We start from the raw sequence: 461,373 nt of genomic DNA, 5'->3' as shown, positions 1-461,373 counted from the left end.
GCATCGAGAATACGCTGGGCGGTCATCTGCGCACGCGTGGTGTCGGAGCAATATGCCGCGGCAAAATCGAAATCCTTCAATTTGTTTGCGGCTTTGTCTGCGTCGGCGATGCCGGATTCCGTCAATGGAGAATTCGACCAGCCCTGCAACCTGTTATATCGGTTGAAAAACGTCTGCCCGTGTCGGACGAGATGAAGATGAAGCAACATGGGTTCCATGCTACCCTCACGGTTTGAGCAAATTCATGCTATACGATGTTGTTATGGGTCATTTTATTTCTCGTTGGCTAATTCTTACTGTCGCGGCGGGCGTTATGGTCGCGGTTCTCCCCGGCATGCATGCCATCGGAGAGCCTCCTGTGCTTGGCGTTGCTGCGTTCGCTTTGTTCATGGCGCTGATCAACGCTTCCATCAAGCCGATCATCCACATCATCGCATTGCCGTTGTCGATTATTTCGTTCGGATTGGTCGCATTGGTGATCAACTGGCTGTTCATGCAGCTCGCATCATGGTTGGCGCTGTCGTTTTTCTCTGTGGGCGTCACTATTGACGGATTCGTATGGTCTGTGCTCGGCTCTCTTGTCATGACGATTGTCAGTGGCATTGTAGGAGGCATCATAGGCGACTAGGCGTTAACAGTTCGTTTACTAGATAGCGAAGAGCCTCGCAACCGTTGGGATTGCGAGGCTCTTGCTGTATGTCCTTATACTGTAGGTTCTTACAGTATGTAAATCCAGATCAGCGGGCGTAGAATTCGACCACGTACTGGATGTTGACCTGCACCGGGATCTCCTCGGCTTCAGGCTTGCGAGTCAGGGTGGCCTTCAGAGAAGGCAGGTTGACATCCAAGTAGCCCGGAACCGCCGGCAGCACATCGCGGTGCACGCCTTCGGCAGCGGCCTGGAAGGGAACCATGGTCTGGCTCTTGGCCTTGACCTGAATGGTCTGGCCAGGCTTGACACGGTAAGACGGGCGGTCGACGACGTTGCCGTCAACGAGGATGTGGCGGTGGACCACGAACTGACGGGCCTGGGCGGTGGTGCGGGCGAAGCCTGCACGCAGAACCAGAGCGTCAAGACGGGTCTCAAGGTCGGTCAGCATGGCGTTACCGGTCTGACCGGCGGTGTGGGTACCCTTCTCGTAAGCGGCGCGAAGCTGCTTCTCGGAGATGCCATACTGAGCGCGAAGACGCTGCTTTTCGCGCAGACGCACTGCGTAATCGGACTCAGTGCGACGGCGGGTGCGACCGTGCTCGCCCGGAGCATACGGACGCTTTTCGAAAATGCGCTGAGCCTTAGGGGTCAGTGCGATGCCGAGGGCGCGGGAAAGACGCACCTGGCGGCGAGAACGCTGAACGTTCGTCATTGGTTTAATCCTTTGTTTGTTCTGTCGTTGTCTGAACGGAACGCAAACCGGTTTCCCGATATGCGCTGAGCCAGCCTCTCCAGTGCTTCTTCGTGCAGAACACGAACGGCTTGAACACATGCCATAGTACAGCTCGTATCGGCCGCCGACCCACTGATGGGCTAAGACTCCAGACGGTGCGTCCCCTACGGGTGCACACCAATCGTCAATAATACACATGAGGGCGGGACGAGCTTGCCGTTCCGCCCTCTTCGGCATGTCACGCCGCCATTTCGACGCTATGCCTCAGACAGTACGCCTCTGTCCATGCGGTAAGTTCGATCCACATATGCGAGCGCATCCGGATCATGGGTGACCATGAGTACGGCCGTACCGTCTTTGGCGGCTTCCTGCAGTAGCCTCATAACGATGGCAGTGCTTTCGGCGTCTAAATCGCCGGTGGGCTCATCGGCAATCAGTAGTTTCGGACCGTTCATCAAAGCTCGCGCTATGCTGACACGTCTCATCTCACCACCGGAAAGTTCTTTCGGATAGCATTCCGCCAAGTCATCGACCTGCAGTCGGCGCAACAACGAGTGCGCACGTTCCACGGCATGATCCTGAACGAGATTGTTTTGCGTTTTTGCCACCGGAACCGCCGCAATGACATCCGGAAGTCCGTCATCGACCGTCTGTTCGGAAGGCGAATCAGAAGCGTTCTCTTCCGTCGCTTTCAAATCGTGCGAATCCGCAAGTACCTGGGTATCGCACTGCTCTGTTTTGCCGTTCTGCAGAACGGAAGGAAGAATCACATTGTCAAGCGCCGTAAGATTCTGCAACAACGTCTGGCTTTGCGTGACGAAACCGATGGTGCGATTGCGTACGATCGACATTTGCCTGTCATTCAGCCGCGTCACGTCGTTACCATCCAAATCGATGGATCCGGACGTGGGTTTAAGCAGACCGGTTATAAGATTCAGCAACGTGCTTTTACCATTGCCGGAACGTCCGACGATCGCCACAAACTCGCCTTGATTCAAGGTGAAATCGACATGATCCACAGCCGCGAACGGTTTGCCACGACGTGTGAACTCGCGAGTGAGCTCTTTTACTTCGAGAACCGTGTTTTCCGCCATCATTCACCTTCTCTCAAAGTCAGATAGGTTTCGGGAGCGGAAAGTTTCACCGCCGTCACTACGGAGGCAAGTAGTCCGGTAAGCACTGCGAACACGAAACTCACTGCGATCAATGCCAACACATTCCATATGTTGGTTTGCAGATATGGCAACTGCAGTTGCCGTCCGATAAGCGTACTGAACGGGAAAATCGCAAGCGATGCGACCGCAATGCCAACAACTCCGCCCGAAGCTCCAATCATGGCTGATTCCTTCACGATGATGGCAACCAAAGTGGAGCGATTGGCGCCAAGAATACGATACGCGGCGAATTCACGCTTACGTTCGTTCATGGCGGACGAAAACACCGCAAGCAGCACGATCAGGCCCATAATCCAGAACACCACGACGAAAATGGTCACGTAGCGAATAATCACGTTCAGATTGGATTTCGTGGTAGCCGTAATACCGCCTGGATACACGTATCCAAGGCTTTTGATTCCGGTCGTTTTGATGATGTTCGCAGCGACCTGCTGAGCGGAATAACCGTCTTTGACTTTGAGGAGCACTGCTGAAACGGCTTTGTCGGCATATTCTTCCGGTATGGCGGCATGACCCACCTTGGCGGAATAGCCGACCACGTCGGGAACGGTCTGCATGTTCACGAATACAGAATTGTCGAGTGACGTACCCGTGTTGGCAAGTTGCGCCGCCACTGGGAATTCATGTCCGTACAGTTTGACCGTGTTATCGCCCGACACGTTGATGCTGGCTCCGGCAACGATCTGACCGCGCTGGAGCGTGCCGTCGAACTGCGATGCGATCCAAGGGGTGATTACGAAGTCGGTATCTGGATTGAATCCGATGATCTGCACTTTTTCGTCGCAGCATGCGGCGGCCAGCGATGAGATATATGTTTGTTCCGTGATTTCGTCGATGCCATCGGCTTTCGCCACTTCACCGGTGATGTCGTTGGTGAAGTAGAACGTACTTGCTGATCCATTGGTCAGCAGCGCCTCGGCCTCGTTTTTGGTGTTTTGCGGCGTGACCATAAGATCGGCGCCCATACGTTCCTGCATGCTGTTCAAACCAGCCTCAAGATTCATGGACAGCAGCGAGCCTCCATAAAAGGCCACGGTAAGCATGGTGACGACGATGGTAAGCGCTGCAGTACGAAACGGTTTGCGCTTGAGGTTGACCAGCGGCAAACCGGCGAGGGTGATGTGATTCGCCATCGTAAGATCAGGCGCGCTTTGCCGGCTTGAGATCAAGATACGCGGCGATTGCCGCGAGCACGGCCAGCAGCACACCAAGCACGATCAGCGTCGGCAAGGTGACCATATGGCAGTGCATCATGGCACCCTTGCACACGCCGATAAGCACGGTCGGCACAGTGATGGTCAGCACACCAAGCACGGCATTGGCAATGTCAAGACCAGCACGGGTCTGATCGGAAACGAACAGTCCGGCGACACCAAGCACCGCAATCACAATGCCGATGCCGAGCGCGGCCTGAGCCGTGTAATGGCATGCCATCGGCGTTTCTTTGACCGCGCACACGTGGGCGAAGGTCTGCGGTGCGATGGCCACCAAAGCGCCAAGCAGAATCTGCGAAATACCGGCATACAGTTTCTTATTCATGTTTTTCCTCTCAAAAAGACAAGCATCGCCGATTATTGCAAGGTCTTTTTGAAAAAGAAAGTCTTGTTTTTTCTTCAACTTCGTGCTATAGAGAAAGGCTTCATATGCTTTCCAGCTTCATCACAGCATTTCGATGGGTGCCATACGCAGCAGCAAACGTTTGACCTCACCATTGCCAAAATCAACGGTAATGACCGAATTCGCGCCTTTGTCCTGTGTCTCGACGACCGTGCCCATGCCGAAATGGTCATGCGTGAGCCTGTCTCCGACATGCACGTCCGAGATGCTCAAGCCGCTCCGATTGTCGGTTTGGCTTGCCTGCGAAGATTTGGTCAGGTCCACAGGTTTGGTTTTCGGCTTGACGCGCCTAGTAGTGACCTTGCCAGATTTTCCGCTGGGCTTTCCAGAGCCGTACGAACCGTACGAAGAGCCATATGAGGAGCTCGATCCTGCTCCTGCATACGAACGTTGCGAACTGGAGCCGTATGAGGATGATGCGACGCGCGCGGATGAACCACCGTATTGCACGCGACCCGACCCATACGAGGACCGCGATCCATACATACCGGAACCATATGAGGAACCACCATAACTCGACTTTCCATATAAGGAACCACCGAACGGCACTGATCCGAAATCGTCGTCATCGTCCCAGCCGCCGAACTCGTCGTCATCATTCCGCCAGCTGGCACGCATGCGTTCGACTCCGGCCTCACGTCTTTTCCAATCGATCAGCTCGTCGGGAATCTCGTCAAGGAACTGGCTGGGCATCATATCGTTGGCTTGCCCCCATTGCGCACGCACGGCCGCACGCGTCACATACAGGCGACGCTTCGCGCGGGTGATGCCCACATAGGCAAGGCGACGCTCCTCGGCAAGCTCACTGGTGTCCTCCATAGCCCGCTGGTGCGGGAATGTTCCCTGCTCCATGCCGGTCAGGAATACGTACGGATATTCCAGACCCTTAGCCGTATGCAGGGTCATCATCGTTACTTTGCCGAAGTCCTCGTTCTCCCCCGGCAACTGGTCGGAATCGGCCACCAAAGCCGTAGTTTCCAAGAATCCCGCCAACGTGGCATCAGGCGTGTTCTGCTCGAATTCCGCAGCCACCGACTGCAGCTGGGAAAGATTGTCGACGCGGGAAGCGTCCTGCGGATCCTCGGAGCGCTGCAGCTCCTCCAAAATCCCACTCTTGGAGAGCACTTCGGCAACCACTTCGGATGGTTTCGTATCATGGTCCTTCGCGAAATCCGCAAGCCCATGCATCATGTCGCGGAACACGCCCAACGGCTTCGTCGTACGCGCGGACATGCCTTCAATCTGCTCCATATGTTCAATCGCACCAAAAAACGTAGCGTCGTGAGCATCCGCATACGCGGCAATGAGGCCTTCTGCACGAACGCCCAATCCACGCTTCGGCACGTTGAGGATGCGGCGGACGTTCACATTGTCCGCAGGATTCACGATGGCCTGCAGATATGCGAGCGCATCCTTGATTTCCCTACGCTCGTAGAATTTGGTGCCACCGACCAGCTGATATGGAAGATTGGCATTGATCATGGCTTCTTCAAGCGAACGTGATTGCGCGTTGGCACGGTACATGATGGCGATGTCGCGGTATGCGATGCCTTCCTCTTCGTGGATTCGCGCGATTTCGTTGGCTATCCACCCTGCTTCCTGCTGTGCGTTGTCGGCCGCGTATCCGACGATTTTGTCGCCTTCGCCAAGTGCTGTCCACAATTTTTTCGGCTTGCGATTTTCATTTCTTGCAATCACCGCGTTGGCTGCGTCGAGAATGGTCTGCGTCGAACGATAATTCTGCTCAAGCATGATGGTTTTCGCATTAGGGAAATCCTGCTCGAAATCCTGAATATTACGAATATCCGCGCCTCGGAACGCATAAATCGACTGGTCGGAATCACCTACCACCGTAATCCAAGACGGTCCGACACGGCCCGCGCCACGCATATGTTGATCGGGCTCTTCTCCCGAGTCAATGCCGGAAAGCTCGCGTACGAGCACATATTGCGCATGGTTGGTGTCCTGATACTCGTCCACAAAAATATAACGGAACTTATGCCGATAGTATTCGCTTACCTGTGGGCAACGCTGGAACAATTCGACGGTGCGCATGATCAGGTCGTCAAAATCCACGGCGTTCGCCATGGCCAGACGGCGCTGGTACTCCGCATAGACCACGGCGACCAGCTCGTCGACGTCGCCGGCCGAAACCTGATATCCGCGCTGGCCTGGCTTGTAGTCGCAGTTCACATTTTTTAGCTGGTCCTGCCATGAAGTCAATGAATTCTTGCAGTCGGAGATTTTGCCGAGCAGCATGCGCGGCGTATACCGTTTCGTATCGATGTTCAAATCGCCGCTGATGAGCTTGACCAAACGTTCGCAATCAGCCGTGTCATAAATGGAGAATCCAGAGGTAAGGCCGATTTCCTTGCCGTCTCGTCGGAGGATACGCACGCACGCGGAATGGAAGGTGGAGATCCACATATGTTCGGCTTCAGGCCCTACGAGAGCAGCAAGACGTTCACGCATTTCCGCTGCGGCCTTGTTCGTGAAGGTGATGGCGAGAATGCTGCTCGCCCAAAAACCGTGTGCCAGCAGCCATGCGATGCGTCTGGTGAGCACGCGGGTCTTACCGGATCCGGCGCCTGCTCCGATAAGCAGGGCCTGGCCGTAGTACTTCACCGCTTCCATCTGTTGCGGATTGAGGTCCTTGATTAGACTTTGCGGATCGCACAGGCTTGGCCCCATATTCTGCTCCACCGGTTCCTCTTTTCATGAAGATTCAAAGTCGATTACTGCGAAATTCATGTCTATCACACATGCAGGTCAGCGCAACACTCGCATGGTCAATTGACACGCGTATGCTGAACGTTTATATGCGGTTTACCGTATGTCAACATCAACGCCGCCTTATGCGGCCAATAATCTAAGGGGATTCATGAAGGAGCTCGAAGAGCGCATTCGCCTGCAGGGTACCGTCAAGCCGGGTAATGTGCTGAAAGTGGACGCTTTCCTCAACCACCAGTGCGATGTCGAATTGTTCGACCGCATGGGTGCCGCTTGGGCGGAGCATTTTGCCGATAAGACCATCGATAAGATCCTGACCATTGAAGCTTCCGGCATTGGTATCGCCTGTGTTGCCGCGCGTCATTTCGACAATGCACCTGTGGTGTTCGCCAAGAAGGCGCAGTCCATCAATCTCGATGGCGACCAGTACACCACCACCGTCTACTCCTTCACCAAGCAGAAGGAATTCCCCGTCATCGTGTCCAAGAGGTATCTCAACGAAGGCGACCATGTGCTGTTGCTTGATGACTTCCTGGCCAACGGCAAGGCTCTGAAGGGCCTGATTAATCTGTGCCATGATGCCGGAGCGACGGTCGAGGGCATCGGCATCGCGGTGGAGAAAGGTTTCCAAGGCGGCGGCGATGAGTTGCGTGCAGCGGGATACGACGTTGATTCCCTGGCAATCGTGGAGTCGATGGATCCGGAAACCGGTGTCATCGAGTTCCGCTCCTGATCGTTGTATCTTAGGGCACGTATCAGCAACCATTACAACCTGTTGCTCATCACAGTATGAATGAATAAGAGAGGATTCGTTGTGAGCGAAGAGAAGAAGAAAGACAATACGAACGAAAAGAAGGGCGTTTCCTTTGAAGCATTAAGCAGCTTGGACGCACCTGTTTCGTTCTGGAAGGGCATCCCGTTCGGCCTGCAGCATGTCATGGCGATGTTCGTGTCCAATCTGGCTCCGATTTTCCTAGTGGCTTCCGCCGCCAACATGAGTGCCGAGCAGTCTGCCACGATCATTCAGGCCGGTCTGCTGGTGGCAGGTCTGGGCACTTGCCTGCAGCTGTACGGCGTGTGGCTGATCGGCTCCCGACTGCCAATGGTCACGGGCATTTCCTTCACATATGTGGCCGCCGCCATGTCGATCGCCCAGAATCAAGGCTATGGCGCTGTTGCCGGCGCCGTCGTGCTTGGCGGCCTATTGGAGGTAGTGCTTGGTTTGACCGCCAAGTATTGGCGTCGCTTCGTGCCGCCGATCGTATCCGCGATTGTGGTTACGTCGATTGGTTTTTCGCTGCTTTCCGTTGGTGCCACCAGTTTCGGCGGTGGTTCCGGCGCTAAGGATTTCGGAAGCTGGCAGAATCTTACGCTCGGTCTGATTTCGCTGGTCGCCTGCTTGGCTTTCCAGCTGCTGATGAAGGGTACCGCCAAGCAGCTTTCCGTGCTGTTCGGCTTGGTTGTCGGCTATGTTGCAGCGATTTTTATGGGCAAGGTCGATTTCTCTGGATTCTCGAATCTGCAGGCCGTGTCCGTGCCGCATTTCATGCCTTTCCAGCTTGAATTCGATCCGGGTGCGATTATCTCCTTCGCCTTGCTGTACGTCGTGTCTTCCGTAGAGGTGCTCGGCGATACCGCGGCACTCACCAAGGTTGGTCTCGACCGCCAGCCTACCGATAAGGAGACTGCAGGCGCCATTGCAGGAGACGGTCTCATCTCCTCCGTCTCTGGCCTGTTCGGATGCCTCCCGTTGACATCGTTCGCACAGAATATCGGCTTGGTCGCCATGACCAAGGTCGTCAATCGTAAGGTGATTCTTTCCGGTGGTCTGATTCTGGTGATCGCAAGCTTCGTTCCTGCTGTGGCGGAAGTGTTCAATTCCCTGCCGCAGGCCGTGCTTGGCGGCTGCACCATCATGATGTTCGGTAACATCATTCTGTCTGGCTTCCAGATGATTTCCGAGGCCGGCTACACGCAGCGCAACATCACCATTGCAGCGTTGAGCCTCACCATCGGTATCGGTTTCACGCAGGTCGGTGACATTTTCGTCAACTTCCCGCCGCTGTTCCAGTCCATCTTCGCATCCAACTGCATCGCTGTGTCGTTCGTTGTGGCCGTGCTGTTGAACGCGCTGCTGCCGAGCGAAGAGCATTTCCTGTCGGCTCCACAGCATCAGGAAGACTGAGACTATTCAGTCTTAAGGTGATATGAGGAATCCCCCTGCTCAAACGAGTCAGGGGGATTCCTCATATTCATCGCAAAACTGCTTTATCACGATTCACGAGAAGCTATTCTCAGTGTCCTTGCTTAATCCAGTTCGTAATCGCATCCTTAACGGCTTGGGCGTACAACGTATTGGACATGCCGGGGTGAATACCATCTCCGGCAAGCTCATCAGGATACGCCGAAATCGTAGCATCCCAGTCAACGAGAACAACATTGTCGGAATGGGCGGCCGCGAAGTCGCTCAACGCGTCGTTCGTTCCGGAAACCCAAGACACAGGGGCATGCGCGTTAATCAGCACAAGCACATGATTCGGTCCAATGTCGTTCAGTATGTCATTGAGTTGGCCATCGGTCACCGCTGAATTCGTAGCCAAGCCAACCAGCACCCATTGGCGCAATCCTTCCGGCTGGCTTTTGGCTTTGTCTATAAGTCCCAACGCCTTGGTCATCGAGCGTGAGGTTTCCGCATCAACAGTGATTCCAGGGAAAACGGATTGCAAACCTTTACTGGAGGCAAGCATCACCGAGTCACCGAATGCGACCATCTGCTGCCCGTTAGGCATGGTGTGTACGGGTTTCTTGGGCGTTGGCGGATGCTTCCTATCGAAGTCGAGATGCATGCCCTGCTGCTCTTTCAGCATTCTCGCATTCTCTTCCAACGCGCGTTCCACACTGGTCTGCTTTGGTGCGTTGTCCACCACGTATCCGGACATCAAGCATGTGCTCAATACCACGACGATCGTTATCCAGCATCTGGCAGCATCCCACATGCCATTTTCCGGAAGAGGACGAATCATGGCGATGAATCCGCCTCGGGCAACAGGCTGTTCCACTAACTTCCACGACATGGCGGTACAACATGCGGTAAGAGCGAGTGTGATTAGCAGCATCCATCCAAGATGCCGCGCACCCCACTGGGGGAACATCGCCTTGGTGAACAACCACAAAGGCCAATGCCACAGGTAAATGCCGTATGAATACCTGCCGACCACATCAAATGGTTTGAACACCAGCAGATCCTGCATCCAAGATCCGAAAGGAATGGAACCGGCGACCAGAACCACTGAAAGTAGCGAAGCCGCGAAAATCCCTCCATAGAAAGCAGCAGGACCCTGCTCAACGTGCTGCATCATCCATAACAGAATCAGTAATGCCACAAAAGCCACCGCAGGGCCGATCTTGCTCCAGACCAGACGAGCGCATTCCATGATCGCCGTTTCTTCCGGACGACCGTTGCCACGCCGTATGATCATCAGCAGCCATGCCAGCATGGCGCCTAGCCAAAGTCCCATGGCATGTGTGTCCGAACCGAAATACACTCTGGTTGGATCGGTTCCCGGGTGATACTGCAATCCCATAGAAAGCGCACTACACACGGCGAGTCCAGCAAGTACCGCCACCGGCACCCAACGTACCAGAATTTTTCGAAGCAGGTAGATCAGCAAAGGAGCCAGCAGATAGAACTGCATCAGTACCGACATGAACCACAGATGACGGAACATGTCTGGGTTCATCTGCGAGAAATAGCTGGCGCCACTGCCGATGGCATACCAGTTGTAACAACCCAACATAGCCGTCACTATCTGGTTTTTAATGCCCACCAACATGTCTTGGTTGATGAACCATGCCAACGATACGGTGACAGGAATCATCAGAATCAACGCCGGGTATATTCTGTGCAGACGCTTGAGGTAGTATTCCTTGAAACCTATTCCCTTGCCGGAATCAATATGATTCAGCAACGACGAGAAAATCAGAAAACCTGAAATGGTGAAGAATACGTCAACACCTAGGAATCCACCCCGTAGCGTGCCTTGGTCGCAGTGATACAACACTATCGCGATCAAGGCGATGCCTTTGAGGCCATTCAGACCGACGAAACGACGTCTTACCACAACAATCAACCGCTTCTCTCAACATGCGACGTATGTGCGTAATAGGCACAACGTTTCGTATCGTACTACCAGCCCCTCCCCCATTATGCGGAGCATGAACAGATATGGAAAGGCGTTGTCTGGGACGATTGGAAACGTTCGAGGAACGAGACCTTGGAAGCGGCGGAAACATAACGATTATTCGAAAGAGGACCGTACGTCCATTGGTATTGATTTGACGCCAATGGACGTACGGTCCTCTTCATACGGTCCCGTCAATCATCTGACTGCGGGATCTCCTCGCTCACTTGGAGAAGACGTCGCCGTAAGTGTCTTCGCCTGCTTCTGCGATGGCCGCGGACTTGCGGGCGATTGCCAGCTCCTCGTTGGTCGGAATGACGCAGATGGTGATCTTGGAATCCGGGGTGGAGATGATGCGCGGTTCCTTGGAACGGGTGGCGTTCTTCTCTTCGTCCAGCTTGACGCCGAACGGGGCGAGCTTGTCGCACACCATCTTGCGGACCACGTCATCGTTCTCGCCGACGCCTGCGGTGAAGGTGATCACATCTACGCCGCCCATCTGAGCGGTGTAGTTGCCGATGTAGCCGACGATGCGGTGCACGTAGACGTCAAGAGCCAGCTTGGCGTCCTCGTTGCCTTCGGCGACCAGACGGTGAACCTCACGGAGATCGCCGAAGCCGGTCATGCCCATCATGCCGGAACGCTTGTTGAACAGAGCGTCGAGCTCATCCACGTTCATGTGGGCGTTGCGGATCAGGTGGAAGACGACGGCCGGATCGATATCGCCGGTACGACCACCCATCATGAGGCCTTCGAGCGGGGTCAACCCCATGGAGGTCTCGACCGGCTTTCCGGAGACCTCTGCGGAAGCGGAAGCGCCGTTGCCAATATGCAGCACGATCTGCTTGAGGCCTTCAGCCGGCTTACCGATGACGTCCGGCACCACGGAGGAGATGAACTCGTGGGAGGTGCCGTGGGCGCCGTAACGGCGGATGTGGTACTGGTCGGCGATTTCCTTGTTCAACGCGTAGGTACTTGCGGCCTTCGGCAGCTGGAAGAAGAAGGAGGAATCAAACACGAAGATCTGTGGAACGTCCGGCAGGAGCGCACGCATGACTTCAGCGCCCTTGGCTTCCGGACCGTTGTGCAGCGGCGCGAGCACCGCGAGGTCCTTGACCTGGTTGATGGTCTTGTCGGTGACCAGAGCCGGGTTCGGGAAGATGGAACCGCCCTGCACCACGCGGTGGCCGACTGCCACGATGCCGGCCTCGTCCAGCTTCGGGCCGAACTCGTTGAAGAAGCCGAGCACGCGCTTCAGACCCTGCTCGTGGTCGTGGATCGGCTCTTCCAGCTCATGCTTCTCGCCGTTGAACTCGTGCTTGTAGTGGCCGTCAACCGGCTCGCCGATCTTCTCGACCAGGCCGGAAGCAATACCTTCACCGGTTTCAAGATCAACCAGCTGATACTTGATAGAGCTGGAACCGGAATTGATGACAAGGACGGTTTTCGCCATTGTGGGCATCCTCCATGTGTTAATCGATGTGCCGCTTGCGCGACTTTCCAAACTTTAGATTACTCTTTGCTTGCTACAAAATAGCGTTTTACTGGGCTTCGATGGCGGTCAGGGCAACAGTGTTGATGATGTCTTGCACGGTCGCGCCACGGCTCAGGTCGTTGACCGGTCGGTTCAAGCCCTGCAGCACCGGTCCGACGGCCACTGCGCCGGAGGAACGCTGGACGGCCTTGTACCCGATGTTGCCCGCGCACAGATCCGGGAACACGAACACGTTGACGTGGCCCGCCACATCGTTGCCCTTGGCCTTGGTGGCTGCGACGGTCGGCGACCAAGCCGCGTCGAACTGGATGGAGCCGACAACCGCGAGATCCGGAGCCTTCTCCTTCACGAGTGCGGTTGCTGCTTCCACGAGGTCGACGTCCGGTCCCTTGCCGGATCCCAGTGTGGAATACGACAGCATGCCGACCTTCGGATTGAGGCCGAACGCCTTTGCCGTTTCGGCGGACTGGATTGCGATTTCCGCAAGTTGCTCAGCGGACGGGTTCAGATTGATGGCGCAGTCAGAGAACACGGCGACATGATCCTTGAAGCACATGAGGAACGCGCCGGACACGAGGGAAGATCCCGGCTTGGTCTTGATGACCTGCAATGCCGGACGTACGGTGTTGGCCGTGGAGTTGGTGGATCCGGAAACGAGACCGTCTGCTTTACCGAGCACCACGAGCATGGTGCCAAAGTAGCTGTCATCGGTGAGCTGCTTGCGTGCCTGTTCCTCGGTCATGCCCTTCTTGGCACGCAGCTCGCACAGTTTGGCGACCATCGGAGCGAGTACTTCCTCGTCGTCCTTGGCCTGGAACTGCGCCTTTTCAAGGGATTTGAGTCCAAGCTCCTCACCGCGGGCGAGAATGCTTTCCTTGTCTCCGACGATGATCAGATCGACGATATCACGCTCGAGCAGATAGTCGGCTGCCTTGATGATGCGGTCTTCGGTTCCTTCCGGAAGCACGATGGTTCTCTTGTCTGCCTTGGCCTTGCCCAGCAGGCTGTACTGGAATGCGTATGGCGTGGTCGGAGCCTCGAACGGAGCCTCGACAGCGGAAATAAGCTCTTCTGCGTTGACATTCGCCTCGAATGCTTTCGTGGCCTTGGCCACGGCGTCTTCCTCGTCGAAATCAACGGCGGGTAGTGTCCACACCGGCACCTCGTAACTTGCGAACTCCTCCTTGAGGGGTTCCACCTGCTCATCTTTGCATCCGGTGACGAACACGCCGGCGACCGTGCTTCCTGCATTCTCAATGATGGCTTTCGACGCCTCGACGGTGCCCAGGACCTGTTCCGGAGTGCGGTTGATGGTGCATACGGCAAGAAGCACGACGGACTTAAGATCTGCAGCTACGTCAGCGTTGAACGCAAAGATGGACGGGTCGTTGATGGCGGATTTGTCCGTTCCGACAATAACCACGGCTTCGGGCTGGGCGGTTTCGATGGCTTCTGTGTAGGCGGCCACGATATCGGCCCGGGCACCTTCCTTGTCGGTGCGTGCGCGCTTCGGGCAAACACCTACGGATTGTTCACGCCCCAGCCCCGCGTTGCTTGCTTCAAGAAGAACGTCGGTGAAGGTTTCCTTTCGGCAAACCGCCGGGCGGAACACGGCCGTTTTCTTGGCAGCCGATAATGCCTTGGTGACGCCAAGGGCCACGACGTTGCGGCCGTTTGCGGCTTCAGGGCTGATGATGGTGACGCTGGTTAGACTCACGATGTCTGCTCCTATTCGTTGTTTTTAAGGTGTGTGACTGCGCTGTTTCGCACCATGTGCCATTGTAATGCGTGAACGATAACAGACACGCATTTCATGACATGATGTCGCAACGTATTACAGAGTTACAGATATGGCAAAAGCCCCAAGGGAAAATCCCTTGGGGCTTTGTTCAAGCAATCAGCCTATAGAGGCTAGACTCACTCGTTATCGCCAGCGGTTGCGGCGGTAGCGGAGACAGCACCCTGCTTGGTGGTGTTGACACCGGAGTAGACCCAGTCGGTGTAGTCCGGGTGATCGTAGCCGTTGTCGACTGCGAACTGGAAGGCTTCCTGACGGAAGGCTTCGAGCTCGTCGATCTTCTCGGCGTACTTGTCAGCATCGATCATGCGCAGAGCTTCGGCAACGAGTTCGTAACGGTCGATGTTGTTCACGCGAACCATGTCGTACGGAGTGGTGGTGGAGCCCTGCTCCTCATAGCCGTGGACGTTGAAGTTGTCGTGGTTCGGGCGATCGTAGATCAGACCACGCACGTCGCGGGCGTAGGAGTGGTAAGCGAACAGGACCGGCTTGTCTTCGGTGAACAGCTCAGCGAAGTCAGCGTCGGAGATAGCCTGATCGTTCTCCTTGGTGGACTGCAGCTTGACCAGATCCACAACGTTAACGACCTTGAACTTGATGCCGAGCTCGTTGAGCTTGTCGGCAGCAGCCATGATCTCCTGAGCCGGAACGTCGCCAGCGGAGGCGAGAACGATCTGGGCTTCGTCGTTGGACTTGGCGGTGGAAGCCCACTCCCACTCAGCAGCACCCTTCTCGAGCTCAGCGCGAGCTTCGTCCAGGGTCAGCCAGGTAGCGGCCGGCTGCTTACCAGCGATGATCGCGTTGATCATGTTGGTGGACTTGTAGCACTTCTCAGCCACAGCGAGCAGCATGTTGGAATCCACCGGGAAGTAGATACCGATCACGTGATCGTTGTTGAAGCACTTGTTCAGCAGGACGGAGGTGACACCCGGATCCTGGTGAGAGAAGCCGTTGTGATCCTGACGCCACACGTGGGAGGAAACAAGCAGGTTCATGGAAGAGATCGGCTTGCGCCACGGAATCTCGCGGACGGTAGCCTCGAGCCACTTGGCGTGCTGGTTCAGCATGGAGTCGATCACGTGCACGAAGGACTCGTAGGAGCTCCAGATGCCGTGGCGGCCGGTGAGCAGGTAGGCCTCGAGGAAGCCTTCCATCTGATGCTCGGAGAGCTGCTCAGTGACCTGACCGGTGACAGCCATGTGCTCGTCAACCTGGGAGGACAGGTAGCCGGCGTCCCACTGCTTGCTGGTGACGTCGTAAGCGGCCTGCAGACGGTTGGAAGCGGTCTCATCCGGTCCGAAGATGCGGAAGGAGTCCGGGTTGTTCTTGATGATGTCGCGGGTGTAGACGCCCAGACGACGGGTTGCCTCGAGCTGGCCCCAGCCGTGGCCGTACTCGGCGACTTCCTTGACCTCGTAGTCTTCGAGGGCCGGCAGGTTCAGCTCTTCGCGGATCACACCACCGTTAGCGTTCGGGTTGGCACCGATACGCAGTTCGCCAGTCGGCATGAAGGCGGTGACTTCCGGCTTCACAGCACCGTTCTCGTCGAACAGCTCTTCCGGATTGTAGGACTCGAGCCAGTTCTTGAGGACTTCGAAGTGAGCCTCAGTATCGCGGGCGGAAGCCAGCGGGACCTGGTGGGAACGCCAGGAGCCTTCGGTCTTCTTGCCGTCGATGAACTTCGGGCAGGTCCAGCCCTTCGGGGTGCGGAAGATGATCATCGGGTAGAACGGACGAGTCATGTCGTCGGTCTGAGCTGCGGCCTTGATGTCGCAGATCTCGTCGAAGACGGTCTCGAACAGCTCAGCGAAACGACGGTGGATCGACAGGTGATCCTCGTTGTCGAAGCCAGCGACGAACTCGTACGGCTCATAGCCCATGCCGTGGAAGAACTCGTGGAGCTCTTCGTCGGAGATGCGGGACAGGATGGTCGGGTTGGCGATCTTGTAGCCGTTGAGGTGCAGGATCGGCAGCACGATACCGTCGGTGCGCGGGTTGATGAGCTTGTTGGACTGCCAGCCGGTAGCCAGCGGGCCGGTCTCAGCTTCGCCGTCGCCGACGATGGCCGGAACGAACAGGCTCGGGTTGTTCATCACAGCGCCGTAGGCGTGGGACAGGGCGTAACCCAGCTCACCACCTTCGTGGATGGAGCCCGGAGTCTCCGGAGCGTAGTGAGACGGGATGCCGCCCGGGTAGGAGAACTGGCGGAAGAACTTCTGCAGACCAGCTTCGTCCTTGGTGATCTTCGGGAAGGTCTCAGTGTAGGTGCCGTCCAAGTAGGACTGAGCGGTACCAGCCGGGCCGCCGTGGCCCGGGCCCATGATGATCACAGTGTTCTGCTTGTGATCAGCGATGAGACGGTTGATGTGGCCGATGAGGAAGTTCAGGCCCGGGGTGGTGCCCCAGTGACCGACCAGACGGTGCTTGACGTCTTCGCGGGTGAAAGGCTCCTTCATCAGCGGGTTGCTACGCAGATAGATCTGGCCGATGGAGAGGTAGTTGGCTGCACGCCAGTACTTATCCACGCCTTCGATAGCTTCCTCGGAAACCGGAGCGTTCAGCTTCTTCCAAGGGGTGCCAATAACAGGACTCGTCATGTGTACTCCTGTACTCCTGCACTGTGTTGTGCGATTGTTTATTTTCATTCGGTCCTGAATCTTGCAAAACCTTGCGGTTCCGCGGAACGATTCATTCCCAATCACTTGAGCATATTACGAGCGAGGTGCGACTTTTTGCTGTTTTTTTGCGACTGTGTGCGTAAGTGTGTCGTTTCTGTTAGAAAATGAGAGCTTTTATCGGGAGATTTGTGAATACTTCACATGCTATCAAAAAGATTGATAAACGGCTCAATATCAACGATTTCAAGCCATTATCGCACCTTTTTCACGTTCGTTTTGCAATACTTGCATGCGGCGTGTTGAACCATGCGTAGTAAGCAATTGTGAGGTTTGTTCACTTTCTGTTCACAGCGTTTCCAATGTCTGCTAGCGTCGCCACAATAGAACAGTTAATATTGTTGCTTCTTCATACCTCATATCAAAAGGGAGAGTGTTATGGCTGCAGGTCCTGTGCTCGTTGTTGATTTCGGAGCCCAGTACGCCCAGCTGATCGCACGTCGCGTGCGTGAGGCCAATGTTTATTCGGAGCTTGTGCCGCATTCCATGCCGGTCGACGAGATGCTGGCCAAGGATCCGCAGGCCATCATCCTTTCCGGTGGTCCGGCTTCGGTGTTCGAGCCGGGCGCGCCGCGCGTGGACAAGAAACTGTTCGAGGCCGGCGTGCCCGTGCTGGGCATCTGCTACGGCTTCCAGGCCATGGCCTATGCCTTGGGCGCGGATGTCGACAAGGCCGCTCTTGGCGAGTACGGCAAGACCGAGACCTTCATCGACGAGTCGAAGGGTCTGCTCGAAGGCTCCCCCGCCGATCAGAACACGTGGATGAGCCATGGTGTGGCCGTTAAGACCGCGCCGGAAGGCTTCGAAGTGCTGGCACACACCGAGGGCGCCCCCGTTGCCGCCATGCAGGATGAATCCCGCAAGCTGTATGGCGTGCAGTGGCATCCTGAAGTCAAGCACACCCCGATGGGCCAGCAGCTTATCGAGACGTTCCTGCACAAGTGCGCAGGTCTCGGCAACAACTGGGATGCCTCCAGCATCATCGAGGATCAGGTTGCGAAGATCCGCGAGAAGGTCGGTGACGCACAGGTGATCTGCGGCCTGTCCGGCGGCGTTGATTCCGCCGTGGCCGCCGCCCTGGTACACAAGGCGATCGGCGACCAGCTCACCTGCGTGTTCGTGGACCACGGTCTGCTGCGCAAGGGCGAGGCCGAACAAGTGAAGCATGATTTCGTCGAGGCGACCGGCATCAAGCTCATCGCCGTGGACGCCTCCGAAGACTTCCTCACTGCCCTGAAGGGTGTGAGCGAGCCGGAGAAGAAGCGCAAGATCATCGGCGAAAAGTTCATTCGCACGTTCGAGAAGGCTCAGCGCCAGGTCATCGAAGAGGCGGGTGCTTCCGGCAAGGAAGTCAAGTTCCTCGTTCAGGGAACTCTCTACCCGGATGTTGTGGAATCCGGCGGCGGCGACGGCGCAGCCAACATCAAGTCGCACCACAATGTGGGTGGCCTGCCGGACGACATCAAGTTCCAGCTCGTCGAACCACTGCGTACCTTGTTCAAGGATGAGGTTCGTGCCATCGGTACCGAACTTGGCTTGCCGGACGAAATCGTCTGGCGTCAGCCGTTCCCTGGCCCGGGCCTCGGCATCCGCATCATCGGCGAGATCACCAAGGAACGTCTGGATCTGCTTCGCGAGGCCGACGCCATCGCTCGCGAGGAGCTTTCCAAGGCTGGTCTTGACCGCGATATCTGGCAGTGCCCGGTCGTGCTCCTTGCCGATGTGCATTCCGTGGGTGTGCAAGGCGACGAGCGCACGTATGGTTCGCCAATCGTGTTGCGTCCGGTTTCCTCCGAAGATGCCATGACCGCAGACTGGTCCCGCATTCCGTACGATGTGCTTGCCACGATTTCGACGCGTATCACCAATGAATGCCGTCAGATCAACCGTGTGGTGCTCGACTGCACCTCCAAGCCGCCGGCAACCATCGAGTGGGAGTAATTTGGAATGCTTTAAGAATCCAGTATTTATGCGGGTTTGCAGCACTTCAAGAAGTCTTTTGATAACAAATTGATAACAGTCATCGCAAGTGCCATTATTCTTGTTATCCAGTGGTTTATGGGTAACGGAATGATTATCGGGTGGCTTGCTGACTAAAGTTCGGAGCTTGGCTCTGAACGAATTCCATATTATAAACGAAGCCCTTAGCTGTGGTTAATAACCATAGTTAAGGGCTTTTTGTCGTGCTTATTTATCTTTCAAGTGGTCTTTGAATGCTTCTACGAGTGCGTCACTGAGTTCCTGTGATGGAACTTTTGCCCAACGTTGTGTGGTGTCGAACGCTGGATAATGGTAACGCCAGTTATCATACTCTTCCCTGCTGATTTCTTCGGAAGATAGCTTGTCTGCCTGTTCTTTCCAAGCATACAGCATTTTGATGAGTTCATATGCTTCTCTGCCTTTATCCTTGTTGACCTTTAAGCATACCTCTCCATCTGCTTTGCTGACAGTAAGACCGTAAATATCTTCAAGGGTAAACAGGGTGTGCATAAGACCGATAGATATCTTGTAGATGTTGATAGGCAAGCAGGGGATATGTTTCTTCGACTGGTAAAGGAATATGCGGACAGGCAGGGAGTGACGGAACAGTTAAAGGCAGAAAATCCCCACGAATGGATCGGAAGAATGAATAACATTCAGGCATGTGTGAGGGAAGTTGTTGGAAAGGAGCTTATCTACATATAAGCGTTTTGAGGTACGGTGCTCCCGCGTTTGCAGGAGCGCTGTACCCATCAATATGGTGTGGAAGATAGAATTTCGCAACGGGTAGATGTATAATTGAAAAGTAAAAATTAAAATTTGATGATGAGAGGTAGATATGAACAGTAAAAAATTATTTCTTACATCTAGTGGATTATCGGCTGATATGAAAAAGAAATTTTTCGATATTATAGGAAAATGTCCAGAAGATGTGAAGGTGCTATACATTCCAACTGCTGGAATTGAAACAGATGGAGCGAGAGAAGGCTTTGCAGTTTGTTTTCAGGAGCTTTCATCTATGGGTATTCGGTATGAAAATATATTAGTATATAATCTGGAATTGATTCTCTCAAAAGACTATCAGAGAACATATTCGACGTGTGTTACAGATCCTTATATGCTTACCAGACTGTTAACGATTGAGGAACTGCAATCTTTTGATGCAGTTGTTGTTAGTGGTGGTGATGCTGCGGTATTGTGTCGTGAAATGATTAGAACAGGATTTGATAGAACGATTGAGAAAGCAATTAATAATGGTCTTGTATACGTTGGAATTAGTGCTGGTAGTATGTATGCGGCAGGTAATTTAGATGATGGATTAAATATTATTAACAACCCTATAATTCCCCATTGGAATGGAACCAAAATAATTGAATTACCAGATTTCGGAGAAGCAATAAAGATTGTTGATGGACAAGCTGTTTATGTAGAAGATGATTGTATTAGTTTGATTTAGCCAAATAGTTTTACGAATTACAACTTGTAGGAACAGAAAATCAAATGCACATAAGCATTTAGAGGTGCGGTACTCCTGCATTTGTAGGAATGCTGTTACCTGCAAAATATGTGAAAGATTGAATTTCGCAATGGATGTATAATAAAAAGAAAAAATTATGAGGTATATTACAATGTTAGAATTGTTTGTCCAATTATTTAAGGCTGTATTGCAGTTGTTTCTTGCGTTGCTGAATCCTATATTTTTAAGGTTTTGTATGTTTTGTGCAGTTAATTGCCTTGATAGGTACAATTATTCCTACTGAACGAGCATTGAAAAAGAATTTTGATAAGAACGGAAACAGAAAGTGATAGGAGAATTTGCAGAATAACAAAGAAAGAAGGATACATATTATGGAAGAAAGATTAATTGCATTTGTTATTTGGGCAATAATGGGCGTATTATTTATTGCAATGGGCATTTATGATTTGAATTCCAAGAAAGCAAAACCTTTCGGATTCTGGGCAAATGCTGAGGTGGCGCCGATAGAAGATGCGAAAGGTTATAATCGTGCTTTGGGTATATTGTGGTGCGTGTATGGCGTTTTGTTTACGTTAATTGGATTGCCCTTATTAGATGAACAGAATTCGAGTTTGATTATTTTATCTATATTGTGTGCAATGCTTATTAGTATTGTGGCTATAGTAGTATATGTAGTAGGTATTGAACCAAAATACCGCAAAAAGAAATAGATGGAAATATTCAGTAATACTGAGAGATGAATTTCAGATTAGTGTTGAATTTTTAAACAAAACAGCTTATAATTTACGAAAGAACATATAGGTATTATCCACAGTTACCGAGCAAGTGTTATCAACACCGATAACAAAATGATAACATTAGTTTGTATAGGCAGGATAATATGGATATATCAAATAATCAAAAGAACGAGAAACACTACGGAGAATGATTCCTAAACAAAATGTGTTAGTCTTTGTAGAATCGGAGTGAGCCACAGGCTTGACGCATAGCGGAAGGGGCTTTCCACAAACTATTCTTGTGGAAAGCCCCTTCCGCTATGTTACGGAAACAAGTCCGCTCTCGTCAGACGGACCGAACGTCCTCCGATGTCACTTTTGCGTATCCGTCAAACAAGCATGCCATTCCACATATCCACGAAATTCGGTAGGGTTTTCGCCGTCGTGGTGACGTTCTTCACGTGGATGCCTTTGATGCGTAGGCCAAGCATCGCCGCGAATGTGGCCATACGATGATCGGCATAAGTCTCCATCACGGATGGTCTAAGACGATTCGCCGACACAGGGGTTATCTCCAATCCATCGGGCAGTTCGTGAGCAGCTCCTCCAACGCGCGTAATTTCGTTGGCCAAAGCCTCCAGACGGTTCGTCTCGTGCCCTCGTAAATGACCGATGCCAATCATGCGGGTAGGCTTGTCCGCAAAAACCAGAATCGCCGCAAGCGACGGCGCGATCTCACCTGCCGCCGTCAGGTCGAAATCACCTAGGCCGCTGACACGACCGTCGCCGGTCACTTCGCAGTACCGGACGCCGTCAATCACCGGGAAGTTGATTTCAGCTCCCATACGTTCCAAATAGCCCGGAAGCAGGCCGCCCGGCTGGGTGGTGGATTCCGGCCAGTGAGGCACGCGAACGGTTCCGCCGGCGATCAGTGCGGCGCCGAGGAACGGGGCGGCATTCGACAGGTCAGGCTCGACCGTCACGGTTTCGGGCAACTGCACGGCTCCCGGCTGCACGGTCCATACGCGGGCGTGTTCGTCTGCGTTGGCACGCACGCCGGAACCTTGCAGATCGGCCACGGTCATGCGAATATGAGGCAAACTCGGCGTCTTCTCCCCCGTGTGATGCAGTTCCAAACCGCCTGGCACTCGAGAGCCGATGAGCAATAGTCCTGAAATGAACTGCGAGGATCCCGAAGAATCAATGCTGACTACGCTCGGCTTGACGCGCTGGCTCACCGTTTGAGGTGGAGTGATTGTAAATGGCAGGCGACCTTCCTCGCCGCGGTATTCGATACATGCCCCCAACTGTTCAAGACCGTCCAACACGGGCTTCATCGGACGTGCGTACGCTTGCTCGTCACCGTCGAAATCCACAGGACCGTCCGCAAACATGGCAAGGCCGGGCACAAAGCGCATCACAGTTCCCGCAAGACCGCAGAACACCTTCGTACCACGGTGGAACCGGCCGTCGGACGGCGGCACCACCGTAACCGTGGTGTCGACCTGCTCATCGATTTCGCAGCGCACTCCCAACGAACGCAGCGCGTCCATCATCAGCTCGGTATCACGCGAGCGCAACAGACCGACCAATCGCACAGGACGATGCCCGAGAGCCGCAAGAATGAGATAACGGTTCGACAGGGATTTGCTGCCCGGCACCACAACGGTGGCGTCGAGCGGCTTGCCGGCAAACGGCGCCGGCCAAAGATTCTCTTGAGATGCGTTCATAGGGTTTATCGTATCCAAAACCCGTGGAAAATCATGTTCCGGTATCACCATGCAGCGCGACGGTCACTTTGGGCACGTACGCGGCGTTGTGGCCGGAGAATCTGGACGGTTGCGCGGACGCGGTCGAGATGCTCCACTCCGCATGCTGGAGGACTGACGTCAAGGAGGTCGTTCCGTGTTTGCACTGTTTATACCGGAAACCGGAAAAGGTTTTCAAACCGACTGAAACGCCTTTGTTTCTAACGGTTTTCGTCGGGCTGACAGGATTTGAACCTGCGACATCCTGTTTCCGCGGGGTGTTTCTTGTTGGATTGAATGGCTTTTTGCTAAGACTAATATCGTTGGAAAAATGGCGGTTCTTGATTTTTGGCTGTCTTTGTTGAGACGGCTGGGATTGGCTCACCGTGACGGTCATTGTTACTGGTTTTTTACTGGATTTGGCAGTCATGGTGGCAACGGCGTTCGGCGTGTCGACTTTATCCGATGAGCGCTTCCATGAGAAATTCTCTAAAGCTTAAGTTTGCCATGGATTCCTTTCCATCCTTTGTGATTTGATCCTCTGAGCAGGCTCGCTGCTACGGGATCCCATTCGTGACCGCAGACACGGCAACGAGCGTGAACTTTGCCATGTCTCGAAACGTATTCGCCAAGCACTTCGATGTCGGGATTCGCTTCCCTGACTTGCTCAATGAAATCGTCTTGGGACTTGCGCAATTGGTCATGAGCCCGTTTCGTGCCACACGTTCGGCATCCATCACCTGCGAGCAGACTTGCCGGCAAGGCATCCCACACCCTCCCGCACACGTTGCAACGCACTCGGACTCGCGTATTAACATTCACATACTTGCCCACGACCTCGATATTGGGATGAATGGCATGCAACCTCTCGACAAATTGATCGGGACTCTGGGCACGTGATTCTTCGGTCGCTATTTCCTCAATCCTCGCCCAGTCATCCGCGCTGAACTCACAGATGCCACCCGCATCCTTAATCAATCCAATCGCAAGATCCCTGAGCGCCGAACGGTCGCCTGAGTTCAAATCAAACGGGTATGTGAGGCAATCGTCATCGAACGGAGACTCCATGTCTTGCGGGAATTGATCGTATATGGTCACAAGCCGGATGTCGGCCTCATGACATCTTCTCCGCTTTTCGCCGTCACGTTTGACATTCCTTTTGTGAAGAAACCACACGCCCGGCTCGACCGCAAGCCGCTTCGATGGAATCAGAATATCCAGCTCCATTCCGATGGTCGTCTTGTCCCGTGAGAGAACCGTCTCCCCGGCAAGCGCTTGCCTGAGGGCATAGAGCAGAAACTGCTCCATGAAGCTGGTGCCGGATCGGGCGCACCTCGGGCAGCCGTGACCTCGTAAAAGCGCACCCGGCACCGCCGACCAAACGTGGCCGCAGACATGACACCGGACCTTGATCTTCGTATGCACGTTCACATAATCGCCAAGCACCTCGATGTCCGGCGACGCCTCAGCCAGCTCGGCCGAGAACTGCTCACGGGTCTTGACACCAGTCTTGCCTTGGTTGTTCCTCGCGCCCCGAATCGCACCGCAATGGGGACATCCCTTGCCCTGCAACAAGTTGTATCCCTTGGAGGACCATATCGTGCCGCATCGCTTGCATCGAACGTCGATGTAACTAGAGCCCTTCGTGTATTCCATTAATGGCTCCGCCTCAGGATTGATCTTGGCAAGCTTCTCTAGGAATTTCTCATTGGTGTATGTTTTCTTACGCCGGAGCTGCTTCTCACCGCACCGAGGGCATCCGCACCCTTGAAGCAACGTGCCAGGCATCGTCATCCATTTATGACCGCAGCGCAGGCAACGCACATCCACTGGCGCTTTCGACCCCTGATATTCCGACTCAATCTCCAGATCGTCAGCATGAGCATTCAGCCGTCCGAGATCGGCAAGGAACTCACTATGAGTCTTTTTCTTGGGCATTGCTCAGCACTCCGAATCCATAATCCATAGAGCATCGCATTATTGCGCAGCCGCTCTGAATTTGCGACATTGGAAGACTGTTTTGCTATCTAAACACTATCTTTTTTACAGCATTGGCTACCAATGGAGCGGCTTTCTTGGCATATGGGGCAACTTTCGGAATAACCACTTTTGCTAGGCCGATAGCAGCAGCAGCTGCCGCACCTTTCTTGACATTTTTCTGCAGTTGTTCCTTCTCACATGCTTCGCACAAATTGGACTTTCTCGTGCTTTCCAACTCGCTATCGCAGTTTTCGCAACGCTTGATTGTCTTGCGCATGAAAGCGTGGCCATGGGGCGCAACGGCATCTTGAGCATCGTTAACGGACTTTCTTTGAGGACTGTTTTCAGTCCCCTCGCTCTGAGCTGGATCATTCTTCTTCTTACGGAACATTGTTGCCGTCCTCCTCTTCACTGTTGCTTTCGTTCGTCTCCGGCTCAGGTCTGAATGGCTCAAGCAATCTTTGGGGGATACGGTCTAGCTGCGACGCGCCGTCTAGCGCCGTGATCCTTAGCGCCAGATCCTCGAATTGGTCAACCATGTCAGGCATCTTCGACCCAACCGGGAGATGCGAGTTAATTGCCAGTAAGGTGTCTCGCTCGTTAAGTTTATTCGCGTCGATGAATTCTCGGAACTGTTCCAAACATACCATGCTCGCCTCGTTTTGATTGAGCATGGCATATCCAGCGCCTTCGACACGTACAGCATTGGTGATCTGCGCCAGATCGTTGAACGCATCGGCAGCCCTCGATTGATTTTGCTGAGTGACGGCAGAAATCAGTTTCTTGTCTATACGCTCATTGGAATGGGCTTTCAGGTATTTGACGTTCTCCGCGAAATTACGCATCAATGTTCGCTTGGCATCGGTCGCGGATGATATGGCTTGTACTATCAATGCATCGCGCAGCCGTGAATCTTCAATGACACGGGCTTGCATGAGTTTATCCCAAGCGCCTTCAGCCAGTGCCAGACGGTCATTCTGCAAGTCCACTCGAATACCTTCGATTTGGTCCCTAAGGCTGCGGACCTCGGACAACACCATTGCGATGGCCACCTGAGTCTGCAAGTGCCGCATTGTATCCATGACATCAGGCGACATCTGCTCCCAGTCAAGCCGCACCTGCTTATAGAACTTCCCGTTCACGTCGAACACTTGCGGCATAATCTTCCCGTTGGCATCCTCCTTGAAGAAGAGCTTTCCTTCTTCAACCATCTTCATGATCTCCTCGGGCAAATGAGCCACCAATGTGGCTTCATCTTTGTTGGAGAATTCCTTGATGAGCTGGAACAGCCCTGGTGCAAGCGTCTGGAGCTGTTCCAGATTGCCTAGGAAGCCGAAGATTTTACGCCGGGTCTCCAAGGACATATCCAATGACTCGCCCACCAATGATTGCGATTGTGGATCCCAACGATCAATCTCAACTTGGAACTTTGGCACCATCTCATAAACTGCTTGTTGAGAAATCGGACGACTCGGATCGTCGCCGACAAAACCACATTGCGGGCAGGACAACGCTTTGTCGGAAATACTTGTTCCGCAGCCGGGACACATTATCATTGCCATGGCTATTCCTCTTTTTGCGAAGAATCGGAATCTCGCAGATCCACTTCTTTTACTTCTTGGTAGATGGCCGAGATGTCGTTGAGGTTGATGCGGAATTGGCTTCGGGAATGGGGCGTCCATTTGCCATCTTTGAGGGTGATTTTGTCGCCGGGGTCGTAGATGACCTTGCCGTCTTGGAAGGCTTTTAGGAACAGGCCGAAGCTGGTGGAGATGCCGAGGGTGACGAGTGGGCCAAATTCTACCGTGGTCTTCCCGTCTTCTTTTTCCCTGAGATACGGCACGTAAGCGGCGCGGTTGTGCTTGCGCTGCCAGTGTTCCAGTAGCTTGAGGTATGACCATCCGGCGGCGAGTTCGCCGGTCTGCTTGTCGTATAGGGCGATCATCCCGTTGGGATCGAAGTGCTTGGCATCGGTGAAGCCGACGAGTTTAAGGTTGAGTTTCGCTCCCTCTTTGTCTTCGCCGGGGCGGTTAATGTCGCCCGAAGTGAAGTAGTACTCGTCGGGATTGCCGTTTTCGTCGGTGCCGCTGACATGTCCGTAGCGCAGGACGAAATCGGCTTGGGATTGTCCCGTTATCCATCCCGTGTCGGGCTGCGGCGTGAACAAGGTGACCCGGTGGTTGCTGCGCCGCTCAAGGGATGGTTGTTTGATGGCCTTGAGCTCCCAGATGTCGAAGTCCGGGCCGGGAATGGCGTTCTCTCCCACGCCGAGTTCCGCCTCCAGAGTCAGTCCGGGAGCGTTGGGAGCGATGTATGGCTTGTCGATGGTTCCGTCGTTGCGCAGACGCCATGGGATGATCTTCTTGCCCATGATGCCGAGAAGAGCTTCCTCAAGGATGGAGAATTCGCCGGGCTTTCTCTGGCCTTGGAACACGACCGGGCAGACGTGCCCTTTCTCGAATGTGTCCATGTTCAAGACGTATTGGGCGGCCGGCGATGGAGCGCCGACGACCAAGGCGACAACATGTCCCATTCCTTCGCCCGTGTCCTTCACGGTTCCGAAGAACAAGCAGCGTCCCTCTTCGTGGCCACGTTTCGTCTCGCTCAACAGCTCGGACGGGCCTTCCTTGCATCCCTTCAGGAAGCCGGAGAACCTTACCTCGGGATATTGCGGGTAGAAGCACATGTTGGCGTTCGGCGCGTCGAACTCGCCGTCAGGCGTGACCCATCGCCACGGAACCGGAATGCGAATCAGCAGCGGCCCGGCTTTCTTCTTCTGTGATTTCGGATCCGTGTACCACGGCGTGCCGAGGGGAAGGAAAGCTAGGTCGGAGGGATCGTTGCCTAGGAAGATCTGCTGTTTCGAGTTGTTGTTGGGCACCAGCCGCTTGACCCAGATGCTTTCGGCACCGGCTCGGGTCAACAGGTCGTGGACCTGCTGGATGTCGGCCGTGTCGTACCATTGCTGATCGTCGTTGACATGGGTATCGCGCATACCTCAACAATACCCATGCCAATGTCAGCGCCAAAGCATCAACGGTCTAGCGGCGTGTCGTTTCAGTCGTGGCTTGCGCCGGCGACGGCCAGTTGGCGGGCCTTTTGGATCGCCTCGTCGGCCAGTTCGGAATCGGAGATCAGTTCGGGGGCCTTGTTCTCCTGCATGACCTTGAGGATATGGGGACGCATGATGCGGGCGATCTCCGCGATGGCTGGTACGACCACGGAGTTGCCGAACTGGCGATAGGCCTGCGTGTCCGAGACGGGAATGCGCAGATCATCCGGGTATCCCATGAGGCGGGCGCATTCGCGCGGAGTGAGCCGGCGGGGGCGTTCACCTTCCTGCGCGACCAATATCTCGGAACCGTCCTTGTGATAGCGGGCGGACAAGGTACGGGACACCATGTCAGGCGTCACCAAGCCATAGCCGAAGCCATGTCCCATGGCCTCGTGCTTGGCCTTGTAGTCCTGCAGGTACTGCCACAGGCGTGGGGTGAGCGTGTATTTGTCCTGCACCTTGTTGTGCTCGTAGTCGAAGTACCGGTCGCCGTCCCAAGGCAGATACGGCTCGGTGCCGTCGTTTTTATGAAGGATGTCAGCGAGCACGGGCTTATGTTCGGGGAGCTTGAGGTCATCCCATGTGAAGTCGGTATGCGAGCGGAAGCCGACGATGTAGATACGTTCGCGGTGCTGGGGAACGAAGTGCTGTCCGTCGATGACCTTCCAATGCACCTCGTAGCCCAGCTCGTTCTGCAGGGCATCGAGGATGACTTTGAAGGTGCGGCCCCGGTCGTGCGAGGTCAGATTCTTCACGTTCTCCAACAGGAACGCCGCCGGACGTTTCGCCGCGATGATGCGCGCCACGTCGAAGAACAGCGTGCCTTGCGTCTTGTCCCGGAATCCGGTCTCACGGCCTAGGCTGCGTTTCTTCGATACTCCAGCCACGCTGAACGGCTGGCACGGGAAGCCCGCGAGCACCACATCGCAGTCGGGAATGTCATCCACGTCCACCTTGGTGATGTCTCCGGCCATCTGCTCGGTGAACCCATAGTTCGTGCGATACGTGCGGGCCGAGAACTCATTCCATTCCGAAGAGAACACCGCATGCCCGCCAGCCGAAGCAAAACCACGACGGATGCCGCCGATGCCGGCAAACAGGTCAATGGTGCGGAAATCGGTGCCGTCTTCATGCGTGGTGCCGAAATACAATTCACGCAGCGCAGGAACATAAGCAGGCTTGCACTCCACCTTGCCCAACTCCCAGCGCTCCACAGTCGAGGTGGATACATGCAACGACTCGGCAAGCTGACGGCGCGTCATAGAACCACGCAACAACGTGATAAGCTCAGTTGCTTCATCAAAGCCATCGGTGGCTTGGGTGCTAAGGTTTGATTCGATAGCGCTACTCATAGGGAAGAACATATATCATTATGATGACAAAAATTCCCGGAGAAGCATATGTCGGACATTTCGAACATTCGTTCGACTAAAGGTATATTATGTGTATGCCGCACGACAAAATGTCTTACTGAAAGGTGCTGATGTCTAAGAAAACCGACTCGACCAAAAAGCAGTCGAAGCTACGCCATCCTGTAGACGATCTGGAGGCGAGAGACATTTTGCGCCGCTTTGTGATTCGAGCACGCCGCGTAGAAGCACATTCGCTAGTCCAAAATAACTCTGTCGAGAAATATGTTAAACCCTCAATGACAATTAGCTACAAGGAAGGGCAACCTACTCGAATCAAATACATAATGCCCGACCAAGAGATTTTTGAATCTCTAGCAGCTCGCACAAGGCCATGCATCCTCGAATCTGAACCCGTGTATCTTGAAAAAGTATTCCGCTCGATCGATATGCTACTTGACGGAAAGCAATTGACTGGACAGGCCAAGCAGTGTTTCGATTTTTGTCGAAAGAAATTTCGAGATCTACACGATAAAAACAACGGTGAATCTTATTCGATTCAAATGTATGACAAAGATAATGTTCCCGAGGGTCGACCCTTATCTGATCTCCTGATAGGCGAAGCTTGGCTGTACTCAGATTTGGTTCATGCTGACCCCAAGGGAGACAAAGCAAGAGCGGCAAAGCTTTCATATCGTGACCGATATTATGCCGGAACGTCATTTTTCAGCATGCTAACAATTGTCATCATTAATATGCTGAATCTCATCACCGCAATTAACAAGCAGTTCCAACTCAACATCGATAAAAAAGCTTGGAAAGAACAGGTAGTGGCTTCAGCGGAAGATTCGGAAGTGGCCACCGAGAAAATGGTGGTCTTGCCTCCTAACACTAGAGTGCCCGAAGGCATTGATCCCAGTGCTCTTCCTGCAGCCATTGATGTGACTAGCCCAACTGAAGCGATTAGATTTATACAGCCCGAACACAGCACCGATGTCATTTTCCTCCGCAGGAAGGAACTTGTCAGCAAAGTCCATGGAGCTTTTTCTTGGAAAAATGACGTACTGTCCATTCTAATTGCAGACGCACTTGTACTCGAACTCAGTACTGCCGGGGCTAGCCAAGCAGAAAGCCTTCAACGAGTGGAAACTCGCATCAAGCATCGATTCACTGCCGATACGGAGGCAACTAACTCCTTACGAGCGATCATGCACAAATGCGACCGACTCCTCACGGTCATTCCATACAAGAAGGGCAGCCTCCTATATGTTGATTGTCCTCTTGCTGTTAAAAACGATAAGCAGTCGGCAAACAACTCTTCCCCTCAGAAGTAGCTACAGATTTACGTGGATCCAGCCAACTGGCCGAGTCCACGTAAATTGAAGTAGTATAAATCAGACTACTGGTTGCGCAGTTTATCTTTGGATAGTTCCCCGTCGAGCACTTGGTTAACGAGCGTGTACACGGTCTGGGCGACGCCCACTATTCCTGCGAGCGTGATTCCCCATGTGTGGGTGCCGTCGAATCCGCCGGTGGCGGCGATGGCGATGGTGCCGAACAGGATGGATGCGGCCAAAGAGACAAGCCCGACGTATCCACTGGGAATGTACTTCTTAAAGGCCTGCACGACGGCGGGCACGATCAGGCCCACAATCCCAGAGGCAAGGGTGGTTGCGGTGGAAATATCCATGGGTTTCTCCTTAGATGATGAGAGTGGCCTCCGGCATGGTGTCGAAGGCCACAATGGTTTGGGTCAGTAGCGGAGCCGCTGACCGGGGTAAATAAGATTGGGGCTGGCGAGGTTGTTCAACTGGGCGACGCGCTGCCATCCGTCGGCCCCGAAGATGCCGCTGAGAGTTTCTCCACGCTTGACGACATGCACACGACCACTTGTGGACACGGATCCGCTGGCAGCAGCTGACGTGCCTCGATAGGTGACGATGTTGCCCGGATAGATCAGGTTGATGTTGCCGGATGGCGCACTCCATGCGGACAGCGGCCACAGTCCGGTTCGCTTGGCAATACCGGACATGGTATCGCCGTTGCGCACGGTCACGCTCACGCTTCGGTCGGAAGTGTATGTGATCAAATAAAGGTGTTCGGCGTCGGCACTTGTTCCTGTACACCCTGAGCGCTCAATTTGGACATTGCCGGCGGTGATGGTGCCGGTGGGATGAGAACACCGGCATCGTCCGGTTCCTTGATGGATTCCCGAGTGCTTATCAACCAAACTGATGGTTCCCGGGAGGAAAGGAAATGACTGTTTTGCTTCAATTTTTCTTAAGCAATTGGGGCTGGTGACGTTTTGTTGGACTCGTCATTGATTCCATCCCCACCGATCATGCCGCAAGACCGAGCGCACCTCGACGAGCCATGATGCTCATGCCGAACTTCGTCTTGATCCTCCTGTTCCGGTACCAGACCATGTAGCCGTCGAGCATGCCGATGAACCCGTCCATCGAGACGCCCGCGAAGCCGCGCTTGCGGAGGAACTCCTGCTTAACCCGGCCTAGGAACCCTCCGCGGCGGCGCAGCGCTCGTATTTGATGTACAGGTCCACTGCCCTGTCACGCTGCTCCTTGTTGTACTTCGCCATAAGAGGGTTCTCCTCCCGGCCGGGAAGTCCAAGAAAACATCACCACATCGAAAAGCGGATGAATGACATGGATGATGACGACTGGCTGTTTCGCGCCGCGAGGGGCGAGAACCTGTGGACGACGTGGCGGACGCGATCAGAGCCCTCCACGAGCGCGAACTCGTGTGAATCAGGCATGGAGGTATCGCGGCGTTTGTATGCATTTGTATGCGGATTGTTTTCGACGGTATAATTAAACCCCCTTGAAAACCTAATGTTTTCAGGGGTTACGGTCGGGCTGACAGGATTTGATTTGAATAGCGTCATCTCAACGTTTATAGGCTCTCAGGTGTGATAATGATACACCTAAGGATACTTCGTATCGCTTTAAACCAGATCATAGTAAGAGGCCAGAACGATGAGCTTGTCTCATCTCGAGGAACCTTTTGAGGTTTCGATACGCCTCATCTTGATGAGGGGGGCAGGTCTGGCCTTGGAAGACGCTCTGCGGCGAGCAGATCATGTGGTTACGGTTGTTTTGTTCTTTTCTGAGATACGTTTTCTAAGAGCCTCGTGTTTTTGCTTTTGGCTTGGTCTTGGATTGATGAGAACGAACTATTCGTCTACGTTCACTTATTAGTGCCTCTAGATGAATAGCCAGATCTCGATTCGAAGAAAAACGCATTTTTGATAGATTGCACGTGAGATGGAGATTTCGCCTTTAAAACGACTCTCCGTGTTCTTGCTTCTCCTCGGAGATCCGCTGGTGCTTTTGACTGTCCTGCGGCTTGGCCGTGTCTGGCGTCTGGACGTGGGTGCATGGGGCGTGTCCTGATTACCGAGGTGACTCTGTGGCGAAGGACCTAGCAATGGGAGCGAACTCGCGAAAAGCGAGGATCGCGGTCCATTGTGGTTTCTGAGTTGCAGATAAGTCGCTGAGGTGGTGAAGGACGTTAGCTCTGTGTGCTTGCGTCTGGGTTGTTGGATACGGCTGTGCTGTGCGGCCGGGAGTGCCTTGAGCGGGTCGAAGAGCAAATCCCGGGGGCAAGCTTCGTAGCGAAACGGAGAAGCGGTCTAGACGGTTTGTAACCGGCTAGATGCCCAGTATTATTATTAGGGATTTGCGTAACTTTGATACTGATTTGATATAGACACACTTATTAGTGAATTTTTGACCTCTAGATTTGTAACACGCCAGAGACTCCATTTTAGGCTGTTTGTTACAAAAAACGACGCTGATATTAGTCCTTCCGAGTGATGAAAGGTAGTAGCCACAGAAACGGAAAACTATCAACAATGAAAGACTCTAATCTGGTCTCCAGCTCTCGTAATAACTGGTTCTTTACGTTGAACAATGTCGAGGAATGCTTCGGCACCGAAGACCCTTCCAAGATCGAAAGTGCTCTTGAGAAGAAGTTGTCCCATTACCGGTATGCCTGTCAGCTTGAACGTGGTAAGGATTCCGAACATCTGCATTTGCAAGGCGTTATAGCCTCTGACGGTCGTGTAAGGGGCAAGACTCTGATGAATAAGCTTCCTGGCATCCATCTTGAGGTTGTGAAGAATCTTCAGGGTTCGTACTCCTATTGCACCAAGGAAGACACTAGGGTCGCTGGCCCCTTTATCCATGAGTACTCCACGAAGAAGAACGATGATGGTGATCCTTTGACTTGGAACGATCTGGTGGACACCTCCATGACCTATGAGGAGTACAAGAGGTTCGATGGGTCTGGCTATACCTCGAAGAAGCTTAGGGACAGGAAGATCATCTACTTTGAGGTCTACAAGGAAGGTAGGTCTCTCAGCGATGTGATTAAAGACCCTTCTCTGGCTGTGATAGTGGCGGATAACCTTCAGTACTGCAAGACGCTTGAAGCTAAGTACCTTGAGGAGAAATCCAAGGCATGTGAGGATGAGCTTCCTTTTGTGGAATACCGTTGGGGTGAGACCGGCACTGGTAAGACGTGGACTGCTTTGCATGATCCTGAGACTGGCAAGAGGCTTGACGATGTCTATCTCGTGAAGGATTGGGCCGCACCTTTTGACAACTATAAGGGTGAGTCCGTGATTCTTCTGGATGATCTGCGTGGTAGATCTGTTGACCGTTCTTTTGCGCGTAGCGGCATTGCTCTTGCTGATCTGATCAAGATTCTCGATAATTATTCCGGTGAGGTCCACGCTAGGAACGTGAATAGGTATCTCGCCGTTAAGAAGTTCATCATCACGTCCAATTGGCCTTTGGAAGACCAGTATGTCGGTGAGTCTCCTTGTGATAGGGATGCTTTCTTCAACCGTATTGACAAGGTCGTGTTGTTCGTTGGCGGGTCTCGGCGTAAGAAGGAGCATAGCAGCTTCATCCACTATCCTGACGGTTCCGAGGTGAAGGTTTCTCTCTCTGGTAGGGAGATCGGGGACAGTGGGTTTGCCAGTTCCTTGAAGGAGTGTGTCGAGCCTCTGGATCCTAACCGTGAGAGCAAGTACGGTATCTATCCCGATGGGATTTCTCTGGACATTGACTGACCGATATTGGAATTACGTTGATTAGTAATTCCTTTTCTGCCCTCGTCATTTTGGCGGGGGCTTCTTTATTGGAAATAATGATACAGGCAATGATACACTTTTTGGGCATGAAAAAGGGAGAAACGTTGGAATCTCAACGAATCTCCCCTGTGGGTCGGGCTGACAGGATTTGAACCTGCGACATTCTGCTCCCAAAGCAGACGCGCTACCAAACTGCGCTACAGCCCGTTCCTGCTCGCTTTCAGCGAACCCGCATCGCGGAATCGCATCATGTGAACACGAGTTTCTATTATAGCGTATGGTTGGACAACGACAGGCTTACAATAGCGTTTCGGAAGGGAGAGTGGCATGGGACGTCATCAGCAGGCTGAATCATCGGGCATTATCTCCTTTGTAATATGCGCCATCATCGCTTGGTTTGTCATGAACGCTTACACGCAGTTCGCTCCCGCCATTTGGCGTGTCACGCAACGACTGTTCACTGTCTGCTCGGGAATCGTGGCAGGATGCGGTGTTATATCATTCAGTCTGGGTTATGCACGAAAATCACGCTCGTTGACGCTCAAACATGGTTGGACTATTCCTGTCCGTCGTATTTTCGAGATCCTCGCGCTTTCCGTGGTGTATGCCTCGACCATTTTCGTCATGTCGTTCATGATGTTGTCCATCATCAACAACATGATGGGCATCCGCACGCTGAAAGGCTATCTGCCGATCCTATGCGCGGCCATCGCAGGCGTTGTAGGCTATATCACTTTCGTACAGGCGGAACTTATGAACGCCAAAACGATCGCTTCCCTACTGCCGTTTTTCGTGGTGTCTGGCGTGAGCATCGCAGGATTGACGTCCGACGATCCATATTGGTACAACAATAATTTCTCCCAACTGGGCGACCGTACGACGTTCGCCGCACGTATGTTCAATTCGACGCTGATGCTCGCGGGCATCTGCATTGTAATCATCAGCTATTTCGCCGTTTCCGAGCTCATCACCACGTATCGTCTGCAATTGCAGTATCTGGATTCCAACTCCATCAATGAAACGCCGAAGCATTTCCGTACAAGGATTCTGCTGCTGTCGATCATGTTGGCGTTGGCCGGCATCGCCTTCGTAGGCATCGGCATGTTCCGTTACACGCCGCATCCGATTTTGCACAACGTGTTCGCCCGCGGCCTGCCATGTTTGATGAGCGTGCTGATGATTGCCCTGCCTTGGCTTGCCCCGCAACTTTCAAAGATCGTATACGTGGTTTCCGATCTTGCGATTGTGATTGGCGCTTATGCCGGATTCCAATGGCTGAGCGGGCATAACACGCTGACGAACGTGGAGGCGTTGGCCGGCATGATGTTCCTTGGCTGGTTCATCATTTTCTCGCGTCAGATTGCCGCCATCGAAGCGGACCGCGTGCAGACGCAGCTGGTACTGGCACAATCCGAGAGGCCCCGCTCCGTCGAGGATCTTGCGGAAGTCAGCGAAACCGTTCCCGACACTGTTTCCCGGCTTGCTTCGGAAGTCTAAAAAACGTAGCTGGAAAACAGCGTCGAAAAAACAATCAGAAATTGTAATGTCCGTTGGACGGCTTCTTGTCGCTCATCAACAGCAGGAAGCTTCTTGATTGCGCAGTAATCGCAAAACCAGCCTCATAATTGAGTTCTGGCCCCTTTGGATTATGCGTGTCAACAATTAGACGCCATTTCTTGCCATATTGCTCATCGGGCAGGGTGAACATGATCGGCTCGTAATGCGCGTTGAAAATCAGAATGAAATCATTGTCGACCATCTGATTGCCGTACCAGTCGGTTTCCGGAATATCGGAACCGTTCAGATAGATCATCACGGTGAAAGCGTGTGTGTTCGACCAGTCGTCCATATCCATAATGGAGCCGGTGTGATCCATCCATTCGACCTGCGGAATCGCAGTGCTGTCGTCTCCCTGCTCGCGACCAGAGAAGAAGCGGCGGCGATGCAGCACAGGATGCTCAAGCCTCAAATGAATCAGCTTCGATACGAATTCGAGCAGGTCCTTTTGATCCTCGTCCAAATCCCAGTTCGTCCAGGAGATCGCATTGTCCTGGCAGTAGGCGTTGTTATTGCCCTGCTGGGTGCGCGCCACTTCGTCGCCGCCGCAGATCATCGGAATGCCTTGACTGAGCAGCAGTGTGGCAAACATGTTGCGCATCTGCTGCTGTCGCAGCTCGTTAACATCCTTGATGGTCGTAGGACCTTCGACACCGCAGTTCCAAGAACGGTTGTTGCTTTCGCCATCGCGATTGCCTTCGCCGTTGGCCTCATTATGCTTCTCGTTGTAGCTCACCAGATCGTTCATGGTGAAGCCGTCATGCGCGGTGATGAAGTTCACGGATGCGACCGGTCGGCGGCCGTTGACCTGATACAGGTCGGAACTGCCCATAAGTCGGCTGGCGAATTCCGGCAAGGTAGACGGCTGTGAACGCCAGAAGTCACGCACGCAATCACGATAGCGGCCATTCCATTCGGACCAGCTGGATGGGAAGCCGCCCACCTGGTATCCGCCGGAACCCAAATCCCATGGCTCGGCGATCAGTTTGACGCGGGAGATGACCGGATCCTGCTCGACGATGTCGAAGAATGCCGACAGTTTGTCGACTTCCTGGAACTGACGCGCCAATGTGGCCGCAAGATCGAATCGGAATCCGTCGATGTGCATTTCAGTGACCCAATAGCGCAGGCTGTCGGTAATGAGCTGCAACGCGTGCGGCGAACGCATGAGCAGCGAGTTTCCGGTGCCTGTGGTGTCGAAATAGTGTCTGCGGTCGTTGTCTACCAAACGGTAGTAGGCTCCGTTGTCGATGCCTTTGAAGCTGAGGGTCGGTCCGCGATTGTTGCCTTCGGCGGTATGGTTGTATACCACGTCGAGGATGACTTCCATGCCGGCACGATGGTATGCCTTGACCATGGATTTGAACTCGTTGACCTGTTCGCCGCGCTGCCCGGAGCTGGAGTAGGCGTTGTGCGGGGCGAAGAAGCCGATAGTGTTGTATCCCCAGTAGTTGCTTAAGCCTTTTTCCTGCAGGAAGCTGTCGTTGACGAACTGGTGAATAGGCATGAGTTCGATGGCCGTGACGCCCAGTTTCTTCAGGTATTCGATTACGGAGGGGTAGGCCAGTCCCGCGTAGGTTCCGCGAATGTCCGGCGGCACGTCCATGTTGAGGTTGGTCATGCCGCGTACGTGGGCTTCGTAAATTACCGAATCGTGGTATGAGATGTTCGGATGCTGGTCGTTGCCCCAGTCGAAATAGGGGTTCACTACGGCCGCTTTCATAGTGTGTGCGGCCGAGTCGAGCGTGTTCATGCTGGTAATGTCGTCGGGGCTTTTGAACCAGTACGAGTAGAGGCTTTCGTCGCCGTCGACATTGCCTTCAATGGCTTTCGCGTAGGGGTCAAGCAGCAGCTTGTTCGGGTTGCAGCGTAAACCCTGCATCGGGTCGTACGGGCCGTACACACGGTAGCCGTAACGCTGCCCTGGTTGGATTCCGGGCAAATAGTTGTGCCAAACGTACGAGTTCTGCTCGGTCATTTCGATTCGAGTTTCGTTGTCTTCCTCATCGAAAAGACAAAGCTCGACCTTTTGTGCCACTTGGGAAAAGAGGGCAAAATTCACGCCGGCGCCGTCATAGCTTGCGCCGAGCGGATACATCGATCCGGGTCTGATTTGCATGATTCAAGTATCTCACGTTTCAGACCTTAAATCGCGATTTCGTGTTGTTCGGCGATTATTTTTACGATTCGAAAGAACTTTTGACTGTATTTTGCCGGTTTCGCCGAATTTGCTCGTGAAGAATGGCAATCATGGAATTGGATGCGGTGATGCGAACGTCGCGCAGCCGCCGCCAGGAAACCCACGCCGATTCGACATGCTCGTCGCCGTCGAAGTGACGTTCGACGGGGCGCCATGAACGCAGGTGAAGCACCATGATGTTAGCGAGCTCGTCGGTCATGCCTTCGGACGAGTAGAACTGACCCACATGGTCGAATTCGATACCGTCATGCCCGGTGGGTTCCACACCGGTCTCCTCGCGAAGTTCGCGTAACGCGGCCTGTTCCACGTCCTCTCCCCCATCGATGAGACCTGCTGGAAGGCCATAGGCGAAAGCATCGCAACCGACACGATATTCTCGTTCGATCAGGTACCGGTCGTTCGCGCAATCGTGCACCAGCATGACCACGCAAGGCGCGTGACGCATCACCTGCCGACGAATCACCGTTCGCCCGCCACCACGCATCGGTAATGCGATCCGCATGTCGTCGACACCGAAGATGGCACCCTGATACACGTGGTTGCTATCAAGCACCGTGACCGTACCGGACATGTCCACGCCATCGCTGGATTCATCCAGCAATACGTCCATCTGGGTTTCGTCTACCGTCTCGTCACACATGACGTGTCATCGTTCCTGTCCGCTTGAGGGGATCACCATGTTCCATGGATCGGTGTTCATGGAAATCCAACGCACGTCGGGGGTGTCGCCGGTCGCGGACGCGATCGCCTGAGGAACGTCTTTCATCGCATACTGGAACCACATGGATTCGATGGCGCTATGCGGAGTGTTGATGAATGCAGGACGCACATGTTCATCGCCATGACCCAGAACGATGCCGGAAGCGCGCATGGAAGCCTCATAGCGGGCCTGTTCAATGGCGTCCGTTACGGGATGATGCCTCAGATCGCTGGTTACATACACGTCGGCTCCGGTCGCACGCACCTCATCGAACAGCGAATCACCGGATCCCGGCAATACCGCCACCGTATTGACGGGAGCGTCCAGATCACCGCAAACCTGCACGCCAAGTTCGGTATACGGCAGCACGTCAGCCACACGGCGGGCGAAATCACGCAGCATCACAGGCTCGGCAAGCCGCCCGACACGTCCCAGACCGACCGGATGCTCGGCGTTCGGATCGTCGATGGGCACGAGCGGACGCTGGTCCACCAGACCAAACATGTCAGCCGCAGCCATGCCGACACCACGATATGCTGCATCGGCATTCGTATGCCCCACCCACAGCGCGCATCCGGCACGATTGAGCTTGCGCACGATCTCACCGCGGAAACCCAATCCCGACACCGCATGAACGGAACGGAAGAACAACGGATGGTGGCAGACCAGCAAATCAACGCCCCCGGCAATCGCCTGATCAACCACCGCCATAGAGGGATCAGCCGCAAAAGCGATATTGCGCACAGGCTGACGCAAGTCACCCACGATAAGACCAGGCTCATCCCACTGTTCCGCATAGCGAAGCGGATATAGCGTTTCCAACACATCAACGACCTGGCTTAACGCAGCCATCGCAACCTCCTCATCATCCGCGACTTCATATACGTGGCATCATCGCACGGCAACCGACATGTCCCAAACAGGCGGCATCAGTGCGCGGCAAGCTGCCAATCCGAACCAATACCCGTGGAAACATCCAGCGGAACCGCCATGTCAACCGCATGCTCCATGGCATCCTTCACCAACGCGGTGGCCTGCTCCGCCTCACCCGGCGCAATCTCCACCACAAGTTCGTCATGAATCTGCAGAATGATACGGCTGGCAAGACCAGACTCATGCAACGCATCATCAGCCCGAATCATGGCGATCTTCATAATGTCTGCGGCGGAACCCTGAATAGGCGCATTCAGCGCAGCACGCTCCGCAGCGTCACGTACCGCACGATTCGGCGACTTCAGCCCCGGGAAATACCTACGACGACCATAAATCGTCTCCGTATACCCCTTTTCACGGGCCGTAGAAACCAACGACTCCAAATACTCATGGACCTTGCCGAACGTCGCAAAATACTGCTGCTTCAATGACTCGGCCTCACCCGGCTTAATGCCAAGCTGCTGCGAAAGCCCATACGTGCTCAACCCATACGCCAAGCCATAGCTCATCGCCTTAACATGACTGCGCTGATCAGACGTAATCTCATCAACAGGAACGCCATACACCAAGCTCGCCACATACTTATGGAAGTCCCTACCGGAACGGAACGCCTCAATCAGCGCCTCATCACCGGAAAGGTCGGCCATAATACGTAACTCGACCTGAGAATAATCCGAACTCAGCAACGACTCAAAACCCTCACCGGGCACAAAAGCCGAACGAATCTCACGTCCAGCCGGATCGCGATTCGGGATGTTCTGCAAATTCGGATCGACCGAGCTCAATCGACCGGTCGCGGCCACAGTCTGCTCAAACGTCGTATGAATGCGTCCGTCAGACCCGTTGGTCGCATCGATCAACGTCTGCACAATCTGCTTGAGCTTGTTCTTTTCGCGATGCAGCAACAATGCGTCAAGGAACTGGCATGCGCCGTCATTATCATACGAACGATCGCGCAACGCCTGCAAAGCCGCCGCATTCGTGGTATACGAACCGGTTTTGGTCTTCTTCGTGGGTTTCAAACCCATATCCTCAAACAGGATTTTCTGCAACTGTTTGGGACTTTGCAGATTCACACGCTCGCCCGCATACTGCCATGCCGCTTCCTGTGCATGATTCGCATCGGAGGCAAGCTGCTCACGCATGTTCATCAGCCTGTTCATGTCGACTTGCGCACCAGCATGTTCCATGCCATAAAGCACACGAGACACTGGAATCTCCACGGATTCCAACAAGGCGAACTGTTCACGCTGATCCAGCGAATTCGCCAGATTTCGCGCCAGCAGCCCCACAATCGCCGTGTGGCGCGGAAGCTGGTCGTCTTTCCGCTGCACGGATTCTTCAGGCTCGTCGAAATCAAGTGTTCCTTGCGTCGCGCTTTCGGGCTGCTCCTCGATATGCAGGTCCAAGAAATGAGCCGCCGCCTGTTCCAAAGTGTCTGCATGGAAATCAGGATGGACCAGATACCCGGCAAGTTTGGTATCGAACAGCGGTTCCGGCAGTTTCACACCGGTGCTTCCCAACAGATGGGACTGTTCCTTATAGCCATGCACCACCATGGATTGGTGGTATTCGTCAAGTAACGTTTGCAGTTGTGATGCCATATCGCGATCAATATGATTGATGCGAATCGCTTTGCCTTGCGATGCGATCATCAGCGACGAATAGGCCGCGTTCCCCGGCTTGCTTTCGCCTTCCACCTGCAACACCCATGAACGGGCCACGGATTGCGCGCACTCCTTCGTATGATCAATGGCGAAACCGGAAGGAGTTGTTTTCGGCGCGGTTTCTCGCTCATCATGCAGATGCTTGTTCGTCGCCTGCAGACTGGATTGAGCCCATGATTCCAGCGCTTCCGGCGAATCAATCGTTTCGTATTCGGGTATTTCCAGTTTGCTGGACTCGTCTTGCGGCACGAGATTGTTCGTAGGCTTGCCTGCGTTGAATGTTCTTAGCACACGGTTTTTGGTACGAATGCCGAATTCAAGCCTGGTGAACAGTTCGTTCAACTGGTTGGCATCCATCTGACCGAAGGTCAGGTCTTCAATGGACACGCCAAGGTCGAGGTCACGCACCAGGGCGTTCACAGAACGGTTCAGCTTAACCTGGTCGATATTGGCCCGCAGTGCCTCGCCTTTTTTGCCGCCGATCTCGTCGGCGTGCTCGATGATCTGTTCAAGCCCACCATACAGGTTGATCCACTTGGCTGCAAAGCCATCACCCACGCCTGGAACGCCTGGAATGTTGTCAGCAGTTTCGCCGCGGAGCGCCGCCAAATCCGGGTACTGTTCCGGGGTGACATGGTATTTCTCCACTACCGCATCGGGAGTCATATGTTTCAGGTCTTTGAAATGATGCCCCGGATACAGCACGGTGATGTTGTTGTTGATGAGCTGGAACGCGTCACGGTCGCCAGACAATACCAGCGTGCGATAGCCAGCTTCGTCTCCCATGCTCGCCAACGTGCCGATCACGTCATCACCCTCATATCCGGGTTTTTCGATGAACGTGACGCCCAACGCATCAAGCATCTGTTGAATCAGAGGCAACTGCGTGAGCAGATCTTCCGGAGCCGCATCTCGCGTGCCTTTATACTGCGGCAGCATCGTATTACGGAACGTGCCGCCTTTGACGTCGAAAGCGACGGCAAGATGATCGGGATGCTCTGCATCGATCACTTGCGACAGCATAGTGGCGAAACCCCAGACGGCATTGGTTGCCTGGCCTGCGGATGTACTGAAATTCTCTACGGGCAAGGCAAAAAAAGCGCGGAACGCCAGGGAATGGCCGTCAACGACCAATAGCGTCCCGCGTGAAGTGCCTTCCACAGTTGCTGTGTTAGCGCTCATCCTCTGCTTCCGACTTCTGATCACCATACTTGGCAATGATGGCCATGGCCAAGCGCTTCTTCGGAATGCGCTGGTCCATGGAGGTCTTCTGAATCCAACGGAATGCGCCTTGCTCGGAGAAATCGGCCTTGTCCATAAGCAGGCCCTTGGCACGGTCGACGAGCTTACGCTCCTCGAGGGTTTCCTCAGCCTTCTTCAGCTGCTCTTCCGCCTTCTTGAGACGCTCTTCGGTTTCATGCAGTTTGGATTCGCTGCGCTCCACATTGTCGAGCAGATCGTTGATTTCGGCGAAACGGCCCATGGCCACTTCCAAAGCCGGCAAGAGCTTGGACTCCTCATACGGCTTGGTAACATACGCCATGGCACCGGCGCCGGTAGCCTTCTTCACCAGATCGGACTGGGAGAATGCCGTAAGCATAACAACCGGGGCGATGTTCTCGTCGCAGATGATACCCGCCGCCTCGATGCCGTCCATACGAGGCATCTTGACGTCCATGCACACTACACTCGGACGGAACTTGCGAGTCAGATCAACTGCCTCTTCACCGTTAGCGGCCTCGCCCACAACCTCGTAGCCATTATCTTCCAGCATGGCAACCAAATCCATACGGTTCACGGATTCGTCTTCGGCCACGACGACGGTACGCTTGCGCGGCTTCTCCTCTTCGAGGGGCCGCTCAGGCGCTGCGGCAGCCTGAAGTTCATCGTCGGTGAGCACTTCGTCCGGTTCCGTGGTCTTTTCTGCAGACATGTCGGTCTCTTTCCACTGTCACACCCAAAGCCGGCCTTGCACGCCCCAACTCACTTCCGGAATGATTCGATGCAGTTACTTGCAATCGTTCGGATTCTGGGAATTCTCAGCTTTTCACAGCCTTGATTCACCTTTCATAACGCAAGTTGAAACGAACCGGCTATCTTCCTTGTACTTTCATGGATGATACTAGCAGAAGCCTACAAGCGCGTGTTGCAGCAATCCTCATTCCTGCCTTGCATATCAAGCTAGAAAATTCAGGAAATATCGCAATCTTGCAAAGTATCTTTCCGGGAATCATGTTTCAATGTCACCTTGTTTATACTGGGCGTATGAGTAGCACTTTCACTATCAGAGATATTGTCAACGAAAACGCAACGGCATCAGTCAGCGATTACGGTGCACATGTGCTTTCCTGGGCACCTGCCGGAGAACAGGCTGTGGTTTGGCGGCCAAAGACGATTTACCTTAAGGAAGGCACTGCCATCCGTGGCGGCGTTCCCATTATTTTCCCTTGGTTCAATTCCGGTTTTGAAGGCGGCCATGTGGCTTCGAAGACACCTAAGCATGGTTTTGCCCGCAACAGTTTCTGGCATTATGACGAGGAAGGGTCCACCGGAGCTCGTTTGCGCTACACGTTGGATTCGAGTGAGATCGACGCAGACATACTTTCCCAGTTTGTTTCTGGCCCGAATCCTCAATTTCATGCCGTTTACACCATTGAGGTCGGTCGAGAGTTGACGATGTCGCTTACCGTATATAACGATGGCGACGAGCCATTGTCTTACGAAGAGGCACTGCATACGTATCTGCAGGTTGGCGACGCCGAACAGTCACAGGTGTGCGGGCTTGAGGGCGCGGACTATCTCGATACCGTATTGGATGGCAATCCGCGTTGCAGCCAAGGTGATGAACCTGTGACCTTCCAAGGCATGGTTGACCGCATCTACTATTCGGCGGATACGCTTGAGCTGCGCGACCCCGTGTTGCAGCGCACCATCATTGTCTCCAAGCAGGGCGCAGCGCAGACCGTGGTATGGAATCCGGGAGAGCAAGCCGGCAATGCCATCGGAGATTTGAGCGACGGCGAATGGCGTGGTTTCGTGTGCGTGGAAGCGGTCAACAATCGTGATTGCGCGGTCGTCGTGCCTCCGCACGACTCGCATACCTTGCAGCAAACACTGTCGGTAAAGCACTGAAAGTAAATAGAAACTACCGGTTCGATGAACATCGAATATGGTTTCCAATGTCCATCGAACCAGCAGTTTATTCATCGACAATCTTTCCTGGACTACGCTAATCGGCGTCATGTCGATCGTCCGGACTCGATGAATATCGGCGCAAAGTACATAACACCAATCAACAGCCCTGAACAGTTACCAACCGCAACAATTGTTACAATAAATTGTCCGATGGCCCAGATGTCGTCACGTAGTTCTTTTGGACATACGCTGACGTTGATCCAGGCACGATTGAATGCGCATCATCGTCCACTTTCATTTCGACCTGTCCCTCATTTAATTCACTTCTTCGAAAATCCGGCCTCATCAGTTCTTGCTCCTCACCTCGATTACAGTCACAACTAGCCTGCAAGGATTCTTCTTCCTTGGTATCTTTAGGGCAGATCCTCTCATCCCAAATCTGCTTTGCATAGGTGACCGTCACCAAAGAAAAAATGTTCACGGAACCACTCATGAAATTCAGAGGCCAATCCGGACGGACAACAAACGCTGCAAAAAGACCCACAGCCTGATAAATGATTATTTGTTAGCTGCGTGAGGTCAACCTTCGAAACGTCGATTTCGCCGGACATGAGCTTGGGAAGGAGCGTATCGCGCAGTGCTTGGAGCTTTACTGTCTCTGAATCGTTATCAGATCTTTGCTTTATTGCGGAATCTAATAGGATCAAATCTTTCGTACTGCATGAACTGGCAACCTTGAACTCCATCATTTGTTTTTTATCACCACGGGGCATCTTTGTTCCCTTCGCACCTTGCATGACGTAGTCAAAGAATGAGTCTTGCCGTAGGCATGCATGCAGATACGGCGCGTTGCTGGGATCATTCGCTCTAAAAACGATGACGTCACCCGAACATGTACCTTCAAACGGGGCGTACCATATCTTTTTAAAATAGGGACGAATATTAGAAATCAGAGTGTCGCCGATTCTATACCGTGTAATCTTGCCCGTTGTCGGGAGTGAAGACGCCAGTTGCCGTCCTCCCTTGTTCTGCATTAGTGACTCAGTCGAAACATAAGTCTCCTGATTCGCGTTGCCATAATCGACGTGATCAGTAACCTGATAGCAGATATCTCGAAGACATGAATTTCTGTCATTACAGTATTTACCGGCAATCGTTTCACACAAGTCGGCTAAATAATCATTTGCTGGTGCGCGGGCACAATGTTCCTAACCGTTATTGGAAGGAACACCTATGGAAACCATCATTAATAATGTTCTGTCACAGATGCAGAACATGCTCGATCCGGCACAGCTCAAACATCTGGCCGAAGTACTCAGAGTCACGCTGCTGCCAACTCAGGAAACATCAGCGCCGCAGAATCTGCTGACGCTATTTCTTACGGCAAAAGAGGTCGAAGGCTGCTCGCCGAAAACCATCGCTTACTATGAGAGCACGCTCCAGCACATGACCCAGGCCCTTGCCAAGCCCTGCACGCGGATAAACAGCGATGACTTGCGCGGGTACCTCAACAGATACGAGAACGAACGTCATGCGGGCAAGGTCACCATCGACAACATTCGGCGTATCATGTCAAGCTTCTTCGCGTGGCTTGAGGACGAGGATTATATCGTCAAAAGCCCTGTAAGGCGCATCCACCGTGTGAAGACCGCTGTAATGGCTAAGGAAGTCCTGAGCGACGAAAATCTGGAAACTCTGCGGGACCGATGCGGCACCTTGCGGGATCTTGCCATCGTGGACATTCTCGCATCCACGGGTATGCGAGTGGGTGAACTGGTCGGCTTGAACATAGCCGACGTGAATCTTCAGGAGCGGGAATGCTTGGTCACAGGCAAGGGAAACAAGCAGCGTCCCGTTTATTTCGACGCCAGAACGAAGCTTCATCTCACCGCATACCTGCAATCACGTAACGACAGCAATCCAGCGCTATTCGTTGCTTTGAATGGCGATGGTGACCGTATCAGCATCGGCGGCATCGAAAGCCGCCTCAGACAGCTCGGCAAAGATGCCGGCATTCATCGAGTTCATCCGCATAAGTTCCGCCGTACTCTGGCCACGCACGCCATCGACAAAGGCATGCCGATCGAGCAGGTGCAAAAACTGCTCGGGCATGCGAGAATAGACACGACTATGCATTATGCCATGGTCAACCAGAACAACGTGAAAGCTTCACACAGAAGGTATTTGGAATGAGCTGGCGAGAGACGACCCTTGGTGAGATTACCGACTTAAAAAGAGGATTTGATTTGCCGAAAAGCCAGCGTTTGCAAGGGGATGTGCCGGTTTATTCATCATCGGGAATTACCGGATCTAATAGTACTGCAGCAGTAGAGGGGCCCTGTGTAATCACAGGGCGATACGGCACTATCGGAGAAGTTTTCTTTTCGGGTGGTCCATGTTGGCCTCTCAACACAGCTTTGTATTCTACCGAATTCAACGGCAACAATCCTCGATTTATTTATTATCTTTTGCAGACAATTCCTTGGCAGGGATACACAACAGCTAGTGCTGTGCCAGGCGTCAATCGAAATCACGTGAATCTCTGCCCTGTCAAGATACCTGACAGGGCAACGCAAGATGCAATCGTAGAAGTGCTTGATTCCATTGTCGACAAAATTGCCCTTAATAATCGGCTAAATGATTATTTAGAGCAGTTATGCCAGTCTCTTTTCGACCGTTTTGATAACGACGAGAATAATCTATTCGTAAAAGTTTCCGATATTGCTGATGTAAATCCAAGAAGAACTCTCAAAAAGGGAGAAGAGGCTCTTTGCGTCGAAATGGCCGACCTGTCCACAACGGGAGCATTCCCTACGGATTGGCGCACGAAAGCATACAACGGTGGCGTTAAGTTTGTTAATGGGGATACGATCTTAGCCAGAATTACGCCATGCCTCGAAAACGGGAAGGCAGGGTACATTAATTTTCTGGAACAGGATGAAGTGGCTTTTGGATCAACCGAATATATTGTGCTCACTTCAAAAGGCGAGCTGCCTTCAGAATTCTTCTATTTTCTAGCCCGCAATGAGGACTTCATTTCATATGCAACAGCTCACATGAACGGATCGAGCGGACGGCAGCGTGTTTCAGGCGCGGACGTCGGAAATTATGAAGTAAGAATGCCCAGCGAGAAGCAGGTCTCAGAATTCAAGGAAATCGCGGGAAAAGCCATGAGGGTTATTTCCGCTAGCTCGATAGAGAGTAGAAAACTTGCACAATCACGCGATGCGCTTCTTCCCAAACTCATGTCCGGTGAAATCGATGTTTCGGAAGTTGACCTCACGCAGCCAACAAATAATCATTTAGCTGGTTGTTAAGCTCGATTTTCCTATCAAACAAACTAAGAACATTTGCAATAGCATTTTGTTCCGCCATCGAAGGAAGAGGCAATTTCATGGCACAAAGATTACTCTGGCTCAGCTTTGGCTGCGTAGATCCTGTTACGTAGGCAGAAATATCAGTCATATTAAGAAGATGTCTCAGAAAAACGAGATTACACTTTTCGGACTCAGCAATAACATGCGCATGATTATTCACTCTGAATTTTCCAGAAGCCGCATTCGCAATAGGATTCTTGCGACTCCTAAGATTTTCCCCATCTTCAGCAACCAGTAGGTAATCTCCCTCATAGGTGTAATCATCTAGATAATCGACAATACCTTGAGCTCCGTAATAAGGATAGGAACCTTTTCTGTCCTTTCTGTCCCTAGAAGATATCGGCTCTCTCTTGACATCTTCAAGCTCGATAACATCACCTAGACGCGTCAGCTGCTCACATGCCATAGCCGATGGCCTCCAGATTCTTCTTGATCTGCTCTTGCAGACGGTTGGATTCTTCGAAGCATTTGGCGATCTCGTCGGTCAGACGGGTCATCTTCTCCTCGAATGGCTCATCGTCTTCTTCCACTTCGGCGACACCGACGTAACGGCCCGGAGTCAGGATGTAATCCTGCGCCTTGATATCTTCCGTCGTGGCGATGGCGGAGAAGCCCTTCTCCGTTTCCAGAGTGCCGTCACGGAACGCGTCGAACGCAGTCGATACCTTGGCGATGTCCTCATCGGTGAACTCGCGGAGCCTACGGGACACCATGGTTCCCATATCACGCGCGTCGATGAACAACGTCTTGCCGGACTGCTTCTTGTTCTTGGTGATGATCCACAGGCTCACAGGTATGCCGGTGCTGTAGAAAAGCTTGTCCGGCATTGCGATGATGCCTTCGACCAGATCGGCATCCACGATCTTGGCGCGGATCTCGCCCTCGTTGTTCGTCTGGCTGGACAACGCGCCGTTCGCCAGGACCATGCCCATGCGGCCTGAACGGTTGAGGTGGTGGATCATGTGCTGGACCCATGCGAAGTTGGCGTTGCCCTCCGGTGGGGTGCCGTACTGCCAGCGTACGTCGTTCTTGAGTTTCTTTCCTCCCCAGTCCTTCAGGTTGAAGGGCGGGTTAGCGAGGATGAAATCGAATTTCTCGGTCTTGTGCAGGTCCTCGAAGAACGTGTCGGCATTATGATCGCCCAGATCCGCGTCGATGCCGCGGATCGCGAGGTTCATGGTCGCCATCTTCCACGTGGTCGGATTGAACTCCTGACCGTACACGGAGATGTCGTTAATGTTGCCCTGATGGCGTTTGACGAAATCCGCGGACTGCACGAACATGCCGCCGCTGCCGCAGCACGGATCGTACACTCGCCCGTGGTAGGGTTCGATGACTTCGACCAGCGTCTTCACGACGCACGCGGGCGTGTAGAACTCGCCGGCGTTCTTGCCCTCCGCTTCGGCGAACTTGGCCAGACAGTACTCGTAGGTGCGTCCGAGAATGTCGCGGCTATCGCCCTTTTCGGCCATCTTCACATTGGTGAACAGGTCCACGACCTCGCCCAGACGTCGCTTGTCGAGCTCCTGGCGGGCGAAGTTCTTCGGCAGGATGCCCTTGAGCTTGTTGTTCTCGGCCTCGATCTGGCGCATGGCCTCGTCGATGACCTTGCCGATCTCAGGCGTGTGCGCGGCGGCTGCGATGGTCTTCCAGCGGGCGCTTTCGGGAACGAAGAAGATGTTCTCGCTCGCGTATTCGTCGCGGTCCTCTTCGAAGCCCTCTCCTTCTTCAACGAGATCTTGGTATTTTTGGTCGAACTTGTCGGAGATGTACTTCAGGAAGATGAGGCCGAGCACGACGTTCTTGTATTCGGAAGCGTCGATGTTGCCGCGCAGCTTGTCGGCGGCGCTCCAGATCTGTTCCTCGAAGCCGATCTCGGCGGTATTGTCCTTCTTCTTTGCCATGTCTTGTATTATCCTCCTGCTCATCCTATTCGCTGATCTTGGTGTCGGCCCACAGCTCGCACTGTTCCATGACGGTCTTCATGGCGTCCTCGACGCCTTCGGGCGGATACTTGTATTTGCGCAGCAAACGTTTGATGGCACGCCGCATGCCGGCCCTGGCGCTTTCCTTCTTCTGCCAGTCGATCGTGGCGTTGCTCCGCATCGCATCGGTCAGCTCGCGGGCTATCGAGACGAGCTGGTCGTTGTCGTAGAAGTCTTTGACCGCCTGCGGCTGGGTAATTGCGTCGTAGAACGCCATCTCCTCGTCGCTCAAGCCGAGCTTCTGCGCGTCGTCGCGGTCCTTCATGATCTCCTTGGCCATGTTGACGAGCTCTTCGATGACCTGCGCATTAGTGAGCATGCCGTTGAGATACGCATTCAACGTGTTCTGGAGCATCTCGCTGAACTTCTGGGATTTGACCACGCTGGTGCGCCCGTACGCCCGCACCTTCTCCTTGATGAGGCGTTTCAGGCTCTCGATCGCGATGTTCTTCTCCTTCATGCCGGCGACCTCCTGGAGGAACGCCTCATCGAACAGGGAGATCTCCACGCTGTCCTTCTCGAACAGGTTGAGCACGCCGTCCGCATGCACGCTCTGCTGGAGGATCTCGCTCACCTGCTTGTTGAACTCCGTGTACGTCATGCTGCTGCCCCCGCCGGAGCCGCGTCCGGTCAGGCGAAGGACCTGCACGCGCAATACGGATAGATAAGCCGCCTCATGAGCGTCCTCCTCGCTCACCATGCTCTTGCACAAGCTCAGTGCCTGGTTCATGAGCTGGCATTGCTTGAGGAACGATTCCGTGTTTTCGTGCCGTTCCGGATCGAGCAGCCAGTCGGTTCCCTCCGCGATGGCGTCGGCAAGAGCCTCCCTGCTGTTCCGGAAGATGAGTTTGCGGTAGTCGAAGCCATACATGAGACCGCGGCACACGTCGAGCTTTTCGAGGAATTTCGGATAGGCGGTCTCGGCGATGTTCATGTCGCCGTAATTGTGCTGGTCACGGCTGGTATAGTCCTTCATCGCCTGCTTGAGCGCGCCTGCGATGCCGATGTAATCCACGACCAGACCGCCCTCCTTGCCCTTGCACACGCGGTTGACGCGGGCGATGGCCTGCATGAGGTTATGGCCCTTCATCGGCTTGAACACGTACATGGTGGACAGGCTGGGCACGTCGAAGCCGGTGAGCCACATGTCCACGACGATGGCGATCTTGAGGGAATCGGAATCGTCCTTGAACCTGCGTTCCATCTCCTTCTTGTGCGTGGTGCCACCGCACACGTCGAACCATTCCTCCGGATCCTGGTTCGACATGGTCATCACCACGCCGACCTTGTCCTTCCATTCGGGGCGCAGCTCCATGATCCTGTAGTAGATCTTCATCGCGATCGGCCGGCTGTACGCCACGATCAGGGCCTTGCCGGCCAGGATGTCGGCGCGGTTGTTCTCGTAATGGTCCACGATGTCGCGGCACAATGCGTCGATGGTCTCGGGAGTGTCGAAGATGGCGTCGAGGCCGCCGAGGTCATGCTTGGACTTCTCCACGCTCGCCTCGTCAGCCTGGTCCGCGAACTCCTTGTAGACCGCGTCGATACGGCCCAACGCGTTCTCGTCAAGATGGAGCGAGACCACACGGCTTTCGTAGTAGACCGGCTTGGTGGATTCGTCCTCGACGGACTGGGTCATGTCGTACACGTCGATGTAGTCGCCGAAGATCTCGCGGGTGTTGCGGTCATCCGTGGAGATCGGCGTTCCGGTGAAACCGATATAGGACGCGTTCGGCAGCGCCTTGCGCACGACACGGGCCGCGCCGACCGACACATGACCGTCCGCATTGATCCGTTCGGTCAGGCCGTACTGGCCGCGGTGAGCCTCGTCCACCATCACCACAACGTTGCTCCGGTCGCACAACGGCTCGTCGCCGTCCGAGAACTTCTGCATGGTCGTGAAGATGATGCCGTTCGCCTCACGACCCTCAAGCAGTTCCTGAAGATTCCTGCGGCTCTCGGCCTGGACCGCCTTCTGGCGCAGGAACCTGGCGCAGCGGCTGAATTGTCCGAAAAGCTGGTCGTCGAGATCGTTGCGGTCGGTGATGACCACGATGGTCGGGCTTTCAATATAACGCTGCAGCAGATGCGCGAAGAACACCATTGAAAGTGATTTTCCGCTTCCCTGGGTATGCCAGAACACGCCAATCTTGCCATCCCCATTGACGGCCTCATCCGCTCTGACGATGGCTTTCCTCACCGCGAAATACTGGTGGTATGCGGCGATGATCTTCACGACCTTCTCGGAGGAATCGTTGAAGCATACGAAGTTCTGGATGATGTCGAGCAGCCGTTCCTTCGGGAGCATGCCGTCAATCATGGTGCTCCATGTCGCGGCCTTCGTTCCGGAATAGTCGCCGTCAACCGACTTCCAAGCCACGTAACGGTCCTCGTCGGATGTGATCGTGCCGACCCTGGTCTGGGTCATATCGCTCATCACGCAGAACACGTTGGGCACGAACATGCTCGGTATCTGCTTCATGTACTGGCGCAATTGCAGGTACGCGTGTGAAGCGTCCGTCTCCTCGCGTGACGGGGACTTCAGCTCGAACAATACCAGCGGCATGCCGTTCACGAAGATGATGACGTCGGGACGTTTCTCGGAATACTCCACGAACGTCCACTGGTTCACGACATGGAAATCGTTGTTCTCGGGATCGTCGAAATCAAGCAGCCGGACGATGTCATCACGCTCTTCCTTGCCGTCAAAGAAGTGCACTTCGACTCCTGATTGCAGGTAGTCATTGAATATCTCGTTGCGCTGCTCCAAGCTGCCGATCTCGACATTCTGAATCTTCCGAATGGCCTCATCGACGGCTGCTTCCGGCAGATTTCTGTTGATTCGTCGCAACGCATCCGGGAGAATATCAGGAAGGAATACGTCGCGATACGAGTCGTCGGTGCGGCGAACATCGGGCCCGTACAGGTGCTCATATCCGAGTTTCTCCGTTAGATGTTCGACGATCAGATTTTCGTACCATTCCTCGTTCAGTGGATCCATGGACGTGATGTTGTTCAGAGAACACTCCGAAACCGTACGAGATTCGACTTTGGAAACAGTCATTGTTCACCCCACAAACATATGGATTCTCTCGCAAACCATCTTTCGGTTTAGTCTATCAATTAACCTATCGTCTGGATGTAACCAACATGAGTGTCTGCTGTTTTTAGATTACGTCATGCTGTCTTATTTTTGTTCAGTAGAACAAGAAAAACGCCCGCAGCTTAAACGCCGACGGGCATATTATCTCTTCCTCTCATCTACTTCCCAAACTCAAGTCTCACACCTCGATTCTCGTCTGGAAGCCCGCCGCATGATATTTTCGAAAGCAGACCCCCTCAAAAAACGCACCGCACATCCGATTATCGAATTCACCTCTCAACAACCGAGGCTCGTTTATCACAGGCCCTTCATCTATCACCAGTGCACATCTCTGCGCAGTCCTTTAAGAGCTTCGTTTTTTGTTAAAAACTCCGATGGTTCAGCATCTCGTAAACCGTCTTTGTTGTGCCGTTGAGACCCCAAAGCAATATAGCAAGCTTTCTTTGCACGGGTTATTCCGACATAGTGCATGCCAAGAGATTGCTCAATATCTTTTTGTACTCCTTTAATATGGAGGCATGATAAAACGATAGGCTTCAAGACAAAAAACGATGTCAAATTCAAGTCCTTTAGCCTTATGATAAGTAAGCACATTAATCTCATCTGACTGAGCAGGACGAAAACCCCTTCTAAGAATATCCACGTCTTTAACGGTGCTGCAATATGCCTCGATATCTTCATCACATCCCAACCCCGGCCCACATAGGTCAGCTATAGCAAACGCTAAATCTGTTTGGTTTACCAGATCTTCTTCACGAACTCCAAAGAAGTCATCAACAAGAGCAAGTCCCTGATTCCGCTTTGTTGTTTTGACATTCCTCCGGCAGTTCTTTCCATTGTCCATAATTAAAGTTGTTATCCTTAACAACCTTAAGCTTCAAAGGTCTGTTAATGATCTGAGGAGCAAAAGGGATAATAATCTGGCTAAGACACCGCTCATGATGCAGATCTGCTCCTTCGACAGTCCGCGCTTCGAGCGTGGGCGAGCCACCACATCCTCCAACACGGGACGAGACTGCGCGCGTACTTGTCCTCAGAAGATCGCAATTCATTGATGGCTCGTCTGCGCCCCAATGCGCCCATGCCGAACAACTGGCTACGGATCTCCTCGGTGAAACCCATCACCCTCACCTCCAACAACTGTAATCTCAGTGCAACTACAGTTGTGAACATGAAGGCTCATGTCCACTCTGAGTTAACAGAGCCAAAAAAACGATTTGTGTGGCATTCACGACATTATGCGAATGCCACGCGAATCATTTTTTATTGGTTTTGCTTTAAGGAGCACAGGATTTGCCGTTAAGGCGCTGAACTCGATGCCTTTTTCAGAACCGTTTGGCAAGCTGCTTCTCGCACACTCCTTGGAGCCATGTCAATACCGTGCAGAAAGCAAGATATATCACGCCGACCTCGCAATAAAGCACCAGTGGTTCATAGGTGGTGGCGACGATACGCTGCGCGGCCATGAACATCTCGACCACGGTGATGTTCGCGGCCAGTGAAGTGTCTTTCACCAAAGAGATGAACGTATTGAACAATGCAGGGAACGCCGACCGGAAAGCTTGGGGCAGCACGATCAGCCTCATAATGGTCAGATAGCTGAGGTTCGTGGTCAGGCCGGCTTCGACCTGCCCCTTTGGCACCGCGAGAATAGCTCCGCGAAGTGTCTCAGAAGCGTACGCGCCGACATTCAGGGAGAAAGCGATAAGTGCCGAGGGAAACGCCGGCACGACAATGCCCACGGACGGCAGACCAAAGAAAATAACGAACAGTTGTACCAGCAGAGGAGTCCCTCGGAACACCCACACATAGAATTGCGCGATTCGATGCACCATAGGAACCTTGGCTACTCGAACAAGCGCCACGGCGATGGCCAACACCAGACCTATTGCGAACGATATCAGTGTCAGCGGGATGGTTACCGTCAGCCCAGGAATCAGCAATTTCGTGAAGGAACCGATGATGATTCCCAACAGTCTGTCATCCATGATGCGCGATCCTCATATCCGGCCCGCTTTCGTCGGATCCGCACGCATTATGCAAATCCGTTGAGAACAGGCAAACCCATCTTTCTACTGCTTTACCGAAACGTCCTCTCCAAAGTACTTGACAGACAGTTTCTTCAATGTGCCATCCTCCTGCAGCTTCGCGAGGGCATCGTTCAGCGCCTTCACCAAGTCGTCCTCACCCTTGCGGATCGGGAAGGCCGCCGCGGGGCTGATTTCGGACTTTGCCGCGATCTGCACATCCGCGTCCGGCTTCTGCTTGAGATAGTCCAGCACGGCGAGCTTGTCGTTCAACGTGACATCGGCACGACCGGAGGTAATGGCGTCAACCGCCTGCGCGAAGTCATTGACAGAGACGATGTTCGCGCCATTCTCCTGGGCCGTCTGATTCCAGTTGCTGGTCTTGGTCTCCGCCGCATTCTTACCCTTGATGTCGGAGAAGCTCTTGATGTCGTCGTTGCCCTTCTTCGTCACCGCGACGCCCTGCGAGTAGGTGTACAGGTCGGTGAAATCGTACTTCTGCTTGCGTTCATCGTTCGGAGTCACCTGGTCGGCAACCGTATCGAACTTTTTCGCGTCCACACCCGCGAGCAGCGAATCCCAATTCGCTTCCACGAACTTGGCCTTGACACCAAGTTCCTCGGCGACTGCGGTGGCGACCTCCACATCGTAGCCGGTCAGATTATCGTCGGTATCGTGGTACGAGAACGGTGCATACGTGCCTTCCGTGCCGAACACGATCTCACCGTTCTTCTTGACCTGCTCAAGCTCGCTGGTGGCGGAATCATCGGATCCCGCACCGTTCGAGGATCCGCATGAGGCAAATCCAACGACCGAAACGACAGCAAGCGCGGCGGCAGCATATTTCTTCCAGACAGATTTGGTATCAGACATTTTCTTCCTGTTCTTTCTTAACGTTTTGGAGGGTTTGTTGATTATCAATTACTGAATTCAGACGTTGGGGATTTGGAGTGCGTCTGCTGAATTGTCACGAGTTCTTCCGGTTTCCAATCGTCCAGCACGTTGACATCGTGTATCGATGACAGAAAACGTGCGGTTCGTGGCTCGTTTGGATGGCTGAAGATGTGTTCCGGCTTCCCCTGTTCCACGATGTTGCCTCCTTCGAAGAACACGACTTGGTCGGAGGCGTTGCGGGCGAAACGCATTTCGTGGGTGACCATCAGCATGGTCGTTCCGGAATCCGCCAAGGATTTGATAACGGCGAGCACGCCGTCCACCATTTCCGGATCGAGAGCCGATGTCGGCTCATCCAACACCAACAGTTCTGGATCCATGGCGATCGCGCGCGCAATGGCCACGCGTTGCTGCTGACCACCGGACAGTTTGCTCGGATATCGGTCCGCGAATCCGGCCATGCCCACCCGGTCGAGTTCGTCATATGCGATTCGTACGGCTTCTTTCCTGCCTTTTCCCTTGGCGTGGATCAGGCCGATGGTCACATTGTCCAAAACCGTTCTGTTCAAAAACAGATTGTAATTCTGGAACACAAAACCGATTTTCGCGCGGACCGAAGCGATATCCTTTGGCTTGGTGCTGGTGAGGGACACCGGGCCTTCTCCGAAGTCGATGGTGCCAGCGTTGGCGGTCTCAAGAAAGTCAATCGTTCTCAGCAAAGTGGATTTCCCGGATCCGCTTGGACCGATAATCGAGACAACGCTACGTTCCGGAATGTCCAGGTCGACGCCGTCAAGCACTAATTACGATTCGAACGACTTTCGAACTCCACGAATTCGTATCATATTCGCCCCCCCAGTTCATCCAATCGTGACGGTCAGGCCAATGCATCTTCTGTGATCGCATCGTTCCACTTGTCGGAGTGTTTCTCCGAGGCCTTCTCGAACGCCTGGCCCAGATCCTCTTTGAGATCGGCGACATCTTCAATGCCGATGGCGAGACGAATCAACTCATCCGTAATGCCTACCCTCAGCCTCTCCTCACGGGGAAGTTCGAAGTGGGCCATACGGCACGGAAGCTCCGCCAGGCTTTCGACGGCGCCCAGTGAAACCGCAAGGCGGAACAGTCGAAGATTGTCGAGCACATCAACGGGATCGATTCCGTCGACGACCTCAAAGCTCAATACGCCGCCAGCGCCGCGCAACCCCTTGGCCGCCAGGTCCTCGCCATCGGTAAGACCCGGATAATAGACCTTCTTCACCAACGGGTGGGCAAGCAGGTATTTCGCCACATCGGCGGCATTCTCCTGCTGTCGTTCCAAGCGAAGAGCCAATGTTTGGATGCCCTTACGCACGGAATCGCATTCAACGGGCGCGAGGACGCCACCGAGACGGTTCTGGGCGAAGTAGACGCGCTGCCCTATCTGCTCATCCTTCACCACGACCAGACCAGCGATGACGTCGGAATGGCCCGCAAGATACTTCGTGGCGGAATGCAGTACGATATCCGCTCCCAGATCAAGGGGATTCTGCAGATAAGGTGTCACAAATGTGTTGTCCACGATAACGATCGTTCCGTATCGATGGGCGATTTCAGCGATCGCGTGGACGTCGTTCACCTTCAACAGCGGATTCGTGACCGTTTCAAAATACACCGCCTTGGCTGGCTGGATTCCCCGTTTCGGATCTCCTGCCACAGCACGCTCTACATCTTCCAGAACGCGGGTGTCGGCTGACGTGACCTCCAGACCCCAGCGGTTGAAATGCTCGTTCAGCTGCGAATACGAACCGCCATAGACATTGTCTCCGGCAACGATGCGGTCTCCAGGCTGGAAAATGGACAGCACCGCATGGATCGCCGCCAGACCGGAGGCGAAGGCAAATCCCCTAGTACTATGTTCGAGCTGCGCGATCTGCCTTTCGAGGTATTCGCGCGTTGGATTTCCGCTACGTGCGTAATCCCAACGGGGCATGGCATCGACCGACTCAAATGCAAAAGTGGACGATTTATAGATCGGCGGATTCACGGCTCTGGTGTCATTGTCGTTCACCGGTTCACCGTGGACCAGCTGTGTGTTGAATCTTGCCATCATGCACCCCCTCGGGTTGTAGAGTTGTTTCGCGCGCACATCTTTCATACTTTCACGATCATCTACTTAACCCGAAAAGAAAATGCGCCACACGCTTGGACTTATCGACATAATTTATATGACGTTTAAACTGTTATCAGGATAATTTATTAGCTTTTATCAATGGAGCAAGACATCGCTCTTTGGTTTTTCTTTCGTCCTATTTGGCTTCCCATGCACCGCAACACGCACAAATTACCACCCTTTAAAGGTGGAACAATGGGTACACCATTCGAGAGAGACTAGGCGTCATAAAGATGCTGTGGTGCACTCCAAGGGCAAGATCATCCAAGTCATCGAAGACAGCGGCCAAGCCACCCAGTACCGTATTAGCGTGACGCCCACGGATTATGGCGGATGGGATGAGCAGGTCGATGATCTGCCGCACGTCGGACTGGGGGGTCGGACCGTTCTGGCCCTTCAGACCACCGGCGAGGGTGATGACGCCATACAAACTAGTTTGTTTTAGTTTGCATGGCGTTCTTGCGGACGCCAACTCCAAGCCTCACGTCGCTCGCGCAGCAACTTGGTTCACACTTCACGGGAGCCTACGTTGCCCGGTCCGAACCGGTCCATCTTCCATCTCCTCCATGCGCGTTTAGAGTCTCCAGGGCACTCCCGGCGACCCCGATGCTGATGATCGCGTTCAAGTCACGGTCCAGTCCCAATCCGCATCCCGTCAACCGAAAAAACAGGATGCGCAGACTCTCCATACCAAACGTAAGACATTGAGCTATAATCGTCTTACAACAATCAGCAAAAGATGGAGGTCGAGATGACCATGACTTCAGTAACGGTCCGCGTGGACGACGCCACGAAAAAACAGGCTACGGCCATCGTGGAGGATCTTGGACTTGACCTGTCCAGCGTGACCCGCGCGTTCTACCGACAGATCGCCAGGGAGAACCGTATCCCGCTCAGCCTATCGAGGCAATCCATTCCGGCTGAGACCCTTGATGCGCTCGACGAGGTGCGCGAGAAGGCAGGGAAGGTTCCCCCACGCTTCAAAACCGCCGATGAAATGTTCGAATCGCTGGGAATCTGACCGTGCTGCAGATCGAATACACCAAAGCGTTCCAACGGGACATCAAACGACTGAAACGTAAGCATGCCGATTTTTCGGACTTGAAGGAGCTCATTCGGCTTGTCGCCGAGGATACCGACACAGCAAAGGAGACGTTGCGGCGTCGCCACCGCGCACACAGGCTACAGGGTGGCGACTGGGACGGCGTTATCGAATGCCATGTCGGCAACGCCGGCAACTGGCTCGCCATATGGATCAAAGAAGACGGCACCGCCTGGTTCCTGCGAACGGGAACGCATGCCGAAATCCTCGGTAGATGATGACATACGCGTTCCGGCATATCAATCGAACATCAAGAGGCAAAACAACATTGGGTGCGCATCGGTCTTGACAGGCGTGCGGGGACGCAGAGTAACCTACAATCTGGTGGATGGCAAGGTACTGAACTCCCACGTAACGGCACATGCGCCAGATGGGTTTTCAAAGAGAAAGCCGCGGCTAGAAATCTCCAACCACGGCTGTTCATCAATCCGGTGCCCCCGGTGGGACTCGAACCCACACTGTACAGATTTTGAGGCTGTCTCCTCTACCAATTGGGATACAGGGGCTTTCGCACAACTTGATTATGCTAACACAGAAAAGATGATTTTGCAAAGTCCTTGAGCGGTCGGCGTTTCGCACCATGTGCAACACCTTGATCGCAACCTGTCGCAGTCTGCAAATCGGCAACATATCAACATCATCCAAAAACAACGGGAGGGCTTCCATCCAAACGGACGGAAGCCCTCCTATTCGCTAATCAGTCAGTCACTGACCGAAATGCATCTCAGTCGCAAGCACCAACGGTGTGGACGTAGATGGAATCGGTGCGACCCGGCTGGTGCTCGCCCTGGGCGGAGCTCAGCACAACGATCTTGTCACCATCGGTGACCTTGCCGGCATCCTTCAGAATCTTATCGGTGAAGATCATCAGGTCCTTACGGGACTTGTCGTGGTAATCCTCATCGAGCAGGAAGGACTCGGTGCCCCAAGACAGAGCCAGCCAGTGATAGGTGTGCTCGTTGTTGGTGATGCCATAGATCGGGGTGGCCGGGCGTTCGCGGGACACGCGGTGCACGGTGGAACCGGTCTGGGTGTAGGCAACGATGGCCTTGGCGTTCAGCTTGTCAGCCAGATCCACAGCTGCGGAAGACACGGCGCCGGTGGAAGACATATCCAGGTTCTTCAGTTCCGGGATACGGTCGAAACCGTGCTCGGTGGCGAAGGAGGAGATGCGGCTCATGGTGCTCACGGTGACTGCCGGGTACTTGCCGACGGCGGTCTCGTTGGAGGTCATGGTGGCGTCGGCGCCGTCGAGGACGGCGTTGGCGCAGTCAGATGCCTCTGCACGGGTCGGGACCGGAGAATTGACCATGGAGCCAAGGACTTCGGTAGCCACGATGACCGGCTTGGCGTACTGACGAGCCAGCTCGATGCAACGCTTGGTAGCCAGCGGAACCTCTTCCAGCGGGCACTCGACAGCCATATCGCCACGGGCGACCATGATACCGTCGAAGGCCTTGACGATCTCTTCAAGGTTCTCAAGAGCCTGCGGCTTCTCGATCTTGGCGACGACCGGGATGCGACGACCTTCCTCGTCCATGATCTCGTGGGCGCGGTCGATGTCGGTGGCGAAACGCACGAAGGACATGGCGATGATGTCGGCGCCGGTGCGGATAGCCCAACGCAAATCGGCTTCGTCCTTCTCGGTAAGAGCCGGCAGGGACACCGCGACACCCGGCAGGTTGATACCCTTGTGGCTGGAAACCGGTCCGGCCACGACAACCTTGGTGTACACGTTGTTGCCTTCGACCTTGGTGACTTCGAGACGGACCTTGCCGTCATCGATGAGGATCGGATCGCCAGCATGGCAATCACCCGGCAGGCCCTTGAAGGTAGTGGAGGTGATATGCTCATCGCCCTCGATGTCGTCGGTGGTGATGACGAACTCCTGGCCTTCGGTCAGCTGGACCTTGTCTTCACCGTCGGCGTTCTTCTTGAACCAACCGCAACGGATCTTCGGACCCTGCAGATCAACCAAGGCTGCGACGTTGCGGCCGGTGGCCTTGGCGGCGGCGCGGAGGTTGTTGTAGACCTTGAGGTGGTCTTCCGGAGTGCCGTGGGAGCGGTTCAGACGAGCGACGTCCATACCTGCTTCGACAAGGCTGGTGATGCCTTCCAGGGACTCGGTAGCTGGACCGATGGTATCTACGATCTTGGCTTTACGCATGAATGCCTGCCTATTCTTGTTGATATTGATTTGGGATCTGACGACCCTGTTTCCAACCGACTAGTCTACTAGCAAAAAGCGCTCACTTCCACCCTGAAACGAGGCGTGTTGTGAGCGCTCACATTTTTTTGCTAAAAAGAAACCGCATGTTTCCATGCGGTTTCTCAAACCGTCACTTTTCCTTTGCTTCGATGGCACGCATCTTCAGCACGCTGGCCAATGCGGCACCACCAATCGCCACAACGATCACCGCCAAAGACAGCCATGTAGGCACTTCAGGCACCCAAGCGATCGGTTGACCGCCATTGATGAACGGCAACGAATTGCCGTGCAATGCCTCCATAATGAGCTTGACGCCAATGAAGCCCAGCACCACGGAAAGTCCAAGCGGCAGATACACCAGCTTGTCGAGCAGCTCGCCAAGCAGGAAGTACAGCTGCTGCAAACCGAGCAACGCGAACACATTGGATGTGAACACAATGAACGGATCCTTCGTCAAACCGAAAATCGCAGGAATGGAATCAAAGGCAAACATCACATCGGTGGTGCCGATGGTCAGAAAGACGATCAGCATCGGAGTCCAATACTTGGCACCATTTTTGACGGTACGCAACTTTTCTCCGTCATACTCATCGGTGATCTTGATGACCTTGCGCAATGCGCGAATCAAGCCATTCTCATGATATTCCTCATCTTCATCTCCCCCAGTGACCAACTTGATGGCGGTGACGATAAGAAATGCGCCGAACAGGAAGAACACCCAGGTGAAGCGGGAGATAATGGCCGCGCCGATGAGGATGAACACGCCGCGCAACACCAATGCGATGGTGATACCGATGGACAGCACGAATTTCTGCAGCTGTTTTGGCACCGCAAAATTCGACATAATAATGACGAAGACGAATAGATTGTCAATACTCAGCGAATATTCCGTAAGCCAGCCCGAATAAAATTCGATGGCCGGTTTCAATCCCGCAAAGAACCACATAAGTCCGCCGAAGATCAACGCCATGACCACAAAGAACGCGATATGCTGCACGCATTCCTTGGTGGAGGGCACATGGGGCTTACGTCCGATGATGAACAAGTCGACCACGAAGAAGACGGCAAGCACCGCGAACGTGGCGATTTCAAAAACAAGTGGTGTTTCAGCCATAATCCACTATGGTACGGATGCCGTATGACCAGTCGAGAACTATTTGCTCGCCTCCGTCATCTGCCGAAGTTCCTTTTTCAGGTCACGGATCTCGTCGCGCAGACGAGCTGCAAGCTCGAATTGCAGTTGTTCGGCGGCGGTATGCATCTGCTCGGACAGTTGCCGAATGAGATCAGCTAGATCCTGCGCGGGCAGTCCGGCCTTGAGAATCTCCTCATGCCGTCTGTCGGATTCCTCCTTGCTGGTGGCAGGCACGCCAAGATGAGAATTGCCGGCTTTGTCCGCGTTGCGGTATCCGGTACCGAGCAATGTCTGGGTGTCGACGTCCTCTTTGGCAAGCATGTCGTTGACATCGGAGATCTTCTTGATGAGCGGCTTCGGATCGATGCCGTGTTCCTTGTTGTAGGCGATCTGGATATCACGGCGGCGATTGGTTTCGTCGATGGCCTTGTGCATGGCTTCGGTGATGTCGTCCGCATACATGATGACGGTGCCGGACACGTTTCGCGCGGCACGTCCGATGGTCTGGATGAGCGAACGATAGGAACGCAGGAAACCTTCCTTGTCCGCGTCAAGAATGGCGACCAATGACACTTCCGGCAAATCGAGACCTTCACGCAGCAGGTTGATGCCGACGATGACGTCGATTTTGCCTTCGCGCAGTTCGCGCAGTAATTCGACACGTCGCAGGGTGTCCACATCGGAATGCAGGTATTCGACTTTAATGCCACGCTCCAGAAGATAATCCGTCAGATCCTCAGCCATCTTCTTGGTGAGCGTGGTGACGAGCACACGCTCGTTTCTGTTTACACGGTCCTTGATCTCCGCAAGCAGATCATCGATCTGCCCGTCAACCGGACGCACGTCAATCTGCGGGTCGACAAGACCGGTCGGACGAATGATTTGTTCGACGACTCCATCGCTCAGACCAAGTTCGTAGTCGCCCGGCGTCGCCGACAGATATACCGTCTGGCCAACGCGTTCCTGGAATTCCGGCCATTTGAGCGGTCGATTGTCCATCGCTGAAGGCAGACGAAAGCCATGTTCGACCAACGTGCGTTTGCGACTGGCATCGCCTTCGTACATGGCTCCGATCTGCGGCACGGTAACATGCGACTCGTCAATGACGAGTAGGAAATCGTCAGGGAAGAAATCCAATAACGTATGCGGCGGCGTGCCCGGCTCACGGCCATCGAAATGCCTTGAGTAGTTTTCCACTCCGGAGCAGACGCCAACTTGGGAGAGCATCTCCAAATCGTACGTGGTGCGCATAGTAAGACGTTGTGCCTCAAGTTCCTTGCCTTGTTTGCGCAGTTCGGCGGTACGTTGATCAAGTTCCTGCTGAATGGTAGACAACGCTCGCTCCATACGTTGCGGCCCCGCCACATAGTGCGATGCGGGGAAAATATGGACCTGCGGCTCGTGGGCAATCACATCGCCGGTCAGCGGATGCAGGGTTGAAATACGGTCGATTTCATCACCGAAGAATTCGATACGGATGGCCAGTTCCTCATATACGGGAATGATTTCGACAGTATCGCCGCGCACACGGAAAGTACCTCGGGTGAAGGCGATATCGTTGCGCTTGTACTGCATGGAGACGAAAGTGCGCAGCAAGTCGTCACGGTCGATCTGCTGGCCTTCCTCGAGAAACAGCATACGCCCGGCGTATTCTTCCGGCGTACCAAGGCCGTAAATACAGGAAACCGTTGCCACGACCACGCAATCACGACGCGTCAGCAAGTTCGCCGTGGCCGCATGGCGAAGCCGTTCCACGTCGTCATTGATGTTGGAATCCTTTTCGATATACGTATCGGTTTGCGGAATATAGGCTTCCGGCTGGTAGTAGTCGTAATACGAAACGAAATAGCTCACCGCATTGTCTGGCATGAGTTCACGGAACTCGGCGCACAGCTGCGCTGCCAACGTTTTATTCGGTTCGATGATCAACGTCGGGCGTTGCAGACGTTCAATAAGCCATGCTGTGGTGGCGGTTTTGCCAGTTCCGGTGGCACCCATGAGCACCACATCGTTCTCACCGTTTTCAATGCGTTCCGCAAGCTCTTCAATCGCCTTGGGCTGGTCGCCGCTCGGCTTATATGGCGATTTGACCATAAACGGCTTGTTCGTGCGTTCAATATTGAATCCCATGCCTACCTCGCTTCCGTGCGCCATTGTTTCATTAGCATATCAATATGCTCGAACATTTGTTCCAATGGCTGTGTGGAATCGATGACCTCATCGGCAATGGCAAGACGCTGTTCCACGCTGGATTGATGGTTCACACGATTCCATGCCTGGCTTTCGCTCATGCCTCGCGTTGTCATCATTCTGCTGACCCTCACCTGTTCAGGCGCTTCGACAGTTACGATATGGTCGAATTCAAAAGGAATGCTGTCAATTACTTCGGCGAGTAACGGTATGTCATGCACCACTACTGCTTGGCAATCAGCTTCAACAGCCTCATGTTCGAGTTGCACTGCAAGTTCATAAATCAGTGGATGCTCGATTCTGTCCAGTATCTTACGTTTTCGTTCCGCATCAGCGCCGGAAAACACATGCTCTGCCATCCACGCTCGATTGAGCTCGCCTCGATCGGTCAAAGCATCGGAGCCGAAACATTCCGCTATACGCTGAAGACCAATGCTGCCTGGTTCCACCACTCGACGCGCAAGCAGATCATAATCGACAAGTACTGCACCAAGCTCACGCAGCTTTGCAGATACCGTGCTTTTGCCAGCCGCTATGCCGCCGGTCAATCCTATTCGAATCACCACAACCGCCATTGTAATGCGCTTCGCATGCACGCTTGCCATACACATACGAAAAGACCCCGAACCTGAATCAGGAACGGGGTCTTTTCTAAGATCTAGCCTGAGCCGGATTGAATCCTAGCTCAGGATACAATCACTTGCCGAGCAGCTGGTCGCGCAGAGCGGCAAGCTGGTCGGAGTCGGCGAGGGTGCCGGCGGAAGTGTTCTCGGAGGAGTAGTTGGAAGATACCTCTTCGACCTTCTCTTCCTTCGGAGCCTGACCATCTTCAGCGGCGGAAGCTTCAGCGTTCTCGAGCTCCTTGGCCACAAATTCCTTGTGCTGCTCCCACAGATCGTGAGCGGCGGCGTACTGGGACTCCCACTCCTCACGCTGCTTCTCGTAACCAGCGATCCACTCGTTGGTTGCCGGGTCGAAGCCTTCCGGATACTTGTAGTTGCCCTGCTCGTCGTACTCTGCCGGCATGCCGTACAGAGCCGGATCGAAGTCCTCGGAAGCCGGATCGACGGAATCGTTGGCCTGCTTGAGGGACAGGGAGATGCGGCGACGATCGAGATCAACGTCGATTACCTTGACGAACACTTCTTCGCCCGGCTTGACGACGGTCTCCGGGTTCTCCACGTGGCGGTTGGCCAGCTCGGAGATGTGCACGAGGCCTTCGATTCCGTCTTCGACGGAGATGAAGACACCGAACTGAACGATCTTGGTGACCTTGCCCTTGACAATCTGGCCAGGAACGTGGGTGCGAGCAAAACGCTGCCACGGATCTTCCTGGGTGGCCTTGAGGGACAGGGAGATGCGCTCACGATCGAGATCAACGTCGAGCACCTCGACGGTGACCTTGTCGCCGACCTTGACAACCTCAGACGGGTGGTCGATGTGCTTCCAAGACAGCTCGGAAACGTGGATCAGGCCGTCAACACCGCCCAGATCAACGAATGCGCCGAAATTGACGATGGAGGACACGACGCCTTCGCGAATCTGGCCCTTCTTGAGCTGGGACAGGAAGGTCTCGCGAACTTCGGACTGGGTCTCTTCGAGGTACTGGCGACGGGAGAGCACCACATTGTTGCGGTTCTTGTCGAGCTCGAGGATCTTGGCCTTGATGGTCTGGCCGATGTACGGGGACAGGTCGCGGACGCGACGCATTTCGACCAGGGATGCCGGCAGGAAGCCACGCAGACCGATGTCGACGATGAGACCACCCTTGACAGCTTCGATAACGGTGCCTTCGACAACGCCATCGGCTTCTTTGATCTTCTCGATGTCGCCCCAAGCACGCTCGTACTGCGCACGCTTCTTGGACAGAATCAGACGGCCTTCCTTGTCTTCCTTAGTGACGACAAGAGCCTCAATGGTGTCGCCGACCTCGACGACTTCGTCCGGATCAACGTCCTTCTTGATGGAAAGCTCGCGGGAGGGAATGACACCCTCAGTCTTGTAGCCGATGTCGAGCAGGACCTCGTCATGATCGACCTTGACGACGGTACCTTCGACCAGATCACCATCACCGAAGTTCTTGATGGTGGAATCGACTGCCTTGATGAAGTCCTCTTCGGTGCCGATGTCGTTGATGGCGACCTTGGCGACTTCGTTATTGTTCTCTGCCATTAATTTGGTTTCTTACAAATAGTGGGTGGATAAAATCGGTCTTCAATTATGTGCATGCAACGTAACACATGCAAGGCGTAAGTTTACATGGGACCATGCACAAAAAAGACGTGTCACAACACGCGACACGCCCGAAATCATCTCACATCGTGTATAAAGCGCAATTACAGCTGACGCTCGGCCATCTCGACCACATTCTCCAACAACATGGCACGGGTCATAGGGCCGACACCACCCGGGTTCGGTGTATATGCCGAAACCTTCTCGTAGCAGGCTTTGTCAACATCGCCTTTCACACGATAGCGGCCAGCCTCCTCGTCAAACACACGGGAAACGCCGACATCGACCAGCACCGCGCCTTCCTTGACGTCTTCCGGCTTGACAAAGCCCGCGGAACCCATGGCCGCAATAATGACGTCGGCCTCGCGCATATGCTTGCGCACATCCTTGGTGCCTGTGTGGCACAGCGTGACCGTGGCGTTCACCGCCTTGCGCGTCAGCAAAAGACCAACCGTACGCCCGATGGTGATGCCTCGACCGAGCACGCAGACCTCTTTGCCGTCCAAGTCGATGTCATAGGCATTCAGTAGTTCGATCACGCCTCGCGGAGTACACGGCAGCGGCGTGGCGATGTCACCTCGCGCATGCAGCACAAGTTCGCCAAGATTGTACGGATGCATACCATCCGCATCCTTCTTGGGGTCGATCAGATCAATGATGGCGTTTTCGTCAATACCTTTCGGCAAAGGCAGCTGCACGATATAGCCCGTGCAGGCAGGGTCAGCGTTAAGTTCCTGCACGGCTTCAGCAATCTGTTCGAACGTTGCGTCGGCGGGCAACTCCTTCCGAATGGAGTTCACGCCGATTTCAGCGCAATCGGTGTGTTTTCCAGCAACATATTTGACGGAGCCGGGATCGGAACCAACCAAAATGGTGCCAAGGCCGGGGTTAATCCCCCGCTCTTTCAACGACGCGACGCGCTCGGCGAGATTCGCTTTCACCTGCGCGGACACCATCTTTCCATCGATTTTCACTGCCATGCCGGCCACTCCCCTCTTTACTGGATTGCTGTTGTATTGGCATTTGCATGTATCGTAGGCTATCTTGGTTTCAGTCGTAAGTCGCACACGTATTTATGAGATGAACACGATTAAGGCGGTTCAGGAAGAGGGCAACCGATATGCGCTTGCACAAACGTTCTTCGTTACGCGCTTTTGCCGCAGGACTCGCGCTTTGCATGACGTTCGGCACGACAGCATGCTCCGGAGAATCCTCTTCGCAGAACGATGATGCTTCCGCCGATTCCGGTGCCCAGACCGAACAGATCACGCCGATCGAGGTGGTCGCCTCGGTCAACCAGTGGGGATCTCTCGCCGAGCAGATAGGCGGCGTTCACGTGAAAGTCACGTCGATTCTGTCTTCGACCGATGTTGACGCGCATGATTTCGAGCCAAAGACCGACGACATCGGCAAGCTTCAACAGGCGCAGGTCGCGGTGTCCAATGGCGCGGGCTACGATGCTTGGGCCGTCAGGAATCTCAACAAAGACACCGTTTCCGTTTCCGCGGCACAGATGGTCGGTGCCATCGAGGGCGACAATCCGCATCTGTGGTTCTCCAGCGACGCCCGTAACGCTATGGCCAAGGAATTGGCCGACACGTACAGCCGCATCATGCCCACGCAAAAGAAGTATTTCAGTAACAAACTCACCGCATGGAACAGACGAGAAAAGAAAATAGAGAAGGACATGAAGGCGTTCAGCGACACACATAAGAACTCCTCCTATGCCGCCACCGAACCCGTCGCCTACTATCTGCTCAGCGACATGGGGTTCACCGACAACACGCCGGAGGGATACCTGCAATCGACAGGCACAGGCTCTGAACCAACCCCTGACGATCTTCAGGAATTCCAGGAATTGCTGGAAAAACATAAGGTCGACGTGCTTATCAACGACACGCAATCCGCAAGCGACGCCACGAACACGCTGACCGGCACCGCTTACAGATCTGATGTTCCCGTACTTGACATCAGCGAACAGATGCCTTCCGACTGCAAAAGCCTGACATCGTGGATCAGATCACTCATCCTCTCGCTGAACGACATGTTCGCCGAGCAATCCAACGCCGACTCGGGAAGTACGGATTCGACGGATCCTGCGAATTCCTCCGCTGCCGACGATTCGCAAACGGCGAATGAATCGAATGATGAATCAAACGACGCCCCGCAGCCAAATCCGAGAAAATAACCCTTCAACATCATCTTCAAAGACCGTTTCACCGTTCGATCGAACATGAGACGGTCTTTTTTCTTGCTTATGAAGGTTTCTGACATCGTCTTGGGATTTCTTCAACGAGTCGCTTTGGATGCTGGCCTGCATCTCCCTTATTGAGAATGATTGTCAACACCATTTGCGAGTATGTACGTACATTCAAACCAAGGAGAAGCCATGCACGACGAGACACATGCCTGCATCGAATTCGATGACGCCTGCGTCAAGCGAGGCGATCGCGTCATCTGGCAACATGGCACGTTCAGCATTCCGCAAGGCTCGGTAACCGCAATCGTCGGCACCAACGGCGCCGGCAAGACCACGATGATGAAGGCCGAGCTGGGACTGATCCCGACCGCGCACGGCAGCATCAAGGTGCTCGGCCAGCCTGCAGGTTCCGCGAACAGCCGCATCGGCTATGTGCCGCAAAGCTACGCTTCCGACATCGAATCGAACATCACCGCGGAACAGTCAGTGCTCCTCGGCCTGACGGGCACCAAATTCGGCATCCATCCCGTCACCAAAGCACTTCGAGACAAGGCCCGCAAGGCCATGGACTTCGTCGGCCTGCGAGACAAAGCGAACTACCGCCTGTCCGAGCTTTCGGGCGGACTGCGCCAAAGGGTCGCCATCGCGCAGGCGCTCGTGGATGATCCAAAACTGCTGATGCTCGACGAACCCCTCGCCAATCTTGATTTGGCAAGCCAACGCGCCACCGTGCATGTGCTCGCCAAACTCAACCGCGAGCTCGGCATGACCATTCAGGTGGTGGCGCACGATCTCAACATGTTGCTGCCGATCCTTACCGGAGCCGTCTATCTGCTTGACGGGCATCCGCACTATGCAGGCATGAATGAGGTGCTGGATTCCCATCTACTCACGCATTTGTATGGCACGACCGTACAGGTGGTCACCACTCCGCAGGGAGATATGTTCGTGACGCCAAGCGAGGACGAGCCTGAAAACATGAGCATCGATGCGCATGCTCCAGAAGAAATCGCGCAATTTCACCATCACAGCCACACCACGCAGGAGGACTGAGCATGGACGGCACCATATTCGCTTTCGACCCGGATTGGGTTTCCACGCTCAACGCCCCATTCATGACGAACGCGTTTCTTGCCGGCCTGTGCATCGCATTGGCGGCCGGCGTGATGGGTTATTTCACCATCGCCAGACATTCCACGTTCGCAGCCCACGCCTTAGCGCATATCGGACTGCCAGGCGCCACCGGAGCCGTATTGCTCGGCCTGCCTGTTTCCGCAGGTCTTGGCGTGTTCGCTCTCGGCGGAGCACTGGTGATCGGTGCGCTCGGCAAGAAGGCTTCACAACGTGAGATCGCCACTGGAACCGTGCTCGCCTTCGCCACCGGCCTTGGCTTGTTTTTCGCACGTATGTCAAGTTCGGCCTCACAACAGATGCAGTCGATTTTGTTCGGATCGATTCTGACGATTACCGACGGTCAGATCATTGGCTTTGCGATTTTCGATGTGCTGCTGTTGGCGGTTCTGGCCGTTATTTATCGTCCATTGTTATTTAGTTCGCTCGATGAGCAGGTAGCGCAGGCAAAAGGCGTGCCCGTCGGTTTTATGAATATCTGTTTTATGGCGATTATGGCCGGCGTCATCACAATTGCAGTTCCAGCAGTTGGCACATTGTTGATTTTCGCATTGGTGATCACTCCCGCCGCCACCGCCAACATCATTGCCCGCTCACCATTCAAGGCGATGGTCGTCGCCACGGTAATCTGCCTGATTTCGATTTGGGGAGGACTGGTGCTTTCCACCATGTTCCCAGCTCCCCCAAGCTTCATTATTGTAACGATTTCAACGCTGTTCTGGACGATTGCGAAAGCGGTTGAGTCCTTCAAAAGGAAATAACGAAACAGCCGTAAGGAAAAGAACTCAGGCTTCCTGACGTACCGGCTCGACCAAAGCATTGGCGATTGCGGCGACGCCTTCGCCGGAACCGGTGAATCCCATACCATCCGTAGTGGTGGCGGTTAACGACACGTCACAGCCCACAGCCTCGGACAACGCCCGCTCGGCCTCTTCCCTACGTTTACCGATTTTCGGCCGATTGGCGATCACGACCACACTGGCGCTCGACGGCCTCATGCCATGTTCGTTCAGATAGTCGACCGTAGTCCGCAGCATCTCGACACCATGTTTGCCGGCGCCGTCGGACTGCGAGCCGACACCGAACAAAGTGCCGATATCGCCAAGACGCGCTGCAGAAAGCAATGCGTCAATCAACGCATGTGCCACGACGTCGCCATCCGAATCACCCTCGATACCATCGCCATCCCAACGCAAACAGGCAAGCCACAACGGCTTGCCTGCATCACGGGATGCGAATCGATGAGCGTCAAAACCCTGACCGATACGCATGAAAACGCCTTACTTCTTCTTAGACTTCTTACCTTCGGCTTCGACTCGAGCCAACGTATCCGTAGCGGCTTCCTCAGGAGCCTCGGTATGATGTTTCTCATCGCCAGGCTGAGCAGGCTCATATCCGAGGTTCACATCCAGCAGACGCTGGGCTTCGGCTTCATCGAGTTTTTCAGACAGGGAAATCTCCGAGGTCAGAATGCTGCGGGCCTTGGTAAGCATACGCTTCTCACCTGCGGACAGACCATGCTCGTCGACATCACGCTGAGCGAGATCGCGCACCACTTCGGCGATCTTATTGACGTCGCCAGTGGCGATCTTCTCGACGTTCAGCTTATAGCGACGAGACCAGTTCATCTCCTTCTCAATGATTGGAGTACGCAAAATCTCGAATACTTTGGCTACTTCGTTGGCGTCGACGATGTCTCGCACGCCAACTTTCTTAGCATTGTCGACCGGAACGTTGATGACCAGACCGTCAGACGAAAGCACCGACAGCTGCAGATATTCGCGGGTGATTCCCTTGACTGTCCGTTCGGTGATGGCCTCCACCTTCGCAGCGCCGTGACGTGGATAGACGACCATGTCGCCGACCTTGTAACCCATGAATCCTCCGTGAAAAGCTTACACAAAACCCGAATTATTGTGCCATCAGGGGTGGACTTGACCAAAAACGCTTGAAAAAACGAAAAAATAGGCGCGACACGGGCCACTTTTCTTGCATTTCGTGCTTACACTTTTGCCATGGCTACAGAATCCAAGATCAATGAAGATGTCGTTGCTGTTCCTGTTTCCCAGGGAACACTGGATGCAGTAAGCAACGGTACGTTTTACAATCCTCACGAGGTGCTCGGTGGACACCTCGGCTCCGGCAAGCATGCGGATGTCGTCACGATCCGCGTCTTGCGTCCGCTGGCAAAATCCGTGACGATCCTCACTGAACAAGGTCAAACACTCGCAATCCATGAATACAATGGCGTCTTCATGGCACTCGTTCCCGCTGTCGCCACCGATGATGGCTACGGCGTGCCGGATTACCGCATTCGCACCGAATATGAAGACGGTTCCGTTGTTGTTTCCGACGATTCCTATCGTTATCTGCCGACCATCGGCGAGATGGACATGTATCTGTTTGGCGAAGGACGCCACGAGCGCCTGTGGGATGCGCTTGGCGCGCATGTGCTCCGCTACGACGACCCGATGGGTTCCTCCGAAGGCGTAAAGGACGAGCAGGTGATCGGCACCGCGTTCACCGTGTGGGCTCCGAACGCCCACGCAGTGCGCGTGGTCGGCGACTTCAACGGCTGGAATGGCCGTGCCCACGCCATGCGTGAACTCGGATCCTCCGGCATCTGGGAACTGTTCATCCCGGGCATCAGCGCTGGCGAGATCTATAAGTATGAGATTCTCAACGCCAACAATGAGTGGACCATGAAGGCCGATCCGATGGAACGCTCCCATGAGATTCCGCCGCGTACCGGATCCATCGTGGTCGAGTCCACCCATGAGTGGAATGACGCCGATTGGCTAGCCGAGCGTGCGGCCAAAGACCCACATAACGGCCCTGTCAGCATCTACGAGGTGAATGCCTCCAGCTGGCGCAAGGACGTGAACGACTACCGCGAACTCGCCGACAAGCTGGTTCCCTACGTGCAGAAGGAAGGCTTCACGCACGTGGAGTTCATGCCGCTGGCGGAGCATCCGTTCTCTGGCTCTTGGGGCTATCAGGTAACCGGTTACTACGCGATTGATTCACGTTTGGGAGGTCCGGACGACTTCAAGTATCTCGTTGAGAAACTGCACGAAGCCGGCATCGGCGTGATTATGGATTGGGTTCCGGCCCACTTCCCGAAAGATGCGTTCGCACTGGGTCGCTTCGATGGCACGCCGCTGTACGAGGATCCGGATCCGACGCGTGGCGAGCACCCAGATTGGGGCACGTACGTGTTCAATTTCGGGCGCCGCGAGGTGCGCAACTTCCTAGTGGCCAACGCCTGCTTCTGGCTGGATGAATTCCATATCGACGCTCTCCGCGTGGACGCGGTCTCCTCCATGCTGTACTTGGATTACAGCCGCGAGGCCGGCCAGTGGCATCCGAACATCTACGGGGGCCGCGAGAATCTCGAGGCCATCGACTTCCTCAAGGAAGCCAACGCCACGGCATACAAGAACAATCCGGGGATCATGATGATCGCCGAGGAATCCACGGCATACCCGGGCATCACCGCGCCGACCGACGCAGGCGGCTTGGGATTCGGCCTCAAGTGGAACATGGGCTGGATGCACGACACCCTGCAGTACCTGCATGAGGAGCCGATCAACCGCAAATGGCACCACAACGAGATCACCTTCTCCATGGTGTACGCCTATTCGGAACACTATGTGTTGCCGATCAGCCATGATGAAGTTGTGTACGGCAAGGGTTCCGTGTTTGGCAAGATGCCGGGCAACGATTGGCAGAAGTATGCCGGTGTCCGTGCGCTGTTCGCCTACCAGTGGGCTCATCCAGGCAAGAACCTCACCTTCATGGGCAATGAAATCGCTCAGTATGGCGAGTGGGACCACGACGGCTCCATCGACTGGGATGCCCTTGAATGGCCCGATCATCAGGGCGTGCAGAAGCTTGTCGCCGACCTGAACGAGCTGTACAAGACATCGCCGGCATTGTGGAGCCAGGATTTCGATCCCGCAGGCTTCCAGTGGCTCACCAGCGATGACGCCGACCACAACACGCTCAGCTTCGTGCGTATCGGCAAGGATGGCGAGCAGATGGTCGCCATCGTGAACTTCTCCGGCGAGGCCTGGTCCGACTATCAGGTGCCGCTCACCAAGGGCGGAAAATGGACGGAAGTGCTGACCACGGACGACGAGATCTACGGCGGCTCCGGCATTCATAATGGCACGGTCGAAGCAGTCGAAGGCGAGTATCATTCACGAGATTGGTCCGCAAAGATCACCGTTCCGGCACTAGGCGCAGTATTCTTGAAGCCGGAACTCTGAGAAAGGCGGGAAGCTATGCTCAACTCATCAGCACAACCCACAGCGACTCCACGCACCGTTCTGGTGGTCGAAGACGAGCCGACACTGGCCACTGCCATTGCCCAACGCATCACAGCGGAAGGCTGGACGGCACGTGTGGCATCTGACGGTGCCAGCGCAGTTCAGGCCGCCGCGACCCTGCGTCCTGATCTGGTCATCATGGACATCATGCTGCCTGTGATGGACGGGCTTGAGGCCACGAAACGCATTGTGGCGGAGCGTCCTGTGCCAGTGCTGATCCTGACGGCACGAGACGACGAGGCCGATAAGGTCATCGGCCTCGGTGCCGGAGCCGATGATTACATGACCAAGCCGTTCTCCATGCGCGAGCTCATCGCCCGCTGCAAGGCGCTGCTGCGCCGTGTGGATCGCGCCAAGGTCATCGCCAAGAATTCCGAAAACGAGAAGCTTCTCGATTTCGGTTCCTTGGTCATCGATCCGGCGCAACGCATCGTCACCGTCAATGGCAAGCAGGTGCATCTGACTCCTACGGAATTCGATCTGCTGGCCACACTGGCCCGTAAGCCGAAGTCCGTACTCACCCGCGAGAAACTACTCGAAGAGGTGTGGGACTGGGTGGATGCCTCCGGCACCCGCACGGTCGACTCGCATGTTAAGGCGCTCCGTCACAAGCTCGGCTCGAAGACCATTCGCACCGTGCATGGCGTCGGTTACGCATTCGAACCGCCGGAACTCCAGGACTAATGATCAAGGAGCTATTGCGCTAAGATTCGGTAGTATGCGTGCTACTGATATGAAATCAGGGCGTTCGGTTAATCCATTGGAAACCGAACGCCCTATTGGTTTGTTTTCATCGCTCAAAGTCGAATTGAGCGTTCTTATCACCCTCTCCACCGCCATCGCGTTCATCATGGCGTGGTTTCTGCTCAAAGTCGGTCTGAGCGTATGGATCGCCATGCCAATCACCCTTGCCGTGGCTTTGGGCATCACCTACTTCTTCTCCAGAGGCCTCACCTCTCCCCTGCGCCAAATGCGTGACGCGGCCGAAGCGATGGCCGACGGCGACTACACCGTGCGCGTGCATGTCGATTCCAATAGTCGCGACGAAGTCGGGCAGCTTGCCCTCACCTTCAACGAGATGGCGGAAGAACTCCAGCATGCCGATCAGATGCGCCGAGATATGGTGGCCAATGTAAGCCACGAATTACGCACGCCGGTATCGGCACTGCAGGCCATGGTCGAGAACATGGCGGATGGCGTGGTCGAACCCACTCCTTCGAATCTGGAAAGCATCCTCAACCAAACGTATCGTCTATCCGACCTGATCGCGTTTCTGCTTGATCTTTCGCGCATGGAAGCCGGTGCGGCAAGTCTGCAGATCGAAATGTTCAATTTCGCGGATTTTCTCGATGAAACCGTTGAACCTTTGGAGATCGCCGACGCGGGGCATGCGCACGACATTGAAATGCATGTGCCCGACGATATCGAAATGGAAGGCGACCAAGACCGCTTGCGCCAACTGTTCACCAATATCATCGCGAACGCGCTCAAGCATTCCGCAGACAACACCAAAGTGCTTATCGAAGCGCATGAAAACAAGGATTTCGGCACCATCGTCACGAATGTCGTCAATTTCGGCTCCCAGATTCCACAGGAGGCCCGTTCCGATATCTTCCGTCGTTTCGTCAAAGGAAAAACAGGACCGGGCACTGAATCGGGCGGAACCGGCCTTGGACTGTCAATCGCACGTTGGGCCGCCCAATTGCATGGCGGTTCGGTGAGTGTTGTCGACGATCCTCGCGGCGCCGATTTCGAAATCATCTTGCCGAAATATCATATTTCGGATGACGAATAAATATTTTTCTGCGATTATTACTGTGCTTGCATTGGCTCGTCCATCTGCTTTCCCTCCGGAGTGTGCGCCAGCGCGAGCACGGTAATAACCGTGGCACCGTTCTTCCGCATCGTCTCGACGCAACTGCGCATGGTCGCACCGGTCGTGACGATATCATCCACCAAAATCACCATCGTATTCTGCAATGAAACCGAAGAACGCACCGAAACGTGCCCTTTCAAGCGCTGCGAACGCTGTGCCGCGCCCTTGGTCTGCACTGATTTTCCTTTGATGCCCTTGTTTTCCAAGGCGTCGCATACCGTCACCTTGCAACCTGTTTGCCATTGAAGAAAACTTGCCAGCCGTTTGACGATCGGTATCATGTGCCTTCGTCCTCGACGCCGCATCGAAGCGTGCGACGACGGTGCCGGAACCACGAAAACGGCACGGTAAGAGTTTTGTCTGTCGTGAATGAAATCAATGACGCCAGATGTTTCAGCAAGTCTGCATATGACTTCAGAAAACGGCCTGTCGCATTCCTCATCCCCATGGTCCTTCCATGCGAGAACCGCTTGTCTGACGGTGCCACGGTACCATCCGCATGCGAACCAGCTTCCCATCGCAACGCCATCGAAGGTCTGAGCGGAAGAACGGGAGAACAACGCCATGCAGTCTTCGCACAGCACGTCATCCGGCCTATCACAGCCGGCGCAGCCTCTGGGAAACAGCAAATCGGCAACCTGCGAACATGCCCTCATCATTGAGTTCATACGCGGACTTCCACCCGGTTCTACCGTGACAGACTGGCGATGATTCCACCGCACAGTCTCACGGTATCGTTTGGGCAAGTGACCTTCACCGCCCTGGTACCGGCCCGCGCCGCAGGGTAATCATTGCCATCGGGATCCATACGGTCCCCTACGAATACGATCTGGTCCACCTCGATGCCAAGAATATCGGCCAATTCCCGGACCGCAAATGACTTGTCTACGTTTTTTTCGGAAATATCAACGCTGCTGGCTCCACCTGGACGCACCTCAAGATGCGGCAAATCGGCGGCGACGGCCCGCGCCAAACGATTTTTCTTCTCGTTGGTCGGATCCCATGCCTCCTTGGCCTCAATGGGTGCAAGCTGTCCCAATGCGGAGAACGTGATCTGGCTGCCGCGGTTTTCGATGCGCTCGCCCCAAACATGGGTGAGCCATATGTTCTGCTCGCGCGCATTGCGTTCCAACGATTCGTAGGCTTTCGCACGATCCTCTTCACTGAGGTCGTGGGCGAAGACCTGCATCCAATTCGCACCATCCCAACGATAGTATCGCGTGCCACTGGTCGGCATAAGATGCAGATTCGCCCGGTTTGCCTGCCCGGTCAGCCGTTCCACCACCTGGCTTTTCAGCAACGCGTACTTGCCTCCGGTGATCACCGCGACGTCGATCAGTGATGTCAATGCGGAAAAGCATTCGGCCATATCGTCCTTCATCGGTTTTTTTGACCTTGCCAGTGTGTTGTCAAGATCGAAGGCGATAAGTCGTGCCCCAGCGCACAAATCATCGATATTCACGTCATTCCAACAGGGCACGGAAATATCCGCCATGATCGTTCCTCCTATGTCGGTGCAATGAACAATATGGTATCGCATGATTCGTGCAAAGCCCTGATATGGTAGAGGCCATGTATCAATTGCCTTGGGAATCAACCGTGTATAGAAATCGCCATGGTCGTGGAACGAGAACACCGATGTTCGGTACGAGACTTCCACGGTATCGCACACGAAGCGGCATGTTCGACGATATGCTGGTGGCGCAGATCCGCAGGCTCAACGATGCGTGGCCGGAACTAGTGGCGCCGGTGCAGTTTGCCGTCGAGGATGTGCCGCCATCCGACCCGGCACCTTGGGAGGCCACCCCGCGTTTGGGGTCGCAGTCGTTTTCTGCCGAGCATGGCATACCGCCGCGCATAGTGCTGTATCGTATGCCTTTGCAGTCGCACGCGCGCAGCCGCATGGATCTCCAGTTCGCGATTCGAGACGAAGTGGTGTTGCGTCTTGCGGAACTGTATGGGCGCCGTCCTGAGGAGATCGACCCGGATTGGGGTATGTGATCAGCGCACGATGGTCATGTTCTGATTGGACCACACCTGTTCGCGGGCTTCCTTCAGATCAGTTGCGCTAATAATGGACACTCCGGCCAGCTTTGCATCCGAAACGTCCTTCTGGCTTACGCGGATGTTCCACACCATGGATTGATCCGGATCGGCGAGACTGACCGCGGCCACGTCTCCATCATTGATATCCGCCAATTCGACCGTAGTTGAAGCGCCAGCTCGGATGGTAAGGTCATTTTGATCCACGATATCGCCGTCTCCGTTATATGACGTCAATGTAGCCGTGCGATCGTCGTCCGATGTGTTGGTGACGCTCACTTGCGCTGTGGCATGGTCGGGAACGGCCATGGCGGAGACGTTCATTGGCACCGAGGCATTGACCAAAGCGAAATCAGCCTGATCGCCGTCTCCATCATTGGTGACTTTCGCAGCAGCCGTTACCGGCTCAGTGGCGTTGATGGTGAGGCCGGTCGCCGACTTGGGAACGGAACCCAAGTCGATGACCGAAACACGATTCGCCTCAAGCGTCTGTTGATTGGTGTTCTTCGTTCCTGTTCCGTCCGTCCAAGATACCGTGACGTCGGACTGCTGGGACGGATACACATACAGATTGACGTCGTCGCCTTCCGACAGTCCGTTAATCGCCAGCGTTTTCGCAGAAACATTGTTGGGAACCGCGTAATCCGACCCTTTCGAAGTCAGACCGTCCATTGCTATCGTGCGGACTACGGCAGCGACCGGAGTATCCGCACTGGACACGGTGACATACAGGGCATCCTGTTCGGAAGCCGCCGCGGCAAGGTTCAATATGGATTCCTTGCCCGCTCCCACCGTCAACGTCGAACCTGTAGACAACGCCAGAGCGCCGGCCTTGTCGGATCCCCAGACCTTGATGTTCACCGATGTGGCTTTGGCTGAAGGATTGGCCACAACCAGTTGTTGGGTTATGCCTGTTTTGGTGCCCGACACTATCAACGACTGCTTCAAAGCCGGCGTGACGCAGGAAGCCGCGGAAACGCCTTTCAAATCTCCATCAGTGGCCCAAGACATCATCGAGGAAGCCGCTCCCGTTCCATCGGAAGCCGACAACAAACGGGTGTTCTGCAACTGGGAACCGTCGTCGACCGTACCAGACGCAATAAAAACATCATCGTCCGATCCCTCATCATCCTTGTTCAGCACCAACGCCGAAGTGGTCTCATCAGCGCCAAGAAGTCCTACGGAGGAACGGAACACCGTGCCGAATGCCGTGTAACGCACCGACGATGCGATATTGCCGTTGGACGCCTGATATTCACTGTCACCATACGCATCGGTATCGGCAATCGTCATTCGCGCAGGGCAATACGTTTCCAGTTGGCGGGGGCTGACCGTACGAGACACGGACGAGCGTTGCGTCATCGGCGAATCGGCATGAATCCATGTCGGACGATATACCGCAGCCACAACCACCAATGCGACGATAACCAGCACCGACACAACCGCCAGCACCATACGCCAAACCGTTTTGGAACGGGAATGCTTACTCATGCTTCCTCCTGACCCTGACGCCTCATGCGCGGAAATGCAACCAAGCAGTACGCGGCAATAACAACACCCATGCACCACAGCCATGCTTGGCGCCAAACGCTCGACTCCGCCTGGCGATACCCCTTGCGGTCGATATGTTGCTTGGCTGTGTCTTGAATGGTAAGGCGATAGTACGTCCCCGCATCAGTGCTCACAACGTTCTGCGTACCATCGGAAGCGCTGATATTAGAGCTCAACTGGTCGGATATCTGCCTTTGCGCCTTGTCATCACCGGAACGCACCACATAGATGCCGCCGAATCCCAATTCGCTCAGATCGGTGACGGCATCGGAATCAGCATTCGACAATAGTTGAGCACAATCCTTCGCAATCGCCTTGCTCGCATCATCGGAACGTCCGAAAGCCACTTCGACGCGCTGCGCCGGAGAACTGTCAATCAAATCACCTCGACGGGTGCGCATCACACTGTAGCTGATGGAACCTGTGCTATCCGCACGTACGGCAAGCACACGCCTCGCCTCATCCTGCGCAAGAAAGTCGGAAGCGACGATCGGCAGTCCCGAATCGCTGGCAGCGACCGTGTCATGATCTCGCGTGATGAAATCGAAACCGGCACTCGCCACAACGGATGCGGCGATCAAGACGACCAGCACGATTCGCACGGCATGACCGGCAATAATGCCCTCAGAGGATCCATGATCCTCAATCCCAATATCACCGGTGGGCCGCTGCCACAGCATGACGAATCGTTGCACCGCACTACCGGCGACCATGCACACGCAAGACAGCAATCCCATCATCGTGAACGAAACACCTGGAAGCACGGAACCGGCCACGGCTCCGTCGGAGTCGACCGCAACCACAACCGCAGCGGAAAGCAGCGAAGTGGCTAAGCCCGCAACCGACACAACCCACATCATACGCGACACACGAAGCACAAACGGCAGGAACAGCGACACCGCAGCGAGAAGCACAATCAAAGCCAATATCGCCACAGCCGCATACTGCCATGCCTCACCTGATAGGGTAACGCCAAACGCACGGGAGACGATATCCGAAAGATTGACGATCATCGGACGCCCATCATGCGCCGACGACGGCAACATCACGCTACCGAAAATCTGACGCCAGGTACCAGCTCCCGCGTAACGCACCGCATTGACCAACGTCGGCGCGCATACGAACGCAGCCGGCAGCGGGATCAACAGCAAGGTCGTTCGATGAGAGCGCACAAGCATCAGGAACACAAGGAACGACAACATCAACGGCAGCAACAATTGCGGTTCGGAGGCCACAACGGGAATGAAGCATAACGCAGCAAGAGCGGCGGCCTGCACGGAAGCCTGAGGCTTGAGCAAATCCTCCGTTCGATACATGCCCACAGCTCGGAAAGAGAACGCGAAAGCCGCGGGGAGGAACACCATAACCGTTATCATCGCCACATCGGCATCGTTATATACGCTCATTGACAACGCTATGGCGAACCATGCCAATGCAGTCACGCAACGTACCGTATCAGAGCGGGTGAAGATTCCAGCCAAAGCCCAAAACGACAGCACCATCAACGGTGCGGACAGGAAAAACACCACAGCGACGGCGGTCGCCACATGCCCCGCTGTGAACACGGAAACCACCATGAGCACCAACAGCCATGGCGCACTCGGCGCGCTGACACCAGTTCCCGCGATATATGCCCACGATGTAGTGGCGGCACGGACCAGCTGGGCAAAGTCTGCGTCGGTAGGCAGCAATGTATGCGAATACATCGACGCGCCGGAGAGCACGCTACGGAACACATTCCAATACAGGAAGACGATCCAAGCGAACGCGATCAGCGCAGAAGTGAGGGCGAATCCCCATCTGCGCATCAGCCTTTTGCGCAGATGCGCCTTGGCGAGGGGGCTAAGAATCACCGTGCCACGCTGGTCGAGAAAGGCTCGCTTGCGATCGTTCCATTGTTTGATTTGTTGACGGCTCGCCTGCAATGCCGACAATGATTTCAGGGAAACCCTGCTTTGCTCGCGCAGCCTGGCACGAGCACGCCATGCGCCCGGCAGACAAAGCAGCGAACGCCACGGCAAAGCCAGCTCACAACAGGCATGGTACGGCTGCTTACGGGTGAGGCAGAGCACGGCCAAGCCCAGCGCCTTGATAATCGACCAGATCCACAGCAAAAGCCACCAGGAACGGTGCACATCCGTGTACGCATATTTCGTATTCGCTTCACGCTTCGCGAGATATGGATCGATGCGACCATCCTCGTCTTCGACCTGCTGGCCGCTTTTGGAGCGCACGCCTTCGAACCGTGCTCTCCTATGGGCAATCCGAGCCTGCGGCACCACCACCACACGACCTCCACCCAAGCAGATGCGCCGGCATAGATCCGTGGACTCGGCGAATGTGCCAAACCAGGAATCAGCGCCCTTCCACGTTCTCAAGCTGGCCAATGGAACCAACGCGCCGGAAAGCGAGACTGCCAGCACATCCTGCCGGCCATCATACTGTTCCTGATCGGGTTCCCCATCCACCACCAAAGATACGAGATTGTGATGCCCCGCATACAAGCCGACGTTATGCAGGCTCTTCGCCCGCCAATCCAGCTGTTTCGCGCCGAGCAAAGACGCCGTCGGCGTATTTCTCCAAGCATCAAGCAATGCTTCGAGGCATGACTCGTCAGCCGGCCTCGAGTCGTCGTGCAAAGTCCACAGTGCGCTGATCTGGGCGTCAAGGTCGATCTGCCGCATCGCACGAGACACGGCGTTCGTGAATGACGTCGCCCCTTTCACCCCTACCAGAACGACACGTATGGTCTTGCTTTCAGGAACTTCCGTAAGCACGCCAGCCGGCGACGGAATGACGTCAAACGTCATCTGCATGGGCTGTTCGACCTGATTGGTGCAATCCGCAACGATGATGGTGCCCGGAAGCACACGCTGTGCGAGCACCGCCGCAAAGGTGGAGGGGAAAAAGCGTAAATCGCTCTGCGCGGTAATCACCGCAGCCACGGACGGATTGGCATCCTGCCGGTGAGAGTACGGCCTGCTGTTGAGCAGATCGGTCACGATTCCCTGAATATCGCTGCTGGCATTAGAATTCATAATTTCCAGTGTACGCACGGGGCACGCCGTACGTCATGCCCGTTCCTTGTGTTCCTTCTTGTAACGACGACGCTCGCGTTCGCTCAAACCACCCCAAATACCGAATCGCTCATCGTGTTCAATGGCCCATTTCAAGCACTGTTCGCGAACCTCGCATTGGGCGCACACGCGTTTGGCGTCCCTAGTGGAACCGCCCTTTTCGGGGAAGAACGCCTCCGGGTCGGTTTGGGAGCATAAGGCCCTATGTTGCCAGGAAACATCGTCATCACGCTTGAACAGACCCCACAACTCCGCAAGCGGATTGTCGGAGGACTCATCGATCACACCCCACATGCGTCCTCCCCTATCCATACGTATGCGCACTTAGTCATGTTGAATTACACACATGCAATTTCTTTTTGTCAAGTTTTCCGCCGTGTCAATAACCTTGATTCAAGAAAAATGTGGTACGAGGAACGACCAAGATGACGGGGTCTGAAGCAAAATCAGCGAAAATCGGGGAACATCTCTATAATCCCATAACAGCGTAGTGGTATGTTCTAGAACGCGTTGAGATATGGCGTGATCTTTTGTATAAACAGGAAGGCGATACCGTGACCACATCACCAGCCGGCGATAAGCTTCCTAACGTCAATGGACTGCGAGACGCACAGCCGCGTCACAGCCTTGGCTATCGAGTGCAACATCGCGCGAGAACGATAGTCGCTTCGGTCATCGCGGCGATGCTGGTGTTCTCGGGAACCGCGGCAGCCGCGACATGGCTGGATGTGAATGGCATCATCAAAAACCATTCAGTAGAGATTATCGGCCAAGGTTCACTTGACGCCAACACGTCGATCATTGACCCGAATTCCGGCAAGCCCATCGAATTCGTACTCATCGGGCAGGATTCCCGCGACGGCGAGGAAAACCAGTCAGTCGGAGGCAATTTCGACGATGTGGTGGGCAACCATCAAGCTGACACCACGATGGTGGCGCAGATTTCCGCGGACCGCACCAAAATCAACCTGGTTTCCATTCCACGCGATTCCTTGGTGGATGTGCCTCAGTGCGAGACAACCAATGGTACGATTCCCGCGCAATACAACGTGATGTTCAATTCGATTTTCGCGAACGCATATCAGACCGGCGGTGATCTCGCTTCAGCCGCAAGCTGCACGTTGAATGCAGTGAACAGCCTCACCGGATTGAACATTCAGAACTTCATCGTCGTGGATTTCGCAGGTTTGGTCAAGATGATCAACGCCGTGGGAGGCGTCGATCTGTGCATCCCGCAGGATGTTGACGATCCTTACACCAGCCTGCAGCTCACCAAGGGACTGCACCATCTGGACGGATATCAGGCGACGCAGTACGCGCGAACCCGCCATGGTTTGGGAGATGGTTCCGACACGTCGCGCACGACCAGGCAGCAGTACCTCATCAAACAGTTGATGAACGAGGCGCTCAGCAAGAATCTTTTCACCGATACCGCACAGCTATATCAGCTGGCGAAAGCGGCGTTGCAATCACTGTACATTTCGCAAGGCATGGCCGACACCGCCGCACTTGCAGGTCTCGCCATGAGCCTTAAGGATTTCAATCTGTCCAACCTGTATTCGCAGACCGTTCCAGTGGTGTCCGCGCCGTCGGATCCGAACCGTTCAGTCTGGGCCGATGAGGCGGAGACGCTTTGGGAGAAGATGCGCATGGGCAAGCCGATTTATGGTTCTGATGAGTCCGATACGAACGCTGATGCCGACAGCGCGGGCAATCCCGGCGATTCCACCGATAATTCGACTGAAGGCACCGGCAACACGGGTTCCCAGGAAGCCGCACCAACACCCGATCCGGTCACTGGTCTGATCACGCAGGCCGATGGCACGCTGATCGATCCGAACACCGGCGGCACGGTCGACCCTGAAGATGGTTCCATCCATGACGCTCTTACCGGGCAGTACATCGGACTTGCCGACCGTTACCTCAACGCAACGGTTTGTGCCGTTCCCGCAAAGAACTAGACCGCTTTCACCGAATCCGTTCCTACACGGTGTAAATGGTGTAGGAACGGATTTCTTTTTGGAGGATATTTGTATGAGTGAAGAGAACGGCGGCAAGGATCCCATGTCCGTACCGCCGAGCTTCATCCCGTCCGCAGGACGGAAGAAGACGGAACCACAACCTCATAAATCCCCGGTTCCTCCGAAATCCGGCTCCCCATCGATTCCGAGTTTTTCTCCTGCCTCGCAACCGGCCCGTTCTAGCGTTTCGCATTCAGCCAGACGATCTACGCAATCGTCTTCCACAGCTTCGTCGGGCACACCGCAAAGCTTCCGTCCTGTCGCACGTTCCGCCAGCGGAACACGCAAACCGGCCACGTCCTCTCCCGCATCATTCGCACCTGCTTCAGCATCGCATAATCCGAAACGTGCGGCACAACAGGTACGAGGCTCCTCCTCCATACCAGCAAGCACGCCACGAATGACTAACCAAGGCACCCCAAACCAAAACATGGCCAGCTCCGGCACATCGGCATTGCGATCCGTCGCAAAAGCCGCTCGACCGCATGGAAAGCGACATATGGGAAGAACCATTCTGATCATCTTCCTTGTCATAATCCTCGCTTTGGGATTGTCGATATTCTCCTCATGGAATTGGGTGGACGGGCAGCTCAACAAACAGTCCTGGCTGACCGACAAAGCCGATACTGCCGGCGAAAGCTGGCTGATTCTCGGTTCCGACGAGCGCGAAGGCACCATTGGCGATGCGGGAGACGTGACCGGTTTCAGAACGGACACTATTCTCGTGCTCACCAAGCCGAAATCCGGCCCGTCCTCACTGATTTCCATTCCGCGTGATTCCTTGGTGGAAATCAACCAAAGCTATATGAAAATCAATGCAGTCGCGCAACTATATAGCGGGAAACAGCTAGTCAACGAGGTTGAAGACATCACAGGGCAGAAAATCAACCATGTTACCATGGTGCAGTTCGGCGGCCTTGTCAAAGTGGTCGACGCCCTTGGCGGCGTCGAATTGTGCTACGACCAAGACGTGAATGACCCGTACTCCCAACTGAACTGGACTGCCGGTTGTCATACTGCCGACGGCACCACCGCGCTTGCGTTCTCTCGTATGCGTTATGCCGACGCGCAAGGTGATTTCGGGCGTGCGGCCCGTCAGCGCCAAGTCATCAATGCCATAGTGAAAAAAGGCGCATCCAAGAATACGCTTCTGAACTTCGGCAAGATCAAGAAAGTCGCGGAAGCGGCGTTAAGCTCCGTGACCGTGGATGAGAAGGCTTCGACCTCATCGCTGATGCGCATGGCCTTGGCCTTCAAAAGCGCTTCTGGAGACCAAGGCATTTCGGGAAGCGTCTACTGGACCGACCCCGGCTATTACGTTGATGGCGTTGGCTCCAGCGTGCTGTTGGATGAGGAGAAGAATCTCGAATTGTTCTCCGAGCTGGCCAAAGGCACCCACAAGGCAGGCACTGTAGGCACGCTTGCCGAACAGCAAGGCTGACATTCCGGTCGGGAGATGTGGATAACTCATCCTCCGACCACAACCATGGTTTCAGCTTGCACCCGCTCATCCGCATTGCCCACTATGGCGTGTATGAAGGGCAAGAACAAACGCAAGCATACCAATGGGTTCAATGAAGACCGGCTGATGCTCATCAGCTGGGCCGCACCCGTGCTGGCGCAGCTCGTCATGCTTGTCGTGATGATCGCGCAACGACAATGGCTGTACGTGGCTATGCTCGCCCCGGGGCTTATCGGCAGCGCGATGTCGTTGGTATCCATGACATTGCGGTCCCGTCAGAAACAGCAGTATGACGAACCTGCGGACGCCACACCGGCGAAGGTTGCGGAAACGCTAGAGCGGACCATTGACCGACCATCATTCGCCGCGATGCCCCGTGTATGTTTCGAACACCTCTACGGTTTGAACGACGACATGCTGCCGTGGCGTACCATCGCACGAACGTGGCTCTCCCCCACATCCTCCTGCCTCTTAGGAATCACGCAACATGGCTTGTTCCGTACGGATTTGCAACGATCAGGCCCGCACGCGATGGTTGCAGGCACCACGGGATCGGGAAAATCGGAACTGCTCATCAGCTGGTGTCTATCGCTCGCCATGCAGTATAGCCCGGACGATCTGCATTTCGTGTTTCTGGATTTCAAGGGCGGATCGACATTCAACGCCTTGGAACAGCTTCCACACACGGTCGGCAACGTTTGCGATCTTGACCTGTCCCATGCGGTCCGTGCACTGAACGCCATCGAACAGGAGCTGATTCGGCGTGAGGCTTTGGTAAGCTCCGAACGTGTCTCCCGTTTCGATCAGCTGGCCAATTCTCCGGCAAGACTGGTCGTGGTCATCGACGAGTTCCACGCGCTTCGCGACCGTCTGCCCGACTATATGCAACGGTTGAACCGTCTCGCATCGCTCGGCCGTTCCCTCGGCATGCATTTGATTGTCTGTACGCAAAATCCCATGGGCCAAGTCCATGCCGATATGAAGGCCAACATGTCGCTAAGCATATGTTTAAGGGTTACGGACCAGATGCAGTCGAACGAATTGATCGGCATACGTGACGCGGCGTTGATTCCTCCCAATATGCCTGGCGCCGCCTATTGCAATGACGGACAGCGCACCACGCCTTTCCTGTGCAGCGCGGTTCGTGATGTCGACCGGCTTATCCGCAACATCAACACAGCCGCAAGATTCCATGCTTGCAAACGCCCCGATCTCTTGTTTTCCGATCCTCTCGCCCGGCATGCGACGCAATCCGATCTGTCGACCACAACGAACCGGCCATGGAACGAAATTCCTTTCGCTCTTGCCGACGATGGCGTGCTTGTACATACCGCCGTTCTTAACGTGAGCCAACAGAACATCGCCATTATCGGCGCTTATGGCAGCGGTAAAACCAATTTGCTGCTGCATTGCGCACGTTGGCTGTACGACACAGGTCGTGCCAATATTCGTTTCACACGCAAAAGCGAGCATGGCATGGTGACGGATGACGGAAGGCCATCACCTTTGCATGAACGCACCATTTGGATTGTGGATGATGCGGACGAACCGCTCAATCCTTTTTCCACTTCGCCTGAAGCGAACGAGCTGCGGGAGGCATTGGCAAATCCCAATATCACCGTGATTGCAGCTACGGAAAAACCCACTTCCGCACTGTTGGACCGATGCCCCACCCGTGTGGCATTTCCCTGCGGAGAACGTTCCAATGATCTGATGTTAGGCATTCCCGGCGCAATTCTGGACGGATTCTCAGCGGACGACTATACCCTTCACGGTCGTGGCGTGCTCATTCAGCAAGCCAAAGCCTGCCCTATTCAATGTGTGGAATTTCAAGGTTTTGACGATTCGTGGGATTCTTTTCGTGAAGACTCTTGAAAAGTCGCACGATTCGTGGTTATCTGAGTAACGGACTTACATGCCGTACATGGCAAGAGGAAGGCGATTATATGAGCAGTGCTTTTGACTGGCGCGCCAAGGCCGCATGCCGCGACAAGGATCCGGAGCTGTTTTTCCCAGTCGGCAACACAGGTGCCGCCTACCAGCAGATCGAAGAGGCCAAGGCCGTCTGCCGCACCTGCAAGGTGATCGATGCGTGTCTGAAATGCGCTCTCGACACCAATCAGGATTACGGTGTTTGGGGCGGTCTGAGCGAGGACGAGCGCCGCGCGCTTAAGCGTCGTGCCATGCGCGCCCGTCGTTCCCAGGCCATGCAGATGCAGATCTAAAGGTTTTTCGAAGATCCGTCATTCGCATACGCTCTGCGAATAGCAGCTTACAAAAAAGTCCGGTTGACTGCTAACAGTCTCCCGGACTTTCTTATGCCTTCCGAATCGCTTTCGCGTTCATCAGCCTTACGCCGCACGCAGCTTCATGTCAAGTACCACTCGGGTGCCGCCGCCGCGGCGAGGTTCCCAACGGACCGTACCTCCGAAATCGTTGTTGACGAACGTGCTGATGATCTGCGTGCCCAGGCCTGACCCGGAGGAACGCGCCATGCCGTCATGCTCCTCATTGGCCAAGCCGGTGCCATCGTCTTCGACTACGACATTGAGGTTGTTACCACCACGGCCCACGGAAATCGTGATGTGCCCGTCTTTCCGGCCTTCAAAACCATGTTCCACGGAATTGGTGATCAGCTCGGTCAGCACCAGAGACAGCGGCGTGGCATCCTGCGCCGGCATCATACCGAATCGGCCGATGAAATCGATGTCGATGTGCTGGTCGCGCATGGTGGCCAGGTCCACAGCCATCTTCAACAGACTGGAAATGACTTTGTCGTAGTCCACGATCTCATCGGCGGTCTGACTCAAGCCTTCATGAACCATGGCGATGGTCTGCACACGGCGCTGTGCCTCTTTCAGCTCTTTCTTGACTTCTTCGGACTTGGTTTTACGTGCCTGCAGCCGTAGCAATGCAGAAACCGCCTGCAGATTGTTCTTGACGCGATGGTGGATTTCGGAAATCGTCGCATCCTTGGTCTGCAGTTCCTTTTCACGACGACGAAGCTCGGTCACATCTCGGCATAGCACGACAGCTCCGACACGGCCATTGGCATCCACCAATGGCAGCGAACGCATGGACACTGCGGACTTGTTGGCGTCAAGTTCAGAATCGACGGCAGCCTTGCCACTGAGTACCAGAGGCAGGGTTTCCAGCACGGGATCGTTCTCGCGCAGCAGTTTGGTGCCGATTTCGCTCAGGTACTCCCCCTGCATGGTGCTGACCGATCCCAAACGTCGGAAGCAGCTGATGGCGTTTGGCGAAGCGTATCGCACGATGCCGTCGACGGTGAGCACGATGAAACCGTCCGCCACACGCGCATTATGACGCTGGTTCATGATCGGATTGCGGTACGGGAACTGGCCGCGCGGAATCATCTCATACAGCTGTTTGCCCGCGCTGATGCTTTCGGATTCGTAACGTCCATTCGACTCTCGGGTAGCCATGTTCGTCTCACGTACCACCAGTCCCAGCGTCTTGCCGTTGTGGCGCACCGGCGCATACACGTTGCATACCGTGGACCCACCCACCGTGCGGAGCACCGTGGAACGAAACACCGACTCGGAAACCATCGCGGCATCCAATTCAGCGCTCATCTCCTCCTCAACAACATCGCCAACGACGTCATCGGTTCTCAGGCTCATCACCGTGGATGGACGACACTGCTCGGCGATAATGTACTTGCCCTCGCCATTTTGCAAAATGAGCAGCAGGTCGGCAAAACTCAGGTCGGCAATCACCTGCCAGTCAGCGACCAGATGATGCAACCATTCACGATCTTCGTCGTCGAAATCAGGGCGGGTCGTCAAGATATGTGAGAAATCAGCCATGCGTTCCATCATACGCATCACGCCAGAGGTTTTGTACGGCACGTACGCATATTAGACGCATATTATCGGAAAGGGATATTGACATATCCATGAGTTACGGTAACGTAGGTTACGGTTCCGTAACTTACAGTGGAGGCACGCAGATGGCGAAACCCACAGACGCTCAGATCGAGGAAAAACGCGCGATCATCGCAGAAGCACACGAACAGGCTCTTCAAGCCAAGGCCGATATAATTCGCGTGAAGGCACGCAGCAAGGCCGAGAACATCCGCAAGAAGGCCGATGGCAAGGCGAAAATGGCTATCGCCAAGGGCGAAGCTCGTGCCGCGAAAATAGAAGGCATCACTCCGGCGGAGATCGAACGCAAGATTCGTCTTGACGTGCATGGTCGTCCCAAACCGGCGATGCGTGGCTGGATTCATGCCGTAGCCACTCCTCTGGCGTTGGCGGCCGGCATCGTGCTGATCTGCCTGGCACACGGTACCGGTTTGAAGTGGGCGTGCGCCGTATTCATGACGTGTTCGCTGGTATTGTTCAGCAATTCCGCCTGCTACCATTTGGGCGATTGGTCACCTCGCGTTACCGACGCGCTACGACGCATCGACCATATGAATATCTTCCTGCTGATCGCAGGAACTTATACGCCGGTCTCCTTTGCACTCGAACCATTCTGGCGCAATTCAATCATCGCGGGCATGTGGATTTGCACTACCGTGGCGCTCATCATTCACGTCATCTGGATCAGCGCCCCACGCTGGCTTTACGTGATTGTGTATATTATTTTCGGTGTTTCCGGCGTGGCATTCATGGGATTGTTCTGGATTTCGCCATACGCCGGCCCGGCGGTTGTGGTGCTGTTGGCCGCAGGAGGCGCCTGCTACATCGCCGGAGCCATCGTATACGCGCTACGTAAGCCTGATCCATGGCCGAAGGTGTTCGGCTTCCATGAGATTTTTCATTGCGGCACCGTCGCCGGTTACGCATGCCACATGGTAGCGATCTACATGGTGATCGTGCAGCTATGGCCGTAAGTTCAAATCACATCTGATTGCAGTTTGACGAAATATACGACAAGGCTGGTTCATCATTGTATTCGATGAACCAGCCTTGTTATATCGCTTTATGTCGTTGGAATATCAGATTCAGCTTATGACGAACATCACTCAGGCGAGCGGCTTGGCTTCCTTGATGGTCACGGAAATCTCACGGCCGTTCGGAGCCGTGTACGACACCGTGTCTCCCTCGTGAGCGCCGTTGATGGCTGCGCCGATCGGGGATTCCGGGCTGATGATGCTGTAGTCCGTGGCGATGGACAGGTCACGCGTGCCAAGCACGTAGACCATTTCACGGCCGTTGACATCCAGCGTCACCAAAGAACCGTCGCCGACTTCACCGGCCTTGGGCGCGGTCAGAATCTTCGCGTTGCGCAGCTTGACGGTCAGTTCCTCGATGCGTCCCTGATTTACTCGCTGAGCCTCACGAGCGGCCTGATAACCGCCGTTTTCACTCAAATCACCCTCGGCGCGTGCCGCGGAAACCTTGGAAAGGATCTCGTCGCGATACTCGCCTTCGCGCCAAGCGAGCTCTTCCTTCATCTTGTCATAAGCTTCCTGCGTCAGCAGAAGCGTTTTTTCTTCGGCCATGTTGCCTCCTTGACCTTGGAAATTACTCTATACCGTTTAGTTTCAGCGGGTAGAGATGATGTCAATCACGAACACCAGGGTGTCTTCGCCACCGATGCCGGCCTGCGGGACGCCACGGGAACCATAGCCATACTCCGGCGGGATGGATACCACCAAGCGGGAACCGACGTTATGACCCGGAACGGTCTGGTCCCAACCCTTGATGACCTGGCCAACACCGATGCCGAAGCTGGCCGGCTGGTGACGGTCGAAGCTGGAATCGAACGGGGTGTCTTTGCCCCAGACCACACCGTGATAGTTAACGGTGACGGTGTCGCCGCGACGAACCATCGGGCCATTACCCTCGAGTAGCTCCACAACCTTCAGACCTGCCGGAGCGGTCTCGGACGAGAATTCGATGGTCGGGCGATCGCCGAACTCAACATTGACAACGGGCATTTGAGATGCCATGGTGAACCTCCTTGAAAAGCACAATGCCACCTAGACTAGCACCAACCACCGCTAGCATTCAACGACATTGACCGCCAAACCACCTTTTGAGGTTTCTTTATACTTGGCCATCATGTCTTCGCCCGTGTCTTTCATGGTTTTGATGGCCTGATCCAAGGTCACGATATGCGTTCCATCTCCCAGCATGGCCATACGAACCGCATTGATAGCAGTATTCGCCGCCATGGCGTTGCGTTCGATGCATGGAATCTGTACTAAACCTCCCACGGGATCACAGGTCAGTCCCAGATTATGCTCGATGCCGATTTCCGCAGCGTTCTCCACTTGCTGTGGAGTACCACCCATCACCGCGCACAAACCGGCCGCAGCCATCGAACATGCCGTACCGACCTCTCCCTGACATCCGACTTCCGCACCGGAAATGGAGGCATTGCGCTTAAACAGGTACCCTACCGCGCCTGCAGTGAGCAGGAAGGTAATAACACCCTCTTCGTTCGCATGGCCAACGAAATGCCAGTAATAGTGAAGCACTGCCGGAATGATTCCTGCAGCACCGTTGGTCGGTGCGGTGACGATTCGCCCACCACCGGCGTTTTCCTCCGACACCGCCAAAGCGAACAAATCCACCCATGCCGCATCCGACGATTCGAGCACCGCATCCACGCGCTTCTTGTCTCGCGCAAGCACATCACTGTTCGAGGCGAGCCTCGCATACATTTTCGGCGCCCTGCGGGGCACATCCAAACCGCCAGGCAGCATGGTCTGCGACGTATGGCATCCGTGCTGCACGCAACGACGCATCACCCTCCACACGTTATTCAGTTCGCTACGAACCTGCACCGCCGACTGCATGGCCGTTTCGTTGGCCCACACAATGTCGGCAATACTCATATGGTGCTTCTCGCATAATGCAATGAGTTCGTCGCATGACGTGAATGGATATGGCACATCCGATCCGTCATCAAGTGAGGAATCACTCTGCTGATCGGTGAAAGACGTTCCGACCGGCGGACGCTCATGAATGCCGATCATCAGATCCTCGGCATTACCTTGCCGCACGAAGCCTCCACCGATAGAATACCAGACCTGTTCATCAACAAGATTGTTCTGCTGGTCAAATGCTTGGAAACGCATGCCATTAGGGTGCGCGGCCATGCGATGCCACACGTCCATCACCACATCATGCTCATAGTCGAAATCGATGCGATGCTTACCCGCCAGCAACAGTTCCCCACTCGCCTCGCACTCATGACGAATGATGTTCACGTGGTCCGTATCGACGGTTTGCGGCATGTTGCCTTCCAGACCTGCCACAGTCGCACGATCGGTACCGTGTCCCAAGCCCGTCAACGCAAGAGATCCATACAGTACCGTACGCACGCGGCTCACACGGCCAAGCGTTCCCGTATGCTCAAGAGATTCGACAAATTTGCATGCCGCCACCATCGGACCAACAGTATGTGAGGAACTTGGCCCAACGCCTATCTTGAACATTTCGAGAATACTGAACATACCAATCGCCGCCTTGCCTCTCAGGTGCCTCGCTCAGGCTGCATACAATGCACGGAACATGAGAATCATAATAATCAAACCAATGATGGCGGCCGCAACTTCCACCACCAGCATGATGATGGCCGTGGTTTTACGATTGCCGAGTTTAACGCCAAGCAACTTGGCGAACAGGAAGGCGACGAAACCAAGAGCTGCACCATTCAACGCAATCGCACCAATCTGGCCATTGGTGAGCACACTCTCCCCCACCATGGCAAGCACGGAATTGATGGTGGCGGAGAACACCAGCAGGCTCCACACACCGTAACCGATAAGTCCAACAATCGCATATGCGAACGGACGGAACCGCTCACGCATTTTGAACGTAAACGATTCGGCACACCACAGCAACGCAAAGCCCACAACGAACGTGAACGCCACTGCCATGAACACCGCTTCCATAGCCCATGGAATCAACGCCAACGACGCCTTCAGCAACGAGAAATACAGCGGAGAGCAAGCTAGTTCGCCTACAGCCAAAACTCCTGCGACGATAATCGCTTGGGAGAGCATCAGCGGAATTTCCGTATCGGGCTGTTCGATTACTGGCTTGATATCTTTCGACGTCATACTTTTTCCGTTCCAGTCGGCTACTTGGGGTTATCAATGCCGCCAGTGTAATAACGGATTGTTTCGTACGTGCTATCCAGCAACACATTCACAACGTCATTCAGTGCCGCCAGCGGGAATCGAACCCGCAATCCGAAGAGACCGATTTTAAGTCGGTTGCGTATACCAGTTTCGCCATGGCGGCAAGGCATCGAACAAGCCGACGCCCAAGTCATTATGCCACGTTAACGTTCGGCAAGCAATCGCGTGCCGTAATCCAACACAATGCCATCAAGCAAACCGTGTTCGCTGGCCATGAAGGAGTCGATATGCTGACCATGGTCGGCATAGGCCGCTTCGCTGACTTTGGCGAGCACACGATTCCACACCAGTGCACCGCCACCGACCACGTCAACACGACCCGGGTGAATGGTTTTGTAGGTCAGGCGCTCTTCGCGCGGCATCGTAAGGAACTTGTTATCAACCGCATAAGCGTCTTCCAGCGAGCAGCTGGCACCATCCACCGCGGAATGGTCGTATTCGGTCAATCCCATGGCCAGAGCGGTCATGGTAGTCACTGTGCCCGACACGCCGATGATAGTACGGGTTTTGCCTGCAGGAACCGTTTTGAACGCTTCATCGATATGCTCGTCGATGTCGGCAATGGCTTCTTGAATCTGCGCTTCGGTAGGCGGATCGTTCTTCAAGTGGCGTTCGGTCATACGCACCGAGCCAATGTTCATGGAGAACGCGGCCTGCACCTGCGTGTTCGGATGGCTTACGCCATCGCCGCCAAGCACCAATTCCGTAGAGCCGCCACCCAAATCAACCACCAAATACGGAGCTTCGACGTCGCGACGAACCACGCTCGTGGCACCAAGGAAGCTTAGATCAGCCTCTTCCGTACCGGGAATGACTTCCGGACGCACGCCGAGGATCTGCTCGATAGTGTCTTCGAATTCCTCACGGTTCTCAGCATCACGAGTGGCCGAAGTGGCAACGAAACGAATGCCATCCACCGGATGCTTTTTCAGCACCTCGGCGAATTCGCGGGCAGCGGCGTAGGCACGTTCCAATGCCTCATCGGCGAAACGATGCGTCTTATCAACATCCTGACCGAGGCGAATCACACGAAGAATACGCGGAACAATATCTTCAACGCCGTCTTCGCTGACTCGGGAGACCTTCAGACGAATCGAGTTCGTACCGCAATCAATGCCGGCAACAGTAACGGATTTCATTGCTTCTTCTTTCTGTCTGAATATGGTTCAGTCTTCGTTTTCCACCGTGCAACGGCATACATTGGGGTCGAATTCATGACGAATCGCCTCCAATGCCATGTCTCCGATCGGATTGGCGCCCTCGCCCATCACCAGCGTTTGCGCCAGCAAGGCGTGCAGACACTTGATGCGAACAGGCATGCCGCCGGCACTGGTGCCTTCGATATGCTCTTCGCTGTCTTCCATAGCAACGGCGATTTCATGCCGGAACGCCAAATACAGTTCGTGCGCACGCTCGTAGGCGGCTTTCAGATCGTCATCTTCAGCCAAAAGATCGTTGTACTCCTTCATCTTGCCTTCGGCTTCGATGTGGGAGATGGCTTTCACCGCTTCCGGGCCAGTCAAATAGCAAGTGGTAGGGAAAGGCACACCTCCCGGCAGCAGCGGACGCGTGACCACAGCCAAAGGCCTGCCGCACACGCAACGTGCTCCGACAGCCACCATGCCACGCGGGTAGCGACCCAACTGACGCTCGACCACAGCAATATCATGCTCGGTGGCAGGCTGGTCGAGAACCTTCTTCGCCAAGGTTTTGGCCTGTTCGCTGATTGTCATACCCTGTGTCACTCCTGCTGATCTCCTGATTGCTGTTGGTTGTTGTCTTGTGAATCCTGCTGCTGGCCACCGGATTCCGGGCTTGTTCCATTCGCATCCGATTCGCCGGTTGCCGTACTTTCGGACGTTTCCCTCGATTTCACCTCATCCGATTGGTCGGCCTGTTTGAACGAATACGCCATTTCCTTGTACCAAGGCAGTACGGTTTTCTGTGATTCGTCCGTCGTCTTCTTATCTTCTGTGGTTTCGCCGGTTACCGCTTCGGGATGTTCCACACGAATCGCCTGTTCTCCCGGAAACACGAATCCCAGACGATCCCTCGCCTGCGCCGTAACGTAGGCTTTGTCATCCCAGCGTGCGATGTCGTTTTCCAATTCCTGCTTTTGCGCTATCAACGCGGCTTCCTGCTTCTTCAAGCCATTCAATTCAGCCATATTCAACGCATAGGTGTGGAATGTCGACGCTAACTGGATAGCTCCTAAAGCCACGATAAACACCGTCACAAAGAACGCGATGGGACCAGCGCTGCCTTTTTTGGATGCCTTCTTGCGTGACTTTGAACTCATAGCAACGAAAATACCCGTCGCGTTCGACGAGGAACACGACGGGCACTCTACATCAGCGCATATTCGATGCGCTTACGCTCACTTGGCGATGTACTTCTTGCAAGCCTTGAAAGCGCTGTAGCCAGCGTACTGAGCGGTGGAGCCGAGCTCCTCCTCGATCTCGAGCAGGCGGTTGTACTTAGCAATACGCTCGCCACGAGCCGGAGCACCGGTCTTGATCTGGCCGGTGTTCTTTGCCACAGCCAAGTCAGAGATGGTGGTGTCCGGGGTCTCGCCGGAACGGTGGGAAACCATGGAGGTGAAGCCGTTCTTGGTGGCCAGCTCGATGGCGTCAAGGGTCTCGGTGACGGTACCGATCTGGTTCAGCTTGACCAGCAGGGAGTTGGCGGCACCGAGCTCGATGCCCTTAGCCAGACGTGCCGGGTTGGTGACCAGCAGGTCGTCGCCGACGAACTGCAGACGATCGCCGAGCTTGGCGGTGATGGCAGCCCAGTCTTCCCAGCCTTCTTCCTGGAACGGATCCTCGATGGAAACGATCGGGTACTCGTTGATGAGGTTCTCGTAGAAGTCGAGCATGTAGCCGGCTTCGCGATCGTCACCTTCGAAGTGATACTTGCCGGTCTCCTTGTTGTAGAACTCGGAGGAAGCCACGTCGAGGGAGATGCCGATCTGCTTGCCCGGCTCGTAGCCGGCGGCGGAGATGGCGTCCATGATGTAGTTCAGGGAGTCCTTGTTGGACTTCATCTTCGGAGCGAAGCCGCCCTCGTCGCCGAGGCCAGTGGCCAGGCCTTCCTTCTTCAGGACGTTCTTCAGGGTGTGGTAGACCTCAACGCCTGCACGCAGAGCCTCGCTGTAGGTGTCGAAGCCGTACGGGGAGATCATGTACTCCTGAATGTCGGTGGCGAAGTCAGCGTGAGCGCCACCGTTCATGATGTTCATGTTCGGAACCGGCAGGATGTGGCCGTTGGTGCCGCCGATGTAGCGGTACAGCGGCTGGCCTGCGGACTCAGCGGAGGCGTACAGAGCAGCCAGGGACACGCCGAGGATGGCGTTGGCGCCCAGACGACCCTTGTTCTGAGTGCCGTCGAGCTCAATCATGACCTCATCGAGAGCACGCTGGTCGGAAGCGTCCATGCCGATGACCTTCGGAGCGATCTCTTCGTTCACGGCCTTGACGGCATTGAGAACACCCTTGCCCTGGTACACGGACTTGTCGCCATCGCGACGCTCCCAAGCCTCAGCTTCACCGGTGGAAGCACCGGACGGAACGAGGCCCAGGCCCTGAGCACCGTCTTCGGTGTCGAGAACGACCTCAACGGTCGGGTTGCCGCGGGAATCGAGAATCTGACGCGCGTAAACGCTTTCAATTACTGCCACAACTACTCCTTATAAACGTTAGGTTGTGATGACATTGCCTAGAATAGTGCGTTTTGTGGACGTATGGCAAACTTATCCGACACGATTTATGTGAACGCTCACATAAATCGTGTCGGACGTGTCCGGAACTTCGCCTGTTATTTCCTTGGCGTTGGTTTCCAGTCAAGATCGTCGAGAAGTTGGTTCGTCCATCCAACGATCTCATCGGAACTCATTGGCCCGGATCCAAGCGAACCAGCAAACGGGGTGGGGATCACATACGTTTGAGTGACAGGCCTGTACTGGATACCTTTGTAGATTCGCGCCATGCGCATCTGTACGGATTCACGTGGCTTGAATTTGGACACACGAATGTTACGCCCTTGACCGATGATCTCCGTAATGCCAAGCTTTCTTGCTTTGAATCGCAACCTTGCCACATCGAACAATGCTTCGAAATCGATCGGAGGTTTGCCGTAACGATCCGTAAGTTCATCGCGCAACTCGTCGAGATCGGCTTCCGTACGTGCCCCTGCCAGCTTGCGGTAGGCTTCCAATCGCAATTTGTCGGAATCGATGTAGCCGACGGGGATGGACGCTTCGATCGGCAGATCGATTGTGACAGCAACCGATTCCGTACGTTCCGGCTCCTTGTACTGTTCGACAGCTTCGGAAACCATGCGCACATACAGGTCGAAGCCAACGCCCTCGATATGCCCGCTCTGCTCGTCGCCCAGCAGATTGCCGGTGCCACGCAGCTCGAGATCCTTCATCGCCACGTCAAAACCTGAACCAAGCGCAGTGTTCTGCGCGATGGTGGCTAGTCGATCATGCGATTGCTGGGTCATCGGCTTGGTCGGATCGTACAGGAAGTACGCATAGGCACGCTCACGGCATCGCCCGACACGGCCACGCAGCTGGTGCAGCTGGCTTAGGCCGAAACGGTCGGCATGATCGACGATCAACGTATTCGCATTGGAAATATCAAGACCGGTTTCGATGATGGTGGTGCATACAAGCACATCAATGTCGCGATGCCAGAAGTCTCGGATCACACCGTCGAGCTGCTTCTCCCCCATCTTGCCATGGGCGATGCCGACATGCGATTCCGGCACCAGCTCGTGAATCTTCGCGGCAACCGAAGCGATGTCTTGCACTCGGTTGTGCACGTAAAACACCTGGCCACCGCGCAACAGCTCACGCCTGACCGCGGCAGTGACCTGAGCATCCTCATACGCGCCAACGTAAGTAAGCACCGGCAAGCGGTCTTCCGGAGGCGTGGCCAACGTGGACATTTCACGAATGCCTGTAACGGCCATCTCCAGCGTTCGCGGAATCGGTGTTGCCGACAGACTCAGCACATCCACATTGGTACGCAGCGCCTTCAACGTCTCTTTGTGTTCGACACCGAAACGCTGCTCCTCATCGATGATGACCAGGCCTAGATCCTTGAATTTGACCTTCGGCCCGAGTAGTTTGTGCGTACCGATCACCACATCGACGGAACCGTCTTCAAGTCCCTTGATAGTGTCGTTGATTTCCTTGGTGGTTTGGAAACGGCTCATCGCCCTTACTTCCACCGGGAATCCTTCAAAACGTTCGGTGAATGTCTCGAAATGCTGTTGCACCAGCAATGTGGTCGGCACCAGCACAGCCACCTGTTTGGAATCCTGCACCGCCTTGAATGCGGCACGTACGGCGATTTCGGTTTTGCCGAATCCCACGTCGCCACAAATCAGGCGGTCCATCGGCACGGGCTTTTCCATATCGGATTTGACTTCGTCGATGGTAGTCAGCTGATCGGCGGTTTCTTGGTATGGGAAAGCGTCTTCCAGTTCTTTCTGCCAAGGGGTGTCTTTGCTGAAGGCATACCCCTGCATGCGTTGACGTGCCGAATACAGTTTGACCAGATCTTCGGCGATTTCGTGCACATGCTTACGTGCTTTCGCCTTGGTAGCAGCCCAGTCGGATCCGCCCAGTTTGTTGAGTTTTGGAGCGTCGGCACCGATGTATTTGCTGACTTGGTCAAGCTGATCGGTGGGGATGAACAGTTTGTCGGCGGGTGCGCCGCGCTTGCTGGATGCGTATTCGATGACCAGATATTCGCGTGTTGTCTGGTTGGCGCCCGCTCCGATGGTACGCTGTCGCATTTCGAGGAACCGGCCGATGCCATGCTGCTCATGCACCACGTAATCGCCGGCTTTGAGCTCCATAAGGTCAATGGCCTTACGGCGACGTTTCGGTGTTTTTGCCTGCCCCGCGGCCGATGTGCGTCCGGTCAGGTCGCGTTCGGTAAGCAGTGCGACTTTCGCAGCATTATCGACGAATCCGTCGATGGCACGCGATCTGATGCAGTCGAAGTTGGCGATTCCCGTTTCGTTGATGGCACGTTTGAGCCGAACAAGAGTGCCTTGCGCTCCTGCAGTGACGGTGACGGCATAGCCGGCATCAAGAAGACCTTCGATACCGGATGCTGCTTTGACTTCATCCCCGCGATACTCGCCGGGATTGGCAGCGTTGAGCTGAATGTGTCCTTCCCTGCTTGGGTCCACGCCGAAACTCGTAAGCTTCCATACGTCGTGCCTTGAGAAAACCAGCGATGAAATCGTTTCTTCAAAATCGTAGAAATTCGCCTGATCGAACGTGATCGGAGCGCCGGCACCATGACCGGATGCTGCGACATGCCAGCTGGCCGCAAGAAACTCATTGGCGGTTTTTGCGAGATCGTCAGCCGAACGACGCAATTTTTCCGGATCAGAGAGCATGACCAGCGCACGCTTGGGCAACATGCCCTGCACCGGCTCCATGTCATCGACCAATGCGGGAAGTAACGATTCCATACCTTCGACCGGAATGGCATTGGCAATGGATTCTAGCATGTCTTCGGCATTGGGAATGGATCCAATCAGGGATTTCGCACGCTTGCGCACCTTGTCAGTCAATTGCAGTTCACGGCACGGCGTGGCCCAAACAACAGGAACATTCCCGCCATACGTACGCTGATCCGAAGCGTGGAACTCCCTGATGGTGTCAATCTCATCACCGAAGAACTCAATACGCACAGGATGTGGCAATGTCGGTGGGAACACGTCGATAATGCCTCCTCGCACCGCGAATTCACCACGATCCATCACCAGATCGACTCGAGTATAAGCATTTTCCACCAGTCGACGAGACGCCTCGTCGAGCGCCAATTCCTCGCCTTGAGAAAACACCAAAGGCTCCACGTCGGCCAAACCTGCAACCACTGGCTGGATCAGGGATCGCACCGGCATGACGAGAATGCGGATGGGGCCGAACAGCTTGCTTCCCTCTCGAGGGTGCTTCAGCCTGCGGAACACCGCCATACGGCTCGCCACGGTATCAGCGCGTGGCGAGAGGCGTTCATGAGGCAAGGTCTCCCATGCTTCAAGCTGCGCCACGTCATTCGGATCGCCGGAATACCACGAACGAATCGTCTCAACCGTCTCTTCGGCTTCGCGGCCGGAGGCCACCACAAGTACAACCGGCCGCGTTCCCGATGCTCCAGCGGCCAGTGCCGGGCGCAATCCTTCGGGAATGCCAACGGTAATGCTGGGGTCTATGTCGGATTCCGGCACCTCGATCTCACCGGAAATCAGCGCACGAAAATCCTCGTCGGTTTCGAGTACGTCAAGAATGCCAGCCAGGGAACCTGAAGTCGGCAACTGCACCGGTTCAGCGGCCATTGAACTGCTCCTGAGCTTTGGCGAGGCCATTGAAAATGATAGTTTCGGCGGCATCAGCGCCATCGGCGAGGAATTCCGGAAGCTGCTTGCGCTGATCCGGTCCGAATCCGCCCAGCACCCAGTTCACGGTGTTGTCGTGGGCGTGGGCACCTCGCTGCGCGTGTCCAACGCCCATGCGTACACGGGCATACTTCGGAGTTCCCAAGGCGCGATCAATCGACTTGATGCCATTATGTCCGCCTGCGGAGCCGCCTGCCTTGACTTTGATACGTCCAAAATCAAGATCCATGTCGTCGTGAATCACCGCGATATGGTCCGGTTCAATCTGGTAGTAGGCGCTGATGGAAGCCAACGCATTGCCTGACTCGTTCATGTAGGTGAGCGGCTTTGCCAGGAAGAATTTGACGTTACGACCAGACAGGTTCATCACACCCTTGCCGAGCATGGCAAGCCCTTTATGGTCGGAAAAGTTGACCGACCAACGTTCAGCAAGCAGATCAGCTGCCATAAATCCCATATTGTGACGGGTGCCTTCATATTTGGGACCCGGATTGCCAAGTCCTGCAATCAGCCAGAAATCAGATGCCATTGAAATCGTTCCATTCATTCATACATACGATTGCGTGCATTCATATTGCGCCGCGTTGTCTCGTCTTGATAACCGCAAAGATTGTACTTACAGGTCGAGATACCAGTAACTCATGTCACGCATGGTGCCGGTGGAATCGGTGGCGGCGGTTGGCATGAGGCCAAACTGTGTAAAACCGAACCGTTTCATCAGTGCGATCGAACCGGCATTGTCTGCGAAAATAATGCCGCATGCCTTACGCATATTACGCTTTCGGCATTCTTCAAGCAGTTTGGTGAGCGTATATGTGCCGACTCCCCTGCCCTGCCATTGCGGGTCGATGTAGTAGGCAAGATCGGTGACGCCGTCATATCCCGCGCGATCATAGAAAACGGAAAGCGCGCTGAATCCAATAATCTGTCTCTCTCCGTCATCATCTGCCGTTTCCGTAACGAACACCGCGTACGGATCATGATGCGATTCAACCCATGCTTTGCGCTGTTCGTATGTGCGTGGAGTTATATCGGCCGATGATCCGCCTCGTATGACTGCGGCGTTGTAAATGTCGGTGATCGCTTGAATGTCGTTTTGCGTTGCGATGCGGTAGGAATACTCACTCATGTTTTTGAGCATACCGGGCATATGCAGAAGGCGGAAGACCGGTTCCATATATGAGGAACCAGACTCCCGCCTTATGCAAACAGCAATCGTACGGAACTTGTGCGGAAACTACTGCTCGAGTTCGAGCGCCTTGTTCAACGCTTCCTGAAGTTTCTTCTGCGCTTCGCCATAAGCGGACCAATCGCCCTTCTTCATGGCCGCGTCGGAATCCTTCATTGCTTGGGAAGCGTCGTTGAGGGCGCTCTTCAGATCGCTGCTCATCGTGCTGGAACCGCCAGTATTGCCGGAACTGCTGTCATTGTCGGAATTCGACCCAGATGACGAGTCAGTGCCGTCGGTTCCGGAAGAACCGTTAGCGGAGGCATCCCCACTGGTACCGGCGGTATCGCTCGTGTCGGTCTTACTGCTGGTGGAACCGTCAACGTTTTCGGCATCGCCCGCAGACGCGCCGGAGTTGCCACCGAACACCTGATCGAGCGCTTCGTCCAATGTGTTGGCGAATCCGACCTGGTCGCCGAAGGCCACCAACACCTTCTTCAACAGCGGGAAACTGGTGGAACCGGAGGACTTGACGTACACCGGCTGCACGTACACCAATCCACCGCCGAGCGGCAGTGTAAGCAGATTGCCTCGCTGCACATTGGTGGAACCGGACTCAAGCAGGTTGAGTTCCTTCGACACGTCAGCCGACGCATTGAAGTTGTTCTGCGCCTGACCGGGGCCTGGCACATTGGAATCCTTCGGCAACTCCTGCAATCGAAGCGTGCCATAGTTCGCGCCGATCTTGCCTTTTTCGTTGCCCGCATCGGAATCGACAGACAGGAATCCCGTCAAAATCTCTCGGGTTGACGTGCCTGCGGGAATATACGACGACGTCAACGAGAACACCGGCTCGTTGGACCCACCGGTCTGCAGCGTCAAATAATACGGCGGCTGCAGAATGTCGCGTTCCTGAGCCTGCTGAGATTCGGTCGGATCGACCGGAGTCTGCCAGAAATCCTCACCGGAGAAGAACTGGCTGGCGCTCGACACATGGTACTTGGTCAACAGTTCGCGCTGCACCTTGAACAGGCTTTCCGGGTAACGCAGGTGGCTCATCAGATCGCCGGAAATCTCCGACAATTGGTGGTACTGGCCGGGGAAGATCTTCTGCCATGCCTTGATCACCGGATCGGATTCATCCCACACGTACAGGTCCACGGAACCGTCATACGCATCGACGGTAGCCTTCACGGAGTTGCGAATGTAGTTGGCGTTCTTCGAAGCCAGCTCACTCACCGTGGCCGAAGATTCCGTGGTGGAATCCTTGGAGGCTTCGCCCAAATCGGTCATCTGCGAATACGGGTAGGCGTCAGACGTGGTGTAGCCGTCGACGATCCACTTGACACGACCATCCACGACCGCCGGGTACACACGGCCGTCAAGCGTCAGGTATGGCGCGACCTTGGCCACACGCTCCTTCGGGGAACGATCGTAGAGAATCTGTGATGCGGAGTTCACACGGTTGGAAAACAGAATCTGGTCGGAGCCAAAACGGATGGCATACAGCAGTCGGGAGAAGATATTGCCGATCTTCGGGCCGCCATTACCGTCGAACGTGTTGGTAGCGCCTTCGGAACCGGTCGGGTAATCGAACTCCCACGACTGCGTGCCTTCCGGAGCGCCCACGATCGAATATTCGGAGGCGTTCGGCGAGAAGTAGATACGCGGCTCATACTGTTCGGATTCGGTGAGCTTGCCTTGGGTTGGGATGCCCGTCTCGAAAAACTTCGGCTGACCGTCGGCCGTCACCTTGTTACCGTAGGCGGCCACCACACCATAGCCGTGCGTGTACACGGTATGGTCGTTGACCCAGTTGCGATTGTCAAGACCGGCAAGGTCAAGTTCTCGTGCTGCGATCACCGTATCTTGGCTCACACCATCGACCTCATACTTGTCGACGGCAAGAGTGTCGGCAAACGTGTAATACTGCTTGGATTGCTGCAACTGTTTGAACGTTGGAGAAACAATCTGCGGATCGAGCAGTCGGATCTGCGCGGTCGATTCCGCGGAGTCAGCCAGTGCGCCTTCCTCGCCTTCGGTGGTAGCCTGATATTGTTCCGTCTTCACATTGTTCAGACCATAGGCTTCACGAGTGGCGTCGATATTGCGCTGAATATATGTTGATTCCATCTCCTGTGCATTCGGGTTCACACGGAAACGCTGCAGCAGCATCGGCCATGCCACGGTAAGCACCAGGCTCACCACAATGGCGGATGCGATGGCCACGGTCGGCACTTTCCACGCCTTGAGCGCTTCGGAGGCGCGCACCGCGATCGGAGCCTGGCCTTCCAGTGCATGCGATTTCATGATCCACATGCCGAGAACCACACCAAGAGTGGCGGTGATGGCGGCCATGATGAAGGTAACGGGAATCGTGGCGTTGACCGTGGTGTAGGTGGCGCCGGTGATGCGGCTACCCTCTTGCGTAAGGTGAGAGAACACACCAAGCACCTGATTCGCCGCCCATGCGAACATGTTGAGCATCAGCCAAATGCCGATCTGCCTACGCGCACGCTTGGTGATGTGGAACAGTCCACGACCATGCACTGGCATGGTGATGCGAATGCCACCCATCATCACATGCGTGACGACGGAGAAGATAATGCCTGCAAGCAACAGCAGCGACACCGCCGACATAATCAACTTCAAACCAGGCAACACGAATACGTAGAAACCATTGTCAATGCCGAATTGCGGATCAGTGGTACCGAAACTCTGCGCATTGAACATCAGCAGAATCTCAGACCAATTCGCATTAAACTGCGATCCGAACATCAAACCGACGATCAATGAAATCACCACTGCCACACGACGTGCACTCTTTGAGCTCACGCCCTTGCCCACTTCGATGGTGTCGCCATTAATACGAATGGTGGAACCATCGGCGGCATCGGGGCGAGCCCAGATCGCCAGCGACGCGGAAAGGAACCCGACCGCGGCAATCAGCAGCGCATACGCCACCCACAGACCTACCCTGGTACCCAGCTGCGTCCAAATCACGCTTTGGAAGCCAAGCTGCGCATACCACATGACGTCGGTAATGAACTGCGCCAAGCCAAAAAACAGGCCAATGATGATGGCAAGCGCCAGCACCACACCGATTAGAATCTTGTTGCCGTTCGACGATTTGCGCGGACGGTTCGGCTGGCGTGTGATACGCGGACCGGACGGGCCTCTTGGAGGCATGTTCGCCGAAGACCGGGCGGTGTTATCACCATCGGTTTCGACATTGAGAATGATGGGATCATCGTTGCCGGATTTATTGGCACGCTGCCCTTGGGAGCGGTTCGGGCCGCTTTCCGGGTCGAACATGGGACCAAACATATCAAAAAAAGACATACTAATAGCCTACCGACAGGCACGGAACGGCTTTATGCCGCTGGCCTAATGTTTACGCAATTCACGAACACGAATCCACCCGTTCTTTTCTTATGCGATCGTATTCGCCATCACTGGCATGTGATAGATAATGACACTATGAAGAGGGTTCACGTTCATTTCGCTCGTTGTGCTGCCGCACTGTGCGTCATCACACTGCCGCTATCGTTCGCTGGGTGTTCATCCAGCGCGAGTTTGAATGCTGGCTCCAACCAATCCGAGCAATCCAATTCGCAACAGTCCGACGCATCACATGATACGCTTGACAAATCCAACGTGCCAAGCGTGGTGGACGACTCTTCGCACGGCAAAGCCGTGGCTGCAGTCAATGCCATGAGTCTTGCAGAGCGCGTCGGTCAGCTCGTCATGGCACCCCTCTACGCGGGATCCGATTCTTCCTCATTGCAAGATCTCATTGTGAACCAGCATGTCGGTTCGGTGCTGATCATTGGCAACTGGAGTTCTGGAACGGCCGGTGTCGCCGCAGCCGCATCCGCATTGCAATCGTATGCGCCGGCCAATAATCAGCTGTTGATGACCACCGATCAGGAAGGTGGTTTGGTGCAGCATCTTCAAGGCTCTGGTTTCGACCAGATGCCTTCCGCCACCAATCAGGGAACGATGTCGACCGATCAGCTTCGTCAATCGGCGGCCGTATGGGGTTCCCAGCTTAAGTCGGCTGGCATCAATGTCGATTTGGCGCCGGTGGTGGGTACGGTGACGGTGGATCGCGCCGCGAACGCCCCTGTCGGAGCGTTGGATCGTGATTTTGGATTGGATGCGGCCGGTAATGCCGATCACGCCAAGGCGTTCATTCAAGGCATGGCGGATTCGGGTGTTGGCAGCGCCATCAAGCATTATCCGGGACTTGGTTCGGTAACCGGCAATACCGATTTCACCGCCGACGGCATTCTTGACACCACCACGACGTTGAACGGTGCGGAAATCAACGCGTTCAATAGCGCGTTGGAGGCGAACCCTTCCATGGTGATGATGTCTTTGGCCACCTATCAGGCCATTGATCCGAACAATCCCGCCGTGTTTTCCAGCGCTTTGGTAACGGATTATCTACGTAATACGGTTGGTTTTCAGGGTGTCATCACTTCGGATTCTCTCTCCGCCACTGCCTTGAGCGGTGTTCAGCCGAGTGATTTGGGTGTGCGTTTGGTTGAGGCCGGCGGTGATCTTGCCTGCATTGGCGCTTTCGATTATGTTCAGCAGGTTTTGGATGGTTTGAATGCGAAGGCCGCGGCTGATTCCGCTTTTGCGGACAAGGTGAAGCAGTCCGCGATTCGCGTGATGACGCTGAAGTACAGCATGGGACTTGCGCAATAGTTGCGAATATCGCATGGCAATTTCATTTTGCTGATATCAGTAATGCATTACAGTCAATGATGGCAGGACAATCTTTCTGATCATGATGGCCGCATCGCCGACAGCTGCCAGAATCGGGCCGACGAGTGGGTCTGCGCCGGAAATGTCTGCACAGAGCCTTCGGCCACGTCCGCACCATCTTCAGCTTCACACCAACAAGAAGCCTTACAAAACAGATAATCAAACAAAAACAAGCTGAAGCAATACCATATATATGGCGGTGCCGCCGACGATGGAGAGCAGCATGTTGCGTTTCCACATGTGCAGTATGACGATTACTGCGATGGCGACTGCTTCGGGGTGCCATGGCCTCCGGCAAGAGGATTGACGTTTTTGAGCGAATACACCACCAGTAGTCCAGTCATGGCGTACGGAAGCACGTTGCCGAGATAGTCGACGATACGCGGCAGCACTTTGGGGAACGCGGCTTTGAACGCACGCGTCTTCACTCCCCCACTCTGCTGGCTCATCCTCATTCCTCTCTGCCTTACGCGGCAAGCTTCATATATGGCTGCAATACCTTGCGACTGCTTAATTGTTCAACCGCCCAATTTATGGTACCGACATCCATGTTTCGCAAACACCCGCTTGCATATCGGCATTGCTTATAACGCGCTTAATCCTCTCGTTCCATTCCGCCTCCTGCGAAACATGGCCATGCGTTTGACTTCAAGTACTCGAAGTTTCTATCTTGGCAACAGAGCGTTTTTCCGAGGAGGGTTATCAGTGAGCGACATGCAAGAGGTCCGTCAGGCATTGCTGACCGGCGAACGCGCCGAATTTCAAGCATCAGACAAACGGTATATTGACACGATTTTCAATGATGGCGAGTCGCCGTTGAAGCATGCACATGCCATTGAGCTTGAGTCGAGTTCGTTCAAATGGAAGTATCCGCTGTGGTATTGCTCGGATATTTCGGCGAAGGATTGCACGTGGTTCGAGATGGCACGCGCAGGCGTGTGGTATACAAACAACATTCGCGTCGAGGATTGCACATTTGAAGCGCCGAAGAATTTCCGTCGTTGCCGTGATGTTTCGTTGAGGAACGTTGATTTCGTCAATGCCGAGGAAACATTGTGGGCTTGTTCGAATGTCATGATGAACAATGTAAGTGCACGCGGTGATTATTTAGCAATGAATTGTTCTGACATCAAAGCTGATAATCTGCGTTTGGTTGGCAATTATCCGTTTGATGGCGCACGTAATATTGAGATTTCGAATTCTCGATTGATTTCCAAGGATTGCTTCTGGAATTGCGAGAATGTGACAGTGCGCGATTCGTTTATTGCCGGCGAGTACTTGGCTTGGAATTCTCGTAATGTCACGTTCGAGAATTGTACGATCGAAAGCCTGCAGGGCTTGTGTTATGTGGATAATCTCGTGTTGCGTAATTGTCGTTTGATCAATACGACGCTTGCTTTTGAATATTCGAATGTGGACGCCGATATTCACAGCACCGTCGACAGTGTGTTCAATCCTTCGTCTGGCACGATTCGTGCGGATGCCATCAAGGAATTGACGCTTGACCCAACGAAGATCGATCCGAACAAGGTGACGATAATTACCGACAACAGGTAAACATCACTGTCGATCAAAAAAACAATATTTGAGGAGCTGCAAATTATACTGCAGCTCCTCAAATTTTTTATATCACCAAGCAATCGGCGCTTTACTATTGATCACAGATTGTCGGTGTCAATGGCGATGGTGACCGGACCGTCGTTGATCAGTCCAACGCGCATATGCGCTCCGAAGCGGCCTTCGCGTACTGGCACGCCACCGGATCGCAGCGCTTCGTTGAATTTGATCCAAGTAATGTTGGCATGTTCCGGTTTGCCCGCTTTGACGAAGCTTGGGCGGTTGCCTTTCTTCACTTCGGCAAACAACGTGAACTGTGAAATGGATAGGATTTCACCGCCGATGTCTTTGATGGAACGGTTCATTTTGCCTTGCTCGTCTTCGAAAACGCGCAGGTTGAGGATTTTGTGGGCAAGCCAAGAAATCTGTTCCTCACCATCCTCATCGGCTACACCGACCAGCAGCATGAATCCCGGTCCGATCTGCTGCGGTTCAAAGGTGGGGTCTACGGTGCCCAGTTCGTTGACAACGTCAACACTGGCTTGGCTCACTCGTTGCACTACTACTTTCATAAACCCCACCTTACCGCGCGATCGGTTTCGTCTTAGTATCAGCCGGCTTCAGTAGAGCTTTTCGCCGTTGAGCTGCTAGCCCACCAAAACCATTCAGCAGATCGCCCTGCCTCATGTTTGTCAGTGTGTGCTATGCGTCGATGCCGCGCGTCGCACAGCGACCGAAGCCAGCAAACCGATGAGCAGCATGCAGCCTGCCACCAAAAGTGTCCAACGGTTGCCCTCAATGAACCCGGAAGTCATCGCATCGGCGATTTTCGGCGCTTCGTCACCGAATTGGGCTGCCGGTCCATCGCCGCTGCGGAACGAGCCAATTACACCGCCAGCTGAGCTGCTGACTGCCTTGGCCAGTCCATCGCCGACTTTGGCGGGCAGTCCAAGGGATTCAAGTCGTGCCGGCAACGTCCCATTGATGGCCATGGTCAATGCCGCGCCTGAGATGGCCGAACCCATGGCGGTGCCAAGCTGACGGATGGTGGACTGGGTGGCCGATCCTTCACCGGACTGGGGAATCGGCACTTCGGACAGCACCACGCTGGTCAGCTGCGCGGAAGCGAGCCCTAAGCCACAGCCGTAGGCGGTCAGAGGAAGAAGCTGCCACCACACTGCGAATCCCCCCGGCATGAGGACTGCAATCACGGCTACCGCGATGATCTCAATCACCAAGCCAAGTTGGACCACGCCGACCGGAGTGAATTTGGCGGCCAGCATGTGCGCCCGGCCACCGGCGATAATAGAGCCCAATCCCATCACGGCCAGCATCGCACCGGCCTGTAGCGTGTCGAGTCCGCGCGCATTGATGAGATACAGCGGCAGCGCGAACACCAGCGCGAACTCGCCGGCGGCGATGGCTGCAGCCGACAGATTGCCCCACGAGAATGTCTTGATGCGGAACAGGGTCATGTCCAGCATCACCGGCCGCCCGGCTTTGCCTCGTGCAAGTTCTACGGTTATGAAGACGACCAGCAGGAGCATACCGGCGACCAGACAAATCGGAACCGGCGACAGCCAGCCGCGGTTCCATGCCAGACCGCCCATCTTCAACTGAGTGGAAGTCTGCTTCCACCAGCCGTAGGTCTCGCCTTCGATAAGTCCGAATACGAGCAGGGCAGAAGTCAGTGCGGACAGCACCACGCCTGGAATGTCCACATCAATGCTTTGGAATCGAATGGTAGAAGAAGTGGTTGAGGAAGTGATGTTCGAGGTATGTCCACCGGTCTTTGGCACCAAAGGAATGGTGGCCACAAAGATGATGATGCCTAGCGGAAGGTTCACTAGGAAAATCCACCGCCACCCCAAGGTCTCGGTAAGCACGCCGCCGAGCAACGGTCCGAGAGCGGCGGCTGAACTCATTACCGCGCCCCAGACTCCGAAAGCCGCAGCGCGATACTTGCCACGGAACATGGCGGACACCGTGGACAGGGTGTCCGGCATGATCATCGCGCCTCCGATGCCCTGCAACGCGCGAGCGGTGAGCAGCATGCCAGCGTCATGCGATGTGGCGGCGAGCAATGAACTTGCCACGAAAATCACAGTTCCGATTTGGAATACCAGTTTGCGTCCTTTGGCGTCGCCAAGCTTGCCGAAGGGAAGCAGCAGCGCGGCGAGCACGATGTTGTACAGTGATGTGACCCACTGGACGTCGGTCAGGTCGATGTCGATATCGTCGATAATGGTGGGGATGGAGACATTGACGATTGAGCTGTCTAGCACAATCATGGCCAGCCCCAAAGCCAACACCCATAGCGCGCCCCATGGCGGAGTTTGTTCCGGATGGGGTGACGGGGACATCGTGGAGGACGATGGCGTATCGGGCTGAGGTTGATGTTGGAACTTAGATGACTGTTCCATGGTGACGTTTCCTCTCATAGTCATAATGCAGGGTCTGGCATGTTTGACTGCCGCCATACTACTACGCATGGCGTTGCGCGCTCACTCATCCAGACGATTCAGCCTTGATGTTTAGCCATGGGAGTAATCCATGGCAGGCAGAGACTTAGGTGACGGGCCCGTCACAGAACCAATGGAACCTGGCTCTCGGGATTCCATCTATCATCGGTACGGTCGGTGTCAGGCGCAGTGGCGGCGGCTTCGGCCAGTACCGCATCGGTCTGCTCGGGCGAGCTGCCGCGACGCTTTCCAAGTTACGCTCGTCGGACGGCATCCGTAAGCCCGTATCCAATATCAGTATTGCGAGTTTCTTCATAACAAAAATGCATGTTGAAAACATGCGATTATCAATCGTCCGCATTTGACTTCGTCTACTTGAAGTTCTTAAGTTTGATGGCATGACTTACGATTTCGATACTCCCGTAGATCGCTCCGGAACATACTCGCTCAAATGGGAAGAGGCAGGAGACGCGCTGCCCATGTGGGTGGCGGATATGGAATTTCAAACCGCTCCACAGATTCGAGCCGCACTGCAACAGCGTCTTGACCACGGTATTTTCGGATATTCCATCGTCCCTCCTGAATGGAATCAGACATACGTTGACTGGTGGCGCCGTAGACATAATCTTGATATCGACCCGGAATCGCTCGTATTCTGCACCGGCGTGGTGCCGGCAATCTCCAGCATGGTACGAAAACTCACCACTGCCAACGAGAATGTACTTATCCAAACTCCGGTGTACAACATTTTCTTCAATTCAATCATCAACAATGGATGCCGGGTGCTTGAATCACCGTTGGCATACGACGGTTCCGGACATTACTCCATCAACTGGGCCGATCTGGAATCCAAGTTGGCCGATCCGCAGACCACGCTGATGATTCTATGCAATCCGCACAATCCCGTAGGCCGAATCTGGGATCGCGACACCCTCGCGCGCATAGGCGAGCTCTGCTGGAACAATCATGTGACCGTAATCAGCGACGAAATTCACTGCGATCTGACCGATCCGGGATATGATTACGTGCCCTTCGCTTCGGTGAATGAGCAGTGCGCAATGAACTCCGTGACCTGCATGGCGCCGACCAAAACGTTCAATATCGCGGGACTCAACACGGCTGCCGTAATGATTCCGAATCCCGTGCTGAGGCATAAAGTATGGCGTGCGCTCAACACGGACGAAGTGGCCGAGCCGAACGCTTTCGCCATGACCGCCACACTCGCCGCGTTCAACGAGAGCGAGCCATGGCTTGAGGAATTGCGCGCATATTTGGCCGACAACAAAGCCGAAGCACGAGCCATACTCGACGACTACAACGCTTCCGCCGTACCGGAACGACGTATCACCCTGATCGAAGGCCATGCCACCTACCTGCTGTGGGTCGATTGTTCGAAACTGACACACGATACCACCCTGTTATGCGAACATCTCAAACGTAATCATCGGGTAATGTTCTCTGAAGGTGCCGAATATGGCGGAAATGGGCATGATTTCATTCGTATCAACGTGGCTTGCCCGCGAAGCGTCATGCAAGAAGGTTTCAACCGCCTGCTCGCCGGATTACGTGATTTTCCGGTGAATTAATATAAGACCATCGGCTGTGATATTGCTCACAGCTGCTAGGAAACGGCTGGTTTTGTGGGTTTTCACAAAATATGGAAAGGACGTTTTTCGGATGGCCACTGCCGTCCGTGACCTGTTGACGATACTATGAGGCATATGACTGAAACTGTTTCATCCGTACTTGGCGCGCCTGAAGAGTGGACGAATCCGCTGCGCGATCCGCGCGATCTTCGACTTCCACGTATTGCAGGTCCGTGCAGTATTGTGATTTTCGGCGTGACCGGCGATCTGTCACGCAAGAAGCTACTTCCTGCCATTTACGATCTGGCTAATCGTGGTCTATTACCGCCAAGCTTCGGTCTGACGGGGTTCGCCCGTCGTGATTGGACCGAAGAGCACTTCAAGGATTTCGTGAAGGAGAACGTGCAGGCACACTGCCGCACGCCATTCAAAGAGGCGACATGGAAGCAGCTCGCCGACGGCATTCGTTTCGTGCAAGGCACGTTCGACGATCCGAAGGCGTTCGAACGACTGTCGAACACTGTCGCCGAGCTTGACCGCGATCGAGGCACGCGAGGCAACCATGCGTTCTACATGTCGGTGCCGCCGCGCGCGTTCCCGCAGGTTTCCCGACAGTTGGCCGATTGCGGTTTGGCGAAATCGTCTGAAGGTGCTTGGCGTCGTGTGATCATCGAGAAGCCGTTTGGCCACGATCTGGCCAGCGCCAAGGAGCTGGATCGTGTGGTTTCCGAGGTGTTCGACCCATCGAGCGTGTTCCGTATCGACCATTATCTCGGTAAGGAGACCGTGCAGAATATTCTGGCGCTTCGTTTCGCGAACGCGATGTATGAGCCGATCTGGAACAATAATTACGTCGACCACGTGCAGATCACGCATGCCGAAGATATCGGCGTGGCGGGTCGTGCCGGCTATTACGACGGTATCGGCGCGGCGCGTGACATCATCCAGAACCATTTGCTACAGCTTATGGCGTTGACGGCGATGGAGGAGCCTGTTTCGTTCTCCGCTTCCGATCTGACGGCGGAGAAGACGAAGGTGCTGTCCGCCGTGCGCTTGCCGAAGGATCTGGCGGCGCATACGGCGCGTGGCCAGTATGCGGCCGGTTGGCAAGGTTCACATGAGGTCGTGGGGTATTTGGACGAGAAGGGCATCGATCCGGAGTCAACGACCGAGACGTATGCGGCGATCCGTTTGGATGTCGATACGCGCCGCTGGGCCGGCGTGCCGTTCTATCTGCGTACGGGCAAGCGTTTGGGCAAGCGTGTCACGGAGATTGCCGTGGTGTTCAAGCGCGCCCCGCATCTGCCGTTCGAGTCGACCGCGACGAAGGAGCTCGGCAAGAACGCGATCGTGATCCGCGTGCAGCCTGATGAGGGTGTGACCATGCGGTTCGGCGCGAAAGTGCCGGGTGGTACGTCGATGGAGGTGCGTGACGTGTCGATGGACTTCGGTTACGGCCGTTCGTTCACCGAATCGTCTCCGGAAGCCTATGAACGTCTGATTCTTGACGTATTGCTGGGCGATCCTCCGCTGTTCCCAACCACGCGCGAAGTGGAATTGAGCTGGCAGATCCTCGACCCGATCGAGGAATTCTGGTCCACGCTCGGCCAGCCGCAGCCGTATCGTTCCGGAACGTGGGGCCCTCAGGAAGCCGTTGAAATGCTCGCTCGTGATGGACATCGTTGGAGGATGCCGTGATCATTACCATGAAGAACACCGAAACCCGTGAGATTTCGGCGAAAATCGACGAATTGCACGAGGAGCGTGGCGAAGCGGCTTTGGGTCGCGTGCTCACGCTGCTGATCTCCACGAATGAAGCATCGTTGGAACATGATTTGGAAGTCGCGAACAACGCCAGCCGTGAGCATCCCTGCCGTGTGATCGCCATTGCACCGAACTCGCGCAAGGCTGACATGAGTGCGGAAGATGGTAAGAAGCGCACCTTCCTCGATGCTGAAGTGAGATTCGGATCCGATGCCGGCGCGGGCGAAATCATCGTGTTGCGTCCGATTGGCGGCCTGGTTCACCACCCTGACACGTTGGTGATTCCGCTATTGGTGCCGGACGCTCCGGTGGTGGCTTGGTGGCCGAACGAAGCTCCGGCGAACCTGTCGAACGATTTGCTGGGCTCCATGGCACGCAGCCGTATCACCGATGCCATGCATTCGTCGAATCCGATGCGCACTATGGATGATTTGCGTCGCAACTGGTCTTCGAAGAATGTGGACATGTCGTGGACTCGCCTGACGGTTTGGCGCGCGATGCTCGCTTCGATGCTTGACCAGCCGCCGCATCTTCCAGTAAGCGGCGTGCGTGTGACCGGACCAAAGGACTTCCTGCCGTTGAATCTGCTGGCCGCATGGCTTCGTCTTTGTCTGAACGTGCCTGTTGTGGTGGAAGACGATCCGAATGCAACCGCCGTGACCGGCGTGTATCTGACTCGTTCCGATGGCGTGCTGAGTTTGGAACGCCCATCCACCGACGATGGCATCGCCGTATTGAACGTTCCAGGGCAGTCCCCGCAAACCATGAGCGTTCCCGCACGAACCATCGAGGAATGCCTGAGCGAGGAATTGGGTCGACTCTATCCGGACGAGATCTATGCGGAAGTTGTGACCCAAGGCTGGGATCTTATCAATTCGAAGCACTGAATCGATGCTCCGAAACAATAAAGGAACAATGCAGGAAAAGCATATGGCAGAACGCACCACCGTTGTATATCCCAATCCTCAGATTCTGGCTGAAGCCGTGGCCGCGCGTACGCTGCTGACCATCACCGATCTTCTGTCGGAACCGAATCGTACTCGCGTTGACATTGCCGTGACCGGTGGAACCGATGGCAACCGAGTGTTCGACGCCATGAACGCGAGCCCATTGAACGATGCCGTGGACTGGAGCCGCGTGCACGTATGGTGGGGCGACGAACGATTCGTGGCAGCCGACAGCGACGACCGCAACGCCAAGCAGGCGCGTGAGGCATGGTATGGCAAACTGGTTGCTGACGGCCGTATGCCGGCAGGCAACATTCATGCGATGCCGTCCGATGAGCGTAACTTGGAAAGCGTCGCGGCAGTCTCGCCCGAACAGACCGATGCGGTACTGGCTGAAGCCGCCGCGCAATACCAGCGTGAACTCATTGAACAGTTGGGTGAGAATCCAGCTTTGGACATCGCCATGTTCGGTATGGGACCGGACGCGCATTTCGCATCCCTGTTCCCCGACCACGGCGAGTCGGAGATCGACGATCCGCATGTGCTTGTTGCCGGTGTGCGCGATTCACCGAAGCCGCCGCCACTGCGCCTGACGCTGACCGTGCCTATGATCGCACGATCGAAGCACACGTGGGTGTTCACATCCGAAGCACGCAAGGCGGACGCGGTTGCTGCAGCATTCGCGCAACGCAACAATCCACATGCGCCAAGCTCCTACGCCGATGGTGAGGAACTGCTGTGGCTCATCGACGAGGGTGCCGCCTCCGAACTGTGATTTTCTAAACAGTTTCCAGCGGCGGAAATCGACTCTGATGGGAAAGCCCCGCAATGCACCATGCATTGCGGGGCTTTCCCATCAGAACGTCACACAGACGGATGATTGTTTCCGTTGCATCCTCTGGCTTACATCAGGCGGATTTGGTTCCGCAAACTGCCATATCCGCCTAGTCGCCGATGACGATGGTGGAGAACGACCAGGCCGGCGCAGCATAGACTCCACCGGTTAGATCCATCACGGTTTTGACTGGGCTGGTAGGCGATTCCTCGCCGGCTCGGCCGGCATACGGGTCTTCGCCCGTCAGAATGGTGACTGTCGCACCCGCCGCGGACTCCGAGGAGACGTCCAATGCGGCAAGAATCCGGCTGATATCCACTTCGGCCGGTTCAGCCATGGCATTGACCACACGCACATAGGTCTCCCCTCGTTCGCCGCTACGCGATACGGTGATGGTGCGTCTTGGCTCGTCTTTAGTCTCCGTTCCTTCGGTGACAAGCGTTCCATCGATGTACAGCTTCATGGACTGTCCACGATCCGCTATCTCGACGCGCATACGCCATGTAGTGCCCGGCTGCACGTCGTTCATGGACCATTCGGTGCCGCCGAGCGCGTAAGCGGTGCCATCACGTACCACTTTCACTTCATGGCCGCGCCCCAGGGAAGTGACATTATGGTTCTTCCCGTCGATATCCCCGCTGACGAACTGTATGCCCCACTTACCTTCGTAATACACCACCGTCGCATCGATGCAGTATGAATCGGCATGCAGATCGACGGGCAAGTCCATGGCGCTGCCCCGGTACTGCACATCGCCGAGTTCGACCCGCGCCCCAGACGCGGTGGTGACGACGAGATCATTCAAATCGGCTCTTGCACCGCCCTCGACGCGTAGCCTGATGCCATCCGGCAGGTTGCGGCGGAACGTGGTCGCCCCTTCCACACCGACTGGCCACGCGGTGTCTGCGGTGGTGGCGGCGTACATCTGCTGCACCCAGTAACTATACGGCAGATAGGTGCGTTCGTTGTCGAAGTAGATGAGATCCGGATCCCAGCTGTGATGACCGTTTTTTGCGAACAACGGGGCATAGGAGGCCATGGCCACCACGTCGCCGTTGAGTTCCATACGGCCCATGAAGGCCGCTTCGGACAGGCCGTTGATGAGCTGCGTATCCCAAGAGCCGTATTCGCCGAGATAGACCTTCGGCCCCTTTCTCTCGATATGGTCGTAGTGGTCGAGATTGTGGAACCACCAGCTGGACGACTGGTAGGAATGCTCGTCCACAATCGGGATGTCGGCTTCACGCGCATACCGCCAGCCCGCTTCATAATCCGGGCCGCTGGGCGCCGTGCCGACGGTGCCGACGACGACGATGTCGGGATAGGCGGCTTTGACCGCATCGAAGATCTGCTGGAAACGGTTCTTGAACACATCATCGATGAGGTCCTCATTGCCGATGCCCAGGTATTCGAGTGCGAATGGTTCCGGATGACCCATGGCGGATCGTTTGGCACCCCATTCGGTGGTTTCGGCGTCTCCGTTGCAGAATTCGATGAGATGCAGTACCTCATCGATGTAGGCGGGCATATCCTCCTGGGCGACTGGCACCGGCCCCTGGCTGGTGTTCTGGCAGCTTACCGCGGCGGGCAGCACCGGCAACGGCTTGGCACCAATGGTCTCGCACAGGCACAGGTATTCGTAGTAGCCGATGCGGAACGACTGATGGTAGCCCCACAAGTTGAAGTTGTGCGGCCGATGCTCCACCGGCCCGATGGTGCGATCCCAGTGGTACATGTTATCCATGCCGAGACCGTGGGTGATGCAGCCGCCCGGGAAGCGCATGAACCTCGGGTGCAGATCGGCAAGGGCCTTCACCAGGTCAGGACGGAAGTGCTTGAGCCCCCGGTACGTGGTGCGCGGCTCAAGGGTGACGAAATCGAGATCCACAACGCCTTCGGCCCCGAAGCTCAGTCGCAGAGCACCCTGTCTGGCTACCACCGAACCGGGTTCCGCCCCCGTGCCGTCGCTGTTCGCCGGCACGGTCAGCGACGCTTCGCATTTCGTCCATGCCGCATGTTCAATGTCGATGGTGGTTTCGGCGATGCTGTCGCCGTCATCGTTGCGCAGCGATACGGTCAACGGCACCGCCACACCGGACTGCAGGCGCAGCCAGGCGGAGAAATCATAGGTCTCCCCCGCTCGGAACACCATGCCGTCCCAGCCGGTGTTGTCCAATGCAGCCGGGGCGTGTTCGATCTCGATGCTCGCATAATGCGGGTTTTCGATCGCCACCGGATCGCCGTTACGCACGCAGAAAGCCGCAAACGATCCCTCCGGCACGATCTTGCGCCAGAAGCTGTAGTTGCTCCAATCCACATTGTCAGCACGGCTGTATTCGAAGGCTCCATTCTGCACGAGATCGGCGTTGAGACCGCCGTCGCCGGAATAGCTGATGTCTTCGAAGAAGATGCCCCACAGGTCGGTGCTGATGTTACGTACGCCCGCCTTATCGAGCGTTGCAGTGAGTTTGTCGGTCATGTACTGTCCTTTGCATTTCCGTATGTCGTTTTGAATACTGTGAATAACCGTCGTGGCACTATCTGCAGACCCGAATCGCTTTACGAATCGCATCCTGCTGCGCGGCAACGGCCTTGTTGCGGGCAAGATAGATCGCCAGAGTGACGGAATACAATGCGAGTCCGATCAGATCCATGGTTCCGAGGGAGAAGACCATGACAATCACCAGCCAGATGATCACCCACCGATTAACGGTTCCCGGAGCGAGGCAACGCATGGCCGTGATGAAACTGACGATGCCGACGATCAGCACCAGCAGAGCGTAGATGTTTGTCACCGTCGAGGCGTTGTCCACCGCGGAATAGTCCGTCTGCAGCATGCCGTTGCGTTCCAGCACATCGTATGCCCGCCCCTTGAACCAGCTGCCGAACATGAACAGCGTGACAGACGCCATGATCACGTTATAGGAGGCGGCAACGATCATCAGCACCCGTTCGGCCTTACGTGCCAACGGTACCGGCAGGCAAGCGCCATTGCTTTGCGAATTCATAGTGTTCCTTTCCGTTTGCCGACTTGGCGATACTATCATTTCAACGATGGAAAAGGGAAGGATTGGGACTGCTCGTTTCCGATAGCAGACCCAATCCTTGTGCCATATCCGAAGCGGCTCAGCCCTTCAGACCGGAAGTGATGTTCAGCGACTGCAGGAAGTACCGCTGCGCGAACAGGAACAGCAGGAGCGTCGGGATTATGGCCATGCAGGTGGCCGCCATCAGGGAGCCCATCTGGTTGTACTGGCCCATCTGGTTGCTCAGCAGCTGCAGACCTGCCGTGACCGGCATCTTGTTGATGTCGTTGAACACCAAGGTAGGCCACAGGAAGTCGTTCCAGGCGCCGGTGAAGCTGAACAAGAAGATGACGATCAGGATCGGGCGGATGGCCGGCAGCATGATGCGGGTGAAGATCTGGAAGTCGGAGGCGCCGTCGATCTCGGCCGCCTCATCCAGTTCCTTCGGGATGCCCTTCATGAAGTTGCGCACCAAGAAGATGTTCGCCACGTTGCCCAGACCCGGCACGATGCAGGCCCAGTAGGTGTTGACCCAGCCCAGGGAGGCGATGATGCGGTACTGCGGGATCATGTTGACCACGGCGGGGAACATCGAGATGAGCAGCAGGACGAAGAAAATCGTGTCACGGTATTTGAAGTTCAGTCGCGAGTAGCCGAAACCGGCGAGAGCGACGATGCACACGGACAGCACCGCGAACACGGTCGAGATGACCAGCGAGTTGCCGAGCCAGTTCAGGACCGGGTAACTGGCGGACGCCTCGATCAGCGTCACGTAGTTGTCGAGCACCCACTTCGCCGGCAAGAAGTTGAACGCGTTGGAGGTGAATTCGGCGACCGACTTGAACGATGTCGTCACGGTGTAGATCACCGGCAGGAGCCATACGACCGCCAGCACGATGAGCAGCACATAGACCGCGATCAGCGAAGGGCTTACTTTCTTCGTTTTGTTTTCTGGAATTACCGGACGCGAGGCTTGCATTGTTGCAGCGGACATCGTCAGTCCTCCTTGTTCATGAAGATGAGCTGGATTGCGGCAATGGCCATCAGGATGATGCCCAGCAGCAATGCCATTGCGGAAGCCATGCCTGCGGCTGCAGGACCGGCGGGGAATGCGAGGTTTCGAATATCCATCAGCAGCACCTGCGTCTGGTAGTTCGGCCCGCCGTTGGTCAGCATGACCGGCTGGCCCCACACGTTGAACGCACCGGTGGTGGTCATGATGGTGGTGTAGAACAGCGGCAGCTTGATCTCCGGCAGAGTGATGGAGAAGAAGATCCTGATAGGACCCGCGCCATCCACCTTTGCCGCCTCGTACAGGCTTTCGTCCACACCGGACAGCGCGGAACGGTAGATGACGAGATTGCCGCCGATGCCAGCCCACAGCACAAGCACGAAGATGGTGATCCATGCGTATGGGTTCTTGCCCAGCCAGTTGATGTCGGTGTGGAAGGTGGTGTTCAGCAGACCGAACTGGGAGTTGAAGACCATGCGCCAGACCAGTGCGCCGGCGGCGATGGAAATCAGACCGGGGATGTAGAAGATTGCTTGGAACAGCCCGGCGCCCTTGAGTCCCTTTTTGCCGAGCGCCACGGCAAGCAGTAGCGGCACGATGATGGTCAGCGGCACGCTGATCAGCACGAAGATCAGGGTATGCCAGAGGTCACGCCAGAAGATCGAGTAGAAGTAGGTGCTGGGATCGAAGATCTTCGCGAAGTTCTGCAGTCCGACGAATTGCGGAGAGCCGACCATGTTCCAACGGGTGAACGCCAGCCCGATGCCGAAGATAATCGGGATGATGCCGAACACCGCGAAGATGATGAAGTGCGGTGCGATGTACGGCAGAGCATGCCAGATGGAGTTTTTGCGCTTCATGGATGATGCTGCGGATCCGATCGTAGATGTTTTGCTCATCACGATTCCTCCTGAATCTCGATTTGGCCTTGGGCCATGAGGTCGAGGGTCTTCAGACCTTCCTCAAGACCGACATTGCCGTAGACGATGTCGTTGTATGTGCCCCAACCGGCAGTCGCATAGCCGCCATACAGATAGTTGGAGGTCTTGATGGCGTCACGTTCCTTTTTGCCGTTGGTAAAGGATGCCTGGATGAGCTTCTGGTACTCCGGATTGTTCAGATCGCGGTAGGCCGGGGAGATGGAGCCGACTTCCGCCCAATCCATCCAGTGCTCGTACACATAGTTGACGAAGTCAGCCGCCGCCGCGGATTTCGCCGCAGAACGATGCGGGTCCTTGAGCTGCATCCAGTTGCACTGGTAGAAGAAGTTCACCGGGTTGTCGGCGTCGTATTGCAGCGTATTGGCCTCAGCGATCTTGTCGGCGCCCAACGTATCGGACATATTGCCCTGCGCCCAGGTGCCAAGCTGCGCGAACACGGCCTTGCCGGAACCGAACGCCTGCTCGCCGTCGACGTCCATCGGGGCCACTACCCCGGTGTCGTATGCGTCCTTGAGCTTCTGCATCGGCTTGCGCCACACATCTTTGGTAAGGTCGTCCATATCGTTCTCGAGCGTGCCGCCAGCACCGTACAGCAGCGACATGAACGCCCATGGAAGGTTGCCGTAGGTCAGCGCATACGTACCTTCAGGCAGTTTGCCCTTGAGGTCCTTGATCTCATCGATGGTCACGTATCCGTCATCCAAGATGTATTGCAGATTGTACTTTTTAACCAGGTCCTTGTTGTAATAGATGGCCATCTGGAACAAATACAGTGGAATGCCGTACGCCTTGCCATTGACGGTCACACCCTTCCATGTGGCGGGCAGGAAGCTGCTCTCCTTCAGTTCAGGCGCCACCTTCTGCCAATCATCCATGGTGTTGAGCAGCCCTTGGGACTGCAGCACGGCAGTTTGGAACTGGTCACCGATGATGATGTCGGGGATGTTCTTGCCGGTCTGCATCACGGAGTAGATCTTCGTGGTCAAATCATTGCCGTTCATAGGCTGGAATACGACTTTGTAATCGCTTTGCCTATTGTATTCCTTAACGATGCGCTGCATGGCCGGACCATCATCGCCGACCAGATTGTTCCAGAAATAAATGGTCTTGTCTTCGCTAGAGGCCGCACCGCAGCCTCCGGCCGCGACCACAAGACCCAACGACGCGCATACTGCAACTGCGGCTTTTGCGAAACGCCGCAGTCCCGCGAAACGTCTTAAGGGGGACATTGTTACCTTCCTTCATTTTTTCTCGACGATCCTTCGATGGATAGTCTCACGTTGCGTTTCCGATAGAGCGATTCCTTGGATTCGCTGGGCCTCGCCGCCCATTTACAACGTTGTAATTTCAATTATACCGCTTTTTTCATCGTTGTACAAATCTGCGACACGCTGAAAGAAGCGATTGCTCTGCCACATGCCATTCGATTATGGGAAGCGACGTTCCAGTTCAACGCGCCGTCGGCATTCCGGCAAGCGGTCCGCCATCAGCCGGTAAGACATCGGTTGTGGTCGGAGTCCATAGATCATCCGGTTCTGGCACACCGAAGTCGGGCCCGTCCGCAGTCCATCGAACCACGCCGACACGTGCGTGGCGGTTCGGATCGAACAATGGATCACCAACGATTTGCGTATAGTTGCGGCAATGGTAGATCATCAGATCCTCAGTGCCGTCCTCGGACTTGGTGAACGAATTATGCCCCGGACCATACTGTCCATTCTCGACACAGGTTCCGAACACCGGTACCGGGCTCTTGGTCCAGGATGCCTTGTCCAGCAGGTCGCTGCCGCGATCCGCGGTCAATAGACCCACGGCATACGGAATCCCAGTGCCGGAGGCGGAGTACGTGATGTAGATCTTGTTCCCATGGAGTAGGAAGGCCGGCCCCTCGTTGACCAGGAAATCGATGCATTCCCAATCGTATTCCGGCTTGGTGAGCATGACAGGCTCGCTGCCCAGCGTCCACGGATTGGCCATCCTTGCGATATACAGGTTGGAGTTGCCCTCGATGGCGGGGTCCTTCTGCGCCCATACCAGATATTGCACGCCATCGATCAGTTCAGTGGTGGCGTCGAGCGCGAAGGAATCAATCGGAGTGATGATCTGCCCCTTCTCCACCCAGTTGTCGGAGGTCGGGTCGTCATCGGTGTTCTCCAGCACGAATATGCGGTGCGTCGGCAGGCCGGACGCTTCGAAATCCGTCGCGGCGCCTGCGAAGTAGATGTACCACGCGTCGTTGATGCGATGCAGCTCGGGAGCCCAGATGTAGATGCTCGCCGGACCGGATTCGTGCTTACGCCACACCACCGTCTCGGGGGCCTTTTGCAGATCGTTGATGCTTGACGCATGGCGAATGGCGATGTAATTGTATTCCGGATCTGAAGCGGTGAAATAGTATTCGCCGTTTTCCTTGATTACCCAGGGGTCCGCGCGCTGAAGCACGATCGGATTATGGTAAACACCCATGTTCAGTCCTTTCCAATCCGATGTTCCAGTATTTACAACGTTGAATATATCATTCTTACAACGTTGCAACAACTCGGCGAGTCATTCTGCAGAATTCATATGGCAGAGCTGCGTATCCTCGCGCAGCGGCGTCATAGGCTCATACCGCTGCGCGAGGATACCAAAGTGGGAGATTCCGCCGGAAACCACCTTTACGTGGCGGCTGATGCCCCCTTCAGAAAATCAGGGAGTCGCCCAGTTGCCTAGTGGACTGCCGCACCACCAAAGACGAGGAGACCTTACGGAATATCTTTTCCCCTGGACGCCCGGCGTTCGGATCACGGCCATCGATGCGTTCCTTGAGCACTTTCACCGACAGACGGGCGACCGCTTCAAGCCCAGGCGCAATCGAAGTCAGCGAGGGAGAAAGAAACTGAGAATCATCGGAATTATCAAAACCGACCACGGAAACATCTTCGGGGATGCGCAGACCGCGCATCTGAATCGCATGCATCACACCAGAGGCAAGCATATCGTTCAACGCGACGACGCCGTCAACATCGACTCCGGAATCCAGCAGTGCGTTCATGGCCCTTACGCCGTCGCTGCGGTGCCACATAATCGACGCCGCCACCAATCTATCGTCGAAATCCACGCCGAACTCTTCCAGCGCTTCCAAATATCCCCGATAGCGCAAAGCCGCAGAACCGACCTTCTCCCCCGGATGCACGCCGACTACCGCCACATGCCGGCAGCCGGTCTTCAGCAGATACTGGGTGGCGCGCTTGGCCCCCTCCACGTTCTCCGTGGCGATGTGATCGACGGCATCGGTGAAGATGCGCTCACCGATCAGCACCAACGGATAGTCCACGTTCAGCTGGTCGACGTCATCCTGCCCAAGCTCCAGTGGTGAATAGATCAGCCCATCGAGCATCGTCTGTTGAGTGCCGTGCAACGCCTCGAGCTCGCCTTCGCGCGAATACTGCGTCGGCTCCACAATGACGCGCAGCCCCACCTTCTTAGCTTCCGCAATGATCAGCGACGACAGCTGCGCGAAATACGGCATCTGCAGATCGGGAATGGCCAGACCGATGATGCCGGTCTGGCCCTTTCGTAGGTTACGTGCCGACATATTCAGTGTATAGCCGAGTTCGGCGATCGCCTTGTTGACCTTGTCTCGCGTGGCTTGCGAAACGAATTCATAATCGTTGACCACATTCGAGACCGTTTTGACCGACATGCCGGCCGCCTTGGCAACGTCCCGCATAGTCACCACATGTTCGACGTTGCCGCCAGTCTGCTTTACCATACCTTTCTCCCTTCCCCACCACCCGCCTCTCGTACAGGCGCCTTTGGCGCCGAATGTCAGCAAGTGGTAATTTTCATCGTTATATCAGCATAACTCGGGTCAAGTTCCTCATCTGACTGCATATCCAAAATCGGCATGCCTTCCGCGGACCAATGCACGCGCCGCACCTGTGCGTCACGGCCGCCGTAGCACCCGTTGTCATACTCGGCGTTATGGAACACATAGATGAGATTGCCGTCCTCGTCGTGCGACCACATGCCATGACCGGTGCCAAGCTGCCAACGGCCGTTGTACACGCCGGATTTCTGCAGCGGATAATCGAGTTTCGTCCATACTGCAGGGTCGGTCAAATCGGCATTGGCTCCGGCTGGAGCCGCGACAAGGCCCGTTGTGTAGTCGATGCCGACCAGCGAACCGGAATAGATCAGGAAGATCCTACCCTCGTGGACGATGGCGTTCGGCCCCTCGGCGATCATGTTGTCCCACGCGAATTCCGGTACGACGATCTGCCTGGGCCTGCTGGTGAGCCGCGACGGGCAGGATGGGTCGAAGCCGGCGATCCAGATGCTGCCGACCTGCTGCCACGCGTAGTACCAGCGACCGGAGTCGGAGATAACGGTCATGTCGAGCGAAATGCGTTGGACGGGGTTAAGCGTACCGCCATCCGAATCGAGAATCGGCTCAGGAACCGTCCAGTTCTGCGGATCGCGCGGATCGAAGTCGGCGCCATCGGCATGCTGCTTGAGCTGCATGATATGACAGCTGCCGGTCCACATGTCGGGTTTGCCGGCGCGGTCGTTCGGCGTGCCATCAGGGTTGCGATCCGGCCCGTCGAAACAGGGCATGAACAGAATACTCAGTTTCCCGCCAATCACATGCAGCTCCGGCGCCCAGAAGCAGCCGGTCATGCGACGGCCTTCCGAATTGAGATCGCCGCACTTGAGCAGATCGATCTCCCGGGTTCGACCACCGGCCTCGTCGGACAGTGCCTCGATGGAATCCGCGATGCGCAACGGCATGTGAGTGCGGCCCTCATGCGGGTCCACACAATTGCCGTCGGTATCGTCGGTGGCGATGAACATGAACATCGGTTCGCCGTTGAAGTCCCATGCGAATACGGACGGGTCGGCACGCTCCGTGGCGAACGGCACGGGGTAGACCGTCTGACGGATTCTACCCTCGATAGTGCGGGTCTGACCGACTCCGAACGTTCCTTCGGCCGCCTCTTGCGCGACTGCTTCGATCTGCGCCTCATCCCAATCCACCGCACGTGCGGACTGCGAGCCATCGCTATAGGCCAGTTCCGCGCGGGTTTCGTTCAGCTTCAGAATCGCGTTCCTTGCGGCTTCCCCACGTTGCGTCGCATCAGCATATTGCGTCGGCACGCACGCACCGACGTTGCGAATGCGACCGAATCGCTCGTCAAGCCGTTTCGCCTCCACCGCGGTGATAGCGACGACATTGCCGGGAATGGCGTTCGGAATGCCGCAATCGTCCGCATATCGAGTTTCTTGCGACCGGACCGCCCGCGCAACGTCGAGAGGTTCGTTCGAGCCTGCCGCAGCCTCGATATCGTGCGTTTGCGCAACGTATGGTCTGCCGTCATCGCCGGTCCAGGAAACGACATAGCAAGCAGTTGCAGCATCGTATGCGACGGACGGGCGATTGACCCCGCCGCGAGTGCACAACGTCACCAGTCCGAGCTGATCGAATGCCGTCATATCATGGCTGACAGCCAGCAGGAAAGCCGATTTTTCGGAACCATCCGGTTCGCCGCCACGAGCGGTTCGGGTGGAGGCGATACCGAATCGTCCGTCCGCAAGACGGAACAGGAAAGGGTCTTTCAATGATTTCAACGTGATATCCACACCGGGCATCACCGCGCCATAGCCCACGGCTTCAGAAGCCGGCTGCGGCGCCTCGTATGGATCAGCAGCGTATTGCGCCGCGGCGGTACATGCGCGGCGGGATTCTTCGGGCACGGCGGCGATAGGTACGCCGGCAGCGAAAAAAATCCCGTAATTCTCATTAAGCGGCCGCCATCTGGCGCCATCATCATCCCCAAGGCGCAGCGCCAAGTGCATGCTGTAGGCGATATCCTCGTTGTTCGCCTCTTCACGGCCAGTGGCTTCACGCGTATAACACAACAGGGAATAGGTATTCGGCACGAGCTTCTCCCTTGACAGATAGTTGGTTTACATCGATGTACTATACCGTCTTTTACATCGTTGTACAACTCGTGTGCCAGTCCATTCCAGAGCCACACCAATTGCAGTCCAAAAGAAGCCAGATATGAATTCTTTCAATCCACAATTGGCATGAAGGAACCCGTTGCACATCGCGGGATCCTTCATGCCTTCACATCAGATGCAGGACATCAGGCTTCGATTTCCTCACGACCCGGCTCAGCCCACAGCGTGTGGAACGCGCCCGACTGGTCCACACGCTGATAGGTGTGAGCGCCGAAATAGTCACGCTGACCCTGAATCAGAGCGGCAGGCAGACGCTTGGAACGCAGGCCGTCGAAGTACGACAGAGACGAAGCGAACGCCGGAGTCGGCAGGCCGTTGATGGCGGCCTGAGCCACCACGTTACGCCAAGACTTCTCGGCGGTTTCGATGGCGTTCTTGAAGTACGGGGCGAACAGCAGCGACACGTTGGCCTCACCGGATTCGAACGCTTCGGAAATACGGTTGAGGAACTTCGCACGGATGATGCAGCCGCCACGCCAGATGCGTGCCACGGCAGCCAGATCGATATCCCAGCCGTGTTCTTCGGCGGCAGTGGTAATCTCGTTGAAGCCCTGGGCGTAGGCGACGATCTTGGAGGCGTAGAGGGCCTGGCGGATGTCTTCGATGAAGGCCTTCTTCTCCTCGCTGTTCAGGTTCAGTTCGCCGTTCGGGCCGGCGAAGCCCTGCTTCTGGGCTTCCTCACGCAGATCAGCTTCGGAGGAAAGACCACGGGCGAACACGGCTTCGGCGATACCGGTGACCGGAACGGCCAGAGACAGTGCGGTCTGCACGGTCCACGTGCCAGTGCCCTTCATACCAGCATGGTCGACGATCAGATCAACCAGCGGCTTGCCGGTCTTCTTATCGACCTGATGCAGCACTTCAGCGGTGATTTCGATCAGGTAAGAGTCAAGTTCGGTCTTGTTCCATTCTTCGAACACGTCACCGATCTCAGCCGGGGTCATGCCAAGGCCGCGACGCATCAGATCGTAGCTTTCAGCGATGAGCTGCATATCGGAGTATTCGATGCCATTGTGCACCATCTTGACGAAGTGGCCGGCACCGTTAAGTCCGATATGGGTGACGCACGGCTCGCCTTCGGCCTTTGCTGCGATGGATTCGAAAATCGGCTTCAGCGTCTTCCAGGATTCTTCGGAGCCTCCCGGCATCATGGAAGGTCCAAGCAGAGCGCCTTCCTCACCACCGGACACGCCGCATCCGACGAAATGCAAGCCGCGAGCGCTGATTTCCTTCTCGCGACGAATGGTGTCTGGGAAGTAGGCGTTGCCTGCGTCGACGATGATGTCTCCTGGTTCCATCAGGTCGGCGAGCGCGTTGATCATGGCGTCGGTCGGCTCTCCGGCCTTGACCATGATGATGGCGGTGCGCGGCTTGATGAGACTGTCCACGAACTCTTCGAGGGTTTTCGCCGGGAAGAATTCGCCTTCGCTGCCGTGCTCGTTCATGAGCTTTTCGGTACGACCGTAGGAGCGGTTGAACACGGCCACTTTGTTGCCGTGGTGTGCGAGGTTACGCGCGAGACTACCGCCCATTGCGGCAAGACCGACTACGCCGACGTTTGCTTCAGCTGACATGCTGACCCCTTCCATCAGGAAAAGTAGTACTTTATGAACCGTTCTTTAGTGTAGACCCGAGCTATCCCAGAATCATGGACCGTCTCAAGTCTGACATTCTGTCAAAGCTGCTACCATGCCAAATCTGACGTACCGTCAATCATGTGGCGTGATGGTGCGCACAAAACGCATGGCTTCGGCAGGTGTGAGCGACGGCACGTAGGCTTGCGCCACAGCAAGCGATATTTGCGGCAGTTTGGCCGCGTCGGGATAGCAGATATACACTTTCTCTTCGTCGGGGTGGAATTTCAGTTTGAAACGGAACAGTGAGTGGAATCCGTATGCTGGTTCCATGATGTCTGCGACCATTTGCAGTGCATGACGTAACACTTCGCTTTCCTCATGTTCGCTTTTGTTGGATCCCATACCGGCCAGTGGCGCCGCCGATAGGCTCATGAATTCCACGTTGCCTTCGTCGCGTAGTCGTTCAGCCATGCGTGCAATCAGGAATTCCATGATGCCGTTGACACTGTCGGTGCGGTGCCTCATAAAGTCAAGCGTCCAACCGATGATTGTGCCGTTACGATAGGTGGGCAGCCAGCTGGTTACGCCAAGGACTTTGCCGTTGCCGTCGACCGCGTAGAGCAGGCGCACCCGAGAGTCGATCAGTTCGTCGACGCCGCCCAAGGTGAATCCCATTTCCGGCAGGGCCTTTTTGCCGGCCCACTGTGCGGAAATCTCACGAATCTGCGTTTGCACGGAGAAGGGTGCCTCCTTGAAAGTGGTGAGCACGTCGGTGATGCCGTCTCGTTTGGCTTTGTTGATGGCGGTGCGCACGTCCTGCCATTTCTTGCCTCGGGTTTGCCATTCGTTGGGATTGACGATCATTTCCGTGCCAACGTCAAGTGAGTCCCATCCGGCTTTGGCGAGTTCGGCTCGCTGTGGCTCGTGTACGCTGTAAAACACGGGCGTCCAGGAATGTTGTGTGCAGAATGTTGCGAAATCAGTGAGATCTTCCGTATATTCGTTTGGATCTCCGAATGGTCCTGTCACCGTCAATGCGATACCGTACGACACTCGATAGGCGATTGCGGAACGTCCGGTTGCAGAAAACCAGTAATCATTGCCTTCCCAAGTTGCCATGAATGACATGGATTCGCCGCCAAGCGGAATAATCGCGTCAACACGATGGCGTGAAGCGTCATTCACCATGGAACGATCCCGCAAACAATCCCAAACACACAGCAGAGTGATAATCCAAAACACCGGACCGACGCACTGATATACCAGCAAGGAGATTTGCCCGACGGGTACAAACTCAGGTTCGATACCACTCAGCAGTCCGATCGGCAACAATCGTTGCGCATAATCGGCGAGCAATGCAATCAATTGTGGGCTTTCGTTGAAATCCTCGGGCGAGGCAAGCCCATACCCGACATACATCAATCCCAACAACAGAAAAGCCGACAATACACCTGCCGCAGCACGCAACATAATCTCACTTCTAGTGCGAATCGTAAAACACTGACGGAACGCAATGACGATAACGATAAAAATCAACGGCAATGCCATAGTGGAGAACATCGCGTGAAACGCACCATGACGAGCCAACGCAGGCAACGCATCAGCCTGCGAATCGCCAACATATTGCAGCGGAAGCACCACATAAAACAGCATCGCAAGTACCACCGTGCATGCATTGAACAGCACACTTAACACGGCGGCAATGCGGCGTCCGCGATACAGACCCCATGCGATCAACAGCAGCATCAGCGTCGGCATCAACGACACCAGCCAGTTTCCGGGCATGGTGAATCGCATCATACGATATTGCGCAAAACAGTTGGCATGCGAGGAACCGTTGAGGCAATCCAACACTTGTTCCGTGTCGAATTCCGTGGAACCGGTCAGCAAGCCGAACATGGAAAGCAATCCGAATGATTGTCTTGAGGAAACGGCAACCAGCGAACCGACCGCCTGCACGCCGGCAGCCATACCAATCAGCCTGCGCATCTCGTACAAGGCGCCATGCCTGTACACATCGCCTTGACTCTCGGACGCCATCAAATAACCAAGCACATGACCGATCAGCGCGGCAGCCAGCAAACAATAATCGCCGGCTTCGCCACGGTAGAGGAACATGATCAGCACCACGCTATAGCCGATCACACGAATGCGCCGACGCCACAGCATGGCGGTGAATGCGCTGGCGCACATCAGCGTGCCCACCACAACAACCAGCGGCCCCAGAATCGCTCCATCATGCGAAATCGCATGCCATTGCGGACTTTTGCCTGCGAACAGCGAGCATAATCCCATGCCGAGCGTTATGCCGCCAAGTGTGGTGATCAGCGACACCCATGCCGTCTTCGCCTTTCCAATCACCGTTTCGCATAAGCCGAATGCTATAAGTATCAGTGGAATGTCGATCAGCAAACGACCCAACTGAGGCACCGACAGCAGTGAGACCGGCACGGTATACCAGCGCCCATGCGCGAGCGCATCAAAACTCACGCGCGACAATTGCGGCGGAAATTGCGTATGTCTGATGCCGCATACGAGCTGCATGCCGACATTGAACAGCGTGATGAACAGCACGAAGCCCAAGGTCATACGGTGCCGACGAATCCAGTCGGCAAGATCGGATATGAGCGCGCGAAAGCCGAATAATGGCTTTACTGCTGATTCCTGCGATTGCGTTGTCATAACAATGCTTCCGTTCAATAATTCGGATTAATGATTCGATAGATGATTCAGATTGATACTTGCGATTGCGAGTTGCTGACGCTTCAAAACGACATGTCAGATCGCGATGCGTTCGAGATTCGGATAGTCCGCCAATTTCGGCTTGGCATCGCTCAGTCCCGTGTTATAACCGAATACGGCAAGTCCGTACCGCAACGTGTCTTGCACGGCATGCCAGTCATGCGCATTGCCAAGCGATTCGACTGCCGTAGCATGCATGCCCGCCTGTTGAGCAACCGATGCGATGCGTTTGACATTGCGCACGGACTCGCGATCACGCTCCCCCGCGCCGATCACAAGCGTCTGGTTCGAAGGCGCATGGTTGCGAATGGCGTTGATGGGAACCTGCTTCTCATATGCGGTGCGATCGCCGTGGAAGAACCGGCTGATCATACTGCTTTCACTGCCATTAGTCGGTTTGAGTTCGCTGCCGGTGGGGATGATGGTACCGAACAAATCCGAATGGTTCGCACCGATTTGCAGCGAACATGTGGCCCCCTGTGAAAAACCTGCGATCGCCCAATCTTGTGCTTGCTGTGCCGCAGGAAGATTGGTTTTCACCCAGTCGACCACGTCTTTCGTCAAGTAGGTCAACGCATTGCCGTACACCGGCGAATCCACGCATAGGGTGTTATGCGAATCGTCTCCCAATTGGTCGGCCGCAATAACAATGGGTGCAAGTCCGCCATGATGCTGCGCGTAATCGTCCATCATGGTTTGAATGCCGCCCGCGGCAAACACGCGCCCCGGAGAGCCTGGCTGGCCGCTCATCATCAGTATGACCGGCAACGCCGGCTTGTGTTTGGCTGTGGCAAGCGCTGCAGGCGGCAGATATACCAGCGCCTTTCGCGCTTCGAAATGCGATGTTGTGGCTGGAATATTTACTTTACTGACTTCGCCATGTGCGGGAATATCGCTGATGCTACCGTCTGCCGCTTCCTGCCTCCATTGCGTGACGCCAATCAAATCGCTGCGTTTCGTCATTCCTGTCAGGTCGACTTCTCGATAGGTGTCTTGGCCGAACAGTGATCCGATGGTGGCATATTCTCCATACGCCTGATCGATGCCGGTGGCGGTAGAAAACACTGCGCATACCACCAGTATTACAGCGATGGCACGCAACACTCCCCTATGCAGCATCGCATGGCTGACCGCGAATCCGATGATTGCGCAACCGCAACCAGCCCATGCGATCACACGCGGGCCCAGCTCAACACCGAACACCACAAACACGTCCGACAGCAACCAGGCAATCACCAATCCGATAATGCCGGCAATAACCGCAATCACCATCGGACGCGCAACTACGGCAATTGCACGGTTACCGCCGACACGGCTTCCGCCAACCGTCTCCCATATTGCAATACCCAGCAGTATCGCCGCCAGCACCGCGGTTACCGAAAACATCGTTGCCGGAAACCAACCATCCACCAAACTTATGTTCATCAACCATGCACGCATGCTCACTTCTTGCTTTCATATTCTTCATTTCCAATGTGCCAGTTGTAGTCCATGAAACGTTGGCACGACCTCATCCTTGAGGCTGATTTTCCTTGGGATATCAACGAAGAATACTGTGAGTAAGCTGAATGGATGATGCTATTGGGCAGCTCTTACCTTTGATAATCATGCCTTGAACGCACGTTCCAATACCCGCCCTACGCATGGAACGAACCCCAAGTCGGGATCGCCTTCGATCAACAGCGCATTGGGAAGCACCAGTCGTGCTGGATCGGTTTGATACTCTGACTGCGGCACGATTTCCTCCAATCGCGCTTCCTTGCGCATGTTCCCTGTACAGCAGACGCAATATTCCCATGCAATGCGATTCCAGCTAATAAGACACTAAGAAACGCATCCAATGCTTCCGACCGGCAGTCAAGCGGTATGGTGTTGGATTATGCAGTATGTTTTTTCGGCTTCGAATGTTTCCTGTGTCGTACCTGTCGATGGTGAGCAACGCACGATTTTCAGCGGATTATCCGTTGATGTGAAGCAAGGTGAGATTGTGGATTTGGTCGGCCCTTCCGGATCGGGCAAGAGTAGTCTGCTTACCGCTTTCGCACGATTGAATCCGAATGCGAACGGCGATTTTCAGCTTGAAGGGCGCTCCGCCAGCGAATTCACACCGCAGCAGTGGCGTAGTCAGGTGGCGTATTTGCCGCAGAAGCCGGTATTGATCGGTTCGAGTGTGGCCGAGGCGATTCGTCTACCGTTCACATTGGCTATTCGTGCAGGCGAAGGCAAGCAAGGATTCAGCAGGAAATGGTCGGCCGGTAAGTCTCTCAAACCCGCAGATCTACTGCCGGATGCTCGCATTCGAGCCACGCTTGACGCCATTGGCTGCGCGGATATTGATTTGGGGCGTGCTCCGCATAACTTGTCTGGAGGCCAGGCCGCCCGCGTGAGTTTGGCGCGCACCTTGCTTACTTCGCCGAAAGTGCTGCTTGCCGATGAGGTTGATGCCGGTTTGGATGATGAGAACGCCGATAAGGTAGCGTCCATCATGGCTCAGGCCGCAGAACAGGGCATGACGGTGATTCGTATTCGCCATCGCCCACCGGATGGGCGAGCCACGCGTATTCTCACACTGGCCAATGGCGTATTGCAGAGTACGAATGCTCCGCGCACCGTAGCAACCAATGATTCCAATAATTTCGCGGCACAGTCCGATCCGATGCAAGGAGCGCAGGCATGAGCGGCAATTACTATTCCATTGATATTTGGGGTCTGCTTATCGCATTGGTTATGGTCGCCGTGGCCGCAGGCATTTCCGAAGCGATGCGCATGGGCATTGGCAAGACACTGCTATGGTCGGCGTGCCGCGCGTTGCTGCAATTGTGCGCCATGGGTTTCATTATGGAGTTCGTCATCAAGTCGAACAATCCATGGCTGGTGCTGCTGCTGGTGATGTTCATGCTGATCGCGGCCGTGCAAATCACCCTGTCTCGTTCCAAGGGTGTACCGAAAGGTTTGGTCGGTCCCGTGTTTTTGAGCTTGGTCATCACCATGCTCATTATGATTTCGTTGGTCACCGAATTGATCATTCGCCCGCAACCATGGTATGCGCCGCAATTGGTGGTACCGTTGACCGGGATGCTGCTCGGCAATACCGTGTCCGCTTTGGCAGTTGGGTTGAGCCGGTTCTTCGAAAGCATGAAGGAACGCCGTGACGAAGTGGATACGCTGTTGGCGTTGGGTGCGACCGCTTGGGAGGCCGCGCGCCCGTCCATCGTCTCGTCGATTCGTTTGGGTTTGCTGCCGACTACCGCCTCGCTGGCTTCCAGTGGCATTGTGACGGTACCTGGCATGATGGCCGGTCAGATCATCGCCGGCGGCAATCCTATCGATGCGGCGAAATACCAGTTCCTGATTCTCGCCGTCATCGCAGCGTTGACGCTTCTGGCTGACAGTCTCATTATGGTGATGGCGTACCGTAAGTGCTTCACTGCAGACGACCAATACAATCCGATTACAGGCTGAGTAATTTTTCATATCGCCAAGCAAATTAATAGACAATCAGATTTAACAGAAAACGGTGTCCGCCAAGTGTTCATATACCTTGTCGGACACCGTTTTCTATTGTCTACCAGCTATGCAAGCTTTGATTTTGCTTTTCAGCGATCAACGCGTGCGGAATGGCGCTTTCCTGATGTTCGCATGGCGATGGCGTGACTGCCCTGCATGCTTGTCGTGACGTTCACCACGGCCACCACGCTTGACCTCCGTATGACGGTCATAGCGTTTCACATCCGAGGAACGCTCGTCATGCTTCTTGCCTTTGAACCGACGATTATCGTCATATTGACGTTCGGCACGGGCTTCAGACTTGCGCTGCTTCTTGCTTGGCGCACCCTGTTTTTTCGCAAGCTGTCCGGACTTCTTCTTTCCCAGCTTCCTGCGATTGTCGGTATTGCCGTAATCGCCGTCGTTCCTACGCCTATTCGTTGTTTCGCGCTGTTCGTTGTCGCTGCGCTGCTGCTCATGCAGGCGCGCGTACTTTTCACGACGCTTGTTGTTGCGCTTTTCCTCGTGCTGTTCGCGGCGTTCCTCCTGAATTTCAGGATGTTCCCAACGCTGTTCACGCGCTTCGAATTCACGATTGTCACGACCTTCGAACTTGGCGGCACGACGTTCCGCACGGTTCTTCTTCGGTTCGAACTTCTTCGCGCTATCGTTACGCTCCTCACGCTGGTCGCGATCACGACGATCCTTACGTTCGGACTTAAACGGCTTGCCGCCCTTGTCTTTGCCGCGATCCTTGTTACGCCCGCCGGAACGGTTCGACCTGCCGGAACGTTCGCCGTCGGCACCCCCCTTGCCATTCTTCCTGCGGCGCGGATTTCCCGCCGGCTGCGACTGTTCAAGCGTCCAGCCGAACACCGGCTCGGCCACTTCGCCTACGAGTTCCAACACTTCCGGCGAATCAGGGGTCACATCGATCGGTTCGACCGTCAGTCCGGCCTCACGCATCATGCGACGGGTCCTGCGGCGCTGGTTCGGCAGAATGATGGTCACCACGTCACCGGAATGACCGGCTCGCGCGGTTCGTCCGGAACGATGCAGGAAGGATTTCGGATCTTCCGGCGGTTCGACCTGCACCACGAGTTCCACACCGGAAACGTCGATGCCTCGCGCGGCCACATCGGTGGCCACCATAACGTTCACATCGCCGGAGTTGAAGGCGGCCAGATTGCGGTCACGCTGGTTCTGACTCAGATTGCCGTGCAATTCGGCCGCAGGAATGCCGTTCTGCGTTAAATCCTTGGCAAGCTTCTGAGTCTGGAATTTGGTACGGGTGAACAGAATGCGACGGCCCTTGCCGGAAGCGAGGGTGCGCACCAGCTCGTGACGGTTGCCCTGCGTGGTTTTGAACACATGGTGGGTCATCTCGTCAACGGTCGCCGTCGCGGAATCGACGCTATGCACCTTCGGATCGGACAGGAAGGTTTCCACCACTTCGTCCACGCCATGGTCGAGCGTGGCGGAGAACAGCATGATCTGCGCGTCGAACGAAATCTGGCCGAGCAGTCGCTTGACTGGCGGAAGGAAGCCCATATCGGCCATTTCGTCGGCCTCATCGATAACCGCGACCTCAACCTTGTCCAAGGTGAGCGCGCCCTGTTCGATCAAATCCTCAAGACGACCTGGGCAGGCCACCACAATATCGGCACCGGCCTGAAGGTCACGGATCTGGCGGGCATAACGTACGCCGCCGTACACGGTGGTGGTGTTGATGCCGTATATCTGGGCAAGTGGCATCAGCACGTCGTTGATCTGGTTGGCAAGCTCACGTGTCGGAGCAAGCACCAAGCCACGCGGATGAGGCACGAAATTGTCGGCACGACGCTCCTTGGCATGAGCCTGCTTCACACGATCAACCTCATGGCGGAACTGGCTCATGTTCTCATATTCGTTGGCATCCACTTCACCCAAGCGAGCGACCAGCGGAATCGAGAACGCCAACGTCTTACCGGAGCCGGTACGACCGCGGCCGAGAATGTCTCGCCCAGCCAACGAATCGGGAAGCGTGTCGGCCTGAATCGGGAAAGCGGTTTTCTTGTCATCGGCCGCAAGCACGCGGACCAGCGGGCCAGGAACGCCGAGCTCGGCGAACGTCAGCGGGCGTTCCTCTTCCTCGCCCATCGCTTTGGAAGCGGCTGCGAGGGTATCTTCATCAAAAACGGTATCGGGCACAATGGCCTTTCATGTCAAATATTACGCACGTTGCGCAAACCTGATAACTGTAGCCTATGCCCGATACTTTTTTACGTTCCTTCAATCCTTCATATCCGTTATATTCACGCCGGATTGCGGTTGATTTCGATATCGGTGACGGTCAGATTCGCTTCGTTGACCAGATTGAACAGAATCACTTCGGCCAGTTGGTCGGCACGCATGAAGGTATGCTGCTTTTCTTCTGAAACGTAGTCATGGCTGTCACGGTAGAACGGGGTGTCGATGCCACCCGGATAGACACCCACGATTTTCACACTGGTCCCCTTGTATGCGGCCTGCAAACTCTTGGTGTAGCCCTTCTCGCCCCACTTGGTGGCGCAGTACACGGATTCGTTGGGATTGCCTCGCGTTGCCGCAGTAGACATAACGTTGGCGATTTTGAGATCCCGCTCACCGTCTGCTTTCAGCGTTTCCACACTCCACAACACCATGCCTTTCAGCCCCTTCAGACACTTGTCCACATCGGCCGCCTCGTATGCGGTCGGGACTTTGAACGAAGGCTGCCCGGCATTGTTGATCAGCAAATCGATATGACCGATTTTCGAGATTGCGGCAACAGAGTTCTTCACGAACGATTCGTCGGAAATATCGCCCACAAAAGCTCTGTATTCGTCGGCAGCAAAAGTCTTTGACAACTCCGCCTGGCGTGCGCCATTGAAATCAATACCAGCAACGAACCATCCTTTGGCGATCAGCTGTCGAGTCAGCTCGTATCCCAATCCAAGCGCGGAACCGGTGACGATAGCGATTTTCTTTCCTGCTGCGGTACTCATATGACGAACTCCTCACTCAAAAATGAACACAATCCCTCTTGCACCATCATAACCGTTTAACCTCACATGAAGTCAAACGATTGACGTTTTCTTCTGTGTTACATTCCGCAATCTGCTGACCTCTTCATTACATCTGGTTTCAGCGCCGTTTTCAGCGAGTTCACATATTCCGTATCACCGTGCAGTTTTGAATGGACATCATGAAGGTTAATAAGCGATCGAACCATGGAAACCCTGCAGAGAAGCGGTATTGCATGAGAGGCATGATTATTGGATGCCTAGGACTGATCAGCATTCCTATTCTGGACCATCGCCGACCTGAAGTGGACGTTATGCTGATTCTGAACTGCACTGCCATAATTCGTCCCACACTTTTCCCAGTTTCACACCAAAAGCCGCTGCCATAGCTTCCACTTTCGGTTTAAGCATCTGTGCGAGTTCCCACGCATCCGAGATGGCAGTGCTGTACAAAACCTCCTCATCAATGGCATCGTACTCATGAATAATGGCGTTTCGCATGCCGCGCAATTCACGCCATGGCAATTGCGGCGTGACATCACGAAACTCATTGGACAACCGACGTGCGCACTCCTGTGCTTGAGTAAGCTCCATAGCAACAGAATTAAACGATCTCCGATCGCAAGCCAACTCTTCCGCAGCATCAAAATATTGCGCATCACCATACGCATGGACCAGATGCTCTACCATGGCGGTCAATGTCACAAAGTCACGATACCGCCAATCCTGATGCACAACCATGCTCATGCCACCTTGATTAAATCAGGTTTTATCCGTTCATAGAACAGACGACCTGCAGCACTACGTTCGGCACGACGCTCGACTGTGTCGAGAGCCATTAACGAGACTTCACGCCCTAGATAAGACGATAATTCATCTGTCAATGTCTGAGTTTGCGTCAGACCGAGCCGCTCACCGGGTTTCAAACGATACAACAGATCAACATCAGAATCCGGTCTTGCATCCCCTCGAGCCACGGACCCATACAGCCAGACTTCGGCAAGACCGTATTCTCGCGCAATTTTGCCAACAATGAAACGGACCGTGGTCAATTCCAAAGGGCTATAGTTCGAAGCGACCTGCTGCAACGCAGAACGATATCTTTCCAGAAAATCCTGAGTGGGATTCCCGTTGCGCTCAGCACGCGATAACGCCGATTGTGTAGTGCCCATGGCTTCGGCAATTGCACGTTGCGTCAAACCACGCTGGATACGCTCATCCTTAAGCTCCTCAATAATCGACATGCTTATATCATAGCATAAACGCTATATATCGATTCAAGATCCAGCCAGAATATCCGCCTTTCCCCCACTCACACATAAAAAGACCCTTCCAGAACAGGGAACGTTTGGGAAGGGCCTTCAGAGCGATGCAAATGATTATTGCATCACAGGATGTCGGGGTCGTTCTTGCCGATCGTGCCTGTGGCCTTACCGATGGCCTTCAGGCCGTGGTAGGCGACGAGGATCACGATGGTGCCGATGGCGATGCCGTTGAAGGAAATGCCATTGAACGCGAACGCGAACTGTCCGATGGCGATGATCATGGTGATTGCGGCAACCATGATGTTCAGCGGCTTGTCGAAGTTGACCTTGTTCTCAACCCAAATACGGATACCGACCATGCCGATCATGCCGTACAGCAGGGTGGTCACGCCACCGAGCACGCCAGCCGGAATCGTGTTGATGATGGCACCGAACTTCGGGCACAGGCTCAGCAGCAATGCGAAACCTGCCGCGCACCAGTAGGCTGCGGTGGAATACACCTTGGTGGCTGCCATCACACCGATGTTCTCACCGTACGTGGTGGTGCCGGAACCGCCGCCGAAACCGGCGATGGCGGTACCAAGACCGTCGGCGAACAGGGCGGTGCCGATCTGGTCGTCATAATCGCGGCCGGTCATCTGGGAAACGGACTTGACGTGGCCGACGTTTTCGGCAACGAGCACGAGCACCACCGGAACGAACATCGGCAGAATCGTGAAATCAACCTGTGGCAGGTGGAAAGTCGGCAGACCAACCCAAGCAGCATCGCCGATGGCGGAGAAGTCAACCTGGCCACGAATGCAAGCGTATGCGTAACCGATGATCACACCGATCAGAATGTTGAGTCGGCCAATCAGACCCTTGAACAGCACTGCGACCAGCAGCACGGCAACCAAAGTCACGATAGCGGTGTCGGGAGCGACCTTGAAGTTGTTCCACACACTCGGAGCCAAGTTGAAGCCGATGATGGCCACAATGGCACCGTTGACAACCGGCGGCATGATGATGTCGATCCACTTGGCACCCGCGAAGTGCACGAGCACACCGATCAGAGCCAGCAGCAAACCAGTGATGAGAATGCCGAAGGATGCGACGGCGATGCCCTTGTTCGCCGTGGTGACGGCAGTGATTGGGGCGATGAAACCGAAGGACGAGCCCAGGTAGCTCGGCAGCACGTTCTTGTTGATCAGCAGGAACAGTGCGGTCGACATGGCCGTGAAGAACAGGGTGGTTGACGGGTCGAAACCGGTCAGAATGGGCACCAAGAACGTGGCACCGAACATGGCGATGACATGCTGTGCGCCGATTTCGGCAGTGCGCGGCCAAGTCAGGCGCTCATCAGGCTCAACGACTTCGCCCGGCTTCAGCGTCTTGCCGTCACCGTGGACCTGCCACGTGAACAGATTGGACATGCGATTGTCTCCTTAACTCTCTTTCGCGGCAAGCAAAAACGCGCCGCGTGTCACAGCCATTGTAGTGGGGCGTGGACACGGGCGCGTTGCGCACGCAAGATGGGGGCATCAATCGTCGATATCAGCCAATCCGATCATGCAATCAACAGACCAACACACATCATAGGTGACGGTCAACCGCATGAACAACGTCCACCAAATCGCCATTCGACAGCACTGGACGCTTGAATTCACGCCAATCTTCGACCTTCACCGTCCAACGACCTTCTGCATCGTCAAACACCGGACGGGCGGTCTGTTCCCAACGGAAACGCTTATGCGTACGCCCGGTCGCCGGATCACGGCGCGAATAATGGAAGCACGTACAATTAGTGATCTTCCATTCGTCGGACGCCGCACGGTGCATGAATTCCTCGTCGGACAAGTCCTCCAAAGTGAGCATAAGCGCCAGCATGAGGTCGCCGTGACTGACCATCACCACGGATTCTGCGTCCGACTTGCGGTTCAGGGACGTGAGCAGATTATGCACGCGGTTTTCGGCCACATCGGCGATTGATTCGCCCGCCGGCGGACGCCAATACAGCGGATCAGTGTTCTTGAACATCCAGTTGCGCGCGTAATTGGTTTTGAAATCGTCTTTCGTGATGGTGTTAATCTCACCCCAGGAGCGTTCGCGCAGCACGCGTGTCTCCTCCCATTTCGCCTTAGGCAGGGCCATCGTGGCAGCCGTCTCACGCGTGCGCACGTACGGCGAGACGAGGTAACGGTCGAACAACGGCTGCTGCGAGACCAGCCAGCGGCCGATGCAGTCCGCCTGCTTGCGGCCGGTGGCCGTAAGCCTCCACGAACGGTCGGGCACGGTGACGTTGTCCTGCGTATACAGCGAGTTGTCACCTTGTTCACCGGCACTGATAATCACGTTCGCTTCGGATTCGCCATGTCGAATCACATACAAATCAAGGGGCATTCCCATATTCGTTTATTCCTTTGCTTTCATCCACATCCTGCGCGCGTTTCTCGTTCCGCCGTTCATTCGGCCGGCGCGCATCATCATTGAATGCTTCCACCGTAGTCGATTTGAACGTATGCCACACGCGAAACCACGTCGATTTCACGATTGGCACACCCGAATTTCGCAATGCCGTCACGTCCGGTTCACCGCATCGCCCGCGACACGCCGGGGCGCTACTACTCCGGCCAGATACCGCTTTGCGCGTACTTGGTGCGGTACTCCCCCGGCGTCATGCCGGAATGCTTCTTGAACACTTTCGTGAAATGGCTTTGCGACCGGTATGCGAGGATCTGCGCGATCTCATTGAAGCTGTATTCCGAATATTTCAGCATGTTTTCGGCGGCTTCCATACGTTTGTCGGTAATGTATTGCGACAATGACGTTCCCGTTTCGCGTGCGAACAGTTCCGACAGATACGTGGGATTCAAATGCACGTGCTGTGCCAGAATCGCGACAGTGATTTTCTCATGCAGATGATAGTGGATGTAGTCCATGCACTCGTTGACGGCTTTGGAATGAGTGTCGGTTTTCTGCATATCGGCCATGGCCCAGGTGAAGAAGGTCATCATGTCGGTGTGCAGTCGGCGCACGTCTTCCGGGGTCTTGCAATTGTCAAGATCTTGAATGTATAGATCGGAGGCGTTGTATGCGTCTTCCTCGTCCATGCCACCTTCAATGGCGAAACGCGTGGCCAAAGTAATGGTTGTGATGAAACGGTATTTTGCGTTTTTCAGAGAATCGTCCGACAGATGGCCGTATAGTCCGGAATCCCACAGTTTCGCGCTTTCCGAAATGGCATTGATGTCGCCGGAGCGCATCATGTCATACTGCTTCATTTCCTCAACGTAGCGATGGTGGCGTACCCGATCCTCACGCGAAAGAAAGTCCAGATACCCCAGTTTTGCTTCATCAACAACCGCCATGATTCTCCCCCTGTTTTACTGCCGTCCGCTATCTGCGATCGTCCAGATCGAATACCTTCAAGAATAGATCTTCTCGACAACTACTATTGATCCGCGCCATTGCGCTGAATCGAGTCTGTCTGGATCATGCATCGACAGGCCGATGCCCCAGATGCGGTCTTCGACGGCGCATTCCGCCAGCAGCGCGGTGCCGGTTACCTCAAGCCGTGCCCCAAGTTCGGCGTTCTGGCTGAATTTGGCAAGTAATCCTTCATAGACCTCGATTTGGCGAACGCCGTTCCATACGTGATCGTCATAACCGGCCACCCGTCGGCCAAGGCGTTTGATCTCGGCCACGTCATCGGTTTCGAGGATTCGCGCTGCTGTTTCGGCATCGTTAAAACAGCATGCCTTGCGGTACATCATGTACTGTTCCATTGAGGAAAACTCAACATCATCCACAACGAAGTGCGACGGATACCAGTTGCTCAGGTACCCGTTCTCCTCATCGGGATTATGGAAGCAAACGATGCCTGTCATTCTTCGCCGACTTTCCGCACCGCAAGTTCCAGATCTAGATCATGCAGCCCGAAATAGGCTTTCTTCAGGAAGTTCAACGGCACCCTGGTAATCACTTCAGAACTGGGAAGACCGTAGAACCATTGGTAGTAGGCATAGAACTCACCGATCCAATCGGGCATGAACCCTTTAAGCGCCTTGCCGTCCTTCAATTGGTAATGCTCGGTCTCGGTGAAATACTTCCATAGCTCTTCCGCATCCATCGTATTGACGTAGGCTTTGGCTTCATCAATGCTTTTGCGTGTTTTGCTCGTCATATACGTGGCGATGAAATCCTCCGTGCTCTTGTTAGGGAACGACTGTGCCACGTAGTCGAAAAGCTTGCCCTGGCTTTCCACCACATCATCCCGATAGACTTCCGGATATGCCCGCATGGTTTTCACTCCCTAGAGCAACGTGCTGAACACGTTGATCACCGTATTGGCATCGGAATCGATAAGGTCACGCATGTTCTGCCGCGCCTCAACATCCCTCTGATTGTATTTGTCGTTGAATTCGCTGTAGATGACGGAAAGCAAGCCATCTTTGACTTCTCGCAATTGACCGTATGCCTTTTCGGTCTTGACACAATACTGAATTCCCAGACCTCCAAGCGACAGCAGTTCCTCCAAGATATCGACGTCCACATTGTCTCGGACGAATTCTTTAGCGATGTAGAAGTACGAGGCGTTCGCACGCCAGCCTTTGGTGATGTCATAACCGCTGGTATCAATGCCGTATTGGGCGATGAATTTTGCGGCAAGCACACGATAACGCTTGGAATCGACGGCATCACGATGTTTCATCAGCTCGGCCAGCCAGGCAAGCACGCTATGCTCCTGAAAATCCAGGATGCTCAGCCCATTCGTGTTCAGTTCGTACTGGTGGCCCCAGCCATTGGACTCATCCGGCCTGCACACGGCCCATTCCTTGGCGAGCTCGACACTTTTAGTCAGATAAAAACCACGACCGTAATCATGCTTGTCGTTACCCAAACCATACTCGGGGATCATGGATTCGTATGGGGAACCGTGAAATAACGTGATTGTTGCCATGACCACCCCTATACGAATATCTTGTCAAGCATGGATTTCTTGACATTCTGCAGTAATTCGAGCTTATGCTGTTCGCCGGCGTATCAATCGCCAGCGTGTCGCGCCACCTCGGCCACGCCAGCATGACCACAACACAGGAAACCTATCTTCATGTCATTCGCGAATTGGAAAACAAGGATGTGGATATTGTAATGCGAGCACTGTCGACGCTTATCTGACACGATGCTGTTTTGCGAGATGCCGATAGACAGCTCGCAGGTCCTTCAATCGCAATGCAGCCAGGAAAAGAAGCTCGCTGGAGGAATCGGTTCTTCCAGCGAGACTTCGCATTGCGAATCAATATGCACTTTGCAAACTTCGCATATAGGGGCAATATCCGGCCATAAATCGTCTGTCACCTGTCGAAATGTATGTCGTCACCGAACAGGTTGATCCACAAACGCAGAATTTCGTCAGTATTCTGCTCGATGACGAACTGCAACTGACAAATCGTCTTCTTCGTGAGCCTGCCATGATTATGCGAAAGTAGCGCGCGCCCATCAGCTGTAATGATGAATCGAGCCAAGTCAAGGTTATGACCTTGCCGAACATGGACATGCACTCCATGCTCAATGTCCAAAGCAGAAAAATAAACGGTATAACCGCCAAGACTGAATACCTCAGGCATTGGCATATTCCCGATCGATGGCACGCAACCCATTCACCATCGGAACGATTTTCTGAAAATATTTTTTCAGGAAAGGCTTGCCCGCATCTGTGAATGTGGAAGACAACACGTTGCCATCGTTATCGAACGTCGCTGTATGGTCAAAGCCCATTTCGGTGACAGTGATGGTATTGCTGTCCCATTCGGTTTTAATGCCATCCTGCACGAACACATTATTCTCGGAAGTCATGGTACGCCGCCTTTCATCTTTCACCATTCTATAGAAACACAATGTCGAACATCCAGTTTCTCGATTGACGAAATCGAAAAGCCATACATAACAAATCGCAAGGCAGCAAGAAAAAGAAGCCCGCTGGAGAAATCGGTTCTTCCAGCGGGACTCGCATTGCGAATCAATGTACAGCGCACGTCACAGGTAGGTGCTCCAGCCGAGCTTGACGGCGAGGATGATGCCGGTGAGCACGGCAGCGGCACGCATGATGTTTTCGGGAATATGCCGGGTTATGGGAGGTGCGATGGCACTGCCGATGATACATCCGATGCACATCATGATGGCGAATGGCCAGTACACGGATCCACGAATGATGAACATGATTGCGGCGGAAATGTTCGCGCCGAAACCGACCACTGTTTTCAGCGCATTAATCTGATGGAACGGGCCGATCTTACCCAAATCTAGGATCGCCAAGGCAAGCGTGCCTGCGGCGGCACCAAAATATCCGGAATAAATGCCGACAAAACTTACGCCAAGCCATAGCCACCATGGGTCATGCAGTTTGCCATCATCAGTTTTGTTGGCGATCTGTGCAGCCCTTTCGCCTTGCTGCGATTGAGGAAGCGCTTGTGCGACGGCATCTCGTGCAGCAGTTTTTTTCCGAGGATTGATAGCTATGATTAATGCGCTGAACAGGATCAGCGGTGGCACAGCGCATTCGAACACTTCTGCCGGCAGTTCCAGCAGCAACAGTCCGCCGATAATGCCGCCGGCCAGTCCGATGCAGGCGTAGACGGCCACGCGCACGCCTTGGCCTCTGAGCTCCCTGCGGGCGGAAAGCAGTCCGCCGATGCCAGTACCGCACACACCCACCGTGTTCGTGGTGTTGGACAGCACAGGCGGAATGCCGAACGCCAGCAACGCCGGATAGGATATCAGCGAGGATGCGCCGACCGCGTATCCAACGAATCCCGCCCCGATGCCGGCTGCGAGCACCAGCAGCAATGTGGTGATGGACACTCCCGCGATCATGACCGTTTCTCCTGATTTCCCGACTGATATGACAACGGGAGCCAAGCGTAATGGCTTGGCTCCCGAAAATATCGGTTTTGTTCAGAACGTGGCTGACTGCCGCGTCTGAACTATCGTTGTTCAGTGATTGCGCTTGGCAATCAGCGACTCGGTCCAGTAGGCGGCAAGCGGGATCAGCGCCCACTGCAAAGCGAGTCCCGGCAGACCGGCGGCGCTGAAGTCATCGCTTTCCGTACCATACCGATGTCCGAACCGGCCGGAACACTTAAGGTTCGTGATTGATTTTTGCAAAACATGGTGGGCTCGCATAGCCACCAAGGAAATGGTTTTCGTCGGCATCGTCACTTTGGCCGCCTCACTAGTGGCTTCGTGGCTTAAACAGTTTCCGGGATTCAGTCTGTTCGGCGCGCTGATCATCGCATTGCTCATCGGCATGGCGGCCCAGTTTCCGATTCACAAATGGTATTCCAGCCGTTCCGCGGAACACAGGTCCGGCGTGAAGGACGCAGCAGGACTTATTTCCAATAAACTGTTGCGTCTGGGAATCATTCTGCTCGGATTCAAGCTCAATCTGACCGTATTGTTCACCCAAGGCATCAAGTGTCTGCCCATCGCGGCCGTGGTCGTGACACTCACCATCGTGGTGTGCTACGCCATCGCCCGCAAACTCGGCGTCGATCCGCAGCTCGCCATTCTGGTGGCGGGCGGCACCGGCATTTGCGGCGCGGCCGCCGTCATGGGATTGTCTGGCTCCATCAAAGTGCCGCCGGAAAAAGAGGATGAAAAAGCCAACAACGAAGTGATGGCCGTGGCCATCATCGCCATCATGGGCACCATCTTCGCATTGTTGGAAATCGCCCTTGGACCATTGACCGGCTTGAGCAAAACACAGCTGGGCATTACCGCCGGAGCCTCCTTGCACGAAATCGCCCATGCCGTGGCAGCCGGCGACGCGTTCGGCGCGGTGGACATCGCAACCATCATGAAACTGTCGCGAGTACTGATGCTGGTGTTCGCAGCCATCGTCATCGCTGTTTGGTGGGATAAAAACCATTCCGAAATACCGACGGACGGCAAACGCAAAGTGTCATTCCCATGGTTCATGCTCGGCTTCATCGGCGCTTCCATCATCGGCACGTTCGTGCCGTTCATCGGTGCCATCACACCGAATCTGGTCGATTTCGCATACATTGTGCTCGGCATGGCCATGGCCGCGCTTGGCATCAACGTGAATTTCAATGCCATCGTCAGGAAGGGACAGAAGGCGTTCCTCGCCAGTTTCATCACGTCTGTGCTGCTTATGTGCTTTGCGGCCGGAGTCTCAGCGCTGTTCTTCTAATCGGTCTTGCGAACCCGATCGCCTAGGATATGGACGGGCGACCGGGTTCGCAAACGCGATGTTTCCCCGATGGCCCACACCCCGATTTCGCCATTCGTATCCCTTCTTACGCTTCCATCCGTCATGGCGTCATATTCTCTGATGTCATAATCGTCGACGTTTTATGTTAAATTTTATATCTGATTTTCGATTATCCGCATAAATACTATACCTTTAAGCATTTTGAAGTATAGAAAACCATTCATTTTACCACGAATTTACCACGATTGAATGAGCCTTGATATGACCTATAAAATAACACTCAAAAGACATCATTGCACCTACATGGTGTCTTTTTAAAAAGCAGTCAATCCTAAGACTAACTGCTTTGTGGATATGGATATGAAGTTGTCAAACTGAAAGTTATCGCTCTGACATATATTTCTGTATTTCATCAGAGGTCAATTTTCTTATCTGCGTATTTGCATATTCTCTGTATTCTTCAATAATAAAAACTGGCTTCATATCTTTGCAAATTTTTCCTTTGTTCTTTTTTAGATATAACTGTAAGTCCTCGATGTTCGCAAAAATTTTGTATGAAAGTCTGCCATTTTCACTTTTCAGTTCATAAATACCACATGGCTTTTTCATACTATAATCAGCAGTACGCAAATATAATTTTGCAATTTCTAACGATTTAAAAGGAAAATTCCACCGTTGTAATCCGCGTTTAGGATCATGTTCAATGCAAATGCACCGCCCACAAGCCCCACAAATGTATTGTGTATGATTTTCTAAACATTCCAACGGATTTAAGAGTGGTGTTATTCTGTTTTTATCAACATAACATTCTATACACATTTTTCTTTTCGCTCCTATTAAATTCCACTCTTCTTAAGTAAACTGAAATTTACCAAGTATATTGGCGAATTATTTTTATTGCTTTTGTCTATCTTTATAAACTAATTTCTGCATACTATCATCATAAATTTGGTCAAAATGTCCTAATGTATCAAGAATAACATTTATAAGTTCTGGTTTATATTTAGCAATAACAATTACATCTTGAATATATTGTCTTGCTGTAATTAGTTTTTCATCTTCGATATGGCTTAGCCATTGTTCAATAATAGAATTAATCTTATTTTCATTATCCCACTTCGCATGATAGGCAATTAATCGCAATCCTCTTGTACGAATAAAAGAATTTGTTTTATTATTCATCATATCAACAAATTTATCAAAAAAAAATCCGGGAAACTTTAGACGCGCGTATGGAAGCAACACGAGGGAGAATCGTCATTGCGCTTTGGACGCCTGTCTGTCCACCCAATTCTCGGCCACATCGATCGCCTCATCGAGCGTGACTTTGGCTGCCTTGTAGTACTTGGAATCCTTGATATTGCTGTTTTCAATGAGTTTTTGACCGGAATCCACAGCTTTGGACAATGCGGACAGCAGTTTACGGCCAGTCAACGTCAGTGTTTCGTCCTTGCCAAGCTTGTTGACCAATTTGTCCGCCTTGTCGAGCGACTGCTGCAGTTCCTTCTTCGATTCATCCAACGATTCCGTGGCGAAAGAACCGTTCGAAGGAACGTCGAGCAATTGCCCCGATGACGTATTGGACTGAGTATTGGAGGATGGTCCGTTCGTTGTCGTGCCATCCGAATCGTTCCGCGAATCCTGCAGCGCATTCGTGCCGTTCTTCTCCTGGATGTCCTTCAGGCTGTTATTCAGGGAGTCCGTGGCGCTGTCTAGTGTTTTGGCGATGAGATTGAGCTGCGTGATGGTGGCGTCCGCCTTACAGCCTTCCGTATCGACCGTGTTCTCTGCGCTGGTGGCCGCGTCCGCGAACGCGTCGATGATGTCGTTCACGCCGAGCGCACCACGGATCAATTTCTGCAGCTCGCTACCGTTTTCGGATGTGTCGAGCACGGCCTTACGGGCCGAGCTGAATTCCGCAAGCGATTGCCGGCATGTGTCCAACGCCTCCTGCCGTTTGTTGTGGTAGACGTACACTCCTGCGCCGCATGCCACAGTGAGTGCCACGACCACGGAAAGGACAATCGGCCAGGTTTTGCGGGGATTGGAAGGCTGTTCAACGGCCTGATACTGATAATCCATATGCGTCCACCCCTTGCGAATCGACGGATGTCATCGTTCTTCGTCTTGTTAACCTCGCCTATTTTACGAGTCCGAAGATGGGAAAAACCTGAATGGACATCCCATGCACACCAACGAAGCGGGGTCGGGTCGGCATACCATACGCGGACAAAGCAATGAGGCTTCCCCCGCGAGAAGGGAAGCCTCATATTTCATTCATTCAGCGATGATGACGCCGAATTACCGATCATCCTTCGGGAACAGCGCGTCGAAGGCATGTTCCATCACGGACTTACGGCGGATCACACCGACGAGTCTGCCATCACCATCCACCACCGGCAGTTTCTTGAACTGCTTCTTGGCGAGGATTCGGGCCACCTCTCCAACATGCTGGTCGGGCGTGGCGGCAACGACCTTACGCGTGGCGATGTCCATCACCTTCTTGCCGGAGAGCACCTGCACCTTGGAGGCCACGGTTTCGTCGTCGAACACCACCATCGTCGAACCGGTGCCGGTGGGAACCGTACGGGATTCATAAGTGGCAATCGATTTCAGGACATCGCCGTCGCTGACGAAGCCGACAAGCCTGCCATCGCCGTTCACCACGGGAAGGCTGGAGACGTTGAGGCGGATGAACTCGCGCACCACATGCGTGATGTCATCGCTGTCCAGGCAGCTGTAGGGCTGATCGTCCATGATCCCGCCGATGGACTGTTCCTGGGCCTGCTTGAACAGGGAGGCGGCGGGGGCCACGTATGCGCCGGCGTAGTGATGCTCGGCGGGCTGGCCTTCAGTGGTTTCGACCGCGACTTCGGCGGAGGTTTGCGCCTCGTAGGCCTTGGCGTTGCGTGCGGCCTTCTCCTTGGCACGGCTGGTGACGGTGAAGATGCAGATGATCAGGGCGACCAGCGAGATGGCGGCGCACAGCAGGTAGGAGAACGCGATGCCGCTGGCCGTGGCGGACTTCACGCCCTGGGACATGTGCGAGGCGGTCACGGATGTTTCTGCGGTGACCAGAAGCGAGGTCGCAATGGCTGCCGCGATCTGGCGGCCGGTGTTGGCGATGGCGTTGCCATGGGCGATCATGTCGTTCGGCAAAGCGTTGACGCCCCAAGTGTTGATCGGCATGTTGGCGATAGCCTGACCGGATGCCTGCAATGCGCAGAACACGGCGACAAACAGCACTGATGTCCTGGTGTTGATGGTGCCGAGAAGACCAAGAGAGATGGTCATGAGCGCAAGGCCGCCGATGCCCACGCCGCGCGGGCCGAATTTGTCGAATGCGGCACCGGCGACCGGACTCAGGATGATGCCGACCGCTGCGGCGGGCAGCATGACCATGCCGGTGACGGTGGCGGATTGGCCGAGCACATTCTGGATGAAGATAGGCAACGTCACGTTGGTTGCGGCGACTGCGGCGTTGATCAGAGTGACCAGAATCGCGGAGTTGCGGAAGTTGCGGGTGGCAAGGGTGTCAACGCGCAACAATGGCTCATCGAGCTTGACTTGCTTGTATACGAATGCGACGAAGGCCACAAGACCAACGACGATTGAGGTAATGACGACCGGACTGGCCCATCCCATCGTGGAAGCGGACGAGAAGCCATAGAGCAGGCCACCGAACGCGATGGTCGAAAGGACCACGGACAGGATGTTGAGCTTTGGGTTCTTCAACTCGCTGACGTTCTTGAGCATCATCGTGCCTCCGACAAGGATGACCAGTGCCACGACTGCGATGCCAATGAACATCGGGCGCCATCCGAAACTGTCAATCACCAGACCACCGACAACCGGGCCGATAGCCGGGCCGGCGGCCATGACGATACCGGCCATGCCCATGGCAGTGCCGCGCTTATCCGGCGGATAGACGAGCATCGGCACTACGGCGACCAATGGCAACAGCACGCCGGAGCCGACGGATTGCAGTATGCGTCCGACGAGCAACAGCATGAAATTCGGCGCGACGGCACACAGCAGTGTGCCGACCATGAAAGTGGCAAGAGCTCCGGCGAAGAGCTTTCGGGTGGAGAATTTATCAATCAGATAGCCTGAAATCGGCACCATGATGCCCGAGGCCAGCATGTAGACGCTGGTCACCCACTGCACGGTGCCGGTGGTGATATTGAAATCACGCATCAGTGCCGGCAAGGCCGGTGACATGACGGTCTGATTGAGCAGCGCGATGAACGAGCCGACGACGATCACACCCACGACGATGAATCGGGTGTGCGGATCAATAGGCTTTACGGAACTGGCGGCGGACCCGAGTTCCGCGGTTTTCTGTGAGGTCACAGCATTTCCTTCTGTTGGTAACGGCATGTGTGGGCGATCCGGCCCCATGCTTGTGTCAAGACGCGAGGACACCGATGAGTCCGGGGTAAAGGAAAAGCCGCCATCCGTTCCGCATTCATATACGGCAAACGATTCGCGGCTTTGCGTAAGTTGATGGCTATGGTGAGCGATTCATGCGACGTCGACTGCGGATGGGCCATCGGTACATCCCGGCATAAGGCGTGTCCCCGCTACACCAGCATCGAGAATAGGGCCATTTGTGGATTGGCAAACAGAACATTGCCGATGAACGACCCACGGCAGGCGCGTGCGATGAACATCGCGTAGCGATACAGGTTCATGGCATCTCCTTGATGGGTTTTCGTACGGCAGGTATCGAGAAGCCTATCATCATTCAAATAGACGGTGAAACCCACGCATGCTCAACAATACACAAAATCTTCACAAGAGGATTGGGCTTACGCATACGCTACGCCTGAATAACGGTCCGGGGATGAATCAGGGGCGAGCTAAGGGTTGCGTCTCGTGTTTCCGTCATGATTTCTGGCGAAGACTCATAATAAAACACACATTATGCTGCTGCAGCAGCCAGTCCTTGCAGAACAATGTCATGACAAAGGCCTGAGAAGACGACTTCTCAGGCCTTATCCGTGCCGCTCCTCAGTCGCTTGTAGCGACAGCTCCCCTCAAAGAGGGGAGCCAGAGAAACACTTACTTCGAGATGTTGAACTTGAACTCGGCGTCTTACCGGTCTTCTTCGTCCTGCCTTGCCGCGGATATTCAATCGCATCACAGGGGTGACTGCCTCGATCATTTGACAGACCGACCGACGGTCTGTATGCTTGACGGGGACATGAACGAAAGGCAGGCCATCCGCATGGCGCACGATATGCATTCCGGAGACACCGAACGACGAATCCTCGATTCCGCCCGCAGGCTCTTCGCTGAAAAGGGCTATGAGAAGACGTCCATCCAGGACATCCTGAACGACCTGGGACTGTCCAAGGGCGGGCTCTACCACCACTTCAAATCGAAGGATGCGATTCTCGACCGGCTGAACGCCGACGAGTGGGCCGTCACCGCGCGTCTTCTCGACAAACTCATCGAGCGCAAGGACATGAGTGCGCTTGAGAAGCTGCGCGTGCTCATCGTTTCCGCCGCGGACGCCCCCGATCATCTGGACCTAGTCCGTTCCCAGCTGGCGCTGCTCAAGGATCCTGCGTTCTTTACGGCGAACATGCGCTTCTGGTCGACGAGACTGCCGGAGTCCTTCCGCTCGCTCATCGATATGGGCGTGCAAGACGGCTCCATTCCCACGGCATACCCTGAGGAGGCGGCGCAACTGCTCTCGCTCCTCGGCAACTACTGGCTCATGCCCTGCTTCTACCCCGCCGATCATGCCGGCATGGAACACCGCATCCGCTGCCTCGCCACGATGCTCGACGCCATCGGCGTGCCAGTGTTCGACGAGACGCTCATCCTGCGGACGACCGAAGGGCTCACGGCCCTGACATCGGAAGAGGATACAGCGTCCGCATAGGAGACGCGCCCGGGTGCGTCGCATCTTGCACATCCTGACGTCACAGATGTCGAAGCGCTTCCGCACCTTTTTCCTTGGGCGTATTGTTATCACAATAACAGACCGACGGTCGGTTTGTATAAATGGCCGTGGCCAATCACAAGAAAGGAATCCACGATGACGAACGCATACGAACCACAAAGAAGCCAAGCCGCTGACCCTCTTCGCACACGCGACTTCCGCCTGCTCGTCGCAGGTCTCGGCATATCGCTCTTCGCCAACCTTATGCTGCGGTTTGCCATGTCCATGTGGGTGCTTGACGAGACCGGCTCGGCGGCGGCGTTCGCCTCCATTCTTACTGCAAGCATCCTGCCCACGATTCTGCTCTCGCCCCTTGGCGGCGTGATGGCGGATCGTACGAACCGTCGGACCGTCATGGTGGCGCTTGACACGCTTTCCGCCGTGACGGTGCTCGTCTGCGCGGCGATCTTTTCGGTCGTCGGTTTCAATCTGGCGGCGATAGCCGTGATGCAGGTGGTGCTCGCCGTGCTTGACGCAATGGAGACGCCTACGGTGCAGGCGGCGCTGCCGCAGATGTTCCGTTCCCATGGCGAGGATGTGATGCGTCGCGCGATGGCCGTGGTGAACGTAGTGAACCAGACGAGCACGCTCGTTCCCGCCGTGCTCGGCGGCGTGCTGTACGCGGCGGTTGGTGCGATGCCCATGATGGAAATCACGATCGTGGGGTTCGGCGCGGCCGCCGTCGTGGAGTGTTTCATCCGGCTCGGCGCTCCCGACCGCGGCGACGTCGGCCGCGTCACCGCGGTCGACGACCTGCGCGCGGCCGGACGTTTCCTCACCCGCGAACATCCTCATGTGCTGCATCTGGTGTTGATCTGCGCCGCGCTCAACTTCCTGGTGACGGGGTATGCGGAGGTCGGCTTCCCTTACATGGTGCGGACCGTACTGGGGTTCGGCTCCACGGCGTACGGCCTTGCATATGGTCTCGTGGGAGCATCCGGACTGCTCGGCGCGCTCGCCGGTGGGCGGGTCGCGAGGTCGCTGTCCATGCGGCGATTCCCGATGGCGATCGCCGCCTTCTCGCTCACCATCCTGCCCCAAGCGCTCGCCATGACGATTCCCGCAGGTGGAGTGATGCGACTCACGGTGCTCACGGCAAGCACCTGCGGAACCATGATCGCCATCACCCTCACGAACCTCATCGCCGTGCCGACGATCCAGATGAGCTGCCCCGAGAACATGACCGGCAAGGTGATGTCGCTTGCGCTCTCCGCGAGCATGTGCGCCCAGCCCCTCGGGCAGATCGCATACGGCTGGGCGTACAGCGTCTACCCGGCGGGCGCGGTCCTGGCGGTGACGTTCGCCCTAGCCACCGCGATGCTGCTGCCAGTCGCGCACGTAACGCGGCGGTTCTAGGACGGGATTCCATCACCTTCGCTCTGGACAGCTGAGACATCAAAGCCATGTGTGGATATGCAAACGGCCACCATCAATCATGGTGATGTTGGCCGTTCACGTCATCCCCGTACCGTAGATATGAAAATGACCACTGTAATCGCACATACGACGATGGTGGTCATTGGATCAAGCGCCCCGGCGTCAGGCCTCCACGAGCGGGCGGATGTCGTCCAAGGTGCTGGGGTCGAAGGTCAGCAGATCGTAGTCGGTCTGAGGGTTCGCCCAGAAGTCGGGCGTGGTGTCGAGCGCCTTGCCGAGCCGCCATGCCATGGGGTGGTGATGCGCTGCCTGCCGTTGACGATCTCGCCGATCGGCGACATCGGCGTGCTTTGCCGTACCCGTCGAGGCGGGTGTGGACCTGCCAGACGTCCCAGATATGGTATGCGCCGATGAGTCCGAAGCAATCGGACTTTGATTCGGATTTGGAAACGGCCTTCATACTGCACTTGTCCATCACACAACCGGACTGGAACATGAACTCGACGATGTCGGCATACGACATCAGGCTGAAACCAGTTCGCCGGGGGCGGCGTATTCGTATGAGTGCCCATACAAGTACGTGGGCGAGATGTCGATATCGCCGTATATGACTCAGGTCAATAGCAGCCTTCCACGCCTCCTCACAGTGCGCAACCCGGAAGGTCCTTTTTATTGGCGAACTCGACCGGTTTGGCCTATCGCAACAGTCGTTCGTTGAGGATGACAGGAGCGTGTTCGATTGACGGCTGCAACGCATCGAGCTGGTCGGACAGCTTCGACTCGTCGACCACCGGCAGTTCGAGCAGGGATCGTGCGGCCGCGTGCAGGTAGTCGTTCAACGCCTCGATGCGGCCCGGCTCCAGCGGGTAAGCCGGGTCGTTCTCCAAGGTGACGTCCAACGTTTTGCGCAACATCTCATGCTGCGCGCTGCCCATGATGGCCGCGCACTGGTCGCGGAACGTCATACGAGAATTTGCCGGCTGACGTTCGGACAGTACCTGCGGAATCCACGCGCCGCCCTCCCAGTCGGCGCGCATGTCGTTCTTGAACAGCGACATGTTATGGTCGAACAACGGCGCCGGACCCAGAATCCGGCCGGTACGGTTGTCGCGCAGGAACCCGTGGTTGTTGGCGTGACGGTCCTGATTGACGATGAGCGCGTCGAACACTAGCATCGTGCGCATCGCCTCGAACGATTCCTCGGACACGGCGCGTGCGGCGGCGAGGATCTCCGGGAACGACGCCAGCCGCGTCGCCGCATAGAACGGCACGAACGACACGTCCTTTGAGTTCATCGAACCGCACACCGACGCGAGCTTGCCCTTCCAACGGGCGATGCGGTAGTCGACCGCATTCACACCGAGCCTGCGCGCCAGCTGCGAGGCGAGATACTCGGAATACGGTTCCAAACCGGCGTTCGCATACCATTCGGAACCCGCCTTCCACAGTTCCAGCCCACGTTCCGTATGCCGCCACGCCTTCGGGAACTGGCCGTCCGTCGTCCACTCGCTCGACAGGCCGATCGCATGCTTCTCGCTCGACGTATACCCCGTGTAGGCCACGATGGCGAGCGTCTCGTCCAACGGATTGTCATACAGGTTGATGTCCGCGAACTTGAGGTTCTCACCGTCGCGTTCCGCCCAGAACGAATCGTTGACCGACAGCCCCTTGCACAGGTCGATGATCCCCAGCGTATCCGCAATGCTCAACCCCGCCTGCGCAAGAACCTGCGTGGCGAACTCACGATTCTTCGGAATCGTGCGCCGCTCCAGCCACGTCGTCAGCTTCGTATTATCCGGCTCCGGAGCCAACGGAAACGGCAGCAACGCGCGCTTCGACTCATCGAACCAGCGGACATGCGCCTCGATCTTGCCCGCCAGCAGGCCCTCGCCATACGACGCATCGAACCGGAGCAGCGGATCATCATAGAGCCGCAGCACGTAACTCGTCATATCCGGCCCCTCCAATCACAAGCCCGCTCCAAAGTCATATCGGGCGATTCACATATGAAGAACAACTGTCTACAGTATAGACAAGGGCCTTGGAACGCGGGGGCTTCACTCTGAAGTCAAGTATTTGATACAATTTGGTGCAAAAAGATAGTAAATAGCAATAAGGAGTGGCTATGAGCATGCAGATTGCCACGCGAGTTGATGACGAGCAGGCTGCGTTGTTTAAGGAGACGACCAGGCAGCTGGGCACCACCCCGGCCGATGCCCTGCGTATGTTCATCAGCGCGTTCAATGATTACCGTGGGTTCCCCTATGAGGTGCGTTTGCCACGAAATGACGTGGAGCCGTTTGCGTCCGAGCGGGACGCTACTGAGTATGCCAGTCGTCTCGCCTTGAGGATGTCCGATGAAACGAGGTGAGATTTGGACGTTGCAGGCCGATGGCTACGCCAGCAAGCCACGGCCGGTTGTCATCGTGCAGAGCGATGCCGTCGATCGGTTCGATTCCGTCATCACTTGTCTGCTGACCTCATACGATTCCTCCGACATCGACACGCGGGTCCGATTGGAACCAAGTCCGGAGAACGGCCTGAACAAAGTGAGTTACGTGATGACGGACAAGATCGTCACCGTCGACCGCAAACTGCTGGGATACCAAGTCGGCGTGGTTGATGATGCAGCCATGGCGAATATCGGCCGTCAGCTCATGCGGGTTCTAGGTTTGCTGTGACGTTTGGGATGGCTGGCGGGCGTGCGTCTACTTGTGACATCGTTTATGCACCCTTGAGGCCGTATGATGATGGCGTCGAATTCAAGCTCTCCCCAACGTCTAAGAAATGGCTTCCTTCATATTACGGTCATACGACCAACACCATATGAAGGAAGCCATTATGAATGGTCTAACGGCAATCAGCTTCTCATACGTGATTGCCAGTCATTCACCGAATCAGCCGCGGTTGTCGAACATCTGCAGCAGCATCTTGCTGGGTTCGACGGCATAGACGGTGTGCGGCAGACGGGCGCTCAGGTAGACGATGCCGCCGGCCGTAAGCTCGACTTCACGGCCTTCGCCGCCGACGCGCAGCTTGCCTTCCAGCACCTGGATGATCACGGGCATGGCCGCGGTGTGCTCGCTCAGTGCCTGGTCCTTGTCGAAGCCGAACAGCACGGCGCGCAGACCGTCCTCGCGCAGCACCGTACGGGAGACAGTGGCCTCCTCCTGAATATCGATCAACGAGGCCAAGTCTTCGATGAATCCAAGATGCGGCTCGGTCGAAATGGCGTGGCCTTCGGCGTCGTGGGCGTCGTGCTTGCAGGCGCAGTGCTTGGCCTCACCCGCTTCAGCGGCCGCGACTTCGCCATGCTTGCAGTGGCACTCCTTCTTCGCGCCCGGCTCCGCGGCCGCGACCTCGGCGTGCTCGTGCTTGCAGGCGCAGTGGTGTTCGCCGTTGGCGGAAGCCGCCTCGGCTGCCGCGGCGGCTTCCCTACGCTGCTTGCACTTGCAATGCTGCTCGTCGCGTCCTGCCTTGCATGCGGTCTGCTGCTCGTTCTCATCGGCCATGATGTTCTCCTATTCGTCGCGCGTACCTCACATACGCGTCATCGCTTTTACTTGTTTCCCATTATCCGGCCATCGTTGGGCCGGCACACCGCTGTTACGCTTCGGGCTTGCATACCTCATCTTGACGGATTCGTCCAGGTTGTCCGGCTGCAGGCCGAGTTCGTGAATCGAGTAGGTGCCGCCGGCGCGCAGTAGTCGGAAGGCCTCGCCGATAATCGCCTGCTTGCCACGCTCGGTCTGCATGGTAAGCATGGCTTCGCCGATCCCCACGTCGGTGCTGTTGGATTCCAGACCGGTGTCGGCGGCGTCGCGCTGCACGCAGCTTGCCGGAATCGTGGCCTTCTCACTGGTGAGTTTGGAGATGATGTCCACGACCTGCTGGTCGCGGTCCACGCCACGGTAGCTCTTGGGGTCGCGGTCGGACTGCGGCAGGGGCAGCTCGCGGTTGGTGGCGGGTTTGGTGGCGGTGGACTGAGATGCCTGAGAAGGCTGCGATGTAGTGGTCATGTGTCGTGATGCTATAGTCCACAGCCCGCCCGCACAAGGGTTTTCGCTAGAAATCAGCCGAATGTGAGAATGCTCACCCGAGTAGGCGCCTGAGCATGCGGCTCAGGGACGATTCAGGGGATGCTCAGGGGTCCCGTCACCGATTCCCCACATATCGCCCGCGTTCGCCTAATAGAATGGAATCCAGCATTCGATTCGGTATCCGGCGCAATGCCGGCAAACGTGAGGAACTTACGATGAGGGTCATCGGCAATATTCTGTGGATCATTCTGGGCGGACTGGCAATCGCCATCAGCTGGACACTGATCGGACTGTTTCTGTGCATCTCCATCATCGGCATCCCGCTCGGCATTCAAGCGTTCAAGATGGCGGGACTCACCCTGACGCCGTTTGGCAAAACCGTGCAATACGGCGGCGGAGTCGGCTCTGCCTTGGCCAACATCCTGTGGGTGGTGCTGGTCGGCTGGTGGATGGCACTCGGCTATCTGGGTGCAGGCGTGCTCAACTGCATCACCATCATCGGCATTCCGTTCGGCATCCAGTCGTTCAAAATGGCCAAGCTTGCGCTCTGGCCGTTCGGCGCACAGATCTACAGTCTGTAACAATTGTTTCTGCAGTAGGTCCGGTGCAGCGCATTATCATCGTGCGTTGCACCGGACTTTTTATATACAACGGGCATTTCACACACCGCGTGATTTGACGGATTCGGACGTAAGACCTTATGGTGCGCGAACCATGATCAACACATCGCATTCAGCAGCGACGGCGTGAACGAACACGCCATCTGATCAGTACACCTCTCATTGACGCATAGCTGAATCATTGCCGGTGATATCGAGCCGACTCGTTCGCACCATGCCCCATAAACGTACCTATACGAGTATGCGTTCTTGGCATAGTCGCAACGCAATGCACCGCGGCAAAACCCATTGCATACCATCACATATTCAGAAAGAACAACAGATCATGAAGTATTTCACTACTGACACGCATTTCGGGCACTACATATGTCACTCACACGCAGTCATGCGCACAACTATATTTTTGTATCATCCATGATTTTATAGTTATTTATTGACTCATTTCCTTCTCTATCTTATACTTTCTATAATCGAGGATGCTCTTTGGGAAGTGAATCTCTCTCATGGATATGAAGTATAGAAGTTTGGCAAGGCTGTTCCATGCCGACAGGTCAGTCGATTCCTTCAATAACCATGCGGCACTCGCACGGCAGCGGCTTGAGGCAGATTCCACATTCAGGACCGGGGTCATCACGCCATTGGGCGAGCTGTTCTCCGCCACGCCACGCGAGACGACCCTGCTCATGGAAAATATACTTTTCGCCGAAAGGCGCATATCACGGCTATGGAACCTGATTCCCGGCGTCATGCGCTGGGACTACATACGGCATTCCATCAGTGAGGAACTGTTCGCCACCAACGAGATGGAAGGCGTGCGCAGCACCCGCAAGGAAACCCAGGACGCCGTGGACGCGGCCGACAAGGCAAGGAGGGACGGCGACGGCTCCAAGGCGCGGTTCAGCGAATTTGCCAAGCTGTACCTGAACCTCACGGACAAGGACTCCGCGTTGCCGGCAGGCATCGCCGACATCCGCGACATCTATGACAAGGTCGTGCTCGACGAAATCGATGAGAGCGATCAGCCGGACGGCGACCTGTTCCGGAAAGGCGATGTGGAAATACAGGGGCCGCACGGCCTCGCGATCCATAACGGAGTCAAAGGCGAAGGCAACATCGGCGCACTCCTCACCGATATGATCCATCTCGCGACCTCCGACGAGATTCCCCGGCTGCAGTCGGCCATCATGTCGCACTTCCTGTTCGAATACGTCCACCCGTTCTACGACGGCAACGGCAGAACCGGCCGGTATCTCCTGGCCCTGTACCTGAACCATGACCTGACTATGCCCACCGTGCTATCCCTGTCCCGCACCATCGCGGAGAACAAGAACGCCTACTACAAAGCATTCATGGAGGCGGAGGACAAGCTGAACTGCGGCGAACTCACGCTCTTCGTGAACACCATCCTCGGATTCATCCAACAAGCCCAGGATGAGCTGATTGACGAACTCAGTATCAAGGTCGATCAGCTCGACAAAGGTCGGATACTCTGTACACAGCTTGAAAAGAGGCATGCCCTATCGCGCAATGCCGTCTCGGTGCTCTATGGCGTGATTCAGGAAGAGCTGTTCGACTCGTCCAAATCCATGTCGTTGGACGAAGTGGCCCATCACATCGGACTGTCCAAACAGAGCGCAAGGAAATACGTGGAAGAGCTCTTGGCCGCGGGGCTGGTCGTACAGACCGGAAAACGTCCGCTGAAAATACAGGTGGCGAAATCATTGAGGAATGTTCTCGCCACAGGAGCCGACGAGAACGCGGAAGCCTAAATGAAGAAAGGTGGACGCAAACATCTCAACGAGGCCCATACTACGTGGAGAGGCCCGGGCAGCCAACACTGCTCGGACCTCTCTTTCATCGCTTTCCTCAGTCGCCTTCAGCGATAACTTCCCTCGCCGAGGGGAAGCCACGGAAAAAACTTTCTTTCTGAACATCATCACTACGACGACGGCATACATCATCCATTGCATTGGGAATAAGCCGTCACCGAATACAGAATCTAATGAGCTCGGATCACTCATTCACGAGCACCAGAATTCGTTTCATGAATTACCACGTTTGTGTCTTTGAAAGGCATGCGGCCGAATCCAATTCGAATCGCAACTCGGGAATATACAGGAGGCGGCACCGATGCCTCTCACATCACCGGGAAACGATGACGACACCGGGAAAACCATCAGCTCACACTGCGGAAAAACACTGCCGAACCCGCCCAACAAATATTGAAGCAGTACACACCACGTGCAGGCCAACATCCTCGAACTGACCGACAAGCGGCCCCGCCTGGAGGCCGGCAGACGGCTGCGCGCGATTGCCGCCGCCCTGGCACGCGTCAAGGACCGGGACTCCGCCACGGCGTGGCTCGTCTCCTACAGCCGGTGGGAGCAGGACTTTGCCTCATTCCTCGACGAGAAGAGCGAATACGCCGACGGCAGCGTGAACGGCATGCACCAAAGGCTCGTCAAGGCGCGGCGCATGATCCCAGGCGCATCCGGGAGGGCCAGCCGTTCGCGTTCCTCGACGAGGGGCTCGCGGCCAACGCGATGACCGACGAACGACTCGAGCGCCGGACACACATTTTGGCCTATAACCCTTAATTTTCTAATCAGGAGCAGGGAGAACAGGAATTCGCCTATGAAATACTGGATGCACGCAGACAGTCCGCTGTCAGTGTCTTTGCATTTTGAAGCATCTCCTCCGGTGTCCCTGTAAATACCACTTCTCCCCCGTTCTTCCCTCCATCGGGGCCGATGTCAATAATCCAGTCCGCCTGCTTCATCACGTCCAGGTTATGCTCAATCACTACCAGCGTATTTCCGCTGGATACAATCCCATCAAACAGATTCAACAAATTATCTACATCGGACCTGTGAAGGCCTGTGGTCGGCTCATCCATGACAATGATGCTACTGCTCTTCCCCAGGTTCTTTGCCAGCTTAATCCGCTGCCGCTCTCCCCCGGACAGGGTGCTAAGGGGCTGCCCCAGCGGCAGATAGGATAATCCCACCTGCTGCATTACGCTCAGGCGTTTCCTGATCCTGGTATCCTCAAATAATTCCAGTGCCTGGGAAGCGGTAAGCCCCAGCAATTGGACAATATTGCTCCCCTTGTAGGTACAGGCAAGGGCCTCCCTGTTATACCGCACACCGCCGCATGCCTCGCATTCTGTAACAATCGGGTCCATAAAGGCAAGTTCCGTAACGAGAACACCTTTGCCGCCGCAGATTGGGCAGGCTCCGGCGGAATTAAAACTGAACAGGCTTTCCGGCTGATTGTTCTCCCGTGCCAGAAGTTTTCGTATCTCATCAAAGAAGCCCAGGTAGGAAGCTGGTGTAGAGCGGCTAGTAGCTGTAATCGGCCCCTGGTCCACCATCACCACTTCATTCTCATACGCTCTCGCAAATACCTGGGAAATGAGGGTACTCTTTCCCGAACCAGCCACACCAGTCACCACCGTCATGACTCCCAGAGGGATGTCCACATCCACATGCTTTAAGTTATGAAGGCAGGCATCCCTTACCGGCAGGCTGCCCGTGGCTTTACGTGGCGTATGTTTTATGGGGAACAACTTTTGCATGGATTTTCCCGTCAGTGTATCTGCCCTAAGTAGTTCCGGATAGCTTCCCTCAAACACGACTTCACCGCCGTTTTGTCCTGCCGCAGGCCCCACGTCAATGACATGGTCTGCAATGGAGATTACGTCTTTATCATGTTCCACCACAAGGACTGTATTTCCTTTATCCCGAAGCTTCTTGAGAAGATGATTCATACGGTAGACATCCCGTGGATGCATCCCGGCACTGGGTTCGTCAAAGATGTAGGTCATCCCGGTCAGGCTGCTTCCCATATACCGGACCAGTTTCAGCCTCTGGGCCTCCCCGCCGGACAAGGAGGGTGTTTCCCGGTTCAGATGCAGATAAGGGAGTCCAATCTCGATCATCCGGTCCAATCCCTCCAGGATGGTATGAACCAGCAGACCCACTGTCTGGTCCGTGATTTGTGTCAGGACTTCCCGCAGGAGAGTCAGCTCCATCTCGCACATGTCTGCAATAGAATACCCGTTTATTCTACAGTTCAAAGCCGCCTCATTCAGCCTTTTTCCATGACAGTCACTACATTCTATTTCCGTGATCAGGTTTTTTGACTTCTCTTTGGTGTGTCTGCTTTTGCTGCTGATATCCCGGTTTAAGAGGGTTTTCGTATACTTATGGTACAATCCAGTTACTTTCGGGTTCTCCGGCTCTCCCTTACCATCACGGGCACCATAGACAAGAAGGTTGTATTCCTCTTTTGTGTAATCCCGGATGGGTTTATCAAGGTCGAACAGCCCTGACTCAGCATACTGCTTCCAATACCAGGATCCCGGACGGTACAGGGAATCCTTCACACAGCCCTGGTTCCAGGATTTATTCCGGTCCAGGACTGCTTCCATATCCACTTTTGTAACTTTTCCGAGACCGGAACAGGTCTTGCACATCCCGTTGGGGTCATTAAAAGAGAAATAGGACGCAGTTCCCACAAAGGGCTGCCCAATCCTGGAAAACAACAGCCGCAGGCTGGCATACAGTCCGCTGATGGTCCCTACTGTGGAGCGTGCATTTCCCCCTAAGGAGGACTGGTCCACCACAACGGACGGTGTCAGATTGTCAATGCGCTCCACTGCCGGTCTGGGGTATTTGGGAAGCCTGGACCGTACAAATGCCGGGTAGGTTAAGTTCATCTGCCGCTGGGATTCCGCTGCAATCGTGTCAAAGACAATACTGGATTTCCCGGACCCGGACACCCCGGTAAATACTGTGATTTTTTCCTTCGGGATTCTGAATGTGACGTGTTTCAAGTTATTCTGGGTAAGCCCATACACCATAATGTCTGCCATCTGATCACACTCCTTTTCTCTTTTTCCTGCTGTCATATCCAACCAAACCTGCTGCAATCAGAGCCGTAAGGATGTCTGCGGTGGGACCTGCGTACAGAATCCCGTCCATTCCCCAGATACCCGAGAAAATATGGATGAGCGGTACCATCAGCAGAAGTGGCCGGAGGATGGAAAGCAGCATCGCTTTCACTGCCTGTCCGGCTGCCAGATAATACTGGGCTGACACCACCTGAAATCCAGTAAACGCCAGTCCGAACAGGGAAATGCGCATACACTTGATACCAAATGCCATAGATGCTGGCTCATTCATCCCAAAAATCTGCAGAATCTCCGCCGGGAATAACTCACAGATAAGCCAGCCAATCACAGAAACCACCGTAGCTGCGCCAACCGCCTTTTTATAGGTTTCTTTGACCCGGTGTTCGAAACCAGCGCCTTTGTTAAATCCGATGATGGGCTGCATCCCAAGTGCAATCCCCACACAGATAGAAACCACTACAGAACTGATCCGAAGCACAATCCCAAGACTGCTAAGTGCCGCTTCGCTGCCAACGCCTGCCATTTCACAGCTCACCACCGCTTTGTTCAGTTCAATCTGCAGAATTGTTACCGCCACCTGAATCATGCAGGATGGAAGCCCAAACGCAAATATCTGACCGCAGATGGGTAATGTAGGGCAGATATTTTTTCTTCTTAACCGGATATGCCCTTTCTTTAAAAAGTAAACCAACAGTATGACCGCGGACATGATCTGCGAGGTTACGGTAGCGATTGCTGCACCTTTCACTCCCCAGTTAAAAACAAATATATAGATTGGATCCAAAACCAGGTTGATTACCGCTCCGACCAGGAAGCATCCCATAGCCAGGATGGGGCTGCCACACGCTCTGGCCATACTGGACAGGGCAATAGCTGCCATACTAAAGGGTGCACCAAGTAAAATGATGGGGGCATAATCCAGCACATAGGACAATGAGCCCTGCGCCCCCTTCGTAGCCCCAAAAGCTAGTGCCAGCGGTTTCAGGAAAGTAAGGCATATAACGGTAAAAAGAATACCTATGGCAACAGACAGAGTGAATACCGTTCCAAGGGTTTTTTCGGCTTCTGCTTCTTTTCCTGCCCCTAAGTTCATGGACGTATAGACACTGCCGCCAATCCCCAGCAGGGTGGCGATGGATAAAAGAATCGTGACGAAAGGAAAAGTAACCGTGGTTGCAGCAATGCCAAGATATCCCACCCCACGCCCAATGAATATCTGGTCTACGATGTTGTAAAGTGCATCCACCAGCATGGATAAGACAGATGGGATTGCAAATTTTATGAGCAGCCTGCCGAGAGGTTCGGCTGCAAGAGGGTTTCCCCTCACTGTTTTAATAGTCTTGTCCATCTCTTTTTCTCCTTTGGTTTTTTCATCATTTACGCTGGATTAGCGTATCAAAGGAGCGCAAACCATTCATGATACTTTTTGCGGTTTTTTCATCCGAAGGCCTGACGGCAAACCATGCCTCCTGAATCGGCGTCTCCATGCCCCCGCCTTCTATAGGGTATACCTCGATATCCGGCAGCTCTGCATAAAAAGGCCTGATGATGGCAGAACTTCTAAATGCAGATACCGGAACATATTATCGGAAGTCACATGGCAGCATGGATCTGCTGTTACCATGCACCAGGTGGCTTCAGATATCCGAAACTCTTCCATTCCTGGGGGCATTGCTTGGTTTAAATAGAACTGATATAACGTGGATAGGAAAACTGTGAACATCTGGGAGGCAATATGAAGAATTTATCGGAATTACCTAACATAGGAAACGCTGTAGCTAATCAATTAAAACAAGTTGGTATTTTAGATGAAGACGATTTGAAATCCATAGGAGCAGAACAAGCATGGCTGAAAATACAGCAAATTGATAAAACAGCGTGTATCAATAAACTCTACGCATTAGAGGGTGCAATCTTAGGCATAAAAAAAACTTTGTTGCCAAACGAAAGAAAAGAAGCATTAAGAGAATTTTATAACAGATATAAAAAGTAATAGTAAAAACGGATGGAGGTGCCTGTTTGAAACGATATCCCCCTTTAGAAAGGGCCATTACCTATATCGAAGCACATCTAAATGAATATATCGGTCTGAATGAAGTATCAAGAGAAACCGGCTACTCCTACTACTACATGACCCGCCTGTTTTCTTCTGTTTTAGGTGAATCCGTGGGACACTATATCAACCGTCGGAGGCTTTACAATGCGTCCGAAAAACTGATTCATTCCGACCAGAAGGTCATTGATATTGCACTTGACTGTGGTTATGAATCGTCAGAGGCGTTCAGCAGGGCCTTTAAAGCTGTTTTTGGATACAGTCCTGTAGCTTACCGGAAAGCCGGACTTGATTTGGTGATAAAAGCAAAAAAAGAACTGGCGCCGGAAGATGTGTGCCATATTGCCAATCATATTTCACACGCTCCCAAGATCATCCTGCTAGGTGAGACAGAAGTAGCTGGGCTTCGGGGGACTACTTCCCTGTCCGACAATCAGCTGCCCGGACTGTGGGAACAGTTCCATGGTCTTAACAAAGATTTTTTCACCACATCTGCGGGATATGGCATCTGTGAAACGCAGAAGACGGCTTATACAAAAGACGGCGACGCGTTATATTCCGTCATGATTGGCGGTCCGGTGAAGGATTTTGATTGCCTGCCGCTGGAACTGACAAAAAAGACGCTGCGTGCAGGAAGATACGCTGTTTTCACCCACCGGGGCACACTTGGAAACTTATATAAAACATATCAGTATATCTTCGGAACATGGTTGCAGGCCACTAGGGAAGAACTGGATGACAGGGAAGATTTTGAAGTTTATGAGCATGAAATTCTATCCTTTGATGATCCAGATAATGAAGTTAAAATTTTTATTCCTATCAAATGACAGGACACCATTTTGCGCACGGGCGCTGACGGGGTTTTACATATCACCGGGTATTTAGGGTGTGTTTACACTATCTAGGTTTTGTGTGATAATTATCGTATGTGTACGCCAGATATCACACAAAACCTAGATAGTGTAAACACACCCTAGAATTCCCAGATTTTCAGCACTACCAAACGGTCACTTCTTAGACGTTGGGGAGAACTTGAACTCCACAATATCTCCGTCGGCCATGACGTAGTCGCGGCCCTCCTGACGGAGCTTGCCTTCCTCCTTGATCTTGACCATGGAGCCTTCGGCAGCCACGAAATCGTCGTAGGAGACGATGTCGGCCTTGATGAAGCCTTTTTCGAAGTCCGTATGAATCACGCCGGCAGCCTGCGGGGCAGTATAGCCCTTGTGGATCTGCCATGCGCGCACTTCCTTCTCGCCTGCGGTGAGGAAGGTGGAAAGGCCGAGCGTATCGTAGCCGACTCGCGCCAACTGATCCAATCCAGACTCCTCAAGACCGGCGTCCGCAAGCATCTCGCGAGCGTCAGCCTCGTCGAGTTCGGTCAGGTCGGCTTCAAACTGCGCGTTGAGGAAAATGGCCGGAGCCGGAGCCACGGATGCGGCGAGCTTGGCCTGCATGTCTTTGTTCTGCAGTTCGGCATCGTCCACGTTGAACACGTAGATGAACGGCTTGGCGCTCATCAAGTGCAGATCGTAGACGGAATCCTTGTCGAAACGACCTTCGCGAGCCGCCTTATCAATGGTTTCGCCGGCTTCAAGAATGGTCTTCGCCTGCTTGACGGCCTCCATGTAGGCTGGTTCAATCTTCTTGCCGCGCAAATCCTTCTCCAACTTCGGCAGCGCGTTCTCGATGGTCTGCAGATCGGCGAGGATCAGCTCGGTGTTGATGGTTTCAATGTCGCCGGACGGATCGACCTTGCCGTTGACGTGCACGATATCATCGTCTTCGAAGGCACGCACGACCTCGCAGATCGCGTCGGCTTCGCGAATGTTGGCGAGGAACTTGTTGCCCAAGCCTTCGCCTTCCGAAGCGCCCTTGACGATGCCTGCGATGTCGACGAAGGTGACGGTGGCCGGCACGATCTTCTCCGTGTGCACGAGCTTGGCAAGCACCGGCAGACGGTCATCCGGCAATGGCACAATGCCGGTGTTCGGTTCGATGGTGGCAAACGGATAGTTTTCCGCCAGAACGTTGTTACGGGTCAATGCGTTGAACATGGTGGACTTGCCGACATTCGGCAGTCCGACGATTCCGATAGTAAGAGACATAGTTCCTTAGCTTAGTATTAGGCTTCGATGGCGTCGACCGCTTTGATCACGGCACCACGGAACGCACTTTCCTCCAACGATGCGACACCCTTGATGGTGGTGCCCCCTGGAGAGCAGACAGCGTCTTTCATGGCACCCGGATGCGTTTCGTCGGCCAGATAGAGCGCACCCACGCCTTCCACCATTTTGGCGGCCAGACGATACGCGGTGGCACGCTGCAATCCATATTTCACACCGGCATCGCCCAATGCTTCGATGTACATGTCGGTGAAGGCCGGCGCGCAGCCGGCAATACACATGCCGATGCCCATGTGTGCGGTGTCCACGCGTTCGATCAGGCTGATTGACGAAAACAGGTTTTCGAAGGTTTCCGTCTGTTCCTGCGTGAGCGTGTTGTCGATTTCCGTGACCATCACGCCTTTGCCGACAGCCATCGGCGTGTTCGGAATGGTGCATTGAATGTGCGCCTGTTCGAAAGACGTTCCGAACAGGTCATGGAATTTGTTCAGATCCCAGCCTGCCGCAATGGACACGACGATGGTATTTGGCTGCGCCAGCTTGTCAACGATCGGTGAGATCACCGCTTCAATCTGATATGGTTTGATGGCGATAACGACCACATCGGCAGCTTCGGCCACTTGTGCAGCGGTATGCACCGCTTTCGCACCAAGTTTGGCGGCGTTACGTTCCAGCTTGTCATAGTGTGCCGCACAAGCCACAATGTCGTTGCCGCTGATTGTGCCGGCATTGACCAGGCCTTCGGCGATCGCCTGCGCCATATTGCCGTATCCGATGAATCCGATGGTTGGATTGGCCATGTTTCTTTCCTTTGCTATCGATGCTCGTCGTTGCTGAACGATCGTCAGAACAACTCCGCCAAATCTCCGCGGTTCAATGCTTCATTGAACAGGTGCTTGAACACTGTTGCACCATGCACGCCGTCATGTTCAAACTCATTGGTAGTCCAATAATGTGAACGACCGACGCGAGACAGCGTGTCGAGCTGCAATCCAGAATCAACATACATGTCGTCAAAATAGACGGCAGCCTGCAGCGGAACCTCATTGCGAGCCAACTGATCGGCATCGTAAATCGTGCCGAAATGCGTGTCTTCCATAAGCACATCCATGGCTGGTTTGAACGGACGCAACGCACGTTCCTGCTCGAACATCCACGGGAACATGGCCTCGCCGGTGAAATTAAGCGGACGAATGTCACCCGCGAATTCCGGATGCTCGCCGCGCACGCGTTGGGCGGCCCAGCAAATCGGCGCTTCCAGCTCACCGTTGGCGTAGATGAACTCCTGCAACGGCCAATACAGCGGGCGAGATGAAGTCGCATCCATCACGGAAGACAGGAATTCGTCAGACAGTTCCGCCGAGGTCGAGGCCGACCCGTCGCCGTCAAGGAATGCCTGGTCAAGAATCCAATGCACGCGTTCGAAACTCGGCTTCATACCGAAATCGGATCCCAAGCATTGGAAGCGTTCCACCGTGAGCGGATCGCCGTTCGGCAATGTGACCTTGCGCGATTGCAGAATGTCGGCGACGACCGCGGCACGTTCGATATCGATCGGGTAACGCTCGTAGAACTGCTTCGTCTTTGCCGCCATGCGCGGGAACGTATGACGGTACACGTCGGTCGCATCGGCAGGAACATGAGGAATGCCGCCCGTGGTGAAACTGGCGATAACTCCTTGCGGGAACAGCGAAAGATACGTCAACGTCAGGAATCCGCCATAGCTTTGGCCAAGCGTGACCCAACGTGCGCCTCCGAATTCGGTACGACGCAGATGCTCGAAGTCACGAACGATCGAATCAGCGAGGAAACGCTTCAAAAACGCGGCACCGGCCTTGCCGTCGCCATCCATGCCCTCAATCACATGCGTATCGACACGAGACGAACGCCCAGTACCACGTTGATCCGGCAACACCACACGGAAATGCTTGATGGCCTCCTCAATCCAACCATCGGAACTTGGACCGAGCGGACGCGGACCGGAACCACCGGGACCACCCTGCAGGAACACGAGCAGCGGCAGATCATCATGCACATGTTCGGGAGCGGTGACCACACGGTAGAACAGGCTAATCGATTCGCCACCGAACCCATGACCGGGCTCGTGACCCGTCCAATCCAACGGCACCTTGATGGAACGATCCTCAATATGCAATCCGGGCACGTAGTATTCGCTCAGCAACGTCATGCATTCACCTTTCCTTTGGCGTCATCGGCATATTCAATGCGAGTAGTGACTTTTTGATGGCTTCCATCTCACCCACATGCGGGGACAACCTTACCTCACAAAAGCGGCTTTACCTTACCGCTATTTCATTCCTGCGCATGATGGCGTCACAGCATATCTGGCGCTAGGGTGGAGCATATGTCGAATTTCAAGCAGCGTCTCTTGTCGTGGATGCATGGTCATGTCTTCGCAGGCGATCTCATCATCACGCTTGTTATAGGTGTTCTGCTGTTCGGCGTGACCAGCGGCATCACCTATAATCCGGGATTGCTGTTTGACCTTAAGCCTTCCACGCAGATGACATGGGAAGCGGCAATGCTTATTCCGCTGCTAATCCGTCGATGGTGGCCACAGACCGGAGCGTTGCTCTTCGTGGCATTGACCTTGGCGCATCTCATATTCGGCCCCTGCCTGTTGGGCACCGATATTCTGGCATTGTTCATGCTGTATTCAGTGATCGTCTACGGCAATCCCAAAAACACGAAAGCCTTCATTATTCTGGCGTTGACCATCGGTCTTCTGGCTGCGGCGCTGGCGGCATGGACCATGACCAATGGACCACTGCTCACCGGAGGCAAAGTGCATACATGGAGCAGCTGGAATGACTCAAATCCAAATGTCGTTATGGTCACGGAAGACACTCTCGGTTCCATCTACACAGGAACATCCATATCGGAAGTCGCCGACATGGTGGCGCATTCCATGCTGGTGATGACGCCGATTTTCGAAGTATGTATCATTTCCACCGTCATTGTAGCGTTCTGGCAGCGTGCCCGTCTGGCAACCATTCGCATGATGCGGGAACGCAATGAGGCAATCGCCGCGCGAGACCAGGATGAACGCGATATCGCCGCGTTGGCGGAACGCGCACGCATCGCACGTGACATGCACGATGTGGTGGCGCACACCCTGTCAATCATCATCGTGCAGTCTGATGGCGGTCGCTATGCAGGCACGCATGATCCCGCGGTGGCCAGAAACACCATGGAGACGATTCGACACGAATCGGAACGCGCACTGCATGACATGCAACGTCTTCTGGGAGTATTCGGAGGTTCACCGCACGCCGATTATAACGATATCGGCAATCTTGTGGAACAAGCGCAAAATGTCTCCCCCGACATTCGAATCCGACGGAATATCACCGGCACCGCCAGCCCGGAACAACTCGGCGAACAAGCCTCGATAGCTTCCTACCATGTAGTGCAGGAGGCGCTGACGAATATCCGCAAGTATGCGGGGCCACACGTCGATGTGCACATTAAAGAGTCATGGAACAACGGTTTGCTCACTTTGACCATCACCGACAATGGTCATGGCGCGGCAGCCAATATCGACGGGCATACGCCAGGTTACGGCCTGCTGGGCATGAAAGAACGCATCGAATCGGCCGGAGGCTCGTTGCAGGCTGGCCCTCAACTCGGCGGAGGCTTCGAAGTCATGGCCACCCTGCCTTACGGCGGCAAAGAACAGGTGACAGACGAAACCGGCGAACAGTATGCATCGGAACAGTCCGAATCGTGCAACACAACTGCCGTATCCAACAAAGCGAAATTCTCCGACGAAGCAATCGCACCTCACACAGTCGTCAACATATCGGCGCGAATCCCAGATCAACCATCGGAGCAGACGCAGGAAACCAACCAACCGACCGGTCGCGATCATCGTTCGAATGCCCTGCAACATTTGCGCATCACCGCACCCAATCTGCATGATTTGCTCAAATCGTTGAAACTGAAATCCGTAGAACTTGCAAATACATCCAATTCACGAGGACTGAATTGGGTGGAACGTGTTTCCGCGTGGACGCAGCACCATTATGCGCTCATGGATTCCGTTGATGCCGTGGCATTGGTCATGCTGCTGAATCGCATGTCGATTACGTTCTTTTTTGATAGTTCACCTCATGTGCAGCTCTCTCATGCGATCGCCGCATGCTGCTTGCTGGCGCTGGCTCTTCGACGCAGTTTCCCCGAGACTTGCGCGCTTATTGTGTTCGTATTGTCGGTTGTGCAATTGGTGTTTTTGGAGTCGATTGAGGTTGGACATATCGTAGCGTCGCTGTGTGCGCTGTATTCAGCCGTATTGTATGGGCGTGAACACGCATGGCGTTGGGCCGGTCTTGCCGCCGCTACCTGTTCGGTGCTGATGGGCTTGAAAATCGCGGCTTATCAACACGGATACACTACCTTGTTCGGCACCATCGCCGCTTTTGCAGGCTTGACGAAACCGGTTTCAGTCACTTCAAGTAATACGGCGGCGTTCTTTACCGGCGCTATGTATACGGTTGCAGTGCTGATGCTGTGCGCCGGCATTATGGCGTGGGCACGTTGGGCTCGTTCCAGTGATTCAAACGCACTGGTGTTGCAGGCGCGAGAGGAAGCGCTGGTGGCCGAGCAGGAGAAGCAGCGCATTCTCGCGGCGAATATGGAACGTGACCGTATCAGTGCCAGCATTCAGGCTGAGGTCACTGCCACGTTGAACAGCGTGATTAGTCAAGCCGTCGATGGTATCCGCATGCTGGATCGCGCCGAAGCACAAGGCAAAGAGCCTACCGCCGACGAGATTTCCACAGCGTTCAAAGCCATTGGCGAACAGGGGCGCGCCGCGCTTAAACGTATGCGCGAACTGCTTGGCGTGCTTCGTGAGACTGGTTTCAGCGATGACGCTCATGCCGGTAGCGCGAACGAACTGCAGTTGAGGCCCGCAGCACCGTTGGAGGAGCAGCTGCAGCGCGCATCTCAATAGCCGATTCAAGTTTTCAGGGAGATTTAAGGGTTTGTTTCGCGCTGTGAGCGGAACAATGCCGATAAGGTGGAGAGTATGAGTGAAGAACAGAAGATTCGTGTGGTCATTGCCGATGATCAGGAATTGGTACGTGCCGGTTTCGCCATGGTGATCGGGTCCCAACCTGATATGGCGGTTACGGCGCAGGCTCGCGATGGTGCAGAGGCTGTGGCGTTGGCGGAAACACTGCATCCTGACGTGGTGTTGATGGATGTGCGTATGCCCGGCATGGATGGTATCGAGGCGACTCGGCAAATCAGTGCGTTGCAGCATCGCTTTGCTGCCGATGGAACGCAATCAGAAGTCACTCATACCAAAGTGATCATTCTGACGACATTCGATTTGGATGAATATGTTATGGCTGCGATCACTGCTGGAGCTTCCGGTTTTCTGCTGAAAGATACGGAACCGGAAACGTTGTTGAATTCGATTCGCACGGTTTTTCAGGGTAATGCGATTATCGCACCGTCCGCCACGAAACGTCTTATCGAGAAAATGATGGAAGGCGATTTCATGGCTGCGAATGTTGGCGCACATGGAAATTCCACTGCTTCTTCCACTTCTGATTCGACGTACACCGATCCGGAATTAGATGAACTGACTGATCGCGAGCGCGAAGTGCTTATTGAGATCGCGCATGGATTGTCGAATCAGGAGATTGCCGACAAGCTTTTCATCAGCCTGCCGACGGTGAAAACGCATGTGGCGCATATTCTGGCGAAGATCAATGCGCGTGACCGTGTGCAGGCGGTGGTGTTCGCTTACGAAAACCATTTGGTCTGATTGATTTGTTGTTTTGCGTATGCATGATACGCAAAAAGGACTCCTACCATGTTTGTGGCAGGAGTCCTTTTCGTTGTGTTTGCTATGAAGCTTAGGCTTCGGCGAGCGCCTCAACAGGAGGCGTGCTCACTGCCCTGCGTGCGGGGAAGACGCTGGCGAGCAATGCTGCCACGGCTGCCACGGCGAGTACGATGCCGTTAATGCCCCATTCGAACGGGAACACCACTTTGCCGTACATACTGAACACCACGTATGCGCCCAGCCAGCCGAACAGGGTGCCAAGTAGTACGCCCGCGATGCCGGATACCAGCGAGATGAGCAGGGCTTCCACCGCAAGAGAGCGTCGCAGCTGGCCTCGGGTCATGCCGATGGCGCGCAATGTGGCGGATTCTCGGGTGCGTTCGATCACTGACAGCGACAGCGTGTTGACCACGCCGACAAGTGCGATGAGCACGGCCACGGCGATCAATCCCACCAGAAGCATCATCATGGAGTCGATCATCTTCGCCCATTCGCTGCGTTCGGCAATCGGTCCGGTCACTGTCGCATCAGTGCTCTTCTCCAATGCGGCCTGCATGTCGTTGTAGATGCCGTCAACGGAAACTCCCGATTTGTCAGTATCTGCCTTGACCAGCAACACATGGGTGGCGGCGTCAAGGTCACCATTGGTGAAATGGCTTTCATCCACGAATCCGACAGCTCCATACTGTGCGGATACGCGACGGTAATCGGCTTGCTCTGCTTGCAATGTCAGCGAACGCGTAGCGTCGCCGTCCTGGTTCCATTCGGTGGAGAAATCAGCCGTGCCATTGGCGAACTGCAGCTCCTTGCCGGTTTGCGCATTGTATGTTGGTATGAGAACACTATCACTGTCGATGGAGGCGTTACCCAAGTTGACACGCATGACCTGCTTGACCTGATCGATGTTCTTCACACCGACCAGCAATGCGGACGTAGGGCGGGTTCCATCCGCTTTCTCCAAGGTCACGGAAACCGCCGGCGCATACAACGTGTCGGACACGCCGTTGATGTCGGCTACATCCTTGGCCATTTGCTGGCTGATGTCATCGCCCATGGCCACGATGTCGACGCTATAACGGGTGGCGAGCGCACCATTCATAGTCTCTTTGGCGCTAGCGGCACCGGTTGCGATGGTGGAAACCAAGGTGACGCCGATAAGCAGAGCAGCACCGGTTGCTGCGATGCGTCGCGGATTCTTCTGAATGTTGGCGTGTGCAACTGTTGCGGAAGGTCCTGTCAGTGAGGCCAACGCTCCAACGCCCTTCATGAGGGTCGGCATCCAGAACACCGCGGTGACCACCATGCCGAGGAACACCAGTGCAGCGCCGGCGATGGCCATGAGCAGAATCATCGTGAATTGATCGCGGGTCGCTTCCTCGCCGCCATTGGTGGCTTGTACCTGCCAGATGGAAAATACTGCCATGGCGATACCGACCACCACCATCAGAATACCGATTATGGCTCGCGTGAGGCTAGAACGACGGTTGTCGGTCAGTTCAATCGGGCGCAATGCCTCCAATGGCGTTACCGCGGTGGCGGAACGTGCGGATCCCATGGATGCAAGCACCGTCACCACAATGCCGAAGAGAATGGGTACGACGGCGGCTTGCCAGGAGAAGTTGAACCGCATACCCGCCTGCATGATGTCGCTGACGCACATGCCCCACATGAGCAGGCTTCCAAGCACCACGCCAAGCACGGATGCGACGAAGCCAAGCACTGCCGCTTCGAACAGCACGGAACCATACAGTTGGCCTTTTTTCGCGCCGATAGTGCGTAGCAAGGCGAGTGTGCGGCGGCGTTGCGCCACGAGCACTTGGAACGTGTTGGCGATCACCAGAGCCGCCACGAACATGGCAAGCACGCCGAAGCACATAAGGAATGTGGTGGCGATGTTGGTTTGGTTGCCGCTTAAGGATTTGATGCTTTCGTCACTGATTTGCTGTCGTGACATCAGATCGAAATGCTTTGGCAGCAACGCTTTCACACCGTTGATGGTTTTTGCGGATACGCTGTTTCCATCCAAGGCAAGGTCGAGATACACCATTCTTGTTCCGGTGGCGTTGAAATCGTCCACTCCCTGCATTGCGGCAAGCAGATTGTTGGATCCTACGATCGCACCACCATAGTATGAGTAGGCGCCGTTCGGATCGGATGTGAGTCCTACCACGCGCACGTTGTCCGCCTTGGCTTTGCCATCGTCGCCTACCGCATATCGGGAGGTCAGGCTTACAGTGTCGCCAATGCCGACGTTCAGCTGTTTCGCCATGTCTTCCGGCAGTGCGACTTCGTTGGAATCCTTCGGCTGGTCCCCTTCCGTAATATTCACGGGGAGCATGTTCTTCTGTGCCGCGGTGGAAATGATCTCGCCGCTGACGGTGCTGTCTCCCTTGGAAACGCTGACGCCGGTTTCCACCGAGGCACGGACGCCGCCAACCCCTTCGATGCCGGCGATCTGGTCGAGATGAAAGTCGCCGACAGTGCTGGAATACGCCTCGTTGAGTTCCTTATCGCTCAGGTCGGAGCTGTTGACGGTCACCGCATAGTTGGCGTTTCCGAACATGGCGGTCAGCTGCCGTGTCAGGGAGTCGTTCATGGCATTGCCGAACAGGAAGGTGCAGGCGATGAACGCCGTGCCGATCATGATGGCGATGCCTGCGGGTATGAGCATGCGCTTGGTTTTTCGCATGAGTTTCAAAGTGATGGACCACATGGTGAATTCTGTTCCCTTCTTCGAATGCTTCTACAGTGCGTTTAGTGGGAATGCCTCGCGGAAGCCGCATTCATTGTGGCGGCTTCGCGTTCCTTCATCAGCAGTTCACTCATCTGGTCTGCTGTCGGCTTGTTCACGTCCGCCGCGATCTGGCCGTCGGCGAACACGAGCGCACGGTCGGCGTAAGACGCGGCGACCGCATCATGCGTGACCATGATGATGGTTTGGCCAAGTTCGTTGACGGAACGTTTCAGGAAGCTCAGCACTTCGGCGCTTGATACGGAGTCAAGATTGCCGGTGGGCTCGTCTGCGAATACTAGTTTCGGTTTGGTGATCAATGCTCGTGCGATGGCCACCCGCTGCTGTTGACCTCCCGATAGTTCGTTCGGACGATGGTTGAGACGTTCCTTAAGGCCAAGCGTTTCCACCAGCAGACGCAACCACTGTCGGTCGGGTTTCGCTCCAGCCAATGTCAATGGCATGAGAATGTTCTGTTCGGCGGTGAACATCGGCAGCAGGTTGAAGCTTTGGAAGATGAATCCGATGTCACGGCGGCGCAGCAACGTAAGCTGGTTGTCGTTCATGCGCGTCAGATCGTCGCCATTGAATATGATGTGCCCGCCGGTTGCGCAATCCAGTCCTGCCAACGTGTGCATCAACGTGGATTTGCCGGAACCGGACGGTCCCATAATCGCCGTGAATTTTCCTTTTTCAAAAGCGACGTTGACGCCACGCAACGCATGCACCGTGTTATTCCCGGAACCGTAGTCCTTCACAAGATCCACGGCTGCAATGGCCGTATTGGTAGCTTTGATGGTGTCCCTGATATCCATGCTGTCATTCCTTTCCTTGGATTACCTCCAAAATTACGGAAAAACAGCTGATTCGAATATCATGCGTTGGTCTGAATTATCATCTCATCCTTGAGAATGAGCAAAGACGGGGCGCATAATACCATTGATCCATCAATCGTCGAGAAGCACGCCGTCGCGGGGAGGCTCAAGCCAATACGACTCTTTTTCCACGCTGACGGTGGATGCCCACCAGGTCTGTTCCACGCCTGGCAACGAGCGAATGGATTCGTCTACCACACGCCACAGATCCCCGTCATCTCCGGCGATGATTTCGATGAGGTAGTCGGCTCCGTTCAATCCGACGCCGCTCATCGCGTACGTCACTTCATCGATTTCCAGCAGTTGTTCGGCATCAAGCCGATACGGCGGCTTCACACCGATGCCGAGAAATGCTTGGCGGAATCCGCCTAAACGCATGGGGCTGACCGTGGCCATAATGCGCATCACACCGGAATCCTCCAGTTTTTTGACGCGCCCACGAATCGCGGTGTGCGTCACGCCAAGATGCTCCCCTAGCGTGGCGTAGCTTGCCCTGCCGTCTTTCTGTAATTCGTTGAACGTGTGCACGAATCGCGAGTCCAACCGATGCACGGGAATATCGGTGCCGACGCTGGCCTCACGTTTGGTCATGAATCCAGTTTCGCCGCGTTCGGCCAGCAGACGGTTGACCACGCTGACATTATGGTCGTCAAGCACCAATCGACCGCAGGAGAACACTTGCAGACGGGTCAATCCGGGCAGTGCGCGCAAATCGTACTTCAGGAAATGGTCCATACCTTCGGATGAATACACCACGGCTTCGGCGATGATGTCGGCATCGCCCAACGCGCAGACCACATAGGTGACCTGAGGCATGGCTTTGAGCATGGCGAGCGCCTCGTTGCGATTGCCGTTGATGCGCAGTCCCACAAGCACCTGACTGTAATTTCCGAGACTCAACGGATTGCATACGGGCACAATGGTCATGATGCCCGCTTCGGTGAGCCGTTTGTAGCTTTCCGTCGCCGCATATACGGAAATGCCGATTTTATCGGCAAGCGCCTGCATGGTCATACGTCCGTTGCATTGCAGCGCCGATACCACCTTCAAATCACGTGCGGTGATTGTAGTACGCTCCTCATCCTGCGTCATCACACCCCCTATGACAGCCATGTCATCAACCACACGCTGCCTGCGGTGGCGGCAATGGTAATCACGAGAATAATCCAGTCGGCAATTCTCATCGTAAGGTTGACCCGATATGTGCGTTTCACGCCGTTCCGATTCAGGTTGAGTCCACGCGATTCCATGGCCCAGCCCACGCTTTGGCTCATTTTGTAGGCGCGGATCAATACGGCGATGATGATCGGCAGATACGATTTGAACCGGTCTACGAGACGTACGAATATGTTGCGTTTTTTACCTGCCGCATTGACTTTGCCGCTCAGATCAAGCCCTCGCGCACGCTGCGCGTCGGACACGGATTGGAAGATGGAGAAGAACACGGGAATATACCGTAATGCGGTTGCCAAGGTGAGCCCGGCCTTGTAGGGCATGCCGAGCGAGGTAAAGCCACGAACCAGTTTGGTCTGGCTGGTGGTGAACAGCGTGATGAAGCATGCAAAGCCGAGCGCTGGAATGCGCAGACCTATCACCGCCGCCATGAGCAGATTCTCCTGCGTGAGACGCAGCCATCCCCACTGCCAGAGCACGTGCGTTCCACTCTGGTCGAAGACCGGCCAAAGCACCACGATAAACACGATAAGCACGGCGAGGATCTTCCACACCCATCCAATGCGCTCGGCGGGCACATGGTCGGTGGCGAGCATCACATGTTCGAGAATGAGGATGCCGAGGATGAACGCCCGGTTACGCCATACGAGGCAAAGGACCAGCATGACGATGGAGATGAGGAATTTGACGCGCGGATCGGTGCGATGCAACCATCCGTCGACTGGTACATACAGGTCGGCATCCATCAGCGTTCCTCCTTGTCACGTTCATCCTTGGCGATTTTCAACAATACGTGGGTCGCTGATATCGGACCGCGCGCCTTGTGTGGCTGCCGCGCCTGTCGCACGGACGATTGTTGTGCTTCCTGCGATTTGTCGATCGGCCCATATTGCACGACATGACCGTCTTCCAATTCGAGCACGTGCGTGCAATACCGATATACGGCACGCATGTCATGGCTGATCATGATGACGGTGACGCCACGCTGGTTGAGTTTTTCCACGGTTCCAAGGAATCGTGATGCGAGACGATGGTCAAGACCCGCCGTAGGTTCGTCGAGCACGAGTATTGGCGTGCGCATGGCGATCACCGAAGACAATGCCACCGCACGTCGTTCGCCGTAACCGAGCGTGGCCGGCGAAACGTCCTCATACCGGTGCAGGTCGAACAATGTCATCATTTCGTCAACACATTTGAACACGGTGGCCGCATCAAGTCCGAGCGCGGTCGGACCGAACGCGATCTCCTCTTTGGTGCTGGAGCAGAAGATCTGATGGTCGGGATTTTGGAATACGAATCCGACGTGCGCGGCCATTTCGCCCACGCTATGCTTCGATACGTCGAGCCCATCCACCTTCACGATTCCTTGCGTGGGTTGAATCAGCCCGTTCAGATGCTTGGCAAGCGTGGTCTTGCCTGACCCGTTGCGCCCGATAAGTCCTACGAAGGCGCCCTGTTCGATATCCAGGCTGACATCATCCAATGCGGGAGACGCATTGCCGCCCTGTCCATAGCGGTGCGTCACATGGTCCAGACTGATGATCGCATGCTTCGGCTTGCCGTCGTTCATTACCGGCAACGCCTTGATGACGGGGGACGGTCCGTCACTCACCTGCACGCCGGAGGATTCCAACAGTCTACGTTCTCGGGTAAATAGGCTGGCGTCTCCATTGCGCACCACTTCACCGTTGACCATGAACAGCACCTGATCGGCCCAGTAGGCAATGTGTTCGGTGTCCTGCCCGGCCATGATCACCGTCATGGAACGGGTTTGGCGAATACGTTCGAGCGCGTCGAACACTTCCTGCTTGCCTTCGGGGTCGAGGGCCGCGGTGGGTTCGTCAAGAATAAGCACATCGGGTTCCGCCGCGAGCGCGGCGGCGATGGCCACGCGCTGCATCTGGCCTCCCGACAGGCTGGTCGGCACACGTTTGCGGTATCCGGCCATGCCGACCAAGTCGAGCATGATGTCAATCTGCTTGTCGATGACGTTCGGGGCTACTCCGCGGTTTTCCAGCGGGAAAGCGATCTCATCCTCGACACTCGAGCAGAACAGCTGCGCCTCCGGATCCTGTTGCACATAACCGACACGCTCCGACAGTGCCGAGACGGAGTGCCTGCTCGTATTCATGCCGTTGACTTCCACGACACCGCTCATGGTGCCGTCGGCCAGGTTCGGAATGATACCGGCCAATGCCATGCATAGCGTGGATTTGCCCGCTCCGGTCGGTCCGATGATGCCGACGAAGGATCCGGACCGGATGTCGAAGCTGACGTGCCTGAGGCTTTCCACCGGCTTGCCCCCGTCGGTCAGTGGCGCATACTTCCATCCTAAGTCGCGAACCGTAATCATGACGCCCACCCCGTGCTTTCACGCATTTTTTCCGCAGCCGGCAACCGCATTTCACAATAAAACCCGTGGAATCGCCTTTCATCGGCAAATCCACGGGCCTGCCTTCACATGATATTAATGTATCACTCCCCCGCCTTAATACCGAGGTTACCCAAACGTACCAGCGGCGGATAGGCCTGACGAACGGCGGTGAACAGCGCAAAGCCCACAATCAGGCCCACCGCCATCTGGAAGGAGTTGCCCGCGATCTCGCCCAACGCCGGGCCGAATCCGGAAAGGATTCCGCCTGCGATGAAATAGCCGAACACCTTCCATACGCCTGCGATCACCGAGCCGATGATGATGTTCGCCGGATTGAATTTCTTGACGAGCAGGCCCACGAGCACGGCCTGCAGACCATCGATGACGAACGTGAAGATGGCCCACTGCGGATAACCAGAGATCAGATCGCTCAACGCCGGGCCAAGACCGCCGATAATGCCGCCCACCCATGGTCCGAACGCATACGCGCTGAAATAGATCATGGTGTCGGACAGGTTGAGGTAGCCACGGATCGGGGTCGGGATCTTCACGAGCATGGTCAGCACCGTGGTGACCGCGGTCATAATGGCGATCAGCGGAATGGTGTTGACCTGCAACGCCTTTTTGATATCGTTCTTGACTTCTTGGGCCATGATCTCTTCTCTCTTTACGTTATTCTCAATATCATCAATAATGCTTGTATTTTTGAAAGAAACTAATATTTTTTTCTTTCAAAGAAAAGAATTGAGACATTGCTTTTCGTAACAATCGCAGATTCTATACCAGCTGTAATACATTGAGATGACATCGTTTGCAGATACGACGAAACGATCTGCGACACCGCCCCTTCTTTTCGGCGTCGCAGACCGTTTCATTTGTTTAGGATGGCGTTATTTCGCCGATCCTATGCGTTTCACTTGGCGAGGCCAGATTCACGCAGAGCCGTGAAACCACCCTTGAGATCGTCGAGGATGTCTTCGATGTTCTCGGTGCCGATGGACAGGCGGATGGTGCCTTGGTGGATGCCCTGGTCCTCGAGCTCCTCCACTGTCTCCTGGGAGTGCGTGGTGGAGGCCGGGTGGATCACGAGGCTCTTGGCGTCGGCCACGTTGGCCAACAGGCTGAACAGGTGCAGGTTGTCGATGAACACGCGTGCCGCGTCCTTGCCGCCCTTGATGTCGAAGGTGAAGATGGAGCCGCCGCCATTCGGGAAGTACTTCTTGTACAGCTCGTTATCCTTGCGGCCTTCGATGGACGGGTGGGAGATGGACTCGACTTCCGGAACGGTCTTCAGGTAGTCGATGACCTTCAGCGCGTTCTCAACGTGGCGTTCGACGCGCAGCGACAGGGTTTCGGTGCCCTGCAGCAGCAGGAATGCGGCGAACGGAGACAGGGTGGCACCGGTGTCGCGCAGCAGGATGGCGCGGATACGGGTCACGAACGCGGATCCGCCCAGGGCCTCGTAGAAGTTCAATCCGTGATAGGACGGATCCGGCTCGGTCAGGGTTGGGAACTTGCCCGGCACTTCGGCCCAGTTGAAGTTGCCGCCTTCCACGATCACACCGCCGAGGGTGGTGCCGTGGCCGCCAATGAACTTGGTTGCGGATTCAACCACGACATCAGCGCCATGCTCCAGCGGGCGGAACAGGTACGGGGTGGCGAAGGTATTGTCGACGATCACCGGCAGATGATGCTTGTGGGCGATGGCGGTGATGGCTTCGAAGTCCGGCAGGTCGGCGTTCGGATTACCGAAGGTCTCGAAGTAGACGAGCTTGGTGTTCTCCTGGATGGCGTCCTCGAACTCCTGCGGATTCTCGGCGGAGACGAAGGTAGTGGTGATGCCGTCACGCGGCAGGGTGTGACGCAGCAGGTTGAAGGTGCCACCGTAGATGTTCTTGGCGGCGACGATGTGATCGCCGGACTGGGTGATGTTGCGCACCGCGTATTCGACCGCGGCTGCGCCAGATGCGACGGCCAGACCTGCGGTGCCACCTTCGAGGGCTGCGATGCGGTCTTCGAACACGCTTTGGGTGGAGTTGGTCAGGCGGCCGTAGATGTTGCCTGGATCCGCCAGCCCGAAACGGGCCTCGGCGTGGTCGAAATTATGGAACACGTAGCTGGTGGTCTGGTAGATCGGCACCGCGCGGGAATCGGTTGCCGGATCGGCCTGCTCCTGGCCGACGTGAAGCTGCAGGGTTTCGAAGCGGTAGTTCTTGGAATCTGCCATGGTTTCTGCTCCTTGTGTGGAATGGTTCGTTGCCTGTCTTGCTGACCACCCGCCTTGCCGTGTGTGGCGGCTGGTCAGGTGTTGGTAGCGACAATAATCCGGCCGCGCTCCGCAATGCAAGCCAAACGTTATCGCACTTGCCTATATCCCTTTATAAACCGTTGGAATCATTGCCATTCATGCTCTATAAAACCGTTCTGACAACCGTCTGAAAATCTGCGACACGCCGGCAAACGGCACTGCGATGATACGCCGTACGAAGCATCGTGGCTCCGAAGTCAGACGGACGGCTAAAGTCGTGGTCAGACAATCGCAAGAGAGGGTTTCAACATGGATGACGTGATTCTGTATGATCGCGATCCGCATTATGTTCCGCGCGTTGCGGCGGTGCATGACATGTGCGGATACGGCAATTGCTCGCTGACGGCGGCCATTCCGATCCTGTCGTCGGCCGGATGCGACGTATGTCCGGTGCCGACCGCGCTATTTTCGGCACACACGCGCTACAGCGTATTCACCTTCCACGATACGACCGAGATTTTGGACGGCTATCTGGACGCATGGCGTAAGGAGAACGTCGATTTGGACGGCGTGTATTCCGGTTTCCTTGGCTCCGCCGAACAGGTTGCGATCATCAAACGCCTGTATTCGCAATATCCGCATGCCTTGCGTTTAGTGGATCCGGTAATGGGAGATGGAGGCGAAATCTACGCCACATACACGCCGGAACTCTGCGAAGCCATGGGCACGCTGGTGGATGGCGCCGACGTACTGATGCCGAATTTGACGGAAGCATCCATATTGACGAAACGCACATATCCAGGGCGCGATCTGAGCGATGCCGAAGTAAATGACATGATTGACGCATTGCTTGATTTGGGTGCGAAAAACGTGGTTTTGAAAGGCATCGATCATGACGATGGTACGATTCGCAATTATGTTGCCTCAGCTGCTTCGGGGGCTTCCGGCAAGCAGGAGCTTGCGCACAGCAAGCTGCCGTTCATGACGCATGGTACCGGCGACGCGTTCGCTTCCGCACTCTGTGGTGCGCTGATGGCGGGCAGGCCGTTAGCCGAATCGGCGCATATCGCAGGAGAGTTCGTGCGTCATGCCATGGAAAACACACAGTATCAGCCGCATCATGATGAACGTGGCGTGAGCTTTGAACTGAATCTTGACGAGCTGACGCAGCTGGTCCGTCGCTAAGCATTCCGATCGCATACGGTTTCGGGCGTTCCATAGCCATTGGTCCGTGGAGCAATGTGGATAACGGCAAGTTATCCACCAACTATCCCAAACACGCCCGAAACCGCATCCTTTATCCACATTTGCCGTTCACGCTTGCTTCACGCCGGTTCTTTCTGCTGGACTTGAACCATGAACGGCAACACAACACATGACGTTCCGACCGCAACGCAGCGTTCGGAACAGCTTCTTGATTCCATCGCACAGCGATTGCATGATGGCAGTCTGTGCGCACGGCAGCTCGGCGAACTTGGCGAACAATATGCGGCCGCATGGCTGGAAAGCCAAGGCTGGCAGACGCTCGACCGCAATTGGCACTGCCGGTATGGCGAACTTGACATCGTCTCACGCGACGATGCGGGAATCATCGTCTTCGTCGAAGTCAAAACCAGACGGACGCTCCGCTACGGCACTCCGCAGGAAGCCGTAACGTCATCCAAGCAGATCAACCTGCGCCACGCGGCCGTGCAGTGGCTGTCGGACAGCGACCATCGCACACCACACAACGGCGTACGCTTCGACGTCATCACCGTCATCGTACGTGACGGCAAGCCGCTTGTACACCATATTGAAGGAGCGTTCTGATGGCCATCGGCAGCGCACTTTCCGTGGGACTGATCGGATTGAAAGCCTTCATCATCCAAATTCAGGCGTTCGTTTCCCCCGGACTTCCTTACTTCTCCATCATCGGACTTCCCGACACCTCGCTTTCCGAAGCGAGGGAACGTGTCAAATCAGCATGCCAAGCCAGCGGCGCAAAATGGCCGGAGACACGGGTCACGGTCAATCTTTCGCCGGCATCCATGCCCAAACGCGGTTCCTCTCATGATCTGGCGATAGCAGCAAGCGTGCTCAGCGCATCCGGAACGATACCCCACGATTGCCTGAACGACACCGTCGTGCTCGGGGAAGTGAATCTCGACGGCACGGTGCTTCCCGTCAACGGACTGCTGCCGATTCTGCTGCATGCACGCGATCAAGGCGTCTGCAAGGTAATCGTGCCGCATGCCAATCTGGACGAAGCCGCCCTCGTGCCCGACGTCAACGCCATCGGTGTGCGCCATGTGGGCGAATTGATCGAACTGATGGGAGGCACCGCGAAGTACGAGATTGCCGACCTGATCAGGGACGTGAACCCCAACGACGACACCATGTCGACATGCCCTCCTCCGGGAGACATGAATGAGGTCATGGGGCAGGAAACGGCCAAATGGGCGTTGGAAGTGGCGGCCGCAGGCGGGCACCATCTGATGATGACCGGCCCTCCCGGCACCGGCAAAACCATGCTTGCTTCTCGCATTCCCGGCGTTATGAGCCCGTTAAGCGAATCGGAACAGCTGGAAGTCGCATCGATCCGCTCCTTATGCGGCACATTGCCCAGCTATGGCATCAGTGACATTCCACCATTCGAAGCACCGCACCATACCGCATCCACCGCATCCCTGGTCGGCGGTGGCGCAGGGCTGGCGCAGCCAGGCGCGATCACACGAGCGCACCGAGGCATTCTGTTCATGGACGAGGCACCCGAATTCTCGGCACGCACCCTGCAAACATTGCGCGAACCCTTAGAATCCGGGTACGTGGCAATATCGCGCGCGAAAGGCACCACCTACTATCCAGCGAGATTCCAACTGATCATGGCGGCCAATCCCTGCCCCTGCGGTTACGCCTATGGCAATGGCGAGCGCTGCACATGCAAGGAAAAAGACCGTATCAAATACTTCAGCCGGCTGTCCGGGCCGATCCTCGACCGCATCGACATTCAAATCGAAGTGCCTCCCGTGGAACGAATCAATCCGGGAATGTCTCCTTCCGGCGAATCCAGCCATGCCATTCGCCTGCGGGTCATCGTAGCAAGGCAAACCGCGCAGGAACGTTTTCGTGAATTCGGGTGGGTTTGCAATGCGCAGGCCACCGGAACATGGCTTCGCGCCAACACGTCCACAAAAGCCATCGAACTGGTGAACCATGCGTTGGCCAGTGAGCGGCTCAGCCTCAGAGGGGCTGACCGTGCCATGCGGCTCGCATGGACTCTGGCCGACCTATCAGGCAAAACCTCTCCGGGACCGGAAGAGATGATGCAGGGAATCTCCATGAGAACGAAGTTGACATGAACGAAAATACGAATACGAACGGCAACACAACCGCCATCGACGACGAGACCCTGGCACGTGCGGTGCTCACCTACTGTCTGGACAGCGCCGACGCGATGATGTACGCGCTGATCAAAGGCATCGGATCAGCCACGCACACCTTGCAACTACTCGCCGACAGCGGGCCAGGCAATCATGAAAACGTGACTACAGCCGCTTGCAAAACCCTGGATGCGGCGTTCATTAACGGCATCACGCGTTGGGGGCGCAGCATCAACTCCCGAGGTATGGCCTCATTCCATGGTGCGATGGTCTCCTGGCAGCATCGTTTGACCACGCTGCCCAGCACCGATCCCGATGAGCTCAAGGACTGGTTCACAGTAGGGGGCACACAGTGGATCGTCGCACCACACCATCCCTGCTGGCCTTCGCAGCTCGCCGACCTCACCATGTATACGGACTGGGCTGCCCCATTATGTCTCTGGGGGCAAGGCAACCCGCAAGCATTGGTGTCATGTCCGGAACCGATCGGCGTCGTCGGGTCACGCGGAGTGAGCGAATACGGAAGGCAGAGTGCACATGAGCTCGCCAAACAGGCAGCCCGTGCCGGGCACCTCATAGTATCCGGGGGCGCCTTGGGCACCGATGCGGTAGCCCACTGGGGTGCCATCCAAGCCATGGACGAAATCGGGGCTCCCCTCGCAGGCCGCACCGTCGCGGTATTCGCCGGAGGCCTCAACCATATCGGGCCGAAAAGCAACGAACGTCTTTTTGAAACCATCATCAGCCACTCTGGCGCTCTGATCTCGGAACTGTGCCCAGGAACCGCTCCGGAAGCCAGACGATTCCTCATTAGAAACCGTCTGATAGCGGCCTTGTCTTCCAGCCTCATCGTCGCCCAGGCGCGCGCACGTTCAGGCGCGCTTAACACCGCGGGATGGGCCGACGAACTCAACCGCCGCGTATTCGCGGTGCCAGGAGACGTGACCATGCCACACAACACGGGCTGCAACCGGCTCATTCAAGAAGGACGAGCAAACATCATCTGCTCACTGACCGACATCGATGAATTCTGTCATGCTTCGCACCGCCCGCAACCAGTCGTCATAGACGACGAACAGACGGAAGAACCAGCCGACGACGTCCTGCCGGAATCAGACGACACCACCAGAACCATATTGAAAGCCATACGAAAATGCGACGCGAAATATGGCCACGTCTCCACTGACGGGCTGCTCGCCATACTGGCAGAGACCAATCCCGAAGAATATCCGATCTCACGAATCGTATTGGAACTCGGTGTATTGGAACTCAACGGGCTCATCAGCACACAACACGGCAACATCACCATCATCAACGCAAACACCGCGCAACAATGCAACTGACACCGCCAATCGTCACAGCCACCGACGAACAAACACGCAAGAACATGTGAAAACCCGCATACGACAACATGCCCGTCATCCAACGAACCGCAGCGAGGTCACACCTTGTGCGAAAATCGTTGGTATGAGTCCGAAGCATGTTGAAGATATGTATGATGCAGTAATCGTCGGCGCAGGAGCGGCAGGTCTTTCCGCAGCGTTAGGAATGTTGCGAAGCGAACAGATGCAAGAGCTGAAGGAAACCGGCATCGAACCGAATATTCTGGTGATTTCCAAACTCCAGCCGTTACGATCGCACACCGGTTCCGCAGAAGGCGGCATCGCGGCCAGCCTCGGCAATGTCGAACACGACGATTGGCATTGGCACTACTACGACACTGTCAAGGGCGGCGATTGGCTGGTCGATCAGGATGCGGCCGAACTGTTCGCGCAAGAGGCTCCGGCAACGGTCATCGAACTGGAACATGCCGGCGTGGCGTTCTCCCGCACCGAAGACGGGCACATCGCACAGCGTCGTTTCGGCGGGCATACCAAGGATTTCGGCAAGGAACCGGTTCGCCGAGCCGCATACGCCGCAGACCGCATCGGCCATCAGATCCTCTTCTCGCTGTGGCAGCAGTGCGTGGCAGAAGGCGTCGAATTCGCAGAAGAATGGTATGTGACCGATCTGGTGGTCTCCGAGGATGGCACCAAAGCCGAAGGCGTGGTGGCGTTCGACACCCATAAGGGTCAAGTGCGCGCCATTCATGCGCGCAACGTGCTTCTGGCCACCGGAGGCGCAGGCCGCCTGTTCCACACCACATCCAATTCGTGGGATCTGACCGGCGACGGCATGGCGCTCGCACTACATGCCGGACTGCAGCTGGAAGACAGCGAATTCGTGCAATTCCACCCGACCGGTTTGGCACATACCGGCATTCTGCTGTCGGAAGCAGCCCGCGCGGAAGGTGGCGTGCTCCGTAACGCCGATGGTGAGGCCTTCATGGAAAAGTATGCTCCCGGGCACGCCGATCTGGCCGCGCGAGACGTGGTCAGCCGCTCCATCACCGCTGAAATCGACGCCGGACGTGGCGTGGCGGATCCGAAAGATCCAGATGGCCCGAAGGATTGCGTGTGGCTCGATATGACCGGCATTGATGCCGACCATATGCATGAAGTGCTGCCCCAGGTGGTGGAAACAATCGAAAAGTACGCCGATCTTGACCCGACCAAGGATTATGTGCCGGTCAAACCGACCGCACACTACACCATGGGCGGCATTCCGATCACCACCAACGGCGAAGTGTACCGTTGGATTGACGGCGAACGCGCCATCGTTGACGGCCTGTTCGCAGCCGGCGAATGCTCGTGCGTATCCGTGCACGGCGCGAACCGTCTTGGCGGCAACTCCCTGCTGGATGCCTGCCTGTTCGGCACTCGTTCCGGCAAGGCGCTTGCGGAGCGTATCGCCGCCGCTCCGGTGAATGATCCGATAGCCGAAGCCGATCAAGATGCCGAAGATGAAACAGACAATGTGCAGCAGGCCGCCGATGCGCGTTCCTCTGAATTGAAAGATCTTCTGACGCAGCTTCCTGAAGACGACGAGCACGCTTCAGATAATCCATACCAACTTATGGCCGATTTGGGATCCGTTATGGAAAAAGCGGTCGCCGTGCGCTGCGATGCGAACAGCATCGAGCAGGCGCAATCCGTATTGCGTAGCGATCTGGAAGCCCGTGCCCAGGTTTTGCATGCGCATTCCGATTCCGCCACGTTCAATCAGGAGATCACCGCCATCTGGGAGGTGCAACATTTGCTTGAGCTTGGTTCGGCCGTGCTCACGGCGTCCGACGCTCGCCATGAGTCCCGCGGTTCATTGAAACGTCTCGACTTCCCGGAACGTGATGACGAACACTTCCTTGCGCATTCCATGGTGGATGTTTCCGGACGAATCTCCTGGCAGCCGGTACATATTGTGAACATGCCGCCAAAGGCCCGTGAGTACTGAGCCCTCTGGGCACGGTGTATGGCAAACTTGTTGTCGGTTTTTATTGGAAAGGCGAGTAGATGAGCGGCATGGAAAACGGCATGAACACGGTGACGTTGCGGGTCAATAGGTTCACCCCGCGCCCCGAACGTGCCCGCGACCGCGAACGCGGGGGCTCCCCGTTCGCCAGGAAAAGCTCTCCGTTCGGAGATTCCGGCGCGTCGGCGCGTCGCCGTCCCCGCGGCAAGCAGTGGGTGCAGGATTACACGTTGCATGTGCGCCCGGAAGACACGGTGCTTGATTGCCTGTTGAAAATCAAGCGAACCGTCGATCCGACTTTGGCGTTCCGCTATTCCTGCGGTCATGGCATGTGTGGCTCCGACGCGGTGTCCATCAATGGCACGCCGACGCTACTGTGCACCGCTTCCATCAAGGATTGGGCCAAGCAGCCGAATACCGTATTAGTGGACAATGAAGGATTCCGCCATACCGGAAACGCAGATGCGTCGCTTGCAGATGACGCCGTTTCCGTTTCTTCAGGCGATCTTGGCGTGATCGAGCTCGCTCCCCTGCCGGGTTTCCCCGTGCAGCGTGATCTGATTGCTGATATCGATCAGATGCTCGATCAAATCAGGAAGCTTAAGCCGTATTTGCAGGCCAATAACGAATTAGCCACCACCAAAGACGGAAAAATCAATGCTTTCGAATATCTGCAGAATCCTCAGCAGCTTGCCAAATATGAGCTGCTCACCAATTGCATTGCTTGCGGCACTTGCGAAGGAAGCTGCCCAGTGTACGCTGGAGGCGAGGCGTTCATCGGTCCAGCGGCGTTGATTACCGCGTCCCGCTTCATCAATGATTCGCGAGATGGTCAGGCGAATGCTCGTATGGATGCCATTGATTCCGCGGACGGTATCGCAGCATGTCAGTCGGTTCGCGCCTGCACCCGCGAATGTCCACGTGGCATCGACGTCGGCGAGGAAATCTGGCAACTGATCGCCCAAGTCAAGGAACGCTGAACCCATGGATAGAACGTCGTACACCAATCTCGCCAAGTCTTGGGAATACGTTGAAGATCATGCGTTCTCACGTCAGTCGACCAATCTGAACGCCATTCGTACCCACGCCGAAGAAGCAGGCATTCCACAGGGTTCCGCGGCACAGGCGGAGTTGTTGCGCATGCTGGTGCATATGGTGGATGCGTCGTCAGTGATTGCCGTCGGCACCGGTTCCGTAGTGGAAACGTTGCAGCTTGTCAATGGTTTGGATAACAAGGGACAGCTTACCGCGGTCGATTCCTCTTCCCAAGGCATTGCGCTGATTCGCACGTTGTTCAATCGTCTCTCCGACGAGACGCAGACCACGCTTCGTGCGGTGAATGCTCCTGTCAACGTGTTTCTGCCGCGTTTGAACGCCGAAACATATGATTTGATCGTTGTTGCCGGCGATGCCGAAAATTATGCTGCCTCTTTTGAGCAGGCTCCCCGCCTGCTGAAGAAGCATGGTGTGATCGTATTCACGGATGTGCTCGCTTTCGACGCTGCGACTTCCGCAGGTGGCGTATTGAATCCCGCCAACCGCGACGCCAAATCCATTGCCATGCGTACCCTGCTGGAAACCGTGGAATCCGATGAACGTTTCATCACCGCGCTCACTCCGACCGGTACAGGTCTGCTCGTAGCGGTCAAACGCTAGTATGGCCGTTCCCATCGGCCTACCGTTTCCTTACGCAAAAAGCCGACGCTCACGATATGTGATAAGCGTCGGCTTTTTGCGTGTCTGGCATATGGCGCGGAATGCCATAGCCGGAACGTCGTTATTTGACCTTTGGATGTGTGTTGATCATCTGGCTGACCACAACGGTGCCATCTTCAAGCACAGATTCCACTTCCCCGGCAGCGTCCTCGTCGGCAGTATGATGCTTATGTTTCGACGATGCGGCAGCGGTCAGTTCGAACTTCTTGGATTGACGGCTCAACAAAATACCAGAAATCACCGCTGCGACCATGGAGCCAACAAGCACGCCAAAGCGTGCCTCCGCAGACAATTCGGCATCCTTATATGCGAGCGAGGAGATCAGGAACGACACGGTGAAACCAATGCCGCAAGCGCAAGCTGCGGGGAACATGTCACGCACACGCAGACCCTTGGCCATCTTCAATCCAGCCACATGCGTGGAAAGCCAGGCCGTGATCATGATGCCTAAAGGCTTGCCGATCACCAACGCCACCATGACGGCGACAACGACTGGCGAAACGAACAGCGCCAAAGTCAACGATTCAAAATGCACGCCTGTGGCGAACAGCGCGAAAATCGGCAAGGCCAACAACGCGGAAAACGGTTGCAGCTTGTCCGCATAGCGTTCGGCGCGTGGAGTCTTTTCGCCGTAGCATTCATGCGCGGGAGTAAGCAGACCTACCAACACGCCAGCCAGAGTGGGATGCACACCAGCTTCAAACATCATCACCCAAGCCAAAATACCGACGATGGCCACGGCAAACCATGGCACTTTGCGCATACGCACGAGGAAATACCATACGACCGCGCACACGGCGATGCCGACGAACCAGTACCATGCGTTCACCGAAGAGAAGAACACCGCGATCAAAATGATGGCAAGCAGATCGTCCACCGTAGCCAATGTCATCAGGAACGCGCGAATGGAGCCTGGCAACGCCTTGGCGAACAAGGCGAGCACAGCCAGCGAGAACGCGATATCCGTAGCTGTAGGAACCGCCCAACCGTGGGACATCTCGCCAAATGTAAAGCTCGTTCCGGAAGCGATGACTAGCGGATCAGAACCGAAACCAGAGAACAGGAACAGCGTTAATAGGAATAGCACCGGCGGGGCCATCATGCCACCGACCGCACACAGCATCGGCACCGCAGCCGCCTTGGGATTCGACAGCGAGCCAGTAGTAAGTTCCTGCTTCAGCTCTAGCCCAACGGTCAGGAAGAACACCGTCAGCAAACCATCCTGCACCCAGTGGCCCAATCCCATGTCGATATTGGTGTAAGGAATGGCGATGCGGAAGTTCTCCAGCTCTTCGAACTCATGTGCCGTGAATGGCAGGTTCGCAAGCAGCAGACCGGCGAGTGCGAAACCGAGCATAATCAAACCCGATATGCGATCGGAAGCGGCGATACGCCGAATAGTTGCCCAGGTTCCCCTCTTCGATGCGGTCATTATGCTCCTTGTCTTGCGGCCGATATCGTTCAGCCACATGGTAAACGACGCATGAGAAAACATGCATGAAAACGCCCTATCCAGTGTACCGAAAGGTCTTGGCGTTCTTTGTAAACGCATAGCGTCTATGCCTAATACGAAATGGCATACAACATAGGAGCTTTTGATAAATTCGACGAGACCATAGACCCGTAAGAAAAAGAAAGCCTCCCCCGCATTTCGCGAGGGAGGTTCATGTGCGCGAGACAGGATTCGAACCTGCGACCTGCTGATCCGTAGTCAGCTGCTCTAATCCGCTGGGCTACTCGCGCAACGTCATCTCATTTTATACCACCTGATGACTGGTGGTCAGTGCGCGAGACAGGATTCGAACCTGCGACCTGCTGATCCGTAGTCAGCTGCTCTAATCCGCTGGGCTACTCGCGCAACGTTGCTTGTTTTCGGCAACTCGAATAAGATACACCCAAATGGCCGCGCAGCAAAATCTCGGCGTGTCGCACTTGTTTCCGCGGATTTCAGATATGGATTGCAATTGCGTAAAACCCTACGAAATCTGAAATCTTACGAATATGTATGCGACACGCCGCACACGCTATGCGGTGCGTCTACGAGGAATCTCCTCCGTCGAAACCTTCAGCAGTTTCGGGGTGCCAGATCCATTGACGGAAGCCTCATCCACCACCACTTCCGACACGCCGGTCATACTTGGCAGCTGGAACATCGTATCTTCCAAGGTCTTCTCAATAATCGACCGCAAGCCGCGCGCTCCCGTGCCCCTGCGAATCGACGTGGCTGCAATCTGCCGCACCGCATCCTCGGTGAACGTCAACGTCACCCCATCGATCGCAAACAGCTTCTGATACTGCTTGACCAGCGCATTTTCCGGTTCGACCAGAATACGCGCCAAATCATTCTCCGTAAGCTCCTCAAGTACGCTCACCACCGGCAATCTGCCGATGAATTCAGGCAATAAACCGAAATCGGCAAGATCGTCGGCCGAAGCCTGGGCAAGCAGCTCACGCTTCGGCACCTCACGCTCATGCCAGGCCGCACCAAATCCGCTTTCGCGAGCACCCAGTCGCTGTGCCACAATATCGGCGAGTCCAACGAAAGCACCACCGCAAATGAACAGAATGTCGCGGGTGTCGATCTGCACCGTTCCCATTTCTCGATGCTTGCGTGAACCTTCCACAGGCACGGAAGCCACAGTGCCTTCCAAAATCTTCAGCAGGGCCTGCTGCACGCCCTCACCTGACACATCGCGTGTAATAGACGTGTTCTCGCCGCTTTTGCGCGCTATCTTGTCGATTTCGTCAATGTAGATGATGCCCTGCTGCGCACGCGCCACATCGCCGTCAGCAGCTTGGATAAGGCGTTGCAGCACGGTTTCCACATCGTCGCCCACATAGCCGGCTTCGGTGAGCGTGGTGGCGTCGGCGATCACGAACGGCACGTTCATGACTTTCGCCAGCGTCTGCGCAAGATACGTCTTGCCCACGCCGGTAGGTCCCAGCAGCAGAATATTCGATTTGGCCACCTGCACGCCAGCCAACGGATCGTCGTTTTCGCGGGTTGCACGATCGCTTAATTCCGTGGATTCGCGCATTTCCATGTTGACGCGCTTGTAATGGTTGTATACGGCCACGGAAAGCGTACGTTTGGCTGACTCCTGCCCAACCACATAGTTGTCGAGATAGGCGCTGATCTGGGCCGGTTTCGGCAACTGCAACGTATTCAGCCGGGCATCCTTGACACGTTCTTCAGAAATGATGTCGACGCATAGCTCGATGCATTCGTCGCAAATGGCCGCGCCCGACCCGGTAACGAGCTTGCGTACCTGATTTTCCGTTTTGCCGCAGAACGTGCATCGTGACGCTTCGTCGTTGTAGCTGACCACTCGTCCCATTCGCACCCCTTTGTTTTTCGTACCTGCCATTGAACAACTGACGCCATGCAATCGTCATTGAAAACACAATACCCCTGCCGACGCCTGGCAGGGGTATTGATTTGTGAAGATGCGCGACTCGACCTTCGGCCAAGATTGCCACAACGACCGCTCAGCCGCGGTGTTCCAGCACCTCGTCGACGATACCGTATTCCTTGGCCTCCGGAGCGGTCAGGAAGGTGTCGACCTCGATATCCTTGCGAATCTTCTCCACATCACGGCCAGTATGCTTGGCCAGTGTATTTTCAAGCCATTCGCGCATACGCAGCATTTCCTTGGCCTGGATTTCGATTTCCGTGGCCTTGCCAAAACCCTGGTCGATGGCTGGCTGGTGGATGAGCACGCGGGCATTTGGCAACATCAGACGCTTGCCCTTGGCACCGGCTGCCAACAGGATGGCGGCCGCAGAAGCAGCCTGACCGAGGCACACGGTCTGCACATCCGGCTTGATGTACTGCATGGTGTCATAGATGGCGGTCATGGCCGTCATGGATCCGCCTGGGGAATTGATGTACATCATCACATCGCGATTCGGATCCTGGCTCTCGAGCACCAGCAGCTGGGCCATGATGTCATCGGCGGAAGTGTCATCGACCTGCACGCCCATGAAGATGATGCGGTCTTCAAACAGACGGGTGTACGGATCCTGCCTTTTGAAACCGTACGGGGTCTTTTCTTCGAACTGCGGCAAAACGTAGCGGTTCTGCGGTGCGAAAGCGGCTTCGCGAGCGGCCGCCGACTGGAATCCGACCACTCCGGCCGGACCTGCAAGTCGCTCTGCGCGGGCTACGAACTGGGATTCTTCGCTTGCCATGTTCACTCTCCCTTGGTGGCGTTCATCGTGTCGTGCGTGGAAACGAGCTTGTCTACAAAGCCGTATTCCAACGCTTCCTGCGCGGTGAACCAGTGGTCGTACTCGTTGTCACGGTAGATTTCCTCAACCGTGTGGCCGGTCTGCTCAGCCGTCAGCTCGCTCATGGTCTTCTTCATGTCCATGATCAGCTCGGCGTTGATACGCACGTCGGTTGCGGTACCGCCGATGCCACCGGAAGGCTGGTGCATGAGCACGCGGGCGTGGGATGTCAGGAACCTCTTGCCCTTAGTGCCGGAGCTCAGCAGGAACTGGCCCATGGATGCGCACATACCCAAGCCAACGGTCGCCACGTCAGGCTCGATGAGCTGCATGGTGTCGTAAATGGCCATACCTGCGGTAATGGATCCTCCCGGAGAATTGATGTACAGCCAAATATCCTTCTTCGGATCTTCAGCGGCCAGCATCAGCATCTGCGCGCAAATGCGGTTGGCCATCTCATCTTTGACTTCCTCGCCCATCCAGATGATGCGGTCTTTCAGCAGACGGTTGAAAATCGGATCGGCGGGCCCTGCCGGCATGTCTTCGCCGGCCATAACGGGCAGAGGTGCACTGAAGTTGCTCACCTTGTCTCCTTTTCCTATGTTCTCTATAGCTTCACAGCCTACCGCTTCGAAGCGACTGGGAACGAAATTGCGCTGACAGTGGAGTCTTCGCGCACCTCGACATGCGTCTTTGAGGGACTGCTTAACGAACCTATTTGACGATGGTGTTGTATTCGGGAACGCCCATATAGTTGTAGTTCACTTCCACGCCTTTGGCCGATGCCGCGGTCACGTTGGTATACCACAAAGGAATCACCGGCATATCCTTCAGCAACACACGTTCGCTCTGCTGATACAGGCTCACGGCCTTGTCCAGATCGGTTTCGGCCGCAGCCTGATCAATCAGCGCATCGAATTCATCGCTCTTGTAATCACCGTTGTTCAAGCCCTTGCCGTCCGCCGCAGAGGAATCATACGACTGCACCAGATAGCCTTCCGGATGCGGGTAATCGGATTGCATGCCCGACTTGAACGCCGCATCGATGGTACGCTCCTGAATGGCGCTCCTCAGCTCTTTGAACGTGGCGAATGGGTAACTCTCAGCATCGATACCAAGAGCGTTGCGAATGGAATGGGCCGCAGCCTCCACCCATTCCTTGTCGGTGCCATCGGCGCTGTATGCGATGCGGAACGTTCCGCTCCATGGCGAAACAGCATCCGCCTTCGCCCACAATTCCTTGGCTTTCGCCTCATCGTACGTAAGCACGTCATCAGCGTCGAGATCGGTATCGTATCCCTTGATTACGGGAGCGAGGAAATCGGTGGCGGGCGTCACGGTACCGCCGAAAATCGCGTCGGCGATGTTCTCACGATCGATGGCATGCGCGATGGCCTGACGGCGATACCTGCCTTCCTCACCCTGGAAATGCTTGAGATTCTGCGAAATCGTAAATGCCGAGAACGACGGACCGGGCTTGCTGACGGCCGTGATGTTCTTTTCGTTCTGATAGGTTTTCAGCGCGGAGGTAGGAATGGAATCGAGCACGTCAAGATTGCCTGCCAGCAGATCCGAATAGGCTGCGTCAAGGCTTTGATACACCTTAAAATCGATGCCTGCGTTCTTGACTTTGCGCGGCCCCTTGTAGGAGTCGTCTTTTTCAAGAATGATTTCTTCGCCGCTCTTGTACGCCTTCAGCTTGTACGGTCCGTTACCGATCGGTTTTTGCCCGTATTCCTTGGGGTTTTTGATGACTTCGGACGGCATTGGCAAGAAGGCGATATCTCCGATTTTGTACAGAAACGCCGAGTTCGACGCTTTGAGACTGACCTTCAGCGTGGTGTCGTCGACCACGGTAAGGCCGGATAGCTGCGCGTTTTTGGAGCCTTCGGCATCCTGCAAATCATCGTAGCCCCGAATGTCTTCGAAAATGGAGGCTCCAACCTGCCCGTTGGCCGCGTTGGCCGCGAACGACCAGCTTTTCGCATACGTGTCGGCGGTGATCTTCTCACCATTGGAGAAGGTCAAATTCGGCTTGAGCACGATGGTGTATTCGGAAGCATCATCATTCGGCGTGATCGATTCGGCTTCGACCAGTGTTTCATTGCCTTCCGCATCGAATGTGACCAGACCGTCGTACAATTGGCTGACGATCTTCCAGCCGGACATGTCGCTGGTGTCGCTTGGCAGCAGACCATTCGACGGTTCCGTAACGTTGACGCTGACCACCTTATCGGCACCGGCGACTCCGGTTACGGTATCTTTCGCTTCCACGGATCCGCAGCCCGCAAGCAGCGAGACGATGGAAAGCACTGCCGTGATTGGCTTGAGCAGGCTGGTGGTAATGCTGCTATGCAGGCGTTGGTTGTTCATTGCTGTCCTCTCGATCAATGGTAGAGACAGCATAGCAAGTCGGTATTTCCCGACGAAGTGCTTTCCTCACATTACGCTACAGGCTTTTTCTATAGCCAGTTATTTACGGTTTGCACCGATTCGGAACGCCGCAATCAGGCAGCAGATGGCTATGGAGACGATGGCAATCATCATGGCGAACGTCCAACTTCCGCCGATAGCTGTGGCATGACGGAACGCATCACTGCCCTCTTCGCCCGAACCGGCCTGGGCTACCGACAGAATCGTGGAAAAGAGCGCTGTACCGGCGGCACCGCCAAACTGCAGGCAGGTATTGAACACCGCATTGCCGTCCGGCATGAACTGAGGCGCAATATTGCGTAACGCATTGGTCATGATATTGGAAAAGCCAAGCGAATAGCCAAGTCCGAAAATGAAGTAGAAACCAGCAAGCGTGACGGGTGTCAGTCGCATGGAAAATACCAGCAGCAGAATCGGTCCGCAAATCGCGGCAAAAAACGCGCCGAGAATCGGACGCACCGGTCCGAAACGGTCGTACAGCATACCTCCAACCGGTGCGAAAAACGCGCCGATCAACGCACCCGGCAGTACCAACGCACCGGACAGGAACGCGCTGGTTCCTAACGAAAGCTGCGCCACATTGGTGATCACATAACCAAAACCGATGCCGACGATCGGCAGCAGCATATAGGCGATCAAATGCAGCAACACCATCGGGTCACGCAGCCAGCCCAAACGGATCAACGGTGAGAACGAACGCTTCGACGACCAGCCGAAAAACAGCAATGATCCCAATCCAACGACCAGACTCACCACGGCGAACACTGCCGACACCGTGTCGCTGCCGCCGGAAACCGCGGCGCTGACGGCCACTCCAGCTTGATTCAGGAACATCACCAATCCGCACAACGCAAGCACAATCGACACGAACTGCAACGAATTGAGACGTGCCTCTTCCGTCGGGCGATGCTGTTCGACGCATTTTAAACCGACCGGCAACGAGACCAGCAGAATGATCGGAATGACGATCACGAAAATCGCACGCCATGGCAGAATGCTCGACACCGCGCCACCGACGGTCGGGCCAATTGCCGGAGCGACGGTGATGACCAGCGAGCCGACGCCCATCAAACGACCGACTTTACTCTTTGGCGACTGTTCAAGAATGATGTTGATCATCAACGGCGTGGCCACACCGGAACCCATGCCTTGAATCACGCGGGCAGTGAGAATGACCGGGAACGCATGGCCGACGATCATGATCAACGAACCGAGCACCGCAAGCGACACCGCGGCAAGGAACAGCGTGCGATGCTTGAACCGACGGTTGAGGTACGACGACAACGGCATGGTGGCCGCGACCACCAGCAGGTAGACGGTGGTGATCCATTGCACGGTTGCGGTGTCGACGTTGAATTCCCGCATGAGTTGCGGGAAGAGCACCGTCATCACGGTTTCGGTGAGAATGCCGATGAAGGCGAGGGATCCGACCGCCACGATGGCTCCAATGAGCTTGCCAGGGATGCGTTCGTCCGGCATTTTTCTGACGTTTTCGCTACTGTTTCGACTGATATGGCTGGTGGTTTCGAGCGTTGTATTCCGTTCTTGCATAATCACTTTCCGCGCACTTTTTCCTGCGGCCATGTGCGACGCCGCGATTGATGCATGGGCCTTGCTCATAGCAAGCAGGCATCAACCCCAACGAGGAATTTTAGCGGACCCCTAGTCCAACGGCAACGAAGAATGAGAACTGACATCACACTAGGCTCGATCAGAGTTGCCGGTTTGACCACCATCCTTCTCATGCAGAATCTTCCGAATTTTCTCCAATCTCGGTTTGACCTCATGCTCGTAGCCGCGATCGTTCGGATGGTAATATTCCCGCCCTTGCAGTTCATCGGGCAAATATTGCTGCGGAGCTACGGCTCCCGGCCAATCATGGGCATAGCGATACCCCTCATGATTGCCCCAACTCTTCATCAGGGCGGTCGGCGCGTTCCTTAAATGCAAGGGCACCTGGCCGATCAATCCCGCATCCACATCGGCGAGCGCACTGTTGATGGCGTTGTAGCCGGCGTTCGATTTTGGCGCGGTGGCGACGGCGAGCGCCGCTTCCGCGAGAATAATACGCGCTTCGGGCATGCCGATCATGGCTACGGCCTGCGCCGCCGCTACGGTTACCTGCAGTATTTGCGGAGCCGCCATGCCAACTTCCTCGGAAGCTGCGATCATAATGCGTCTGGCAATGAACCGCGGATCCTCACCGGCGCGCAGCATGCGTGCCAAGTAGTGCATGGTGGCGTCCGGGTCGGATCCACGCATGGATTTGATGAATGCGGAGATCACATCGTAATGGTCGTCGCCGTCTTTGTCGTAGCGCACGGTGGCCACGTCCATGACCTGCGACACCACGCCGGGCGTGATGATAGGCCGTTTCGCGCCTTTTTTGCGTGCCTTGTCTCCGGTGAGCGCCCCTGCGGCGGCTTCAAGGATTGTCAGTGTTTTTCGCGCGTCGCCTCCGGCCATGCGCACGATTTCGTCGATGGCTTCGTCGTTGATTTTGACTTCGTTTTTAAGTCCACGCTCGCTTTCGATGGCTCTGTTGATGAGCGTTTTCAGGTCGTCGGGTTCCAGCGATTCGAGTTTGACGACCACGGATCGGCTCAACAACGGTTTGATGACCGAGAAGCTTGGATTTTCCGTGGTGGCTGCAATGAAGGTGACGTCACGGTTTTCCACGCTTGGCAGCAATGCGTCCTGTTGCGATTTGGAGAATCGGTGCACCTCGTCGATGAACAGTACTGTTTCCTTGCCTTCCGCAACAAGACGATCATGGGCGCGTCTGAGTACATCCCGCACGTCCTTGACGCCGGAGGTGACTGCGGAAAGCTCTTCGAAGACTCGACCGGACTGTTTGGCCACAATATAGGCGAGCGTGGTTTTGCCGACCCCGGGAGGCCCGAACAGAATAATGGAGCTCGGTGCCGTAAGCGAGCCTTTGGACGCCGGATTGGCGAGCCTGCGCAGAGGAGAGCCTTGCCCTAGCACCCGCGACTGGCCCACCACTTCGTCCACGCTCGACGGACGCATGCGCACGGCCAGCGGGCGTGTCATATCTTCGGGAGCGTCCATCGCACCAAATAAATCCTCAGTCATAACTTCTACTGTACCGCAACATACGCAATAATTCGAACACACGTTCGACATTCGAGTTCATGCCAACCGCTAGACTGGCAATCATGGCTGACGATACGAATTACGGTTCTCTGGGCGCGTTGGCGCCGAATTGGAGCGATGGCGAGCGCAACATCGACACGGACGAGATCTACGAGCGATTTTTCGAGTGGGTGGCGGACATCAAGGGTGTTGAGCCGTGGCCCCATCAGGAAGAGGCCATCATGGACCTGCTCGCGGGCGACCATGTCATTTTGAACACGCCCACCGGCTCCGGCAAATCACTGGTGGCGTTGGGCATGCATTTCGCGGCGCTGTGCACGGGCCGTCGCTCATATTACACGGCTCCGATCAAGGCGTTGGTGTCTGAGAAGTTCTTTGATCTGGTGGAGGTGTTCGGTCGTGAGAACGTCGGCATGATCACCGGAGACACGCACATCAACGCCGATGCGCCGATCATCTGCTGCACTGCGGAGATTCTCGCGAACCAGGCATTGCGTGAGGGCCGTCATGCCGATGTCGGCTGTGTAGCGATGGATGAATTCCATTATTATGGCGATTCGGAGCGCGGTTGGGCCTGGCAGGTTCCACTGCTGACATTGCCGAACACGCAGTTTTTGCTGATGAGCGCCACATTGGGCAACGTCGATGCGATCGCCGACAAATTGGAGGACATGACGGACACGGACGTCGACATCATCGCCGATGCGCCACGCCCGGTGCCGTTGACGTACGAGTACACGCTTGACCCGTTGGAGAAGACCGTCGAACTGGCGTTCGGCAGAGGCGAAACGCCGATTTATGTGGTGCATTTCTCTCAAGACGCCGCATTGGAGACGGCGAATGCCCTGGCAAGCACAGGTGTGTCCAGCAAGGAACAACGTGCCGCCATTGCGGAGGCGATCAAGGGTACGAAGTTCACCACTGCATTCGGCAAGATTTTGCAACGTCTGTTGCGCACCGGAGTCGGCATTCACCATGCGGGCATGCTCCCTCGCTATCGTCGTTTGGTCGAGCAGCTCGCACAGCATGGCTTGTTGCCGGTGATCTGCGGCACCGACACGTTGGGCGTCGGCATCAACGTACCCATCCATTCCGTGGTGTTGACCGCATTGACCAAGTTTGACGGCACGAAAATGCGCAAACTGCGTGCCCGCGAATTCCATCAGATCGCGGGACGTGCGGGACGTATGGGCTTCGACACGGAAGGCTTGGTCATCGCCGAAGGGCCGGAATTCGAAATCGAGAACGCCAAAGCCCTCGCCAAGGCAGGCAATGATCCCAAGAAGCTCAAGAAAGTCAAGCGCAAGAAGGCGCCAGAAGGTTTTGTCACATGGAATGAGAACACGTTCGACAAGCTGATCGACGCGGCCCCTGAAACTTTGGTACCACATATGAAGGTCACGCATTCCATGGTGTTGAACGAAGTGGCGCAGGGCGGCGACGCACGCTACCGTATCGATCGCCTAATCGACGATTCAGCGCAAAATCCGGAACAGAAGGAGCATCTTCATGATCGTGCCGACGAGATCTTCCAAACGCTGTTCGACACGAATGTGATCGAAACGGAAGACCGAGATGATGGCGGCAAGGACTATTTCATGACCGTCGACATGCCGGATGATTTCGCGCTTGACCAGCCATTAAGCCCGTTCCTGCTGGCCGCGTTGGAACTGCTTGATCCGGAATCGGAAAGTTACGCGCTTGACGTGATTTCCATGGTGGAAGCCACGTTGGAAGATCCGAAGCAGGTGTTGCGCGCACAGGAACGTCAAGCCCGCGATGCGGCGATGATCCGCATGAAGGAAGATGGCCTCGACTATGACGAGCGCATGGACCGCTTGCAAGAAATCACCTATCCGAAACCGCTGGAAGACATGCTTCAGACGGCGTTCGACGAGTACCGCCATGATGTGCCTTGGGCCAACGATTATTGGTTGAGCCCGAAATCGGTGATCCGGGACATGGTCGAAACAGCCTCCGATTTCACCGGTTACATCGCGCGCTATAATATCGCCCGCTCCGAAGGCACGCTGCTGCGCTATCTGTCTGACGCATATCGCACGCTGGCGCGTACCGTTCCTTTGGAGAAGCGCAACGAACAGTTACGGGACATCATCTCTTGGCTTCGTGTGGTGGTTCGTTCCATCGACTCCTCGCTGGTCGATGAGTGGGAGAACGCAGGAGCCGGCACCGACGATTCCGAAGCCGCCGCGAATCTGGCCGCGCCCGGCGCGAAGCAGGCCGTGGTGGAGGATCGTCGAGGCCTCACCGTGCTCATACGCAATGCCATGTTCCGCCGTGTGCAGCTTATGGATCTCGACAAGCCCGATGAGCTCGGTGCGCTTGACAAAGACTGGGGTTATGGCGTGCACGAGTGGGAGGACGCGCTCGATGACTTCTACGATGAGCACGAATACGTCAACACGGATGCGAAAGCCCGTAGCGGCGAGCTGTTTATCCTCGACGATTCCAAGGAGAACAGCGAACACAGCTGGAAAGTGCGCCAGATCATCGACGATTCCGATGGCGACCATGATTGGGCCATTACCGGAACCATCGATCTTGATACCACACAGTCGAGCGGCGAAGTCGTGTTCTTCGACTACAGCGTTTCCAACTGACGCCGCATTTCATCGGCATCGACCTCCAAGGGCGGCCAGATCATATTCATGTTCTTCAACGTGTTGCGAAGAAGTTCAGACACGACCGCCCTTGAATACCAACGATTGTCGGCAGGCACCAAGTACCAGGGCGCCTGCTCGGTGCTCGTACGCGCGAACACGTCCTGCCATGCTGCCATGTAGTCGTCCCAGCGGGCGCGAGCTTCAAGGTCGCTCGGGTCGAACTTCCAATATTTGGTCGGATCTTCCAGCCTGCTAAGGAAATGCTCCTTCTGCTCTTCTTTGCTCACCACAAGGAATATTTTGATGATGGAGCATCCGTCCGCAACCAATTGCGATTCGAATCGGTTAATTTCGTCATATCGCGCCTGCCATACTTCCTCCGGATATGTTTTGTAAATACGCGGCATGACAATATCTTCATATTGCGATCTATCGAAAATGGAAATCCAGCCATTCTTCGGCAGTTCGCGTTTGATGCGCCACAAATAATCGTGGTCCTTTTCCTCACCTTTGGGTGCACCGAAACCGTGATAATGCATACCCATAGGATCGCCTTGGCTGAATACGTGACGTACGATGCCGCCCTTGCCGGAAGCATCCATGCCTTGCAGAATAATCAGCAGACGACGGCGAGACCCTTTCACACCATTGGCATACATCAGCCGCTGATATCGTGCGATTTCAGAAGAACTAATCGAGATGAACCGTTCCGCATCATCCTTGTTGCCATCAAAACCCGGCGTGGAATCGCCGTCGATTTCGGCAACCCTCGTATCGTGGTGGAATCGCAGCAACTGACTGGGCGGAAGCGTCCATACGGAACTGAGCAACTCGCTTGCCTTGGCAACATTCGCAAGTCCTTCGGCAACGGAACTGCAGTTCTTCCCCTTCTCAAGTCTGTCCTCAACCTTGTTCAACGTCTTCGCAATGGACGATATCTTCGCATCCTTGTCTTTGTCTGGCATGACAAGCCTCCTTGCTTATCCCCTGATAATAAGCTATGCGGCGATTGAAACGTGGCATCGCCACACCCAATCGCCGCATACTGCTTTTCTTACGTTTTGTCTGACTTCTTTCATGCAATAGGGCGCTGATTCCTCGCTCTCTGCAAGAAATCAGCGCCCTATGGTCTTCGCAGATCAAATGACGTCACTGCTTGGGCTTATCGCCCGTTGATTTGTCGGACTTCGGCTTATCGAATCTTAGCTTGTCCTGCTTGGCCGTATCTTTGATCGGCCTGCCGTTCTTGTCGAACTCAACCTGGCTTTCCGGATGCGTCTCGTCGAATCCCTGAACGTAGCGGGTCTGACGCCAATGGCGGATCGACGCGTTGGAACCACGATGATGCACATGGTACAGGCGTTGGGCGCCACCAAGCGGCACGCCTTCCTTGGCCACAGCGATCTGGTTCACATTCGACGGATCCATAATGGCGATCGGCGCAACTGGTTCCGGTTCGGCAGGTGCCGCGGTGTGCTTCTGCATGCGTTCCGGCAACCATTCCGCAAGTCGGCTCAACAGCCAGCATGCGATGAAGTAGATGACGGCGGCAACAACTAGCGTCTGCAGAATATTGAAGTACATCGAACCGAGTCGGCGTGATTCCTGCAACAAATCGGTATACATGATGATCGAGCCGAGGGCGGTATCCTTCAGCACCACCACCAACTGCGTCACAGCGGCAGGAAGCATGGCGTAAATGGCCTGCGGCACTTCGACTTCCATCAGCGACTGCGTGCGAGTCAGGCCCAAGGCGAGCGACGCCTCACGCTGGCCGTTCGGCAGGTTGCCGACGCCGGAACGAACAAGCTCAGCCACCACGGAACCGTTATAGATCACCAATGCGAGCACAACAGCCCAATATGCCGGGCTTGCCAGGCCGGCAAAAGCGAACCAACGCCAGAAGAAGATCATGAGCAACAGCACAGGGACCGCGCGGGCGAACTCAACGACGGCGCCGGAAATCGCACGAATCACGATGTTCGGAAGCAGACGGCCAATACCAAACAGTAAACCGAACAGGACCGCGCCAATCACTGCCAGCACGGAGGCGCGAATAGTAGCCCACAATCCCGGCAAATAGAAGTCGGTCCACGCTTCGGCATCAAGAGCCGGCTTCCACAGTTCCCAGCTCAGCTGGTTCTCGCCATCCGGCGGATTGTGAAGCCTCATGAGAATCAACACAACCACGATCGCGAAGGCGATGCCTGCGATCCAATTGACGATACGAATGGTTTTGCGGCTCTTAGGACCGGGCTGGTCGAACAGCACCGCGCTTTCATTGCTTGCCATGGTGCGTCACCTCCTCACCGCGAGCTTGTTGGACAGATACGTGGTCAGCATGCCGATCGGAATGATCAGAATCACATAACCGAACGCGAAGATAAGGAAGATCGGAATAATCACGTCGGAACGGTATTCGATCATTTCGCTCATCAACGACGAGGTTTCGGTGGCGACGGATGCCGCGGCCGCAACCGTGGAGTTCTTCAGCAATGCGATGAGCGTATTGCCCAACGGCGCCACGGAGCCGCGGAATGCCTGAGGCAGAATGATCTGGGTGGCGGACTGCATGAAGTTCAATCCCAATGCGCGGCAGGCTTCAGCCTGGCCGAGAGGCACCGTGTTGATGCCGGATCGCAATGATTCGCATACGAACGCCGCCGTATACAGGCTCAAGCCGGTGACGGCCAGCCAGAAGAAGTTCGTGGCGAACATGTCGGAGAAGCTGAGCTTCAGCTGCGCATAGGCGCCCAACACCATGAACACCATGATGATGGTCAACGGCAGGTTCTTAAACAATTCGACATAAGCACCCGACACTATGCGCAGCGACGCGACCGGAGAGATGCGCATCATTACGAGAATGACACCAAGAATCGTGGAGAACAACGCAGACCACAAGGTCAGTTCGATGTTCACCAAAAACGCAGCCGGCACATTGTACTGGCTGAACAATGAGATGAACGATTCCATCACTTCTCCCCCTCAGTCGGCTCCGGCGGATTATACTTCGCGTTCGGCGTGTATGCAGTGCCCTTCGTGTTGTCGGAAATGGCACGCTGCCAGGAACCATCCTGAATCATATCGGCGATGGCGTTGTTGATCTGGGTGGCCAGCTTCGTATCGCCCTTCTTGATGCCGACGCCGTAATACTCCTGGGTGAACGGCTTGCCGACCACACGCAGACGGCCACGCGAAGCGGAGGCAAGACCCGCCAGAATAATATCGTCGGTGGTCACCGCATCAACGATGCCCGAGAACAGTGCGGTAGCGCATTCCGCGTAACCCGGCTGCTCCATGAGCTGCACTTCGTTGGCGAACTTCTCCTTGACGGTAACCGCGGAAGTGGAACCGGTTACGGAGCACAGACGCTTGCCATTAAGATCCTCCGGACCATTGATGGAGGTTTCATCCTTACGCACGAGCAGATCCTGACCCGCAACGAAGTACGGTCCCGCGAAGGAGACCACCTTCTTACGTTCGTCAGTGATGGAATACGTTGCAACGATGAAATCGACATCGCCATTCTGCAGCATGGCCTCACGCTGCTTCGACGGTGCCTCCTTCCATACGATCTGGTCTTCGGAATAGCCGAGTTTCTTCGCAATGTACTTGGCCACATCCACATCGAAGCCGACATAGGTGCCGGACTTCTTGAATCCCAAACCAGGCTGGTCGAACTTGATACCGACGCGAATCTTGCCATCGGCGTCGTCCGCGCCACAGGCGGACACTGCGAACACGCATGCGCATGCGCAGAAGGTCGCTATAACCCTGCGTAGCATACGCTTCGCCCTCATAGAAAGTTTCATATCGAAAATCCTTCTTCTGTCTTATTCCCGTCAGTCATTTCAATGGGTGAGAATCTTCGACAGGAAGTCCTTGGCACGATCGGTCTTCGGATTTTCAAAGAAGTCCTCCGGCGTGCTCTGCTCAAGAATCTGGCCGTCGGACATGAACACGACCTTGTCGGCCACCTTGCGTGCGAAGCCCATTTCGTGGGTCACGCACAGCATGGTCATGCCTTCGTGAGCCAGCTCCACCATGACGTCAAGCACTTCATTGACCATTTCCGGATCAAGTGCGGACGTCGGCTCATCGAACAACATGACCTTCGGCTGCATGGCAAGCGCGCGGGCGATGGCGACACGCTGCTGCTGACCGCCGGAGAGCTGCGATGGCATCTTGGAAGCCTGCGAAGCCACGCCCACTCGGGAGAGCAGATCCATGGCAAGATCCTCGGCCGCCTTCTTATCCATGTGTCGCACCTTGATCGGTGCGAGCGTCACATTCTCAAGAATTGTCTTGTTGGCGAACAGGTTGAACGACTGGAATACCATGCCAACCTCAGCACGCAGGCTGGCGAGCTCCTTGCCTTCCTGAGGCAACGGTTTCCCATCAATGCGAATATCACCGGAATCAATGGTTTCCAAACGGTTGATGGTGCGGCACATCGTAGACTTGCCGGAACCGGATGGACCGACGATGACCAGCACTTCGCCCTTCTTGACGGTGAGGTTGATATCCTTGAGTACATGCAAGTCACCGTAGTGCTTTTCAACGTGGGTCAATTCGACCAGCGGTCGGTCGCTGTCTTCCGTGCCCGGCATAATCGGGCGCGTCTCTTGCGTTTCTTTGATATCTGTCATACGGATAGTATATGGAAGCCATGTTTCCGCGGCTGTTACCGTCCCCTGACGTGCTCGAAATATGAGACAGCGTTGTCTCAAAATGCATCATAGCGCGTTACCGACCGCAATACTGATATCTGATATCTGATATCTCATATCTCACGCACCATGATGGCAGCTACCACAATCGCGGTAATTCGATAGCCAGCACGGCTATTATGAACAATACAACCACCGCACCGAACACTACCCGTTCAGAAACCTTGGATTTGAAACCGTCCATAACACGGCGACGCATATCACCAATACTCATGTATTCCAACGTAGGAACACCAGGCAACGAGAAAGAGCAAAACAGGCGAACGCAAGATGAATTTCATCCTACATTCGCCTGTCTTTTACATGCAGATTTGTATGCAAACCTCTACGATGGCGCGACCATCACATTACCACCGTAATCCACATGCCACCCTGCCAAAACCGTCAGAGCACTTTGGAAAGGAATGTCTTCAGACGTTCGCTCTTCGGATGGTTGAAAATCTCATCCGGAGTGCCTTCCTCTTCAATCACGCCCGCATCCGTAAAGATCACACGGGTGGACACTTCGCGGGCGAAACCCATCTCATGGGTCACCAGCACCATGGTCATTCCCTCTTCGGCCAGTTCACGAATGACTTCGAGCACATCTCCGACCATTTCCGGGTCGAGCGCCGATGTGGCCTCGTCGAACAGCATGACTTTTGGGCGCATGGCCAAGGAGCGCGCGATGGCCACACGCTGCTTTTGACCGCCTGACAACGATTTCGGCATAACATCGGCCTTTTCGGCCAATCCCACGGTTTTCAGCAATGCCATCGCATGTTCTCGTGCCTGCTCGTCGGTTTTCTTGTGCACCAGTTTCGGCGCGAGAGTGATGTTGTCGATCACGCTCATGTTGTTGAACAGGTTGAAATGCTGGAACACCATGCCAACCTGCTCACGCACCTGGTCGATGTTCACGTGCGGATCGCCCAAATCATGGCCGTTGACCACAATCTGGCCGCTGGAGGCTTTTTCAAGTCCATTCAGGCAACGTAATATGGTGGATTTACCGGCACCGGACGGTCCGATGATGCAAATCACCTCGCCCTTGCGTACCGTAAGATCGACGCCTTTGATGACTTCCGTATGGCCATAATTTTTATGCAGATTCTTGACGCCGATGATCACTTCGCCATCATTGTTGCCGTGATTGCCGTTCTCGCTCATCGATTCACCTTCCTGTCAACGATATTGGCCAGCCATGTGAGGATGGTGATGGCCACGAAGTACATCACACCGACGATCAGCAACGTTTCAGTGACGCGGAAGTTCGCCGCATACAATTGCTGCGCCTGATACAGCAATTCACCGAAGCCGATGGCCAGCAGCAGCGAGGAATCCTTGATCATAATGACCAGCTGGTTGATGATCGACGGCATGGCGATCGCAGCGGCCTGAGGCATGATCACGCGCGCCATAGCCTGATGATGGTTGAGGCCAAGCGAGCGTGCGCCCTCCATCTGACCAGAGTCAACGGACTGCACGGCGCCACGCACGATCTCCGCCAGATATGCGCCGGAATTGAGCGACAGCGTCAACGCGCCCGCAGCCCAAATGTTCACACTGTGTCCGATCAGCTGCGGCACACCAAAATAGAAGAAGAACGCCCATACCAGAATAGGCGTACCACGAAACACTGCAATGTAGACCTTGGCTATGCCTTCCAGAATCTTGTTTTCAGACACCTTCATCAAACCAAAAGCGACACCCAGAACCAGCGCGATCGCAAATGACAGCAAGGTAATCAGCAACGTGTTCTTCAGACCGGTCAGCAAAGCCGGCATCGACTGTTTGGCAAGCCCCAAAAAACCGACTTTCTTCTGAGCCGCATCGTCGGCACCATTGTCGGTGACCTTGCCGGAAATCGCCTTGACCTGTTCCTTCGCGCCGGCTTCGCCCAGATACTGCGCGACGATCGTCTCATATTCACCCGAAGCGATGAGCTTGTTCAAACCATCGTCGATGGCGGCCAGCAGATCGGCGTTCTTGCCTTTATTCACGGCCATGCCATATTCGCCGTGCGGCACCTTCGGTGTCACGATCTTCAAACCGTTATTTTGGGAAACACCGTAGGCAAGCACCGGATAGTCGTCGAATACCGCGTCCGCATTGCCGGATTTGACCATCTCGTACATGGTTGACGACTGGTCCACAGAAGTCACGGTGTAGCCATACTCGCTCGCATGCTGCTTGGCGTAGGATTCACCTTCCGAACCGGTTTTCGCAACAACGGTTTTACCATCAAGATCCTTGTAGCTGGTAATACTATCGTTGTTTTCAGCGATGGCCATTTGAATGCCGGACTGGAAGTAAGGATTGGAAAAATCGTAGGTCGCCTTGCGTTCGTCAGTGATTGACATGCCTGCGATCACCACATCCACCTGATTGGAGCTCAAAGCCTGCAATGCCGCATTGAAACCCAATGATTGGATGGTGACTTCGAATCCTTCTTCTTGGGCGATGGCACGAATCAGTTCCATATCGATACCGGTCATCTTGCCGTTCTCCCGATATTCGAACGGTGCGAACGTGGTATCAGTACCAACCGCGTAGGTTTTGCCCTTGACTGCGGAGGGATCTCCGACTTCGGCGGCGTGAGCATTGACTGGGGATGCGACGAGTGCGCTCACTGCCACAATCAGTGTCATCGCCAACGCGAGAAGCCGCATCCAGACACCATGAAAATCATGTTCTTCCAACGATTGTTTCAAACTCATACTACAGATTCAGCTCTTTCTCATAATATTTCAAATACTCATCTTTGCTCCACCATACCGGTAGCAAGAGAAAATAGACAGCATATACAATAAAAACAGGCTGTCCTCGCACGGTCTCTCATGCAAAGACAGCCTGTTATCTCAAAGCGAAAACACTATCAGTCTTCGTCTTCTTCCGGATCATAATCAACGCCGGTTTCCGCACGCTGTTCGTCGGAAATCGGAGCCGGAGCGCCGGTCAGCGGATCACGACCGCCGCCAGCCTTCGGGAAGGCGATGACGTCGCGGATGGAGTCGGCGCCAGCCAGGATGGCGGCGGTACGATCCCAACCGAGAGCGATGCCAGCATGCGGCGGAGCGCCGTACTTGAAGGCTTCAAGCAGGAAGCCGAACTTGTCGGCAGCCTCTTCAGGAGTGATGCCGAGCACATCGAGCACACGATCCTGAATGTCATCGCGGTGGATACGAACGGAACCGCCGCCCATTTCGTTACCGTTGCACACGATGTCGTAGGAATCGGACATGGCGTGTTCCGGATCCTTGTCGAAGGTGTCAATCCAATCCTTGGACGGCATGGTGAACGGGTGGTGCATGGAAGTCCACTTGGAGTGGCCAACCGCCACATCGTCATCATCCGGATCGTCGGCGGCCTTGAACAGCGGGAAGTCCACAACCCAGGTGAACGCGAAATCGTCGGGCTTGAGCAGACCGGCACGATCAGCCAATTCCACGCGCACGGCACCAAGCAGCTCCTGAGCGGAGGTGCGGCGGCCTGCGGCGAAGAACACAGCATCGCCGTCTTCCGCGCCAACGGCTTCCTTCAGGCCAGCGCGTTCCTCTTCAGACAGGTTCTTGGCAACAGGTCCCTTGAGCTCGCCGTTCTCAGCAAACACCACGTAGGCAAGGCCCTTGGCACCGCGCTGCTTGGCCCAATCCTGCCAAGCGTCGAACTGGCGGCGAGGCGTGGCTGCACCACCCTTGAAGAGCACCGCGCCGACGTACGGAGCCTGGAACACGCGGAACGGAGTGTTCTTGAAGTAGTCAGTCAGCTCGATCAGCGGATTACCGAAACGCAGATCCGGCTTGTCGGAGCCGTACTTATCCATGGCTTCCTGCCAAGTGATGCGCTGGATCGGCAGCTGAATCTCATAGCCTGCGGACTTCCAGATGGCGGCGATGACCTTTTCAGCCATGGCCATCACATCTTCCTGATCCACAAATGCCATTTCCATATCAAGCTGGGTGAACTCCGGCTGGCGGTCGGCGCGGAAGTCCTCATCACGGTAGCAACGTGCCAGCTGGTAGTAACGTTCCACGCCGGAGACCATGAGCAGCTGCTTAAGCAACTGCGGGGACTGCGGCAACGCATACCAGGAACCCGGCACCAAACGGGCCGGCACCACGAAATCACGGGCACCTTCCGGAGTGGACTTGATCATGGTCGGAGTTTCGACCTCTTCGAAGCCCATCTCCTCCAGAGCGTGGCGTGCGGCCTTCGACATCTGGGAACGCAACTTCAGATTGCGCTGCATGGACGGACGACGCAGATCAAGATAACGGTACTTGAGACGAACCTCCTCACCCGGCAGCTTGTTCTCAGACTCGTTCTCCAAAGCGGTGGACACCTGGAATGGCAGCGCATCGGACTTGGCAAGCACCTCGATGCTTTCAGCAACGACCTCGATCTTGCCGGTGGCCAGATGATCGTTCTCATTGCCGTCCGGACGCAGGCGAACCTCGCCTACAACCTGAATCACAAACTCGGAACGCAGCGGACGCGCCATGTCCTCGTCATAAATGACAACCTGCACCAAACCGGTGTTGTCGCGAAGATCGATGAAGGCCACGCCGCCGTGGTCGCGACGACGATCAACCCAACCGGAGAGCGTCACCTTCTGACCGACGAGTTCCTCGGTCACTTCGGTTGCATGATGTGTTCTATAAGCCGTCTGGCTCATGCTTCCCCTATTCCTTATTCTCTTGATTGAAGTCTTGCGATTTCAGGCTTCTACGGTAACGGTTTGCTGGGCATACACAGTATCCGGCTCCCAAGACTGTGCGTCGGCCGGCTGCTGATCGCCTGTGACAATGTTCTTGACTTCGTCCGAAGCGTCTTGCGCGGACTCGTCTGCCGGGAACCACACGTACGGAATGCCGAGCTTGTCGGCATACTTGATCTGCTTGCCGAGCTTAGCCGCGGTCGGAGCCACGTCAGCGGCGATGCCACGGGCGCGCAGCTGGTTGGCGATCAGGTTGGACGCGGAACGGTCCCCCTCGTTCCACACGGCCACGAGCACGGAGGCCGGGGACACACGATTCGCGTGGGCGCCGGCGGTGTGCAGCATGTACGAAACCAAGCGAGACAGGCCGATGGACAGGCCCACACCCGGGTACTTCTTGCTGCCCTGCGATGCGAGGTTGTCGTAACGGCCTCCGGAGCAGATGGATCCGAGCGAAGCCGCACCGTCAAGGAACGTCTCATACACGGAACCGGTGTAGTAATCCAAGCCGCGGGCGATCTTCAGATCCGCAATCACGGAGCCCGGGCGAATACGAGCGGCCTCGTCAACAATCATCGCCAACGTGTCAAGACCCTGACGTGCGAGCGCATACGCCTCGGAATCATTGGCGATGTCGTGCTTCTCGCACAACGCGTCGAACTTGCTGGACAGTTCCGCACCATCGGCGGCGGTAAGCTCCGCGAGCTCAAGGCACGCGCGAGCCTGATTCTCGTCGGCTCCGCAACCTTCCACCAGCAGCTTGGCTACTTCGTCGGCACCGATTTTGTCGAGCTTGTCGATCTCACGAAGCACGCCTTCGATGTCATTCAGGCCCAAACCACGGTAGAAACCTTCGGAGAGCTTGCGGTTGTTCGCATGCACGGTGGCCTTCGGCAGACCGAACTCGCGCAGACGTTCCAAAGCCGATACCATGACCAGCGGCAACTCAACCTCATAATGATCCGGTAGATCACCATTGCCGATCACATCGATATCGGCCTGCACGAACTCGCGGAAACGACCTTCCTGAGGACGTTCGCCACGCCAGACCTTCTGAATCTGCCAACGCTTAAACGGGAACGCCAAATCACCCGAATGCTCAACGACATAACGGCTCAGCGGAACAGTCAAATCAAAATGCAGACCAAGACGATCTTCAATCGGAGTGTCGGACTCATGACCGACCTCCTGAAGACGGCTCAGCAAGTAAATCTCCTTGCTGGTTTCGCCTTTTTTGAGCAGGCTCGAACCCTGCTCAACCGCACGAGTTTCAATGCCTATGAAGCCATTGAGCTCGAAAACTTCACGGAGCGTGTCGATAACACGCTGCTCCACAACACGTTCAGAGGGGAGCCACTCTGGAAATCCTGAAATAGATGCGCCTTTTGCCACGATTCCCTATAATAAATGAGGTTGCGGAAAATGCATCGCGCTTTTCAGGCTTTGGAAGCACGTTCGTACGATCCGCATCCCCTGCACTACATGAAGCTTACTTAAAGGAGCTGGCCATGGCCGACGAGAATGTCACCGCGTCCGAGAACATTAATGAAACCACCGAGCAGGCGACGACGCCCGCAGTCAAGGCCAGCAAACCGGCCGTTCCGAGCCCTGCTTCAATGAAGCCGCACGCTCCGAGCCCTGCGGCCTTCGCCAAGAAGGCTCCGCAGCACGCCGCCCCGGCTGCAGCGTCCACCGGATTCTCCGATGCTGATGTGAAGGCCGCCGAAGCGTTCGGCCATGTCGCCGATGATGGCACCGTGTTCGTCAAGGACGGCGAAGGAGAACGTGAGGTCGGCCAGTTCCCTGACGCCTCCAAGGAAGAAGCGCTGGCCCTGTATGCCCGCCGTTACCTTGATCTGAAGGCCAAGCTGGACCTGTTCGCCAACAAGCTCAAGGCCAATAATGTGAAGTCCCGCGAAATCGACGAAACCATCAAGGCGTTGTCCGCGGAAACCGAACAGCCGGCAGTGGTGGGCGATCTGGCCGCTCTCAAGGCCCAGTTCGAGGCACTGAAGGAGGAAGGCGCGGCCAAGAAAACCGCGTTGACCGAGGCACGCAAGGCTGCCATCGCCAAGGCTCTTGAGGAGCGTACCACCATTGTGGAGAAGGCCGAGGCATTGGCTGATTCCCTTGACGAAAACACCAACTGGCGTTCCACTGCCGACAAGTTCCGTTCACTTTTCCAGCAGTGGCAGGAGCACCAGCGCAACAACATCCGTATCGACAAGGAAGACGCAGACGCCCTGTGGTCCCGTTTCTCCGCGGCTCGCACCAAGTTTAATTTCGCCCGCCGCAAGTGGGTGCAGAGCCGTGACGAAGAACGTAATTCCGCCAAGGCGACCAAGGAAGCCATCATCGCGGAGGCCGAGGCACTTCAGGATTCCACCGCTTGGGTTGAGACTTCCCGCAAGTTTACCGAGCTGATGGATCGTTGGAAGAAGGCCGGTCGCGCCGGTCGTCGTGATGATGACGCCATGTGGGAGCGTTTCCGCGCCGCCGCAGACGCATTCTTCAACGCGCGTCAGGCCGATCGTGATCAGATCAGCTCCTCTGAGAAGGAGAATCTCGCCAAGAAGGAAGCTCTGCTGGTCAAGGCCGAGGCGCTTGTTCCTGTTAAGGATGAGGAAAGCGCCAAGCAGGCTCGTCAGGCTCTCGCCTCCATTCAGGAGGAGTGGGATCAGATCGGCTATGTGCCACGCGACGAAGTACGCCGCATCGAGGGTCGCCTCGACGCCGTCGACAAGCAGATCAAGGCTGTAGAGGATGCCGCGTGGAAGCAGTCCGATCCGGAAGCCGACGCCCGCAAATCCTCCTTCGAGGAGCAGCTCAACGCGCAGCTCGCCGAGCTTGACGCAAAGATCGCAGCCGAATCCGATCCGAAGAAGAAGGCCAAGCTTGAATCCGAGAAGGCCACCAAGGAGCAGTGGCTGAACGCCATCAAGTAAGTCGCAAATCCTGATATCTGGTTGCGCCACAGAGATGCGGTCAAATATCAGTTGGACTTCACTCAGGCATAATCAAGAAGGCTGGTACGTGACAAAATCCGTTACATACCAGCCTTCTTCGTATGATCGCATGTGTTCTCACATGCGCAATCACCATACAGAATATTCAACTATCATGCGCCGAATTCGGCAGCACAAATATCGGCCACCGCATCAATGCAGGCATTGACGATGAGCTTGCCTCGTTCGGCGCTGGAACCTGCAGGAGTGGCCAGTCCGCCGTAATCCGGAACGTCGCCCTTGCGCACCGGATAGCGCACGTAAGCCTTCGGTATAACATTGCCTTCGTCGATCACACGGTCCATATGCACCAATTCCGGCTCATAATGCATCATCAATGAGGTTTCCGTCACTGCGGCATGTTCCAACGCCCAACCGGGGAACACGAGTCCGTCGAACACCTGCTCGACCACGTTCTCCGGCAGCGGATCCCACCAGTTGGTTTCGACGATGGTGGCCACTCCCCCGGTTTCGCGGGTGATCAGATCGATTGCCTCGATAATGAACGCCTCGTTTTCGAAATGCGCGTTCATCACCACGATTTTGGTGAAACCGTCCGCGATCAGCTCGCCAAGCACATCATGCATTTGATTGATCACCGTCACACCGTTCATGTCGATGGTGCCGGGGAACAATGGGCCGCCCCCGGAAAGCGGCTTCGACTTGTACCCGTAGTTCATGGTCGGTGCCACGATGCCGTCGATGCGTTCGGCGAGGTCTTCAGACACATGGCTGGCGATCATGGCGTCCACACCAAGGGGAAGATGCTGGCTATGCTGTTCGGTGGAGCCGATTGGCACAATAACCGGCTTTGATTTCGATGCTTCAATTTCCGGCCAGGTCATATGGTCCATCCGACGGCTGCTGCTCATGATTGCTCCTTTTATGTGCTGTTGTTGGTTTGCGTTTCAACAATTGATAATGATTGCGATGATGCCGTCCCCGCGAATCGATGTTGCAATCGATGTTTCAGGGACGGCGTTTATTGTTTCGAGGAATTGTTGCGTAAAACCGTTTCTTCTCAGATGCGGCTCAGATCCTTATCCGTGTTTTCGTGAGAGAGGATCATGGCGACCAGTGCCACGGCGGACACCGCCACCATGTACCAGGCCGGAGCGATGCTCGAACCAGTGGTGTAGATCAGCCAGGTTGCGATGAACGGTGCAGTTCCACCGAAGATGGCGTTGGCAAGGTTGAAGCTGAATGCGAAGCCGGTGAAACGAACCGATGTCGAGAAGGTCTCAGTCAGGTAGCTCGAAAGCGTACCGTCATTGGCGGTCAGGGTGGCGCACATGGCGAGCTCAACGATCAGCACCGGCCAGAACTGTGCGGTGCTCAGCGCCATGAAGGCCGGAACAGTGAGCACGATGAAGGCCACGCATGCACCAATCAGCACCTTCTTGCGTCCGAACGTGTCGGAGATGTGACCCATGCCAAACACCAAAGCCACATACAGTACCAGGCAGATGGTGGTGATGGTGGACGACTGTGCGGCAGCCATGCCAACCGTGTCGCTCAGATAGGTCGGCAGGTAGGTGAGCACCGTGTAGAAGCCGACCGCGTTGAGCACGCAGGCGCCGAAGCTGATGACCAGAGTCTTGGAATGGTTCTGGAACAGCTCGCGCAGTGGGGAGACGCTCTTGGTGGTGGAAGCGAACTGCTGCTTGTCGTCCAAAGCTTCGGTCATGGAAGCATACACCGGCGAATCAGCGAGCTTGGTACGGATGAAATGCACGATCAGACCAAGCGGGCCGGCCATGAGGAACGGAATACGCCATCCCCAAGAGGTCAGTGCATCAGAACTCAGCGAAGCGGTCATCACGGTGGCGAGCGTGGAGCCTACGAGCAGACCGATGGCGGTGGATGCCGGAATCAACGAGCAGTAGATGCCACGCTTCTTGGTCGGCGCGTATTCGCCAAGGAAGGTTGCGGCGCCGGCATATTCACCGGAAGCGGAGAAGCCCTGCACCATACGAAGCAGCAGCAACAGTGCCGGAGCGAAAATGCCGATCACATCATATGACGGCAGGCAGCCAATCAGGAATGATGCACCCGACATGAACATGATGGAAATCGCAAGAGCGCCCTTGCGTCCCTTCTTATCGCCGCAATTGCCCCAAAACAGTGCACCGATCGGACGAAGTACGAATGACAGTGCAAACACGCCGAACGTCTGCAGCATGGCGACCGTGTGATTGCCGGACGGGAAAAACACCAGAGCGATGGTGGCCGCGAAGTAGGAATAGGAAGCGTAGTCGAACCATTCAATGAAATTGCCGAGGAAAGACGAGACGGCCACTTTCTTGACCATCTTCTGCTCTTCGGACTGTTCAGACACGGAAGCCCTGTTGGCGGTTGCGATTGTTGCACTGGCACTCATCATGTCACCTGCTTTCTTCTGCTGAATCTGTCTGTACGTTCGCATTTTCTTCATACCCGGCGAACGTTGTGACTCTGACTATCGCCCGAAGTATTTGCGCCAAAGTGAACTGATTGTTAAACCGCAACCATCTGTTTTGGACGTTTTGCCAAGTTCCCCTTGCTTACAGCGTCGAAGTGGAAGATATGGTGTGATTATGTTGCGATTTCGCTATTTTCGCGCCTAAAAGCAGCATTGACCAGCTGATTTTATCGGTAGGCGATATGCCCACGATCTGTGTCACTTTGTCCAATCGGTTGTACAACGTCTGCCGTTGGATACCTAATTGCTCGCATGCGCCGGTCTTGTTGTCGAGATTGTCGAAGCAGGCGCACAACGTGTCGATCAGCATGGCGTTATGCATAAGCTCATACCCCACCGTCTGCGTGATCACCATGCGCACGGCCTCATCGGTACGTTCCATTCCCAACATGCGTTCCAGCAAAGAGGAATCCACACATTCGAGGGTTCCATACGGGCATTCCGCATCGTTCGAAATGCATGTTCGGATCACACTGCGCAACGCACCGAACGCGTCCATCAATGAAATCGTGTCCAACGCTGCGCGGCCATGCACGGTATATACGTATTCGTTTGCAGCGACTTGCGTCAACGCATGCAAACACCGATCTGAAAATACCGACACATCGCCGCCGCTATCTTGCGCCGCGAGAAAACCGATCATTAGATCGCCTTCCAACAAACAGATCGATTCGCAACCGCCGTTGGATTCGAAATCGTCGATCATCGACACGATTGCCGGCATGGCGTTGGACACCGACTTGAGTTTCATGGCAAATGGCATATACACGCCCGAAGCGGCGAATCCCAACGCATCAAGCATGGCATGGCCCTCACGCGCCTCCATCGACGAAACATGCACGCCATCTTCCGGCCCCGCAATCAGATGCGCCACCATGCCGACGCGCGCTCCTCCATCGAGGTACAGTGCCAAAACCGGAGCGGCAATCTGTTCGATCCTTCTGCACATCGCTTCATCGAACACCGTATTGCGCTGACTGATCTCCAAAGCACCCAAAGGCCGTTTCTGTTCCTCCAATGCAAGCACAATGCCGCAATCTGTAGCGGTATGGATGTTCTGTCCAGCTCGGGCAACTTCAAGACCGTCCACGTCGAATATGACCACATCCTCACCGAACAGGTTCGCAATGCTATCGGCAACGGCTTTGGGATTGGACACCTGAGCAAGCTCAGAACGCAACGAAGTTGACATAACGTCCACTTGCATCTGCATACGCATCTGACCACGCACAATCATGGTATTGACGCTCTGGCAGATATCGACGAAAGGAATGCGACGGCGCAATCCAATAATCGTAAGTCCTTCATGCTTGGCTGCCTTCACCAACACTTTCGGCAGTTGGGTGACTTCTTCAACCAATTCGACCATCAATGCCGCAATATCAGCATTCACGAGGCTTTTCACATATTCGTCCGCACGTTTTTCACGACCGTCCGCAACTAAAGATCGCCCCTCCACCACCAGAAGCTCACCTCCCGCCAGAAATGAGGCGACGTCCTCGCGTTCGTTGGTGAACACCCAACGCACCGGATTATCCAAGCTATCGCCAGCAACTTCAACCTGTGGTTCCGCCGTCGCAACCAAGGCATCATCGAGCACTTCCCTCACCGTAACAGCCATACAAACCGTCCAATCCGAAGTAATACACATGTCACATCAAGTAACGTGACCGCAAAGCAATACGCCGACAATAACCATCAACGATTACGTCAAAGGTTCCCTTCCGTAACCCAATGGACATATGACAAAACGTCTGCCGGAACCCGAAAACTCGCATGAAAACTCGTATTGGAAGGAGCGATTATGAGCACGCAACTGTTCACCAACGCACACATCGCCACCGGCATGCCAAGCAGCACCGCAGCCGAAACAGCGGCAATCCAAGATATTCTCGTCGAAGACGGCAAGTTCATCAGCATTGCACCCAATCTCAAAGCAACACTCGAAGCACAAGGCAAAGATATGGCGAGCGTGGAAGTCATCAATTTGGGCGGAAAGCTGGTCTGTCCACCATTCTGCGACACCCATCTGCATCTTGATTACGTCTTTACCGCACGCAAGCCCGGCGCGGTGAACGAGTCAGGCACCCTGTTCGAAGGCATTCAGCGCTGGAGCGAGACCAAATCCGATCTTACCGTTGACGAGGTCAAGGAACGGGCGAAAATCGGCATAGCAAAGGAAATGCGTCACGGCGTGCAATTCATCCGTTCGCACGCCGATGTGACCGATCCGAATCTTACCTCGCTCAAAGCCCTGCTGGAGCTTAAGGAGGAACTGAAAGATACGGTCACGCTGCAGATCGTCTCCTTCCCGCAGGAGGGCATGTACTCCTATGAAGGTCCTCATGGCGAATCCGGAGCGGATTTGGTTGAGGAAGGCCTGAAAATGGGTGCTGATTGCGTCGGTGGCATTCCGCATTTCGAGCAGTGCCGTGAGTTCGGCGAACGTTCCATGCACACCGTGGTCGAACTGGCTTCGAAGTACAACAAACTCATCGACGTGCATTGCGACGAAACCGACGATCCAAACTCACGTTATCTTGAATTGCTGTCCGCACTCGCCTATCGCGCCGGTATTGGTTCGAAGACCACGGCAAGCCACACTTGCTCCTTGGGATCGGCCGACAATGCCTATTTCTTCCATCTGAGCAAGCTGTTGAAGGCCGCACATATCAATTTCGCCTGCGCGCCTACGGAAAATCTGTATCTGCAGGGGCGTCAAGACACGTTCCCGAAGCGTCGTGGCATCACGCGAGTCAAGGAGCTCACCGAAGCTGGGATGAATGTGTCGCTTGGTCAGGATTCCATGCAAGATCCCTGGTATCCGGTCGGTAACGGCAATATGATGCTGATTCTCGATTATGTGCTGCATTTGGCGCAGATGATGAGTTTTGAGGAGATCGATGATGCGTTGAAGTTCCTGACGGTCAATGGTGCGACCACGCTCGGCATGCGAGATTCGTATGGTCTTGAGGAGGGCAAGCCGGCAAGCTTCATTGTGCTTGATGCTTCCAGCGTGTTTGATGCCGTATATGAGCGTTGCGAAGTGCTTCGTTCGGTACGCGAGGGGCGTACGCTGTTTACCCGCAACACGTCGATCGATACTGATCTTGATTTGCTGACGTTGTAACTCATTGGATTCTGAATTATTTCCGGTATGCGAAAGACATACAAAGAAGCCTTGAAATCATTGCACATGATTTCAAGGCCTCTTGTTTATTGCGTTATTTGCGTACCGATTGCTTATTCGGTGGATTCTGCGGATTCCATCGATTCGGCAGGCACCTCAGCTTCAGCCGGTGCAGCTTCAGTTTCAGCAGACTCGGTATCGGCAGGCTCCGTGTTCGGCTCTTCGAACGCCTCACCGGTGAAGGTGAACTCACCCAGAATGCCTTCACCTTCCGCATCGACCTTCACGCGCTGGCCATCTTCAAGTTCGCCCATCAGAATCTTCTCCGAAATGGCGTCTTCGACGTCACGCTGAATCACACGACGTAACGGACGCGCGCCCAGCAGCGGGTCGAAGCCCTTCTGCGCGAGCAGATCCTTGGCAGCGTCAGTAAGCTCGAGCGACATGTGGCGATCGAACAAGCGATCATTGAGCTGCTTGACGTCAAGATCGACGATCTGACGCACCTGCGGCTCAGTGAGCTGCTTGAACACGATGATGTCGTCCAGACGGTTCAGGAATTCCGGACGGAACTGCTGCTTCAGCTCCGCAGAGACCTGATCCTTCATGCGCTGGTAGCTCGACTCGGTGTTGGCACCCAAGTTGAAGCCGGTGTTGGCGGCCTTGGCGATGTCACGAGTACCAAGATTGGTGGTCAGAATGATGATGGTGTTCTTGAAGTCCACCCTGCGGCCCTGGCCATCGGTCAGATGACCATCATCCAACACCTGCAGCAGCGTGTTGAAGATATCCGGATGGGCCTTTTCGATCTCATCGAACAGCACCACGGAGAACGGCTTGCGACGCACTTTCTCGGTGAGTTCGCCGCCCTCTTCATAGCCGACGTATCCCGGAGGAGCACCAAACAGGCGTGAAGCCGCATATTTCTCGGAGAATTCGGACATATCGACACGAATCAGCGCGTCCTCGTCGTCAAACAGGAATTCGGCGAGCGTCTTGGCCAGCTCGGTCTTACCAACACCGGTGGGGCCAGCGAAGATAAACGAACCGGACGGACGCTTCGGATCCTTCAAGCCGACACGTGCGCGGCGGATGGAGCGACTCAATGCGGACACGGCCTCATCCTGGCCGATGATGCGCTTATGCAGCTCGCTTTCCATGGTCATGAGCTTCTTGGACTCGGCCTGAGTGAGCTTGAACACCGGAATGCCGGTGGTCTGGGAAATCACTTCGGCGATGACATCCTCATCCACGACCATCTTCACGTCGGATTCGCCTTCACGCCATGAAGATTCCTTCTGCTTGCGTTCGGCTTCCAGCTTCTCCTGCTTATCACGCAGCTCAGCTGCCTTTTCGAAGTCCTGGTCTTTGATGGACTGGTCCTTCTCCTCGGCAAGCTTGGCAATCTTCGTGTCGAGTTCCTTGAGTTCCGGCGGAGCGGTCAGTCGACGGATGCGCAAGCGCGCGCCAGCCTCATCGATCAGATCGATGGCCTTGTCAGGCAGGTGACGGTCCTGAATGTAACGGCTCGACAGTTCGGCCGCGGCCTGCAACGCACCATCGGTGATCGTCACATGGTGGTGGTTCTCGTAACGGGAACGCAAGCCCTTAAGGATCTCGATGGTTTCGGCAATGCTCGGCTCATGCACCTGGATCGGCTGGAAACGACGTTCCAGAGCCGCATCCTTCTCGATGTACTTACGGTACTCGTCGGTAGTAGTGGCGCCGATGGTCTGCAGCTCGCCACGGGCCAGCATAGGCTTCAGCATGTCGGAAGCGCCAAGAGCACCGTCTGCGGAGCCAGCGCCCACAATGGTGTGGATCTCATCAATGAACAGCACGATGTCGCCGCGGGTCTTGATCTCCTTGAGCACCTTCTTCAGGCGTTCCTCGAAATCGCCACGATAGCGCGAACCAGCCACCATGGATCCCAGATCCAACGAATAGACCTGCTTGCCCTTCAGGGTCTCCGGAACGTCACCGGCGTTGATCTTCTGCGCCAAACCTTCGACCACGGCGGTTTTGCCGACACCCGGCTCGCCGATCAGCACCGGATTGTTCTTGGTGCGGCGGCTCAGCACCACCATCACACGCTCGATCTCACTCGAGCGACCAATCACCGGATCAAGCTTGCCGGCGGCAGCTTCGGCGGTCAAATTGCGGCCAAACTGGTCAAGAATCGCGGAACCGGTCTGGTTGCGACGATCCTGTACGCCACCGGCGTTGGCCAAATCGCCCTTGCCATCACCCTTGCCATCACCGGAATTGCCACGAATCAAGTCGATAGTGGCGCTGCGCAGTTCACCAAGATTGACATCCATCTTGATCAGCACTTGAGTGCCTACGCCTTCGCCTTCATGAATCAGACCGAGCAGGATATGCTCGGTGCCGATATAGCTGTGCCCCAGCTGCAACGCCTCACGCAGCGACAGCTCCAACACCTGCCTGGCATGCGGGGTGAAGGGAATGTGGCCGTTCGGCGTGGCATTCCCCTTACCGATCATCTCTTCGACCTGTTTGCGGGTGTCATCCAAGGTCACACCCTTTGAGGCCAGCGCCTTGGCTGCAACGCCGTCACCCTCGCGAATCAGGCCAAGCAGCAGATGCTCGGTACCGATGTAGTTGTGCTGGAGGGTACGAGCTTCTTCCTGCGCCAGCACGATCACGCGCCGCGCACGGTCGGTAAACCGTTCGAACATGCTTGTCCTTCCACTCTTGTTAGTCCTTCAACACTCTACCGATTCACGGTGACGTTTGTTTCATCCGCGCGTAAATTGCGCTCTCAACGCAACCAAACAGATATGCTTGACATATAGCAACAACCAAGGAGGTCACCAAGATGAGCGACACCACCCTAAATGCGACCGGCTCCGGATCGATCGCAGACACCCGTCTCCATGACATCGTCGTCGGCGTTGACGGTTCCGACGAATCCTTCGCCGCATTACGCTGGGCGCTGAACGAGGCATCGCTTACAGGCCAGCAGGTCAATGCGGTGTTCGCCTGGTCCCATTCCTGGGATATGGGATCAGAGCCGGAAGACGAAGAACAATGGGCTGAAGTCCGTCACGATATCGCGCAGAGGCTTCGTGACTGGGTTTCTGAGGCTTCGCAAGGCATGACCCTCAATGAGGATCATGTCAAACTAACATCGGTCAAGGCCACGGGAACAGCCGCGTTGCTGGAGATAGGCAGGGACGCGCAGCAGATTGTGGTAGGGCGCCGTTCCCTTGGCCGTGTGGCGCGCTGGTTCCTCGGATCTCTTTCGGCTTCGCTCGCCGAGGCTGCGGAAGTTCCTGTCACCGTGGTGCGCATTCTCGACGACGAGGAGTCCAGCGTGCAGGATGCCATCGCCAATGCACTTACGCCCTCGGAGAACACCGTGACATACGACCTGCCGGGTTCCCCGCTGCCAAGAAGCCAGCGTCCGATTGTGGTCGGCGTCGACGGATCGGAAACATCGCGACACGCCCTGCGGTTCGCCATCGATCTGGCTGCGCTGCATCACGCTCCCCTGCAGGTGATGTTCTGCTGGCAGCTGAAAGATCTCGGTGTCATCGAAGGGTATGAGAACGCCATCGCGCCAATCGCCGTAGGTCAGGAGCGTGCAGAACGCATTCTTGACGAGCTTCTCGATTCGGTAGAGATTCCCGCGGCCGGCATTCCCGACGATTTCCAGATCGAATCGCACGCCTTCCATATCTCCGCGGCGAAGGGACTGATCGCAGCTTCCCGTTACGCACGCCATTTGGTGGTCGGTTCCCGCGGACTGTCTGGATTGGATGCGCATTTCCTCGGTTCCGTCTCCAAGCAGATCGTCAATTTCGCCGATTGCACCGTCACCGTCGTGCACTAAACATTCGCAACGTTTGCAGATATGAGAGCAGCCCGCTTCCCTAAGTTGGGAATGCGGGCTGCTCTCATATTTGCAGCAAAACCGGATTATTCGGCTTCCGTATCGTTTTCAGACACTTCTTCGACTTCCGAATCCTCGTCATCGCCTAGTTCAACGGTGGCTTCCACTTCAGGCTCATCCTGCGGAGCCGTATGTTCGAGCACTTCCTCCTGATTCGCACCATCATCCACGGTATTGGCTTCGATATCGGCTTCGGAGGCTTCCTCCTCATCGTTTGGATTGCCGTCTTCGTCCACTGACAACTGTTCGATCAGTTCGACGGAACTGCGCTCGTCACGCGGAGCCTGCGCGATGATGTCGATATGAAGGTCGTCGAAAGCCGGCTTCGACTGCACCCACAGATGCGACGGTTCCGGAGGCTCGATCTCGGAATGCTCGCCACAGCCATGGTCGATGGAGACGACGCGACCGTCATCAGGACTCCACTTGTTGGCGCACACGCCAAACAGGAGGTTCAGCTCGCCCTTCAGGGGAATGAAGAATCCGCACGTCGAGCATGGATTGCCATCCGACGTTTTGGTGGACAACGACTTCGGCCCACGTGGCCCCTCATACCAACGTTTCGCGGTCTGGGAGCGTCCCAAAGGCGTAAGCACATGCCGGCGGGACAGGTCGAATTCCTCAACCGCCTCGTCGATATCCTCTTCGGAAGTCACCGATGCTGCAGCGCTCTCGTCTTGTGAACCGCCAACCCCATCAGCGTCCGTCTCGGCATTATCGCCGGCATCCGTCGTTTCGACAGACTCCGCATCGGAAGAAACGTTTTCGCCTTGCTCAGCAGGTTCCACCTTACGGAACCCCTTCTCCATACGCGGATCGTCGGGATCGGTGCCGATCGAATCGGTCACCGCCAAGTCGGTTGGTTCGAGACGATCCTTCCACGGAATCCATTCCGGTGGACGCAACGCCTTATCGGTAGGCACCAACGACGACTCATTGACCGTCCAATGATCCAACTCGACATCGTGATACAACGTCACCGACCACTGCCATCCCTCATACCCGCGCACGCGGGTTTCGAAACGAAAATCAGTGACGTTGTCCCCCAAATCGATGGCTTCAACGAAATCGCCGACCTGACTATCCTCATCGGCGACTTCGATGGCCACCGCTTGAGCGATCGCCTTGGGATCCATTGTGGTATCGGACATGAATTATTCCTGTACGTCGAAGTTGTCGGCCACGGCACGCATCAGCGTGGCCAGTTTCTTGCTTTCGGCCGGCGACGGATAATGATGGCGGCGCAGCTGGTTTCCGGCGGAATCCAGCAGCTTGATGAGATCCTCCACGATGGCGGCCATATCATCCGGCTTCGGTCGCGTCGCCTTGACCAGAGACGGGGCGGACGCGACGAGCGTAAGACCCATCGCCTGCGGGCCACGGCGGCCTTCCACCACGGAATACTCGACCTTCACGCCTTTGCGCAATGTCTTCACGCCCTCCGGCAGGGCAGCTGCAGGCAAGAACACATCGGCGCCCTGCTCGTTCTGAATAAAACCATAGCCTTTGTTCGCATCGAACCAACGAACGCGTCCGCTAGGCATTGTCACCTCACTCTTACGTAATCCACATACCTTCAGGCAAGCGAAAGAAAACCGCCCGCCGATTACAAATCAAAGATACAGTTTAGCGCAAGAGGTGGGATATATACCATCTCTTGCGCCAATAAGCGTCAAATCTGGCCTTTTCAGGCGTTTGCATCACTGTTTTTTCGGCCTGCGACCCCGCTTGTCACCCCTGCGTTCGTCACTGGTCTGTGCCAACGGACGCGGCTCCACCGGAGCCACCGGAAGCACCACCGTCAATGTCAAGCCGGTTCCCTCGCTGCCGGAAGCACAGATGAAACCGTGATGCGCCTTGACCACGGATTGCGCGATCGCCATGCCAAGGCCGGTGCCGCCTTTCTGCCGAGCTCGGGACGGGTCAGCCGTATAGAAACGTTCGAAAATCTTTGAACGCGCCTCAGCCGGAACGCCGGGACCGTGATCACTGAAGCGAACGATCGCATAGTTCATACCCACCTGCATCGACTGCCCGACTTCGATGGCTTCGACCAAGTGACGCAGCGACTGCTCGTTCGACGGCATGCGAGACAACGACTCCGGGCTGACGGAAGCCGTCAGCACGCCCATCGAAACCTCCACTGGCGAATCGGCCGGCGTATAGCGGTGGATATTGCCAACGATATTGGTCACCACCTGACGCAATCTTGAAGCATCACCTGTCAGCGTAATATCCGGCATCTGCCCCGGCTGGAACGTCAACCTCGCAGGATTGTTCATATCTTGCCCCGGCTGCAGCACCACCTGACCGCAGGCGATGCCACGATCCGGATCAAGCGCATGCAAATCGTCGGCAGCGTCCTTCACCACAGAAGTGAGCTTCACCTGCTGGGTGATATCGATGCCACGACCTTCGTCAAGACGCGCCAAAGAAAGCAGATCCTCCACCAACACCGTCATGCGTGCACTGGACGCCTCGATATGCGCGATGGACTCGTCGGCACGCTCCAACGCCCCCGGCATGTCACGCTGCATTTTGTAGAGTTCCGCGTAACCATGAATCGCAGCAAGCGGGGTGCGCAATTCATGACTGGCGTCGGAAACGAACCGCTTCATCTTCTCAGTCGTTTCCTCCTGCGCGTGGAAGCTTTCCTCAATGCGCGTCAGCATGGTGTTCAACGACATGGACAGCGAACCGACCTCCGTGTTCTCCGGCAAGTCGGGAACGCGCTGGCTCAAATCCCCTGCCGCGATCTTCGCCGCGGTCTTTTCGATGCGTTTCAGCGGAGCAAGCGTGCTTTGCACAACGATGGTGCCGAGGATGACGCCGATCAGTACCACTGCGATGCCAACCATGGCGCAGAACCGCGTCAACGTGTTCGCAGTGTCAATCTGGTCGCTGAGCGACAATCCGATGAACACGACGCCACTGTTTTTGACTTCACCGATTTTGCTTTTCTCGCTCCAAGGCAACGCTACCACACGCCAGGGCGACTGCGCGGCCTGCATGATGGCATGATCCGGCACCCGACTGGTGGTGACATGCACCACCGCCTGCGTGGTGAACGGCTCTCCTAGCGTAACCCCATTGATACTGCCATCAGAAGGTAGGCTCGGCTCGGATACCACGCCCTCCCGAAGCATGGGCACCGATCCCGCTCCCGTACGCTTGTATTCGCTGTCACGTACCTCGACATAGTACGTGTTCACCAGGCTCCTGCCATCCTCGCTTGTGGTGCTGTCCAGCGAATCCATGCTATTGAAAATCATCTGCGCCTGATTCACCAACTGGTTGTCGGTTTTCTGCAGCAAATAATTGCCTACAAGCGTGCGAATGGAGAAGGAAATACCAATGGTGCCAATGGTGAGCAGCACAATGATGCAGGCGACCAGCTTGGTGCTCAGTGGAATGGACTGCACCTTCCTGCCAATCCGCTGATGCAAGGGCACACGTTGCGGGCACGGCTGGGTGGCGTTCTTCTGCGTGTTCTGCGGGTCAGCCGACGGCTGACGGATATCCTGACTCATCGTGGGGAACCGTTTAGTTCTTCGGCGCGCGAATCATGTAGCCGATGCCACGCTTCGTTTCGATGAGTGGGGCCACCTTGCGCTTCTCGCCGTTCTCATCCTCAACCGTGAGGCCATCGACCTTCTTACGCAGGTAAGAAATATACGATTCAACGATCGCAGCGTCTCCACCCCAATCGTACTGCCACACGTGATCCAGAATCTGCGCCTTCGAAAGCACACGTCCCTCGTTATCCATCAAATAACGGAGCAGCTTGTATTCGGTGGGGCTTAAGTCGATCGGCTGGCCGGCGCGGGACACGTCATGCGAGTCCTCGTTGATTTCCAGATCGGCGACGCGAATGATCGGATCGTCTTCAACCTGTTCCTGGGTACGACGTAGGATGGCTCGGATTCTCGCGACAACCTCCTCAAGGCTGAACGGCTTAGTCACGTAATCATCGCCGCCCACGGTCAGGCCCATGACTTTATCTTGCGTATCATCACGAGCCGTCAGATACAGCACCGGCGTGGTGATGCCCTCCTGGCGGATGCGACGAGTCACCGTAAAACCGTCGATATCCGGGAGCATCACGTCAAGCACAATCAAATCAGGCTGTATTTTTTCGATAACCTCGATGGCCTCGGATCCCGAAGCCGCGGTATTCACTTCAAAACCGGCGAAATGCAGGGACGCCACCAGCAGTTCGCGGATGGACGGTTCGTCATCAACAACGACAATGGATGCTTCAATAGGCTTGCTCATGCCTTAAGCATCACTCTTTTCACTGGATGTTTCCTGAACGGATTCTGAATCTTCCTTTGGCATTGGTTCCTTATCAGGCGCATCAGCGGACAGCTCGTCATCAACGCTCCACTCCTTCACCGGCTCGGAACGCACGGCAACCTCGGCATGCTTCCCCGCATGCTTACGAACCTTACGCTTGATGACGCCACGTTTGCGCAGAATATGGAACACCACCATAATCACAATCAGCAGTACCAATACGGCGATCATGCCACCAACGCCCAACAGCACCGTCTGCGACGACGTCGAGGTTTTCTTCTGCACTACGATCTGATCCATCATATCGGTCGCGGACTTCGACCAATTCGGGGTGCTTTCCATCAGAGGTTTCTGCGCGGCATCAGAAAGCGCGTCGACGGTCGACTTTCTTTTCAGCCATTCGTCGGAATTCGACGACACGGCAACCACTAGATTGCCGTCATTCGAAGCGACCGCCAACAACACCGTATTCGGCTTCGGATCAAGCGATTCCAACAATGCGCTCGCCCATTTCGCAGGTTTTTCGTCGCTGTTGAAGCTCGCCAGATACAGCAGACGCACGGTAACCCCGGTTTCCTGCTTCGTTTTGCTGATGGCGTCCGTAATTTCAGCGACGTTCGATCCGAGCAGATTCTCGGTGTCGGTGATGTTTTCAGTGGCCGTGATTCCGGTGCCGGTACCTTCATCCGCATTGCCGACGGGAGTTATCCACATCATCGCAATACAGCACAATATCATGGCAAGAAGCGCACAAAGCGCTTCGTTCCAACATTTTTTGGAGTTTTGCCCCTGGTGCGACACGCCGGTAGGGCACGAATTCGGCCATCCTCCGACCACAACCCTGGTTTTTTCGTTCATCGCGTTCACTCTTGCCATACAGTCCACATTACCGTTCGGATGCGTCAAGCGTGAAGAACGGAAAAACCAGCCATACAAAATGCGGCAACGAAAGGATCATTATGGCACAGTATCAGGTGGACAGCGAACAGATTCAATCCTCAAGCGCGGCAGTGAACGCCTCAATCCAAGCGATTCGCCAATCGGTGCAAGGCATGTACGCCAATCTCAATAATCTGCAAAGCGTTTGGCGCGGCGGAGCCGCCACGCAATTCAATGCGGTGGCGGAACAATGGCGGGCAGCCCAGCAGCAGATGGAGCAGTCGCTCGAATCGATTCAACATGCGCTTTCGCAAGCGTCCATGCTCTATTCGGAAACCGAAATGCAGGCGTCGCGTCTGTTCGCACAGTAGCGGCAGATGCTTCCGATGCGGCCAAAGCAGTAGCAGTCACAAAGAAAAGCGGAGCCCGCCTCCATCTTGGGAAGCAGGCTCCGCTTATATCTTTTCGCTTATGCCGTTAGGCTTTACCGAACCCTTGGATCAGTAGCCCATGTCAGCGCCAGCGGCCGGAGCAGCTGCCGGCGGTTCCGGCTTGTTGGCCACAACAGCCTCGGTGGTCAGGAACAGACCAGCGATGGAAGCTGCGTTCTGCAGAGCGGAACGGGTGACCTTGACCGGGTCGGTGACACCGGCAGCCAGCAGGTCCTCGTACTCGTTGGTTGCAGCGTTCAGGCCCTGACCGTCAGGCAGGGAACGAACCTTGTCGATCACCACGTCGCCAGACAGGCCAGCGTTCTCGGCGATCTGCTTGATCGGAGCTTCGATGGCGCGGAACACGATCGCGGCACCGGTTGCCTCGTCGCCTTCGAGCTTGACATTGTTCTCGGCCTTGGCAGCAGCCTGAACCAGAGCGACACCGCCGCCCGGCAGCAGGCCTTCTTCGATGGCGGCCTTGGCGTTGCGCACGGCATCTTCGATGCGGTGCTTGCGTTCCTTGGCCTCGACTTCGGTGGCAGCGCCAACCTTGATGACGGCAACGCCGCCAGCCAACTTGGCCAGACGTTCCTGCAGCTTCTCGCGATCGTAATCGGAATCGGTGTTGGCGATTTCGGCACGAATCTGAGCCACGCGGGCAGCCACGTCTTCCTTGGAGCCGCCGCCGGCCACGATGGTGGTCTCATCCTTGGAGACGATGACCTTCTTGGCAGTGCCGAGCACGGACATGTCGACGGAATCAAGCTTGAGACCCAGTTCGTCGGACACGACCTGTGCGCCGGTCAGAATGGCCATATCCTGCAGCATGGCCTTGCGACGGTCACCGAAGCCCGGAGCCTTGACGGCGCAGGACTTGAAGGTGCCGCGGATGTTGTTCAGGATCAGGGTCGGCAGAGCCTCGCCGTCGACGTCCTCGGCGATGATCAGCAGCGGCTTGCCGGTCTTCATGACCAGTTCGGCGATGTGTACGACGTCCTGCTGGGAGCTCAGCTTGCCGGAGGTCAGCAGGATGTACGGTTCTTCGAGCACTGCGGTCTGATCTTCGGCGTTGGTCACGAAGTACGGGGCGATGTAGCCCTTGTCGAAACGCATGCCTTCGGTGAAGTCCAGATCCAAGCCGAAACGGTTGTTGTCCTCAACGGTCACAACACCATCCTGGCCAACCTTGTCCAGCGCTTCGGCGATCTTCTCGCCGACTTCCGGATCGGCTGCGGAAATCGTTGCGGTGGCAGCGATCTGGTCCTTGGTCTCAACGTCCTTGGCAGCTGCGATGAGCTCCTTGACGATAGCCTCGGAAGCCTTCTCGATACCACGACGCAGAGCGATCGGGTTGGAACCGGCGGTGACGTTCTTCAGGCCTTCGTGCACCAGGGACTGCGCCAGCACGGTTGCGGTGGTGGTGCCGTCTCCAGCAACATCGTCGGTCTTCTTGGCGACTTCCTTGACCAGCTCGGCGCCGATGCGCTCGTACGGGTCATCCAAGTCGATTTCCTTGGCGATGGAGACGCCATCGTTGGTGATGGTCGGAGCGCCGTAGGTCTTGTCGAGAACCACGTTGCGGCCCTTCGGACCGAGGGTGACCTTAACGGTGTCAGCGAGCTTGTCGAGACCCGCGAGCATTCCCTGACGAGCTTCGTCGTCGTATGCAATGATCTTTGCCATTGTTCCTCCACATATGGCTACACGGTATTATTCCCACTTTCGAAGCGAAGAATGCACCAGCCGTCAGCTGCCAGTTATCACTCTCACTCCTCGAGTGCTAATTGGCAGATTAGCACTCTCAGGCCGAGAGTGCCAAACTCAATGTCGACTGTTGCGCTGTAAGCAAGAAACCAAACCTCATACAAAACGCCATAATTATTGGAATTTCAAGGAAACAAAAGCCCTGCCCCCACGAGGAGAACAAGGCTTCACATGTTTGCCACGGCGTTTTTCAGTCCAGCAACACCACGACGATCGGCGTGACAAGCCCATCGCTCTGCTGCACATTCGAAATCCCCAAGGTCTGGGCGACATTCTCGGCGGTGGCCTTATCGGTTTCGTTCTGGTACCAAACCACGGTCTGCGAGGGAACATTTCCTGTCGGATTACTGGCGGAAACGCTGGTGTACCCGGCTTGGGCCAGCACATCGACCTTGCTCTGCGCATAACCGGTGATATTCGTCGCGTTCACCACGCGCACCTCGGTGCCCGTGTTCACGACCTGCTGCGCAGTGGTGTTATCCGTCTGGTCGGCGTTCTGGTCGGCGTTCTGGTCGGCGTTCTGGTCGTTTTGCTGCGAGTCGGCCGGCGAATCGGTATTGGATGTGTCCGTCTTATTGCCGGAAGCGGAGTCGGATTGGGACTTGGACTTGCTCCCGCTATTCTTGCTCTTTTCGGCACTCGAAGTGGTCGGACTCTCCTGCGACGACCACGGCATCTTCAGATTGTTGATCTCACCCGAGTAAACGCCCCAGAACAGCAGACCCGCAAGCAGCGCCACAATGATGACAATGACGTACGGCATGGCACGGGACGCTGCAGAACGCGCACCACGATGAACACCCATGGGCCCCGCCGGAGGATTGTCGTACACATCCTTCTCGTAGGAATCGTAGGTCTCCTTGTCCTGCTTAGCCATATTGCAAACCTCGTTTCTCACACACTTACCTGCCAAGTGTACCGACCACCTCAGTCAGGACGCAATCGAGCCGCATTCCCACCCTATTCTGCACGCCCGTGAAACCATCCCGTGAAAACCAGACCACGCCCATCGTCAGGACCGCAACACGTCGTACAGTAAGGTTCATGACACAAGCGCACATCAAACCATTGAAAGACCTCGTGGAGCCCGGATGGGCGAACGCCCTCGCCGAAGTCGAGCCACAGGTGCACCACATGGGCGATTTTCTCCGAGGGGAGATCGCAGCCGGACGCCGATATCTTCCGGCCAGCGCGAATATTCTACGCGCGTTCACCATTCCGTTCGACAGCATCAAGGTGCTTATCGTGGGACAGGACCCTTACCCCACTCCCGGGCACCCGGTGGGACTGAGCTTCTGCGTGGCACCGGAAGTCAAGCCGATACCTCGCAGCCTGACCAACATATACAAGGAACTGACGGATGATCTCGGCATCCCTATGCCCGCGAACGGCGATCTGACGCCTTGGACGAGCCAGGGCGTCATGCTGCTGAACAGGTGTCTGACCGTCGAAGCGGGCAAGCCCGGCAGCCACCAAGACAAAGGATGGGAGATCGTCACTGACGCTGCGATCAGGGCGCTCAACAACCGCCGTAATCCCGACGGCAGCGCCAAGCCTTTGGTCGCCATTCTGTGGGGACGCAAGGCGCAAACGTTGGAGCCGCTGCTCACCAATGCGTTCATCATCTCGTCGCCCCACCCAAGCCCCATGTCAGCACGATATGGATTCTTCGGATCCAAGCCGTTCTCACGCGCCAATCAAGCGCTCATCGCCGCAGGTGAAAAGCCTGTGAATTGGTCCCTTCCGTCAGCTTAACCCGTTACAGTAGCAATCATGGCTTTATTCCCTCCAAAAAATCCGGCACCGGCCCCGGTCCCCATTCCCATGCCGGCCGTCAGCAAACCAAGCACGTTGTCTGCGGAAGACATCAACCGCGCGAAGCAAATCGGCGCACGAATCCGCGCACGCTTCGCACAGACCTTGGTAGGGCAGGACAATCTTCGTGAATCGCTGATCACCACACTGGTGGCAGGCGGCCATATTCTCATCGAATCTGTGCCTGGCCTGGCCAAGACCACGGCAGCGCAAACGCTGGCTACCTCTGTGTCCGGATCGTTCAAAAGGGTGCAGTGCACCCCAGACCTGATGCCGTCAGATCTGGTGGGCACCCAGGTTTTCGATTTCGCCACACAGAAGTTCTCCACGCAGATCGGACCCATCCACGCCAATTTCGTGCTGCTCGACGAAATCAACCGTTCGAACGCGAAAACACAGTCGGCCATGCTTGAAGCCATGGCCGAAGGAGCCACCACCATCGGAGGCCAGCGTATTGCGCTGCCGAAGCCTTTCATGGTCATCGCCACGCAGAACCCCATCGAGGAGGAAGGCACGTTCAACCTTCCTGAAGCGCAGATGGACCGTTTCATGATGAAGGCGGTCATGACCTATCCGACCGCTCAGGAAGAGCAACGCATGCTCTCCATGCTTACCCGTCGCGGTTCCGACACCTTCGATTCACGAGTACTCACCGGAGATGTCGTATCCATCAGCGATGTCGAATTCCTGCGCTCCGCCGCCCGACGCGTGCATGTTTCCGACGCGATCATGAAATATGCGGTCGATATCGCGGCCACATCCCGAGGGGCAGGCACCAAGCCGGTGCAGGGACTGTCCACGCTGGTGCGTCTCGGAGCTTCGCCGCGCGCATCCATCGCGCTGATCCGTATCGGACAGGCCAACGCGCTAATGCAGGGACGCGACTATGTGGTTCCGGAAGATGTCAAAACCTTCGCCCATGAGGTGCTGCGCCATCGCATTCTGCTAACGTTTGAAGCTCTTGCCGACGGCATCGCCAGCGACCAGGTGGTGGACTCCATCGTTCAGGCGGTTCCCGTTCCATGATCGGCGCAATTCGTTCCGAAGATCCGATCCGCAACAAGATCGAGGCTCTCGGAACCACGTTGAGTCTGCCAACCGTCCGTAAAGCACTTGGCACTCTTGAGGGAGCGCATGCGTCGGACAAACGTTTCGGCGCCGACGATGTCATGGACATCCGCGTCTACGAGCCTGGAGACGAGGCAAAATGGATTGATTGGAAGACCAGTGCTCGTGTCGGTCGTCCAATGGTGGTGCAGCGGGAACGCCCATCCACCTCGCGAGCCTGGCTTCTGCTTGATGTCGGACGGGAGATGACCGGCACCTGCGTTTCCGGTGAGCAGGCGCACCAAGTCGCAGCCAACGCCTTGTGCATGTTCGCCTCGCTCAGCTTGCGCCGAGGAGACGAAGTGTCCATCGTGTTCGGCGACGCAGGTTCGATCACTCGCGTGCCTTTTAATGGCGGATTCACACAATTCGAGCAGACGTTGGACAATGCATTGCAACGTGATTGGAGCAAGCCCCGCAATATCGACGCCTTGCTGGAGTATATCCGCCGCATTCGCGATAGGGATGCGCTGGTCATACTCGCCACTGACGAGCACGCACTTGAGGAACGTCATATGGAATCCATTCGCAGGATCGCGAGAACCCACCCGATGGTGCTTATTGACGTAGCCACCATCAATCCATTCGACGACGCACAAGCGCGCACGGTGTTCGACGCGAGCAGCAATCGTCGTGTCCCCGCATTTCTACGCACTGGCAAAACAGCGCAGGAGGTTCGCACGCACCGCGAATATCTGTCCGCATCCGTCCGGCATGAGTTGAATCGTTGCGGTTCCACCGTGATCCGCGCCGATTCAAGCGAACGCATGTTCCGCGAATTCGTTCGGATGGTATCCGTTTCCCTCGCCCGCTCCACGCGCAATCAGCTGAAAGCCCCATCCGTACTCACTCTGGGAGGCAAGGCATGATCATCACCTTGTCCGACAACGGTTTCGACACGATGGATCCGATTCATATCGAAACGGGTCTGGGTATCGTCATCGCAGTGTGCATCGCCATCGCTGTGGCACTCGTCATTCTCGTGGTGTGGCTGTCACGTCCGAACCGTAAGCCCACGAAGGCCGTCAATCACGGACGTCATGATGCGGCCACGGGCACGTCGGTATGGCACGAACGCATCGATGATGTGGTTGCCCGTCACGCCAACGGCGATCTTGCGAGGGAGAACGCGTTCGCTCTGCTTGCGGCCATCGCAAGGGATTTTGCATCCGCAGCCATCGGCAGCGATGTGCGCAGCCAAACGCTCACCGATATTGAAGCGACTCCACGCACGACAGGCAATCAGCATGGTCTCACCTTGCTCAGGCAGACCATCGAAGCGTTGTATCCTCCGGAATTCGCTGATGCCGAACGCAATCACACTGCCAGGGAGGCCACCGTCGAACAAGCCGGAGAGTGGGTTGCCAATCTTGTGGAAAGGTGGCGATGAATGGAATTGTCATGGCACTGGCCGTGGGCCAGTTTCGCAGGTCTGATTGCGGCATTGGCCGTCGTCGCCGTCATGGTGCTGGTCGACGCGAAACGCAAGCATGCCGATACCGGATCCGCACGAACGTTCAGCTTAGATGACGATCTCAACACCGAAACCGCGTCGAAGCTGTTCCGTCAGTGGCGCACGCTGTCACGTATGGCCGCTGTCCTGCTGGTGGCCGCGTTGGTATTGACGATAGCGCTGATGGCACGCCCCAGCACCGTTGATGAAGGAGAGGAACGCGCAAGCAGCCGCGATATCGTGCTGTGCTTGGACGTGTCTGGATCGACGTTGCCTTACGACCGAGAAGTGATCGACACCTACCGCAGATTGGTTGATAGTTTCAAGGGCGAACGCATCGGATTGAGTATTTTCAATTCCACGTCACGTACCGTGTTTCCGTTGACCGACGATTATGAGCTGGTATCCGAGCAGCTCGACAAGGCCAGTACGATACTGAAGGGTGTTGAATCGCAAGATGATATCGACAAGATGAAAGACAGCGACTATCAGGCGATCTCCGACTGGTTGGAAGGCACTCAGAATCGCAAGGACGCCACTTCTCTGATCGGCGACGGCGTAGTGAGCTGTGCGGCCATGCTGCCCGGTTTCGCCTACGGCAGCGCCAATGCGGACACCTCGTCCCGTCAACGTGCCGCTTCCATTGTGCTCGCCACCGATAATGTCGTTTCCGGAGATCCGACATACACGCTTCAGGAAGCACTCGACCTGACCAAACAGGCGGACATCACGGTTGACGGGCTTTTTTCCGGACCACAGCAAAGCGAATCGGAGCAGACCACCAGTCAGTTCAAATCCGAAATCGAATCACATGACGGCGTGTTTCTCACGCAATCGAACGGCGCTTCCGTTTCCGAACTGGTCAAACAAATCGAATCACGTCGCAGCCAGGAAAGCGCGTCAAACAGCAAGGCCGCCATGTCGGACGCGCCTGGATGGTGGACATTGGCGCTGGCTGTGGTAATGGTGTTCTGGCTGATATTAGCTTGGAGGTTGAAGCGATGAATCATCTGACGCTCTCCCCAGCTTTGGGCTGGCCCGTCGGCTCGGCGGTCGCCGTGGCCATGCTGGCTTGCGCAGTCGTACAGATCGTGCTGCATATCCGCAGACGAGGGCAAAGCGACGAAACCGTCTGGGCTTGCGTAAGACGTTCCCTTACCTGCATGCTCGTGGCCGTTATGGCATTGACCCCAAGCATCGTCTCATCCACGAATAGCCGCGCGATCAACGCCACCGATGTGGTGGTGGCGGTCGACGTGACCGGTTCCATGGCGGTCAAGGACGCGCAATACGGTTCCGACGAGCAACTCAGCCGTTTGGATGTTTCCAAGCAGGCCGTAAAAGACATCACCGCCATGTACCCGAATTCCAGTTTCGCGGCATTGCGATTCGGAGCTTCGGGAACATTGGATGTTCCATTGACACCCGATTCGAAAGCAATCGACAATTGGGCGGATACGCTCGCACCGGAATCGACTTCCGTTTCAGCCGGTTCGACTTTGGATGTGCCGATTGACCAGTTGCTGTTGACCTGCAAGTCGATTCATGAGCAGCATCCGGATGATGCGATTGTGCTGTACCTGATTTCGGACGGCGAACAGACATCTTCGAAAACACGTCGTACGTTCTCATCACTACGCCGCTACCTTTCCGACGCGTTCACCATTGCCGTCGGCAGCGAACAAGGGGGTAACATCCCCATGACCGGCGATGGCGTGAACGAAGGCGACGGACAGTGGGCCACCGATCCGGAAACCGGCGAACCCGGCGTATCACGCATGAACGCCGACGAGATGAACACCATCGCCGACGAACTCAGCGGAACCGCAATCCAACTCAACGCGACAACAACCATGGACGGCGGAGCCTCCAAAGAGGCATCCAGCCAATGGCGTGTCACGCAAACCACCAAACAACGCACGAGAACCGTCGCCGTGGTCTGGCCGTTCGCCATTGCCGTGGCGCTGCTGCTGGCCTTCGAAGCCGGAGCATGGATCACGCAATCCAGGAGGCTGCTGTGAGCACGACTGTCAAAGCACGCGCATCCTTGCCCGTTCGCATCATCATCGCCGTCATCGCGGCCATTTCAATCGCCGTGGGCGCGCTTGCCATAGTGAATCTCGCGTCCGTAAGCAACTACAATCAAGCCACGAACAGCTTGAACGCGAATATCAAAGCCAGCCAACAGCAGGACGCCGATTTCGACAAATTACAGACCCAGCAGCAGCAGACCGACGCCCAATTCCGTGAAGCCGGAACGGCAGGCGTGTTGTTGTTGCCAAACGTGCGTTCATCCATCGAACATAACGCCGCCGTCTCGGCAAGACTGACCGAATCCATACGCAAGAAGATCCAGTCAATGCAGGATTCAGGAAAATCCGATACGGGCACCGCCATCGAAGGCGAGCAGTCCGTCACCGACGGCAATCAAGGCAACGGAAGCACATTGACCGACGAGCAGCGTCAGAAAGTCGAGGAGCTTCTGGCACAGAACGCACAATCCACCCAATCCGATTCCAACGATTCCGGTTCTGCCGCCAAACAGGATTCCGACGGAACGTCCTCACCTGCAAAACCTTGGTAAGGGGACTTGCTTCAAGCAAGTTATCCACAGGCATGCCGGCGTGCTTTCGTTGATTTTCCAACAGCGACACGCCGGCAACTTGTTTTTCGACCATCCTCCGACCACAGGTCTCGTTCTCCACGCCACGGCAGCCTCCCGTTGTGTTCCAATACAGCTATGAACACTTCAATCGCATACCCGTTTGTTCCCTCACTGGGGTACAACCCCATCAACACCTTGGCTTCAATGCCGGGCATGCCCTGCCACTGTCGTACCGGCATACGCGTCACTCAAGCGCTGATCAACGCCAAACTCACTTCCGCATCGCGACGCCTCGATGATCTTGACGCCGCGCTCGCATCCAGTTCACTGCCCGATTGGACGGGAACCGCCGCCGAACTATATCGCGCGCGGCTCGATGAGTTACGCAAACAATCCTTGGCGCTGCGAGACGCGCTCAACGACACCTTACGCATCCTATGGTCGGTAGGTGCGGCATGAGCTGGCAAGTGACCGCCAGAGTCAGCGGCGGATGCAAATATTCCACAGAAGAAGCCGAAGCATATCTGCGTGCTGCGAAAGCACTCAGCCATGCGGCCGACGAACTGAACCGCACCCATGACTCGTTCCGAGCGTTGAGCTTTCAGCTTTCCACCTATCCCTATGCATCATCGGCCATCGCCCCGTTGTCCGGATCAAACTTCTACTGCAATGCCGCAGACCATATCGAATTGCCGTACAATCAACTTATCGAACGTTGCGACGGCCACGCGAGCGCACTGGGAGCGATGGCGGCACGATTGTCTGAATTATCGGCATTGATCATTCGTGCGCAATCTCTGTATTCCCAAGTCGATGACGCCGGCAGAAGGGCCTTAAACGAACTCCTGCAATTGACGATCACATCATTCCCGAAGGAGTCGATACTTGCTGGCATGGCCATGTCCGCCTTGGGATACGTGATGGGTTCCATCAACGAAGGCAAATCCAACCCCATCTACCTGTTGGATTCGTTGGATTGGGCACAGGAAGGCATTATGGGCGCGGCCGGCGCCGCACTCAGCGGATACGGCAAAGTCGCAGGCCTGTTGCATACCGACGAAGTCAACCATGCGGCCGGCACCATTTCCAAAGCATCCTCGCGTGGCTACAACCTTATTCAGGGCAACAACCTCACCGTCACCCGAGTACGGCCGAAAACCGAAGTGGTTCGAGAATCGCATAGCGTGGGCGAAGCGATGGAAGATCTTCGGCGTCTCGGCGAGGAACGTCTCGGCAAAGCCGATCTCGACAGCGGGCTTACGTACGGTACCATCGCCATCTCCAAATACCGTAGAACCGATGGCACCAACTCATGGCTCGTCACCATTCCCGGCACCGACGGCAAGCGGGATTCCCCGTTCGGATGGCCGCAGAACGTTGAGCTTATGAGTTCCGACAGCAAGCAGCGTATGGAGGCGGACAGCGCACGCATGGTGCAGGAAGCCATGAAACAGGCCGGCATCAACTCCGATGAGCCGGTTGCGCTGATCGGGCATTCGCAGGGCGGCATCGTCGCAGCCACCATCGCATCGGATCTGAAGGACGATTATGACGTCAAACATGTGGTCACCGCCGGATCGCCCGTAGCCAACCATCCGATTCCAGACAAAACGTGGGTGACCAGCGTGGAGATGGACGACGAGCTTGTGGCAGCCCTCGATGGAGCGCCCAATCCCAATTCCGAACATTGGCTGACCGTACGCGGCACTGCAAGCAAGTCCGACAACAATCCGAAATCAACGTTCTCGGGAACCCCCGTCATAGACGCTCCCGACAACAAGGAGATCACGCATTGGCTGAAATATCATCAAGCCGCATATCAGAACGCAACCGATATGGGATCGTCCGCCGTGAAAACCCACGAACGACATTTCGATGAGATTCTCGACGGCGACCTGCAGGAGGTCATGTATTTCGAAGGTCGTATGAGCAAATGAAAGCACACAGCGGCCATGCCGCAGCCGAGCAGAACCGATAACGCACGATAGGCGACATCCGCCGAGCGGACAGATACCCGGATCTCGTTTACGGCTGAACGTATGCTGTTACCTATGAAGCTTACTGATATCTCCCCTGCAATCGCATTGACTCCTCTTGACGGCCGTTACCATGGGCAGACCGCTCCGCTTGTCGAATATTTGAGCGAACCGGCATTGAACCGCGAGCGCATGCGTGTGGAAGTCGAATGGATGATTCTGCTTGCCAACGGTTTTGAAGGCAACGGCAACCAAACCATCGTTCCGGGCGTCAAGCCGCTTACCGATGAGGAGCAGGCGTTCCTGCGCTCCATCCCTGAGGATTTCGGTGCCGAAGGCATCGCTCAGCACGCCGCTCATGAGGCCAAAACCCATCATGATGTGAAGGCCGTGGAATATTATATCGACGATCAGCTTGACAAGGCCGCCGACGTGCTCGGCCATGAAACCCAGCTGACCGGACTCAAGACCCTGGTGCATTTCGCCTGCACGTCCGAAGACATCAACAACCTGTCCATTGCCCGCTGCGTGAAGAACGGCATCGAGAACGTGTGGCTGCCGGGCGCGCAGGCCATCCTCGACCATCTGGCTCAGAAGGCCGAAGAATACCGCGACAAGGCCATGCTGTCGCTGACCCATGGCCAGCCGGCTACCCCAACCACGCTGGGCAAGGAGCTTGCGGTGTACGTGTACCGTCTGAACCGCCAGCTGAACAAGGTCAAGGCTCAGGAATATCTCGGCAAGATCAATGGCGCTACCGGCACGTTCGGCGCGCATCTGGCCGCATGCCCGGATGTGGATTGGGTTGCCGTCTCCCGTGAGTTTGTCACCAACCGCATGGGTCTGACTTGGAATCCGTTGACCACGCAGATCGAATCGCACGACTGGCAGGCCGAGCTGTACGGTACCATCAGCCATACGAACCGTATTCTGCACAACCTGTGCGTGGATGTATGGATGTACATCTCCCGTGGCGCGTTCGCCCAGGTTCCCGTCAAGGGCGCCACCGGATCCTCCACCATGCCGCACAAGGTCAATCCGATCCGTTTCGAAAACGCTGAGGCGAATCTGGAGATCTCCTGCTCGCTGCTTGACACCTTGTCCGCAACGCTCGTCGAGTCCCGTTGGCAGCGCGATCTGACCGATTCCACCACACAGCGCAATATCGGTTCCGCACTGGGCTATTCCGTGCTGGCGCTCAATAATCTGATGGGCGGCCTGAATTCCATCCATCCGAACGACATCGCCATCGAAGCCGAGCTCGACTCCAATTGGGAGGTGCTTGGCGAGCCGATTCAGACCGCCATGCGCGCCTGCGAACTGGCAGGTCTGCCGGGCATGGACAAGCCGTACGAGAAGGTCAAGGAGCTCATGCGCGGCCATGAAATCTCCAAGGAGGCCGTCGAACAGTTCATCGACCAGCAGGCATTCGACGATGCCACAGCGGCCCGCTTGAAGGCGCTGACTCCGGCAACATATACCGGTGTCGCCGGCAAGCTGGTGGATTTCGACCGCTGAACCGCAACTGTCGAATAAGCGCTAAAAACCATGCATTTTGAGGGTGGCCACGTATTTCGTAGCCACCCTCAAGGCGTATTATCGAATGCAGTGGGGCAATGTGACCCACCTGAAGCCAATCTCATACGTATGGAGCAAGTCAACAGTGTCTCACTCCCCCGAAGCTAATAAGCCCGAGCCGCATATCGACGATGTGCCACCGAAGCGCAGCCGCGATTTCGCCGATTTGACGCACGCGTTCTTCGCGCTGGTGCTCGGCATAGGCGTAATCCTGTTCTCCGTGTATCTGCACGGCACCGCGTCCGGCGTGGAATCCGACGTTCGCTCCGCGGGACGTGTAGTCAGCTGGCTGATGGATGTGCCATCCTCCCTGCTGCAGCAACTTGCCATCGTATGCATCACAGTCAGTGTGCTCATTCAGCTGCTCGCATCCAAAGAGTGGCTGCAAAGCGTGGTTTCCGTGGTGTCCCTCATCTTCGGATTCTTCACGGTATGGGGCGTATCCGCGCTGATCAGCAATTCCGGCAATGCCATGCTGATCATTCCATTGCAATCCAACAGCACATCCGTAGGTACCGGACTGCTTCCCGACTTTTACGCCGCCATAGCGTCGTTCCTCACCGTTTCAGGCCCGCGTCGTATCCGCTCATGCACCAAATGGGGATGGAATGTACTGTACGCCGTGGCGATGCTGATGGTTGTGCTTTCATGGAATTCGCTGGCCGGTGCCATTGCATCCTATGCCATAGGCCGCGTTATAGGCATGCTGATTCGCTTCGCCATCGGCACGCAGAACAATGGCGCTTGGGGCACTCAAATCGAGCAATCGTTGCGTTCCATCGGCATTGATGTATCACTGCTTACACGCAGAGTCGCCCCATACGCCGATTCAGGAGTATTGAAGGCCACGTTGGATGATGATCTGATCGAAAACTCCCGTATCTACGATGTCGTCGATTATGAAGGCACACAGTACACCGTTTCCGTACTCGACAATCAGGTACATGCGGCCGGTTACCTCAATCAGGTGTGGCAGTGGCTTCGCCTGACCGGTGTTTCCATGCGCCGCGATCGTTCCTCCGTTGACGCCATGCACCATCATTACGCCATGATTCTTGGCCTATCCAATGCCGGCTTAGAAACTCCGAACGTATACGGTGTGGCTGATTATGGAGAATCCTCCATTCTGGTGTTCCACCGCAACCACATGCCGCTGGAATGCAACCAAAACACCATGTCCGACCATGACATGGAAGCATTCATGGAATATCTCACAGCAGCGCATCGCCATGGTTTCACACATCGGCGCATCACACCCGACACCTTGTCTCGTATGGAGAACAATCAACCGGTGATTGCCGGATGGCAGAATGGCGATTATGGCAGCGCATCGCCAAACTTCGCCCTCGACAAGGTGCAACTTCTCGTATTGCTTGCGACGTTGAACGGCGTCGACCGTGCAGTCGCCTGCGCTCGCAGAACCTGGGGCGATGAGCAGCTGATCAATCTGGCGCCTTTTGTGCAAAAAGCCGCCGTTCCAGCCGCAACGCGCGCACTGCCAGGTTGGGATAAGAAGATGCTTGCCGATCTACGCACACGGATTTCCGCGCTTGCCCCGCAGAATGTTGCGGATTCGATGGAAAAAGTCACGCTATCGCGATTCAGCTTCCGCTCCTTCTTCGCCATCGCCTTGCTGGTGATTGCCGTATATGTGGTGTTCACACAGATCCAGCCGGCCGAGATGATCAAAGCGGTCAGAGACGCGAATCTCGCTATGGCCCTTGTTTGCGTTGCTCTCGGTTTTATTGCATGGCTTGGCTCCGCCATTACCTTGGGCGTGTTCATGGATTCCGATAAACGCAATACGATCGGCTTGTATTGCTCTCAGATGGCATCCGGCTTCACCGCCGTTTCCATGCCGGCCGGTGTTGGTCCCGCGTTCGTCAACCTTCAGTTCCTGCGTAAAAGCGGTTATCGCAGCACCGCCGCGACGGCGGTTATGAGCGCGGTCTGGGCCGTGCAAGGAGGCACCACCATCGTGCTGCTGCTGACGATCGGCCTGTTCACGGGGCGCAACACCTTGTCCGGCATGATTCCGACGAATACGCTGATCATGGTGATCGCCCTCGTCGCACTGGTCGTGTCGGCGGCCATGGCGATTCCTCCGGTACGTCATTTGGTGACCGAGAAATATCTTCCGATGGCAAAGACCTATGCACGCAATCTAGTCGACGTTCTCGCACGCCCGAAAGAACTGGCTTTCGGCATAGCGGGCGCATTGGTACTCAACCTTGCGACCGGACTGGGCTTCTGGGCCGCGTTGATGGCCTTTGGGTGCCACGCGAATCCCATAGAAACCACGTTCATCTTCCTGCTTGCCAACACCTTGGGTTCCGCGGTTCCCACACCTGGTGGTCTGGGTGCCGTGGAAGCCGCGCTGTCGGTGGCGTTTACCGCCGTAGGCATCCCCTCCACCATTGCTGTTTCCGCTACTCTCGTCTACCGAATCGCCTTCTACTGGCTGCGAATTCCGGTCGGCGCACTGGCTATGAAATGGCTCGACAAGCACAATTTGATCTGACAAATACCCCCGTACGCTTTGGTTTCCCCCCGATTTTCAAAAAAAGCACCTAAAGCCCTTGTAAAATGCCGTTTTCCTCATAACAGTGCGCTAATATCATAGAGAACGTGGATGTTCGTAATCAGAATATCCCCTGATCCAAGAAGGATGCTTTATGGCATACAACAAGTCTGATCTCGTCTCGAAGATCGCTCAGAAGTCCAACCTGACCAAGGCACAGGCTGAGGCAGCTGTGAACGCTTTCCAGGACGTGTTCGTCGAGGCAATGCAGTCCGGCGAGGGCCTGAAGCTGACCGGCCTGTTCTCCGCTGAGCGCGTCAAGCGCGCCGCACGCACCGGACGCAACCCGCGCACCGGCGAGACCATCGAGATCCCGGCAACCTACGGCGTTCGTATTTCCGCCGGCTCCCTGCTGAAGAAGGCTGTCACCAAGTAATTATTGTGATGATGGACGATCAGATGCCCCGACCACGATGGTCGGGGCATCTCTTTTTCTGATTCCCGCATGCAACCGTTTCTCAGGTTGATCCTGCGCTAGACTATACATATTAGACATCGTGTCCATATAGATGGGGAATCTCATGACCGACCAACGCAAAGAAGTCATCAACCAACTTCACGAACTCAACATCCTGATACTGCACACCAAACTCAAGGCAACGCGCGCACAGACCGCGCTTCGCGCCGCAACACGGGTACGCAATGTCGAAGCGGCCCGTCGTGGCATGGCACCGCTGCAGCAGCTTCCAAAATCATCAGGCATAGCAACGCATATGCTTGAATGCCTGAACGAAGAGGAACTTTCCACTCTCAGCGAACTTCTGCAACGTATCATCGACAACACTGACACCAGACTCCTCGGCGAAGAGTACGCGGAACGACGTAAAGCCATCCATGAATTCCTTATGCTGAATCACACAGACACGGAGGTACAGGAATGAGCGACGAGCAGGAGAACGCTCCCAAGGCAAACGGCCCCAAACCAATTCGTATCGGCAAACGATCCCTGTTCACTCCAAGTGAGGCCGTGGCTGTGGAACAGCATTCCGTGACACCTCACGTGTCACGCACCCGTTATGGAACCGCACGCATCGAAGGTCGCCTCTCCTCCCCCAATGCGCGAGTGCCCGCAGTCATATCGCAACATTGCGGCGGCATCACAGTCAAAGGCCATACGCTCAAATCGTTCGCCTATACCACCGACGCCGTGATCATTCGCAACACTAATGCCAACGCCATTCTCGCCGTCTACCCGTTCACCGGCGAGCCGGTCATCACACAAGCGCTGCTCACCGTAGCCCAGATGCCGTTGTTCGTAGGCGTGGGCGGTGGCACCACCACAGGTCCACGTGTGGCCGAATTGGCCATGGTGGCCGAAATGCAAGGCGCGGCAGGCGTTGTCATCAATGCGCCCGCTCCTGCGGAAACCATCGAAACCACCATGCTGATGGTTGATATTCCAGTCATCGCCACAGTCACGGAAGACGATGAGACCACCGAATGCAAGATCCTTGCCGGCGCGGCCATCATCAATGTGGCGGCAGGCGCACGCACCGCTCAGGTTGTGGCAAGCATCCGCATGCATCATCCGGAAATCCCAATTCTCGCATCAGGAGGCGGTTCCGAAGAACGCATTCTCGCCACCATCGAAGCAGGTGCGGACGCTATTACATGGACGCCGCCAAGCGCACAGCAGCTGCAATCGCAGATGATGGCGAAATACCGCGGCGAAGTCTGACTTAGATCGGTCTAAAGCGGCACTAACCGCTTTAGAATCACGCAACGAAATAACGGAACGCGAATACGAGAGTGGGACACGATCCATGAACCTCGACCGTGTCCCACTCTCGTAGATGCGTGCAAACCATCTGCCTTCACCCTATGCCAAAGCATCAAGCATGGCCTGGAAATCCTCGTTTCCTTCACATTGAAATGGATCGAGCAAGACCGTGTCCATCTTCCGTGGTGTCTGCAACGACAATCTGGTCCAATCGCAGGAATACTGCGCGCCATACGCCTTGGCCGCGCTGACAAACCTGCCGCGCAATGCGGCACGCGTATCTGCTGGAGGCGTGGTGCGGGCCTCCTGAGCCTGCCAATCGCCAATCAATGAGTGCAAAGTCCCACGACGAAGCAACGAGTCATACAACGCACCATTGGCCACGTCATGATAATCCAAATCCAGTTGCTCCAATTTGCGCTGTGCAACATTCCCACCGGAACGGGTACGCAGCGCTTCAAACAGGCGATGCTTGCACACCCAGTCCACCTTGTCGCTCAAGGCATCCACATTGCCGGAACGGAATACTTCCAACGCATTGCGCCACTGACGAATCACATCGTGCACATCGGTGCGCGGCAATGACGAAGCCACTTCCGGATGCTCATCCACGAACTGTTCCACAGCCTGCAGATAACGTTCCTGCATGGCTACGGCACCACCCTGCAACGTCGATCCGTCGGCCATGTCGAACGAAGCAGTCACGCCGCTCATATCGCAGCTGACCGCACGATTGGCGGCGCTGGCATCCGCGAACGCGAAACGTGAGAATCCCGACTCACGCCCTTCACGCCCCGCCTGTTCGATGACGCACAACACCAGATGCGTGGTGGCAAGCTTCATCATCGTGGCCCATTGGGAACGATTCGAATCCCCTATAATCACGTGCAGTCTGCGGAAAGCGTCAGGATCGGCGTGCGGCTCGTCCCTGGTGTTGACCATTGGACGAGATCTTGTGGTCGCCGATGAAACGGCCTCATCCAGAAAATCAGCGCGCTGCGTGATCTGGAAACCCGATTTCGTCACGCGCCCGGCACCAGTGAACAGCTGCCTGGTAATCAGGAACGGCAGCAATTCATGTTCAATGACTTCCAACGGCACAAATCGACGTACCAGATAGTTTTCATGGCAGCCGAACGAATGCCCCGCGGAATCCACGTTGTTTTTGAACACATGCACTGTGGCATGCGCCCCATGAGTGGAACGGAGCCTCTGCTGGGCGTCCAACGCAAGGTCGCGCATCACCAGTTCGCCAGCAGCATCCACGGCCAGAGCATCCATGGGATCGCAGGCCTCGGACGTGGCGTATTCAGGATGCGATCCGACATCAAGATACAGTCGCGAACCGTTTTCAATATACGTATTGGTCGATCGCGCGGAGGCAATGATCGGTTGGAACATCATCATTGCCGTCTGGCTGGCGTCGCATGGCGCATCCGCACCGGTCACACTGACGCCGTATTCGGTTTCAATGCCGAAAATACGGGCGAAAGAATGAACCTCACGCAATGTTCCCGCATCAAGCGGAGACGAGGAATGATTGCCGCTGTCTCGCAGCTGTGGCATCATTCGCCGCCTTTTTGCACGAAACTACCGACATATTCCTCGGCATTGGACTCAAGCACCGATTGGATGTCGTCAAGCACAGCATCCAACGCATCAGTGGTTCCGTCGACTTGCACGCCGGCGGATTCGACAATGTCGCCCACCTCTTGGCCTGCGGATGCGGATCGAGCCTGGTCAAATTCCTGAGGCATGGCATTCCTCCCTGTAACTTCCAGTTGCAAACCTACAAAAAATGCTGCGCCACACCTTATATCAGGTGTGGCGCAGCATGCAACACTATGCCAAATACTGGCTCAAATCGTTGGTGATTAGGCCGTTGGTGGCCACCACATCGTTCTCCTGACGCCAGTGAACGCCTTCGCCGTTCCACTGAGTCAGATGGCCTTGCGCCTCCCAAATCACCACGGCACCGGCAGACACGGCAGGCACGTCCCACTCATGCAAGTGCGGTTCGAAATACGCGTCGTACGTGCCATCGGCCACCTTGCACAAATCAAGGGACGCCGGGCCGACACGTTTAATATCGGCAGGACGCCCGGCGATCTTAGCCACCACATCGAGCGCGCGTTGTGATTCGGACGATACCGGGGACATGCCGAAACTCACCACCGAACCATCGAGGGACGACGTGGTGGAAGGAATGATTTTCTCGCGTTTGTCTCCCAATGGGGTCTTACGAATACGGATCGCACCGGATCCACGCACCGCAAGATACGTCAATCCCAGCGCCGGAGCGTGCACGATCGAAAGGATCGGCTGTGCGGAGCACTGGTCGTTGAATTCGAATAATGTCACGGTGATGGTCCATTCCGGCATGTTGCGTGCGAAATTGATCACGCCGTCGATGCCGCCCACGCACCAGTATCGTTGGCCGGGATAGCACTGCTCCGGCCTCAGCTGCCAGAAGCCATCGAACACGTCGACATAGGTCAGACGGTTGCTGATGAACTGCTGTAGGCGCTCGTCGGTGTTTGAAGTGAAGTGGAAGCAGTCTTCGGACACTTCCAGCCTTCTCATGTCGTGCGGATTCGTCTGGTCGTTCAACGCATGCTTGCCTGCGTCCTGCAGGATGCAGGCGACTTCGAGGGCGATTTGCCTCAGTTCCATAGATATGCCTTTTCGTTTCCTCTGTACAGTCCCGGCACGTCCTCTCTCCTAAAAATACCGGGATGATGTTACCTGTTGTCAATGGTCGTTCTTCGCGACCAATTGATGGTAATGTTACCCGCACAGATTGCATTTCACCGTAACATTTCCAAAATCGACGCCGCATCTTGGACACGTTCACAATAGCCAGAACATTGAGATTTGCCGTATTTCAGAGGGTCCGACATATCCAATGAGACCATCGGATTCTCCACGGTATTATCACTAATCGTTCGATGACGCACGGTAAGACGAGACCACGATGCGGCCACGACCTGCTCAGGGAAACGACGAATAATCTCAGCACGCAACCACGCACGAGTAGTCGATGGCGCTTCAACCGCAGCCTGTTCCAGTTGCTCGTCCATGACCAGACGTTCCGTTTGGGCACGCAACCGATCGAAAATCGAATCGGCGGGATCGATCGCAGCCCATTTCAAGTCAACGGCCGCGATGCGCGCATCACCCCAGCCAGAGCCGATCTTGCGCCGCAGCTTCTCCAACAACTGCCATTTCAACAGCCATTCGACGCGGGAAGCTTCCCCATGCATCGCAAGTCGCGTATCATCGTCGGCATGGCGAATGGCCGCCACATCGGCGAGCGCCTGTCCCCACATCGCCATGATGTTGCGGGTGGAACGGTCCGGCCATGCCGGTTCGCCAGACGTATCGGTCCCATACACCACGGCTGCGGCGGCATATACCAGAGAACGCAATGTGATTTCGATCTGCCATGCCGTGGTTTCACCGCCGTATTCCAGCGGCAACGCGGCACCCAATGTAAGATCGTGCGACACCTCATGCATGGCGCGCACCGGATCGGCAAGAGTGGTCGGCCTCAAGGCCTCATCCATGTTCAATCCCGCCTCTTCGGCATGTTCAAGCAGCCAAAGCAGCATGCTGGTGGTGCCGAGCTTCAGTGCTTGCGGCACATCCATACGGTTTGCGTCGCCGACAATCACATGTAGTCTGCGATATTCGTCGGTGCTATGCGATTCGTCCCGCGTGTTGATGATCGGCCTGTCGAACGTGGTCTGCAAACCGACTTTCATATGGAAGTAGTCGGCACGTTGGCTGAGCTGATAACCTGTGGTTTCGCTCCGCTCGCCGATGCCGACGCGACCTGATCCCGTGAAAATCTGCCTTGCCACAAAATGGGCCGTCATGAGTTTCGCAACCTGGTCGAATGGCACCGAACGCAACATCATGTAGTTTTCGTGCGTGCCCCAGCTTGCGCCTTTACCGTCGACGTTATTGCGATGCAGTACGATTGCGGTGCCGGCCTGTTTGCTGGCTTTGCGCGCACAGGCGCACATGATGCGGTCTCCGGCATGATCATAGAGCACGGCATCAAAAGGATCATCGGTTTCGGGAGACGAGTACTCCGGATGCGCATGATCCACATACACACGTCCGCCATTAGCTGCGATCACGTTGGTGATGTTGAGCTGCGGCGCGTCGGTAAGTAGGTCGGGATGTGCCGCGGCGCGTTCCAGTCTGGTACCTCGCGCGTCGTTGACGGGGTCTTCCTGCCGATAATCCCAGCGGATATGCTTGGTTCGTTCGTTTGCCGCGGCACCAACCACGTCGAACGACAATTGCACAGGATTGTAATGCCCAAGTTTCGGCGCCGAAACCGCATATTCGGTTTCCGTACCCATGATTCGACGAACGCTCATCGATATGACTTCCTTTCGTCTGCTTTCACATTATCCAACAGCATTACGCCACTGGGCGGATGCTGGTCACATGCCCGGCATCCAAACCGTTGATGCGGCTCCACTGCTCCGGATCGGCATCCAGCACCGCATCTTGGGTTTCCATGAATTCCTCGTCGACTGCTTTAGCCAGCAAGTCGACACCGATCGCCGCGGGCCGACCATCCTCGATGGAAATCTTCACGGCGTGGGTTTTGGCACGATCCACAATGTTCTTCAACACCGCTCCAGACACCACATCTGCCAGATATACCGGATGCCATTGGCCATGCTCATCACGCACATCACATAGATGCCGATGCTCGTCGTTTGCATAAATGTCGTTGACCAGCACGCCAATTAGGGCCTTCGCATCCAATTCCGGCACCAGCGGCAGATCATCGGTCAGATAATGGCGGATGATCTGCGCCGCCTGTGCCGTCTTCGGACGTTCCACGCGAATCTTCACGTCCAATCGTCCAGGACGAAGCACTGCTGGATCAATCATGTCGATACGGTTCGACGCGCCGATCACCATAACATTGTCAAGCGTTTCCACGCCGTCAAGTTCTGCCAAAAATTGCGGAACAATGGTGGTTTCCACATCCGATGACACTCCGGATCCACGAGTGCGCAGCAACGAATCCATCTCGTCGATGAACACAATCACCGGCTTGCCTTCCGCGGCACGTTCACGCGCACGCTTGAAAATCATGCGGATCAACCGTTCCGACTCACCTACGAACTTATTGAGCAGTTCCGGCCCCTTCACCGACAGGAACACACCCCTGCCGCCGTCCGCGTCTTCAGCAAGCGCATTGGCTACGGCTTTGGCGATCAGAGTTTTGCCATTGCCCGGAGGCCCATACAGCAGCACACCTTTCGGTGGCTTCAAATCATACCGTTCGAACAGTTCACGATGCAGAAACGGCATTTGCACGGCATCGCGAATACGTTCGATCTGCTCGTCCAAACCGCCAATGTCGGCAAACGTGACATTCGGCACTTCCTCAAGCACCAAATCAGCGTCATTCTGCGGGGGAACCAGCGCAAGCGCGAATCGCATGGACGAATCGACCGTAACACGATCGGCCACACTGATTACAGCCTTCGACAACGTGCCCGAACGACGGACCAATGTAGCATTGCCGCCATTGTCGATTACCAGCAATCGTCCATCATCAATAACCTGTTTCACCGTACGCACTGCGCCCAACGTGTCGGTGTCAGTCTGCGAAACCACCACCATGTTTTCGTTGAGCAGCACAGTCCGCCCCGCCTCGAGTCTGGACGCCTGCACATTCGCCGCAACCGGCACGATCATGCGTCGCGTACCGGAAATCACTTCGGCGCTGGCATGCTGCACACCCTGTTCGTCCGTTCGAGCGGAATACACGCGCACCATGGTGGCAAAAGTCATGGGAGGCCCGGCCAACTGGTTCAGTTGTGCCTTGGCTTTGGTGAGCTCCTGAGTGGCGCGGTTCAACGCCTTGGCCAGCGCATGGTTCTTGGCCATCAACTGATCGTTGGTCTCGCCCAATGATGCCAACGTATCGTCACGCTGATCCATGCAAACCCCACTTCCAACACGCGGGAACATTCCGACAAACCCAAGCCGGAATGCAACCGCCCCATACATTCACCCACTAAGAATACTCATTGTCCGCATGATTTCCGACAATCAAAACCATGCTTGAACAAGAATCGCCGAACATCGCACCCACGCCCACCCTTTCTCAGCCGGGTCTGCTGGTCATGGATGTGGATTCCACGCTGATTGATGAGGAAGTCATCGACGAGTTGGGCACCGCCGCTGGAATTGGCGAACAGATTGCGTCGATTACCGCGCGTGCGATGAATGGCGAACTTGATTTTCGCGAGGCATTGCAGGCTCGCGTCGCATTGCTGAAGGATTTGCCGACTTCGGTATTCGATGATGTATATCGTCGTGTGCATTTTACGCACGGTGCACTTGATTTGATTGATGCCTTGCATGCGCATGATTGGAAAGTCGGCGTGGTTTCCGGCGGCTTTCATGAAGTCGTGGATTGTCTTGCCTCCGACGCGCATCTTGATTTTTGGATTGCGAACCGTTTGGAAGCCGCGAATGGCCGTCTGACCGGCCGTGTGCTTGGCGATATTGTTACGAAAGATGTGAAGTTGCAGTCGCTGCATGATTGGGCTTCACACATGGGCATCAGTATGGATCAGACCGTTGCGGTTGGTGATGGGGCCAATGATCTGCCGATGATTCATGCCGCCGGGCTCGGTGTGGCGTTCTGCGCCAAGCCTGCGGTTCAGGCGGATGCTCCACATCGTGTGAGCGAACGCGATTTGACGCGGATTCTTGATTTTCTTCGTTGATTTTCGAGATTTGACACTTCTGATGATTTGAATCGCAGTATCACAAGCTTGATATAGCAAAAGTTGCCGTGTGAAATCATGATGTTCACACGGCAACTTTATATGGTCTACATGTTTTCAATTTTACTTGCAGTAGGCTCCATCGAGATGAGCACCTCTCGCCCAGTCGGCGGCACGCATGGCCTTTTTGCCTTGGGCTTTGACTTCAAGCAATTCCAGTGGATCTGAGGAAGTGCCCACCCATACGTTCTTCTTTCCGGCCACAATCTGCCCCGGCTCAAGCGAAGCGGGCGTGTTGGGATTGCTCATATCGGCGCTCTGTGCTCGAAGCACGTGCAGTGTGGTCGGTTCAGCTTCAGCGTTGGCATGCAGTTCGCACCATGCGCCCGGATTGGGTGTGCAGGCACGAATCTGACGGTCCACCGCGAACACAGGAATGTCGAAACGAATATGTGCGTCTTCAACGGTGATCTTCTGAGCTATCTCATATGCGCCGGCAGGCTGTTCCACCGGAATGATCTGATCGTCGGCCATAGCCTGCAACGATGCGGCAAGCAGGCGTGATCCATCTTCGGCAAGACGGTTCAGAAGCTCGCCGGCGGTTTCGTGCGCTCCGATTTCCACGGTGGATTGCGCCAGAATCGGACCGGCATCCATGGCGCGCACAATGCGGAACACCGTAGCACCAGTCACCTTTTCGCCGGCCCAAATGGAACGCTGCACAGGAGCCGCGCCGCGCCACTGCGGAAGCAGCGAGAAATGCAGGTTATACCAGCCCATCGGCAACGCGTCGAGCACATCTTGCTTCAGGATTTTGCCGTACGCCACCACTGCGGCAGCCTGAGCTCCGGTGGCTGCCAGTTCGGAAATGAAGGTTTCCTCGCTCGGATCGGATTCGATCACCGGCAGGCCAAGCTCAAGCGCAGCCTGTTTCACGGGATTCGGCACCAACTTGCGTCCACGACCGGTAGGCGCATCCGGTCGGGTGAGTACTGCGACCACTTCAAAATGCTCGGTGTCTTCAGCCAGCAGCTCCAACGACGGCACAGCAACATCCGGAGTACCGGCAAACAGCACTTTCAGCATGGAAAGTCCTCCTTATCAAATCCTCATTCACATCGTTATCATCGTGGAATCATTCCGTCATATCAACAGCACGCATATCAGCAGCGTGTGCAATAGGGGGAATACAGCGCACCAACACTATGCCTGGCACACTGCAGGAATCTTCACACCTGCATCGATGAGCAGCGCACGCAACGCACGCGAATCCTTGAATCGAACGCCGCGAATGCCAGCATTGTTCGCGCCTACGATATTCATGGCCTTATCATCCACGAATACCGCGCCGGAAGCGTCAATGCCGAACTGCTGCAACGCGAACTCGTAAATATCCTTGTTGGGCTTGCGCAAGGAAACGTACCCCGAAACCACACGATCGTTGAGACTGCGCAGAATATCGAAATTATCAAGCGCGATCGGGAACAGGTCCTTCTGCCAGTTGCTCAATCCCCACACACGCACGCCGGCAGCTTTCAAATCGTTGATGATCACGCGGGCACCCGGCACCACGCCGGTCAGCGAGTCAACGAAATTGTCGAGATAATACTGCAGCATGTCGGCCCACTTGTCTCCGTACCGTTCACGCATCAAGGCGACACCATCATCGTTCGACATGCCATAGTCCAACTCGTCATTGACGTCATAAAAGCCGGAAATATCGTTGTCAAGGAACTGCTCAATAAGCTCGTCGCTATACCGTGGCATCATCACGGCAACCGGATCCCAGTAGATGAGCACATTGCCGAAATCGAAAATCACATCAGTAATCGGTTTGCCCGCATTCGCCGCGGCTTCGCCGTCTGCCATGAGCACGTCGTACTCCATGTCAGGCTCTCCTGGCCAGCCCTTCATATGACCCTCCATTCACTGTCATACGGCCTTATGCCGAACTTCAACCTATCTAGTTTTTCACGGCGAGGGGACGTGCGTCAGATTCGCTCCTTCGGATCAAGCTGGAAACGCAGCTCGCCGGGCTCACGAGCGGCCACATGGCGGGCGCTGGCGGAACGCAAACGCAACGCCAATTCGCCACGTCGGCTTTGCGGCACACGCACCACGGCCTTGACACGATCCGCAGTGCCTTCCAACTCACGCGAATCAATGGTTCGCGGCTGTGGAATGGGTACCGGTCCCAGTACGGACGGCAGCACGCCTTCGGCGGTTTCGATGGTAGACATATCTCCCCCTCCCAATGCACCAATCCGTTCCAACGTGGCTTTCACCGCGTCACGGCGACCCCACACGCAGGCGGCGGCGAACACTGGGGGCAATGCCGTCTGCTCACGTTCCTGTAGTTCGGTTTGCGCCAACAGCGTTGAATTCCAAAGCATCAACGATTGGGCAAGCGTAGGATCGGTTTCTCCGATCAGCAGCGCTTGGCCTCCCCTGATTCGCGGCGCGCATAGCGAAACCGCACGCATCCACGATGTTAACGTGTCTATGCCCGCGTCGATACCGAACGCGTACAGGCTGGTCCATGCGTCAAGAATGGCCACGGCACGGTATTCGCACTCCGAAGGATTCCGCCCACGCACACGGGGTTCGCCACCGGGAGTGGCTATAACCAGCTGTGGCGTAAATCCAATATCGGAAACAATGCCACGCGGTTGGCTTGGTGTTGAAAGCACGATGGGAACGCCACGAAACAGCCGGCTCAGTTCCTGTGCGGTTCCCGCGGCCCCGACACGAACCACTCGCATACGCTCGCCCCGGCATGCAGGGCACGCCCATCGCACTGTGGCGGAGCCACACCAGCGGCATCGCACGGATCCGTCCAACAATCGTTCCAAAGGCCCGGTGCAATACGAACATCTCGCCTGGCGGTGGCATTTCGCACAGCTCAACGCCTCACTGATGCCGTCTTGCGGAATGCTCAACAACACCGGGCCACTTTCCAACGCTTTCGACAACACTCGCACCGCGGTGTGCGGCACGCGCGCTCCAATGGTTGCATCCGCAAGTCTCGTCAGTTCATCGCGGTTGAGCCAACGAATCCAAGGACTTGCCTCCTTGGTCACCGCAGGAAATGCATGAATAGGCGTGCTGAAACCGCTGACTTGAGTGGCTCCGACGTGCGCCGCATCGGTCTCCCACTGGCTTTGCACGCTGCGCGCATTGGCCATCGCAACGAACACGCCGTTATGCGATTTCGCACGTAACCGCAACACTCCACGAGCGTTGGCGTATGGCATCATGCCATCGGCATCCTGATAGCACACGTCGTCGAGTATGAAGAACAACGCATTGTCGTTCACCGGAGCATACATCGCCGCACGCGTGCCGATCACGCATCGAGCCTGCCCTTCGCTGATGGCCAGATAGGCACGATACCGTTCCGCCGGCGCCATCTGCGCGTTCAGAATGGCGAAATCGCCGTCATATGCTCCATTGGAGGATTGCGTCGGTGTAAAAGGGTGCAAGCCAATAGCCTGCAAGGTCTCAGCCATATCCTCTATCTCACGCATGGTCGGTAGCACCAGCACCGCCGGTTTGCCCTGCAGCAGCGCCAAAACCACCATCCACGCCGCGCACTGCCGCCAATGATCGGCACCCGGAAGCGGATCGAATACGAATGATTGGAAACGTTGCGATTCCAACGCTTCGTGAAGCAGATTGATATTGCCGTATTGCCGTTGTAGTTGTTCGTATGATTCCCGTTCGGCCTTGGCAAGCGATTCCCTGCGCCTGTTTTTTTCGATATTCGTTCGATTGCCGGTGCGCTGCTCCTGTTCAACTCGCGCCACGCGCGCAGGCACCGCCAAACGTAGGATGTTGGCTCGTGTTCCACCGAACGCATCCGCGATAAGCGTAACGTCATTCCGCATGGATGCGGGCACCAGCACACGATCTGAGACCACTCGTTCAATGAATCTCAGCGACGATTCCGGGGTTTCGCTGGTGTCGGTTCTGTTCCATACGATGCCGTTGACCCGTTGCCCCCCGAAGCGCACGCGCACCATTACGCCGGGTTGTGCGTCTTCGGAATATTTCTCCTCGACGTAATAGTCGAAGGTTTGCCCCAAATGGGTGGCTTGAATGTCCAGCACCACTTGGGCGATGGGATGCTCGGCAGCCGGCGTTTTGGGCGTAGGCGCACGTTTGCGCCGTTTGCGCGGGGCAAGCCCGTCAAGCGCCAGCTGTTCGGCATCCTCAGTACTCATGATTCAAGGGTAACTCAGCCCTCGATGGCGGCTTTCAGCTCGTCGACCTTATTGGTGGCCTCCCAGGTGAAATCAGCATCGTTGCGTCCGAAATGACCGTAAGCAGCGGTCTTGGAATAGATCGGACGCTTCAGGTCGAGCTCGTCGATAATGGCGGCCGGTCGAAGGTCAAACACCTTACGCACAGCCTGCTGAATCCGTTCGCGGGTCACACCATTTTCAGTGCCATACGTTTCCACATTGATGGACACCGGGTCGGCCACGCCAATGGCATACGCCACCTGCACTTCAACCTTATGCGCGAGGCCTGCGGCCACAATGTTCTTGGCCACCCAACGTGCCGCATAGGCCGCGGAACGATCCACCTTGCTCGGATCCTTGCCGGAGAACGCGCCGCCGCCATGATGCGCCGCACCACCATACGTGTCGACGATGATCTTGCGACCGGTCAGGCCGGCATCCGCGGCAGGGCCGCCAAGCACGAACGAACCGGTCGGATTAACGAGCACGCGATATTCATCATGCGCCACACGATCGGCAAGCACATCGTCGAGCACCGGACGAATCACATGTTCCGTCAGCTGCTCCTTAAGCCACGCCTGATCGACTTGCGGATCATGCTGAGTGGAAACCAGCACCGTGTCGAGACGAACGGGAGTATCGTTCTCATCGTATTCGATGGTCACCTGAGTCTTGCCATCCGGACGCAGATGAGGTACTTCGCCATTCTTGCGCACTTGCGTAAGACGATATGCCAAACGATGCGCCAAGTAAATCGGCAATGGCATCAGCACATCGGTCTCATCGCATGCATAGCCGAACATTACGCCCTGATCGCCGGCACCTTGCGCTTCGTAGCGCTGCTCGCGAGATGCCTGCGATTCCGCCTCACCGCTCAAACGAGCCACACCCTGATTGATTTCGGAGCTCTGCTCAGTCAATGACACGGTCACGCCGCAGGAATCGGCATCAAGGCCGACACAGGAACTGGTATAGCCGATATTACGCACCACGGAACGCACGATGTTCTGAATGTCGGAATACCCTTCGCTCGTCACCTCTCCGAAAACGAAGAACTGGCCGACGGTGGCGCACGTCTCCACAGCCACATGAGACTGCGGATCCTGGGCAAGCATATCATCCAGAATCGCGTCGGAAATTTGATCGCAGACCTTGTCTGGATGCCCCTCCGTTACCGACTCAGCGGAAATCAATTTCAATTCAGCCATCTGGCCGCTCCTTTCACGAACGCCCCACACGTTCGTCCCTTCTGGTCGCTATGAAAAACGCCCCGTCCTTCGCATACGCAATCAATAGTTTCATTGTGGACTATTCAAAGCGCACCGCTCAGGTATCGGGGCGAATGAAAATTCAAGATTCGGCTCTTGTCTTCAAGAGCCGTCGCGTCAGTTACCTTCGGTCAGATCGTCTTCGCCGAGGGTCTCCTCAAGCAGACCGTCGTTGATTTCACGGAAGGCGATGGACAGCGGCTTCTCCTGATTCTGATACTCCACCAGCGGACCGACGTTCTGCAGCAGGCCCTCGTTAAGCTGGGTGAAATAGGAATTGATCTGACGGGCACGCTTGGCTGCGAAAATAGCCAGTGCGTACTTGGAGTCAGCATGCTCCATCAAATCATCGATCGGCGGTTCCGCAAGACCGGTCGGGGTTGGCTGAGTGCCGAATGCCATATTGATTATCTCCCAATCATCAGATAAGCCAAAAGCTTCTTTTCCAAAGTCTTAAGTATAGGGCCGCCACTGGACCTGATTCAAACCCTTTCTCTTATGTTTTTGGCAAGCGCAAGCATCGTCGCCAATGCTCGCGAATGTAACGCTTCTGGGAATTCCACATAGTGACTCTTGACAAAACGCGTGTCCCGCTTAACTACCACAATAGAGAACATGGAAATGCGATCTGCAAAACTGATGAATGGACGAGTATTCGCGGGCGCGCGCGCCCTCTACCGTGCCGCTGGCGTGGACGGTAAGGATTTCGGCAAACCGATTATCGCCATCGCCAATTCCTTCGATGAGTTCCTGCCCGGCCACGTGCACCTGAACAAGGTTGGTCGACTGATCTCCGAGGCCATCAAGGAAGCCGGCGGCATCCCGCGTGAGTTCAACACGATGGCCGTTGACGACGGCATCGCCATGGGCCACACCGGCATGCTGTACTCCCTGCCGAGCCGTGACATCATCGCCGACACTGTGGAATATCAGGTGAACGCGCACTGCGCCGACGCTCTGATCTGCATCCCGAACTGCGACAAGGTCGTGCCGGGCATGCTGATGGCCGCTCTGCGTCTGAACATCCCAACCGTCTTCGTTTCCGGCGGCCCAATGGAGGCCGGCACCACGGTGCTTCCTGACGGCACAGTGAAGAAGAACACCGATCTGATCGACGTGATGTACGCCTCCGCCGACGACAATCTGGACGAAGAGGATCTGCTCGCCTATGAGAAGACCGTCTGCCCGACCTGTGGCTCCTGCGCCGGCATGTTCACCGCAAACTCGATGAACTGCCTTACCGAAGCCATCGGCCTGGCCCTGCCGGGCAATGGCACCATTCTGGCTTCGCACTCCTACCGTAAGGATTTGTTCAAGCGCGCCGCCGAACAGATCGTCAAGATCGCCAAGCAGTATTACGACGATGATGACGAGACTGTGCTCCCGCGTTCCATCGCCACCAAGGAAGCGTTCGAGAACGCCATGACCATGGATGTGGCCATGGGCGGCTCCACCAACACCGTGCTGCACATCCTCGCCATGGCGCAGTCCGCCGACGTGGACTTCACGCTTGACGATATCGAGCGCATTTCCCACACCGTGCCCTGCATCTGCAAGGCTTCACCGTCCGGCGAATGGGAGATCTCCGACGTGCATCGTGCCGGTGGCATCACCGGCATTCTCGGCGAGCTCGACCGTGCCGGCAAGCTGCACCGCGACGTGCATTCCATCGATTACAAGACACTTGAGGACAAGCTCAACGACTGGGACATCATGCGTGATACCTGCACCGAGCAGGCCAAGCAGATGTATCTGGCGGCCCCGGGTCACATCGTGTCCCCGGATCCGTGGACGCACACCACCCTGTTCGATTCCCTCGACCGCGACCGTGTGAACGGCGCGATCCACGACATCGACCATCCGGCCGTCACCGAAGGCGGTCTGGCCGTGCTGCGCGGCAACCTCGCCCCTGACGGCTGCGTGGTGAAGACCGCCGGTGTGCCGAAGGAGATTTGGACCTTCCGTGGACCGGCACTGGTCGTCGAATCCCAGGAACAGGCCATCGAGGTTATCCTCAACGACACTCTGAAGCCCGGTATGGCACTGGTCATCCGCTACGAGGGCCCAAAGGGCGGTCCGGGCATGCAGGAGATGCTGTACCCGACGTCGTTCGTCAAGGGCAAGGGTATCGGCAAGCAGGTCGCCATGCTGACCGACGGCCGCTACTCCGGCGGCTCCTCCGGTCTGGCCATCGGCCATATCGCTCCCGAGGCGGCGAACAAGGGCCCGATCGCCCTTATCAAGAACGGCGACATCATTACCATCGATATCCCGAACCGTACGGTGAACGTCGAGCTTTCCGACGAAGAGCTGACCCAACGCCGCGCCGAACTCGAAGCCGGTGACGGCTATGTGGCACACCGCGACCGCAAGGTCTCCCAGGCGCTGAAGGCCTACGCGGCCTTCGCCCGTTCCGCAGATAAGGGTGCCACGCGCGATCCGGAGCTGATCAACAAGCTTTCCGGTCTCGCCTGAGTTTCAGTGAATCTCAAATAATACAAAATGAGGATTGCGTAGTTTACTTACTGCGCAATCCTCATTTTTTTTTTAAAAAAAAAACATGCGCCCGATATATTCGAACGCATGTTGCAGTCTGTAATTATTATGATTACAGATTGAATTCCGTTGCAATAAGATTCCACAGTTCGTTTGCAGCATCATCAACAACATTATTGACGATGACTTTGTCGAATTCAGGTTCAGCGGCAAGTTCGATTTTCGCGGTTTCCAAACGTTTCGCCTGCTGTTCCGGGGTTTCGGTACCACGCCCGACAAGACGACGCTCCAATTCCTCGAATGACGGCGGCGCAATAAACACGGTCATCACATCAAGACCCAACTCCCCCGCACGCTGTTTGACGCTACGGGCACCTTGGATGTCGATTTCTAGAATGACTGGAATATTCTGTTCAAGATGTTCCACGACTGGTTTCACGGGCGTGCCGTAGTGGGCAAGACCGAAGACGTCAGCGGTTTCCAAAAACTCACCGGCATCTTCTTTGGCGAGAAACTCCTGTTCGGTCATGAAGAAGTAATTGACGCCATCCACTTCGCCTGGACGTGGTTTACGGGTCGTTGCGGATACCGACAGCCAAATCTGCGGATGCTGCTCACGTACACGTCCCAAAACGGTGCCCTTGCCAACACCGGCAGGACCACAAAGCACAATCAAACGTCCATGACGAGAGTCAGTCATTACATCCTCATTTTTCATAACAATCAACAGAACATGGAATTTGGAATCTCAGCACCGGATTTGAGAACACGCGATCACTCTTCTTCATCGTCCAAAACCTCATCATCGATTTCGTTCTGCGCTTCGATAAGCGCCTGGCGAATATCGAGCGCCACGGATTCCGTGGCCGCGCTCAGAGCGGCAATATCCGGGCCGTGCGCGGCGATAAAACGAGATACGGTGACAAGCACATTGCCTTTGGTGCCTTTGAATACCGTCTTAAGGTCTCGGGTTTCAGCACCTTGCCATCCGTAGCCCGGAGACAGAATAGGACCAGTGAACTTAGCTGGGTCGACACCGGAATCATTGATCCACTGACCAATAGTGGCACCGATGATCAAGCCAACGGAACCCATACCGTCATTGCCCTTGTTGAATTTCTGCGCGGTGCTGGCGATGCCGTAGGCCACGGTTCTACCCTTATATTCGCCCGCCTGACGAATGGCTGTCTGCAGGCTGGCACCTTCTTGATTCGAGGTCAACGATGCGACGAACACGCCTCGACCGTTATTGAGTGCGTCGTTGATCACACCACCCAAAGAACGTGCACCGTAGTACGGCAGCAAGGTGATGGCGTCGGCCAGCAGAGGAGATCCCGGCTTGAAATAGGCGTCGGCGAATGCGGACACCGTAGTCGGCAGACCGCCGTGCAGGCAGTCGACAATGGTGATGATTCCCATCTGACGGGCCGCATACAGTACCCGTTCGAGCGCCGCGATACCTTTCGAACCGTAGCGCTCGAACATGGAGAACTGGAATTTGACGGCTGCCGCTCTCCCATTGGCTGCCTGCAACATACGCATGGAGTACAGTTCCGCACCTAAGGCGTCCACATTGTAGCCCCAGTCGGTAAGGAGTTGCCGATGCGGGTCGATGCCCACACACAGCGGACCATACTTGGTCATGGAATTGCTCAGACGCAGACCGAAATCCGAACGCTGGGCACTCATCTCTTCACTACTGAGGCTACTTACCATTACTCACGGCTTTCCAACTCGAACAGCTGCTGGGAATGATCCTGAATGCTCATGATCTGATAATCATTATTGCGCACAGCCTCGATGGCCATCAATACAGCGGAGAATTCCGTCATGGTGGTGAACTGAGGCAGATCCGCGGCAATGGCCGCCGAACGGATGGCATAGCCGTCGGAACGGGATCCACGGGAGTTCGGCGTGTTGAGGATCAGATCGATGGCACCTTCTTCGATCAGCTGTACGACATTCTTGCCGACGCTGCCTTCCGCATGGTAGGTGGTAATCGGATCATCCGGATCGGAATCCATACGCACGCTGATCTTATCGACGATCTTGGAGTCGATGCCATAGCGACGCAACACGGATGCGGTACCCCCGGTGGCCCAAATGTTGAAGCCAAGCTCCACCAAGCGCGCGGCGAACAACGGCAGTTGACGCTTGTCGGTGTCGTTCACAGAGATAAACACGTTGCCGCTTGTCGGCAAGCCACCGTCATAGGCGGCCAGCTGGCTCTTGGCGAACGCATGCGGGAAGTCACGGTCAAAGCCCATGACCTCGCCGGTGGAACGCATCTCCGGTCCGAGCAGCACGTCGACGGTCTTGCCGAGCGGTGTGCGGAAACGCTTGAACGGAAGCACGGATTCCTTGACGGCAACCTGCTGACCGCGGCGAATATCTCCACCATCGCCGTGAGGCAACAGCAAGTCGTTGTCGCGCTGCTGCTGAATGGTTTCGCCGGCCATGATGCGAGCTGCCGCCTTGGCCAGTGCCACGCCGGTCGCCTTGGAAGCGAACGGTACGGTACGGGAAGCACGTGGATTCGCCTCGATGACGTACAGAGTGTTGGCCATGAAGGCGTACTGCACGTTGATCAGGCCTTGCACGCCACAGCCCTTGGCGATGGCATAGGTGCCTTCGCGCAGGCGACGGATCTGATCATCGGAAAGGGTGCTCGGAGGCAAGGTGCATGCGGCATCGCCGGAGTGCACACCGGCTTCCTCGACATGCTCCATAATGCCGCCGATATACAACTCTTGACCGTCGAACAGGGCATCAACGTCGATTTCCACGGCGTCCTGCAGGAACTTGTCGATCAGTAGCGGAGAAGGCAGACGGCCAGAAACCACGGTATCGGCCTGGGCTTCCTTCAATGCGCGGTCCACGTACTTGCGCAACTGGGCATCGTCGTACACGATTTCCATGCCACGGCCACCAAGCACGTAGCTCGGACGTACCAGCACCGGGTAACCGATGTTGTGTGCCGCTTCACGGGCTTCGTCAAGACTCAGGGCGGTGCCGTAGCGAGGCGCGTTCATCTCGGCCTTCTTCAGCACTTCGCCGAAGAGCTCACGGTTTTCAGCCAGATCGATGGATTCAGGCGTGGTGCCGAGAATCGGCACGCCAGCAGCCTTCAGACGAGCTGCCAAAGACAATGGGGTCTGTCCACCAAGCTGAACGATAACACCCTTGACTGGGCCCATCTTCTTTTCGGCCTCGTAGATTTCGAGCACGTCTTCGAAGGTGAGCGGTTCGAAGTACAGGCGATCGGACATGTCGTAATCGGTCGACACGGTTTCCGGGTTGCAGTTGACCATGATGGTGTCATAGTCCTTGCCCAGTTCCTGCACGGCATGCACGCAGGTGTAGTCGAACTCGATGCCCTGACCGATACGGTTCGGGCCGGAGCCGAGAATGATCACGGCTTCGCGCTCACGCGGGCGCAGTTCGCTTTCATCCGCATAGCAGGAGTAGTAGTACGGAGTCACCGCGTCGAACTCGGCAGCGCAAGTATCGACCGTCTTGAAAACCGGGCGAAGATCATACGACCAACGCAGCTCACGGATCGTGTTTTCGCCTTCATCTCCCAAGCGACGTAGATGGGCGATCTGCAGATCGGAAAGACCAGCCAGCTTCGCCTTCTTCAGCAGCTTGCGGCTAAGCTTCTCCGCTCCCTTGATTTCAAGAGCTGTCTCATTGATGAGTTCGAACTGGCGGATGAACCACGGGTCGATCTTGGTGGCGTCGAAGATCTGCTGTTCGGTGGCGCCTCCCCACAGGGCGCGCTGGATCTGCAGATAACGATGCTCGGTCGGCACCTTGATGGCGTCCAACAGCTCATCGACTTCCTGTGCGGAAGGCTTGTCGCCATCCCAGCTGAAGCCCATGTGGCGCTTGTCGATGGAGCGCATGGCCTTGCCGAGGGATTCCTGGAAGTTGCCTGCCAACGCCATGGCCTCGCCCACGGACTTCATGGAAGTGGTCAGCGTCGGATCGGCACCCGGGAACTTTTCGAAAGCGAAACGCGGAACCTTGGTGACCACGTAGTCGATGGTCGGCTCGAAGCTGGCCGGAGTGGACTGCGTGATATCGTTCTGGATTTCGTCGAGCGTGTAGCCAAGAGCCAGCTTGGTAGCAATCTTCGCAATCGGGAAGCCGGTTGCCTTGGATGCCAGAGCGGAGGAACGGGACACACGCGGGTTCATTTCGATGACGATGATGCGTCCGGTGTTCGGGTTGATGGCGAACTGGATGTTGCAGCCGCCAGTATCGACGCCCACGCCACGAATGATGGCGATGCCGATATCACGAAGCTTCTGATACTCGCGATCGGTCAGAGTGAACACAGGCGCCACGGTAATGGAATCGCCGGTGTGCACACCGACAGGATCCACGTTCTCAATCGGGCAGACGACCACGACGTTGTCTTTCTTGTCGCGCATCAGCTCGAGTTCGTATTCCTTCCAGCCTTCGATGCCTTCTTCGATCAGCACCTCGTCGGTTGGGGAATAATGGATGCCTGCGCCTGCGATGCGGTGCAGTTCCTCTTCGTCGTGCGCAATGCCGGAACCAAGACCACCCATGGTGAAGCTCGGTCGCACAACCAGCGGATAGCCGAACTTCTCAGCGATTTTATCGACCTCTTCGAGGGAATGGGCGATGTCGGAACGTGCGGATTCGGCGCCAGCCTCCTCAACGACCTTCTTGAAGAGCTCACGATCCTCACCACGGTCGATGGCTTCAAGGGAAGCGCCAATCAGCTCGACGTTGTACTTCTTGAGCACCCCGGCCTCGCCCAGTGCCATTGCTGCGTTCAGTGCGGTCTGACCGCCTAGGGTCGGCAGCAGGGCGTCGGGACGTTCCTTGGCGATGATCTGCTCGAGGATCGGCGTGGAGATCGGCTCGATATAGGTGGCATCCGCCATTTCCGGATCGGTCATGATGGTGGCCGGGTTGGAGTTGACGAGAATGACTCGGATGCCTTCCTCACGAAGCACGCGGCAGGCCTGGGTGCCCGAGTAATCGAATTCTGCGGCCTGGCCGATCACAATCGGACCGGAGCCGATGACCATCACGGACTTGATGTCTGTGCGCTTAGGCATTGCGGGTTCCCTCCTTGGCGGAACGCATGAGATCCACGAAACGATCGAACAGGTATGCGGCATCGTGCGGGCCGGCTGCGGCCTCCGGATGGTACTGCACGGAGAATGCCGGAATATCGACGCACTGCAGGCCTTCAACCACGTTGTCGTTCAGATCGATGTGACTGACGAACACCTTGCCATACTTGCCGTTTTCGAACGGCGCGTCAACGGTTTCGCCGATCGGCGCGTCGACGGCGAAACCGTGGTTGTGCGCGGTAATTTCGATTTTGCCGGTAGTCATGTCTTTGACCGGCTGGTTGATGCCACGGTGGCCGAACTTCAGCTTGTACGTACCGAAGCCAAGCGCACGTCCGAGCAGCTGGTTGCCGAAGCAGATACCGAAGAACGGATAACCTGCATCAAGCACCTGACGAAGCAAGTTCACTTCAGGGGCGGCCTGTTCCGGATCTCCCGGGCCATTGGAGAAGAAAACACCATCAGGATGGAGAGCTTCAAGCTCGTCGAACGTGATGCTGGAAGGCACCACATGCACACGGCAACCGCGTTCAGCCATACGATGCGGAGTCATGGCCTTGATGCCAAGATCGACAGCGGCGATGGTGAACAACGGTTCCTTGCCCGCGAATTCACCACACGGTTCGATGGTGTAGGCTTCCTTGGTGCTGACCTCGTCGTAGAGGCTCATCCCCTTCATCTGCGGAGTGGATTTGACCTCGTCGAGCATGGATTCGATGGTACGTAGCTTGCCATTGTCGTCAAGCAGGGCGTCACCGGAGAAAATCGCAGCACGCATTACACCGGCGGAACGCAGGTGACGCACCAGCTTGCGGGTGTCGATACGGCTGATGCCAACAATCTTGTTGGCTTCCAGATCGTCATCAAGGCTGCCGGTAGCGCGCCAATTACTTACGTTCGGGCTGGGATCGCGCACGACGTAGCCGGCAACCCAGATTCGCGTGGATTCCGGATCCTCCCCATTGATTCCCGTGTTCCCAATATGAGGGAACGTCTGTACCACGATCTGACGATCGTAGCTGGGGTCCGTAAGCGTCTCCTGATAACCGGTCATGCCGGTCGCGAAAACGATCTCCCCGCTGGTCGTGCCGATCGCGCCGTAAGGCTCACCCACATACACCTGTCCGTCTTCGAGAACGAGAACGGCATCTTGAGGGTCAAACATCACGGCTTCGGAATCATACTGGTTCACCAAAACCCCCTTATAGTCAAGGTATTCGTACCAAGGATAGCGGCCGGTTAGGACTCGCGACCCGGCCGAATCGCTTAACTTTCAGCTTTATTCAGCTGAAGGTTCGGTCGGTTGCTCATCCACTTGAGCGGCATCCGCATCAGCGCTGACGGCGCTGAGCAGACCGTGGATGAATGCCGGTGATTCGTCATCACACAGCGTCTTGGCAAGGCCAAGCGCCTCGTCGATGGCCACCATATTCGGAACATCATCATTGAACATGATCTCCCACGCCGCGATACGCAGAATATTGCGATCGACAACGCCCATACGCTTGACCTTCCAACCGGTGGAATGCTCGTCAAGCGTGGAATCGATGGCTGCGATATGTTCCGCAACGCCACGAACGATTTCGATGGCGTATTCAGGCAGCGGAGTCTGGGCGCCGGGCTGCTCAATGCGCTCAGCAAGAAGGGACAGGATGTCCTGTCCCTTCTCATCCGCTTCATACAACGTATTCAGAGCCCTCTTACGAGCGGTGGAACGTGCCATGAAACTTCTTTCGTCCTTACTCTCAGTTCTCGCGGCCGAGGTAGGAGCCGTCGGTGGTGTTCACCTTGACCTTCTCGCCTTCGCCGATGAACAGCGGAACCTGAATCTCGGCACCAGTCTCAACGGTGGCCGGCTTGGTACCGGCGTTGGAACGGTTGCCCTGCAGACCCGGTTCGGTATGGGTGACGGTCAGGATCACGGAAGCCGGCAGTTCGACGGACAGCGGGGTGCCGTCGTGGAAGGACACGACGCAGTCAGTTCCTTCCAGCAGGAACTTGGCCTGGTCGCCGACGAGAGTCTTCGGAATGTAGATCTGATCGTAGGTGGTCATATCCATGAACACGAAATTGTCGCCGTCCTCGTAGGAGTACTGGAGGTTGCGGTTGTCGACGGTTTCGAATTCCATCTTCATGCCGGCATTGAAGGTCTTGTCGACGATCTTGCCCGAGAGCACGTTCTTGATGGTGGTGCGCACGAAAGCAGGGCCCTTGCCCGGCTTGACGTGCTGGAACTTGATGACGGCCCACAGCTGGCCATCGAGGTTCAGGACGGAACCGTTCTTGATGTCATTGGTAGTCTGTGCCAAATTAACTCACCTATTTCTTCGTCTAACAGGGAAAGCTTAAAAAGAGCCTTGCTCATTATGCCACGGTGTGCATACTTTGTCGGTAAGCCTTCCATATATAGGAAAACCTCCCTCAGCAAAATGCCTTGGGAGGTTTTCCTAAAACGCTAGTTCAAGCGTGTCTTGACATCAAGCAGAAACTACTCGATGATCTTGGTGACACGGCCCGAGCCGACGGTGTGGCCGCCTTCGCGCACTGCGAAGGTCAGGCCCTCTTCCATAGCGATCGGCTGAATCAGCTCAACGCCGAAGGTAGCGTGATCGCCCGGCTGCACCATCTCAACGCCTTCCGGCAGGGTGATAACGCCGGTGACGTCGGTGGTACGGAAGTAGAACTGCGGACGGTAGTTGGAGAAGAACGGCGAGTGACGGCCGCCTTCGTCCTTGGTCAGCACGTAGACTTCGCCCTCGAACTTGGTGTGCGGGGTCACGGAGCCCGGAGCAGCCAGAACCTGGCCACGCTCGACCTGGTCACGGTTGATGCCGCGGAGCAGCAGACCGGTGTTGTCGCCAGCCTCGCACTCGTCCATCTGCTTGTGGAAGGTCTCGATGGAGGTGACGGTGGTGGTCTGGGTCGGACGGATACCAACGATCTCGACGTTGGAGTTGACCGGGAGCTTACCACGCTCGACACGGCCGGTAACCACGGTGCCACGGCCGGAGATGGTGAACACATCTTCGATCGGCATCAGGAACGGCTTGTCCAGATCGTGAGTCGGGGTCGGGATGTACTCATCGACAGCCTTCATGAGTTCCTTGACGGACTCAACCCACTTCTCGTGATCCGGAGCGTCGTCGTGCAGCGCGCCGTAAGCGGAGGTGTGGATGACCGGGCAATCGCGATCGAAGCCGTTCTCGTCGAGGAGGTCACGGACCTCTTCCTCAACGAGCTCGACGAGCTCTTCGTCGTCGACCATATCGCACTTGTTCAGAGCGACGAGGATACGCGGCACGCCCACCTGGCGAGCGAGCAGCACGTGCTCGCGGGTCTGAGCCATCGGACCGTCAGTGGCGGCCACAACGAGGATAGCGCCATCCATCTGGGCAGCGCCGGTGATCATGTTCTTCACGAAGTCGGCGTGGCCCGGGCAGTCGACGTGAGCGTAGTGACGCTCAGCGGTCTGGTACTCGATGTGGGCAATGTTGATGGTGATACCACGCTGCTGCTCTTCCGGAGCGGCGTCGATCTGGTTGAAGTCGTAAGCCGGGTTGATGTCCGGGTACTCCTCGTGCAGGACCTTGGAGATGGCTGCGGTCAGGGTAGTCTTACCGTGATCGACGTGGCCGATGGTACCAATGTTAACGTGCGGCTTAGTACGCTCGTACTTTTCCTTTGCCATGTGTTTTGTCCTCCTGGACGTCTCGTAGTAAGCCTTGAACTCACTTCAAGGCACTCGCTACATTTTACTGGGTTTGACGGGTTTGTGCCACTTTGGAGCCCGAACCCAGTCAGCGCTACAAAATACTAGCGCTGACTGGAGACAGTTTCCACTTAAGCGGCAGCGCGTGTCACTCGCCGCGCTGGGCCTTGATGATCTCCTCGGAGACGTTCTTCGGAACCTCAGCGTAGGAGTCCATCTGCATGGTGAACATTGCACGGCCCTGGGTCTTGGAGCGGAGGTCGCCGATGTAGCCGAACATCTCGGACAGCGGAACCTTGGCATCGATGACCTTGACACCGGTGGAGTCGGTCATGGACTGGATGGAACCACGACGGGCGTTGATATCGCCCATCACGTCGCCCATGTACTCTTCCGGAGTACGCACTTCCACGGCCATGATCGGCTCGAGGATGACCGGCTTAGCCTTCGGAGCAGCTTCCTTGAAGCACATGGAACCTGCGATCTTGAAGGCCATTTCGGAGGAGTCGACGTCGTGGACCTGGCCGTCGGTGACGGTAGCCTTGACGCCAACCACCGGGAAGCCGGCGAGCACGCCGGATTCCATGGCTTCCTGCACACCAGCATCGATGGAAGGAATGAATTCCTTGGTGATGTGGCCGCCAGTGACCTCGTTGACGAACTCGTAGGTCTCGCCCTCTTCGGTGTTGAGCGGCTCGAAGTTCATCAAGACCTTTGCGAACTGGCCGGAACCACCGGTCTGCTTCTTGTGCGTGTATTCCTGGTTCATGACGGCCTTGCGGATCGTCTCGCGGTATGCAACCTGCGGGTTACCCACGTTGCACTCCACCTTGAATTCACGACGCATACGGTCGACGATGATGTCGAGCTGCAGCTCGCCCATGCCGGAGATCAGAGTCTGGCCGGACTCTTCGTCGGTCTTCACCTGGAAGGTCGGATCTTCGTCGGACAGCTTCGCCAAAGCGATGCTCATCTTCTCCTGATCGGCCTTGGTCTTCGGCTCCACGGCCACCTCGATCACCGGATCCGGGAAGGTCATGGATTCGAGGGAGATCGGAGCCTTTTCATCGCACAGGGTGTCACCGGTGGTGATGTTCTTCAGGCCCACGAAGGTGTAGATGTTGCCGGCTTCGGCGGCATCGACCGGGTTCTCCTTGTCGGCGTGCATCTGGAAGATCTTGCCGACGCGTTCCTTCTTGCCCTTGGTGGAGTCAAGCACGGTGTCGCCCGGGGTGACGGCGCCGGAGTAGACGCGCACGAACACGAGCTTGCCGTAGAACGGGTGGGTAGAGATCTTGAAGACCAGAGCAGAGAACGGATCATCGGTGGTTGGCTTGCGATCGATCTCGATGGATTCGTCCTTCGGATCGAAACCGACGATGGACGGAACGTCCTCCGGGCTCGGCAGGTAGTCGACGACGGCGTCCAGCATCGGCTGAACACCCTTGTCCTTGAAGGCGGAGCCGCAGAGCACCGGGTAGGCTTCACGGTTGATGGTGAGCTTACGGATGCCGCTACGGATCTCGTCCTCAGTTAGTTCGCCAGACTCGAGATACTTCTCAAGCAGCTCTTCATCGGACTCTGCGACCTGGTCGAGCAGCTCTGCACGATACTGCTCAGCCTTGTCCTGCAGGTCGGCCGGGATGTCGGTGGTGTCGTAGTGAGCGCCCATGTCGCCGGAAACGTCGTTCCAGACGTAAGCCTTCATACGAATCAGATCGACAACGCCGGCGAAGTCGTTCTCAGCGCCGATCGGCAGCTGCACGACAAGCGGGGTCGCGCCCAGCTTGGTTTTGATGGTGTCGACGGAGTAGTAGAAGTCAGCGCCGAGCTTATCCATCTTGTTGATGAAGCAGATACGCGGAACGCCGTACTTGTCAGCCTGACGCCAAACGGTCTCGGACTGAGGCTCCACACCTTCCTTGCCGTCGAACACGGCAACAGCACCATCGAGCACACGCAGGGAGCGCTCTACCTCGGCCGTGAAGTCCACGTGGCCCGGGGTATCGATGATGTTGATCTGGAACTTCTGCTTCTCGTCATGGGTCTGACGGTTCCAGAAGCAAGTGGTTGCAGCGGACTGGATGGTGATGCCGCGTTCCTGCTCCTGAGCCATGAAGTCCATCGTCGAGGCACCGTCATGGGTCTCGCCGATCTTGTAGTTCTTGCCGGTGTAGTACAGGATACGTTCGGTGGTAGTGGTCTTACCGGCATCGATGTGAGCCATGATGCCGATGTTACGGATCTGGTTGAGATCATTGAGCACGTCTAGTGCCATGAGTGTTCCTTAACTCTCGTTCTCGACTAATTACCAGCGGTAATGAGCGAAGGCCTTGTTGGCCTCTGCCATCTTATGAGTATCCTCGCGACGCTTGACAGAAGCACCAAGGCCATTGGAGGCATCGAGGATTTCGTTGGCCAGACGCTCAGCCATGGTCTTCTCACGACGGGCGCGGGAGAAGTCAGTCAGCCAGCGCAGAGACAGGGTGTTCGCACGAGCCGGCTTCACTTCGACCGGAACCTGGTAGGTAGCGCCACCGACGCGGCGGGAGCGAACCTCGAGGGACGGACGGATGTTGTCGAGAGCGCGCTTAAGCACTGCCACCGGCTCCTGATCGGTCTTTTCCTTGACCATATCGAGAGCGGAGTAGACGATGTCTTCGGCGATCGACTTCTTGCCGTCGAGCAGAATCTTGTTGATGAGCTGTGCCACAACAGTGGAACCGTAAATCGGATCCGGCAGCAGCTGATGCTTCTTGGAAGGTCCTTTACGTGACATATCTCTTACTTCGCCTTCTTTGCTCCGTACAGGGAACGACCCTGCTTGCGATCCTTCACACCCTGGGTATCGAGGGCGCCACGAACGATGTGGTAACGAACACCCGGCAGATCCTTGACACGGCCGCCGCGCACGAGCACAATGGAGTGCTCCTGCAGGTTGTGGCCTTCGCCCGGGATGTAAGCGGTGACTTCCACACCGGAGCTCAGGCGCACACGAGCGACCTTACGCAGTGCCGAGTTCGGCTTCTTCGGGGTGGTGGTGTAAACACGGGTGCACACGCCGCGGCGCAGCGGGCTTCCCTTCAGTGCCAAAGTCTTGGACTTCTTCGGCTTTGCCTGACGTCCCTTACGGACGAGCTGTTCAATAGTAGGCAACTTGAATTCTCCGATTCAGTGGTTTCTCTTGCTTTTGTGTGACCGCCGCACTGCACCCACACTCCACGCATCTGAATCGTGAGGATAGCCACAGTCCACCGGCCCGATGGCCCATCCCTCTCTCACCGCCGCATTGCTGCGCGTGATGCAATCGAGTTCCGGGATATCCCAACCCGCACGCCTGTTACATAAGGCATGCCGTTGGCACACACGAATTACTATTATACGGATTCCCGAGACATTCCAACATGCCGTGTCGCAAGTCGCAAAAGGGATGGCCCCGAATCCTTTCGAATCCGGGGCCATCCGTCTGGGAAGGAGGTTCCCACTTCTTTGCCACGCGCCGCCTTGCGCGCACTCTTCAGTCTCGTTGTCTGTTTTGCATTTGCGGCCCGGCGCGTTCGCCGTACTACCCCATCGCCGCCATCTCGAATCGCTATTGTTCAGTTATATCTTAAAGGCGTTGCGCATGAACCTCGCGGCCATAGACGCTTCGTTGCGACCTGACGAATCCTCGACTGATCCACAACTCCGGCCTTCGGTTACAGTATACCTTAAAACGAACAAAAAATACAGGTGAAAACGCCCTTAAATCCCAATAATTTCAATCATTTTGTCTACATCAGCGTAATGTAACAAAACATCACAATGACACGTTTACACCACTCAAAATAGAACATTCCCTGAATCATTTTGAAAGATTCAGGGAATGCGCAATATAACGACGAAATCTACTGACGAATGTCAGCCGTTGGCCGTTTCAACGGCGTCTTCACGGGCCTTCGCAGCCGAGCCCTTCTCGCCATTGTCGGAATCAGGATGAATCTGATGCCTGTCATCATGCTCACGCCACCAGCTGGACAGCACGGAGCCGGAAATGTTGTGCCAAACGCTGAAGAACGTGGACGGCACCGCGGCCAACGGATTGGACGCGAACGACGTCAGCGCCAAAGTCGCCCCCAACGCGGAATCCTGCATTCCGACCTCGAAGGTGATGGCCTTCTGTTGCGCATAACGGAAGCCCTTCGGATACACCTTGTACATGAGCTTGGAGAAGCCGAAGCCCAGCGCATATCCGCACAGGTTGTGCAGAATGACCACCGGAATGGCAAGCAACGAGGAAGCCACGAACAGCTTCGGACCGTTGGCCGCGACGACCACGCCGATGATAAGCAGAATGGCCACCTGGGACACGATCGGCAGAGCGACCGTGATCTTCTCGATCTTCTCGCCGAAAATGGCATGGCAGATCACGCCAAGAGCGATCGGGAACAGCACCACCTTAACCGCATTGAGGAACAGGGATTCCACCGGAACCGACACATACTGGGAAGCGAGCCACTGCATCAACAGCGGAATCATGAACGGCGCGCACAGCGTGGACAGAATGCCGATGGACACATCCAGCGCCACATCGCCACGGCTCAGATAGCTCATCACGTTGGACGAGGTTCCGGACGGGCAGCAGCCGACCAGAATCACACCGACGGCGAGCGCACCATCAAGACGGAAAATCCAGCACAGCAGCACAGCCACCAACGGCATGATGACGAAGTGGGCCACGGTGCCGACGATGACCATCAGAGGCTGGGTGAGAATGCGCTTGAAATCGTCGAGGGTCAAGGTAAGACCCATACCGAACAGCACGATACCCAGGAAATAACCGGTATAGGACTTGCCCCACAAGCTTGCCTGCGGCACGAAATAGTTGAACACGGCCCACACAATCACAATCGCGGTGAACCACTTGGTAAGCCAATCACCAAACGCTTTGACCTTCTGCATGAATATCTCTTCCTTCACACTTCACAGCTTTTCGGCCGATGATCCACATACGCCGAAAATACTCCGAGACGGCTCGCACCGCCGTTACCGCACACCCTCCCGCATGCAGCGACTACAAGGTACGCGTGAGTTTCGGCTTTGTGTAATCTGCCATTCACATAATGAACAGCCCACAGCGCAAGCCGACGGCAGGCATATGCAACACGCCGATGTAGACATAGCTGGAAAATCGTGTATAGTTTTCACCTGTTGCGCTTCTGCACGAAGTGAAAACATGGTGGCTATAGCTCAGTTGGTAGAGCATCTGATTGTGGTTCAGAAGGTCGCGCGTTCGAGCCGCGTTAGCCACCCCAGTAAAGACCTCGGAAGAAATTCCGAGGTCTTTTGCTATCCGGAAGGCTTGAATACAGCAAACAGCCGATCGCAAGTCATCAGCATAAGTCAGATACAAGGAGCGCATCATGCTGTCTTTTGAAAACGACTATTCCTGTACGGCAACGCCGGAAATCATCGAACGCATCGAACAGATCGAGCAGAACCAATATCCGGGTTACGGCAATGACAGCATCTGCGAAAGCGCGAAAACCAAGATTCGCGAGGCATGCTCCTGCCCCGACGCTCAAATTTTCTTCCTGGTAGGTGGCACGCAAACCAATCAGACCATCATCGACTCCATCACACCGCAGTATGCCGGCGTGGTCGCGGCAAACACTGGCCATGTGAACGTGCATGAGGCGGGCGCTATCGAATTCACCGGCCACAAGGTGCTGACGCTCCCCCACCATGACGGCAAGATCAATGCGAACGAGCTCGATGAATATTGCGCCACGTTCTATGCGGACGGCAACTACACGCATATGGTATTCCCCGGATGCGTGTACATTTCACAGTCCACCGAATATGGCACGCTCTACACGCTCGACGAACTCGAAGCGATCCGCAAGATCTGCACAAAGTACGACATGCCATTGTTCATCGACGGCGCACGACTCGGCTACGCGCTGACCGCAACCGGCAACGACGTGACACTTGAAGACATCGCACGCATCGCGGATGTGTTCTACATCGGCGGCACCAAGGTGGGTGCCATGTTCGGCGAAGCAGTGGTGTTCACGCACGGCAACATGCCGAAGAACTTCGTGACGCTCGTCAAACAGCATGGAGCTTTGCTCGCCAAGGGATGGCTGCTGGGCGTGCAATTCGACACGCTGTTCACCGACAACTTGTACTGCAGAATCGCCCGCCGCGCCAACGATGCGGCCGACCGCATTCGCGAAGTGCTCGTGGAACGCGGCTATACGCTCACCTTCGACGCGCCGACCAATCAGATCTTCATCACACTTGATAACGAGACGTCCGAACGTTTGCAGCGCAGCGTGCGCCTCGGCTTCATGGAAAAGGCCGACGACACGCACACGGTGATGCGCATCTGCACCAGCTGGGCCACCACCGACGAGCAGGTTGAGCAGCTGATCGCACTGCTGTAGCGCATCGCCGATGAGAATAGGCACAGAATAATTATTAAAAAACGAACAATAAAAGGCGCAGGACTTTCATCCCGCGCCTTTTTTATTTACACAACAGCCATTAATCGTATACGTGGTTTCATTTACGCCGCATATTACGCATATTACGCATTGCTTTATTTGCTGATATTGTCAGAGATTGCCTCGCGTTCCATCGCAATGAACTTACGCACGGACGCCTCCACCGAATAATGTTCCTTGGTGTGTTCGGCGTAGATCCCACTCCATTTCGACAATTCGTCGGGATGGTCGATCCACCAATCGATACGTCTCGCCAACGCTTCCACATCGTCAACGGGGAACAGCGACTCATCTCGCAACGCAAACTGGCCTGCCGCACTCAACGGCGATGAGGCGATCACAGGAACCAAGCCGGCAGCCATACCCTCGATCACACTCACCGACTCAAGATCGGCAATCGAAGGATGCACCAGCAGATTACTGGAACGCAGCAAAGCCGGCATTTCTGTATTCTTATGAAATCCAATCGACGCCGGTCTGGAAAGCAAGCGTGACGCGAGTCGCTGCAATTTCTTTTTCAGAGGACCAGTGCCGGCAATCGTCAATTCAATATCTTGCGCATGCCTGCAACGCGCGATCGCCTGAATCAACGCAACATGATTCTTTTCGTTCGTCAATCGTCCGGAAGCGACGATATGGAACGGAACCGGCGCGGACTTCCCTGCATCGCGCTGCGTTTTCGGAGTGAATCGCGCTTCGTATCCGTTGGAAATCACGTGCAGTTTCGCTTTGTATCCGTGGGAACGCAGCAGACTTGCGCCAAGTTCGGTGGGCACATGCACATGGCCAATTTTGCGATACAGCCACAGATTGAACAGCCAGTAGATAAACGAGTCGATACCCGGAATATATTTCAGCGGACCCGCCGAATACGTGATGTTCTCCGGCTGCACATGATAGCCCGCAGTAACCGCGATTCCCATCTGTTTGGCGACTTTGCAAGCATGCTGGCCGAAACGGAACGGGGTGTAGATATGCACCACGTCCACTCCTTGAAACGCAATTCTGAACAGCGTGTCGCTCGGCTCTGCGAACTGCATCTGCTGCTGCTTCGCCACCCAACTGACCAGAGGCACATGGTTGACTCGCGCCGGGTATTCAGGCGCACCAACGCCTACGAGCCTGACCGTGTGGCCTTGCCGTTTCAATTCCTCCGCCCATTGCAATGCCGAATTCGAAGTGCCATTGCCTCGGTTTCCCGACGTGTCGACCACCATGGCGATGGTCAGGGGGCGTTGTGTTTCTTCCTGTTCCGTCTCAGACATGCACTCCATCCTACGCCGATGGCACAATAGGAACCATGACCGAAAAGAATCGTGCCCTCGGCACTCCACTTGGCAATCATCCGACTCGTGTTCTGTTCCTTGGCTCCGGCGAGCTAGGCAAGGAAGTCGCTCTTGAACTCATGAGGCTTGGCGCATGGGTATGTGCGGCCGATTCCTATGAGGGCGCTCCGGCACAGCAGGTGGCGCACGAATACCGTGTGCTCGACATGGCCAATGCCGAACAGTTGCGAGCATTGTTCGACGAAATTCGGCCGGACATCATTGTGCCGGAAGTCGAAGCGATCGCCACCAGCGAACTGGCTGCCGCAGCCGAACGTGGCGCCCAAGTGGTACCCAGCGCCGAAATCGCATCCATTTGCATGGATCGCGAACGCTTGCGCGTGCTCGCGCATGAGGAATTGTGTTTGCCGACCACCCCGTACCACTTCGCAGGCTCGCTGGAAGAGCTTCGCGCTGGGGCAGAAATGGTTGGCTACCCGTGCGTAGTCAAGCCGATTATGAGTTCTTCCGGTCATGGCCAGTCCGTGGTTCGTTCCGCCGATGCGATTGACGCGGCTTGGGTTGAGGCACAGGAAGGTCGTCGCGCGCACGACGAGGGAGATGTCTCCCGAGTGATTGTAGAAGCGTTGGCTCCATTGGATTACGAACTGACCGTGCTGACCGTCAGCTCCAGCGCCGGCATCGTGACCTGCGCTCCGATCGGACAGCGTCAGGAAAGCGGCGACTATCGCGAATCCTGGCAACCGGCCTCCTTCACACAGGATGTGCTTGAGCAGGCGCAACGCATCGCGCGTACCGCAGTGGAAGGTCTGGTGGCGAAGGCCAAGGCTTCCGGCGAGAAGGGTTGGGGCGTGTTCGGCGTGGAGCTGTTCGTGCTGACCGACGGTTCCGTGCTGTTCAATGAGGTCTCCCCACGTCCGCATGACACTGGCATGGTCACGATGGCGTCGCAACGATTAAGCGAATTCGCGTTGCACGCGCGTGCGATTCTCGGTTTGCCGATTACGCAGGAACACGTCGCCTTATCGATCCCAGACGGTGCCGTCGCGGCGAGCCATGCGATCGTCATTCAGGGCGAAGGTGAGGCCGAATTCCGCAACGTCGCCAACGCTTTGTCTCAGCCGGGCACCGACCTGCGTATCTTCGCGAAGCCAGAAGTGCACGGCCATCGTCGCATGGCGGTCGCGCTGGCCATCGGAACAGATGAGGCCGACGCGCGTGCCAAAGCCGAGAATGTGTCCGAATCGCTCGAAATCGACATCGCCTGACGTGCTATTGCCGGATACTGACGAAGACTGCCGGAACGCGCCCAAAAACCATACGATTGTAGCCTCCCGTTGGTATCTTGTTAACCGTCAAGTTCACCAAACTATCTACCTCCCAAACACCAGGAAAGGCGAGTAATGGAGAAGTTGGAAAAGCTCTACGAGGGCAAAGCCAAGCAACTGTACGCAACTGACGATCCGGAGGTGCTCTGGGTCGAATACAAGAACTCCGCTACCGCAGGTGACGGCGAAAAGAAGGAAGACTTCGCCGGCAAGGGCAGGCTGAACAACCTCATCACCACGCTGATCTTCGATCTGCTCAAAAAGCGCGGTATCGACAGCCATCTGGTGGCCCGCGTGGGCGAAACCTCCCAGCTGGTCAAGAAGGTCACCATGTTCCCGCTCGAGATCGTGCTGCGTAACACCGCCGCCGGCCACTTCTGCTCTCGCTTGGGCGTGGAAGAGGGCATCGAGCTCAAGGAACCGGTGCTCGAGTACTTCCTGAAGAATGACGATCTGCACGATCCGTTCGTGAACGACGACGATCTGGTTGCGTTGGGCGTCTGCACCCGTGAGGATCTGGCTGAGATCGCGCCTCTCGCACGCCGCATCAATGAGGCCCTGATCGAGATCTTCGCCAAGATCGATGTCAAGCTTGTGGACTTCAAGATCGAAATGGGTCGTACCTCCGACGGCACCCTGCTGCTCGCCGACGAAATCACCCCGGATTCCTGCCGTCTGTGGGATCAACGTGATCATTCCGGCAAGGTGGAGCATCTCGACAAGGATCTGTTCCGCCGCGGCTTGGGCGACATCATCCCGGCCTACGAAGAGATCGAAAGCCGTTTGGCCGAGCTTGCCAAGTCTGAAGGCATTGAAGTAGCCGAATAATACTTGCGATAGCCCGCATCTGCAGTACAAACTCGGATACGGGCTTCATCGTTTTTGAAAATCTTACTTTTATCAATCTCACCAAGCCCCTCTTTCAAGGAGTCAACCATGGTTTTTCGCGTGTACGTGGAAAAGAAGCAGGGTTTTGATGTCGAGGCCAAGCAGCTCGCCAACGAGCTGAAGACCATTCTTGGCATCGCATCGCTGAAGAATGTACGTCTCGTCAATCGTTATGACGTGGAAGGCATCAGCGAGGAACTGTTCGCACAGGCCACCCCTACCGTGTTCAGTGAGCCGCAGGTCGATAATGTTTCCGCCGATTTGCCTGATTTCGGTTCTGATAATGTGTTCGCCGTGGAGTATCTGCCCGGTCAGTTCGACCAGCGTGCGGATTCCGCCAGCGAATGCATTCAGCTGATCTCCCAGGGCGAGCGCCCGACTGTCCGCTCCGCCAAGGTGTATGCACTTGAAGGCGAGCTGAGCGACGCCGACATCGCCGCCATTAAGCATTATGTGATCAACCCGGTCGAGGCCCGCGAAGCTTCGCTGGATACCAAGACCACGTTGAAGACTCAGGTGCCGGTACCGGGCAAGGTGGAGGTCATCGAAGGCTTCCGCACCATGAGCGACGCCGATCTTGAGCAGTTCATCGCCGACCGTGGCCTGGCCATGGATTTGGCTGATCTGCAGTTCTGCCGTGCTCACTTCACCGAGGAACAGCGTGATCCGACAATCACGGAAATCAAGGTGATCGACACATATTGGTCCGATCATTGCCGTCACACCACGTTCGGCACACAACTTGATGATGTGCAGATTGACGACGCGACCGTGCAGGCCGCATTCGATAAGTATCTTGAGATGCGTCACGAGCTTGGCCGCGACGAAAAGCCCGTATGCCTTATGGATATGGGCACCATCGGTGCGAAGTGGCTCAAGAAGAACGGTATTCTGAAGAATCTTGACGAATCCGAAGAAATAAACGCCTGCACCGTCAAGATGAAGGTTGATGTGAATGGCCATGATGAGGATTGGCTGTTCCTGTTCAAGAACGAAACCCACAACCACCCGACGGAAATCGAACCGTTCGGTGGTGCGGCAACCTGCATCGGCGGCTGCATCCGCGACCCGCTTTCCGGCCGTTCCTACGTGTATCAGGCCATGCGTGTAACCGGTGCTGCTGATCCGACCGTTCCTGTTTCCGAAACGCTTGAAGGCAAGCTTCCCCAGCGCAAACTGGTCACCACCGCCGCCGCCGGTTATTCCTCGTATGGCAACCAGATCGGTCTTGCCACCGGTCAGGTGGACGAGATCTACCACCCCGGATATGTGGCCAAGCGTATGGAGGTCGGTGCGGTTGTGGCCGCGACTCCGGCAGATCATGTGCGCCGCGAAACCCCCGCTCCGGGCGACAAAGTCATCCTGCTCGGCGGTCGTACCGGCCGTGACGGCATTGGTGGTGCCACCGGCTCATCCAAGGCTCACAATGTTGAGTCTCTGGAGCTTGACGGTGCCGAGGTGCAGAAGGGCAATGCTCCCGTCGAACGTAAGCTGCAGCGTCTGTTCCGCCGCGGTGACGCGTGCCGTCTGATCAAGCGCTGCAACGATTTCGGCGCTGGTGGCGTATCCGTGGCGGTCGGCGAGCTGGCTGACGGCCTGTATGTTGATCTCAACAAGGTTTCGAAGAAGTACGAAGGCCTGGACGGCACCGAACTGGCGATTTCCGAATCTCAGGAACGTATGGCTGTGGACGTGGCCGCCGAAGATGTGGACGAGTTCCTGAGCTACGCCAAGGAAGAGAATCTCGAGGCCGAAGTCATCGCGACAGTGACCGAAGAGCCGCGCATGACGATGGTGTGGAACGGCGACACGATCGTGGATCTGTCCCGCGAGTTCCTCGCTTCCAACGGTGCTCCGAAGCATCAGGTGGTGCATGTCGAGGCGCAGCACAGCTACGCCACCCCGTGGGCTTCCGGTTCCTTGTCTGATCGCATGCATGCCATGCTCACCGATCTGAACGTGGCTTCCAACAAGGGTCTTTCCGAGCGTTTCGACTCCACCATCGGCGCAGGCACCGTACTCATGCCGTTCGGCGGGCGTAAGCAGCTGACCCCGAACATGGCCATGGTCGCCAAGCTGCCTGTGTTCGGCGAGACCACCACCGCCTCCGCGATGGCTTGGGGTTTCAACCCGTTCATTATGGAGCAGAACCAGTTCACGGGCGCTTATCTGTCTGTGGTCGAATCTCTCTCGAAGCTGGTGGCCGCCGGTTTCGAACATGAGAAAGCGTATCTGAGCTTCCAGGAATACTTCGAGAAGCTGCGCGACGAGCCGGAGCGTTGGGGCAAGCCGATGGCCGCCGTACTGGGCGCTCTGATGGCTCAGGTGGATCTAGGCGCTGGCGCAATCGGCGGCAAGGACTCCATGTCCGGTACGTTCGAACAGCTGGACGTTCCGCCGACCCTGATCTCCTTCGCCGTGGCGGTGGGCAACATGAAGCGTGCCACTTCCCCAGAGTTCAAGGGCGCTGGCCACCGTGTGATCCGCATCGCGCCGCGTTATCAGGCCGACGGCCTCACACCGGACAAGGATTCGCTGCTGGAGGTGTTCTCCGCAGTCGAGGAGCTCACCGATTTCGGCGATGCTTTGGCTGTGTCCACGCCGGGCTATGGCGCGACCGCCGAGGCAATCTTCAAGATGACGGTCGGCAACCAGATTGGCGTGAAGCTGGCCAACGGCATTACCGTAGACGACCTGTTTGTTCCATCCTACGGCTCCTTCATCATCGAGCTTGCGGACAACGCGAAGGTTCCGGCTGTGTCCAACCTGGTCGAGGTCAGCGAGGTCGGCAAGACTACCGAGGCCTACCAGTTCGTGGCAGCCGGTGAGACGCTTGATCTGGCCGAACTGCAGGACGCTTGGGAGGGCGGCATCGAATCCGTGTTCCCGTACCGTTCCAAGGGCGACGAGAAGGGCAAGACCGTTGAGACTGTGTTCTTCGAAGCTCCAAAGAAGACCGTGTACACCGGCACCGGTGTCGCCAAGCCGCATGTGATCATTCCTGTGTTCCCCGGCAACAACTGCGAATACGATTCCGCAGCCGCTTTCGAGCGTGCGGGTGCCGACGTGAGCACGCTCATCGTGAACAACCTCACCCCTGCTGCTGTGGCTGAGTCCACCGCAGCTTTGGTTGAGGAAATCAAGAAGAGCCAGATCATCATGATTCCTGGCGGCTTCTCCGGCGGCGACGAGCCGGATGGTTCCGCCAAGTTCATCACCGCGTTCTTCCGCGCTCCTGCCGTTACCGAAGCGGTGCGTGACCTGTTGAACAACCGTGATGGTCTGATGCTCGGTATCTGCAATGGTTTCCAGGCGCTGATCAAGCTTGGCTTGGTGCCGTACGGCGATATCGTGCCGATGACCGCCGAATGCCCGACGCTGACGTTCAACACCATCGGCCGCCACCAGAGCCGCTTGGTGCGCACCCGTGTTGCTTCGAACCTGTCTCCGTGGCTTTCCAAGACTTCCGTTGGAGACATGCACACCATCGCCATTTCCCATGGTGAAGGCCGTTTCGTGGCTTCCGATGACGTGCTTGAACAGCTCAAGGCCAACGGCCAGATCGCCACGCAGTATGTGGACGAGGCCGGCGTGCCTGGCATGGATCTGGGCGTGAACCCGAACGGTTCGTTGCTGGCCATTGAAGGCATCACCAGCCCGGACGGCCGCGTGTTTGGCAAGATGGGCCACTCCGAGCGTTACAGCAACGGCACGTTCGTGAACGTGCCCGGCGAGAAGGATCAGCCGCTGTTCGCAGCCGGCGTGGAGTACTTCACCGCCTGATCCGCGATCGCATCCATAAAAGCGTTCTGATGGAAAGGGGATGTTTGGCTCGTTCGGATTTTCTTCCGAATGAGCCAAACATCCCCTTTCCATACATCACCGGAAACAATCCTTCCACACACTGGAGGAATCGGTACTCCGAAAGACCCGCCAGCGGGGCAATCCTTCCATTGACTGGAGTTTTCCGGACTCTAAAAGACCTGCCAGCGGGATGATCCCTCCAGTCACTGGAGAAATCAGGACTTTAAAAGGCATGTCAGAGGGCTATATCTTCCAGTGACTGGAGTTTTCCAGACTCTAAACTGCTCATCAGCGGGAATATTCCTCCACTCACTGGAGGAATCGGTACGCTAAAAGACCCGCCGGAGAACCATATCTCCCAACGTGTGGAAGAATCCAGACGTTAAGCCATCTTCTGACGTACTGATTTTTCCAGTGACTGGAGTTTTCCAGACTCTAAGACGACCATCCTGCTCTTTCAGAGAAGCAAGGTTCGTTATCTATAAGCACGTTATGCCGTTTCTTGCTCTGATTTATCTATTGTCTATCTTTCCTTGAAGAAAATGAACAGGTGACGTTCTTTGATCACAAGTGTGCACGCTAACGTCCCCAAAAAGTATGACGCGCATCCGGTGATGGATGGACATAAGGCGGCAAGCAACACCTGCTGTCTATCTATTGCATCAATGTACTGTATGACTGCCATATCAGCCAGGGAAATGGTAATCACAGCAGCTATCAAGATGATAAGAAGAGATTCGATACATATCTGCAGCAATAGGGCGACTTTGGATACCCCACAATGTAAGGCAGACGCAATTCCCAGACGCCGTATACGTATTATCGCGTAGCCCAAAGCGAATCCCACACATGCCGCCATTGCTGGGAGCATTTTAGATGTGCGAGCGCGATATAGGGATTGCCCGTCAAATATTGTTCCCAAAGATGAATTAAGCTGTCCCAATGTTATTGAACTATTCTTGTCGGATTTTGCCGATGGTGTGAGAACCGACCAAATCGCACTCTGTGTAGAGTCCGTTTGCGGCCAAACACTGACCCAGCATGAATCAAATGTTCCAGCGGAAGCAGTAGGTGAGAGAATCGCATACGAATACCCTGGAGTGCGACCGTCATCAGGATACGCATAAGTTCCTCGAATACGAGCGTGCCTGCCATCCTTCAAAGCAAGTTCATTGCCCGCTTGAAGCCCCAACGTCTTCGCAAGTTCGTCTGAAATAAGAACGCCCTGTGATTCGGTATGTTCCCTCGCATGAAGTACTTGTGCGAAACCAGCCGTGACAGTATAGCTAGGAATCTTGGTGTCGGGAAGCGCTGATGCGATCAGCTGATCACTTTCCCTGATTGCTCCGGACGCCTGCACGTCATTGAGTTCGGACAGATGCTCGCAGGCCTGGCCGTCCACGCCTCCTTCGGCACTGAGAACCATGATATTCCCACCTGAGGCCTTGTATTGGCTGGCTTGGCGGAGAATATTCGCCGATGTCAGGATTTCGAAAGACGAAGATCCGACCGTAAGAAAGGTAAGCACTAGAATCGCAAGAACGCAATGTGAGGAACCATTGAGTATATTGCGCCACGCTTCGGAACAAATGGAAGATAGTTTCATTGGAAAAACTCCAGATTGATGATGTCGGTGCATGCATCACGAGTTCGGGAATCATGAGTGGCAACGACGACAATGGTGTCGAATTGCGCGATACGGGCTAATGCGTCGCTAACTGTTGCGGCGGTGCGGATATCAAGTTGCGCAGTAGGCTCATCAACCAGCATCAATGAGGGATGTGATATAACAGCACGGGCAAGCATAAGACGCTGAGCCTCACCACCGGAGAGTTCAGAAAACCGATGATTGCGCAAGCCTTCCAATCCAAAACGGCGCAGCAGGGGGATTGCTTCGCGCTCGGCCTGCGCGCGGGTGAGTCCTCTGGCGAGCAGAGGAAGTACAACGTGATCCAATACAGTACGTTGCGGCGTGCCATATGGATTTTGAAACACCCATCGCATCGATATCACGTTCTGTGCGATAACGTTACCGTTTGCTGGTCGTATCCAGCCTGCGAGGATGCCCAGCAATGTCGATTTTCCCGATCCGCTAGGGCCGGTAAGCGCATAGACATGACCGGGAATAAGAGTCGCATTCAAATCATGAAACAGCCATGGCCCATCGCTGTAACGGTGTCCGATATGGTCTAGTTCAATGCGCATCACAGCTTGTCTTTCTTGGATTCGCTTGGATGCTAGACGGAGGCTTGCCGGTCAATGTAATCAACGTACGCCCCAAGGAACTGCCGACGACGTGAATTTTCCTGACAGTTCCCTTGCCGCTGACAACGCAACCGTCTGACTGTGTAAGTCCGACAAGCGATTCTGCGGGAACTGAGTACACGTCAATCGCCTGTTTGAGACGATAGCTCACGGAGACATCAGTGGTTTGTTCACCATCCTTGCGGTTTCCCGTATATCCGTCCCAAGAGTTCATTGCTTGGAGGGCTTCCTGATCGGTTATATTGCCATCATCATCTATGGGATATTCCCAACCCTTGATTTCGACAACACGTTCACCAGCCAGGCGATCTGTCGGCAGGGCTGTCGCCTTAATAGACAGAATTCCTTCAACGGTTGTGAATGCTGCCGTGACGGAATCGTCGGATACGGTCGACCCTAACTTGGCGATGCAGCCTGTGGTGGCCAAGCTTTCAGCGGGAATCCAAATCACAAGTGTTCTATCGAATGTCTTCTCCTGAACGACTCCACCATATTCAGCATAGAGTCGACGCCAGGCGTCCCATGTGTTCCAATCGAAGATTCCTGTTTGTGACGTTCCATACCCAAGCCGTATCAATTCATTTTGCAAAGCTTCGACATCGGAGCCTTTATCCCCGAAGGAAAGATCCCGATATAGCGGCGTTTCCGTGTACAGAGTCACCAATGGAGTTCCATCCATATCATATTCCCGCGATCCTGAAGTGATTATGCCGTCTGTTGGACATACGACCTGTGTGATCTGTCCGGTTTTCCCGAACGATATGTTTTGCGCCTGTGATGAGGAAACCTTTACCGTTATGGTGCGTTCATCATCAAAATGCTCGGTGCTTAGAGGGAGATTGCCAGTATTTGACGATGGCTTAAGTGACGTTGGCGTGCTGGAATGAGTAAGGCCAAAGGCAAGTCCGGCACCGGCGCAGAGACATGCGACCATGCACATGACTATGAATCCCACACTTCGGGTTTTGCATGCTTTGATGAACGTAGAAAATATGGAAGTACGCATTATCTCACTTATTCGGGTTTGCCAAGCATTGAGAGAATAATTCCGAACTGGTATCTAGCTTCGAACTGCCGTCTGGCTTGGCGGATTCCGTCAAATAATCCTGTTTGGTAAACGATTCTGGTACTAGTTTCTTACGTTTCAAGCAGCTTACGATCAGCTCGATTTCATCGGAATTCGAAGGATTGGTGGCCATTCGTTCGTAAAGATCGCGAATCAACAGATTCGTTCCCTCGGCGCAGGCGATACTATCCGAATTCACCTTGTCGGAATCGTAATTCTGATCATCAACATTCATGCTTTCCTGCATCAGACCGGTGGACTGATCCGTGCTGAACGTTATCGGATCTCCTTTGGCAATCATGCATTGCTGATATTTTTCGTTGGCTTCACGGTAATCTGAATCGCTGATTTTCCCTGTTTTGATTGCTTTCTTGAGTACCTGTTTTTCAAAGTCACTGGTAGCTGATTGCAATGCCTGCTTCAACTGCGATTCGTACGATGTGGCTGTTTCAGAGTTTTCAGAAGAAGACGAAGATGCATCATGGTTTGCTGCATTTGTTGAGCAAGCACTCAATGGCAGCAAAAAACAAATGACTGCAGACGCCAGAATGATTCGTGGTGATTTAGACATAATACGTGTTCTTTCCTTTGATATAGAGGCACTTGTGCAACGAGTTGATTCGTGAAAGTGCCCCTCTCAAAAAACTTATGAAACTGCCATTACTTCAGCAGTCCACGTGCATACCAGCTGGAACCATTTGAGGCAGATGCGTAGGCGTATCCGTGTTTCCACCCGTTGTAGTAAACCACCCGCTTTCCGTTGATAACACGTCCGACTTCGGCACGAGCATAACCCCCATTGCCTACGGTAGCCATAGCAGGAGCCGTGAGCCCAGCCACTCCGGTGCATGCGACTATGATGCTGAGCGCGCCTGTTGCGATTTTTCTGTTGATATTCATTCTTCTTCCTTTTCTGTTTTTGGAGGAGGAATGCTCCACCTTTTCAGCAATATAGGGAGTTGCTTGTGGCGCAATGTGTTTTTGCCTTGAAGCTGACGGAATCTGACCTATTCCTGACTTTGCTGGCTATGACTGCTAAGGTGTGAGTCACAGTAAGAAGGGTGGTAGCTGTGCGCATTCTGATTGTGGAAGACAACGCGAATCTGGCTGATGTCATCAAACATGGGATTAAGCATGGAAGGCTTACAGACCAAAGCTGTGTATGACGGACGCGATGCCGTCGAAGAATTAAATAATGGCGGATACGATATGGTCATTCTGGACCGAGATCTTCCGGGAATACATGGTGATGATATAGCTCGAATGCTTAGCGAGAGACACGATTCCACATATGTTTTGATGCTTACTGCATCCTCACAGATAGAGGATATTGTTCAGGGCTTGAACCTCGGTGCCGATGATTACCTGACAAAGCCTTTTGACTATGCCGTTTTGTTGGCAAGAGTCAATGCGGTACGACGCAGAAGAAGTCTAAGTAGCGATTCGGTATTCCATCGCGGAGCATTCAAGGCGGATCTTCATACGGGTATCGTCACGGTCGATGGACGCCGCCTGAGGTTCGGGGCTAGGGAGCTTGCTGTGCTGAAAGTATTGATAGAAGCGAATGGGGGTGTAGTGAGCACGGAAAGTCTGTACACGGGAATATGGCATGATGACCATGCTCATACTCGGGGAATCGTTAAGACCACCATTTATGCGTTGAGAACGAAAATCGGGATTCCTGATTTCATTGAGACTATTCCAGGGCAGGGGTATCGGATTCCATGAAGAAGATGAAAGGAAATGTACGTTTCCGATGGTCTACGCGGAGAAGACTCGTCATAATCATCATGTCCGTATTCGTTGCATTGACGGTAGTCGTTTCCGTGGCAACGTTCATTATTGTCGACCAGCAAATCGATACGGTAACCATAGGGCGCTTCACACCAGAGCATGTCGCTGATGAACAGTACCAACAGCAGGATTCCGCCGGACCACCTTCCGGTGAGGCGTATGTCTTGACTGGGAAAGACTCTCACGCGAATGGATTCGCTGTCACAGCTTCCCGCGGCAACGACACAGCTCGTAATCTGCTGCTTCTCACCAGCGTGGTGCCGATTCTGATATTCGGAGCCCTATCGGCCATAGCTGCTTGGAGCATATGCACTCGTTCGCAACGCAGGATTGATACGGTCGCGCAACAGATACGAACTTCAGATTCTGACTTGTCTCGGCATCCCATACATATTTCCGAAGAAAACGATGCCGCATCTGTAATAGCCAGCGCATACAATGACGCGATCGATGATGTCAATGCGGTCATCGCGAGAGAAAAACGCTTCATAGCTAACGCATCGCATGAACTCAAAAATCCACTGGCAGCGACCTCCGCCGCACTGGAGATACCTATGCATAACGGATTGTTGGACGCAAAGACTCTTCCCTTCGTCGAGAAGGCTCTAGCGTCCAACAAATCGTGTATCGCCTTGGTTGGTAGTCTTTTAAATCTGGCTAAAGTGCAACAGTTGGAACAAGAAGGGACGTCCGAAATTGCCGTAGACACCGTTGTTGAGGAAGTCCTTGAAAAGAATCTTGACGGAGGAATTCCAGAGGATATAACTGTGCATAAACAGTTGGAAGCTGTTCGAATACATGGTGATCCACTGCTGTTTACCCAACTTGTGAAGAATCTGATGCTCAATGCCATACAGCATAATGTGGATGGCGGGACGATATGGGTGTCAGTCAGGAAAACCCTTGAATCAGATGGTCATATGATGACGCTTGAGATTGAAAACACTGGAGAGAGCCTGCAAAACATGAATCTTGATAACCTGTTCACACCGTTCAACAAAGGCAGAAATAGCAGAATCATGGAGCACGGCTTTTCGGTGGGAACGGCGCAAACAATCGAAAACCACGGTCTGGGATTATCTATCGCCAAGGAAATCGTATCACTGCATGATGGGCGGATACAGCTTCATGCCAGAAAAGATGGTGGGCTTCGTGTTGTTGTCAGCATTCCGGTATCAGCGTAAGTCGGAACGGAAAGCAAACGCAGGAATCAAGACTCTAAGCCGACCATTAGCGGGGTAATTCTTCCACTGACTGGGAAAGAGATGTTACGATACTTGATTGTCTATACAGTTCGGGCTTTCCGACTGATATTTTTTGCCAGCCAACCGACGAATCACAGCAACTGGTGGCCTGCTAGGCAGAGAGGTAGCCTTCGGAGAGATTGACGGGGGTATTGGCGCGTTCTACTGCTTCGTTGGAATGGGTGGCGGTTTGTTTGATGATGTCATCGTAGCCGGTGAGAGCGGCGAAAGGCATGAATTGCGCGGCACGGTTGTGCATGCTCATGTGCGGGCGCGTGCGCGAGCGATGATGAGGCAAGTTGATGATGTCATCGTAACGGTCGGTTTGCTGCAAACTCATGCTGCATGACCTCCAATCTGTCGGTTGCGCTGTTGACCTGTGGCATCAGCGAACATGTCCATCCCTTTGATGACGGCGTTTTTGCCGAACTTGCGTTTGATGTCAAGAATCGTCTGCTGCACATGCTGTTCGGAAATCTCATCGACAACCTGCATATCGTCAGCGTAGGAAGACCGCGCGTTGTTATCGACGTTATCACTGCAATCGTTGCTATCGCTTCCATTTGAGACTTCCTGCATATCCGAAAACAGATCAGGTTGAACGTAATTCGCTACAGCATCCCGCTCAGCCAGCTGTTCGACCGTTTGCAAATCAGAAGCAACCACATTCAATCGGCGTACCAACAGCCGATGATCGACGATTCTGCAGAACAATTCGTCAACCGCATCACAGATGCGCGTGGTGGATGACGTATGGTCGCCCAGACCAATCGACCCTGTAGCCGGCTTGGGTACACGCCGACCATACCTATCAAGAGTTACGGGACCGCTATATTCGGCAATGGCTCGCTCAGCTATCGCCTTCAATTCCGGAGTGTCACACTCCCCTAGCCGCTTTGGATCAAGACTGGCGGTATCGTAACCGACCATCAACCCCATATGGCCGGCCTTCACACCTTTGGTAACCAAGTCCAAAGACAAGGTGTCCGCCATTTCTCTCACAATCAGCCTCGCCGAGTCAAAACCGACCGCGCCCGTAAGCACCTGCCCCGAACTCATACTATGACCAGCTGGCTTATACGCTTTGATGTCGGCGATGGTGCACGGCTCCCAACCCCACGCATGGTCGATAAGCAGTTCGGCGTTCACACCGAACATCTTGTACAACAGACCCTCGTTGTAATATTCGTCGACACGACCGATGGAACACCTAGCCACATCGCCCATTGTCATTAGACCTTGGGCTTCGAGCTTCTTCGCATACCCTCGTCCCACACGCCAGAAATCAGTCAACGGCCTGTGCGCCCATAACAGCCGGCGATACGACACCTCATCCAATTGCGCGATACGCACGCCATCCTTATCCGCGGAAATATGCTTGGCGACCACATCCATAGCCACTTTCGCCAAATACATATTCGTACCGATACCGGCCGTTGCGGTGATACCCGTCTCCCGGAGAATCTGCTGAATCATTTCACGGGCCATATCATGCGCGCTTTTGCCATAGGCACGAAGATAGCCGGTAACATCCATGAACACTTCGTCCACCGAATAGACATGAATATCAGCTTCGGACACATACCTTAGGTATATGCCGTAGATCTTCGCACTGACGTTGAGATAATGCGACATTCGCGGCTTGGCTATATACACGCCAGCAGCCAGATTCGGATCTGCTGCGAGCGCGTTCGCATCATACGATTCACCTCTCAGCGCACCGCCCGGCGCTGCCGCCCGCCGTGCCGCATTGACTTCTTTAAGCTTCGCCTTGACCTCAAAAAGCCTTGCCCTGCCAGGCAAGCCATACGCTTTGAGCGATGGCGACACCGCAAGACAGATGGTTTTGTCGGTACGAGATTGATCAGCCACCACCAGATTCGTGGAAAGTGGGTCGAATCCGAGTTCCGCACATTCCGAAGACGCATAGAAGGATTTCAGATCGATTGCAATATAAGTACGTTCAGCCATCGCCAGTCTCCTTCCATGATTGACATCACTCTGAAGCGGCAAACAACCACTTCAGCTTTCCTGCGCTCATTTTCCACATTCAGCATATCAGAGAGTTCGAACAATTGTTCGACATATCCGACATGCCAAGTGCCACCTAAAGACTCCCCGGAAGCCGCCGCTTGTAGCCTCCGGTTGGTAGGGTTGAACGGTAGCGAATCCCTTGTCTCCATGGTTTTGGAAGGAGCTTTGGCTTGTCAGCTGAACTCGAAGACATCCACGAGGAATGCGGTATTTTCGGCGTTTGGGGCCACCCGGACGCCGCCCGACTCACCTACTTCGGCTTGCACGCGTTGCAGCATCGCGGTCAGGAGGGTGCCGGCATTGTCTCCAACGATAATGGTCATCTCATCGGTCATCGCGGAACGGGTCTGTTGACCCAGGTGTTCAGCGACGAGCGAGAAATCGAACGCCTGAAAGGAGACAGGGCGATTGGCCATGTGCGCTACGCCACTGCCGGCTCTGGCGGCACCGACAACATTCAGCCGTTCATCTTCCGTTTCCATGATGGAGATATGGCCCTGTGCCACAACGGCAACCTCACCAACTGCCCGTCCCTGCGCCGCAAGCTGGAGGACGAAGGTGCAATCTTCCACTCCAATTCCGACACCGAAGTGCTTATGCACCTCATCCGCCGTTCCACAAAGCGCACTTTCATGGACAAGCTTAAGGAATCGCTCAATACCGTGCACGGCGGCTTTGCCTATCTGATCATGACCGAGAACGCCATGATTGGCGCGCTCGATCCGAACGGCTTCCGTCCGCTCTCCCTTGGCAAAATGAAGAACGGCGCATATGTGCTCGCTTCCGAAACCTGCGCGCTCGACATTGTCGGCGCCGAACTGGTTCGCAACATCCGCCCGGGCGAAATCGTGGTCGTGGATGATCACGGATACAAGATCGTGCAGTACACGAACCAGACCCAACTGGCCATCTGCTCGATGGAATTCATCTACTTCGCACGCCCGGATTCCGATATTTACGGCGTGAACGTGCATTCCGCCCGCAAGCGTATGGGTGCGCGTCTGGCCCAAGAATCGCCGGTCGATGCCGATATGGTCATTGGCGTGCCGAATTCCTCGCTGTCCGCGGCCTCCGGCTATGCGGAAGAAGCCGGTCTGCCAAACGAGATGGGCCTGATCAAGAACCAGTATGTGGCTCGAACCTTCATCCAGCCGACGCAGGAACTGCGCGAGCAGGGCGTGCGTATGAAGCTTTCCGCCGTTCATAGCGTGGTCAAAGGCAAGCGTGTGATCGTTATCGACGATTCCATCGTGCGCGGCACCACGTCCAAGCGCATCGTGCAGCTGCTCAAGGAAGCCGGTGCTGCCGAAGTGCATATGCGTATCAGCTCGCCGCCGCTGAAGTATCCATGCTTCTATGGCATTGATATTTCCACCACCAAGGAACTGATCGCCGCAAAGAAGTCCGTTGAAGAAATTCGCGATTTCATCGGCGCCGATTCCCTGGCCTTCCTTTCGCTTGACGGCTTGGTCGATTCCATTGGTCTAGGAGCGGACGCCCCGTATGGAGGTCTGTGCGTAGCCTACTTCAATGGCGACTACCCGACCGCACTCGACGATTATGAAAGTGATTTTTTGAAGTCCCTCACTCCTGAAGATCGCGTGCGTCTGCCTGAATTCGCCTTGTATAAGAGCAAGTACGAGGGCAACGAATACACCACTACTTCATCCCAAGAAGAACACTGAACCCGAGAAAGGTTTGATATGCCAAAAGCATATGAGGAAGCCGGCGTAAGCGTCGAAGCCGGTTATGAAGTCGTCAAGCGCATCAAGTCCCATGTGGCGCGCACCAACCGTCCGGGCGTAGTCGGCGGTATCGGCGGCTTCGGCGGCCTGTTCGATCTGGCTTCCCTCGGATACAAGGAGCCGGTGCTGATTTCCGGCACCGATGGCGTCGGCACCAAGCTGGTCGTTGCCAAGATGTCCAACAAGCACAACACCATCGGCATCGACTGCGTGGCCATGTGCGTCAACGATATTGCCGCTCAGGGTGCGGAACCGTTGTTCTTCCTGGATTACATCGCCTGCGGCAAGAACGATCCAGCACTGCTCGAGCAGGTTGTGGCTGGCGTTGCCGACGGCTGTGTACAGGCTGGTTCCGGTCTGATCGGTGGCGAAACCGCTGAAATGCCGGGCATGTATGACGAAGACGAGTACGATCTGGCTGGTTTCGCGGTCGGCGTTGCCGAGAAGTCCGCAATCGTGGACGGCTCCACCATCGCTGAAGGCGATGTACTCATTGGCTTGCCGTCCACCGGCGTGCATTCCAATGGCTTCTCTCTGGTACGCAAGGCCCTGTTCGAGAAGGCCGGCTACACGGTCGACACCGTACTTGACGAACTTGATGGCGAAAAGCTCGGCGACGTGCTCCTTACCCCGACGAAGATCTATGTGAAGGCTCTTTCCCCGCTATTCAAGGCCGGCGTGGTCAAGGGCGTCGCCCATATCACCGGCGGCGGCTTCATCGAAAACATTCCGCGTATGATTCCGGACGGCTTGGCTGCGCACATCAATCTCGGCTCTTGGCCGGTGCTGCCGATTTTCGATGTGCTCGAGAAGGCCGGCGAAATCGATCATATGGAAATGTTCAACATCTTCAATATGGGTATTGGCATGGTGCTGGCAGTCAACGCCGAAGATGCTGATAAGACCATGGAATTGCTCAAGTCCAATGGCGAAGCCGGTTATGTGCTCGGCAATATCGTCAAGAAGACCGATAGCGACGTCGAACTGCAGTAAATGCATATACGGGGGTGAGCCATAACGGCCACCCCCGTATATTTCCAAAGACTTTCCTGAACATAGGATTTTCCCAGAAGGGACATAACAGGAGGAAACATGAAGGTTCTGGTCATCGGTTCCGGCGCACGCGAGCATGCCATCGCTCATGCGCTTATGCGTGGCGGCAGCGTCAGCGAAGTCACAGTGGCTCCGGGCAATCCAGGTATGGAACTTGACGGCATCCGCATCACGCAGATCAACCCGTCCAATCATGCCGCGCTGATTGATTTCGTAAAGAACAACGGCTATGACTGGGTGTTCGTCGGTCCGGAAGTGCCGCTTATCGAGGGTATCGTTGACGATTTCGCTCAGGCTGGCATCAAGGCGTTCGGTCCGAGCAAGGCCGCCGCACAGATCGAGGGGTCCAAGGATTTCGCCAAGCAGCTGATGGAGCGTCACAGCATTCCGACCGCAAAGTATCAGACATTCGGCGATTTGGAGCGTTCCACGACTTATGTTCGTGAGCATGGCGCTCCGATTGTGATCAAGGCTGATGGTTTGGCCGCCGGCAAGGGCGTGACCGTTGCCATGGATGAGGAAACCGCCATCGCCGCTCTTGAAGACATTTTCGTCGATCATCGTTTCGGCAACGCCGGTGCGAAGGTTGTTATCGAGGACTTCCTGGAGGGTCAGGAGTTCTCACTGATGAGCTTTGTGAACGGCACTGATTTCTGGCCAATGCCGATTTCGCAGGATCATAAGCGCGCATATGATGGCGATAAGGGTCCGAATACCGGTGGCATGGGTGCATACAGCCCGGTTCCGCAGATCGGTCAGGATGTGGTTGATACCGCTATTGAAACCATTGTAAAGCCGACCGTTCAGGCTATGGCTGATGAGGGAACGCCGTTCACTGGCATTCTGTACGCTGGCTTGATTGCCACCGCTGACGGTCCGAAGGTCATCGAGTTCAATGCTCGTTTTGGCGATCCGGAAACGGAAGTCGTGCTGCCGAAGCTCACGTCTGATCTCGGCGCTGGCATCAGCGCTCTGCTCAATGGCGAGACTCCGGAATTCACTTGGGATAACGACAATGCCACGCTTGGTGTGGTGCTCGCCGCCGACGGCTATCCTGTCGATGTGATCAAGGGCGCTGCGATTCCTGAGATTCCAGTCGACGAGGATTCCCACGTGTATTACGCTGGCGTGGCTCGTAGCGAAGAAGGCCTGGTTGCCAATTCCGGTCGCGTGCTGCTGGTCGAGACTTCTGCCGCCGATATTAAGACCGCTCAAGACAAGGTGTATGCGATTATCGACAAGCTCGACACCAAGGGCATGTTCTACCGTCACGACATTGGCGCCAAGGCATTGAACAACTGATTGACGTAAAACCAAGCTTGCATACATGAAGCTTGCATAATAATAAAAACGTTCCTGCGTACGCATCGGGCAATCGCAGAAACGTTTTTATTATTGGGAAAAATAGGGAACGGGTTCGTTCATCAAACAAGAAGGAGATTTGATGAACGAACCCGTTCTAATCGCACAACACAAGCAAGCTTATATTGATTACTTCTGTTCACCCGGCTTCGGAATGAGCAGGGATGCGCAGAACGCAAGACCCAGCAGAATTATGCCGCTGACCATGGCTGCGATATAGCCGCTGGTCGCGCCGATGACCGCCACATAGCGAGGCGGCGTGAGCACATAGCCTTTGCCCTGAATGTATCCCTTCTTCATCAGGTTAGAGATATGCGCGGCCACACCGGAACGGGTGATGCCGCACCATTCAGCCAACTCGTTTTGGCTGATCATCGGATTCTGCTCGATCTTCTTCAGAATCTGTCGTTCGCGTTCGGTAAGTGCCATATCATTCCCCTTTCAGCACCTTTCAGTGTATGGCATCGGGAATATAGCCGCTTGCCGATCTTCGAAGATTGCGGCATTCAGTGCCTCCAATCCGTTCAACCTACAAAGACTACTGTCTCTCTGAATCCATATCCCGCCATAAGACCGACAATAGTACGCCAATCAAAGTCGTCTCAATCGTCATCATCAATCTCATTCAATGACACCCAGCAATGCTGAATATGGTGGATAGCCGACTGCATTACAACTGATATAGAGCAGGGGCCGCCCCATACGGAAGCAGCCCCTAGCTATGCCCAAGAAAAACAGTCACTCCGCATAATGATGGAAGACGCCCTTGAGCATGGCAGCAAAGGCGTCACGATCCACCTTCATGCCGACCCTGCACTTCGGCTCACGAGGATCGTCCTCTGGCTCGATAACAGTCTGCCCACTGTTCTCAGCATTATCGCCGTCCTCAACGTACACGTATCGCTCATCGTATTCAATCAGGTCTGGATTGATCACTGATGCGACAGCTACCGCGTCATGAATGACACTGTTGTCCGAGCCAGGCAGATGACTTTGCCGCTCGGAGAACGTGGCCAACTCATGGAGCATCTTCGAGGGACGTGAATCGCCACCAATAGCGAGCATCTCCTGAAAATCAGCTTCGGTCAGCGCCGCCGCATGCGTGATATTCAAACCAATCATCTCAACGGGCAGCTGGGCAAACACCTCACGAGCCGCCGTCGGATCGATGAATACGTTGAATTCGGCAAATTTAGTGATGTTACCGAATGTGCCACCGCCCATGATGCAGAAACGGTTGATGTACTTCGGCAGATCCGGGTGATGCTGCAATGTCAGCGCGATATTGGTAAGCGGACCGGTGGCGAACAAAATCAAACGCCCTTCGGCTTTGATTGCTTCCTCGTAGATCACATCCCATGCCGGCTTGGGGTCAGGCTCAATTGACGGGGGGTCGAACACCACGTCGCCTACACCGGAAGCCCCATGAATAGACGAAGCATCACGATCGTACGCCTTGCGCAACGGTTTTTCTGCGCCGAACGCCACACGACAGTCAATACCCAATGTATCTGCTAGACACAATGCGTTATGCCGGGTAAGCCTAGCAGGCACATTGCCTTCGACGGCCGTGATGGCCACAATGTCGAAGCCTGGATGAGCATGAGCCATGGCGATGGCATAGCTGTCGTCGACGCCTGGATCACAATCGATGATGATGGGGGTTGTACTAGTCATATGGATCTCCTTTGATGAGTGACTTGGTTGACAATTAGTTAACAGGACGGTTGGTAGAGAACTATCGATTGGCCATTGACCGGCGTTTCGGAATATCTACGGGTATACACGCATTTTCTCAAATCCGCCACAGGCGACGATGAAGAACCGTCCATACCACTGCAAACGCGGCGATAAGGGCGAATACCAGAAATAACGTGGTGGCATTTACAGCAGAGAAAGGACGTGCGGCAATATATCCGCCGAACACGGCAATGCCCACCGAGCCTCCACCTTGCAGAGCAAGATCGTTCATGCCGACACCACGGCCATATTCTTCCGGACCCAACGCATCAAGTACCGTGGACGATACCGGCGAATACAGCATGGCCATACCGATATAGAACACCGCGAGGGAAGCACCTACAGCAACCATGCTCACACCGGATGCGAATGCCATGGCCACCAGACCCACCACCATCAACGTGCATCCGAGCACAATGGCGGCAAATCTGCCAATATGCCCCGCTATGCGCCCTGACAGCGCACCGGAGCAGGCGGCCAGCAGCAATGGCACCAACATGACCAGCGCTACCTGAAAGGCCCCCATGCCGTATACTTCACCGCCGAGTGCATTCAGCAGCGGACTAATTGCAAAATTGATGAAATAGATGATGACGATAGTGAGCACGGCAGTAGCCCATCGCCTATTCGTGAAGAACGAGGTGGTCATAAACGGCTCACGCGTCTTGGCGATATATACAACAAACAGGATGAACAACGCCACGGACACTGCGACCATCCACCATTGCGATAGCGAGAAGAACAAGGTGAGAAATAGGATGCCTGCACCAAATAACGCGAACCCTGGCACATCGACATGCGCTCCGGTTCCCATGTCAGGAAGATTCCTCATCAGAACCGGCAGAGTGAACAATCCCAGCAGCGGCACTAAGAACATCAGCGACCAGTCGATCGATCCAAGCCAGCCACCGATGAGCACACCGGCAGCCGTTCCCAGCTGATAGGAGGCGGTAAACAGGCCGAACCACAGCAGTTTCTCCCCCGGTTTAAGGTATCGAGCCACGATAACCAAATATGCAGAGCCAGCGGTTTGGAATCCCACGGTCTGCACCACGCGGAACACAATCACCCACCACAGGGATCCATGAAGGAGAAACCCGCCTATGGACCCTGCGGCCAGCACCATAATGCCAATGACAGTCATCCTGCGCAGGGAAATGAAATCACCGAGTGAACCGAACACAAAACATACAATGCCTAAGACGACTCCGGGGATGGCCGTGATCAGTGAAGCGGATGCCCCAGCATCCAAATCGGCACCAATCTCATGGAACACTAAGTTGAACGCGTGAATAGCGAGCGTGCCCAAAAGATAGACAAACAGCAATGGAAACAGCGTCTTACGAGCTTTGGCACTGACTGCGGCAACATCGACAGCAGTGTCAGACTCTTCGGAAGCGGTATCGGGAACATTGTGTGCCGTGGAAGTGATGTCGCTCATATGATGTCCTTTCCGTCAAACCAATCAGTACGGATCTTGGAAGAACGAATACGGGAAACCGACATGAATTGGAATCACGAGTGCAGCGAAATGAATCCGGCCACCGGAATCAGGAATTTCGGCGGCCGAATCACAATGCTCAGGAGGAGGAATCCCAAGCACAATCGGTTTGTGTCTTACCAGACGAACAGACCGACAATGGCGGCGGACAGGCAGGAGACGAGGATGCCGGCAAGGAGCATACGACCCACCTGCTTGGAGATTGCATCATTCTTCTCCTTATCGACGATGCCCTTGAAGCAGCCGATGACCATACCTAAGGTGGAGAAGTTGGCGAAGGAGGTGATGAACACGGTGAGTACTGCCTTGTAGTGCTCAGCATAGGTGGCGATATCACCAGTGATCTGGCCCATGACCACGAATTCATTGGTCACAAGCTTAAGCCCCATGAGCTCAGACATCGACCATGCAGTACTCGGGTCAAGACCGAAGAGTAGCGCCGGGATGTACATGATTACGCCAAGGATGGATTCGAGGGAAAGGTGCTCCCAAATCATGCCCAGGAAAGCATCGATGAGTCCTGCAAGCGCCACGAAGGCAATGACATTGGCAGTGATAATAAGCACCAGCTTGCCGGCGCCGAGAATAGAGTCGCCGAGGAAGGAGAAGAACGGCTCCTTCTTCGGAGCTGCAGGATCCTTGTGATAGAGCTGCTTATACCACGGCATCGCGTTGTACTTGGCGATGGCGGCCTCCTTCTTGGCACGCTCCTCATCGCTCAGGCCTTCGAAGACATCCGCCTCGGAATCAGCAAGACCATAGATGACGTCCTCTTCCGGAGTGACCTCCACAGGATAGAGCATGTGAGAAACGATAAGGGCGTTGATGCAGTTCAACGGGATGGCGGTGATGACATATTCGCCAGGGACCATCTGAATATAGGAACCGACAATAGCGGCAGTGATGCAGCTCATCGACATCATGGCGAGCACTACATTACGTCCTGCCTTCATGCGCTGAAGCTGAATCTTGGAGACAGCCAGAGCCTCGGTGTTGCCCAGGAACATCATCTCGACCGCATAGAAGGTCTCAAACTTCGGACGGCGGGTGATGAAGCTCAGACCACGGCCGATCCATTTGATGACCCATGGGAGCAAACCAATGTAAGTCAGGATATCGAACAGCGGGACAATCAGGAGAATAGGCAACAACGCCGAAGCGATGAAATTGACCGGGGACGGGTCAACGCCATTGGCCCCAACCCAGTTCGCAAGAGCGAAATTAATGCCTTTATAGGAGATATTGACGATCCAGGCAAAGCCGTCGGCAGCCGCCTTGACTACGGCACGACCGGCTTCGAAGCTAGTCAGCAAGAAGGCAATGACGAGGTTGAGGACAACCATGCAGCCAACCGACTTCCATTTGATGTCCTTACGATTATTGGAGAATACCCAACCTACGGCAAGGAAGACCAGCAGGCCGAGGATGTTGATGGCAAGATACATGGGAGGGTACCTTTCTTATGGTTTATGTTCTTGTGTGATGTCTAATATCGGACTTCATTGACCGCATCAGACGATGATGTCGTGAATGAGGGTGATGGGTTGGGCCTCCTTGCCGATAGTGATGTTGTTGCGGATCAACCGTTCAACATCAGCGATGTCTTCACGATTGGAATGCACAGTCAGTAATGTTTCACCCTTGGCCACGGAATCGCCGACTTTCTTGTTCAGAGTCAGGCCAACGGCATAGTCAAGCACATCGTCCTTGGTGGCACGCCCTCCACCAAGCATCATAGAGGCCAACCCCAGCTTGTCGCTGGTCATGGCAGTGACCACACCCTCTTCCCCCGCAATAATCGGGATATGATACCGGGCCTGCGGCATGATTGTTGGATCGTCGATCACGGTGTCATCGCCGCCTTGTGCCTCGATCATCATACGGAAGCGTTCCAGTGCGGATCCGTCTGCGATGTGGGACTCGAGAATACTCCGGCCCTCCTCAAGAGTGGTAGCTTTACCACCCATGTGCAGCATCTGCGAGCCGATGGTGAGCACCAGATCAAGCAGGTCGTCCGGCCCCTCACCTTTCAGCAGCGCGATTGACTCTTCGATTTCCAAGGCATTGCCAATGGCACGTCCCAGCGGCTGGTTCATATCGGAGATAACCGCCATGATATCCATGCCGACGCCTTTGCCAATATCGACAAGAGCACGAGCCAGAGCCTTGGCGTCCTCCTCATTCTTCATGAAGGCACCCGAACCGGTTTTGACATCCATGACGAGCGCGTCAGTGCCACTGGCAATTTTCTTGCTCATAATTGAGCCGGCAATCAGCGGAATTGAATCGACGGTATCGGTCACATCACGCAAGGCATAAATCTTTTTGTCCGCAGGGGCGATGTTGCCCGTGGCGCCGGCGATGATGCAGCCGACTTCCTTAAGCTGGCGTTTGAACGCATCCTCATTGATCTCCACAGTGTACCCCGGAATGGCTTCGAGCTTATCGAGTGTGCCACCCGTATGCCCCAATCCCCTACCGGAAATCATAGGTACGATTAGCCCGGCTGCGGCGACCAGCGGAGCTAACGGGATGGAGACCTTATCGCCCACGCCGCCTGTCGAGTGCTTATCGACTTTGACACCGGGAATATCCGACAGATCCAGCTGATCGCCGGAGTGGAGCATGGCCATAGTCAGTTCACGGGTTTCTTCGGCTGTCATGCCGTTGAACCAGATTGCCATTAGCAAAGCGCTCATCTGATAGTCGGGAATATCACCAGTGGTATAGCCCTCGACGACGAACCTGATCTGTTCGTCACTCAATGTGATTTTGTTTCGCTTTGCGTCGATAATATCAAGCATTCGCATCAATTTGCGACTCCTTTGTCTTATGCGGAATGTTGTTTCTACAGACTAAAACATCTTCGCATTTTTTACAAATGCGCGTGTTGCATAGTTTACATTTTTTCAGAATGAGTGCGCAAAGACACCTGGCATCGCACCATCATGCGTGCCGTATCAATTCTCGAACGAAAGAAGATCCTGCGCGCTATCCTCGTCAATCACCAACGTATTGGCGTATCCGGCAACGACGGCTGCACGGGTCGCCGGCACTTTGGCCGTCGACGCAACCACCAAGATCGAATGCGGCGTAGCCTTGAGGTCTGCCAGCTCAATGCCGATGGTGCGCCGGTTGATATCTTCATCCACCACACGCCCATCGATGTCGACGAATCTTGAAACGACGTCGCCAACAGCCGTGGCCTGCAAATGAGACTGTTCACGCTGAGTCAGGTAACCCAAGCGGAACAGCATTGCCGAATCGCGCACCGTACCCACTGTGAATACGGCTATGTTGGCACGCCGACCCATATCGGCTATATGACGGATATAGGTCTCGCGTTCCACCAACGCCTTGGTCTGCTCCTGCTCAAAAATCACCGGCAGCGGAAGATACTGCGGTAACGTATGGAAGGCGTTGGCAAAGGCATTAGCACTTTCGAAGCCATAGTTGTTGTGTTCGGTGTTCGAGGCGCTGCCCTTGATCTGCACAACGGTCACGCCGCGCACGTCCTTTGGTGCCAGATGCTCGCCGACACTATGCACCGTACGTCCCCAGCCGATACCGATGATATCGTCGTCACGCACAATGCTTTCGATATAGCTGGCTGCTGCATGTCCGACCGTGTCAAGTCGATCGGCTGGCGCGATGTTGCGTGTAGGCACGACAATCACATGACGCAGGTTATAACGTTGTAACAACTCGTCTGCCATCTGCTCGGCCGTCTCACCTGGATCACCGATTTCGATGCGCACCAGCCCAGTATCGAGGGCATAGCGCAACAATCGGGAGACAGTGGGACGGGAGATGGACAGCTCCTTGGATATCTCACTTTGCGAGCGATCCTGCTGGTAGTACATTTTCGCTACCCTCAGCGCCTCGGCAGCACGACGATCCTTGGCAGCCATGCCCATCTCCTTCCCCATTTCCGGATTTACTACGCCTTGGCGATAGCCGCCTCCAACGCAATGGTAATCATATTGTTGAACGTGCGCTCTCTCTCCTCACTAGTGGTTTTCCCTTCAGAGAAGAGCAAATCGGATACCGTCAGCACCGATAATGCACGGAAGCCTAGTTTTGCACCGAGCAGGTACAAGCCGGCGGATTCCATCTCTGTACCGAGCACGCCGTAATCGGCGAGCTTCTTGACATCGAGTTCGTCATTATAAAAACGATCGGCGGCAAGAATATCGCCGACCTTCACGTCGATGCCGCACTCCTGTGCCACATGGTAGGCGGCATGCAACAGGCCGAAATCTGCCAATGGCGCGAAATGCACCCCATGCCCAAAGGTGTTGGAGACGACAGCCGAATCGGTAGTCGAACCAGACGCCAGCAGCACGTCACGCAACTTGACGTCTGGCGCCATGCCACCGCAGGATCCGACGCGGATAATAGTCTTGACACCGTAGATGCTAGCAAGTTCATTGACGTAGATCGATAGCGACGGTATGCCCATTCCAGAGGCCTGAGTAGAGATGCGATGTCCCTTGTACGTACCGGTAAAGCCAAGGCAGTTGCGTACCGCATTGACCTGCACAACGTCTTCGAGGAAGTTCTCGGCGATGTATTTGGCACGAAGCGGATCGCCGGGGAGCAGAACGACATCGGCGTAATCGCCGGGTTCGGCTTCGATGTGAGGAGTGGCCATGAGTGTTCCTTTCAATGGTCAAAGGATTTACGGATGAGATGTTGCGGACGCGTGAAAGCGCATGCGTTGCGAACGTGACGCGCTTTCACGCCATCATGTTGGACGGGGCTCAGCAATACGCGGACTCAGACGATGCTGTTCAAGAAGCTCACGCCGTTGCCATTGCCCTCGACATCGAAGTTGTCAAGAATGGTGGCGCCCATGTCGGATGCCGTGTCACGTGTGCCAAGCGACTGGCCAGGATTGGCCATGGACGGCGAGTATGCCAGGATCGGCACGTATTCTCGCGTATGATCAGTGCCCTTATAGGTTGGATCGTTACCATGGTCGGCGGTGATGAGCAAAAGATCGTCATCGTGCATTGCACCCATCACACGCCCCAGCCGCTCGTCGAAGGCCATCAGGGCATCACCGTCGCCTTGGGCATTGCGGCGATGACCGTACATCGCGTCGAAATCCACGAGATTCACGAAGCACAAGCCAGTGAAATCGAGGCCCATGGCTTCGTCTACATGGTCCATGCCGTCCATATTGCTCTTATTACGCCAACCCCGATCGATACCATGGCCGGAGAAGATGTCGTTGGTTTTGCCGATAGCGAGCACATCCACACCCGCCTCGTGAAGGAAATCGAGTGCGGTCTTCTCGGTAGGCTCCAGGCCATAATCGTGGCGATTGGCGGTACGTGTGAAATGATCCTTGTCCGGCCCCACATATGGTCTGGCAATGACTCGCCCCATCACGACCTCGGGACCGTTAATCAACGTACGCGCGTATTCGCAGATGCGGTACAGCTCCTTCACCGGGATAACATCCTCATGCGAGGCGATCTGTAGTACGGAATCGCCCGACGTATACAGAATCAAGTCGCCGGTGGCCATCTGATGCTCACCATAGTCATGGATGACTTCGGTGCCGGAGTATGGCTTATTGACGATAACCTTGCGACCGGAGAATGCTTCAAGCTTGTCGACAATCCACTGTGGGAACCCGTTTGGGAACGTGGCCATCTCGAAGCGCACAGGCAGGCACATCATCTCCCAATGCCCATCGAGTGAATCGTTGCCGTGCGAGGTAATCGTCATCTTGCCAAAGCAGCCAACGGCATGCTCGGCCACCGGCACACCCTGAATGGGGTTACTGGGCCTGATGTTGCTCAGACCCAGTTTGCCTAGATTCGGCAGGTGAAGCTCACCGTTGAAGAATTCGCCGATATGCCCCAGGGTGTCAGCACCCTCATCGTCGAATTTGGCCGCGTCCGGAGCCTCGCCGATGCCGATGGAATCGAGCGCGATAGCGAATACACGCTTGTATCGCCGGTAATTATGCGTCATTGCATTCCTTTCGTCGTTGAAAAATTACAGCGTATACATAAAGACTGATAAGCCTACTGGCGTGCGGCCTCTTCAAGGATGGCCACGGATGCGGAGACGCCCAAGCGCGTGGCTCCAGCCTCGATCATCGCATAGGCGTCCGCCAAGGTATGAATGCCACCTGCTGCCTTGACGCCGAAGTCAGGTCCGACGGCCTTGCGCATCAGCGCCACGTCAGGGGCGGTGGCACCTGCGGTGGAGAAGCCGGTGGAGGTCTTCACATAGTCGGCGTCACCTTCGACGGTGAGCTTGCTGGCACGCGTTTTCTCCTCGTCGGTCAGCAGCGCAGTTTCGATGATGACTTTGAGCAGCTTGCCGCCCTCGTGGGTGGCATCGGCCACAGCGCGGATATCGTTACGCACCACGTCGTCGTTGCCGGCCTTAAGCTCACCAACGTTAATCACCATGTCGATTTCGTCGGCGCCCTTGGCAATGGCGTCACGGGTTTCGAACACCTTAGTCTCAGTGGTGGAGGCACCCAGGGGGAAGCCAATAACAGTGCAAGTGGCCACACCGGAACCAGCGAGAGCCTTCGAGACGCGCGGTACCCAGTAAGGATTAACGCATACAGATGCGGTGCCGTACTTGATAGCTTCGGCCACCACAGCATCAATCTGGTCAGCCGTGGCAGAAGCCTTGAGCAGCGTGTGGTCCATATACTTGGCAAGTTGGGCTTGGGTGAGGTTCATGTCGTGCCTTTCTCAATGGAATCAGTCATCTTTGGCTGACTGGGATGGTTATAACTATAACAGCATTTTTTACAATTGTCAATTGCAAAAAATGAATATTTGTAACAAATTGAAGCATGTTAATTCCATGGAATGCGGTGCTTACACATCAGACCGCATTCCATGGAATCCACAATGTCAACTAAACATCGACCGAATCTGCGCGGCGGTGCCATACGAGGCCCGGGCACCGTAACCGGTGGCGGCGTAGGCCGACACGTATGACGAGAGCCTTGCCGCGTCCTGCAGGCTGAAGCCCGATGCCAGCCCGGCGAGCACTGTTCCCATAAAGGAGTCGCCGCACCCGGTGGTGTCCACGGCATCGACCTTCACCGGAGCGATGCGCACAATCCGCTGGCCTTCAGGAGCTGCGGTGTCCAGCACCACAGAACCGTCGCCACTCAAGGTGACAATCGCCTCCTTGAACCCGTATTCGGCCATGCGGTCGGCCGCATGCTGCCAATCGAAGGCACCCTAATTGTCGTCGTCGGGCTCGTCGATGCCGAGCAACTGGGCCATCTCGCGCTCATTGACCAGCAGCACGTCAGAGGCTTCGATCAGTTCAGCCGGAATCGTGTGCGTGAACGGCGAATCGTTAAGCAGCACCTTCACCCCGGTCTCATGGCACATCTGCGCCGCCGCAGTGACGGTTTCGATGGGGCTTTCCAAGCACAGCCCCAGCACGCTGGAGGAGACGAGCTAATCCTTCATGGACCGCACGTAGTCGACGGTGACCTGCGCGTTGGAACCCGGCGAGTAGACGATGATGTTCTCGCCTTCGGCGTCCACCACAATGACGGTGGTTCCGCTCTGCCCCAGCACACGACGCACGTTCGACACGTCGACACCGGACTGTTTCACCGGAAACGCCGATCGGACATGCCATCCGGCCTTTCCACACAGACACAGCCGACACGTCCGCCCGCCTTACCGCGCACCACCCTGGCAGCCAACGAGGCGATCAGCGCCTTGGCGGCCAGTCTGCCACCTTCCCGGTTATCCACGCCCACGCCGTCGCAGTAGCCGGAATCCACCAAGCGATCCACGAAACACCACCGGGCATGGGCATTCCTCCACATCACGTCGCAGCTCGGGCCGTCTGATTCGGCCGATAATGCATGGATGAGGCGACGTTGAGTATCTGTTCTCGGCGTTCACTGGAGATGCGCACCGGCCAGTCCGGCCAGTCGCACTGACCCGGCTCGCTGAACCGGCGGAACGGTCACCGCTTGGGCAGATCCATGAATCCGAGATTCTTCAAATAATTGTTCCCGGTGGTGATGTCGTACTGGATCAGCTTGTAGTCGGCCAGCAGCTGTTTGGTCTCGGAGTCGAAGTCCTTCGCCGCCATCGCCTCGCCCTTCGCGTTCAAGTAGATGTTCTGGCCTTCCGGAATGCGGTCCCATCCTTGGATGTTGTTGACGACCGGCGGTTCCATCGCGGAGATCTTCTCGTGCATTTCGGTGAGGAACGCGAGATACGGCGACACTTTCGCGTCCATATGCTCGGCCGCCTGCGCCACGAAGAAGTTCGGTGACGAATAATCGGAATTGTCGACCTTGGTGCCCTGCGATTCGGAGGCCTTGTTCGACCAGATGAAGTAGTCGGTCAGATGCAGGGCGAGCGAGTTGCCGTCGTCCTTCGACGCGGAGGAATAGATGCCGGGCAGATGGTCGCCGTAGAACACCACGGTGACGGGCTTGTCGAGCTGGTCGAGCTGGTCGAGGAAATCGGCGGTCGCGTCATCCGTGAGGGATGCGCCCTTCTGGTAGGTTTCGATGGATTCCTGCTCGTCCTCGCCCAACGGTTCGCCGGTGGTGGATTCCGCCTTGAAATCGTTGTTCTTGTACCACTCGTGGTACGGCATGTGGTTCTGCATGGTGATGACCTGCAGGAACTGGTTGGACTTGGTCTTGCTCACCTGCTCCAACGTGCTCTTGTACGTCGCGGCGTCGGACACATAGGGCGATTCGTCTATCTTGTCCTGATGCGAGATGACGTCCGGGCCAGTCAGCGTGTAGAAGTGCGAGAAGCCGAACTTCTTGTAATTGGTGGCGCGCGAGTACATGGACGATTCGTACGGATGCAACCCGATGGAGTTCCTGGCCGCGCCCCACATCTGGTTGATGGTCGGCGTCCAATGCTCGCTCGGCACCAACTGCTGGTACGGACTGGTCAGAGAGGAATCGAAGTTCGCCATGGAAAGACCCGTCAATCCCATGTATTCCAAGTTGGCGGTGCCGCCGCCGTATCCTGACGACAGCATCAGGCCGGATGTCGTGTTCTTCTTGATCTCACGGATCTTCGGCATGGAATCCTTGTTGACCTTCAGGCCGGGCACACGCGACGGATCGGAGAAGGATTCGGACAGCACGTAGATCACCGTGCTGTCGGTCATGTTGGAGGAACGCTTGGCGTTGATCTTCTCCGCAGCCTTCGTGCATCGGGCCACGACCTGCTTCATCGTGGCCTCGCTGTAGTTGGACGGCTTCTCCATGATGCTCGTATTGAGCTGCCTGATGAACGCCACCAGCGGTCCGTTGCGCTGCGCGTCATACACGGAATCCCACATCGACGGCATGTCTCCCATTGCCGACGAGAAGCTTTTGGCCCATGATCCGACGGTGCTCACCTGCATCGAATACAGGGCGAAGAACAGGCCTGGCACCAGAATCAGCAACAGACGGGCAACGGCGTTGACCGAGCGCGTCTGCCGGTCCGAGCCGCGGAACAGCTTACCGTGCCGCCCGTCCAGACGGTTCAGGAACACGAACAGCGCGACGAAGGCGATGAACACGGCGACGGCCAGCAGAATGGTCCATTGCGCGCCGGCCGGCGTGAAGCTCATCAGATTGCCCGCATCGGCCTTCAGGAAGTTCAGATCGCTCGGCAGAATCGCCTCGTATCGAATCGACACCTTGAAATGCTCAATGACCGCGATGATGAACGTCACCGCCAGGAACAGCGGAGTCGCGATCCAGAAACGGTTGCAGACCATCAGCAGTATCAGATACAGCACGCCCCACAGTAGCAGATTCAGCACCGCGACGAAATTGAGGCTGGTCCACATCTTGGTGACGAAGCCCCAGCCGGTAAGCCACATGTTGTTCGACAATTTGACTCGGGTCGCCGACTGGCTGACGCCGATCTGCAGCGCGGCCACGCCGATGGCGTCGAACACCGCGAACAACACGCCGTATAGCCATCCGGGGAACGGCCCGCACTTCTTTCTCACCTTGCCCGCGGGCGCGTTCGGATCCACCGTTTCGATGTTCAGTTCCTCAATCGTCTCGTTTTTCACGGATTCGTTCGTCAAGCGCTTTCTCCACTCGTAACGCATCAGATTCCCTCGCCGACTTCCGCAGCGATATGCCAACGTCCTATTGTTGCGGCCGAATCTGACAAAACCCTGTGATATCCGATTTCATCCACAGGTTCTTTCCGAAATCCTCCGCATCGAAGGTGGTGTGTACCATACTGCGATATGACTCCTTCACGCCGCACATCCTCGGCGAATTATCTGTTTCTCGTCATCGGAACGCCGCTGGTCGCCTTCCTCATCGCCGCATCCCAGGCTTTCGAAGCGCACAGACTGCGCGTGCCGCTCGTGCGCATAGGCACCAGCGTCGCCGGACTGATGCTTCAGGCCGTGCCCTTCATGCTGCTCGGTGCGATGATGTCGGCCGCGGTCGCGACACTGGTCACCACATCGTTCATCGAACGGCATCTACCACGCACCACCATCGGCGGATTCACCGTGGCATTGGCCGCGGGACTGTGCATGCCGGTGTGCGATTGCATGGCCGTGCCGACGTTCGCGAACCTGCTGCGCAAAAAGCTGCCGGTTCCCTGCGCTGTCACATTCCTCGTCGCGGTGCCGATCATGAATCCGATGGCGATATGGTCGACGTGGTACGCGTTCCCGAACGATCCGTGGATGGTGTTCCGCCGTGTGGGCCTGGGCGCGTTGATGGCGTTGACGGCAGGCATGTCGTTCGTGGTATGTCCGATCGGCAAAATACCGGTACGACCACGCAACGACCATGCGGCGAACGAGCTTGGCTGCGCATGCGGATGCGACGATTATGCCAAATGCGAACATCGGCAATCACCCCTGCGCCACTTCCTTCGGCACACCCACGATGATTTCCTGCGCATGATGCCGATTCTGCTGGTCGGCTCGACAATCGCAGCCATCATAAGCATCACATTCGGCAATTCGATCAACGCCGATATCGTCGCGAACCATCCGTTGGGCGCCATCGCCATGGCGATGGCGCTCGCGTTCCTGTGCTCGGTCTGCTCGTCCTCGGATGCGGTGATCGCCGCGGGGATGTCGGGGATGCTGCCGGTTTCGGCATTGCTGGCGTTTCTGACGTTTGGACCGGTGCTTGACGTGAAGAACGCGATGATGCTGGGCGTCGAATGCAAGGCCGGTTTCACGCTTCGTCTCATGATCACCATCACGATGACCTGCATACTGCTTGCGTTCCTCGTCCATATGGCGTTCGGGATATGAAGCATGGCATGGCATTCTCATCAATCACGTCTTTGGCCGCTCGCATGAGATTCGGACACGGCACCCACACGCCGCATCCGACCATGGCCGATTTGGTGGAAGGCTGCTGTTTCGCGGCATTGGCGGCGGCGATCGCACATGCCGTGGCGACCGGCACATACACGTCGTTGGCCACGCCGCGGGCGAAACCGTATCTCGTCGTCACTGCGATTTTGCTGGGCCTGATGGCGGTGGCGGCATGCATCGGCATGCTCCATACCGCCACGACCGACGTGCGCAAAAGCCCGCGTTGGCTGGTCGCGCTGATCATCCCCGCGTTGCTGATCAGCGTGCCGTTCCATCAGTCAGCCGGTTCGGGAGGCTTCGACGCGTATGCATCCGGACGCGCCATCCCCATCGCCAAGAACGTCTACACCCCCGACGACACAAGGCATCTGCACGGATTGGACGCGAAGCGCCGGACGATCACCATCGGCAACGACGAGTTCGGCGCGTGGTTCGAGCAGATCGATCACAATCCACAGCGTTATGCGGGTTACCGGATACGCGTGACCGGATTCGTGAGCTATTCCAGAACATATGGCCGCCATGAATTCCAAGTGGCGAGGCAGTTCATGAGCTGCTGCATCCTCGACATGACGCCGTTCGGCTTCATGGCCGTTTCGAAAGGAAAGGCACCGGCCGAACACCAATGGGTCACCGTCGAAGCCCGACTGGAAAACGGCACTTATGGCGCATCCGGCTATGAACGCCAAGGACTGGTGTTGCACGTCATCTCGCTGCATCAGACGAAAGACGCCCCTACCGGCTATTTCTATTGGCAATGACGACGCCACCGGCTAACAGGCAATCGGAAAACTCGCTTGGCGAGCACCGAATAAAACATCAACACATGTCAATGCAAATGGGCTTCGACGCCATTCCGGAAAACCGGATATGGCGTCGAAGCCCAGATTTGTTTTATGGAATCGCGGTTCAGCCGCGGCGCTTCAACGCGATGGTCGCGCCTGCACCGGCAAGCATCACCACTGCTACGACGGCGATGGCGATGGCACCGGCACCGGCCTTCGACAGCCTGCCGTTGCCCGTGCCCGCGTCGGAGGCGGTGGCGTTGCCGGACGGCTTGTTGCTCGGCTGTGCATTCGGCTTGGTCTACACCGAGTCCGTGAAGGAGTTCTTGTAACCGTTCTTGTCGTTGGCGCCGGTATTCGCGACGCACGCGGCGACGGTGTCGCCCAAATTGGCGGCCTTGCACTTCGGAGGCGATGCAGTTCTCCAATTCGTCGTGCGCGAGAAGCAGCACGTTCTGGCGATGGTTCGCATCGCTCCACAGCGCCGCGACGTCGGCTGACACGGAGATGCGTCCGCCAATCACGTCGAGCGGGTAGTGCACGCCGATCACCACGCGGTTGTTGCCGGCTTCGGAGGAGCGCGTCACCAGTTCCGTGCCGAGCTCAGGCGGCAACGTCGCCAGTCCAAGACCGCGATTGTACGCCTTCGTGGTGTGGCCCGAGAGGAACGCCTGTGACGGCTCGGACACGTCGGTGTAGTCGTCACCGAATTAGGTGCCGTTTTCGGCGAACATCGGGAAACGCACGATGTTCAGTTCAGATTTCAAATCCTTCAGATCGTTGGCGCCGTCAAAGGTACGGTCCCATCCTTCAGAGGATTTCGAAGTGTATGGACGCGGATAGTTGAAATCGGTTTTCGTGCTGCCGGTGCCGACGAACTTCGAGAACGCGGTCTTGCTAGAATTGTCGAACACCAACGCGTTGATTTTCGGCAGGGCGCCCGAATCGAGGCCTTCCTTCACGAAGCCGGCGATGGTGCCGCCCAGCGCATCCGAAAATTCGCGGTACGCGTCGTTGTCGACGGCGTCGATGCCGGCACGCTGCGCCTAGGTGTGTGTGCCGTCAGCCTTCGCTCCGTTCCGCGCATCCTGCGCGGCCTTGTTGTTGATGGCCTCGACGATGTCGTCGTTTTGTTTGAGAACGCTTATTCCGGCATCGGTGACGTTGCCGCGGAACGCGAAGCCCTGCGCCGTGTTGCTTGCCGAATCCTGCGGGTTCTTGTTGTTCGGATCGGTGATTTTCTTCGGAGCCCACCACTGGTAGAACTCGCTCAGCAGCGATGTGATATCCGGCGTGTTCGTCGGGAATGCGGTCGCGTCGGCCGCGGATGCGGTGACACCGCCTGCGAGTGCGACCGCGGTCACCATGCCGGCGACGACGGTCGACAGCGCCGCGCGTTTGATTTGTTTCCTCCTCTTCAATCGTCGACTTTCTCAATCGATGTCTGGACGATTCTTTTCTATCGCACCGCAACCGCCGATGTCATGGAAAACAATCAGATATCGAGCAGCGTTCATCCAACGCTCACTGGTTAGAGCGTGTCGCCCCTTCCTCGATTCGAGCATCATATGTCCCGAACAAAGCGTGCAGATCGGCACGATGGGCATCAGGATGGATGGTGGCTTCCGGATCGGTGAGCGCGGCCAGCAGCTTGTATGCGCGGTGCGTGGCCGTATCGGCCAATGAGGCGGCATGCAGCGTCGCGGAGGCATCGTCCACGCCGGGAAGCACCAGCACATGGGCCGCCTCACGAACCAATCTCGCCTGCACCACGCCCGTGGAGCGGGGTTCGACGATCACGTCGTCCTCGTCGTGTCCGGCCAGCACAAGAGGCTGATCGTCGAAGCCACGCGCCTCGAATCCTTCAAGCCGTGCGGCATTGGCCACGGTGACGTCCACATGGTTCCATGGCAGCTCGTCCAATGCCGCGGATTCGGCGAGATATTGGGCGACCGCGATGCCTTCCACTCCGATCGGCAGCACGACAAGCACGCAATCGGCCGAGCCGACATCCTTCATCACCATGGCGAGATCGTGTTTGACCGAGCAGGTCAAGCAGCAGTCGTCCATGCGGAAAGAATCGTAATCGCCGTCCATTAGATCGCCGAAGCTGGGCGGGCGACGAATGGTGCGCGTGACCGCAATGCCGGATTCCGCGTCATCGTCGGCGGTGACATCATAGGAGATGGTGTAGGTCGAGGGGCATGAATCGGCCAAGGAGAACGACACCGAATCCAAAGCCAGCCGTTCCACGCCAGTCAGAAGCACCACGCTGCCGCGGGACTGCGCATCGTCCTGCGAAAACAGCTCCTCCAGCTCATCGAAGTCGTGGAATTCCCCAGACTCGTTGCCTTCGGCGTTTCTCCATGATTCCAAGGATGGATGGGTCATTGCTTTTCCTTATTTTCGTTTCCAACTTGACGATAATGATTCTCAATATCTATAGTTAGACCCATGACCAAACATTGTCAAATTCTGGGAACCCGTGCCGGATACGGCAACAGCGTCTCCCACTCGCACAGGAAAACCCGCAGGCGCTTCGAGCCGAACCTGCAGAAGAAGCGCTACTACGTTCCTTCTCTGGGACGCACGATCACCCTCACGGTAACGCCGCGCGGCATGAAGACCATCGACCGCATCGGCATCGATTCCGCGGTCGCACGTCTCATCGCGGCCGGAGAGATCAAGGCCTGATCGCGGGAGATCGCGTCAGACAGGAAGAAAGGACCATCCATGTCGCAATCCAATGACGTCCGACCGGTGATCACTTTGCGGTCCACCGCCGGCACGGGATCGACCTACACCACCACCAAGAACCGCAGGAACACACCCGACCGTCTGGAACTGCTCAAGTTCGATCCGGCGCTCAAGAAGCGTGTGATTTTCAAGGAGACCCGCTGACATGGCAAAAACCAGCAAAATCGTCAAGCAGCGCCAGCGTGAACTTACCGTGGCGAAGTACGCGGAACGCAGGCTGAAGCACAAGGAGGATTCCGTCAATTCGCATCTGTCCCAGGAGGAACGCGACGAGGCCATGCGCAAGTTGCACGCGCTCCCCCGCAACGCCAGCCCGACCAGGCTGCGCAACCGCGACGCCATCGACGGCAGGCCGCGCGGCTACGTCGGCAAGTTCGGCCTCTCCCGCATCAACTTCAGGGAAAAGGCACACAAGGGCGAACTGCCCGGCGTCACCAAGTCCAGCTGGTGATCAACCGGAGAACGTCGACAAAGCACATCATCCATCAAAGGAATCAATCATGCAGAAAGGCATTCATCCGCCATATGGCCCGGTGGTGTTCAAAGACCAATCCACCGGAACCATGTTCCTGACGCGTTCGACGCTGGTATCCAAGGCCGACAAGCTTCCCAAAATCGAATGGGAGGACGGCAACACGTACCCGCTGTACACCGTAGACGTCACCAGCTACTCGCATCCGTTCTACACCGGAAAATCCGTGGTGCTCGACACCGCGGGCCAGGTGCAGAAGTTCAACAATCGCTACGGCAGAAAGGATAAATGACATGAAGGTCAAGGCTTCCATCCGTTCCCTGCTGCGCAAGGACGGATCGATGGTCGTCCGTCGCCGCGGCCATCTGTACGTCATCAACAAGAAGAATCCGCGCTGGAAAGCGAGGCAGGGCTGATGGCACTTCCAAAGACAAGGACCTCCCGAGCGAACACTCATTCACGCCGTTCCAACTGGAAGGCGAAGCCAGTGGATCTCGTCACCACAACTACGCCCGACGGCCGTAAAGTGCAGGTTCCAGGATATCTGGTGCCAGCCGTGCGTAAGGGGTATGTGGACGTCGACAAACTCTGACGCCCGCGCAATTAATCGTGGCGTATCGGCTTCGATGCGTCACTCGCTCCGGAACGAAATCACCGTCGTTCCGGAGCGGAGGGTCTAGCCCGTACTTGTACCTCGGGTCAAACGGTTGAGATAAGCAGGAAATCGCCTCGCATACCGCGAGGCGATTTCTTTTTCATTTCATATCGCCAAAGCCGACGACGTGATTATTCTGCATCTGCGCCGACTTCATGAATGGCAATCAGTCAGCGAGCTCGCTCTTCAGCTCCTTGAGATCGGCGAGGATCTCGTCATGGCACTTCTCATTGGCGTCAAACGCGAGGTGGCAGAACGCGCACTCGTGGTTCTCGGAGTTCTCACGGCAGGTCTTGTCGCAGTGCTTGCCCTCGCACCTGCCGCAGTCGGAATCGTTGCAGCAGTCGCCATCGAAGCAGCAGCCACAGCAACCGCAAGCGGCAACGCCGTGCTCGTGCTTGGACGGATCGAACTTGTCCAGAACGTCCTTGTCGACTGCGAAAACGCCTTCTTCGGTAACGATTTCGCAAGCGCGCTCGTCGTAGTTCTTGATGGTCATCTTGCAATTCTTTTCATTGCCGTCATACATTTTGCTTTCCACCATGAATATTACGGACACGCTCCCCGTGAAGGAAATTAATGAAATCAATTATCAGATTTCATGACAGCACCGCCCGAATCCGCTGATTTCACGGCATCTTCGCCATGATGCGATTTGTCTTGCGCTTGCGCGCATTTCAGGCAGATACCGAAACTCTCCAAATCATGGTCGACATCCCGATAATGCGGATGCGCCATCGCCTTGTCAATCCACCGCTCAAGTCCCGGCACCTCGATTTCCACAGTGCGCCCGCATACGCGACAGATGACATGGTGATGGCGCTTGCCATCCGAGCATTCACGGTAGAACGTCTCGTCATCGACGTGGATGACGTCGACCCCCTGCTCGGCCATCAGTTTCAGATTACGGTATACGGTCGCGGTCCCGACTTTGAGATTACGGCATTTCAGCACCTCGACTATCTGTTGCGCAGAGACGAAACGACGCATATCACCCAACACCTGCGCGATAAGCAGCCTCGGCCTGCTGACGCGTTCCTTCACGCCCTTCTCAGCGTCCACCACAGTTCGCACTCCTTTCGGAAAGCATGGCTTTGCCATGAACCACAATCCGCACATCCCACATGCGCGACACACCTACCTCTTTCCTTGTTGATAACGATTCTCATTTGCTATATTATCCATGTCGCGGAACTTCATCGGCAGGCTTTCCACACAGCGATCACCGCAGGCAAGCCACAGAAGGCATGAATTCCGATCGGCATATCAGATGGGTTACACAATACCCCCTAACAAAGGTAGAAGAGAAGAGCATGACTGATTCAAATACCAGCCATATCCAAAACGCGCAGCAGGCTGAAAACGCCTCGGCAGCCAACAACAAGCACCGCATCGCAGCGTCAATCGTCAGCTTTGTCGCGGGTCTTGCCGTGGCGGGCATCGTCGCGGGAGGCCTCTCGATCGCCAATCCGCGCAGTACCGCGACCGGCGGCAACACCAGCGCCAGCGCCGCAAACCAGCAGGTCTCCGATTCCTGTAGCACGACGTTCGATGTCGTGGCATCCGTGAACCAGTGGGGATCGCTCGCCCAGGAACTCGGCGGATCATGCGTCAAGGTCACTTCCCTGATCAATTCCACTTCCGTGGAGCCCCACGACTATGAGCCGACGACGTCCGACATGGCCAAGCTCACCAAGGCCGACATCGTGGTACTCAACGGCGCCGGATACGACGGCTGGGCCGAAAAGGCACAGTTCGACAAAAGCAAGCAGACCATCGTGAACGTCGGCGACATCATGGGCATCACCGCCATGAAGGAACACTCGCATGAACACTCCGACGGCGATTCCGGTCATCATCACCACCACGGCAGCACCAACCCGCACCTGTGGTTCAGCCCGGAGGCCGTGCTGAAGGCCGCCAACGCCATCACCGAAGCCTATGAGAACAAAGCCGGCGAAAGCTCCGACACCGCGCAGACCGCGCAGCGCCACTTCAATGATTGGAACGGCGATTACGCCAATTTCGTGGCATTGATCAACAAGGCGCGCGCTAAGGGCATCCAGCGCCGCTATGTTGCCACCGAATCCATCATCAACTACCTGCTTGATTACGCCGGATCGATCGACAAGACGCCCGAGACCTACACGAACGCGATGAACAGCGATTCCGAGCCCTCCGCCGCCGACCTGAAGAACGCGATCGATACCGTCTCCGGTTCGAATGTGGATCTGCTGGTGGTCAACCCGCAGGAAATGGACGGCTTCGCCAAGAAGCTCAACGAGGCCGCTCTCTCCTCCCATAAGACCATCGTCTCGGCGACAGAACAGCTGCCCGAGAACCAGAAGACCCTGCTCGGATGGCTCACCACCATCGCCAACCAGGCGCTGGCCAACGACACCATGAACGGCTGGTTCCTCACCCAGGACGTCAAGGACCGTGACCTGTCCGATTACGAGGGCGAATGGCAGTCCGTGTATCCGCTGCTGAAGGAAGGAAAGCTCAAGAAGGTGATACAAGCCAAGGCCAAGAAGGGCGACATGACCGAAGCCGAATACAATAAGTACTACGACACCGGCTACGAGACCGACGTGGAGAAGATCACCATCAAGGGCGATCAGATCACGTTCACCCGCAATGGCAAGAGCACCACCGCCACGTACAAGTACGACGGCTACAAGATCCTCGACTATGCCAAGGGCAACCGCGGCGTGCGCTACCTGTTCACCGCCACCGGTGACGTTCCGGCGGGCGCGCCGAAGGCGGTGCAGTTCTCCGACCATGGCATCGCTCCGGGCAAGGCCGCGCACTTCCACATCTTTTCGGGAGATTCCCAAGCGGAGACCCTCAAGGAGATGGACAACTGGCCAACCTACTACCCCGCTTCGATGAGCGCCGATGAGGTGGCCACGGAAATGCTGGCCCACTGATCCTTCCATGGCATACAGCCATTGCCGGCAACCATAGCCATGGAATACCGATGCCCGGTTTTTCGAACCCCATTACCGTTCGAAAAACCGGGCATCATGTGTATTTCCTATGATTCCCTATGTCTCCGCGCCTATTTAAGTGCGCTTTTTTTCTGGCATTCCGAACACATTCCAAACACTTCCAGCGTGTGCCGTTCGATGGTGAACCCGTATTTTTGCGAGATGCCCCGCAGCCAGGATTCGGATGGCGATTCGATCTCCACCGTCTTGCCGCAGCCCGTACACACCAGGTGATGATGGTGACCATCGTCACCGCACAGACGGAACAGCTGCTGACCACTCATACGCACGGTATCGGCCTCTCCGGCATCCGCCAAAGCGTTCAGCTGGCGGTACACGGTGGCCAATCCGACCTTCACGCCTTCATCCTCAAGTCGGCGATGCAGGTTCTGCGCGGAGACGAATTCGTTGCTCGCCTTGAGCGCCTCATGAATGAGTTCCTTCTGTTTGGTGTTCCGTTCCACGCGTCCATCCGCCAATCTACCCGACTGCGGGCCATTACAATATGCGCATCCGAATTCCACATCCGGATGCGCATATGCCATCAATCTGAAATTACCTGATACACCTTTATATATCAGACCTCATATATACGGCTGCATATGGCCTGTCTCAGATCTTCTTGAGATCATCCCAGCAGCCAGTCCGCTCAAGATCGGCCACGGTCTGCTTAGTGTCGTTGGTCAGCACGGTAATATGACCCATCTTGCGGTCATGGCGCACTTCGGCCTTGCAATAGTCGTGCATGCTCCATTCCGGATGCTCGGCAATCAGCGCACGGGTCGGTGCCACATGCTGGCCGAGCACATTGACCATGACGGCCGGCTTGAGTAGTTCAGGCTGTTCGAGCGGCCAACCCGCGATGCCTCGGATATGCGCATCGAATTGGTCGAACGAGCATGCCTCGATGGTGTAATGGCCGGAATTATGCGGGCGAGGCGCAAGCTCGTTGACGATGACCCGCTCATCCTTGGTGACGAACAGCTCGATAGCGAGAATGCCCGCCAATTCGAAGCCCTGCGCCAAGCGCAACGCGAGTTCGTGCGCCTCCTTCGCCACGGCTTCGCTAACTTCGGCAGGAGCGATGGTCATATGCAGAATATTGTTGCGATGCTCGTTACGCACGATCGGGAAGGTCACGTAATCCTTGCCGTTGCCTGCAACGAGAATGCTCGCTTCGAATGCAAAGTCGACGAAGCCTTCGAGAATGCTTGGTGGGAATCCACCGCCACGATCGGCACGGGCACGCACCTTTTCAAGATCGGCATCAGATTTCAGTACCGTCTGGCCATGGCCATCATAACCGCCGGAACGGGTTTTGAGCACGGCCGGATAGTGAATCTCATCGAGTGCCGAGTCAAGCTCCTCAACACTGTTGACGGCCTTCCACGGTGCGGTCGGCGTGCCGTGGTCGTTGATGAACTGCTTTTCGTTGACACGGTCCTGCGTGACGCGCAGCAGATCGGTGCCCTGCGGAGCCGCCGCAAGGGAACGCACCTGGTCGATTGCGTCCGCGTCCACGTTTTCGAATTCGTACGTGAGTACGTCGGATTTTTCGGCTAGTTCGCGGATTGCGGTGATGTCGTCATATTCGGCAGTGACCTGGAAATCAGCCACCTGCGCGGTCGGGCAGTCCGGTGTCGGGTCGAGAACTCCGATGCGGAAGCCCATATAGCGGGCAGACAACGCCATCATACGGCCAAGCTGACCACCACCGATAATGCCGATGGTGGCGCCCGGCATCAGCCTTTCAACACGGCCGTTGGTTTCCTCAGACAAGCTGGGCATTGGATTCAGCCACCTTTTCCTTCAGCGAGTCACGGTATTCCTGCAGGGCATTGGCCAGACGCTCATCGGTGGTGCTTAGAATGCTCACAGCCAAAAGGCCCGCGTTTGTGGCACCGGAATTGCCAACCGCAGTGGTGGCGACCGGAATGCCACCCGGCATCTGCACGATGGACAACAGCGAATCCCAGCCGGACAACGCATGGGAACGCACCGGCACGCCGATGACCGGCAGGGTGGTTTGGGCCGCCACCATACCCGGCAGGTGTGCCGCGCCGCCAGCGCCGGCGATAATGACCTTCAGACCGTTGGCACGGGCATTATGCGCGAACTCACCCATCAATTCCGGGGTGCGGTGCGCGGAAATCACCTGCTTCATGTACGGCACTTCGAACTGGTCAAGCATCTCGCAGGCGTGCTTCATGGTTTCCCAATCGCTCGCCGACCCCATAATCACTGCGACTTCAGGCTTGTTGTCTGCCATCAAGGACCTCCGAAAGAATCCAAAAGAACATGTTCTTGAACACCGCTTACTTTACGCAATCGGCTAGATGTGCAACATGATTTTCCCGAAAACGTCGCCATTCACGATCTTGGAAAACGCAAGTCGTGCATCATCGATCGCATACGCGGAGTCAATGACCGGGTGCAGATCGGCATGTTCCACGAATTTCAATAGGCGTGCGAAATCCTCGCGAGAACCCATGGTATTGCCTTGAATACGAATATCTTGGAAGAAGATTCTCGTAAGTTCGGCGCCAGGCTGATCGCCCGTGGTCGCGCCGCAGATGGCGATGGTGCCTCCCGGACGCACGGATTTGACGGAATGGCTCCAAGTGGACACTCCGACGGATTCGATGACGGCATCCACCTTGCGAGGCAGTCGCGCACCCGATTCGAACACCGCGTCAGCGCCGATTTCCAATGCACGATTGCGCTTGTCTTCGCTACGTGAGGTAACAAACACTTCCAATCCAGCCGCATGGGCAAGCTGGATCGCAGCGGTCGACACGCCTCCGCCGGCACCTTGAACAAGCACCGTATCTCCCGGCTTCACATTCGCCGACGTGAACAGCAAAGAATATGCGGTAAGCCAGCTGGTGCCCAATGCTGCAGCCTCATCGAAGTTGAGATTCTCTGGCTTGGCGAACACGTTGGCGCTGGGCACCTGCGTGCATTCGGCCATGGTTCCCGCATATCGTTCGGAAAGGATCGAACGACGCTCCCCCGGCATGACTCCGGCCCCATCGGTACCGATGAACGTGTACAGCACCACTTCGGAGCCGGCCTTAAGCCCCTTGCTCACGGGAATGTCTTCTTGCAGCACGCCAGCCGCATCGGTGCCGAGAATCATCGGCGTCTGCTCGTCGGCAAGCCCCACACCTTGCAGACTCCACACGTCATGATGGTTCACGCTCGCTGATTTCACACGAATGGTGGACCAGAATGGCTTGGTTTCAGGTTCGGGCATGTCGCCCACTTCGAGCTTAGACAGCGGATCATCATAATTCGTTCCGGCGGCATATACGGCTTTCATGTTCGCGCTCCTTTGCGAATAATGGCTTTTCACGATTGCAAACACCTCTATTGTGCCTCAAGTTGAGAAGACTTTGCGCTCCTTTGCCCGTAAACACCCTCGTCGGGGCATACAGTGGGATAAGATTTCGCATTTGGTTGCACTGATCGTAGGGAAGGGTGATTGCGCACGATGACCGCTGGCATTTTGAGTTCGATTCACACTCCTGCGGACGTACATGCCCTTTCAGCCCAACAATTACGCGATTTATGCTTTGAAATCCGCACCACGCTGCTTGATTACGGCAGGAAGCATGGTGGGCATATTGGCTCAAATCTTGGCGTGGTGGAACTCACCGTGGCATTGCATCGCGTGTTCAACTCGCCTCACGACCGTTTTATTTTCGACGTGTCGCACCAAAGCTACGTGCACAAGATGCTTACCGGACGTGCCGAAGCGTATCTCGACGAATCCCGATTCGGCGAGGTGACCGGTTTCACCAATCCGTTGGAAAGCGAGCATGATTCGTTTGTACTTGGTCATACCGGCACTTCGATTTCACTCGCGTGCGGTCTCGCCAAAACCCGCGATATGCAGCGCACTGCAACAGGAGAAAGCACTATTGGCAATGTCGTCGCCATTATCGGAGACGGTTCCTTAAGTTCAGCAATCGCTTTCGAGGGGCTGAACAACGCTGCCGAACAGGGCGGCAATCTCATCATCATCGTCAACGACAATGAAATGTCGATCGCTGAGGATTTCGGTGGCATGTACGGCCAGCTCGCCAAATTACGTGCGTCAGATGGCACGGCGGAACTGAACCTGTTCAAGGCATTCGGCTTGGATTACCGCTACGTGGAGCAGGGCAATGATGTTGACACGCTGGTGGAGGTGTTGAACGAGGTCAAAGGCATCGACCACCCGATCGTAGTGCATATTCACACTACTAAAGGCTTGGGCTTCGACGATGGCGAAGAGTCCGACAATGGTTCGGACGGCTGCAATCAGACCAATCCTCAACCTCATGCGGGCAAATGCGAGGCCAATCATTGGCAGGATCCGGAGGCCTCGCTCGGTAAACCGCTCGACGCACGTAAATACTATGGCGAAATGGCCATGGCATCGTTGGAACGCCGTTTCAGCAACGAGCCGGGGTTGGTGGTCATCTCCCCCGCAACCCCAGGATCGAACGGCATCACACGAGATTTTCGCGAGCGTGCGGGCGCGCATTACGTTGATTCCGGCATTACGGAAGAGCATGCGGCTGCGTTCGCCGCGGGCATCGCCAAAGCGGGTGGCCGCCCCGTGCTTGCGACTTCCGCCACGTTCTTCCAACGCACCTTCGACCAGCTGCAACAAGAGTTGGCGTTGAATCATGTTCCCGCCACACTGCTGATTTTCGGTGCGGGAATTTCCGGCGCCGACAACACGCATTCAGGCACATTCGATATGACGATGTTCGCCAATGTTCCTGACGTGACCTGTTTGGCTCCCGCAAGCGGCGAACAGATGCTTGACATGCTGGCTTGGGCAACCGGCCCGTCCGACCATGGCGTGGTGGCGATTCGTATGCCTGGCGAGCAGATTCTTTCACTCGAACGTGCCGCCGATATGCTCTTCGACCCGTTGCAGCGTGCCGAAGAGCATGATCCGGCCGTCAATATTACCGGGGAATGCCCATTCTCCCGCTATCGGATTGTTCAGCCCGGCAAAGATGTTGCGATTCTTGGACTGGGCAATACCATGCCGTTGGCTGCGGAAGTTACGTCGGCGCTTGCTGAAGATGATGAGACGCATGCTGCGATCACTACGACGCTTGTTGACGCATTGCAGTATTCCACGATGGATGCCGAATTGCTGACGATGCTTGCCGATGGGCATCGTTTGGTCGTTACGTTGGAGGATGGCCAGTTGGAAGGCGGATGGGGTGAGAAGGTCACCGCGTTCTACGCAAATTCCAATAATACCAAAACTTCTCACGTTCGTGTGCTGAATTTTGGTGCATCCAAAGAGTTCACCGATCGAGTGCCGCTTGACGAGCTTAATGAACGTTACGGATTGACCGCGGCAACCATTGTCTCTCGAATTCACGGTATTCTCAACGAATAATTAATGTGTATCAACGAATTGGCGGGAACGGTCGCTATATCCGCAAGACCATTCCCGCCAATCTGTAATCAGTCACGCAATCAGCAATCACTGATCATTCTTGATGGCATCCAAAGCCGGAATCTTCACAGCCTTATTGGCAGGACCGAAACCTGCGATCACGCCGACGGCAATCGAAAACAGCATGGCCACTACAAAAAGCCACCATGGAATCACCGAAATACGACTCACATCGTCGCCGCCCATAATCGCCTTGCCGAGATTCTCAACACTGAATCCACCCAAAGACGCCATATTGATGCCTATCGAACCGATTTCGGAAATCAGGCAGGCAATCACACCGCCAACTAGGCCAATCGCGCCAGCCTCACACAGGAACATCATGCGAATATCACGCACATAGCAGCCGAGAGCTTTCATAATGCCTATTTCGCGAGTACGTTCCGACACCGACATGATCATGGTGTTGGCAATGCCAATCGCGGCAACGAAGAACGACACCGCACCAATGCCACCCAACGCCAACTGGATGCCCCGCGACTGCTTTTCGATCTCCTTACGCGTTTGCTCAAACGAGGAAGTCTGATAACCGGCGCCCTTGATTTGCGCTTCAACGTCGGCAACGTCTTTGATGTCTTGGGTGTGCACCAGTACCTGATCGTAAACGACCTTGCTTGACGTGTTGGCCTTGGCGCCCCCCGATATTTTGGCGTTCAACGTTTTCATATCGTCGATGCTCATCACAATGCCGGAAGTGAACGCATCATAGTTGTTGGCGGAGGAATCAATGACACCCACCACAGTGTATGGCATGGTAATGGTGGGATTCTCACCACTGCCTGAATCGGATGGCGCCACGGATCCGCCGCCCACCTTGCGGTAGTCGTCGGGACTTTGATAGTTGGCTCCGGTGATCAGTGTGATTTTGGAGTTCAGCATATCGAAGAATGGGTCTTCGCCTTCGGATTGGGCGCAACCGTGCTCATCACAGTAATAACCGCCCGCTTCTGTACGATGATTGCTCGGATCTGACGCATACTTGTCGTAGAACGAATACACGAAGGATTTGCCCGCCAACACTTCGCCGGCACGCATCGGAAGACGTCCACTGGCCAATTTATAGCCGGATTCTTCCAATTGAGTGGCGTCGACTCCCACCACGTTGACATATTGCGACACGTACCGAGAACCGGCTCCTTGCGTGGCATCCATACTGTATGACATCGTTTTCTGTGGAAGCACCCCAGACACACCGGCAATGCTGCGGAAATTCTGCACGGCATCATCGTCGAGTTTCGCCTGTTCGCTGCCAGCACCGCTCACGCTGGATGACGGTGCCGTGGAATGTGAACCTCCGCCGTCCGCGTATACGGTGATGTCGTTCAGGTTGCCCATGTTTTTGAGCATCTGCTCGTTCTGTTCGTTGATGCCCTGGCCAATGGAAATCATGAGCACGATCGAGCAGCAACCGACGATCACACCCAGCACCGTAAGAACCGTACGTGATTTGCGACGCAGCAGATTCTGCATGCACGAACGTGCGATATCCGAAAAACGCATGCTCACTCCTTGACGGAGGGCACGGAATCAATCACCTGGGTCGGCGCATCAATAGCGCCTACCGTGGTGCCAGCCGTATCGGCAGTGCCATCAGCATCAGTGCCGGCATGCGAATCGGTGGAATCCCAATCCCAATCATCATCCTCGGCCGCCTTCTTCGCCTTCTTGCGGCGACGCACAGCCACTACGACCACAATGGCGATCACAGCAACGACAGCCGCGGCAATGACAATCCACACCCAAGCCGGAACGCCCTGGTTTTCCTGCGGGCCAACATCCGTGCCTGGATCGACGGGGGCCGGTGCCTCAGACACCGTGATTTTTACCGGCGATTCCTTGGTCTGCTGCTGGCCATTGGCATCCTCGTACGTCACCTTCAGCTTGGCATCATATTCGCCGGCCGCATCAGCGGTGAAAGCGAATCCAATGGAGCCGGAGGCACCGGATGCCACATTGCCGATATACTGTGTGGCTTGTGTGGCGGTGATGCCGTCGCCCTCGATGGACGCTTCGACGTTGGACACATCCCCCTTGCCCTTGTTCACATATTCCATGGAAATAGTGGATTCCTCACCCGCATTGATGGTGTTGGGAAGCACGGGATTACCCAGTTCGAAGCGGTCAGGCTGTGAAACCGGTACGGAAATCTTAATATCCGAAGTGTTGGAGTTGCGGGTGTCGCCATCGACATACTCGTATTTGAAGTTGATATCGATGCCCTGCGCACCGTTCTTCGCGCTCGGCAGCACCTGCATGGGCACGGTCTGCGTCAGCGAGTAACCCGCCCATAGCGAATCGTAATAGAACGTGTTCGTGCCGCCGGAAATGGCGAAATTCTCGCCGCCGTCAACGGTCACAACCATATTGCTGACTGCGACCTTGCCCATGTTCTGGAAGGTGAAGCCAAGATCGAAATTCGTGCCGACCGCTACGGAACCGTCGCCATACGTGAAGTTGGTGATGATGATATTCGGCACCGGACCCGCCAGCTGCACGGTGGAACCACCGTTGCCGGCGTCCGTGCCATCGCCATCTTCGGCGAGCGCCGTCGGCACGATGCAGGTCAACGCGATGACGGCGGATGCCACCAGTGCGATGACCATGTTGATGAATTTCACGGAATGGCTGCCTTTATTCATGGTTTTTCCCTTCTCTTCTTGCTGTCACGCGTTATTCACCAGACGGTCGTCGATAATGCGCCCGTCGAGCAGCGTTACGATACGATCGGCATATTGCGCCATATTGTCATCGTGCGTGACGAGCACGATGGTTTGGTTCAGGTCTCGTGCGAACGCGCAGATCATGTCCATCACGTCGTTTTTGGTTTTGGAATCGAGATTGCCGGTCGGCTCATCGGCGAATACGACTTGCGGCCGCGATGCGAACGCTCGCGCAATGCCGACGCGCTGCTGCTGACCGCCTGACATTTGCGTCGGATAGTGGTTCAGGCGTTTGCCGAGCCCTACTCGTTTCAGCATTTTCTTGGCGATTGCCTCGCGCTTGTTTTTCGGCATGCCTTGGAACATCAACGGCATTGCCACGTTTTCGACGGCGGTCAGATTGGGCAGCAGATTGTATGACTGGAATACGAAACCGAGATGCTTCTGCCTGAATTCCGCCAACTGCCGTTCGTCAAGACGGGAGATGGGCACTCCCCTGATGCGCACACCGCCCTTGGTTGGTTTTTCCATACCGGCAAGCTGGTTGAGCAGAGTGGATTTGCCGGAACCGGATTCGCCATAAATGCAGCAGATCTGACCTTGCGGAATGGTGAGATTGATACGTTCCAACGCCACGACGGTCTCGTCGAGCACTGGATACTCCTTACGGAGGTTCTTCACTTCGATGATGGGTCTGCGCGTCTCCATCACCGACTTTTGCCCTTCAATATTCGCCATAGTCCTCTTTGCCTTCCCCGTATGGCGTCTAACGCGCTTGATCCGTGACCGAGTTTATACTATTTCCTCGTTCTTCGCATCCCTTAGGGGAACACCCCGAGATAGCCAAGCTCACGCATAATACCGCATCAGCATCAAACGCAAGTGGGGACGCCCTTTACGGGATGTCCCCACTTGGTGTCAATGCCATTCAATATGACGTTGCGGTTATTGTGCGACTATTTCGCAGCTTCGTCCGCGGACATCATGGCTTGGATGATCTGGTCGCGCATCTCATTGAAGCCACCAGGCGTCGAAGCAGGCAACACTACCGTCTTCGCGTTCTGCGACGAGGCAAGATTACGCATGGTGTCGAGATACTGGTTGAACAGCACCACATTGTTCACGTCGTTCACATTCATGCCGACAGCCTGCAGACTCTTAATCTGGTCGACAATACCGTTGGCGATCTCACGACGATAATTAGCCTGGCCCTCACCCTGAAGGCGTGTCTTCTCAGCCTCGGCGGCCGCCTGGGTCTCGATCTGAATACGCTGGGCCTCGGCACGCTGACGCGTGGCTTCCTTTTCGCGCTGTGCCGCGTTGATGGAATCCATGGCGTTCTTGACCTGTGGACTCGGGTCGATGGCCGTGATCAGCGTTTTGACCACGGTGAAGCCGAAGCGGGACATTTCATTGCCGACAGTCTTCTGCACGTCAAAAGCGACATCGTCCTTGCGGGAGAATGCATCGTCCAAAGACAATGCAGGAATGGCGGAACGAAGCGCATCCTCCATATAGGAGCGCAGCTGGCCGGCCGGATCGCGCAGCTCGTAGTATGCGGTCGCCACATTGCTGGGATCGACACGAAACTGGGTAGAGGCCACCACGGTGACGAACACGTTGTCGAGCGTTTTGGTTTCCAACTGCACGTTGAGCTGGTTGACACGCATGTTGGTTTTCATGGCGATGCGATCCACGAACGGGATTCGAATATGAATGCCGGCGAACTGCACCTTGTTGAACTTGCCGAAACGTTCGATGATGTAGGCCTGCTGCTGCGGCACGATGAACAACGCGGACAGGAACAGAAAAGCGATGATAAGTGCAATGACAAGGAGCGTAATAAGGAACGGCATGGCATTACTCCCTTCTTTGGTTTTCTCTCGAAAGCCTGTTGATTGACGGCTTTCCGTAGGCTCTGCAACTATTGCCGAACCCAAGCAAAAATTTACCAAAGAATGCAATCGCGTGCAGACAATGTCCGCGAGCTGGGCATGCACCGTCTCACGAGCCGAGTAAATGACGTCCCAACATGTCCGGCTCGTGAGACAGCGTGCAACGAAACGTCAGTACGCCCCGGCAATCGCCTGGTCAAGGTCGGCGATCAGATCGTCGACGTTTTCCAAACCAATCGATAGACGGATGAGATTGTCGCTCACGCCTGCCGCGTCGTAATAACCGGCAGGCACCTCACGGTGCGTCACCTTCGTCGGATTGACAATCAGTGAGCGCGAATCACCGATGTTCGGCACATATGAGAAGACCTTCGTCGCGTCGAGAATACGTTCGACGTTGCTTCCGTCGCCTTCGACAGTGAATGACAGAATCGTGCCGATACCGTTCGGCAGATATTTGAGCGCCAGATCATAGGTCGGGGAATCTTCGAGCGCCGCATAATTCACGGACGTGACATGAGACAATGTCGTCAGATGCTTGGCAATCGCAGTTGCAGAAGCAACTTCCTGCTTTTCACGGACGGTCAACGTCTCTAAACCAATCAACTGCATGTATGCGTTGAATGGGCTTTGCACGGCACCAAACGTGCGCAGATATTTGATGCGAATACGTTTAATGAACGCCTGATTGCCGAACCTGCTGTGGAAACTGTGCCATTCGCCGGCACGCTGGTCGCTGATCACCAATTCCTCACGCGTGAACTGCGGGAATCTGCCATTGTTCCAGTCGAAACGGCCCGCATCCACGACCACTCCGCCAAGGGCATTGCCATGGCCGGTAATACCCTTGGTGGTGGAGTGTACCACGATATCGGCTCCAAATTCAATCGGACGCAGCAAATACGGTGTGGGAACCGTATTATCGACAATCAGCGGAATGCCATGCTTATGCGCAAGATCGGCAAGCCCTTCGATATCGGCAACGGCGGTGCTTGGATTGGCAACAGACTCCGTGAAAATCGCTTTGGTGTCTGGACCAATCACAGCTTCCACCGACGCGAGATCGTTGATATCGCTTACAAAATCACCGTAAATACCGAATTTCGGCAGAAAATCGCCTAATGCGTCAACGGAAGCCCCATACAGGTTGACGGGGGCAACGATCCGGCCGCCGCCCTCGGCCACACACATGAGAGCATAGCTCACCGCCGCCATACCGGAAGACAATGCGACGGCGCCGACACCGCCTTCCAAGGATGCGAGCCGCCGTTCCAATGCATCCACCGTAGGATTGGCCACACGCGAGTATTCAAAACCAGGCAACGATCCGCCGGCCAAGGCGTCGCCGCGGCGGGCGTTTTCCAAATCAAATGCAGCCGAAGCGTAGATGGGCACACTTACCGCATCCGCATTGGTTTGCCGGTCATAGCCGACATGAATCGCTCTGGTTTCGAAACAGCCAGTCTCCGTTGCAGTGGTCATGGTGGTACATACTCTCCTTGTTGCTTTTCAATCAACTCGGCGTTGAGGAATGCGTGTTTCGCCGCTCTTCAATGCATGAATGGTGGAAATAACGGCCTATGCATACACATGCTGGGCCACGGCTGCGAACAGATCTTCGCCCTCGTGGCGCTGCAGATACCGCTCGTAGGCGATATCGAAAGCCTGACCAAGATCCTCGATCAAATCCTGCTTGTCTTCAATGCCCACAGCCAAACGCACCAGTTCATCGGTGATGCCGACTTTCAGGCGCTCCTCGCGAGGCAGTTCGAAATGGGTCATGCGGCACGGCAGTTCGGCGAGGCTCTCCACCGCTCCAAGCGAGACGGCCAGATGGAAGATGTTCAGGTTGTTGAGCACATCGGCGGGGTTCATGCCCGGCACGACTTCGAAACTCAGCACGCCACCGGCACCCTTCAGACCATTGGATTCAAGCTCATACTCGTGGCCGGGCAGCCCCGGATAGTGCACGGCTTTCACCAGAGGATGCAGCAACAGGTAGTTCGCCACCGCGCGGGCATTCTCCTGCTGACGTTCCATACGCAACGCCAACGTTTGGATGCCACGACGCACCGCATCGCATTCGACCGGCGCGAGCACGCCTCCGAGACGATTCTGAGCGAAATAAATCTTCTGACCGAGTTCGTCATTCTTGACCACCACCAGTCCGGCGTTCACTTCGGAATGTCCGGCCAAATACTTGGTGGCGGAATGAATCACAATGTCAGCACCCAAATCGAGCGGCTGCTGCAGATACGGCGTCACGAACGTGTTATCGACGATTGACAGCGCGCCATAGCGGTGAGCCACTTCGGAAATACGGGTCACATTGTTGACTTGCAACAGCGGATTGGTGAGCACCTCGTAATACACAGCCTTAGCGGGGCGTGCATGAGAAGCCCCCTCGGAGGAACGGCCGGAAACCGCTTCGTCGAGCGCTTCGTAATCAGCCGTGCCCACCGCTTCCACAAGCACGCCCCAATGTGCGAAATATTCGTTCAGCAGCGAATAGGTGCCGCCGTAGATATTCTTGCCGACCACAATGCGATCGCCCGGCTGGAAGATGGACAGCACCGCGTGAATGGCGGCCAAGCCGGACCCGAAGGCGAATCCGCGTGTGCCATGCTCAAGCTGTGCGATCTGCTGTTCCAAAAACTCGCGGGTCGGATTGCCACTGCGCGCGTAATCCCAACGGGGCATGGTCTCAACCGATTCGAAAGCATAAGTGGACGAGTTGTAGATCGGCGGGTTCACAGCTCCGGTGTTGTTGTCGTTGACCGGCAGTCCGTGAACAAGCTGAGTGTTGAATCTAGTCATGGTGCGCACCCCCTCGGGTTGTGGCTCATTGCCGCATGCCATTCACGCGGTCACTGTTACCCACTAAACCGCATCCTGCGTTTCAACGCGCGCCGCGCCTTATCAACGTTTGTTATAGAACGCGCGAATCGCCATAACGTTTTCTTGTAAGCGGCTATCAAACGGCGGAAATGCAAGGCATCGCACCGCAATCGCCAGTTCATACATAAAAGGCTACGCAGGAAAAACTACGCTAGTACAGCAGCTACCCGGCGCACAGCCTCACGCAACTGGTCCTCAGATTTGAGCAGGCTGAATCGTACGTAATCCTTGCCGACTTTGCCAAAACACGTGCCCGGTAGCGCGGCGACGGCCGCACGTTCCAACAGCATGTCGGCAAACTGTTCACCCTTCTGACCTTCAGGAGCGTGTACCCAAGCGTAGATGCCACCGTCTGAATCGAAGACGTCAAGTCCGGCTTCACGCAATCCACCGGCAACGATTTCACGACGAGACGCATACCGTTCCGCAAGTTCGGCCACACAGCTCTGATCCGACAGCAGCGCCGCGGTGCCCGCGTCTTGAATGCTGGACGTAACCATGGAACCCATTTGATAGTGGTACTGCTTCACATGAGACACGATGTCGTCGTTGCCCGCGATGAAACCGGCACGCCAGCCAGCCATTGCATACATTTTCGACAGCGAACACACTTCCACCGCAACATCGAACGCACCCGGCAGTGACAGTATGCTGATCTGCTGCGCATCGACACCCAATCCCGCATATGCGAAATCCTGCACAATCGCGACATGATGCTCATGAGCCAAATCAACGGCACGCTGCAAAAACTCGCGCGGAGCCTGCACACCCGTCGGATTGTTCGGATAGTTGAGCACCAGCACTTTCACACGATCCCACACCCGTGCAGGAACCGCGTCCAAATCCGGCAGGAACCCACGCTCCGGCAACGATGGCAGCAGTATCTCCTCGGCACGGCTCATCACCGTCATGCAATGGTACGAAGGGTAATATGGATCCGCATATGCCACAGCGTCGCCTGGGGAAACCAGCACGGCGAACAACGCGGCCAAACCATCGACCGCGCCCTCCACGGCAAAAAGCTGGGTTTTCCAATCAACCTCAACACCGTACGTATTGCGATACCACTGTTCGGCAGCCTGCAGAAAACTTGGCTTGCCATCGAATGGCGAATACCGGGCATTTGCCGGATCGTCAACCGCTTTTTTGGCTACTTCTCGAATGAAATCAGCAGGAAACGCGTCTGGATTGCCTTTGGCCAAATCAATCACATCAGCCCCACCGGCAACCGCGGCAGCCACTTTGCGATCCATATCGGCGAACACATTCGGCGGAATCGACTGCGCCACCGTAGTGAACGCAACAGGAGAAACATACGAAGTCATTAATCAACCCTCCCTATCATCTCGCGACTGTATATGCGCACATTCACGCATATACGCAACCATCAGTGCGTTACCTTGCGCGCGAACCAATCGCCAACCCACTGAATGATCTGCACAATGACGATCAGAATAATAACAATCACAACAAGCACGCCGGTTTCGTAACGGTTATAGCCGTATTGAATGGCCATATCGCCGATGCCGCCGGCTCCGATGGTGCCGACCATTGCGGAATAGCCGATCAGCGAAATGATGGTGAGCACCACGCCGCGAATAAACGACGGCAAAGCTTGCGGAAACACCGCATCCACAATGATTTGGCGTGTGGTAGCGCCAGTGGAGATGGCAGCCTCAAGCAGGCCCGGATCAACTTCGGAGAACGCGCTTTCCGCGATTCGCGCGAAGAACGGCACTGCGGCGATCGACAGGGAGATTGCGCCACCGGTCGGCGTGTAAGGGTCACCCAAAATCAATTGCACAACCGGAATAAGCACCACCATGAGAATCAGGAACGGCAGCGAGCGAATCGCGTTTACGATGAACCCTACAATAACGTTCAGCGCATGATTCGGCGTAAACAAGCGGTTTTCAGTCAAATACAGCAGCAATGCCACCAGCGTGCCCAGCACCACGCCGATAATCGCCGACACCACAACCATGTATGCCGTGTCGATCAGTGCTTGCCCAAGATTGTCTTGAAGGATTTCCAGAGTTTCTTCCATTGTTCTCACGCCTCCTGATTATCCGCAGCCTCGGCAGCCACAACCAGCTGCCCACGATCAAGTTCCCGATAGCTGAACACATGCGTTCTCAACGTGTTCAACGCCTGCAGCAGCGGCTCCCCCGCGCCGGAAACAAGCACAATCAGAATGCCGATGGCCTGCGAACCGAAATATTCCACATTCGCATGCAGCACGTCGATGCTCACACCGTAATCCCGCGCAACCTGGCTGATGAGCGGCTCGAGTGCCGCATCGCCCTTGTATCGCAGTTCCACGATGGTGCCAGCCGGCAGCGATGGCACCAATTGCGGTGGCACGGCAATGCCAAGGTAGCGTTCCACCAACGCTTTGGTGGTCGGATGTTTCGGAGCACTGAACACGTCGAACGTGTTGCCCTGCTCCACTACCACACCGTTTTCCATAACGGCCACTCGGCCGAAAATCTGCTTCGCCACGTCAAGCTGATGCGTGATGAACACGATGGTAATGCCCAGTTCGCGGTTGATGCGCTGCAAGAGCGCCAGAATGCCTTCTGTGGTTTCCAGGTCGAGTGCGCTGGTGGCTTCGTCGCACAGCAGGATTTCCGGCTTGTTGGCGAGCGCACGCGCAATGGACACGCGCTGCTTTTGCCCGCCCGACAGGCTTGATGGGTAGCTGTCGATCTTGTTTTCCAAACCGACCAGTGCCAGCAGTTCGCGGACACGTTCCGGCCACTGCGCTTTCGGATATCCGCCGGCTTTCAGCGCGAATTCAATGTTCTTGCCTACCGTAACGTTGGCGATCAGGTTGAATCCTTGGAAAATAAAGCCGATTTTCTTGCGCAGGTCACTCAATTGACTGCCTTTGAGTGCGGTGATATCGTTGCCGTCGATCACCACATGGCCGCCTGTTGGTCGTTCCAGCAGATTGATGGTGCGCACCAAAGTGGATTTGCCAGCTCCGGAAAAACCCACGATGCCGAAAATCTCGCCTTTTTCCACGCTGATGTTCACATGCTTGACCGCTTCGACGGTTCGTCCACCTTCGTGAAATGTCACAGACACGTCGTTGAGTTCAATAACGCTCATAGTTCGTTCCTCGCTTCATTCGAGTACTTGTTCAAGTTCGTTCAATACGTTTTGTTCGATGAATCTCGTTTGCGCATAAGGCCCGTATGAGTCTTCAATTCATACGGGCCTTTGTATTACCGCACGCTATAGCGTCACCACGTGGTCGGCTTGCCGAAATCCTTGAATTCGCTCTTGGCGATGGCGTCCTTGAATTTCTGGCTGGCAAGCAGTTTCTTAACGGCCTTGCCGAAGTCGGAATCGACGTCCTGGGTGCGGACCACGAACACTTCGATCACACCATCATCCTGCTTTTCCATGGCGAGCGCGTCTGCAGGCTTCAGATCAGCAGCCCAAGAGTAGTTGCCCGGCACCAGAGCCACATCAACGGTGTCCAAGGAACGGGCCAGCTGTGCCGCATCGATCGTTTTGATTTTGAGGTTCTTCGGATTGGATGCGATGTCGTTGACCGTGGCCTTGGTGGCATCGACCTCGCCCTTGAGCGTCACCAGACCCTGCTGCTGGAGCACGCCGAGAGAACGCGCCAGATTAGAGCCATCGTTGGCGATTGCGACCGTAGCTCCGTCTTCGATGTCATCGATGGACTTGTACTTGTTGGAATAGATGCCCAATCCCAAAGTCGGCGTCTGTCCAAGAGAGGTCAGGTCAAGATTGTTGTCGGCGGTGAACTTCTTCAGATAATTGCCATGCTGGAAAAGATTCGCCTGAATGGAACCGGATGCAAGTGCCTTATTGGGCTGCACATAATCGTTAAACAGCTTGGTTTTCAGTTTGAAACCGTCATCTTTCAGCAGTGGCGCGATAACCTTGTCGACCATGTCGCCATATGGTCCTGCGCACACGCCGACGGTGATTGTGGTGGTTTTGCCCTTCGTGGTGTTCAGACTGTTGGACGCGGATGCGCTGTTGCCGGAACCGCATGCCGCAACGGAAATAAGTGTTGCAGCGGCGAGTACTGCTGCGGCGATTCGTTTGATGCCGTTTGGCTTCTTAAAAATAGCGATGGTCATGGTTGTTTTCCTTCTCTCACTTGTTTTGAAAAATTACGGTTATTCCGTTACCGGCTTACTGGCTTCGACGTCGGCTTTGGCCTGTGCGACGACGCCTGGATTGTGGATGGCGAAGGCTTGTTCGGCGAGATGCACTTCGCGGGTTAGGAATTCGTGCAGCTTGCATTCGTAGCCATGCTCGCGTCCGACTTTGGCGATATAGCCGTTGATGTAGTCGACTTCCGTCGGACGTCCCTTAGTCAGGTCTTGATACATGGACGGATAGTGCAGCGGATGCGCCACGCCCGCGGTGTGCAGAATGGTTTCGACTTCCGTTTCGCGCGTGCCCAACAGTTGGTATCCGGCTGCTTCGGCCGCGCTGTAAGCTTCGTCGACCAGCTGCTCGGTGAGCCAACGCGCGTCGGGATGCGCATGGAATTCGCCGAAGCGGATCTGGTACATGGTACACAGCGTGTTCAGCACCGAGTTGAATACGATTTTCGCCATGCACATGCCGATGAAGTTGTCCACGATGGTCGGGTTGAGTGTGGCCGTTGCGAAATCCTCGTACAGCGCCTGCTCGTGTTTGCGCACCTCGTCAGTCACATCATCCGCGTAGGCACACAGGTTCATGGCCTTGGCATGTGCCCCGCCGGTGAAGTTGAAATCGCCGGGGCCGTACACGTAGGCACCGATCAGTGCGGTGCCGCCGTAGATGCGGTCTTTGGAGAAGTATTCGTTGATCTTTTCGAAGTGTCCATAGCCGTTCATGGCGGAGAACACAATCTGCTTCTCGTTGAACAGGTGGGCGCAGCGCTTGAGCACGCCGTCAAGCTGCATCTGCTTGAGGAACACGATCCACACGTCTGGCTGGCCGGCGTATTCCTCCGGGTAATACACGTTGATCGGCACAAGATGGCGGTCTTCACCATCTTGAGACACGTAGGCGCCACCTTGCTCGCGAATCTTCTCGACATTCGGCTTCCACGTATCGATGAAATCGACATCCTTGTGCGCGAATTCCTGCAGCAGCACACCGTACTGGATGCCCATTCCACCTGCACCGATCACTGCGTACTTCATACGCCGCACCTCTCTCTCATGTGTGTTTTCATATGGCTTCTTTCAAGCGATAATCACAAGATATCGGTAGAAATCCTTTTCCATGTCGGCGTGGCTATATGCGATTTTTATGGAAGGCGCAAATCGCAATAATTCTTTTTTATGAACGGTTATCAGGATATGGAAAAGCCTCCCGCGGCATATGCCACGGAAGGCTTGGAAACAGAATTGACGGACGGCAGGTTGCCGTCAGGTCAGGCGAGTGTCAGAGCTTGCCGCCCTCGACCACAATGTCATCCGGATCGACATCGGAACCGTACACCGGCTTCAGGGTCTCCTCGTAATCCTTGTGGAAGAAGTTCTCCTTACCCAACTTCACGATTTCGTCGTTCAGCCAGTTGAGCAGCTCCTTGTTGCCCTTCTGTACAGCCGGAGCGATGGTGTCCTCATCGCCGAGTTTGGTAATGCCCACCTTGAAACCCTTGTTGGACTTGGCCCAAGCCAGTACCTCGGTGTTGTCGGTGGAGAAAGCGTCGCCACGGCCGTCGAGCAGCGCATTGTAGGCGTCGGCATACTGGTCGTACTTCTGCAGCTTGACGTCGGGCTCGTTCTTCTCGAAGTAGCTTTCGGCGGTGGTGCCCTTGGCGATGATCAGCGTCTTGCCCTTGAGCTGGCTCACGTCAGTGATTTCGGCATTTTCCGGGGAGACCACGCCGAGTGCCACCTTCATGTACGGCTTGGCGAAATCGACCTTCTCCTTACGCTCGTCGGTGACGGTGAAGTTGGCCAGTGTGATGTCCACCTTGTTGGAGGTGAGCACGTCCACGCGGGCGGCCGGGTCGACGGAAGTGTACTTGACCTTCACTCCCAGATCCTTGCCGAGGCGCTCAGCGAAGTACACGTCGTAGCCGGCGTTTTTGCCTTCCTTGTCAATGTAGCCGAACGGGGCCTTGTCTGAGAAGACGGCAACCTTAAGTTCGCCGGATTTCTTGATCTCGTCCAGAGTGCGGGCGGTGACGTTGCTGCTGGAGCTGGAATCGCTGCCAGTGGAATTTTCATCGCTCGGAGCGGCTGTGGACGGACCGCAAGCAGCCACCGAGGCTGCCATGATCAACGCGGCCGATGCAGCCACGATGCTCTTGAATGTTTTGTTGATGATTGATGCGGTCATGGTTTCTCCTCTCTTGTAAAGATGACTGCTATCAAAATCTTGGATTTCGCCGATTCTCGCCATTTGCCTGGATTATTCGGATTGATTGGCGGACTTGCGGTGCCGGTCGAATTCAAACGTGCGCAGGAACTGCTTGGCTCGTTCGGTGGTCGGATTGGTGAAGAATCGTTCGGCATTGTCGGATTGTTCCACAATGCCGCCGTCTTCAAGCAGGATCACCTGATCGGCGATGGCTCGCGCGAATTGCATTTCGTGCGTCACGATAAGCATGGTCTGGCCGGAATCAGCGAGTTCGAGCATCACGTCGAGCACTTCACGCACCATTTCCGGGTCGAGCGCGGCGGTGACTTCGTCGAACAGCAGCACTTCCGGATGCAGGATCAGCGCACGGCAGATGGCTACGCGTTGACGTTGGCCGCCGGAAAGCTCGTGCGGCCAGGAATCCTTGCGATCGGCAAGGCCGACGCGTTCCAGAAGCTTAATCGCCTCCTGCTCGACTTCGGCCTTATCTCGCTTCTGCACCAAGGTCGGCGCCAGTGTGATGTTGCCAAGCACGTTTTTATTAGGAAACAGGTCGTAGCTTTGGAACACCATGCCAACACGGGTACGCAGTTCGCTGCTGCGCTTGCTGCGCCCAGCGGACTCAGTGCCCGGCTTGCCCGTTTCGATCACTTCACCATTGAGTGAAATGGTGCCGCCCTGAATCGGCTCAAGGCCTGCGATGGTACGCAACAACGTCGATTTGCCGGAACCGGAAGGCCCAACGATCACAAACACCTTGCCATGCGGCACGTCGAACGAAATATCGTTCAGCACCGGCTTATCGGCATTGGCGTACTGCTTGACCAGATGAGCAATCTCAAGACTTGCCTGGCCTGACTGGTCCTGCTTGCCTGCTGCGTCAGTCATGCGACCACCTCTTTTCCAGTCGGCGGGCCACGATGGACAGCGGCCAGCACACGATGAAGTACATGAAGAAAATCACCCCGTAGATCCACAGGGTTCCGGTCGGGTATTGGAAACGGTTCGCGTCGATGATCTGCTGGCCCACTTTGATGACCTCGACCACGCCGAGAAGCACGGCCAGCGATGTCGTTTTCACGATTCGTGTTGCCAGATTCACCGAAGCCGGCAAAAGTCTACGCAACGCTTGCGGCAGAATCACTTTGACGAACGTCTGCCAGCCACTCAACCCAAGCACATACGCGGACTCATACTGGGCTTTCGGAATCGACTCAAGCGCGCCACGCACCAAATCGCCCAATTCCGCGCCACCCCACAGCACGAACACGAACACGCATGCACCGGTCGCATCCAAATTCCAATTCCACGCACGGGCGAAACCGTAAAACGCGATGAACAGCAACGCCAATTGCGGCATGATGCGAATGAAATCCAAATAAATCCTGGTCAACACGCGAATGACGGGGTTCTTCATCGTCATCAACCAGCCGACAACCAATCCCACCGGAACGGAAAGACCCACCGAAACACCGGCAATCCACACCGTAACCCACAGGCCCTGCAGCAGGCGCGGAAACACGCCCGGCTCGAGCAGAATTTCAGCGCCGCTCATAGTCGAACCTCCGTTCCAGCCAAGTGCCGAACAATGAGATCGGCAGCAGAATCACCAAGTATGCGACGACCAGCATCAGCAGCGACTCGTACGTGCTGTAGTACATGCCGATCAGATCCTTGGCCATGTACATCACGTCGGCAAGCGCGATGGCCGATACGACGGATGATTCCTTGATCAGGAAGATCACGTTGGCCACAACGCCCGGAATGGACGTGCTGATGGCCTGCGGAATGACCACGCGGATCAAGGTCTGCCATTGGCTGAGGCCCAGCACGTACGCGGATTCGCGCTGCACATTCGGAATGGTTTCGAGGCCGCCACGCATCGCTTCGGCCATGTAGGAGCCGCCAAGGAAGCCAAGTCCCACGATCGCGCACTGTTCCGCGGACCATACGATGCCAAGCTTCGGCAGACCGAAATACAGGAAGTACAGTTGCACCAGCAATGGCGTGTTACGGCTGAGTTCGATGTAGACGCGCACGATGTGCTTGAGCACGGGAATGCGTGCGATTTCAATGCCTGCGCAGATCAGTCCGACCGCAATCGAAAGCACGATGCCGAACACGGAAATGAACAGCGTCATCACCGAACCGTTGACGAAGAATGGCGCGTAGTGCGTCACGAATGTCCAGTCGAACACGCGCCCCCTCCCATCTTTCTCTTCAGGTTGTCGAATTCTCTACGGATCCGTCGGAACCTTTCCGGCTATTTCCAAGCTTTTGCCGTGGACGCGCCCCATCGTACCGCGCAACAATCGCGGAACAGGCCGCGTCGTTATCGGTTTTTCATATAAGCGTTTATCAGCTCCCAAAAACGCTTCCGGCGATCCTTTCACAGTATTGCACGCTGGCGTTTCCACTGTTCGCCCATATCGAAATGTGAAGATTGGGTATACCCTGCGAGAGAGTATGCACATGCTCATTCGACATGCAACGATGGAGGATTTGGACGCGATTGAGGCTGTGGAGGCCGCCTGCTTCCCACCTGCGGAGGCCGCAACGAACGAGAGCCTGACCGCACGCGTTGCCACGTATCCGGATCATTTCTGGCTTTTGATCAACACTGACGCCGATGACGATGCCTGCTTCCCAGCTTCTGTGGAAGACGGCACATTGGTTGGTTTCATCAACGGTATGACGACCAACGAAAAGGACTTGGCCGACGTCATGTATGAGGATGTTTCTCTGCACGACGAGCATGGCGCTTGGCAGATGATTTTCGGCGTGGACGTGGCTCCCGTCTACCAGCATCGCGGTTGCGCCAGCTATCTGCTGCGTCGTGTGATTCTTGATTCGACGATTGCCGGGCGCAAAGGCATTGTGCTGACATGCAAGGAACGCCTTGTCGGATTTTACGCCCGTCTGGGATTCGTGGACGAAGGCATGTCTGCTTCGACGCACGGCAATGCGGCATGGCATCAGATGCGCTTGACGTTGACGCAATCCCCTTCTGAAGAATCGTTCGTCGAATCCGATCCAGATGCGAAAACCATGGAAATTCCAGTGGTTTTGATCGCTAACTGACAGCGTGTTGCCTCCTCGCAACACCACCGCGACACGCCGATGATTTGCATTCTGCCTAGAATCCACGTAAGTTAGCACTCGCTTCGGGCGGTTGGCGCAGAGGTAGCGCACTTCCCTGACACGGAAGGGGTCACAAGTTCGAATCTTGTATCGCCCACGCGAAGCGGGTAACGAAGCTGGGAAACCGGCGAAATTATCCCACGGGTGATTGGCGCAGCGGCTAGCGCACTTCCTTCACACGGAAGGGGTCATAGGTTCGATTCCTATATCACCCACTGAATTTCCGCTTCTCACGGCGGAAGTTCTTTGCGGACATAGCTTAGTTGGTAAAGCGCAACCTTGCCAAGGTTGAGACCGCGGGTTCGAGTCCCGTTGTCCGCTCCATCAGAGAGCCCCACCGGATTGGTGGGGCTCTTCGTTTATCCGTTATCCGATCTTTCCCGAACAGTCACTGCTCCCCCATGCCATGCCAGGCGTAGTCGAGATGCATGAATTCGGGAACCTTGTACCATTTGACTGGGTAGCCGGCTCCATGCGCGCAGAACACCGAATCCGGCGTGTTCTCCAAGTCAGATTCCGGATCGTATGCGGACTGCTCAATCACCTCGTCGGCGTTGTGGCATGGCCTGTACCCTGCGAACACGCAACTCAAATGCCCACGCCCGTGCGTGTACGCGTTCACATCCATCGCATAATCTCGCATTTGGGCAACCGGCACCTCACCTTCAAGCACCATATATTCACCATCGCCGGAAGGCGTGTCAAACGAGCCGCTCATACGCTGTATGTCGGCCATCGCATGTCCGACCATATCTTGCGGAACCTCCAAACGGAAGCCATACCACGGCTCCAGCACACGGCAGTCGCCGCGTTCCTTCGCTTCCATCAAGCCTTGCCTAATCGCACGATACGTGGCCTGGCGGAAATCACCCCCTTCCGTATGTTTCAAATGCGCACGGCCAACCAGCAATGTGATCTTCATATCGGTAATCGGAGAGCCGATAAGCACACCCAAATGCTCACGTTCCTGGCAATGCTGCAGAATCAGCCTCTGCCAGTTACGGTCGAGCACATCCTCGCTGCACACGCTCGCAAACCTCATGCCGCTGCCGGCAGGCAATGGCTCGAGCAGCACATGCGTTTCCGCATAATGGCGCAACGGTTCAAAATGGCCCACACCCTCAACCGGATGTGCGATCGTCTCCTTATATAAAATGCCACCCGGGCCGAATAACACGTCCAAGCCGAACCGGTCGTGTATCATCTGCTGGATGACCTCCAACTGCACCGCACCCATCAATTGCAGATGAACTTCCTCAAGATGCGACTGCCACACCACATGCAGCAACGGATCCTCATCCTCAAGCTCGCGCAACGCAACCAAGCAAGCGTGAATATCGCACTCCCCCGGCAGCAACGTGTACGTAAGCACCGGCTGAAGCACCGGATTCACGCCATCAGACTCTTTTCCAAGCCCAGCACCGGGAAACGTTCGCGTCAAGCCCGTAACAGCACACACGGTGCCAGCAACAACCGAATCGACCGTAGTGAATTTCGCACCGGAATACACGCGCACCTGATCGGCCTTCTCATGCCACATACCATCGTCGTCGATTTTCGACTCGCCAAGGTCGGTGCCAACCCGCGCAGTGCCGGAAAGCATCGTCTTCGCCTTGAATTCACCACCCGTTACCTTGAGCCATGTCAGGCGATTGCCTTGCGCATCGTGCGATACCTTGTATATATGCGCGCCGAATTCGCTGTCGTACTCCGGCTCGCGCACATACCGCTCGAATCCTGCGACGAACTCGTCAATACCGTCCATTTTCAGCGCGGATCCGAAGAAACACGGGAACAAAGCACGATCAGCGATCATCTCACGAATGGTTTCATCCGGGATCGTTCCGCTTTCCAAATACGATTCCATGGCGGTTTCGCTTTGCATGGCGATATCTTCCATAACATCGGCAAGCGCCGCATCGTCATCATGCGCTCCGGTGAAATCGATGCAGCCATCCGAGAAACGCTTCTTCAGCTGATTGAGCAGTTTCGTTTTGTCAGCTGCGGGAGCGTCCATTTTATTGATGAAGATGAAAGTGGGCACATTGTAACGTTTCAGCAATCGCCATAATGTTTCGGTATGCCCTTGGATGCCATCAGCACCAGAAATGACCAGGATCGCATAGTCGAGCACGGCGAGGGTTCGTTCCATTTCCGCCGAAAAATCGACGTGTCCCGGAGTGTCAAGCAAGGTGAGAGTGAGGTTCGGCGTGGTGATGATCGCCGGTTCGGTGAAGATGGTGATGCCTCGCTGCCGTTCCATCGTGTTGGTGTCGAGAAACGCGTCGCCATGGTCGACACGGCCGAGTTTGCGTACGTTGCCCGTGGCATACAGCAACGCTTCCGACAGCGTGGTTTTGCCGGCGTCAACATGCGCCAGAATGCCGGTGACGATTCGTTTCATGGGCTCCTCCCATTGCCGAGCTACCGCCGAAGCAGCAGCCGCCTATCAATATGCGAAAGCCCTTACGTCTATTGACGTAAGGGCTTGGTGGTGACCCCGGGGAGACTCGAACTCCCGACCTTGAGATTAGAAGTCACATGCTCTATCCAGCTGAGCTACAGGGCCAAACTCGATTCAGTATAGTCAGTTCACGCGTTCTTGCCAACTTGAACGCGCGGAACACGACCATCGTATCGATGATAAAACCATGAAAACCTACAATTTCCCGACCTTGAAACGAGCGGACAGCCCGCAAAACCGAGGAGTGAAAGATCACGGTTCGATGATCCAGCTCAAACCGACCAACACAATGAGGAACAGCACGTTCACCGCCGAGTACACAGCCAGATAGCGTCCCTTCTTGTCAGGATACTTGCGTGTCACGTTCTTGTAGCCGATCAGCGACGCCATGGATGCGATCAGCGTACCCATGCCACCAAGGTTGGTGCCGATGATCAGCGCACGCCATTGATCGCAGAAGCCCGACAGCAGCAACGTGGTCGGCACGTTGGAGATGAACTGGCTCGACACCACAGACACTTCCAGCGGATGCGCCCCCACCAAGGAGGCGGCCAGCTCGTAGAATTCCGGCACGCGTTTCATATTGCCGATGAAAATGAAGAACATGCAGAAAGTCAGCGGCAATCCCCAGTCGATATTGCGGAACACGCGGCGATCGCAGAACAGGAATGCCACCACCACGATCACGCACATGGCCCATAGCGGAATGAAATCGCTCACAGCCAGCAAACACACGATGAACAATGCGCAATATACGATCGTGCGCCAACCTCCATAACCGGCGCCATAGCCGGTCACACGAATCTCATCCGGCCGCAGCTGGTCGGAATTCGGAGCGAGTACATTCTGTTCGATGCCGCTGCCGTCGATAGAGGAAAATTCGGAAACCGGTTTCTTGCCGAATACCACGCAGGCGATAATCACCAGCAATATCGCCGCGGTAACGGAATACGGCGCCATAATGCCGATCATTTCAGCGGACGGCATGCCGGTCAACGCTTTCAGATACAGGTTGTGCGCGTTGCCGATTGGCGTCAACATACTGCCCACGTTCGCACCGACGGTCATCAAGGTGCCGACCAGCACCGCATGCTCCTCCATATGAGCCATGGTAAGCACCGCGATCGCGAACGGAATGAACGTAACCAACGCCACATCATTGGTGATCAGCATGCCGGAAAAATACGTGAGCGAAATCAGCGTAATCACCAATCCGCGCGCAGTGTTCACATGATGCAGCAATCGTGAGCCGATAATACGGAACACGCCGATGCGCTGGAAACCGCACACCACCAGCATCAGGCAGATCAGCTGCGAAATGGTGCTCGCATGAATGTATCCGCCGTACTCCTTGTCGGGAGGCACGATAAAGCATGAAATAAGAGCAAGTATGGAAGCAACTACGAGAATGGTCTCGTTTTTCAGGATTTTAACGACCAATCGTCGCATTCATTCCTCCGTGAATCCAGTTTGCAAACCGTTTGCAGACCCGGGCGATTTTCTCAAGAAACGCCGTATTCACTTTACCCGAAAAATCGCATAGCACATACCCTTGGCATACGATTTTTCCGACCATTCCAACGTTCTTCAGCCACTACGCCCTACTGTTCTTTACCTTTGCAAACCGGCAAAACTGTTTTGCAATTGCAAAACACGCCGGAAGATACTGTATGTCAACTAAGAATTCGTTAAGTATTCTCGCCTCGTTCACCGCATGTTCGCCGGCTGTTCATACAAGCTCGGATATGCGGCAGATCCAAGTGCAAGGCAAAGACATTCGGGGGGTGGTTATCGGACGTTCTGGCACGCGGCAGAAACTCAAGTACACGACAGATATTCAGGCGACGTTATTGCCAAACACCCTCGCCTGCAGATCCTTACGCAAGGTCTCAAGTTTAGTGATCTGACCGAGCAGCTCGATTTTCTCGGCACCATCCGGCAATTGCGCCATGCGACGCTTGTCCGCACCGATCCTGCGCATGATGCCCGTGTCAAGCAGCCGAATGATGAGTTCGGACGCATACCTGCGCTCATCATCGGTCGGCTTGCGCAATTGCACGTTTATTTCTTGCGATTGTTGCGACGTGCGTTCCGTATCGGCGTCGCTCGGCGGCAACGGCAGTTGCATGACGGCAAGCTCGTTGATTACGGATTCCAGCATCGGTCCGCCTGCTTTGGTGAGATTATGCATCCACAGTCCTTGCGGGGTATCCGTGGACGGCAGACCGCCTGCCGCGGCGATGGCTTGGAACAGCGTACGGAATACGGGGGTCATGAAGCTCGACAGCGTGAGGCTGGCGAACAATGTCGGATCCACGGCAAGCGGCACCTGAATCAGGGTCGCCATGAACTGCTGTTCGCAAATGAACACGGCATCGTCGATACGGTAATAGGATTGTTCCGCGGCGTCACGATGTTCCAACGCCTTGCGCGCGGAAGGATTCGCATATGGATTCACGCCCTGCTCCATGCGAGGTTCCGCCGCCGCTGCGGCATTGGCGGCAAAGCGACGTTTCGGCGCATACGCATCCTCGTCCCGCACATTGAGTTTGCGACGGGCGTCACGCACTTCGCGCTGCATGATATCGAGATCGACGCCGATTTGGCGTACCGCTTTGCGTGAATACAAGTCAAGCAGTGAACGGTCGCGAATCTGCGCAATCAGTGGCGCCACGGCCTTGACTGCCCCCATTTGCCCCGTGGTATAAGTGGTGTCGAAACGCCCGATAGCTGTTTTGATCACGAAATCATACAATGGCTCGGCATTCGCAATAAGCGCGCGAACCGCCTCATTGCCACGTTTGATGCGCAGATCACATGGATCGAGATTGTCATCAGCCACGGCGACGAACGCCTGCGTCGAAAACGCGGCATCCAATCCGAACGCGTGAATCGCGGCCTTCTGACCGGCGGCATCGCCATCGAAAGTGAACACGATACGGGAACTCAACTGCTGCCCATCAACCTTCAACGGACCAACCAGCTGCACCGCACCCAACGAGTCGTCGGCGATAAGACGACGTACGATTTTGGCATGTTCCGCACCGAACGCGGTACCGCATGTGGCAATTGCGGTGTCGACTCCGGCCAGATGCATGGCCATCACGTCGGTATAGCCTTCGACGATCACCACCTGACGTTTCTTGACGATCGCAGCCTTCGCCATGTCAATGCCATACAGCACCTGGTTTTTGCGGTACAACGTCGTATCCGGTGTATTGATGTATTTCGCGCTGATTGAATCGTCCTCATACAATTTGCGTGCGCCAAAACCAAGCGTACGACCGGTCGAATCGCGAATCGGCCATGTTACGCGGCCACGAAAATAGTCGTACACCCCATGCTGGCCTTGGCGAGCCAATCCCGCGTCCAGCATCTCCTGCTGTGTGAAGCCTTTGCCAGCCAAGTACCGAACCAGATTGTCCCAACCCTGCGGAGCGTACCCACAACCGAAACGCTGGCAATCGGCTTGGCTGAAGTTACGACCGTCAAGCAATTTACGTGCGGCGAGCGCATCTTTGGTCATCAGCTGCGATACGAAAAACTCCTGTGCGGCCTCATTGGCTTCCAGCAGGCGGGCACGTTTTGAACCAGTATGCTCCTTCTTGGCGTTCGACTGGTCATAATGCAATTCGATATGGTATTTGTCGGCCAAAAGCTCGACGGCGTCACGGAAGTCGATGTTCTCCTGATGTTCAACATAGCCGAACACGTCACCGCCGAGACCACAACCGAAACAATGCCATACACCCAACGCCGGGCGCACGGAAAAACTTGGCGTTTTTTCATCGTGGAAAGGGCACAGCCCTACATAAGCGCCAGTTCCGGAAGGCTTGAGCGAAACCGTCGCGGACACAATGTCATACAGATCGGCGGTGGCGCGAACTTTTTCGATATCTTCCTTCAGAATCATTCCTGGCATAGCTCACCACCTTAACAGCAAGCGCGGCACGTTGACCAACCATCGAACGTGCCGCGCCCACCATATTGACTTTCACGGCGTGCCTTGTTTCCCACGCCCGTTGCCTTACAGAATGGTTGCGGGATTGAGTTTGGCGAGATCCTCGGCCGACAGCACGTCGGTAGCGTGCTCGTACAGGCGCGGAATGCGGTTGCACAGACAGGTGAAGATCTCATAGCTGATGGTGCCTGCGGCACGGCCCCAATCGTCAGCGGTCGGTTCGGCATAATCCTCGCCACGACCCGGACCGAACAGCTGCACGGTGTCGCCCTCATGCACGCCAAGCTTTTCCGCGGAACCGTGCAAGTCAAGCATGAACTGGTCCATGCACACGCGGCCAGACACACGGTACAGGCGCGGACCTTCCGTAGTCATCACACGCACCGGACCGCCAGGTTTGACCACATGCTTCGCGCCTTCCATATCGAAACCGGAAGCGGAACGGTGAATGCCGTCCGCATATCCTACAGGCACGATCGCGGTGGACGTATCCGTAGGAGTCAGGTACGTGCGGCCATAGGAAATGCCATGGCCCGCCTCCACATCCTTGACCGTGCCGAGCTGCGCCTGCAATGTCATGGCCGGCGTCAAATCATACGTGCCAGGCGTGCCCATGGCCGGATCAGCCTCATAACCATACAGGCCAATACCCGGGCGGGTAAGCTCAAAATGAATCTCCGGGCGCGAAAGCGTGGCCGCCGTATTGGCAAGATGACGAATCTCCGGCGCAATGCCGGCAACTTCCATGCGACGGGTGAAATCCTTGAAATTCTCGACCTGCCTATCAGTGGACGCTACGAATTCAGGCACGTCGGGAGCGTCGGCCACCGCCAAGTGGCTCCACTGTCCAACAATATGCAGCACACCCTCCTTAGCGAGAGGCACCAGCTTGGCGAGCGCCGCGTCGAACGTGGCCGGAGTGAATCCATTACGTCCGAAACCGGAATCGACCTTCACGTGCACACGCGCGGTTTTCCTAAGACGACGTGCCGCGGCCGCAACGCCGTCAATGCCCGGCAATGAGCCTACGGAAATATCGATATCATTGTCGATCAGCTCGTCAAAAGGCACCGCCATGCCGTTATATACCCATGTCAGAATGTGGCAGCGGTCCGGCCCGATGCCCGCCTTGCGCAGCAGCAGCGCCTCATGCGATTGTGCCGTGCCCAGCCAGGTCGCACCTCCCGCAAGTGCCGCGAGCGCGGCTGGAATAAGACCATGCCCGTACGCGTCGGCCTTGACCACACCCATCACGGCGGTGCCGGAATTCGGACCGCCAACCACGCTCACCAAATGACGCATGTTGTTTCGCAATGCGGCCATATCGACGATGGCTTGCGCCGGGTATTGCTTTTGGGCGACCTCATAATTGGCCTTGCCTTGTTCGGATGAGAATTGCCATTCACGGGCAGCATTGAAAGTCATGGCTCTATTGTTGCGCTCCCACGTGACGGCTTCGGAAAGACGCGCACACATGGTGAGACGATTCACGGGGTTTTCACGTTTTTGTCCGCGCCAGGTTTTTACACTCTCCTTACATGAGGCGCGTACACCTCCCGTATATGAGGCGTTCAGCCCTTCTTTGATTTCTGGCGTTTGAGGCGTGCCAGAGTCCCGGAAATCCGTCCGGTCCAGCCCATATAAAACCATTTTTAGGGAATTAAGACCATGGATCTTTTTCGCAAAAAATCAGTGGACCAGCTTGTGTCCGAGTCAACTCCGCTGAAACGCACATTGAAAACGTTTGACCTTACCATGCTGGGAATCGGCGCCATCATCGGCACCGGCATTTTCGTGCTCACCGGCAAGGGCGCCCTCACCGCAGGTCCAGCATTGTGCATCTCCTTCCTCCTGGCCGCGGTCTGTTGCGGTTTCGCAGGATTGTGCTATGCGGAGTTCGCCGCGATGGCACCAGTGTCCGGTTCCGCATATTCGTACGCATATTTGGCGTTCGGCGAGCTGATCGCGTTTGTGATCGGCTGGGATTTGATTTTGGAATACGCATTGCAGGCGGCCACCGTGTCCGCCGGATGGTCCGGATATTTCAACAAACTGCTGGAAGGTTTCGGCCTACATCTGCCAGTTGAACTGACCGCGGCATACGGCACCACGCCAGGCGTAACCACATACTTCAATCTGCCTGGTTTCGTGATCGTGCTCATCATCACTTGGGTGCTGTCCATCGGCATCAACCAGACGAAGAAAACCAACGATATTATGGTGATGATCAAACTGGCCATCATCGTGCTGTTCATCGTATGCACCGTCTGGTATATCAATCCTGCTAATTGGAAGCCGTTCTCCCCGTACGGCATTTACACGTTCCAGCCGGGCTCCACACAGCCGTACGGCATTGTTCCGGCCGCGTCGATCGTGTTCTTCAGCTTCATCGGCTTCGACGCCGTCTCCTCCTCCGCCGAGGAGACCATCAATCCGAACAAGACACTGCCGCGCGGCATTCTTATTTCGTTGGCCGTGTCGACTGTGCTGTACATCATCATGACGCTGATTATGACCGGTGTGGTGCCATACAAGGAGTTCGCGAAATTTATTGACGCTCCGGTGGCCGGCGTGATTCTCGAAACCGGCCTCAACTGGCTGGCGTTCATCGTCAATCTTGGCGCTCTGATCGGCATGACCACGGTGATGCTGGTGCAGCTGTACGGCCAGTCCCGCATCTGCTACGCCATGAGCCGCGACGGCCTGTTCCCGAAGTTCTTCGGCGAAGTGCACCCGAAGTACCGCACCCCGTTCAAAGGTACATGGTTCTTCGGTATTCTAACGGCCGTCGCCGGCGGTTTCATCAACATCAACGTATTGTTCGAATTGGTGAACATCGGTACGCTGTCGGCGTTCATCATCGTGTCCGCAGGCATTCTGTGGATGCGTAAGACCCAGCCGGACGCACACCGCGGCTTCCGCGCTCCGGGCGTGCCGTTCACGCCAATCTGCGCGATCATTTTCTGCTTCATTCTGATTTGCGGTTTGAATTGGGAGACTTGGGTGCGTTTCGCAATCTGGTTCGCCCTTGGTTTGATCGTGTATTTCGTGTACAGCCGCAAGCATTCCGCATTGAACAAGCCAGGACTGTTCTAAAAACTGACAATTGTGTTGCTTTTGATATCTCTTTCGTGAGATATATCAAAAGCAACACAATTGGATATAACAATCCCGTTGAACATCTGAAATACGATATTCAACGGGATTTTTTGCTTCTCAATAGCGAAGATTATTTACAATTGTTTGCGATGAATTTATATTGATTGACACCAATCCATATAAATCCGAAAATCTCACCATTCATGACGCTGATAGGCGATACGCGTGGTGTCGGACGGCCTGTCAAGCAACTGAATCAAGCCGCAGCGCGCGAAACCATTCGATTCGAGCACATGCTGCATGGCCTTGTTGTTGGGATGCGTATCCGCGCGCACATTACCGTAATGTTCGATGCACCAGTTGATGCAGTCCTTCGCCGCACCCTTGGCGAGACCCGACGAGGCGATCCGATGGATGGTCACATACGGATCGTCATCCAGCCAGGCACCATCGATATTCACATATGTCGGGTCGATGCCCGGACACAATGCGAACTGGGCGAGCACACGTTCCTTGCCATCAACCGTATCGACAAGCAGCACGGTGCGTTGCGATTCGACATCGTCACGAACCACTTCCTCACGCGGGAACTTATCACCCCACTGCGTGGGATTGCCGTTGGAGGCCATCAACTTGCGGGCATGCTCATAAATCTTCAGCATGGTCGGCAAATCGGCCATAGTGGCACGACGGAACCGCCGTTCAGAGGTAATGACGCTCTCCTCACCCATCTCGTTCACCTTTGCATCACCTTGTCTTCTTCCGAGCGTCAAAAATACCATGCCCACGGCACAGTATTCGCAATATGCTCGAAAACAGACGTGCAATCGCACGCGAATCAGACTAGGCGGCGCTCAAACGCATCAGAGCTGATGCCCTTGGCGAGAATATCCTTGCACCATTCCTTCGCCGTGAACAAGCTATGGTCGCGGTAATTGCCGCAGCTTTCGATGGTGGTGGCAGGAACGTCATCCCATGTGGCCTCATACGCGATGAATTCCAACGCCTCCTTCAACGCACGCGCCACTTCTTCCGTGGAATGCTCACCCCACGTCAATAGATGGAAACCGGTACGGCAGCCGAACGGGGAACAATCGATATAACCGTCGATACGTTCACGCAACAGCACCGCAATCGTATGTTCGATGGTATGCAGGCCACCGGTCGGAATCGCATTCTCATTCGGCTGCACCAAACGCAAATCATAATTGGAAATCACATCGCCATTCGGACCGGTCTGCGTGTCGATATAACGCACATACGGAGCCTTCACCTTGGTGTGGTCGAGCTGGAAGCTCTCCACAACCGGCTTGTCTTCTGCCATCATCAATCCTTTCTTCAACAACTGTTCGTCTCTACTGTCGCCGTTTTGCCGGCATACGTCAACCTCACCGCCATACATGTTGCCGATAACGTGTTACGTATCATATAAAACGCAGGGTTTTGCAATAATCGATACGATTATTCCTCAAGCTGACACGTCACATGATTCATGCAACGAAATCGCGGATCACTTCCATGAACCGTTCGCCATACGCTTCCAATTTGAGCGCACCAACGCCGTTGACTTGCGAGAATTGCTCGCCGGTGACCGGCCTGACACGCACCATATCGCGCAACGTTTTATCGGAAAAGACGATATACGGGGGTTTACCGAGTTCGCGGGCGATGTCAAGCCGCAACGCGCGCAGTTTGGCGAACAATTCCTCGTCTCCGTCGCCCGGCACATACGATCCCATGGCCTGAGAGCCTACGGACGGCGATTCCGCACGTTTCGTAGCGTGCTTCCGTTCGATCTTCTTGATTTCATAATGAAAATTCGGTGAGACCGTTTCCGCCGCACGTTCACCAAAGCGAACGATCGGCATGGAGCCTTCCGAAATGGAAAGAAAACCATCCGTCGCCATCTGGCTGAGCACGTCACGAATCTGTGCCTCCGAAGTCGCGCTCAACATGCCGTACGTCGACAGATCGACAGGATGAAGATAGTTCAAATCCTGCGCTTTCGACCCTCGCAGCACTTTGACGATCTTCCCCGAACCGACCTTCTGGTTCACGTCATGCACGCAGCGGCTGATGGCCCGCGCGATATCCGTGACGTCAACGGTTTCAAACGTATTCCCGCAGTTCGCGCATCCTCCCACGCATGCGCCGTCATCGCGGACGGCTGCTCCCCCGGCCTCGCCGAAATACCTGGTCATATACTCGTGCAGACAATCCGTAGTACGGCAATAACCGATCATGGCGTTGAGCAGACGCCGTTTCGATGCACGCACAACCTCCTGCTCTTCGGCGGTCAAACGCTCGTTCTCATAATCCGAATCAAGCAGCCTCCGCCTCGTAGCAATATCAGATTCGTTCCACAGCAACGTGCACCGGCTCGGCTCGCCGTCACGCCCCGCACGACCGGCCTCCTGATAGTACGCTTCAATCGATTCCGGCATATTATGGTGGATCACATAACGCACGTTTGACTTGTCGATGCCCATGCCGAACGCATTCGTGGCAACCACCACAGGCACACGGTCGGTTACGAAATCACGTTGCGCCCGATCCCTCGTTTCGGCCGACATACCGCCATGATAGGCGACTGCGACCGTGCCGATTCGCGTCGCATCCTCACCTTTCGCCGCACGCAGCTCGCGCACGGCGATATTCAACGATTCGGCAAGCAACTCCACTTCCTTGCGGGTCGCGCAATACACGATGCCGGATTCGTCAGGATGATCCGCAATATACGAAGCCACCCACGAAGCCTTATGTTTCCTTTCCATCCTGATCACGTCGAAATACAGGTTGGCCCTGTCGAAGCCGGTGACGGTGACGGACGGATCACGCAATCCGAGAATTCCGATAATATCGCGGCGCACCCGTTCCGTCGCGGTCGCAGTGAACGCGGCAACCGTCGGACGGGTCGGCAACGCCTTCAGAAAATCGCCGATACCAAGATATGACGAACGGAAATCCTGGCCCCATTGCGACACGCAATGTGCTTCGTCAACGGCGACCAGAGAAATCGGCACACGACTGGCGAACGTGCGGAAACGTTCGGTTTCCAAACGTTCCGGAGCCACATACAGCAGTCTGATCCGTCCCGACAACGCCTGCACGAACACCAGATCCTGTTCGTCGGGACTTTGCGTGGTATTGATGAATGCGGCTGGAATGCCCACGTCGTTGAGCGCGTCGACCTGATCGCGCATCAACGAGATCAACGGGGAAATGACGATGGTCATGCCCGGAAGAAGCGTGGCGGGAATCTGGTAGCAGATCGACTTGCCAGCACCGGTGGGCATGACGCCGAGCGCATCACGACCTTGGATAATCGCATTGACTACGCCTTCTTGACCGGGACGGAAGGCGTCATATCCGAAATAATGCTTCAGAGCACCCAGCGCACGGGGATCAACGGATTCAACGGAACCAACAGCTTGCGTCATGGTTTCCAAGTGTATCAATGCCATGTAATGCCGGTGGGCGGCGAAGAACGGAACGGCCGGCGTAAGCTCCTTTCCTATGCTGGCCGTCCCATCGCCCGAATAATAAAGAAATCAGATCTGGTGGAGCGCCTGCTCCAGATCGGCGATCAGGTCGTCCGCATCTTCAAGACCGACGGAAAGTCGCACGAGATTGGCGGGCACTTCCAGCGTGGTACCGGCGACAGAAGCGTGGGTCATGGCGCCCGGATGCTCAATCAGGGATTCCACGCCGCCCAACGACTCGGCCAAGGTGAACACTTCCGTGGCACCAGCGAACTTCTTTGCCGCTTCGAATCCAGCTGCGATCTGCACGGAGATCATGCCTCCGAAGCCGCCATGCATCTGTCGTAAGGCAATCTCGTGGCCTGGATGGGATTCCAGTCCCGGGTACCATACGCGTTCCACTTCAGGGCGGGTTTCCAGCCATTGCGCCACTTTCATGGCGTTACGGCTGTGCTGCTTGACGCGCAGATCCAACGTTTTGAGGCCACGAATGTCAAGCCAGGAGTCGAACGGAGATGGCACGGCTCCGGCCGCGTTCTGCAGGAACGCCACTTCATCACGGATTTTCTTGTCGTTGAGCACCAGCGCTCCGCCGACCACGTCGGAATGGCCGCCGATGTATTTGGTGGTGGAATATACGACCACGTCGGCGCCGTCCGCCAACGGATGCTGCAATACCGGGGACGCGAAGGTGTTGTCCACCACCACTTTGGTGTCATGCGCGTGAGCGACAGCTGACGTGGCCGCGATATCAGTGATGTTGAGCAGCGGGTTCGACGGGGTTTCCACCCAAATGTACCGGTACTGCTTCTGGCTGAGCGCCGCGGAAACGGCAGCCGTATCGGTGACGTCCACCACGTCAAGGCCGACTCCCCACGGCACGAACACCTTGGAAAGCAATCGGTAGGTTCCGCCATACACGTCATTGCCAAGCAGAATATTGTCGCCCGGTTTCAACGTGGCACGAAGCAGCACGTCGATGGCGGCCAGTCCGGAAGCGAAGCTCAGCGCGTAGTTCGCGCCTTCGACCGCAGCTAGCTGCTCGTCGAAGGAATTGCGGGTCGGATTGATGGAACGGCTGTAATCATAACCGTTGCGCAGACCGCCGACACCATCCTGCTTGAACGTGGATGTCATATAAATAGGGGTGACCACGGCTCCGGTGGTCGGATCGGGCTCCTGTCCTGCATGAATGGCGCGGGTGGCGAGTGCGGTGGCGTTCAGGGCTTCGGCGTTGGTCGAGATGGTCATGATGGGAACTCCTTGAAAATAGCGAATGGTTTGGGTTGAACGAATGATGGGCATGATCGTGAAGTAACTGATCGGCGGTTTACAGATACCGCTCCGCAAGACTTGGCTTGGACGTGCGTTCCACAACGTCGGCGAATCCGTTGGCACGCATCCAATCGTCGTTGAAGATCTTTTCCATATAGCTGCGGCCAGAATCGGGCAGCAACGCCACTACCAGCTGGTTTTCATCCAAATCATGCTCGCGAGCGTATTTGAGGGCCGCCATAACGGCCATGCCGGACGATCCTCCGACCAGCAGGCCTTCCTCCGCAGCCAAACGACGGGTCATTTCGAACGCTTCGGCATCGTTGACCTGCACGATTTCGTCGGGAAGCTCACGGTCGAACGCTTTCGGATAGAAATCCTCGCCGACGCCTTCGATGCTGTACTGGTGCACGTCGTCCGGATTGGAGTAGATGGAGCCTTCCGGATCGGCGCCGACCACCTGCACCTTACCGTCGGAAGCTTCTTTCAGGTAACGGCCGGTGCCGGAAATGGTACCGCCGGTGCCAATGCCCGCCACGAAATGCGTGACCTGATGATCGCTGGCTTCCCAGATTTCCGGACCGGTGGTGTGGTAGTGGCTTTCCGGCCCGTTCGGATTGCCATACTGGTTCGGGCGGTACCCTCCCGGAATTGCTTTGGCGAGGCGTTCCGCCACCTGATAGTAGGAGCGCGGATCATCCGGACCCGCATCGGTAGGGGTTACGACCACTTCTGCACCGTATGCGCGGAGTACCGCGCGTTTGGCTTCGGAAACCTTGTCCGGCAGGGTGAAAATGGTGCGGTAGCCGCGCTGCTGCGCCACGAGGGCAAGTCCGACGCCGGTATTGCCGGAGGTCGGTTCCACAATCACACCACCCGGCTTAAGTTCGGCGCTGCGTTCGGCCGCGTCAATGATACGTTCCGCGATGCGGTCTTTGGAAGAGCCTCCCGGATTGAAATATTCGACTTTGACGGCGATGGTGGCTTTGATGCCGTCGGTCACGTGGTTGAGTTTGACGAGCGGAGTGTTGCCGATGAGTTCGGAAAGGGAATTGTGGATGGTCATGGCGTTTCCTTGCAAATGATTGTTTATTGGCTTCCGATGGATGATTTCGTTGTTTTTGATTTCGAGAAGCTCGCGTTTATCACTTGCAATGATTTGAAACGGGATCTGCGATGGTGTCTTCACCGCAGTTCATCCGCATATGCCGCGTAATACCAACCGCGTTAGGCACTGGTTATGGGATGATTCTTGTGCGATGAAATGACATCCCACATAGAATGCGGATGTCGAAAGAATGCCCTGTCTCAAGTTATGCTTCGATGAACCACGCGCCCCTCGGGCGGTTGGTCAGCGACAGCAACAACATGAGAAATTGAACATGAGCCATACGATAGCACATCCTCCGGTGGCAAAAACTCACCCATGTCCGAATAGCGGACATGGGTGAGTTTTTGCGGGAGGCCATCACATCGAAGCGGCGTCAACCAACCGTTTCGTATAGTCGTTTTTCGGACGTTCCAGCACTTGGGCGGCCGTTCCGATTTCGACGGCATGCCCGTCATGGACCACCATGATGCGGTCGGCTATGTGTTGGACAACACCCAGATCATGAGACACCATGATGAGCGCCATCTCCGGTTCGGCGGCACGGATCGCCTTGAACGATTCGAGAATCTGCACGCGGGCGGCAACGTCGATGGCGCTCATCGGCTCGTCGGCAAGCAACACGGTCGGATGGTCGACGATGGCGCGGGCGATCGCGGCACGTTGTGCCTGTCCTCCGGATAGGTCCATGGGGAAGCGGTTCCGGTATGCTGCCGGATCGAGGCTCACCCTGAGGAAAGCGTCGTCCACACGCGCCGAAATCTGTTCAGGGGACCAGTCGTGGTGGCGCAATCGCAACGGTTCCATGACGGATTTTGCGACACGCCATCGCGGATCCAACGAATCGAATGGATTCTGGAATACCAGTCCGGACTGGCTACGCAACGATTTCGCGGTCTGCTTGCGCAGAACCTCACCTCGATAGCGTATGTCACCGGCATCGGCATCTTCTAAACCGAGCAACACACGCGTAAGCGTGGTCTTTCCCGATCCGGAGCCGCCGATCACAGCAAGGCACTCCCCCGCGTAGACCGTAATATCCACGCCGAACAGCACCTGTCTGCGCTGCCTGCCTTTGCCGAAGAACTTGTCGATGCCACGTCCTTCGAGTAGAATGGTCGGTTCGGCCATCATCGTCCTCCTTCGACATCGAGCGAAAGTTCGCGCGCAGCCCGGACCAGATTGGTGGCTTCGGGCGTCGTGGGACGCTCCAGCAGCATGGAAGTCGCGCCGGATTCCACGACATGCCCTTCGGATAGAACGTAGCATCGGGTGGTGGCGCGACGTAGCACCGAAAAATCATGGGTGATGAACAGCATGGACGCGCCGGAATCGTCGACCAGCGAAGTCAGCAGATCGACGATCTGCCGCTGTGTGATCGAATCCAATGCCGTAGTCGGCTCGTCGGCGATGATCAGTCTCGGCGAGGTGATCAACGCCGTGGCGATGCCGACGCGCTGTTGCTGGCCGCCCGACAGCTCATGTGGATATTTGAGCAGCGTATCCTCGGCAAGACCGACTTTCGACAGCATCGCCTTGACACGCTCCACCCGCTCTTCAAGCGTCAGGTCGTAATGGAGGTACAGCGGCAATCCGACCTGCTGGGCCACTGTCATCACGGGATTCAACGCGACGGATGGGTTCTGGAACACCATGCCCACGGAGCGGCCGCGCAAGTTGGCCATGACCTCATCGGTGGCGCCGACGGCATGTGTGCCATCCAAGTCGATGTCGCCGCGTACCTGCGCCATACTGGGGAGGATTCCCATCATGGCTTTGGCGATCATCGACTTGCCGGAGCCGGATGAGCCGATCAGCCCCACGCGTTCGCCGTCCGCAATAGTCAACTGCACGTCATGCACGATTGGATTGCCGTTAATGGAGATATCGAGATTCCGAATATTCACGCTCATGAGATGTTCCTCAATGCCGAGTTCGTCAATGGGTCGATGGCGTCACGCAGCGCATCTCCGAAAAGGTTCAACGCGATGACGACCACAGTGACCACCAGACCCGGCCATAGCAAGGCCATAGGATAGATGCTGATGAATCTGACCGACGTGGACAGCGAGTGTCCCCAACTGGGAACGCCCGAACCGACGCCCACGCCAAGGTAGGTCAATCCCGCCTCGGCAAGCAGCGAGGTGCCGGCGCTGATGGAAAGCTGCACGCTGAGCACAGGCAGGGTGTTCGGCAGGATATGCGTGAAGAACACGCGAATCGGACTGGCCCCGGCCCATAATGATGCCTCAACGTATGGCGAGCGCGCCGCAAGCATGGCGGCCGGGCGCAGAATCCTTGCCAGATTCATGCCGTATGCGAATCCGCAGGAGATGACGATAACCGCGGCCGAAGCTCCGAACGGCACTGTGAGAATCAATGCGATCAGTACGGTGGGCAGGGAGATCAGCGCGTCCACGACGACCACCGATGTGGAAGCAAATGCACTGTTGCGTGACACCATGGCTGCGACGAGCAGCAGACCGACCGCAGCGGCGACGCATACAGTGAGCAACGCTATCGCCAGATTGGTACGAGATCCCGCCATCAGCCAACTCAGCACATCAGAACCGACACCGTCCGTACCCAGCGGATGGGAACCGGATGGTGACGCCCAGACATGGTAGCCATCGGTATCCAAGAGACGGTACGGCGTCCAGAACAGCGATATGGCCGATACCGCGACCCATAGTCCGATGACGATCATCGCGTATTTGCCACCGCCGGTATGCCAGATGGATGCGATGACCGTCTTCACTGCCGACGACCCTGCTGCCGTGCGCTTGGCTCCGTCCGGAACCGTCGCGCATGACACGGGTTTGGGCGATGTGTTTCGATTGTTCGAATCGGTCATGCGGACACCTCCTGTGAGCCGACGCCCGCACTTTTGAGACGTGGATCCAACGCGCGGTGTGCCAAATCGACCGCAAACCCCAGCAACAGGAACAACGCCGCAAGCAGGAACAGCTCGCTTTGCACGGAGGTAAGGTCGCGGTTGCCCACATCGGTGACGAGCATGGCACCAAGTCCGGGAAGCGCGAACAGGTTCTCCACCACCATCACGCCGGTGACCATATGCGCGAAGGTCAGGCCGATCACCGATACGAGCTGCGGCGTGGCAAGACGCAAGGCGACCTTCAATATCGCCTGCTTGCGGGTCATGCCGCATGCCATTGCCATATCGACCGCCTGCGACGAGGCCATGTCGCCGACCGCCGCACGCGTGTACCGCATTACCGACGCCCCCGCAGTGATACCGGTAGCAACTGACGGCAATACAAGAGAAGACAATGCGGATGACGGATCCGACCATCCCTCATCAGGGAAACCTTGAGATGGGAACAATCCGAACAATCCGCTGCCGCGAGCGAACAGCAGAATCAGCAGCAGTCCGCCCCACAACGCGGGGATGGCGCCCGCGACGATGGCGACCACATGGAACAAGCCACGCAGATGCGGATTGCGGGTCAGCACGGCAGCGCATCCCAGCGGAAGCCCTATGACCAGTGCGATAGCCAGGCTCATAACGATCAGAGGAAAGGTGATACCGACACGTTCCGTCACTTGGGACGCGACGGAACGCCCACTGATCACGGATGTTCCGAAATCGCCGTGCAGCAGATCAAGTATCCAATCCGCGTATTGTGCCGGATAAGAACGGTCAAGTCCGAGCTGCGAGCGCAACGCGGCGACGCGTTCGGGTGTCGCCTTCGTTCCCGCAATCACCGCGGCAACGTCGCCGGGAAGGATACGCAGTGCGAGAAACACCAAAAGAGAAAGACCGGCCAGGGCCGCGATGAACAGCCCCAGCCGTTGGATGATGAATTTCATTACCGGTAACTTACTTGGTCTTGTAGACCTGCCATAGCGGCAACAGGATCTGCGTAAGCTTGCCCGGGAATCCGTGAAGATTCTTGTCGCGGGCGACCGTCACACGGTATCCGAACAGCCAATCCGCGGGAGCGTCCTCGCTGACGGTACGCGCCGCCTGCTTGAGGTACTTCTCGCTGGTCGCGGAATCAGTGGAGGCCAGCGACTTGGCGTACAGTTCCTGAACCTTCTTGCTGTTGTAGTGGAAGTAGTATTCCGGGTTCGTCCACGAATAGAAATCGTGGCTTTCCGCGTGGTCCACCAAGGAAAGCTCATAGTCGCCATTGGCGTGCACGTCCTGCAGCCAAGTGGAGAATTCCACATAATTGATGTTCAGGTTGATGCCGACCTTGGCGAGCTGGCTCTTAAGCTGGTTGCCGAGTTCGGGACCATACGTGTTGGCATAGGTGAGGGTGAGCTTCAGCGGCTTGTCGGCGGAGTATCCGGCTTCGCCCAGCAATTTCTTGGCCTTGGATGGATTGTACGGGTACAAGCCGGTCAGGTCCTCGTAGCCAGGATCGACGGATGGGATCGGACCGCCGAGCGTCTGGTCGACGTTGCCGCGGGACGCGATGATCTCCTTGTGATTGATGGCGTAGCGGATCGCCTGGCGCACGCGCTTGTCTTCCAGCTTCGGATTGGTGCAGTTGAAGGCGAGCACGAACTTGTCGCTTCCGGATGCCGCGGAGACCTGATACTTCGACTTGTCAAGCCCCTTGGCGAGCGTGGCGTTCACCGGCGAGAGTACATCCACGTCACCGCTCTTGAGCGCGTTAACTGCGGCGTTGTCGTCGGAGAAGAAGCGGACGACCACCTTGTTGGTCTGCGCCTTGTGCGCGGTGCCCCAGTACTTCGCATTGGCCTTGAGCACGATCTTGTTGCCCGGGTCGAAGGATTCGACGGTGTACGGTCCGGAACCAACGGCCTGGGTCTTCGCGTCGTACTTGGCGTCCTTGTCAAACACCAGTCCCGGACGTCCGGTGAGGTTCCACAGCAGGTTCGAATCCGGTTCGGAAAGGGTCATCTTCACGGTGTCGGCGTCGACCGCCTCGACCTTGCTGACGCTTTCGATGGCGTCGGAATCCAGATACTGTTTCTCGATAAGCTGGTTGATGGACCACACCACGTCGGCCGAATCAAGCTTGTGGCCGTTGGAGAAGTTCATCTTGTCATTGAGATGGAACGTATAGGTCTTACCGTCTTTGGAAATGTCCCAGGATTTGGCGATGTTTGGCTGGACCTTATTGTTCGAATCGCGCGACACCAGTCCCTCGTAGACGTTGCCGTCGAGGATCTGTTCGAGCGCGGCTCCGGACTGTTGGCGAATGTCAAGGCTGACCGGGGAAAGTTTCAGACCCACAGTAACGGTGTCGGCTTTGGCCGATGTTCCGTTCGCGTTGTTGGATTCACTATGGTTTCGGAAAACGTTAACACCAATGATGATGGCGATGACCGCAATGACGGCGACAAGCACATAGGCCCACTTCTTCGGGCCTTGCGTTTTTGGTGATTTGGCCCGTGCGTTCAGCGTGGTGTCGGTGCTGGCCGTGTTGTGCGGCTGTCCCTTCGATTCGTTCTTCTGTTCGGTTGCGTCGGCTTCGCCGTACGCACCTGAAGATTGCGACATGATTGCTCCTGTTTGATTATGGGTTTGTTCTGGTTGACCGCCTGTACAGGTCGATCACCGAAGTCTGATTCTACAATCCGCTATGCCCACTGATACTTCAATGGCTGACTCCCCTGACAGCAATACCGTATGCTTCAGCCGGTTCGATATATACTTGACGCAGTTTTCATCAGTCTTGCCAGGGTCAACGGAAGGACAACACGGCTATGGCTCATATTCTTCTTGGCGTAACCGGCAGTATCGCCGCTTTCAAGGCCTGCCATCTCGCCTCCGACTGGAGCAAGCAGGGGCATGAGGTTCGCGTGGTGATGACCGCAGCCGCACAGGAGTTCGTCACTCCACTGACGTTCAGCTCGCTTACGCACACGCAAACACGCACATCCATGTTCGCCGCACAGCGCAACGATTGTGATGTTGCCCACACTCCTTCCGATCCGTTGCATATCAATCATGTGGATGATGCGAAATGGGCGGACATGCTTGTCATCGCCCCCGCAAGCGCGGATATCATCGCAAAAATCGCATGCGGTATCGCCGACGACCAACTGACAAGCACCGTGCTTGCCTATAGCGAGGGTCCGAAAATCCTATGCCCTGCCATGAATGTGCGCATGTATGAGAATGCTGTGACGCAGCGCAATCTCAATATCTGCCGTGAACTCGGGTGGACCATTGTGGAACCGGGTTCCGGCATGCTCGCCTGCCGGGATGTCGGCAAAGGGCGCATGGAGGAGCCTGCCGCGATCGAAGCGGCCGTGGCTGATTTGCTGCGTGCGACCCAACCTGCTGAAACGTTGCCACTGCGCGGATTGCGTGTGCTCATTACCGCCGGCCCCACGCAGGAGCCGCTCGATCCCGTACGCTACCTCACCAACCATTCCACCGGAAAAATGGGCTATGCGATCGCCGAACAGGCACGCGATATGGGTGCGGATGTGACGCTCGTGTCGGGCCCTGTGTCATTGAGCGCACCACATGGCGTTGATGTGATTCACGTCACCACCGCGCGGGACATGTTCGACGCAGTACAGGAACGGTTCGCGCAAGCCGATCTGACGATTATGGCGGCCGCAGTCGGCGATTTCCGACCCGTCGAGCAGGCTCAGGAGAAAATCAAGAAGAACGGGCGCGTCAATATCGATCTGCATCTCACATCGAATCCCGATATTCTCGCGTGGGCGGGCGAGCATAAAACAGCTGACCAGACCTTGTGCGGTTTCGCCATGGAAACGCAGGATTTGGAAGCGAATGCGGCGAAAAAACTCGCGTCGAAGCATTGTTCCATGCTGGTGGCCAACAATCTCAACACCCCCGGCGCCGGCTTCGCGGTGGACACGAATGTGGTGACGGTATTGAAGCCCGGCGCAACCTCCGATGAGCCAATCATCGAACATTGGAACAAGATGGGCAAGCAGGAATTGGCGGAACGCATACTCACCGAATTGTCGGCATTGCGCAACACCGACAACACAATTCCGCCCAAATCGTGAATATCGTACATATCAAACACAATCGCAAGAAATAGCGTCAATACAGTAATCGTAAGGAGAATTCGATATGCTTCTGGTCGCAGTCGACATCGGCAATACCAATGTGGTGATCGGCTTCCTTGATGACGGGCACATCGCCGGCACATACCGCATCACCACGAAATCGAACCACACGTCAGACGAATATGGCCTGATGATCACGCAATTCCTGCGGTTGAGCGGCTACACGCCGGGCGATGTGGATGATGTAATCATCTCATCGGTGGTGCCGAAGGTCATGCATTCGTTCCGCGCCAGCATTGTGAAATTCCTCAATATCGATCCGATGATCGTTGGACCGGGCGTCAAAACCGGCATTAACATTCGTATGGACAATCCGCAGAACATGGGTGCCGACTGCATCGCCGACTGTGCTGGAGCCTACTACGAGTATGGCGGTCCGATTCTGGTGGCGGATTTCGGCACGGCCACCACATTCAATTACGTAACAGCCGACGCTTCAGTGATTTGCGGACTGATCACCACCGGCATTCGCACGGGCGCGGCCGCCTTGTGGGAGGCCACGGCCCAGTTGCCGGAAGTGGAAATCACCCGCCCCGCATCGATTCTGGCGAAAAGCACCAAACCAGCCATGCAAGCCGGCTTGTACTACAACTTCCTCGGAGGCATCGAACGTACAATCACACAATTCCATCGCGAAATCGACGAAGAATTCCGCGTGGTCGCGACGGGTGGTTTAAGCCGAGTATTTGCTGATGATACCGATATGATCGATATTTACGATCCGGATCTGATTTTCAAAGGCATGCTGCATATTTACGAACGTAACGTACGATAGAAAATCTTATAATTAGATTCTGTAAATAATTAATATTTATTGAATAGTAAAGCCCTGATTGGCTCCATATTCCTTCAGATCCTTCTGCCAAAGCGCGATGCCGCTTTTCAATTTAAGTCGATCTGCGGAATCGGTTTCCTTCAGCGAGTCGCCGATGGCGGATTTGTCGGACACTTTGCCACCGGCCGCGATGATGTTCAACCGGTCCTGCTCCTTACACAAGAGACTCGACCATTTGTAGGCTTTGCCCACAGTGGAGCGGAAGTCACTTCGCGCATACACTTCGAATGGCAGATACTGGTAGCCGGTCGAAACGTTTTCCGCAGCTTCGGAAAGCACGCGATTGTATTCCTGACCGCCGAAATACGGTATTTCAATGCCACGCTCGTCGATCACGGTGGTTTTGCGAAGGAATTCCCGATCAGACAACGTGTTGTTATCGGCGGGGAACGCGCCGCCATTCACACGGGCTTTGATGCCTTCCGCATTATGGCATGCGTATTCAATGAAACGATATGACGCTTCAGGCTTGCGAGAGCGTTGCAGCACGGCCAGTGCGGATCCGCCGTTTTCCGACGTGGTGTATTCGCCATCCTGCGTGGGCATCTGCGCCACACGCCACAAACCCGCGGTTCCAGGAAGGTTCGACATGAGCAGCGACGGCAGCCATGCGCCGGAGAACACGGAGGCTACCTTCCCCTCCCCCACGGATTCCTTCCATTCATCGGACCATGTGGTCAGATTGGTGGCGACCAAACCTTCGTCGATCATTTTCTGCCAGAATTCGGTGAAGGTTCTCGTACCCTCATCGTCGGTGAGGTTGATCGTCACGTTTTTGCCGTCGTTCGACGTGGAGAACGGACGTCCACCGGCAAGCCAGATCATCGTATCGTAAAAGCTGGCGTCGCCGGAATCGGCGGTGATGTACACGCCGATCTCCTTGAGCTTTTTGGCGGCCTCGTAATAGTCGTCCCATGTACGAATTTTGGACGTGTCAACGCCGACCTGTTCGAACACGCTTTTGTTGTAGAAGAACGTCATTGGACCGGAATCCATAGGCAGGCCGTACACGCGGCCGTTCAGCTGTACCGAAGCCCATGTGCCGGGCGTGTAGAAATCGCCGTAGCCTTTCGTGCGCCCGGTGATCGCCATCAGCTGGCTGCTTACCGCGTACTGGCGCAACGCATAGTATTCCAATTGCACCACGTCGGGAATGCCGTAGCCGTCTTGAATGGCGTTGTTGAGATTGTCATAACCGCTTGTGTTCTTCCAAATAACGTGGATGTCGGGATTCTCCTTTTCGAAACCGGCGATGACTTGCTTCATGCTCGGCTCCCACGACCACACGGTGATTTCGGTGCGGGAATCGACGTTGGCTCCGCAAGCGGCCGCGCTGACTGCCATAATGGCCGCACAGCAGATGGCGATGATTCGTTTCACCAGTTTCAAGCCGATTCCTCCCATTTGGTGTTTCCACACGAGAACGTGCGTACAGGCATACGCATTTGAGTGTACGTCAGTCACCCGAAAGCCAGCGTACAATCCTCCAATCTCTTCGATTCAGCCACGCAATCCACTTACCTTTTAACAAACATGGGTGTCGGCGGATTGACGATTATTCAATCCACCGACACCCATGTTGCGTTGCGGTTATTTGTTTGCCGACCGTTTACTGCTTGGTGACGATCACGCCATTGGGTTTGATCGAGACGTTCTCGCCGCTCACTTCAGCGAACGAAGAAACCACGATCTTGCCTTCGAATGGGATTTGAACCGCTTCGTGAGTGCGGTTGAACGAGAACACGAACCTCGAACCGTCCGATCCCTCACGTTCGACCCGCAGCACGCGACTGTCGTTTTCGCCGGTTTCGGCCATGCCGAGCGATTCAAGAATCTCCGGCAGGCTCTTGGCGATGCCATCACGGCCGAGGCGCGCGCCCACATACACGCTGCGGCCTTCGCCGAACGTGTTCGCGACGATCGCCGGAGCACCGTCCATGCCGGTCCACGGATCGTCCCTGAACGTTTCCAGCACGGTGGCCGACCTATCGACCGAACCGATCACGTCGGCGATATCGTGCGCGACCGCGCCGTTCGACAGACCGAGACGGCCCGGCACGCCCGGGAAATCGTCGCCCATGGGCATGAACTCCTCCACGCGCACGCCGACCACGTCACGGATCGATCCCGGATAGCCGCCGAGCCACACGTGGTCCTTCTCGTCGGACAGTCCCGTGTAGTACGTGACAATCAGCCTGCCGCCGTTCGCCACATAATCGCGCACGCGGCGGGTGGTCTCCTCCGACAGGATGTACACGCTCGGCAATACGACCACCTCGTACTCGTCCCAGTTCGAACTAACCGGAACGACATCGGCGGTCACGCCATGGTCGGCCAATGCGCGGAACCATTGCAGCGGCTCGTCCACGTGGTGGACCTTCTGGGTCGGGGTTGCGGTGTGTTCGGTGGCCCACTCGGACTCGTAGTCGAACACCACGGCGACCTTGGACTTCGCCAGCTTCGTGCCAAGCAGTCCGTTGTCGGCCAGCGTGTTCAGATCCGCGCCCAACTCGCACACGTCACGGAACACGGTCGAGTCCTCACCGGTGTGGGGCACCATCGCGGAATGGAACTTCTCCGCACCGGCCTTGGACTGGCGCCATTGGAAGTAGCACACCGCGTCCGCGCCCATGGCCACATGCGCCAGGGAGTCGCGCACCAGCTGGCCCGGCTCCTTGCGGTAGTTGACCGGACGCCAGTTCACCGCCGATGTGGAATGCTCCATCAGGAACCACGGATCCTTGCGCGCGATGCCGTCGACCAGGCTCGCGGAGAACGCGAGCTCGTCCAGATGGGCCTCGCCCGGAATGAAGTAATGGTCGTTCGAAACGAAATCGACCTCACGGCCCCAATCGTCGTAGTCCAGTACCGAACCGGTGGCGGACACCATGAAGTTCGTGGTCAACGGCAGGTCCGGAGTGATCTCGGCAAGCGCGTCGCGCTCGGCGACGTAGAACGCCTTCAGCGCGTCGGAGCTGAAACGCTTGAAGTCAAGCAGCTTGCCCGGGTTCATGAAGTTGCCGTCGCCGATGAAGCGCGGAGGCACGATTTCCGTGAAGTCGTTCATGCGCTGCGCCCAGAACGCCGTGCCCCACGCGTCGTTCACTGCGTCGATGGTGCCGTAGCGTTCCTCGCACCACTTCTGGAATGCGCGTTCGGCGTCCTCGGAATAGTCGAAACGATTGTGGCAGCCGTACTCGTTGCTCACATGCCATGCGACCACGTACGGGTTGTCCTTGTAATGCTCGGCCATCGCACGGCACAGCTTCAGCGCGTACTCGCGGAACACCGGACTGGTCGGCCTCCAATGCTGGCGGGCGCCCGGCTGGCACACGTCGCCGCGGTAGTCCTTCCACAGCACCTCGGGATGCGCCTGGGTGAGCCACATCGGCGGCGACGCGGTCGCTGACGCCAGATCCACGGCGATGCCGGCCTCGCCCAGCTTGCTGATGATGCGGTCGAGCCAGTCGAAATCGTACACGCCCTCGCTCGTCTCGATCTTCGCCCATGAGAAGATGCCCACGGACACGAGGTTCACGCCAGCCTTCTTCATCAAACGAACGTCATCGTCCCACACCTCTTCCGGCCACTGGTCGGGATTGTAGTCCCCGCCGTACCAGATACGGGCTTGCTGCCCAGCCAACGGCTGCGGCCAACGATAGGCTCTGCGTTGAGTCATATTCACTCCTTTTTTTGTCAACTACCCTTACGAATTTATCCCGCAATAGCAATTCCCGCAAGCTCAGAACCAAAAATAAAACGAATAAACACAAAAAGCGTCTTCCCGACGTGTTGCACAACACAATCGAGAAGACGCCTTTTTGTATTCAAAAACCGAAAATCAGGCGAAATCAGGCTTCGATTCCGAGCTGCTGGCGTTCCTTCTTGGAATACATGAACGCAGGAAGCTGACGGCCCTGCTTGAGCCAAGCATGATATTCGGCGGTCGCCGCAAACTCCACATCGGAAGCGGAATTCAGGCAGGTTTCCACAGAATCCTGAATAACGCCAATGATGAAGCCAACGCCCACCACCTGCATGGCGATGTCGTTGCTGATGCCGAACAGCGAGCAAGCCATCGGAATAAGCAGCAGCGAACCGCCGGCCACGCCGGAAGCGCCACATGCACCGAGCGCCGACACCACAGACAGCAGAATGGCGGCCGGCAGCGAAATCTGAATACCCATCGTATTGGCGGCAGCCATGGCCATGACAGTGATGGTAACGGCGGCACCGTTCATGTTGATGGTTGCACCCAGCGGAATGGACACGGAATACATGTCTTTATCAAGACCGAGCTTCTCGCACAACTGCATGTTGACCGGAATGTTCGCCGCGGAGGAACGGGTGAAGAATGCGGTCAGGCCAGATTCCTTGAAGCAGCGGTACACCAGCGGATACGGGTTGCGATGCAGGTACAGGAAAATGACCAGCGGGCCGAACACGAGCACCATCAGCAGCATAGTGCCGACGAGCAGGAGCAGGAGGCTACCGTACTCGGTGAAGGCCGCCAAGCCGTTTTTGGAAACGCTGGTGAACACCAAGCCCATAATGCCAAACGGGGCGAGATTGATGACCCAACGAATCACCTGAGACACGCCATCGGCCACATTGGCAAGGAACGCCTTGGAGCTTTCATTGGCAATACCCTTCATGGCAAGACCGAACAGGCAAGCCCACATCAGAATGCAGATGTAGTTGCCGTTGATCATGGCCTGAATCGGATTGGCCACAATATTGGTCAGCAACGTCTGCACAACCTCGCTCAAACCCTGCGGCACTACATCGGCGTCAGCGGCATCGCCCAACGTTATGGTCTGCGGGAACATGCGAGACGTCAGCACCGCCACGACGGCGGACAGGAACGTGGTGAACAGATACAGGAAAAGCACCGTGCCAAAACGGCCGTCAAGCTTGGAATTGCCTTGAGCCAAAGCGCTTGCCACCAGCACAAATACCAGAATCGGAGCTACGGCCTTCAATGCGCTTACGAACAGGGTGCCGAATTCGCCGATCCACGCCATATGCGGAACGACCAATGCAAGTGCGGTACCCGCGATAAGACCGACGATAATGCGGATAATCAGCGACACGCCGTTATATTTGTCGGCAACGCCACGAAGCGCTTTCGAAATATGGTTCATATTCTCTCTCGTTCTTTCCAGCCGGCTTGCCTTTGCCAGCCAGCACAACAAGAGCACATCCTAATCACGCTTGATAACACGAAATGTAAAGTGTCCAATTATAGGGACGCGCAACTTCAACACGCCATAGCGATGCGATCAAATATCAGTACGGCAATGAACAGTTTTTATATATCTTTATTCATCGAGCCATACCTGCTGATCAGACTGTTCATCAGCCAAGCGGCACTTTCGAAACGAATGTACGAGGCTCTCCCGTCACCGGATCGTCGAAATGTAATTCGCGAGCCACTAATTCCAACGGTTGCGAGAAATCATCGTAAGAATGCTGCACAATATTCGGATAGAAATCATCGCCCAGAATCGGCAATCCCAACGAATTCATATGCACACGCAATTGATGCGTTTTGCCGGTTTTCGGGTGCAGCACATAATTCACATATGCTTTGCCGTCGATGCAACGTACCGTGCTCCCCCGCTCAATCAACGTTTGCGCATTGACGGTTTCCGGAATTTCGTACGCCTGAAGTCGCCCGCGATCCTTGCAAATATGCGATGCTCGGATTGCCGGAAATGGTTGATGCCTGTCGATTCTTACGATTGTTCCGTATTGCGGATGCTGTTCGGGGGCAAGTGGCGCCAAACATTCATAGGTTTTGATGGTTTTGCGATTCTGGAACAGCATTTGGTAAGCGCCGCGCAATTCCGGTTTGCGCACAAATACGACGATACCTGCGGTAAGTCGGTCCAAACGGTGCGCGGGAACAATATCAGGTTCGCCATACTGTTCCCGAAGTCGGATCAACGCGGTTTCGCGATACCACATGCCGCGCGGTGTGGTGGCGAGAAAATGCGGTTTGTCAACCACGATAATCGCATCGTTCTCGTAAAGAACCTCACATTCGAACGGAATGTGAGGTTCTTCAAGAACGTAACGATGCCTCTTCTGCTGACGCTGTTGACGCATCGTATGAACGATTACTCCACGGTGACGGACTTGGCGAGATTACGAGGCTTGTCAACGTCGTAATTCTTCAGCTTGGCCATGTCCATGGCGAATAGCTGCAGCGGCACCACGTCCACCAGCGGACTCATCAGCGTTGGGCAGGCCGGACGCCAGAACACTACGTCCGCGTAGCGTTCAACATCGGGATCGTTCTCTTCGGCCACGGCGATAATGTACGCGCCACGGGCCTTGACCTCTTCGATACCGGAAATAACCTTGGCGTGCAGTACATTGCGGCCACGTGCCGGTGGCACGATGAACACTACCGGTTCGCCTTCGTCCACCAATGCGATCGGACCGTGCTTGAGTTCGCCGGCCGCGAAACCTTCGGTAAAGGTGTAGGCGATTTCCTTCAATTTCAACGCGCCTTCCATCGCGACCGGGTAGCCGACATGACGACCCAGGAACAGGAAGGACTTCGCATCGACCATCTGCGCGGCAGCATCATGCACGGTCTTGGTCTGCGTGTCGAGAATCCACTGGATCTTGCGAGGCATGTCTTTGAGGGAATCCAACGTCTGCGCGATTTCGTCGCGGAACATTGCACCCTTGACCTGCGCCAAATACAAGCCAAGCACGTAGGCGGCAGTAATCTGCGCCACGAACGCCTTGGTGGAGGCGACCGCCACTTCCGGACCAGCGTGCGTGTACAGCACCGCGTCGGATTCACGCGGAATGGACGCGCCCTGCGTGTTGCAGATGGCCAGCACCTTCGAACCCTGCTCGCGCGCATGACGCAATGCCATCAGCGTATCCATGGTTTCACCGGACTGCGAAATGGCCACCACCAACGTGCGCGGGGTGAGAATCGGATCACGATAGCGGAATTCGTGGGCGAGCTCCACTTCCACCGGAATACGCACCCAATGCTCGATGGCGTACTTGGCCACCATGCCCGCATAGGCGGCGGTACCGCAGGCGATAACGATAATCTTGTCGATCGCCTTGAAATCATGCTCGTCGATGCGAACCTCGTCAAGATTAAGATTGCCGTCCTTGCCGAGACGTCCCAACAGCGTGCGCTGCACCGCCGCCGGCCCTTCGTGGATCTCCTTGTTCATGAAGGAGTCCCAACCGCCCTTTTCGGCCGCGGAAGCATCCCAATCCACGGTGTAGGTCTTCGGATCGGCCACGATGTTGCCCATGAAATCAGACACCACGACCTTATCGGCAGACACCATCACGGCCTGATCCTGGTCGATTTCCATGGCACGCTTCGTGTAGGCCACGAACGCGGCCACATCGGAACCGAGAAAATTCTCACCTTCGCCAAGACCAACCACCAGCGGCGAATCATGGCGGGCGCCGACCACGATACCCGGCTGACGGCAGTCGGTGGCGAGAATCGTGAACGCGCCTTCTAGCATGCGTGCCAAGCGTCGCACGGCCTTGAACAAGTCGGGCTTGCCGGTTTCCTCAACGATTTTCTCACTGATTTTGCCCAGTAGTTTCGCCGCAACCTCCGTATCGGTTTCCGATGAGAAACGGTAACCTTCCGTCTGCAGATCAAGACGAAGCTGAGAGGCGTTTTCGATGATGCCATTATGAATGATGGCGACCTTGCCGTCTTGCGAGGTATGAGGATGCGCGTTGATGTCGTTCGGCACGCCGTTGGTGGCCCAACGGGTGTGGCCGATGCCCACGGTGGCCATCGGCATCGGTTTGCGTTCCACGTCTTCGATCAGGTTGGCGAGGCGCCCCGCCTTCTTGCGCACTTCCACATGGTCCATGCCGGGCGCGGTCAGCGCCACACCGGCCGAATCATACCCGCGGTATTCCAAACGCTGTAGGCCTTGGAGGCACACTTCCAACGGCTTGCCGCACGCGGTTTCCACATTTCCTGCATATCCTACGATTCCACACATAACACCTCAGCTTATCGGGTAATGGTGTCATTTTCGAAACGAAACCGCCCATTGCGCCGAACCTTTGATATATGGACACAAAAATCCCCATGCCGACAGTTTTCAACATGGGGATTTTCTTCGGTTATTCCCTTGATCGCAATTCTTGCGACGAAGAGATGTCTGATCCTTAACGATTATGCCTACGGCGATTTACAGCACGTGCTGCAGGAAGTCCTTGAATCGTGGTTCCTGCGGATTGTCGATGATTTCAGGACCGCCCTGTTCCACAACAACACCGCCGTCCATGAATACAATCTGGTCGGCGACTTCGCGTGCGAAGCCTATTTCGTGGGTGACAACCACCATGGTCATGCCTTCTTTTGCCAAAGACAGCATGACGTTCAGCACTTCGCCCACCAATTCCGGATCGAGTGCGGAGGTCGGCTCGTCGAACAGCATGATTTCCGGCTTCATGGCGAGTGCACGGGCGATGGCCACGCGCTGCTGCTGGCCTCCGGAAAGCTGTGCCGGATAGTGGTTGAGGCGATCGCCCATGCCCACGCGGTTCAGCTCTTCGATGGCAAGCTTGCGGGCTTCCTTTTTATCCATGTGCTTGACATGGACCGGCGCTTCCATCACATTTTCGAGAGCCGTCATGTGCGGGAACAGGTTGAACCTCTGGAACACCATGCCCAGTTTGGAACGCTGCTCGGCCACTTCCCTGTCGTTCAGAGTCTGCAGCACCTGCTTGCCGTCCTTGTCGACATACTTGTAGCCGATCATTTCGCCGTCGACGTCGATTTCGCCGCCAGTCAGCGTTTCCAACTGGTTGATCAGGCGCAGGAACGTGGATTTTCCGGAACCGGAAGGTCCCAGAATCACCGTCACCGAGCCGGGCATAACCGTCATATCGACGCCCTTGAGCACGTGCAGGCTACCGAAAGCCTTATGCACCTGCGTGGCCTTCACTGCGGGAACAACACCGTTGGTGGTTGGTTCAGTCATTGCTCACTCCCCTCACGCGGTCATGCCCGCGAACGTTGCTTCGTTCTGCTTGGCGATATCGTCTTTCGGTTCGCCTCCGGTTTTGCCCGGCAGCGGCGGCTGCTTGCCGCGCGCGCCGGCCGGTCGCGCATCGAAGCCCTTGCCGAAATGCTTCTCCAGGCGAGACTGCAGCACCATCAGAATGGAGGTGATCACCAAATACCAGATGCAGGCCACGATCAGCAGCGGAATCGGCTTGTACAGTCGGGTTGCGATTGCGGTGGTGGCGAACTGCAGTTCCAGCGTGAACGGCACGGCGTTGACCAGCGAAGTGGTCTTCAACATGCCGATGAACTCGTTGCCGGTCGGCGGAATGATGATGCGCATGGCCTGAGGAAGCACCACGCGACGCATAATCATGGAGCGCTTCATACCCAGCGCCTTGGCCGCTTCGGTCTGACCCGGATCGACGGCTTCAAGACCCGCACGCACGATTTCAGCCAGATATGCCGCTTCGTTCAGTGCGAGACCCAGCCATGCCGCGTTGAACGCGGTAATGACGGACTGCGAGTCAATGCTCCAGAATTCAATGGAAGTGAACGGAATGCCCACGCCGATGCGAGGCACCAACACGGCGAACAGACCCCAGAACACCAGCTGCGTATACACAGGGGTGCCACGGAAGAACCAAATGTAGAACCAGCTCACGCCACGTAGCACCGGATTGATGGACTTGCGCATCACGGCCAGAATCACTGCCAGAATAATGGCGATGACCATGGAGATGACCGTCAGCAGCAACGTGTATTTGATGCCTTCGAGCACATTCTTGTTGAACAGGTACTTCCAGACCACATTCCATTCGAAACGCGGATTGGTAATCAGGCCCTGCAGCAGCATGGCGGCGAGCAGAGCGACGACGACCGCCGCCACAATCGGGCCCGTACGCTTAACCGGCAGCGCCTTGATGCGATTCGGAATATCGAGGCCGTCGCCGTCGATCTGTTTCTTCGCCATGATGCTTCAGTTCCTTCGTTGTTGATGTAAATAGTAGGGATGAGATCAGTCGAGATCGGTCGGGTTGATCTCAGCCTTGTCGAGAGCGCCGGATTCCACGCCCCAATGCTTGAGGATCTTCATATACGTGCCATCGTCCATCAGCTTCTGTACGGCCTTCTGCACGGCTTCAGCAAGCTGGATGTTGCCCTTCTCAATAGCGATGCCCTGCTTGGCCACGCCTTCGACGTCGCCCAAGGCTTCAAGCTGTCCATCGGTCTGGGAGATGGCATAGCCGGCGACCGGCGAATCGGCATAGAACGCATCGGCCTTGCCCGTAGCCACTGCGGTGGCAGCTTCGGCCTGACGCTTGTACGACATCACTTCGGCCTTGTTATCGGCCTCGCATCCTTTGGCGATGGTGTTGGCTTCCTCTTCCTGCACGGTGCCGGTCTGCACCGCAATCTTCACGCCACACATGTCGGAAGTGTCGAGTTTCTTCGGATTGCCCTTCTGCACGGCCCACGTGGAACCTGCACGGTAGTAGCTCACGAAATCCACGGACTGCATACGCTCTTCGGTGATGGTCATGGCGGTAATGCCCAGATCATACTTGGAGCCAATGGAAGGAATGATGGTGTCGAACATGGAAGACACGATGTTCGGCTTCAAACCAAGCGTCTTTGCGATGGCCTTGGTCATGTCGATATCATAGCCGACCGGAGTCTTGCCGTCTTCGGCATAGAATTCAGCCGGAGCGTACGAAAGCTCCATACCAGCGGAAAGCTCGCCGTCCTTCACCAGATCGCCGGACGGAACCAGCTTGGCCAGCTCGTCATCCTTTTCAATGGTGCTGACATCGTAACCGGTGGTAGTGTTCGACGAATCCGACGAATCACCGGAATTGGACGCATCGGAAGTGCCGCAAGCGGCAGTGGAAAACAACATCGCCGCGCTCAGCGCAAGCGCCACAACGGACTTGATCTTCAAAGACATGATACGCATATCCTTCTTCTTATCTCTTCATTACCATACCGAAATCTCAACGCCATTCGGTTGCAGAGAACCTCAGTATCTCAAATAGGCACGATAAGAGCGCAATGCTACATGTACGTTACGTTGCGCAAAACTTACGTACCAGCCAAGAATCGCGCAATATGGCTCCATCAAATCACGGAAGATCCATATACGAAAAAACGGAAGACACGCGGATTGGGTCCGCATGCCTTCCGTCATATCGGCATCACAGTATCGCCGCGTGCGATGCCTGCCTTACGTTTGATCGTTCAGCCAAGGTCGGTCGGATTGATTTCGGCTTTGTCGATCGCTCCGTTCTCCACGCCCCAATGCTTGAGGATCTTCATATACGTGCCGTCATCCATAAGCTTCTGCAGTGCGGCCTGCACCGCCTTGGCGGTATCGGAATCGCCTTTCCTAATTGCCACGGCCTCCTTGGTCACGCCGACATCCTCGCCGAGGGCTTCTAGCGTATCTTCGGTTTGTGCGATGGCATAGCCGGCGACCGGCGAATCGGCATAGAATACGTCGGCCTTGCCCGTTGCCACGTTCGTGGTCACATCGGTCTGCAGCTTATTCGACAGAATCTGCACTTCGGACTTGCCGTCGGCCTTGCATTGTTTGGCGGCAGCGTTGACTTCCTCTTCCTGCGTGGTGCCCGTCTGCACCGCGATCTTCAAGCCGCACAGGTCGGAAGTATCTACCTTGTTCGGATTGCCCTTCTTCACCACCCACGTGGAACCGGCCTTGAACATGCTCACGAAATCGACGGCTTCCATACGCTCGGGCGTGATGGTGAACGACGAAATGCCGATATCGTACTTGGTGCCGATCGACGGAATGATCGAATCGAAGTTCGACGTTTGCGGCAGGGCCTCAAGACCGAACATATTGGCGAGCGCCTTCGCGATATCGACATCGAAACCGATCGGGGTCTTGCCATCCTCCGCAAGGAATTCGGCGGGAGCGTACGACGTGTCCATGCCGACGGTGAGCTTGCCGTCCTTGGTGACTGATTCCGGCAGCATCGCGGCTATATCGTCATCCTTCGTCACGCCGGAAACGTCATAACCGGTGGTGTTCGACGACGACTCAGAATCACCGGAAGCCGTGGAATCGGACTTTTCCGATGTGCCGCACGCACCCAACGAAACGATCATGGCGGCGCTTAGCGCAAAAACGGCGAGTTTCCTCAGATTATTGAAAGCCATCGCAAATCCTCTCTTCATTCCCAACCGCATGAATACGACCGAACCGAAGTTCTGCGGGCACCATAGAAAACGATTGCTACGGCCACGTTAATAGCACGCAAACTCTATTCGATATGCTGTTTTTTCTTACGAAAAAGCGGGTTTCGCCATATCACAATATGATCAAAACCCGCTTTGTTCCCGGCACGTTGCCAGCTAGGCGATCCTTGAAACCGTCTGATCCGCGGACGGTTCAATCATGGAATCATTCGGCGCCCGGCGTATTGATTTCCGACGTTTCGATGGCACCGTCCTCAACACCCCAATACTTGAGGATCTTCAGATACGTACCGTCGTCGATGAGCTTCTGCACGGCCTTCTGTACGGCCTCATCCATCTGGCTGTCGCCTTTTTTGATGACGATGCCTTCCGGAGCGACGCCTTCGACCTTGCCCAACGTTTCCAGCTGTCCATCGGTCTGCGCGATGGCATAGCCCGCAACCGGCGAATCGGCATAGAACACGTCAGCCTTGCCGGTGACAACGTTCGTGGTCACATCGGTCTGCAGCTTGCTGGAGATCACTTCAAGCTTATCCTTGCCGTCGGCCTCGCATTGCTTGGCCATCTTGTTCGCTTCAGTCTCCTGCATGGTGGCAGTCTGCACGGCCACCTTCTTGCCGCACAGATCGGACGTGTCGATCTTGTTCGGATTGCCCTTCTTCACGGCCCATGCCGATCCGGCATCGAAATGGCTTACGAAATCAACCGCTTCCAAACGTTCCTTGGTCACGGTGAACGACGAGATGCCGATATCGTACTTGGACCCAACCGATGGAATGATCGAATCGAAATTCGCGGTTTCCGGATCCGCTTCAAGGCCGAACACCTGCGCCAAAGCCTTGGCGATGTCGACATCGAAACCGACCGGGGTCTTGCCGTCCTCCGCGAGGAATTCGGCGGGAGCGTACGACGTGTCCATGCCGATGGTGAGCTTGCCGTCCTTCGTCACATAGTCGGGCAACAGTTTGGCGATGTCATCGTCTTTCTGCACCGACGAAACGTCATATCCCGTCAGCTCGCTCGATTTCGAACCGCTATCGGACGAAGCCGCATCGTCGCTTCCATCACTGGTGCCGCATGCCGCTCCAGCAAACAGCATCGCAACGCTCAGCGCACACGCGGCAGCCGCCTTCAGACTTTTCTTCGCTTCCATATCCTTTTCTCCTATGTCTCGCTCGGTCTATTCGACCGAATCTGAACCATACACTAGAGAGGGCAAGCTACAAAAAGATTACGACCACCGCTTTATATCAGTATGTGAAACCGGAAATTTTCCGGTTTCGACTTATCTCACTTGCTTGTTGGCATAGCGCATGGCACGCAACGCCTCGCGCTTGTCTTGTTCCTCGCGCAACGCCTGACGCTTGTCGAATTCCTTCTTGCCTCGGGCCAACGCGATTTCCGCCTTGACACGGCCATCCTTGAAATACAGGCTCAGCGGAATGATGGTGAAGCCCTTGGCTTGGCTTTGACGTGCCAGCTTGTCGATCTGCGCCGCATGAAGCAGTAGCTTACGCTTGCGCTTAGGGGCATGATTGTTCCACGTACCATTGAGATATTCAGGAATGTTGGCTCCCTCAAGCCACATTTCACCGCGACGGTCGATGGTGATGAACGATTCGGCCAGCGATGCGCGTCCCTCACGAAGCGACTTCACCTCAGTGCCGGTCAACACCAGACCGGCTTCATACTTGTCTTCGATGGCGTAATCATGGCGTGCCTTCTTGTTCTGCGCAATCGGCTTCACACCTTGTTCCTTGGCCATGTCGGACCTCCTTTCCGGTTCTTCGAAGAAGTGTTCTGCAACGCAACAATCGACAATATCACGGGAGCGCGCCGCCCAACGATTCAGGCGGCGCGCTCCCATGACACAACGCTCAAGGAAAACTCAAACACTCCTTGATGAATCAGTGCACATACCAGAACTGGGACGCGTTGTATAACGTGCGATACGACACGTTGTAGGGACCGCCGGACGCGTTCATCTCGGAAATGGTGATAGTGCTTCCGTTCACCGCTTCCACAACGGCCACATGACCGTAGAAACCATCTGCTCCAGCCTGCCCGGGAAGGAAAGAGAGAGCCGCGCCTACCTGCGGATTATGGTCCACTCGCAGACCATACGAGGAAGCGGTAAGATACCACTGACCACCGTTGCCCAAGTACGAGGGTGTTCCGATGCCCATCTGTCTACGACGTTCGTACGCCCACCACGTGCACTGACCGGCCACGTAGGCATTGCCGTAATCGCCGTTGGAGGTTCCCTGACCGGAATTGTTATTGGTGCTCGGCGCGGGAGCAGGCGTAGGAGTAGGGGCAGGAGTCGGAGCAGGAGTCGGAGCAGGAGTCACATTGTTGCCGCCACTATTGGTATTGTTGTTGCCTGGCTGGGTCTGCCCTTGATTGCCACCATTGTTTTGATTGGCTGCGGCGGCCTGCTCGGCTGCATACTGGCGATTGAAGGAATCGACCTGCGACTGCAACATAACCGTTTGCGCCGCTTGCTTGGCCACGCTGCCGTTCAGCTGCGACTGCTGACTTTCCAATTCGGCACGGCGGGTTTCACCTTCTGCACGCAACTGGTCAAGCGAGTCGCGCTGGGTCTGTGCGGAAGCGGCAGCCTGCTGTGCGGAAGCGGCTTTCGCGTCCGCCGTGGTTTTCAGATTGGCGATCTGCTTTTCGATGGCGGCAAGACGCTCACTGCGGTTCATCGACGTGTTCAACGTATTCGCCGCATCGCTGGCCGCATTGGCTTCGGTACGGCTCAACGCATCACGAGACTGCATGGAATTAATAAACTCCTGCGTACTCGTGGAACCTGTCACCACGCTCATCACAGTGGATGCATCGGAACCATGCAGGTCTTCACGAGCCATCTGTGCCACGGCCGCATGCGCGTCGTCGTAATCCTTGCCCGTCTGCTCAATCTGCTCTTCGAGGTTTTCCTTGTCTTTCTTCGCGGCCTCCAAACGGGAAGCGGCAGCCTCTGCCTCGCTTTGCGCCGAAGCGGCAGCGGCATTGGCCTCATCGACCTCAGCCTGGGCCGCCGGAATCTTCGTATTCGTCAATGCGTCCAGTTCGACGATCTTGTTTGCCAGATCGGACTTCACACCAGAAAGCTGCGAACGCAACTGCGCTTCACGCTGTGCGCTGTCGGATTTCCGATTCTGCGCGTTCACCAAATTGCTATACGTATTAGCATGCGCCTGCGGAACAGCAGGCGAGAACGGGGCGATCGCCATCGTGGCGCACATAGCTCCCGTTGCAAACACCGCAGCGGCCGGCTTAAGAGCTTTTTTGCTTATCATTCGGTCACTTGCCTCCCATCATTGTTCCACACCATAGCATCTCATGCTTAAAATCCGCGACGCGTAATGCCACTTGCCATGAAGTAATACTTATCAGGCCTTCAGATATCTATGCAGCGATACCGTGGATGCAATCACGGACAGCAATACCGCTCCAAGAACCAGAATCGGCGAAATCCAAAGCACTGTCATCTGATTCACATACGGAATCCATTTTACGGAAGTCGCAAGCCAATCAGTGACGAACACCTTCACCAATACCGAAAGCGTGGCGCAAGACAGCAGCGAACCCACCAACGACGCGATCGCACCTTCCAAAATGAACGGCAATCGAATCGTCCAGTTCGAAGCACCCACCAAACGCATGATTTCCGTTTCGGTTTTGCGAGACGCCGCAGACATGCGAATCGTGGTGCCGGTCAGCATAATGGCAACAACTACCATTACCGCGGCCAATGCGGCGGTCGCAATGGTAGCACGGTTCAGTACTGCGAAAACCGGCTCGAAAATCTGCCGTTGGTCACTGACGGTATCGACGCCTTCCTTGCCGGAAAGCACTTCGGAAACCACCTGGTATTTTTCAGGATTCTTGAGTTTGAGCCACAATGAATCCTGCATGTCATCGGCAGTAAGCGTACGCCCCTGATATTCGCCGTTCGGATATTGCTTAAGGAAGGTGTCGTTATAGAAATCTTCCTTGCTGACGAAGGTGATCTTCGCAACATCATCGGCAAGCTCGTTGCGGATGGTTTGCTGCAAGTCGTTGATCTGTGCCTGCGTCGCGGCGGTTCCCGCGGTGCAGTTCACAGATTGGCTGGTGCCGTCGGGGCACATCCACACCACCACTTCGACCTTGGAATACCAATCGCCTTTGGCTTTGGTGATCTGCGCCTGGGTAAGCACTGACGCTCCGATGAAAAGGAATGAGATGAAGGTAACGAGCATCACCGAAAGCAGCATAGGTACGTTGCGCTTGAGGCTGCTCCAGGTTTCGGAAAGAATGAAACGCAAACGCATCAGTCGTTCTCCTTGTTTTCGGACGTTTCATGCTGTTCGGCAGATTGTTCGACGGATTGTTCTGCGCAGTTCGCCGCGCCATCGTCGGTCGCCGCTGGAACGGCAGGAGGTGTCGGAGGCGCTGGCGGCGCGGGAGGCATCGGCGGTGCCGGAGGCGTAGGAACCGTTGACTCAGCCGGCTGTTCGTTTTCATCCGCGTTGCCTGATTCGACGCTTGTTTCAGACGAAACGATAGTGGCATCAGCATTGGATTCGATCTGGGAATGTGCAGACGAATCAGATTGTTCCTGTCCGGCAAGCTCCTCGAGCTTCAGACCCTTGCCCCAGGTTAACGTGGTTTCCACCGAGGCGAATGCCTCTCCGTAACGGCCGGTGCGACCGGAATGCACGGAATTGGCAAGTCGCGCAATGCCCGCATCTCCATTGCCATCGTGAACAGCCGCAGCCACGGCATCAACCGCATTCGCTGCGGTTTCGGCTCGCGTCGCACCTTCCACATCCACCGTCTCTTCGGGAGCATCGGACACGGCCAAACCGCTTGGCGCGCGATATTTCGCGTCGAGATCGCCACCATTCAGTGCCTGATGCGATTTGGATTCCACTTCGGCATCCGGGAAGTACAGTGCGGAATCGTAGGATCCCTGCTGCTCGTCACGCACGATTTTGCCGGTGTGCAGTTCGACTACACGCTTGCGCATGGAGTTGACGATTTCCTCATTATGCGTGGCCATGACAACGGTGGTGCCGGTGCGGTTGATGGCGTCCAACACTTCCATAATGCCCAACGATGTGGTCGGATCAAGGTTTCCGGTAGGCTCGTCGGCCAGCAGAATCTGCGGATGGTTCACATACGCTCGCGCGATGGCCACACGCTGCGCCTCACCGCCGGAAAGCTCATGCGGATAGCTGTCCTCCTTGCCGGTAAGCCCAACCGTCTGCAGCACTTTCGGCACCAACGATTTGATGGTGGAACGGCTTGTGCCGATCACTTCAAGCGCGAACGCCACATTCTCCCACACCGTTTTGTTGTTCAACAGCTTGTAATCCTGGAAGATGAAGCCGATGGAACGACGATAATGCGGCACCTGCCGTGCGGACAGGCGTCGCAAATCGTTGCCTGCGACTCGAATCTCGCCGTCCGTGGCCTCCTCTTCACGCAGCAACAGGCTCAGCAATGTGGTTTTGCCGGAACCTGATGCGCCCACGAGGAACACGAAATCCCCTCGATTGATGTCGAGATTGATGTCATCCAACGCAGGCCTGGTGCCTTTCGGATACACCTTGCTCACATGTTCAAGCGAAATCAGCGCCATCGTCGTACCCCTCCACTATGTGCTGTTCTGATTACGGGAATCGCGGCTTTTAGGCTTCCGCTTCTTCCTCCGCCTCACGACGCTGTTCATGACGCCAGCGAATACCAGCTTCGATGAACGCGTCGATATCACCGTCGAACACGGCTTGAGTCTGCGAGGTCTCATAGCCAGTGCGCAGATCCTTGACCATCTGATACGGATGCAGTACGTAGGAGCGCATCTGATCACCCCAGCTGGCCTTGATGTCGCCGGCGAGTTCCTTCTTTTTCTTGGCTTCCTCTTCGTGGCGCAGCACCAGCAGTCGGGACTGCAACACGGCCATGGCCGCGGCACGATTCTGAATCTGCGAGCGTTCATCCTGCATGGTCACCACGATGCCGGTCGGAATGTGGGTGATGCGCACCGCGGAATACGTGGTGTTCACACCCTGACCGCCAGGACCGGAAGAGCAGTAGGTATCAACACGAATTTCGGAATCTGGCACGTCGATATGATCGGTCGCTTCGACAAGCGGCACCACTTCCACAGCCGCGAAGCTGGTCTGACGGCGGCCCTGGTTGTCGAACGGGGAGATACGTACCAGACGGTGGGTGCCGCCTTCCACGCTCATGCGACCATATGCATAGGGGGCATCCACCTGGAAGGTGGCGGACTTGATGCCCGCCTCTTCCGCATAGGAGGTGTCCATGACTTTAGCTTTGTAGCCGTTGCGCTCCGCCCAACGCAGGTACATGCGCAACAGCATCTGCGCGAAGTCGGCCGCATCCACGCCGCCGGCACCGGAGCGAATGGTCACCACTGCGGAGCGTTCGTCGTATTCGCCGTCAAGCAGGGTCTGGATTTCCATGTCTGCCAGATCGTTCTGAATGCTTTCGACTTCGGACCGCGCTTCCGCCAACGTGTCGGCGTCGTCTTCTTCCTGCCCCAATTCCACGAGCGTTTCGACGTCGTCGATACGCTGGCTTGCGGAGGCGAGACGCTTCAACTGGGACTGTACCGCGGAAAGCTTGCTGGTCACTTTCTGCGCGTTTTCAGGGTCATCCCACAGTCCCGGTTCGGCCGCCTGCACTTCAAGATCCTTGGCCTGTGCGGTCAGTCGATCGACATCAAGCGCCTTGGAAATCGATTCGTATTTGGCGCGCGCTTCGCCGATTGCTTGGGAAAAATCAAATTCTGCCATCGTTTACACCATACATTTCTTTATGCGTTCTTTATATTCTGTCATGGAGCCTCATACGGCTTCCGCACAATCCTCAACTTTTCCACGTGCCCGCATGCTCGCTCCCATCCTGCCGAGCCGCGAACCAGTCTCGTTATGTATGGGGATGCAGACCCGGGGAGGATCATACCTGGCCAAGGGCGTCAAAGACCTGCGTAGATAGCAGGAATCACCAGACTCAGCAGCATCGCCGCGGCAATGACGATGCACACCGCTCGCACCAAAGTGCGGCGACGGCGCTCTCGCTGCTCGCGTTCGCTTCTGTAGTCACTCATGGGGCACCAGTATAGGCAACACCTTCTACTTATCGACTTCCGGCATTCTTGACGCAGTCTCGTATTTCATACGCGGAAATCATGCGCGAATCATTCGAGAACGTGAACAAATCATTTATGGTAGGGCTCTCCGGCATTGATTTTGTACGCACGATAGATCTGTTCCAACAAAATAACGCGCATTAACTGATGCGGGAACGTCATTTTGGAGAAGCTCAGCAAGTAGTCTGCCCGTTTCACAATCGTTGGATCGAGCCCGAGAGAACCGCCGATGATGAACTGGATATGGCTTGTGCCATGCAGCCCGAGACCGTCGATTTTTCGCGCAAGTTCCTCGCTGGTCAGCTGCTGGCCTTCGATGGCGAGCGCGATGACGAACGCATCGTCACGTATATGTTTGGCGATGCGTTCGCCTTCCTTGGCTTTGATTTGACGTTCAACTCCCTCACTGGCATGCTCAGGTGTTTTCTCGTCGGCCACTTCGACGATGTCAAGCTTGCAGTATCGGCTGAGTCGTTTCGAATATTCGGCGATGGCGTCGCGCAAATATTTTTCCTTGACTTTGCCGACGGTAATAAGGGAGATTTTCATGGCTTGTTTTTAGTTCTTGTGCAGTTTTTCGTTCAGTTCGATACCGGTCTTGCGATAGCGCGCTTCGATACGTCCGGACACCGAGTTGCGAATGAACAGAATGTTGTCTTTGCCGGAAAGGTCGGCACCCTTGACAGTTTCGAGCGGTTCTCCCGCTGCGACCTTGGCCTTATCGTAGATGGTCACCTTGGTGCCGGCGGTCACATACAGGCCGGCTTCAACCACGCAGTTGTCGCCGAGGGAGATGCCGATGCCCGCGTTCGCGCCGAGCAGCGAATGCTCGCCGATGGAGTTCTTGAGCTTGCCGCCGCCGGACAGGGTGCCCATGATGGATGCACCGCCGCCGATGTCGGAACCATTGCCGACCACAACACCTTGGGAGACTCGGCCTTCCACCATGGAAACGCCGAGCGTGCCGGCGTTGAAGTTCACGAAGCCGGCATGCATGACGGTGGTGCCTTCGGAAAGGTGGGCGCCCAAACGCACGCGGTCGGCGTCGCCGATTCGCACGCCGGTCGGCACCACATAGTCGACCATGCGCGGGAACTTGTCGATCGACAACACGTTCACGTCGACTTTCGGCAGGCCCGGAGCGCTCTGGTTGGCGGCGGCCATCACGTCGAGCTTGCGCAGCGCGAAATCCTCGACCGCGAAAGGACCATAGTTAGTCCACACCACATTGTTGAGGGCCGCGAAAATGCCGTCCAGGTTCAGTGTGTTCGGCTTGGCCAGACGCATGCTCAGCAAATGCAGACGCAGGTAAGCGTCGGCGGCATCTTCGATCGGCTCGTCAAGCTTCGACACGGTGAACACCGGAATGCGGCGTACGCCACGCACGTCCACTCCCTCATGGGCAAGGTTGCCGAAATTGTGGTTTGGGCGGGCCACTTCCTTCGGCGCCTCGCCAAGCTTCAATTCCGGATACCAAACATCCAGAGTATTGCCAGCCGCGTCCACGCTGGCCAGACCCCAACCCCACGCAGTGCGCTGATCGGTCATTCTTCGCTCCTTCACAATAGTGATTGCATTACTTGCACGGTTCCGTGCAACACTTTAGCCGCAGGGCTTGGCGAAAGACATCACGATTCCATGAAACAGCGAAAAAACAACTACCGACGGTCGATCGGAACGTAATCACGTTCGGTATAACCGGTGTACACCTGACGTGGACGACCGATCTTGGTGTTCGGATCGGCAAGCATCTCACGATATTGCGCAATCCAACCGGGAATGCGCCCCAACGCGAACAATGTGGTGAACATCGACGGATCAAAACCGATCGCGCGGTAGATCAATCCCGTGTAGAAGTCGACATTCGGATACAAGTGACGAGACACGAAATACTCGTCATTCAACGCGATCTTCTCCAATTCCGTGGCGACGTCGAACAATGCACGCTCATCGGCAGGCAGTTTCAACGTATCCGCGCGTTCCATGATCTTCTGCAGATACGTCTTGGCAATCGCCGCACGAGGATCATACGATTTGTACACGCGGTGGCCAAGTCCGGAAATGCGCTGACCACTGGCTTTGGCGTCTTCCACGAATTCCTTGACGGTTTTGCCCGAATCGCGAATGGCTTTGAGCTGGCGCAGCACCGCCTCATTCGCACCGCCGTGCAGCGGGCCCGAAAGCGCGTTGATGCCTGCTGCGACCGCGGAATACAGGTTGGCGTGGGCGGAACCGGCGACACGCACCACGGACGTGGAGCAGTTCTGCTCATGATCGGCATGGATGATCAGCAGTCGGCCGAGCGCGTGCACGTACAGCGGATCGGAGTCGAACGGCTCGTACGGCACCGCGAAGCACATGCGCAGAAAATCGTCCACGTAACCGCGCGAATAATCCGGGTACAGCATCGGCTCATCGCGGCGACGGCGGAAAATGTAGCTGACGATGGTTCGCGCCTTCGCCATGATAATGGTCGCGGCTTCGTCAAGCTGGTCGGAATCGCTGATATCCGTGGTATCCGGGTAGAAGGTGGCGAGCGCGTTGACCGCGGATGCCATCACGCTCATCGGATGCGCGGTACGCGGGAAGGAGCCCATGAAGGTGCGGAAATCCTCCCCCACCATCGTACGATGGTTGATATCGGAGATGAAACGGTCGTACTGCTCCTGATTCGGCAGTTCGCCGTGGCGCAACAGCCATGCGACCTCAAGGAAATCAGATTGCTCGCACAGTTGCTCGATCGGGTATCCGCGGTAGCGCAGAATCGAGTTCTTGCCGTCGATGTAGGTGATTTTCGATTCGCACTGCGCGGTCGTCAGAAATCCGGGGTCAAGCGTGACCCAGCCATCATTGCGCAGCGTGGATACCACGATGCCGTCCGCGCCTGCCGTGGCCTCGACCACCGGCAGGGTGAAGTCTTTGGATTCCACACTCAGATTGGCTGTGGCCATACTTGCACGCTCCTTAACCGTCCATAACCGTTCGGAAGTATCGAATACTATATGGCATGCGCGTTTCCAAGCATGGTTTCGTCTCAAAATCAATCGATTGACATTCGATTCTTCATTCCCGTATAACGAATATTCAGTTTTCCAGTACAAAATTGCGCATATAAAAAGCCGATGTCTAGAATTGCAAAAGAATTCCAGACATCGGCTTCGCCTGATGAATTTCGTTAGTTCACTACGAAATCACAACGTTTTCGCCAACCATTGATCACTTGTCGCGAACGGTGAGAATCACCGGGCCATTATCGGTGATGGCGATGGTGTGCTCGCTGTGCGCACCACGGGAACCGTCGGAGCTCTTCAGTGTCCAACCGTCCTTCGGATCCTGGTAGATCTCATCGGTGGTCTTGAGGAACCAAGGTTCGATGGCGATAACCAGGCCCGGACGCAGCTTGTAGCCGTGGTGGGCGCGACCGTCGTTCGGCACATGCGGATCGCCGTGCATGATACGGCCGACGCCGTGGCCGCCGAATTCAAGGTTGATCGGATAACCGTATTCGCGAGCCACATCGCCGATGGCCGCGGAAACATCACCCAAACGGTTGCCCGGCTGTGCAGCGGCGATACCGGCTTCCAAAGCCTCTTCGGTGCACTTGATCAGTCGCAAATCCTCAGGATCCTTATGTTCGCCGACCACAAAGCTGATGGCGGAATCGGCAACCCAACCGTCGACGTTGATCGCCAGATCGAGGCTGACCAGATCGCCGTCTTTCAGGTTGTAGTCGAACGGAACGCCATGCAGCACCGCATCGTTCACGGAAACGCAAATGTAGTGTGCGAACGGGCCGGTGCCAAAATCCGGAGCGTAGTCGACATAGCAGGATTCGGCTCCCTTGCGATCGACGATGCGCTTGTGCACGAATTCGTCGATTTCCAACAGATTGGTACCAACTTTGGTGAATTCCTTGAGATCACGCAGAATACCGCCGACGAAACGGCCGGCCGGCTTCATCTCTTCGATCTCTTTCGGTGTTTTCAGTTCAATCATGCTTATAACCCTACTTCGTACGCCCTACAGTGCATGCGTTTCTTGCGATCAGGCAATCGCGTCTTACATATGAAATTACATAATGACGATTATTCGTTTCGGATACACTGTTTTGTCACCAAAGATGGATAGTGTGAAGTCATGAGTACCACTTTGAATTCGGGCATCGATCCGGCATCGTTCTCCGCCGTGACCGGCCCTGCGCAAGATCTGTTCCGCTATGTCAATGGCCCGTGGATCGACATGTATCGCCTTCCTGACGACCGTTCTCGTTATGGTTCGTTCGACAAGCTCGCCGAAGACGCCGAAAACCAGATTCGTGAGATTCTTGAAGACGACGACTGCCCTGCCGAGAAGTCCCACGCCCTGTATGCAAGCTTCCTTGACGTTGATGCCATCAACGCTTCCGGGCTTGCCGCCATTGAACACCAGCTTGAGGCCATTGATGCCGCTGCCAGCAAAACCGAGCTCACTCGCGCTTTGGGCGCGATGAATCCAGCTGGCGGCCCTGACTTGATTGGCATTGCCGTATATGGCGATCCCGGTGCTCCCGAAACCAACATCATCCATGTCGAGCAGGCCGGTTTGGGACTGCCCGATGAGGCGTATTACCGTGAAGACCATTATGCGCCGATTCGCGAAGCGTACGTCGATATGGTGGCCAAGCAGCTTAAGAACGCGAAGCTTTCCGCCGATAGCGAGCAGGCCGAAGCCAACGCCAAACGTTTCCTCGATGTTGAGACGCGTATCGCCGCGAACCATTGGGACAATGTAGCCACCCGTGATTCGGTGAAGACCTATAATCCCACTGATTATGCGGAATTGAGCGGCATGCTTGCCGATTATGATCTCGACACATGGATCGAATCCTGGCAGTCCGCATATGATCAGACTTCCGCAGCACAGGTGCAACCGCTTGATTTCCGCGGTATTTTCAACCGTGTGGTAGTGCATGAGCCGAGCTTTCTCACCGGTCTTAACGCGTTCTGGAAGACCTCGGATCTTGATGATCTCAAGCTGTGGGCTCGCGTGCATGTGATCATCGGATCCACATTGGAACTGCCGCACGAATTCGATGAGACGAATTTCGAGTTCTATGGCAAGACGTTGTCTGGCCAGAAGCAGCAGCGTGTGCGCTGGAAGCGCGGCGTTTCGCTGGTCAACGGCATTTGCGGCGAGGATGTGGGCCGCGAATATGTGAAGAGGCACTTCCCCGAGTCGTCGAAGCAGCGCATGGAACAGCTGGTCGGCAACCTGATCGACGCCTACCGCATGTCCATCTCCAGTTCTGCCTGGCTTGGCGAGGAAACCAAGCAGAAGGCGTTGGAGAAGCTTTCCAAGTTCGTACCGAAGATCGGTTACACGAACCATTGGCGTGACTATTCCGCGCTTGACGTGCGTGAGGATGCCGGTTTCGCCGAGAACATGCGTGCCGCCAACCTGTATGAGACCGGCTACCAGTTGTCCAAGGTCGGCAAGAGCGTCGACAAGGACGAATGGCTGATGAACCCGCAGACGGTGAACGCCTACTATGAGCCAACCATGAACGTGATCGTATTCCCAGCCGCCATTCTGCAACCGCCGTTCTTCGATCCGAATGCCGAAGACGCCGCGAATTACGGTGGTATCGGCGCGGTGATTGGTCATGAGATCGGCCACGGTTTCGACGATCAGGGTGCCCAGTATGATGGCGACGGCAAGCTCAACGATTGGTGGACCGAAGAAGACAAAGCCAATTTCGAACGGCTCACGCAGAAGCTCATCGACCAGTACAACGCATTCGTACCGACCCAGCTCTCTGAAAAGTACACCGACGATCCCGCCCAAGCTCCGCATGTGAACGGCGCGCTAACCATCGGCGAGAACATCGGCGACTTAAGTGGTGTGAACATCGCGCTCAAGGCGTACGCGTTCGCTCTTGACGAGGCAGCCGGCCGTGAGAAGAACGGATCCATGGACGCAGTTGAGGCTTCGCTGGCTGAAGCGCCGCAAATCGACGGTTTCACCGGATTGCAGCGTTTCTTCCTCAGCTATGCATCCATCTGGCGTACCAAGAATCGTGACGAGCTGGCGGAGCAGTATCTGCAGATCGACCCGCATTCCCCCGCTGAATGCCGCACGAACGGCATCGCACGCAACGTTGACCTGTTCTACAAGGCATTCGATGTGAAACCTGAGGATGGTATGTGGCTTGAGCCCGATCAGCGCGTGCGCATCTGGTAACGAACCGCATCATCAGTAGGCAATCGTCGCCCATCGTGCAAAGCATCGGCGCCTCCTAATATATGTCGCCGCTGAATTCTTCGGGATTTCCCGAGAATTCAGCGGCTTCGTCATCTTCGGGAACCACTATCTCAACCGGAGCCACACTGTCGTGTCTTGCGAACGGGTCGACTTCCACTTGAGGTTCCGTGCTCTTCGTTTCCGGTTGGCTTTGGTCGTTTGGCTTGATGAACTTGCGCAACGTAGTGACGCCACGGTTGAGGTCATGCCCTGCGGCGCTGGCTTCCAGCACAATACGCGACTGTGGCTTACCATTCATATCGGTCCATGTTTCCGTGGCAAGCGAACCTACTACAATAACCGGTTCGCCTTTCTTCAACGATTGGCAGATGTTTTCGGATAGATTCCGGTACGCTTTCACCGTGATCCACGTGGTAGGAAGATCTTCCCATTGCTGTGTGCGATTGTCGAAATACCGTCTGGTGCTCGCCATTCTGAACGAGCTGGCATGGGGCATGCCATCCTTGTTGAATTGCGTGGGATTGGCACCCACATATCCGGTGATAGTGATGAGAGCTTGCTGTTGTGCCATGATCGGCCCTTTCTGTCGCTTTGGTGATAAAGGGGCCGCGGAAAGCACCGATGAAGGTGCGAGAGTAACATGCAGTCGGAGAAATGGGTTGTGAGAGAGGGGTTCTGCACGCCTTTCCGCTTCCTTGCGTTTCCGCGGTAGAACCCACTATCCTCGATTCGACCATACTGGCACAAGCGCAACCGACAAATGTGGATAGAGGACGCCATTTCGGGCGAGTCGTGGATAGTCGGTGGATAAATCTCACTTATCCACAGCAATGCACTGTCGATATATGCATGGTTTTTTAGTTTGTTTGCCCCATAAATGTTTTCCGCAAAATCATGCTTCCTTCCATCTGTTTTCTAGATAAAAAACGGAAGACTATGGAATTTCCATAATCTTCCGTCTATATGATGAAATAATCAGAAAAATACGATTATTACTTCAGCAGTGCGGCAACACGATCGGCGATCATCTGGGCGGCGTCGGCAACAGGCACGGCTTCGGCGTTCTCGCCATTGCGGTCACGCACTTCAATGGTGCCATTGTTGACAGTGTCGCGGCCTGCGACGACGATCAGCGGCACACCGATAAGCTCGGCATCCTTGAACTTGACGCCCGGGGAAACCTTCTTGCGGTCATCGAAGATTACTTCGATGCCCTTGGCTTCCAGCTCGGCGATCAGTTGCTCGGCGGCTTCGAATGCGGCCGCATCCTTGCCGGTGGCCACCACATGCACCTGGGCGGGAGCGATGATGGCCGGCCACGCCAAGCCCTTCTCGTCATGGTGGGTTTCAGCGATGCAAGCCATCACACGAGATACGCCAATGCCGTAGGAGCCCATCCACACCGGCACGGTCTTGCCGTTCTGGTCGAGCACCTTCAGACCGAGCGCGTTGGAATACTTCAGGCCAAGCTGGAACACCTGACCGATTTCCACACCGCGTTCGAAGCTCAGCGGTCCGGAACCGTCCGGGCTCATGTCGCCATGGCGAACCTGCACGGCCTCCACTACGCCGTCGGCCTCAAAGTCGCGGCCGTACACGAGATCGTAGTAGTCGACGCCGGCTTCATCGGCACCGGTGAACCATGCGGAACCGCGGGCGATATGCGCGTCGATGAGGTAACGCAACGCTTCGCCGGTTTCATTGGCGTTTTCAGCCTTTTCACCGCCGCGAGCCTGCGGGCCAAACGCCATCGGGCCGATATAGCCCTTGACGAGTTCCGGATGCTTCTTCAGATCCTCGTCGGTGGCCTCTTCGATTTCAGCCGGAGTGAACTGCGCTTCAAGACGCTTCATGTCAACGGTACGATCGCCAGGCACGCCGACAACCACCAGTTCTCGCCACGGCTCATCATGATCGTCATCCTGCGGATGCATCACGGCGATCACCACGTTCTTCAGAATGTCGGAAGCCTCCCACGCGCGGCCATCGGAACGCGGATGGTTGGCATTGGCGAATTCAACCATCTGATCGATGGTTTCAGCATTCGGCGTCGGACGCTTTTCAGCGGCTGGAGTGTTGCTGAAGTCAATGGCTTCCGGTTCCGGAGTGGTCAGCGCCTCAACATTCCAAGCCTTACCGCTCGGCGACTGCGCGAAGGTGTCTTCACCGATTTCCATCGGGGCAAGGAACTCTTCGGATTCGAAGCCGCCCATCGGGCCGGCCATGGCGTGCACCGGCACATACTTCAAATCGAGACGGTTGAAAATACGCTCGTAGGCACCACGCTCGTCCATATACGCCTTGACAAGGCCTTCCTTGTCGAGCGTGAAGGAATAGGCGTCCTTCATGATGAATTCACGGCCACGGATCAGGCCTGCACGCGGGCGGAATTCGTCACGATACTTGGTCTGAATCTGGTAGAGGGTAACCGGCAGATCCTTGTAGGAGGAGTACAGGTCCTTGACCAACAGGGTGAACATTTCCTCATGGGTCGGCGCCAGCAGGTAGTCGGCCTCATGGCGATCCTTCAAACGGAAGATGTTGTCGCCATACTCTTCCCAACGATGGGTGGCCTCATACGGTTCACGCGGCAGCAGACCGGAGAAGTGGACTTCCTGGGCGTCGATCGAAGCCATTTCCTCACGGATGATGTTTTCGATCTTGTTCAGAACATTCAGGCCCAGCGGCAGCCAGGTCCAAATACCCGGAGCGGCCTTGCGCAGGTAGCAGGCGCGCTGCAGAAGCTTATCCGATACGACATCGGCATCGGCGGGATCCTCACGCAGAGTGCGCAGGAACATGGTGGACATACGAAGTGCTTTAGTCATACGCTCAAAACTACTCAGGCAAGGGGACGTAAGCCCAATCTGACCACCCGTTCACCGGTGCATGGCAACGCACGGACGGAGTACAACAGTCATATCCGTCGAATCCTAAAAAACGTCGTAAATGTCAGACAAGGCAATCGCCGTACTAGAACAGCGCATCCTGCGCGAACTCGTCATCGTCTGAGGCTGCAGTCATCTGCCGGAACGCGGCGATGCCATCATGAGCCAACATATCGGATGCCTGCGCCGAGGCGAGACGCAACTCACCATCCAATCGCACCGCATCGGGCGAAACCAAAAACATGCGTTCGTTCACACCGTTCAGATACAGGCCTTGCAGACCTTCCACACGAGACAGCGCCACATACCCCATGCCGGGCGCGAAGGTGCGCCGCAAATCCATCACCGCACGGTCGAGCGTCATACCTTGCGATTTGTGGATGGTGATCGCCCACGCACAGCGCAACGGCACCTGGTTGACGCTGGCGAGCACTGTGTCGCCGTCCATCATTTCCCAGCAATTCGGCTTCATGGTAACGACATTGCCGTTTTCAAATTCAACGATCGGCCATCCGCCCTTGTTTTCGGCGGCAAATCCGCGCACGGTGCCCAATGATCCGTTCACGAATTGGTGGTCGGTGTCGTTGCGTACGGCCATCACCGCAGCTCCGGTTTTGAGCTGCAAACGTTCGGGGGCAAGCATGTTTTTCTTCAAACGTTCCACCAGATTGACCGGCCCTGCGGCTTCGGCGAAATATTCGTGCGGTTCCTCACTGATTTCGAACAGGCGCATGTCGTTGAGCGTGTCCGCCTGCTTGTTGACGGGAAACAGATTGACGGCCTGCTGACCAGGTTCGGGAATTGCGCCCAGCCTGGTGAGGAGTACATTGCGGTCATCGTCGTTCACGCAACCGTTGCGAATATCGGTCAACACGGTGAGCAGACTGCCGTCATCCTGACGATGCTGTTCGGTCAGGTAACAGATCGCAGGATTCAATTCCCGCCATACCAATGATTCGGTAACGAAACCATCTGGATTAAGTCCCGCTTTCGCATATCGTTCGCGGGAAGCCACGAATTCCGGGCTTGGTGTGACCAGATCGTGGTTGCGTCCACCCATGCTCACCGGCGGAAGCTGGAAGAAATCGCCGGACAGCACCACTTGAAGCCCGCCGAACGGGCGCTGGTCACGGCGAATGATGCGGCACACCTGATCGACCATGTCGAACAGCCACGCATGCAGCATGGAAACCTCGTCGATGATGAGAATGTCAGCGCCTTGCAGCTTACGTTTGCGTCGGGTACGTATGGTTTTGATCAGATTGTCGGTGAGCGCGTTGGCAAGTCCGACACCGCTCCATGAATGAATGGTCTGCCCGTTGATGTGCGTGGCCGCAATACCGGTGGACGCCGTCACCGACACCGCCGCACCTTCGGCACGGGCCTGACGTACGAACTCGTTAAGCACGTAAGTCTTGCCGGCGCCCGGCGCGCCTGTCAGAAAGACGCTCGTACCACTTTGCAGAATCGCCAATGCCTCAGCCTGCCGCATGCTGCACCGCCTTTCCTGTTCGTTCGACCATCAATTTCGAAAAACGGCTTCCTTACGCAATCAGCTTGTCGACAACCTGAAGCACCCCGTGGTCGGCATTGGATGGAGCCACAAAATGCGCGGCTTGTTTCAACGCGGGGTGCGCGTTGCCCATAGCGAACGACCACTGCCCCGCCGAAAGCATCTGCAAATCATTAAGATAATCGCCAAATACCGCCGTTTGGGCCGCAGTGACGCCAAGCACGCGCTGCAACGCTTCGACGCCCTGCTTCTTATTGGTTGTAGCATTCATGATGTCAACCCACAGTTTGCCGGAAACCACCACCTGATAATCGTTTTTCAGTGGCGTCAACTTTTCCGCGGCCATCGCTTCGGCATCGTCGAAATCGAGAATCGCCAGTTTGAGCATGGTGTCGCTTTCGCCGTTTGATGCGATCACATCTTCAAGCACGCTATGCAGATCGTCCACAATCTCCAGTGCCGCATAATATTTGCCGACTTCGTCAAGGAACGGCTTGTCCGTACGCTGCACGTATGCCGTGCGCAAGCCACAAAGCACCAATCCCATATCGTATTCGCCAGCCGCGGCAGAAGCGTTCACCGTGTCGATGGTCCAGCGGGTCACATCGGTATCGACGCCGTGCACTTCGGCAATATTACCGTCAATGGCCACGACATTGCCGTTTTCCGCGATATACGAAAGTTCGCCGCCGTCAAGCACCTGCGCCGCCTTATCGGCGAACATGGCACGCAAGGTAGCGTACTGGCGTCCGGACGCCGGCACGAATTCAACGCCTCGTGAGCGCAACCGCGCAAGCATCGGCCAGAAACCTTGCGGAATCTCGCTATGCTCATCAAGCAGGGTGCCGTCCATATCGGCAACCACCAAGCGAATGTCTTGCGGGACTTCGATGCTGGTCCAATCGGCTGCGCTCACTGGAGTCCTTTCCATGTTTTCGTTGGAATATCAGATTTTCTAACGATTATGCGATATGCAGAATCAGTTGTTGTTCAAAATGCTGGTTGCCACGATCTGACCGGCGATCGCTTTGGCTTCGGCTGCGTCAGGACCGGGCGCCGCTGCCATGAACGCCTTACGGTAGTAACGCAGTTCATCCAGGGATTCGATGATGTCGGCGAGCGCGCGATGTCCGCCGTTCTTCGGCGGACGGTTGTTGTATACGGCCGGATACCAGCGACGGGCAAGCTCTTTGAGCGTGCTCACGTCGATTACGCGGTAGTGCAGGTGTTCCATGAGATTCGGCATGTAACGGTCGAGGAATTTTTTGTCTGATCCGATGGAGTTGCCTGCGAGCAGCGGCTTGACGCCGTCCGGGGTGAAGCGGGACACGTATTCGGTGACTTTCCGTTCGGCCTCTTCGACGCTCAGGCCGTTCTCCCATTCGTTGATGAGTCCGGAACGGGTGTGCATGGCGCGCACGAAATCGTTCATATTAGCCACGGCCGCATCGGAAGGCTTGATCACGAAATCGATGCCTTCGTCGAGCACGTTGAGGTCGAAGTCCGTCGGCACCACGGAAACCTCGCACAGTTCGTCGTGGAAGATGTCAAGACCAGTCATCTCGCAGTCGATCCAGATCAGGCGTGAATCCTTCGCCGTGTATGTTTCACCGTCATGTGCGTCAACCATCTTGCCTCGTTTCCTTTGCGTGTGCGCGTGCCGCTTGGCACGCTTCAGCTGAACATTCGAAGATACCGCGAGGTAGGGAGATTGGAAAACCACGCACTGGGAAGTCATGCTTGTTTTTCGCGATTTGCTTCGTATATCAATGCCGCTACTTGGCGATAGGGCGACGTTCGGTTATAAATATTCACGTTGCGGATATGAATAAAGCCTCTTACTTTCGGTCTTTTCCGAGAAGTAAGAGGCTTTTACCGATTATCGATTACTGGGATTCAGTAATTATTGGCGGCCGGAGTAGTTCGGGGCTTCGGCGGTCATGACGATGTCGTGCGGATGGGATTCGCGCAAGCCAGCGTCGGTGATACGGATGAAACGGCCACGTTCCGGCATTTCGGCGATGTTGTGGGCGCCGATGTAGAACATGGACTGGTGCAGGCCGCCGATCATCTGGTACAGCACTGCATTCAGCGGTCCGCGGTACGGCACTTCGCCTTCAACGCCTTCCGGAACGACCTTGTCGTTGGAGGTGACGTCAGCCTGGAAGTAGCGATCCTTAGAGTAGGACTTCTTGCCGCGCGGAGCCATGGCGCCGAGGGAGCCCATGCCACGGTACAGCTTGTACTGCTTGCCGTGCAGCAGCACCTTCTCGCCCGGAGCTTCCTCGCAGCCTGCGAGGGTGCCACCAAGCATGACGGTGGAGGCACCGGCAACCAGAGCCTTGGCGATGTCGCCGGAGTAGTGAATGCCACCGTCGGCGATGCACGGCACGCCAGCGGCACGGCAGGCCTGAGCGGCCTCGTACACTGCAGTGAGCTGCGGTACGCCAACACCGGCCACCACGCGGGTGGTGCAGATGGAGCCTGGGCCGACACCGACCTTGACAGCGTCAACACCGGCGTCGATCATGGCCTGAGCGCCCTGACGGGTGGCTACGTTACCGCCGATGATGTCAACGCCCTTGAACGCGGAATCGGACTTCAGGCGACGAATCATGTCGAGAGCCAGCTTGGCCTCACCGTTGGCGGTGTCGACCACGAGCACGTCCACGCCGGCTTCCATCAGAGCGGAAGCACGGTTGTAGGCGTCGCCCAGGAAGCCGATGCCCGCGGCGACGCGCAGACGACCCTGCTCATCCTTGGTGGCATCCGGGTACTGCTCGGTCTTCACGAAGTCCTTCACGGTGATCAAGCCGGTGAGGTGGCCTTCATCGTCGACCAGCGGCAGCTTCTCGACCTTGTACTTGGCCAGCAGGTCGTGGGCGTCTTCCTTGGAGATGTTGGACGGACCGGTGATGAGGTTTTCGCGGGTCATGACCTCGGAAACCTTGAGGCGGTCGTAATCCTCGGATGCGATGAAACGCATGTCGCGGTTGGTGATGATGCCGACGAGCTTGTTGTCGTTGTCAACAACCGGCAGACCGGAAATATGGAAACGACCGCACAGCTTGTCGAGATCAGCCAGCGTCACGTCCGGGCTGACGGTCAACGGATCGTTGATCATACCGGATTCGGAACGCTTGACGATGTCGACCTGAGCAGCCTGGTCGTCGATGGAAAGATTGCGGTGCAGCACGCCGATGCCGCCATTACGAGCCATGGCAATGGCCATATCGGACTCGGTGACGGTGTCCATTGCGGCGGAAATTGCCGGGACCTTCATCGTGATGTTGCGGGTCAGATGGGTGGTCGTATCCACTTCGGACGGAATGACATCCGTCTCGTTCGGCAGCAGCAGCACATCGTCATAGGCGAGGCCAAGCTGTGCGAAAATCGGAGGAAGTGGAGCGTACGTGGAATCTGCATTCATATCAGGAATTGTAGCCATAAACTTACTATATGAACGCGGGCTGACTTAGCGCGACACGGCAAAATCAGCAGTAAACAAAGGCGCCATGAAAGTCAACCAATGCCGCTAGGCAAAGCGTTTAATCATTTTTGCCGTACTTCGATGACCGCAACGCGGCGTGCCTGCTGGCGTCCGCAGCATCCTCTTCCAGTATCTCAGGAATTCTATGCTTTAAATACGGATGCATAGTGGCGACGGTCAATACCACAGCCGCAATCAGAAATCCGATAAGCACATACTGCGCCTTGAAAAACAGCGTCATAATCGAGCTGAAGGCGATCAGCGCGGCCCACCCCCACAGAATCAGCACAGCACCCTGCACGGAATGCCCGATACGTAGCATGCGATGATGCAGGTGCATACGGTCCGGATGCATTGGCGACTGCCCCTTACGCAAGCGGCGCACAATCGCAAGACACATGTCGAGGATCGGCAGGAACAATACCAGAATCGGCAGCAGAATCGGCATGAACACCGGCAGATAGATGCTGGCATGAATGCTGGCGGGATCAAGGCGACCGGTCATCACAATCGAAGCGCAGGTGATCAGATAACCAAGCAGCATGGAACCGGAGTCCCCCATGAACAGCTTCGCCGGATGCCAGTTATGCAGCAGAAAGCCCACGCACATGCCAACCATGGCAATGTCAATCAGCGTTGCCATCGAAGCGTATGAAGGCGAGTTGCGGGCGATGATGTACGAATAAATGGCGAACGCGATACCGCCGATCGCCACAATGCCCGACGACAAGCCATCCAGACCGTCCACGAAATTGACCGCGTTAATGGACGCGACGACCAAAAACGCGGTGATGGCCATCGACAGGCTCGGCGATGCCGTCACCAACGAACCAAGCGGAAGCGAAATGATCTGCAAGCCGCCCCATGCCACAAACACGGAAATCAGCAGCTGGCCGGCAAGCTTGAGCATCCAATCAAGATCCCACAAATCATCGGCCATGCCCAGCAGACTGATCATAACGGCACCGGCGAGAATCACCCACGCCTGTTGCGATTGCGCGAACAATCCCTGAATGAACGGAATGCGGGATGCGAACAGCATCGACACAGTGAAGCCGATCAACATGCCCAAACCGCCCAGTCGCGGAGTTGGAATGGTGTGCACGTCTCGCGCACGCACTTCGCCGACTGCACCGATCTCAATGGCGATATGGCGAATCAGCGGCGTGATCAGATAGGTGACGCCACCAGCAATCGCAGCAATGAACAGATAGATTCTCATACGCCCAAAGCACCGCCATTCAACGTCAAGGCCTTCCGGATAACCGGTTCGCGAATCACTCCCTCTCGAAGAATCGCAATGCCGTCACGCCCATGCGGGTCGGCTGCCACCACTGTGGAAGCCACATGTCCGGGGGTCGCTCCCCCATCCAAATACAAATCTACCGCATCGCCGAGCGCCTGAACGGCCTCGTCAACGGTTTGCGCGCTTTCATCGCCGGAACGGTTGGCGCTGGTGGCGGCCAACGGACCGGTAGCACGCAAAACACGTAATGCGGCCGCGGAATTCGGAATGCGCACGCCTTGCGTGGCCTTTCCTGTGGCGGAATCCGTACGCACCGTGGCGAGCGTGCAGTTGTCGCCCGCCACAGCGATCGGAGAAAATGCGCCCGGCATGAACATGGCGGACAGGCGGTTCAACGGCACCGGCAAATCCAAATGCAACTTCTCCAGGCTTTCAATAGACGGCAACAGCACCTGCAACGACTTGTATTTCGGGCGTTGCTTCGCCGCGAACACCTTACGGATCGCCTCAATGTTGCGCGGATCGCACGCAACGCCGTAGACCGTGTCCGTAGGAATCACAATCAATCCGCCGTCACGTACGATTTCGACAGCCTGGGCAAGGGATTCGTCTGAAATAGCGCGAATCTCGCTCATGACACCTCCCTTTTCGGCTTGCTGACCCCACCATTGTAAGGCAGGATTCTTCAGCTACGTTGAAACTGACCTTATGCGCCCAGATACGCCTTGCGCACCTGCTCGTTGTTCAGCAGCTCTTTGGCGTCGCCTTCCATCGTGATACGGCCGGTTTCCAGCACATATGCACGGTCTGCGATCGACAGCGCCATCTTGGCATTCTGCTCAACCAACAGAATCGTGATGCCCTGCTCGTGCAGTTTGCGGATGATGGAGAAGATCTCCTTGACGAGCTTCGGGGACAGACCCATGGACGGTTCGTCCATGAGAATCGTCTTCGGATGGCTCATCAGCGCGCGGCCCATCGCGAGCATTTGCTGCTCGCCACCGGACAGTGTACCGGCTTTCTGGTTGCGACGTTCCTTCAGACGCGGAAACAGACCGTAGACCATGTCAAGGTCCTTCTTAAGGCTCGACTGGTCCTTTAGGCTGAACGCGCCCATTTCGAGATTCTCCTCAACGCTCATGCGTGTAAAGACGTGACGGCCTTCGGGAATGTGAGCCATGCCGAGGGTCACGATCTTGTTGCTGTGAGTTTTCAGCAAGTCCACGCCGTTGTACATCACGGAACCGGATTTAGCCGGCACCAAACCGGTGATGGTGTGCAGCGTGGTGGTTTTGCCTGCGCCGTTCGCGCCGATCAAGGACACAATCTCGCCATCCTTCACGGTAAAACTGATGTCCTTGACGGCTTCGATGGCACCGTACGAAACGGAAAGGTTCTTGACTTCCAGCATCAGGCTTCCTCCTCGCTTTCGTCATCTTCGTCATCGGAACCAAGGTATGCGGAAATGACCTGCGGATTGTTGGCAATCTCATCCGGCGTGCCGGCTGCGATGGTGCGTCCGTAGTCGAGCACCTGGATGCGCTGGCAGACGTTCATCACCAAGCTCATGTCATGTTCGATTAGCAGGATGGCGATACCGAAACGGTCGCGGATGGTGTTGATGCAGTTAAGCAGATCCTCAGTTTCTGTCGGATTCATGCCTGCGGCCGGTTCGTCGAGCAGAAGCAGCTTCATGCCGGTGGCGAGAGCGCGTGCGATTTCCAGCTTGCGCTGGGCGCCGTACGGCAGATTCGCGGCTTCAGTTTCCGCCAGACCTTCTAATCCGAAGATCTTGAGCAGGTCGATGGCTTTGGCGTGCATTTCGCGTTCCTGCTTCCAGAATTTCGGCGTGCGGAAAATCGCGCCACCCATGCGGTAGCTGAACGATTCGTTGAACGCAACCAGCACGTTCTCTTCCACCGTCATCTGACCGAACAGACGAATATTCTGGAAGGTTCTGGCGATTCCGGCACGCACTACCTGGTACGTCTTCTTGCCGTTCATGCGTTCGCCGTCCAGGAAGAACTCGCCTTCCGTAGGCTGGTACACGCCGGTCAGTAGGTTGAACACAGTGGTCTTGCCTGCGCCGTTCGGTCCAATCAGACCGATGAGCTCACCGGAGTTGATGGTCATGTTGAAGTCGGATACGGCCTTCAAGCCTCCGAAGGTGATGCCGAGATGCTCGGCCTTGAGGATGGGCTCGCTCATGCCTTCGCCTCCTTGGTAGTGGTGACCGTCTCAGCGACCTTTTCAGCGGTTTCGACTTTTTCAGTCGTCTTCTTAGCGCTCTTGCCGGATTCCTTGGACACCTTGACCTTTTCAACGGTTTCGGCCTGCTTCGGCTTACCGTGTGCCTTGAACTTCATCGGGTAGAACAGCTTGTTGATGGTCTTGGTCAGGGAGAATTCCCAGTTGCCGAAGATGCCTTGCGGTCGGAAGATCATGATGAGCACCAGTGCCACCGAGTACACGAGCATGCGGTAGGTGGAGAAGGCGCGCAGCAATTCCGGAAGAATCGTCAGGCCGATGGCGGAGACGATGGAACCGGTCAGCGATCCCATACCGCCGAACACCACCATGATCACGTAATTGATCGACTGCAGCCATCCGGCCATGGACGGATTCAACGAACCGATGTACTGTGCGAAGATGCCGCCGGCGATGCCTGCGAAGAACGCGGAAATCGCAAATACGAGCACCTTCATGTAAGTGATGTTGATGCCGGATGCGCTGGCCGCGATCTCGTCATCGCGGATGGCCTTGACGGCACGTCCGTAACGGGAGCGGGCGAACATGAACAGCAGCACCACGGTGACGACGGTAATCCAGAACACGACATACAGGTTGGCGAGACGGTCGATGCCGATCAACGCCTGTCCTGCGGCGCCCTTGTCGAGACCCATGCCGCCGGCAACCTTCAGGTTCTGGATGATCACGCGGATGATCTCACCGAAGCCAAGCGTGATGATGGCGAGGTAATCGCCATGCAGACGCAATGCAGGGATGCCGACCAGAATACCGAAAATGCAAGCGATTACACCACCGACGAGGGTGGTAAGCAGGAATCGCAAAGTCGGATCCATCGCAACGCCATTGGCGACGAGCAGCTTGCTCAGCAAAGCGGCGGAATACGCGCCGATTGCCTCGAAACCGCAGCAGCCCAACGTAAGCTGGCCGAGCACGCCGATAGTGAGGTTCAGCGAAGTGGTCATGATGATGGCGATGCAGATGGTCATCATGATGCCTTTGATATAGGCGCTGGCCATGCCGGATTCACATACGCCCATCAGGATGCCGAACAGCACGACCACGCCGATCGCGCACATCAGATAGGACTGTTTGGTGGAAAGCATTGATTTCTTCATGGGATCACACCTTCTCTGTTTCCGGTTCGCCCATCAGGCCGGATGGCTTGACCAGGAGCACGATGATGAGGATACCGAACACGATGGCGTCGGAGAACGCGGACGTGATCACACCTCCGGTGATGGTGCCGATATACGCCTTGGTCAGGCTTTCGACCACGCCGATCACCAGACCGCCGACCATAGCGCCCGGAATGGAGCCGATACCACCGAGCACGGCCGCGACGAATGCCTTCAGGCCCAGCATCGCGCCCATCATCGGAGACACCTGCGGATAGGAAATGCAGTACATAAGCGCCGCCACCGCAGCCAGGCCGGAACCGATGGCGAAGGTCAGCGTGATGGTGGAGTTCACGTTGATGCCCATCAGAATCGACGCTTCCTTATCTTCGGAAACCGCACGCATGGCCTTGCCCTGCTTGGTGTGGGAGACGAACAGCTGCAGCGCGACCATGATGATGACGCCGAGCGCGATGGTGATGATGGTCGCACCGTCGATTTTCAGCTTGCCGAGCGACAGCGTCGGAATCTGGATGATCGTTGGCACAGTCTGGTAATCGGCGCCGAAGATGGCCTGGGAGCCATTCTCCAGCAACAGGCTCATGGCGATTGCGGTGATGAGGGCCGTCATGCTGTTGCCCTTCTCACGCACCGGCTTGTATGCGGCCCTCTCCACGATGACGCCCACCGCCACGCACATGAGGATCGCAGGAATGACGGCCACCCATGCGGGCAGGCCGAACGCGACGATTGCCGGAATGGTAAGCATCAGCACATATGCGCCGACCATGATGAAATCGCCGTGCGCGAAGTTGATCAAACGAATGATGCCGTACACCATGGTGTAGCCAAGTGCCACAAGCGAGTACACGCTACCGATCTTCAAACCATTGAAGATCTGACTGACGAACATGATGATCTGATCGCCCATCATTCCTCCTTTCAAAAATTTGTCTGCCGTCAGGCTCTCGAACCCGACGAATGTGGATAAAAACGCCTTGATACGCGAAAGGGAGAGAACCGGTTTCCCGGTCCCCTCCTCTTATATGCTCAGGCTTTCAAAATCCTTGCCTTCAAGCAGATGGAAATCACTTGGATGGCTGGATGGTGGTCTTGTACTGAGGCTTGCCGTCCTTAAGCTCAAGGACGATGACGGACTTCTTCGGGGAGCCCTTCTTGTCGAGCGTGAAGTTACCGGTCACGCCTTCGAAGCTCATACCGGAGATAGCGTTGCGCACAGACTCGCGGGTAGCGTTCTTACCGGCCTTCTCGATCGCCTGAGCCATCATGTACACGGAGTCATAGGCCAGTGCGGTGAAGGTGTTTGGATCGGCGTTCTTGTTGGCCTTCTTGTAAGACTTGATGAAGTCCTGCACCTTGGCGTTGGAGGCGTCGTCTGGAGAATAATGGGTGGTGTAGAGCACATTGTTGTACAGCGACTTATCGTCGGTCATCTTCAGGCCATCGTAGCCGTCAGGACCCATCACATAACCATCGTAGCCGACGGAACGGGCCTGCGGGATGATGTACGGGCCAGCAACGGAGTAATAGTACGGAGCGTACAGGAACTCGGCGCCAGCGGCCTGAATCTTCTGCAGCTGGGAGGAGTACTCAGTGTCGTCGGCGCTGGAGGAATTCTCCTCTGCCACGACCTCAAGGCCGGCCTTCTTGGCGGCATCGGCGAAAGCCTTGCCCACGCCGGAGGAGTACGGGTCGCCGGTGCCGTATAGCACGGCGACCTTCTTGACCTTCAGGGTCTCGGCTGCAAACTTGGCCGCAATCTCACCCTGATAGGAATCCTTGAAGCAGGTGCGGAACATGTAACCACCGGTCTCGATGGAGTCGGAGGTGGCGGCCGGAGCGATGGCCGGCAGCTTGGCCTGATCGGCCAGCGGAGCCACTGCTGCGGTGGTGGAGGAGATGGTCGGACCGAGCACGCCGAGCACGCTGGCGTCACCGGCGAGCTTGTTGAAGGCGTTGGAGGCTTCGGTGGCGTCGCCCTTATCGTCCATGGACTCGAGCTTGACCTTCTTGCCGTTGATGCCGCCCTTGGCGTTGATCTCGTCCACAGCCAGCTTGAAGCCGGCGACTTCGGCCTCGCCGTATGCGGCGGCAGTACCGGAGTTGGTGGTGATGGATCCCAGCGTAATGGTATCGCTGTTGGCCGCACTACCATTGGAGCTGCTGGAATCGTCCATGCTGCCGCCAGAGCAGGCAGCGAGGGACATTGACATTGCGCCCGCCGCGATCACGGCAACGCACTTGGCGGAGAACTTGACGTTCATTCCGTTCTTCCTCTTTTCTTGAAAATGCCGCACATTCCTCTCAACGCGCACCATGAAAGCCATTCATGTTCATCTCAATCCCGTGCGCGGAACCGCAATGGCCGCTTATGGCTGCCATCCGTTCTTCATGTGCATTCCGATTGTTCTTTATAGCCCGACGGGCAGCGCCATGCATAAAATGTTCTTATAGTGAGACTCAACTTCCGGCTATATCTTCACCGGCATGCCGTGAAACGTCTTGTATTATCCGATTTCTTGCTTTTCTGCCGTCAGATAACGCGGACGACCGGTGTAATCGTTGTGCACAACGACATCGACGAAATCGCAAGTACGTGCAAAAGCGGCAAGCCGCTCCCCCTGCGTGACATCGTGTTCCATTACCATGAGCCCGCCTGGCTTGAGCAGTTTCGAAGCGCGTGAGATGATGCGCTCCGGAATGAGCGTACCATCCGCGGAACCGCCATACAGCGCCAGATCGGGATCGTAATCGCGTACTTCTGGCTGCTGCGGAATGCTCGCAAGAGGCACATACGGGGGGTTAGTGAGCACGATATCGACGGTGCCGTCAAGCTGGTTCAGTGTCGGCATCTGCGTGGCGTCGGCGATTTCCAGATGATAATTACCTGCGATCGCCGGATACCGTTTCGTGGTTTCGTCAAGATTGCGACGCGTCCATTGCGCGGTCCGTTCGCTTTTTTCGACGGCCCAGACTTCGCTGCCCGGCACTTCCGTGGCGAAAGCAAGGCCGATCGCACCGCTACCGGCGCATAAATCGACCACTTTGGCACGGTACATGCCATGCCGGGTGGTCCATTCGATGCCTTCCTGCACCACCAACTCGGTTTCAGGACGCGGAATGAACACGCCCGGTCCGACTTTCAGATCGAGATAGCGGAACGGCGCATGGCCGGTGATGTGCTGCAATGGCTCACGTTTGGCTCGACGATCCACCATGGAATGGAACCGTTCCATGGCCGCCGCGACGGTATTCCCGGTGGTTTTCGCATTCGCCCAAGCGCCCGATTCTGTAGAAACGGACGCCAAGGCAATGTTCAGATGCTCGACGTCGTCTCCCATAAGCATGGCCTTGTCCACGTCCCGCAAATCGACGTGGAAGGCTTCGGCAAGCAGCAGTTTGACGTCATGTTCCGGAGTGTCGACACCCGCCGCGCTCAATATGGCCGCGGAGGAACGCACCGTTTCGAATACCGTAGCCACAACCACGCCTTACTTCTGGTTGGCGAGACGATCGGCCTCATCCGCCTGGATGTCGGAATCGATGACGGCCTGCAAATCGCCGTCAAGCACGGCGTCAAGATTGTACGCCTTGTAGTTCGTACGATGATCGACGATACGGTTCTCCGGGAAGTTGTACGTGCGGATTCGTTCGGAACGATCCAGTGAGCGCACCTGGGAGTGACGCATGTCTGCGGCCTGTGCGGCTTCCTCCTCGTGCTTCATGGCGAGCAGGCGGCTCTTCAACACGCGCAATGCGGCCGCACGATTCTGAATCTGGCTCTTCTCATCCTGCATGCTCACCACGATGCCGGTCGGAATGTGGGTCATACGAACGGCGGAATATGTGGTGTTCACGGACTGGCCACCCGGGCCGGAGCTCATGAAGATGTCGATTTTCAGATCCTTCTGATCGATTTCAATCTCATCATCGTCTTCGTCGGCTTCCGGGAACACAATGACACCAGCCGCGGAAGTTTGGATGCGACCCTGCGATTCGGTGACGGGAATACGCTGCACGCGATGCACGCCACCCTCATACTTGAGGGACGCCCATACGCCATCTTCCGGCGCAGGAGTACCCTTGGCACGAATGGCAAGCTGCACGTCTTTGACGCCACCCAGCTCGGTGGTGTTTTCGCTTTGCACGGCAACCGACCAGCCACGCTTTTCCGCATATCGCATGTACATGCGCAGCAAGTCGCCCGCGAACAGCGCTGCTTCCTCACCGCCGGTGCCCGCCTTGATTTCCATGATCGTGTCACGCGCATCATCGGGATCGCGCGGAATCAACGCGGTGCGCAGCTTCTCTTCCGCCGCTGGAAGCTCGCTCTCCAAACGTTTCGCCTCTTCCGCGAAATCCGGATCTTCGGAAGCCATTTCCTTGGCTGCCTCCAGATCGTCTTTCACCTGCTTGTATGCGGTGTATGCGGAAACGATGACGCCCAACTCAGCGTGACGACGTCCCAGCTTACGCATCTTATCCGGATCCGACGCGACTTCCGGCTCGGCCATCTGCTGTTCGATATTGTGATATTCCTCAAGTGCGGTAACTGCCGCGGGGAACTGCTCGTCTGCCAATGTACGCCTTTTCTGTCTGCTTATAAATCTGCGCTTCAGCGTGAACGCTTCGCTGAACTCCACTCAACCTATCCATCATATAAGGTGCCTTGGAAACGCTGCCGAAGCGCGGTATTTCGCGGGCATTCCACACATCTTACGAATATCCCAATCACATGCACGCAGCGCATGCGCATCCGTTGCATAATGAAAAACGCCAGCCCACAATCGGACTGGCGTTTTTCATTGCCTAAGCAATAAGACTCACTTGGCCTTCTTGCCGTAACGCTTCTCGAAGCGTGCCACGCGGCCACCGGTGTCGAGGATCTTCTGCTTGCCGGTGTAGAACGGGTGGCAGTTGGAGCACACGTCGACGGTCATGTGATCGCCGTTGTAGGTGGAACGGGTGACGAAGGTGTTGCCGCAAGAGCAGGTGACCTGCACTGCGTGATAATCAGGATGGATACCCTGCTTCATAGTTTGTCTCCTAGAGATTCGGGGGACCCGGGTCGCAACGCCCCTATGGCATCGCGTGAACCGGATAACCTTTCGGATTGTATCAGAAGCCTTGACTTTACGAAAGAGTGGGGCGTCACGGGCTTGAACCGTGGACCGGCGGATTATGAGTCCGATGCTCTAACCGACTGAGCTAACGCCCCACGTTGCAACATGCGAACATGCCAACTCGGTAAGTTTAGCAAATGGGTGGACTAGTTTTGCCCCATGAAACGCAACGGGTTGTCGATGAAGCGTCGCAAGCCAATCTCAGCCGCGCCCATCAAGGCTGGACGGTCGATGACATCGGCCACGAGCACGCTCGCCTCGACTTCCGGATATGCCAGCACTTGCGGGCGTACCGTGCGTTCGATTCTGCAGATTAGTTCAGGCTCGAAACGCGCCCATAAACCGCCGAGCATCACCACGTCGACGTCGCAGACATTGATGGTTGATGCGATTACGGAAGATATGGCTTCCAACGCTTTTTCAACAACGGCCACGGTTTGCACGTCGCGCTGGTGCCAACGGTCGATCAGTTCGTCGATGGCACTGCGGGTCGCGGCGGCATCGCTGCTGGCGATTCCGGCCGCACTCACCATGGAACGCCTGCCCGCATACACTTCAAGGCAGCCGCGACGGCCGCAACGGCAGATGGGACCACGCATGTCGACGGAAACATGGCCCAATTCGCCGCCAAAACCGTGATCGCCGCTCACCACACGTCCCTCACGGATCACCGCACCGCCGATGCCCACATCGGTCGACATGTAGATGAACGAATCGGTCGGCTTGATCTGCCCCGAACCTTCACGCTGCGTGGCATATCCAGGAACCTGCGCCAATGCAGCAGCATTGGCCTCATTGCAGGCAACAGGATCAAGTCGTTTGACCACATTGAACTGTTTGAGATCCAAACGTTCCCAACCGAGATTGCGTGCGCCCAGCAATCGCAAATCATCGGTGACGAGACCCGGCAATGCCAAACCGGTACCGGCAAGCACATAACCCTTCCTCGCAAGAGCATCTTCCTGCCGCAAAGCCAGTTCATCAAGACGGGCGAAAATCTCCTGTTCGTCGGCATTGGCCATATCGGCGTCAACCCATTGCTCCCCCACAACGGAACCGTCGAGATCGAGCACCACCACGCCGTAGCCGTCGGTGTTGGCCTGTAATCCCATGCCGCACAGGCGACCAGACTTGATTTCAAGCGGAATGCTGGGTCGCCCATACAGCGACTGGCCGGATGGCGCGCCCTCCATCAGAATCTCATTGTCGAGCATCAACGACACCAGCACCGACATGGCGGCTTTGGTCAAGCCGGTTTTCTTGGCGAGATCGGCGCGACTCATCGGCTCGGTGGCACGCAATAGCGAATCGAGCACCACGGAAAGATTATGGTTTCGCAAATCGTCTTGATTGATACTCCGCAGTGAAGCCATGGCTCCCTCTTTCTCGACGCGTCTTCGCGGGAGAAGCGCACCGTCTCTATAGTCAAATCACTTTATGATGGTACACTAGACATTATAGTTCATTCATCTAACTAAATGAGGTGGCGGACGGTGCGAATTCCTTGCACTTCGTTGCGCCAGCTCACTGCAAGGAGACACAATGACTCGAACTCTCGTGGCTGGCGTCGACACCTCGACCCAGTCCTGCAAAGTGCGCGTGACCGACGCCGAAACCGGTGAAATGGTGCGCTTTGGCCAGGCCAAACACCCCAATGGCACGTCTATCGACCCGAAATTCTGGTGGGACGCGTTCCTCGAGGCAGCCCAGCAGGCCGGCGGACTTGACGATGTTGAAGCACTGGCCGTTGGCGGTCAGCAGCACGGCATGGTGATTCTCGACCAGCAAGGCAACGTGATTCGCGACGCCATGCTGTGGAACGATATAAGCTCGGCGCCACAGGCCGCGGCCCTCATCGAAAAGATGGGCGAGGCCCCCGCCGAAGAAGGCGAACCGGAAGATGTGATTGCACGTGGTAAGCAGCGTTGGGTCAAGGCCGTTGGCTCCTCTCCCGTTGCTTCCTTCACGCTGACCAAGGTGGCGTGGGTGGCTGAAAACGAACCGGAAAACGCTAAGAAGATCGCTGCGATCTGCCTGCCGCACGATTGGCTGAGCTGGCGTATCGCCGGCTACGGACCGGTCGCGGAAGGAGAGGACGCACACTTGGAAGCGCTGTTCACCGACCGTTCCGACGCTTCCGGCACCATCTATTACGATGCCGCTTCCAACGAATACCGCCGCGATCTGATCGCCATGGTGCTTGAGCCAGCGGAAGGTACCGAAGCGGCACGCAAGCACGCCAACGCAATCATGCTGCCGACCGTGCTTGGACCGCACGGTGCCGCCGCAGTCAAGGCAAGCCCGGAAATCGCCGGCAAGAACGTTGAGGGTGGTTGCATCATCGCACCGGGCGGCGGCGACAACGCCATGGCGTCCCTCGGACTTGGCATGAGCGTGGGCGACGTTTCCGTTTCATTGGGCACTTCCGGCGTGGCAGCGGCCATTTCCGAAAATCCGACCTACGATCTGACCGGTGCCGTTTCCGGCTTCGCCGACTGCACCGGCCACTACCTGCCACTGGCCTGCACCATCAACGGATCGCGCATTCTTGACGCCGGCCGTGCAGCCCTCGGCGTCGACTACGACGAACTCGCATCCCTGGCATTCGCTTCCGAACCGGGCGCCGGCGGTATTACGCTGGTGCCGTATTTCGACGGCGAACGCACGCCGAACCGTCCGGACGCGACCGCAACCCTTTCCGGCATGACGCTGGCCAACACCACACGCGAGAACATGGCCCGCGCGTTCGTCGAAGGCTTGCTGTGCTCCCAGCGCGACTGCCTAGAGCTTATCCGTTCGCTTGGCGCTGAGATTTCCCGCATTCTGCTTATCGGCGGCGGCGCGAAGTCCGAGGCAATCCGCACGCTCGCGCCGAGCGTGTTCGGCATGGACGTGACCCGCCCGACCACCGACGAGTATGTTGCCATCGGCGCCGCCCGTCAGGCCGCCTGGGTGCTGTCCGGCGAAACGGAACCGCCCGCATGGCCGCTCACCATCGACGGCGTGGAAACCGGCGAGCCGACCGAAACCGTGTACGAGGCCTACGTAAAAGCACGCGGCTAATCAATCAGCCATCGTGAATCCGGCATGATCCAACACGAAAAATGGGTGCCGTCACAGCCAAACCGTGACGGCACCCATTTGCATCAAAATCACAATCCTCAGAAACACTATTCAGTGCACAAACCAGTACTGGCCCCTATTCACCAACACTCTCGAGTGCATCAGAAACGGGCCTCCCCAATTCATTCCCGGAATGCGGACTGACCGGGATTGGCGCTGCCAGCCGCATCCGCCTGTTGCTGTGCGTACTGTCTGTTGGCATCATCGATTTTTGATTGAAGAAGCACCGTTTGCACGGCCTGTTTCACTGCATCGGATTGCAGCTGATCCTGTTTGCTTTCCAATTCCGCACGACGATTCTCGCCTTGCACACGCAATGCGTCCAAGGAATCTCTAACATCCTGCGCGTCCGACGCGGCAGACAACGCAGCTGCAGCTTTAGTATCGGCATCAGACTTGAGTTTGGCGATGCGTTGTTCGATGGCCTTCAGACGCTCGCCACGATTCATGGACACATTCAGATCATCAGCATCCGCAGCCGCAGTATCATTAGCTGCATCAGCTTTCTCTTGAGCTACTGGAATCTGAGTATTCGTCGTCATCGCCTTTCTTGACGGCGGCGTTGTAACGAAAATTAGTGCATTCATTTAACTTACTAAGCGCATATCTAAAAAGAGCATTTCTTTCAAATCTTTCTACATCAATCTTAGATATAGAAAGAATCGAAAGAAATACTATACGTAAGCTTCTGATTCTTCACGACACGCCAATGGAGATCAAGATTTAATTCCGTAACGAATGCGTTGAAGCGTAACGTCAGATGATGCCCTCGACATCGGCGAAGGCAGGATCGCGTTCGGGAATCTCGCGGATTACATGCGCCGGATTGCCGACTGCGATTGAATTGGCGGGAATGTCTCGCGTAACCACAGAACCCGCGCCGATAATGGAATTCGAGCCAATCGTGACGCCAGGCGTGACCGTAACGTTCGCACCAAACCACACGTTGTCACCAATCGTCACCGGCAAAGCATGTTCCCAGCCAGCCAGTCGCGTTGCCGCATCCAAGGCATGATTCGGCGTGGCAATGGTACAACGCGGGCCGATCAGGCAATTCTCGCCAAGCGTTACATATCCGCCGCCGCACACCATGAAATCCTTGTTCAAGAACGTGCCGCGGCCAATGGTCAGGCCGATGCCATAATCCACATTGAATGGCGGCGTGAATTGTACGCCCTCCCCCACGTCGGGAACGAGCTCGTGGAACAGGCGGTAGGCCTCGTCAGGATTATCGAAGAAGATGCGGTTGATCGTGGCGCAGGTACGCATGGCCTCGCCAGTAAACTTCGGCAGCGACTTCGATTTGCGGTATTGCGTCGGCTTGCCGGCGAACAGCCTAGTCAGATCCTCGTCGGACGCGATCAGCGTCTCCGTCTCCTTCGTCATGCCCGTCTCCTTCGTCACGATTTTCACCACGCTATAGTGAGCGCTCACACTATACTATATTCATCTACTTGACCTGGCATACGACATACTATCCGATGTATCGTGGCATCCGCCGAGCAGCATGTATCGTTGGCCATTGGATCCGCATGCCGGACATTCGGGCAATCCGGAACCGTTCGGATCGCCCGTCGCCGCGAAATTCGTCCAATACCGAATCATGACACGAGACAAATCGTAATGCGCCAACGGGAAGGCTTGGCATAGGGGATGCCACGAAACACGGTAATTACAGAGTCCGTATCGGAGAATCCATCGACGAGTCCTTGTCGAAGCGCGACCTGCCTACGCATGAATCCCCTTATCATCGTCCGTGGGCAATGTCAGGCGGAACGGCGGAATCAGCATGCCGTCGCCGTCGCAGATGAGCCCGGATTCCGGATTGTTGCTCCACGCGTACCGCACCTCATCTGGCCTGCGCGCCGTCATGCGCGCCACGATATCACAGCCGTCCAGCCATGCCTCGGCCCGCGCGAATGTGGCGCAGTCACGCCATAGAAATTCGATTTCCTGGGGAGCGTCACCATCCAACGTCATCAGCCGGCGGCTCTCCGATCGGATCTGCTCGTCCGAGCGACTCCGCCACACACAGTGCATCCGCAACAGATCTCCGCAGACCTCGATGGTTTCCACGGCCGGTTGAGGCTGAGCCTGGCGACCGTATACCAAATCCATCGCGGCATTGAACACGCGATCCGCGACGAGCTTCTTGTCATACGGATGTAGATCGTTGCCCTCGCCGGCGTCAAGCGTCACCACCGTCGCAACGTTTTCAAGTTCGTTCGCGACGTTCCACTCCTGTTCGCGGACGAGCGGCCAGCCTCCATCCTCAATGGCGTCGATGTCGAATTTTGGAAGCTGGACGATCAGAAACGGCATATCCGGCTGATGCCATTTGACGCGCCACAATTGAATCATGGCCTTCAGCTCGTCACCATATCGCATGGCGCGATCGCCGGTATTCGATTCGCCCTGATACCACAGCACGGCCCGCACCGCATATGGAAAGCACGGGGCGAGCATGGCATTGTACAGGCCGGTCGGCTTCCATCTGACGAAATCCTCGAATGGGCAATCGCGGTCAGCTTCGACGCCACGCCATCGCCAAGATACGGCTCAAGGTCAGCGAGCGCTTCGGGGAACGCCCGCAATGCGTCGGCATCCATCCAGGATTCAATCGGCGATCCGCCCAATGAAACGTTCAACAGGCCGACGGGCGCATTCAGCCACTGACGGATTCTGCGTCCGAAGAAATAGGCGAGCGCGGAGAAATCTCCAAGGGTTTCCGCATCGCACCCCTGCCAGAACGCATGGTCATGATCGTTGCGGGGACCGTTGAAGTCACAATCGGGAATCGCTTTGTATTGCCGCAGCAATGGGTCAGGCTCACGATCCCACTCCAGCGGATAGTCCGCACGCACCCAAGCCATGGGCAGTTCCATGTTCGACTGTCCCGAGCACAGGAACACTTCTCCCGCATAGCATTGGCGCGAGATGCATTCGGTTCCGTCCTCATAACGCACCGTCAAATCGTACGGTCCGCCTGCTTTGATCGGACCGTACGGCACGCTCCATGAGCCGTCGTCCCCTACCCGCGTAGTCCGGTCCTTGCCATCGAGGCGTACCAGCACGCCGCGTCCAGGGTCGCCGGCGCCCCAGATATGTATGGTTGCACCGGCCTGCAGCACGCAACCGTCGTCAAGCAGTTTCGGCAATTGCAAAACCATGCTCGTCCGCTCCTCATTGCCCATAGAATTCAATCCCGTCGAGTATGCCGGCTGACGGCGGACGCTCTGTCGCCAGCCGGCACTGTCTACTGGTTATCGGAAAGCTCCCGATAGTCGAAGTAGTCGAATTCGGCCTGCGCGTCGTAGCCGGACAGATCGACGCAGGCAAGTCCCACGAACGCGCCGGTGAAGAAGCCGCCGTAACGTTGGTTCACGTAATCGTCGGACAGGATCTTCGCATCGAGCCTGACCGGAATCTCGGTGAAATGTTCTCCGTCAAAGGAATATTCGTAGGAATAGTATTCCGTGCGGACCTTGGTGCGCAGCCATACCGCCTCAGCCTCTTCGGGCACTACGATGGCGTCATCCTTGAGGAACGACGTATATTGGTTGAAATCGTTCTGAGCCACTTCGATGACCCTTGCATGTCGTTTCTCATCCCAAGTGACAAACGCCCACGACCAGCATAGGTCGTCGTAATAGTTGGTCAGGCCTGCCATCTGCATGTAATTCTTCGGATCGAAACGCACCTTGGTTTCAGCGTCGAAATCAAATGCCTGCCAGCGACGAGCCACAAGAGACAAGTCAAACAGGTTGCACAGCGAGCCCTGACCACGCAATGCCAGTTTGCCACCACCCACCGTGCCCATGGCGGCGGTGAACGGGACGCGTAGAGTGTTCCAATTCGGACCGAGCTCGCCAGAATCGAACTCATCATGTTCGTCACGCGTCGTTGGGGCCAAAGTCTCGATGGCATCTTTCGGAGCATCAACGTAACGCTGTCCGCCGTGACCTCCGACCACGCGCGGCCAACCGTCCTCATCCCATTCGACTTTCTGGATGGAGGTCTCGCGTCCGAGTGTGCACCATCCGCGGGTGCCATGGGCCGGTTCGGTATCATGACGCCACGGACGACCGCATAGGGAGGCGTAATACCACTCGCCGGACGGGGTGTCCACCAACGCTCCATGGCCCTGCTTCTGCAAATAGGTGTCAGGAGTGTCGAAGTTACCGATGAACGGGCCATTCGGCATAACTTCGAAAGAGTATTCGTCAAGGGTACGAGAACGCGCCACAGATTCCTGATGTTCATACACTGTGCCGCCTTCTGCGGCAAACAGGTAGTACCAACCATCCTTCTTGTATAGGTGGGGACCTTCGGTAATCTTCACCGAGGTGCCATCCCAGATGGTGCGGGCCGTTTCTGGCTTGAGCTTCATGGTGTCGACGTCGAATTCCGTCAATGTGATACCGTCGAACTGGTGGTGGTATTCACGGAAATCCCATGTCTGCTGCACCAAGTATTTGCGGCCGTCATCGTCATGGAACAGGCTGGCGTCAAAACCGACCCCGTTGATGCGAATCGGCTCGCTCCATGGCCCGTGGATGTCCTCGGCGGTGACCAAATAATTAGTGCAATCCTTGAATGCACCATTGACCACCTTGACATCAGTGTAGATCAACCAGAATCTGCCATCCGCATAGCTTAGGTCAGGAGCCCAGATGCCTCCCGAAGAGGGGTTTCCTCTCATATCAAGCTGGCTGCACCGGCTCAACGGGCTTGGAAGAATGTTCCAATGCACCAGGTCCTTGGACTCATGCAGGCGAACGCCTGGAAACCATTCGAAAGTGGAATTGGCAATGTAATAAGTGTCACCGACGCGAATCATTGAAGGATCGGCATGAAAACCGGTGAGCACCGGGTTGGAAATCTTCATAATGTACCTCTTGCATAAGAGATGAAGCCCGGGAGACGGAAAGGAACATCTTCCGGGCGTGGGTTGTCACATTCCGTCAGCCCTTGACCGCACCTGTCAGGCCGCCGACGATCTTCTTCTGGAAGATGGTGAAACAGATCAGGGCCGGAATCATAGCCAGAGAGGTGAAGGCCAACACCTGTGCAGTGTCAACGGAGTGTTCGGAGCTGAACATCTGTACGCCAAGTGGCAATGTGTACTTGTTGGCATCACTGAGCACGAACAGCGGCAGCATGTAGGCATTCCAGCTTCCCACGAAGGTAAGGATTCCAGTGGTGGCCACGCCAGGCATGGACAGCGGAATGACCATGCGCCAGAAGAAGCCAAGGCGGGAGCATCCATCGAGAAGACAGGCCTCCTCAAGCTCATTAGGAATCGACTGTAGGAACGGCACCAAGATGATGATGGTCTGAGGAAGTCCGAAGGCAATTTGCGGAAGGATCAGACCCCACAGGGAGTTGGCCAGACCCAGATTACGAATCAGCAGATACAAAGGTGTAATGCCAACGGTCATCGGGAACATGAGACCAGCAGAGAACAACGCGTACATAAGCGGCGCATAGCGGAATTTGTATCGGGCGATGACAAAGCTCACCATGATGCTAAGCACCACGACGCCTACCATGGTGGCGATACCCACGATGGTAGAATTCTTCAGTTCCGTCCAGAAAATATCACTTTCGACGACCGTCTTGTAGTTGTCGGGGACCCATGGGTTCGGCATCCCGGACGGATGGTTGGTGATCTGCGAATTGGTACGGAAACCGCCGAAGATAATGTACAACACCGGAGTGATACAGATGGCCACAAGCACCAGGGAGAAGAAGTAGACGATTGGGTTGCCCCATGGCGTCTTGGATGACTTACGGTAACCATTCTTCTTGCTGTACTCGCTTTTGTTGGAATGTCCTGCGATTGTTGCGGCAGTCATCACTTCACCTCACTTGCCAGGGCAGCAACCTCACGATGCTGCACTTCCTTTGCGCGCTTCCTGGCACGCTTCTCGGCTTCTTTCTGTTCAGTAACAGCACCGTCCAAGTCACGGTTCAGCACGAACTTCTGATAGACGAGTGCGATGATCAAAGAGATCACGAAGATGATCAGAGCAACGGCGGAACCATAGCCATAGTTGCCGGCTCCACGACCTTCACGCACCATGTAGGTGGCCATGGTGGACACACCAGCGGTGGTCGACACATACTTGCCCCACACGATATAGACCAGATCGAAAAGCTGCAGAGAGCCAATCATGGAAAGGAACACCCAGATCCGCAACGTCGGAGCAAGCAACGGCAACGTGATGCTTTTCTGCATCTGCCAGAAACTCGCCCCATCCACTTTGGCTGCTTCATACAGTTCATCGGGAATGGATTGCATGCCGGCGAGCATCAGAATTACGGCGAAACCGACGTATTTCCAGCTGATCAGCAACAGCAGCGTCCAAATAGCGATTTTCGGGTCGGCCAGCCAATCGGGACCATTGATGCCGAAGTTGGCCAGAATCTCATTGATGGCGCCCTTCTTCTGTAGCAACAGGCTCCATCCTGTGCCGACGATGACCTCGGAAACGACATACGGCACGAAGATGAGGGTGCGGATGAGACCACGCCCCTTGAACTTCTGGTTCAGCAGCAATGCGAACAGGATGGCAAGCGGAGCCTGGATAACCAACGAGCCGATCACGACCTCGAAGGTATGCAGAATCGCCGCCTGGAACGCGGGATCCTTAAGCGCTGTGATGTAGTTCTGGAGACCAACGAATTTACCTGTCTTGGAGGGAAGTCCGTAGCCCTTCCACTGATAGAAGCCGTAATAAGCACCCAAGACGATAGGCAGAATCACAAAGCAGACGAACAGAAGAATCGCAGGTGCGGACAGTACGAAAATCTCAACATTACGACGCATTTTGCCATCAGACGGTTTCTTGGACCGCTTAGCGCGCAGCGTCACCGCGTCTTTGCTTGTACTTGACATGGTTTTCTCCACTACCAGATACGTTTCTCGAATAGGAAGGAGGGCAGATGAAGATCTGTCTATCCACCCTCCTTTGGCCGTCAACCAGCCATGTTCACTATCAGCCCTTGGACGCTGCGTCCTTCATCGCCTTGACGATGTCAGCCGAAGTCCCCTGTCCGGAAAGCAGATTCACCACTCCGGAATTAAGAGCGTTGCCAATATTTCCGCCGAGAGCGGTATCCATCCACAGCTGCATGCCATCAGACTTTTTCATAGCTTCGAGGATAGCCTTAAGATTTTCATCGGTAACCGCATCGTAAGCTTCGGCGGAAGCCGGAATGGTACTGAACGCAGTGGCGTATTTCTCCTGATTTGATTTCTCAGCCATGAAATTGACGAAATCAACAGCAGCGTCCGGAGCCTCGGGATTGACAGCGAAACCGGTCACAGCGCCCATCAAAGCACCTTCCTCGCCTTTTCCTCCGTCCACGGTCGGGAAGGCGAAGAAGCCAAGGTCAGCCATTGGCTTCTTATCCGGAGTCAGGTCCTTGAGAACTCCAGGCTCCCATGTGCCCATGAGCTCCATCGCAGCCTTATGATTGGCCAGCAGACCTGCGGACGAGCTGGCGCCCTGCTGGGCCGTCGTAGTGAGGAATCCTTCGTTAAAAGCATTCGCATCCAACAAATCCTTCAGATCATCTCCGGCTTTGACCCAGCAGGAGTCGGAGAAGTCCTTGTCATTAATGCCCTTGGCGTAGGCCTTCGGAGAGCATTCGCGCATGGACAACCAGTAGTACCAGTGACCGACCGGCCAAGCATCCTTGCCGCCGAGTGCGATTGGCTCGATGCCAGCGCTGCGAAGCTTCTGCACATCGGTCTTCAGCTCGCTGAAAGTGGTCGGCACGGCATCGATGCCAGCCTGCTTGAACAAATCCTTGGAATACCAGATGCCACCAGGCTGGACAGTGACCGGAACGGCATAGACCTTGCCGTCATAAGACACGGATTCCAATGAGGAAGACATTTGCTTTTTGACGGTATCGCTAATCTTATCAGAAATATCCATTACCTGGCCGGCATCAACCATGTCCTTGGTCTTGGCACCACCAAGGGTCATGTACACATCCGGGCCGGAGGCGGGATCCTGCATAGCGGTAGTCAGCTTGCCTTCGAAATCCTCGTTCTGGATGGCCTGAATCTGAACCTTGACGCCAGTCTTCTTCTCAAACGCTTTGGCCAGATCCTCCCAATACTGCTTGCCGTCACCAGCTGTTGCGTTATGCCAGAACGTAATGGTCTTATCGTCTTTGGCACCAGCGCTGGAGCCGCAGGCACCCATGCCCAACATGGTCGCCACCGCAAGAGTGGCAGCTGCAATGGTTTTGAACTTCATTGTCTTCTCCTTATTGACCAAATCATCATCGACAAAATGATGGCAACGACAGGAACGACTTCTCTCGAATGGGTCGAATCGGGAAGCATGACCGCAACGAATGCTGCTGCAGCTCCCCTAGAGACAGAGAATCAGCCTTTGACTCCCTTCGAAAGTCTCCATTTCGTTTTCGTTGTATCTATAGACTACCGAAACAGATCACACAAAGTCAAGTTTTTTGTAAAATCAGAAAACTAACTATTTTTCGTTGATCTGACAACGTTTTTAAGCATTGACAGCATATCGAAAGTTTCGAAAAAACGCAAGCCGAAACTTTCGTTCACATTTTCGGATATGATGAAAATGAAGAAGGAGTGACTCATGCGCAATACGGCAAAGAAAGCTACGGTACGACTCTCTGACATAGCTAAAGAGACCGGTTATTCCCTTTCCACCGTATCCAAGGCGCTCAACGGCAGAGCCGACGTTTCCGAAGAGACGCGGCAAACCATCAACGCGGTGTTGAAACGGTATGGGTATTCCCGTAAAGCGACAGGCGCGAAAAGCCAACGAATTATCGAAATCGTGTTCCAAGATTTCGATAATGTTTGGGCCCTTGAAGTACTCCGTGGCGCCATTCGCGAAGCCAAGTTGCATGATTTGAGCGTCATCACCACCGAAGGCGGCAATCGCCAGCACCCGGACTCATCCTGGATTGACAATATGCTGCGTCGGCAGACGGATGGCGCCATTCTTGTCTTCTCCAGTCTGACACGTATCGAGCGGAACAAACTGCATTCCAGAGGTATTCCCTTCGTCTTGTTCGATCCATTCGGTAATCCAGATCCAGACACGCTGTCGGTGCAAGCGGACAACTGGACCGGAGGCGTAATCGCCACCAGGCATCTGCTTGCGCTCGGGCATATTCGCATAGGCATTATCACAGGACCCGAGAAGATGATGTGCTCCAAAGCTCGTTTAGACGGTTACACGTCAGCTCTGGCGGAGCGTGGCATCGAAACAAATCCCGAACTCATTACCGAAGGTGATTTCACCACCACCGGAGGTTATGCACAAGCCATCTCCCTTTTGGAACAGCCAAATCGTCCGACCGCAATCTTCGCCGGCAGCGATCTGCAGGCCATGGGCGTCTACGAGGCGGCAAGGCAGCTGGGATTACGTATTCCCGAGGATTTATCCGTGGTCGGATTCGACGATGTGCAGACTGCCGCATTCCTTGGCCCGGCGCTGACCACCGTACGACAGCCGCTCCAAGACATGGCAAGGGCCGCCGTACGCATGCTGGTCGAGGCGCTGTCCACCGACGACGTGATCCAACCGCACATCATCATGCCGACATCGCTAGTGGTACGCAACAGCACACAGCAACTCGAGGGTTAATCAACGGGGCAAAACCTCACAGGCACAACCGGAGGGAGAACACAGCGCTCCTAGCCTTTTGCCCCGTTTTCAACTCGTTCTAAGACGGCCCGTCGGAACACCAGCAGTGAACCATCCTGAAATTCCGTAGAATCTATGCCATGAAGCCGGCCATGCAACCGACGAACCCACCGGCCCATTCGGTGCTGAGGAAACGAGCATCGACACTCAGCAGGACCTGCCCCTGACGCACGAACGTCGCAGAATCAACCAGACCATGCGTGCCAGTCACGATGACCGACAAGCGGTTGTCGCCGAAAAGTACCGCCGGACGCACTCCGTCAGCCTGTACGGCAACAGACCCAGCTTGCGAATCGTCTCCATTCACCATCTCGTAACGCACATCCGTGCCATGCATCGAGAACACCGCGTAATGTGTGGAATTCTGCCGGATCACTAAAGAACCGGACATAGGAATCGGCATGAGCGTCGGCAGTTTCGCTATTCTGCGGTAGCTGACATCACGCTCATCGCGCACCACCACATCGTTCGTCGAGCCATCAGTCACATCCACCAGCGCAGGTTCCACGTCACCGGCGAGCGAGGATTTCACCCTAGGCTCGATGGAGATGCCATCGTCTTCAGTAGTAACCGTGATCTCGTCGGCCAAGCGGCCAAGACCAGCGCAAGTCACTGGCCATCCGGGGTCACCCTCATGCGTATATGATGCACCGTTGCCGTCCAGCTTCCAATCGGCCGGATTATGTTCCCAGGATACCGGAGCGACAAAGCTCTCCCTTCCCAAGTAGCTCAATAATTCGCCGTCACGCTTTCCCCGTGTCTCTCTCACGCCGAGACACACCAGCCACCATCCCAGTTCCGGATGAAGCAACAGGTCCGCATGTCCCACGCATTGCAGCGGTTCCGACAAACCCAGATGTCGGTGGGTGAGAATCGGATTCTTCTTATCCGCGTGGAAGGCACGGATTGCGGTGCCAAGATAGCAGCGTTCCCCGTCACGAACCTGCGGAATGCACTCACCCAATTCGGATACGTCCCGTTCGTAAGCTTCGAACGCCCGAAGCAGTCCATGCGGCGCATAGATGCGCATGGCCATTTCGCTATGTTCGAAACTGGTGCCCCCCTCAGCGGTCATCAGATACACATAATCACCCACGCGATAGAGATGCGGCGCCTCAGCCCACACCGATTCCATACCGTATCCGCGCCATATTACCGTCTTGCCCGATCCCGCAGGAAGACCGTCATCGACAAAAGTCCAAGTCTCCGGATTAATGCGTTGGGTCCAGACCTCGGTCTGGCCTTCCCATTGCGGATTGACCGCAGGACGGGTCTGGGTCCAGTACACGTTGCCATCCCCGTCCTCGAATATGTCTGGATCGATGCCTTCAGCGCCCTCAATCCAGAACGGGCCATGCCATGGCCCTTCGATAGAATCCGCTTCAAGGATAAAATTGCCCTCCGCGGCGTGGAACCGCATCAGCTCGCTTTCTGTGCAACCACCTTCCATAGCACGGCGATCATCAAGACGGGCAATGGTGCATGCAATCACATATTTGCCATGAATCCTGCGCAGCGTCGGCGCATAGACACCGCCCGAATCATCCACGAAAGGAATAAGCAGGCGCCTTGCCAAGTCAGCATCTACCACATTCGACACATGCTTCCAGCACGTCATATCCTCGGAAACGTAAATAGGAAGACCTGGGACAAGCTCAAAAGTAGAAGTCACCAACACAATTCGCTGGAACTCATCATCCCAAATCCAACTCGGATCAGGGTTCATTCCACTAAGAATGGGATTGGTAATGGTAATAGTCGCGGTCATAAATACACCTTATTCAGAAACGCTTTTCCACATCGTATCATTGCGAATAGTTGGAATTTTCGACTTGCTTTCATAACACATGTAAGTCGTCCACCGACGACATAGCCGGCAGACGACTTGTATGCGAAGGAAATTTAAGGAAGGATGAGGTGAAAATATATGGTGTGCCGGAGCACTAACGCTTCGACACACCATATTCGGCTTTGTTGCAACCGAGCCTCGCTGTTTAATCCAGCGATAAATCAGAGTCCTAGAGAAAACTCCTTGTTGGGCCACGCCCGCCCCGGCAATTTCGGAGCGCTACGCGCACCCAACCACTGCTCGATTTCGGCTCACGCCTCGGCCAATGCGTCGATCATATAGTTGTTGATCGTGGCCTTGACGGACTCGAGGTGATCGGACTTGGTAGCCTCGATGAGCTTGGACTGCGGGATATCCAGAGCATACTCCTCAAGGGAGGCTAGGGAGGCGGTGCCGTTCTCGATGGTCGCGCCGATACCGGAATCGTAGGAGCTGTAACGCTCGGCCTGCAGGTTCTCGATGACCTTGTCCTCGTGCATCTTGGCTGCGACCAGGAGGCCGGCGGCGAAGGAATCCATGCCGGCGATGTGGGAGCGGAACAGATCTTCGGCGGCGAAGGAGGTGCGGCGCGGCTTGGCATCAAAGTTCAGGCCGCCGTGAGGGCCGATCTGACCCTCAGCGAGGACCTCCCACATGACGGTGGAAGTCTCGTACAGGTCGGTCGGGAACTCATCCATATCCCAGCCGATGAGCTTGTCACCCTGGTTGGCATCAAGGGAGCCGAGCACACCGGCCTCGCGGGCGGTGCGAATCTCGTGCTGGTAGGTATGACCGGCCAGATTAGCGTGGTTGCCTTCGAGGTTCAGCTTCATGAAGTCGATGTCGTAGGTCTTCAGGAAGGCGATGGCGGTGGATGCATCGAAGTCATACTGGTGCATCGTCGGTTCTTTGGCCTTCGGCTCAATCAGGAACTGAGCGTCCAGACCGATCTCCTGAGCATATTCGTGGCACATGCGGAAGAACTTGGCCATGTGCTCCTGTTCGCGCTTCATCTGCGTGTTCCACAGGTTCTCGTAGCCTTCACGTCCACCCCAGAACACGTAGTTCTCAGCACCCAGGCGTTTGGCAATCTCCAGGGAGTGCTTCAGCTGGCCACCGGCGTAAGCGTAGATGTCGGCGAACGGGGAGGTAGAAGCACCGGAAACGAAGCGCGGGTTGGTGAACAGAGAGGAGGTGTTCCACAGCAGCTTGATGCCGGTGGACTTCATGTTCTCTTCGATCTTGTCGACGACCTTGTCCAGGTTCTTGTCGGTCTCGCGCAGGGTATCGCCCTCCGGAGCGATATCACGATCATGGAAGCAGAAGTACTCGACGCCGAGCTTCTGGAAGAACTCGAAGGCGTAGTCGACCTTGGCCAAGGCCTCATCCTCAGCATTGGAGTACTTGCCGTACCACGGACGCTGGGCGGTGCCGGTGCCGAACGGATCGACCAGCTCCTGATCGAAAGTGTGCCACCAAGCGACGCCGAAACGCAGCCAATCCTTCATCTTCTTGCCGGCAACAACCTTGTCAGCATCGTAGTAATGGAAAGCCAGACCCTCCTGCGGTCCCTTTTCACGACCGACATACGGAATCTTTTCGATATCCCACAGACCCATGGATTGCTCCTTTGCTATTGGTTTTTACTTTCGTAAGACCTTGTTTTTCCCGTCAAGCGGATTTCCGCCTGTCTTGATGTACATAATAAAATCAATTTCCTAAGTTTGTCAATTCAGTGAACTATTCGGCGTTTCCATTGAAAAATAGCCAATTATCAGCTCAGTGATAAGGTGAACATGTTTGTTGCACCGCAGCGCTACGCAATGAAGCGCCCAATCGAAAGAAGAAATCCATGAGCGAAAACGTCGATACCATCTGCGTGCATGGAGGCTACCAACCTGAAAACGGTGAATCCCGCACGCCCCCGATCATTCAGGCGACAACCTTCAAATACAAGTCAAGCGAACAGATGAGCCGACTGTTCGACCTATCCGAATCCGGATACTTCTACACCCGACTGCAGAACCCAACCAACGACACCATCGCAACGAAAATCTGCGAAATGGAAGGCGGCGCGGCCGCAATGCTGACCTCATCCGGGCAGGCGGCAAACTTTTTCGCACTCTTCAACATCTGCAACAACGGTGACCACATCGTTGCATCCTCCGCAATCTACGGCGGCACGTTCAACCTCATCAACGTGACCATGCGCAAAATGGGCATCGAATGCACGTTCGTAAGCCCGGACTGCACCGAGGAAGAACTCGAAGCGGCATTCCAGCCGAACACCAAGGCGGTCTTCGGCGAATCCATCTCCAATCCGGCGCTCATCGTGCTTGATTTCGAAAAGTTCGCGAACGCAGCGCACCGCCACGGCGTGCCACTGATCGTCGATAACACGTTCCCCACACCAGTCAACTGTCGTCCATTCCAGTACGGCGTGGACATCGTCACGCACGCCACCACCAAATATATGGACGGTCACGGCTCCTGCGTGGGCGGCGCAATCGTGGATTCCGGCAACTTCGACTGGATGGCCCACGCGGACAAGTTCCCCAGCCTGACCACGCCGGACGACTCCTACCATGGCGTGACCTACGCCAAAGATTTCGGCAAGGCCGCCTACATCACCAAAGCCACCGCACAGCTTATGCGCGATTTCGGCTCAACACCGGCACCAATCAACTCGTGGATCATGGGCATGCATTTGGAGTCCCTGGGAGTACGCATGGAGCGCCACTGCGCGAACGCGCTCAAGGTGGCACAGTGGCTGAGCGCCGACCCGCGCGTCAGCTGGGTGAGCTTTCCGGGCCTTAAGGGAGACAAATACCATGCGTTGGCCGAAAAGTACATGCCGAACGGCACTTGCGGCGTCATCTCCTTCGGTGTGCCTGGCGGACGCGAAAAGGTGTCCGCGTTCCTCGACCATTTGAAGATGGTGTCCATCGCCACGCATGTGGCCGACGCCCGCAGCTGCACCCTGTACCCGGCAGGCACCACGCACCGTCAGCTCACCGAGGAACAGCTCATTGAAGCGGGCGTAGGCATTGACCTGGTACGTTTGAGTTGCGGCATCGAAAACGCCGACGACATCATCGCCGACCTCGATCAGGCACTCGCCGCCGTGCAGTGATTCTCACTCAAAATCACATCAGGAAGGCCGTATCCCCCACTCAGAGGTGCGGTCTTCCTCCTATCCGAGTGGACTCGCACGCCATACTCATCTTGCACGGGCGCGCCAATCATCTGAAATCCCTTATGTGTGGCAGATTAAGGTATCTTCAAAATCCGGTTTGCGCTATATATGGCAGATTCACACTAAATTCGAGGGTATAAATCTATAGAAAAATCCCGTTAAGAAATCTCAGGTCTGCCACATATAGCGATTTTGACTTTTCCAGCACCGTGGAATCTGCCACACATAACGGTTTTCATTCAGCCTGTTGGTACGTCCAGCGACCGGCAAGCATAGTGCCAAGCACATGCTCGGGCATGGCACGCATGGCCTCCGGAGAATCGATTATGCTCGGATCACAGTCCAGAAGCACCAAATCGGCCGCGTCTGCGTCCCGCAAAGCCACGCGTCCGACCGCGGTGGACGAAGCGAGCGCCGTTTCAAAATCAAGGCACTGCTCAGGTTGGAAAGGCTCGCGGTCGGAACTTTCCGTACCGAATACCGCCGCGGAGATGGCCATCCATGGGTCCAGCGGCGCGACCGGCGCATCCGAGCCCATGAGCAGCTTGGTCCCCGCCTTATGCAGGCTATTGAATGCGTAAGGGATTCCGGCGGGGGTGCCCCAGAATCGCGCAATGACGTCACGATCGTCCATGGCGTGCTGCGGTTGGATGCTTGCGGCAAGTCCCAGCTGCGCGAGTCGCGGAATGTCGCACTCCTTGAGCATTTGGGCATGCTCAATGGAACCATGCGCATGGGTGCGTTCGGCACAATCAAGCACAATGGTATTCGCTTCATCGCCGATGGCATGACAGGCGATGTCGAAGCCATGTTCGACGGCGAGTCGCATGTACGACTCGATTTGCTCAGGGGCATAGCTCAATGTGCCGTAGGTTTCCGGTCTGATGCCCGAATATGGCATGGAACAGTAGGCGGAACGGGTGTTGAGCGAGCCGTCGGAAATCATCTTCATCGCGCCGACGTGGCCCAAACCATGACTTCCGGGCAATTCGTCTCCGGTGTGCCAGCCGTCGTCGATGGCTTGCCGGAGTCTCTCGGGATATATGCCAGCCTCGACACGCAGACCATCAAGCCCTTGCGAGAATCGGCTAATCCACGTGTCGATGTTCTCCGCCATCTCATAGTCGCGCACGCCGACCACGCCTTTGCTCGCAGCGTCGCGTTCGGCGTTGCGCAACAGATGCATCAGCTCATTGGTCGCACCAGGTCCTTTGTCCAGCTTGCAGTAGGCGTCGAACCACTCAAGCTCGCCGACGAGTCCGGATTCGTCCACATCTACGCCAAGCTTGCGCGCGGCGGCAGAGTTCACCCAACCGCAATGCATGTCGGCGCTTGACAGCGCCACCGGCTGGTCTCCCGCCACCTCATCGATCGCGGCTAGGGTCGGCTGGGCGTCATCGGACCACAGGGAATGCCGGAAACGCATGCCGACCACATATTGGTTCGGGTCGAGTGCGCCGCTTTCACGACGCTCCTCCAAGTGACGACGCAACATGTCGAGCGCTTCGCTGGCACTGCGTGCATCAATCAGATCGAGCCGTCCCAACGTGTACGACCACTGCGTGAAATGCGTGTGGCAGTCCCACAATCCGGGAATCACCCATATCTTCGAAGCAGCATCCGTTGGCCTTTCCGAAGGTCGCACCGAAGCTATTCGCCCGTGACGGACAGCAATGTCGACCGGCTTATCCGAACCTACGAAACACACGTTTTCAATCACACACGGCTCGTCCATATATCCTCATTTCAACGTGATGCCCTACCCGTGCCATGGTATCCCGCAGCAGCGCAGCAGCGCACGTTCGTCTCAATCAGGCATGCCGGCGGCCGACTGTTTATCCACATTTTTTCGCGCATAACCTCGGTTATCCACTTATCCACTGTTTTTCGAATGCGGATGGACAGAGACCGACCAATCCCTTTATTTTTGCTCCATGGACAATGGAGCACAATATTCTGAGAGTCTCGCGCAGCTGCGGGCGCGTACCATCGAACAATGCCTTGCGGCGCAGCAACGAACCGGTAAGCAGCTGGTGTTTACACACAGCACGGCATTATGCCTGCAAAGAACCGAGATGCCAAGATATCCCGATCAGCAAATGCTGTCTTCCCTGCATGCCCTTGCCACAGATAACAACGCACGCACGCATCTTCAAAACGTCCAATTTGAACTGTGGACAGGACCAATCATCGAAACCGCTACACATTATGGCAAGATTCGCCATACGGATCCAGTAACCACATGGGCAATGCACGCGAATCGGCTTCCCCAAGAAGAACTGATAACGCTTGGCGATTCAATGCTAAGAAGGAACCAACGTTTTCCCCAAGTCTGCATTGACGACTTCCATGAATATCTGGAACGGCTCAAAGATTTCAGCAACTACGCGAATGCGAATAGACAACGTCCCATCCGAGGAATCAGAAAAATGCAACATGCGTTACAGCTCATGCGCGAAGGCACGGATTCCTCGCAGGAAAGCCGTTGCAGGATCGCTCTGATTCGCAATGGGCTACCATGTCCGAAAGTCAACTGGAAGGTTCGACTGAACAATGGGAAAATCGCACTTTTGGATATGGCCTATCCAGATATAAAAGTGGCCATCGAATACGACGGAAGACATCACGCCGGCCAATGGCTCGCCGACAGCAAGAGACGTGAAGCCTTGGAAGACGACGGTTGGGCATACATTCAAGTGACCGCCGAAAACCTTATGAACGACTTCGAGGAACGGGCACTCGCGCAACGCGTGGCCGACCGGATGAGCCAACGATTAAGCAAGCCCATCATGCTCTGTCAAAGAATGTCCTCAGGGAGGATACACATCCGCATAACGTCTCTCGCCAATGGAAGCAGAAAGATTCTCATCTGAAAGCCACTATATGTGGCAGATTCGTCATCCCCAGAAAAACCAAAACCGCTATATGTGGCAGACCAGACCGGTTTCAAGCCTCAAAAGACCACAATTAGTACCCCCTAGACGAGATTTTCCTTGGGAGACTGCCACATATAACGGAAATCATTTTTCTGAGATGCCAAAAACTGCCACATATAAGACATTTCAAACTGAAAACACGGCATAGGCATATCACCTTTTTCGTCAGATCGAAGACAGCATTTCGAAAACGTCATCATCATCGACGACGAGGCTATCGATTTTGCGGCGGCCAAGTTCGCGCAGCCATTCGTCGGGTTCCGTATCGGCGAGCGCACGGATGTCGAGATGCAACGGCTTATGTCTTCCGACCACCACCTCGTTAGCATCCACAGCTTGGACCGGCCCGTTGAAATGGGCAAAGACACCATCCGAAATATCCAGCCAATCCGTCCGATCCAGAAGGTGTGCGGCACTTCTCGCCGACCCTTCCGTACCGTTCGAATCACCCGGGGCACCCGCACGGCCACCAGTCGGACATATGCCCAACACCGCCGCATACGTGTCATATAGCCTGCGTCGACGTACAGTGTATTCGGCATCAGATTCCTCCGCATGTTTTCTGCCGTCCACAATGTACGGCATTCCTGTGGTGATGTAGTGGAAGAAATGGCGATTGATGGCGTCGCATTCCGCCCGCATCACGTCATATACCACTTCCACACCGTTTTCCTCAAGAATGCGAAGTCCTTTGCCGGCCACGATGGGATTCGGATCGATCGAACCGACCACGACGCGCGTTATGCCGTGCGAAAGAATTAGATCGGTGCATGCCGGCTGCGATCCGACATGGCAGCAAGGTTCGAGAGTGTCGATGACCGTGGCTCCATGCATGTCGATATCATGCTTGTCGGCGTAGTCGAAGGCCATGCGTTCCGCATGCGGTCCGCGGTAGCGGTCGTGGTATCCGGCTGCGAGAATCTCGCCGTCGCGGACCACCACCGTGCCGACCAACGGATTCGGATTCACCCAACCGGCTCCCTTATGGGCCAGTTCCAGCGCCTGCGTCATGTATTTCCGATATTGAGGCATGTCATCCATGGTTCCAAGCATATTGCGTCGATTGCGGTTCCACATTTCAAAATCGCCACGAGACATTCCGTAAATGGATAGGCGCGAACCGGTTATCCGTCCCATCGCCGTACGGCGTCGCACAATAACGCCATACAATGTTGGCAGACCAGCAACCAGCAAAGGAACCAGCGAGAGGAAACATCACATGCAGCGCGAAATCATGACGTCCATTCCGTTTTTGAGCCAGCCGTCGACGAAGGCGCTCAATACGCCCGAGGATCTTGCCGTCGCGCAGGATCTCAAAGACACGCTCGACGCACACCGCAACGGCTGCGTCGGAATGGCCGCAAACATGATCGGCGTCTCGAAGCGCATCATTGCATTCGTGGACGAGGATTTCGGCGGTCGCATCTTCGTAATGTTCAACCCGACGATCACTGCGAAAGACGGCGCCTACGATGCCTCCGAAGGCTGTCTGTCCCTCAAAGGCGAGCGCCGCACGGTCCGCTTCCAGCGCATCGAGGTGACGTATGCGGATCGCAAGTTCCGCGAGCGTCATGCCACGCTCACTGGTTTCACCGCGCAGATCATCCAGCATGAGATCGATCATTGCGAAGGCATTATCATTTAACGACTTTTTCAGACATGGCACCTAGCGGCTTTTCGGGCGCTCCATCTAGCGACAGGCTTAGGAAAAATCGTTTGATGTAATAATCATACGTAACCGCCTTGCGTTACAGTTTCCGTAATGCACCGTAGGGCAGCGTCAAAGGAGATTTCATGGGTGCCATCGATATGTTCAACGATTTCGTCAAACTCATTGAAAGCGAGTCCCTGCCCGTCGAAGCCGTTGCGATTGCGGATGGCGACGCCATTATCGCGGAACGTCATTTCGTTCCCGACCAGGATCGCAATATTTATTCCCATACGAAAAGTTATGTTTCGACGGCTATCGGCATTGCGATTGAAGATGGCTTGCTGTCGCTCGATTCGCGATTGGTCGACTCGTTCCCCGAGTATGTTCCCTCCGATGCGCAACTGGAGTTGGGTCAGATCACGCTGAGGCACTTGCTGACTATGTCGAGCGGTTTCAATCATGCGTATTTGATGAACCCTGACCGGCGCAGTGGTGTTGGTGCGCCTGATTATTTACGGTACATGTTCTCTCGCAGGGTTGAGGTGGAGCCCGGCAGCACGTTCTGCTATTCGTCTGCGGATTCTGATTTAGCGGGCCGCATGTTGGAGCAGGCTGCCGGCATGCGTCTTGGCGAGTATTTGTATGGCATGATTTTTTCCAAGCTGGATCAGGGTTGGCCTGTTTGGGAATGTGATCCGCAAGGTCATCCGATTGCAGGCGGCGGGATCTACATGTCGCTTGCGAATATGTTGAAACTTGGCCAGGTCTATTTGAATGATGGCACTTGGCATGGCACGCGCATTGTCAGCGAATCGTGGGTCAAGCAGGCTTCCGGCAAGCAGATCGACACTCCGTATAGCAATATTTGGACGTGCGGTTATGGCTATCAGTTCTGGATGTCGCCTTATGAGGGGGCATATCGTGCGGATGGTGCGTACGGTCAGATCACTACGGTTTTGCCGAAGCAGGGTTTGGTTGTTGCGATTCAATGCCCGGAATCTGGCGATTTCGACAATATCGTTCGTCCTGCTTTGCATGAGCATCTGCTGCTTCCGCTTACTGCCTGAGCGCACGACTTTCGCCCATACCGCCGTGTAGATGGGGTATGGGATAATCATGCACGGTATTGTGCGTGGGTTGCGTTCCGGAATCCTTGATTGAGTTTCCGTTGACCGCTCATGCAACACGCTGGAATTCCAACGTTTCTTAAGGATGGAACACAACATTGGCTGAATTCATTTACCAGATGATCAAGGCCCGCAAGGCTTACGGCGACCGTGTGATTCTCGATGACGTGACTTTGAGCTTCCTGCCAGGCGCGAAGATTGGCGTTGTTGGCCCGAACGGCATGGGTAAGTCCACGCTGCTGAAGATCATGGCCGGACTCGACACCGTGTCTAATGGCGAGGCTTCTTTGACTCCGGGTTATACCGTCGGCATTCTGCAGCAGGAACCGCCGCTGGATGACACCAAGACTGTTGGCGAGAACATCAAGATGGCGTTCGGTGAGATCGCTGAAAAAGTGGCTCGTTTCAATCAGATTGGCGAAGAGATGGCCAATCCGGATGCCGATTTCGATGCTTTGATGGATGAGATGGGCAAGCTGCAGAACGATATCGATGCTGCAAACGGTTGGGATCTTGATTCTCAGCTTGAGCAGGCTATGGATGCTCTGCAGTGCCCGGATCCGGATACTCCGGTGACGGTGTGCTCCGGTGGCGAACGCCGTCGTGTGGCATTGTGCAAGCTGCTGCTGGAAGCTCCTGATCTGCTGCTGCTTGACGAGCCTACCAACCATCTTGATGCCGAGTCGATTCTGTGGTTGGAGCAGTTCCTGCACCAGTACAAGGGTGCCGTCATCGCCGTTACCCACGATCGTTACTTCATGGATAACGTGGCTGAGTGGATCTGCGAGGTCGACCGTGGTCAGCTGTACCCGTATAAGGGCAACTACACCACGTACTTGGAGACGAAGGCCAAGCGTATGGAGATCCAGGGCGCCAAGGACGCCAAGCTCGCCAAGCGTTTGAAGAGCGAACTTGATTGGGTGCGTTCTTCGCCGAAGGCCCGTCAGGCTAAGAACAAGGCTCGTCTGGAACGTTACGACCAGATGGAGCAGGAGGCTCGTAACAATAAGAAGCTTGACTTCTCCGAGATTCAGATTCCGGCTGGTCCGCGTCTGGGCTCTACTGTGCTGGAAGCCGAGCATATTCACAAGGCGTTCGGCGACCGCGTGCTCATCGACGATTTGAGCTTCACGCTGCCGCGTAACGGCATTGTCGGCGTGATCGGCCCGAACGGCGTGGGTAAGTCCACCCTGTTCAAGACCATTGTCGGCCTTGAACCGTTGACGTCTGGCTCGTTGAAGATCGGTGAGACCGTGCAGATCAGCTATGTCGATCAGAATCGTGCTGGTCTTGACCCGAATAAAAACCTGTGGGAGGCCGTGTCTGACGGTCTTGACTTCATCGAGGTTGCCGGCGTTGAAGTGCCGACCCGCGCGTATGTGGCGTCCTTCGGTTTCAAGGGTTCCGACCAGCAGAAGCTCACCGGCGTGCTGTCCGGTGGTGAACGCAATCGTCTGAATCTTGCTTTGACTCTGAAGCAGGGCGGCAACCTGCTGCTGCTCGACGAACCGACCAACGATCTTGATGTTGAAACCCTTGAATCGCTTGAAAACGCACTGCTTGGCTTCCCGGGCTGCGCTGTGGTGATTTCTCACGACCGTTGGTTCCTCGACCGTGTGGCCACGCATATTCTCGCATGGGAAGGCGATGATGAGAATCCGGCCAAGTGGTACTGGTTCGAAGGCAACTTCCAGGCCTATCAGGAGAACCGTGTGGCCCGTCTCGGCGAAGACGCGGCTCGCCCCCACCGTCTCCATCGCAAGCTGACCCGCTAAGCCGTTAAGCAGACAGTCCTATGGACTGTCTGTAGGCTTAGTCTGAGTGAGGCGACAGCCGAACGAAGGCAACAATGAGCCTTGCAAAGCAAGACCGTAATTGCAGGGCCGGTTAACCCCATATTTCAGTAAAGCGCCGTGCTTCGTTACGAAGTGCGGCGCTTTGCCGTATGTGAATCGTTTGGCGATTACCTGCCGTTCACGCTTCTCACGCATTCGTTACAAAACAATCCGGCGAAATTTACCGCCCTTGCGTAGACTCGAATCCGGAACGAAGCGTTACCTATGCGACTCAAAAGAATCGAGGAGTGTCATGACAGAAACGGCAATCACACCATTGCAACGGTTAGCAAAGGTGCTTCAACTGGGCACGCCGTCCATGTACCGCAATCATATGTATGTGAATGGTGAAAGCCTGTATTTCCCCACTGGCCGCGTGTATGGCGGTCAGGTGATTGCGCAGGCTATGATGGCCGCATCCAAAACGGTGTCGCCGTCTCGCCTGCCGAATTCGATTCATGGCTATTTCATTTCTGCCGGTGATATTCGTCAGGATTTGCTGTTTGATGTGGAGAATCTGCGTGATGGCCGCTCGTTTTCGGCTCGTCGTGTAAATGTCACGCAGGCTCAGGGTTCGATTCTTACCGCCATCGCCAGTTTTCAGGAGCAGGGTCAGGAGGGTGTTGAGTTCGCCGATCCGATGCCGGAGGGTGTACCGGAGCCGGAAGCGTTGACCAGCGCGAAGCAGCTTATGGAACCATTTGCCGAGAAGTCTTCGTTTGCCAAATATTATGCGGAAAAGTCGCCGTTCGACATTCGTCATGTGACGCGCACGATTATGTTGGGTGCTGATAAGAAGAGCGCCAACAATGATTCTGGTAAACAGATGGTGTGGATGAAGGCTGATGGCACGGTTGATGTTCCGCAGGTTATGCATCGTGTGATGTTGGCGATGGGTTGCGATCAGGTGATGTTGGAACCGGTGTTACGGCGCGCTGGGTTGAGTATTGCCACGCCTGGTATTTCGTTCGCTTCGATCGATCATTCGATGTGGTGGTATCGCAATATTGATATCAATCAGTGGCATTTGTATGTGCAGGATACGCCTACTGCAGCTCACGGCCGTGGCTTGGGTCAGGCGAAGGTGTATACGCAGGATGGCGAACTTGTTGCCTGCATGACCCAGGAGGTGATGATTCGCGTTCCCGAAGAGGATCTGAAGAAGTGAGGTAATCAGACTTTCGATTGTGTCGCCGATTTGGTAGCCGCGGCCGCGTAACGATTGCGTTGCGTGGCCGTTTTCATTTTCGGACTTTCCGGGCCGTCGATTGGTGGGATTTGGCACAGCCACTCCCCCGCAATGCCAATGATCATATCGATTATGCATACGATTGCCGCGATCGCGCATTCGAAGATGGCTTGGCTGTAGAACGTTGCTTCGCCATGCGGCAGGCTCATGATGAGCTGCCCACCATACCAGCCGGCCAACGCCGCTCCTGCCACGCCCAACGCTTTGCACGACACCAGCGTGGCGAACGCCTTCTGCGGGTCCAAAGGTTTCAGCTGCGCGCGTTTTTCGGGATCTGTGGTGGTGTATTTATGGATCTGCAATGCCATATAAAGCACGACGAATCCCAGAATCGCCAACACCACGGGCACAATCCATGGAGCGCCGACCAATGGAAAACCTGAAATCTCGCCATATTTCGCCAATCCTATTCCGGCAAGCAATCCTAATGCGGCAGCGAGAACGTAGCACCACCAAGGGGTTCTGCGCGCTTTCATAGCGTACCTCCGATAATCCAATTGTCGGTCAGCAGTCCCACCTGCGCGGCATCGGGGGCCATGGCTAGCAGGAATGATACCGGATCCTTACCCAGTCGTGCATCGGGATCCATGTCGAGCCATGGCGCAAGCACTGCGGCATGATTGCGTGCGGTGGGCCACGGCACCTTGCAGTCGGGTTCGTCGCATTCCACGCCTTCCATGTCGATCAGGTCGAGATCAAGGTCTTCGCCAATAGAGGCTTCCACATTGCCTAATGCTTCGATCAGATCATGGGCGCCCATGCGCGTGGAAATCTGGATTACCGCGGCCATTTTGTCGGGGAGTCCGTCGAGTTGGCTCACATGGTAGAGGGGTGAGATGCCCTCGACTTGGTTGCCGGGAATGCCGTCCAACATGACGATGGCCATGCGGAACTGCTGTTCGGCATCGGTTGCCGGGCTGTCGAGTGAGATCACCGCACGTTTCGATGCGGGTTCTGGCTGTGCAGCAGCAAGTGCCGCCGCTTTGGCTGCGGCGGTTCCTTCCGGCAGATCACTGGAATCGATCGCACCATACGCTTCGTCCATATCATCCGCATCGCCCGCATTATTGGCATCGCAGGCAAGGTCGTCGATACCGTAGCCGGTCGGACTTCCCACCATCCAATCATCAGCGATTTCGTCGATATGGTCGCGATCGGATGCCTCGTGCAATAGCTGGGCCACGGAACCGGCATGTTCGCCCGACAATTCAGCGTCCGGCTCGAGTGCCAGCCACGGCCCCAACACAAACGCACGCTGCCATGCACGGGGGTGAGGCAGCGTCAGATCCGGATCATCGTTGCTCTGCCCGTCAAAATCGATGATATCCAGATCGAGTGTGCGCGAAGTCCAATGGTCGGTACGCACTCGACCATGTGCGGCTTCGATGCGCTGCAATCCTCGCAGCAGTTCCATTGCCGACAGTTTGGTGGTCACGGAAACAACCGCATTGTAAAAGTCGGGGGTACCATCGGGCATGCCCCACGCATCGGTACGGTACAGCGGCGAAACGCCCGTAACCTGAGTGGATGCCAGTCCGTCGATCGAACGCACCGCGTCACGCAAGGTGGCCGCCACATCGCCTTGGTTACCACCCATGGCAATGATGGCATGATGCACTTGCGATGCAGCCGAAATTGTTTCACGGGAACGTTCCACGGTTACGCTCACGTCGTCGAATGGTACGACGATTGGCGCGCTCGGCTTATGCACGGTCACCTGCGTCTGTGCCACGGCTGGATATTCAAGAATCATGCTGGCGATGCGATCAGCGAGTTTTTCGATGAGATCGACATGTTCGCCTTCGATGATGGCGACTATTCCTTTGGCGATGGCACCGTAATCGACGGTGTCCCGCAGGTCGTCGGAATGCCCGGCCGGCGCAAGATCAAGAAACAACGTGGCGTCGACGACGAACGTTTGCGCACGCTCATGTTCGAAATCAAGCACTCCGTGTTTGCCGACCGCGCGAACACCAGTCAATCGAATCTGATCCATGCCAGCCTTTCTTTGCATATCTTAAGGTTTAATGGTGGAAATGCGTTGCCGCACCTACGCTGTCAGGAACGCACGACGTATGCGAGCACCGTGCATCAGTCGTTAGCGAAGGCACGCCACGCGTTGCCGATCGCCACCGCATCGCGGCTTTTCTCCACGTCATGCACGCGCACGGCCCACGCTCCATGTTCGGCACATAGGGCGCTGATGGCGGCGGTCGCATTGTCTTTGCTATCCATGTTTGGCTTGTCAATACCAGCATCGGCAAGCGCCGCGCCGACGAATCGTTTGCGCGAGGCTCCAATCAGCACCGGATACCCGGTAGCATTGAACCTCTCCAATGCCGTCATCAGCGGGAAGTTATGCTCGACGCTCGGTTTGGAGAATCCAAGACCCGGATCGATGATGATTTGTGACGGTGAGACGCCTGCCTGAAGCACGTCGTCGACCTGCTTCATGAGTTCGTCATACACGTCATCCACCACGCCATTGGCGTACACGGACGTATCAGCGTCAGGCACGTCGCCTGCGGAGCCGGCAAGCCAGCCGCGCCAATGCTGCACAATGTAAAGGCTTTCCGAATGCTCGGCCACCACATGGGGTACTTCGCGGTCCAGCCGACCGCCGGACACGTCGTTGATGATTTGCGCACCATGCTCCAACGCCATGCGAGCCACCGATGCGCGTGTGGTGTCGATTGACAGCACCGCACCTTCCGGAATCAACGCATCCACGGCACCTAGCACGCGGGTTTGCTCATCTTCCTCGCTGACGCGTTTGGCTCCGGGGCGAGTGGATTCGGCGCCGATGTCGATGATGTCAGCCCCATCCTTCATCATCGCCTCGCCGTGCGCTTTCGCTTTCGCAGGATCGAGCCACAGCCCTCCATCGGAGAACGAATCCTCCGTAATGTTGAGCACGCCCATCACCAGCGTACGGTCACTATCATGAATCGCTTTCATATCAATGGTCATCCGGTTTCCCTCCTATATCCGGTTATTGCTATTTACGATTCGACTTGCTGCGGCCGCATCGATCACGAATGCTGCGACAGGATCAGGCTCATGGCTTCGGCTCGCGTCGTCGCGTCTCGCATGCAACCGCGCACCGCCGATGTGACCGTGCGCGATTGCGCCTTCTTCACGCCACGCATGGCCATGCACATGTGGTCGCATTCGGTGACCACGATCACGCCACGTGCTTCGATGCCTTCCATCAGCGCGTCGGCCACCTGTTGGGTGAGGCGTTCCTGCACTTGCGGACGTCGGGCATACAGTTCCACCAGTCGTGCAAGCTTGCTTAAGCCCGCCACTTGACCGTTTAACGGAATATAGCCGACGTGGGCCACGCCATGGAACGGCAGCAGGTGGTGCTCGCATACCGAGAAGAGTTCAATATCGCGTACCAGCACCATTTCGTCAGTATCGACTTTGAACTTGGTTTTCAGTACTTCCTCGGGGCCGTGGCCAAGGCCTGCGAACAGCTCCTTGCAGGCACGCCCGATACGGTCTGGGGTGTCGAGCAGGCCTTCACGGTCCGGATCTTCGCCAATGGACTTTAAAAACAGGCGTACCGCTTGGCGCACGCCTTCCTCGTCATAGCCGACAGGCCCGGCCGCATGGGCGGCACGGGCCTTGTCGTCGAAGAGGGTATCGAATTCTTCGGTATCGCTCATCAGTTGGTCAATCCTGCACTTTTCTTCAAGGATTCAGGAATCGGAACCGGCGGAATGTCGGAATCCGGGCGCTTGCTATCGCTCAGCCACACTTCACGCTTCGGTGCCTTCTTGACATTAGCGAAGATTTCCGCGAGCTCCTTTTCGTTGAGTGTTTCCTTGACGAGCAGCTGACGTACAAGCTCGTCAAGAATCTCACGATTCTCGTTGATAACGTTCCACGCTTCGGTATGCGCAGTTTCCACCAGTTTGAGCACTTCCTCGTCGATGATTTCGGCGGTGCGTGCGGAATACTTGTGGTTCAGCGATCCAAGGTCGCTCTGCTCGTCATCAGACCACTTGATGGCACCCAGCTTGTCGGAGAAACCGTAATCGAGCACCATCTGACGTGCGATGTTCGTCGCCTTTTCGATGTCGTTGGAAGCACCGGTGGTCGGATCGTGGAACACGACCTCTTCCGCGGTACGACCGCCCATGGCGTACGCCATCTGGTCGAGCAGCTGGTTGCGCGACATGGAATAACGATCTTCGGTAGGCATTACCGCGGTGTAGCCAAGCGCACGGCCACGCGGCAGAATGGTGACCTTGGTGACCGGATCGGTATCGTTCATGGCGGCTGCCACTAGCGCGTGACCACCCTCGTGGTATGCGGTGTTGCGCAGTTCGTCGAGCGCCATGCCCTTGGAACGGCGCTTCGGGCCCGCCTGCACGCGGTCGATGGCCTCGTCGATGGCACGATTGTCGATCAGCTGCGCACCGGCGCGGGCGCACAACAATGCGGCTTCGTTCAACACATTGGCCAGATCGGCACCGGTGAAGCCCGGCGTGCGCACGGCGATCATACGCAAATCGACGTCAGGCACGAACGGCTTGCCTTTGGCATGCACCTTCAAAATAGCCTCGCGGCCTTCCAAATCAGGCGCTTCGACGGCCACCTGACGGTCGAAACGGCCCGGACGAAGCAGTGCCGGATCAAGCACGTCGGGGCGGTTGGTCGCGGCGATGATGATCAGATTGGTATCGTTATTGAAGCCGTCCATCTCAACTAGCAGCTGGTTCAGCGTCTGCTCACGTTCGTCGTGGCCACCGCTCATACCGGAACCGCCACGCTTACGACCGACGGCATCGATCTCATCGATGAAGATGATGGCCGGAGCGTTCTTTTTGGCCTCATCGAACAGGTCGCGCACACGAGATGCGCCAAGGCCCACGAACATTTCCACGAAGTCGGAGCCCGCCATGGAATAGAAGGGCACGCCGGCCTCGCCTGCGATGGCTCGTGCCAGCAGCGTCTTACCGGTACCTGGAGGGCCGTAGAGCAGCACGCCACGCGGAATACGGGCACCCAAAGCCTTGTATCGAGATGGATCCTTCAGGAAGTCCTTGATTTCTTCGACTTCCTGCACGGCAGCCTCTTCGCCGGCCACGTCGGCGAACTTGGTGGTCGGGGTCTGACCTTCGAGCAGCTTGCCGCTGTTTTTCTTGCCTCCCATACCGAACATGCCGCCGGCACCGCCCATACGGCTCATCATGAACCAGAACAGACCAAAGATAATGAGGAACGGCAGCAGCGAGGTCAGCAGATACGTCCAAATGCTGCTCTGCTGCATGGTCGCCGTCCAGCCCTTGACCGGATCAGCCTTCTGCACGGCCTTGACCACGGTTGCGGACTGCGCGTACGTGTAGTAGAACTGCACGTTTTTTCCGTAGTTCTTCATACGCCCGGTATCAGGGTCGGTAGCGGAGTAGTCGCTCTTAAGCTTGAGCTTGACCTGCTGGGTGTTGTCTACGATCTGCGCGTATTCAACATTGTTGCCATTGAGGATCTGCAGACCATCCTTGGTGTCGATGGTCTGGGAACCAGTTCCGACGAAAATCTGGAACATGGTCACGGCAAGCAATGCCACAACCACAACCCACAGCCATGGGGACTGCCAGAACGGACGTGGACCGCCATTGGATCCGTTGCCGTTGGACTTATCACCATTACCGTTGGAATCGTTGCCATTGCCGGCGTTATTGTTGCGTCCAAACGGATTGGTGAACGGGTTATTGCCGCCGCCGTTGTTATTCGGCGACTGGCCTGGACCAGGAAAACTCATGCCTGACCTCCTTCATACACTTCCGGCTTCAGCACCGCGATCGAATCAAGGTTGCGGTATCGCTCGTCATAATCCAAGCCGAAACCGACCACGAATTCATCGGGAATCTCACGTCCCTTATATTTCACAGGAACATCCACCTTACGGCGCGCCGGCTTTTCCAACAGCGCAAAAATCTCCACGGAAGCGGCACCGCGGCTTTTGAGCTCATCGACGAGCCACGCCAACGTGACGCCCGAATCGATAATGTCTTCCACAATAAGCACGTGACGACCGCGAACATCGGTGGACAGATCCTGCCGCACGGTGATCTTGCCGCTCGATTGAGTGCCGGAACCGTAGCTTGACAAGCTCATGAAATCCATCTCCGCGTGGATGCTCATGGCCTGCGAGAACGCCGCAAGCGTGTTCACTGCACCCTTGAGCACGCAAACCAGCAGCGGGTTCTTGCCACGGTAGTCCTCACTGGCCTGAGCCGCAGCATGGTTGATGATGTCGGCAATCTCTTCTTTACTGATCAGCTCGTGATCAATATCTTCTTGTACGTCAGCGATTCGCATGCCCACCATCTTGGCACACGCGAATGACGTGTTTCTGGCGATATGCTGAATATCCGCTGGGAAGATTCACACCTTTCTGGCCGTGCCAGTCGCAGATCAGCCTGTCGATCCCTTCAACCTGCCGTGCCATGCACGAAATGCCTGCTTCTGCAAGCGAGCGCACAATCACCCGTCTTCTGATGGCAATATCTTGCGATTGCAACGCACGCACGTCGATGATTATCTCGCCGTTGCTCACGGTTACGCCTTGTTCGCACACGCGTTGCGCCACACCGTCAAGATATGCGCGATCGTCTTCGGCAAGCCTCGCTCCAAGCGCAAGTTTCGACACAACGTCACTTCCCGCAAATGATTCAAGATATGGCATGAGATCGTGCCGTATTCGGGATCGCAGTGGATAGTTCGCGGGAAGGGACTCGTTTCCATCCGAATTCCCCACATCTGGCCCATTTGTGGGATCGTCCCACCAGGCAAGCCGCAGATCCTCGCAGATGCCGGTGGTTTCTTCACGGGTCACATTCAGCCACGGGCGTAGAAAACGCACCCCGTCTCGTATGAAGGAACCGTTCATACCGCAAACCGCATCGAGGCCCGCAGAACGCAACAAACCGATGATTACGGTTTCCGCCTGATCGTTTTTCGTATGAGCCAGCAGCACGGCCGAAGCGTCGGAGCATGCGTCGACAATCGCATGGTAGCGTGCTTCACGTGCCGCTGCCTCAACACCGATGCCGCGGGAGTCGGGTACGTCAATCGCACGAACACGCACTGGGTCAAGACCCAACGCAACACAACGATCGGCGGTTGTTTGCGCGACACCGGCAGAGCCTTGCTGCAACTGATGGTCGATGATAATCGTCCCGCATCGCAATCCCAATGAAGCGCATGTTTTCGCAGCAACCGCAGCCAACGCCATCGAATCGCGGCCACCGGAACATGCCACCATAATCAGAGGAGCGTCCGCATCGGGCGTGTGCTCGCCATGGCGGGCGAATCGGGCATCCTGCAATCCAAATCCGGCCGATTCCAGCGCGGCCCGTAACTCGCCGACACCCTTACGCAAACGAGACGAATACACCATGGCATCACAGCTTCGGCAGTGCGGCCACAAAAGTGTCGATAGCGGATTTCGCGGCCTCGAAGTCGTCGGGATTGTTGACGATCACGGCAAAGCTCAGCGCGCCTCCGTTGTGACGCGACACATTGCCGGTCATGGAGGTCACATCTCCCAAACTGCCGGTTTTGACACGGATAAGACCAGCCTCGTCAGCATCGTTCAAACGATTCGCGGCAGTGCCCACGAAACCCACAACCGATAGTCCTTCGGCAGCGGCAGCTCCGGCACCGCTCGTCAGGTTGCGTTGCTGCACTTCCAGCAGGGTGCGCGCGGTGAGTTTGGACTCCTCGGACAGACCCGAACAGTTGGGCATGATGAGACCTTCGGTGGAGACTCCCTGCTGAACCAGCACCTGTTCGACTGACCGCACAGCCCCGGCCGGCGAATTGTCAGCGCCGAGATGCAAAGCCAGCAGTCTGCCGAATTCCTCAGCCAGGGAATTGTCGGAATGCCGAAGCATGAACGCCATGATCTCATTTAGCGATGCGGAATGCACGGCCGCGATGGAACTGGTGCCTTCAGGGACCGTTCCCTGCTCCACGGAAGAGTTCACGGCAATGCCCTGTTCAGCCAAGCGTTGCGCGAACACCTGCGCGGCCTCGCGGGCTGGCTGCGTGCTCAAAGCTGGATATGTGCTGAACATATCGGGATCTGCGGGACCGGCACCGTTCCAATTGCGCCCGCCGTCCACCGCCATGGACGCGGTCGGCGCGTAGTACACGTGGTTTGAATCGAGTTCGGCGATGCCGTTCGGCCAACGGTCATTACCGAACAGGGAATCATCGTAGACAAGCGTCACGGAAGTGATGCCACGCTGGCGTAACGCCTGGGCCGTGCTCGCGGCAAGCGTTCCCAATCCGGCACGCCCGTTGATATGCGACGAATCGGATGCACCGGCACCGAGCAGCATGTCGCCATTGCCTTTGAGCACCAATCGCGAAGTGCCGTCCTCGCGCTGTTCCAGATAGGTTTGCGTGTCCAGTGTCTCGCCCATGTCAAGCGTGGTCGCCGCCGCATATGCCGTCAACGTTTTCATGGTGGATGCCGGCGTATACGACTTGTCGAGAGCATGCTCGGCAATCACATTGCCGGCCGCATCGGCGATGGCGATGGCATATTCGCCACCGAAATCGGAGGCGGCCGTTTCGAATTGGCTGACCAGCGTCTTCGCCGCAGCTGCATCCACGGTCTTCGAAGCGTCAAGCCCTCCGACCACCGTTGCCGCAGGAATGACGTTGCCCGGCGTCTTGGCGGTGATGTGTTCGACCTCCTGCAGGGTAAGAACGCCCGGCAGCTTGTCGAAAATGTCGGCCACGACATAGCCAACGCACAACACCGTGGTGAGCGCCACGGAAAGCGCCACCGTGATGTATCGACGGCGTTTCACATGCCGGTATTCAGCCGAATCATCCATGGAACAACAACACTCCAGTCATAAGCGGAAATCGAAAGAAAAATCGAAATGAAAACGAAAAGCAGGAAACACGCAAGCCTGCGAACGAACGAACGTCATCCCTTATGTTCGATTGGCTTCCATTCCGACTTGGCGAACATCGCCTGGAACGAGATCGGCACATAGCTGAACATGTAGATCGGGAAGCTCAGCACATACGCGAACAGCTCCTTATTGGTGGCGCCAATCTGATCGCGTTCCACAATGATCGTCAACGCGGCCAACGCCATCATGCCGATCACCGACATCACAATGCCGGACGTCCAACCGGCCAACGAGCTCAACTGGCTCTGCCATGTCACGAATCCGCAGGTCGCAAACAACAGTCCCAGCAGAACGCGCACAATACCGATCACTGTGAACGGACACAACAACAGCGTGAAATCAACGGCGGAGAAATCGCGTTCCCTGATGGCGCGTTTGATCAAAGCCGGCCCGTAATAACGGAACACTTGCAAGAAGCCCTTGCTCCAACGCAAACGCTGACGCCAGCTCTGCGCGAACGTGACCGGCTGCTCATCATACAGAATCGCCGTGCCGCAATAGCCAATACGATCGCCGTGTAGCAAGGAATCCATGGTGAATTCCAAATCCTCAGTCAGCAAATGGAATTTCCAACCATTATTACGACGCATGATCTCCCGCGAGAACATGAAGCCAGTACCCCCTACATGGCAGCTGTTGCCGAGCCACATGCGCGATGCCGACAGAAATCGAGATTCACGAATGAACCACAATGCCGAACCGGAAGAGACCCAATTGTCGGACAAATTCACGGAATTACGGTAGCTGGTGAGAATCTTGAATCCCGACTGGAACGCCTTGTTCATCTCTTCGATGTAATGCTTGTCAAGCTTGTTGTCGGCATCGAACACGAAGAACGCGTCGTACGGGTCGGATGCGCCGGATTCGTTCATCTGGTCAAGCAGATACGTCAGCGCGTATCCCTTGCCCACGAGCTCCTTGTTGAAACGCTCGATCACGTGACAGCCCATGTTGCGCGCCACTTCGGCAGTATTGTCGGTGCAATTGTCGGCAACAAGCCAAATGTCGATCAGCTCGCTCGGATACGTCTGCGTTTGGATGCAGGTAATGAGGTTGCCGATGACTTTCGCTTCGTTTCGTGCGGAAATCAACACCGCATACCGCTTGTCCATCGGCGCTTGGGGGAATCTGATCGGCTTGGTGAACAGCGAGATAAGAATGCATACCGCCTGATAGACCATGCCTGAGCCGCCGACAATGACCAACAGAATGTCAAGTACGCTCAGCAGTACCATTAGCGCCACCTACTTCTTGGATTGTCATCCGCGTTTTTCGTGTTTCCTTCAGCTTCCCGCGATTCGTCGTTCTTCCGTTCATTGTCGGATTCCGATTCTTTATTGGATTCCTGCGATGTGTTTTCGCTCTCAAGACCCTGCAATGGCTTGTGTTCTGTTCTGTCCAACACGTGCTTCGGAATGGCGACGGTTTCGTTCGATTCCAGCGATTCCTCGGAACGGCTGATATTGTACGCCTGCTCCTGTAACTGCCGCACTTCGTCGGAAATCGGCACATGCGCACTGGATCCCTGCACCGCGCGAGGCATATTGTGCAGATGTTCGCTGATGACTTCGGCGCCTTCTACCAGCTTCGACTTCTTTTCAGGCACCGGATCGTCCATCAGCGGAGAATCGACCAGCTCGTACCGCTTTGTATAGGTGCGGAAGATCGTCTGCACGGAAGCGACCACCGGCAATGCGAGGAATGCTCCAAGCGCGCCGAACAGCGAAGTGAACGCCAACACCGCGAGGAACGCCACGGCATCGTTTATATCCATGGTGCGCTGGGAGATCTTCGGCGCGAAGATCAGATTCTCGATCTGCTGATACACGCAGATGAACATCAGCACCACCACGGCCTGCCACAGTCCGCAGCTGCCCCACGCGAACAGCACCGGCAATGCGCCGCCGATATACGTGCCCAGCATAGGAATGAACTGCGAAACCATACCGCAGAACAGTGCCAACGGTAGCCAATAGGGCACGTGCAGCAGCATCAGACAGATTCCGGTGAAGAACGCGTTCAGCAATGCGAGAATGGCGCGGGAGAACAGGAACGACGAGATCTGGCTCTGGCTCACCGTCCACACGAACAGGAATCGGCGCTGAGCCGCCGGAGCCATCCACTGGCATGCGGCACGACGCAATTTCGGACCAGCCGCTGAAATGTAATACGTGGTCATGATTATTGTCATGAGGTTGATCAGGAACGAAAACAATCCCGACACTGTATTTAGCGCGGTACCCGCGAAATCGGTGACCCATGACGTTTGAATGTTCTTCAGAATCTCATTGCCGAGATTATTGATCTCAGGAAGTTGGAAATTCGCGTATTGACTGACGAACTGGCACATCTGCTCATACAGGTCGGGCAGACCGTTCACCAATGCGATCACCTGCTGCACGAACAGGTTGCCGAATAGCGTGAAGAGCACGCCGAGCATCACGGCCAGCATCAGCAGCGAGAACAGCGAGGCGAACGAACGTTTCCAGCCATGCTTGACCAGCGGCACCACCACCGGCTCCACCGCGAGCGCGATGAACAGCGAGACGATGATGTCGATCACCAGGTATTCGATTTTGCCCCAGCTGCGCCAGCAGAAAGTAAACACCACAATGGCTATGGCGATGTATAGCAGCGCACGCCCCAGCCATTCCGGTGGTTTTCGGGGATCTCCTTTGGCTGGAAACAGGGTGCCAAGGTCCCAGCGCTGTTCGCTGGTGTTCGCACCGTTTTCGCTCTGCGTATTGTTCATTCGCTGTTCGCTTTCGCTCATGGCTTCCTATTGTAGCGATAGGCGTCGTGTACAGGCTGAGCTATTGTGGTAGTTATGCTGAACGTTTCAATTGTCATCCCCGCTTGGAATGAAGAGGAGCGTATCAACGATTGCCTGTTGAATGCCACTAGGCAGACCGTGATGCCCCATGAAGTGATCGTTGTCGACAATCGTTCCACCGATTCGACGGTAGCCGTGGTGGAGCAGTTTATGAAAGATCACCCTCAAGCCCCTGTCCGTTTGCTGCATCAGGATGAGGAACAGGGATTGATTCCGACGCGAGATTATGGTTTGAATCACGCCACCGGCGATATTTTGGGCCGTTTCGACGCTGATTGCATGATTCGCCCGGATTGGGTCGAGGTGGTGTCCGGCATTTTCACTGAGGATCCGGAGGCCATGGGTGCCACTGGTCCGGTGATGTATTACGATCTGCCGAGCCGCCATTTTGGTTTGCGTGGGGATAATTCCACGCGCAAGCGCATTTACAAGGCCGATGGCGGCCAGCCGTTGCTGTTTGGCTCGAATATGGCGGTCCGCGCTTCAGCTTGGCGCGAAATTTGCGACGAGGTGTGCCGCGACAAGGCCGATGTGATGCATGAGGATATCGATATTTCGCTGCATCTGCTGGGCAAGGATTTGAAAACCGTGTACTGCCCTCGCATGATCGCCGGCATCAGCGCCCGCCGTATGGACACGTCGCTCACGTCGTTCAATAATTACATGCGTCGTTTCAAGAACACGTTCGACGCGCATCCACAGCATTCACGCAAGCATAAGCCGGAGATTCTACTCACCGCGCTATATCCGGTGATGCATTTGCTGTATCCGGTGTGGCAGAAGGTGCTTGACACCGCCGATATCAATCCTGCAGAGGTGGCGTGGATCAACGAGCAGATGGAGTTGGCCGAGCAGGAGGGACGCGAATGGTATGACGACACCCCTACTGATGAGGAGTGGAGTGAAAAGCACGAAGATTCCAACGATTAATTCGCATATATTCATATTGAATTGAGATATTGAAATATTTCAATTCATCAACATACATAATTGTAATCGCATACAAAAATCGTGGTGTGAATTTATTCCGATTCACACCACGATTTTTATGTTCTCAGCGTTGTTCTCTCACGATTCGTCGTTCACTACGCACGATTGCCGATTCGTGAGAATTGCCGCATCACATCAGGCTCTTGTAGATGGCGAGAATGTCCTCCTGCGTGGCCTGACGGGGGTTGCCCGGCGTGCACACATCGTGGAAGGCATCATAAGCCAGCGGCTCCAGATCGGCTTCGGTTGCACCGACTTCGGAGATGGTGGTCGGGTTCTTCAGATCTACAGTGAGCTTATGCACAGCCTGGACGGCCTCTTCGCGCACGGTTTCGATATCGCCGGTGTAGGCGTCCGCGATGCCGAAGGCGTCGGCGATGTCACGGTACTTCTCACCGGTGTAGTCCTTGTTGTATTCCATGACCGGAGCCAGCAGAATGCCGTTGGCAACACCGTGGGCCACGCCGAGGCGGCCGCCCAGCGGGTGGGCCATGCCATGCACCAAGCCGAGGCCGACGTTGGAGTAGGCCATACCGGTGATGTAGGAGGCGTATGCCATCTGCTCGCCTGCTGGAATGTCACCGTCGGCGCTCTTGGCGAGGTTCTTGGCGATCATACGGATGGTCTGCATGGACAGGCAGTCGGACAGGCTCCATGCGCCCGGAGTGATGTAACCTTCGATGGCGTGGGTCAGGGCGTCGAGTCCGGTGGCAACCTTGAGACCACGCGGCATGGAGTCGGTCAGATCCGGGTCGACGAAAGCGACGATCGGAATGTCGTGCGGGTCGACAGCCACGAACTTGCGCTTGTTGGCGGTGTCAGTGACCACATAGTTGATGGTGGTTTCCGAAGCGGTACCGGCGGTGGTCGGCACGCCGAAGATCGGCACGGACGGATTCTTGGTGTCGGCAACGCCTTCCAGGGAGAGCACGTCGGAGAATTCCGGGTTGGCGGTGATGATGCCGATGCCCTTGCAGGTGTCTTGCGGGGAGCCGCCGCCCAAGCCGATCAGGAAGTCGGCACCGGATGCGGCGAACTTGGCGACACCGTCCTGAATGCATTCGACCGGCGGGTTCGGCTTGACGTTGTCGAAGACCTCATACGGCATGCCTGCCTCATCGAGCACATCGGTGACCTTCTTGACGGTACCGGTTTCCAGCAGCACCGGATCGGTGACGATGAATGCCTTGGTGAAGCCGTGCGACTTGGCAACGCCCGGAATCTCCTTGATGGCTCCGCGACCGAAATACGCCGTCTGGTTGAAAATCATGCGATAGACCATAGTGCTCTCCTTTAAGCTACTGTGCGTTCGTTGGCTTCGTCATACCTTGCCGAAGCCAACGCCTCCATCATAAACCCATTTTCGACTGTTATGCGATCAACGACACCGCGACATTATGTAACCATTCTCACATAATAAAACCAGATAGGGGGTAAAACATCCATTGAACAACCTGCCCTTCTGCTACGGCAGGTCCTTACGTTCGAACACCCACATGGTCTCGTCCATGGATCTGTTGTCGGTAAGAATCGTCAACATGAACCGCTCACCGTCGTTCTTCACGTAACCGCATTGCACGACACCTTCCGACTTGAGCCGGCTACGGACAACATCGTAGTCAAGCAGTCGCAGGAGACCTTCTTGATATTCGGAAGCAATCATCACACAGCAATACTCACGTAATGCTTCGCGGAAGGAACCGCCATGATCATCAAGCATACGCTGAAAGAAATCGGGCACCATGATCGAACGCTGCGTATCGGTATTCAGATTGACCATATACGACACCGGATAACGTACATTCAGATGTTCAAGCAGCGCTTTCATATCCTCATTACGCACCAGAATATTCTCAAGCTGGTTGTTGAGCATGCGAAGCTGACGTTTGACTCCGCCATTGGCGTAATACTGTTTCTTGTCCTGACGCATACGGATTTCCGCCTGATTGATGAGGTCCGGAAGATCCCCTCCATCATCGGATTCGGCCATACCTACGGATATATCCCAATCACCTTCCAGAAAATCCCGACGCATACGCGTCATCCGACGCATACTTTGGCTCACCGTATGGTTGCAGCTGACAATCACGAACTCATCGCCTCCGATGCGGTAGATCCTGTCGTCCCCGAAGCAGGCACGCATCGCATTCGCAAGTCTGCACAACGCCGAATCGCCCTTGGCATACCCCAAATGGTTATTGATTTCATGCAGTCCGATCATGTCGATGTACACCACCGTCAACGGCTCGTCATGCGTAGCCTGGATGCACTCCAAATCGTCATCGTAGGCATTGCGGTTGAGTAGTCCCGTAAGCGAGTCCCTGCGGTAATTATCGGCATCGCCGCATGCCAATAGTCCTATGGGCAGATTCTGTCCGACCAGTACCACAGCCCAAGGGTCGGATGGGGAGCATGCGTGAGTGGGAATCGCCGCGAATGCGACTACGCCGGTTTTGGCCAATATCTCGCTGCGGTATATCCCCAGCACGGTTTCCTGCCGGTATAACCGTTCCCGGATTGAGGTCAGACTCAGATCGGCGAAGAATCGTCCGGCATCGTCAGGATGCACCACCCGGCTGGCGGCCACCGCACGCAGGTAGGCGCCGAATTCGTCGACTTCCGGATCGGGAATCACCCCATCCCGTTTGATGACACGGTATTCACCTGTCTCCACATTCAACCGGGATATTTCCGCCAGACCATCAGCCAGGATTTCAAAAGTGTCGGCCGCCAACGCGGAGGTTCCCAACAGCACCCGGCCGTTGACGGTCACATGATCGCGATGCAGGTAATCGCACGACATATCCCAATAGTGCCGACCGTCGGCACGTTCGGCCAACAGCGTTTCCATCTGTTTCACCGGCAGTGGAGGGTAGAAATAATATCCTTGGATGTATTCACACCCGATTGCTTTCAGCCGATCGACCTGTTCCTTGGTCTGGGCACCCTCAGCGATGATCATCAGATGCAGCTTCTTGGCCATCACAATCATGGATTGGATGATTTTCACGCCTTTACCGGCATTCTCCTTGCTCAGCTCGATGAACTTCGTGTCCAGTTTGATCATATCGACATTAATGTCTTTGAGCATGTTCAGCGAGGAATATGCCGAACCGAAATCATCCATCAGCACCACGATGCCTCTCGCATGCAGTTTGCGGATGGTGTCCTTCACCATGGACAGGTTTTTCGCCATGGCACTTTCGGTGATTTCCACCCGCAACAGACGCGCGTCGACGTCATATTCGTCCAACAGCCCGCCAATCACGTCGGCCACATCCATCTGGTCGATATCCATCATGGACACGTTCACGGAAACCGGTACCAGATTGCGTCCTTCACGCTCCCATCTGCCCAGCATCTCAGCCACGAAGCGCCATACGAACATATCCACATGGCAGATACGCCCGGCTCTTTCCAATACCGGGACGAACCATCCTGGGGGAATCACGCCATATTTGGGGTGATTCCAGCGCACCAACGCCTCGGCTCCTACAATAGCTCCCGTCTCCGCATTGCATTTAGGCTGCAGATAACAGCAGAATTCGCCGTTTTCGATCGCATAATCGATGTCTTCGAATGTGAAAAAAGGCACCAGCTCGTCGTTAGACGGCATTCCGCCCATTTCCGGCATGTCGGTCACTCGGTCCCCCCTCGTCGAAAAAACTATCCGTGGTATTCGCCGTTGTACTGTATCAGAGTGACGTCCTCGACGCCGTCAATCGCACGGATACGTTCGGCGAACGTCATATCCTTGTCGTTGCAAAACACTTCAACGGCCATTTCCGTGCGTTCGCTACGCATGGTTTTGGATTTGACGAAGAATTTAGTGCGTCCGAACGCGCGCGTGATCTCATCGCCAACCATATCGCCCACATAGTGGATCACCGCAATGTACACGCGTCCCTTGTCCTGATGCGAATAAAACAATGCCAGCATGCCGATCATCACCAATCCGGCCACAATCACCAGCACATACATGCCAGCCCCCGCCGCAATACCTGAAGTAATCGACCAGAACAAATACAGCAGATCCATCGGATCCTTGACCGCAGTACGGTAACGCACAATCGACAACGCACCGACCATACCAAGGGAGATTACAATATTCGTACTGATAGACAACGTGACCATGCAGGTGAGCACGGACATGCCCACCAATGTGACCGCGAAACTGCGCGAATACACCACGCCCGTGTAGAAACGGCGATACACGTAGTAGATGACGATACCAACGATCAACGCCACCAGCAATGCCAACGCCATTTTGGGCACATTGTATTGACTGAAGGATTTCAGCACCGACTTTTTGATCATGTCATTAACGCTCATAATGCTGTTCTTTCGCTCTTGCTTCCTTGATTCGTAACGTTTGATTTTGGGAAATGCCAGCCGATCATAGACTGTCTTTACAGACTCGGCACGCTCCAGCCTTCCTGCCAGTAGCCGAATCCCCGCAAATACGAGGCTTTGTCATAACAGAGCACGTATTTCGAAGCCGACGTCAACTCCTGAGCTTTGCCAGGCAACAGATCGCGTACCATCTGCGGCAGGAATTCAGTGAATTTGACTTCCATCACCAGTTTTCCCGGCTCAAGCACGGGCAGTACTGGCAGTGTGGAGTCGAAAATATCGAATCCCCCAACCGCCGCACGCACATTCATATCGAAAGTGACACGCACAGTACCGGCGTCAAGAATCCACGGTTCGCGCTCATAATCGACGATCACACGCGGACGCAACACATTGCACATGCATTCCACATAAAACTCGCGGCACAATTGATGCTCGCTGTCGCGCAAAAACTCGTAATCGCCGGCAAGAATGCGGTCGAACTGCTCATGGGTGAGCGGCGCATCCTCCTTGTAGATCCAACTGTCGCTTTTGCGTTTACGTTCCAGTTTGATCACGCGGTCGCTGTAATCGTAGATGCGAATACGATATTTCTTGCGCAGCAGCACACCGTCGACTTTTTCCCGATATGCGGTGTTCCAATAATCGTCGAAATACAGGCTGCGAATCATATAGCCGCCGTTGCTCGCATGTTTGTCGAGACCAAGCAGCGGCGCCATACGCACGTTCAAATCGGTCTTTTGCGCGTATGAGATCAGATATTTGAGCTCATGACGGAACCGTTCCTTGGCGGTGCTCGGCGGAACGGATAATTCTTCGCAGACTCGACGTTTGACGCGCTGCAGCAGCGACGTTCCTCGATTGCCACCGTCATTGAACATTGGCATCCTCCACAATGCTGCCGCCGCCTTTCACATAGAAGCACTTGGTGCCGTAGATCTTGTTGCCGTCGGTGACGTAGTAGTCAAACGCGTCCTGAGTCTCGCCTGATGCGTTGCGCACGCTCACTTTGATGAAGTACTGGCCTTCACCGGGCATGTCCATCACGGCTTCCGGCAATACGAGGTCGCTCTGTGTGAACACTACATCCTTACCTTCGTAATCCTTGGACACGGTGACGGTATAACGCAAATCCTCATTGTTGAAATCGTAGGAGACATCCCAGTTGAGTTTGAGCTTGCCATTGGTAGGGGTAGGTGTGCCGATGTAGAACGGCATGGGCTTGTTAAACCCGGTTTGGTATGTCTGGTAGTTCTGTTCGATTTCACTGTGCAGCTGGTTCGCGATTACATCATATTGGCTTTTGGTGACGCCTTCATGCATGGAATCAGGCATTTTCCACACATATTGTTCCGTAATGCTGCGGTAATGCTTCACCATGGAGTTGATGCGATTGGCATTCATGTACTTATATTCGTCTTGTATTGCCTTGTCGAGCGCAGTTCGGAACGACTTGGTCTGCAAACAGCGGCTAAACAGCATGTTGCCCCAGTAGTTGCTGATGCCGTTCTCCCAGCTTTTGCCATCGGAACGTTGTTTGATCTCATATTCCTTGCGCATGAGCATGCCGTCGTTGTCCCAGTCAAGCACGTAGAAGGTGTCGGAATTCGTGGGACTATACAGGTACATATTGCGGCTTTGCGTATCGATATTGCCGGTCAACAGCTGGAATGCCATCCAGTATGCGAGATTTTCAGTATCGAAATATTTGCCGAGAATGTCGCTCATCGGCACTGAATAATCGTTGAGCGCGTTCAACATGGCAATCAGTTTGGTATGGTCGTTGTCGCCTTTGATTTCCAGTTTTTCTTCGAATTTCGTCTGATCGTAATCGGGATCGTCGGCGAGTTTGATCACGTCTTCGTCTCGATGGAATTCGAAATAATTGGCCTTATACAGCTGGCCATTCTTATCAAGTCCGTGTGCTTGCAATGCGGTTTTGTTGAGCTGTTCGACCTGCGTATACAGACCGTAATCGTCAAAGGAATCCGATCCGCTGGTCTCGTCTTTCACATACAAGTGCACGAATTGCGTGCGCAGCCCCATCATCTGGTCGATGCCTTTGATGAGATCAAAGGCCATTTTGTTACGGAAACGCAGACCTTCACCCATATGCTTGTTCAATGCGATGGTACGCTGTCCACGCCACTTGCCTTTGCCGCTTTTCAACTCGATCTTGTAATTCTTCTGCTCGTTTTTACTCGATGACTGACCACGTACCTGCACGGTGGCGTTCGGCGCGCTTTCGCCAAAACCAAGCTCCCCGGAAACCGGCCCCTGTTCGTCGCCGACCTGCAGCAAACCATTGACCTTGTAGCGTCCAACGCCCATTGCCGCATAGTCATCAACGGAATACTGGTTGATTTCACTCCAGCTATGGTCGGTTCCTTCCGACGAATTACCGCGCGATACCGTCAGATACATGGTTTCCACGCCGCTGTCGTCATACACCTTGTATAACGATTCGTTGTCGCGCAAGTGTGCGCCGTCGATGCTTTGTTCAGCGCTTTTCTTGACTTGCTCATGCGTCTGCGTTGAATCCGATGATTGCGATTGTTCATTATCGCTGGGTGATGAAGTCGCACACCCAGCGCAGGAAAGCACCATCAGCATTGCCGTCAATGCCGCTATTTGCTTGACAAGCGTGGTAATAGCTTTTGTGTTGCGTCGATTCCACCATGTCATGATTTACGATTCCTCCCCGATTGTATTGTTCGCTTCTGTAATGTTCGTCCCGCACTCGCGCCGCACGTGCCTCTTATATTCCGCGCGATGCAGTGATTGATCGATTCGTTGTTCGCCGTGTTCAAGCAGTATGCCCAGTTCGGTGAAACGTCCACGTTTCGTCTGTGCCACAATCGGCTGCTGCCCCAGCACTCGGTATGGCAGATTGTCGGTGTATGAGGCGAGCCGGAATGTCGCATAAATAGCGAACAGCGACGCTCCCATCAGAAAACCGAAGCCGAACAGTGTGGTAGTGAAGAACTGTCCGATCACCGTGAAAATAACCGTCGACCCGGCGAATAATGCCGATGCAGTCAACGCACCAGAATAATCGGTGAAGTACAGCAGGATCAGCATTACGGTATTGCCGACCGCATACAGCGCATATCCGACGCATAGCACACGAAAATATCCATGCATCGCATCGTTGAAACCCAAAGGAAGCGCGTTCAGCGCTGTTTTTTCCAACGAAATCACGGCAGCGGTCACCAACAATTGCTTCAACGCCGTGTAATGCAATTCTCGATTGAGCACAGCCAGCATTTCATTTTCTGCAACGGTAATGTCTTTAACCGTGCCACCATCGTTGAGCAGACTGTAATACGAACGATATGTCGGATAGAAATTCACTTCCACCGACACCACAAAATTCACCGTGGTGATCAGAATCGTTAAAAACGCAAGCATGGCGGGCACATCGTAATATGGCGCACCATAAAACAGACCCTTCACTTTGATGCCAAGCGGCCCACACCAGGTGATCACCAAATGGGCGAACAATCCAATGGTGGTAAACAATCCGGTCAACGCCAACGGCAGAAACTGGTCAACCCATTGCAGAAACAGCCACGGATTCTCACGACTTTGCGGAAAATACCGATGCAACAGCAGCACATCCCACACCAGCATCACACCATAGCCAAGCACCACCGCAAACAACAGCGATTCCACCGGCGGCAACGCCAACGCAAGCAGCACGCATGACGTAACAAACGCCACCAGCACTGCAGCAGCAAAAGAATACAAAATGCTTTTGTAATCTTTAATGGCCGTCAAATAACTCATCGCATTCCAGTTAACGACCATTTCAAGAAACAGCCATAAACACAACGCGCCCTGCATCAGCGTGGCTCCAGAAAACAGCAGAAACACCGTGTACAATACTGCGCCCACCATCAACATGATGTCGGTAGACCCCCAAAACGATGGCAGAATCATCTTCTCATCGTGATCAAACAGCATATCCGCCAAAAAACGTGTGACCGGCATCGACAGAAAACTTGTCAACACCAATGAGGCAAGCAATGTGTATGTGATCATGCATACGAGCAGATCACGGTCGGGGCGGCCCACCTGCCACCAACCGCTCACAATCAGCACGCCAAACTGCAGAAGCACGCCCAGCAGCATCGGGCCTGCGCAAATCACACCGGCATAGCCGTAGGCTCGCAGCATTGCCATCAAGCCCCTACGATGGAACAGTTTCTTCAGTTCAAATCCAATACCAGCCATATCAGCGCTCCAATCCGAACTGATCCAATCCGAACTGATCCGATCCGAACTGATCCGCGGTATCGGCATACAGCCTGCGATAATCGTCAAGCATGCGCTCATGCCGATAATAGGCATTCACACGATCGCGGCCGATCTGCCCCATGGTTTCACGCAACACGCGGCTGGAACACATGCGTTCCATCGCCCCGCTTAAACCTTCGCGGTACATGGGAGGCACATAAAAACCGGCAGTGCCGAAATCATCGCCATCCTCACCTTCCAACAGTTCACGGCAACAGCCGACATCAGTAGTCACGCATGGGCGTGCGGCTGCGAACGATTCCAACACCGACAACGGTTGGCCTTCGGAAATGCTGGTTAACACGGTGAAATCAAGCTTGCGCATGTATTCCACCACATTCACACGGCCCGTGAATTCAAGATTGCGCACGCCCAACTGTTCCACAAGCTCATAGCATTCGTCGGCATACTCCTGATCGTCAACACCGCCGAGAATATGCAAACGCACATTGTCAACGCGAGATGAAAGCTCATGAAACGCATGAATCAGGGTTTTCACGTCTTTGATCGGCGCCATGCGCACCACCGCACCGACATCAACCCAACCATCGTCGGGTTTTAGAGGAATATCGCAAAAACGTTCGTATTGAATGCCGTTGGGAATAACCTGGCAGGCGTCGGCGGGAGCGCCCATACCGATTTGGATAAGACGGGCACGACCGAACAAACTAGTGATACGCCATGCACGCCGGTAGATCTGTTCCGAAAGCATGTAGAAGAAACGAATCCAACGCGGACGGAAAGCCGGAAGCACCCATTCGGCGGAGATAATCTCCTCTTCACGTTCGCGCGTGTAGATACCATGTTCCGTAAGCAATACCGGCGCATGGTTGATGGAACCGCCCAAACAGGCTAGCAATCCGCCATATCCGGTGGAAATCGCATGATAGATTTGCGCTTCCGGCACTTCGCTGCCCATCAGGTATAATACCGGCAGCAGCATGGAGCGCGCAGTATGGAAAGCATCCGCATAGGCCACATACGGGTATTCCTCCATGCAGATTTGCGTGAACAGGTCAATGAATTCACGGCTTTGCAGGAACGACAGCGGATGCACGCCTTTGGTGTGGAACAGGTTGAACAGCACATCCCAGTCCGGGCTGCCAAGATTCACCAGTTCGCGCAATGACCGCAATTCCTCTTCGGTGAACGACACTTGCGCGCGTTCACCGCTCAGACGCAAGGCGTCGTCGAGGAACACCTCACGCACTTCCACCACATTGCTGGGCAGGTCATATACGAATTTGCCGCGGTCTTCGGCTTTGGCGCCGATCACCCACAATACGAACTCGTGCTCTTTCATCGCTTCGATATAACTGTGCATCCATGTGGACACGCCACCATGCACGTACGGGTAGCATCCTTCCAAAACCAGGCAGATTCTCATGCCGCTCCCCCAGTCTTGCGTTCGATATGAACCGTGGCGCTCGTGGCTTTGAGCAGATACAAGTTGCCGGTCAGCTTGGTGAGGCTTCCGCCGCGCACATTGCCGGGCGTACCATTACTGGCACGGAACATCAGCCACCCTTGATCAGTGAGGTTGCCAAGTTTCAGATCCCAACTGGTATCGGTTGTTTCCATCGAAACCGTCAATCCTGAGAATCGTTGCACCGCCGCAGCGCATTCCGTTCCAGTCTGCATACGAATGGATGGAGCCGACTGTTCCAACCAATCCAAATAATCTTCCAATCCCTTGCGATAGGTTTCCCAACCTTCTTTCGCACCACGATCTTCATCAAGCAGATCGTCGGGATGCATGAAGTGCGTGCTCACATAGTGCATGTTCAATTCGGAAACCGCGGCAAGACGCATGTACGTGTCGCCCACCATGCCGCCGGACACGATACGTGGAGCCTCCACCATGCCATCGGCCGCAACACCGAACTCCTGTATGTACGGCAAGGAACTGTCGGAAGGCATATACGTACTGGCGATGGCGCGAATCTGCGGCACATCCTCGCCTATGATCTTTCGTGCCTCTTGGGAGAGGATATTCGACGGCGGCACGTATACCGACGATGTTGCGGCCGGCAATACGTCTTTCTGGAATGCGATCAGTTCCTGCAATGATGCCACAATGGCTTTGCGATTCGGCCATTGCACGTACG

General features: G+C 55.7%; 389 protein-coding genes, 11 tRNA genes and 7 pseudogenes (2 of these 407 only partly in view). 116 read left to right on the top strand and 291 right to left on the bottom strand.

Translation table 11 applies throughout. From position 1 onward, the window contains the following. A protein-coding gene (locus tag BBKW_RS04185) for a histidine phosphatase family protein (protein ID WP_033501218.1) crosses the window boundary here: on the bottom strand, positions 1-209 show its start. It extends 466 nt beyond the left edge of the window; only the first 209 of its 675 coding nucleotides appear in the window; it begins with the start codon at positions 207-209; the stop codon falls past the left edge of the window. Positions 210-262: 53 nt separating this feature from the next. On the opposite strand from BBKW_RS04185, the gene BBKW_RS04180 reads away from it, so the two are divergent. Then, entirely contained in the window at positions 263-628 is a 366-nt protein-coding gene (locus BBKW_RS04180) for a phage holin family protein (protein WP_033501253.1), read from the top strand. Between the two features lie 109 nt (positions 629-737). Here BBKW_RS04180 and rpsD read toward each other — a convergent pair whose 3' ends face one another. The 5 genes from rpsD to BBKW_RS04155 form a co-directional block, all read right to left on the bottom strand. Then, positions 738-1,364 (bottom strand): 30S ribosomal protein S4, encoded by a 627-nt coding sequence (gene rpsD / locus BBKW_RS04175; RefSeq protein ID WP_003835137.1) that lies wholly within the window; start codon positions 1,362-1,364, stop codon positions 738-740. Between the two features lie 278 nt (positions 1,365-1,642). Beyond that, a complete protein-coding gene (locus BBKW_RS04170) occupies positions 1,643-2,482 on the bottom strand; it encodes an ABC transporter ATP-binding protein (protein WP_128832397.1) in 840 nt (279 codons plus the stop codon). After that, positions 2,479-3,693: an ABC transporter permease gene (locus BBKW_RS04165; RefSeq protein WP_033501220.1), complete on the bottom strand. Its 1,215-nt coding sequence runs from the start codon at positions 3,691-3,693 to the stop codon at positions 2,479-2,481. The genes BBKW_RS04170 and BBKW_RS04165 overlap by 4 nt, the downstream gene beginning before the upstream one ends. 7 nt (positions 3,694-3,700) lie before the next feature. Beyond that, positions 3,701-4,099 carry a DUF4418 family protein gene (locus tag BBKW_RS04160; RefSeq protein ID WP_033501221.1) on the bottom strand — a complete coding sequence of 133 codons (399 nt, stop codon included), beginning with the start codon at positions 4,097-4,099 and terminating at the stop codon, positions 3,701-3,703. Between the two features lie 120 nt (positions 4,100-4,219). Then, entirely contained in the window at positions 4,220-6,868 is a 2,649-nt protein-coding gene (locus BBKW_RS04155; RefSeq protein ID WP_033501222.1) for a UvrD-helicase domain-containing protein, read from the bottom strand. Between the two features lie 190 nt (positions 6,869-7,058). Between BBKW_RS04155 and BBKW_RS04150 the strand changes: the two genes are divergently transcribed. Beyond that, complete coding sequence (locus BBKW_RS04150; protein WP_033501223.1) at positions 7,059-7,640, top strand: xanthine phosphoribosyltransferase; 582 nt, start codon at positions 7,059-7,061, stop codon at positions 7,638-7,640. Between the two features lie 60 nt (positions 7,641-7,700). Next, positions 7,701-9,092 (top strand): nucleobase:cation symporter-2 family protein, encoded by a 1,392-nt coding sequence (locus tag BBKW_RS04145; RefSeq protein WP_128832396.1) that lies wholly within the window; start codon positions 7,701-7,703, stop codon positions 9,090-9,092. A gap of 109 nt (positions 9,093-9,201) precedes the next feature. Here BBKW_RS04145 and BBKW_RS04140 read toward each other — a convergent pair whose 3' ends face one another. The 4 genes from BBKW_RS04140 to BBKW_RS04125 form a co-directional block, all read right to left on the bottom strand. Then, positions 9,202-11,037 (bottom strand): acyltransferase family protein, encoded by a 1,836-nt coding sequence (locus BBKW_RS04140; RefSeq protein ID WP_051920321.1) that lies wholly within the window; start codon positions 11,035-11,037, stop codon positions 9,202-9,204. Positions 11,038-11,311: 274 nt separating this feature from the next. Next, the gene (locus BBKW_RS04135; RefSeq protein WP_033501225.1) at positions 11,312-12,541 is read right to left on the bottom strand and encodes an acetate/propionate family kinase; all 1,230 of its coding nucleotides are present in this window, start codon (positions 12,539-12,541) and stop codon (positions 11,312-11,314) included. An 88-nt stretch (positions 12,542-12,629) separates the two neighbouring features. After that, on the bottom strand, positions 12,630-14,300 hold the full coding sequence (pta, locus tag BBKW_RS04130; RefSeq protein WP_033501226.1) for a phosphate acetyltransferase: 1,671 nt from the start codon (positions 14,298-14,300) through the stop codon (positions 12,630-12,632). Between the two features lie 200 nt (positions 14,301-14,500). Next, complete coding sequence (locus BBKW_RS04125) at positions 14,501-16,978, bottom strand: phosphoketolase (protein ID WP_033501227.1); 2,478 nt, start codon at positions 16,976-16,978, stop codon at positions 14,501-14,503. A gap of 456 nt (positions 16,979-17,434) precedes the next feature. On the opposite strand from BBKW_RS04125, the gene guaA reads away from it, so the two are divergent. Next, positions 17,435-18,997 (top strand): glutamine-hydrolyzing GMP synthase, encoded by a 1,563-nt coding sequence (gene guaA / locus BBKW_RS04120; RefSeq protein WP_033501228.1) that lies wholly within the window; start codon positions 17,435-17,437, stop codon positions 18,995-18,997. 246 nt (positions 18,998-19,243) lie between these two features. On the opposite strand, the gene BBKW_RS10900 is transcribed toward guaA, so the two are convergent. After that, the gene (locus BBKW_RS10900) at positions 19,244-19,582 is read right to left on the bottom strand and encodes a hypothetical protein (RefSeq protein WP_228429077.1); all 339 of its coding nucleotides are present in this window, start codon (positions 19,580-19,582) and stop codon (positions 19,244-19,246) included. A gap of 9 nt (positions 19,583-19,591) precedes the next feature. On the opposite strand from BBKW_RS10900, the gene BBKW_RS04110 reads away from it, so the two are divergent. From BBKW_RS04110 to BBKW_RS04100, 3 genes are all read left to right on the top strand, one after another. Beyond that, positions 19,592-19,741, top strand: coding sequence for a TnpV protein (locus BBKW_RS04110; protein WP_231858518.1), 150 nt, complete (start codon positions 19,592-19,594; stop codon positions 19,739-19,741). Between the two features lie 133 nt (positions 19,742-19,874). After that, positions 19,875-20,492, top strand: a complete 618-nt coding sequence (locus BBKW_RS04105) for a Type 1 glutamine amidotransferase-like domain-containing protein (RefSeq protein ID WP_033501229.1) — start codon at positions 19,875-19,877, stop codon at positions 20,490-20,492. 392 nt (positions 20,493-20,884) lie between these two features. Further along, positions 20,885-21,223 carry a hypothetical protein gene (locus BBKW_RS04100; RefSeq protein ID WP_033501230.1) on the top strand — a complete coding sequence of 113 codons (339 nt, stop codon included), beginning with the start codon at positions 20,885-20,887 and terminating at the stop codon, positions 21,221-21,223. Positions 21,224-21,618: 395 nt separating this feature from the next. Here the strand turns inward: BBKW_RS04100 and aroA are convergent, their stop codons facing one another. The 7 genes from aroA to dcm form a co-directional block, all read right to left on the bottom strand. Continuing rightward, positions 21,619-22,959 (bottom strand): 3-phosphoshikimate 1-carboxyvinyltransferase, encoded by a 1,341-nt coding sequence (gene aroA / locus BBKW_RS04095; RefSeq protein WP_033501231.1) that lies wholly within the window; start codon positions 22,957-22,959, stop codon positions 21,619-21,621. 31 nt (positions 22,960-22,990) lie between these two features. After that, positions 22,991-23,407 carry a hypothetical protein gene (locus BBKW_RS10465; protein ID WP_003835178.1) on the bottom strand — a complete coding sequence of 139 codons (417 nt, stop codon included), beginning with the start codon at positions 23,405-23,407 and terminating at the stop codon, positions 22,991-22,993. Positions 23,408-23,466: 59 nt separating this feature from the next. Then, the gene (locus BBKW_RS04090) at positions 23,467-24,552 is read right to left on the bottom strand and encodes a PDDEXK family nuclease (protein WP_128805891.1); all 1,086 of its coding nucleotides are present in this window, start codon (positions 24,550-24,552) and stop codon (positions 23,467-23,469) included. A gap of 448 nt (positions 24,553-25,000) precedes the next feature. Beyond that, the gene (locus BBKW_RS04085) at positions 25,001-25,348 is read right to left on the bottom strand and encodes a hypothetical protein (protein ID WP_033501232.1); all 348 of its coding nucleotides are present in this window, start codon (positions 25,346-25,348) and stop codon (positions 25,001-25,003) included. After that, positions 25,338-26,519: a zinc ribbon domain-containing protein gene (locus BBKW_RS04080; protein ID WP_228429075.1), complete on the bottom strand. Its 1,182-nt coding sequence runs from the start codon at positions 26,517-26,519 to the stop codon at positions 25,338-25,340. Before BBKW_RS04080 ends, BBKW_RS04085 begins: the two co-directional genes overlap by 11 nt. Positions 26,520-26,521: 2 nt before the next feature. Further along, a complete protein-coding gene (locus tag BBKW_RS04075) occupies positions 26,522-27,952 on the bottom strand; it encodes an MvaI/BcnI family restriction endonuclease (RefSeq protein WP_003835185.1) in 1,431 nt (476 codons plus the stop codon). 62 nt (positions 27,953-28,014) lie between these two features. Further along, complete coding sequence (gene dcm, locus BBKW_RS04070; protein ID WP_128805892.1) at positions 28,015-29,364, bottom strand: DNA (cytosine-5-)-methyltransferase; 1,350 nt, start codon at positions 29,362-29,364, stop codon at positions 28,015-28,017. Between the two features lie 131 nt (positions 29,365-29,495). On the opposite strand from dcm, the gene BBKW_RS04065 reads away from it, so the two are divergent. Then, positions 29,496-30,695: a hypothetical protein gene (locus tag BBKW_RS04065; protein ID WP_003835189.1), complete on the top strand. Its 1,200-nt coding sequence runs from the start codon at positions 29,496-29,498 to the stop codon at positions 30,693-30,695. Positions 30,696-30,760: 65 nt separating this feature from the next. On the opposite strand, the gene BBKW_RS04060 is transcribed toward BBKW_RS04065, so the two are convergent. The 3 genes from BBKW_RS04060 to BBKW_RS04050 form a co-directional block, all read right to left on the bottom strand. Continuing rightward, a complete protein-coding gene (locus BBKW_RS04060; protein ID WP_003835191.1) occupies positions 30,761-31,051 on the bottom strand; it encodes a hypothetical protein in 291 nt (96 codons plus the stop codon). 63 nt (positions 31,052-31,114) lie between these two features. Then, positions 31,115-31,423, bottom strand: a complete 309-nt coding sequence (locus tag BBKW_RS04055) for a LysM peptidoglycan-binding domain-containing protein (protein ID WP_228429074.1) — start codon at positions 31,421-31,423, stop codon at positions 31,115-31,117. 277 nt (positions 31,424-31,700) lie between these two features. Then, entirely contained in the window at positions 31,701-31,820 is a 120-nt protein-coding gene (locus BBKW_RS04050) for a hypothetical protein (RefSeq protein WP_003835196.1), read from the bottom strand. Positions 31,821-33,232: 1,412 nt separating this feature from the next. Here BBKW_RS04050 and BBKW_RS04045 point away from each other — a divergent pair. After that, complete coding sequence (locus BBKW_RS04045; RefSeq protein WP_003835199.1) at positions 33,233-34,456, top strand: hypothetical protein; 1,224 nt, start codon at positions 33,233-33,235, stop codon at positions 34,454-34,456. A gap of 154 nt (positions 34,457-34,610) precedes the next feature. Here the strand turns inward: BBKW_RS04045 and BBKW_RS04040 are convergent. Next, positions 34,611-34,684: transfer RNA gene (locus BBKW_RS04040), tRNA-Pro, on the bottom strand. Between the two features lie 120 nt (positions 34,685-34,804). Here BBKW_RS04040 and BBKW_RS04035 point away from each other — a divergent pair. Further along, the gene (locus BBKW_RS04035) at positions 34,805-35,974 is read left to right on the top strand and encodes a hypothetical protein (RefSeq protein WP_003835211.1); all 1,170 of its coding nucleotides are present in this window, start codon (positions 34,805-34,807) and stop codon (positions 35,972-35,974) included. 34 nt (positions 35,975-36,008) lie between these two features. Here BBKW_RS04035 and glgX read toward each other — a convergent pair whose 3' ends face one another. The 5 genes from glgX to BBKW_RS04010 all read right to left on the bottom strand — a co-directional run bounded on the left by glgX (position 36,009) and on the right by BBKW_RS04010 (position 43,467). Continuing rightward, positions 36,009-38,153 (bottom strand): glycogen debranching protein GlgX, encoded by a 2,145-nt coding sequence (gene glgX, locus BBKW_RS04030; RefSeq protein WP_128832364.1) that lies wholly within the window; start codon positions 38,151-38,153, stop codon positions 36,009-36,011. A 61-nt stretch (positions 38,154-38,214) separates the two neighbouring features. Beyond that, positions 38,215-38,874 (bottom strand): NUDIX hydrolase, encoded by a 660-nt coding sequence (locus tag BBKW_RS04025; protein ID WP_048349509.1) that lies wholly within the window; start codon positions 38,872-38,874, stop codon positions 38,215-38,217. 6 nt (positions 38,875-38,880) lie between these two features. Next, positions 38,881-39,786, bottom strand: coding sequence for a Nif3-like dinuclear metal center hexameric protein (locus BBKW_RS04020; protein ID WP_033501235.1), 906 nt, complete (start codon positions 39,784-39,786; stop codon positions 38,881-38,883). A gap of 77 nt (positions 39,787-39,863) precedes the next feature. Next, the gene (gene polA, locus BBKW_RS04015; protein WP_033501236.1) at positions 39,864-42,716 is read right to left on the bottom strand and encodes a DNA polymerase I; all 2,853 of its coding nucleotides are present in this window, start codon (positions 42,714-42,716) and stop codon (positions 39,864-39,866) included. Then, positions 42,706-43,467, bottom strand: a complete 762-nt coding sequence (locus BBKW_RS04010; RefSeq protein WP_033501237.1) for an ANTAR domain-containing response regulator — start codon at positions 43,465-43,467, stop codon at positions 42,706-42,708. The genes polA and BBKW_RS04010 overlap by 11 nt, the downstream gene beginning before the upstream one ends. Before the next feature lie 332 nt (positions 43,468-43,799). On the opposite strand from BBKW_RS04010, the gene BBKW_RS04005 reads away from it, so the two are divergent. After that, positions 43,800-44,666, top strand: a complete 867-nt coding sequence (locus BBKW_RS04005) for a D-hexose-6-phosphate mutarotase (RefSeq protein WP_033501238.1) — start codon at positions 43,800-43,802, stop codon at positions 44,664-44,666. A gap of 431 nt (positions 44,667-45,097) precedes the next feature. Here the strand turns inward: BBKW_RS04005 and BBKW_RS04000 are convergent, their stop codons facing one another. Next, a complete protein-coding gene (locus tag BBKW_RS04000; RefSeq protein WP_231858517.1) occupies positions 45,098-45,703 on the bottom strand; it encodes a restriction endonuclease subunit S in 606 nt (201 codons plus the stop codon). A 199-nt stretch (positions 45,704-45,902) separates the two neighbouring features. Here BBKW_RS04000 and xerA point away from each other — a divergent pair, with 199 nt between their 5' ends. Then, the gene (xerA, locus tag BBKW_RS03995) at positions 45,903-46,862 is read left to right on the top strand and encodes a site-specific tyrosine recombinase/integron integrase (protein ID WP_033502021.1); all 960 of its coding nucleotides are present in this window, start codon (positions 45,903-45,905) and stop codon (positions 46,860-46,862) included. Then, on the top strand, positions 46,859-47,986 hold the full coding sequence (locus BBKW_RS03990; protein WP_082139059.1) for a restriction endonuclease subunit S: 1,128 nt from the start codon (positions 46,859-46,861) through the stop codon (positions 47,984-47,986). The genes xerA and BBKW_RS03990 overlap by 4 nt, the downstream gene beginning before the upstream one ends. On the opposite strand, the gene BBKW_RS03985 is transcribed toward BBKW_RS03990, so the two are convergent. From BBKW_RS03985 to BBKW_RS03950, 8 genes are all read right to left on the bottom strand, one after another. Beyond that, complete coding sequence (locus BBKW_RS03985; protein ID WP_033501742.1) at positions 47,949-48,452, bottom strand: restriction endonuclease subunit S; 504 nt, start codon at positions 48,450-48,452, stop codon at positions 47,949-47,951. The genes BBKW_RS03990 and BBKW_RS03985 overlap by 38 nt on opposite strands. Continuing rightward, positions 48,442-49,950 (bottom strand): type I restriction-modification system subunit M, encoded by a 1,509-nt coding sequence (locus BBKW_RS03980; protein WP_033501741.1) that lies wholly within the window; start codon positions 49,948-49,950, stop codon positions 48,442-48,444. Before BBKW_RS03980 ends, BBKW_RS03985 begins: the two co-directional genes overlap by 11 nt. A 25-nt stretch (positions 49,951-49,975) precedes the next feature. After that, positions 49,976-53,032: a type I restriction endonuclease subunit R gene (locus tag BBKW_RS03975; protein ID WP_414635063.1), complete on the bottom strand. Its 3,057-nt coding sequence runs from the start codon at positions 53,030-53,032 to the stop codon at positions 49,976-49,978. Between the two features lie 607 nt (positions 53,033-53,639). Further along, positions 53,640-53,978, bottom strand: coding sequence for a 3'-5' exonuclease (locus tag BBKW_RS03970; RefSeq protein WP_033501739.1), 339 nt, complete (start codon positions 53,976-53,978; stop codon positions 53,640-53,642). Between the two features lie 481 nt (positions 53,979-54,459). After that, on the bottom strand, positions 54,460-55,122 hold the full coding sequence (locus tag BBKW_RS03965; RefSeq protein WP_033501738.1) for an amino acid ABC transporter permease: 663 nt from the start codon (positions 55,120-55,122) through the stop codon (positions 54,460-54,462). 84 nt (positions 55,123-55,206) lie between these two features. Beyond that, the gene (locus BBKW_RS03960; protein ID WP_033501737.1) at positions 55,207-56,034 is read right to left on the bottom strand and encodes an amino acid ABC transporter substrate-binding protein; all 828 of its coding nucleotides are present in this window, start codon (positions 56,032-56,034) and stop codon (positions 55,207-55,209) included. A gap of 44 nt (positions 56,035-56,078) precedes the next feature. Continuing rightward, positions 56,079-56,855, bottom strand: coding sequence for an amino acid ABC transporter ATP-binding protein (locus BBKW_RS03955; protein ID WP_162008475.1), 777 nt, complete (start codon positions 56,853-56,855; stop codon positions 56,079-56,081). Between the two features lie 77 nt (positions 56,856-56,932). Beyond that, complete coding sequence (locus BBKW_RS03950; RefSeq protein ID WP_033501756.1) at positions 56,933-58,144, bottom strand: trans-sulfuration enzyme family protein; 1,212 nt, start codon at positions 58,142-58,144, stop codon at positions 56,933-56,935. Between the two features lie 301 nt (positions 58,145-58,445). Here BBKW_RS03950 and BBKW_RS03945 point away from each other — a divergent pair, with 301 nt between their 5' ends. The 3 genes from BBKW_RS03945 (at position 58,446) to BBKW_RS03935 (ending at position 59,527) form a co-directional block, all read left to right on the top strand. Next, positions 58,446-58,652, top strand: coding sequence for a hypothetical protein (locus tag BBKW_RS03945; RefSeq protein ID WP_065434726.1), 207 nt, complete (start codon positions 58,446-58,448; stop codon positions 58,650-58,652). 306 nt (positions 58,653-58,958) lie between these two features. After that, entirely contained in the window at positions 58,959-59,228 is a 270-nt protein-coding gene (locus BBKW_RS03940) for a type II toxin-antitoxin system RelB/DinJ family antitoxin (RefSeq protein ID WP_033501735.1), read from the top strand. Positions 59,229-59,230: 2 nt separating this feature from the next. Then, the gene (locus tag BBKW_RS03935; protein WP_033501734.1) at positions 59,231-59,527 is read left to right on the top strand and encodes a type II toxin-antitoxin system RelE/ParE family toxin; all 297 of its coding nucleotides are present in this window, start codon (positions 59,231-59,233) and stop codon (positions 59,525-59,527) included. A gap of 214 nt (positions 59,528-59,741) precedes the next feature. Here the strand turns inward: BBKW_RS03935 and BBKW_RS03930 are convergent. The 7 genes from BBKW_RS03930 to BBKW_RS03900 all read right to left on the bottom strand — a co-directional run bounded on the left by BBKW_RS03930 (position 59,742) and on the right by BBKW_RS03900 (position 68,055). Continuing rightward, a tRNA-Leu gene (locus BBKW_RS03930) sits at positions 59,742-59,815 on the bottom strand. A gap of 218 nt (positions 59,816-60,033) precedes the next feature. Continuing rightward, positions 60,034-61,476 carry a pyruvate kinase gene (gene pyk, locus BBKW_RS03925; RefSeq protein WP_033501733.1) on the bottom strand — a complete coding sequence of 481 codons (1,443 nt, stop codon included), beginning with the start codon at positions 61,474-61,476 and terminating at the stop codon, positions 60,034-60,036. Between the two features lie 172 nt (positions 61,477-61,648). After that, entirely contained in the window at positions 61,649-62,632 is a 984-nt protein-coding gene (locus BBKW_RS03920) for a TerC family protein (protein WP_033501732.1), read from the bottom strand. A gap of 39 nt (positions 62,633-62,671) precedes the next feature. After that, entirely contained in the window at positions 62,672-64,783 is a 2,112-nt protein-coding gene (gene uvrB / locus BBKW_RS03915) for an excinuclease ABC subunit UvrB (protein WP_033501731.1), read from the bottom strand. A gap of 2 nt (positions 64,784-64,785) precedes the next feature. Then, positions 64,786-65,418: a dephospho-CoA kinase gene (gene coaE, locus BBKW_RS03910; protein ID WP_231858529.1), complete on the bottom strand. Its 633-nt coding sequence runs from the start codon at positions 65,416-65,418 to the stop codon at positions 64,786-64,788. Positions 65,419-65,539: 121 nt separating this feature from the next. Continuing rightward, on the bottom strand, positions 65,540-67,015 hold the full coding sequence (rpsA, locus tag BBKW_RS03905; protein ID WP_003835223.1) for a 30S ribosomal protein S1: 1,476 nt from the start codon (positions 67,013-67,015) through the stop codon (positions 65,540-65,542). A gap of 164 nt (positions 67,016-67,179) precedes the next feature. Next, positions 67,180-68,055 carry a bifunctional methylenetetrahydrofolate dehydrogenase/methenyltetrahydrofolate cyclohydrolase gene (locus BBKW_RS03900; protein ID WP_033501754.1) on the bottom strand — a complete coding sequence of 292 codons (876 nt, stop codon included), beginning with the start codon at positions 68,053-68,055 and terminating at the stop codon, positions 67,180-67,182. A 140-nt stretch (positions 68,056-68,195) separates the two neighbouring features. Here BBKW_RS03900 and BBKW_RS03895 point away from each other — a divergent pair, with 140 nt between their 5' ends. The 3 genes from BBKW_RS03895 to BBKW_RS03885 all read left to right on the top strand — a co-directional run bounded on the left by BBKW_RS03895 (position 68,196) and on the right by BBKW_RS03885 (position 71,167). After that, positions 68,196-69,263, top strand: coding sequence for a metal ABC transporter solute-binding protein, Zn/Mn family (locus tag BBKW_RS03895; RefSeq protein WP_033501730.1), 1,068 nt, complete (start codon positions 68,196-68,198; stop codon positions 69,261-69,263). A gap of 171 nt (positions 69,264-69,434) precedes the next feature. Further along, the gene (locus tag BBKW_RS03890) at positions 69,435-70,328 is read left to right on the top strand and encodes an ABC transporter ATP-binding protein (RefSeq protein WP_048349507.1); all 894 of its coding nucleotides are present in this window, start codon (positions 69,435-69,437) and stop codon (positions 70,326-70,328) included. Positions 70,329-70,330: 2 nt separating this feature from the next. Beyond that, positions 70,331-71,167 (top strand): metal ABC transporter permease, encoded by an 837-nt coding sequence (locus BBKW_RS03885; RefSeq protein WP_033501728.1) that lies wholly within the window; start codon positions 70,331-70,333, stop codon positions 71,165-71,167. A gap of 24 nt (positions 71,168-71,191) precedes the next feature. Here the strand turns inward: BBKW_RS03885 and ispF are convergent, their stop codons facing one another. Beyond that, on the bottom strand, positions 71,192-71,677 hold the full coding sequence (ispF, locus tag BBKW_RS03880; RefSeq protein WP_033501727.1) for a 2-C-methyl-D-erythritol 2,4-cyclodiphosphate synthase: 486 nt from the start codon (positions 71,675-71,677) through the stop codon (positions 71,192-71,194). 9 nt (positions 71,678-71,686) lie between these two features. Continuing rightward, on the bottom strand, positions 71,687-72,283 hold the full coding sequence (locus tag BBKW_RS03875; RefSeq protein ID WP_033501726.1) for a CarD family transcriptional regulator: 597 nt from the start codon (positions 72,281-72,283) through the stop codon (positions 71,687-71,689). A 138-nt stretch (positions 72,284-72,421) separates the two neighbouring features. Here BBKW_RS03875 and glgB point away from each other — a divergent pair, with 138 nt between their 5' ends. The 3 genes from glgB to BBKW_RS03860 are packed head-to-tail and all read left to right on the top strand — an operon-like array spanning position 72,422 to position 76,532. Beyond that, positions 72,422-74,677 (top strand): 1,4-alpha-glucan branching protein GlgB, encoded by a 2,256-nt coding sequence (glgB, locus tag BBKW_RS03870; RefSeq protein WP_033501725.1) that lies wholly within the window; start codon positions 72,422-72,424, stop codon positions 74,675-74,677. Between the two features lie 15 nt (positions 74,678-74,692). Then, positions 74,693-75,421 carry a response regulator transcription factor gene (locus BBKW_RS03865; RefSeq protein ID WP_003835236.1) on the top strand — a complete coding sequence of 243 codons (729 nt, stop codon included), beginning with the start codon at positions 74,693-74,695 and terminating at the stop codon, positions 75,419-75,421. A gap of 34 nt (positions 75,422-75,455) precedes the next feature. After that, positions 75,456-76,532: a sensor histidine kinase gene (locus BBKW_RS03860; protein ID WP_033501724.1), complete on the top strand. Its 1,077-nt coding sequence runs from the start codon at positions 75,456-75,458 to the stop codon at positions 76,530-76,532. A 17-nt stretch (positions 76,533-76,549) separates the two neighbouring features. Here the strand turns inward: BBKW_RS03860 and BBKW_RS03855 are convergent, their stop codons facing one another. Further along, a complete protein-coding gene (locus BBKW_RS03855) occupies positions 76,550-77,281 on the bottom strand; it encodes a ComF family protein (RefSeq protein WP_048349506.1) in 732 nt (243 codons plus the stop codon). A gap of 20 nt (positions 77,282-77,301) precedes the next feature. After that, positions 77,302-78,108 (bottom strand): HAD-IIB family hydrolase, encoded by an 807-nt coding sequence (locus BBKW_RS03850; protein WP_033501723.1) that lies wholly within the window; start codon positions 78,106-78,108, stop codon positions 77,302-77,304. Positions 78,109-78,185: 77 nt separating this feature from the next. Here BBKW_RS03850 and BBKW_RS03845 point away from each other — a divergent pair, with 77 nt between their 5' ends. Continuing rightward, entirely contained in the window at positions 78,186-78,614 is a 429-nt protein-coding gene (locus BBKW_RS03845; protein WP_081962296.1) for a metallopeptidase family protein, read from the top strand. Here the strand turns inward: BBKW_RS03845 and BBKW_RS03840 are convergent, their stop codons facing one another. Genes BBKW_RS03840 through BBKW_RS03830 form a run of 3 tightly spaced genes read right to left on the bottom strand, consistent with a single transcriptional unit; the run spans position 78,615 to position 83,578 of the window. After that, positions 78,615-80,147: a DUF5719 family protein gene (locus BBKW_RS03840; RefSeq protein ID WP_033501721.1), complete on the bottom strand. Its 1,533-nt coding sequence runs from the start codon at positions 80,145-80,147 to the stop codon at positions 78,615-78,617. After that, positions 80,144-83,245, bottom strand: a complete 3,102-nt coding sequence (locus tag BBKW_RS03835; RefSeq protein ID WP_033501752.1) for a glycosyltransferase family 2 protein — start codon at positions 83,243-83,245, stop codon at positions 80,144-80,146. The genes BBKW_RS03840 and BBKW_RS03835 overlap by 4 nt, the downstream gene beginning before the upstream one ends. A 33-nt stretch (positions 83,246-83,278) precedes the next feature. Continuing rightward, positions 83,279-83,578 (bottom strand): WhiB family transcriptional regulator, encoded by a 300-nt coding sequence (locus BBKW_RS03830; RefSeq protein WP_033501720.1) that lies wholly within the window; start codon positions 83,576-83,578, stop codon positions 83,279-83,281. A 260-nt stretch (positions 83,579-83,838) separates the two neighbouring features. Here BBKW_RS03830 and BBKW_RS03825 point away from each other — a divergent pair, with 260 nt between their 5' ends. From BBKW_RS03825 to BBKW_RS03805, 4 genes are all read left to right on the top strand, one after another. Beyond that, positions 83,839-85,245: an LCP family protein gene (locus tag BBKW_RS03825; RefSeq protein ID WP_048349572.1), complete on the top strand. Its 1,407-nt coding sequence runs from the start codon at positions 83,839-83,841 to the stop codon at positions 85,243-85,245. A gap of 73 nt (positions 85,246-85,318) precedes the next feature. After that, on the top strand, positions 85,319-86,746 hold the full coding sequence (locus tag BBKW_RS03815) for an LCP family protein (RefSeq protein ID WP_193786600.1): 1,428 nt from the start codon (positions 85,319-85,321) through the stop codon (positions 86,744-86,746). Between the two features lie 84 nt (positions 86,747-86,830). Then, positions 86,831-88,642 (top strand): FtsK/SpoIIIE domain-containing protein, encoded by a 1,812-nt coding sequence (locus BBKW_RS03810; protein WP_051920284.1) that lies wholly within the window; start codon positions 86,831-86,833, stop codon positions 88,640-88,642. 71 nt (positions 88,643-88,713) lie between these two features. Next, a complete protein-coding gene (locus BBKW_RS03805; protein ID WP_003835265.1) occupies positions 88,714-88,992 on the top strand; it encodes a WhiB family transcriptional regulator in 279 nt (92 codons plus the stop codon). A 126-nt stretch (positions 88,993-89,118) separates the two neighbouring features. On the opposite strand, the gene BBKW_RS03800 is transcribed toward BBKW_RS03805, so the two are convergent. Further along, positions 89,119-90,597 (bottom strand): sensor histidine kinase, encoded by a 1,479-nt coding sequence (locus BBKW_RS03800; RefSeq protein ID WP_033501716.1) that lies wholly within the window; start codon positions 90,595-90,597, stop codon positions 89,119-89,121. A 143-nt stretch (positions 90,598-90,740) separates the two neighbouring features. On the opposite strand from BBKW_RS03800, the gene trhA reads away from it, so the two are divergent. Next, positions 90,741-91,628 carry a PAQR family membrane homeostasis protein TrhA gene (trhA, locus tag BBKW_RS03795; RefSeq protein ID WP_033501715.1) on the top strand — a complete coding sequence of 296 codons (888 nt, stop codon included), beginning with the start codon at positions 90,741-90,743 and terminating at the stop codon, positions 91,626-91,628. Positions 91,629-91,760: 132 nt separating this feature from the next. Here the strand turns inward: trhA and BBKW_RS03790 are convergent, their stop codons facing one another. The 13 genes from BBKW_RS03790 to BBKW_RS03730 form a co-directional block, all read right to left on the bottom strand. After that, positions 91,761-92,240, bottom strand: coding sequence for a GreA/GreB family elongation factor (locus BBKW_RS03790; protein ID WP_003835271.1), 480 nt, complete (start codon positions 92,238-92,240; stop codon positions 91,761-91,763). Between the two features lie 42 nt (positions 92,241-92,282). After that, the gene (locus BBKW_RS03785) at positions 92,283-92,690 is read right to left on the bottom strand and encodes an FKBP-type peptidyl-prolyl cis-trans isomerase (protein WP_003835273.1); all 408 of its coding nucleotides are present in this window, start codon (positions 92,688-92,690) and stop codon (positions 92,283-92,285) included. 51 nt (positions 92,691-92,741) lie between these two features. After that, positions 92,742-94,202 carry an L-serine ammonia-lyase gene (locus BBKW_RS03780; RefSeq protein WP_033501714.1) on the bottom strand — a complete coding sequence of 487 codons (1,461 nt, stop codon included), beginning with the start codon at positions 94,200-94,202 and terminating at the stop codon, positions 92,742-92,744. A gap of 33 nt (positions 94,203-94,235) precedes the next feature. Further along, positions 94,236-94,811 (bottom strand): hypothetical protein, encoded by a 576-nt coding sequence (locus BBKW_RS03775; RefSeq protein ID WP_033501713.1) that lies wholly within the window; start codon positions 94,809-94,811, stop codon positions 94,236-94,238. A 104-nt stretch (positions 94,812-94,915) separates the two neighbouring features. Further along, positions 94,916-94,995 (bottom strand) — tRNA-Leu (locus BBKW_RS03770). 40 nt (positions 94,996-95,035) lie between these two features. After that, on the bottom strand, positions 95,036-96,031 hold the full coding sequence (locus tag BBKW_RS03765; protein WP_033501712.1) for a Ppx/GppA phosphatase family protein: 996 nt from the start codon (positions 96,029-96,031) through the stop codon (positions 95,036-95,038). Between the two features lie 27 nt (positions 96,032-96,058). Continuing rightward, positions 96,059-96,625, bottom strand: coding sequence for a DUF501 domain-containing protein (locus BBKW_RS03760; RefSeq protein ID WP_004221534.1), 567 nt, complete (start codon positions 96,623-96,625; stop codon positions 96,059-96,061). A gap of 8 nt (positions 96,626-96,633) precedes the next feature. Then, positions 96,634-97,191 (bottom strand): FtsB family cell division protein, encoded by a 558-nt coding sequence (locus BBKW_RS03755; protein WP_033501711.1) that lies wholly within the window; start codon positions 97,189-97,191, stop codon positions 96,634-96,636. A gap of 78 nt (positions 97,192-97,269) precedes the next feature. Beyond that, complete coding sequence (gene eno, locus BBKW_RS03750; protein WP_033501710.1) at positions 97,270-98,568, bottom strand: phosphopyruvate hydratase; 1,299 nt, start codon at positions 98,566-98,568, stop codon at positions 97,270-97,272. A gap of 137 nt (positions 98,569-98,705) precedes the next feature. Then, the gene (gene mfd, locus BBKW_RS03745) at positions 98,706-102,254 is read right to left on the bottom strand and encodes a transcription-repair coupling factor (protein ID WP_033501709.1); all 3,549 of its coding nucleotides are present in this window, start codon (positions 102,252-102,254) and stop codon (positions 98,706-98,708) included. Beyond that, entirely contained in the window at positions 102,244-102,843 is a 600-nt protein-coding gene (pth, locus tag BBKW_RS03740; protein WP_033501708.1) for an aminoacyl-tRNA hydrolase, read from the bottom strand. Before pth ends, mfd begins: the two co-directional genes overlap by 11 nt. An 87-nt stretch (positions 102,844-102,930) precedes the next feature. Continuing rightward, the gene (locus BBKW_RS03735) at positions 102,931-103,443 is read right to left on the bottom strand and encodes a GNAT family N-acetyltransferase (protein ID WP_033501750.1); all 513 of its coding nucleotides are present in this window, start codon (positions 103,441-103,443) and stop codon (positions 102,931-102,933) included. Between the two features lie 108 nt (positions 103,444-103,551). After that, on the bottom strand, positions 103,552-106,824 hold the full coding sequence (locus tag BBKW_RS03730; RefSeq protein WP_033501707.1) for a UPF0182 family membrane protein: 3,273 nt from the start codon (positions 106,822-106,824) through the stop codon (positions 103,552-103,554). A gap of 138 nt (positions 106,825-106,962) precedes the next feature. Here BBKW_RS03730 and BBKW_RS03725 point away from each other — a divergent pair, with 138 nt between their 5' ends. After that, positions 106,963-108,198, top strand: a complete 1,236-nt coding sequence (locus tag BBKW_RS03725; protein WP_231858516.1) for a glycoside hydrolase family 3 N-terminal domain-containing protein — start codon at positions 106,963-106,965, stop codon at positions 108,196-108,198. A gap of 219 nt (positions 108,199-108,417) precedes the next feature. On the opposite strand, the pseudogene BBKW_RS03720 reads toward BBKW_RS03725, so the two are convergent. Then, a pseudogene (locus BBKW_RS03720) lies at positions 108,418-108,644 on the bottom strand (branched-chain amino acid transporter permease); the annotation flags it as partial. Positions 108,645-108,972: 328 nt separating this feature from the next. On the opposite strand from BBKW_RS03720, the gene BBKW_RS03715 reads away from it, so the two are divergent. After that, positions 108,973-109,815 (top strand): DUF3737 family protein, encoded by an 843-nt coding sequence (locus BBKW_RS03715; protein WP_081962297.1) that lies wholly within the window; start codon positions 108,973-108,975, stop codon positions 109,813-109,815. A 101-nt stretch (positions 109,816-109,916) separates the two neighbouring features. Here the strand turns inward: BBKW_RS03715 and dtd are convergent, their stop codons facing one another. Beyond that, positions 109,917-110,387 carry a D-aminoacyl-tRNA deacylase gene (dtd, locus tag BBKW_RS03710; protein WP_033501705.1) on the bottom strand — a complete coding sequence of 157 codons (471 nt, stop codon included), beginning with the start codon at positions 110,385-110,387 and terminating at the stop codon, positions 109,917-109,919. A 120-nt stretch (positions 110,388-110,507) separates the two neighbouring features. Then, positions 110,508-112,238: an MFS transporter gene (locus tag BBKW_RS03705; RefSeq protein WP_033501704.1), complete on the bottom strand. Its 1,731-nt coding sequence runs from the start codon at positions 112,236-112,238 to the stop codon at positions 110,508-110,510. Between the two features lie 437 nt (positions 112,239-112,675). Between BBKW_RS03705 and BBKW_RS03700 the strand changes: the two genes are divergently transcribed. The 4 genes from BBKW_RS03700 (at position 112,676) to pgl (ending at position 117,349) form a co-directional block, all read left to right on the top strand. Next, entirely contained in the window at positions 112,676-113,863 is a 1,188-nt protein-coding gene (locus tag BBKW_RS03700; RefSeq protein WP_033501703.1) for a MalY/PatB family protein, read from the top strand. A 126-nt stretch (positions 113,864-113,989) separates the two neighbouring features. Next, entirely contained in the window at positions 113,990-115,561 is a 1,572-nt protein-coding gene (zwf, locus tag BBKW_RS03695; RefSeq protein ID WP_414635058.1) for a glucose-6-phosphate dehydrogenase, read from the top strand. Next, entirely contained in the window at positions 115,558-116,514 is a 957-nt protein-coding gene (locus tag BBKW_RS03690) for a glucose-6-phosphate dehydrogenase assembly protein OpcA (protein WP_033501748.1), read from the top strand. Before zwf ends, BBKW_RS03690 begins: the two co-directional genes overlap by 4 nt. A 43-nt stretch (positions 116,515-116,557) precedes the next feature. Next, on the top strand, positions 116,558-117,349 hold the full coding sequence (gene pgl / locus BBKW_RS03685; RefSeq protein ID WP_033501747.1) for a 6-phosphogluconolactonase: 792 nt from the start codon (positions 116,558-116,560) through the stop codon (positions 117,347-117,349). Between the two features lie 169 nt (positions 117,350-117,518). On the opposite strand, the gene BBKW_RS03680 is transcribed toward pgl, so the two are convergent. The 12 genes from BBKW_RS03680 to BBKW_RS10460 all read right to left on the bottom strand — a co-directional run bounded on the left by BBKW_RS03680 (position 117,519) and on the right by BBKW_RS10460 (position 134,480). After that, the gene (locus BBKW_RS03680; RefSeq protein WP_033501701.1) at positions 117,519-119,888 is read right to left on the bottom strand and encodes an alpha-L-arabinofuranosidase C-terminal domain-containing protein; all 2,370 of its coding nucleotides are present in this window, start codon (positions 119,886-119,888) and stop codon (positions 117,519-117,521) included. A 58-nt stretch (positions 119,889-119,946) separates the two neighbouring features. Then, on the bottom strand, positions 119,947-120,417 hold the full coding sequence (locus BBKW_RS03675) for a hypothetical protein (protein WP_033501700.1): 471 nt from the start codon (positions 120,415-120,417) through the stop codon (positions 119,947-119,949). Positions 120,418-120,535: 118 nt separating this feature from the next. Further along, positions 120,536-121,429: a carbohydrate ABC transporter permease gene (locus BBKW_RS03670; protein WP_033501699.1), complete on the bottom strand. Its 894-nt coding sequence runs from the start codon at positions 121,427-121,429 to the stop codon at positions 120,536-120,538. A 2-nt stretch (positions 121,430-121,431) separates the two neighbouring features. Further along, positions 121,432-122,346 (bottom strand): carbohydrate ABC transporter permease, encoded by a 915-nt coding sequence (locus BBKW_RS03665; RefSeq protein WP_229027182.1) that lies wholly within the window; start codon positions 122,344-122,346, stop codon positions 121,432-121,434. Beyond that, positions 122,346-123,617, bottom strand: a complete 1,272-nt coding sequence (locus BBKW_RS03660) for an ABC transporter substrate-binding protein (RefSeq protein WP_033501698.1) — start codon at positions 123,615-123,617, stop codon at positions 122,346-122,348. Before BBKW_RS03660 ends, BBKW_RS03665 begins: the two co-directional genes overlap by 1 nt. Before the next feature lie 220 nt (positions 123,618-123,837). Next, positions 123,838-124,854 carry a glycoside hydrolase family 43 protein gene (locus tag BBKW_RS03655; protein WP_033501697.1) on the bottom strand — a complete coding sequence of 339 codons (1,017 nt, stop codon included), beginning with the start codon at positions 124,852-124,854 and terminating at the stop codon, positions 123,838-123,840. A 214-nt stretch (positions 124,855-125,068) separates the two neighbouring features. Then, positions 125,069-126,142, bottom strand: a complete 1,074-nt coding sequence (locus BBKW_RS03650) for a LacI family DNA-binding transcriptional regulator (RefSeq protein ID WP_033501696.1) — start codon at positions 126,140-126,142, stop codon at positions 125,069-125,071. A 56-nt stretch (positions 126,143-126,198) separates the two neighbouring features. Beyond that, positions 126,199-128,310: a family 43 glycosylhydrolase gene (locus BBKW_RS03645; RefSeq protein ID WP_033501695.1), complete on the bottom strand. Its 2,112-nt coding sequence runs from the start codon at positions 128,308-128,310 to the stop codon at positions 126,199-126,201. Between the two features lie 209 nt (positions 128,311-128,519). Further along, the gene (gene gndA / locus BBKW_RS03640) at positions 128,520-129,968 is read right to left on the bottom strand and encodes an NADP-dependent phosphogluconate dehydrogenase (RefSeq protein ID WP_033501694.1); all 1,449 of its coding nucleotides are present in this window, start codon (positions 129,966-129,968) and stop codon (positions 128,520-128,522) included. Between the two features lie 135 nt (positions 129,969-130,103). Beyond that, positions 130,104-132,653, bottom strand: coding sequence for a bifunctional lysylphosphatidylglycerol flippase/synthetase MprF (locus BBKW_RS03635; protein WP_033501693.1), 2,550 nt, complete (start codon positions 132,651-132,653; stop codon positions 130,104-130,106). 96 nt (positions 132,654-132,749) lie between these two features. Beyond that, complete coding sequence (locus BBKW_RS03630; protein WP_231858515.1) at positions 132,750-134,138, bottom strand: alpha/beta hydrolase; 1,389 nt, start codon at positions 134,136-134,138, stop codon at positions 132,750-132,752. 180 nt (positions 134,139-134,318) lie between these two features. Further along, a complete protein-coding gene (locus BBKW_RS10460) occupies positions 134,319-134,480 on the bottom strand; it encodes a hypothetical protein (protein WP_154303671.1) in 162 nt (53 codons plus the stop codon). Between the two features lie 112 nt (positions 134,481-134,592). Here BBKW_RS10460 and BBKW_RS03625 point away from each other — a divergent pair, with 112 nt between their 5' ends. Continuing rightward, positions 134,593-135,390, top strand: a complete 798-nt coding sequence (locus tag BBKW_RS03625; RefSeq protein WP_033501746.1) for an ABC transporter ATP-binding protein — start codon at positions 134,593-134,595, stop codon at positions 135,388-135,390. Further along, complete coding sequence (locus BBKW_RS03620) at positions 135,387-136,175, top strand: ABC transporter permease (protein WP_033501691.1); 789 nt, start codon at positions 135,387-135,389, stop codon at positions 136,173-136,175. Before BBKW_RS03625 ends, BBKW_RS03620 begins: the two co-directional genes overlap by 4 nt. Before the next feature lie 141 nt (positions 136,176-136,316). Here the strand turns inward: BBKW_RS03620 and BBKW_RS03615 are convergent, their stop codons facing one another. From BBKW_RS03615 to BBKW_RS03570, 10 genes are all read right to left on the bottom strand, one after another. After that, positions 136,317-138,389, bottom strand: coding sequence for a DEAD/DEAH box helicase (locus BBKW_RS03615; protein WP_033501690.1), 2,073 nt, complete (start codon positions 138,387-138,389; stop codon positions 136,317-136,319). A gap of 104 nt (positions 138,390-138,493) precedes the next feature. Next, on the bottom strand, positions 138,494-139,204 hold the full coding sequence (locus tag BBKW_RS03610; RefSeq protein WP_033501689.1) for an SDR family NAD(P)-dependent oxidoreductase: 711 nt from the start codon (positions 139,202-139,204) through the stop codon (positions 138,494-138,496). A 330-nt stretch (positions 139,205-139,534) separates the two neighbouring features. After that, entirely contained in the window at positions 139,535-139,963 is a 429-nt protein-coding gene (locus BBKW_RS03605; RefSeq protein ID WP_070097854.1) for a HepT-like ribonuclease domain-containing protein, read from the bottom strand. Positions 139,964-139,965: 2 nt separating this feature from the next. Continuing rightward, positions 139,966-140,466, bottom strand: coding sequence for an XRE family transcriptional regulator (locus BBKW_RS03600; protein ID WP_193786599.1), 501 nt, complete (start codon positions 140,464-140,466; stop codon positions 139,966-139,968). A gap of 143 nt (positions 140,467-140,609) precedes the next feature. After that, positions 140,610-141,899, bottom strand: coding sequence for a uracil-xanthine permease family protein (locus BBKW_RS03595; protein WP_033501688.1), 1,290 nt, complete (start codon positions 141,897-141,899; stop codon positions 140,610-140,612). 160 nt (positions 141,900-142,059) lie between these two features. After that, positions 142,060-142,872, bottom strand: a complete 813-nt coding sequence (locus tag BBKW_RS03590) for a histidine phosphatase family protein (protein WP_033501687.1) — start codon at positions 142,870-142,872, stop codon at positions 142,060-142,062. Between the two features lie 215 nt (positions 142,873-143,087). Further along, positions 143,088-143,834, bottom strand: coding sequence for a helix-turn-helix domain-containing protein (locus BBKW_RS03585; protein WP_033501686.1), 747 nt, complete (start codon positions 143,832-143,834; stop codon positions 143,088-143,090). Positions 143,835-143,891: 57 nt separating this feature from the next. Beyond that, positions 143,892-144,353 carry an NADAR family protein gene (locus BBKW_RS03580; protein ID WP_033501685.1) on the bottom strand — a complete coding sequence of 154 codons (462 nt, stop codon included), beginning with the start codon at positions 144,351-144,353 and terminating at the stop codon, positions 143,892-143,894. Next, a complete protein-coding gene (locus tag BBKW_RS03575; RefSeq protein WP_033501684.1) occupies positions 144,350-144,766 on the bottom strand; it encodes a hypothetical protein in 417 nt (138 codons plus the stop codon). Before BBKW_RS03575 ends, BBKW_RS03580 begins: the two co-directional genes overlap by 4 nt. 12 nt (positions 144,767-144,778) lie before the next feature. Then, positions 144,779-145,426, bottom strand: coding sequence for a DUF3990 domain-containing protein (locus BBKW_RS03570; RefSeq protein ID WP_033501743.1), 648 nt, complete (start codon positions 145,424-145,426; stop codon positions 144,779-144,781). A gap of 62 nt (positions 145,427-145,488) precedes the next feature. On the opposite strand from BBKW_RS03570, the pseudogene BBKW_RS10455 reads away from it, so the two are divergent. Continuing rightward, positions 145,489-145,644, top strand: a pseudogene (locus BBKW_RS10455) (site-specific integrase); the annotation flags it as partial. Positions 145,645-145,820: 176 nt separating this feature from the next. Here BBKW_RS10455 and BBKW_RS03565 read toward each other — a convergent pair. The 4 genes from BBKW_RS03565 to BBKW_RS10895 form a co-directional block, all read right to left on the bottom strand. Continuing rightward, positions 145,821-146,093: a DUF4160 domain-containing protein gene (locus BBKW_RS03565; protein ID WP_033501683.1), complete on the bottom strand. Its 273-nt coding sequence runs from the start codon at positions 146,091-146,093 to the stop codon at positions 145,821-145,823. Next, on the bottom strand, positions 146,086-146,322 hold the full coding sequence (locus tag BBKW_RS03560) for a hypothetical protein (protein ID WP_033501682.1): 237 nt from the start codon (positions 146,320-146,322) through the stop codon (positions 146,086-146,088). The genes BBKW_RS03565 and BBKW_RS03560 overlap by 8 nt, the downstream gene beginning before the upstream one ends. 180 nt (positions 146,323-146,502) lie before the next feature. Then, positions 146,503-147,339 carry a sulfite exporter TauE/SafE family protein gene (locus tag BBKW_RS03555; protein WP_033501681.1) on the bottom strand — a complete coding sequence of 279 codons (837 nt, stop codon included), beginning with the start codon at positions 147,337-147,339 and terminating at the stop codon, positions 146,503-146,505. Positions 147,340-147,459: 120 nt separating this feature from the next. After that, positions 147,460-147,678, bottom strand: a complete 219-nt coding sequence (locus BBKW_RS10895) for a hypothetical protein (RefSeq protein WP_231858543.1) — start codon at positions 147,676-147,678, stop codon at positions 147,460-147,462. Here BBKW_RS10895 and BBKW_RS03550 point away from each other — a divergent pair. Beyond that, the gene (locus BBKW_RS03550; protein WP_284699222.1) at positions 147,662-148,678 is read left to right on the top strand and encodes a YeiH family protein; all 1,017 of its coding nucleotides are present in this window, start codon (positions 147,662-147,664) and stop codon (positions 148,676-148,678) included. The genes BBKW_RS10895 and BBKW_RS03550 overlap by 17 nt on opposite strands. 402 nt (positions 148,679-149,080) lie before the next feature. Here the strand turns inward: BBKW_RS03550 and BBKW_RS10095 are convergent, their stop codons facing one another. The 5 genes from BBKW_RS10095 to BBKW_RS11195 form a co-directional block, all read right to left on the bottom strand. Further along, entirely contained in the window at positions 149,081-149,518 is a 438-nt protein-coding gene (locus BBKW_RS10095) for a hypothetical protein (RefSeq protein ID WP_082139058.1), read from the bottom strand. 75 nt (positions 149,519-149,593) lie between these two features. Then, the gene (locus BBKW_RS03545) at positions 149,594-149,884 is read right to left on the bottom strand and encodes a hypothetical protein (RefSeq protein ID WP_197540646.1); all 291 of its coding nucleotides are present in this window, start codon (positions 149,882-149,884) and stop codon (positions 149,594-149,596) included. A gap of 72 nt (positions 149,885-149,956) precedes the next feature. Beyond that, positions 149,957-150,781: a hypothetical protein gene (locus BBKW_RS03540; protein ID WP_033501979.1), complete on the bottom strand. Its 825-nt coding sequence runs from the start codon at positions 150,779-150,781 to the stop codon at positions 149,957-149,959. Between the two features lie 219 nt (positions 150,782-151,000). After that, on the bottom strand, positions 151,001-153,052 hold the full coding sequence (locus tag BBKW_RS03535; RefSeq protein WP_033501980.1) for an MDR family MFS transporter: 2,052 nt from the start codon (positions 153,050-153,052) through the stop codon (positions 151,001-151,003). A 230-nt stretch (positions 153,053-153,282) separates the two neighbouring features. Further along, complete coding sequence (locus BBKW_RS11195) at positions 153,283-153,468, bottom strand: hypothetical protein (protein WP_033501981.1); 186 nt, start codon at positions 153,466-153,468, stop codon at positions 153,283-153,285. A 461-nt stretch (positions 153,469-153,929) separates the two neighbouring features. Here BBKW_RS11195 and BBKW_RS03525 point away from each other — a divergent pair, with 461 nt between their 5' ends. Both BBKW_RS03525 and BBKW_RS03520 read left to right on the top strand, forming a co-directional pair. Then, positions 153,930-154,592 carry a TetR/AcrR family transcriptional regulator gene (locus BBKW_RS03525; RefSeq protein ID WP_033501989.1) on the top strand — a complete coding sequence of 221 codons (663 nt, stop codon included), beginning with the start codon at positions 153,930-153,932 and terminating at the stop codon, positions 154,590-154,592. A gap of 156 nt (positions 154,593-154,748) precedes the next feature. Next, the gene (locus tag BBKW_RS03520; protein WP_033501982.1) at positions 154,749-156,008 is read left to right on the top strand and encodes an MFS transporter; all 1,260 of its coding nucleotides are present in this window, start codon (positions 154,749-154,751) and stop codon (positions 156,006-156,008) included. Between the two features lie 183 nt (positions 156,009-156,191). Here BBKW_RS03520 and BBKW_RS03515 read toward each other — a convergent pair whose 3' ends face one another. After that, positions 156,192-156,320: a helix-turn-helix transcriptional regulator gene (locus BBKW_RS03515; RefSeq protein WP_070097853.1), complete on the bottom strand. Its 129-nt coding sequence runs from the start codon at positions 156,318-156,320 to the stop codon at positions 156,192-156,194. Positions 156,321-156,724: 404 nt separating this feature from the next. After that, on the bottom strand, positions 156,725-157,981 hold the full coding sequence (locus BBKW_RS03510) for a HipA family kinase (RefSeq protein WP_033501983.1): 1,257 nt from the start codon (positions 157,979-157,981) through the stop codon (positions 156,725-156,727). Between the two features lie 173 nt (positions 157,982-158,154). On the opposite strand from BBKW_RS03510, the gene BBKW_RS03505 reads away from it, so the two are divergent. Both BBKW_RS03505 and BBKW_RS03500 read left to right on the top strand, forming a co-directional pair. Beyond that, the gene (locus BBKW_RS03505; protein ID WP_003829112.1) at positions 158,155-158,400 is read left to right on the top strand and encodes a type II toxin-antitoxin system RelB/DinJ family antitoxin; all 246 of its coding nucleotides are present in this window, start codon (positions 158,155-158,157) and stop codon (positions 158,398-158,400) included. Next, on the top strand, positions 158,387-158,710 hold the full coding sequence (locus BBKW_RS03500) for a type II toxin-antitoxin system PemK/MazF family toxin (RefSeq protein WP_003829109.1): 324 nt from the start codon (positions 158,387-158,389) through the stop codon (positions 158,708-158,710). Before BBKW_RS03505 ends, BBKW_RS03500 begins: the two co-directional genes overlap by 14 nt. A 216-nt stretch (positions 158,711-158,926) precedes the next feature. On the opposite strand, the gene BBKW_RS10075 is transcribed toward BBKW_RS03500, so the two are convergent. Both BBKW_RS10075 and BBKW_RS03490 read right to left on the bottom strand, forming a co-directional pair. Further along, positions 158,927-159,541 carry a cupin domain-containing protein gene (locus BBKW_RS10075; RefSeq protein WP_081962312.1) on the bottom strand — a complete coding sequence of 205 codons (615 nt, stop codon included), beginning with the start codon at positions 159,539-159,541 and terminating at the stop codon, positions 158,927-158,929. Between the two features lie 120 nt (positions 159,542-159,661). Next, a pseudogene (locus tag BBKW_RS03490) lies at positions 159,662-160,048 on the bottom strand (class I SAM-dependent methyltransferase); the annotation flags it as partial. Positions 160,049-160,284: 236 nt separating this feature from the next. On the opposite strand from BBKW_RS03490, the gene BBKW_RS03485 reads away from it, so the two are divergent. From BBKW_RS03485 to BBKW_RS03475, 3 genes and pseudogenes are all read left to right on the top strand, one after another. Continuing rightward, complete coding sequence (locus BBKW_RS03485; RefSeq protein WP_033501984.1) at positions 160,285-160,650, top strand: YccF domain-containing protein; 366 nt, start codon at positions 160,285-160,287, stop codon at positions 160,648-160,650. A gap of 542 nt (positions 160,651-161,192) precedes the next feature. Beyond that, the gene (locus BBKW_RS03480) at positions 161,193-162,458 is read left to right on the top strand and encodes a Fic family protein (protein WP_051920286.1); all 1,266 of its coding nucleotides are present in this window, start codon (positions 161,193-161,195) and stop codon (positions 162,456-162,458) included. 469 nt (positions 162,459-162,927) lie between these two features. Continuing rightward, positions 162,928-163,226, top strand: a pseudogene (locus BBKW_RS03475) (IS256 family transposase); the annotation flags it as partial. 95 nt (positions 163,227-163,321) lie between these two features. Here the strand turns inward: BBKW_RS03475 and BBKW_RS03470 are convergent. After that, a complete protein-coding gene (locus tag BBKW_RS03470) occupies positions 163,322-165,565 on the bottom strand; it encodes an ATP-binding cassette domain-containing protein (protein ID WP_033501986.1) in 2,244 nt (747 codons plus the stop codon). A 4-nt stretch (positions 165,566-165,569) separates the two neighbouring features. Continuing rightward, positions 165,570-166,952 (bottom strand): MATE family efflux transporter, encoded by a 1,383-nt coding sequence (locus BBKW_RS03465; protein ID WP_033501987.1) that lies wholly within the window; start codon positions 166,950-166,952, stop codon positions 165,570-165,572. 387 nt (positions 166,953-167,339) lie between these two features. On the opposite strand from BBKW_RS03465, the gene BBKW_RS03460 reads away from it, so the two are divergent. Both BBKW_RS03460 and BBKW_RS03455 read left to right on the top strand, forming a co-directional pair. Further along, the gene (locus BBKW_RS03460) at positions 167,340-167,597 is read left to right on the top strand and encodes a TfoX/Sxy family protein (protein ID WP_048349503.1); all 258 of its coding nucleotides are present in this window, start codon (positions 167,340-167,342) and stop codon (positions 167,595-167,597) included. A 26-nt stretch (positions 167,598-167,623) separates the two neighbouring features. Next, positions 167,624-168,484, top strand: a complete 861-nt coding sequence (locus BBKW_RS03455; RefSeq protein WP_033501263.1) for an AraC family transcriptional regulator — start codon at positions 167,624-167,626, stop codon at positions 168,482-168,484. Between the two features lie 180 nt (positions 168,485-168,664). Here BBKW_RS03455 and ychF read toward each other — a convergent pair whose 3' ends face one another. From ychF to BBKW_RS03440, 3 genes are read right to left on the bottom strand one after another with little or no spacing between them, the layout of a single operon-like run. Further along, on the bottom strand, positions 168,665-169,765 hold the full coding sequence (gene ychF, locus BBKW_RS03450; protein ID WP_033501264.1) for a redox-regulated ATPase YchF: 1,101 nt from the start codon (positions 169,763-169,765) through the stop codon (positions 168,665-168,667). A 17-nt stretch (positions 169,766-169,782) separates the two neighbouring features. Next, positions 169,783-170,583 carry a pyrroline-5-carboxylate reductase gene (gene proC / locus BBKW_RS03445; protein ID WP_033501265.1) on the bottom strand — a complete coding sequence of 267 codons (801 nt, stop codon included), beginning with the start codon at positions 170,581-170,583 and terminating at the stop codon, positions 169,783-169,785. A gap of 44 nt (positions 170,584-170,627) precedes the next feature. Further along, positions 170,628-171,971: an alpha/beta fold hydrolase gene (locus BBKW_RS03440; RefSeq protein ID WP_033501266.1), complete on the bottom strand. Its 1,344-nt coding sequence runs from the start codon at positions 171,969-171,971 to the stop codon at positions 170,628-170,630. Positions 171,972-172,148: 177 nt separating this feature from the next. Between BBKW_RS03440 and BBKW_RS03435 the strand changes: the two genes are divergently transcribed. Further along, positions 172,149-174,758 carry a sensor histidine kinase gene (locus BBKW_RS03435; protein WP_033501267.1) on the top strand — a complete coding sequence of 870 codons (2,610 nt, stop codon included), beginning with the start codon at positions 172,149-172,151 and terminating at the stop codon, positions 174,756-174,758. A 75-nt stretch (positions 174,759-174,833) separates the two neighbouring features. After that, complete coding sequence (locus BBKW_RS03430) at positions 174,834-175,580, top strand: response regulator (protein ID WP_033501268.1); 747 nt, start codon at positions 174,834-174,836, stop codon at positions 175,578-175,580. Between the two features lie 91 nt (positions 175,581-175,671). Here the strand turns inward: BBKW_RS03430 and BBKW_RS03425 are convergent, their stop codons facing one another. From BBKW_RS03425 to BBKW_RS03395, 7 genes are all read right to left on the bottom strand, one after another. Further along, entirely contained in the window at positions 175,672-178,314 is a 2,643-nt protein-coding gene (locus tag BBKW_RS03425) for an ABC transporter permease (protein ID WP_033501269.1), read from the bottom strand. 41 nt (positions 178,315-178,355) lie between these two features. Then, a complete protein-coding gene (locus tag BBKW_RS03420; RefSeq protein ID WP_033501270.1) occupies positions 178,356-179,147 on the bottom strand; it encodes an ABC transporter ATP-binding protein in 792 nt (263 codons plus the stop codon). Between the two features lie 132 nt (positions 179,148-179,279). Beyond that, a complete protein-coding gene (locus BBKW_RS03415; RefSeq protein ID WP_128832370.1) occupies positions 179,280-180,320 on the bottom strand; it encodes an Lrp/AsnC family transcriptional regulator in 1,041 nt (346 codons plus the stop codon). After that, positions 180,308-181,126: an energy-coupling factor transporter transmembrane component T family protein gene (locus BBKW_RS03410; RefSeq protein WP_033501272.1), complete on the bottom strand. Its 819-nt coding sequence runs from the start codon at positions 181,124-181,126 to the stop codon at positions 180,308-180,310. Before BBKW_RS03410 ends, BBKW_RS03415 begins: the two co-directional genes overlap by 13 nt. After that, complete coding sequence (locus BBKW_RS03405) at positions 181,126-182,733, bottom strand: ABC transporter ATP-binding protein (protein WP_033501379.1); 1,608 nt, start codon at positions 182,731-182,733, stop codon at positions 181,126-181,128. Before BBKW_RS03405 ends, BBKW_RS03410 begins: the two co-directional genes overlap by 1 nt. Before the next feature lie 122 nt (positions 182,734-182,855). Then, positions 182,856-183,407: an ECF transporter S component gene (locus BBKW_RS03400; protein WP_004223777.1), complete on the bottom strand. Its 552-nt coding sequence runs from the start codon at positions 183,405-183,407 to the stop codon at positions 182,856-182,858. A 260-nt stretch (positions 183,408-183,667) separates the two neighbouring features. Further along, positions 183,668-184,981: an O-acetylhomoserine aminocarboxypropyltransferase/cysteine synthase family protein gene (locus BBKW_RS03395; protein WP_003836594.1), complete on the bottom strand. Its 1,314-nt coding sequence runs from the start codon at positions 184,979-184,981 to the stop codon at positions 183,668-183,670. A gap of 330 nt (positions 184,982-185,311) precedes the next feature. Here BBKW_RS03395 and BBKW_RS03390 point away from each other — a divergent pair, with 330 nt between their 5' ends. The 7 genes from BBKW_RS03390 (at position 185,312) to BBKW_RS03360 (ending at position 193,365) form a co-directional block, all read left to right on the top strand. Then, entirely contained in the window at positions 185,312-186,187 is an 876-nt protein-coding gene (locus BBKW_RS03390) for a pyridoxamine kinase (protein ID WP_033501273.1), read from the top strand. A gap of 171 nt (positions 186,188-186,358) precedes the next feature. After that, complete coding sequence (locus tag BBKW_RS03385; RefSeq protein ID WP_033501274.1) at positions 186,359-186,811, top strand: YraN family protein; 453 nt, start codon at positions 186,359-186,361, stop codon at positions 186,809-186,811. Next, positions 186,811-188,340, top strand: coding sequence for a YifB family Mg chelatase-like AAA ATPase (locus tag BBKW_RS03380; RefSeq protein ID WP_033501275.1), 1,530 nt, complete (start codon positions 186,811-186,813; stop codon positions 188,338-188,340). The genes BBKW_RS03385 and BBKW_RS03380 overlap by 1 nt, the downstream gene beginning before the upstream one ends. After that, a complete protein-coding gene (locus BBKW_RS03375; RefSeq protein WP_048349502.1) occupies positions 188,337-189,704 on the top strand; it encodes a DNA-processing protein DprA in 1,368 nt (455 codons plus the stop codon). Before BBKW_RS03380 ends, BBKW_RS03375 begins: the two co-directional genes overlap by 4 nt. A gap of 124 nt (positions 189,705-189,828) precedes the next feature. Further along, positions 189,829-191,691, top strand: a complete 1,863-nt coding sequence (locus tag BBKW_RS03370; RefSeq protein ID WP_033501276.1) for an FAD-binding protein — start codon at positions 189,829-189,831, stop codon at positions 191,689-191,691. Positions 191,692-191,750: 59 nt separating this feature from the next. Then, positions 191,751-192,689 carry a succinate dehydrogenase/fumarate reductase iron-sulfur subunit gene (locus BBKW_RS03365; protein ID WP_033501277.1) on the top strand — a complete coding sequence of 313 codons (939 nt, stop codon included), beginning with the start codon at positions 191,751-191,753 and terminating at the stop codon, positions 192,687-192,689. 4 nt (positions 192,690-192,693) lie between these two features. Next, positions 192,694-193,365 carry an O-methyltransferase gene (locus tag BBKW_RS03360; protein ID WP_003836579.1) on the top strand — a complete coding sequence of 224 codons (672 nt, stop codon included), beginning with the start codon at positions 192,694-192,696 and terminating at the stop codon, positions 193,363-193,365. 121 nt (positions 193,366-193,486) lie between these two features. On the opposite strand, the gene nhaA is transcribed toward BBKW_RS03360, so the two are convergent. From nhaA to BBKW_RS03315, 9 genes are all read right to left on the bottom strand, one after another. Further along, positions 193,487-194,860, bottom strand: a complete 1,374-nt coding sequence (nhaA, locus tag BBKW_RS03355; protein WP_414835670.1) for a Na+/H+ antiporter NhaA — start codon at positions 194,858-194,860, stop codon at positions 193,487-193,489. 234 nt (positions 194,861-195,094) lie between these two features. Beyond that, positions 195,095-195,168 (bottom strand) — tRNA-Arg (locus tag BBKW_RS03350). A 41-nt stretch (positions 195,169-195,209) separates the two neighbouring features. Beyond that, a tRNA-Arg gene (locus tag BBKW_RS03345) sits at positions 195,210-195,283 on the bottom strand. 166 nt (positions 195,284-195,449) lie between these two features. After that, on the bottom strand, positions 195,450-196,763 hold the full coding sequence (clpX, locus tag BBKW_RS03340; RefSeq protein WP_033501279.1) for an ATP-dependent Clp protease ATP-binding subunit ClpX: 1,314 nt from the start codon (positions 196,761-196,763) through the stop codon (positions 195,450-195,452). 151 nt (positions 196,764-196,914) lie between these two features. Further along, positions 196,915-197,616, bottom strand: a complete 702-nt coding sequence (locus BBKW_RS03335; protein ID WP_033501280.1) for an ATP-dependent Clp protease proteolytic subunit — start codon at positions 197,614-197,616, stop codon at positions 196,915-196,917. Positions 197,617-197,618: 2 nt separating this feature from the next. Continuing rightward, entirely contained in the window at positions 197,619-198,239 is a 621-nt protein-coding gene (locus tag BBKW_RS03330; protein ID WP_172620097.1) for an ATP-dependent Clp protease proteolytic subunit, read from the bottom strand. A 130-nt stretch (positions 198,240-198,369) separates the two neighbouring features. Then, positions 198,370-200,028: a peptide ABC transporter substrate-binding protein gene (locus BBKW_RS03325; protein WP_033501281.1), complete on the bottom strand. Its 1,659-nt coding sequence runs from the start codon at positions 200,026-200,028 to the stop codon at positions 198,370-198,372. A gap of 99 nt (positions 200,029-200,127) precedes the next feature. Continuing rightward, a complete protein-coding gene (locus BBKW_RS03320) occupies positions 200,128-201,567 on the bottom strand; it encodes an MFS transporter (protein ID WP_033501282.1) in 1,440 nt (479 codons plus the stop codon). A 222-nt stretch (positions 201,568-201,789) separates the two neighbouring features. Next, positions 201,790-203,184 carry a replication-associated recombination protein A gene (locus BBKW_RS03315; protein ID WP_033501283.1) on the bottom strand — a complete coding sequence of 465 codons (1,395 nt, stop codon included), beginning with the start codon at positions 203,182-203,184 and terminating at the stop codon, positions 201,790-201,792. A gap of 83 nt (positions 203,185-203,267) precedes the next feature. On the opposite strand from BBKW_RS03315, the gene BBKW_RS03310 reads away from it, so the two are divergent. Then, entirely contained in the window at positions 203,268-205,826 is a 2,559-nt protein-coding gene (locus tag BBKW_RS03310; protein ID WP_033501284.1) for a DEAD/DEAH box helicase, read from the top strand. On the opposite strand, the gene BBKW_RS03305 is transcribed toward BBKW_RS03310, so the two are convergent. The 9 genes from BBKW_RS03305 to hisS all read right to left on the bottom strand — a co-directional run bounded on the left by BBKW_RS03305 (position 205,808) and on the right by hisS (position 216,653). After that, complete coding sequence (locus tag BBKW_RS03305) at positions 205,808-206,794, bottom strand: PPK2 family polyphosphate kinase (RefSeq protein WP_033501285.1); 987 nt, start codon at positions 206,792-206,794, stop codon at positions 205,808-205,810. The genes BBKW_RS03310 and BBKW_RS03305 overlap by 19 nt on opposite strands. A gap of 184 nt (positions 206,795-206,978) precedes the next feature. After that, positions 206,979-208,121, bottom strand: coding sequence for an amino acid ABC transporter permease (locus tag BBKW_RS03300; RefSeq protein WP_033501286.1), 1,143 nt, complete (start codon positions 208,119-208,121; stop codon positions 206,979-206,981). Positions 208,122-208,127: 6 nt separating this feature from the next. Beyond that, a complete protein-coding gene (locus BBKW_RS03295) occupies positions 208,128-208,805 on the bottom strand; it encodes an amino acid ABC transporter permease (protein ID WP_033501287.1) in 678 nt (225 codons plus the stop codon). Then, the gene (locus BBKW_RS03290; protein WP_193564513.1) at positions 208,805-209,644 is read right to left on the bottom strand and encodes a glutamate ABC transporter substrate-binding protein; all 840 of its coding nucleotides are present in this window, start codon (positions 209,642-209,644) and stop codon (positions 208,805-208,807) included. Before BBKW_RS03290 ends, BBKW_RS03295 begins: the two co-directional genes overlap by 1 nt. Positions 209,645-209,683: 39 nt before the next feature. After that, positions 209,684-210,442, bottom strand: a complete 759-nt coding sequence (locus tag BBKW_RS03285; RefSeq protein ID WP_171025331.1) for an amino acid ABC transporter ATP-binding protein — start codon at positions 210,440-210,442, stop codon at positions 209,684-209,686. 504 nt (positions 210,443-210,946) lie between these two features. After that, entirely contained in the window at positions 210,947-211,711 is a 765-nt protein-coding gene (locus tag BBKW_RS03280; protein WP_033501288.1) for an amino acid ABC transporter ATP-binding protein, read from the bottom strand. Further along, complete coding sequence (locus tag BBKW_RS03275) at positions 211,708-213,261, bottom strand: ABC transporter substrate-binding protein/permease (RefSeq protein ID WP_033501289.1); 1,554 nt, start codon at positions 213,259-213,261, stop codon at positions 211,708-211,710. The genes BBKW_RS03280 and BBKW_RS03275 overlap by 4 nt, the downstream gene beginning before the upstream one ends. 158 nt (positions 213,262-213,419) lie before the next feature. After that, positions 213,420-215,219 carry an aspartate--tRNA ligase gene (gene aspS, locus BBKW_RS03270; RefSeq protein ID WP_033501290.1) on the bottom strand — a complete coding sequence of 600 codons (1,800 nt, stop codon included), beginning with the start codon at positions 215,217-215,219 and terminating at the stop codon, positions 213,420-213,422. A 42-nt stretch (positions 215,220-215,261) separates the two neighbouring features. Beyond that, positions 215,262-216,653, bottom strand: a complete 1,392-nt coding sequence (gene hisS, locus BBKW_RS03265; protein ID WP_033501291.1) for a histidine--tRNA ligase — start codon at positions 216,651-216,653, stop codon at positions 215,262-215,264. A 116-nt stretch (positions 216,654-216,769) separates the two neighbouring features. Between hisS and BBKW_RS03260 the strand changes: the two genes are divergently transcribed. Beyond that, entirely contained in the window at positions 216,770-218,206 is a 1,437-nt protein-coding gene (locus tag BBKW_RS03260; RefSeq protein ID WP_033501292.1) for a DUF349 domain-containing protein, read from the top strand. A gap of 173 nt (positions 218,207-218,379) precedes the next feature. Here the strand turns inward: BBKW_RS03260 and BBKW_RS03255 are convergent, their stop codons facing one another. The 3 genes from BBKW_RS03255 to BBKW_RS03245 all read right to left on the bottom strand — a co-directional run bounded on the left by BBKW_RS03255 (position 218,380) and on the right by BBKW_RS03245 (position 222,348). After that, a complete protein-coding gene (locus BBKW_RS03255; RefSeq protein ID WP_033501293.1) occupies positions 218,380-219,138 on the bottom strand; it encodes a creatininase in 759 nt (252 codons plus the stop codon). Between the two features lie 149 nt (positions 219,139-219,287). After that, the gene (locus BBKW_RS03250) at positions 219,288-220,646 is read right to left on the bottom strand and encodes an MFS transporter (RefSeq protein WP_048349570.1); all 1,359 of its coding nucleotides are present in this window, start codon (positions 220,644-220,646) and stop codon (positions 219,288-219,290) included. Positions 220,647-220,809: 163 nt separating this feature from the next. Continuing rightward, complete coding sequence (locus BBKW_RS03245; RefSeq protein WP_033501294.1) at positions 220,810-222,348, bottom strand: PucR family transcriptional regulator; 1,539 nt, start codon at positions 222,346-222,348, stop codon at positions 220,810-220,812. Between the two features lie 183 nt (positions 222,349-222,531). Between BBKW_RS03245 and BBKW_RS03240 the strand changes: the two genes are divergently transcribed. Then, entirely contained in the window at positions 222,532-223,857 is a 1,326-nt protein-coding gene (locus BBKW_RS03240) for an amidohydrolase family protein (RefSeq protein ID WP_033501295.1), read from the top strand. Positions 223,858-223,970: 113 nt separating this feature from the next. On the opposite strand, the gene BBKW_RS03235 is transcribed toward BBKW_RS03240, so the two are convergent. Next, the gene (locus BBKW_RS03235) at positions 223,971-226,556 is read right to left on the bottom strand and encodes an ATP-dependent Clp protease ATP-binding subunit (protein WP_033501296.1); all 2,586 of its coding nucleotides are present in this window, start codon (positions 226,554-226,556) and stop codon (positions 223,971-223,973) included. A 140-nt stretch (positions 226,557-226,696) separates the two neighbouring features. Between BBKW_RS03235 and BBKW_RS03230 the strand changes: the two genes are divergently transcribed. Further along, entirely contained in the window at positions 226,697-227,713 is a 1,017-nt protein-coding gene (locus tag BBKW_RS03230; RefSeq protein WP_033501297.1) for a universal stress protein, read from the top strand. Between the two features lie 86 nt (positions 227,714-227,799). Here the strand turns inward: BBKW_RS03230 and BBKW_RS03225 are convergent, their stop codons facing one another. The 5 genes from BBKW_RS03225 to BBKW_RS03205 all read right to left on the bottom strand — a co-directional run bounded on the left by BBKW_RS03225 (position 227,800) and on the right by BBKW_RS03205 (position 232,945). Continuing rightward, positions 227,800-228,924, bottom strand: coding sequence for a DUF3027 domain-containing protein (locus BBKW_RS03225; RefSeq protein WP_033501298.1), 1,125 nt, complete (start codon positions 228,922-228,924; stop codon positions 227,800-227,802). 3 nt (positions 228,925-228,927) lie between these two features. Further along, a complete protein-coding gene (locus BBKW_RS03220) occupies positions 228,928-229,317 on the bottom strand; it encodes a cold-shock protein (RefSeq protein WP_033501299.1) in 390 nt (129 codons plus the stop codon). 156 nt (positions 229,318-229,473) lie between these two features. Beyond that, positions 229,474-231,303, bottom strand: a complete 1,830-nt coding sequence (locus tag BBKW_RS03215; RefSeq protein ID WP_033501300.1) for a HAMP domain-containing sensor histidine kinase — start codon at positions 231,301-231,303, stop codon at positions 229,474-229,476. Positions 231,304-231,316: 13 nt separating this feature from the next. Next, positions 231,317-232,048 carry a response regulator transcription factor gene (locus BBKW_RS03210; protein WP_003836535.1) on the bottom strand — a complete coding sequence of 244 codons (732 nt, stop codon included), beginning with the start codon at positions 232,046-232,048 and terminating at the stop codon, positions 231,317-231,319. Between the two features lie 3 nt (positions 232,049-232,051). Next, a complete protein-coding gene (locus BBKW_RS03205; RefSeq protein ID WP_033501301.1) occupies positions 232,052-232,945 on the bottom strand; it encodes a TPM domain-containing protein in 894 nt (297 codons plus the stop codon). Between the two features lie 83 nt (positions 232,946-233,028). On the opposite strand from BBKW_RS03205, the gene BBKW_RS03200 reads away from it, so the two are divergent. Continuing rightward, a complete protein-coding gene (locus BBKW_RS03200) occupies positions 233,029-233,319 on the top strand; it encodes a WXG100 family type VII secretion target (protein WP_003836531.1) in 291 nt (96 codons plus the stop codon). Positions 233,320-233,448: 129 nt separating this feature from the next. Here BBKW_RS03200 and groL read toward each other — a convergent pair whose 3' ends face one another. Both groL and BBKW_RS03190 read right to left on the bottom strand, forming a co-directional pair. Continuing rightward, on the bottom strand, positions 233,449-235,065 hold the full coding sequence (gene groL, locus BBKW_RS03195) for a chaperonin GroEL (RefSeq protein ID WP_033501302.1): 1,617 nt from the start codon (positions 235,063-235,065) through the stop codon (positions 233,449-233,451). A 271-nt stretch (positions 235,066-235,336) separates the two neighbouring features. Further along, positions 235,337-236,023, bottom strand: coding sequence for a LytR C-terminal domain-containing protein (locus tag BBKW_RS03190; protein WP_033501303.1), 687 nt, complete (start codon positions 236,021-236,023; stop codon positions 235,337-235,339). Between the two features lie 167 nt (positions 236,024-236,190). Here BBKW_RS03190 and BBKW_RS03185 point away from each other — a divergent pair, with 167 nt between their 5' ends. The 14 genes from BBKW_RS03185 to BBKW_RS03120 all read left to right on the top strand — a co-directional run bounded on the left by BBKW_RS03185 (position 236,191) and on the right by BBKW_RS03120 (position 249,939). Beyond that, on the top strand, positions 236,191-236,901 hold the full coding sequence (locus BBKW_RS03185; RefSeq protein ID WP_003836526.1) for a uracil-DNA glycosylase: 711 nt from the start codon (positions 236,191-236,193) through the stop codon (positions 236,899-236,901). An 18-nt stretch (positions 236,902-236,919) separates the two neighbouring features. Continuing rightward, positions 236,920-237,987: an AAA family ATPase gene (locus BBKW_RS03180; protein ID WP_033501304.1), complete on the top strand. Its 1,068-nt coding sequence runs from the start codon at positions 236,920-236,922 to the stop codon at positions 237,985-237,987. Next, positions 237,984-238,937 carry a DUF58 domain-containing protein gene (locus BBKW_RS03175; RefSeq protein ID WP_033501305.1) on the top strand — a complete coding sequence of 318 codons (954 nt, stop codon included), beginning with the start codon at positions 237,984-237,986 and terminating at the stop codon, positions 238,935-238,937. Before BBKW_RS03180 ends, BBKW_RS03175 begins: the two co-directional genes overlap by 4 nt. Continuing rightward, the gene (locus BBKW_RS03170; protein ID WP_033501306.1) at positions 238,934-239,458 is read left to right on the top strand and encodes a hypothetical protein; all 525 of its coding nucleotides are present in this window, start codon (positions 238,934-238,936) and stop codon (positions 239,456-239,458) included. The genes BBKW_RS03175 and BBKW_RS03170 overlap by 4 nt, the downstream gene beginning before the upstream one ends. Beyond that, positions 239,459-240,526, top strand: a complete 1,068-nt coding sequence (locus BBKW_RS03165) for a VWA domain-containing protein (RefSeq protein WP_033501307.1) — start codon at positions 239,459-239,461, stop codon at positions 240,524-240,526. Further along, positions 240,523-241,542, top strand: a complete 1,020-nt coding sequence (locus tag BBKW_RS03160; RefSeq protein ID WP_033501308.1) for a vWA domain-containing protein — start codon at positions 240,523-240,525, stop codon at positions 241,540-241,542. Before BBKW_RS03165 ends, BBKW_RS03160 begins: the two co-directional genes overlap by 4 nt. Beyond that, positions 241,539-242,105 (top strand): DUF6466 family protein, encoded by a 567-nt coding sequence (locus BBKW_RS03155; protein WP_228429053.1) that lies wholly within the window; start codon positions 241,539-241,541, stop codon positions 242,103-242,105. The genes BBKW_RS03160 and BBKW_RS03155 overlap by 4 nt, the downstream gene beginning before the upstream one ends. Before the next feature lie 156 nt (positions 242,106-242,261). Next, entirely contained in the window at positions 242,262-242,585 is a 324-nt protein-coding gene (locus tag BBKW_RS03150) for a hypothetical protein (protein WP_033501310.1), read from the top strand. Next, positions 242,582-244,063 (top strand): PGAP1-like alpha/beta domain-containing protein, encoded by a 1,482-nt coding sequence (locus BBKW_RS03145; protein ID WP_033501311.1) that lies wholly within the window; start codon positions 242,582-242,584, stop codon positions 244,061-244,063. The genes BBKW_RS03150 and BBKW_RS03145 overlap by 4 nt, the downstream gene beginning before the upstream one ends. Before the next feature lie 114 nt (positions 244,064-244,177). Then, positions 244,178-245,620 (top strand): adenylosuccinate lyase, encoded by a 1,443-nt coding sequence (gene purB, locus BBKW_RS03140; protein WP_033501312.1) that lies wholly within the window; start codon positions 244,178-244,180, stop codon positions 245,618-245,620. 85 nt (positions 245,621-245,705) lie between these two features. Next, complete coding sequence (locus tag BBKW_RS03135; protein WP_228429052.1) at positions 245,706-248,201, top strand: lysylphosphatidylglycerol synthase transmembrane domain-containing protein; 2,496 nt, start codon at positions 245,706-245,708, stop codon at positions 248,199-248,201. 154 nt (positions 248,202-248,355) lie between these two features. Then, entirely contained in the window at positions 248,356-248,637 is a 282-nt protein-coding gene (locus BBKW_RS03130) for an HU family DNA-binding protein (protein ID WP_003808664.1), read from the top strand. 145 nt (positions 248,638-248,782) lie between these two features. Further along, positions 248,783-249,142, top strand: coding sequence for a hypothetical protein (locus BBKW_RS03125; RefSeq protein WP_033501313.1), 360 nt, complete (start codon positions 248,783-248,785; stop codon positions 249,140-249,142). Then, positions 249,139-249,939, top strand: coding sequence for a dioxygenase (locus BBKW_RS03120; protein ID WP_033501314.1), 801 nt, complete (start codon positions 249,139-249,141; stop codon positions 249,937-249,939). The genes BBKW_RS03125 and BBKW_RS03120 overlap by 4 nt, the downstream gene beginning before the upstream one ends. A gap of 141 nt (positions 249,940-250,080) precedes the next feature. On the opposite strand, the gene pafA is transcribed toward BBKW_RS03120, so the two are convergent. The 5 genes from pafA to arc all read right to left on the bottom strand — a co-directional run bounded on the left by pafA (position 250,081) and on the right by arc (position 255,990). Further along, the gene (gene pafA / locus BBKW_RS03115) at positions 250,081-251,547 is read right to left on the bottom strand and encodes a Pup--protein ligase (RefSeq protein ID WP_033501384.1); all 1,467 of its coding nucleotides are present in this window, start codon (positions 251,545-251,547) and stop codon (positions 250,081-250,083) included. After that, positions 251,547-251,738, bottom strand: a complete 192-nt coding sequence (locus BBKW_RS03110) for a ubiquitin-like protein Pup (protein ID WP_033501315.1) — start codon at positions 251,736-251,738, stop codon at positions 251,547-251,549. Before BBKW_RS03110 ends, pafA begins: the two co-directional genes overlap by 1 nt. Before the next feature lie 85 nt (positions 251,739-251,823). Continuing rightward, entirely contained in the window at positions 251,824-252,654 is an 831-nt protein-coding gene (locus BBKW_RS03105; protein WP_033501316.1) for an inositol monophosphatase family protein, read from the bottom strand. 134 nt (positions 252,655-252,788) lie between these two features. Beyond that, positions 252,789-254,372: a depupylase/deamidase Dop gene (gene dop / locus BBKW_RS03100; protein WP_171842729.1), complete on the bottom strand. Its 1,584-nt coding sequence runs from the start codon at positions 254,370-254,372 to the stop codon at positions 252,789-252,791. A 43-nt stretch (positions 254,373-254,415) separates the two neighbouring features. After that, the gene (gene arc, locus BBKW_RS03095) at positions 254,416-255,990 is read right to left on the bottom strand and encodes a proteasome ATPase (protein WP_033501317.1); all 1,575 of its coding nucleotides are present in this window, start codon (positions 255,988-255,990) and stop codon (positions 254,416-254,418) included. Positions 255,991-256,079: 89 nt separating this feature from the next. Between arc and serB the strand changes: the two genes are divergently transcribed. After that, the gene (serB, locus tag BBKW_RS03090; protein ID WP_033501318.1) at positions 256,080-256,754 is read left to right on the top strand and encodes a phosphoserine phosphatase SerB; all 675 of its coding nucleotides are present in this window, start codon (positions 256,080-256,082) and stop codon (positions 256,752-256,754) included. A gap of 123 nt (positions 256,755-256,877) precedes the next feature. Here serB and fmt read toward each other — a convergent pair whose 3' ends face one another. The 5 genes from fmt to rpoZ all read right to left on the bottom strand — a co-directional run bounded on the left by fmt (position 256,878) and on the right by rpoZ (position 262,668). Continuing rightward, a complete protein-coding gene (fmt, locus tag BBKW_RS03085) occupies positions 256,878-257,840 on the bottom strand; it encodes a methionyl-tRNA formyltransferase (protein WP_033501319.1) in 963 nt (320 codons plus the stop codon). 117 nt (positions 257,841-257,957) lie between these two features. After that, complete coding sequence (locus BBKW_RS03080) at positions 257,958-258,668, bottom strand: HAD family hydrolase (RefSeq protein ID WP_033501320.1); 711 nt, start codon at positions 258,666-258,668, stop codon at positions 257,958-257,960. A gap of 77 nt (positions 258,669-258,745) precedes the next feature. Next, positions 258,746-260,977 carry a primosomal protein N' gene (locus BBKW_RS03075; RefSeq protein WP_033501321.1) on the bottom strand — a complete coding sequence of 744 codons (2,232 nt, stop codon included), beginning with the start codon at positions 260,975-260,977 and terminating at the stop codon, positions 258,746-258,748. Between the two features lie 14 nt (positions 260,978-260,991). After that, positions 260,992-262,206, bottom strand: a complete 1,215-nt coding sequence (gene metK / locus BBKW_RS03070) for a methionine adenosyltransferase (protein WP_033501322.1) — start codon at positions 262,204-262,206, stop codon at positions 260,992-260,994. A 177-nt stretch (positions 262,207-262,383) separates the two neighbouring features. Then, positions 262,384-262,668 carry a DNA-directed RNA polymerase subunit omega gene (gene rpoZ / locus BBKW_RS03065; protein ID WP_003836480.1) on the bottom strand — a complete coding sequence of 95 codons (285 nt, stop codon included), beginning with the start codon at positions 262,666-262,668 and terminating at the stop codon, positions 262,384-262,386. A gap of 213 nt (positions 262,669-262,881) precedes the next feature. On the opposite strand from rpoZ, the gene ilvD reads away from it, so the two are divergent. Continuing rightward, on the top strand, positions 262,882-264,741 hold the full coding sequence (gene ilvD / locus BBKW_RS03060) for a dihydroxy-acid dehydratase (RefSeq protein WP_033501323.1): 1,860 nt from the start codon (positions 262,882-262,884) through the stop codon (positions 264,739-264,741). A 133-nt stretch (positions 264,742-264,874) separates the two neighbouring features. Here the strand turns inward: ilvD and gmk are convergent, their stop codons facing one another. The 11 genes and pseudogenes from gmk to BBKW_RS03005 all read right to left on the bottom strand — a co-directional run bounded on the left by gmk (position 264,875) and on the right by BBKW_RS03005 (position 278,526). Further along, positions 264,875-265,462 (bottom strand): guanylate kinase, encoded by a 588-nt coding sequence (gene gmk / locus BBKW_RS03055; RefSeq protein WP_033501324.1) that lies wholly within the window; start codon positions 265,460-265,462, stop codon positions 264,875-264,877. Positions 265,463-265,536: 74 nt separating this feature from the next. Continuing rightward, positions 265,537-266,478 (bottom strand): orotidine-5'-phosphate decarboxylase, encoded by a 942-nt coding sequence (pyrF, locus tag BBKW_RS03050; protein WP_033501325.1) that lies wholly within the window; start codon positions 266,476-266,478, stop codon positions 265,537-265,539. Further along, on the bottom strand, positions 266,478-269,858 hold the full coding sequence (gene carB / locus BBKW_RS03045; protein ID WP_033501326.1) for a carbamoyl-phosphate synthase large subunit: 3,381 nt from the start codon (positions 269,856-269,858) through the stop codon (positions 266,478-266,480). The genes pyrF and carB overlap by 1 nt, the downstream gene beginning before the upstream one ends. Further along, positions 269,851-271,041, bottom strand: a complete 1,191-nt coding sequence (gene carA, locus BBKW_RS03040) for a glutamine-hydrolyzing carbamoyl-phosphate synthase small subunit (protein ID WP_033501386.1) — start codon at positions 271,039-271,041, stop codon at positions 269,851-269,853. The genes carB and carA overlap by 8 nt, the downstream gene beginning before the upstream one ends. A gap of 117 nt (positions 271,042-271,158) precedes the next feature. Beyond that, a pseudogene (nusB, locus tag BBKW_RS03035) lies at positions 271,159-271,599 on the bottom strand (transcription antitermination factor NusB); the annotation flags it as partial. 22 nt (positions 271,600-271,621) lie between these two features. Next, positions 271,622-272,185, bottom strand: coding sequence for an elongation factor P (efp, locus tag BBKW_RS03030; protein ID WP_003836469.1), 564 nt, complete (start codon positions 272,183-272,185; stop codon positions 271,622-271,624). A gap of 179 nt (positions 272,186-272,364) precedes the next feature. Further along, on the bottom strand, positions 272,365-273,564 hold the full coding sequence (gene tuf, locus BBKW_RS03025; RefSeq protein ID WP_033501327.1) for an elongation factor Tu: 1,200 nt from the start codon (positions 273,562-273,564) through the stop codon (positions 272,365-272,367). A 169-nt stretch (positions 273,565-273,733) separates the two neighbouring features. Next, positions 273,734-275,863, bottom strand: coding sequence for an elongation factor G (gene fusA / locus BBKW_RS03020; RefSeq protein ID WP_004219516.1), 2,130 nt, complete (start codon positions 275,861-275,863; stop codon positions 273,734-273,736). A 30-nt stretch (positions 275,864-275,893) separates the two neighbouring features. Beyond that, complete coding sequence (rpsG, locus tag BBKW_RS03015; protein WP_003836460.1) at positions 275,894-276,364, bottom strand: 30S ribosomal protein S7; 471 nt, start codon at positions 276,362-276,364, stop codon at positions 275,894-275,896. 5 nt (positions 276,365-276,369) lie between these two features. After that, positions 276,370-276,741, bottom strand: a complete 372-nt coding sequence (gene rpsL, locus BBKW_RS03010) for a 30S ribosomal protein S12 (RefSeq protein WP_003808601.1) — start codon at positions 276,739-276,741, stop codon at positions 276,370-276,372. 744 nt (positions 276,742-277,485) lie between these two features. After that, positions 277,486-278,526 carry a bile acid:sodium symporter family protein gene (locus BBKW_RS03005; protein WP_033501328.1) on the bottom strand — a complete coding sequence of 347 codons (1,041 nt, stop codon included), beginning with the start codon at positions 278,524-278,526 and terminating at the stop codon, positions 277,486-277,488. Between the two features lie 277 nt (positions 278,527-278,803). On the opposite strand from BBKW_RS03005, the gene BBKW_RS03000 reads away from it, so the two are divergent. Together BBKW_RS03000 and BBKW_RS02995 are read left to right on the top strand one after the other, a co-directional pair. Then, positions 278,804-278,879 (top strand) — tRNA-His (locus BBKW_RS03000). Positions 278,880-278,987: 108 nt separating this feature from the next. Then, positions 278,988-280,013: a threonine aldolase family protein gene (locus tag BBKW_RS02995; protein ID WP_033501329.1), complete on the top strand. Its 1,026-nt coding sequence runs from the start codon at positions 278,988-278,990 to the stop codon at positions 280,011-280,013. 155 nt (positions 280,014-280,168) lie between these two features. On the opposite strand, the gene BBKW_RS02990 is transcribed toward BBKW_RS02995, so the two are convergent. After that, positions 280,169-281,347: a glycosyltransferase gene (locus tag BBKW_RS02990; RefSeq protein WP_128832373.1), complete on the bottom strand. Its 1,179-nt coding sequence runs from the start codon at positions 281,345-281,347 to the stop codon at positions 280,169-280,171. Positions 281,348-281,373: 26 nt separating this feature from the next. Between BBKW_RS02990 and purT the strand changes: the two genes are divergently transcribed. The 3 genes from purT (at position 281,374) to BBKW_RS02975 (ending at position 287,358) form a co-directional block, all read left to right on the top strand. Further along, positions 281,374-282,627 (top strand): formate-dependent phosphoribosylglycinamide formyltransferase, encoded by a 1,254-nt coding sequence (gene purT / locus BBKW_RS02985; protein WP_033501331.1) that lies wholly within the window; start codon positions 281,374-281,376, stop codon positions 282,625-282,627. A 135-nt stretch (positions 282,628-282,762) separates the two neighbouring features. After that, a complete protein-coding gene (purC, locus tag BBKW_RS02980; RefSeq protein WP_033501332.1) occupies positions 282,763-283,515 on the top strand; it encodes a phosphoribosylaminoimidazolesuccinocarboxamide synthase in 753 nt (250 codons plus the stop codon). Positions 283,516-283,623: 108 nt separating this feature from the next. Further along, on the top strand, positions 283,624-287,358 hold the full coding sequence (locus BBKW_RS02975; RefSeq protein WP_033501333.1) for a phosphoribosylformylglycinamidine synthase: 3,735 nt from the start codon (positions 283,624-283,626) through the stop codon (positions 287,356-287,358). Positions 287,359-287,902: 544 nt separating this feature from the next. Here BBKW_RS02975 and BBKW_RS02970 read toward each other — a convergent pair. The 4 genes from BBKW_RS02970 to BBKW_RS02955 form a co-directional block, all read right to left on the bottom strand. Then, positions 287,903-288,985: a hypothetical protein gene (locus BBKW_RS02970; RefSeq protein WP_033501334.1), complete on the bottom strand. Its 1,083-nt coding sequence runs from the start codon at positions 288,983-288,985 to the stop codon at positions 287,903-287,905. After that, positions 288,982-289,584 carry an ABC transporter ATP-binding protein gene (locus BBKW_RS10065; RefSeq protein ID WP_034255067.1) on the bottom strand — a complete coding sequence of 201 codons (603 nt, stop codon included), beginning with the start codon at positions 289,582-289,584 and terminating at the stop codon, positions 288,982-288,984. The genes BBKW_RS02970 and BBKW_RS10065 overlap by 4 nt, the downstream gene beginning before the upstream one ends. Continuing rightward, on the bottom strand, positions 289,574-290,578 hold the full coding sequence (locus tag BBKW_RS10670; protein WP_231858511.1) for a peptidoglycan-binding domain-containing protein: 1,005 nt from the start codon (positions 290,576-290,578) through the stop codon (positions 289,574-289,576). Before BBKW_RS10670 ends, BBKW_RS10065 begins: the two co-directional genes overlap by 11 nt. 76 nt (positions 290,579-290,654) lie before the next feature. Continuing rightward, positions 290,655-291,134, bottom strand: a complete 480-nt coding sequence (locus BBKW_RS02955) for a hypothetical protein (RefSeq protein ID WP_033501336.1) — start codon at positions 291,132-291,134, stop codon at positions 290,655-290,657. A 16-nt stretch (positions 291,135-291,150) separates the two neighbouring features. On the opposite strand from BBKW_RS02955, the gene BBKW_RS10435 reads away from it, so the two are divergent. Beyond that, positions 291,151-291,336: a hypothetical protein gene (locus tag BBKW_RS10435; RefSeq protein ID WP_128832374.1), complete on the top strand. Its 186-nt coding sequence runs from the start codon at positions 291,151-291,153 to the stop codon at positions 291,334-291,336. A gap of 34 nt (positions 291,337-291,370) precedes the next feature. Here the strand turns inward: BBKW_RS10435 and BBKW_RS02950 are convergent, their stop codons facing one another. Next, the gene (locus tag BBKW_RS02950) at positions 291,371-291,610 is read right to left on the bottom strand and encodes a hypothetical protein (RefSeq protein WP_033501337.1); all 240 of its coding nucleotides are present in this window, start codon (positions 291,608-291,610) and stop codon (positions 291,371-291,373) included. Positions 291,611-291,844: 234 nt separating this feature from the next. On the opposite strand from BBKW_RS02950, the gene BBKW_RS02945 reads away from it, so the two are divergent. Continuing rightward, entirely contained in the window at positions 291,845-292,438 is a 594-nt protein-coding gene (locus BBKW_RS02945) for a response regulator transcription factor (protein WP_231858510.1), read from the top strand. A gap of 62 nt (positions 292,439-292,500) precedes the next feature. Then, a complete protein-coding gene (locus BBKW_RS02940; protein ID WP_033501388.1) occupies positions 292,501-293,688 on the top strand; it encodes a sensor histidine kinase in 1,188 nt (395 codons plus the stop codon). A 172-nt stretch (positions 293,689-293,860) separates the two neighbouring features. Here BBKW_RS02940 and BBKW_RS02935 read toward each other — a convergent pair whose 3' ends face one another. Together BBKW_RS02935 and BBKW_RS02930 are read right to left on the bottom strand one after the other, a co-directional pair. Next, the gene (locus BBKW_RS02935) at positions 293,861-294,088 is read right to left on the bottom strand and encodes a hypothetical protein (protein ID WP_033501338.1); all 228 of its coding nucleotides are present in this window, start codon (positions 294,086-294,088) and stop codon (positions 293,861-293,863) included. Then, positions 294,085-295,719 (bottom strand): Y-family DNA polymerase, encoded by a 1,635-nt coding sequence (locus BBKW_RS02930; RefSeq protein WP_033501339.1) that lies wholly within the window; start codon positions 295,717-295,719, stop codon positions 294,085-294,087. Before BBKW_RS02930 ends, BBKW_RS02935 begins: the two co-directional genes overlap by 4 nt. 233 nt (positions 295,720-295,952) lie before the next feature. On the opposite strand from BBKW_RS02930, the gene purF reads away from it, so the two are divergent. The 3 genes from purF (at position 295,953) to purD (ending at position 299,882) form a co-directional block, all read left to right on the top strand. Continuing rightward, positions 295,953-297,467, top strand: a complete 1,515-nt coding sequence (gene purF, locus BBKW_RS02925) for an amidophosphoribosyltransferase (protein WP_033501340.1) — start codon at positions 295,953-295,955, stop codon at positions 297,465-297,467. An 18-nt stretch (positions 297,468-297,485) separates the two neighbouring features. Beyond that, on the top strand, positions 297,486-298,520 hold the full coding sequence (gene purM / locus BBKW_RS02920) for a phosphoribosylformylglycinamidine cyclo-ligase (protein WP_033501341.1): 1,035 nt from the start codon (positions 297,486-297,488) through the stop codon (positions 298,518-298,520). A gap of 99 nt (positions 298,521-298,619) precedes the next feature. Next, positions 298,620-299,882, top strand: coding sequence for a phosphoribosylamine--glycine ligase (gene purD / locus BBKW_RS02915; protein WP_033501342.1), 1,263 nt, complete (start codon positions 298,620-298,622; stop codon positions 299,880-299,882). A gap of 189 nt (positions 299,883-300,071) precedes the next feature. Here the strand turns inward: purD and BBKW_RS02910 are convergent, their stop codons facing one another. The 12 genes and pseudogenes from BBKW_RS02910 to BBKW_RS02855 all read right to left on the bottom strand — a co-directional run bounded on the left by BBKW_RS02910 (position 300,072) and on the right by BBKW_RS02855 (position 313,278). Then, positions 300,072-300,371 carry a winged helix-turn-helix transcriptional regulator gene (locus tag BBKW_RS02910; protein ID WP_033501343.1) on the bottom strand — a complete coding sequence of 100 codons (300 nt, stop codon included), beginning with the start codon at positions 300,369-300,371 and terminating at the stop codon, positions 300,072-300,074. A 309-nt stretch (positions 300,372-300,680) separates the two neighbouring features. Continuing rightward, complete coding sequence (locus tag BBKW_RS09845; RefSeq protein ID WP_051920288.1) at positions 300,681-301,619, bottom strand: nucleoside hydrolase; 939 nt, start codon at positions 301,617-301,619, stop codon at positions 300,681-300,683. A 118-nt stretch (positions 301,620-301,737) separates the two neighbouring features. Beyond that, positions 301,738-303,123, bottom strand: coding sequence for an MFS transporter (locus BBKW_RS02900; RefSeq protein ID WP_048349500.1), 1,386 nt, complete (start codon positions 303,121-303,123; stop codon positions 301,738-301,740). A 176-nt stretch (positions 303,124-303,299) separates the two neighbouring features. Then, complete coding sequence (locus BBKW_RS02895; protein WP_033501344.1) at positions 303,300-304,628, bottom strand: NupC/NupG family nucleoside CNT transporter; 1,329 nt, start codon at positions 304,626-304,628, stop codon at positions 303,300-303,302. A 66-nt stretch (positions 304,629-304,694) separates the two neighbouring features. Continuing rightward, positions 304,695-305,993: a pyrimidine-nucleoside phosphorylase gene (locus BBKW_RS02890; protein WP_033501345.1), complete on the bottom strand. Its 1,299-nt coding sequence runs from the start codon at positions 305,991-305,993 to the stop codon at positions 304,695-304,697. A gap of 150 nt (positions 305,994-306,143) precedes the next feature. Beyond that, complete coding sequence (locus BBKW_RS02885; protein WP_033501346.1) at positions 306,144-307,094, bottom strand: sugar-binding transcriptional regulator; 951 nt, start codon at positions 307,092-307,094, stop codon at positions 306,144-306,146. A gap of 29 nt (positions 307,095-307,123) precedes the next feature. Next, positions 307,124-307,837: a purine-nucleoside phosphorylase gene (deoD, locus tag BBKW_RS02880; protein ID WP_033501347.1), complete on the bottom strand. Its 714-nt coding sequence runs from the start codon at positions 307,835-307,837 to the stop codon at positions 307,124-307,126. A gap of 125 nt (positions 307,838-307,962) precedes the next feature. Next, a complete protein-coding gene (locus tag BBKW_RS02875; RefSeq protein ID WP_033501348.1) occupies positions 307,963-309,171 on the bottom strand; it encodes a phosphopentomutase in 1,209 nt (402 codons plus the stop codon). 53 nt (positions 309,172-309,224) lie between these two features. Beyond that, entirely contained in the window at positions 309,225-309,899 is a 675-nt protein-coding gene (deoC, locus tag BBKW_RS02870; protein WP_033501349.1) for a deoxyribose-phosphate aldolase, read from the bottom strand. A 177-nt stretch (positions 309,900-310,076) separates the two neighbouring features. Further along, a pseudogene (locus BBKW_RS02865) lies at positions 310,077-310,790 on the bottom strand (PfkB family carbohydrate kinase); the annotation flags it as partial. A gap of 5 nt (positions 310,791-310,795) precedes the next feature. Beyond that, a complete protein-coding gene (locus tag BBKW_RS02860) occupies positions 310,796-311,020 on the bottom strand; it encodes a hypothetical protein (RefSeq protein ID WP_193786590.1) in 225 nt (74 codons plus the stop codon). A gap of 140 nt (positions 311,021-311,160) precedes the next feature. Beyond that, positions 311,161-313,278, bottom strand: a complete 2,118-nt coding sequence (locus BBKW_RS02855; protein ID WP_033501351.1) for an LTA synthase family protein — start codon at positions 313,276-313,278, stop codon at positions 311,161-311,163. Positions 313,279-313,422: 144 nt separating this feature from the next. On the opposite strand from BBKW_RS02855, the gene BBKW_RS02850 reads away from it, so the two are divergent. Genes BBKW_RS02850 through BBKW_RS10430 form a run of 3 tightly spaced genes read left to right on the top strand, consistent with a single transcriptional unit; the run spans position 313,423 to position 315,640 of the window. After that, positions 313,423-314,457 carry a permease gene (locus tag BBKW_RS02850; protein ID WP_033501352.1) on the top strand — a complete coding sequence of 345 codons (1,035 nt, stop codon included), beginning with the start codon at positions 313,423-313,425 and terminating at the stop codon, positions 314,455-314,457. A gap of 8 nt (positions 314,458-314,465) precedes the next feature. Beyond that, on the top strand, positions 314,466-315,284 hold the full coding sequence (locus BBKW_RS02845) for a TIGR03943 family putative permease subunit (RefSeq protein ID WP_231858508.1): 819 nt from the start codon (positions 314,466-314,468) through the stop codon (positions 315,282-315,284). Next, entirely contained in the window at positions 315,281-315,640 is a 360-nt protein-coding gene (locus tag BBKW_RS10430; RefSeq protein WP_144242150.1) for a hypothetical protein, read from the top strand. The genes BBKW_RS02845 and BBKW_RS10430 overlap by 4 nt, the downstream gene beginning before the upstream one ends. Positions 315,641-316,018: 378 nt before the next feature. On the opposite strand, the gene BBKW_RS09840 is transcribed toward BBKW_RS10430, so the two are convergent. The 3 genes from BBKW_RS09840 to BBKW_RS02830 form a co-directional block, all read right to left on the bottom strand. Then, complete coding sequence (locus tag BBKW_RS09840; protein WP_051920290.1) at positions 316,019-316,270, bottom strand: hypothetical protein; 252 nt, start codon at positions 316,268-316,270, stop codon at positions 316,019-316,021. 84 nt (positions 316,271-316,354) lie between these two features. After that, the gene (locus tag BBKW_RS09835; protein WP_051920292.1) at positions 316,355-316,729 is read right to left on the bottom strand and encodes a hypothetical protein; all 375 of its coding nucleotides are present in this window, start codon (positions 316,727-316,729) and stop codon (positions 316,355-316,357) included. Positions 316,730-316,832: 103 nt separating this feature from the next. Then, complete coding sequence (locus tag BBKW_RS02830; protein WP_051920294.1) at positions 316,833-317,699, bottom strand: hypothetical protein; 867 nt, start codon at positions 317,697-317,699, stop codon at positions 316,833-316,835. 63 nt (positions 317,700-317,762) lie between these two features. Between BBKW_RS02830 and rpmB the strand changes: the two genes are divergently transcribed. Genes rpmB through rpmF form a run of 6 tightly spaced genes read left to right on the top strand, consistent with a single transcriptional unit; the run spans position 317,763 to position 319,129 of the window. After that, a complete protein-coding gene (gene rpmB / locus BBKW_RS02825) occupies positions 317,763-318,002 on the top strand; it encodes a 50S ribosomal protein L28 (RefSeq protein WP_033501354.1) in 240 nt (79 codons plus the stop codon). Between the two features lie 39 nt (positions 318,003-318,041). After that, the gene (gene rpmG, locus BBKW_RS02820) at positions 318,042-318,209 is read left to right on the top strand and encodes a 50S ribosomal protein L33 (RefSeq protein ID WP_033501355.1); all 168 of its coding nucleotides are present in this window, start codon (positions 318,042-318,044) and stop codon (positions 318,207-318,209) included. Position 318,210: 1 nt separating this feature from the next. Then, a complete protein-coding gene (gene rpsN / locus BBKW_RS02815) occupies positions 318,211-318,516 on the top strand; it encodes a 30S ribosomal protein S14 (protein WP_033501356.1) in 306 nt (101 codons plus the stop codon). A gap of 49 nt (positions 318,517-318,565) precedes the next feature. Continuing rightward, entirely contained in the window at positions 318,566-318,829 is a 264-nt protein-coding gene (locus tag BBKW_RS02810) for a type B 50S ribosomal protein L31 (protein ID WP_033501357.1), read from the top strand. Position 318,830: 1 nt separating this feature from the next. Beyond that, on the top strand, positions 318,831-318,953 hold the full coding sequence (locus BBKW_RS02805) for a ribosomal protein bL36 (RefSeq protein WP_033501358.1): 123 nt from the start codon (positions 318,831-318,833) through the stop codon (positions 318,951-318,953). Further along, the gene (gene rpmF / locus BBKW_RS02800) at positions 318,953-319,129 is read left to right on the top strand and encodes a 50S ribosomal protein L32 (protein ID WP_033501359.1); all 177 of its coding nucleotides are present in this window, start codon (positions 318,953-318,955) and stop codon (positions 319,127-319,129) included. Before BBKW_RS02805 ends, rpmF begins: the two co-directional genes overlap by 1 nt. A 229-nt stretch (positions 319,130-319,358) precedes the next feature. Here the strand turns inward: rpmF and BBKW_RS02795 are convergent, their stop codons facing one another. Both BBKW_RS02795 and BBKW_RS02790 read right to left on the bottom strand, forming a co-directional pair. Next, a complete protein-coding gene (locus BBKW_RS02795) occupies positions 319,359-319,691 on the bottom strand; it encodes a hypothetical protein (RefSeq protein ID WP_033501393.1) in 333 nt (110 codons plus the stop codon). 86 nt (positions 319,692-319,777) lie between these two features. Further along, positions 319,778-320,257 (bottom strand): Fur family transcriptional regulator, encoded by a 480-nt coding sequence (locus BBKW_RS02790; protein WP_157872358.1) that lies wholly within the window; start codon positions 320,255-320,257, stop codon positions 319,778-319,780. Between the two features lie 248 nt (positions 320,258-320,505). On the opposite strand from BBKW_RS02790, the gene BBKW_RS02785 reads away from it, so the two are divergent. Next, on the top strand, positions 320,506-322,122 hold the full coding sequence (locus tag BBKW_RS02785; RefSeq protein WP_048349499.1) for a metal ABC transporter substrate-binding protein: 1,617 nt from the start codon (positions 320,506-320,508) through the stop codon (positions 322,120-322,122). Positions 322,123-322,253: 131 nt separating this feature from the next. On the opposite strand, the gene BBKW_RS02780 is transcribed toward BBKW_RS02785, so the two are convergent. The 4 genes from BBKW_RS02780 to BBKW_RS02765 all read right to left on the bottom strand — a co-directional run bounded on the left by BBKW_RS02780 (position 322,254) and on the right by BBKW_RS02765 (position 325,504). Next, entirely contained in the window at positions 322,254-322,661 is a 408-nt protein-coding gene (locus tag BBKW_RS02780) for a Fur family transcriptional regulator (RefSeq protein ID WP_033501395.1), read from the bottom strand. A gap of 133 nt (positions 322,662-322,794) precedes the next feature. Then, a complete protein-coding gene (gene purK, locus BBKW_RS02775) occupies positions 322,795-323,970 on the bottom strand; it encodes a 5-(carboxyamino)imidazole ribonucleotide synthase (RefSeq protein WP_033501361.1) in 1,176 nt (391 codons plus the stop codon). After that, the gene (gene purE, locus BBKW_RS02770) at positions 323,954-324,451 is read right to left on the bottom strand and encodes a 5-(carboxyamino)imidazole ribonucleotide mutase (RefSeq protein WP_003836415.1); all 498 of its coding nucleotides are present in this window, start codon (positions 324,449-324,451) and stop codon (positions 323,954-323,956) included. The genes purK and purE overlap by 17 nt, the downstream gene beginning before the upstream one ends. A gap of 63 nt (positions 324,452-324,514) precedes the next feature. Continuing rightward, the gene (locus BBKW_RS02765) at positions 324,515-325,504 is read right to left on the bottom strand and encodes a zinc-binding dehydrogenase (RefSeq protein ID WP_033501362.1); all 990 of its coding nucleotides are present in this window, start codon (positions 325,502-325,504) and stop codon (positions 324,515-324,517) included. Positions 325,505-325,675: 171 nt separating this feature from the next. Between BBKW_RS02765 and BBKW_RS02760 the strand changes: the two genes are divergently transcribed. Continuing rightward, positions 325,676-327,592 carry a 1-deoxy-D-xylulose-5-phosphate synthase gene (locus tag BBKW_RS02760; RefSeq protein WP_033501363.1) on the top strand — a complete coding sequence of 639 codons (1,917 nt, stop codon included), beginning with the start codon at positions 325,676-325,678 and terminating at the stop codon, positions 327,590-327,592. Positions 327,593-327,679: 87 nt separating this feature from the next. Here the strand turns inward: BBKW_RS02760 and BBKW_RS02755 are convergent, their stop codons facing one another. The 15 genes from BBKW_RS02755 to BBKW_RS02685 form a co-directional block, all read right to left on the bottom strand. Continuing rightward, entirely contained in the window at positions 327,680-329,152 is a 1,473-nt protein-coding gene (locus tag BBKW_RS02755) for an ABC transporter permease (RefSeq protein WP_033501364.1), read from the bottom strand. Positions 329,153-329,154: 2 nt separating this feature from the next. Further along, positions 329,155-330,291 carry a COG1361 S-layer family protein gene (locus BBKW_RS02750; protein ID WP_033501365.1) on the bottom strand — a complete coding sequence of 379 codons (1,137 nt, stop codon included), beginning with the start codon at positions 330,289-330,291 and terminating at the stop codon, positions 329,155-329,157. A gap of 24 nt (positions 330,292-330,315) precedes the next feature. Next, on the bottom strand, positions 330,316-331,050 hold the full coding sequence (locus tag BBKW_RS02745) for an ABC transporter ATP-binding protein (RefSeq protein WP_193564511.1): 735 nt from the start codon (positions 331,048-331,050) through the stop codon (positions 330,316-330,318). 218 nt (positions 331,051-331,268) lie between these two features. Further along, complete coding sequence (locus tag BBKW_RS02740) at positions 331,269-332,168, bottom strand: SPFH domain-containing protein (protein WP_033501366.1); 900 nt, start codon at positions 332,166-332,168, stop codon at positions 331,269-331,271. A 210-nt stretch (positions 332,169-332,378) separates the two neighbouring features. Further along, positions 332,379-333,689 carry an O-acetylhomoserine aminocarboxypropyltransferase/cysteine synthase family protein gene (locus BBKW_RS02735; protein ID WP_033501367.1) on the bottom strand — a complete coding sequence of 437 codons (1,311 nt, stop codon included), beginning with the start codon at positions 333,687-333,689 and terminating at the stop codon, positions 332,379-332,381. Positions 333,690-333,785: 96 nt separating this feature from the next. Then, positions 333,786-335,024 (bottom strand): trans-sulfuration enzyme family protein, encoded by a 1,239-nt coding sequence (locus BBKW_RS02730; RefSeq protein WP_033501368.1) that lies wholly within the window; start codon positions 335,022-335,024, stop codon positions 333,786-333,788. A 227-nt stretch (positions 335,025-335,251) separates the two neighbouring features. Next, entirely contained in the window at positions 335,252-336,430 is a 1,179-nt protein-coding gene (locus tag BBKW_RS02725) for a pyridoxal phosphate-dependent aminotransferase (RefSeq protein WP_033501369.1), read from the bottom strand. A 62-nt stretch (positions 336,431-336,492) separates the two neighbouring features. Next, positions 336,493-337,152, bottom strand: coding sequence for a methionine ABC transporter permease (locus BBKW_RS02720; protein ID WP_033501370.1), 660 nt, complete (start codon positions 337,150-337,152; stop codon positions 336,493-336,495). A gap of 5 nt (positions 337,153-337,157) precedes the next feature. Beyond that, entirely contained in the window at positions 337,158-338,219 is a 1,062-nt protein-coding gene (locus tag BBKW_RS02715) for a methionine ABC transporter ATP-binding protein (protein ID WP_033501371.1), read from the bottom strand. Positions 338,220-338,353: 134 nt separating this feature from the next. After that, the gene (locus tag BBKW_RS02710; protein WP_033501372.1) at positions 338,354-339,229 is read right to left on the bottom strand and encodes a MetQ/NlpA family ABC transporter substrate-binding protein; all 876 of its coding nucleotides are present in this window, start codon (positions 339,227-339,229) and stop codon (positions 338,354-338,356) included. 39 nt (positions 339,230-339,268) lie between these two features. After that, positions 339,269-340,291 carry a ketopantoate reductase family protein gene (locus tag BBKW_RS02705; RefSeq protein ID WP_033501373.1) on the bottom strand — a complete coding sequence of 341 codons (1,023 nt, stop codon included), beginning with the start codon at positions 340,289-340,291 and terminating at the stop codon, positions 339,269-339,271. A gap of 244 nt (positions 340,292-340,535) precedes the next feature. Continuing rightward, entirely contained in the window at positions 340,536-341,441 is a 906-nt protein-coding gene (locus BBKW_RS02700) for a cysteine ABC transporter substrate-binding protein (RefSeq protein WP_033501374.1), read from the bottom strand. A gap of 72 nt (positions 341,442-341,513) precedes the next feature. Further along, positions 341,514-342,350, bottom strand: a complete 837-nt coding sequence (locus BBKW_RS02695; RefSeq protein WP_033501375.1) for an amino acid ABC transporter ATP-binding protein — start codon at positions 342,348-342,350, stop codon at positions 341,514-341,516. Continuing rightward, positions 342,343-343,017, bottom strand: a complete 675-nt coding sequence (locus tag BBKW_RS02690; RefSeq protein ID WP_033501376.1) for an amino acid ABC transporter permease — start codon at positions 343,015-343,017, stop codon at positions 342,343-342,345. Before BBKW_RS02690 ends, BBKW_RS02695 begins: the two co-directional genes overlap by 8 nt. Further along, positions 343,004-343,660, bottom strand: coding sequence for an amino acid ABC transporter permease (locus BBKW_RS02685; protein WP_033501377.1), 657 nt, complete (start codon positions 343,658-343,660; stop codon positions 343,004-343,006). Before BBKW_RS02685 ends, BBKW_RS02690 begins: the two co-directional genes overlap by 14 nt. A 274-nt stretch (positions 343,661-343,934) precedes the next feature. Here BBKW_RS02685 and BBKW_RS02680 point away from each other — a divergent pair, with 274 nt between their 5' ends. The 4 genes from BBKW_RS02680 to BBKW_RS02665 all read left to right on the top strand — a co-directional run bounded on the left by BBKW_RS02680 (position 343,935) and on the right by BBKW_RS02665 (position 344,927). Then, positions 343,935-344,543, top strand: coding sequence for a GNAT family N-acetyltransferase (locus BBKW_RS02680; protein WP_231858507.1), 609 nt, complete (start codon positions 343,935-343,937; stop codon positions 344,541-344,543). 85 nt (positions 344,544-344,628) lie between these two features. Then, a tRNA-Val gene (locus BBKW_RS02675) sits at positions 344,629-344,700 on the top strand. A 45-nt stretch (positions 344,701-344,745) separates the two neighbouring features. Beyond that, a tRNA-Val gene (locus BBKW_RS02670) sits at positions 344,746-344,818 on the top strand. 33 nt (positions 344,819-344,851) lie between these two features. Then, a tRNA-Gly gene (locus BBKW_RS02665) sits at positions 344,852-344,927 on the top strand. A 64-nt stretch (positions 344,928-344,991) separates the two neighbouring features. On the opposite strand, the gene BBKW_RS02660 is transcribed toward BBKW_RS02665, so the two are convergent. The 5 genes from BBKW_RS02660 to alr form a co-directional block, all read right to left on the bottom strand. Further along, entirely contained in the window at positions 344,992-347,007 is a 2,016-nt protein-coding gene (locus BBKW_RS02660; protein ID WP_033500959.1) for an elongation factor G, read from the bottom strand. A gap of 88 nt (positions 347,008-347,095) precedes the next feature. Then, a tRNA-Arg gene (locus BBKW_RS02655) sits at positions 347,096-347,172 on the bottom strand. A gap of 147 nt (positions 347,173-347,319) precedes the next feature. Beyond that, on the bottom strand, positions 347,320-348,516 hold the full coding sequence (locus BBKW_RS02650; protein WP_033500958.1) for an anion transporter: 1,197 nt from the start codon (positions 348,514-348,516) through the stop codon (positions 347,320-347,322). Between the two features lie 388 nt (positions 348,517-348,904). Further along, positions 348,905-350,989, bottom strand: coding sequence for a DNA primase (gene dnaG, locus BBKW_RS02645; RefSeq protein ID WP_033500957.1), 2,085 nt, complete (start codon positions 350,987-350,989; stop codon positions 348,905-348,907). 105 nt (positions 350,990-351,094) lie between these two features. Then, on the bottom strand, positions 351,095-352,453 hold the full coding sequence (gene alr, locus BBKW_RS02640) for an alanine racemase (RefSeq protein WP_033500971.1): 1,359 nt from the start codon (positions 352,451-352,453) through the stop codon (positions 351,095-351,097). A 243-nt stretch (positions 352,454-352,696) separates the two neighbouring features. Here alr and BBKW_RS02635 point away from each other — a divergent pair, with 243 nt between their 5' ends. Then, positions 352,697-354,124, top strand: coding sequence for an amino acid permease (locus BBKW_RS02635; RefSeq protein ID WP_033500956.1), 1,428 nt, complete (start codon positions 352,697-352,699; stop codon positions 354,122-354,124). Positions 354,125-354,321: 197 nt separating this feature from the next. Here the strand turns inward: BBKW_RS02635 and BBKW_RS02630 are convergent, their stop codons facing one another. The 10 genes from BBKW_RS02630 to BBKW_RS02585 form a co-directional block, all read right to left on the bottom strand. Then, the gene (locus BBKW_RS02630) at positions 354,322-354,858 is read right to left on the bottom strand and encodes a GNAT family N-acetyltransferase (RefSeq protein WP_033500955.1); all 537 of its coding nucleotides are present in this window, start codon (positions 354,856-354,858) and stop codon (positions 354,322-354,324) included. A gap of 107 nt (positions 354,859-354,965) precedes the next feature. Beyond that, complete coding sequence (locus BBKW_RS02625; protein ID WP_022245363.1) at positions 354,966-355,451, bottom strand: S-ribosylhomocysteine lyase; 486 nt, start codon at positions 355,449-355,451, stop codon at positions 354,966-354,968. A gap of 166 nt (positions 355,452-355,617) precedes the next feature. Then, a complete protein-coding gene (recQ, locus tag BBKW_RS02620; RefSeq protein WP_033500954.1) occupies positions 355,618-357,567 on the bottom strand; it encodes a DNA helicase RecQ in 1,950 nt (649 codons plus the stop codon). A 111-nt stretch (positions 357,568-357,678) separates the two neighbouring features. Continuing rightward, positions 357,679-358,860, bottom strand: coding sequence for a cystathionine gamma-synthase (locus BBKW_RS02615; protein ID WP_144242151.1), 1,182 nt, complete (start codon positions 358,858-358,860; stop codon positions 357,679-357,681). 79 nt (positions 358,861-358,939) lie between these two features. After that, positions 358,940-359,950, bottom strand: a complete 1,011-nt coding sequence (locus BBKW_RS02610; RefSeq protein WP_033500953.1) for a pyridoxal-phosphate dependent enzyme — start codon at positions 359,948-359,950, stop codon at positions 358,940-358,942. A gap of 402 nt (positions 359,951-360,352) precedes the next feature. Next, a complete protein-coding gene (locus tag BBKW_RS02605; protein WP_033500952.1) occupies positions 360,353-361,126 on the bottom strand; it encodes an ATP-binding cassette domain-containing protein in 774 nt (257 codons plus the stop codon). Next, complete coding sequence (locus BBKW_RS02600; protein WP_033500951.1) at positions 361,123-361,905, bottom strand: ATP-binding cassette domain-containing protein; 783 nt, start codon at positions 361,903-361,905, stop codon at positions 361,123-361,125. Before BBKW_RS02600 ends, BBKW_RS02605 begins: the two co-directional genes overlap by 4 nt. Beyond that, a complete protein-coding gene (locus tag BBKW_RS02595) occupies positions 361,902-362,699 on the bottom strand; it encodes an ABC transporter permease (RefSeq protein WP_231858526.1) in 798 nt (265 codons plus the stop codon). The genes BBKW_RS02600 and BBKW_RS02595 overlap by 4 nt, the downstream gene beginning before the upstream one ends. A gap of 143 nt (positions 362,700-362,842) precedes the next feature. Beyond that, positions 362,843-363,823 (bottom strand): ABC transporter permease, encoded by a 981-nt coding sequence (locus tag BBKW_RS02590; protein WP_033500950.1) that lies wholly within the window; start codon positions 363,821-363,823, stop codon positions 362,843-362,845. 10 nt (positions 363,824-363,833) lie between these two features. Next, on the bottom strand, positions 363,834-365,489 hold the full coding sequence (locus BBKW_RS02585) for an ABC transporter substrate-binding protein (RefSeq protein WP_033500949.1): 1,656 nt from the start codon (positions 365,487-365,489) through the stop codon (positions 363,834-363,836). A gap of 206 nt (positions 365,490-365,695) precedes the next feature. Between BBKW_RS02585 and coaBC the strand changes: the two genes are divergently transcribed. Beyond that, positions 365,696-366,979 carry a bifunctional phosphopantothenoylcysteine decarboxylase/phosphopantothenate--cysteine ligase CoaBC gene (coaBC, locus tag BBKW_RS02580; protein WP_033500948.1) on the top strand — a complete coding sequence of 428 codons (1,284 nt, stop codon included), beginning with the start codon at positions 365,696-365,698 and terminating at the stop codon, positions 366,977-366,979. Between the two features lie 67 nt (positions 366,980-367,046). Further along, positions 367,047-367,817 (top strand): type III pantothenate kinase, encoded by a 771-nt coding sequence (locus BBKW_RS02575; RefSeq protein WP_033500947.1) that lies wholly within the window; start codon positions 367,047-367,049, stop codon positions 367,815-367,817. A gap of 36 nt (positions 367,818-367,853) precedes the next feature. Here the strand turns inward: BBKW_RS02575 and BBKW_RS02570 are convergent, their stop codons facing one another. From BBKW_RS02570 to map, 20 genes are all read right to left on the bottom strand, one after another. Next, the gene (locus tag BBKW_RS02570; RefSeq protein WP_033500946.1) at positions 367,854-369,281 is read right to left on the bottom strand and encodes an ABC transporter substrate-binding protein; all 1,428 of its coding nucleotides are present in this window, start codon (positions 369,279-369,281) and stop codon (positions 367,854-367,856) included. 205 nt (positions 369,282-369,486) lie between these two features. Next, on the bottom strand, positions 369,487-371,556 hold the full coding sequence (locus BBKW_RS02565) for a beta-galactosidase (RefSeq protein WP_033500945.1): 2,070 nt from the start codon (positions 371,554-371,556) through the stop codon (positions 369,487-369,489). 172 nt (positions 371,557-371,728) lie between these two features. Further along, a complete protein-coding gene (sstT, locus tag BBKW_RS02560) occupies positions 371,729-373,021 on the bottom strand; it encodes a serine/threonine transporter SstT (RefSeq protein ID WP_033500944.1) in 1,293 nt (430 codons plus the stop codon). Between the two features lie 214 nt (positions 373,022-373,235). Continuing rightward, entirely contained in the window at positions 373,236-373,988 is a 753-nt protein-coding gene (locus BBKW_RS02555; protein ID WP_033500943.1) for a pseudouridine synthase, read from the bottom strand. An 11-nt stretch (positions 373,989-373,999) separates the two neighbouring features. Then, the gene (gene glmS / locus BBKW_RS02550) at positions 374,000-375,892 is read right to left on the bottom strand and encodes a glutamine--fructose-6-phosphate transaminase (isomerizing) (protein WP_033500942.1); all 1,893 of its coding nucleotides are present in this window, start codon (positions 375,890-375,892) and stop codon (positions 374,000-374,002) included. A gap of 192 nt (positions 375,893-376,084) precedes the next feature. Continuing rightward, entirely contained in the window at positions 376,085-376,879 is a 795-nt protein-coding gene (locus tag BBKW_RS02545) for an amino acid ABC transporter ATP-binding protein (protein ID WP_033500941.1), read from the bottom strand. 12 nt (positions 376,880-376,891) lie between these two features. Further along, entirely contained in the window at positions 376,892-377,875 is a 984-nt protein-coding gene (locus tag BBKW_RS02540) for an amino acid ABC transporter permease (protein ID WP_033500940.1), read from the bottom strand. Positions 377,876-377,920: 45 nt separating this feature from the next. Beyond that, on the bottom strand, positions 377,921-378,850 hold the full coding sequence (locus BBKW_RS02535) for an ABC transporter substrate-binding protein (protein ID WP_033500968.1): 930 nt from the start codon (positions 378,848-378,850) through the stop codon (positions 377,921-377,923). A gap of 290 nt (positions 378,851-379,140) precedes the next feature. After that, positions 379,141-380,082, bottom strand: coding sequence for an ABC transporter substrate-binding protein (locus BBKW_RS02530; protein WP_033500939.1), 942 nt, complete (start codon positions 380,080-380,082; stop codon positions 379,141-379,143). A 244-nt stretch (positions 380,083-380,326) separates the two neighbouring features. Then, the gene (locus BBKW_RS02525) at positions 380,327-381,274 is read right to left on the bottom strand and encodes an ABC transporter substrate-binding protein (protein ID WP_033500938.1); all 948 of its coding nucleotides are present in this window, start codon (positions 381,272-381,274) and stop codon (positions 380,327-380,329) included. 132 nt (positions 381,275-381,406) lie between these two features. Continuing rightward, the gene (gene smpB, locus BBKW_RS02520) at positions 381,407-381,886 is read right to left on the bottom strand and encodes an SsrA-binding protein SmpB (protein WP_004219704.1); all 480 of its coding nucleotides are present in this window, start codon (positions 381,884-381,886) and stop codon (positions 381,407-381,409) included. Positions 381,887-382,028: 142 nt separating this feature from the next. Next, positions 382,029-383,429 carry a CHAP domain-containing protein gene (locus tag BBKW_RS02515; protein WP_033500937.1) on the bottom strand — a complete coding sequence of 467 codons (1,401 nt, stop codon included), beginning with the start codon at positions 383,427-383,429 and terminating at the stop codon, positions 382,029-382,031. A 93-nt stretch (positions 383,430-383,522) separates the two neighbouring features. Beyond that, positions 383,523-384,446 (bottom strand): permease-like cell division protein FtsX, encoded by a 924-nt coding sequence (ftsX, locus tag BBKW_RS02510; RefSeq protein ID WP_033500936.1) that lies wholly within the window; start codon positions 384,444-384,446, stop codon positions 383,523-383,525. Further along, the gene (gene ftsE / locus BBKW_RS02505; RefSeq protein ID WP_033500935.1) at positions 384,446-385,759 is read right to left on the bottom strand and encodes a cell division ATP-binding protein FtsE; all 1,314 of its coding nucleotides are present in this window, start codon (positions 385,757-385,759) and stop codon (positions 384,446-384,448) included. Before ftsE ends, ftsX begins: the two co-directional genes overlap by 1 nt. Positions 385,760-385,808: 49 nt before the next feature. Continuing rightward, complete coding sequence (prfB, locus tag BBKW_RS02500) at positions 385,809-386,939, bottom strand: peptide chain release factor 2 (RefSeq protein ID WP_033500934.1); 1,131 nt, start codon at positions 386,937-386,939, stop codon at positions 385,809-385,811. A gap of 182 nt (positions 386,940-387,121) precedes the next feature. Continuing rightward, positions 387,122-387,253 (bottom strand): hypothetical protein, encoded by a 132-nt coding sequence (locus tag BBKW_RS11105; RefSeq protein WP_003835721.1) that lies wholly within the window; start codon positions 387,251-387,253, stop codon positions 387,122-387,124. A 111-nt stretch (positions 387,254-387,364) separates the two neighbouring features. Next, positions 387,365-387,844: a 23S rRNA (pseudouridine(1915)-N(3))-methyltransferase RlmH gene (rlmH, locus tag BBKW_RS02495; RefSeq protein ID WP_033500933.1), complete on the bottom strand. Its 480-nt coding sequence runs from the start codon at positions 387,842-387,844 to the stop codon at positions 387,365-387,367. 9 nt (positions 387,845-387,853) lie between these two features. After that, entirely contained in the window at positions 387,854-388,843 is a 990-nt protein-coding gene (dapD, locus tag BBKW_RS02490; RefSeq protein ID WP_033500932.1) for a 2,3,4,5-tetrahydropyridine-2,6-dicarboxylate N-succinyltransferase, read from the bottom strand. Between the two features lie 110 nt (positions 388,844-388,953). Beyond that, positions 388,954-390,246 (bottom strand): citrate synthase, encoded by a 1,293-nt coding sequence (locus BBKW_RS02485; RefSeq protein WP_033500931.1) that lies wholly within the window; start codon positions 390,244-390,246, stop codon positions 388,954-388,956. Between the two features lie 265 nt (positions 390,247-390,511). Beyond that, positions 390,512-391,291 (bottom strand): type I methionyl aminopeptidase, encoded by a 780-nt coding sequence (gene map, locus BBKW_RS02480; protein WP_033500930.1) that lies wholly within the window; start codon positions 391,289-391,291, stop codon positions 390,512-390,514. A gap of 141 nt (positions 391,292-391,432) precedes the next feature. On the opposite strand from map, the gene BBKW_RS02475 reads away from it, so the two are divergent. Further along, positions 391,433-393,514: a M13 family metallopeptidase gene (locus tag BBKW_RS02475; RefSeq protein WP_033500929.1), complete on the top strand. Its 2,082-nt coding sequence runs from the start codon at positions 391,433-391,435 to the stop codon at positions 393,512-393,514. Positions 393,515-393,569: 55 nt separating this feature from the next. Here BBKW_RS02475 and BBKW_RS02470 read toward each other — a convergent pair whose 3' ends face one another. The 18 genes from BBKW_RS02470 to BBKW_RS02385 all read right to left on the bottom strand — a co-directional run bounded on the left by BBKW_RS02470 (position 393,570) and on the right by BBKW_RS02385 (position 412,554). After that, the gene (locus tag BBKW_RS02470; RefSeq protein ID WP_033500928.1) at positions 393,570-394,106 is read right to left on the bottom strand and encodes a single-stranded DNA-binding protein; all 537 of its coding nucleotides are present in this window, start codon (positions 394,104-394,106) and stop codon (positions 393,570-393,572) included. A gap of 421 nt (positions 394,107-394,527) precedes the next feature. Continuing rightward, positions 394,528-396,363: a proline--tRNA ligase gene (locus tag BBKW_RS02465; protein WP_033500927.1), complete on the bottom strand. Its 1,836-nt coding sequence runs from the start codon at positions 396,361-396,363 to the stop codon at positions 394,528-394,530. Between the two features lie 145 nt (positions 396,364-396,508). Continuing rightward, positions 396,509-397,915, bottom strand: a complete 1,407-nt coding sequence (locus BBKW_RS02460) for a PIF1 family DEAD/DEAH box helicase (RefSeq protein WP_033500926.1) — start codon at positions 397,913-397,915, stop codon at positions 396,509-396,511. A 52-nt stretch (positions 397,916-397,967) separates the two neighbouring features. Continuing rightward, complete coding sequence (locus tag BBKW_RS02455; RefSeq protein ID WP_033500925.1) at positions 397,968-398,852, bottom strand: Cof-type HAD-IIB family hydrolase; 885 nt, start codon at positions 398,850-398,852, stop codon at positions 397,968-397,970. Between the two features lie 63 nt (positions 398,853-398,915). Beyond that, positions 398,916-399,566 carry an oligoribonuclease gene (gene orn / locus BBKW_RS02450; protein ID WP_033500924.1) on the bottom strand — a complete coding sequence of 217 codons (651 nt, stop codon included), beginning with the start codon at positions 399,564-399,566 and terminating at the stop codon, positions 398,916-398,918. A 273-nt stretch (positions 399,567-399,839) separates the two neighbouring features. Beyond that, positions 399,840-401,384, bottom strand: coding sequence for an IMP dehydrogenase (guaB, locus tag BBKW_RS02445; RefSeq protein ID WP_003835694.1), 1,545 nt, complete (start codon positions 401,382-401,384; stop codon positions 399,840-399,842). 100 nt (positions 401,385-401,484) lie between these two features. Further along, positions 401,485-402,648, bottom strand: coding sequence for an MraY family glycosyltransferase (locus BBKW_RS02440; protein ID WP_033500923.1), 1,164 nt, complete (start codon positions 402,646-402,648; stop codon positions 401,485-401,487). Next, complete coding sequence (locus BBKW_RS02435) at positions 402,645-403,307, bottom strand: L-threonylcarbamoyladenylate synthase (RefSeq protein ID WP_033500922.1); 663 nt, start codon at positions 403,305-403,307, stop codon at positions 402,645-402,647. The genes BBKW_RS02440 and BBKW_RS02435 overlap by 4 nt, the downstream gene beginning before the upstream one ends. A gap of 71 nt (positions 403,308-403,378) precedes the next feature. Continuing rightward, positions 403,379-404,083, bottom strand: a complete 705-nt coding sequence (locus BBKW_RS02430; protein WP_003835690.1) for an ABC transporter ATP-binding protein — start codon at positions 404,081-404,083, stop codon at positions 403,379-403,381. Further along, positions 404,083-404,880 carry an ABC transporter ATP-binding protein gene (locus BBKW_RS02425; RefSeq protein WP_033500921.1) on the bottom strand — a complete coding sequence of 266 codons (798 nt, stop codon included), beginning with the start codon at positions 404,878-404,880 and terminating at the stop codon, positions 404,083-404,085. Before BBKW_RS02425 ends, BBKW_RS02430 begins: the two co-directional genes overlap by 1 nt. Then, positions 404,877-406,037 (bottom strand): branched-chain amino acid ABC transporter permease, encoded by a 1,161-nt coding sequence (locus BBKW_RS02420; RefSeq protein ID WP_033500920.1) that lies wholly within the window; start codon positions 406,035-406,037, stop codon positions 404,877-404,879. The genes BBKW_RS02425 and BBKW_RS02420 overlap by 4 nt, the downstream gene beginning before the upstream one ends. Positions 406,038-406,041: 4 nt before the next feature. Then, entirely contained in the window at positions 406,042-406,968 is a 927-nt protein-coding gene (locus BBKW_RS02415; protein WP_128832382.1) for a branched-chain amino acid ABC transporter permease, read from the bottom strand. A gap of 157 nt (positions 406,969-407,125) precedes the next feature. After that, a complete protein-coding gene (locus BBKW_RS02410) occupies positions 407,126-408,322 on the bottom strand; it encodes an ABC transporter substrate-binding protein (RefSeq protein WP_033500918.1) in 1,197 nt (398 codons plus the stop codon). Between the two features lie 243 nt (positions 408,323-408,565). Then, positions 408,566-409,540, bottom strand: coding sequence for a peptide chain release factor N(5)-glutamine methyltransferase (gene prmC, locus BBKW_RS02405; RefSeq protein ID WP_033500917.1), 975 nt, complete (start codon positions 409,538-409,540; stop codon positions 408,566-408,568). A 9-nt stretch (positions 409,541-409,549) separates the two neighbouring features. Further along, a complete protein-coding gene (prfA, locus tag BBKW_RS02400; protein WP_033500916.1) occupies positions 409,550-410,638 on the bottom strand; it encodes a peptide chain release factor 1 in 1,089 nt (362 codons plus the stop codon). A gap of 243 nt (positions 410,639-410,881) precedes the next feature. Continuing rightward, a complete protein-coding gene (rpmE, locus tag BBKW_RS02395) occupies positions 410,882-411,094 on the bottom strand; it encodes a 50S ribosomal protein L31 (protein WP_003808371.1) in 213 nt (70 codons plus the stop codon). Positions 411,095-411,202: 108 nt separating this feature from the next. Next, a tRNA-Ile gene (locus BBKW_RS02390) sits at positions 411,203-411,276 on the bottom strand. Between the two features lie 51 nt (positions 411,277-411,327). Continuing rightward, positions 411,328-412,554, bottom strand: a complete 1,227-nt coding sequence (locus BBKW_RS02385) for an ROK family protein (protein ID WP_033500915.1) — start codon at positions 412,552-412,554, stop codon at positions 411,328-411,330. A gap of 169 nt (positions 412,555-412,723) precedes the next feature. On the opposite strand from BBKW_RS02385, the gene BBKW_RS02380 reads away from it, so the two are divergent. Then, positions 412,724-414,244 (top strand): xylulokinase, encoded by a 1,521-nt coding sequence (locus tag BBKW_RS02380; protein ID WP_033500914.1) that lies wholly within the window; start codon positions 412,724-412,726, stop codon positions 414,242-414,244. A 182-nt stretch (positions 414,245-414,426) separates the two neighbouring features. Here the strand turns inward: BBKW_RS02380 and BBKW_RS02375 are convergent, their stop codons facing one another. The 8 genes and pseudogenes from BBKW_RS02375 to BBKW_RS02345 all read right to left on the bottom strand — a co-directional run bounded on the left by BBKW_RS02375 (position 414,427) and on the right by BBKW_RS02345 (position 422,580). Next, positions 414,427-414,846, bottom strand: a complete 420-nt coding sequence (locus BBKW_RS02375) for a hypothetical protein (protein ID WP_033500913.1) — start codon at positions 414,844-414,846, stop codon at positions 414,427-414,429. Positions 414,847-415,060: 214 nt separating this feature from the next. Next, on the bottom strand, positions 415,061-415,690 hold the full coding sequence (locus BBKW_RS02370; protein WP_033500912.1) for a sugar O-acetyltransferase: 630 nt from the start codon (positions 415,688-415,690) through the stop codon (positions 415,061-415,063). Positions 415,691-415,750: 60 nt separating this feature from the next. After that, the gene (locus BBKW_RS10060) at positions 415,751-415,921 is read right to left on the bottom strand and encodes a carboxylesterase family protein (RefSeq protein WP_267489580.1); all 171 of its coding nucleotides are present in this window, start codon (positions 415,919-415,921) and stop codon (positions 415,751-415,753) included. A 111-nt stretch (positions 415,922-416,032) separates the two neighbouring features. Then, a pseudogene (locus tag BBKW_RS11250) lies at positions 416,033-417,498 on the bottom strand (sialate O-acetylesterase). 62 nt (positions 417,499-417,560) lie between these two features. Next, the gene (locus BBKW_RS02360; RefSeq protein WP_033500911.1) at positions 417,561-419,192 is read right to left on the bottom strand and encodes a glycoside hydrolase family 43 protein; all 1,632 of its coding nucleotides are present in this window, start codon (positions 419,190-419,192) and stop codon (positions 417,561-417,563) included. A gap of 76 nt (positions 419,193-419,268) precedes the next feature. Next, entirely contained in the window at positions 419,269-420,162 is an 894-nt protein-coding gene (locus tag BBKW_RS02355; RefSeq protein WP_033500910.1) for a carbohydrate ABC transporter permease, read from the bottom strand. Next, a complete protein-coding gene (locus BBKW_RS02350) occupies positions 420,162-421,205 on the bottom strand; it encodes a carbohydrate ABC transporter permease (RefSeq protein ID WP_004219782.1) in 1,044 nt (347 codons plus the stop codon). The genes BBKW_RS02355 and BBKW_RS02350 overlap by 1 nt, the downstream gene beginning before the upstream one ends. A gap of 100 nt (positions 421,206-421,305) precedes the next feature. After that, complete coding sequence (locus BBKW_RS02345; RefSeq protein WP_033500909.1) at positions 421,306-422,580, bottom strand: ABC transporter substrate-binding protein; 1,275 nt, start codon at positions 422,578-422,580, stop codon at positions 421,306-421,308. A gap of 360 nt (positions 422,581-422,940) precedes the next feature. Here BBKW_RS02345 and BBKW_RS02340 point away from each other — a divergent pair, with 360 nt between their 5' ends. Beyond that, positions 422,941-423,960 carry a LacI family DNA-binding transcriptional regulator gene (locus BBKW_RS02340; protein WP_033500908.1) on the top strand — a complete coding sequence of 340 codons (1,020 nt, stop codon included), beginning with the start codon at positions 422,941-422,943 and terminating at the stop codon, positions 423,958-423,960. Between the two features lie 133 nt (positions 423,961-424,093). Here the strand turns inward: BBKW_RS02340 and BBKW_RS02335 are convergent, their stop codons facing one another. Further along, positions 424,094-425,788: a glycoside hydrolase family 43 protein gene (locus BBKW_RS02335; protein WP_033500907.1), complete on the bottom strand. Its 1,695-nt coding sequence runs from the start codon at positions 425,786-425,788 to the stop codon at positions 424,094-424,096. 332 nt (positions 425,789-426,120) lie between these two features. Further along, positions 426,121-427,467 (bottom strand): xylose isomerase, encoded by a 1,347-nt coding sequence (xylA, locus tag BBKW_RS02330; protein ID WP_033500906.1) that lies wholly within the window; start codon positions 427,465-427,467, stop codon positions 426,121-426,123. A gap of 233 nt (positions 427,468-427,700) precedes the next feature. Between xylA and BBKW_RS02325 the strand changes: the two genes are divergently transcribed. Beyond that, positions 427,701-428,981 carry an O-acetylhomoserine aminocarboxypropyltransferase/cysteine synthase family protein gene (locus BBKW_RS02325; protein ID WP_033500905.1) on the top strand — a complete coding sequence of 427 codons (1,281 nt, stop codon included), beginning with the start codon at positions 427,701-427,703 and terminating at the stop codon, positions 428,979-428,981. 298 nt (positions 428,982-429,279) lie between these two features. Here BBKW_RS02325 and BBKW_RS02320 read toward each other — a convergent pair whose 3' ends face one another. Further along, a complete protein-coding gene (locus tag BBKW_RS02320; protein ID WP_033500904.1) occupies positions 429,280-430,779 on the bottom strand; it encodes an amidohydrolase in 1,500 nt (499 codons plus the stop codon). 199 nt (positions 430,780-430,978) lie between these two features. On the opposite strand from BBKW_RS02320, the gene BBKW_RS02315 reads away from it, so the two are divergent. Then, a complete protein-coding gene (locus BBKW_RS02315) occupies positions 430,979-431,917 on the top strand; it encodes a DUF559 domain-containing protein (RefSeq protein WP_033500903.1) in 939 nt (312 codons plus the stop codon). A gap of 228 nt (positions 431,918-432,145) precedes the next feature. Here the strand turns inward: BBKW_RS02315 and BBKW_RS02310 are convergent, their stop codons facing one another. Next, positions 432,146-433,021, bottom strand: a complete 876-nt coding sequence (locus BBKW_RS02310) for a bifunctional diaminohydroxyphosphoribosylaminopyrimidine deaminase/5-amino-6-(5-phosphoribosylamino)uracil reductase RibD (protein ID WP_231858504.1) — start codon at positions 433,019-433,021, stop codon at positions 432,146-432,148. Between the two features lie 178 nt (positions 433,022-433,199). Here BBKW_RS02310 and BBKW_RS02305 point away from each other — a divergent pair, with 178 nt between their 5' ends. The 4 genes from BBKW_RS02305 to BBKW_RS02290 all read left to right on the top strand — a co-directional run bounded on the left by BBKW_RS02305 (position 433,200) and on the right by BBKW_RS02290 (position 437,761). Further along, positions 433,200-433,625 (top strand): peptide deformylase, encoded by a 426-nt coding sequence (locus BBKW_RS02305; RefSeq protein ID WP_033500902.1) that lies wholly within the window; start codon positions 433,200-433,202, stop codon positions 433,623-433,625. A gap of 149 nt (positions 433,626-433,774) precedes the next feature. Next, positions 433,775-434,698 carry a serine hydrolase domain-containing protein gene (locus tag BBKW_RS02300; RefSeq protein ID WP_033500901.1) on the top strand — a complete coding sequence of 308 codons (924 nt, stop codon included), beginning with the start codon at positions 433,775-433,777 and terminating at the stop codon, positions 434,696-434,698. Positions 434,699-434,856: 158 nt separating this feature from the next. After that, the gene (ettA, locus tag BBKW_RS02295; protein ID WP_003835634.1) at positions 434,857-436,533 is read left to right on the top strand and encodes an energy-dependent translational throttle protein EttA; all 1,677 of its coding nucleotides are present in this window, start codon (positions 434,857-434,859) and stop codon (positions 436,531-436,533) included. 313 nt (positions 436,534-436,846) lie between these two features. Next, positions 436,847-437,761, top strand: a complete 915-nt coding sequence (locus BBKW_RS02290) for an acyl-CoA thioesterase (protein ID WP_033500900.1) — start codon at positions 436,847-436,849, stop codon at positions 437,759-437,761. Positions 437,762-437,766: 5 nt separating this feature from the next. Here BBKW_RS02290 and BBKW_RS02285 read toward each other — a convergent pair whose 3' ends face one another. The 10 genes from BBKW_RS02285 to BBKW_RS02240 form a co-directional block, all read right to left on the bottom strand. Further along, positions 437,767-438,318 carry a DUF3180 domain-containing protein gene (locus BBKW_RS02285; protein WP_033500899.1) on the bottom strand — a complete coding sequence of 184 codons (552 nt, stop codon included), beginning with the start codon at positions 438,316-438,318 and terminating at the stop codon, positions 437,767-437,769. Then, entirely contained in the window at positions 438,315-439,838 is a 1,524-nt protein-coding gene (folK, locus tag BBKW_RS02280; protein ID WP_033500898.1) for a 2-amino-4-hydroxy-6-hydroxymethyldihydropteridine diphosphokinase, read from the bottom strand. The genes BBKW_RS02285 and folK overlap by 4 nt, the downstream gene beginning before the upstream one ends. Positions 439,839-439,933: 95 nt before the next feature. Beyond that, entirely contained in the window at positions 439,934-440,812 is an 879-nt protein-coding gene (gene folP, locus BBKW_RS02275; protein WP_033500897.1) for a dihydropteroate synthase, read from the bottom strand. A 62-nt stretch (positions 440,813-440,874) separates the two neighbouring features. Further along, complete coding sequence (folE, locus tag BBKW_RS02270; protein WP_033500896.1) at positions 440,875-441,513, bottom strand: GTP cyclohydrolase I FolE; 639 nt, start codon at positions 441,511-441,513, stop codon at positions 440,875-440,877. Next, on the bottom strand, positions 441,513-443,615 hold the full coding sequence (ftsH, locus tag BBKW_RS02265) for an ATP-dependent zinc metalloprotease FtsH (protein ID WP_033500895.1): 2,103 nt from the start codon (positions 443,613-443,615) through the stop codon (positions 441,513-441,515). The genes folE and ftsH overlap by 1 nt, the downstream gene beginning before the upstream one ends. Then, complete coding sequence (gene hpt / locus BBKW_RS02260) at positions 443,612-444,175, bottom strand: hypoxanthine phosphoribosyltransferase (protein ID WP_171842400.1); 564 nt, start codon at positions 444,173-444,175, stop codon at positions 443,612-443,614. The genes ftsH and hpt overlap by 4 nt, the downstream gene beginning before the upstream one ends. Further along, positions 444,162-445,256 (bottom strand): tRNA lysidine(34) synthetase TilS, encoded by a 1,095-nt coding sequence (gene tilS / locus BBKW_RS02255; RefSeq protein WP_033500894.1) that lies wholly within the window; start codon positions 445,254-445,256, stop codon positions 444,162-444,164. The genes hpt and tilS overlap by 14 nt, the downstream gene beginning before the upstream one ends. Before the next feature lie 4 nt (positions 445,257-445,260). Next, the gene (locus BBKW_RS02250; protein ID WP_033500893.1) at positions 445,261-446,706 is read right to left on the bottom strand and encodes a D-alanyl-D-alanine carboxypeptidase/D-alanyl-D-alanine-endopeptidase; all 1,446 of its coding nucleotides are present in this window, start codon (positions 446,704-446,706) and stop codon (positions 445,261-445,263) included. A 95-nt stretch (positions 446,707-446,801) separates the two neighbouring features. Further along, the gene (locus BBKW_RS02245; protein WP_033500892.1) at positions 446,802-448,025 is read right to left on the bottom strand and encodes a glycosyltransferase family 2 protein; all 1,224 of its coding nucleotides are present in this window, start codon (positions 448,023-448,025) and stop codon (positions 446,802-446,804) included. After that, the gene (locus BBKW_RS02240; protein WP_033500891.1) at positions 448,025-449,563 is read right to left on the bottom strand and encodes an AI-2E family transporter; all 1,539 of its coding nucleotides are present in this window, start codon (positions 449,561-449,563) and stop codon (positions 448,025-448,027) included. Before BBKW_RS02240 ends, BBKW_RS02245 begins: the two co-directional genes overlap by 1 nt. Positions 449,564-449,617: 54 nt before the next feature. Between BBKW_RS02240 and BBKW_RS02235 the strand changes: the two genes are divergently transcribed. Further along, positions 449,618-450,553, top strand: coding sequence for a glycosyltransferase family 2 protein (locus BBKW_RS02235; RefSeq protein ID WP_033500890.1), 936 nt, complete (start codon positions 449,618-449,620; stop codon positions 450,551-450,553). A gap of 190 nt (positions 450,554-450,743) precedes the next feature. On the opposite strand, the gene fucO is transcribed toward BBKW_RS02235, so the two are convergent. The 8 genes from fucO to BBKW_RS02195 form a co-directional block, all read right to left on the bottom strand. Then, positions 450,744-451,895, bottom strand: a complete 1,152-nt coding sequence (gene fucO, locus BBKW_RS02230) for a lactaldehyde reductase (protein WP_033500889.1) — start codon at positions 451,893-451,895, stop codon at positions 450,744-450,746. Positions 451,896-452,078: 183 nt separating this feature from the next. Beyond that, positions 452,079-454,247: a GGDEF domain-containing protein gene (locus BBKW_RS02225; protein WP_048349566.1), complete on the bottom strand. Its 2,169-nt coding sequence runs from the start codon at positions 454,245-454,247 to the stop codon at positions 452,079-452,081. A 32-nt stretch (positions 454,248-454,279) separates the two neighbouring features. Next, complete coding sequence (locus BBKW_RS02220) at positions 454,280-454,945, bottom strand: DUF4956 domain-containing protein (protein WP_033500887.1); 666 nt, start codon at positions 454,943-454,945, stop codon at positions 454,280-454,282. A gap of 77 nt (positions 454,946-455,022) precedes the next feature. Beyond that, complete coding sequence (locus BBKW_RS02215) at positions 455,023-455,847, bottom strand: polyphosphate polymerase domain-containing protein (RefSeq protein ID WP_033500886.1); 825 nt, start codon at positions 455,845-455,847, stop codon at positions 455,023-455,025. After that, positions 455,837-457,651, bottom strand: a complete 1,815-nt coding sequence (locus BBKW_RS02210; protein WP_033500885.1) for a CotH kinase family protein — start codon at positions 457,649-457,651, stop codon at positions 455,837-455,839. Before BBKW_RS02210 ends, BBKW_RS02215 begins: the two co-directional genes overlap by 11 nt. Before the next feature lie 3 nt (positions 457,652-457,654). Further along, positions 457,655-459,202: an exopolysaccharide Pel transporter PelG gene (gene pelG, locus BBKW_RS02205; RefSeq protein WP_033500884.1), complete on the bottom strand. Its 1,548-nt coding sequence runs from the start codon at positions 459,200-459,202 to the stop codon at positions 457,655-457,657. A gap of 1 nt (position 459,203) precedes the next feature. Beyond that, positions 459,204-460,652: a GT4 family glycosyltransferase PelF gene (gene pelF / locus BBKW_RS02200; RefSeq protein ID WP_033500883.1), complete on the bottom strand. Its 1,449-nt coding sequence runs from the start codon at positions 460,650-460,652 to the stop codon at positions 459,204-459,206. Continuing rightward, positions 460,649-461,373, bottom strand: partial view of a DUF2194 domain-containing protein gene (locus tag BBKW_RS02195; RefSeq protein WP_033500882.1) — the 3' end only. It continues 1,156 nt past the right edge of the window; only the last 725 of its 1,881 coding nucleotides appear in the window; its start codon lies off the right edge, out of view — the gene reads right to left on this strand; it ends in the stop codon at positions 460,649-460,651. Before BBKW_RS02195 ends, pelF begins: the two co-directional genes overlap by 4 nt.

The sequence above is a fragment of the Bifidobacterium catenulatum subsp. kashiwanohense JCM 15439 = DSM 21854 genome (assembly GCF_001042615.1).
GTDB classification, from domain to species: Bacteria; Actinomycetota; Actinomycetes; order Actinomycetales; family Bifidobacteriaceae; genus Bifidobacterium; species Bifidobacterium catenulatum.
The sequence above is the reverse complement of the archived record's forward strand: the minus strand, read 5'-3'. Positions and strand labels throughout refer to the sequence as shown.

Coding starts and splice junctions, on each gene's coding strand:
- rpsN (WP_033501356.1), top strand. CDS start 318,211: ATGGCAAAAACCAGCAAAATCGTCAAGCAGCGCCAGCGTGAACTTACC.
- BBKW_RS02845 (WP_231858508.1), top strand. CDS start 314,466: ATGGCATTCTCATCAATCACGTCTTTGGCCGCTCGCATGAGATTCGGA.
- BBKW_RS02930 (WP_033501339.1), bottom strand. CDS start 295,719: ATGGCTGAACGTACTTATATTGCAATCGATCTGAAATCCTTCTATGCG.
- BBKW_RS02585 (WP_033500949.1), bottom strand. CDS start 365,489: ATGTCGCAATCTTCAGGTGCGTACGGCGAAGCCGACGCAACCGAACAG.
- BBKW_RS02935 (WP_033501338.1), bottom strand. CDS start 294,088: ATGAGTTTGCAGCAAACCGACCGTTACGATGACATCATCAACTTGCCT.
- BBKW_RS02525 (WP_033500938.1), bottom strand. CDS start 381,274: ATGGAAGCGAAGAAAAGTCTGAAGGCGGCTGCCGCGTGTGCGCTGAGC.
- BBKW_RS02460 (WP_033500926.1), bottom strand. CDS start 397,915: ATGCGGCAGGCTGAGGCATTGGCGATTCTGCAAAGTGGTACGAGCGTC.
- BBKW_RS02415 (WP_128832382.1), bottom strand. CDS start 406,968: ATGGGCGATCAGATCATCATGTTCGTCAGTCAGATCTTCAATGGTTTG.
- BBKW_RS02575 (WP_033500947.1), top strand. CDS start 367,047: ATGCTTCTGGTCGCAGTCGACATCGGCAATACCAATGTGGTGATCGGC.
- BBKW_RS02240 (WP_033500891.1), bottom strand. CDS start 449,563: ATGAGCGAAAGCGAACAGCGAATGAACAATACGCAGAGCGAAAACGGT.
- BBKW_RS02435 (WP_033500922.1), bottom strand. CDS start 403,307: ATGAGCGAGATTCGCGCTATTTCAGACGAATCCCTTGCCCAGGCTGTC.
- BBKW_RS04180 (WP_033501253.1), top strand. CDS start 263: ATGGGTCATTTTATTTCTCGTTGGCTAATTCTTACTGTCGCGGCGGGC.
- BBKW_RS02485 (WP_033500931.1), bottom strand. CDS start 390,246: ATGGCCACAGCCAATCTGAGTGTGGAATCCAAAGACTTCACCCTGCCG.
- BBKW_RS03700 (WP_033501703.1), top strand. CDS start 112,676: ATGACTTACGATTTCGATACTCCCGTAGATCGCTCCGGAACATACTCG.
- BBKW_RS02945 (WP_231858510.1), top strand. CDS start 291,845: ATGGAAGGCTTACAGACCAAAGCTGTGTATGACGGACGCGATGCCGTC.
- rpmF (WP_033501359.1), top strand. CDS start 318,953: ATGGCACTTCCAAAGACAAGGACCTCCCGAGCGAACACTCATTCACGC.
- polA (WP_033501236.1), bottom strand. CDS start 42,716: ATGAGCGCTAACACAGCAACTGTGGAAGGCACTTCACGCGGGACGCTA.
- BBKW_RS03380 (WP_033501275.1), top strand. CDS start 186,811: ATGGCCATCGGCAGCGCACTTTCCGTGGGACTGATCGGATTGAAAGCC.
- BBKW_RS03975 (WP_414635063.1), bottom strand. CDS start 53,032: ATGGATCCACTGAACGAGGAATGGTACGAAAATCTGATCGTCGAACAT.
- BBKW_RS03565 (WP_033501683.1), bottom strand. CDS start 146,093: ATGCCTGAGGTATTCAGTCTTGGCGGTTATACCGTTTATTTTTCTGCT.
- BBKW_RS03185 (WP_003836526.1), top strand. CDS start 236,191: ATGACACAAGCGCACATCAAACCATTGAAAGACCTCGTGGAGCCCGGA.
- BBKW_RS02650 (WP_033500958.1), bottom strand. CDS start 348,516: ATGCGACGATTGGTCGTTAAAATCCTGAAAAACGAGACCATTCTCGTA.
- BBKW_RS03835 (WP_033501752.1), bottom strand. CDS start 83,245: ATGAATTCTAATGCCAGCAGCGATATTCAGGGAATCGTGACCGATCTG.
- BBKW_RS02305 (WP_033500902.1), top strand. CDS start 433,200: ATGCAGCGCGAAATCATGACGTCCATTCCGTTTTTGAGCCAGCCGTCG.
- aspS (WP_033501290.1), bottom strand. CDS start 215,219: ATGAGCCAGACGGCTTATAGAACACATCATGCAACCGAAGTGACCGAG.
- BBKW_RS03705 (WP_033501704.1), bottom strand. CDS start 112,238: ATGGAACAGTCATCTAAGTTCCAACATCAACCTCAGCCCGATACGCCA.
- sstT (WP_033500944.1), bottom strand. CDS start 373,021: ATGAACCATATTTCGAAAGCGCTTCGTGGCGTTGCCGACAAATATAAC.
- folE (WP_033500896.1), bottom strand. CDS start 441,513: ATGAGCGATACCGAAGAATTCGATACCCTCTTCGACGACAAGGCCCGT.
- BBKW_RS02750 (WP_033501365.1), bottom strand. CDS start 330,291: ATGAATAAAGGCAGCCATTCCGTGAAATTCATCAACATGGTCATCGCA.
- BBKW_RS02910 (WP_033501343.1), bottom strand. CDS start 300,371: ATGGCACTTACCGAACGCGAACGACAGATTCTGAAGAAGATCGAGCAG.
- BBKW_RS03245 (WP_033501294.1), bottom strand. CDS start 222,348: ATGGCTGTTACGGTGAGGGAAGTGCTCGATGATGCCTTGGTTGCGACG.
- BBKW_RS02320 (WP_033500904.1), bottom strand. CDS start 430,779: ATGGACGAGCCGTGTGTGATTGAAAACGTGTGTTTCGTAGGTTCGGAT.
- BBKW_RS03205 (WP_033501301.1), bottom strand. CDS start 232,945: ATGGCAAGAGTGAACGCGATGAACGAAAAAACCAGGGTTGTGGTCGGA.
- BBKW_RS03135 (WP_228429052.1), top strand. CDS start 245,706: ATGCAGTGGGGCAATGTGACCCACCTGAAGCCAATCTCATACGTATGG.
- BBKW_RS03105 (WP_033501316.1), bottom strand. CDS start 252,654: ATGGAACTGAGGCAAATCGCCCTCGAAGTCGCCTGCATCCTGCAGGAC.
- BBKW_RS02990 (WP_128832373.1), bottom strand. CDS start 281,347: ATGGAGTGCATGTCTGAGACGGAACAGGAAGAAACACAACGCCCCCTG.
- BBKW_RS03465 (WP_033501987.1), bottom strand. CDS start 166,952: ATGGACAAGACTATTAAAACAGTGAGGGGAAACCCTCTTGCAGCCGAA.
- BBKW_RS03390 (WP_033501273.1), top strand. CDS start 185,312: ATGGATGACGTGATTCTGTATGATCGCGATCCGCATTATGTTCCGCGC.
- BBKW_RS02215 (WP_033500886.1), bottom strand. CDS start 455,847: ATGTTCAATGACGGTGGCAATCGAGGAACGTCGCTGCTGCAGCGCGTC.
- BBKW_RS03860 (WP_033501724.1), top strand. CDS start 75,456: ATGCGTGCTACTGATATGAAATCAGGGCGTTCGGTTAATCCATTGGAA.
- BBKW_RS03005 (WP_033501328.1), bottom strand. CDS start 278,526: ATGCAGAAGGTCAAAGCGTTTGGTGATTGGCTTACCAAGTGGTTCACC.
- xerA (WP_033502021.1), top strand. CDS start 45,903: ATGGAAACCATCATTAATAATGTTCTGTCACAGATGCAGAACATGCTC.
- BBKW_RS03600 (WP_193786599.1), bottom strand. CDS start 140,466: ATGTCGATTATTGAGGAGCTTAAGGATGAGCGTATCCAGCGTGGTTTG.
- glmS (WP_033500942.1), bottom strand. CDS start 375,892: ATGTGTGGAATCGTAGGATATGCAGGAAATGTGGAAACCGCGTGCGGC.
- purK (WP_033501361.1), bottom strand. CDS start 323,970: ATGCCCAGCTTGTCTGAGGAAACCAACGGCCGTGTTGAAAGGCTGATG.
- tilS (WP_033500894.1), bottom strand. CDS start 445,256: ATGGTGTATTCGTCTCGTTTGCGTAAGGGTGTCGGCGAGTTACGGGCC.
- BBKW_RS02340 (WP_033500908.1), top strand. CDS start 422,941: ATGCGCAATACGGCAAAGAAAGCTACGGTACGACTCTCTGACATAGCT.
- BBKW_RS02895 (WP_033501344.1), bottom strand. CDS start 304,628: ATGTATCTTGCCATCAACATCCTCGGCCTGCTGGTCTTCCTTGCCGTA.
- BBKW_RS02410 (WP_033500918.1), bottom strand. CDS start 408,322: ATGAACGTCAAGTTCTCCGCCAAGTGCGTTGCCGTGATCGCGGCGGGC.
- dnaG (WP_033500957.1), bottom strand. CDS start 350,989: ATGCCAGGAATGATTCTGAAGGAAGATATCGAAAAAGTTCGCGCCACC.
- ftsX (WP_033500936.1), bottom strand. CDS start 384,446: ATGCGTTTGCGTTTCATTCTTTCCGAAACCTGGAGCAGCCTCAAGCGC.
- BBKW_RS02420 (WP_033500920.1), bottom strand. CDS start 406,037: ATGAAGAAATCAATGCTTTCCACCAAACAGTCCTATCTGATGTGCGCG.
- BBKW_RS03385 (WP_033501274.1), top strand. CDS start 186,359: ATGAACGGCAACACAACACATGACGTTCCGACCGCAACGCAGCGTTCG.
- BBKW_RS03305 (WP_033501285.1), bottom strand. CDS start 206,794: ATGCCAGACAAAGACAAGGATGCGAAGATATCGTCCATTGCGAAGACG.
- rpmE (WP_003808371.1), bottom strand. CDS start 411,094: ATGAAGCAGGGTATCCATCCTGATTATCACGCAGTGCAGGTCACCTGC.
- BBKW_RS03515 (WP_070097853.1), bottom strand. CDS start 156,320: ATGGCATGGCGGCTCGGCAAGGCGCTCGACACCACGCCCGACTTCTGG.
- BBKW_RS03120 (WP_033501314.1), top strand. CDS start 249,139: ATGAGCGACGAGCAGGAGAACGCTCCCAAGGCAAACGGCCCCAAACCA.
- BBKW_RS02995 (WP_033501329.1), top strand. CDS start 278,988: ATGCTGTCTTTTGAAAACGACTATTCCTGTACGGCAACGCCGGAAATC.
- BBKW_RS02730 (WP_033501368.1), bottom strand. CDS start 335,024: ATGACTAGATTCAACACTCAGCTTGTTCACGGACTGCCGGTCAACGAC.
- BBKW_RS02600 (WP_033500951.1), bottom strand. CDS start 361,905: ATGAGCGTGAATATTCGGAATCTCGATATCTCCATTAACGGCAATCCA.
- BBKW_RS02470 (WP_033500928.1), bottom strand. CDS start 394,106: ATGGCACAACAGCAAGCTCTCATCACTATCACCGGATATGTGGGTGCC.
- pyk (WP_033501733.1), bottom strand. CDS start 61,476: ATGCGTAAAGCCAAGATCGTAGATACCATCGGTCCAGCTACCGAGTCC.
- BBKW_RS03500 (WP_003829109.1), top strand. CDS start 158,387: ATGAAACGAGGTGAGATTTGGACGTTGCAGGCCGATGGCTACGCCAGC.
- BBKW_RS03510 (WP_033501983.1), bottom strand. CDS start 157,981: ATGACGAGTTACGTGCTGCGGCTCTATGATGATCCGCTGCTCCGGTTC.
- BBKW_RS03985 (WP_033501742.1), bottom strand. CDS start 48,452: ATGGCATGTGAGCAGCTGACGCGTCTAGGTGATGTTATCGAGCTTGAA.
- BBKW_RS10465 (WP_003835178.1), bottom strand. CDS start 23,407: ATGACTGCCAAATCCAGTAAAAAACCAGTAACAATGACCGTCACGGTG.
- BBKW_RS03810 (WP_051920284.1), top strand. CDS start 86,831: ATGGCGTGTATGAAGGGCAAGAACAAACGCAAGCATACCAATGGGTTC.
- folP (WP_033500897.1), bottom strand. CDS start 440,812: ATGACCATTGATATGAAAGCGATTCATGATAGTGACCGTACGCTGGTG.
- BBKW_RS03315 (WP_033501283.1), bottom strand. CDS start 203,184: ATGACTGAGGATTTATTTGGTGCGATGGACGCTCCCGAAGATATGACA.
- BBKW_RS02950 (WP_033501337.1), bottom strand. CDS start 291,610: ATGAATATCAACAGAAAAATCGCAACAGGCGCGCTCAGCATCATAGTC.
- prfB (WP_033500934.1), bottom strand. CDS start 386,939: ATGGCAGAATTTGATTTTTCCCAAGCAATCGGCGAAGCGCGCGCCAAA.
- BBKW_RS02235 (WP_033500890.1), top strand. CDS start 449,618: ATGCTGAACGTTTCAATTGTCATCCCCGCTTGGAATGAAGAGGAGCGT.
- BBKW_RS03365 (WP_033501277.1), top strand. CDS start 191,751: ATGAGCGGCATGGAAAACGGCATGAACACGGTGACGTTGCGGGTCAAT.
- BBKW_RS04110 (WP_231858518.1), top strand. CDS start 19,592: ATGTTTCTTCGACTGGTAAAGGAATATGCGGACAGGCAGGGAGTGACG.
- serB (WP_033501318.1), top strand. CDS start 256,080: ATGCTTGAACAAGAATCGCCGAACATCGCACCCACGCCCACCCTTTCT.
- BBKW_RS02360 (WP_033500911.1), bottom strand. CDS start 419,192: ATGAAGATTTCCAACCCGGTGCTCACCGGTTTTCATGCCGATCCTTCA.
- BBKW_RS03850 (WP_033501723.1), bottom strand. CDS start 78,108: ATGGCGGATATTTCCGTGCCCTGTTGGAATGACGTGAATATCGATGAT.
- BBKW_RS03440 (WP_033501266.1), bottom strand. CDS start 171,971: ATGACGTTGCTGAGCGAATACTACGTGCCCGGATTGCATATTGAGGAT.
- BBKW_RS02740 (WP_033501366.1), bottom strand. CDS start 332,168: ATGCCGTTCCTTATTACGCTCCTTGTCATTGCACTTATCATCGCTTTT.
- BBKW_RS03260 (WP_033501292.1), top strand. CDS start 216,770: ATGGCCGACGAGAATGTCACCGCGTCCGAGAACATTAATGAAACCACC.
- BBKW_RS03525 (WP_033501989.1), top strand. CDS start 153,930: ATGGCGCACGATATGCATTCCGGAGACACCGAACGACGAATCCTCGAT.
- BBKW_RS03855 (WP_048349506.1), bottom strand. CDS start 77,281: ATGAACTCAATGATGAGGGCATGTTCGCAGGTTGCCGATTTGCTGTTT.
- BBKW_RS02710 (WP_033501372.1), bottom strand. CDS start 339,229: ATGACCATCGCTATTTTTAAGAAGCCAAACGGCATCAAACGAATCGCC.
- BBKW_RS02885 (WP_033501346.1), bottom strand. CDS start 307,094: ATGGCTGCCAAGGATCGTCGTGCTGCCGAGGCGCTGAGGGTAGCGAAA.
- BBKW_RS02735 (WP_033501367.1), bottom strand. CDS start 333,689: ATGACCACTGCAACGGAGACTGGCTGTTTCGAAACCAGAGCGATTCAT.
- BBKW_RS04020 (WP_033501235.1), bottom strand. CDS start 39,786: ATGGCTGCGTTAAGCCAGGTCGTTGATGTGTTGGAAACGCTATATCCG.
- BBKW_RS03220 (WP_033501299.1), bottom strand. CDS start 229,317: ATGCCTAGCGGACGCGTTCGTTGGTTCGATGCGAACAAAGGCTATGGT.
- BBKW_RS03785 (WP_003835273.1), bottom strand. CDS start 92,690: ATGGCATCTCAAATGCCCGTTGTCAATGTTGAGTTCGGCGATCGCCCG.
- coaBC (WP_033500948.1), top strand. CDS start 365,696: ATGGCTCATATTCTTCTTGGCGTAACCGGCAGTATCGCCGCTTTCAAG.
- BBKW_RS02795 (WP_033501393.1), bottom strand. CDS start 319,691: ATGACCATCAAGAACTACGACGAGCGCGCTTGCGAAATCGTTACCGAA.
- BBKW_RS03920 (WP_033501732.1), bottom strand. CDS start 62,632: ATGGCTGAAACACCACTTGTTTTTGAAATCGCCACGTTCGCGGTGCTT.
- BBKW_RS02630 (WP_033500955.1), bottom strand. CDS start 354,858: ATGGGTGAGGAGAGCGTCATTACCTCTGAACGGCGGTTCCGTCGTGCC.
- BBKW_RS02975 (WP_033501333.1), top strand. CDS start 283,624: ATGGTTTTTCGCGTGTACGTGGAAAAGAAGCAGGGTTTTGATGTCGAG.
- BBKW_RS02850 (WP_033501352.1), top strand. CDS start 313,423: ATGACTCCTTCACGCCGCACATCCTCGGCGAATTATCTGTTTCTCGTC.
- BBKW_RS03505 (WP_003829112.1), top strand. CDS start 158,155: ATGAGCATGCAGATTGCCACGCGAGTTGATGACGAGCAGGCTGCGTTG.
- BBKW_RS02830 (WP_051920294.1), bottom strand. CDS start 317,699: ATGACCCATCCATCCTTGGAATCATGGAGAAACGCCGAAGGCAACGAG.
- BBKW_RS02315 (WP_033500903.1), top strand. CDS start 430,979: ATGGACAATGGAGCACAATATTCTGAGAGTCTCGCGCAGCTGCGGGCG.
- BBKW_RS04165 (WP_033501220.1), bottom strand. CDS start 3,693: ATGGCGAATCACATCACCCTCGCCGGTTTGCCGCTGGTCAACCTCAAG.
- BBKW_RS10075 (WP_081962312.1), bottom strand. CDS start 159,541: ATGGCCGATGAGAACGAGCAGCAGACCGCATGCAAGGCAGGACGCGAC.
- BBKW_RS03480 (WP_051920286.1), top strand. CDS start 161,193: ATGGATATGAAGTATAGAAGTTTGGCAAGGCTGTTCCATGCCGACAGG.
- BBKW_RS04100 (WP_033501230.1), top strand. CDS start 20,885: ATGGAAGAAAGATTAATTGCATTTGTTATTTGGGCAATAATGGGCGTA.
- ispF (WP_033501727.1), bottom strand. CDS start 71,677: ATGCGTATCGGTCAGGGTTTTGACGCTCATCGATTCGCATCCCGTGAT.
- BBKW_RS02300 (WP_033500901.1), top strand. CDS start 433,775: ATGGGTGCCATCGATATGTTCAACGATTTCGTCAAACTCATTGAAAGC.
- BBKW_RS03415 (WP_128832370.1), bottom strand. CDS start 180,320: ATGGCTGTCATAGGGGGTGTGATGACGCAGGATGAGGAGCGTACTACA.
- BBKW_RS02890 (WP_033501345.1), bottom strand. CDS start 305,993: ATGCGAATGCTTGATATTATCGACGCAAAGCGAAACAAAATCACATTG.
- BBKW_RS04160 (WP_033501221.1), bottom strand. CDS start 4,099: ATGAATAAGAAACTGTATGCCGGTATTTCGCAGATTCTGCTTGGCGCT.
- BBKW_RS04145 (WP_128832396.1), top strand. CDS start 7,701: ATGAATAAGAGAGGATTCGTTGTGAGCGAAGAGAAGAAGAAAGACAAT.
- BBKW_RS03230 (WP_033501297.1), top strand. CDS start 226,697: ATGAGCGACACCACCCTAAATGCGACCGGCTCCGGATCGATCGCAGAC.
- BBKW_RS03300 (WP_033501286.1), bottom strand. CDS start 208,121: ATGGCAAGCAATGAAAGCGCGGTGCTGTTCGACCAGCCCGGTCCTAAG.
- BBKW_RS03250 (WP_048349570.1), bottom strand. CDS start 220,646: ATGAGTGCCAGTGCAACAATCGCAACCGCCAACAGGGCTTCCGTGTCT.
- BBKW_RS04080 (WP_228429075.1), bottom strand. CDS start 26,519: ATGGCAATGATAATGTGTCCCGGCTGCGGAACAAGTATTTCCGACAAA.
- BBKW_RS03940 (WP_033501735.1), top strand. CDS start 58,959: ATGACCATGACTTCAGTAACGGTCCGCGTGGACGACGCCACGAAAAAA.
- BBKW_RS03485 (WP_033501984.1), top strand. CDS start 160,285: ATGAGGGTCATCGGCAATATTCTGTGGATCATTCTGGGCGGACTGGCA.
- BBKW_RS03125 (WP_033501313.1), top strand. CDS start 248,783: ATGACCGACCAACGCAAAGAAGTCATCAACCAACTTCACGAACTCAAC.
- BBKW_RS03175 (WP_033501305.1), top strand. CDS start 237,984: ATGATCGGCGCAATTCGTTCCGAAGATCCGATCCGCAACAAGATCGAG.
- BBKW_RS03560 (WP_033501682.1), bottom strand. CDS start 146,322: ATGACTTCCGAGAATAATGTGTTCGTGCAGGATGGCATTAAAACCGAA.
- BBKW_RS02755 (WP_033501364.1), bottom strand. CDS start 329,152: ATGCGTTTTTCGGATATCGCACGTTCGTGCATGCAGAATCTGCTGCGT.
- BBKW_RS03965 (WP_033501738.1), bottom strand. CDS start 55,122: ATGGATGACAGACTGTTGGGAATCATCATCGGTTCCTTCACGAAATTG.
- BBKW_RS03145 (WP_033501311.1), top strand. CDS start 242,582: ATGAGCTGGCAAGTGACCGCCAGAGTCAGCGGCGGATGCAAATATTCC.
- BBKW_RS03800 (WP_033501716.1), bottom strand. CDS start 90,597: ATGGCTGATTTCTCACATATCTTGACGACCCGCCCTGATTTCGACGAC.
- BBKW_RS02875 (WP_033501348.1), bottom strand. CDS start 309,171: ATGACGCATAATTACCGGCGATACAAGCGTGTATTCGCTATCGCGCTC.
- BBKW_RS03865 (WP_003835236.1), top strand. CDS start 74,693: ATGCTCAACTCATCAGCACAACCCACAGCGACTCCACGCACCGTTCTG.
- BBKW_RS02715 (WP_033501371.1), bottom strand. CDS start 338,219: ATGAGCGTTATTGAACTCAACGACGTGTCTGTGACATTTCACGAAGGT.
- aroA (WP_033501231.1), bottom strand. CDS start 22,959: ATGAACGCATCTCAAGAGAATCTTTGGCCGGCGCCGTTTGCCGGCAAG.
- BBKW_RS03325 (WP_033501281.1), bottom strand. CDS start 200,028: ATGAACAACCAACGCCTGCATAGCAGCATTACCACCAGCCTGCTCAAG.
- BBKW_RS02375 (WP_033500913.1), bottom strand. CDS start 414,846: ATGACGACGAATACTCAGATTCCAGTAGCTCAAGAGAAAGCTGATGCA.
- smpB (WP_004219704.1), bottom strand. CDS start 381,886: ATGGCCAAGGAACAAGGTGTGAAGCCGATTGCGCAGAACAAGAAGGCA.
- BBKW_RS03980 (WP_033501741.1), bottom strand. CDS start 49,950: ATGGCAAAGAAGAAGGACAATACCGCCGAGATCGGCTTCGAGGAACAG.
- BBKW_RS02725 (WP_033501369.1), bottom strand. CDS start 336,430: ATGACTTCGTATGTTTCTCCTGTTGCGTTCACTACGGTGGCGCAGTCG.
- mfd (WP_033501709.1), bottom strand. CDS start 102,254: ATGGCCGCTGAACCGGTGCAGTTGCCGACTTCAGGTTCCCTGGCTGGC.
- carA (WP_033501386.1), bottom strand. CDS start 271,041: ATGTTTGACCCTCAAGATGCCGTTCTCGTTCTCGAAGACGGACAGGTG.
- BBKW_RS02540 (WP_033500940.1), bottom strand. CDS start 377,875: ATGGCGAAGAAACAGATCGACGGCGACGGCCTCGATATTCCGAATCGC.
- BBKW_RS03360 (WP_003836579.1), top strand. CDS start 192,694: ATGGATAGAACGTCGTACACCAATCTCGCCAAGTCTTGGGAATACGTT.
- BBKW_RS02465 (WP_033500927.1), bottom strand. CDS start 396,363: ATGACTAAAGCACTTCGTATGTCCACCATGTTCCTGCGCACTCTGCGT.
- pelG (WP_033500884.1), bottom strand. CDS start 459,202: ATGGCTGGTATTGGATTTGAACTGAAGAAACTGTTCCATCGTAGGGGC.
- BBKW_RS02765 (WP_033501362.1), bottom strand. CDS start 325,504: ATGAAAGCCGTATATGCCGCCGGAACGAATTATGATGATCCGCTGTCT.
- BBKW_RS03680 (WP_033501701.1), bottom strand. CDS start 119,888: ATGACCGACAAACTCACTGCAACGCTCGATAAGGCGGGCGTACGTAAC.
- arc (WP_033501317.1), bottom strand. CDS start 255,990: ATGTTCCCGCGTGTTGGAAGTGGGGTTTGCATGGATCAGCGTGACGAT.
- guaB (WP_003835694.1), bottom strand. CDS start 401,384: ATGGCTACAATTCCTGATATGAATGCAGATTCCACGTACGCTCCACTT.
- glgX (WP_128832364.1), bottom strand. CDS start 38,153: ATGCAAATCAGACCCGGATCGATGTATCCGCTCGGCGCAAGCTATGAC.
- BBKW_RS03760 (WP_004221534.1), bottom strand. CDS start 96,625: ATGACAATCAGCGAACAGGCCAAAACCTTGGCGAAGAAGGTTCTCGAC.
- BBKW_RS03435 (WP_033501267.1), top strand. CDS start 172,149: ATGTCGAATTTCAAGCAGCGTCTCTTGTCGTGGATGCATGGTCATGTC.
- BBKW_RS03755 (WP_033501711.1), bottom strand. CDS start 97,191: ATGAGTTCAAAGTCACGCAAGAAGGCATCCAAAAAAGGCAGCGCTGGT.
- BBKW_RS04050 (WP_003835196.1), bottom strand. CDS start 31,820: ATGGACGGGTTCATCGGCATGCTCGACGGCTACATGGTCTGGTACCGG.
- BBKW_RS03375 (WP_048349502.1), top strand. CDS start 188,337: ATGAACGAAAATACGAATACGAACGGCAACACAACCGCCATCGACGAC.
- BBKW_RS02385 (WP_033500915.1), bottom strand. CDS start 412,554: ATGGCTTCACTGCGGAGTATCAATCAAGACGATTTGCGAAACCATAAT.
- BBKW_RS03405 (WP_033501379.1), bottom strand. CDS start 182,733: ATGATTACGGTTCGCGACTTAGGATGGAAGTATGCGCCACTGACCGAC.
- BBKW_RS03950 (WP_033501756.1), bottom strand. CDS start 58,144: ATGGCAAGATTCAACACACAGCTGGTCCACGGTGAACCGGTGAACGAC.
- BBKW_RS04060 (WP_003835191.1), bottom strand. CDS start 31,051: ATGGATATTTCCACCGCAACCACCCTTGCCTCTGGGATTGTGGGCCTG.
- BBKW_RS03080 (WP_033501320.1), bottom strand. CDS start 258,668: ATGAAGGGCTGGCCAGGAGAGCCTGACATGGAGTACGACGTGCTCATG.
- BBKW_RS03235 (WP_033501296.1), bottom strand. CDS start 226,556: ATGTTCGAACGGTTTACCGACCGTGCGCGGCGCGTGATCGTGCTGGCG.
- BBKW_RS03650 (WP_033501696.1), bottom strand. CDS start 126,142: ATGGTAAAGCAGACTGGCGGCAACGTCGAACATGTGGTGACTATGCGG.
- dop (WP_171842729.1), bottom strand. CDS start 254,372: ATGAGCGTTCGTCGAATCATGGGTACGGAAACCGAATATGCGGTTTCG.
- BBKW_RS04105 (WP_033501229.1), top strand. CDS start 19,875: ATGAACAGTAAAAAATTATTTCTTACATCTAGTGGATTATCGGCTGAT.
- BBKW_RS02325 (WP_033500905.1), top strand. CDS start 427,701: ATGAGCGAAAACGTCGATACCATCTGCGTGCATGGAGGCTACCAACCT.
- BBKW_RS02245 (WP_033500892.1), bottom strand. CDS start 448,025: ATGGTACTGCTGAGCGTACTTGACATTCTGTTGGTCATTGTCGGCGGC.
- BBKW_RS04150 (WP_033501223.1), top strand. CDS start 7,059: ATGAAGGAGCTCGAAGAGCGCATTCGCCTGCAGGGTACCGTCAAGCCG.
- guaA (WP_033501228.1), top strand. CDS start 17,435: ATGGCTGCAGGTCCTGTGCTCGTTGTTGATTTCGGAGCCCAGTACGCC.
- purC (WP_033501332.1), top strand. CDS start 282,763: ATGGAGAAGTTGGAAAAGCTCTACGAGGGCAAAGCCAAGCAACTGTAC.
- rpsA (WP_003835223.1), bottom strand. CDS start 67,015: ATGGCAGAGAACAATAACGAAGTCGCCAAGGTCGCCATCAACGACATC.
- clpX (WP_033501279.1), bottom strand. CDS start 196,763: ATGGGACGAGTGGTCAGCTACAACGACGAAGCGTCACGATGCACGTTC.
- BBKW_RS02855 (WP_033501351.1), bottom strand. CDS start 313,278: ATGCGTTACGAGTGGAGAAAGCGCTTGACGAACGAATCCGTGAAAAAC.
- BBKW_RS03725 (WP_231858516.1), top strand. CDS start 106,963: ATGAAGAGGGTTCACGTTCATTTCGCTCGTTGTGCTGCCGCACTGTGC.
- BBKW_RS03970 (WP_033501739.1), bottom strand. CDS start 53,978: ATGGACAATGGAAAGAACTGCCGGAGGAATGTCAAAACAACAAAGCGG.
- BBKW_RS03765 (WP_033501712.1), bottom strand. CDS start 96,031: ATGAAATCCGTTACTGTTGCCGGCATTGATTGCGGTACGAACTCGATT.
- BBKW_RS03960 (WP_033501737.1), bottom strand. CDS start 56,034: ATGTCTGATACCAAATCTGTCTGGAAGAAATATGCTGCCGCCGCGCTT.
- BBKW_RS03395 (WP_003836594.1), bottom strand. CDS start 184,981: ATGGCAGATTCCAAGAACTACCGCTTCGAAACCCTGCAGCTTCACGTC.
- deoC (WP_033501349.1), bottom strand. CDS start 309,899: ATGAACCTCACCCAAGCCCAACTTGCCAAGTATATGGACCACACGCTG.
- BBKW_RS03255 (WP_033501293.1), bottom strand. CDS start 219,138: ATGAGCAGCAGCCGTCGGATGGACCATATGACCTGGCCGGAAATTGAA.
- trhA (WP_033501715.1), top strand. CDS start 90,741: ATGGCGAAACCCACAGACGCTCAGATCGAGGAAAAACGCGCGATCATC.
- BBKW_RS03210 (WP_003836535.1), bottom strand. CDS start 232,048: ATGAGCAAGCCTATTGAAGCATCCATTGTCGTTGTTGATGACGAACCG.
- uvrB (WP_033501731.1), bottom strand. CDS start 64,783: ATGGGATTCAATATTGAACGCACGAACAAGCCGTTTATGGTCAAATCG.
- BBKW_RS03815 (WP_193786600.1), top strand. CDS start 85,319: ATGAGTGAAGAGAACGGCGGCAAGGATCCCATGTCCGTACCGCCGAGC.
- purD (WP_033501342.1), top strand. CDS start 298,620: ATGAAGGTTCTGGTCATCGGTTCCGGCGCACGCGAGCATGCCATCGCT.
- ftsH (WP_033500895.1), bottom strand. CDS start 443,615: ATGAGTTTTCCTGGTCCAGGCCAGTCGCCGAATAACAACGGCGGCGGC.
- zwf (WP_414635058.1), top strand. CDS start 113,990: ATGAGGCATATGACTGAAACTGTTTCATCCGTACTTGGCGCGCCTGAA.
- fucO (WP_033500889.1), bottom strand. CDS start 451,895: ATGGTCTATCGCATGATTTTCAACCAGACGGCGTATTTCGGTCGCGGA.
- BBKW_RS04000 (WP_231858517.1), bottom strand. CDS start 45,703: ATGCAGAACAAGGGAGGACGGCAACTGGCGTCTTCACTCCCGACAACG.
- BBKW_RS03990 (WP_082139059.1), top strand. CDS start 46,859: ATGAGCTGGCGAGAGACGACCCTTGGTGAGATTACCGACTTAAAAAGA.
- recQ (WP_033500954.1), bottom strand. CDS start 357,567: ATGACGCAAGCTGTTGGTTCCGTTGAATCCGTTGATCCCCGTGCGCTG.
- BBKW_RS04155 (WP_033501222.1), bottom strand. CDS start 6,868: ATGGGGCCAAGCCTGTGCGATCCGCAAAGTCTAATCAAGGACCTCAAT.
- dcm (WP_128805892.1), bottom strand. CDS start 29,364: ATGAGTAGCGCTATCGAATCAAACCTTAGCACCCAAGCCACCGATGGC.
- BBKW_RS03585 (WP_033501686.1), bottom strand. CDS start 143,834: ATGGCGGTTGTTGATGAAGCAAAACTGGGGTATCTGGACTTTCTTTCG.
- folK (WP_033500898.1), bottom strand. CDS start 439,838: ATGGATCAGATTCGATTGACTGGTGTTCGCGCGGTCGGCAAACACGGA.
- BBKW_RS02605 (WP_033500952.1), bottom strand. CDS start 361,126: ATGATGGCCGAACCGACCATTCTACTCGAAGGACGTGGCATCGACAAG.
- BBKW_RS03605 (WP_070097854.1), bottom strand. CDS start 139,963: ATGGTTGTGCATCAGGATTGGCGGTATCGTGACTTTGTGACATTGACC.
- BBKW_RS02785 (WP_048349499.1), top strand. CDS start 320,506: ATGACTGATTCAAATACCAGCCATATCCAAAACGCGCAGCAGGCTGAA.
- BBKW_RS03735 (WP_033501750.1), bottom strand. CDS start 103,443: ATGAGTGAGTATTCCTACCGCATCGCAACGCAAAACGACATTCAAGCG.
- BBKW_RS04005 (WP_033501238.1), top strand. CDS start 43,800: ATGAGTAGCACTTTCACTATCAGAGATATTGTCAACGAAAACGCAACG.
- BBKW_RS03845 (WP_081962296.1), top strand. CDS start 78,186: ATGTATCAATTGCCTTGGGAATCAACCGTGTATAGAAATCGCCATGGT.
- BBKW_RS03170 (WP_033501306.1), top strand. CDS start 238,934: ATGATCATCACCTTGTCCGACAACGGTTTCGACACGATGGATCCGATT.
- BBKW_RS02555 (WP_033500943.1), bottom strand. CDS start 373,988: ATGCGTCAACAGCGTCAGCAGAAGAGGCATCGTTACGTTCTTGAAGAA.
- BBKW_RS03550 (WP_284699222.1), top strand. CDS start 147,662: ATGGTTTTCGTCGGCATCGTCACTTTGGCCGCCTCACTAGTGGCTTCG.
- BBKW_RS02210 (WP_033500885.1), bottom strand. CDS start 457,651: ATGACATGGTGGAATCGACGCAACACAAAAGCTATTACCACGCTTGTC.
- BBKW_RS04035 (WP_003835211.1), top strand. CDS start 34,805: ATGGGACGTCATCAGCAGGCTGAATCATCGGGCATTATCTCCTTTGTA.
- rlmH (WP_033500933.1), bottom strand. CDS start 387,844: ATGAAAATCTCCCTTATTACCGTCGGCAAAGTCAAGGAAAAATATTTG.
- rpmG (WP_033501355.1), top strand. CDS start 318,042: ATGTCGCAATCCAATGACGTCCGACCGGTGATCACTTTGCGGTCCACC.
- BBKW_RS02970 (WP_033501334.1), bottom strand. CDS start 288,985: ATGAAACTATCTTCCATTTGTTCCGAAGCGTGGCGCAATATACTCAAT.
- BBKW_RS03580 (WP_033501685.1), bottom strand. CDS start 144,353: ATGACAGGCATCGTTTGCTTCCATAATCCCGATGAGGAGAACGGGTAC.
- orn (WP_033500924.1), bottom strand. CDS start 399,566: ATGGTTGACGCACATGACGGTGAAACATACACGGCGAAGGATTCACGC.
- BBKW_RS03790 (WP_003835271.1), bottom strand. CDS start 92,240: ATGGCCGAAGAAAAAACGCTTCTGCTGACGCAGGAAGCTTATGACAAG.
- BBKW_RS02590 (WP_033500950.1), bottom strand. CDS start 363,823: ATGAAATTCATCATCCAACGGCTGGGGCTGTTCATCGCGGCCCTGGCC.
- BBKW_RS03285 (WP_171025331.1), bottom strand. CDS start 210,442: ATGCCGGGCACGGAAGACAGCGACCGACCGCTGGTCGAATTGACCCAC.
- pafA (WP_033501384.1), bottom strand. CDS start 251,547: ATGCCACAGCTGCGAGACAGCGGCAATCATTCCTCGTCTCCGCTTGAT.
- BBKW_RS03630 (WP_231858515.1), bottom strand. CDS start 134,138: ATGAACATAAGTTTGGTGGATGGTTGGTTTCCGGCAACGATGTTTTCG.
- rpsD (WP_003835137.1), bottom strand. CDS start 1,364: ATGACGAACGTTCAGCGTTCTCGCCGCCAGGTGCGTCTTTCCCGCGCC.
- BBKW_RS02250 (WP_033500893.1), bottom strand. CDS start 446,706: ATGGATGATTCGGCTGAATACCGGCATGTGAAACGCCGTCGATACATC.
- alr (WP_033500971.1), bottom strand. CDS start 352,453: ATGACTTTCAATGCTGCCCGTGAATGGCAATTCTCATCCGAACAAGGC.
- BBKW_RS02760 (WP_033501363.1), top strand. CDS start 325,676: ATGACCGCTGGCATTTTGAGTTCGATTCACACTCCTGCGGACGTACAT.
- BBKW_RS02335 (WP_033500907.1), bottom strand. CDS start 425,788: ATGACCGCGACTATTACCATTACCAATCCCATTCTTAGTGGAATGAAC.
- BBKW_RS10430 (WP_144242150.1), top strand. CDS start 315,281: ATGACGACGCCACCGGCTAACAGGCAATCGGAAAACTCGCTTGGCGAG.
- BBKW_RS03665 (WP_229027182.1), bottom strand. CDS start 122,346: ATGAGCAAAACATCTACGATCGGATCCGCAGCATCATCCATGAAGCGC.
- BBKW_RS03840 (WP_033501721.1), bottom strand. CDS start 80,147: ATGAGTAAGCATTCCCGTTCCAAAACGGTTTGGCGTATGGTGCTGGCG.
- BBKW_RS03875 (WP_033501726.1), bottom strand. CDS start 72,283: ATGGGTTACAAGGTCGGCGACATGGTCGTCTATCCACGTCACGGCGCT.
- BBKW_RS03885 (WP_033501728.1), top strand. CDS start 70,331: ATGGACGGCACCATATTCGCTTTCGACCCGGATTGGGTTTCCACGCTC.
- BBKW_RS03335 (WP_033501280.1), bottom strand. CDS start 197,616: ATGGCAAGCGAAGAATCCCAGTTCGTAGCCCGCGCAGAGCGACTTGCA.
- hpt (WP_171842400.1), bottom strand. CDS start 444,175: ATGCGAATCGCTGACGTACAAGAAGATATTGATCACGAGCTGATCAGT.
- BBKW_RS02565 (WP_033500945.1), bottom strand. CDS start 371,556: ATGACTCAACGCAGAGCCTATCGTTGGCCGCAGCCGTTGGCTGGGCAG.
- map (WP_033500930.1), bottom strand. CDS start 391,291: ATGATTGAACTGAAAACACCGAAAGAGATCGAAGAGATGAAGCCGGCC.
- BBKW_RS04170 (WP_128832397.1), bottom strand. CDS start 2,482: ATGATGGCGGAAAACACGGTTCTCGAAGTAAAAGAGCTCACTCGCGAG.
- BBKW_RS03240 (WP_033501295.1), top strand. CDS start 222,532: ATGAGCACGCAACTGTTCACCAACGCACACATCGCCACCGGCATGCCA.
- BBKW_RS03805 (WP_003835265.1), top strand. CDS start 88,714: ATGAGCAGTGCTTTTGACTGGCGCGCCAAGGCCGCATGCCGCGACAAG.
- metK (WP_033501322.1), bottom strand. CDS start 262,206: ATGGCTGAATTGAAATTGATTTCCGCTGAGTCGGTAACGGAGGGGCAT.
- BBKW_RS03320 (WP_033501282.1), bottom strand. CDS start 201,567: ATGCCGGACGAACGCATCCCTGGCAAGCTCATTGGAGCCATCGTGGCG.
- BBKW_RS03430 (WP_033501268.1), top strand. CDS start 174,834: ATGAGTGAAGAACAGAAGATTCGTGTGGTCATTGCCGATGATCAGGAA.
- pyrF (WP_033501325.1), bottom strand. CDS start 266,478: ATGGTAAGTAGCCTCAGTAGTGAAGAGATGAGTGCCCAGCGTTCGGAT.
- ychF (WP_033501264.1), bottom strand. CDS start 169,765: ATGTCTCTTACTATCGGAATCGTCGGACTGCCGAATGTCGGCAAGTCC.
- BBKW_RS02635 (WP_033500956.1), top strand. CDS start 352,697: ATGGATCTTTTTCGCAAAAAATCAGTGGACCAGCTTGTGTCCGAGTCA.
- BBKW_RS02530 (WP_033500939.1), bottom strand. CDS start 380,082: ATGGCTTTCAATAATCTGAGGAAACTCGCCGTTTTTGCGCTAAGCGCC.
- gmk (WP_033501324.1), bottom strand. CDS start 265,462: ATGACTGACTCTCGTCATGGACGTTTGATTGTGCTTTGTGGTCCTGCC.
- BBKW_RS03890 (WP_048349507.1), top strand. CDS start 69,435: ATGTACGTACATTCAAACCAAGGAGAAGCCATGCACGACGAGACACAT.
- groL (WP_033501302.1), bottom strand. CDS start 235,065: ATGGCAAAGATCATTGCATACGACGACGAAGCTCGTCAGGGAATGCTC.
- pgl (WP_033501747.1), top strand. CDS start 116,558: ATGGCAGAACGCACCACCGTTGTATATCCCAATCCTCAGATTCTGGCT.
- BBKW_RS03075 (WP_033501321.1), bottom strand. CDS start 260,977: ATGAGTACTGAGGATGCCGAACAGCTGGCGCTTGACGGGCTTGCCCCG.
- purB (WP_033501312.1), top strand. CDS start 244,178: ATGAAGCTTACTGATATCTCCCCTGCAATCGCATTGACTCCTCTTGAC.
- BBKW_RS03410 (WP_033501272.1), bottom strand. CDS start 181,126: ATGGATGCCGACCTGTATGTACCAGTCGACGGATGGTTGCATCGCACC.
- BBKW_RS03895 (WP_033501730.1), top strand. CDS start 68,196: ATGCGCTTGCACAAACGTTCTTCGTTACGCGCTTTTGCCGCAGGACTC.
- BBKW_RS02285 (WP_033500899.1), bottom strand. CDS start 438,318: ATGAAAGCGCGCAGAACCCCTTGGTGGTGCTACGTTCTCGCTGCCGCA.
- BBKW_RS03545 (WP_197540646.1), bottom strand. CDS start 149,884: ATGATGAATAATAAAACAAATTCTTTTATTCGTACAAGAGGATTGCGA.
- BBKW_RS02940 (WP_033501388.1), top strand. CDS start 292,501: ATGTCCGTATTCGTTGCATTGACGGTAGTCGTTTCCGTGGCAACGTTC.
- BBKW_RS03275 (WP_033501289.1), bottom strand. CDS start 213,261: ATGAGTTTGAAACAATCGTTGGAAGAACATGATTTTCATGGTGTCTGG.
- BBKW_RS03420 (WP_033501270.1), bottom strand. CDS start 179,147: ATGGATATCAGGGACACCATCAAAGCTACCAATACGGCCATTGCAGCC.
- BBKW_RS02350 (WP_004219782.1), bottom strand. CDS start 421,205: ATGTCAAGTACAAGCAAAGACGCGGTGACGCTGCGCGCTAAGCGGTCC.
- BBKW_RS03470 (WP_033501986.1), bottom strand. CDS start 165,565: ATGGCAGACATTATGGTGTATGGGCTTACCCAGAATAACTTGAAACAC.
- BBKW_RS02425 (WP_033500921.1), bottom strand. CDS start 404,880: ATGAGCGAGCCCATCCTCAAGGCCGAGCATCTCGGCATCACCTTCGGA.
- BBKW_RS10670 (WP_231858511.1), bottom strand. CDS start 290,578: ATGGTCGCATGTCTCTGCGCCGGTGCCGGACTTGCCTTTGGCCTTACT.
- BBKW_RS03280 (WP_033501288.1), bottom strand. CDS start 211,711: ATGAGCGAGAACGGCAATCACGGCAACAATGATGGCGAAGTGATCATC.
- BBKW_RS03675 (WP_033501700.1), bottom strand. CDS start 120,417: ATGAATTCGCAAAGCAATGGCGCTTGCCTGCCGGTACCGTTGGCACGT.
- BBKW_RS03130 (WP_003808664.1), top strand. CDS start 248,356: ATGGCATACAACAAGTCTGATCTCGTCTCGAAGATCGCTCAGAAGTCC.
- BBKW_RS04085 (WP_033501232.1), bottom strand. CDS start 25,348: ATGTTCCGTAAGAAGAAGAATGATCCAGCTCAGAGCGAGGGGACTGAA.
- BBKW_RS04065 (WP_003835189.1), top strand. CDS start 29,496: ATGTCTAAGAAAACCGACTCGACCAAAAAGCAGTCGAAGCTACGCCAT.
- BBKW_RS03595 (WP_033501688.1), bottom strand. CDS start 141,899: ATGTCCAATCTGTTCACGTGGCAGGTCCACGGTGACGGCAAGACGCTG.
- BBKW_RS03830 (WP_033501720.1), bottom strand. CDS start 83,578: ATGTGGGGTGTGATCGATGAGTCCTCCGACAATCCGCTTGCGGAGTTG.
- fmt (WP_033501319.1), bottom strand. CDS start 257,840: ATGCTGAAAGTGCTGTTTGCCGGTACTCCGGATGTTGCTGTGCCGTCG.
- BBKW_RS02380 (WP_033500914.1), top strand. CDS start 412,724: ATGACTCGAACTCTCGTGGCTGGCGTCGACACCTCGACCCAGTCCTGC.
- BBKW_RS02810 (WP_033501357.1), top strand. CDS start 318,566: ATGCAGAAAGGCATTCATCCGCCATATGGCCCGGTGGTGTTCAAAGAC.
- BBKW_RS03225 (WP_033501298.1), bottom strand. CDS start 228,924: ATGTCCGATACCACAATGGATCCCAAGGCGATCGCTCAAGCGGTGGCC.
- BBKW_RS02745 (WP_193564511.1), bottom strand. CDS start 331,050: ATGGCGAATATTGAAGGGCAAAAGTCGGTGATGGAGACGCGCAGACCC.
- BBKW_RS03660 (WP_033501698.1), bottom strand. CDS start 123,617: ATGTCCCCCTTAAGACGTTTCGCGGGACTGCGGCGTTTCGCAAAAGCC.
- BBKW_RS03290 (WP_193564513.1), bottom strand. CDS start 209,644: ATGAAACTTTCTATGAGGGCGAAGCGTATGCTACGCAGGGTTATAGCG.
- BBKW_RS03160 (WP_033501308.1), top strand. CDS start 240,523: ATGAATCATCTGACGCTCTCCCCAGCTTTGGGCTGGCCCGTCGGCTCG.
- BBKW_RS03900 (WP_033501754.1), bottom strand. CDS start 68,055: ATGGCAGTGAAAATCGATGGAAAGATGGTGTCCGCGCAGGTGAAAGCG.
- BBKW_RS02660 (WP_033500959.1), bottom strand. CDS start 347,007: ATGAAACGAATCGTCACCGGCATTCTGGCGCATGTTGACGCCGGCAAA.
- BBKW_RS03165 (WP_033501307.1), top strand. CDS start 239,459: ATGGAATTGTCATGGCACTGGCCGTGGGCCAGTTTCGCAGGTCTGATT.
- BBKW_RS04025 (WP_048349509.1), bottom strand. CDS start 38,874: ATGTGTGACGAGACGGTAGACGAAACCCAGATGGACGTATTGCTGGAT.
- BBKW_RS02570 (WP_033500946.1), bottom strand. CDS start 369,281: ATGGGAGGAATCGGCTTGAAACTGGTGAAACGAATCATCGCCATCTGC.
- BBKW_RS03775 (WP_033501713.1), bottom strand. CDS start 94,811: ATGACGTCGAAAGATATCAAGCCAGTAATCGAACAGCCCGATACGGAA.
- BBKW_RS04135 (WP_033501225.1), bottom strand. CDS start 12,541: ATGGCGAAAACCGTCCTTGTCATCAATTCCGGTTCCAGCTCTATCAAG.
- proC (WP_033501265.1), bottom strand. CDS start 170,583: ATGGCCAATCCAACCATCGGATTCATCGGATACGGCAATATGGCGCAG.
- BBKW_RS10460 (WP_154303671.1), bottom strand. CDS start 134,480: ATGCGCAAGGAAGCGCGATTGGAGGAAATCGTGCCGCAGTCAGAGTAT.
- BBKW_RS03200 (WP_003836531.1), top strand. CDS start 233,029: ATGGCACAGTATCAGGTGGACAGCGAACAGATTCAATCCTCAAGCGCG.
- gndA (WP_033501694.1), bottom strand. CDS start 129,968: ATGTCAGCTGAAGCAAACGTCGGCGTAGTCGGTCTTGCCGCAATGGGC.
- fusA (WP_004219516.1), bottom strand. CDS start 275,863: ATGGCACTAGACGTGCTCAATGATCTCAACCAGATCCGTAACATCGGC.
- BBKW_RS03590 (WP_033501687.1), bottom strand. CDS start 142,872: ATGGGAATGCCCCTTGATTTGTATGTGATTCGACATGGCGAATCCGAA.
- BBKW_RS03715 (WP_081962297.1), top strand. CDS start 108,973: ATGCAAGAGGTCCGTCAGGCATTGCTGACCGGCGAACGCGCCGAATTT.
- BBKW_RS02225 (WP_048349566.1), bottom strand. CDS start 454,247: ATGCCGGAAATGGGCGGAATGCCGTCTAACGACGAGCTGGTGCCTTTT.
- BBKW_RS03400 (WP_004223777.1), bottom strand. CDS start 183,407: ATGGCCCAAGAAGTCAAGAACGATATCAAAAAGGCGTTGCAGGTCAAC.
- BBKW_RS02680 (WP_231858507.1), top strand. CDS start 343,935: ATGCTCATTCGACATGCAACGATGGAGGATTTGGACGCGATTGAGGCT.
- BBKW_RS03620 (WP_033501691.1), top strand. CDS start 135,387: ATGAGCGGCAATTACTATTCCATTGATATTTGGGGTCTGCTTATCGCA.
- rpoZ (WP_003836480.1), bottom strand. CDS start 262,668: ATGGCATTCGGCACTCAGCCAACCCCGACCGGTCTTGCGGAACCGCCG.
- BBKW_RS04010 (WP_033501237.1), bottom strand. CDS start 43,467: ATGTCTGCAGAAAAGACCACGGAACCGGACGAAGTGCTCACCGACGAT.
- BBKW_RS02370 (WP_033500912.1), bottom strand. CDS start 415,690: ATGACGAAGGAGACGGAGACGCTGATCGCGTCCGACGAGGATCTGACT.
- BBKW_RS09845 (WP_051920288.1), bottom strand. CDS start 301,619: ATGACTAGTACAACCCCCATCATCATCGATTGTGATCCAGGCGTCGAC.
- BBKW_RS02705 (WP_033501373.1), bottom strand. CDS start 340,291: ATGAAGTACGCAGTGATCGGTGCAGGTGGAATGGGCATCCAGTACGGT.
- BBKW_RS02720 (WP_033501370.1), bottom strand. CDS start 337,152: ATGGAAGAAACTCTGGAAATCCTTCAAGACAATCTTGGGCAAGCACTG.
- BBKW_RS02545 (WP_033500941.1), bottom strand. CDS start 376,879: ATGACTGAACCAACCACCAACGGTGTTGTTCCCGCAGTGAAGGCCACG.
- BBKW_RS03575 (WP_033501684.1), bottom strand. CDS start 144,766: ATGCGGGCATATCCGGAAGTCTATCGGGATGATGTGGTGGAAAGCCAG.
- BBKW_RS03110 (WP_033501315.1), bottom strand. CDS start 251,738: ATGCCTCAGGAATTTGACCAGGCTCGATCCGCATCCGCAGGCCAAGAG.
- BBKW_RS03370 (WP_033501276.1), top strand. CDS start 189,829: ATGAGTCCGAAGCATGTTGAAGATATGTATGATGCAGTAATCGTCGGC.
- rpmB (WP_033501354.1), top strand. CDS start 317,763: ATGACCAAACATTGTCAAATTCTGGGAACCCGTGCCGGATACGGCAAC.
- pelF (WP_033500883.1), bottom strand. CDS start 460,652: ATGAGAATCTGCCTGGTTTTGGAAGGATGCTACCCGTACGTGCATGGT.
- BBKW_RS03670 (WP_033501699.1), bottom strand. CDS start 121,429: ATGTCCGCTGCAACAATGCAAGCCTCGCGTCCGGTAATTCCAGAAAAC.
- BBKW_RS03655 (WP_033501697.1), bottom strand. CDS start 124,854: ATGGGTGTTTACCATAATCCGATCGTGCTTCAGCGCGCGGACCCCTGG.
- BBKW_RS03570 (WP_033501743.1), bottom strand. CDS start 145,426: ATGGCAACAATCACGTTATTTCACGGTTCCCCATACGAATCCATGATC.
- BBKW_RS02610 (WP_033500953.1), bottom strand. CDS start 359,950: ATGACCATCCACAATTCCCTTTCCGAACTCATCGGCAACACTCCGCTC.
- BBKW_RS02345 (WP_033500909.1), bottom strand. CDS start 422,580: ATGAAGTTCAAAACCATTGCAGCTGCCACTCTTGCGGTGGCGACCATG.
- BBKW_RS02535 (WP_033500968.1), bottom strand. CDS start 378,850: ATGTCTTTGAAGATCAAGTCCGTTGTGGCGCTTGCGCTGAGCGCGGCG.
- tuf (WP_033501327.1), bottom strand. CDS start 273,564: ATGGCAAAGGAAAAGTACGAGCGTACTAAGCCGCACGTTAACATTGGT.
- xylA (WP_033500906.1), bottom strand. CDS start 427,467: ATGGGTCTGTGGGATATCGAAAAGATTCCGTATGTCGGTCGTGAAAAG.
- BBKW_RS03540 (WP_033501979.1), bottom strand. CDS start 150,781: ATGGATTATCAGTATCAGGCCGTTGAACAGCCTTCCAATCCCCGCAAA.
- BBKW_RS02690 (WP_033501376.1), bottom strand. CDS start 343,017: ATGAGCGGCGCTGAAATTCTGCTCGAGCCGGGCGTGTTTCCGCGCCTG.
- BBKW_RS02515 (WP_033500937.1), bottom strand. CDS start 383,429: ATGATAAGCAAAAAAGCTCTTAAGCCGGCCGCTGCGGTGTTTGCAACG.
- carB (WP_033501326.1), bottom strand. CDS start 269,858: ATGCCTAAGCGCACAGACATCAAGTCCGTGATGGTCATCGGCTCCGGT.
- pth (WP_033501708.1), bottom strand. CDS start 102,843: ATGGCATCTGATTTCTGGCTGATTGCAGGACTTGGCAATCCGGGTCCC.
- BBKW_RS10095 (WP_082139058.1), bottom strand. CDS start 149,518: ATGTGTATAGAATGTTATGTTGATAAAAACAGAATAACACCACTCTTA.
- purM (WP_033501341.1), top strand. CDS start 297,486: ATGCCAAAAGCATATGAGGAAGCCGGCGTAAGCGTCGAAGCCGGTTAT.
- BBKW_RS04125 (WP_033501227.1), bottom strand. CDS start 16,978: ATGACGAGTCCTGTTATTGGCACCCCTTGGAAGAAGCTGAACGCTCCG.
- BBKW_RS03460 (WP_048349503.1), top strand. CDS start 167,340: ATGAAGAATTTATCGGAATTACCTAACATAGGAAACGCTGTAGCTAAT.
- BBKW_RS03730 (WP_033501707.1), bottom strand. CDS start 106,824: ATGTCTTTTTTTGATATGTTTGGTCCCATGTTCGACCCGGAAAGCGGC.
- glgB (WP_033501725.1), top strand. CDS start 72,422: ATGGCTACAGAATCCAAGATCAATGAAGATGTCGTTGCTGTTCCTGTT.
- BBKW_RS02220 (WP_033500887.1), bottom strand. CDS start 454,945: ATGAGCGTTAATGACATGATCAAAAAGTCGGTGCTGAAATCCTTCAGT.
- BBKW_RS03635 (WP_033501693.1), bottom strand. CDS start 132,653: ATGACAACGCAATCGCAGGAATCAGCAGTAAAGCCATTATTCGGCTTT.
- BBKW_RS02475 (WP_033500929.1), top strand. CDS start 391,433: ATGAGTACCACTTTGAATTCGGGCATCGATCCGGCATCGTTCTCCGCC.
- BBKW_RS03555 (WP_033501681.1), bottom strand. CDS start 147,339: ATGATCGCGGGAGTGTCCATCACCACATTGCTGCTGGTGCTCGCAGCC.
- BBKW_RS03310 (WP_033501284.1), top strand. CDS start 203,268: ATGGCTGACGATACGAATTACGGTTCTCTGGGCGCGTTGGCGCCGAAT.
- BBKW_RS02290 (WP_033500900.1), top strand. CDS start 436,847: ATGACAGAAACGGCAATCACACCATTGCAACGGTTAGCAAAGGTGCTT.
- BBKW_RS02355 (WP_033500910.1), bottom strand. CDS start 420,162: ATGACTGCCGCAACAATCGCAGGACATTCCAACAAAAGCGAGTACAGC.
- BBKW_RS04075 (WP_003835185.1), bottom strand. CDS start 27,952: ATGCGCGATACCCATGTCAACGACGATCAGCAATGGTACGACACGGCC.
- BBKW_RS03180 (WP_033501304.1), top strand. CDS start 236,920: ATGGCTTTATTCCCTCCAAAAAATCCGGCACCGGCCCCGGTCCCCATT.
- dtd (WP_033501705.1), bottom strand. CDS start 110,387: ATGAAAGTAGTAGTGCAACGAGTGAGCCAAGCCAGTGTTGACGTTGTC.
- ilvD (WP_033501323.1), top strand. CDS start 262,882: ATGGAAATGCGATCTGCAAAACTGATGAATGGACGAGTATTCGCGGGC.
- purT (WP_033501331.1), top strand. CDS start 281,374: ATGACCGAAAAGAATCGTGCCCTCGGCACTCCACTTGGCAATCATCCG.
- BBKW_RS04045 (WP_003835199.1), top strand. CDS start 33,233: ATGAAAGACTCTAATCTGGTCTCCAGCTCTCGTAATAACTGGTTCTTT.
- BBKW_RS02595 (WP_231858526.1), bottom strand. CDS start 362,699: ATGATCGTCATCGGACTATGGGTCGCGGTATCGGCCATATCGCTGTTC.
- BBKW_RS02805 (WP_033501358.1), top strand. CDS start 318,831: ATGAAGGTCAAGGCTTCCATCCGTTCCCTGCTGCGCAAGGACGGATCG.
- BBKW_RS03425 (WP_033501269.1), bottom strand. CDS start 178,314: ATGTGGTCCATCACTTTGAAACTCATGCGAAAAACCAAGCGCATGCTC.
- BBKW_RS03295 (WP_033501287.1), bottom strand. CDS start 208,805: ATGGAATCGTTCATCTCATTGTTCAGCCAGTACAATGTGCCGGCTGCG.
- BBKW_RS02700 (WP_033501374.1), bottom strand. CDS start 341,441: ATGACCGCATCAATCATCAACAAAACATTCAAGAGCATCGTGGCTGCA.
- BBKW_RS11105 (WP_003835721.1), bottom strand. CDS start 387,253: ATGAGTGACTACAGAAGCGAACGCGAGCAGCGAGAGCGCCGTCGCCGC.
- coaE (WP_231858529.1), bottom strand. CDS start 65,418: ATGGCGGTTGTGGTGATTCGAATAGGATTGACCGGCGGCATAGCGGCT.
- BBKW_RS10065 (WP_034255067.1), bottom strand. CDS start 289,584: ATGCGCATTGAACTAGACCATATCGGACACCGTTACAGCGATGGGCCA.
- BBKW_RS03625 (WP_033501746.1), top strand. CDS start 134,593: ATGCAGTATGTTTTTTCGGCTTCGAATGTTTCCTGTGTCGTACCTGTC.
- BBKW_RS02625 (WP_022245363.1), bottom strand. CDS start 355,451: ATGGCAGAAGACAAGCCGGTTGTGGAGAGCTTCCAGCTCGACCACACC.
- BBKW_RS03215 (WP_033501300.1), bottom strand. CDS start 231,303: ATGAGTCAGGATATCCGTCAGCCGTCGGCTGACCCGCAGAACACGCAG.
- ftsE (WP_033500935.1), bottom strand. CDS start 385,759: ATGGCGCTGATTTCGCTTGAACATGTGAGCAAGGTGTATCCGAAAGGC.
- purE (WP_003836415.1), bottom strand. CDS start 324,451: ATGGCAGACAACAAGCCTGAAGTCGCAGTGATTATGGGGTCGGCGAGC.
- BBKW_RS03520 (WP_033501982.1), top strand. CDS start 154,749: ATGACGAACGCATACGAACCACAAAGAAGCCAAGCCGCTGACCCTCTT.
- BBKW_RS03150 (WP_033501310.1), top strand. CDS start 242,262: ATGAACACTTCAATCGCATACCCGTTTGTTCCCTCACTGGGGTACAAC.
- BBKW_RS03780 (WP_033501714.1), bottom strand. CDS start 94,202: ATGTTCAGTATTCTCGAAATGTTCAAGATAGGCGTTGGGCCAAGTTCC.
- BBKW_RS02695 (WP_033501375.1), bottom strand. CDS start 342,350: ATGACTGACGCAGCAGGCAAGCAGGACCAGTCAGGCCAGGCAAGTCTT.
- BBKW_RS03190 (WP_033501303.1), bottom strand. CDS start 236,023: ATGGCTAAGCAGGACAAGGAGACCTACGATTCCTACGAGAAGGATGTG.
- deoD (WP_033501347.1), bottom strand. CDS start 307,837: ATGGCCACTCCTCACATCGAAGCCGAACCCGGCGATTACGCCGATGTC.
- BBKW_RS02440 (WP_033500923.1), bottom strand. CDS start 402,648: ATGAGAATCTATCTGTTCATTGCTGCGATTGCTGGTGGCGTCACCTAT.
- BBKW_RS10895 (WP_231858543.1), bottom strand. CDS start 147,678: ATGCCGACGAAAACCATTTCCTTGGTGGCTATGCGAGCCCACCATGTT.
- BBKW_RS02615 (WP_144242151.1), bottom strand. CDS start 358,860: ATGACCATCTCGACCAACGCCGAAGCCCTGAACGCCACCGCACTCGCC.
- dapD (WP_033500932.1), bottom strand. CDS start 388,843: ATGACCGATCAGCGCACTGCGTGGGGTTGGGGTCTGGCCAGCGTGGAC.
- BBKW_RS02430 (WP_003835690.1), bottom strand. CDS start 404,083: ATGCTGGAAGTCAAGAACCTTTCCGTTTCGTACGGTGCCATCGAAGCC.
- BBKW_RS02310 (WP_231858504.1), bottom strand. CDS start 433,021: ATGGATGACATGCCTCAATATCGGAAATACATGACGCAGGCGCTGGAA.
- BBKW_RS02900 (WP_048349500.1), bottom strand. CDS start 303,123: ATGAGCGACATCACTTCCACGGCACACAATGTTCCCGATACCGCTTCC.
- rpsG (WP_003836460.1), bottom strand. CDS start 276,364: ATGTCACGTAAAGGACCTTCCAAGAAGCATCAGCTGCTGCCGGATCCG.
- BBKW_RS03610 (WP_033501689.1), bottom strand. CDS start 139,204: ATGAGTACCGCAGCAGGAAAGAAAATCGCTATCGTCACCGGTTCCGCG.